The sequence below is a fragment of the Amycolatopsis sp. QT-25 genome (assembly GCF_029369745.1).
GTDB lineage: Bacteria > Actinomycetota > Actinomycetes > Mycobacteriales > Pseudonocardiaceae > Amycolatopsis.
The window spans coordinates 2,455,609-2,912,053 of the sequence record NZ_CP120210.1; the positions used below are offsets into that span (position 1 = coordinate 2,455,609).

The 456,445-nt window shown below is 69.5% G+C and carries 423 protein-coding genes and 19 pseudogenes (2 of these 442 running past the window's edge); 257 read left to right on the top strand and 185 right to left on the bottom strand.

Annotated elements, in window-relative coordinates; genetic code table 11:
- From add to P3102_RS11485, 3 genes are all read right to left on the bottom strand, one after another.
- Positions 1–381, bottom strand: the start of a protein-coding gene (gene add / locus P3102_RS11475) for an adenosine deaminase (RefSeq protein ID WP_276368846.1). The gene continues 669 nt to the left of window position 1, outside the view; 381 of the gene's 1,050 nt are visible here — the first part of the coding sequence; the start codon lies at positions 379–381; its stop codon lies off the left edge, out of view.
- Positions 382–506: 125 nt separating this feature from the next.
- A complete protein-coding gene (locus tag P3102_RS11480; RefSeq protein ID WP_276368847.1) occupies positions 507–1,310 on the bottom strand; it encodes a DNA-formamidopyrimidine glycosylase family protein in 804 nt (267 codons plus the stop codon).
- Between the two features lie 6 nt (positions 1,311–1,316).
- Positions 1,317–2,183 (bottom strand): ParA family protein, encoded by an 867-nt coding sequence (locus P3102_RS11485; RefSeq protein ID WP_276368849.1) that lies wholly within the window; start codon positions 2,181–2,183, stop codon positions 1,317–1,319.
- Between the two features lie 109 nt (positions 2,184–2,292).
- Here P3102_RS11485 and P3102_RS11490 point away from each other — a divergent pair, with 109 nt between their 5' ends.
- The 3 genes from P3102_RS11490 to P3102_RS11500 all read left to right on the top strand — a co-directional run bounded on the left by P3102_RS11490 (position 2,293) and on the right by P3102_RS11500 (position 5,114).
- The gene (locus P3102_RS11490; protein WP_276368850.1) at positions 2,293–3,027 is read left to right on the top strand and encodes a methyltransferase domain-containing protein; all 735 of its coding nucleotides are present in this window, start codon (positions 2,293–2,295) and stop codon (positions 3,025–3,027) included.
- A gap of 255 nt (positions 3,028–3,282) precedes the next feature.
- Complete coding sequence (dinB, locus tag P3102_RS11495) at positions 3,283–4,500, top strand: DNA polymerase IV (RefSeq protein WP_276371107.1); 1,218 nt, start codon at positions 3,283–3,285, stop codon at positions 4,498–4,500.
- A gap of 197 nt (positions 4,501–4,697) precedes the next feature.
- The gene (locus P3102_RS11500) at positions 4,698–5,114 is read left to right on the top strand and encodes a DUF3040 domain-containing protein (protein ID WP_276368852.1); all 417 of its coding nucleotides are present in this window, start codon (positions 4,698–4,700) and stop codon (positions 5,112–5,114) included.
- Positions 5,115–5,532: 418 nt separating this feature from the next.
- Here P3102_RS11500 and P3102_RS11505 read toward each other — a convergent pair whose 3' ends face one another.
- The 3 genes from P3102_RS11505 to P3102_RS11515 form a co-directional block, all read right to left on the bottom strand.
- Positions 5,533–8,043, bottom strand: coding sequence for a DUF3488 and transglutaminase-like domain-containing protein (locus P3102_RS11505; RefSeq protein ID WP_276368853.1), 2,511 nt, complete (start codon positions 8,041–8,043; stop codon positions 5,533–5,535).
- Entirely contained in the window at positions 8,040–9,314 is a 1,275-nt protein-coding gene (locus P3102_RS11510) for a DUF58 domain-containing protein (RefSeq protein ID WP_276368855.1), read from the bottom strand. Before P3102_RS11510 ends, P3102_RS11505 begins: the two co-directional genes overlap by 4 nt.
- A gap of 72 nt (positions 9,315–9,386) precedes the next feature.
- Positions 9,387–10,466, bottom strand: a complete 1,080-nt coding sequence (locus P3102_RS11515; RefSeq protein WP_276368856.1) for a MoxR family ATPase — start codon at positions 10,464–10,466, stop codon at positions 9,387–9,389.
- Between the two features lie 272 nt (positions 10,467–10,738).
- On the opposite strand from P3102_RS11515, the gene P3102_RS11520 reads away from it, so the two are divergent.
- The 20 genes from P3102_RS11520 to P3102_RS11615 all read left to right on the top strand — a co-directional run bounded on the left by P3102_RS11520 (position 10,739) and on the right by P3102_RS11615 (position 31,017).
- Positions 10,739–11,092: a hypothetical protein gene (locus P3102_RS11520; RefSeq protein ID WP_276368858.1), complete on the top strand. Its 354-nt coding sequence runs from the start codon at positions 10,739–10,741 to the stop codon at positions 11,090–11,092.
- Positions 11,093–11,144: 52 nt separating this feature from the next.
- Positions 11,145–11,642 (top strand): DUF3558 family protein, encoded by a 498-nt coding sequence (locus tag P3102_RS11525; protein ID WP_276368860.1) that lies wholly within the window; start codon positions 11,145–11,147, stop codon positions 11,640–11,642.
- Between the two features lie 32 nt (positions 11,643–11,674).
- Complete coding sequence (locus P3102_RS11530; RefSeq protein WP_276368861.1) at positions 11,675–12,253, top strand: PPE domain-containing protein; 579 nt, start codon at positions 11,675–11,677, stop codon at positions 12,251–12,253.
- Positions 12,250–13,002, top strand: a complete 753-nt coding sequence (locus tag P3102_RS11535) for an ESX secretion-associated protein EspG (protein WP_276368863.1) — start codon at positions 12,250–12,252, stop codon at positions 13,000–13,002. Before P3102_RS11530 ends, P3102_RS11535 begins: the two co-directional genes overlap by 4 nt.
- Positions 13,003–13,052: 50 nt before the next feature.
- Positions 13,053–13,580: a YbaB/EbfC family nucleoid-associated protein gene (locus P3102_RS11540; RefSeq protein ID WP_276368865.1), complete on the top strand. Its 528-nt coding sequence runs from the start codon at positions 13,053–13,055 to the stop codon at positions 13,578–13,580.
- Complete coding sequence (locus P3102_RS11545; RefSeq protein WP_276368867.1) at positions 13,577–13,900, top strand: type VII secretion target; 324 nt, start codon at positions 13,577–13,579, stop codon at positions 13,898–13,900. Before P3102_RS11540 ends, P3102_RS11545 begins: the two co-directional genes overlap by 4 nt.
- On the top strand, positions 13,897–15,033 hold the full coding sequence (locus P3102_RS11550) for a PPE domain-containing protein (RefSeq protein WP_276368869.1): 1,137 nt from the start codon (positions 13,897–13,899) through the stop codon (positions 15,031–15,033). The genes P3102_RS11545 and P3102_RS11550 overlap by 4 nt, the downstream gene beginning before the upstream one ends.
- The gene (locus P3102_RS11555) at positions 15,026–15,619 is read left to right on the top strand and encodes a hypothetical protein (RefSeq protein WP_276368870.1); all 594 of its coding nucleotides are present in this window, start codon (positions 15,026–15,028) and stop codon (positions 15,617–15,619) included. Before P3102_RS11550 ends, P3102_RS11555 begins: the two co-directional genes overlap by 8 nt.
- A 477-nt stretch (positions 15,620–16,096) precedes the next feature.
- On the top strand, positions 16,097–16,528 hold the full coding sequence (gene mraZ / locus P3102_RS11560; RefSeq protein ID WP_091616769.1) for a division/cell wall cluster transcriptional repressor MraZ: 432 nt from the start codon (positions 16,097–16,099) through the stop codon (positions 16,526–16,528).
- Between the two features lie 202 nt (positions 16,529–16,730).
- Positions 16,731–17,690 (top strand): 16S rRNA (cytosine(1402)-N(4))-methyltransferase RsmH, encoded by a 960-nt coding sequence (gene rsmH / locus P3102_RS11565; RefSeq protein ID WP_276368871.1) that lies wholly within the window; start codon positions 16,731–16,733, stop codon positions 17,688–17,690.
- The gene (locus tag P3102_RS11570; protein ID WP_276368872.1) at positions 17,687–18,400 is read left to right on the top strand and encodes a hypothetical protein; all 714 of its coding nucleotides are present in this window, start codon (positions 17,687–17,689) and stop codon (positions 18,398–18,400) included. The genes rsmH and P3102_RS11570 overlap by 4 nt, the downstream gene beginning before the upstream one ends.
- Positions 18,400–20,328 carry a penicillin-binding protein 2 gene (locus tag P3102_RS11575; protein WP_276368873.1) on the top strand — a complete coding sequence of 643 codons (1,929 nt, stop codon included), beginning with the start codon at positions 18,400–18,402 and terminating at the stop codon, positions 20,326–20,328. The genes P3102_RS11570 and P3102_RS11575 overlap by 1 nt, the downstream gene beginning before the upstream one ends.
- A gap of 320 nt (positions 20,329–20,648) precedes the next feature.
- Positions 20,649–22,154: a UDP-N-acetylmuramoyl-L-alanyl-D-glutamate--2,6-diaminopimelate ligase gene (locus tag P3102_RS11580; RefSeq protein WP_276371109.1), complete on the top strand. Its 1,506-nt coding sequence runs from the start codon at positions 20,649–20,651 to the stop codon at positions 22,152–22,154.
- On the top strand, positions 22,151–23,683 hold the full coding sequence (gene murF, locus P3102_RS11585; RefSeq protein ID WP_276368874.1) for a UDP-N-acetylmuramoyl-tripeptide--D-alanyl-D-alanine ligase: 1,533 nt from the start codon (positions 22,151–22,153) through the stop codon (positions 23,681–23,683). The genes P3102_RS11580 and murF overlap by 4 nt, the downstream gene beginning before the upstream one ends.
- Complete coding sequence (gene mraY / locus P3102_RS11590) at positions 23,680–24,765, top strand: phospho-N-acetylmuramoyl-pentapeptide-transferase (protein ID WP_276368875.1); 1,086 nt, start codon at positions 23,680–23,682, stop codon at positions 24,763–24,765. The genes murF and mraY overlap by 4 nt, the downstream gene beginning before the upstream one ends.
- Before the next feature lie 3 nt (positions 24,766–24,768).
- Positions 24,769–26,172, top strand: coding sequence for a UDP-N-acetylmuramoyl-L-alanine--D-glutamate ligase (gene murD / locus P3102_RS11595; RefSeq protein WP_276368876.1), 1,404 nt, complete (start codon positions 24,769–24,771; stop codon positions 26,170–26,172).
- Entirely contained in the window at positions 26,159–27,652 is a 1,494-nt protein-coding gene (ftsW, locus tag P3102_RS11600) for a putative lipid II flippase FtsW (protein ID WP_276368877.1), read from the top strand. The genes murD and ftsW overlap by 14 nt, the downstream gene beginning before the upstream one ends.
- The gene (murG, locus tag P3102_RS11605) at positions 27,649–28,776 is read left to right on the top strand and encodes an undecaprenyldiphospho-muramoylpentapeptide beta-N-acetylglucosaminyltransferase (RefSeq protein WP_276368879.1); all 1,128 of its coding nucleotides are present in this window, start codon (positions 27,649–27,651) and stop codon (positions 28,774–28,776) included. Before ftsW ends, murG begins: the two co-directional genes overlap by 4 nt.
- Positions 28,769–30,178 carry a UDP-N-acetylmuramate--L-alanine ligase gene (gene murC / locus P3102_RS11610; protein ID WP_276368880.1) on the top strand — a complete coding sequence of 470 codons (1,410 nt, stop codon included), beginning with the start codon at positions 28,769–28,771 and terminating at the stop codon, positions 30,176–30,178. Before murG ends, murC begins: the two co-directional genes overlap by 8 nt.
- 2 nt (positions 30,179–30,180) lie before the next feature.
- Complete coding sequence (locus P3102_RS11615) at positions 30,181–31,017, top strand: FtsQ-type POTRA domain-containing protein (RefSeq protein ID WP_276368882.1); 837 nt, start codon at positions 30,181–30,183, stop codon at positions 31,015–31,017.
- Positions 31,018–31,033: 16 nt separating this feature from the next.
- On the opposite strand, the gene P3102_RS11620 is transcribed toward P3102_RS11615, so the two are convergent.
- Entirely contained in the window at positions 31,034–31,783 is a 750-nt protein-coding gene (locus P3102_RS11620; protein WP_276368883.1) for a TetR/AcrR family transcriptional regulator, read from the bottom strand.
- Between the two features lie 95 nt (positions 31,784–31,878).
- Here P3102_RS11620 and P3102_RS11625 point away from each other — a divergent pair, with 95 nt between their 5' ends.
- On the top strand, positions 31,879–32,712 hold the full coding sequence (locus P3102_RS11625; RefSeq protein WP_276368885.1) for an NAD(P)H-binding protein: 834 nt from the start codon (positions 31,879–31,881) through the stop codon (positions 32,710–32,712).
- Between the two features lie 96 nt (positions 32,713–32,808).
- On the opposite strand, the gene P3102_RS11630 is transcribed toward P3102_RS11625, so the two are convergent.
- Both P3102_RS11630 and P3102_RS11635 read right to left on the bottom strand, forming a co-directional pair.
- Positions 32,809–33,603: a hypothetical protein gene (locus P3102_RS11630; protein WP_276368887.1), complete on the bottom strand. Its 795-nt coding sequence runs from the start codon at positions 33,601–33,603 to the stop codon at positions 32,809–32,811.
- Positions 33,604–33,733: 130 nt separating this feature from the next.
- Positions 33,734–35,782 (bottom strand): PASTA domain-containing protein, encoded by a 2,049-nt coding sequence (locus P3102_RS11635; protein ID WP_276368888.1) that lies wholly within the window; start codon positions 35,780–35,782, stop codon positions 33,734–33,736.
- A 183-nt stretch (positions 35,783–35,965) separates the two neighbouring features.
- Between P3102_RS11635 and P3102_RS11640 the strand changes: the two genes are divergently transcribed.
- A complete protein-coding gene (locus P3102_RS11640; RefSeq protein ID WP_276368890.1) occupies positions 35,966–36,334 on the top strand; it encodes an Rv2175c family DNA-binding protein in 369 nt (122 codons plus the stop codon).
- Here P3102_RS11640 and P3102_RS11645 read toward each other — a convergent pair.
- Positions 36,303–37,469 (bottom strand): MFS transporter, encoded by a 1,167-nt coding sequence (locus P3102_RS11645; protein WP_276368891.1) that lies wholly within the window; start codon positions 37,467–37,469, stop codon positions 36,303–36,305. The genes P3102_RS11640 and P3102_RS11645 overlap by 32 nt on opposite strands.
- Positions 37,470–37,492: 23 nt before the next feature.
- Between P3102_RS11645 and P3102_RS11650 the strand changes: the two genes are divergently transcribed.
- The gene (locus P3102_RS11650; RefSeq protein ID WP_276368893.1) at positions 37,493–38,044 is read left to right on the top strand and encodes a CGNR zinc finger domain-containing protein; all 552 of its coding nucleotides are present in this window, start codon (positions 37,493–37,495) and stop codon (positions 38,042–38,044) included.
- A gap of 216 nt (positions 38,045–38,260) precedes the next feature.
- On the opposite strand, the gene P3102_RS11655 is transcribed toward P3102_RS11650, so the two are convergent.
- The 5 genes from P3102_RS11655 to P3102_RS11675 form a co-directional block, all read right to left on the bottom strand.
- Positions 38,261–39,046, bottom strand: a complete 786-nt coding sequence (locus P3102_RS11655) for an LLM class F420-dependent oxidoreductase (protein WP_276368894.1) — start codon at positions 39,044–39,046, stop codon at positions 38,261–38,263.
- Positions 39,043–39,972 (bottom strand): phytoene/squalene synthase family protein, encoded by a 930-nt coding sequence (locus P3102_RS11660; RefSeq protein ID WP_276368896.1) that lies wholly within the window; start codon positions 39,970–39,972, stop codon positions 39,043–39,045. The genes P3102_RS11655 and P3102_RS11660 overlap by 4 nt, the downstream gene beginning before the upstream one ends.
- Positions 39,969–41,444, bottom strand: coding sequence for a phytoene desaturase family protein (gene crtI, locus P3102_RS11665; RefSeq protein ID WP_276368898.1), 1,476 nt, complete (start codon positions 41,442–41,444; stop codon positions 39,969–39,971). Before crtI ends, P3102_RS11660 begins: the two co-directional genes overlap by 4 nt.
- Entirely contained in the window at positions 41,444–42,535 is a 1,092-nt protein-coding gene (locus tag P3102_RS11670; RefSeq protein ID WP_276368900.1) for a polyprenyl synthetase family protein, read from the bottom strand. Before P3102_RS11670 ends, crtI begins: the two co-directional genes overlap by 1 nt.
- 165 nt (positions 42,536–42,700) lie before the next feature.
- Positions 42,701–43,249: a CGNR zinc finger domain-containing protein gene (locus P3102_RS11675; RefSeq protein WP_276368901.1), complete on the bottom strand. Its 549-nt coding sequence runs from the start codon at positions 43,247–43,249 to the stop codon at positions 42,701–42,703.
- A gap of 47 nt (positions 43,250–43,296) precedes the next feature.
- Between P3102_RS11675 and P3102_RS11680 the strand changes: the two genes are divergently transcribed.
- Positions 43,297–43,965: an AzlC family ABC transporter permease gene (locus tag P3102_RS11680; protein WP_276368902.1), complete on the top strand. Its 669-nt coding sequence runs from the start codon at positions 43,297–43,299 to the stop codon at positions 43,963–43,965.
- A complete protein-coding gene (locus P3102_RS11685; protein WP_276368904.1) occupies positions 43,962–44,267 on the top strand; it encodes an AzlD domain-containing protein in 306 nt (101 codons plus the stop codon). Before P3102_RS11680 ends, P3102_RS11685 begins: the two co-directional genes overlap by 4 nt.
- Here the strand turns inward: P3102_RS11685 and merB (P3102_RS11690) are convergent.
- Positions 44,264–44,941, bottom strand: a complete 678-nt coding sequence (gene merB, locus P3102_RS11690) for an organomercurial lyase (protein ID WP_276368905.1) — start codon at positions 44,939–44,941, stop codon at positions 44,264–44,266. The genes P3102_RS11685 and merB (P3102_RS11690) overlap by 4 nt on opposite strands.
- Before the next feature lie 136 nt (positions 44,942–45,077).
- Between merB (P3102_RS11690) and P3102_RS11695 the strand changes: the two genes are divergently transcribed.
- The 3 genes from P3102_RS11695 (at position 45,078) to P3102_RS11705 (ending at position 48,895) form a co-directional block, all read left to right on the top strand.
- The gene (locus P3102_RS11695) at positions 45,078–45,962 is read left to right on the top strand and encodes a methylenetetrahydrofolate reductase (RefSeq protein WP_276368907.1); all 885 of its coding nucleotides are present in this window, start codon (positions 45,078–45,080) and stop codon (positions 45,960–45,962) included.
- 42 nt (positions 45,963–46,004) lie between these two features.
- Positions 46,005–47,690, top strand: coding sequence for a DUF885 domain-containing protein (locus P3102_RS11700; protein ID WP_276368909.1), 1,686 nt, complete (start codon positions 46,005–46,007; stop codon positions 47,688–47,690).
- Between the two features lie 323 nt (positions 47,691–48,013).
- Positions 48,014–48,895 carry an EamA family transporter gene (locus P3102_RS11705; protein ID WP_276368911.1) on the top strand — a complete coding sequence of 294 codons (882 nt, stop codon included), beginning with the start codon at positions 48,014–48,016 and terminating at the stop codon, positions 48,893–48,895.
- On the opposite strand, the gene P3102_RS11710 is transcribed toward P3102_RS11705, so the two are convergent.
- Both P3102_RS11710 and P3102_RS11715 read right to left on the bottom strand, forming a co-directional pair.
- On the bottom strand, positions 48,892–49,455 hold the full coding sequence (locus tag P3102_RS11710; protein ID WP_276368912.1) for a GNAT family N-acetyltransferase: 564 nt from the start codon (positions 49,453–49,455) through the stop codon (positions 48,892–48,894). The two genes, P3102_RS11705 and P3102_RS11710, sit on opposite strands and share 4 nt — an antisense overlap.
- Positions 49,452–49,982, bottom strand: coding sequence for a YbaK/EbsC family protein (locus P3102_RS11715; RefSeq protein WP_276368914.1), 531 nt, complete (start codon positions 49,980–49,982; stop codon positions 49,452–49,454). The genes P3102_RS11710 and P3102_RS11715 overlap by 4 nt, the downstream gene beginning before the upstream one ends.
- A 235-nt stretch (positions 49,983–50,217) precedes the next feature.
- Here P3102_RS11715 and P3102_RS11720 point away from each other — a divergent pair, with 235 nt between their 5' ends.
- The 4 genes and pseudogenes from P3102_RS11720 to P3102_RS11735 all read left to right on the top strand — a co-directional run bounded on the left by P3102_RS11720 (position 50,218) and on the right by P3102_RS11735 (position 53,574).
- Positions 50,218–50,700: an SAV_6107 family HEPN domain-containing protein gene (locus P3102_RS11720; RefSeq protein WP_276368916.1), complete on the top strand. Its 483-nt coding sequence runs from the start codon at positions 50,218–50,220 to the stop codon at positions 50,698–50,700.
- 24 nt (positions 50,701–50,724) lie between these two features.
- A complete protein-coding gene (locus P3102_RS11725) occupies positions 50,725–51,489 on the top strand; it encodes a maleylpyruvate isomerase family mycothiol-dependent enzyme (RefSeq protein ID WP_276368918.1) in 765 nt (254 codons plus the stop codon).
- A 237-nt stretch (positions 51,490–51,726) separates the two neighbouring features.
- Positions 51,727–52,410 (top strand): VOC family protein, encoded by a 684-nt coding sequence (locus P3102_RS11730; protein WP_276368920.1) that lies wholly within the window; start codon positions 51,727–51,729, stop codon positions 52,408–52,410.
- 95 nt (positions 52,411–52,505) lie between these two features.
- Positions 52,506–53,574: pseudogene (locus tag P3102_RS11735) on the top strand (GNAT family N-acetyltransferase).
- Between the two features lie 37 nt (positions 53,575–53,611).
- Here the strand turns inward: P3102_RS11735 and def are convergent.
- The gene (gene def / locus P3102_RS11740) at positions 53,612–54,115 is read right to left on the bottom strand and encodes a peptide deformylase (RefSeq protein WP_276368922.1); all 504 of its coding nucleotides are present in this window, start codon (positions 54,113–54,115) and stop codon (positions 53,612–53,614) included.
- Between the two features lie 37 nt (positions 54,116–54,152).
- Positions 54,153–58,775, bottom strand: a complete 4,623-nt coding sequence (locus P3102_RS11745; protein WP_276368924.1) for an ATP-dependent helicase — start codon at positions 58,773–58,775, stop codon at positions 54,153–54,155.
- A 159-nt stretch (positions 58,776–58,934) separates the two neighbouring features.
- Between P3102_RS11745 and P3102_RS11750 the strand changes: the two genes are divergently transcribed.
- The 7 genes from P3102_RS11750 (at position 58,935) to P3102_RS11780 (ending at position 65,342) form a co-directional block, all read left to right on the top strand.
- On the top strand, positions 58,935–60,833 hold the full coding sequence (locus tag P3102_RS11750) for an Hsp70 family protein (protein ID WP_276368925.1): 1,899 nt from the start codon (positions 58,935–58,937) through the stop codon (positions 60,831–60,833).
- 209 nt (positions 60,834–61,042) lie between these two features.
- Positions 61,043–61,237: a DUF3046 domain-containing protein gene (locus P3102_RS11755; RefSeq protein ID WP_276368927.1), complete on the top strand. Its 195-nt coding sequence runs from the start codon at positions 61,043–61,045 to the stop codon at positions 61,235–61,237.
- Positions 61,238–61,441: 204 nt separating this feature from the next.
- Positions 61,442–62,482, top strand: a complete 1,041-nt coding sequence (gene recA, locus P3102_RS11760) for a recombinase RecA (RefSeq protein ID WP_061984048.1) — start codon at positions 61,442–61,444, stop codon at positions 62,480–62,482.
- 123 nt (positions 62,483–62,605) lie between these two features.
- Positions 62,606–63,133 carry a regulatory protein RecX gene (locus P3102_RS11765; RefSeq protein ID WP_276371111.1) on the top strand — a complete coding sequence of 176 codons (528 nt, stop codon included), beginning with the start codon at positions 62,606–62,608 and terminating at the stop codon, positions 63,131–63,133.
- Positions 63,134–63,667: 534 nt separating this feature from the next.
- On the top strand, positions 63,668–64,291 hold the full coding sequence (locus tag P3102_RS11770) for a glyoxalase (protein ID WP_276368929.1): 624 nt from the start codon (positions 63,668–63,670) through the stop codon (positions 64,289–64,291).
- Positions 64,292–64,338: 47 nt separating this feature from the next.
- Positions 64,339–64,779: a hypothetical protein gene (locus P3102_RS11775; protein WP_276368931.1), complete on the top strand. Its 441-nt coding sequence runs from the start codon at positions 64,339–64,341 to the stop codon at positions 64,777–64,779.
- A 125-nt stretch (positions 64,780–64,904) separates the two neighbouring features.
- Positions 64,905–65,342 carry a GNAT family N-acetyltransferase gene (locus P3102_RS11780; protein ID WP_276368932.1) on the top strand — a complete coding sequence of 146 codons (438 nt, stop codon included), beginning with the start codon at positions 64,905–64,907 and terminating at the stop codon, positions 65,340–65,342.
- A gap of 45 nt (positions 65,343–65,387) precedes the next feature.
- On the opposite strand, the gene eda is transcribed toward P3102_RS11780, so the two are convergent.
- Both eda and edd read right to left on the bottom strand, forming a co-directional pair.
- Entirely contained in the window at positions 65,388–66,008 is a 621-nt protein-coding gene (gene eda, locus P3102_RS11785) for a bifunctional 4-hydroxy-2-oxoglutarate aldolase/2-dehydro-3-deoxy-phosphogluconate aldolase (protein WP_276368934.1), read from the bottom strand.
- Entirely contained in the window at positions 66,005–67,894 is a 1,890-nt protein-coding gene (edd, locus tag P3102_RS11790) for a phosphogluconate dehydratase (RefSeq protein ID WP_276368935.1), read from the bottom strand. The genes eda and edd overlap by 4 nt, the downstream gene beginning before the upstream one ends.
- A gap of 263 nt (positions 67,895–68,157) precedes the next feature.
- Here edd and P3102_RS11795 point away from each other — a divergent pair, with 263 nt between their 5' ends.
- From P3102_RS11795 to P3102_RS11810, 4 genes are read left to right on the top strand one after another with little or no spacing between them, the layout of a single operon-like run.
- Positions 68,158–68,445: a hypothetical protein gene (locus P3102_RS11795; protein WP_276368937.1), complete on the top strand. Its 288-nt coding sequence runs from the start codon at positions 68,158–68,160 to the stop codon at positions 68,443–68,445.
- The gene (locus P3102_RS11800) at positions 68,442–69,272 is read left to right on the top strand and encodes a hypothetical protein (protein ID WP_276368939.1); all 831 of its coding nucleotides are present in this window, start codon (positions 68,442–68,444) and stop codon (positions 69,270–69,272) included. Before P3102_RS11795 ends, P3102_RS11800 begins: the two co-directional genes overlap by 4 nt.
- 51 nt (positions 69,273–69,323) lie before the next feature.
- Positions 69,324–71,240 carry a fumarate reductase/succinate dehydrogenase flavoprotein subunit gene (locus P3102_RS11805; protein WP_276368941.1) on the top strand — a complete coding sequence of 639 codons (1,917 nt, stop codon included), beginning with the start codon at positions 69,324–69,326 and terminating at the stop codon, positions 71,238–71,240.
- Complete coding sequence (locus P3102_RS11810; RefSeq protein WP_276368943.1) at positions 71,237–71,989, top strand: succinate dehydrogenase/fumarate reductase iron-sulfur subunit; 753 nt, start codon at positions 71,237–71,239, stop codon at positions 71,987–71,989. Before P3102_RS11805 ends, P3102_RS11810 begins: the two co-directional genes overlap by 4 nt.
- Before the next feature lie 104 nt (positions 71,990–72,093).
- Here the strand turns inward: P3102_RS11810 and P3102_RS11815 are convergent, their stop codons facing one another.
- The 14 genes from P3102_RS11815 to P3102_RS11880 all read right to left on the bottom strand — a co-directional run bounded on the left by P3102_RS11815 (position 72,094) and on the right by P3102_RS11880 (position 84,786).
- Positions 72,094–72,546, bottom strand: a complete 453-nt coding sequence (locus tag P3102_RS11815; RefSeq protein WP_276368944.1) for a class I SAM-dependent methyltransferase — start codon at positions 72,544–72,546, stop codon at positions 72,094–72,096.
- Positions 72,547–72,615: 69 nt separating this feature from the next.
- On the bottom strand, positions 72,616–73,422 hold the full coding sequence (locus P3102_RS11820; protein ID WP_276368946.1) for a TSUP family transporter: 807 nt from the start codon (positions 73,420–73,422) through the stop codon (positions 72,616–72,618).
- A gap of 58 nt (positions 73,423–73,480) precedes the next feature.
- The gene (locus tag P3102_RS11825; RefSeq protein ID WP_276368947.1) at positions 73,481–74,224 is read right to left on the bottom strand and encodes an inositol monophosphatase family protein; all 744 of its coding nucleotides are present in this window, start codon (positions 74,222–74,224) and stop codon (positions 73,481–73,483) included.
- 2 nt (positions 74,225–74,226) lie between these two features.
- Positions 74,227–75,132, bottom strand: a complete 906-nt coding sequence (locus P3102_RS11830; RefSeq protein WP_276368949.1) for a sulfite exporter TauE/SafE family protein — start codon at positions 75,130–75,132, stop codon at positions 74,227–74,229.
- On the bottom strand, positions 75,126–76,421 hold the full coding sequence (locus P3102_RS11835) for a GTP-binding protein (protein WP_276368950.1): 1,296 nt from the start codon (positions 76,419–76,421) through the stop codon (positions 75,126–75,128). Before P3102_RS11835 ends, P3102_RS11830 begins: the two co-directional genes overlap by 7 nt.
- Positions 76,421–77,380 carry a sulfate adenylyltransferase subunit CysD gene (cysD, locus tag P3102_RS11840; RefSeq protein ID WP_276368952.1) on the bottom strand — a complete coding sequence of 320 codons (960 nt, stop codon included), beginning with the start codon at positions 77,378–77,380 and terminating at the stop codon, positions 76,421–76,423. Before cysD ends, P3102_RS11835 begins: the two co-directional genes overlap by 1 nt.
- Complete coding sequence (cysC, locus tag P3102_RS11845; protein ID WP_276368954.1) at positions 77,365–77,985, bottom strand: adenylyl-sulfate kinase; 621 nt, start codon at positions 77,983–77,985, stop codon at positions 77,365–77,367. The genes cysD and cysC overlap by 16 nt, the downstream gene beginning before the upstream one ends.
- 44 nt (positions 77,986–78,029) lie before the next feature.
- Complete coding sequence (gene sbnA, locus P3102_RS11850; protein WP_276368956.1) at positions 78,030–79,022, bottom strand: 2,3-diaminopropionate biosynthesis protein SbnA; 993 nt, start codon at positions 79,020–79,022, stop codon at positions 78,030–78,032.
- A 45-nt stretch (positions 79,023–79,067) separates the two neighbouring features.
- Positions 79,068–79,847 carry a hypothetical protein gene (locus P3102_RS11855; RefSeq protein WP_276368958.1) on the bottom strand — a complete coding sequence of 260 codons (780 nt, stop codon included), beginning with the start codon at positions 79,845–79,847 and terminating at the stop codon, positions 79,068–79,070.
- 48 nt (positions 79,848–79,895) lie between these two features.
- On the bottom strand, positions 79,896–80,900 hold the full coding sequence (sbnB, locus tag P3102_RS11860; protein ID WP_276368959.1) for a 2,3-diaminopropionate biosynthesis protein SbnB: 1,005 nt from the start codon (positions 80,898–80,900) through the stop codon (positions 79,896–79,898).
- Positions 80,901–81,471: 571 nt separating this feature from the next.
- Positions 81,472–82,380: an amino acid ABC transporter permease gene (locus P3102_RS11865; RefSeq protein WP_276368961.1), complete on the bottom strand. Its 909-nt coding sequence runs from the start codon at positions 82,378–82,380 to the stop codon at positions 81,472–81,474.
- Entirely contained in the window at positions 82,377–83,024 is a 648-nt protein-coding gene (locus P3102_RS11870; protein WP_276368963.1) for an amino acid ABC transporter permease, read from the bottom strand. Before P3102_RS11870 ends, P3102_RS11865 begins: the two co-directional genes overlap by 4 nt.
- Positions 83,025–83,108: 84 nt before the next feature.
- Positions 83,109–84,020 carry a glutamate ABC transporter substrate-binding protein gene (locus P3102_RS11875; RefSeq protein WP_276368964.1) on the bottom strand — a complete coding sequence of 304 codons (912 nt, stop codon included), beginning with the start codon at positions 84,018–84,020 and terminating at the stop codon, positions 83,109–83,111.
- Positions 84,021–84,057: 37 nt separating this feature from the next.
- Positions 84,058–84,786 (bottom strand): amino acid ABC transporter ATP-binding protein, encoded by a 729-nt coding sequence (locus P3102_RS11880; protein WP_276371112.1) that lies wholly within the window; start codon positions 84,784–84,786, stop codon positions 84,058–84,060.
- A gap of 289 nt (positions 84,787–85,075) precedes the next feature.
- Between P3102_RS11880 and P3102_RS11885 the strand changes: the two genes are divergently transcribed.
- Both P3102_RS11885 and P3102_RS11890 read left to right on the top strand, forming a co-directional pair.
- A complete protein-coding gene (locus P3102_RS11885; RefSeq protein ID WP_276368966.1) occupies positions 85,076–85,747 on the top strand; it encodes a response regulator transcription factor in 672 nt (223 codons plus the stop codon).
- Between the two features lie 3 nt (positions 85,748–85,750).
- Positions 85,751–87,136, top strand: coding sequence for a HAMP domain-containing sensor histidine kinase (locus P3102_RS11890; protein ID WP_276368967.1), 1,386 nt, complete (start codon positions 85,751–85,753; stop codon positions 87,134–87,136).
- Positions 87,137–87,157: 21 nt separating this feature from the next.
- On the opposite strand, the gene P3102_RS11895 is transcribed toward P3102_RS11890, so the two are convergent.
- On the bottom strand, positions 87,158–88,069 hold the full coding sequence (locus P3102_RS11895) for a TAXI family TRAP transporter solute-binding subunit (protein WP_276368968.1): 912 nt from the start codon (positions 88,067–88,069) through the stop codon (positions 87,158–87,160).
- Positions 88,070–88,085: 16 nt separating this feature from the next.
- Between P3102_RS11895 and miaB the strand changes: the two genes are divergently transcribed.
- Positions 88,086–89,600, top strand: a complete 1,515-nt coding sequence (gene miaB, locus P3102_RS11900; protein WP_276368969.1) for a tRNA (N6-isopentenyl adenosine(37)-C2)-methylthiotransferase MiaB — start codon at positions 88,086–88,088, stop codon at positions 89,598–89,600.
- A complete protein-coding gene (locus P3102_RS11905) occupies positions 89,597–90,058 on the top strand; it encodes a hypothetical protein (RefSeq protein WP_276368971.1) in 462 nt (153 codons plus the stop codon). The genes miaB and P3102_RS11905 overlap by 4 nt, the downstream gene beginning before the upstream one ends.
- Before the next feature lie 108 nt (positions 90,059–90,166).
- Here P3102_RS11905 and P3102_RS11910 read toward each other — a convergent pair whose 3' ends face one another.
- Positions 90,167–91,480, bottom strand: a complete 1,314-nt coding sequence (locus P3102_RS11910) for a DUF349 domain-containing protein (RefSeq protein ID WP_276368972.1) — start codon at positions 91,478–91,480, stop codon at positions 90,167–90,169.
- 235 nt (positions 91,481–91,715) lie between these two features.
- Here P3102_RS11910 and P3102_RS11915 point away from each other — a divergent pair, with 235 nt between their 5' ends.
- Genes P3102_RS11915 through dapF form a run of 3 tightly spaced genes read left to right on the top strand, consistent with a single transcriptional unit; the run spans position 91,716 to position 94,139 of the window.
- A complete protein-coding gene (locus tag P3102_RS11915) occupies positions 91,716–92,405 on the top strand; it encodes a class III extradiol dioxygenase subunit B-like domain-containing protein (protein WP_276368974.1) in 690 nt (229 codons plus the stop codon).
- Entirely contained in the window at positions 92,402–93,304 is a 903-nt protein-coding gene (gene miaA / locus P3102_RS11920; RefSeq protein WP_276368976.1) for a tRNA (adenosine(37)-N6)-dimethylallyltransferase MiaA, read from the top strand. Before P3102_RS11915 ends, miaA begins: the two co-directional genes overlap by 4 nt.
- Positions 93,305–93,314: 10 nt before the next feature.
- Positions 93,315–94,139, top strand: coding sequence for a diaminopimelate epimerase (gene dapF, locus P3102_RS11925; RefSeq protein ID WP_276368977.1), 825 nt, complete (start codon positions 93,315–93,317; stop codon positions 94,137–94,139).
- Here the strand turns inward: dapF and P3102_RS11930 are convergent.
- Positions 94,136–95,377 (bottom strand): MFS transporter, encoded by a 1,242-nt coding sequence (locus P3102_RS11930; protein WP_276368980.1) that lies wholly within the window; start codon positions 95,375–95,377, stop codon positions 94,136–94,138. The genes dapF and P3102_RS11930 overlap by 4 nt on opposite strands.
- A gap of 60 nt (positions 95,378–95,437) precedes the next feature.
- On the opposite strand from P3102_RS11930, the gene P3102_RS11935 reads away from it, so the two are divergent.
- The 3 genes from P3102_RS11935 (at position 95,438) to P3102_RS11945 (ending at position 98,822) form a co-directional block, all read left to right on the top strand.
- Entirely contained in the window at positions 95,438–95,935 is a 498-nt protein-coding gene (locus P3102_RS11935) for a winged helix-turn-helix domain-containing protein (protein WP_276368982.1), read from the top strand.
- A 43-nt stretch (positions 95,936–95,978) separates the two neighbouring features.
- The gene (hflX, locus tag P3102_RS11940; protein WP_276368984.1) at positions 95,979–97,415 is read left to right on the top strand and encodes a GTPase HflX; all 1,437 of its coding nucleotides are present in this window, start codon (positions 95,979–95,981) and stop codon (positions 97,413–97,415) included.
- A gap of 393 nt (positions 97,416–97,808) precedes the next feature.
- A complete protein-coding gene (locus P3102_RS11945; protein WP_276368986.1) occupies positions 97,809–98,822 on the top strand; it encodes a hypothetical protein in 1,014 nt (337 codons plus the stop codon).
- A gap of 65 nt (positions 98,823–98,887) precedes the next feature.
- On the opposite strand, the gene lexA is transcribed toward P3102_RS11945, so the two are convergent.
- Positions 98,888–99,556: a transcriptional repressor LexA gene (gene lexA, locus P3102_RS11950; protein ID WP_276371114.1), complete on the bottom strand. Its 669-nt coding sequence runs from the start codon at positions 99,554–99,556 to the stop codon at positions 98,888–98,890.
- A gap of 368 nt (positions 99,557–99,924) precedes the next feature.
- Between lexA and P3102_RS11955 the strand changes: the two genes are divergently transcribed.
- From P3102_RS11955 to P3102_RS11965, 3 genes are all read left to right on the top strand, one after another.
- Positions 99,925–100,419 carry a LysM peptidoglycan-binding domain-containing protein gene (locus tag P3102_RS11955; protein WP_276368988.1) on the top strand — a complete coding sequence of 165 codons (495 nt, stop codon included), beginning with the start codon at positions 99,925–99,927 and terminating at the stop codon, positions 100,417–100,419.
- A gap of 295 nt (positions 100,420–100,714) precedes the next feature.
- Positions 100,715–101,203 carry a transcriptional regulator NrdR gene (gene nrdR, locus P3102_RS11960; protein WP_034311932.1) on the top strand — a complete coding sequence of 163 codons (489 nt, stop codon included), beginning with the start codon at positions 100,715–100,717 and terminating at the stop codon, positions 101,201–101,203.
- A 34-nt stretch (positions 101,204–101,237) separates the two neighbouring features.
- The gene (locus P3102_RS11965) at positions 101,238–104,054 is read left to right on the top strand and encodes a vitamin B12-dependent ribonucleotide reductase (RefSeq protein ID WP_276368991.1); all 2,817 of its coding nucleotides are present in this window, start codon (positions 101,238–101,240) and stop codon (positions 104,052–104,054) included.
- 428 nt (positions 104,055–104,482) lie between these two features.
- Here P3102_RS11965 and P3102_RS11970 read toward each other — a convergent pair whose 3' ends face one another.
- The gene (locus P3102_RS11970; RefSeq protein WP_276368992.1) at positions 104,483–104,839 is read right to left on the bottom strand and encodes a DoxX family protein; all 357 of its coding nucleotides are present in this window, start codon (positions 104,837–104,839) and stop codon (positions 104,483–104,485) included.
- A gap of 112 nt (positions 104,840–104,951) precedes the next feature.
- Here P3102_RS11970 and P3102_RS11975 point away from each other — a divergent pair, with 112 nt between their 5' ends.
- Both P3102_RS11975 and P3102_RS11980 read left to right on the top strand, forming a co-directional pair.
- The gene (locus tag P3102_RS11975; RefSeq protein WP_276368993.1) at positions 104,952–106,016 is read left to right on the top strand and encodes an XRE family transcriptional regulator; all 1,065 of its coding nucleotides are present in this window, start codon (positions 104,952–104,954) and stop codon (positions 106,014–106,016) included.
- 122 nt (positions 106,017–106,138) lie between these two features.
- Positions 106,139–106,558 carry a hypothetical protein gene (locus P3102_RS11980; protein ID WP_276368994.1) on the top strand — a complete coding sequence of 140 codons (420 nt, stop codon included), beginning with the start codon at positions 106,139–106,141 and terminating at the stop codon, positions 106,556–106,558.
- Positions 106,559–106,584: 26 nt separating this feature from the next.
- Here P3102_RS11980 and P3102_RS11985 read toward each other — a convergent pair whose 3' ends face one another.
- Together P3102_RS11985 and P3102_RS11990 are read right to left on the bottom strand one after the other, a co-directional pair.
- The gene (locus P3102_RS11985; protein ID WP_276368995.1) at positions 106,585–107,634 is read right to left on the bottom strand and encodes a DUF2293 domain-containing protein; all 1,050 of its coding nucleotides are present in this window, start codon (positions 107,632–107,634) and stop codon (positions 106,585–106,587) included.
- Between the two features lie 18 nt (positions 107,635–107,652).
- The gene (locus tag P3102_RS11990; protein ID WP_276368996.1) at positions 107,653–108,252 is read right to left on the bottom strand and encodes a CGNR zinc finger domain-containing protein; all 600 of its coding nucleotides are present in this window, start codon (positions 108,250–108,252) and stop codon (positions 107,653–107,655) included.
- A 55-nt stretch (positions 108,253–108,307) separates the two neighbouring features.
- On the opposite strand from P3102_RS11990, the gene P3102_RS11995 reads away from it, so the two are divergent.
- Positions 108,308–108,706 (top strand): SRPBCC domain-containing protein, encoded by a 399-nt coding sequence (locus P3102_RS11995; RefSeq protein ID WP_276368997.1) that lies wholly within the window; start codon positions 108,308–108,310, stop codon positions 108,704–108,706.
- Here the strand turns inward: P3102_RS11995 and P3102_RS12000 are convergent, their stop codons facing one another.
- Positions 108,707–109,294 carry a TetR/AcrR family transcriptional regulator gene (locus tag P3102_RS12000; protein WP_276368998.1) on the bottom strand — a complete coding sequence of 196 codons (588 nt, stop codon included), beginning with the start codon at positions 109,292–109,294 and terminating at the stop codon, positions 108,707–108,709.
- A gap of 93 nt (positions 109,295–109,387) precedes the next feature.
- Here P3102_RS12000 and P3102_RS12005 point away from each other — a divergent pair, with 93 nt between their 5' ends.
- A complete protein-coding gene (locus P3102_RS12005) occupies positions 109,388–110,044 on the top strand; it encodes an NAD(P)H-dependent oxidoreductase (RefSeq protein WP_276368999.1) in 657 nt (218 codons plus the stop codon).
- Positions 110,044–110,358 carry a multidrug efflux SMR transporter gene (locus tag P3102_RS12010; protein WP_276369000.1) on the top strand — a complete coding sequence of 105 codons (315 nt, stop codon included), beginning with the start codon at positions 110,044–110,046 and terminating at the stop codon, positions 110,356–110,358. Before P3102_RS12005 ends, P3102_RS12010 begins: the two co-directional genes overlap by 1 nt.
- 48 nt (positions 110,359–110,406) lie before the next feature.
- On the opposite strand, the gene P3102_RS12015 is transcribed toward P3102_RS12010, so the two are convergent.
- Positions 110,407–112,413: a prolyl oligopeptidase family serine peptidase gene (locus tag P3102_RS12015; RefSeq protein WP_276369001.1), complete on the bottom strand. Its 2,007-nt coding sequence runs from the start codon at positions 112,411–112,413 to the stop codon at positions 110,407–110,409.
- A gap of 106 nt (positions 112,414–112,519) precedes the next feature.
- Here P3102_RS12015 and P3102_RS12020 point away from each other — a divergent pair, with 106 nt between their 5' ends.
- The 3 genes from P3102_RS12020 to P3102_RS12030 are packed head-to-tail and all read left to right on the top strand — an operon-like array spanning position 112,520 to position 114,410.
- Positions 112,520–113,452, top strand: a complete 933-nt coding sequence (locus P3102_RS12020; protein WP_276369002.1) for a neutral zinc metallopeptidase — start codon at positions 112,520–112,522, stop codon at positions 113,450–113,452.
- The gene (locus P3102_RS12025) at positions 113,449–113,931 is read left to right on the top strand and encodes a hypothetical protein (protein WP_276369004.1); all 483 of its coding nucleotides are present in this window, start codon (positions 113,449–113,451) and stop codon (positions 113,929–113,931) included. The genes P3102_RS12020 and P3102_RS12025 overlap by 4 nt, the downstream gene beginning before the upstream one ends.
- A 47-nt stretch (positions 113,932–113,978) precedes the next feature.
- A complete protein-coding gene (locus tag P3102_RS12030) occupies positions 113,979–114,410 on the top strand; it encodes a CBS domain-containing protein (RefSeq protein ID WP_276369005.1) in 432 nt (143 codons plus the stop codon).
- Positions 114,411–114,489: 79 nt separating this feature from the next.
- Here P3102_RS12030 and P3102_RS12035 read toward each other — a convergent pair whose 3' ends face one another.
- Entirely contained in the window at positions 114,490–116,055 is a 1,566-nt protein-coding gene (locus P3102_RS12035) for a DUF4139 domain-containing protein (protein ID WP_276369007.1), read from the bottom strand.
- A gap of 83 nt (positions 116,056–116,138) precedes the next feature.
- On the opposite strand from P3102_RS12035, the gene P3102_RS12040 reads away from it, so the two are divergent.
- From P3102_RS12040 to P3102_RS12050, 3 genes are all read left to right on the top strand, one after another.
- Positions 116,139–117,950 carry a Xaa-Pro dipeptidyl-peptidase gene (locus P3102_RS12040; protein ID WP_276369009.1) on the top strand — a complete coding sequence of 604 codons (1,812 nt, stop codon included), beginning with the start codon at positions 116,139–116,141 and terminating at the stop codon, positions 117,948–117,950.
- 155 nt (positions 117,951–118,105) lie between these two features.
- Complete coding sequence (locus tag P3102_RS12045) at positions 118,106–118,960, top strand: M23 family metallopeptidase (protein WP_276369010.1); 855 nt, start codon at positions 118,106–118,108, stop codon at positions 118,958–118,960.
- A 150-nt stretch (positions 118,961–119,110) separates the two neighbouring features.
- On the top strand, positions 119,111–120,175 hold the full coding sequence (locus P3102_RS12050) for a DUF4192 domain-containing protein (protein ID WP_276369012.1): 1,065 nt from the start codon (positions 119,111–119,113) through the stop codon (positions 120,173–120,175).
- On the opposite strand, the gene galE is transcribed toward P3102_RS12050, so the two are convergent.
- The 3 genes from galE to P3102_RS12065 all read right to left on the bottom strand — a co-directional run bounded on the left by galE (position 120,150) and on the right by P3102_RS12065 (position 123,259).
- Positions 120,150–121,136, bottom strand: a complete 987-nt coding sequence (gene galE, locus P3102_RS12055) for a UDP-glucose 4-epimerase GalE (RefSeq protein ID WP_276369013.1) — start codon at positions 121,134–121,136, stop codon at positions 120,150–120,152. The two genes, P3102_RS12050 and galE, sit on opposite strands and share 26 nt — an antisense overlap.
- 225 nt (positions 121,137–121,361) lie before the next feature.
- Complete coding sequence (gene galK, locus P3102_RS12060; protein ID WP_276369015.1) at positions 121,362–122,543, bottom strand: galactokinase; 1,182 nt, start codon at positions 122,541–122,543, stop codon at positions 121,362–121,364.
- Entirely contained in the window at positions 122,540–123,259 is a 720-nt protein-coding gene (locus P3102_RS12065) for a metal-dependent transcriptional regulator (protein WP_276369016.1), read from the bottom strand. Before P3102_RS12065 ends, galK begins: the two co-directional genes overlap by 4 nt.
- A 109-nt stretch (positions 123,260–123,368) precedes the next feature.
- Between P3102_RS12065 and P3102_RS12070 the strand changes: the two genes are divergently transcribed.
- From P3102_RS12070 to P3102_RS12080, 3 genes are all read left to right on the top strand, one after another.
- On the top strand, positions 123,369–124,217 hold the full coding sequence (locus tag P3102_RS12070; protein ID WP_276369018.1) for a sulfurtransferase: 849 nt from the start codon (positions 123,369–123,371) through the stop codon (positions 124,215–124,217).
- Between the two features lie 70 nt (positions 124,218–124,287).
- Positions 124,288–125,460, top strand: coding sequence for an acetoin utilization protein AcuC (locus tag P3102_RS12075; protein WP_276369019.1), 1,173 nt, complete (start codon positions 124,288–124,290; stop codon positions 125,458–125,460).
- A gap of 1 nt (position 125,461) precedes the next feature.
- Positions 125,462–128,155, top strand: a complete 2,694-nt coding sequence (locus P3102_RS12080; protein ID WP_276369021.1) for a bifunctional GNAT family N-acetyltransferase/acetate--CoA ligase family protein — start codon at positions 125,462–125,464, stop codon at positions 128,153–128,155.
- A gap of 132 nt (positions 128,156–128,287) precedes the next feature.
- Here P3102_RS12080 and P3102_RS12085 read toward each other — a convergent pair.
- Positions 128,288–128,809 (bottom strand): annotated as a pseudogene (locus tag P3102_RS12085) (acyl-CoA synthetase); the annotation flags it as partial.
- Between the two features lie 98 nt (positions 128,810–128,907).
- Positions 128,908–129,039, bottom strand: a pseudogene (locus P3102_RS12090) (acyl-CoA dehydrogenase); the annotation flags it as partial.
- Positions 129,040–129,621: 582 nt separating this feature from the next.
- On the opposite strand from P3102_RS12090, the gene P3102_RS12095 reads away from it, so the two are divergent.
- The 3 genes and pseudogenes from P3102_RS12095 (at position 129,622) to P3102_RS12105 (ending at position 133,878) form a co-directional block, all read left to right on the top strand.
- Complete coding sequence (locus tag P3102_RS12095) at positions 129,622–130,866, top strand: aminotransferase class I/II-fold pyridoxal phosphate-dependent enzyme (protein WP_276369023.1); 1,245 nt, start codon at positions 129,622–129,624, stop codon at positions 130,864–130,866.
- A gap of 460 nt (positions 130,867–131,326) precedes the next feature.
- Entirely contained in the window at positions 131,327–132,436 is a 1,110-nt protein-coding gene (locus P3102_RS12100) for an NAD(P)/FAD-dependent oxidoreductase (protein ID WP_276369024.1), read from the top strand.
- A gap of 144 nt (positions 132,437–132,580) precedes the next feature.
- Positions 132,581–133,878 (top strand): annotated as a pseudogene (locus tag P3102_RS12105) (IS701 family transposase).
- A 33-nt stretch (positions 133,879–133,911) separates the two neighbouring features.
- On the opposite strand, the gene P3102_RS12110 reads toward P3102_RS12105, so the two are convergent.
- Positions 133,912–135,711, bottom strand: a complete 1,800-nt coding sequence (locus tag P3102_RS12110) for a long-chain fatty acid--CoA ligase (protein WP_276369026.1) — start codon at positions 135,709–135,711, stop codon at positions 133,912–133,914.
- A 125-nt stretch (positions 135,712–135,836) separates the two neighbouring features.
- On the opposite strand from P3102_RS12110, the gene P3102_RS12115 reads away from it, so the two are divergent.
- The 7 genes from P3102_RS12115 (at position 135,837) to P3102_RS12145 (ending at position 141,149) form a co-directional block, all read left to right on the top strand.
- Positions 135,837–136,247, top strand: coding sequence for a polyketide cyclase / dehydrase and lipid transport (locus tag P3102_RS12115; RefSeq protein ID WP_276369027.1), 411 nt, complete (start codon positions 135,837–135,839; stop codon positions 136,245–136,247).
- A 183-nt stretch (positions 136,248–136,430) separates the two neighbouring features.
- Positions 136,431–137,219, top strand: coding sequence for a metallophosphoesterase (locus tag P3102_RS12120; protein WP_276369029.1), 789 nt, complete (start codon positions 136,431–136,433; stop codon positions 137,217–137,219).
- A 27-nt stretch (positions 137,220–137,246) separates the two neighbouring features.
- Positions 137,247–137,687 (top strand): SRPBCC family protein, encoded by a 441-nt coding sequence (locus P3102_RS12125; RefSeq protein ID WP_276369030.1) that lies wholly within the window; start codon positions 137,247–137,249, stop codon positions 137,685–137,687.
- A 14-nt stretch (positions 137,688–137,701) separates the two neighbouring features.
- Positions 137,702–138,880, top strand: a complete 1,179-nt coding sequence (locus P3102_RS12130; protein ID WP_276369032.1) for an ArsA family ATPase — start codon at positions 137,702–137,704, stop codon at positions 138,878–138,880.
- Positions 138,877–139,299 (top strand): hypothetical protein, encoded by a 423-nt coding sequence (locus P3102_RS12135; protein ID WP_276369033.1) that lies wholly within the window; start codon positions 138,877–138,879, stop codon positions 139,297–139,299. The genes P3102_RS12130 and P3102_RS12135 overlap by 4 nt, the downstream gene beginning before the upstream one ends.
- A gap of 16 nt (positions 139,300–139,315) precedes the next feature.
- Positions 139,316–140,275 carry an ROK family protein gene (locus P3102_RS12140; protein ID WP_276371116.1) on the top strand — a complete coding sequence of 320 codons (960 nt, stop codon included), beginning with the start codon at positions 139,316–139,318 and terminating at the stop codon, positions 140,273–140,275.
- A gap of 4 nt (positions 140,276–140,279) precedes the next feature.
- Positions 140,280–141,149 (top strand): NUDIX domain-containing protein, encoded by an 870-nt coding sequence (locus P3102_RS12145; RefSeq protein ID WP_276369035.1) that lies wholly within the window; start codon positions 140,280–140,282, stop codon positions 141,147–141,149.
- A 15-nt stretch (positions 141,150–141,164) separates the two neighbouring features.
- On the opposite strand, the gene P3102_RS12150 is transcribed toward P3102_RS12145, so the two are convergent.
- From P3102_RS12150 to P3102_RS12160, 3 genes are read right to left on the bottom strand one after another with little or no spacing between them, the layout of a single operon-like run.
- Complete coding sequence (locus tag P3102_RS12150) at positions 141,165–142,307, bottom strand: glutamate--cysteine ligase (RefSeq protein ID WP_276369036.1); 1,143 nt, start codon at positions 142,305–142,307, stop codon at positions 141,165–141,167.
- 19 nt (positions 142,308–142,326) lie between these two features.
- Positions 142,327–142,830: a hypothetical protein gene (locus P3102_RS12155; RefSeq protein WP_276369038.1), complete on the bottom strand. Its 504-nt coding sequence runs from the start codon at positions 142,828–142,830 to the stop codon at positions 142,327–142,329.
- Entirely contained in the window at positions 142,827–143,597 is a 771-nt protein-coding gene (locus P3102_RS12160; RefSeq protein WP_276369040.1) for an alpha/beta fold hydrolase, read from the bottom strand. Before P3102_RS12160 ends, P3102_RS12155 begins: the two co-directional genes overlap by 4 nt.
- Positions 143,598–143,811: 214 nt before the next feature.
- On the opposite strand from P3102_RS12160, the gene P3102_RS12165 reads away from it, so the two are divergent.
- Together P3102_RS12165 and P3102_RS12170 are read left to right on the top strand one after the other, a co-directional pair.
- Positions 143,812–144,573, top strand: a complete 762-nt coding sequence (locus tag P3102_RS12165) for a lysophospholipid acyltransferase family protein (protein ID WP_276369041.1) — start codon at positions 143,812–143,814, stop codon at positions 144,571–144,573.
- Positions 144,574–144,593: 20 nt separating this feature from the next.
- On the top strand, positions 144,594–145,079 hold the full coding sequence (locus tag P3102_RS12170) for a polyadenylate-specific 3'-exoribonuclease AS (protein WP_276369043.1): 486 nt from the start codon (positions 144,594–144,596) through the stop codon (positions 145,077–145,079).
- Positions 145,080–145,389: 310 nt separating this feature from the next.
- On the opposite strand, the gene P3102_RS12175 is transcribed toward P3102_RS12170, so the two are convergent.
- Complete coding sequence (locus P3102_RS12175) at positions 145,390–146,466, bottom strand: 3-deoxy-7-phosphoheptulonate synthase (RefSeq protein ID WP_276369045.1); 1,077 nt, start codon at positions 146,464–146,466, stop codon at positions 145,390–145,392.
- 284 nt (positions 146,467–146,750) lie between these two features.
- On the opposite strand from P3102_RS12175, the gene P3102_RS12180 reads away from it, so the two are divergent.
- Positions 146,751–147,776, top strand: coding sequence for a 6-phosphofructokinase (locus P3102_RS12180; RefSeq protein ID WP_276369047.1), 1,026 nt, complete (start codon positions 146,751–146,753; stop codon positions 147,774–147,776).
- A 134-nt stretch (positions 147,777–147,910) separates the two neighbouring features.
- On the top strand, positions 147,911–149,419 hold the full coding sequence (locus tag P3102_RS12185) for an amidohydrolase family protein (RefSeq protein ID WP_276369048.1): 1,509 nt from the start codon (positions 147,911–147,913) through the stop codon (positions 149,417–149,419).
- A 12-nt stretch (positions 149,420–149,431) separates the two neighbouring features.
- On the opposite strand, the gene P3102_RS12190 is transcribed toward P3102_RS12185, so the two are convergent.
- The gene (locus P3102_RS12190) at positions 149,432–149,851 is read right to left on the bottom strand and encodes a hypothetical protein (protein ID WP_276369050.1); all 420 of its coding nucleotides are present in this window, start codon (positions 149,849–149,851) and stop codon (positions 149,432–149,434) included.
- A 3-nt stretch (positions 149,852–149,854) separates the two neighbouring features.
- Between P3102_RS12190 and P3102_RS12195 the strand changes: the two genes are divergently transcribed.
- The 7 genes from P3102_RS12195 to P3102_RS12225 all read left to right on the top strand — a co-directional run bounded on the left by P3102_RS12195 (position 149,855) and on the right by P3102_RS12225 (position 158,119).
- Positions 149,855–150,520 carry a DUF2461 domain-containing protein gene (locus P3102_RS12195; protein ID WP_276369052.1) on the top strand — a complete coding sequence of 222 codons (666 nt, stop codon included), beginning with the start codon at positions 149,855–149,857 and terminating at the stop codon, positions 150,518–150,520.
- 111 nt (positions 150,521–150,631) lie between these two features.
- Positions 150,632–152,056 carry a pyruvate kinase gene (pyk, locus tag P3102_RS12200; protein WP_276369054.1) on the top strand — a complete coding sequence of 475 codons (1,425 nt, stop codon included), beginning with the start codon at positions 150,632–150,634 and terminating at the stop codon, positions 152,054–152,056.
- A 99-nt stretch (positions 152,057–152,155) separates the two neighbouring features.
- Positions 152,156–153,055, top strand: a complete 900-nt coding sequence (locus tag P3102_RS12205) for an acyl-CoA thioesterase II (RefSeq protein ID WP_276369055.1) — start codon at positions 152,156–152,158, stop codon at positions 153,053–153,055.
- 458 nt (positions 153,056–153,513) lie between these two features.
- Positions 153,514–154,392 (top strand): helix-turn-helix transcriptional regulator, encoded by an 879-nt coding sequence (locus tag P3102_RS12210; RefSeq protein ID WP_276369057.1) that lies wholly within the window; start codon positions 153,514–153,516, stop codon positions 154,390–154,392.
- 50 nt (positions 154,393–154,442) lie between these two features.
- Positions 154,443–154,652, top strand: coding sequence for a DUF397 domain-containing protein (locus tag P3102_RS12215; RefSeq protein ID WP_276369058.1), 210 nt, complete (start codon positions 154,443–154,445; stop codon positions 154,650–154,652).
- A 170-nt stretch (positions 154,653–154,822) separates the two neighbouring features.
- A complete protein-coding gene (locus P3102_RS12220) occupies positions 154,823–155,029 on the top strand; it encodes a hypothetical protein (RefSeq protein ID WP_276369060.1) in 207 nt (68 codons plus the stop codon).
- Positions 155,030–155,092: 63 nt separating this feature from the next.
- A complete protein-coding gene (locus tag P3102_RS12225; protein ID WP_276369061.1) occupies positions 155,093–158,119 on the top strand; it encodes an AAA family ATPase in 3,027 nt (1,008 codons plus the stop codon).
- A gap of 73 nt (positions 158,120–158,192) precedes the next feature.
- Here P3102_RS12225 and P3102_RS12230 read toward each other — a convergent pair whose 3' ends face one another.
- From P3102_RS12230 to P3102_RS12240, 3 genes are all read right to left on the bottom strand, one after another.
- Positions 158,193–159,815 (bottom strand): succinic semialdehyde dehydrogenase, encoded by a 1,623-nt coding sequence (locus P3102_RS12230; protein ID WP_276369063.1) that lies wholly within the window; start codon positions 159,813–159,815, stop codon positions 158,193–158,195.
- A gap of 116 nt (positions 159,816–159,931) precedes the next feature.
- Positions 159,932–160,720, bottom strand: a complete 789-nt coding sequence (locus tag P3102_RS12235; protein ID WP_276369064.1) for a hypothetical protein — start codon at positions 160,718–160,720, stop codon at positions 159,932–159,934.
- Between the two features lie 103 nt (positions 160,721–160,823).
- Positions 160,824–161,438, bottom strand: coding sequence for a TetR/AcrR family transcriptional regulator (locus P3102_RS12240; protein ID WP_276369066.1), 615 nt, complete (start codon positions 161,436–161,438; stop codon positions 160,824–160,826).
- Positions 161,439–161,543: 105 nt separating this feature from the next.
- Between P3102_RS12240 and P3102_RS12245 the strand changes: the two genes are divergently transcribed.
- Complete coding sequence (locus P3102_RS12245; protein ID WP_276371118.1) at positions 161,544–162,695, top strand: acyl-CoA dehydrogenase family protein; 1,152 nt, start codon at positions 161,544–161,546, stop codon at positions 162,693–162,695.
- Between the two features lie 32 nt (positions 162,696–162,727).
- Positions 162,728–163,870, top strand: a complete 1,143-nt coding sequence (locus P3102_RS12250; RefSeq protein WP_276369068.1) for a CaiB/BaiF CoA-transferase family protein — start codon at positions 162,728–162,730, stop codon at positions 163,868–163,870.
- 73 nt (positions 163,871–163,943) lie between these two features.
- On the opposite strand, the gene P3102_RS12255 is transcribed toward P3102_RS12250, so the two are convergent.
- Together P3102_RS12255 and P3102_RS12260 are read right to left on the bottom strand one after the other, a co-directional pair.
- Entirely contained in the window at positions 163,944–164,468 is a 525-nt protein-coding gene (locus P3102_RS12255; RefSeq protein ID WP_276369070.1) for a GNAT family protein, read from the bottom strand.
- A gap of 10 nt (positions 164,469–164,478) precedes the next feature.
- A complete protein-coding gene (locus P3102_RS12260) occupies positions 164,479–165,264 on the bottom strand; it encodes a crotonase/enoyl-CoA hydratase family protein (protein ID WP_276369072.1) in 786 nt (261 codons plus the stop codon).
- 133 nt (positions 165,265–165,397) lie between these two features.
- On the opposite strand from P3102_RS12260, the gene P3102_RS12265 reads away from it, so the two are divergent.
- From P3102_RS12265 to P3102_RS12285, 5 genes are all read left to right on the top strand, one after another.
- Positions 165,398–165,553 (top strand): hypothetical protein, encoded by a 156-nt coding sequence (locus P3102_RS12265; RefSeq protein WP_162182762.1) that lies wholly within the window; start codon positions 165,398–165,400, stop codon positions 165,551–165,553.
- A 349-nt stretch (positions 165,554–165,902) separates the two neighbouring features.
- On the top strand, positions 165,903–166,385 hold the full coding sequence (locus tag P3102_RS12270; RefSeq protein ID WP_007033703.1) for a hypothetical protein: 483 nt from the start codon (positions 165,903–165,905) through the stop codon (positions 166,383–166,385).
- A 130-nt stretch (positions 166,386–166,515) separates the two neighbouring features.
- Positions 166,516–167,400, top strand: coding sequence for a lytic murein transglycosylase (locus tag P3102_RS12275; protein WP_276369074.1), 885 nt, complete (start codon positions 166,516–166,518; stop codon positions 167,398–167,400).
- 231 nt (positions 167,401–167,631) lie between these two features.
- Positions 167,632–168,003 (top strand): hypothetical protein, encoded by a 372-nt coding sequence (locus tag P3102_RS12280; RefSeq protein WP_276369075.1) that lies wholly within the window; start codon positions 167,632–167,634, stop codon positions 168,001–168,003.
- Between the two features lie 23 nt (positions 168,004–168,026).
- Positions 168,027–168,380 (top strand): DUF3817 domain-containing protein, encoded by a 354-nt coding sequence (locus P3102_RS12285; protein ID WP_276369076.1) that lies wholly within the window; start codon positions 168,027–168,029, stop codon positions 168,378–168,380.
- Here P3102_RS12285 and P3102_RS12290 read toward each other — a convergent pair.
- The gene (locus P3102_RS12290; protein WP_276369077.1) at positions 168,377–169,798 is read right to left on the bottom strand and encodes an MFS transporter; all 1,422 of its coding nucleotides are present in this window, start codon (positions 169,796–169,798) and stop codon (positions 168,377–168,379) included. The two genes, P3102_RS12285 and P3102_RS12290, sit on opposite strands and share 4 nt — an antisense overlap.
- Positions 169,799–169,935: 137 nt before the next feature.
- On the opposite strand from P3102_RS12290, the gene P3102_RS12295 reads away from it, so the two are divergent.
- The 3 genes from P3102_RS12295 (at position 169,936) to P3102_RS12305 (ending at position 171,455) form a co-directional block, all read left to right on the top strand.
- The gene (locus P3102_RS12295) at positions 169,936–170,505 is read left to right on the top strand and encodes a TetR/AcrR family transcriptional regulator (RefSeq protein ID WP_276369078.1); all 570 of its coding nucleotides are present in this window, start codon (positions 169,936–169,938) and stop codon (positions 170,503–170,505) included.
- An 80-nt stretch (positions 170,506–170,585) separates the two neighbouring features.
- Complete coding sequence (locus P3102_RS12300) at positions 170,586–170,888, top strand: DddA-like double-stranded DNA deaminase toxin (RefSeq protein ID WP_276371120.1); 303 nt, start codon at positions 170,586–170,588, stop codon at positions 170,886–170,888.
- Positions 170,889–170,924: 36 nt separating this feature from the next.
- Complete coding sequence (locus tag P3102_RS12305; RefSeq protein ID WP_276369079.1) at positions 170,925–171,455, top strand: Imm1 family immunity protein; 531 nt, start codon at positions 170,925–170,927, stop codon at positions 171,453–171,455.
- A gap of 47 nt (positions 171,456–171,502) precedes the next feature.
- On the opposite strand, the gene P3102_RS12310 is transcribed toward P3102_RS12305, so the two are convergent.
- Together P3102_RS12310 and P3102_RS12315 are read right to left on the bottom strand one after the other, a co-directional pair.
- Positions 171,503–173,077 carry a cation acetate symporter gene (locus P3102_RS12310; protein ID WP_276369080.1) on the bottom strand — a complete coding sequence of 525 codons (1,575 nt, stop codon included), beginning with the start codon at positions 173,075–173,077 and terminating at the stop codon, positions 171,503–171,505.
- On the bottom strand, positions 173,074–173,496 hold the full coding sequence (locus P3102_RS12315) for a DUF485 domain-containing protein (RefSeq protein ID WP_276369081.1): 423 nt from the start codon (positions 173,494–173,496) through the stop codon (positions 173,074–173,076). The genes P3102_RS12310 and P3102_RS12315 overlap by 4 nt, the downstream gene beginning before the upstream one ends.
- Positions 173,497–174,465: 969 nt before the next feature.
- Here P3102_RS12315 and P3102_RS12320 point away from each other — a divergent pair.
- Genes P3102_RS12320 through P3102_RS12335 form a run of 4 tightly spaced genes read left to right on the top strand, consistent with a single transcriptional unit; the run spans position 174,466 to position 179,671 of the window.
- Positions 174,466–177,876 (top strand): nitrate- and nitrite sensing domain-containing protein, encoded by a 3,411-nt coding sequence (locus P3102_RS12320; protein ID WP_276371121.1) that lies wholly within the window; start codon positions 174,466–174,468, stop codon positions 177,874–177,876.
- Entirely contained in the window at positions 177,873–178,325 is a 453-nt protein-coding gene (locus P3102_RS12325; RefSeq protein ID WP_005166055.1) for a roadblock/LC7 domain-containing protein, read from the top strand. Before P3102_RS12320 ends, P3102_RS12325 begins: the two co-directional genes overlap by 4 nt.
- A 7-nt stretch (positions 178,326–178,332) precedes the next feature.
- Positions 178,333–179,079 (top strand): DUF742 domain-containing protein, encoded by a 747-nt coding sequence (locus P3102_RS12330; protein ID WP_276369082.1) that lies wholly within the window; start codon positions 178,333–178,335, stop codon positions 179,077–179,079.
- A 28-nt stretch (positions 179,080–179,107) separates the two neighbouring features.
- Complete coding sequence (locus P3102_RS12335) at positions 179,108–179,671, top strand: ATP/GTP-binding protein (protein WP_125785469.1); 564 nt, start codon at positions 179,108–179,110, stop codon at positions 179,669–179,671.
- A gap of 36 nt (positions 179,672–179,707) precedes the next feature.
- Here the strand turns inward: P3102_RS12335 and P3102_RS12340 are convergent, their stop codons facing one another.
- From P3102_RS12340 to P3102_RS12355, 4 genes are all read right to left on the bottom strand, one after another.
- The gene (locus P3102_RS12340) at positions 179,708–180,265 is read right to left on the bottom strand and encodes a dihydrofolate reductase family protein (protein WP_276369083.1); all 558 of its coding nucleotides are present in this window, start codon (positions 180,263–180,265) and stop codon (positions 179,708–179,710) included.
- 506 nt (positions 180,266–180,771) lie between these two features.
- Complete coding sequence (locus P3102_RS12345; protein WP_276369084.1) at positions 180,772–181,419, bottom strand: DUF899 domain-containing protein; 648 nt, start codon at positions 181,417–181,419, stop codon at positions 180,772–180,774.
- On the bottom strand, positions 181,416–181,859 hold the full coding sequence (locus tag P3102_RS12350; RefSeq protein ID WP_276369085.1) for an SRPBCC domain-containing protein: 444 nt from the start codon (positions 181,857–181,859) through the stop codon (positions 181,416–181,418). Before P3102_RS12350 ends, P3102_RS12345 begins: the two co-directional genes overlap by 4 nt.
- Complete coding sequence (locus tag P3102_RS12355) at positions 181,852–182,190, bottom strand: metalloregulator ArsR/SmtB family transcription factor (protein ID WP_276369086.1); 339 nt, start codon at positions 182,188–182,190, stop codon at positions 181,852–181,854. Before P3102_RS12355 ends, P3102_RS12350 begins: the two co-directional genes overlap by 8 nt.
- A 135-nt stretch (positions 182,191–182,325) precedes the next feature.
- Between P3102_RS12355 and icmF the strand changes: the two genes are divergently transcribed.
- The 3 genes from icmF to P3102_RS12370 are packed head-to-tail and all read left to right on the top strand — an operon-like array spanning position 182,326 to position 187,437.
- Positions 182,326–185,562, top strand: coding sequence for a fused isobutyryl-CoA mutase/GTPase IcmF (gene icmF, locus P3102_RS12360; RefSeq protein ID WP_276369087.1), 3,237 nt, complete (start codon positions 182,326–182,328; stop codon positions 185,560–185,562).
- Positions 185,563–185,605: 43 nt separating this feature from the next.
- Positions 185,606–186,451, top strand: coding sequence for an LLM class F420-dependent oxidoreductase (locus P3102_RS12365; RefSeq protein WP_276369088.1), 846 nt, complete (start codon positions 185,606–185,608; stop codon positions 186,449–186,451).
- A complete protein-coding gene (locus P3102_RS12370; RefSeq protein ID WP_276369089.1) occupies positions 186,448–187,437 on the top strand; it encodes a TIGR03557 family F420-dependent LLM class oxidoreductase in 990 nt (329 codons plus the stop codon). Before P3102_RS12365 ends, P3102_RS12370 begins: the two co-directional genes overlap by 4 nt.
- Positions 187,438–187,750: 313 nt before the next feature.
- On the opposite strand, the gene kstR is transcribed toward P3102_RS12370, so the two are convergent.
- Positions 187,751–188,398, bottom strand: coding sequence for a cholesterol catabolism transcriptional regulator KstR (gene kstR / locus P3102_RS12375; protein ID WP_276371123.1), 648 nt, complete (start codon positions 188,396–188,398; stop codon positions 187,751–187,753).
- A 134-nt stretch (positions 188,399–188,532) separates the two neighbouring features.
- On the opposite strand from kstR, the gene P3102_RS12380 reads away from it, so the two are divergent.
- The 3 genes from P3102_RS12380 (at position 188,533) to P3102_RS12390 (ending at position 193,338) form a co-directional block, all read left to right on the top strand.
- Positions 188,533–189,264 (top strand): acyl-CoA dehydrogenase family protein, encoded by a 732-nt coding sequence (locus tag P3102_RS12380; RefSeq protein WP_276369090.1) that lies wholly within the window; start codon positions 188,533–188,535, stop codon positions 189,262–189,264.
- Between the two features lie 115 nt (positions 189,265–189,379).
- Entirely contained in the window at positions 189,380–192,154 is a 2,775-nt protein-coding gene (locus tag P3102_RS12385; protein WP_276369091.1) for a DEAD/DEAH box helicase, read from the top strand.
- Entirely contained in the window at positions 192,154–193,338 is a 1,185-nt protein-coding gene (locus tag P3102_RS12390; protein ID WP_276369092.1) for an SWIM zinc finger family protein, read from the top strand. The genes P3102_RS12385 and P3102_RS12390 overlap by 1 nt, the downstream gene beginning before the upstream one ends.
- A gap of 147 nt (positions 193,339–193,485) precedes the next feature.
- Here P3102_RS12390 and P3102_RS12395 read toward each other — a convergent pair whose 3' ends face one another.
- The gene (locus P3102_RS12395) at positions 193,486–194,730 is read right to left on the bottom strand and encodes an alpha/beta hydrolase (RefSeq protein WP_276369093.1); all 1,245 of its coding nucleotides are present in this window, start codon (positions 194,728–194,730) and stop codon (positions 193,486–193,488) included.
- A 308-nt stretch (positions 194,731–195,038) separates the two neighbouring features.
- On the opposite strand from P3102_RS12395, the pseudogene P3102_RS12400 reads away from it, so the two are divergent.
- The 3 genes and pseudogenes from P3102_RS12400 to P3102_RS12410 all read left to right on the top strand — a co-directional run.
- A pseudogene (locus P3102_RS12400) lies at positions 195,039–195,224 on the top strand (acyl-CoA dehydrogenase); the annotation flags it as partial.
- A 2-nt stretch (positions 195,225–195,226) separates the two neighbouring features.
- A pseudogene (locus P3102_RS12405) lies at positions 195,227–195,771 on the top strand (lipid-transfer protein); the annotation flags it as partial.
- A gap of 74 nt (positions 195,772–195,845) precedes the next feature.
- The gene (locus P3102_RS12410; protein WP_276369094.1) at positions 195,846–196,409 is read left to right on the top strand and encodes a DUF5134 domain-containing protein; all 564 of its coding nucleotides are present in this window, start codon (positions 195,846–195,848) and stop codon (positions 196,407–196,409) included.
- Between the two features lie 15 nt (positions 196,410–196,424).
- Here the strand turns inward: P3102_RS12410 and P3102_RS12415 are convergent, their stop codons facing one another.
- The 3 genes and pseudogenes from P3102_RS12415 to P3102_RS12425 all read right to left on the bottom strand — a co-directional run bounded on the left by P3102_RS12415 (position 196,425) and on the right by P3102_RS12425 (position 198,647).
- Positions 196,425–196,883 carry a riboflavin kinase gene (locus tag P3102_RS12415; RefSeq protein WP_276369095.1) on the bottom strand — a complete coding sequence of 153 codons (459 nt, stop codon included), beginning with the start codon at positions 196,881–196,883 and terminating at the stop codon, positions 196,425–196,427.
- A 99-nt stretch (positions 196,884–196,982) separates the two neighbouring features.
- Positions 196,983–197,732, bottom strand: coding sequence for a methyltransferase domain-containing protein (locus P3102_RS12420; RefSeq protein ID WP_276371125.1), 750 nt, complete (start codon positions 197,730–197,732; stop codon positions 196,983–196,985).
- A gap of 52 nt (positions 197,733–197,784) precedes the next feature.
- A pseudogene (locus P3102_RS12425) lies at positions 197,785–198,647 on the bottom strand (MaoC/PaaZ C-terminal domain-containing protein).
- Positions 198,648–198,856: 209 nt separating this feature from the next.
- Between P3102_RS12425 and P3102_RS12430 the strand changes: the two are divergent.
- Positions 198,857–199,150 (top strand): annotated as a pseudogene (locus P3102_RS12430) (flavin reductase family protein); the annotation flags it as partial.
- On the opposite strand, the gene P3102_RS12435 reads toward P3102_RS12430, so the two are convergent.
- A complete protein-coding gene (locus P3102_RS12435) occupies positions 199,116–200,147 on the bottom strand; it encodes an acyl-CoA desaturase (RefSeq protein WP_276369096.1) in 1,032 nt (343 codons plus the stop codon). The pseudogene P3102_RS12430 and the gene P3102_RS12435 overlap by 35 nt on opposite strands.
- Positions 200,148–200,438: 291 nt before the next feature.
- On the opposite strand from P3102_RS12435, the gene P3102_RS12440 reads away from it, so the two are divergent.
- From P3102_RS12440 to P3102_RS12460, 5 genes and pseudogenes are all read left to right on the top strand, one after another.
- Positions 200,439–201,119, top strand: coding sequence for a HEAT repeat domain-containing protein (locus tag P3102_RS12440; protein ID WP_276369097.1), 681 nt, complete (start codon positions 200,439–200,441; stop codon positions 201,117–201,119).
- On the top strand, positions 201,120–202,127 hold the full coding sequence (locus P3102_RS12445) for a MerR family transcriptional regulator (RefSeq protein ID WP_276369098.1): 1,008 nt from the start codon (positions 201,120–201,122) through the stop codon (positions 202,125–202,127).
- A gap of 254 nt (positions 202,128–202,381) precedes the next feature.
- Positions 202,382–202,636: pseudogene (locus tag P3102_RS12450) on the top strand (hypothetical protein); the annotation flags it as partial.
- Entirely contained in the window at positions 202,629–203,246 is a 618-nt protein-coding gene (locus P3102_RS12455; protein WP_276369099.1) for a TetR/AcrR family transcriptional regulator, read from the top strand. The pseudogene P3102_RS12450 and the gene P3102_RS12455, both read left to right, overlap by 8 nt.
- Positions 203,239–204,388 (top strand): annotated as a pseudogene (locus tag P3102_RS12460) (acetyl-CoA C-acetyltransferase). The gene P3102_RS12455 and the pseudogene P3102_RS12460 overlap by 8 nt, the downstream one beginning before the upstream one ends.
- Here P3102_RS12460 and P3102_RS12465 read toward each other — a convergent pair.
- A complete protein-coding gene (locus tag P3102_RS12465) occupies positions 204,372–205,514 on the bottom strand; it encodes an MFS transporter (protein WP_276369100.1) in 1,143 nt (380 codons plus the stop codon). The pseudogene P3102_RS12460 and the gene P3102_RS12465 overlap by 17 nt on opposite strands.
- A gap of 68 nt (positions 205,515–205,582) precedes the next feature.
- Here P3102_RS12465 and P3102_RS12470 point away from each other — a divergent pair, with 68 nt between their 5' ends.
- The gene (locus tag P3102_RS12470; protein ID WP_276369101.1) at positions 205,583–206,035 is read left to right on the top strand and encodes a helix-turn-helix domain-containing protein; all 453 of its coding nucleotides are present in this window, start codon (positions 205,583–205,585) and stop codon (positions 206,033–206,035) included.
- A gap of 226 nt (positions 206,036–206,261) precedes the next feature.
- On the opposite strand, the gene P3102_RS12475 is transcribed toward P3102_RS12470, so the two are convergent.
- Genes P3102_RS12475 through P3102_RS12495 form a run of 5 tightly spaced genes read right to left on the bottom strand, consistent with a single transcriptional unit; the run spans position 206,262 to position 209,754 of the window.
- Positions 206,262–207,584 carry an NAD(P)/FAD-dependent oxidoreductase gene (locus tag P3102_RS12475; RefSeq protein WP_276369102.1) on the bottom strand — a complete coding sequence of 441 codons (1,323 nt, stop codon included), beginning with the start codon at positions 207,582–207,584 and terminating at the stop codon, positions 206,262–206,264.
- Positions 207,577–207,813 carry a ferredoxin gene (locus P3102_RS12480; RefSeq protein WP_276369103.1) on the bottom strand — a complete coding sequence of 79 codons (237 nt, stop codon included), beginning with the start codon at positions 207,811–207,813 and terminating at the stop codon, positions 207,577–207,579. Before P3102_RS12480 ends, P3102_RS12475 begins: the two co-directional genes overlap by 8 nt.
- Positions 207,814–207,832: 19 nt before the next feature.
- Positions 207,833–208,438 carry a ferric reductase-like transmembrane domain-containing protein gene (locus P3102_RS12485; RefSeq protein WP_276369104.1) on the bottom strand — a complete coding sequence of 202 codons (606 nt, stop codon included), beginning with the start codon at positions 208,436–208,438 and terminating at the stop codon, positions 207,833–207,835.
- Positions 208,431–209,210: a DUF4142 domain-containing protein gene (locus P3102_RS12490; RefSeq protein ID WP_276369106.1), complete on the bottom strand. Its 780-nt coding sequence runs from the start codon at positions 209,208–209,210 to the stop codon at positions 208,431–208,433. Before P3102_RS12490 ends, P3102_RS12485 begins: the two co-directional genes overlap by 8 nt.
- Complete coding sequence (locus P3102_RS12495) at positions 209,194–209,754, bottom strand: hypothetical protein (RefSeq protein ID WP_276369107.1); 561 nt, start codon at positions 209,752–209,754, stop codon at positions 209,194–209,196. The genes P3102_RS12490 and P3102_RS12495 overlap by 17 nt, the downstream gene beginning before the upstream one ends.
- 270 nt (positions 209,755–210,024) lie before the next feature.
- Here P3102_RS12495 and P3102_RS12500 point away from each other — a divergent pair, with 270 nt between their 5' ends.
- The 3 genes from P3102_RS12500 (at position 210,025) to P3102_RS12510 (ending at position 212,159) form a co-directional block, all read left to right on the top strand.
- Positions 210,025–210,576: a sigma-70 family RNA polymerase sigma factor gene (locus P3102_RS12500; protein ID WP_034317190.1), complete on the top strand. Its 552-nt coding sequence runs from the start codon at positions 210,025–210,027 to the stop codon at positions 210,574–210,576.
- Positions 210,573–211,328, top strand: a complete 756-nt coding sequence (locus P3102_RS12505; protein WP_276369112.1) for a zf-HC2 domain-containing protein — start codon at positions 210,573–210,575, stop codon at positions 211,326–211,328. Before P3102_RS12500 ends, P3102_RS12505 begins: the two co-directional genes overlap by 4 nt.
- Positions 211,329–211,601: 273 nt before the next feature.
- Positions 211,602–212,159, top strand: a complete 558-nt coding sequence (locus P3102_RS12510; protein ID WP_276369114.1) for a sugar O-acetyltransferase — start codon at positions 211,602–211,604, stop codon at positions 212,157–212,159.
- Positions 212,160–212,285: 126 nt separating this feature from the next.
- On the opposite strand, the gene P3102_RS12515 is transcribed toward P3102_RS12510, so the two are convergent.
- From P3102_RS12515 to P3102_RS12525, 3 genes and pseudogenes are all read right to left on the bottom strand, one after another.
- Positions 212,286–213,077, bottom strand: coding sequence for an alpha/beta hydrolase (locus P3102_RS12515; protein ID WP_276369116.1), 792 nt, complete (start codon positions 213,075–213,077; stop codon positions 212,286–212,288).
- Positions 213,078–213,108: 31 nt separating this feature from the next.
- A pseudogene (locus P3102_RS12520) lies at positions 213,109–213,702 on the bottom strand (nitronate monooxygenase); the annotation flags it as partial.
- Positions 213,703–213,789: 87 nt separating this feature from the next.
- A complete protein-coding gene (locus P3102_RS12525; RefSeq protein WP_276369118.1) occupies positions 213,790–214,677 on the bottom strand; it encodes a GNAT family N-acetyltransferase in 888 nt (295 codons plus the stop codon).
- A 66-nt stretch (positions 214,678–214,743) separates the two neighbouring features.
- Between P3102_RS12525 and P3102_RS12530 the strand changes: the two genes are divergently transcribed.
- Both P3102_RS12530 and P3102_RS12535 read left to right on the top strand, forming a co-directional pair.
- Positions 214,744–215,589 (top strand): hypothetical protein, encoded by an 846-nt coding sequence (locus tag P3102_RS12530; protein WP_276369120.1) that lies wholly within the window; start codon positions 214,744–214,746, stop codon positions 215,587–215,589.
- A gap of 40 nt (positions 215,590–215,629) precedes the next feature.
- Positions 215,630–216,115 carry a pyridoxamine 5'-phosphate oxidase family protein gene (locus P3102_RS12535; RefSeq protein WP_276369122.1) on the top strand — a complete coding sequence of 162 codons (486 nt, stop codon included), beginning with the start codon at positions 215,630–215,632 and terminating at the stop codon, positions 216,113–216,115.
- A gap of 6 nt (positions 216,116–216,121) precedes the next feature.
- Here P3102_RS12535 and P3102_RS12540 read toward each other — a convergent pair.
- Positions 216,122–217,027: pseudogene (locus P3102_RS12540) on the bottom strand (acetyl-CoA C-acyltransferase); the annotation flags it as partial.
- A 238-nt stretch (positions 217,028–217,265) separates the two neighbouring features.
- On the opposite strand from P3102_RS12540, the gene P3102_RS12545 reads away from it, so the two are divergent.
- The 4 genes and pseudogenes from P3102_RS12545 to P3102_RS12560 all read left to right on the top strand — a co-directional run.
- Entirely contained in the window at positions 217,266–218,492 is a 1,227-nt protein-coding gene (locus P3102_RS12545) for a cytochrome P450 (RefSeq protein WP_276369124.1), read from the top strand.
- A gap of 206 nt (positions 218,493–218,698) precedes the next feature.
- Positions 218,699–218,842, top strand: a pseudogene (locus P3102_RS12550) (transglutaminase family protein); the annotation flags it as partial.
- A 118-nt stretch (positions 218,843–218,960) separates the two neighbouring features.
- The gene (locus tag P3102_RS12555) at positions 218,961–219,983 is read left to right on the top strand and encodes a YhjD/YihY/BrkB family envelope integrity protein (RefSeq protein WP_276369125.1); all 1,023 of its coding nucleotides are present in this window, start codon (positions 218,961–218,963) and stop codon (positions 219,981–219,983) included.
- A 40-nt stretch (positions 219,984–220,023) separates the two neighbouring features.
- Positions 220,024–220,377 (top strand): annotated as a pseudogene (locus tag P3102_RS12560) (nitronate monooxygenase); the annotation flags it as partial.
- A gap of 84 nt (positions 220,378–220,461) precedes the next feature.
- On the opposite strand, the gene P3102_RS12565 reads toward P3102_RS12560, so the two are convergent.
- Both P3102_RS12565 and P3102_RS12570 read right to left on the bottom strand, forming a co-directional pair.
- Positions 220,462–221,268, bottom strand: coding sequence for a serine protease (locus tag P3102_RS12565; RefSeq protein WP_276369127.1), 807 nt, complete (start codon positions 221,266–221,268; stop codon positions 220,462–220,464).
- A 123-nt stretch (positions 221,269–221,391) separates the two neighbouring features.
- On the bottom strand, positions 221,392–222,645 hold the full coding sequence (locus tag P3102_RS12570) for an APC family permease (protein WP_276369129.1): 1,254 nt from the start codon (positions 222,643–222,645) through the stop codon (positions 221,392–221,394).
- A gap of 72 nt (positions 222,646–222,717) precedes the next feature.
- Here P3102_RS12570 and P3102_RS12575 point away from each other — a divergent pair, with 72 nt between their 5' ends.
- The 8 genes and pseudogenes from P3102_RS12575 (at position 222,718) to P3102_RS12610 (ending at position 228,461) form a co-directional block, all read left to right on the top strand.
- Entirely contained in the window at positions 222,718–223,494 is a 777-nt protein-coding gene (locus P3102_RS12575) for a GntR family transcriptional regulator (protein WP_276369131.1), read from the top strand.
- A gap of 187 nt (positions 223,495–223,681) precedes the next feature.
- The gene (locus P3102_RS12580) at positions 223,682–224,794 is read left to right on the top strand and encodes a TIGR03364 family FAD-dependent oxidoreductase (RefSeq protein WP_276369132.1); all 1,113 of its coding nucleotides are present in this window, start codon (positions 223,682–223,684) and stop codon (positions 224,792–224,794) included.
- A pseudogene (locus tag P3102_RS12585) lies at positions 224,788–225,138 on the top strand (HAD family hydrolase); the annotation flags it as partial. The gene P3102_RS12580 and the pseudogene P3102_RS12585, both read left to right, overlap by 7 nt.
- A 1-nt stretch (position 225,139) precedes the next feature.
- On the top strand, positions 225,140–225,751 hold the full coding sequence (locus P3102_RS12590) for an ABC transporter ATP-binding protein (protein WP_276371127.1): 612 nt from the start codon (positions 225,140–225,142) through the stop codon (positions 225,749–225,751).
- Positions 225,748–226,602 carry a 2-aminoethylphosphonate ABC transporter permease subunit gene (locus P3102_RS12595; protein WP_276369134.1) on the top strand — a complete coding sequence of 285 codons (855 nt, stop codon included), beginning with the start codon at positions 225,748–225,750 and terminating at the stop codon, positions 226,600–226,602. Before P3102_RS12590 ends, P3102_RS12595 begins: the two co-directional genes overlap by 4 nt.
- Positions 226,580–227,377, top strand: a complete 798-nt coding sequence (locus tag P3102_RS12600; RefSeq protein ID WP_276369136.1) for an ABC transporter permease subunit — start codon at positions 226,580–226,582, stop codon at positions 227,375–227,377. Before P3102_RS12595 ends, P3102_RS12600 begins: the two co-directional genes overlap by 23 nt.
- 36 nt (positions 227,378–227,413) lie before the next feature.
- Positions 227,414–227,890 carry a hypothetical protein gene (locus tag P3102_RS12605; protein WP_276369138.1) on the top strand — a complete coding sequence of 159 codons (477 nt, stop codon included), beginning with the start codon at positions 227,414–227,416 and terminating at the stop codon, positions 227,888–227,890.
- A 163-nt stretch (positions 227,891–228,053) separates the two neighbouring features.
- Positions 228,054–228,461 (top strand): hypothetical protein, encoded by a 408-nt coding sequence (locus tag P3102_RS12610; protein ID WP_276369139.1) that lies wholly within the window; start codon positions 228,054–228,056, stop codon positions 228,459–228,461.
- Between the two features lie 73 nt (positions 228,462–228,534).
- Here P3102_RS12610 and P3102_RS12615 read toward each other — a convergent pair whose 3' ends face one another.
- The 4 genes from P3102_RS12615 to P3102_RS12630 form a co-directional block, all read right to left on the bottom strand.
- Entirely contained in the window at positions 228,535–230,205 is a 1,671-nt protein-coding gene (locus P3102_RS12615; protein ID WP_276369141.1) for a fumarate hydratase, read from the bottom strand.
- A gap of 309 nt (positions 230,206–230,514) precedes the next feature.
- Positions 230,515–231,546, bottom strand: a complete 1,032-nt coding sequence (locus P3102_RS12620; protein ID WP_276369143.1) for a sigma-70 family RNA polymerase sigma factor — start codon at positions 231,544–231,546, stop codon at positions 230,515–230,517.
- Positions 231,547–231,793: 247 nt separating this feature from the next.
- Positions 231,794–232,228, bottom strand: a complete 435-nt coding sequence (dtd, locus tag P3102_RS12625) for a D-aminoacyl-tRNA deacylase (RefSeq protein WP_276369145.1) — start codon at positions 232,226–232,228, stop codon at positions 231,794–231,796.
- Positions 232,228–233,724, bottom strand: a complete 1,497-nt coding sequence (locus P3102_RS12630) for a methyltransferase (RefSeq protein WP_276369147.1) — start codon at positions 233,722–233,724, stop codon at positions 232,228–232,230. The genes dtd and P3102_RS12630 overlap by 1 nt, the downstream gene beginning before the upstream one ends.
- A gap of 162 nt (positions 233,725–233,886) precedes the next feature.
- On the opposite strand from P3102_RS12630, the gene P3102_RS12635 reads away from it, so the two are divergent.
- Both P3102_RS12635 and P3102_RS12640 read left to right on the top strand, forming a co-directional pair.
- Positions 233,887–235,152 carry an amidohydrolase gene (locus P3102_RS12635; protein ID WP_276369148.1) on the top strand — a complete coding sequence of 422 codons (1,266 nt, stop codon included), beginning with the start codon at positions 233,887–233,889 and terminating at the stop codon, positions 235,150–235,152.
- A 17-nt stretch (positions 235,153–235,169) separates the two neighbouring features.
- On the top strand, positions 235,170–235,523 hold the full coding sequence (locus tag P3102_RS12640; protein ID WP_276371129.1) for a DUF3099 domain-containing protein: 354 nt from the start codon (positions 235,170–235,172) through the stop codon (positions 235,521–235,523).
- A 92-nt stretch (positions 235,524–235,615) separates the two neighbouring features.
- On the opposite strand, the gene P3102_RS12645 is transcribed toward P3102_RS12640, so the two are convergent.
- From P3102_RS12645 to P3102_RS12660, 4 genes are read right to left on the bottom strand one after another with little or no spacing between them, the layout of a single operon-like run.
- On the bottom strand, positions 235,616–236,494 hold the full coding sequence (locus P3102_RS12645; RefSeq protein ID WP_276369150.1) for a PfkB family carbohydrate kinase: 879 nt from the start codon (positions 236,492–236,494) through the stop codon (positions 235,616–235,618).
- On the bottom strand, positions 236,491–237,408 hold the full coding sequence (locus tag P3102_RS12650; protein WP_276369152.1) for a pseudouridine-5'-phosphate glycosidase: 918 nt from the start codon (positions 237,406–237,408) through the stop codon (positions 236,491–236,493). The genes P3102_RS12645 and P3102_RS12650 overlap by 4 nt, the downstream gene beginning before the upstream one ends.
- Positions 237,409–237,417: 9 nt before the next feature.
- Positions 237,418–238,062 carry a hypothetical protein gene (locus P3102_RS12655; protein WP_276369154.1) on the bottom strand — a complete coding sequence of 215 codons (645 nt, stop codon included), beginning with the start codon at positions 238,060–238,062 and terminating at the stop codon, positions 237,418–237,420.
- Positions 238,062–238,868, bottom strand: coding sequence for a sporulation protein (locus P3102_RS12660; RefSeq protein ID WP_276369155.1), 807 nt, complete (start codon positions 238,866–238,868; stop codon positions 238,062–238,064). Before P3102_RS12660 ends, P3102_RS12655 begins: the two co-directional genes overlap by 1 nt.
- Before the next feature lie 58 nt (positions 238,869–238,926).
- On the opposite strand from P3102_RS12660, the gene P3102_RS12665 reads away from it, so the two are divergent.
- Positions 238,927–239,169: a DUF3039 domain-containing protein gene (locus P3102_RS12665; protein ID WP_199746296.1), complete on the top strand. Its 243-nt coding sequence runs from the start codon at positions 238,927–238,929 to the stop codon at positions 239,167–239,169.
- A gap of 123 nt (positions 239,170–239,292) precedes the next feature.
- Positions 239,293–240,129 carry a hypothetical protein gene (locus P3102_RS12670; RefSeq protein WP_276369158.1) on the top strand — a complete coding sequence of 279 codons (837 nt, stop codon included), beginning with the start codon at positions 239,293–239,295 and terminating at the stop codon, positions 240,127–240,129.
- Positions 240,130–240,229: 100 nt separating this feature from the next.
- On the opposite strand, the gene P3102_RS12675 is transcribed toward P3102_RS12670, so the two are convergent.
- On the bottom strand, positions 240,230–243,352 hold the full coding sequence (locus P3102_RS12675; RefSeq protein ID WP_276369160.1) for an efflux RND transporter permease subunit: 3,123 nt from the start codon (positions 243,350–243,352) through the stop codon (positions 240,230–240,232).
- Between the two features lie 120 nt (positions 243,353–243,472).
- On the bottom strand, positions 243,473–244,597 hold the full coding sequence (locus P3102_RS12680; protein WP_276369161.1) for a YihY/virulence factor BrkB family protein: 1,125 nt from the start codon (positions 244,595–244,597) through the stop codon (positions 243,473–243,475).
- A gap of 264 nt (positions 244,598–244,861) precedes the next feature.
- Between P3102_RS12680 and P3102_RS12685 the strand changes: the two genes are divergently transcribed.
- The 5 genes from P3102_RS12685 to P3102_RS12705 all read left to right on the top strand — a co-directional run bounded on the left by P3102_RS12685 (position 244,862) and on the right by P3102_RS12705 (position 251,844).
- Positions 244,862–246,616, top strand: coding sequence for a DEAD/DEAH box helicase (locus P3102_RS12685; protein ID WP_125780226.1), 1,755 nt, complete (start codon positions 244,862–244,864; stop codon positions 246,614–246,616).
- Between the two features lie 555 nt (positions 246,617–247,171).
- Positions 247,172–248,305, top strand: coding sequence for a substrate-binding domain-containing protein (locus P3102_RS12690; RefSeq protein ID WP_276369163.1), 1,134 nt, complete (start codon positions 247,172–247,174; stop codon positions 248,303–248,305).
- A gap of 88 nt (positions 248,306–248,393) precedes the next feature.
- Positions 248,394–249,167, top strand: a complete 774-nt coding sequence (locus P3102_RS12695; protein WP_276369165.1) for an ATP-binding cassette domain-containing protein — start codon at positions 248,394–248,396, stop codon at positions 249,165–249,167.
- Between the two features lie 23 nt (positions 249,168–249,190).
- Entirely contained in the window at positions 249,191–250,651 is a 1,461-nt protein-coding gene (locus P3102_RS12700) for an ABC transporter permease (RefSeq protein ID WP_276369167.1), read from the top strand.
- Between the two features lie 11 nt (positions 250,652–250,662).
- On the top strand, positions 250,663–251,844 hold the full coding sequence (locus tag P3102_RS12705) for an ROK family transcriptional regulator (RefSeq protein ID WP_276369169.1): 1,182 nt from the start codon (positions 250,663–250,665) through the stop codon (positions 251,842–251,844).
- 69 nt (positions 251,845–251,913) lie between these two features.
- On the opposite strand, the gene P3102_RS12710 is transcribed toward P3102_RS12705, so the two are convergent.
- From P3102_RS12710 to P3102_RS12720, 3 genes are all read right to left on the bottom strand, one after another.
- Positions 251,914–252,462 carry a TetR/AcrR family transcriptional regulator gene (locus P3102_RS12710; protein ID WP_276371131.1) on the bottom strand — a complete coding sequence of 183 codons (549 nt, stop codon included), beginning with the start codon at positions 252,460–252,462 and terminating at the stop codon, positions 251,914–251,916.
- 37 nt (positions 252,463–252,499) lie between these two features.
- A complete protein-coding gene (locus tag P3102_RS12715; RefSeq protein ID WP_276369171.1) occupies positions 252,500–253,363 on the bottom strand; it encodes an alpha/beta hydrolase in 864 nt (287 codons plus the stop codon).
- 153 nt (positions 253,364–253,516) lie between these two features.
- Positions 253,517–253,696 (bottom strand): hypothetical protein, encoded by a 180-nt coding sequence (locus tag P3102_RS12720; RefSeq protein ID WP_016332937.1) that lies wholly within the window; start codon positions 253,694–253,696, stop codon positions 253,517–253,519.
- Positions 253,697–254,035: 339 nt separating this feature from the next.
- On the opposite strand from P3102_RS12720, the gene P3102_RS12725 reads away from it, so the two are divergent.
- A complete protein-coding gene (locus P3102_RS12725) occupies positions 254,036–254,875 on the top strand; it encodes an EamA family transporter (RefSeq protein ID WP_276369174.1) in 840 nt (279 codons plus the stop codon).
- On the opposite strand, the gene P3102_RS12730 is transcribed toward P3102_RS12725, so the two are convergent.
- The 3 genes from P3102_RS12730 to P3102_RS12740 all read right to left on the bottom strand — a co-directional run bounded on the left by P3102_RS12730 (position 254,812) and on the right by P3102_RS12740 (position 258,147).
- Entirely contained in the window at positions 254,812–256,251 is a 1,440-nt protein-coding gene (locus P3102_RS12730; RefSeq protein WP_276371133.1) for an amino acid permease, read from the bottom strand. The two genes, P3102_RS12725 and P3102_RS12730, sit on opposite strands and share 64 nt — an antisense overlap.
- A 67-nt stretch (positions 256,252–256,318) precedes the next feature.
- Positions 256,319–256,972: a response regulator transcription factor gene (locus P3102_RS12735; RefSeq protein ID WP_276369176.1), complete on the bottom strand. Its 654-nt coding sequence runs from the start codon at positions 256,970–256,972 to the stop codon at positions 256,319–256,321.
- Positions 256,969–258,147, bottom strand: coding sequence for a histidine kinase (locus P3102_RS12740; protein WP_276369178.1), 1,179 nt, complete (start codon positions 258,145–258,147; stop codon positions 256,969–256,971). The genes P3102_RS12735 and P3102_RS12740 overlap by 4 nt, the downstream gene beginning before the upstream one ends.
- Positions 258,148–258,257: 110 nt before the next feature.
- Between P3102_RS12740 and P3102_RS12745 the strand changes: the two genes are divergently transcribed.
- The 3 genes from P3102_RS12745 (at position 258,258) to P3102_RS12755 (ending at position 260,379) form a co-directional block, all read left to right on the top strand.
- Complete coding sequence (locus tag P3102_RS12745) at positions 258,258–258,848, top strand: hypothetical protein (protein ID WP_276369179.1); 591 nt, start codon at positions 258,258–258,260, stop codon at positions 258,846–258,848.
- On the top strand, positions 258,845–259,054 hold the full coding sequence (locus P3102_RS12750; RefSeq protein WP_276369181.1) for a hypothetical protein: 210 nt from the start codon (positions 258,845–258,847) through the stop codon (positions 259,052–259,054). The genes P3102_RS12745 and P3102_RS12750 overlap by 4 nt, the downstream gene beginning before the upstream one ends.
- 125 nt (positions 259,055–259,179) lie before the next feature.
- Positions 259,180–260,379, top strand: coding sequence for a hypothetical protein (locus P3102_RS12755; protein WP_276369183.1), 1,200 nt, complete (start codon positions 259,180–259,182; stop codon positions 260,377–260,379).
- Between the two features lie 74 nt (positions 260,380–260,453).
- Here P3102_RS12755 and P3102_RS12760 read toward each other — a convergent pair whose 3' ends face one another.
- Together P3102_RS12760 and P3102_RS12765 are read right to left on the bottom strand one after the other, a co-directional pair.
- Positions 260,454–261,854 carry an RNA polymerase sigma factor gene (locus P3102_RS12760; RefSeq protein WP_276369185.1) on the bottom strand — a complete coding sequence of 467 codons (1,401 nt, stop codon included), beginning with the start codon at positions 261,852–261,854 and terminating at the stop codon, positions 260,454–260,456.
- 246 nt (positions 261,855–262,100) lie between these two features.
- Complete coding sequence (locus P3102_RS12765) at positions 262,101–262,862, bottom strand: polyphosphate--glucose phosphotransferase (RefSeq protein ID WP_276371134.1); 762 nt, start codon at positions 262,860–262,862, stop codon at positions 262,101–262,103.
- 67 nt (positions 262,863–262,929) lie between these two features.
- Here P3102_RS12765 and P3102_RS12770 point away from each other — a divergent pair, with 67 nt between their 5' ends.
- Positions 262,930–263,748: an inositol monophosphatase family protein gene (locus P3102_RS12770; protein ID WP_276369187.1), complete on the top strand. Its 819-nt coding sequence runs from the start codon at positions 262,930–262,932 to the stop codon at positions 263,746–263,748.
- Between the two features lie 78 nt (positions 263,749–263,826).
- Here P3102_RS12770 and cei read toward each other — a convergent pair whose 3' ends face one another.
- Positions 263,827–264,510: an envelope integrity protein Cei gene (cei, locus tag P3102_RS12775; RefSeq protein WP_276369189.1), complete on the bottom strand. Its 684-nt coding sequence runs from the start codon at positions 264,508–264,510 to the stop codon at positions 263,827–263,829.
- Between the two features lie 452 nt (positions 264,511–264,962).
- On the opposite strand from cei, the gene P3102_RS12780 reads away from it, so the two are divergent.
- A complete protein-coding gene (locus P3102_RS12780) occupies positions 264,963–265,271 on the top strand; it encodes a DUF4193 domain-containing protein (protein WP_005164528.1) in 309 nt (102 codons plus the stop codon).
- Positions 265,272–265,362: 91 nt separating this feature from the next.
- Here P3102_RS12780 and P3102_RS12785 read toward each other — a convergent pair whose 3' ends face one another.
- The gene (locus tag P3102_RS12785; protein ID WP_276369192.1) at positions 265,363–265,857 is read right to left on the bottom strand and encodes a DUF3093 domain-containing protein; all 495 of its coding nucleotides are present in this window, start codon (positions 265,855–265,857) and stop codon (positions 265,363–265,365) included.
- Positions 265,858–265,881: 24 nt separating this feature from the next.
- On the opposite strand from P3102_RS12785, the gene dut reads away from it, so the two are divergent.
- Positions 265,882–266,364: a dUTP diphosphatase gene (dut, locus tag P3102_RS12790; protein ID WP_276369194.1), complete on the top strand. Its 483-nt coding sequence runs from the start codon at positions 265,882–265,884 to the stop codon at positions 266,362–266,364.
- Complete coding sequence (locus tag P3102_RS12795; protein WP_276369196.1) at positions 266,364–267,020, top strand: DUF3710 domain-containing protein; 657 nt, start codon at positions 266,364–266,366, stop codon at positions 267,018–267,020. Before dut ends, P3102_RS12795 begins: the two co-directional genes overlap by 1 nt.
- A gap of 40 nt (positions 267,021–267,060) precedes the next feature.
- Here the strand turns inward: P3102_RS12795 and P3102_RS12800 are convergent, their stop codons facing one another.
- Positions 267,061–267,777, bottom strand: coding sequence for an alpha/beta hydrolase (locus P3102_RS12800; protein WP_276369198.1), 717 nt, complete (start codon positions 267,775–267,777; stop codon positions 267,061–267,063).
- Between the two features lie 103 nt (positions 267,778–267,880).
- Between P3102_RS12800 and P3102_RS12805 the strand changes: the two genes are divergently transcribed.
- Entirely contained in the window at positions 267,881–268,261 is a 381-nt protein-coding gene (locus P3102_RS12805) for an OB-fold nucleic acid binding domain-containing protein (RefSeq protein ID WP_034316985.1), read from the top strand.
- 9 nt (positions 268,262–268,270) lie between these two features.
- On the top strand, positions 268,271–268,999 hold the full coding sequence (locus tag P3102_RS12810) for a DUF3159 domain-containing protein (protein WP_276369200.1): 729 nt from the start codon (positions 268,271–268,273) through the stop codon (positions 268,997–268,999).
- On the opposite strand, the gene P3102_RS12815 is transcribed toward P3102_RS12810, so the two are convergent.
- Both P3102_RS12815 and P3102_RS12820 read right to left on the bottom strand, forming a co-directional pair.
- Complete coding sequence (locus P3102_RS12815) at positions 268,996–269,652, bottom strand: TrkA family potassium uptake protein (RefSeq protein ID WP_016332961.1); 657 nt, start codon at positions 269,650–269,652, stop codon at positions 268,996–268,998. The genes P3102_RS12810 and P3102_RS12815 overlap by 4 nt on opposite strands.
- Positions 269,652–270,317 carry a TrkA family potassium uptake protein gene (locus P3102_RS12820; protein ID WP_276369202.1) on the bottom strand — a complete coding sequence of 222 codons (666 nt, stop codon included), beginning with the start codon at positions 270,315–270,317 and terminating at the stop codon, positions 269,652–269,654. The genes P3102_RS12815 and P3102_RS12820 overlap by 1 nt, the downstream gene beginning before the upstream one ends.
- A gap of 209 nt (positions 270,318–270,526) precedes the next feature.
- On the opposite strand from P3102_RS12820, the gene P3102_RS12825 reads away from it, so the two are divergent.
- From P3102_RS12825 to P3102_RS12835, 3 genes are all read left to right on the top strand, one after another.
- Positions 270,527–272,602 carry an APC family permease gene (locus tag P3102_RS12825; protein WP_276369204.1) on the top strand — a complete coding sequence of 692 codons (2,076 nt, stop codon included), beginning with the start codon at positions 270,527–270,529 and terminating at the stop codon, positions 272,600–272,602.
- The gene (locus P3102_RS12830; protein ID WP_276369205.1) at positions 272,599–273,804 is read left to right on the top strand and encodes a class I SAM-dependent RNA methyltransferase; all 1,206 of its coding nucleotides are present in this window, start codon (positions 272,599–272,601) and stop codon (positions 273,802–273,804) included. The genes P3102_RS12825 and P3102_RS12830 overlap by 4 nt, the downstream gene beginning before the upstream one ends.
- A gap of 226 nt (positions 273,805–274,030) precedes the next feature.
- The gene (locus tag P3102_RS12835) at positions 274,031–274,375 is read left to right on the top strand and encodes a hypothetical protein (protein ID WP_276369207.1); all 345 of its coding nucleotides are present in this window, start codon (positions 274,031–274,033) and stop codon (positions 274,373–274,375) included.
- A 163-nt stretch (positions 274,376–274,538) separates the two neighbouring features.
- Here the strand turns inward: P3102_RS12835 and P3102_RS12840 are convergent.
- The 6 genes and pseudogenes from P3102_RS12840 to P3102_RS12865 all read right to left on the bottom strand — a co-directional run.
- Positions 274,539–274,786 (bottom strand): annotated as a pseudogene (locus P3102_RS12840) (transposase family protein); the annotation flags it as partial.
- 204 nt (positions 274,787–274,990) lie between these two features.
- Positions 274,991–276,248: pseudogene (locus P3102_RS12845) on the bottom strand (DUF222 domain-containing protein).
- A gap of 789 nt (positions 276,249–277,037) precedes the next feature.
- Positions 277,038–277,580 (bottom strand): DUF1062 domain-containing protein, encoded by a 543-nt coding sequence (locus P3102_RS12850; RefSeq protein WP_276369209.1) that lies wholly within the window; start codon positions 277,578–277,580, stop codon positions 277,038–277,040.
- A 216-nt stretch (positions 277,581–277,796) separates the two neighbouring features.
- On the bottom strand, positions 277,797–279,350 hold the full coding sequence (locus P3102_RS12855) for a GMC oxidoreductase (protein WP_276369210.1): 1,554 nt from the start codon (positions 279,348–279,350) through the stop codon (positions 277,797–277,799).
- A complete protein-coding gene (locus P3102_RS12860; protein ID WP_276369212.1) occupies positions 279,347–280,861 on the bottom strand; it encodes an APC family permease in 1,515 nt (504 codons plus the stop codon). Before P3102_RS12860 ends, P3102_RS12855 begins: the two co-directional genes overlap by 4 nt.
- 16 nt (positions 280,862–280,877) lie before the next feature.
- Positions 280,878–282,362, bottom strand: coding sequence for an aldehyde dehydrogenase family protein (locus P3102_RS12865; protein WP_276369214.1), 1,485 nt, complete (start codon positions 282,360–282,362; stop codon positions 280,878–280,880).
- Between the two features lie 217 nt (positions 282,363–282,579).
- Here P3102_RS12865 and dxs point away from each other — a divergent pair, with 217 nt between their 5' ends.
- On the top strand, positions 282,580–284,484 hold the full coding sequence (gene dxs / locus P3102_RS12870; RefSeq protein WP_276369215.1) for a 1-deoxy-D-xylulose-5-phosphate synthase: 1,905 nt from the start codon (positions 282,580–282,582) through the stop codon (positions 284,482–284,484).
- A gap of 165 nt (positions 284,485–284,649) precedes the next feature.
- On the opposite strand, the gene P3102_RS12875 is transcribed toward dxs, so the two are convergent.
- The 5 genes from P3102_RS12875 to P3102_RS12895 all read right to left on the bottom strand — a co-directional run bounded on the left by P3102_RS12875 (position 284,650) and on the right by P3102_RS12895 (position 291,652).
- A complete protein-coding gene (locus tag P3102_RS12875; protein ID WP_276369217.1) occupies positions 284,650–286,089 on the bottom strand; it encodes a cytosine permease in 1,440 nt (479 codons plus the stop codon).
- An 81-nt stretch (positions 286,090–286,170) separates the two neighbouring features.
- A complete protein-coding gene (locus P3102_RS12880; RefSeq protein ID WP_276369219.1) occupies positions 286,171–287,577 on the bottom strand; it encodes an aminobutyraldehyde dehydrogenase in 1,407 nt (468 codons plus the stop codon).
- Positions 287,574–289,223, bottom strand: coding sequence for a thiamine pyrophosphate-binding protein (locus P3102_RS12885; RefSeq protein ID WP_276369220.1), 1,650 nt, complete (start codon positions 289,221–289,223; stop codon positions 287,574–287,576). Before P3102_RS12885 ends, P3102_RS12880 begins: the two co-directional genes overlap by 4 nt.
- A complete protein-coding gene (gene speB / locus P3102_RS12890; RefSeq protein WP_276369222.1) occupies positions 289,220–290,173 on the bottom strand; it encodes an agmatinase in 954 nt (317 codons plus the stop codon). Before speB ends, P3102_RS12885 begins: the two co-directional genes overlap by 4 nt.
- Before the next feature lie 27 nt (positions 290,174–290,200).
- Positions 290,201–291,652, bottom strand: coding sequence for a sodium:solute symporter (locus P3102_RS12895; RefSeq protein WP_276369224.1), 1,452 nt, complete (start codon positions 291,650–291,652; stop codon positions 290,201–290,203).
- Between the two features lie 109 nt (positions 291,653–291,761).
- Between P3102_RS12895 and P3102_RS12900 the strand changes: the two genes are divergently transcribed.
- From P3102_RS12900 to P3102_RS12915, 4 genes are read left to right on the top strand one after another with little or no spacing between them, the layout of a single operon-like run.
- A complete protein-coding gene (locus tag P3102_RS12900) occupies positions 291,762–293,249 on the top strand; it encodes a PucR family transcriptional regulator (RefSeq protein ID WP_276369226.1) in 1,488 nt (495 codons plus the stop codon).
- Between the two features lie 43 nt (positions 293,250–293,292).
- Positions 293,293–293,970: a response regulator transcription factor gene (locus tag P3102_RS12905; protein ID WP_276369228.1), complete on the top strand. Its 678-nt coding sequence runs from the start codon at positions 293,293–293,295 to the stop codon at positions 293,968–293,970.
- Positions 293,967–295,094 carry a HAMP domain-containing sensor histidine kinase gene (locus P3102_RS12910; protein WP_276369230.1) on the top strand — a complete coding sequence of 376 codons (1,128 nt, stop codon included), beginning with the start codon at positions 293,967–293,969 and terminating at the stop codon, positions 295,092–295,094. Before P3102_RS12905 ends, P3102_RS12910 begins: the two co-directional genes overlap by 4 nt.
- 26 nt (positions 295,095–295,120) lie before the next feature.
- Positions 295,121–295,942, top strand: a complete 822-nt coding sequence (locus P3102_RS12915; protein WP_276369232.1) for an aldo/keto reductase — start codon at positions 295,121–295,123, stop codon at positions 295,940–295,942.
- 112 nt (positions 295,943–296,054) lie between these two features.
- Here P3102_RS12915 and P3102_RS12920 read toward each other — a convergent pair.
- Positions 296,055–296,290 (bottom strand): annotated as a pseudogene (locus tag P3102_RS12920) (histidinol-phosphatase); the annotation flags it as partial.
- Positions 296,291–296,368: 78 nt separating this feature from the next.
- Between P3102_RS12920 and P3102_RS12925 the strand changes: the two are divergent.
- Positions 296,369–296,929 (top strand): permease-like cell division protein FtsX, encoded by a 561-nt coding sequence (locus tag P3102_RS12925; protein WP_276369233.1) that lies wholly within the window; start codon positions 296,369–296,371, stop codon positions 296,927–296,929.
- 43 nt (positions 296,930–296,972) lie between these two features.
- Here P3102_RS12925 and P3102_RS12930 read toward each other — a convergent pair whose 3' ends face one another.
- The 3 genes from P3102_RS12930 to P3102_RS12940 form a co-directional block, all read right to left on the bottom strand.
- Positions 296,973–297,158 carry a hypothetical protein gene (locus P3102_RS12930; RefSeq protein ID WP_276369235.1) on the bottom strand — a complete coding sequence of 62 codons (186 nt, stop codon included), beginning with the start codon at positions 297,156–297,158 and terminating at the stop codon, positions 296,973–296,975.
- A 158-nt stretch (positions 297,159–297,316) separates the two neighbouring features.
- Positions 297,317–299,428: a 3-hydroxyacyl-CoA dehydrogenase NAD-binding domain-containing protein gene (locus P3102_RS12935; protein WP_276369237.1), complete on the bottom strand. Its 2,112-nt coding sequence runs from the start codon at positions 299,426–299,428 to the stop codon at positions 297,317–297,319.
- On the bottom strand, positions 299,428–300,711 hold the full coding sequence (locus P3102_RS12940; RefSeq protein WP_276369239.1) for a thiolase family protein: 1,284 nt from the start codon (positions 300,709–300,711) through the stop codon (positions 299,428–299,430). Before P3102_RS12940 ends, P3102_RS12935 begins: the two co-directional genes overlap by 1 nt.
- Positions 300,712–300,895: 184 nt before the next feature.
- Between P3102_RS12940 and bla the strand changes: the two genes are divergently transcribed.
- Positions 300,896–301,819, top strand: a complete 924-nt coding sequence (gene bla / locus P3102_RS12945) for a class A beta-lactamase (protein ID WP_276369242.1) — start codon at positions 300,896–300,898, stop codon at positions 301,817–301,819.
- Between the two features lie 27 nt (positions 301,820–301,846).
- Here the strand turns inward: bla and P3102_RS12950 are convergent, their stop codons facing one another.
- From P3102_RS12950 to P3102_RS12975, 6 genes are all read right to left on the bottom strand, one after another.
- Positions 301,847–302,434: a D-alanyl-D-alanine carboxypeptidase family protein gene (locus P3102_RS12950; protein ID WP_346660182.1), complete on the bottom strand. Its 588-nt coding sequence runs from the start codon at positions 302,432–302,434 to the stop codon at positions 301,847–301,849.
- A 192-nt stretch (positions 302,435–302,626) separates the two neighbouring features.
- Complete coding sequence (atzF, locus tag P3102_RS12955; protein ID WP_276369246.1) at positions 302,627–304,240, bottom strand: allophanate hydrolase; 1,614 nt, start codon at positions 304,238–304,240, stop codon at positions 302,627–302,629.
- Entirely contained in the window at positions 304,237–307,803 is a 3,567-nt protein-coding gene (gene uca / locus P3102_RS12960; protein ID WP_276369247.1) for an urea carboxylase, read from the bottom strand. Before uca ends, atzF begins: the two co-directional genes overlap by 4 nt.
- Positions 307,800–308,411, bottom strand: coding sequence for an urea amidolyase associated protein UAAP2 (locus P3102_RS12965; RefSeq protein WP_276369249.1), 612 nt, complete (start codon positions 308,409–308,411; stop codon positions 307,800–307,802). Before P3102_RS12965 ends, uca begins: the two co-directional genes overlap by 4 nt.
- On the bottom strand, positions 308,408–309,241 hold the full coding sequence (locus P3102_RS12970; protein WP_276369251.1) for an urea amidolyase associated protein UAAP1: 834 nt from the start codon (positions 309,239–309,241) through the stop codon (positions 308,408–308,410). Before P3102_RS12970 ends, P3102_RS12965 begins: the two co-directional genes overlap by 4 nt.
- A gap of 11 nt (positions 309,242–309,252) precedes the next feature.
- On the bottom strand, positions 309,253–310,719 hold the full coding sequence (locus P3102_RS12975) for an amino acid permease (protein ID WP_276369253.1): 1,467 nt from the start codon (positions 310,717–310,719) through the stop codon (positions 309,253–309,255).
- A 176-nt stretch (positions 310,720–310,895) separates the two neighbouring features.
- Between P3102_RS12975 and P3102_RS12980 the strand changes: the two genes are divergently transcribed.
- Positions 310,896–311,552 (top strand): TetR/AcrR family transcriptional regulator, encoded by a 657-nt coding sequence (locus tag P3102_RS12980; RefSeq protein WP_276369255.1) that lies wholly within the window; start codon positions 310,896–310,898, stop codon positions 311,550–311,552.
- Between the two features lie 7 nt (positions 311,553–311,559).
- Here the strand turns inward: P3102_RS12980 and P3102_RS12985 are convergent, their stop codons facing one another.
- The 3 genes from P3102_RS12985 to P3102_RS12995 all read right to left on the bottom strand — a co-directional run bounded on the left by P3102_RS12985 (position 311,560) and on the right by P3102_RS12995 (position 315,062).
- Positions 311,560–312,828: an HRDC domain-containing protein gene (locus tag P3102_RS12985; RefSeq protein WP_276369257.1), complete on the bottom strand. Its 1,269-nt coding sequence runs from the start codon at positions 312,826–312,828 to the stop codon at positions 311,560–311,562.
- A gap of 68 nt (positions 312,829–312,896) precedes the next feature.
- A complete protein-coding gene (locus P3102_RS12990; RefSeq protein ID WP_034318331.1) occupies positions 312,897–313,613 on the bottom strand; it encodes a response regulator transcription factor in 717 nt (238 codons plus the stop codon).
- An 885-nt stretch (positions 313,614–314,498) separates the two neighbouring features.
- On the bottom strand, positions 314,499–315,062 hold the full coding sequence (locus tag P3102_RS12995) for a DUF3000 domain-containing protein (RefSeq protein ID WP_276369259.1): 564 nt from the start codon (positions 315,060–315,062) through the stop codon (positions 314,499–314,501).
- Between the two features lie 88 nt (positions 315,063–315,150).
- On the opposite strand from P3102_RS12995, the gene hemE reads away from it, so the two are divergent.
- The 4 genes from hemE to P3102_RS13015 are packed head-to-tail and all read left to right on the top strand — an operon-like array spanning position 315,151 to position 319,727.
- Positions 315,151–316,224, top strand: a complete 1,074-nt coding sequence (gene hemE, locus P3102_RS13000; RefSeq protein WP_276369261.1) for a uroporphyrinogen decarboxylase — start codon at positions 315,151–315,153, stop codon at positions 316,222–316,224.
- A gap of 5 nt (positions 316,225–316,229) precedes the next feature.
- Positions 316,230–317,609 (top strand): protoporphyrinogen oxidase, encoded by a 1,380-nt coding sequence (gene hemG / locus P3102_RS13005; protein ID WP_276371136.1) that lies wholly within the window; start codon positions 316,230–316,232, stop codon positions 317,607–317,609.
- A gap of 25 nt (positions 317,610–317,634) precedes the next feature.
- On the top strand, positions 317,635–318,327 hold the full coding sequence (hemQ, locus tag P3102_RS13010) for a hydrogen peroxide-dependent heme synthase (RefSeq protein WP_276369263.1): 693 nt from the start codon (positions 317,635–317,637) through the stop codon (positions 318,325–318,327).
- A gap of 11 nt (positions 318,328–318,338) precedes the next feature.
- The gene (locus P3102_RS13015; RefSeq protein ID WP_276371138.1) at positions 318,339–319,727 is read left to right on the top strand and encodes a CoA transferase; all 1,389 of its coding nucleotides are present in this window, start codon (positions 318,339–318,341) and stop codon (positions 319,725–319,727) included.
- On the opposite strand, the gene P3102_RS13020 is transcribed toward P3102_RS13015, so the two are convergent.
- From P3102_RS13020 to P3102_RS13050, 7 genes are all read right to left on the bottom strand, one after another.
- Complete coding sequence (locus P3102_RS13020) at positions 319,724–320,068, bottom strand: hypothetical protein (RefSeq protein ID WP_276369264.1); 345 nt, start codon at positions 320,066–320,068, stop codon at positions 319,724–319,726. The two genes, P3102_RS13015 and P3102_RS13020, sit on opposite strands and share 4 nt — an antisense overlap.
- A complete protein-coding gene (locus tag P3102_RS13025) occupies positions 320,065–320,880 on the bottom strand; it encodes a DUF692 domain-containing protein (RefSeq protein ID WP_276369266.1) in 816 nt (271 codons plus the stop codon). Before P3102_RS13025 ends, P3102_RS13020 begins: the two co-directional genes overlap by 4 nt.
- Positions 320,870–321,808, bottom strand: a complete 939-nt coding sequence (locus P3102_RS13030) for a TIGR04222 domain-containing membrane protein (protein ID WP_276369267.1) — start codon at positions 321,806–321,808, stop codon at positions 320,870–320,872. Before P3102_RS13030 ends, P3102_RS13025 begins: the two co-directional genes overlap by 11 nt.
- Before the next feature lie 331 nt (positions 321,809–322,139).
- Positions 322,140–322,562, bottom strand: coding sequence for a peptide-methionine (R)-S-oxide reductase MsrB (gene msrB, locus P3102_RS13035; RefSeq protein WP_276369269.1), 423 nt, complete (start codon positions 322,560–322,562; stop codon positions 322,140–322,142).
- A gap of 19 nt (positions 322,563–322,581) precedes the next feature.
- Positions 322,582–322,887, bottom strand: a complete 306-nt coding sequence (locus P3102_RS13040; RefSeq protein ID WP_276369270.1) for a hypothetical protein — start codon at positions 322,885–322,887, stop codon at positions 322,582–322,584.
- 74 nt (positions 322,888–322,961) lie between these two features.
- The gene (locus tag P3102_RS13045) at positions 322,962–324,614 is read right to left on the bottom strand and encodes a serine/threonine-protein kinase (protein WP_276371140.1); all 1,653 of its coding nucleotides are present in this window, start codon (positions 324,612–324,614) and stop codon (positions 322,962–322,964) included.
- Positions 324,615–324,747: 133 nt separating this feature from the next.
- Entirely contained in the window at positions 324,748–325,434 is a 687-nt protein-coding gene (locus tag P3102_RS13050; RefSeq protein ID WP_276369272.1) for a TVP38/TMEM64 family protein, read from the bottom strand.
- A 24-nt stretch (positions 325,435–325,458) separates the two neighbouring features.
- Here P3102_RS13050 and P3102_RS13055 point away from each other — a divergent pair, with 24 nt between their 5' ends.
- From P3102_RS13055 to P3102_RS13070, 4 genes are all read left to right on the top strand, one after another.
- Positions 325,459–326,016, top strand: a complete 558-nt coding sequence (locus P3102_RS13055) for a GNAT family protein (RefSeq protein ID WP_276369274.1) — start codon at positions 325,459–325,461, stop codon at positions 326,014–326,016.
- Positions 326,017–326,035: 19 nt separating this feature from the next.
- On the top strand, positions 326,036–327,058 hold the full coding sequence (locus P3102_RS13060) for a DNA polymerase domain-containing protein (protein WP_276369275.1): 1,023 nt from the start codon (positions 326,036–326,038) through the stop codon (positions 327,056–327,058).
- A gap of 251 nt (positions 327,059–327,309) precedes the next feature.
- Positions 327,310–327,702: a DUF6221 family protein gene (locus tag P3102_RS13065; protein ID WP_276369277.1), complete on the top strand. Its 393-nt coding sequence runs from the start codon at positions 327,310–327,312 to the stop codon at positions 327,700–327,702.
- A gap of 7 nt (positions 327,703–327,709) precedes the next feature.
- Positions 327,710–328,750, top strand: coding sequence for an LLM class flavin-dependent oxidoreductase (locus P3102_RS13070; protein WP_276369279.1), 1,041 nt, complete (start codon positions 327,710–327,712; stop codon positions 328,748–328,750).
- Between the two features lie 85 nt (positions 328,751–328,835).
- On the opposite strand, the gene P3102_RS13075 is transcribed toward P3102_RS13070, so the two are convergent.
- Positions 328,836–330,428 carry a helix-turn-helix domain-containing protein gene (locus P3102_RS13075; protein ID WP_276369280.1) on the bottom strand — a complete coding sequence of 531 codons (1,593 nt, stop codon included), beginning with the start codon at positions 330,426–330,428 and terminating at the stop codon, positions 328,836–328,838.
- A 129-nt stretch (positions 330,429–330,557) separates the two neighbouring features.
- On the opposite strand from P3102_RS13075, the gene pruA reads away from it, so the two are divergent.
- Both pruA and P3102_RS13085 read left to right on the top strand, forming a co-directional pair.
- Positions 330,558–332,195 carry an L-glutamate gamma-semialdehyde dehydrogenase gene (gene pruA, locus P3102_RS13080; RefSeq protein ID WP_276369282.1) on the top strand — a complete coding sequence of 546 codons (1,638 nt, stop codon included), beginning with the start codon at positions 330,558–330,560 and terminating at the stop codon, positions 332,193–332,195.
- 19 nt (positions 332,196–332,214) lie between these two features.
- Positions 332,215–333,144, top strand: a complete 930-nt coding sequence (locus P3102_RS13085) for a proline dehydrogenase family protein (RefSeq protein ID WP_276369283.1) — start codon at positions 332,215–332,217, stop codon at positions 333,142–333,144.
- An 87-nt stretch (positions 333,145–333,231) separates the two neighbouring features.
- Here the strand turns inward: P3102_RS13085 and P3102_RS13090 are convergent, their stop codons facing one another.
- Positions 333,232–333,591, bottom strand: a complete 360-nt coding sequence (locus P3102_RS13090; RefSeq protein ID WP_276369285.1) for a thioredoxin family protein — start codon at positions 333,589–333,591, stop codon at positions 333,232–333,234.
- An 89-nt stretch (positions 333,592–333,680) separates the two neighbouring features.
- On the opposite strand from P3102_RS13090, the gene P3102_RS13095 reads away from it, so the two are divergent.
- Positions 333,681–333,923, top strand: a complete 243-nt coding sequence (locus tag P3102_RS13095; RefSeq protein ID WP_037343824.1) for a DUF2630 family protein — start codon at positions 333,681–333,683, stop codon at positions 333,921–333,923.
- Between the two features lie 163 nt (positions 333,924–334,086).
- On the opposite strand, the gene P3102_RS13100 is transcribed toward P3102_RS13095, so the two are convergent.
- From P3102_RS13100 to P3102_RS13145, 10 genes are all read right to left on the bottom strand, one after another.
- Positions 334,087–335,652 (bottom strand): alpha/beta hydrolase, encoded by a 1,566-nt coding sequence (locus tag P3102_RS13100; protein WP_276369286.1) that lies wholly within the window; start codon positions 335,650–335,652, stop codon positions 334,087–334,089.
- A gap of 70 nt (positions 335,653–335,722) precedes the next feature.
- A complete protein-coding gene (locus P3102_RS13105) occupies positions 335,723–336,802 on the bottom strand; it encodes an ATP-dependent DNA ligase (protein WP_276369288.1) in 1,080 nt (359 codons plus the stop codon).
- A gap of 28 nt (positions 336,803–336,830) precedes the next feature.
- Entirely contained in the window at positions 336,831–337,418 is a 588-nt protein-coding gene (locus P3102_RS13110) for an alkaline shock response membrane anchor protein AmaP (RefSeq protein WP_276369290.1), read from the bottom strand.
- On the bottom strand, positions 337,415–337,951 hold the full coding sequence (locus tag P3102_RS13115; RefSeq protein ID WP_276369292.1) for a DUF6286 domain-containing protein: 537 nt from the start codon (positions 337,949–337,951) through the stop codon (positions 337,415–337,417). The genes P3102_RS13110 and P3102_RS13115 overlap by 4 nt, the downstream gene beginning before the upstream one ends.
- Positions 337,952–337,964: 13 nt before the next feature.
- On the bottom strand, positions 337,965–338,321 hold the full coding sequence (locus P3102_RS13120) for an Asp23/Gls24 family envelope stress response protein (RefSeq protein ID WP_276369294.1): 357 nt from the start codon (positions 338,319–338,321) through the stop codon (positions 337,965–337,967).
- Positions 338,318–338,494, bottom strand: coding sequence for a hypothetical protein (locus P3102_RS13125; RefSeq protein ID WP_276369296.1), 177 nt, complete (start codon positions 338,492–338,494; stop codon positions 338,318–338,320). Before P3102_RS13125 ends, P3102_RS13120 begins: the two co-directional genes overlap by 4 nt.
- Positions 338,494–338,943 (bottom strand): Asp23/Gls24 family envelope stress response protein, encoded by a 450-nt coding sequence (locus P3102_RS13130; protein WP_276369297.1) that lies wholly within the window; start codon positions 338,941–338,943, stop codon positions 338,494–338,496. The genes P3102_RS13125 and P3102_RS13130 overlap by 1 nt, the downstream gene beginning before the upstream one ends.
- Before the next feature lie 208 nt (positions 338,944–339,151).
- Positions 339,152–339,577, bottom strand: coding sequence for a hypothetical protein (locus tag P3102_RS13135; protein ID WP_276369299.1), 426 nt, complete (start codon positions 339,575–339,577; stop codon positions 339,152–339,154).
- Positions 339,577–340,134 (bottom strand): sigma-70 family RNA polymerase sigma factor, encoded by a 558-nt coding sequence (locus P3102_RS13140; protein ID WP_276369301.1) that lies wholly within the window; start codon positions 340,132–340,134, stop codon positions 339,577–339,579. The genes P3102_RS13135 and P3102_RS13140 overlap by 1 nt, the downstream gene beginning before the upstream one ends.
- Positions 340,131–340,886, bottom strand: a complete 756-nt coding sequence (locus P3102_RS13145) for a pyrimidine reductase family protein (RefSeq protein WP_276369303.1) — start codon at positions 340,884–340,886, stop codon at positions 340,131–340,133. Before P3102_RS13145 ends, P3102_RS13140 begins: the two co-directional genes overlap by 4 nt.
- Positions 340,887–340,984: 98 nt before the next feature.
- On the opposite strand from P3102_RS13145, the gene zapE reads away from it, so the two are divergent.
- Positions 340,985–342,019: a cell division protein ZapE gene (gene zapE / locus P3102_RS13150; protein WP_276369305.1), complete on the top strand. Its 1,035-nt coding sequence runs from the start codon at positions 340,985–340,987 to the stop codon at positions 342,017–342,019.
- Here zapE and P3102_RS13155 read toward each other — a convergent pair.
- The 3 genes from P3102_RS13155 to rocD all read right to left on the bottom strand — a co-directional run bounded on the left by P3102_RS13155 (position 341,973) and on the right by rocD (position 345,588).
- Positions 341,973–342,581, bottom strand: a complete 609-nt coding sequence (locus P3102_RS13155; RefSeq protein ID WP_276369306.1) for a phosphatase PAP2 family protein — start codon at positions 342,579–342,581, stop codon at positions 341,973–341,975. The genes zapE and P3102_RS13155 overlap by 47 nt on opposite strands.
- Positions 342,582–342,992: 411 nt before the next feature.
- Positions 342,993–344,354, bottom strand: coding sequence for a DUF2252 domain-containing protein (locus tag P3102_RS13160; RefSeq protein WP_276369308.1), 1,362 nt, complete (start codon positions 344,352–344,354; stop codon positions 342,993–342,995).
- 31 nt (positions 344,355–344,385) lie between these two features.
- Positions 344,386–345,588 (bottom strand): ornithine--oxo-acid transaminase, encoded by a 1,203-nt coding sequence (gene rocD, locus P3102_RS13165; protein ID WP_276369309.1) that lies wholly within the window; start codon positions 345,586–345,588, stop codon positions 344,386–344,388.
- Between the two features lie 156 nt (positions 345,589–345,744).
- On the opposite strand from rocD, the gene P3102_RS13170 reads away from it, so the two are divergent.
- Genes P3102_RS13170 through P3102_RS13180 form a run of 3 tightly spaced genes read left to right on the top strand, consistent with a single transcriptional unit; the run spans position 345,745 to position 349,693 of the window.
- Positions 345,745–346,599, top strand: a complete 855-nt coding sequence (locus P3102_RS13170) for a PPK2 family polyphosphate kinase (protein WP_276369311.1) — start codon at positions 345,745–345,747, stop codon at positions 346,597–346,599.
- A gap of 20 nt (positions 346,600–346,619) precedes the next feature.
- A complete protein-coding gene (locus P3102_RS13175; RefSeq protein ID WP_276369313.1) occupies positions 346,620–348,743 on the top strand; it encodes an alpha/beta fold hydrolase in 2,124 nt (707 codons plus the stop codon).
- Positions 348,740–349,693 carry an LLM class F420-dependent oxidoreductase gene (locus P3102_RS13180; protein ID WP_276369314.1) on the top strand — a complete coding sequence of 318 codons (954 nt, stop codon included), beginning with the start codon at positions 348,740–348,742 and terminating at the stop codon, positions 349,691–349,693. The genes P3102_RS13175 and P3102_RS13180 overlap by 4 nt, the downstream gene beginning before the upstream one ends.
- An 82-nt stretch (positions 349,694–349,775) precedes the next feature.
- Here the strand turns inward: P3102_RS13180 and P3102_RS13185 are convergent, their stop codons facing one another.
- Positions 349,776–350,852: an FAD-dependent oxidoreductase gene (locus P3102_RS13185; protein ID WP_276369316.1), complete on the bottom strand. Its 1,077-nt coding sequence runs from the start codon at positions 350,850–350,852 to the stop codon at positions 349,776–349,778.
- An 86-nt stretch (positions 350,853–350,938) separates the two neighbouring features.
- Here P3102_RS13185 and P3102_RS13190 point away from each other — a divergent pair, with 86 nt between their 5' ends.
- Positions 350,939–351,364, top strand: coding sequence for a MarR family transcriptional regulator (locus P3102_RS13190; protein WP_276369318.1), 426 nt, complete (start codon positions 350,939–350,941; stop codon positions 351,362–351,364).
- A gap of 1 nt (position 351,365) precedes the next feature.
- Here P3102_RS13190 and crcB (P3102_RS13195) read toward each other — a convergent pair whose 3' ends face one another.
- Complete coding sequence (crcB, locus tag P3102_RS13195; protein ID WP_276369319.1) at positions 351,366–351,740, bottom strand: fluoride efflux transporter CrcB; 375 nt, start codon at positions 351,738–351,740, stop codon at positions 351,366–351,368.
- Positions 351,737–352,147 (bottom strand): fluoride efflux transporter CrcB, encoded by a 411-nt coding sequence (gene crcB, locus P3102_RS13200; RefSeq protein WP_276369321.1) that lies wholly within the window; start codon positions 352,145–352,147, stop codon positions 351,737–351,739. Before crcB (P3102_RS13200) ends, crcB (P3102_RS13195) begins: the two co-directional genes overlap by 4 nt.
- 173 nt (positions 352,148–352,320) lie before the next feature.
- Here crcB (P3102_RS13200) and P3102_RS13205 point away from each other — a divergent pair, with 173 nt between their 5' ends.
- The 4 genes from P3102_RS13205 to P3102_RS13220 all read left to right on the top strand — a co-directional run bounded on the left by P3102_RS13205 (position 352,321) and on the right by P3102_RS13220 (position 356,767).
- Positions 352,321–352,452, top strand: coding sequence for a hypothetical protein (locus P3102_RS13205; RefSeq protein ID WP_255431246.1), 132 nt, complete (start codon positions 352,321–352,323; stop codon positions 352,450–352,452).
- On the top strand, positions 352,453–353,634 hold the full coding sequence (locus tag P3102_RS13210) for a cupin domain-containing protein (RefSeq protein WP_276369323.1): 1,182 nt from the start codon (positions 352,453–352,455) through the stop codon (positions 353,632–353,634).
- Positions 353,635–353,719: 85 nt separating this feature from the next.
- Complete coding sequence (locus P3102_RS13215) at positions 353,720–354,682, top strand: sucrase ferredoxin (protein WP_276369325.1); 963 nt, start codon at positions 353,720–353,722, stop codon at positions 354,680–354,682.
- A gap of 90 nt (positions 354,683–354,772) precedes the next feature.
- On the top strand, positions 354,773–356,767 hold the full coding sequence (locus P3102_RS13220; protein WP_276369326.1) for an intein-containing Rv2578c family radical SAM protein: 1,995 nt from the start codon (positions 354,773–354,775) through the stop codon (positions 356,765–356,767).
- Here the strand turns inward: P3102_RS13220 and P3102_RS13225 are convergent.
- Positions 356,677–357,494, bottom strand: a protein-coding gene (locus tag P3102_RS13225) for an IS5 family transposase (protein ID WP_276363339.1) whose coding sequence is annotated in 2 segments (ribosomal slippage) — positions 356,677–357,152 and positions 357,152–357,494 — 819 coding nt in all. Because the reading frame shifts where the segments join, the coding sequence is not laid out codon by codon here. The genes P3102_RS13220 and P3102_RS13225 overlap by 91 nt on opposite strands.
- 258 nt (positions 357,495–357,752) lie before the next feature.
- On the opposite strand from P3102_RS13225, the gene merB (P3102_RS13230) reads away from it, so the two are divergent.
- The 8 genes from merB (P3102_RS13230) to P3102_RS13265 all read left to right on the top strand — a co-directional run bounded on the left by merB (P3102_RS13230) (position 357,753) and on the right by P3102_RS13265 (position 367,097).
- Positions 357,753–358,328: an organomercurial lyase gene (merB, locus tag P3102_RS13230; RefSeq protein ID WP_276369328.1), complete on the top strand. Its 576-nt coding sequence runs from the start codon at positions 357,753–357,755 to the stop codon at positions 358,326–358,328.
- A gap of 462 nt (positions 358,329–358,790) precedes the next feature.
- Complete coding sequence (gene aspS / locus P3102_RS13235) at positions 358,791–360,563, top strand: aspartate--tRNA ligase (protein WP_276369330.1); 1,773 nt, start codon at positions 358,791–358,793, stop codon at positions 360,561–360,563.
- Positions 360,563–361,504, top strand: a complete 942-nt coding sequence (locus P3102_RS13240) for a DUF389 domain-containing protein (RefSeq protein ID WP_276369332.1) — start codon at positions 360,563–360,565, stop codon at positions 361,502–361,504. Before aspS ends, P3102_RS13240 begins: the two co-directional genes overlap by 1 nt.
- A 79-nt stretch (positions 361,505–361,583) precedes the next feature.
- A complete protein-coding gene (locus P3102_RS13245) occupies positions 361,584–362,771 on the top strand; it encodes a phosphotransferase (RefSeq protein WP_276369333.1) in 1,188 nt (395 codons plus the stop codon).
- Positions 362,772–362,846: 75 nt separating this feature from the next.
- A complete protein-coding gene (locus P3102_RS13250; protein WP_276369335.1) occupies positions 362,847–363,695 on the top strand; it encodes an SGNH/GDSL hydrolase family protein in 849 nt (282 codons plus the stop codon).
- A 43-nt stretch (positions 363,696–363,738) separates the two neighbouring features.
- Positions 363,739–365,145, top strand: coding sequence for a replication-associated recombination protein A (locus P3102_RS13255; protein WP_276369336.1), 1,407 nt, complete (start codon positions 363,739–363,741; stop codon positions 365,143–365,145).
- Positions 365,146–365,298: 153 nt separating this feature from the next.
- Entirely contained in the window at positions 365,299–366,399 is a 1,101-nt protein-coding gene (locus P3102_RS13260; protein ID WP_276369338.1) for a hypothetical protein, read from the top strand.
- A 350-nt stretch (positions 366,400–366,749) separates the two neighbouring features.
- Positions 366,750–367,097: a hypothetical protein gene (locus tag P3102_RS13265; protein WP_276369339.1), complete on the top strand. Its 348-nt coding sequence runs from the start codon at positions 366,750–366,752 to the stop codon at positions 367,095–367,097.
- Positions 367,098–367,360: 263 nt separating this feature from the next.
- Here P3102_RS13265 and P3102_RS13270 read toward each other — a convergent pair whose 3' ends face one another.
- The 4 genes from P3102_RS13270 to P3102_RS13285 all read right to left on the bottom strand — a co-directional run bounded on the left by P3102_RS13270 (position 367,361) and on the right by P3102_RS13285 (position 373,496).
- The gene (locus P3102_RS13270) at positions 367,361–369,742 is read right to left on the bottom strand and encodes a glycosyl hydrolase family 18 protein (protein ID WP_276369341.1); all 2,382 of its coding nucleotides are present in this window, start codon (positions 369,740–369,742) and stop codon (positions 367,361–367,363) included.
- Between the two features lie 179 nt (positions 369,743–369,921).
- The gene (locus P3102_RS13275) at positions 369,922–370,614 is read right to left on the bottom strand and encodes a VOC family protein (protein ID WP_276369343.1); all 693 of its coding nucleotides are present in this window, start codon (positions 370,612–370,614) and stop codon (positions 369,922–369,924) included.
- Between the two features lie 145 nt (positions 370,615–370,759).
- Positions 370,760–372,838, bottom strand: coding sequence for a phospholipase C, phosphocholine-specific (locus P3102_RS13280; RefSeq protein WP_276369344.1), 2,079 nt, complete (start codon positions 372,836–372,838; stop codon positions 370,760–370,762).
- Positions 372,839–373,094: 256 nt separating this feature from the next.
- Positions 373,095–373,496, bottom strand: coding sequence for a hypothetical protein (locus P3102_RS13285; RefSeq protein WP_276369346.1), 402 nt, complete (start codon positions 373,494–373,496; stop codon positions 373,095–373,097).
- Between the two features lie 127 nt (positions 373,497–373,623).
- Here P3102_RS13285 and P3102_RS13290 point away from each other — a divergent pair, with 127 nt between their 5' ends.
- The 7 genes from P3102_RS13290 to P3102_RS13320 all read left to right on the top strand — a co-directional run bounded on the left by P3102_RS13290 (position 373,624) and on the right by P3102_RS13320 (position 381,611).
- The gene (locus P3102_RS13290) at positions 373,624–374,019 is read left to right on the top strand and encodes a DUF948 domain-containing protein (RefSeq protein WP_276369347.1); all 396 of its coding nucleotides are present in this window, start codon (positions 373,624–373,626) and stop codon (positions 374,017–374,019) included.
- Complete coding sequence (locus P3102_RS13295; RefSeq protein WP_276369349.1) at positions 374,016–374,327, top strand: hypothetical protein; 312 nt, start codon at positions 374,016–374,018, stop codon at positions 374,325–374,327. Before P3102_RS13290 ends, P3102_RS13295 begins: the two co-directional genes overlap by 4 nt.
- Before the next feature lie 98 nt (positions 374,328–374,425).
- Positions 374,426–377,089 (top strand): alanine--tRNA ligase, encoded by a 2,664-nt coding sequence (alaS, locus tag P3102_RS13300; RefSeq protein ID WP_276369351.1) that lies wholly within the window; start codon positions 374,426–374,428, stop codon positions 377,087–377,089.
- The gene (ruvX, locus tag P3102_RS13305; protein WP_276369352.1) at positions 377,082–377,585 is read left to right on the top strand and encodes a Holliday junction resolvase RuvX; all 504 of its coding nucleotides are present in this window, start codon (positions 377,082–377,084) and stop codon (positions 377,583–377,585) included. Before alaS ends, ruvX begins: the two co-directional genes overlap by 8 nt.
- Positions 377,582–379,384 (top strand): endolytic transglycosylase MltG, encoded by a 1,803-nt coding sequence (gene mltG, locus P3102_RS13310; protein WP_276369354.1) that lies wholly within the window; start codon positions 377,582–377,584, stop codon positions 379,382–379,384. The genes ruvX and mltG overlap by 4 nt, the downstream gene beginning before the upstream one ends.
- Positions 379,385–379,397: 13 nt before the next feature.
- Positions 379,398–380,249 (top strand): shikimate dehydrogenase, encoded by an 852-nt coding sequence (locus P3102_RS13315; protein ID WP_276371142.1) that lies wholly within the window; start codon positions 379,398–379,400, stop codon positions 380,247–380,249.
- 57 nt (positions 380,250–380,306) lie between these two features.
- Positions 380,307–381,611 carry a GrpB family protein gene (locus P3102_RS13320; RefSeq protein ID WP_276369356.1) on the top strand — a complete coding sequence of 435 codons (1,305 nt, stop codon included), beginning with the start codon at positions 380,307–380,309 and terminating at the stop codon, positions 381,609–381,611.
- On the opposite strand, the gene P3102_RS13325 is transcribed toward P3102_RS13320, so the two are convergent.
- Positions 381,612–382,292 carry a TetR family transcriptional regulator gene (locus P3102_RS13325; RefSeq protein WP_276369357.1) on the bottom strand — a complete coding sequence of 227 codons (681 nt, stop codon included), beginning with the start codon at positions 382,290–382,292 and terminating at the stop codon, positions 381,612–381,614.
- 17 nt (positions 382,293–382,309) lie between these two features.
- Complete coding sequence (locus P3102_RS13330) at positions 382,310–382,732, bottom strand: hypothetical protein (protein ID WP_276369360.1); 423 nt, start codon at positions 382,730–382,732, stop codon at positions 382,310–382,312.
- A 152-nt stretch (positions 382,733–382,884) separates the two neighbouring features.
- Here P3102_RS13330 and P3102_RS13335 point away from each other — a divergent pair, with 152 nt between their 5' ends.
- Positions 382,885–384,084, top strand: a complete 1,200-nt coding sequence (locus tag P3102_RS13335) for an endonuclease/exonuclease/phosphatase family protein (protein WP_276369361.1) — start codon at positions 382,885–382,887, stop codon at positions 384,082–384,084.
- A 3-nt stretch (positions 384,085–384,087) separates the two neighbouring features.
- Here the strand turns inward: P3102_RS13335 and P3102_RS13340 are convergent, their stop codons facing one another.
- Positions 384,088–384,717 (bottom strand): maleylpyruvate isomerase family mycothiol-dependent enzyme, encoded by a 630-nt coding sequence (locus tag P3102_RS13340; RefSeq protein WP_276369363.1) that lies wholly within the window; start codon positions 384,715–384,717, stop codon positions 384,088–384,090.
- A gap of 92 nt (positions 384,718–384,809) precedes the next feature.
- On the opposite strand from P3102_RS13340, the gene P3102_RS13345 reads away from it, so the two are divergent.
- Positions 384,810–385,751 (top strand): D-2-hydroxyacid dehydrogenase family protein, encoded by a 942-nt coding sequence (locus tag P3102_RS13345; protein ID WP_276369365.1) that lies wholly within the window; start codon positions 384,810–384,812, stop codon positions 385,749–385,751.
- Here the strand turns inward: P3102_RS13345 and P3102_RS13350 are convergent.
- The 4 genes from P3102_RS13350 to P3102_RS13365 form a co-directional block, all read right to left on the bottom strand.
- Positions 385,741–386,565 (bottom strand): serine hydrolase domain-containing protein, encoded by an 825-nt coding sequence (locus P3102_RS13350; protein WP_276369367.1) that lies wholly within the window; start codon positions 386,563–386,565, stop codon positions 385,741–385,743. The two genes, P3102_RS13345 and P3102_RS13350, sit on opposite strands and share 11 nt — an antisense overlap.
- 107 nt (positions 386,566–386,672) lie before the next feature.
- On the bottom strand, positions 386,673–386,939 hold the full coding sequence (locus P3102_RS13355; RefSeq protein ID WP_276369368.1) for an HPr family phosphocarrier protein: 267 nt from the start codon (positions 386,937–386,939) through the stop codon (positions 386,673–386,675).
- 40 nt (positions 386,940–386,979) lie between these two features.
- On the bottom strand, positions 386,980–388,236 hold the full coding sequence (locus P3102_RS13360; protein ID WP_276369370.1) for a PTS transporter subunit EIIC: 1,257 nt from the start codon (positions 388,234–388,236) through the stop codon (positions 386,980–386,982).
- Positions 388,233–389,021, bottom strand: a complete 789-nt coding sequence (locus P3102_RS13365) for a GntR family transcriptional regulator (protein WP_076163796.1) — start codon at positions 389,019–389,021, stop codon at positions 388,233–388,235. The genes P3102_RS13360 and P3102_RS13365 overlap by 4 nt, the downstream gene beginning before the upstream one ends.
- A 225-nt stretch (positions 389,022–389,246) precedes the next feature.
- On the opposite strand from P3102_RS13365, the pseudogene P3102_RS13370 reads away from it, so the two are divergent.
- Positions 389,247–389,492: pseudogene (locus P3102_RS13370) on the top strand (PTS glucose/sucrose transporter subunit IIB); the annotation flags it as partial.
- The gene (locus P3102_RS13375; RefSeq protein WP_276369372.1) at positions 389,489–389,944 is read left to right on the top strand and encodes a PTS glucose transporter subunit IIA; all 456 of its coding nucleotides are present in this window, start codon (positions 389,489–389,491) and stop codon (positions 389,942–389,944) included. The pseudogene P3102_RS13370 and the gene P3102_RS13375, both read left to right, overlap by 4 nt.
- Positions 389,945–390,007: 63 nt before the next feature.
- Here P3102_RS13375 and P3102_RS13380 read toward each other — a convergent pair whose 3' ends face one another.
- Positions 390,008–390,448: a Rieske (2Fe-2S) protein gene (locus P3102_RS13380; RefSeq protein ID WP_276369374.1), complete on the bottom strand. Its 441-nt coding sequence runs from the start codon at positions 390,446–390,448 to the stop codon at positions 390,008–390,010.
- Positions 390,449–390,578: 130 nt separating this feature from the next.
- Between P3102_RS13380 and P3102_RS13385 the strand changes: the two genes are divergently transcribed.
- The 11 genes from P3102_RS13385 to P3102_RS13435 all read left to right on the top strand — a co-directional run bounded on the left by P3102_RS13385 (position 390,579) and on the right by P3102_RS13435 (position 399,160).
- Positions 390,579–390,947: a hypothetical protein gene (locus P3102_RS13385; RefSeq protein WP_276369375.1), complete on the top strand. Its 369-nt coding sequence runs from the start codon at positions 390,579–390,581 to the stop codon at positions 390,945–390,947.
- On the top strand, positions 390,944–391,456 hold the full coding sequence (locus tag P3102_RS13390; RefSeq protein WP_276369377.1) for a sigma-70 family RNA polymerase sigma factor: 513 nt from the start codon (positions 390,944–390,946) through the stop codon (positions 391,454–391,456). The genes P3102_RS13385 and P3102_RS13390 overlap by 4 nt, the downstream gene beginning before the upstream one ends.
- Positions 391,453–392,082, top strand: coding sequence for a zf-HC2 domain-containing protein (locus tag P3102_RS13395; RefSeq protein WP_276369378.1), 630 nt, complete (start codon positions 391,453–391,455; stop codon positions 392,080–392,082). Before P3102_RS13390 ends, P3102_RS13395 begins: the two co-directional genes overlap by 4 nt.
- A gap of 295 nt (positions 392,083–392,377) precedes the next feature.
- Positions 392,378–392,989, top strand: coding sequence for an A24 family peptidase (locus P3102_RS13400; RefSeq protein ID WP_276369380.1), 612 nt, complete (start codon positions 392,378–392,380; stop codon positions 392,987–392,989).
- A gap of 47 nt (positions 392,990–393,036) precedes the next feature.
- Positions 393,037–394,224, top strand: a complete 1,188-nt coding sequence (aroC, locus tag P3102_RS13405; protein ID WP_276369382.1) for a chorismate synthase — start codon at positions 393,037–393,039, stop codon at positions 394,222–394,224.
- A complete protein-coding gene (locus P3102_RS13410) occupies positions 394,221–394,745 on the top strand; it encodes a shikimate kinase (RefSeq protein ID WP_276369383.1) in 525 nt (174 codons plus the stop codon). Before aroC ends, P3102_RS13410 begins: the two co-directional genes overlap by 4 nt.
- The gene (locus P3102_RS13415; protein ID WP_276369385.1) at positions 394,742–395,149 is read left to right on the top strand and encodes a hypothetical protein; all 408 of its coding nucleotides are present in this window, start codon (positions 394,742–394,744) and stop codon (positions 395,147–395,149) included. Before P3102_RS13410 ends, P3102_RS13415 begins: the two co-directional genes overlap by 4 nt.
- A gap of 8 nt (positions 395,150–395,157) precedes the next feature.
- Positions 395,158–396,267, top strand: coding sequence for a 3-dehydroquinate synthase (gene aroB, locus P3102_RS13420; RefSeq protein WP_276369387.1), 1,110 nt, complete (start codon positions 395,158–395,160; stop codon positions 396,265–396,267).
- Positions 396,264–396,695: a type II 3-dehydroquinate dehydratase gene (gene aroQ / locus P3102_RS13425; RefSeq protein ID WP_276369388.1), complete on the top strand. Its 432-nt coding sequence runs from the start codon at positions 396,264–396,266 to the stop codon at positions 396,693–396,695. The genes aroB and aroQ overlap by 4 nt, the downstream gene beginning before the upstream one ends.
- Positions 396,692–397,609 carry a GNAT family N-acetyltransferase gene (locus tag P3102_RS13430; protein ID WP_276369390.1) on the top strand — a complete coding sequence of 306 codons (918 nt, stop codon included), beginning with the start codon at positions 396,692–396,694 and terminating at the stop codon, positions 397,607–397,609. Before aroQ ends, P3102_RS13430 begins: the two co-directional genes overlap by 4 nt.
- Positions 397,610–397,678: 69 nt before the next feature.
- Positions 397,679–399,160, top strand: coding sequence for a beta-xylosidase (locus P3102_RS13435; protein ID WP_276371143.1), 1,482 nt, complete (start codon positions 397,679–397,681; stop codon positions 399,158–399,160).
- On the opposite strand, the gene P3102_RS13440 is transcribed toward P3102_RS13435, so the two are convergent.
- Positions 399,115–399,546 carry a hypothetical protein gene (locus P3102_RS13440; RefSeq protein ID WP_346660191.1) on the bottom strand — a complete coding sequence of 144 codons (432 nt, stop codon included), beginning with the start codon at positions 399,544–399,546 and terminating at the stop codon, positions 399,115–399,117. The genes P3102_RS13435 and P3102_RS13440 overlap by 46 nt on opposite strands.
- A 226-nt stretch (positions 399,547–399,772) precedes the next feature.
- On the opposite strand from P3102_RS13440, the gene P3102_RS13445 reads away from it, so the two are divergent.
- From P3102_RS13445 to nusB, 3 genes are read left to right on the top strand one after another with little or no spacing between them, the layout of a single operon-like run.
- Entirely contained in the window at positions 399,773–400,864 is a 1,092-nt protein-coding gene (locus P3102_RS13445) for a Xaa-Pro peptidase family protein (RefSeq protein ID WP_276369393.1), read from the top strand.
- Positions 400,865–400,902: 38 nt separating this feature from the next.
- Positions 400,903–401,466 carry an elongation factor P gene (gene efp, locus P3102_RS13450; protein WP_005152384.1) on the top strand — a complete coding sequence of 188 codons (564 nt, stop codon included), beginning with the start codon at positions 400,903–400,905 and terminating at the stop codon, positions 401,464–401,466.
- The gene (gene nusB, locus P3102_RS13455; RefSeq protein ID WP_276369394.1) at positions 401,466–401,930 is read left to right on the top strand and encodes a transcription antitermination factor NusB; all 465 of its coding nucleotides are present in this window, start codon (positions 401,466–401,468) and stop codon (positions 401,928–401,930) included. Before efp ends, nusB begins: the two co-directional genes overlap by 1 nt.
- 203 nt (positions 401,931–402,133) lie before the next feature.
- Here the strand turns inward: nusB and P3102_RS13460 are convergent, their stop codons facing one another.
- On the bottom strand, positions 402,134–402,622 hold the full coding sequence (locus tag P3102_RS13460) for a helix-turn-helix domain-containing protein (RefSeq protein WP_003096372.1): 489 nt from the start codon (positions 402,620–402,622) through the stop codon (positions 402,134–402,136).
- A gap of 262 nt (positions 402,623–402,884) precedes the next feature.
- On the opposite strand from P3102_RS13460, the gene pyrR reads away from it, so the two are divergent.
- The 13 genes from pyrR to P3102_RS13525 all read left to right on the top strand — a co-directional run bounded on the left by pyrR (position 402,885) and on the right by P3102_RS13525 (position 418,297).
- Positions 402,885–403,481, top strand: coding sequence for a bifunctional pyr operon transcriptional regulator/uracil phosphoribosyltransferase PyrR (gene pyrR / locus P3102_RS13465; RefSeq protein ID WP_016333099.1), 597 nt, complete (start codon positions 402,885–402,887; stop codon positions 403,479–403,481).
- Complete coding sequence (locus P3102_RS13470) at positions 403,478–404,425, top strand: aspartate carbamoyltransferase catalytic subunit (protein ID WP_276369396.1); 948 nt, start codon at positions 403,478–403,480, stop codon at positions 404,423–404,425. The genes pyrR and P3102_RS13470 overlap by 4 nt, the downstream gene beginning before the upstream one ends.
- A complete protein-coding gene (locus P3102_RS13475; protein WP_276369398.1) occupies positions 404,422–405,714 on the top strand; it encodes a dihydroorotase in 1,293 nt (430 codons plus the stop codon). The genes P3102_RS13470 and P3102_RS13475 overlap by 4 nt, the downstream gene beginning before the upstream one ends.
- Complete coding sequence (locus P3102_RS13480; RefSeq protein ID WP_276369400.1) at positions 405,711–406,220, top strand: transporter; 510 nt, start codon at positions 405,711–405,713, stop codon at positions 406,218–406,220. Before P3102_RS13475 ends, P3102_RS13480 begins: the two co-directional genes overlap by 4 nt.
- Entirely contained in the window at positions 406,220–407,368 is a 1,149-nt protein-coding gene (gene carA, locus P3102_RS13485; RefSeq protein ID WP_276369402.1) for a glutamine-hydrolyzing carbamoyl-phosphate synthase small subunit, read from the top strand. Before P3102_RS13480 ends, carA begins: the two co-directional genes overlap by 1 nt.
- A 156-nt stretch (positions 407,369–407,524) precedes the next feature.
- Positions 407,525–410,854, top strand: coding sequence for a carbamoyl-phosphate synthase large subunit (gene carB / locus P3102_RS13490; protein WP_276369403.1), 3,330 nt, complete (start codon positions 407,525–407,527; stop codon positions 410,852–410,854).
- Positions 410,851–411,690, top strand: a complete 840-nt coding sequence (pyrF, locus tag P3102_RS13495; RefSeq protein ID WP_276369405.1) for an orotidine-5'-phosphate decarboxylase — start codon at positions 410,851–410,853, stop codon at positions 411,688–411,690. Before carB ends, pyrF begins: the two co-directional genes overlap by 4 nt.
- 107 nt (positions 411,691–411,797) lie before the next feature.
- On the top strand, positions 411,798–412,115 hold the full coding sequence (gene mihF / locus P3102_RS13500; RefSeq protein WP_003096398.1) for an integration host factor, actinobacterial type: 318 nt from the start codon (positions 411,798–411,800) through the stop codon (positions 412,113–412,115).
- Positions 412,112–412,768, top strand: coding sequence for a guanylate kinase (gene gmk / locus P3102_RS13505; protein ID WP_276369407.1), 657 nt, complete (start codon positions 412,112–412,114; stop codon positions 412,766–412,768). Before mihF ends, gmk begins: the two co-directional genes overlap by 4 nt.
- Positions 412,765–413,034, top strand: coding sequence for a DNA-directed RNA polymerase subunit omega (rpoZ, locus tag P3102_RS13510; RefSeq protein ID WP_005152353.1), 270 nt, complete (start codon positions 412,765–412,767; stop codon positions 413,032–413,034). The genes gmk and rpoZ overlap by 4 nt, the downstream gene beginning before the upstream one ends.
- 59 nt (positions 413,035–413,093) lie before the next feature.
- The gene (coaBC, locus tag P3102_RS13515) at positions 413,094–414,332 is read left to right on the top strand and encodes a bifunctional phosphopantothenoylcysteine decarboxylase/phosphopantothenate--cysteine ligase CoaBC (protein WP_276369409.1); all 1,239 of its coding nucleotides are present in this window, start codon (positions 413,094–413,096) and stop codon (positions 414,330–414,332) included.
- Positions 414,333–414,410: 78 nt separating this feature from the next.
- Positions 414,411–415,613, top strand: a complete 1,203-nt coding sequence (gene metK, locus P3102_RS13520; protein ID WP_276371145.1) for a methionine adenosyltransferase — start codon at positions 414,411–414,413, stop codon at positions 415,611–415,613.
- A gap of 590 nt (positions 415,614–416,203) precedes the next feature.
- Complete coding sequence (locus P3102_RS13525) at positions 416,204–418,297, top strand: primosomal protein N' (protein WP_276369410.1); 2,094 nt, start codon at positions 416,204–416,206, stop codon at positions 418,295–418,297.
- A 71-nt stretch (positions 418,298–418,368) separates the two neighbouring features.
- Here the strand turns inward: P3102_RS13525 and P3102_RS13530 are convergent, their stop codons facing one another.
- Positions 418,369–419,748: a hypothetical protein gene (locus P3102_RS13530; protein ID WP_276369412.1), complete on the bottom strand. Its 1,380-nt coding sequence runs from the start codon at positions 419,746–419,748 to the stop codon at positions 418,369–418,371.
- A 97-nt stretch (positions 419,749–419,845) separates the two neighbouring features.
- On the opposite strand from P3102_RS13530, the gene ggt reads away from it, so the two are divergent.
- From ggt to P3102_RS13550, 4 genes are all read left to right on the top strand, one after another.
- On the top strand, positions 419,846–421,657 hold the full coding sequence (gene ggt, locus P3102_RS13535) for a gamma-glutamyltransferase (protein WP_276369414.1): 1,812 nt from the start codon (positions 419,846–419,848) through the stop codon (positions 421,655–421,657).
- Between the two features lie 204 nt (positions 421,658–421,861).
- Complete coding sequence (gene fmt / locus P3102_RS13540; RefSeq protein ID WP_276369416.1) at positions 421,862–422,788, top strand: methionyl-tRNA formyltransferase; 927 nt, start codon at positions 421,862–421,864, stop codon at positions 422,786–422,788.
- On the top strand, positions 422,785–424,221 hold the full coding sequence (locus tag P3102_RS13545) for an RsmB/NOP family class I SAM-dependent RNA methyltransferase (RefSeq protein WP_276369418.1): 1,437 nt from the start codon (positions 422,785–422,787) through the stop codon (positions 424,219–424,221). Before fmt ends, P3102_RS13545 begins: the two co-directional genes overlap by 4 nt.
- On the top strand, positions 424,218–424,724 hold the full coding sequence (locus P3102_RS13550) for a flavoprotein (protein WP_276369420.1): 507 nt from the start codon (positions 424,218–424,220) through the stop codon (positions 424,722–424,724). Before P3102_RS13545 ends, P3102_RS13550 begins: the two co-directional genes overlap by 4 nt.
- Here the strand turns inward: P3102_RS13550 and P3102_RS13555 are convergent.
- The 3 genes from P3102_RS13555 to P3102_RS13565 form a co-directional block, all read right to left on the bottom strand.
- Positions 424,721–425,845: a serine hydrolase domain-containing protein gene (locus P3102_RS13555; protein ID WP_276369422.1), complete on the bottom strand. Its 1,125-nt coding sequence runs from the start codon at positions 425,843–425,845 to the stop codon at positions 424,721–424,723. The two genes, P3102_RS13550 and P3102_RS13555, sit on opposite strands and share 4 nt — an antisense overlap.
- A 109-nt stretch (positions 425,846–425,954) precedes the next feature.
- Complete coding sequence (locus tag P3102_RS13560) at positions 425,955–426,614, bottom strand: response regulator transcription factor (RefSeq protein ID WP_276369423.1); 660 nt, start codon at positions 426,612–426,614, stop codon at positions 425,955–425,957.
- Positions 426,611–427,846 (bottom strand): histidine kinase, encoded by a 1,236-nt coding sequence (locus P3102_RS13565; protein ID WP_276369425.1) that lies wholly within the window; start codon positions 427,844–427,846, stop codon positions 426,611–426,613. The genes P3102_RS13560 and P3102_RS13565 overlap by 4 nt, the downstream gene beginning before the upstream one ends.
- 145 nt (positions 427,847–427,991) lie before the next feature.
- On the opposite strand from P3102_RS13565, the gene rpe reads away from it, so the two are divergent.
- From rpe to P3102_RS13595, 6 genes are all read left to right on the top strand, one after another.
- Positions 427,992–428,660 carry a ribulose-phosphate 3-epimerase gene (rpe, locus tag P3102_RS13570; RefSeq protein ID WP_276371147.1) on the top strand — a complete coding sequence of 223 codons (669 nt, stop codon included), beginning with the start codon at positions 427,992–427,994 and terminating at the stop codon, positions 428,658–428,660.
- Between the two features lie 112 nt (positions 428,661–428,772).
- Entirely contained in the window at positions 428,773–429,396 is a 624-nt protein-coding gene (locus P3102_RS13575; protein WP_276369427.1) for a riboflavin synthase, read from the top strand.
- A 53-nt stretch (positions 429,397–429,449) separates the two neighbouring features.
- A complete protein-coding gene (locus tag P3102_RS13580; RefSeq protein WP_276371149.1) occupies positions 429,450–430,724 on the top strand; it encodes a bifunctional 3,4-dihydroxy-2-butanone-4-phosphate synthase/GTP cyclohydrolase II in 1,275 nt (424 codons plus the stop codon).
- On the top strand, positions 430,721–431,227 hold the full coding sequence (ribH, locus tag P3102_RS13585; protein WP_181772688.1) for a 6,7-dimethyl-8-ribityllumazine synthase: 507 nt from the start codon (positions 430,721–430,723) through the stop codon (positions 431,225–431,227). Before P3102_RS13580 ends, ribH begins: the two co-directional genes overlap by 4 nt.
- On the top strand, positions 431,224–431,688 hold the full coding sequence (locus P3102_RS13590) for a PH domain-containing protein (RefSeq protein ID WP_276369430.1): 465 nt from the start codon (positions 431,224–431,226) through the stop codon (positions 431,686–431,688). The genes ribH and P3102_RS13590 overlap by 4 nt, the downstream gene beginning before the upstream one ends.
- Before the next feature lie 245 nt (positions 431,689–431,933).
- Entirely contained in the window at positions 431,934–433,130 is a 1,197-nt protein-coding gene (locus P3102_RS13595; RefSeq protein WP_276361830.1) for an IS30 family transposase, read from the top strand.
- A gap of 28 nt (positions 433,131–433,158) precedes the next feature.
- Here the strand turns inward: P3102_RS13595 and P3102_RS13600 are convergent, their stop codons facing one another.
- A complete protein-coding gene (locus P3102_RS13600) occupies positions 433,159–433,938 on the bottom strand; it encodes an exodeoxyribonuclease III (RefSeq protein ID WP_276369432.1) in 780 nt (259 codons plus the stop codon).
- A gap of 95 nt (positions 433,939–434,033) precedes the next feature.
- The gene (locus P3102_RS13605) at positions 434,034–434,771 is read right to left on the bottom strand and encodes a trypsin-like serine protease (RefSeq protein WP_276369434.1); all 738 of its coding nucleotides are present in this window, start codon (positions 434,769–434,771) and stop codon (positions 434,034–434,036) included.
- 249 nt (positions 434,772–435,020) lie between these two features.
- Here P3102_RS13605 and uvrC point away from each other — a divergent pair, with 249 nt between their 5' ends.
- From uvrC to whiA, 4 genes are read left to right on the top strand one after another with little or no spacing between them, the layout of a single operon-like run.
- On the top strand, positions 435,021–436,997 hold the full coding sequence (gene uvrC, locus P3102_RS13610; protein ID WP_276369436.1) for an excinuclease ABC subunit UvrC: 1,977 nt from the start codon (positions 435,021–435,023) through the stop codon (positions 436,995–436,997).
- 50 nt (positions 436,998–437,047) lie between these two features.
- Positions 437,048–437,905, top strand: a complete 858-nt coding sequence (gene rapZ / locus P3102_RS13615; protein WP_276371151.1) for an RNase adapter RapZ — start codon at positions 437,048–437,050, stop codon at positions 437,903–437,905.
- 1 nt (position 437,906) lies between these two features.
- Positions 437,907–438,866, top strand: coding sequence for a uridine diphosphate-N-acetylglucosamine-binding protein YvcK (gene yvcK / locus P3102_RS13620; protein ID WP_276371153.1), 960 nt, complete (start codon positions 437,907–437,909; stop codon positions 438,864–438,866).
- 18 nt (positions 438,867–438,884) lie between these two features.
- A complete protein-coding gene (gene whiA / locus P3102_RS13625) occupies positions 438,885–439,874 on the top strand; it encodes a DNA-binding protein WhiA (RefSeq protein ID WP_276369437.1) in 990 nt (329 codons plus the stop codon).
- Positions 439,875–439,948: 74 nt separating this feature from the next.
- Here the strand turns inward: whiA and P3102_RS13630 are convergent, their stop codons facing one another.
- Positions 439,949–442,870 (bottom strand): FHA domain-containing protein, encoded by a 2,922-nt coding sequence (locus P3102_RS13630; RefSeq protein WP_276369439.1) that lies wholly within the window; start codon positions 442,868–442,870, stop codon positions 439,949–439,951.
- A 105-nt stretch (positions 442,871–442,975) separates the two neighbouring features.
- On the opposite strand from P3102_RS13630, the gene P3102_RS13635 reads away from it, so the two are divergent.
- A complete protein-coding gene (locus tag P3102_RS13635; RefSeq protein ID WP_276369441.1) occupies positions 442,976–443,884 on the top strand; it encodes a hypothetical protein in 909 nt (302 codons plus the stop codon).
- A gap of 56 nt (positions 443,885–443,940) precedes the next feature.
- Here the strand turns inward: P3102_RS13635 and P3102_RS13640 are convergent, their stop codons facing one another.
- Complete coding sequence (locus tag P3102_RS13640) at positions 443,941–444,825, bottom strand: sterol desaturase family protein (protein WP_276369443.1); 885 nt, start codon at positions 444,823–444,825, stop codon at positions 443,941–443,943.
- An 84-nt stretch (positions 444,826–444,909) separates the two neighbouring features.
- On the opposite strand from P3102_RS13640, the gene P3102_RS13645 reads away from it, so the two are divergent.
- Positions 444,910–445,521: a TetR/AcrR family transcriptional regulator gene (locus P3102_RS13645; protein ID WP_276369445.1), complete on the top strand. Its 612-nt coding sequence runs from the start codon at positions 444,910–444,912 to the stop codon at positions 445,519–445,521.
- Here the strand turns inward: P3102_RS13645 and P3102_RS13650 are convergent.
- The 3 genes from P3102_RS13650 to P3102_RS13660 all read right to left on the bottom strand — a co-directional run bounded on the left by P3102_RS13650 (position 445,496) and on the right by P3102_RS13660 (position 449,361).
- Positions 445,496–446,032 carry an NUDIX domain-containing protein gene (locus P3102_RS13650; protein WP_276369447.1) on the bottom strand — a complete coding sequence of 179 codons (537 nt, stop codon included), beginning with the start codon at positions 446,030–446,032 and terminating at the stop codon, positions 445,496–445,498. The genes P3102_RS13645 and P3102_RS13650 overlap by 26 nt on opposite strands.
- Positions 446,033–446,103: 71 nt before the next feature.
- Positions 446,104–448,617, bottom strand: coding sequence for a PQQ-dependent sugar dehydrogenase (locus P3102_RS13655; RefSeq protein ID WP_276371155.1), 2,514 nt, complete (start codon positions 448,615–448,617; stop codon positions 446,104–446,106).
- 306 nt (positions 448,618–448,923) lie between these two features.
- Positions 448,924–449,361 carry a PPOX class F420-dependent oxidoreductase gene (locus P3102_RS13660; RefSeq protein WP_276369449.1) on the bottom strand — a complete coding sequence of 146 codons (438 nt, stop codon included), beginning with the start codon at positions 449,359–449,361 and terminating at the stop codon, positions 448,924–448,926.
- 109 nt (positions 449,362–449,470) lie between these two features.
- Between P3102_RS13660 and P3102_RS13665 the strand changes: the two genes are divergently transcribed.
- The 4 genes in view from P3102_RS13665 to P3102_RS13680 are tightly spaced (at most 43 nt apart) and all read left to right on the top strand, a layout consistent with a single transcriptional unit that may run on beyond the window.
- On the top strand, positions 449,471–450,928 hold the full coding sequence (locus P3102_RS13665; RefSeq protein ID WP_276371156.1) for a hypothetical protein: 1,458 nt from the start codon (positions 449,471–449,473) through the stop codon (positions 450,926–450,928).
- Positions 450,925–451,725, top strand: coding sequence for a hypothetical protein (locus P3102_RS13670; RefSeq protein WP_276369451.1), 801 nt, complete (start codon positions 450,925–450,927; stop codon positions 451,723–451,725). The genes P3102_RS13665 and P3102_RS13670 overlap by 4 nt, the downstream gene beginning before the upstream one ends.
- A gap of 16 nt (positions 451,726–451,741) precedes the next feature.
- A complete protein-coding gene (locus tag P3102_RS13675) occupies positions 451,742–456,208 on the top strand; it encodes a hypothetical protein (protein WP_276369452.1) in 4,467 nt (1,488 codons plus the stop codon).
- Between the two features lie 43 nt (positions 456,209–456,251).
- On the top strand, positions 456,252–456,445 hold the 5' portion of the coding sequence (locus P3102_RS13680) for a type II toxin-antitoxin system prevent-host-death family antitoxin (RefSeq protein WP_276369453.1). It continues 73 nt past the right edge of the window; 194 of the gene's 267 nt are visible here — the first part of the coding sequence; its start codon is at positions 456,252–456,254; its stop codon lies off the right edge, out of view.

Below are 456,445 nucleotides of genomic sequence, written 5' to 3' on the forward strand. Positions count from 1 at the left end.
GGTGGAGAGACCGGTGAGGAGATCGTCCGTCGGCATCCCGTCGAGGACGTGGTTGTACGGCGTCACGGTCACTTCGGCGTAGCGGGCGTTCTGCGCGGCGAGACCGGCCGCCAGCCCCGTGACGAGGGTGTGGATGTCGCGGGCGTCGCGCACCAGCGACGTGACCGCCAGGTAGTTGCGGAGAAAGTGCGGGAAATCACGGAAGGTGAAGAACTCGGCGAGCGCCGAGGGGTCGGTCGGCACCCCCGCGGACGGGCGGCGCCGGGCCAGTTCCAGCACCGTGGGCAGGCTCGCCGAACCGACGAGATGGACGTGGAGTTCGACCTTCGGCAGGGCGTGCACGAACGCGCGCAGCGCCTCTCCCGAGAGGATTCCGGGCATGACGAAGCTCCCTGGGAAAAAGGTACGGGTGACGTGCGGGGGAAGCGGGCGACTCAGGGAGCGAGGTCGCCGCGTTCGGTGTCGGCCCCGTAGAGCGGGAGCTTGAACAGCGTCACGGCGTCAGCTTAGCCGCTCGGAGCCGGCCCGGACTGACAGTTCGGGCAGAACCAGGTCGGCCGCGCCTGGTGACCGGCACCCTGGGAGGCGACCTTGAGCCGCCCGCCGCAGCGGAAGCAGCCTTGTTTGGTCCGTTCGTAGGCCCAGTGTTCACGGCCGCGGCGCAGGTCGCCGGTGGTGGTCTGGGAAGTGCGCCAGGCGTTGGTCTTCAGCAGCTTGCGCCCCAGCGCCACGACCTTCGCCGGGTCCACTTCGGACACCGGCGTCCATGGGGTGACGCCGAGCAGGAAGCACATCTCGACCTTGTACATGTTCCCGATCCCCGCCATGATCCGCTGATCCAGCAGGGCGTCGCCCAGTTCGCGATCCGGGTCCGCGACCAGCGCGGCCGCCGCCCGCTCCGCGAGTTCGTCCGTCCATTGTGGATTCAGGAGATCCGGGCCGAGGTGCCCGACCAACCGGTCTTCCTCGTCCGTGGGCACGAGTTCGAGGTCGTGGACGCGGAAACCGATCGCCTGCAGATCCTCGGTGGCGAGGACGACCCGCGCCTGATGCGCCGGCCTGCGCCAGCGCGCGCCCGCCCGGTAGACCTCCCACTTGCCGTCCATGCGCAGGTGGCTGTGCAACGTGAGCCCGTCGGAGAGCCGCGTCAGCAAATGCTTGCCGACCGTGCCCACGCCGAGCACTGCACGTCCGGCGAGATCCGTCGTGGCCAGCTGAGGGACCCTGAACTCGCCTCGCAGCAAGGTCTTCCCGGCCAGTGCCTTGTCGAGCACCTTGCCGGCGAGGAAGACGGTGTCGCCTTCGGGCATCGGCCGTCAACCCGTACCGGTGTCGCTCAGCTTGGCGGGCTTTTCGGTGGTCTCTGGCTCTTCGTCGCCGCGGACACGGTGCCGTCCGGCCCGGCTCGAGCGCAGGACCTTCGCCAGCACCATGTTGAAGGTGAGCGCGATCTCCTGCGCGCCGGGGGAGTGCCATTCGTGGATCGGGCTGCACGCGCCCTGGGCCTGCTGCACCGCGAGCCGGTCCGGGATGGCCGTCGGCATCACCAGCGGGCCGAAGTTCTCCCGCAGTTCGGCCACGCGGAACTGGTGCTCGTAGGAACGCACGCGGAGCTTGTTGACCACGACACCGATCGGCCGCAGCCCCGGGTTCTGCTCCTCGCGGATCTTTTCGATCGCCTCGAGTGCCCGCCGGGCGCCGGAGACGGCGTACATCGTCGGCTCGGTGACGATCAGCGCGCTGTCCGCGGCCACCAGCGCGGAGCGGGTCAGCCTGCCCAGCGACGGCGGGCAGTCGAGGATCACCAGTTCGTAGGGTTCCTCGCGCAGTGGGTTCGTGTGCAGTTCGTCGAGCGCGCGGGAGAGATTCTCCAAGCGGCGGTTGTCGGCGTCGGGTTCGTTGAGCATTTCGAGCTCTTCGGCGCCGACGAGGACGTCGATCTGGTCGCTCCACACGCTGGGCGCGATCGCTCGTTCGAGCACCGAGCGCACCGGCGTCTCCAGGACGTCGGCCAGCGTGCGATCGGTGAAGGGCGGGTCCAGCGAGGTGGTGGCGTTGCCTTGCGGGTCGAGGTCGGCCACGAGAGTCCGGGCGCCCCTACGCAGCGCGGCGGACGCGACACCGAGGGCTACCGTCGTTTTACCGACGCCACCCTTCAGGCTGAGAACAGCGACCGTGTGCACTCGATACAGCCTACGGGCAGTCGGCGGTGCGGCCCCTTGGCAAGGTGTCGAACACCGCATCGGACTACACCCGGCGGCGCCCGGAAGGCGGGCATTACCCTGTGCGTTTATGAAGACGGACACCGTGGCCACGCGGGGATCGGGGGCGGTTCGCCGGGTTCTCGAAGCAGAACTCCGGGCCGCACGGGCGCGAGGCGCACAACAGCCGCACGTCGTCGACGTCGGCGGGGGCAGCGGCGGCTGGGCGGTGCCGCTCGCCTCGGCGGGCTGCCTGGTGACCGTCGTCGAGCCGAACCCCAACGCGCTGGCGACCCTGCGCCGCCGAGCCGAGGAAGAAGGCGTCTCCGGCAGCATCACCGTGATCGCCGACGACTCCGACGCGCTCGGAGCCCACGTCGCGGACGGCTCGGCCGACCTCGTCCTCGCGCACGGACTGCTCGAAGTCGTCGACGATCCGGCGGCGGTGCTCGCCGCGCTGGCCGCGGCGGTCGTACCCGGTGGCGCGGTCTCGGTACTGGTGGCGAACCGCCACGCGGCGATCCTGCAGCGTGCGCTGGCCGGACGACTCGGCGAGGCACGGGAACTGCTGGTGGCCGAGAGCGGCGTGCTCGGCGGTGGCAGGGAGACCGTGCTGCGGCGTTTCGACGCCGAGGCCCTGCGCGCGCAGCTGATCGACGTGGGGCTCGAGGTGATCTCGCTGCAGGGCGACGGCGTCGTGGCGGACTTCGTGCCCGGCGGGGTGCGGGAAGAGGACCTGGCGGAGTTCGAGCTGGCGGCGGCGTCGGTTCCGCCGCTGCGGGACATCTCCAGCAGGCTGCACTTCCTGGCCCACCGCCCGGCCTGACCCGCGCGTGCGGTGACCGGAACTGTCGGTGGTCCGGGTTAACGTGCCCGCAAGGTCGCCGGAGGGCGCCCCGCGCCCGACGGCGACTTCACCGTCGCGCGCCCTCTTTCGGGCCGAAGGGCCCCCGGAAACGTTTTGGCAGGGCACTCCCATGACCACCGCAGCTGACACCGACCACGTGCGCCCTGCCGGGGCGTTTCCGGCAGCGCGCGACAAATAGACACCGTGGGGAGAAACGCTGAACTGCCCGGCGGGATGGCCCGCTACCGCGTGACGACCGGGGCCACCACCTGGCCCGACGACACCGGTTGCGGTCTGCTGCACGTCGACATGGACGCCTTCTTCGTGTCCTGTGAGCTGCGCACACGGCCGGAGCTGGCGGGAAAGCCCGTGGTCGTCTCCGGTGGCGGCCCGCGGTCGGTCGTCGCGGCCGCGAGCTACGCGGCACGCGAGTTCGGCGTCCGGTCGGCCATGCCGTTCTCGACCGCCAAACGGCTTTGCCCGCAGCTGATCTGCATCACCCCGACACGCGGGCTCTACGGCGAGGTGTCGAAAGGCGTCATGGGGATCTTCCGCGAGCTGACGCCGCTGGTGGAGCCGCTGAGCCTGGACGAGGCGTTCCTGGACGTCGGCGGTGCGCTCAAACGGCTGGACTCCTCACCCGCCCGGCTCGGCGCCCGGATCCGGGAGCGGGTGGCCGCGGAGTTCGGGATCAGCTGCTCGGTCGGCGTCGCGAAGGTCAAGTTCGTCGCCAAACTGGCGTCCGGGATGGCGAAACCGGACGGCATGGTCGTCATTCCCGCGGCCGAGACGCTCGCGTTCCTCCACCCGCTGCCGGTGTCGGCGCTGTGGGGCGTCGGCAAGCGCACCGAGGAGCTTCTGCGGCAGCAGGGCCTCGACACCATCGCCGACGTCGCCGCCGCTCCGCTGCCCAGGCTCAGGCGGTCGCTGGGACGAGCGCTGGGGGAGCACCTGTACGCGCTCGCGCGCGGCCACGACGAGCGCGCGGTCGTGCCGGAGACGCCGGACAAGTCGATCGGCGCCGAAGTGACCTTCGACGTCGACCTCCACGACCGCTCGGCGCTCGGGCTGGAACTGCTTCGCCTGTCCGAACGCGTCGCCGCCACCCTGCGCCGCCGCGGGCTGCGGGGGCGGACGGTGTCGATCAAGGTCCGGTTCGCGGATTTCAAGACCATCACCCGCGCCAGGACGACCGCCGTCGGGGTGGACGTGGCCCGCGACATCCACCGCACCGCCGTCGAACTCCTCGCCGAGCACGCGCCGACGGGCGCAGTCCGCCTGATCGGCGTAAGAGTCGAGGGGTTGGACACGGAGAGTAATGGAGAGCAGCTGCTTTTCGACGCATCCGAACCCCGATGGCGGGATGCGGAAGTCGCCGCCGACATCGCGAGGTCCAAGTTCGGTGACGGCGCGGTGCGGCCCGCGTCACTGTTGACCCCCCGTGACCAGTGAGATCCGCCGCTCCGCCGTCTTCGAGAAAGCCATGTCGGGTGGTTTCGGCCAATTTGATCCCTTCTGGATACGGGATCGGGTAGTCGGACGAGCGCGGGGCTCGTATCCTGGACAGAGACACCCCGCCTGGGGTTGTCTGTTGGGTCCATGACGTTGCGCGGCCCGGCGCCCGCGACAGCTGTGCCGGAGGAGGAAAGATGCCACTCTCCGAGCATGAGCAGCGGCTGCTCGATCAGATCGAGCGCGAGCTCTATGCCGAGGACCCCAAGTTCGCATCCACGGTGCGAGGCACCCGGTTGCGCCGCCCCGCCCGCCGACGGCGTTTGCAGGGCATCGCCCTGTTCGTGGTGGGCGTCGCACTGTTGGTGCTCGGCGTGGTGGTCAACATCCGGGTCGCCGAGATCCCAGTGATCAGCGTGCTCGGGTTCCTCGTGATGTTCTTCGGAGTCATGATGGCCGTCACGTCGATTCGGCACGGAGCCGAAACGGAAGGCGGTAAGGACAGCGGTGGCCCGGGAGCCGGTGGAGGTGGCGGCGGCAAGTCGTCCCCACGCCGGAGCTCGTTCACCCAGCGCATGGAAGAGCGGTTCCGCCAGCGCTTCGAGGAGCAGTAGCTCTCACAAACGCGAACATGCCGACGGGGCACCGCCTCGTCGGCATGTTCGCGTGGTCATGCCGGCTCCGCCCTCCCAAGTACAGGAAGGGGGCCTTCCTGTACTCAAGCCAGCAGAATTGAGTGGGTCGGGGTGGGTGACGGCCGGCGTGGGGGTCGTGAGACGACGCTTTCGCGTGATCCAACGGACGACACGTGCTTGAAGGGACGACACACGTGCTTGGAACGGACGACACGCGTGCTGTCCCTCCCGACACGGGTGTCGTCCGTCTGGACACGGGTGTCGTCCATCGGAGCACGCGAAACCGCCGGTCGCGCCCCGGCGGCAGGTCCCGCTCACGACCCCTGGCGTCGCGCAACGATCCTCGACGAGCCGTCCCACCACCACGGGCGCGCACGGTATCCCTCGACGGAACGAGCTACTTCTTCCCTCGCCGCAGCGACCGCGGGAACAGGCGGCCCTTCCACGACATGGGCGCGTTCCGTTTCAGGCTCTTGCGCACCTCGTCGAAGGCCGGGCCCAGCTCCTGATCGTCCGCCGGCCTGTCCGAGTACCAGGACTTCTCCACGACGCCGATGACCGTCCGCAGGCCGGAGCGGCCCTCCTCGTCCAGGCGGTGCTTCTCGACGACCTTCCGGCCCGCCACCCGCACCGTGTCGCCGTCGGACAGCGGCAGGCCGCGGTCCGCGCATTCGTCCATCAGTTCCCGCCACGCCGCGTCGGCCGCGGCGGGAGAGTGGGACGCGATCTTCTGCAGTCGCAGCCGCCGCTTGATCTCCCGGATCGTCGTGGGTGTGCCGAGCACGCCGAGGACGACCACCAGTGCCAGCGCGAACCACCACGACACCCAGGCCGCCAGGAAGGCGAACGCCGCCACCCACAGGCCGATCGCGATCAGTGGCAGCCAGTTCGTCACGTTCTGGTTGGCCAGGAACCCGTTGTCCTCGCGGTCCGCGGCGGAGGACGCCCCTGGTCGCATCAGCGCCCGGCGTCTCAACCGGGACCGCACGATCGCGACCACGGTCAGCGCGGCCGCCAAGCCACCGAGGATCCCGGCGAGGATGGCGGGCCACAGCGGCTCTTCCTCCTGCCGGTCCCCGTCGCCGTCCGCGCCGAGCTCCGCGCCCGGGTCGCGGGGCGTGCCGGTGGCGGGGGCGCTCGACGCGGGCGCGCTCGGCACCTCCTGGGTGTCGTTGGTCGTGGAGGCGCCGGCGTCGGTCTGCAGGTACGGGGGGACGACCGCGCGGCCGTCGACCAGCGGGGTGGGGTCGAAGCTGACCCAGCCCTTCTTCTGGAAGTAGACCTCAACCCAGGCGTGCGCATCCTCGGAGCTGATCGAGAGGTGATCACCCTTCGGGGTCCCGGAGGTGAAGCCGATGGCGACCCGTGAGGGGATGCCGACCGACCGCAGCATCACGGCCATCGCGGACGCGAACTGCTCGCAGAACCCGCGTTTGCCGTTGAGGACGAAGTCGGCGAGCGCGTCGGCGTCGGCGGCGTCGGCGGTCTTGGTGTCGTAGACGAAGCCGTTCTGCGCGGTGAAGAACGACCAGATCGCCTGGGCCTTGTCGAAGTTGTTCGACTCGTTCTCCGTCAGCTGCTTGGCTTTCGCGGCGACCCGGGGATCGACGCGGTCGACCTGGACGAACTGCTGCGGTACCTCGGCGAGGCGGGCGTCGTCGAGCCGGAGTTCGTCCTTCGACGGCTCCTTGATCGACGCCGTCTCGGTGTAGGCGGGCCCGTTCTGCTTGGTCGTGGTGAACACGGCGCCGCCGACCGTGTCGTACAGCCAGTTGTCGGCGAGCCCGACGATCGACCGCGGCGCGCCGTAGATCGGCAGCCAGTTGTCGACCCAGTTCGTCGGCTCGATCCGGATCTCCCGCGCGGGGCCTGCGCCGTCGTCGCCGGGAGCGGGCGGAAGGCCCTTGTTGACCTGCACCCCCTGCTGGGCGCGGCCGTTCTGCGCCAGCCCCCAGCCCTTGTTCGGCGTGTACGTGTCGAGGGTGAACGCGCGCAGCAGGCGTTTGTCCGCGCCCATCCCGTAGACCTTGAACAGTTCCACGTTCTCGCCCTGGTCGAGCAGGCCGCGCAGCTGCGTGAACGGCTCGACGCCGAATCCGCCCGCGCCGCCGCGGCCGGATCCCTCGGCACCGGGAAGTTTGCCGACCGTGCCGATACCGGTGACGGCCGTGCCGATCACCAGGCCCATCACGATCGCCGCGGCCACCACGCCGACGGGCGTGGACAACGTGCTCGCCGAATTGCCCAGCCCCGGTGCCTCGCGGTTGCGCCAGCGGCGGTGCCGGTGGTTGCCGTCGACGGCGAGCAGCCCGGCGAACGCGGCCGCGCCCAGCAGGAACGTCCACCACGGCAGCATGTCCTCGGCCAATGCCGCCGGGACGGCGTACACGCACAGCAGGACCAAGCCGGTCGCGGCGGGCGCGGCGGCGGCCACGGCCAGTGTGTCGACCAGGACGGCGACCAGGCCGATGGCGATGGTGACCAGGCAGAGGATCGGTGGTGTGCCCTCGATCGGAGGCAGCCCGACGCGGATCTGTTCGGCCGCCGCGGCGAGCACGCCGCGCAGTTCTTCGAGCGCGTCCGGCCCGGGGATGATCTTCAGGATCCCGCTGGTGGTGAACGCCCCGGTGATCAGGAACAGCAGCACGAGCAGCTGCGCCAGGCCGACGACGATGGTCGGCGCGCGCAGCGACCGCAGGGCGAGCCCGGTGGAGGCGATCAGCACGACGGCGACCAGCAGGTAACCGAACCACGCCCAACCGGAGACGACGCCGGTGAGCGAGGTCGAGGCGAACAGCGTGGCGAGCCCGGCGGCGACCGGGGCGAGCACACTGCTCGACCAGACCGGCGGCGGTGCTTCGGGTCGCGGACGGGGGGTGTGCGGGCGGGGTGGCGCGGTCGCGGTCACAGGCCGCCTCCGATCAGGGTGCCCCGGCGGGTGGCCGTCTGGCACAGCTCGGCCCACACCTGCTGCATCGGCGATCCGGGGCCGGCGACGACGACGCCCCAGCCCGCGGCGCGCAGCAGCGACACCGACTCCTCGGTGGCGGCGGCGCGGTTCTCCGGGCGGTTGACGCCGGAGGACCAGCCGGGGGTGTCGAGCAGCACGGCGAGGCTCCGGATGCCGCGCGGGCGGTACCGGGACAGCTCGTGCACGGATTCGTTGCTGACGGTGCCGAGTACGGCGATGAGTTCCTGTCCCTCGGCCGGGTCGTGGCCGAGGGTGATGTCGCGCTGGTGCGTGGGCTGGAGCGCGGCGAGGACGTCGAGCACGACGTTGTCGTAGTGCTCGCCACCCTCACCGGGGGTGTCGGCCAGGGTCTGGCCGTGTTCGGTGATCAGCCGGACGCGGTGGCCGGAGCGGCGCAGGTGCAGGCCCACGGAAGCGGCGAACGAGACGGCCCATTCGAGGCTGGCGGCGGGGCCGGTGCCGTGGTGCGCGGCCGCGCGGTGGTCCAGCAGCACCGTCGTACCGCCACGCCACGGCCGTTCCTCGACACGGACCATGATCTCGTCGCGGCGGGCGGTGGAGCGCCAGTGGACCTTCCGCAGGTCGTCGCCCTGGCGGTACTGCCGGACGATCACGTCCGCCTCGCCCTGTCCGGCGTGCAGGCGGATGCTGCCGTCGTCGCCGGCCCCGATCCCGGCGCCGCCGGGCAGTCCCCACAGGCCGACCACCTTCGGCACGACGACCAGCCGGGAATGCCCGATCAGCTCGCGTTCGAACTCGCACAGCCCGAACGGGTCGGTGATCGTCGCCCGCAGCGGGCCGACCTGCTGGATCCCGCGCAGCACCGGCTGAAGCGGATACCGCAGCGCGACCCGCCGGTGGTGGGGGAGCCGTTCGACGACGAAGCGCGGCCGCGAACCCAGCGCGTACGGCACACCGTCTTCGAGCAGCACCTCGCCGGCCGGCAGTCTGCCGTCGCGCCAGAGTTCGAGCTGGACCTCGCCCGGCGAGCCGACCGAGACCCGCTCCGGACGCAGTGAGCGGGCCGCGCCCAGCCGCAGCCGGGTCGCCGAGATGAAGAAGGCGACCAGCAGCGGCAAGGCGATGACGAACACCGCGACCCGCAGCAGATCCCGTTCGTTGAGCACGAACGAACAAGCCGCCGCGGCGACGCCGGCGGCGAGGAGGCAGCGGCCGCGTGTGGTCAGGCCGGAGAGCGCACGCAGCATGTGGATTTCACCCTGTCGAGCGAAGCTCGCCCGTTGAGGGCGGCGGCGGGGTCATGGACGGACTCATCCCTCTCAACGGTGGTTCGAGCCCTGCGGTACGGGAACGCGGTGCAGGATCGCGCGGACCACGTCGGTGGCCGATCGGCGAGCGGCGTGCGCCTCCGTGGTGAGCACCATGCGGTGCGCCAGCACCGGGACCGCGACCGTGTGCAGGTCGTCCGGGACGACGAACTCGCGGCCGGACAGCGCGGCCTGCGCGCGGGCCGCGCGGACCAGCTGCAGGGTCGCCCGCGGCGAGGCGCCGAGGCGGATCTCCGGCACCTGACGGGTCGCGGACACCAGGTCGACGGCGTACCGGCGGATCTCCGGGGACATGTGCACCGACCGCACCGTCTCGATCAGCCGCTGCACCGACTCACGGTCGGACACCGGTTCGAGATCGGCCAGCGGGTTGTGCCCGGCGTGCTCGTCGACCATCGCCAGTTCGGCCTGCTGGTCCGGGTAGCCGATGGACACCCGCGCGGTGAACCGGTCCCGCTGGGCCTCGGGCAGCGCGTAGGTGCCCTCCATCTCGATGGGGTTCTGGGTGGCGATCACCATGAACGGCTCTTCGAGGTGGTACGTCGAGGTGTCGACGGTGACCTGGTGCTCTTCCATGCATTCGAGCAGTGCCGACTGCGTCTTCGGCGAGGCGCGGTTGATCTCGTCGCCGACCACGATGTTCGCGAACACCGGGCCGGGCCGGAACTCGAACCCGCCGCTCTGCCGGTTGTAGATGGACACCCCGGTGACGTCGCTGGGCAACAGGTCGGGGGTGAACTGGATCCGGCTGACGGTGCAGTCGATCGAGCGGGCCAGCGCCTTCGCCAGCGAGGTCTTGCCGACCCCGGGAACGTCCTCGACGAGGAGGTGGCCTTCGGCGAGCAAGGTCACGAGCGCGATGCGGATGACGTCGGGTTTGCCGACCAGTACCCGCTCGACGTTGGCGGCGATCCGCCGCGCGGTCTCGTGCAGTTCGTCCAGCGACGCTCTGCCGTCACGGCCGTTCTGCCGGCCGCTGACCGAGCCGGCGCCCGTGGGGTACGGCGCTTGCCCGGTTGCCTGCTCACCCTGCTGTTCGCCGGGCGTCGCAGACTGGATTCTCGACGTCACTCGACCTCCTGATGCCACGTGGCTGGATTCCCGCTGGGTCCTCTGCCGGACCGCTTCAGTCCCCCGGGCAGCGGTCAGCCTCCCACGAAGTGTGTCAAACTCGGGCGAACTGGCGGGGGGAACCCCGCCAACCCCAGTCGATGACTCTGTGCAACCAGGGACTTTACCTCGATTGAGTGAGGTGAGCGCGTTTTCGGGCGCTCCCGCTGACGCGGTGTTCTGTCGTATGCTCCGGTGCGAGGTCGCTCGACTACGGAGAGGCGTAATCGCATATGAGCGAGGTGAGCACCGCCCAGCCCCGGTTCGATCTGAGCGGATTCGCGGTCGCGCCGGAGCTGGCCGCCGACGCCCACGTGAAGATCTCCGCCCTGCAGGACGTGGTCGGCCAGATGATCCGCGAGGCCAAGGTCCTCGGCCGCACGGTTCCCCTCGGCGGGGGATACGCCGACGAGGTCGGCAGGTTCATGGCGCAGTACGGGATCGGCGCGGAAGGCTCCGCGGTCGAGGCGCTCACGGCGTTCGGCAAGGAACTCGAGGCGCTCAAGAACCGGATCGAGAAGGCGCTGGCCCGCTACACCCGACAGGACGAGCAGGCGGCGGAGGACGTGGACTGTGTCGGCGGCTGAACCCATGACCCCCCGCCTTCCTCTGCTGGCTCTCTGCGGCGCGCTCGCCGTCATGACAGTGTCCGCCTGCGGGCAAGGAGCCGCAGGCCAGGCGAAGGTTCCGGCCGCGGCGGACGGCGCGGGCCCGGCCCCCTCGTCTTCGGCAGCCGCGCCGGATCGCGGTGTCGACCCGTGCGCGCTGCTCGGCCCGCAGGACAGGTCCACGGCCGGGATCAACGTGCTCGGCGTCGCGAAGGAGATCGACGGCGCCCGCGCCTGCGACTGGACGGTGCCCGCGACCTTCGGCGTCACCATCACCGTGGACGAGCGCAACGGCCTGACGGACCTCGAGGTCGCGCGCAAGACCGCCACCAAGACCGAGGTCGGCGGCCGTGCCGCGCTCAAGGTCGCCGACGTCAAGGCCGCCGACGGGACCTGCGCGGTCCTGCTCGGCTTGGGGGAGAGGGCGAGCGTCCAGATCGACGTGAGCAACACGAACTTCACCGACACCCCGCTCGCCTGCGAGCGCGCGGTGGAGGTGGCGGAACTGGCCGAACCCAAACTGCCTTAGGGCTCACCACCGGATACCGAGGAGAAGGTGTCGTGTCTGAAGGAGAGACGCCGGGGCGCGAGGTCCCGGTCGCGGTCACGCGGTACGAGGCCTACAGCCACGAGGCGCTGGCCGCCGAAGTCGAAGCGGGCAACGATCCCGAGGCGGCGGGCGGCATCGGCGCCGGCTGGGACGCGCTCGCCCGCCGGATGAACGACGTGACGTCGGAGCTCACGGGGCTGGTCGGCTCCAGCGAAGAGAATTGGCGCGGGGAAGCGGGCGACGCGCTCCGCGGCGTGCTGGCCAAGGCGTCCGGCTGGCTGACCTGGTCCGCGGATCTCTCGTCCGCGCTCGGGAAGGCCGTCGCCGGGCAGGCGGAGGCCGCCGCGCGGGCCCGTGCCGACATGCCGCCGCCGGTGGCCTACGACCCGGGCGCGATGATCCGCGGCGCCGCCGCCCGCGGAAATCTCGCGCTCCTCGCCGCGCTCGCCGACGAGATGGAGGCCAAGCACGCGGAGGCCGAAGAAGCCCGGCGCAAGGCCGTCGACGTCATGAACACCCGCGATACCTCCTTGCGTTCGCTGGCCCCGCAGGTCTCCTTCGGGAAGCCGCCCGAGCTGGGGCGGTCTTGATCCGCGTTTCCGCGTCGGCCTTCGACGTCCTCTGGTCCGACCTGGGGCACGCGGCCCCGCCCTGGCCGCTGTCCGTCCGCAGCGTCGGCGTCACGGAAGCGGAACGCGCCGAGATCCGCGACGCGGTCTACGAAAACCTCGCCGAGCGCGGCCTTTATGACGGGGACCGGCTCGACGCCGCCTTGGAAGCGCGGCTGGACCTGCTCGCGCGCGCCGAGGTCTACGTCGAATGCGAGGCTCTGGCCGACATGACGGCCGAAGCCCCGTTCCGCGCGGTCGCGGCCGCGCGCGGACGGCACGGTGTCCTGGCCACCCAACCGGAACAGACCATCGCGCTGTCGGGGATCGGCGACGGCGAGGTGTTCGCCGCGATCGTCGACGTCCTGCCCGAACTGCGGCCCGGCCCCGGCTACGGGATCAGCCTGCCAGCCGCGCGCTTCGGCGGTGACCTGGAGGATCCGGTGTTCGGCGACGGCGGACGTTCCTCGGCCTCGGACAGTCAGCTGCGCGAGGTGCTCGCGATCCAGGCCCGCCCGGTCTACAGCGCGGGCCAGTTCACCGTGCGGACCCGCGACCGCGACGGCCGGGCGCACCGCGCAGGCGGGCTGACCTGGTTCGACACCGATGTCGGCGCGTACTGCGCGGCGCGGACCGAGGGCCGCGGCGGGCAGGCGTGGGTGACCGTGTCCCCGGTGGACGGTCCCCGGCTGGCCGCGCGGCTCGCTTCGCTGCTGGACCCGGACCGCTAGCCTGGGACGGTTCGATCGCCCGAGGGGGGCTTTCGGGAAAGGGGTTTCGGATGACCGTGCCGTTCGGCGGCCCAGTGCGCGATCCGCAGGAATGGATGCGCGAACAGGAGCGGCGCAGTGCCGTCCTGCTCGCCAAGGCGGAGCAGGCGAAAGCCGATCTGGAGAACAACGTCGTCACCCTGAGCAGCCCGGATCGGCTGGTCACCGTGACGGTCAACCCCGGCGGCGGCCTGACTTCGCTCGCGCTTTCCCCGCAGGCGCAGGACCGGCCGCCCGCCCAGCTCGCGTCGCTGATCATGAGCACCTATCGCAAGGCGACGACTAGGGCCGCGGACCGGACGCTGGAGATCATGGCCGGACTGACCGGCGAAGACTCCGAGGCTGTCGATTTCCTCAAGAGCACCTTGCCGCCACGGGAAGAACCGCAGGCCACCCCGGAACCGGACGATTCCGCGCGCTTCGGCGTCCCAGCCGAACCGCCTCCCACTCCGCCCGCGAAGCCCCGGCCGCCTCGCCCCATCTCCGACGAGGACGACGGCGAAGACTTCCAGCACGTCGACTGGACCGGTCGCTCGTGAGCGGGCCGGGATACGGCGTTTCGCCGGAACGCCTCAAAGCGCACGCGGACCAGGTCTCCGACCTCGCCGACCGCATCCGCGGCGCGGCTTCGGCGGCGAACCAGGTCGGGATGGGCGGCTTTGCGGGCTACGGCCTGCTGTGCGCGGTGCCGGTCGGGGGTGTCCTGCAGATGGCCCAGGGTGACGCGGACGAGCTGATGACCAGCGCGGCGAACCTCGGCAGCGCGTTGTCGGAGGCCTTGCACAAGGCCGCCACGGACTACACGAGGATCGACGACGACGCGGCGCAGCTCGGCCGGGACCTGGGGAAGAAGCTGTGAGCGAAGATCCGGTCGCGCGGCCGAGCGAACAGAACCTGGTCGCACAGAAGACAGAGGAAAAGAAGAGCTTCAAGGGTGGTGGCCTCGCTGACAGCCTCGAAGGGATGGCCGGCACCCTGAGTCCCCGGCCGGGCGAAGACATCGACGCTTTCGCGCTTGCCATGGACGGGGTCTCGGTCGGGCTCGACCTGCTGTCGATGGGCTTGAACCCGCTCGGCGAGCTGGTGAAAGCCGGCGTCGGCTGGCTGATGGAGAACCTCGACTTCATCCGCGAACCACTGGAGATCCTCACCGGCGATCCCGATCTGGTCCAGCAGGCGGCGCAGACCTGGAACAACATCGCGGCGGAACTCGAGGCGGTGGCCGGCGACTATGAAGGCGCGCTGAGCACGACATCCGGATGGGACGGTGACGCGGCGATCGCGTACCGGCGGATCGCCCTGCAGTACACGCGGTCTTTGCGCGACGTCGCAGCCGAAGCGAAGGACTCGGCACAGTGGATCACCACCGGCGGCATGGTGGTGGCCACCGCGCGGGCGCTGATCTTCGACATCATCGCGACCTTCATCAGCGACGTGATCACCCGTGCGCTCTTGGCGCTCGCTTCGTCGTGGTTCACCCTCGGCGGTTCGGTCGCCGCGTTCACCGCGAGCGTCTTCGCCGACGCGGTCAAGGTCATGGCGAAGATCCAGAAGAAGCTCGGCAAGCTGCTCAGCGCCATCCAGAAATTCGTGAAGAGGTTCGAGGGATCGAGTGACCGGGCCCGGGAGGCGGCACGGGCACTGGGGCGTAAGGCTTCGGACCTCGGACACGAGGCGAATCAGGCGATCAAGGCCAGCGACAAGACGCTGGACGCTTTCAAAGCCGACAACCTCAAGCTCGCGAAGAAGGCTCTGGACTCCGACGCGACGGGCGCCGAGCGTCTGCTGAAACACGCGCGGGGCGGCATGGACCGCATGGAGAACACCGTCGCGGGCAAGATCGCCGACAACGCCTATCTGAAGGCCGCAAAGGAAGCAGGCAAGGCGACCGCGGAACACCGCGCCCAGTACGACGGCGGTTCGGCCGAGCGCGGCCGGGTCACACCGCCCAACAGCGGCCGGATCAGCGGATCGCTCGACGACGATGACTGAACCGACCGGACAGGACGAGCATCCGGTTCGGAAACGGCGAGGCCGGTTCAGCTTGAGGGTGCTTTCCGGTGTCGTCGTCGCGGTGCTGGTCGCCTGGTTCATGTTCTCGCTGGGATTGTCACTGGGGATCAGCGACACCGGGAAGGTGGACCGGTTCGGTGTGGCGCGTATCCAGGAATGCCACCGCAGTCCACTGAGGTTCTGGATGATCCACGTTTGCCAGGCCGAGGTGGCGTGGGACCGGAAGGTGCCGGGCAGACCACTCGTCACTTCCTCGGCGATAGGTTCGGTTTCGAACCTCTCGGGTGAGGTGAACGTGGTGTCCTACGAGTCAGCGGGCCGCTATGGGGTGGTGCAGTACAACGTCGTCCCCGTGGACCGCCCTCGGCCGTTGTTCTCCTTCGGGTGGTGGTTCTTCTTCACCCTCGTGAGCCTGATCCCCGGTTACACGGCCGGCTGGTTCGCGGGTAAGGGCCTCGACCGGTTGCTGCCCGAACCGAGGGAGAAGCCCAAGGACTGGCGGGGGGTCAGTCGCCGGGCCACGTCGGGCATGAACGGACGCCGTCGTAAGCGCAACCGCCGCTGAGTGGCGAAGGTGCGGTGTTCCCAACGCCGCCCGGGGACACCGGCGCCGGTGGCTTCACCACTCACCAGATGCGCGGCGGAGGTCCTTTGTCGACATGTCATCGGATGAACCGACGTCGACACCCTCCACAGTGTCCCCAGTCCCCCCACGTCCCCACCGTCCTCCACCGGATTCCCCACTCTCACCCCCATTTCGCCCCACGGCAGGGTTCCGGCGGCCGATATCCGGACGCATCAGGCATGGATGAGGTTGCTTCGATACCTGCCCGGGGGGATCTTGGCCACCGTCCCCCACCACGCCCCCACCAGGACCCCACCTTGCTGACCTGCGTAAACGTCTGACACGACGGGGTGGTGGCGGGTTTTGCCGCGTTGACTGTGGGGAAAAGTGGGGTACGGTGGTGCGCAGTGGGGCAGAAGGGAGCCCCGTGGCCGATCCTGGTTGTTCGCAGCCGGGGTCGGTAGGGAGGTGGAGCCGGTGTTTCTCGGCACCCACACCCCGAAACTGGACGACAAAGGGCGGCTCACGCTGCCCGCGAAGTTCCGCGACGCGCTCGCCGGTGGGTTGATGATCACCAAGGGACAGGATCACTGCCTCTTCGTCTTTCCCCGAGCCGAGTTCGAGCAGATGGCGAGGAAGGTCGCCGACGCCCCGTTCACGAACGAGGCGGTCCGGGCCTATCAGCGCTACCTCTTCGCCGGGACGGACGAACAACGCCCGGACGGGCAAGGACGTATCGCGATAGCGTCCGAGCTCCGACGCTATGCCGGGCTGAACAAGGAGTGCGTGGTGATCGGGGCGATCACCAGGTTGGAGATCTGGGACGCCCAAGCGTGGCAGGGCTACCTGGACGAACACGAAGACAGCTACGCGAAGGCTCGAGAGGAAGTTCTGCCGGGCGTCTTCTAGACGTGACCGAGGAAGCACCCACGCCGTCGGGGGGCGCGGGTTCACGCTTCGGGCACGCCGGAACCGTCCACACGGATGCCGTGAGGCCTCTGTCCGCTCAGTGTCCCTGGTACACCTTCCCCGGTACCAGGTCAGCAGGCGGGCGGACAGGGACCTGACGGCATCCGGCGTCTTCCCCGGCACTACAGGAAAGGGGGAAGACATGGCAGCCGAACACGAGCACGTTCCGGTGCTGCTGAAACGGATCGTGGAACTGTTCGCGCCGGTCTTCTCCGACCGCGAGGCCGTGCTGGTCGACGCGACCGTCGGACTCGGCGGTCACTCCGACGCGCTGCTCACCGCGTTCCCCGGGCTGCGCCTCGTCGCGCTCGACCGGGACCCCGCCGCGCTGGAGCTCTCCGCGAAACGGCTTGCGCCGCACGGTGATCGTGTCGACTTCGTGCACGCCGTCTACGACGAGATGCCGTCCGCGCTGCAGGGCCTCGGATTGTCCAGAGTGGACGGAATCCTGTTCGACCTCGGTGTCTCCTCGATGCAGCTGGACCGCGCCGAGCGTGGTTTCGCCTACTCCAGGGATTCCCCGCTCGACATGCGGATGGACCCGACCACCGGGAGCACCGCCGCCGACGTGCTCAACACCTACGCCCCCGGCGAGCTGATCCGGATCCTGCGCGACTACGGCGAGGAACGATTCGCCCAGCGGATCGTCAAAGCCGTTGTGGCGGAACGAGAGAAGGAACCCTTCACGCGCAGCGGGCGGTTGGTGGAACTGCTGTACGACGCGGTCCCCGCGGCGAGCAGGCGCACCGGCGGGCATCCGGCGAAGCGCACGTTCCAGGCGTTGCGGATCGAGGTCAACGGCGAGCTGGAGGTGCTGCGGCGAGCTATGCCGCGAGCCCTGTCCTGCCTCGCCGTCGGCGGCCGGATCGTCGTGGAGTCCTATCAGTCCCTCGAGGACAGGCTGGTCAAACAGTCCTTCGCGGAACTGGCGAAATCCCGGACCCCGGAAGGGCTTCCGGTGGAACTGCCGGGCCACGGCCCGGAACTGAAACTGCTCACCAGAGGGGCCGAGAAGGCCGGCGAGGCGGAGACCGAACAGAACACACGGGCCGCCTCCGTGCGGCTTCGAGCCGCCGAACGGATCGGAGACCGAGCACGATGACCGCTCCCGCGAAATCCCGCGGCCGCCGGACACCGGCGCCCGGACGGCGTGCCCGCGCGACCGGCACGGTCGACGAGGCGACGGACGCCACCGAGACCACGACGTCCACGCGCGCCTCCCGCGGCCGGACGTCGGCCGCCGAACGTGCCTACGCCCGCCGCGCCCAGCGCGCCGACCTGCTGCAGCGGGACCAGCAGCGCAACCGTCCCGACGCCGAAGGTGGCGCGGGCAAGGAAGAGCCGCGGAAGAAGCTCCAGCTGCGCTGGCCGCGTTCGCGCGCGTCGTTCGTGCTGATGATGATGGGCATGCTGGCCGTCGGCGTGGCGTGCACGCTGTGGCTGACCACGCAGGCCATCGCCGATTCGTACCGGCTCGAACAACTCCGCACGACCAACGCCGGCCTCGCCGAGGCGAAGGAACGGTTGCAGCGCGAGGTCGCGAAGGCCGAGTCGCCCGCATCGCTGGCGCCCAAGGCCAGGGAACTGGGCATGGTGCCCGGCGGCGACCCCGCGCACATCGTGATCGGCCCGGACGGACAGTCCACTGTGGTCGGTGAACCGAAGAAGGCCGAAGCCGACGCGCCCGCCACCTCGACCGACTCGTCCTCGCCCCCGCCCGCCGAGGGCACGCAGCAGGGCACACCGTACGAGGGCGACCAGCCCGCGGTACCGCAGGAGAACGCGGCGGTCCCGGCGCAGGGAGGTCAGTGATGGCGCCCGGCCGTCCGGCGCAGGCCAGGGCGCGGTCGGCGGGCAGCGCGCGGCGGACCTACGCCGCCGGGACCCGCCGTGCCACCGCCCGGCGGGGCAACGGCGGAAACCCGAGCCGGTTCACCGGCGTCCGGATCCTGCTGATCGTCGTGATGGTGCTCGCCGGCCTCAAATTGGTGCAGGTGCAGTGGTTCGAGGCAGGCGCGCTGTCCGAGGCGGCGGAACGGCAGCGGACGTCGGTGATCGAAAGTCCCGCCCAGCGCGGGTCCATCCTGGACCGCAACGGGACGAAGATCGCGTTCAGCGTCGAGGTGCGGACGCTCGCGGTGAGCCTGAACTGGCTGCACAAGACAATGGACGACTTCGCCGCGAAGAACCCGACGAAGGGCAGGAACTTCGAGACCGAGGTGGCGGGCGCGGCGAAATTCATCGCGGCCAAGCTGCCCGGCGTGATCACCGAGAAGGAGCTGCTGGACAAGTTCCACAAGCCCGACGGGTTCACCTACCTGGTCCACGACATCGAACCGTCGGTCGCCGAAGCGATCGTCAAGAAATACTCATGGATCAGCGTCGAGAAGCGCTCGAAGCGGGAGTACCCCGGTGACTCGGTGGGCGCGAACATCGTCGGCTACGCGAACTGGCGCACCGACGACCAGGACGTCTCCAAGCACAACCTGCACGGTGGCTACGGTCTCGAGGCCTCGCGCGACAACGACCTCGCCGGAACGCCGGGCCGCAAGATCGTCAACACCCGGAACGGCAACGACAACCTGGTCATCCCGGGCACCGAGCGGGACATCCAGAACGCCGTCCAAGGTTCGGACCTGCAGCTCACGATCGACACCGACCTGCAGTACGAACTCCAGCGGCAGCTGAGCGAGTACGTCGCCAAGTCGAAGGCCAAGGGTGGCCAGGCGGTCATCATGGACTCGAAGACCGGCGAGGTCTACGCGCTGGCCAACGACAAGACCGTCAACCTCAACGACCCTGCTTCGCGCAGTGAGACCGAGAACCTGAACAACCGCGCGGTGACCACGCCGTTCGAACCCGGTTCGGTGAACAAGATCGTCACCGCCGCGGGCGCGATCGACGCGGGTATCACCACGCCGGAGTCGGCCCAGGCGGTACCGGGTTCGCTGCAGGTCGCGGACAAGGTCGTCAAGGACGCCTGGCATCACGGCACGCAGCAGTTCACCACCACCGGCATCTTCGCGAAGTCGTCGAACGTCGGAACCCTGTTGCTGGCACAGAAGCTCGGCGAGGACCGGTACGCGGACCTGCTCAAGCGGTTCGGCCTCGGTCAGCGCACGGGTCTCGGCCTCCCCGGCGAGAGCCCGGGCGTCGTCCCGCCGCGCAACCAGTGGTCGGCCACGACCTTCGGGAACTTGCCGATCGGGCAGGGACTTTCGATGACGGTCGTGCAGATGGCCGGGATGTACCAGGCCATCGCGAACGACGGGCTGCGCGTGGAACCGCGGGTGGTCAAGGCGAAGATCAACCCGGACGGGACGCTCGTTCCCGAACCGGCGCCGAAGACCGTCCAGGTAATCAGTCCTCAGGCGGCGAAGACCGTGCGCGACATGATGCGCGCCGTGACGCAGAAGGGCCGCGGGCAGCAGAGCGGTACCGGGCCGAAGGCGGCGCTCGAGGGCTATCAGATCTCGGGCAAGACGGGCACCGGCCAGCAGGTCGACCCGCAGACGAAGACCTACAGCAACCACTTGTACAACATCACCTTCGCCGGGATCCTGCCCGCTGACGACCCGCGGTTCGTGGTCGGTATCCGGCTCGACGCCCCGGACGCCACCCTGCAGCAAGGACTCTCGGCGGCGCCGCTGTTCCACTCCGTGGCCGCGTACCTGGCGCAGCGTTTCCAGATCCCGCTTTCGGACGGCCCGTCGCCCCACGTCCCGCTCGTGCTCCCCTGAGGGCAGGTTCCCCAGGCTCGACGTGCCCGCGTACTGGGCACGTCCAGCCTCGCCGTCCTCAAGCGACAGTCGGAAGCCCTTGCGTGCCAAGGAGAGCTCACGAAACCCATTACCACGGGCGTGATCGTCACGTGCACACACCGCACCGCTTCAGTCACCCGAATGCCGCGCCGGTAACCTCCTTGGCTGTGTCGGTGCCTACTTCAGATCCCCGCAGCGGTCCCGCCGTCGAAAGCGGGTTCGGTGCCACGGCTGCCCAGGTCCCGGACAGTCCGGTTAAGGCCGTCGCCGCACCCCCTCGTCCGGCCAGGATCGAGCCGATGCCGCTGCGCACGCTGCTCGCCAGGGCGGGCGCCCGGCTCGTGGTGGGCGGGGACGACTACCCGTCCGCGGCCGAGCTGACCGTCACGGGCAGCACGCTGCGCGCGCAGCACGTCCTCCCCGGCGACCTCTTCGCCGCGCTGCCCGGTGCCCGCGCCCACGGCGCGGACTTCAGCGGCCAGGCCATCGCCGCCGGCGCGGCCGCCGTGCTCACCGACGAGGCCGGTGCCGAGCGCCCGATGCTCCGCGACGCCGGCGTGCCGATCCTGGTGCACCCGGATCCGCGTGCCGCCCTCGGCGAGATCGCCGCCTGGATCTACGGCGAGCCGTCGCTGGAGCTTTCCGTCCTCGGCATCACCGGGACGTCCGGCAAGACCACGACGTCCTACCTGGTCGACGCCGGGCTCAAGGCGGCGGGCCTGACCACCGGGCTGATCGGCACGGTCGAGACCCGGATCGCGGGCGAGCGGCTGGCCAGCGGGTTCACCACCCCCGAGGCGCCGGATCTGCAGGCCCTCCTCGCGGTGATGGTGGAGCGCGGGGTCACGCACGTCCCGATGGAGGTCTCCAGCCACGCGCTGTCGCTCGGCCGGGTCAACGGCACGCGCTTCGCGGTCGGGGCCTTCACCAACCTTTCCCAGGACCACCTGGACTTCCACAAGGACATGGAGGAGTACTTCGCCGCCAAGTCGCTGCTGTTCGACGGCCGCTCAACCGCCGAGGTGGTCGTCGTCGACAGCGCCTGGGGCCACGCCCTCCTCACCCCGCACACGGTGACCGTGTCCACCGAGCCGGGAACGGACGCGCTGTGGCGCGCCACCGACCTGACCCCCACCCCGGCGGGGGAGCAGACCTTCACCCTCCACGGCCCCGACGGGCTCGTGGTCTCGGCGAAGATCCCGCTGCCGGGTGAGTTCAACGTGGCGAATGCCGTGCTCGCGGCCGCGATCCTCACCACCGCCGGTGTCCCGCTCGAAGCCATCGTCGCCGGGCTCGCCTCGGTCGAGGTGCCGGGGCGGATGGAGCGGGTCTACCTCGGCCAGCCGTTCACCGCCGTCATCGACTACGCGCACAAGCCCGCCGCGGTCGCGCAGGGGCTCGACGCGCTCCGCGCCCGCACCGAGGGCCGGATCATCACCGTCCTCGGCTGTGGAGGGGACCGCGACACCGCGAAGCGCCCGATGATGGGTGAGGCGGCGGTCCGGCGCAGCGAAGTGCTGATCGTGACCGACGACAACCCGCGTTCGGAAGATCCGGCCGCGATCCGGGCGGCGATGCTGGCCGGTGCCCGCAACGCCGGGCCGGCCTTGGGCGGCGAGATCGTCGAGATCGCCGACCGCCGGAAAGCCATCGTCCACGCGGTCGAGCTCGCCCAGCCCGGTGACATCGTGCTCATCGCCGGCAAGGGCCACGAGACCGGCCAGGAGGTCCAGGGTGTCGTGCACCCGTTCTCCGACCGGGAAGAGCTGGCCTCCGCCATCCGCAGACGTCTGGAGACAGAGTGATCGTGCTCAGCCTGGCCGAGATCGCCGACATCGTCGGCGGCAGGCTGCATCGGACCGACGGGACCACCGAGGTCACCGGAAGCGTCGAATTCGACACCCGCGAGATCACGCCCGGCGGCCTGTTCGTCGCGTTGCCCGGGGCCAAGGTCGACGGCCACGACTTCGCCACGCGGGCGATCGAGTCCGGCGCCGTCGCGGTGCTCGCGGCCCGCGAGGTCGACGCCCCGGCCGTGATCGTGCCGCCGCTGGACGGTGGCGTGGCCCACGAGCGGGCCTTCGCGCTGGTCTCGGACAAGGACGGGGCGGGTGCCGCGGTGCTGGCCGCGCTCGCCAAACTCGCCCGGCACGTGATCCAGAAGCTCGCCGGCGACCACTTGACCGTCGTCGGGGTCACCGGTTCGGCGGGCAAGACCTCCACCAAGGACATCATCGCCCAGCTGCTGGAACCGCTCGGCCCGACGGTGGCCCCGCCGGGCTCGTTCAACAACGAGCTGGGCCACCCGTGGACGGCGCTGCGGGCCGACGACACGACCCGGCAGCTCGTGCTGGAGCTGTCCGCCCGCGGACCCGGCCACATCGCCGAACTGGCGGCCATCGCGCCGCCGCGGATCGGTGTCGTGCTCAACGTCGGCACCGCGCACGTCGGCGAGTTCGGTTCGCGCGAAGGCATCGCCAAGGGCAAGGGCGAACTCGTCGAGGCGCTGCCGAGCGCGGCGGACGGCGGTGTCGCGGTCCTGAATCTCGACGACCCGTACGTCGCGGCGATGGCGAGCCGGACGAAGGCACGGGTGGTGTTCGTCGGCGAGAGCGAGTCCGCGCGGGTCCGCGCCGTCGACATCACTCTCGACGGGGAAGCGCGCGCGTCGTTCCGCCTGGTCACCCCGGACGGCGAAGCGCCGGTGAAACTGCCGCTCTACGGCGAGCATCACGTCGGGAACGCGCTCAGCGCGGCCGCCGTCGCGCTGGAAATGGGCTCGACGGTCGAGGAGGTCGCGGCCCGTCTGTCGGGGCTCGAGCGGCGTTCGGACCGCCGCATGGAGGTCACCACCCGGTCCGACGGTGTCACGGTGCTCAACGACTCCTTCAACGCCAGCCCCGAGTCGATGCGGGCCGCGCTCAAGGCGCTCGCGTCGATGAGCGCGAACCGCCGTTCCTGGGCCGTGCTCGGCGTGATGGGCGACCTCGGCGAGGACTCGGTCGCGGCGCACGACGGCATCGGCAGGCTCGTCGTCCGGCTCAACATCGACAAGCTCGTGGTCATCGGCCAGGCGGCCGCGGCCACGCACCAGGGTGCGCAGCAGGAGGGTTCCTGGGGCGAGGAGTCGGTACTGGTACCCGACGTCGAGGCCGCCATCGCCCTGCTGCATGATCAGCTCCGCGCGGGGGACGTGGTGCTGGTGAAGGCCTCCAAGGCCGCCGCGCTGTGGCGGGTGGCCGATGCCGTGCTCGCCGCCCCCGCAACGATCGCTGAATCCCTTGAAGTACCCCCTTCCCCCTCCCAAGAACGCTCGAACGGTGGTGACGCGTGATCAGCATCCTGATCGCGGCCGCGGCGGGCCTGCTGGTCTCCATCCTCCTCACTCCCTATCTGATCCGGGTGTTCTCCCGGCAGGGCTTCGGCCAGGAGATCCGGGAGGAAGGGCCGCAGGGACACAAATCCAAACGCGGTACCCCGACGATGGGTGGTGTCGCGATCATCGTCGCGATGGTCGTCGGGTATTTCGTGGCGCATCTGATCAGCTCGCTCAGCGGCGGCAACGGCACCGGCGGCCCGTCCGCTTCGGGGCTGCTGGTGCTCTTCCTGGCGGTGGGCCTCGGGCTCGTCGGGTTCCTCGACGACTTCATCAAGATCCGCAAGCAGCGCAACCTCGGCCTGAACAAGACCGCGAAACTGGTCGGCCAGCTGGTGGTCACGATCGTCTTCGCGATCATGGCCCTGCAGTTCGCCGACGAGCGCGGGCTGACCCCGGCCTCGGAGAGCCTGTCCTACGTGCGGGACCTCGCGCTGATCACCTTCCCGTCGGTGTTCTTCGTGATCTTCTGCTACATCGTCATCTCGGGCTGGTCGAACGCGGTGAACTTCACCGACGGCCTCGACGGTCTCGCCGGCGGCACCGCGGCGATGGTGCTGGCGACCTACGTCGTCATCGCCTTCTGGCAGACCCGCCTCTCGTGCGCGGTCACCCCGCAGGCCGCCTGCTACGACGTCCGTGACCCGCTGGACCTGGCCGTGGTGGCCGCCGCGGCGACCGGTGCCTGTGTCGGGTTCCTCTGGTGGAACGCGGCCCCGGCGAAGATCTTCATGGGTGACACCGGTTCGCTGGCCCTCGGTGGCCTCGTCGCCGGCCTGTCGATGACCACCCGCACCGAACTGCTCGCCATCGTCATCGGCGGCCTGTTCATGGTCGAGATGATCTCGGTGGTCGCGCAGATCGCGGTGTTCCGCACGACCAGGCGGCGGCTGTTCCGGATGGCCCCGTTCCATCACCACTTCGAACTCGCGGGCTGGGCGGAGACCACGGTCATCATCCGGTTCTGGCTGCTCTCGGCCGTCTGCTGCATGTTCGGTCTCGGGCTGTTCTACAGCGAGCAACTCGGCCTCGGAGGATAAGCGGTGGAACTGGCCGGTCGTCACGTCCTCGTCGCCGGAGCCGGGGTCACCGGCAAATCCGCCGTCCCGGTCCTGCTGGAGCGGGGCGCGCGGGTCACCGTCACCGACGGCAACGCCGGACGCCTCGCGGAACTCGAAGGTCTCGGCGCCGAACTGGTGCCGGGCCTCTCGGAGCCACCCGAAGGTGTCGAGCTGGTCGTGACCAGCCCCGGCTGGAAGCCGTCTTCGCCGTTGCTGGTGGCGGCGGCCGAGACGGGTATCGAAGTGATCGGCGACGTCGAGCTGGCGTGGCGTGTCGGGCGGCTGCGCGCCAAGCCGCCGGTATGGCTCGCGATCACCGGCACCAACGGCAAGACGACCACGGTCGGGATGCTGGAGTCGATCCTGCGGTCCGCCGGGGTCGACGCGGTGGCCTGCGGGAACGTCGGCTTCGCGGTGCTCGACGCGGTGCGGGCCGGGCACGAGGTGCTCGCCGTGGAGCTGTCGAGCTTCCAGCTGCACTGGTCGTCCACGCTGGCGCCGCTCGCGTCGGTGGTGCTGAACCTGGCCGAGGACCACCTCGACTGGCATGGCTCGATGGAGGAGTACGCGGCCGCGAAGGGACGGGTCCACACCCATTCCCGGAACGTGGTGCACAACGTCGGCGAACCTTGGTCCGTCCGGCTCGCCGACGAGCACGCGCCCGCCGGCGCCCGGCGCGTCGCCTTCGGCATGGGCACCCCGCGCCCCGGCGAACTCGGGATCGTGGAAGACCTGCTGGTGGACCGCGCCTTCGTCGCCGACCCGGCGACCAGCGCCGACGAACTCGGCACCCTGGCCGACGTCCGTCCCGCCGGTCCGCACAACGTCTCCAACGCCCTCGCCGCGGCCGCGCTGGCCCGCGCGTACGGCGTCACCGGAGAAGACGTCGCCAAGGGACTGCGCGAGTACCGGCCCGCCCCTCATCGCGCCGAAGAGATCGGGGAGATCGACGGCGTCCGGTACATCAACGACTCCAAGGCGACCAACCCGCACGCGGCGAGCGGTTCGCTCCGCGCGCATCTGGACGTCGTGTGGATCGCCGGTGGCCAGCTCAAGGGCGCTTCCGTGGACGAGCTCGTCGGCTCGATCGCCGGACGGCTGCGGGGAGTCGTCCTGTTCGGCGTCGATTCACCCGTGATCGCCGCCGCGGTCGCGCGACACGCCCCGGATGTCCCGGTCGAGAGCCTGCCTTCGGGTGACGATGACACCATGACTGCGGCGGTGAAGGCGGCCCGCGCCCTGGCGCGCCCTGGTGACGTGGTGCTGCTGGCCCCCGCCGCGGCGTCGTTGGACATGTACTCGAGCTACGGCGAGCGCGGCGACGCGTTCGCGCGGGCGGTCCGTGTCCTGCGCGACGGTGCGGGGGAGACCAGTGACGGCGGTTGAGGACAGGAAGCGTGAGTCCGCGCCACGGCAACGCAAGGCTCGTGAGCGCCGGGGACGCAAGGAAAGCCCGTTCGTCGCCTTCCGCACCGCGCTGACGGCGTGGCTTTCGCGGCCGCTCGCCTCGTTCCACCTGGTGCTCGCGCTCACCGGTGTGCTGACCGTGATCGGCATCGTGATGGTGCTGTCCGCGTCGTCGGTCGCTTCGTACAACCCCGAGACCGGTGCGGGCGTGTACGCCCAGTTCAGCAAGCACATCATGTTCGTCGCCATCGGCGCGGCGGTGTTCTGGATCGGGCTCCGGATTCCCCTGGAACGCGTCCGGCGGCTGTCGGCGACGGCCACCGTCGTCTGCCTCGGGCTGCTGGTTCTGGTGCTGACCCCGCTCGGAACCGAGTTGAACGGCTCCCGGGGCTGGTTCCGGTTCGGCGGGTTCGCCTTCCAGCCGGTCGAGGCGGCCAAGGTCGCGCTGGCCTTCTGGGGCGCGCACATCCTGGTGATCAAGTACAACATCATCAACCAGTGGCGCCATCTGCTCGTCCCGGTCGTGCCGATCGCGCTGCTGATGTTCGCGCTGGTCATGATGCAGCCCGACCTCGGTGGCACGGTCACCCTCGCGGTGGTGCTGCTGGCCCTGCTGTGGTTCGCGGGCGCGCCGAAACGGCTGTTCGGCGTCATCCTCGCGGGTGGTCTCGTCGGGGTCCTGGTGCTGGCCATCATCGAGCCGTACCGGCTCGCGCGGGTGCTGTCGTTCGTTTCCGGCGACCCGGACACCAGCGCGGACGGCTTCCAGGCCAACCAGGCGAAACTCGCGCTCGCCGACGGCGGCCTGTTCGGCAAGGGCCTCGGCCAGGGCCAGTCCAACTGGGGCTACCTGCCGAACGTGCAGAACGACTTCATCTTCGCCCTGATCGGCGAGGAACTCGGTTTCATCGGCTGTGTGGTGGTGCTGGGGCTGTTCGCCGGCGTCGCCATCGTGGGCCTGCGGATCGCCACCCGGAACCTCGACCCGTGGATCCGCATCGTGTCCGGCACGCTGACCGTGTTCCTGGTCGCGCAGGCGGGTATCAACATCGGCTACGTCGTCGGCCTGCTGCCGGTCACCGGGGTGACCTTGCCGTTGATCTCCTACGGCGGGACGTCGCTGGTGATCACCATGCTCATCATGGGGATCCTCGCCAACGCCGCCCGGCACGAACCGGAGGCGGTGGCCGCACTGCGTTCGCAGGGGCCGGGTAAATTCGGACGCCTGCTGAGGCTTCCCGCGCCCGAGCCGTACCGCCCGCCCGCCAAACGCAAGGGCGCCGCGGCCAGGGGAGGCGCCGCCAAGGCGGCGAGGCCCGCGCCGAGGACGGCGAGGCCTTCGCCCGCCCAGGAACGGCGCCGGTCGGTGCGGGAACCCGGCAGGAGGACGGCCGCGCGAACGGCGGCGAACCGCGGTACCGCGAAACGAGGTACCGCAAACCGGAGAGGTCATAGGTGAACAACCCCGTCAGAGCCGACGCAGCAGCCGAGGTCGCCGGCAAGGCGCCGGTGGTCGTGGTCGCCGGTGGCGGCACCGCAGGGCATATCGAACCGGCGCTCGCCCTCGCGGACGCGGTGATGCGCTTGCGTCCCGACGCGAAGGTGATCGCGCTGGGAACCGAGCGCGGGCTGGAGAACAAACTCGTCCCCGCGCGGGGGTACCAGCTGGAGCTGATCCCGCCGGTGCCGATGCCTCGCAAGCCGACGCCCGAACTGCTGAAGATGCCGTTGAAGGTCCGCGACGCGGTCAAGCGCACCCGTGAGGTCCTGGACCGGGTCGGCGCGGACGTCGTCGTCGGCTTCGGCGGGTACGTCGCGCTGCCGGCGTATCTCGCCGCGCGCGGCCGCACGCCGATCGTGGTGCACGAGGCCAACGAGAAGCCGGGCCTGGCGAACAAGGTCGGCGCGCGATTCGCCGTCCGCGTCGCGGTCGCCGTCCCGGGCACGCCGCTGGCGAAGGCCGAGGTCATCGGCATCCCGCTGCGCCGCTCCATCACCTCGCTCGACAGGGCCGCGCTGCGCGCCGAAGCCCGTGAGCACTTCGGGCTCGACCCCGACGCCCCGACACTGCTGGTCTTCGGCGGATCGCAGGGCGCGGTGTCGATCAACGGCGCCGTTTCCGGCGCGGCCAAGGAGTTCGCGGACGCCGGTGTCGGCGTCCTGCACGCACACGGGCCGAAGAACACGCTGGTCGTCCAGGAGTTCCCCGGACGCCCGGCGTACGTCCCGGTGCCGTACCTGGAACGCATGGACCTGGCCTACGCCGCCGCCGACGCGGTGCTGTGCCGCTCGGGCGCGATGACCGTCGCCGAGGTCTCGGCCGTCGGCCTGCCCGCGGTGTTCGTCCCGCTGCCCTACGGCAACGGCGAGCAGGCGGTCAACGCCCGGCCCGCGGTCGACGCGGGTGCCGGTCTGCTGGTCGCCGACGCCGACCTCACCCCCGCCAAGGTCGCGGAGCTGGTGATCCCGCTGGTGTCCGACGCCGGCAGGGTCGCGAAGATGAGTGCGGCCGCGGTCGGCCTCGGTCACCGCGAGGCCGACGAGACCCTTGCCAAGATCGTGCTGGAGGCCGCAGGTGCCTGACACTCTCCCCGACACGCTCGGGCGTGCCCATCTGATCGGGATCGGCGGTGCCGGGATGAGCGGGATCGCACGGATCCTGCTGGCCCGCGGCGCCCAGGTCTCCGGATCCGACGCCAAGGAGTCGCGCGCGTTCCTTTCGCTGCGTGCCCAGGGCGCGGAGATCGCCGTCGGACAGCGTGCCGAGAACCTCGACGCCTTCCCCGAGGGGCCGTCCTCGGTGATCGTGTCGACCGCGATCAAGGAGTCCAACCCGGAGTTGGCGGCCGCGCGGGAACGCGGGATCACCGTGCTGCACCGCGCGGAGGCGCTGGCCGGGCTGATGGCGGGCCACCGCGTCGCCTGCATCGCCGGGACGCACGGCAAGACGTCGACGACGTCGATGCTGACCGTCGCGTTGCAGCAGTGCCGGCTCGACCCGTCCTTCGCCATCGGCGGCGACCTCAACGAGTCGGGCGCCAACGCGCATCACGGCGAGGGCGGCGTCTTCGTCGCCGAGGCCGACGAGAGCGACGGGTCGTTCCTGGCCTACTCGCCTTCGGTCGCCGTGGTGACCAACGTCGAGCCGGACCATCTGGACCACCACGGCACGGCCGAGGCGTACGTCTCGGTGTTCACCGACTTCCTCGGCCGGATCGTGCCGGGCGGGCTGCTGATCGTCTGCGGTGACGACGAGGGCGCCGAGGAGCTGGGCGCGCGGGCCTCGGCGCAGGGCATCCGCGTCCGTCGTTACGGGCGTTCGGCCACGGGTGCCGAGGACGCCAAGGTGCTGGACTACGTGCCGGCTCCCGACGGCGGCGTCGTCCGGATCTCCTTGCGGGGCGAGGAAATCACCCTCCGGGTCGCGGTGCCGGGGGAGCACATGGCGCTGAACGCGATCGCCGCGCTGCTGGCCGGGATCGAGCTCGGCGCGCCGGTCGAAGGACTCGCCCAAGGGCTCGCCGCGTTCGGCGGCGTCCGGCGGCGGTTCGAGTTCAAGGGCCGCTCGGGCGACGTCCGCGTGTACGACGACTACGCGCACCACCCGACCGAGGTCGACGCGCAGCTGCGCGCGGTGCGGACGGCCGCGGGGCCGGGCCGGGTCGTCGTGGTCTTCCAGCCGCATCTGTACTCGCGCACGAAGACGTTCTCGAAGGAGTTCGCGGCCGCGCTGGCCTTGGCCGACGAGGTCGTCGTGCTGGACGTCTTCGGGGCGCGTGAAAAGCCGGAACCCGGCGTGAGCGGCGCGCTCATCGCCGACCAGATCTCCGGTGTCCCCGTGCACTACCAGCCCGCGTTCGACGTCGCCGCGAAGCTCGCGGCGGATCTGGTCGGACCCGGCGACCTGCTGGTGACCATGGGCGCCGGCGACGTCACGCAGCTCGGCCCGGAGATCCTGGCCGAGCTGGACCGGCGGGCAGGCTAGCCATGACGCAGACCGGGGAACGCCGCCGCCCGGCCGAACCCGGTCGGCGTCCGCGCGCTGACCGCACCGAACGCGTTGAACGCACTCGGCGCGGTCAACGCTCCCAGGCCCGCCGCGGCAGGCGGTCCGGGTACGACCGCCGCCGCATCACCCGGCCGGCCAGGCGCAAGGAGCTGCGGCGGCGTTGGGTCGCGGTGCTTTCGGTGCTGACCGTCATCGCCCTGGTCCACCTCCTGTGGTTCAGCTCGATGCTGGGCGTGCGGCAGGTCGACGTCCTCGGGGCGAGTTCCGTGCCCGCGGAACAGATCCGCGCCGCGGCGGCGGTGCCGGACCAGATACCGATGCTGCGCCTGGACACCGACGACCTCCGCGACCGGGTGGCGCAGATGCCCGGCATCGCCACCGTCGACGTCTCCCGGTCGTGGCCGGGCACCATCGAGATCACCGTGACCGAACGCGCCGCGATCGCCTTCTTCGACAGCGGACCCGGCGGCGACGGCATCCACCTCGTCGACGGCGGGGGCGTGGTGTTCAAGACGGTCAAGGAACGGCCCGCCGGGCTGCCCGAGCTCAAGCTGCCGTCGGTGTCGGCGGACGACCCGGTGACCCGCGCGGTGACCGGCGTCCTCGGCGTGATTCCGCAGCAGCTGCTCAAGCAGGTCACCACCGCGACGGCGAAGACCCCCGGCAGCGTCGAGTTCGCGCTGGCCGACGGGAAGACCGTACGGTGGGGGACCTCGGCCGACACCGAACGCAAGGCGAAGGTCCTGGCCGCCCTGCTCACGCGCGAGGGCAAGGTCTTCGACGTCTCGGCACCCGATCTGCCCACCGTCTCCTGACGAATTGCGGGGTCGGTCAGCGGGTGACGAGGGCTTCGATGCCGTCCAGCAGGCGTTCCAGGCCGAAAGCGAAGGTCTCGTCGGCGGCTTCGCAGGTATCCGCGTCGTAGCCGCCGCTTTCCCAGATCCGCGTCATCGCCGGATGCCGTTCCACGTCGAAGTACTTCTCCCAGAACACCATCCGCTGCCCCCACCAGGCGTCGGTCGACTGCCCGGTCTCCTGCTCCACCTGCGCGGTCTCGGCGAAAAGCGTCGCGTTGGCCTGCACGTAGATCTCGATGCTGTTCGCGGCCGCGGCCGCCTTGCGCGGCCCCAGACCGAGGTCCGACACCGCCGCGATCAGGTACTCCTGACCCGCCATCAGCCCCGGGCCGAGCACCGGTCGCACCATCGACGTCGAGCGCAGCCACGGATGCGCCCGGAACACGGCCAGCGTGCGGTCGCCGTAGAGCCGCACCTGCTCGCGCCAGCCGTCCGGGCGGGGATCACCGGGACCGGGAAGGTTTCGTTCGGCGAGTACCGAGTCCACCATGAGGTCGAGCAGTTCGGTCTTGCCCGGCACGTAGGTGTAGAGCGTCATCGTGCCGACGCCGAGTTCCTTGGCGATCCGGCTCATCGAGACGGTCGCCTCGCCGGCACCGTCGGCGAGCACGACGGCGGTGGAGATCACCTGGTCGAGGATCAGTTTCGGCTTCCGCCCCTTGGTCGGCTGCCGGGCTTCGCCGCGGTCACGCCACAACAGTTCGAGGCTGCGCTCGAAGTCCATCCACACTCCACTCGGCCGTGAAACTGGATTCTACATTCTCGTATGCGGTACGGTTAACCTGATCTCGTAGGGTATACGAAAAGGAGTGGGGAATCGTGACGATCCTGGTGACCGGTGCGACCGGAAGCGTCGGCAGGCTGCTCGTCGACGAACTGGTACGGGCCGGAGCGCCGGTGCGGGCGCTGACCGTCAACCCGGTCAAGGCGGCGCTGCCGGAGCAGGTGGAGGTCGCCAAGGGCTACCTGGGCAAACCGGAGACGCTGCCGGAAGCGCTCAAGGGGGTCGAGACCGTGTACCTGGCGCCGCTGGCGGCCAAGGTGGACGACTTCGTGAAGCTGGCGAAGGAGGCCGGAGTACGCAGGGTGGTGGCGCTGTCGGGCAGCAACGCCGACGACCCGGCGGAGAACTCGAGCGGTGTGGACTACGCGATCATCGAAAAGGCGGTCCGTGAGGCGGACTTCGACTGGACCTTCCTGCGGCCGGGCGCTTTCATGAACAACACCTTCGGCTGGGCGGAGACGATCAAGGCCGAGCGGGTGGTCCGCGAGGCCTACCCCGAATCCCGGATGACGCCGATCGACCTGGCGGACATCGCCGCCGTCGCGGCACACGTCATCCTGACCGAGGGGCACGTCGGCAAGAAGTACACGCTGAGCGGCCCGGAAGCGATCAGCCAGCGCGAACAGGTCGCCGCCATCTCGGCCGCGCTCGGGGAGGAGGTCACCTTCCAGGAGCTCACCCGGGAGGAGGCGAACAAGCAGTGGGCCGCCACCGGGATCCCGGCGGAGATCGCCGAGTGGTTGCTCGACGGTTTCGCGTACTTCACCGAAAATCCCGACAAGCCGACGGGCGTCGTCCAGGAACTCACCGGACGGCCTGGTGTGACCTACGCGGAGTGGGCGGTGGCGAACGTCGAAGCGTTCCGCTGAACCCGTCACTCGCGTGCTTGAACTCGTCACTCGAGAGTTACGGCTTCAAGCACGCGAGTCACGGCCAGGAGCACGTGAGTGACGAGTTGCCGGTCCTCAGCGGGCCCGGCGAGGCAGGCGGGTCGGGAGCGGCGCACCACGCCGCGGCTGATCGGCCGTCGCCTGAGCGGAAGGCCGGGCGGGCGGCGAGGACGGCCGTTGCGGCTGGGGCAGCGGAGGCGGGGCCTGCGATTCGCGGGGCCAGGCGGGGGTGATCATCGCCTGCGCCCCGACGCGGCGGACCGGCAGTCCGTGTGCCTCCCTGGCGGGCAAGCCCGGCCAGATCTCGGCCGCCTCCTTGGCGGCGTCGCGGATCGCGGTGCCGTCGAGCGAGGTGCGGGTCTCCTCGATGTCGCGGTCGAGCCACTGGACGACGAACTCCAGCGGCCCGTCGGGCGGCAGCGGCCACAGGAAGATCTCGTGGTCGACGTGGAACGCCGAACCGCCCAGCCCCCGCGCGCGCAGCACCGGCTGGTCCGGTTTGGCGGCGGACGGCACGGAGATGGTCTCCGAACTGGCCCGCCTTCCGTCGGGGAAGAGCACCCCGACCAGCAGTGCGTGGTAGTCCGGGACCCGGCGATGGCCGATCAGGCCCTCGCCGGGATCGCCGGGCAGGAGATCCCGCGCGTACACCGACAGCTGGAAGGACACCGACTCCGGCCACACCTCGATGCCGCGCAGCGCCACGATGGTCCGCTCGGAGCGGCCCAGCGGCATCGACCACGGCAGGATCGCCGGCACGATGTACTCGCGCGGCGTCTCCACCCAGGGGCGGCCGTTGTAGCCGAACAGTTCCTGTTCCGGCACCGGGAACAGCGGGCGGCCGCGCGGACCGTCGGTGAAGAAGCTCATCGTGGACCGGGTGCGGCAGAACGCGGGGTGAACCTGACCGACCTGCCGCTCACGCCGTCGACGACCACCATGTACTGCACGGTATCCGATGACCAGGCCGGTACTGAACGGTTTCACCGCACCTTTCGGGTCACCCGAAGCCCCTGAGCTTCACTTTCGTGCCCTTCGGCACTTTGGTGCCCGGCTGCGGATCCTGCTGCAGGACGAAGTCGAAACCGCCGTTTCCGCCGCCGTGACCGTTGCCGTGTCCGCGACCCTCACGGTCGGGTTCCAGCCCCGCCTGTTTCAGAAGCTGGATGGCCTCCTCCATCCGTTTGAAGGTCACGTTCGGCACTTCGACGGCGTTCGAAACGAACACCCCGATCCGGCGGTTGCTCGCCTTCCCCCCGCCCTTCGGGTCGGTGCGGATCACCTGGCCGGCGGTGAACTGGTCGGAGAACTCCTCGCCTGCCTGGAACGGCTGGAAGCCGGCCTGCTGGAGGATCTGGAAGGCGGCGTCCTTGCTCTGGCCCGTGACGTCCGGGACCGGCGGCAGCGGTTCGGGGCCCTTCGACAGGATGATCGTGACCTGCCCGCCGATGTTCAGTTGCGAACCGGGGCTCGGGTCGACGCGGATCACCTTGTTCTTGCCGATGTCACTGTATTCCTGTTCGCCCTGGACCGGGGTCAGCTGCGCGGCCTTGATGGCGGTCTCGGCGTCTTGCTGGCTCGTCCCCGCCTGGATGTCCGGCACGATCGGACGGCCCTTCGACAGCACCACGTTGACCGTGGCGCCCGGGGCGAGCGACGTGCCCGCCGCGGGGTCGGACCGGATCACCGTGTGCTGGGCGGCGGTGTCGCTGTACTCCTCGGTGTAGGCCGGGGTCAACTTCGCCGACCGGAGCGCGTCACCGGCGGCGGCCTGGTTCATCCCCGCCAGTTTCGGCACCGACGCCGAACTCGGACCGGAGTCGTTGAGTATGAAGGCGAACGCGCCGATCAGGCCGCCGAGAAGCACCACCGCGGCCGCGATCATCAGGTACAGCCGCTTGCGTGAACCCGGCTGCTCCTCCGCGGTCGGTTCGGACCGGGGAGGCGGGGTGCGCGGCGGCTGGGCGGGCGGCGGCGGTTCCCGGAACAGCGCCTGCGTTCCGCGCGGGCCGGTGACCGGCATGGTCGCTTCGGCGGCCGGGGTCAGCACCGTCGTCGCCATGCCCAGGTTCGCCGCCGGGACGACGGGGATGCCGGGAGTCGTGCGTTCGGCGTCGGTCTCCCGGTCGGCGTCCGCGGGCAGTGGCACGGGCACCGGGACCGCCGGGACGCAGAGGACGATGCGCAGGTGGTTCAGCTCGGCGAGGAACGCCGCGGCGTCGGCCGGGCGCTGCTCGGGGTCGCGGCGCGTGGCGCGCAGAATCAGCTCGTCCAGCTGCGGCGGGAGGCCCGGACGCAGCTCGCTCGGGCGCGGGACGTCGTCGTTGACGTGCCGGTACGCCACCGAAAGGGCGGTGTCGCCGGTGTACGGCGGGCGTCCGGTGAGCATTTCGTACAGCAGGATCCCGGCCGAGTAGACGTCACCGCGGGAGGTGGTCGCGCCGGTGGCGACCTGTTCGGGCGAGACGTAGGCGACGGTGCCGAGGATGACGCTCGAACTCGTGGTGCCCGCGCTGGCGATCGCGCGGACCAGGCCGAAGTCGGCCACCTTGACCACGCCGCCCGAAAGCGTGGTGCCGCCGCGGCCGATGAGCACGTTCTCCGGTTTGACATCGCGGTGCACCAGACCGGCGGCGTGCGCGGCGGCCAGCGCGGAGAGCACCGGTTCGGTGATGCTCAGCGCGAGCGCGATGTCCAGCGGGCCGCGTTCGGCGAGCAGCTCACGCAGGGTCCCGCCGTCGACGAGTTCCATGATCAGGAACGCGCGGCCGGACTCCTCGCCGCCGGGGGTGTCGAAACCCTGGTCGTGCACCGCCACCACGTGCGGGTGGTGCAAGCGTGCCGCCGAGCGGGCTTCCCGCTCGAAGCGGTCGACGAACGACCGGTCGTCCGCGAACCGCGGGTCCATGATCTTGATGGCGACCTGGCGGTCCAGGCGGGTGTCGACGCCTCGGTACACCGACGACATCCCACCGCGTGCGAGCAGCTTGTCCACCCGGTAGCGGCCCTCGAGCAGAGTGCCCACCAGAGTGGGATCCGTGCGTGTCACGGCTATGGATCGTACGGAAGTACCCATGTCCTGGTGTACGGGACCTGACCCGCCGGGGATCACGATTTCCGTCATTTCGTCGAAACGGCGGTATGCGTGACGAAAGGGCACTCTCCGTGATGACGAGGTCGTCACCCATGCGTACCAGCGGAGCGAAAGACGGAATGTGGCACAGTGTCACCTGTGAGTGGTATTCCCGTCGCCGACGACGTTCTCGACGCAGATGTGGCCGTTCTCCCGTTGCCGGAGGTCGCGAACGCGCTGAACATTTCGGCCAACAAGGTCCGTCAGATGCTGCGCGACGGTCATCTGATCGCCGTCCGGCGCAAGGGCGAGTTGTACGTCCCGGGCGCGTTCCTGGTGAAGGACGGCGTGGTCAAGGGCTTGGCAGGCACCATCACCGTGCTCGCGGACTCCGGTTTCAGCCGGACGGAGATGCTGCGCTGGCTCTTCGCCACGGACGAGAGCCTGCCGGGATCGACCCCGGTCAACGCGCTCCGCACCAGCCATGGCACCGAAGTCAAACGGCGCGCGCAGGCGATGGCGTTCTGACTTTGACCAGCGCGAACGTCGCGGCCGCGAGAAGCTGGCACGCCGCCGCGGCACCCAGCGCCGTGGTTACGGAGAGTGCGCTCAACGGTCCCGCGGCCGCCGCGCCCGCCGCGAGCCCGGTGATCTTCACGCTCGCCGCCGTCGTGAACACCTGAGCTCGCACTCGCGCGGGCGCTTCGCGATGCCGGATGGCGAAAAGCGCCGAAAGTTGCGGCCCTTCGGCGAATCCGGCGACCACGGCGGCGATCAGAAGGGTCACCACGTCGTGGCCTGTCGCCGCGAGCAGGAAACTCGCGCCCAGCAAAACGGTGCTGGCGAGCACGGTGCGGTCGGGTGGCGGCGGTCTGCGGGCGAGGGCGGCGTTCGCGATCAGTGACGCGGCGGCCAGCACGGTGAGCAGAAGCGCGCCGAAGCCCGGATTCCCCAGCCGTTGAGCGCCGAGCAGCGGGTAGCAGACCACGGCGATCCCGATGCCGGCGAAGGACACCGTGGACGTCGCGGTGGCCCGCAGCAGCGCGCGGTTGCGGAAGAGGACCGCGAAGCCGTCTGCGAGTTGTCGGCGGATCGGGGTCGCGGGCTTCGCTTCGGCGGCGGGCAGTGACCACGCGGCGGGAAAAGCGGCGGCGACGAGCGTGATCGCGACGGCGACCGCGGCCGGGGCGCCGGCGTACGCGGCCACGAGCCCGGCGAGTCCCGGCCCGGCGAGGCTCGCGGCGGTGAACGTCATCGCGTCCAGCGTGCTCGCCCTCGGCAGCGGCGTCCGGCCGCGGACCTTCGGCAACTGCGCCGTCCAGCCGCCCGCCAAGGCCGGGTTGAGCAGCCCGGCCGCGACGGCCACCGCGATCGCCGCGGGGAGTTCGGCGAGGGCGAGTACCGCGCCGAGCCCGCCCGCGTAGGCGAGCAGCGCCCAGGCGAGCAGCCGCCCGGGCCGGGGGCTGCGGTCGAGCAGTGCCCCGAGCAGCGGCCCGCCCGCCGCCGCGGCGACCGTCAGGCCCGCGAGCAGCGCGGACCCGGTGGCGGCCGAACCGTCGACGCTCATGCCGAGCAGGAGCAACGCCGGTCCGGACAGTTCGTCCCCGGTTCTGGCGACCGTCGCGCCGGTCAAGTAGACGGCGAGACTGTAACGGCCTCTCATGGGTAAGACGTTACAGTGGGGGTATGACTTCAGCGCAGCGGGATTTCCTGCCCGGCCGTTCGGCGCGGGCGGCGGCGCAGCGAGCGGTGGATCTGCTGGAGGTCCTGCTCGCACCGGAACCCTCGGTCGCGTCGATTCGTGCCGTACTCGAGGCGCACGGCGAGACCTCGGTCGAGTTGGCGCCTTCGGAGGTGGCGTCGTTGCGCGAGGCCGCTGTGGAACTGCGTGAGGTGTTCGCGGCGCGGGATGCCGCCGAGGCGGCCGGCTCACTCAACCGGCTGCTGGCTCGCTACGCGCATCCGCCGCGGCTGACCGAGCACGCGGACGGGTTCGGCTGGCATTTGCACGTGGACGCCGCCGACGACGGACCTTGGGGCGCGTGGCTGGTGACGTCGTCCGCGCTGGCGTTGGCGGTGTTGCTGGCGGACCGCCAGGCGCCACCGGGCGGACTGTGCGCGGCTTCGGGGTGCGGGAAGCCCTTCGCGCACCTGGGTGGGGGGAGTCCGCGGCGGTACTGCTCGACGCGATGTGCGACTCGGGAGCGGGTCGCCGCGCACCGGCGGCAGCGGTCTTGAGGTCCGCGAGGGCCCGAGTTCGGTGTGGACGTCGTCGACTGTCCGAACGGCAGGTTGGTGGAGGGTCTCGAGTGGCGATTCGGCGTCCTTGAGGTGCTGATCGAGGTGCTGATCGAGGCCACGGGTAGCTCGCCAGCCCCGGGCCCGAACGCCATGAAAGGTCCTTTCCTTGCGAAATTTGCAAGGAAAGGACCTTTCATGGCGCGCGAAAGCGGCTCAGGCCTGCTTGTCCCGCCAAACGATCCAGGACCGCAGCTTGTCGAGGTTGTAGTCCGGCCCGCCGGTCGCCACGGTGAACAGCGAGACACCCAGCTCCAGCAGCTTCGGGCCCAGCTCCTCGGGCTCGCCCTCGACGGCGACCGAACGCTCGATCTCCTTGGGGTCCCGGCCCACGTCGGCGCAGTGCTGGTCGAGGATCTTGACCTTGCGTTCCACGACCTCCGGGTCGCCGAAGCCGTGCCAGATGTCGGCGTGCTTCGCGACCAAGCGAAGGGTCTTCTTCTCGCCGCCGCCACCGATCAGCACCGGGATGTCCCGGACCGGCTGCGGGTTCAGCTTGCCGAGCCTGCTCTCGATCCGCGGGAGTGCCTCGGCGAGGTCGTCGAGCCGTCCGCCCGCGGTGCCGAACTCGTAGCCGTACTCGTCGTAGTCCTTCTCGAACCAGCCGGAGCCGATCCCGAGGATCAGCCGCCCGCCGGAGATGTTGTCGACGGTGCGGGCCATGTCGGCCAGCAGTTCGGGGTTGCGGTAGCTGTTGCACGTCACCAACGCGCCGATCTCGACCCGCGACGTGGACTCCGCCCAGGCGCCCAACATGGTCCAGCACTCGTAGTGCAGACCGTCGGGGTCACCGTAGAGCGGGTAGAAGTGGTCCCAGTTGAAGACGATGTCCACGCCGAGGTCTTCGGCCTCCGAAGCCGCCCGGCGGATGGCCTTGTATTCGGCGTGCTGCGGTTGCAGCTGGACACCGATCCGGATCTTCCTGTTCGCAGCAGTGGTCATGTTCGCACCTTAAGCCTGGAGTTGCTCCACGCGCTCGTCAGCAATTTCGGCAGGGCGACGGCCGCGCGACGACGGCGGGGGACGACCGCGCGGGTGTTCAGCACGTCGTGACCGAGGGCCTCGATCTCGTCGAGAATGCCTTCGTAGAGCACGAGTGCCGTCCGCACGCAGTCGCGGGATTCTTCGCGCAGCGACGGGATGCCCGCCCGGGCGCGGCGGTACACCGCCCGGTTGCGCGCCACGGCGACCGCGAGCGCGCGCCGCACCCGCCGGTCCGGGAGGCCGCGGGCACGCGACCCTTCGAGCAGTTCGCGGTCGACGCCGAACGCGGCCAGTTCTTCGGTGGGCAGGTACAGCCGCCCGCGGTCGAGGTCCTCGCCGATGTCGCGCAGGAAGTTGGTCAGCTGGAAGGCCTCGCCCAACGCGGCGGCGCCGGGTTCGGCTTCCGCGAGCGGGACGACGGTGCCGAAGACGGGCAGCATCTGCAAGCCGATCACCTCGGCCGAACCGTGGACGTATTCCCGGAGGTCGGCGTAGGTCGCGTACTCGGTGATTTCGAGATCCATCGCCATGGACCGCAGGAACGCGTCGAACAACGCGCGGTCCAGGTCGTGGCGGCGCACGGTGTCGGCGAGCGCGGTCAGGACCGGATCGGCCGGTGTGCCGCCGTCGAAGATCCGCGCGACCATGACGGCGACCTCGTCCAGCGCGGTCGCGGGATCGGTGCCGGGCGCGGGATTGTCGACCAATTCGTCCGCCATTCGCGCGAAGCCGTACAGCGCGTGCGCGAACGGCCGCGTCCGCGGTGGCAGCAGCCGGGTGGCGAGGAAGAAGGTGCGCCCGTGGTGCGCGTTGATGCGGCGGCAGGCGGTGTAGGCGGCCCGCAACGCCGGGCCGGTGATGCCCGCGGCGTCGAGTTCGTTCATCGGCCGGTGACCCGTCCCGCAGCCAGCCTGCCGGAGATCACCACCGGCGGGATGCCGACGCCGGGGATGGTCCCGCAACCCGCCAGTACGACGTTTTCCACCGCGCGCAGGAGGTTTCCCGGCCGGAACGGGCCGGTCTGGGCGAAGGTGTGCGCGAGCGAGAACGGGGTGCCCGCGGTGAGCCCGCGTTCCGCCCAGCCCTGCGGGGTGATCGTCTCGTCGACGGTGAAGTCGTCCGCGAACCCGGTCAGACCGCGCTTCTCCAGTGTGCGCAGGAGTTCCTCGCGATAGGCGGGGCCGACCCGGTGCCAGTCGATCTTGCCGCGGCGCAGGTTCGGCGCCGGGGCGAGGACCGAGATCACCTGGTCGCCGCCGGGAGCCAGCCCCGGTTCCGTCGCGGTCGGCCGGGTCACCAGCAGCGAAGGATCGCTCATCAGCTTGCCCTCGCGGATGATCTCCGAGAACGTCTTCTCCCAGGCTTGGCCGAAGAAAATGGTGTGGTGGCCCAAGTACGGCCACGTCTTCGGCGCGTGCCCGTGCAGTACGACGGCCGACGGCGAGTACCGCAGCGGCAGCGGACGCCGGGGGCGAGCGCCGAGCAGCCGGTACGCGGTGCCGAGTTCGGTCGCGAGAACCACGGTGTCGCAAGGGATCCGCTCGCCCGAGCGGGTCCGTACCGCGCGCACTCGCGAGGAAACCCTTTCCAGCCAAGCGGCTTCGGTGCCGAAACGCACCTCAGCGCCGGCGCGGCCGGCCGCGTTCGCCATCGCTCGCGCGATCTCGCCCATCCCGCCCGACGGGTAGTAGACCCCGCCGACGGTGTCCATGTAGGAAATGACGCCGTACGCGCCGATCGCGCGCGCCGGGTCGAGTCCCGCGTAGAGCGACTGGAAGGAGAAGAGCCGGCGCACGCGGTCGTCGCGCAGGAATCCGCCGATCTTCGGGCCGAGCCGGCCGAAACCGCCCAACACTGCCAGTTTCGCCAGCTCCGGGCGTACGAGATCGAGCGGGGAATCGAAGTTCGCGCCGATGAAGTGATCCTTCTGCACCGCGTACAGCTCGGTCAGCCAGCGCCGCAACCGTCGGTAGCCCTCGGCTTCGGCGGGACCGGCGGCCGCGCGGATCTCGGCCTCCATCGCCGCCGCCTCGGTGTGCACGGCGATCGTGGTGTCGTCGGCGAACCTCGCGCGGTAGGCCGGGTCGAGCCGGGTCAGCGTCAGGTTGGCCGACAGGGATTCGCCGACCGCGGAAAAGGCCTCGTCGAGCAGTTCGGGCATGGTCAGCACACTGGCGCCGGTGTCGACGGTGTTGCCGCCGAACTCCGCCTGTCCCACCCGGCCCCCGGGGCTCTCGTCCTGTTCCAGCAGGGTCACCGAGCGGCCGGCGCCGAGCAGGTGCAGCGTCGCCGACAACCCGGCGAGTCCGCCACCGATCACCACCACGTGGTCACTCGGACCGGTGACGGTGCGCATCAGTACGTCCGCTGGGTCGCCTTGACGACCAGCCCGGTCAGCGCGGCGGGGGCGGGCTCGGCCAGGTGTGCGCGGTCGAGCGCCGCCATCGCGGAATCGGTCAGCTCGTCGATGCGGCGTTCCACCGCGTCGACCGCACCGACGTCTCGCAGTGCTTCGCGCACGGCCTCGACGGCGTCTTCGGACAGGTGGGCGTCACCGATGGCGTCGGAAATGACCTTCGCCGCCGCGTCCTTGCCCTGCCCGGCCGCGCGCTGGAGACCGAGCGCGACCAGCAGCGTGCGCTTGCCCTCCCGCAGGTCGTCGCCCGCGGGTTTGCCGGTGACCGACGGGTCGCCGAACACCCCGAGCAGGTCGTCCCGCAGCTGGAACGCCACGCCGACCTCGTCGCCGAATTCGCGCAGCGTCGCGATCAGGGCGTCGTCGGCGCCGCCGAGCGCGGCACCGAGGTGCAGCGGGCGCTGGACGGTGTACGCGGCCGTCTTGAGCTTGCAGATGTGCAGTGCCGCCTCGGGGGAGGCGTCGCCGGTGGCCTGGGTGCGGACGTCGAGGTACTGCCCGGCGAGTACTTCGGTACGCATCGCGCGCCACGCCGGCCGTGCCGCCGCGAGGACCGCGTGCGGAAGCGGGGCTTCGCCGAACATGTCGTCGGCCCAGGCCAGCGCGAGGTCGCCGACCAGGACCGCGGTCGCGAGGCCGAACGTGCTCGGCGAACCGAGCCAGCCGCTGTCGGCGTGGAGCTTCGCGCCCGCGATGTGCACGGTCGGTGAACCGCGGCGCGAATCGGAGGAGTCGATGAGGTCGTCGTGGATCAGCGCGCACGCCTGGATCAGCTCCAGGCTCGCGACCGCCTGCAGGACACCTTCGACGTCCGGCCCGGCCGGATCGCCCCCCGCGCCGCGCCAGCCCCACCAGGCGAACGTCGGCCGCAAACGTTTGCCGCCGCCGAGCACGAATTCGGCCAGCGCGTCGATCCCCGCCCCGACGCTCGGCTCGGTGCGGCGGATTTCGGTCCCGGCGCGCTCGAGGAAGCCGGCCAGCGCCCGCTCGACGTGGGCGGGCAGATCGGCGTCGTAGGCGGATGTGTCCATGAGCACATCCTCCGGGAAGGACGGCTTCCCGACCCAGTCGGGTGCCGTGGAATGTGGCGGAACTCGCCGCAATCAGTCACCTGGTTGCGATCCTTGCGCAGGCAACTACCGCGACCAGGTGTCGAATTGCGGTAGGGCGTCGGGTCAACTGCCGCAAGTAGGTGACTAATTGCGGGTTTTGGCGTAGTGCCGTTTCGCTCGCGCCCGGTTGCCGCAGTCCGACGAACTGCACCAGCGTCGGGAACGGTTGCGCGTGTGGTCGGTGAAGATCCAGCCGCAGCCCGGCCCTTCGCACTCCCGGATCCGCGCCAGATCCCCGGTCCGGAGCAGGTCCTCGGCCGCCAGCGCAAGGAAGTGCGGCAGCGCGTCGCCGTTCGTCAGCGGCACCTCCCACCGCAGTGGCAAGGACGACGGCAGCGAGGCGTGCCGATAGGCCTCGATCAAGGGTTTTCGCAGCGCCGTGACGTCCGGCGGATCCGACACGAGCACGCGATACAGCGTCTCGCGAAAGGCCTTCACCGTCTTCAAGACGGCCTCGGAGATCTCCAGCCGTTCGGTGCCCGCGCCGACCACGACGACCCACTCGGACAGCCGTTCCGGAGCCGAAAGCCGGTCTTCCCGCCGGGCCGGATCACGCCGCCAGGAAACGGTGTTGACCAGGTCTAACGGCATGCTCCCGCCGATGCTGTCGTACCCGTCCCAATGGCCGTCCACGGACTCTCCTAATGGTCAAAATCAGTTTAGCTTGTTAGGCTCAGGTGATGACAACACTCCGGCGAAACTACCTGGCCGGCGCCCGTGTCGGGCTCGGGCTGGGCGTCGCGACCTTCGTCCTCGGCGTCACTTTCGGCGCCTACAGCCAGAACCTGGGCTGGGGGATCGCGGCCCCGATCGCCGCGTCGATCCTCGTGTTCTCCGGCTCGGCCCAGTTCGCGATGGCCACCGCGCTCGCGGGCGGCGGCAACATCGCCGTCGCGGTCGGCGCGGCGGCCCTCATCAACGCCCGGTTCCTGCCGATGGGTGCCGCCGTCGCCGCGGATCTGCGCGGAGGACGGTTGCGCCGCGCGTGGGAGGGCCAGGCCGTCGTCGACGGTTCGTGGGTGGCGGCCCACCTCGGCGAGGGGCGCTTCGACCGCGAGAAACTCATCGGCTGCACCCTCGTCCAGCTGCCCGCGTGGGTGCTGGGGACGGTGCTCGGCGTCCTGGCCGCGCCACCGCCGGACGTCGTCGCGCGGTTCGGGCTCGACGTCGTGTTCCCCGGGTTTTTCCTGGTCCTGCTCATCGACGAACTGCGCCGTTCGCGCCAGGCGGTCCGGACCGCGGCGCTCGCCGCCTGCCTCGCCGGGATCCTGGTGCTGTTCGTCCCCGTCGGGCTCGCGCTGATCGGCGCGTCCGCCGCCGCGCTGCTGGGCCTGGGGGTGCGGCGATGACGCTCTGGATCGCCATCGTCGCCGTCGCGCTGGTCAGCATCGGGTTCAAGGCGGCGGGCCCGGTCCTGCTCGGCGACCGGACACTGCCGCCGCGCCTGGCCGGCGTGATCGCGTTGCTGGCGCCCGCGCTGCTGGCCGGGCTCGTGCTGACCGACGTGACCGGCCCGGCCTGGTCCGGGGTCGACTGGACGCTGTGCGCGGGACTCGCCGCGATCGCGGTGACCTACGTGCTGCGTGCGCCGGTGCTGGCCGCGATCCTCTGCGGGGTCGTCGTCACCGCGGTGCTCCGGTTCCTGGTCTAGGCCCAGAACGGTCCGCTCAGCCCGGCCTGGGTGAAGTACGCGGCCGCGGCGGCCGGATCCCGGCGGGTGTAGCCGTGGTCGAGCCTGCCGTCGTACCAGCCCGCCGCGAGCCGCCACAACGTCGCCAGGTCCATGACGTACCCCTTGTGCTGTCCCGTCTCCGTCAGCCACTCGTCCACACAGGATTCGTCGCAGAACAGGCGCTGATTCCCGCAGGTGCGCACCACGTCGTCCCACATCCGGGCGGCCGGCACCAGGAAATGCGCGACCAGATCACCCTTCGGCGGGACCCGGTCGTTCACCAGCAGGGCCCGCGGTTCGCCGCAGCCCTGGCAGCGCGTGGACACCAGTACCTCGGGTTCGGTCTTGACCAGCTGCGGAATCGCGAACGCGTCCCACGCGCAACCGCCCCACCACAGCGTCCGTTCACCCATCACCGAGAAACCCAGCGGGATCGCCGCGAACGGGTGTGCCAGCACGACGTGTTCGCAGTCGTCGAGCACGAGATGCCGCTGCTCCGCGAGCCGGTGCAGTGCCTGTTTCGCCACCGCGAGCGATCCGTGGGCGGCGTCGGCCAGTTCCGGCGCCGTCGGCGGCCTCCCGTGTTCGGCGAACGCGCGGTAGACCGCGACGCGGACGTCCTCGTCCCAGCTGGTGTCGGTTTCGGCGCTCATGGCGGCTCCCTGTGCTCGCCACCGAGTCTCCCCAGGCGGGCGCCACTCGGCAACCGCACGCGAGTGGCCGACGTCGCACGCCCACAGCCTGAGAGGGGGCTCCCAGCCAGCGGACTTTCCCCCTTAACATGGCGGTATGACGTCGGTGGTCGAGCGGTTGCAGGGTGATGGACCCGTGTTCTCCATCGAGTTCTTCCCGCCTCGCGACGCGGCCGACGAGGCGGTGCTGTGGAAGTCGATCCGGGAACTCGAGCCGCTGGACCCGGCGTACATGTCGATCACCTACGGCGCGGGCGGCTCCAGCCGCGACGGCACGATCCGCAGCATCGCCCGCGTCGCCACCGAAACCACGCTGGTGCCGATGGCGCACCTCACCGCCGTGAACCACTCGGTCGCGGAACTGCGCAACGTCATCGGCTGGTACGCCGCCGTCGGCGTGCGGAACATCCTCGCGCTGCGCGGCGACCCGCCGGGTGACGTCTACGGCGACTGGGTCCCGCATCCGGACGGGCTCGGCTACGCCGAAGAACTCGTGGAGCTGGTGCGTTCGCTCGGCGACTTCTGTGTCGGTGTCTCGGCGTTCCCGTACGGCCACCCGAGGTCGGCGAACCTCGAGGCCGACACCGAATACCTGGTGCGCAAGCTGCGCGCGGGCGCGGACTTCGCGATCGCGCAGCTGTTCTTCGAGGCGGAAGACTTCCTCCGCCTGCGTGACCGGGTGGCGGCCACCGGCTGCGAGGCGCTGGTCATTCCCGGCATCATGCCGCTGACCACGCCGCGGACGCTGCACACGTCGATCAAGCTGTCCGGCGCGCCGGCGCCCCGGCGGCTGCTGGACCGGCTCGAACCGCTGGCCGGCGACCCGAAGGCCTTCCGCGCGGAAGGGATCGACGCGGTGACCGAACTGTGCGAGCGCCTCATCGCCGAAGGCGTCCCTGACCTGCACTTCTACACGTTCAACCGGTCCAAGGCCACGCGTGAGGTGGTCAGCAGGCTCGGGCTGGTCCCGGCTCGCGCGTAACTCCGTACCGAAGTCGCCCGCTATCCCGGTAGCGTGCCGGTCATGGCTTCAACCGCGCGAAGTGTGCACCAGATCTGTGACCGGTACGTCGACGACTACGCCGCGACCGACCCGGTCGCCGCGACGACGTTCGGCATCTCCGGATACGACGACCGACTGACCGACTACTCGCCCGCCGGACACGCGGCCAGAGCGGCGATCGCCGCACGCGCACTGGCCGAGATCGAAGCGGCCGAACCCGCCGACGACGGCGAACGCGCGGCCAAGGCGGTGTTCACCGAGCGGATCGGGTTGCAGCTGGAGATCCACGAAGCGGGCCTCGACGCCGCAGCGCTGAACGTAATCGCGAGCCCCGCGCAGGATCTGCGCATGGTCTTCGACCTCATGCCCACCGACACCGCGGAGGACTGGGCGACGATCGCCGCCCGGATGACGAAGGTGCCCGAAGCGCTCGACGGGCTCCGTGCCTCGCTGCTCGCGGCCGCGGACGCCGGCCAGGTGTCGGCGTTGCGGCAGGTGGGCAAGGTCGCCGAACAGGCCGAAACCTGGGCAGGGCTGAAGAACGACACCGGTTTCTTCGAGACACTGGTCTCGGGGGCGAAGGACGTCGACGAAAAGCTGCGCGCCGAACTCGGCCAGGCCGCTCAAGCCGCCCAGGAGGCGTACGCGGAGTTCGCCGGTTTCCTCCGCGCCGAACTCGCCCCGCTGGCGCCGGTCAAGGACGCCGTCGGTGCCGAGGTCTACAAGCTGTGGTCCCGGCTGTTCACCGGAGCCACCCTCGACCTGGACGAGGCCTATGCCTGGGGCTGGGCCGAATTCACCCGCATCGAAGCGGAAATGCGCGAGGTCGCCGATCGGATCAAACCCGGCGCCACCCTCGCCGAGGTGGCCGCCGCCCTCGACGCCGACCCCAAGTACGTCGTCCGCGGCCGGGCGGAATTCCAGGCCTGGATGCAGAACCTGTCCGACAACGCGTTGAAGTCGTTGCGCGGCAAGCACTTCGACATCTCCGACCGGGTCATGGCGCTGGAGTGCAAGATCGCCCCGCCCGGCGGCACCGTCGGCGCGTACTACACCGGCCCGAGCGAGGACTTCGCGCGTCCCGGCCGCATGTGGTGGTCGCTGCCGCAGGGCCGGGACCGGTTCATCACCTGGCGTGAGGTCAGCACCGTCTACCACGAGGGCGCGCCGGGCCACCACCTGCAGATCGCGACCGCGGTCGACCAGTCGAGCTCGCTCGACAAGTACCAGCGGCTGCTGGCGTTCACCTCCGGCCACGCCGAGGGCTGGGCGCTGTACTCCGAGCGGCTGATGCAGGACCTGGGCTTCCTTTCCGACGACGGCGACCTGCTCGGCATGCTGTCCGAGCAGCTCTTCCGCGCCGCGCGCGTGCTCGTCGATATCGGCATGCACCTGGAGCTGGAGATCCCGGCGGGCACCGGCTTCCACGAGGGCGAGCGCTGGACGCCCGACCTCGGCCTGGAGTTCATGCTCACCCGGACCGTCACCGACCCGGCCCACGTGCACGACGAGATCGACCGCTACCTGGGCTGGCCGGGGCAGGCGCCGTCGTACAAGCTCGGCGAACGCCTGTGGCTCGCCGCGCGGGACGAGGCCCGTGCCCGGCAGGGCGACGCCTTCGACATCAAGCAGTTCCACACGCGGGCGCTGGCGCTCGGCGGGATGGGGCTGGACACGCTGCGGGAGATGCTGGCCGCACTGGACTGATCCTGCGTCCCCGGTACTGCCTTCGCAGTACATGAAGGCCCCCTTCCTTGCGCCTGGGTACAGGAAGGGGGCCTTCATGTACCACCAGAGCCGAGCCACCCGTCACGGCCTGCGGTGGGCCGCAATTCGCGTGCGCCCGCCACAGGAGCCTTGATACGTTCCCCTCGTGCACCGGATCTTTCTCGTCACCCCACCCCCCGCCTCCTGAGCGGGGTGTCTCCGGCCGTGCGGCGTTCCGGCCGCCCGGCCGATCCGTGCTGCACTGAAGCACCCCGCGTCGTCGACGTCCTTTTCGACCGACACAGACGCAGGAGCGTTTCCCCATGTCCGTTGCCGTACCCACGCGCGCCCGATCGTCGGCCGCGCTCGTCCTCGCCGGTGTCCTCTGGGGAACCGGTGGCCTCACCGGATCCCTGCTCGCCTCCCGTGCGGGACTCCATCCATTGAGCGTCGCCGCGTACCGGTTGCTCATCGGCGGCGTGCTCGCCATCGGCTACCTCTGGTTCACCGGGGGCCTCCGCGGCCTTCCCCGCACGACCAGTGCCCGTCGTCGCCTCTTGGCGGTCGGCGGTTTGTTCGCCCTGTTCCAGACCAGCTATTTCGTCGCGGTCTCGTCGAGTTCCGTGAGCGTCGCGACGATGACCACCATCGGCAGCGCACCTGTTCTGCTCACCGTCGCGACGGTCGTCAGGACCAGGAAGCTCCCCACGCGGTGGACGGCGGTGTCACTGGCCGGGTCCCTCATCGGGCTCGCGCTGCTGCAGTGGACGCCCGGAGAAGAGGTCAACGCCGCCGGGGTGCTGTTCGCCCTGCTCGCCGCGGCCGGGTTCGCCGCGCTGACACTGGTGACCGCGAACCGCGTCGAGGGGCTGGATCCGTTGCCCACCACGGCGTTCGGCTGCCTGATCGGCGGCGCCGCGCTGACTCCCGCCGCGTTGTGGTTCGGGATGGCCGTGCCGGTCCAGGCCGACGTGCTCGCGCTCGTCGTCTACTTCGGCGTCGTGCCCACGGCGCTGGCGTACGCCGCGTACTTCCGCGGTCTCGAAGGCGCACATCCCGTACTGGCCGCGTTGTCCGCCCTGCTGGAACCGTTGACCGCCGCGCTGCTGTCCACGGCCCTGCTCGGGGAACGGCTGGGCACCGTGGGCTGGTGCGGCGCGGCGGTGCTCATCGCCGCGCTCGCCGTCGCCTACTCGAAGCCCTAGAGCGGCAGCGTCCGGCCGAGGATCGCGAACGCCCGCGGGTCCCCGGCGAAGTGGTAGTCCCGCAGCACATCGACGAAGCCGACGCGCCGGTACAGGTTCCAGGCCCGGCTGGTGCCTTCCGGCGTGGAGAGGAGGACGTGGGCGTTGGGCACGCCGTCGAGCAGCCGCCGGAGGAGGTCCTCGCCGATCCGCTTGCCCTGGTTTCCGGGGCTGACGTGGATTTCGGTGAGCTCGAAGTAGTCCGACATCCAGTGCTCGGCGGCGGCCTGGCCCTCGCGGCGGGTCAGGCCGTGGCGGACCTGTTCGTGCCACCACTGGCCGCCGCGGCCCTTGTAGCCGTAGGCGAGCCCGAGCAGGACGCCGTCCGCGTCGAGCGCGGCCATGCAGCGCCAGCCTTCACGCAGCGCGTGCGTGAGCCACATCGGCGCGCGTTGCTCGGCGGTGCCTTCGGGGTAGCGCATGGCGTCGACGTAGATGGTCAGCGCCTCGGGGAGCCGGGCGCGGAACTCCTCCGCGGACAACTGGACGTAGCGGGTGCGTTCCGAGGACATCGCGGTCACGGGCGCCCATCTTGCCCGTCGCCCGCGACGTCCGCGGGAGTGCCCCCGGTCAGCGCGACGAGACGGGCGAACGTCGTGGGGTACACGGACTTCGGATGCCCGGCGGCGGCCCAGACGACGTCGTGAGCGCGTAACGCGGTGTCGACGAGAGTGGTCAACGCCTTCGGGTGACCGACCGGGGCGACGCCGCCGATCGGCTGCCCGGTGTGCGCGCGGACGAAATCCGCGTCCGCCTTGCCGATCTCGTCGACGCCGGTCAGGGAGGCCAGGATGCCGGTGTCGGCGCGATGCGCGCCCGAGGTCAGGGCGAGCAGGGCGGTTTCCGTCTCGCCGGCGCGGCCGCGGAAGACGAGGCTGTTCGCGATCGCGCCGACCTCGACACCGAGCGCTTCGGCGGCCTGCGCGGCCGTGCGGACTTCGGCGGGAAGGATCCGGATCCCGGCCGCGGCGTTCTGCTGACCCGCCTCGGCGAGGGCGGCCGCGACCTTGGCCACCGAGGGATGCCAGGACTGGTCGATGGTGCTCATGAGCCTATGAGATCACGGGACCGATCCCGTGTCCCGCACCACATGCGGCGGTCACCCCGGTACGCGGTCGAGGCCGCGGGGTTGAAGAAATGGGCACTTCGGGGTTACATTGGTCTTGTTCGAACAGACGTTCGACATTCGGTGAGCGCGCACCGGTGGGTGCCCGGCGCCGGGGTGGGGGAAGCGCCTCGGCGCCGGGCATCGGCCGGCGCTCACGTACAGGAGGAGGGTCGTCATGTCCGTTTCGGTCGTGTCCCCCGACGATGCCGAGAGGCCGGGGGGCGCCGCGCAGCCCGCCCTGCCGATGTCGTTGCGCCCACCGGCACCACCCGCGGCGGTCTCCTTGTACGCGCAGGCGAGGCGGGGGCTCGCCGAGGCAGAGCGGGAAAGCGATCCCGCGGAGCGGTTCATCGGGGCGTATCTCGCCGCGCTGCGGGGCGCGGCGGCGGTACTGGAGGCCCGGGGGCGTCCGCACCGGGGCCGTGCCCGGCCGGCGAGCGGCTGGGTGCTGCTCGACTCCGTCGCGCCCGAATTGAAGGAGTGGGCGGCGTTCTTCGCGGCCAACTCCGCGACGCGGGCCGCCGCGCAGGCGGGGATCACCGGCAAGGTCACCGTCGAGCTGGCGGACGAGCTGACGAAAGCCGCCACGGTGTTCCTGGAACTCGTCCGGCGGGTGGTGCACGGGCTGCCGATGGGTGATTCGGCGCATGTCGCCTGAGTCGCCAGGGAAAGGGGGTGCCCGATGGCCGGGCAGGCCATGATCGACCAGGGCAGGTTCCTGGAGGTGATCGGCGCCGAAACCGAGCTGATGGCTCAGGTGGCGCACACCGCGTCCGCCGACGCGCCGGTCCCGACCTGCCCCGGCTGGACCCTCGGTGAGGTCCTCCGGCACGTGGGCAGCGTGTACCGGGTCACCCGCCGCTGGATCGTCGACGGACGGCGTCCCGGGCACTGGCAGCGCAAACCGGGGCCGGGGCAGTCGCTGGAGGAGTATTTCCGCGAAGGCCGGGACGAGCTCGTCGCCGAACTGTCCGCGCACGATCCGGAAGCCTCGGCGCCGACCTGGTGGCCGGCGGACCGCAGTTACGGGTTCTGGCGGCGGCGGATGGCGCACGAGACGACGATCCACCGGATCGACGCGGAGAGTGCCGTCGGCCGGGAAGTGTCGGTGATCCCCGAAGACGTGGCACTCGACGGGATCGACGAGACGCTGGTGCTCTGGTTCGGCCAGCGGTTGCCGTTGCTGGGCTTGTCCGGCACCAAGACCGGGTCGGTCGGCGTGCGCACCGCGGGCCACCACTGGATCGCCAGGGCCGGGCCCACGGAAACGGTCGCCTGGCGATGCTCCGCCGAAGAGGCCCAGCGCGCGGATGACCTGATCACCGGCCATCCGGACAAGATCTACCGCTGGCTCTGGGGCCGGGCGGGTCCGACGGCGGTGACGGTCAGCGGAGACCAGGACATGGCGGGACAACTCTGGGCCCTTTTGCGGCTCGCGACTCGATGACCGGTCGGTGGGGAAGCCAAACCGGTCAGCGCCAGTCGGCGGAGCCGAAGACGTGCCTGAGAACCGACCGAACGCGTGAACCCGCTCCGGCCGGAGATCCCGCGATCGCGGGGGCAGGGCGCCCTGCCCGCTCATCGGGGTGTGCTCGACCGGCGAGCACCCCGCCGCCGTCGATCGCGGACGCGGGTTCGCCTCCAAGACTCGGAAGTGTCGGTGGTGCCGTCTAGGTTCACGGGTGTGGCGGCACAGCTGGTGAACCTGGTCTTCGACTCGGCCCTTCCCAGAGATCTGGCGGGTTTCTGGGAAGGGCTGTTCAGCTGGGACGCCCCGTTTCAACCGGCGTTCCGCTCCGAGGCGGGCCCCAAGCGGGGCAAGAACCGGCTGCACCTGGATCTGGCGAGCCGCTCGCCCGGCCACCAGGCGGAGCTGGTGGACCGTGCGCTGTCCCTCGGCGCCCGGCACGTCGACATCGGGCAGGGCCCGCCGGAGGAGAAGCGGGTGCCGTGGGTGGTGCTCGCGGACCCCGAGGGCAACGAGTTCTGCGTCCTCGAACCGCGCGAGCAGTACGAGGGTTCCGGCGCGCTCGCTTCGGTCGTCATCGACGCCCTCGATCCGGAGCGGCTCGCGCGGTTCTGGGCGGCCGCCCTGGGCCGGGAGATCGGCGTCCGCGAGAAGACGATCGTGGGGCTGCGGCCGCCGGAAGGTCGCGGCCCGTGGGTCGAGTTCCTCGCCACGAAAGCGGAGAAACGGCGCAAGAACAGGCTGCGGTTCGAGATCGCGCCACGGCGGGGCAAGAGCCGGGCGGCGGAAGTCCGTCGTCTTCGGGAACTCGGCGCGACGGGACAGGGGCCGGCGAGCCAAGGCGCCGTGGCCATGGTGGATCCGGAGGGCAACGAGTTCAGCGTGCTCACACCGCGTTAGTTGTTTCACCGGGGTTGCGCGATGGCGCCGAACGCTGACCTGAGCGAAACACCCGCGCCGTGGGCAGGCAACAACCGGCCGGGACCGTGGAGGTCATGGAGACCCAGCGAGTCCGGCCCGCCCCGGTGCACCCCGGCGAAGAGACAACGACCGCGTCGGCCTGGCGGGTCCGGATCCGCGTGGACGACCGGCCGGGCACCCTGGCCAGGATCGCGATCCGGCTGGCCGATCTCGAGTGCAACATCCTCGGGCTGTCGGTGCTGCCGGTCCCCGGCGGCGTGCTCGACGAGATCGTCCTGCGGCCGGCCACCGGTCTGCCGCGGCGGCTGCTGATCGACGCGATCCGCGAGGAAGGATGCGAATGCTCCGCGGTCATCGACGCGGATCTGGCCGAACTGGTCGACCCGGCCACCGCGACGTTCACCGCGGCCAAGAGAGCCGTCGAGGAGCCCGGCGCCCTCACGGAGGTCCTTCGCGGCGTCCTGGCGGCCGACGTCGTCACGAAGGTCCCGTCGATCGAGGCGAACCCGGCCCGTACGGAGGGCGGGCACCGGGCGGTGTTCCCGGCGGGCGACGGCACCGCGTTCGTCGCGCGCCGCCGGTGGTCACCGTTCGTCGAACTGGAACTGAGCCGCGCCGTCGCGCTGACCGGGCTGATGACCGCCGTCCGCGACAACGTGACCGGTCCGGTCGTGCTCGACCGGGCCGACGGTGCCGCGATCGTCCTGCGGAAAGGGGTCCCCGGTGACGCGGAAGCGGTGTCCGCGCTGCACCAGAGATGCTCGATGACAACGCTTAGGAATGCGGGCCGTGCCACGCCGCTGGCTGCACCGGCTCCTGACCCCGCCGCGGGGGGTCAGCCTGCTCGCGGTCTGCGGGCGGGACGTGCTCGGTCTCGGCCAGCTGATCCCGCAGGCCGATACCGGCGCGGCCGAAATCTCGCTCCTGGTCGAGGACTCCTGGCAGCGCCAAGGCATCGGCACCGCCCTGCTGAGCAGGCTCGCCGTCCTCGCCGCCGCCAAGGGAGAGCGCGAACTCACCGCCGTCTGCCTGCCCGGCGACGACTCCCTGTACCGCACCGCCGCCCGCGTGGGACTCCGCCCCGAACGTGCCGCCGGCGACTCCGGCACCCTGCGCCTCACACTCCCCGACCCCCGCAATTAGTCACCTGGTTGCGGGGGAGACGAGCGCAACCAAGTGACTAATTGCGGTTCCAGAACCAGTCCTTGCCGCGGGCCTCGCCCAGTGCGCGCTTCTTGCGTTCGGGGGTGAGGCGCTCCAGGTAGAGCTTGCCGTCGAGGTGGTCGGTTTCGTGCTGCAGGCACTGGGCGAGCACGTCGACGCCATCGACCTCGACGGGCTCGTTACGCAGGTCGACACCCCGCACCACCGCGTGCTTCGCGCGGACGACCGGGAACCACAGCTCCGGCACGGACAGGCAGCCCTCGCCGATCTCGTGCGTCTCTTCGGACAGCTCGACGAGCTCCGGGTTGATCACGTATCCGCTCAGGCCGCCGACGTCGTAGCTGAACACCCGCAGGCCGACCCCGATCTGCGGCGCCGCGAGCCCGGCGCGTCCGGCCGGTTTCACCCCGTCCATCAGATCGGTCACCAGCGACTCGATCTTCTTGTCGAATGTCGTGACCGGGTCGCATACGGTCTTGAGCACGGGATCCCCGAAGTAGCGCAGGTCGCGCATCACCATGTTCGAACGTCCTTCTCCGCAGGTCTGAGCCGTGATTCTAGGCCCGCAGGCGCAGCCCCTTGGGAGTCGCCCGGAATCCCGCCTCCTGGAGGACGCTGGAAAGCTCCGAGGTGAGGGCCACCTCACCGTCGGCCTTCTGCACCGCGAGCTGACCCAGCCAGCCCTCCCGTACCGCCGTGGACAGTGCCCTCGCGGCCGACCGCAACATGTCCTGATCCTCGGTGAAACTCAGCAGCGACCGGCCGCCGCGTTCGACGTACATCGCCGGGACGCCGTCCACGAGCACCGCGAGCGCGCCCGCCTTCCTTGCCGGACGGTGCTTCGGGTCGCCCGTCGCGGCAGGCCACGGCAACGCGGCGCCGTAGGGCTGGGCCGGGTCGGCGGCGGCGAGTACGACGGCGCCTTCGGTGGTGGTGCGCTGGTTCCCGGACTGCGCGCGCAGCCTGTCGACGGCACCCTTCGCCGCGAACTGCGCGGCACCGAGCCCTTCGACCACGTAACCCCGGACGACCTGGCCCGAATCCTCCATCCCGCGCAAGACCTTGTAGATCCCGGAAAACCCGCCCGTCACCCGCTCGGGGTCGAGCGCGCCCCTGGTGAGGACGCCGTGCCGTTCCAGGAACGCCTCCGTCCGGGCGAGCGCGCGCCTGGTCGGGTCCGGTGCGCGGTCCGGGGTGAGCGCCCAGCGCCCCGCGACCGTCGGCGGACCGCTGCGCGAAGGCATCGCCGGCCGGCCGGCCCGAAGCCGCGCGTACCGGCCACGAGGGGTTTGCCGCCGTGGCTTGTGCGCCGCGCCGGAGCCGGAGACCTGCGCCCGCAACGGGCCGAGGGTGTCCCCGGTGACCAGCCCGGCCCAGACGAGATCCCACAGCGCGGCGACGACTTCGCCGTCGTTGGGCGGGGTTTCGACCAACGGCGAGGCCCGGTCCACCAGCTGGCGGAAGAACTGCGCTCCACCCTCCAAAGTGGACAGAATAGCCTGGTGGAGCGGCCCGGAGGGCAGATCGTCCTCGAGGTCGGGCAGCAGCAGATCGGCGACGTCCGCCGGCGCGAGCGCCAGCCAGCCGTCCCCGCCGGACAGGGAACCGCAGCCGCACCAGATGACCTCGCCCGCGGTGGTGAGCTCGTCCAGCAGCGAGGGGGTGTAGCCGGGCAGCCTGCTCGGCAGGATCAGCGACTCGACGGCGCTCGCCGGGAGCGGGGCACCGGCCAGTTGCTCGACCACGGACAGCACGTCGTCCGCCGTCGGCGCCGACCGCACGCGAGCGCCGATGCCGTGCCACGACGGCAGGAACCGGCCCAGCGCCGCCGGCTCGACCGGCTCCACCTCGGCCCGCAGCCGGGCCAGCGATGCCCGCCTGAGCCTGCGCAGCACCGACGCGTCGCAGAACTCCATCCCGACGCCGTGGGTCTCCGGATGCCCGATCGGGCTCAACTCGCCCCGGACGAGCCTGCCCTGCGCGGTCAACCTGTCCAGCACACCGGTGACCACGGCCGTCCCGAGCCCGAACCGCTCGGCGGCCTGGCGGGCGCTGAACGGACCGCGGCTGCGCGAATACCGCGACAGCAGGTCTCCGACGGGATCGTCGACCGGTTCGGTGAACGCCTCCGGCACGCCGACCGGCAGCGCGGTGCCCAGCGCGTCCCGCACCCGGCCCGCGTCCTCGATGGCGATGAACCGTTCACCACCGCCGATGCGGACCCGGATCACCCGCCGCGCGGCCTCCAGTTCCTCCAGCCAGTCCCGCTGGATGCCCCGCGCGGCGGCCTCCTCGATCGAGAGGTCTCCGAGGAACCGCAACAGATCCGCGGCTTCCTCGGCGTTGCGGGCATGCCTGTCGGGGTCGAGGCGCTGCAGTGACCGCTCGACTTCGGCGACGACCTCGGCGTCCAGCAGTTCCCGGATCGCCTCGGTGCCGAGCAGTTCTGCCAGCAGCGTCGAATCCAGCGCCAGCGCCGCCGCGCGCCGTTCCGCGAGCGGGGCGTCGGTCTCGTACAGGAACATCCCGACGTAGCCGAAGAGCAGGCTGCGCGCGAACGGCGACGCCGACGGTGTCTCGACCTCGACCAGCTTGACCTTCCGCGACCGGACGTCGCTCATCAGTTCGCGCAGCCCGCCGACGTCGTACACGTCCTGCAGGACTTCCCGCATCGCCTCCAGCACGACGGGGAACCGCTCGTACTTGGCCGCGACCGAGAGCAGCTGCGACGCGCGCTGCCGCTGCTGCCACAACGGCGTGCGGCGGCGTGGATCCCGGCGGGGGAGCAGCAGCGACCGCGCCGCGCATTCCCGGAACCGGGCGGCGAACAACGCCGACCCGCCGACCTCGGCGACGATCAGCTGCTCGACCTCCTCCGGATCGAGCAGCACGTCATCGACCCCGATGGTGACTTCGGCGCCCTCGGCGTCCAGCGCCTCCGGCAACCGCAGCACGATGCCGTCGTCGGAATGCGCCACCTGGGCGTCGACCCCGCGGTTCTCCCGGAGCCGGGCCGCGATCGCGAGCGCCCACGGCGCGTTGACCTGAGCGCCGAACGGCGAGTGCAGGATGACCCGCCAGTCACCGAGTTCGTCGCGGAAGCGTTCCAGCAGCACGGTTTTGTCGTTCGGCACATGCCGCGTGGCGGACTTCTGTTCTTCCAGATACGCCAGCAGGTTGTCGCACGCGTACTCGTCCAGCCCGGCGACGGCCGCGCGTTCCCTGGCCACCGAAGGTTCCGAAGTGGACAGTTCGCGGACGAAGGCGCCCAGTGCTCGCCCCAGTTCCAGCGGGCGGCCCGGGGCGTCTCCCTTCCAGAACGGCATCCGCGCGGGCTCACCCGGCGCGGGCACCACGATCACGCGATCGTGGGTGATGTCGGTGACCCGCCAGGAGGAGGTGCCGAGCAGGATCGTGTCCCCGACGCGGGATTCGTAGACCATCTCCTCGTCGAGCTCGCCCACCCGCGAGCCGGGTTTGTCGTCGCCGCCCGGCGTCATCACGGTGAACAGGCCGCGGTCGGGGATCGTGCCGCCGGAGGTCACCGCCAGCCGCTGCGAACCCGGACGGCCGTGCAGTTCGCCACTGACCCTGTCCCAGGTGATCCGGGCGCGCAGCTCGCCGAACTCCTCGCTGGGGTACCGGCCGGCGAGCATGTCGAGCACGGCCAGCAACGCGTCGTCCGGCAGGGACGCGAACGGCGCCGCGCGGCGGGCGAGGGCGGCCAGTTCGTCGACGGTCCACGATTCGAGCGCCACCATCGCCACGATCTGCTGCGCGAGCACGTCGAGCGGGTTCCGCGGGTACCGCACCGCCTCGATCGACCCGGACGCCATCCGCTCCGCGACCACCGCGCAGGAGACGAGGTCGCCCCGGAACTTCGGGAACATCACCCCGCTCGACACCGCGCCGACCTGGTGCCCGGCCCGGCCGACGCGCTGGAGCCCCGAAGCGACCGTCGGCGGCGCCTCGATCTGCACGACGAGATCGACCGCGCCCATGTCGATGCCCAGCTCCAACGACGACGTCGCCACGACACAGGCGAGACGGCCGGTCTTGAGTTCCTCTTCGACGTGGGTGCGCTGCTCGCGCGACATCGAGCCGTGGTGCGCCCGCGCGATCACCGGCGCCGCGCCGGTGGTCAGCCCGGACTGGCCGATCGCCTCGGCCGGATACCGCTCATCCGGCTCCGGTTCGGCCTGTTCCGCCACGAGTTCGTTGAGCCGCGCGGTCATCCGCTCGGTGAGCCGCCGCGAGTTGGCGAACACGATCGTCGACCGGTGCGCCTGGATCAGTTCGAGGACCCGCTCCTCCACCGCGGGCCAGATCGACGGCCGCCGCGGCACGCCGTCGATGTCCTCGAGCGAGCCGGGGAGCCGGGCAAGACCCGCGTCGAGGTCTTCGTTCTGCTTCGGCCCTCGCGGACCGTCGAGATCGGACATGTCCTCGACCGGGACTTCGACGCGGACCTCGATCGTCTTCGCGAGCTTCGGCTGGACGATGGTGACCGGCCTGCCGCCCGCCAGGAACGAGGCGACCTCGTCGATCGGCCGGACCGTCGCCGACAGCCCGATCCGCTGGGCGGGCTTGTCGAGAAGAGCGTCGAGCCGCTCCAGCGACAAGGCCAGATGCGCGCCGCGTTTGCCGCCGGCGACCGCGTGCACCTCGTCGATGATCACCGTCTCCACACCGCGCAGCGAGTCCCGCGCGGAGGAGGTGAGGATGAGGAACAGCGACTCCGGGGTGGTGACCAGCACGTCCGGCGGTGTCTTGCCGAACGAGCGCCGCTCGGCGGCGGTCGTGTCGCCCGTCCGCATGCCGACGTCGATGTCCGGCACCGGCAGCCCCAGCCGCCGCGACGCCTGCGAGATGCCGGCCAGCGGCGCCCGCAGGTTGCGCTGGACGTCGACCGCCAGTGCCTTCAGCGGCGAGACGTAGAGGACGCGGCACCGTTTCCGCGGCTCGGACGGCGGCGGCTCGACCGACAGCCTGTCCAGCGCCCAGAGGAACGCCGAGAGCGTCTTGCCGGAGCCCGTGGGGGCCACGACCAGCGCGTGTTCCTTCGCGTGCGCGGCACGCCACGCCCCCTCCTGCGCCTTGGTGGGCGCGGCGAAGGCCCCGGTGAACCAGTCCCTGGTCGCGGGGGAGAAGAGGTCGAGTACGTCTGCCACGTCCTCCATAGTGCGCCGGACCACCGACAGTTTCGCTCCGAGTACCCGGTCGGGGACGAGTTCGGCGGGTTCCGCACGTACGGTGACCTCGCTCGTGGGAGCATCACGGCCAGCGCGGCCTGATCAATGCTGGGGCGGTCGCCGTTCGGCTGTGAAGGGGTAAGTGCTGTGCGGATCCTGTCGGTGGACCTCGGGACGTCCAACACCGTGGCCGTCCTTTCGGCGCACGGGCGGCCGCCGCGGGTGGTCGAGGTCGACGGTTCGGCCAACATGCCGTCCGCGGTGTTCGCCACCGAGGACGGCACGATCATGGTCGGCCGGGACGCCGAACGCCGGGCCCGTCTCGACCCGACGCGCTTCGAGCCCAACCCCAAACGCCGTATCGACGAACAGACGCTCCTGCTCGGCACCGACGTCATCCCGGTCACCGAGGTGCTGGCCGCGATCCTGCGCCGTGTCCTCGACGAGACCACCCGCCAGCTCGGCGGCGAGCTGCCCGACGAGGTCCGGCTCACCCACCCCGCGCAGTGGGGCCAGACGCGCCGCACCGTGCTGTTGTCCGCCGCCCGGCTCGCCGGGATGGGGGGCAACCTGGTCCTCGTGCCCGAGCCGGTCGCCGCGGCGGCGCATTTCGCGTCGTTCCCCGGCAAGACGCTCGCGCCCGGCCAGGCACTCGCCGTGTACGACCTCGGCGCCGGCACCTTCGACGTCGCGATCGTCGGCGCGACCCCGGACGGCGGTTTCACCGTCGTCGCCGAAGACGGCCTTCCCGACCTCGGTGGCCTCGACGTCGACCAGGCGCTGCTGGTGCACGTCGGCCGTGAGGTCTCGCACAAGGATCCCCAGCGCTGGCAGCGGGTCCTGCGGCCCGAGTCCACTCCGGACCGTCGTACGCGACGCGCGCTGCAGGAGGACGTGAAGGCGGCGAAGGAGGCCCTCTCGCGACACCCGCAGACCGAGGTCCCGATGCCGGAACCGTTCGAGGACGTCCTCGTCACGCGAGGCGAACTCGAAGCGCTGGTGCGGCCGTCGATGCTGCGCAGTGTCGAGCTGATGGCACGCGTGGTCCGCTCGGCGGGAATGACCCCGGACCGGCTCGCCGGCATCTACCTCGTCGGCGGTTCGAGCCGTCTCCCGCTGGTCGGCAGCCTGATCGCGGAGAAGCTGGGCGTCGTCCCCGGCAGTCTCGACCAGCCGGAGACCGCGGTCGCGCTCGGCGCCCAGCACGTCGCTTCCGACGGCATCAGCTCGCGTACGCAGGGTGTCGAAGGGCAGGTCGCGGCCGGCACCGGCGCGCACCCCGGTGTTTCGGGGCCGTACGCGCCACCGCAGCAGGTCGCGTCGATTCCGGGTTATCAGTCCGGCCCCGGCCAGTCCGGCGGTTTCCCGCAGTCGGGGTACCCGAACAGCGGTCCGCAGCAGGTGCAGCAGCCCGCGCCGACGAACTTCCCGACGTACTCGCTGGCCGGACCGACCGCCGGGGACAAGGCGCCCGCGAGCAAGAGGAAGCCGCTCGTCATCGGCGCCATCGTGGCCGTCGTCGTGCTGATCGCCGCCGGGCTCACGTACTTCCTGACGTCCTCGTCGGTCACGACCTACACCGCCGAGGAGTGCAAGGTGCCCGGCGTGGCCGACGACAAGGGCCTCACCGGCTGCCTGCGGCAGCTCGCGGGGAAGATCGCCGACACCGGCGACTGCAAACCCGGTATGGGCAACGGGCCGGCGAAACCGGCCGAGGACCTGGGCGTGACGTCGACCTGCTCCGCCCCCGGTCGCGCCGGGACCCAGGTGACCTACCTGCAGAGCGACTCCGCGGACAAGCTCAAGGCCTACACCGACGGACTGCTCAACGCGGCCGGTGGGGACCGCACCGAGGCCAAATGGGTGGGCAACGCCCTGGAAGGCCAGTACTCCTCGGCCGCCGGCCGGAACGCCGCCGTACTGGTCTTCACCGTGACCGACCGGCCGCTGGTCGGCTTCATCTACCAGGTCCCCGCGGAGGGCCAGAACCCGACGCCGGGTGAACTGGCCGATTACTTCGAGAAGAGCGTCCAGCCGGGCGAGTAGACGCCGTATTCGCGCGTGAAGGCGCCCGTCGTTGCCGACTGCCCGATGCCGCGCCGGGATCGCAGGTCTGCAGGCCCTCCCTCACGCCGGAAACGCGACCTTCCCGGTACATGAAGGGCCTTCATGTACCTCACCGTGGGCATCACGAAAGACCACCTCGACCCCCGCCTCGCCGATGCCGCGCCGGAGGCGGGGCTAGACTTCGCCCGATGCGTATCACGGTCTTCCGGCGGCTGATGGCCGACGAATTCGGTCCCGGACGTGCGGAAACCCTGGCCAGGGATCACGTCTTCGGTGAACTCGGGGGCCGGACCGTCGAACAGGCTCTCGACGCGGGAACCTCGGCCAAAGACGTCTGGCGGGCGGTCTGCGACGCCTTCGAAATCCCGCCGGAGCGACGCTGACCTCGGCAAAGAGGTCAGACCCTAGCGCGACGGCGTGTCGGGGACGGCCTCGAACACACGTTCGTCTATGGTGTTGTCCACAACGGGGTCAGCGATCCACAGCTTGGGCGCGAGGCCTGGAATTGTCGGTGGTCGCCCGTAGCGTCGGACCCGACAGCTCAGAACTGAACAAGCCCTACCGGCTCAACCAACGAGGTGGACTCCATGGCACCAGCAGCACCCGACAAGGACAAGGCGCTCGAACTGGCCCTCGCCCAGATCGACAAGCAGTACGGCAAGGGCTCGGTCATGCGCCTCGGCGAAGAGGGCCGCGTGCCGATAGAGGTCATCCAGACCGGCGCCATCGCGCTCGACGTCGCGCTCGGGATCGGCGGCCTGCCCCGCGGCCGGGTCATCGAGATCTACGGCCCGGAATCCTCCGGTAAGACCACCGTCGCCCTGCACGCGGTCGCCAACGCGCAGCGGAACGGCGGCATCGCCGCGTTCATCGACGCGGAGCACGCGCTGGACCCGGATTACGCCAAGAAGCTCGGCGTCGACACCGACGCGCTGCTGGTCTCCCAGCCGGACACCGGTGAGCAGGCGCTCGAGATCGCGGACATGCTGATCCGCTCCGGCGCGCTCGACATCCTGGTCATCGACTCGGTCGCCGCGCTCGTGCCGCGCGCCGAGATCGAGGGCGAGATGGGGGACAGCCACGTCGGTCTCCAGGCCCGGCTGATGAGCCAGGCGCTGCGGAAGATGACCGGTGCGATGAGCAATTCCGGCACCACCGCGATCTTCATCAACCAGCTGCGCGAGAAGATCGGCGTCATGTTCGGCTCCCCGGAGACCACGACCGGTGGTAAGGCGCTGAAGTTCTACGCGTCGGTCCGTCTGGACGTCCGCCGTATCGAGACGCTGAAGGACGGCGGCGAGCCCGTCGGCAACCGCACCCGCGTCAAGGTCGTGAAGAACAAGGTCGCGCCGCCCTTCAAGCAGGCCGAGTTCGACATCCTGTACGGGAAGGGCATCTCCCGCGAGGGCTCGCTGATCGACATGGGTGTCGACCAGGGCATCCTGCGCAAGTCCGGCGCCTGGTACACCTACGAGGGCGACCAGCTGGGTCAGGGCAAGGAGAACGCGCGCAAGTTCCTGCTCGAGAACCCGGACATCGCCAACGAGGTCGAGAAGCGCATCAAGGAGAAGCTCGGCATCGGTGCCGTCGTCGACGCCGAAGCCGCCCCCGCGCCGGTCGACTTCTAGGGAAGTCAGGCGATGGGGCGAGGTGTGCCTCTTCGCCATGCCTTCCGACGCCGGCCTTTCGGGGCTCGGGTGCCGATTCGTTGTGGACTTCTGAGGAGTGGTAGCTGAATGCGTGCGCCCAAAGTGGATCCGGCGGAGCTGCCGCCGGACGAGCGGAGGAAGAAGGCCAAGGAGATCTGCTTCGATCTCCTGGCCGCGCGCCCGCGCTCCGCGGAGGAACTGCGTCAGGCCCTCAAGCGCAAGGGCTTCGACGAGGAGACGACGGAGACCCTGCTCGGTAAGCTGGACCAGGCAGGGCTCATCAACGACGCCGAGTTCGCCGAAATGTGGGTTCGTTCCCGCCATGCCAACATGGGCCTGGCACGGAACGCCCTCGTGGCCGAGCTCAAACGCAAAGGAATCGATGGGGACATCGCCGTCCAGGCCGCCGACGAGGTGGACCGAGAGGCAGAGGAGCAGCGCGCCCGAGAGCTGGTACGGAAGCGCATGCGCTCCCTGGGCAACGTCGACGAGCAGACGGCGATCCGCCGCCTGCTGGGCTTCCTCGCCCGCAAGGGCTATCCCCAGGGGCTGGCCTACACCGTGATCCGTGACGAACTCCGCGAGTTCGGTGCCGAGTCGGCGCTCCTGGACGACGCCGCCCTCGACTGAGTCACCCTTCACCTGAGTCACCCTTCACCTGAACTGTTCACCGGCCGTGCGGTCCCGCTTGCCCGCCGGCCGGTGTTTGCGTTCTCGCGGGTCGTGAGTGACGTTTCGGTTTCCCTTGCGGGTAAAGGCAAAAGTGGTTTTCGCGACATGAGCGTCGGGCTCGCCCAGGGCCCGGGTACGCGCACCACCGAGGCTCCGGCCATGCCACGGTGGGCCTACCCCTCGATAGCCCGAAACGCCACCACGATTCCGGTGACCGACTCGGTGGCGTGCACGATCCCATGCCGGGAGATCCCTGGGCTGTTCCTGCCGACGCGGCAGCCCTGGGTTCGGGGTCCCCATGTCGCACTAGGGACACTGAGCGTCTCCGATGCGACATGGGGAACCCGCTCGGCCGAGGTCCGCGGGCACTTCATCGGTATGCAGCCGAGCATGACCCGTGATCGCCCGCCAGGAAGGCGCTGACCGGCGCCGACAAAGACCGATCAGGAATCGAGAAGCACCGGGCATCTGCTCGGAAATAGCGTTACCGGCATGAACTTCATCGACGCCATCACCCTCGAAGTGGCCGACACCGAGGCCGCCGAACGCTTCTACACCACCGCCTTCGGGCTCGGGTTCGAGGTGCGTTGGCGGGCTTCGGAGAAGCCGTCCACCGGCTTCCGCGGCTACACCCTTTCCCTCACGGTCTCCCAGCCCGCCAACGCCGACGCGCTCATCTCCGCCGCCGTCGCCGCCGGGGCGACCGTGCTCAAGCCCGCCGCGAAATCGATGTGGGGTTACGGCGGTGTCGTCCAGGCCCCGGACGGCGCGATCTGGAAGATCGCGACCTCGGCGAAGAAGAACACCGGGCCGGCCGTCCGCGAGTTCGACGACATCGTGTTGCTGCTGGGCGTCGCCGACGTGGCCGCCGGCAAGAAGTTCTACGTCGAGCACGGTCTCACCGTGGGAAAGAGCTTCGGCCGTGTGTACGTCGAGTTCGAGGCTGGTCCGAGCCCCGTGAAGCTGGCCCTGTACCGGCGCAAGGCACTGGCCAAGGACGCGGGCGTGTCCCCCGAAGGCACCGGCTCGCACCGGATCGCGATCCACGGCGCCGCCCCGTTCACCGATCCGGACGGGTTCGCCTGGGAGACCGCCGCGCTCGCCGACCAGTCCTGATGTGCCACTACCGGCTGCCCCCGCTCGCTGCCTACCGAGGAGAAACCATGACCACCACCTACGAAGGATTCACGGCCGAGGAGAAGGCCGCGATGCAAGAACACGCCGAGGACATGAAGAAGGCGGCGCGCCGCGGTTCGGCCGAGGACAAAGCGGCGGCGGCGGAGCGGGACGTGCTGGCGAAGATCGCCGAGATGCCCGATGAGGACCGCGTGCTCGCCGAACTGGTCCACACCGTCGTGAAGGCGAACGCCCCGATGCTGGCGCCGAAGCTCTGGTACGGCCAGCCCGCCTACGCGCTGGAAGGCAAGATCGTCTGCTTCTTCCAGGCGGCGGCCAAGTTCAAGACGCGATACGCGACGCTCGGCTTCAACGAGACCGCGCGGCTGGACGACGGCGAGATGTGGGCGACGGCCTTCGCGCTGACCGGCCTCACCCCCGCGGTGAAGAAGCGCATCGCCGTCCTGGTGAAGCAAGCCGTCAGCTGAGCCCACCGCGCGCGAGGACCAGCCAAGCCACACCAGGCGGGAGTGGCCGCTTGTTTTACCGCGTGAGTGGCCACTGGCGGGGCGGCGGTGAAACCCTAGGCTCGGGTGATCACCGGGAGGACCACATGATCACCATCGCTCCATTGGCGCCAGAAGACCGCAAGGTCTGGGAAAACCTGTTCCGGGCGTACATCACCTTCTATGAACGTGTTGCGCCCCAGGAGGTTTACGACCGCGCCTGGGGAGAATTCCGCACGGGGGAGCGGCTGCACGCGCTCGGGGCCCGCGTAGGCGGCGAGCTCGTCGGGATCACGCACTTCCTGGTTCATCCCAGCACTTCCGCGCTCACCGACGTCTGTTATCTGCAAGACCTGTTCACCGCGCCGGAAGCCCGGGGCAAAGGCGTCGCACGGGCGCTGATCGGGGCCGTCGCGGACTGGGCGCGTGACCGCGACTGTGACCGGGTCTACTGGCACACCAAGGAATCCAACGCCACCGCGCGTCGTCTGTACGACCAGGTGGCGGTCAATCGCGGTTTCCTCCAGTACCAGCTCCCGCTCTGAAAGCCGTGGAGGCCACCTTCGCGAAGGTGGCCTCCACGACGAGGATCAGAGCTGCGACGCCTCCGCCGCCAGAGCCTCGATCTTCCCGAAGTCCTTGGCCGCCAAGGCGTCCTTCGGCGTCAGCCACGAACCACCGATACAGCCCACAGTGGACAGTGCGAGGTAGTCCGGCGCGGTCTTCACGGTGATCCCGCCGGTGGGGCAGAAGCGCAGCCCGGGCAGCGGGCCACCGATGGACTTCAGGTACGCCACGCCGCCGCTGGCCTCGGCGGGGAAGAACTTCAGCGCGGTCAGCCCGCGTTCGGCCAGCCGCATCGCCTCCGAAACCGTGCTCGCGCCGGGCAGGAACGGGAGCCCGGTGTCGAACGCCGCGTCGAGGACCGAGTCCGTGCAACCCGGGGTCACCAGGAACTTCGCCCCGGCGGCGGCCGCCTGCTTGGCGTGCTCGGGCGCGGTGACCGTCCCGGCGCCGATGACGATCTCCGGGACCTCCGCGGCGATCCGCTCGATGGAGGCGAGTGCCGCCGGAGTGCGCAGGGTCAGCTCGATCACGCCGATCCCGCCCGCGAGGAGGGCCCGCGCGGTGGGCACGGCGTCGTCGGCGTCGTCGAGCACGACGACGGGCATCACGGGGGACAGGCCGAGCAGGTCGGCGCCGGTGGTCACTGGGTTACCTCCACAGGGGTCAACGTGTGCGCCGGAGCGCCGAAGTGTTCCGGCATGAGCGGTCCGAACACGCTCGCGCCTTGGTCGGCGGGACCGACCGCGCGGCGCAGCGCCGCGAACAGCTCCCGGCCGGTGCCGGTCCAGGATGCCTCCGAAGGCGGGGAGTCCACCAGTTCACGGCGGGCGAGTTCTTCGTCACCCACGAAGACGTCGAGCGTCCCGGCCTTGGCGTCGAGACGGATGACGTCACCATCGGCGATCCGCGCGATCGGGCCGCCCGCGGCGGCTTCCGGGGTCACCTGGATCGCCGCCGGGATCTTCCCGGACGCGCCCGACATCCGGCCGTCGGTGACCAACGCCACCTGGTGCCCGCGGTCCATCAGCACCCCCAGCGCCGGGGTGAGGCCGTGCAGCTCCGGCATCCCATTGGCCCGCGGGCCCTGCTGCCGGACGACCACGACGACATCGCGGTCCAGCTCCCCGGCCTCGAAAGCGTCCTTGAAGGACTTCTGGTCGGTGAACACGCGCGCCGAGGCCTGCACGATCCGGTGCTCCGGCGCCACGGCCGACACCTTCAGCACCCCGCGGCCGAGATTGCCCGCCACCATCCGCAGCCCGCCGTCGGCGGCGAACGGCCGCCACACGGGACGCAGGACGTCCTCGTCGAGGCTGCGCGTCGGGACGTCACGCCAGACCAGTTCCCCCTCGGAGAGGATCGGTTCCTGCCGGTAGCGGTGCAGACCCGGTCCGGCGACGGTCTGGACGTCCTCGTGCAGCAGCCCCGCGTCGAGCAGCGTGCCGACCAGGAACTGGATGCCCCCGGCGGCGTGGAAGTGGTTGATGTCGGCGCTGCCGTTCGGGTACACGCGCGCCAGCAGGGGGACGACGGCCGACAGCTCGGAGAAGTCGTCCCAGGTCAGCTGGATGCCCGCGGCCGCGGCGATCGCGACGAGATGCATCGTGTGGTTGGTCGAACCGCCGGTGGCGAGCAGCGCGACGACGCCGTTGACGACGGCCTTCTCGTCGATCACGCGCGAGATCGGCGTGTACTCCTCGCCCCGCGAGAGCTTCACCACCCGGCGTCCGGCCTCTTCGGTGAGCGCCTTCCGCAGCGGCGAGTTCGGCTGCACGAAGCTGGCGCCCGGCAGGTGCAGGCCCATCACCTCGACGACCATCTGGTTCGAGTTGGCCGTGCCGTAGAAGGTGCACGTTCCCGCCGAGTGGTACGAAGCCGCTTCGGCGTCCAGCAGGTCTTCGCGGGTCGCCTTGCCCTCGGCGTAGAGCTGGCGCACGCGCGCCTTCTCCTTGTTCGGCAGACCCGAGTTCATCGGCCCGGCGGGCACCAGGATCGCCGGGAGGTGCCCGAAGGACAGCGCCCCGATCAGCAGGCCCGGCACGATCTTGTCGCAGACGCCGAGCAGCAGTGCCGCGTCGAACATGTCATGGGAAAGCGCGATCACGGTCGACATCGCGATCACCTCCCGGCTGAACAGCGACAGCTCCATCCCGGGACGGCCCTGGGTGACGCCGTCGCACATCGCGGGCACGCCACCGGCGAACTGCGCCACCCCGCCGGCCTGACGGACCGAGCCCTTGAGCAGCGCGGGGTATTCCTGCATCGGCTGGTGCGCCGAAAGCATGTCGTTGTACGAGGAGACGATCGCGACGCCCGGCGCCCGCACGGCACGCAGTGCCGCTTTGTCGACACCTTCCATCGCGGCGAAGCCGTGGGCGAGGTTGCTGCAGTCGAGGCCGCGCCGCATCGGTCCTTCCGCATGGGAGGCGGCGACACGGTCGAGGTACGCGGCGCGGGTTTCGGCGCTGCGGGTAGTGATGCGTTCGGTGATTTGGGCGATGATGGGGTGGACGTTCGGGGCGGTGCTCATTGTCCGGCTCCGGATCACTGGTCGTGATGGTCCGCGGGACGGCAACGCTGACGTCGCTGGGTCGTGACAGTGGCCACAGTACCGGGGGGCAAAGCCCGAATCAAAATCGATACAGAAGATCGACTCGCGTGACCTCCGTCACGTCCTTGGGTTCTACTGTGCTACTTGTCACATTGCACAACGCGCGGCAGAGTCGAGACGGCGAGGATCGCCTGCCTTCGAAGGCTCGAGCGGCCCACCGAACCGACCATCGGGAGGTACCGATGTCCACCACAGAGATCGCCGAGCTTCGGCGAGCCATCGGTCAGCTGAGGCAGTGCGTCGGCGCGCTGCGATCCCGATACGGCGACGCCGCGGCGGTACGGCGCCTGGCGAACGACGTCGAGCGGCTCGACATCGACGCGACCGATCTCGACACCACCCCGAACGCGGTGCCCGCGCAGGCGAAGGCCACCGATCGAGTCCAGATTCCCGATACGCCTTACGACCCGGCGCTGTGGCAAGGTGCCGACGACGAAGGCGTCGGCGGCTACAAGCGCGACCAGCGGTGAACGGTCCCGCAGGCCATGAGGCCGGACGGGGTACGGGGGTCCGCGCACCGTCGCGGGCCCGGATCGCCGAGCGAACGCTGCGCACCGACCGGTGGTGGCTGTCCCCGCTGCTGACCGTCCTCGGCCTCTCCGCCTTCATCGTCTACGCGACGATCAGGTCGTTCGTGCGCACCGCGTACTGGGTGCCCGAGTACCACTACCTGACGCCGTTCTACTCGCCCTGCGTCTCGGAATCCTGTGTCGAAGGTTCCCGGCATTTCGGGACCTGGATCGGCGAACTGCCGGGCTTCGTCCCGCTCGGCTTCCTCGTCCTGCCGTTCCTGCTCGGCTTTCGGCTGACCTGCTACTACTACCGCAAGGCGTACTACCGCGCGGTCTGGTTCTCGCCGCCCGCCTGCGCGGTCGCCGAACCGCACGAGAAGTACACCGGTGAGACGCGGCTGCCGCTGATCATCCAGAACGCCCACCGATACTTCTTCTACGTGGCCGTGATCGTCTCGCTGGTCAACACCTACGACGCGATCACCGCGTTCCACGGCAAGACCGGCGGTTTCGGTTTCGGGCTCGGCAACATCGTGCTGCTCGGCAACGTGATCCTGCTGTGGGCCTACACCTTGTCCTGCCACTCGTGCCGTCACGTGACCGGCGGCAGGCTCAAGCACTTCTCGAAACATCCGGTCCGCTACTGGATCTGGACGCAGATCACGAAGCTCAACACCCGGCACATGGCGCTGGCGTGGACGACGCTCGGCACACTCGTGCTGACCGACCTCTACGTGATGCTCGTGGCCAGCGGTGCGATTTCGGATCTGCGGTTCATCGACTAGCGGCGCGGGAATCTCCCGTCCCCGGCGACAAGCTTTGAGGTGGCTCTCTCCATGACCGAGGTTGAAACGTTCGGCTACGACGTGGTGGTGATCGGGGCCGGCGGCGCCGGTCTCCGCGCGGTCATCGAGGCCCGTGAACGCGGCTTCAGCGTCGCGGTGGTGTGCAAATCGCTGTTCGGCAAGGCGCATACGGTGATGGCCGAAGGCGGCTGCGCGGCGTCGATGGGCAACGCGAACTCGAACGACAACTGGCAGGTGCACTTCCGCGACACCATGCGCGGCGGGAAGTTCCTCAACAACTGGCGGATGGCCGAACTCCACGCCAAGGAGGCGCCGGACCGGGTCTGGGAGCTGGAGACCTACGGCGCGCTGTTCGACCGCACCGCCGACGGCCGGATCAGCCAGCGCAACTTCGGCGGGCACACCTACCCGCGGCTGGCGCACGTCGGCGACCGCACCGGACTCGAACTGATCCGCACGATGCAGCAGAAAATCGTTTCACTGCAACAAGAGGACTTCAAGGAGACCGGTGACTACGAGGCGAGGATCAAGGTCTTCGCCGAATGCACGATCACCGAACTGCTGACCGAGAACGGCCGGATCTCGGGCGCCTTCGGGTACTGGCGGGAGAGTGGCCGGTTCATCCTGTTCGAGACACCGGCGGTCGTGCTGGCCACGGGCGGCATCGGGAAGTCGTTCAAGGTCACCTCCAACTCGTGGGAGTACACCGGCGACGGGCACGCGCTGGCGCTGCGGGCCGGGGCGACGCTCATCAACATGGAGTTCGTCCAGTTCCATCCGACCGGCATGGTCTGGCCGCCGAGTGTGAAGGGGATCCTGGTCACCGAAGGCGTCCGCGGTGACGGTGGGGTCCTCAAGAACACCGAGGACGACCGGTTCATGTTCTCCTACGTCCCCGATGTGTTCAAGGGACAGTACGCGGACAGCGAGGAAGAAGCCGATCGCTGGTACACCGACGCCGACAACAACCGCCGCACCCCGGACCTGCTGCCCCGCGACGAGGTCGCGCGCGCGATCAACACCGAGGTCAAGGAGGGCCGGGGATCGCCGCACGGCGGGGTCTTCCTCGACATCGCCAGCAGGCTGCCCGCGGAGGAGATCCGTAAACGGCTGCCGTCGATGTATCACCAGTTCAAGGAACTCGCCGACGTCGACATCACCAAGGAGCCGATGGAGGTCGGCCCCACCTGTCACTACGTGATGGGCGGGATCGAGGTCGACCCGGACACCGCGTCGTCGAGTGTGCCGGGGCTGTTCGCCGCGGGCGAGTGCTCGGGCGGGATGCACGGCTCGAACCGGCTCGGTGGCAACTCGCTTTCGGACCTGCTCGTCTTCGGCAGGCGCGCGGGCCTCGGCGCCGCCTCCTATGTGGCGGAACTGAAGGACCGCCCCAAGGTCGGCCGGTCCGATGTGGACGCCGCCGCGGCGATGGCGCTCGCGCCGTTCGACCCGCCGGGTGACGGCGTCGAGGAGAATCCGTACAGCCTGCACACCGAACTGCAGCAGTCGATGAACGACCTCGTCGGCATCATCCGGAAAGCCGAGGAGATCGAGCGGGCACTGGAGAAGCTCGGGGAGCTGCGGGAGCGGATCAAGCGGGTCACCGTCGAGGGACACCGGCAGTTCAATCCCGGTTGGCATCTCGCCGTCGACCTGCGCAACATGCTGATGGTCAGCGAATGCGTGGCGCGAGCCGCGCTGCTGCGCACCGAGAGCCGGGGCGGGCACACCCGCGACGACCATCCGGGCATGGACGCCCGCTGGCGCAACAAACTCCTGGTCTGCTCGGCCACGCCGGGCGACAACCCGGTGGTGCCGGAGATCGGCATCGAGGCCAAGGAACAGACCCCGCTGCGGCAGGACCTGCTGGAGCTTTTCGAACTGTCCGAGCTGGGGAAGTACTACACCGACGAAGAACTGGCCTCGCACCCCGGGAGTCCGGCATGAGCTACAAGGCGAGTTTCCGGGTCTGGCGCGGCGACGCCGATTCGGGTGAGCTGCAGGACTACCGCGTCGAGGTCAACGAGGGCGAGGTCGTCCTCGACATCATCCACCGGCTGCAGGCCACCCAGGCCTCGGATCTGGCGGTGCGGTGGAACTGCAAGGCGGGTAAATGCGGTTCGTGCTCGGCGGAGATCAACGGCAAGCCGCGGCTGCTGTGCATGACGCGGATGTCGACCTTCACCGAGGACGAGGTCATCACCGTGACGCCGATGCGGACGTTCCCGGTGATCCGCGACCTGGTGACCGACGTGTCGTTCAACTACACCAAGGCCCGTGAGATCCCCTCGTTCACCCCGCCGCCGGAGCTGAAGCCGGGGGAGTACCGGATGCAGCAAATGGACGTCGAGCGCTCGCAGGAGTTCCGCAAGTGCATCGAGTGCTTCCTGTGCCAGAACACCTGCCACGTGGTGCGGGACCACGAGGAGAACAAGGAGGCCTTCGCCGGACCTCGGTACCTGATGCGGATCGCCGAACTCGAAATGCATCCCCTCGACGTCGCCGACCGGCGGGACGAGGCGCAGGAGGAGCACGGACTCGGGTACTGCAACATCACCAAGTGCTGCTCGGACGTGTGCCCGGAGGGCATCCACATCACCGACAACGCGCTGATCCCGATGAAGGAACGCGTCGCGGACCGGAAGTACGACCCCATCGTGTGGCTGGGGAACAAACTGTTCCGGCGGGACAAGTAGAACGCCTTCGCCCGGACGGGTACCGAAGGAGCTTTCCCCGCACAGCGGCGGAGAAAGCTCCTTCGGTCCCTGGTCGCGGCCGCGAAATTTCCCGCGGCATGAGTTCATCCACCGGGCTTGCGGGCGCTGTGGAAAGCAGCGTGCTCTTCGATGTCCTGGAAGCCCGCATCCTGTAAGGCTCGCGCCAGTGGGAGGCCTCCGGATGCCCGTACGGTCAGCACCCCGCCAGGGACGAGATTGGCGTTGAGCCGGGGGACCATCGCGTCGAAATCCTCGGTGGTGTCCGGCAACGCGACCACGATTTCGAACGATCCCATCACCGGCAGTCTCGCCGGCACGTGCACCTCGTAGGAGATCCCGACCGGATCCCGCTCCTCCTCCCGTTGCGCGACGGCGATCAGTGCCTGATCCGCGTCGACCCCCATGACCCGGCGTGCGCCCTCGCGGCGGAACAGCCGCGGATACCGGCCGTCCCCACAGCCGACGACCAGCACCGATCCACCCGGCAGGGCAGGCAAGGCCGACAACAGTTCCGCGGTGGTGTCCGGGTTCGCCATCAGTCGTCCCTCCACAGCGGGAACGTCCCGAACCAACCGATTCCCCGCCGGGGCAACAGCTTCGGCCGCTCACCCACCACTGGCCAGTTTCCAGGTGAGGGTGCAGACGAGCGCGAGGACCACGGACAGGAAGATCCGCCGCATGAACTTCGAACCGCGGCGAGCCGCGACGGAGGCACCGAGTACCGAACCCGCGAGATTGCAGCACGCCATCGCCGAACCGAGGCCCCACAGCACTTTTCCGGTCGGGATGAAGAACAGGAGCGCGCCGAGGTTCGTGGCGGCGTTGACCAGTTTCGTGGTCGCCGAGGCACGGAGAAACGAATAGCCGATCACCCCCACCAGGACGAAAATGAGAAAGGAACCGGTGCCGGGCCCGGCCAGCCCGTCCCAGAAGCCGAGTACCGCACCGCTGCCGGTCATCGTCAGCAGTTCACGTCGCTTTCCGAACCGGGCTTGTTCGGCCACGCCCAGATCCGGTTGGCGCAGCGTGTAGAGCCCCACCCCGATCAGGGCGACCAGCACGATGATCGTGAGCAGTCTGGGCGGCAGCAGGGTGGCCGACATGGCTCCGGCGACGGCTCCGGCGAGCGCGGTGACGGCCATCAGGAGCGCGGAGGGCCAATCCAAGGGCGTGCGCCTGGCGTAGGTGGGAATCGCCGCCGAGGTGCCCACCAGACTCGAAATCTTGTTGGTCGCCAGCGCGTGCACCGGTGAGCCACCCGGCATGAGCAGCAACAGGGCGGGAAGCTGGATGAGTCCTCCACCGCCGACCATCGCGTCCACCGCTCCGGCGACGAACGCCGCCACACAGAGGAAAAGCAGGCCGGCGAAGCTCACCGAGCCGAATCCCGCCCAGTCGAGCGGGGTCAGCACGTGACGTCCGTGGCGCGGTGGGAAGCGAGATACGACATGCGAAGGGTGCTACCTTTGTTCAGGCCCTGAACGACGTGACCGAGTCGAGCACGCGCTCGGCCAGTTCGGGACGGCAGATCAGCAGGTCGGGTTGACAGGGGTCCGGTTTGTTGTAGCGCAGCGGGGATCCGTCGATCCGGGACGCGTGCAGCCCGGCGGCCATGGCCACGGCGGCCGGTGCCGCGGAATCCCATTCCCATTGTCCGCCCGCGTGCAGGTAGACGTCGGCCTCCCCGCGGACGACCGCCATCGCCTTCGCCCCGGCCGAGCCCATCCCGACGAGGTCCAGCCCCAGCGCTTCGGCCACGGCGGCGGCGAACGCCGGCGGGCGCCCGGCGCTGACGAGCATCACCGGCGAACCGGTCGAAGCCGGCGGCGGGGCCTCCGTCGAGTGCACCAGGTCCAGATCGGGGATCGCGACGGCCGCCGCGGTCAGCCCCGCCCCGGCTTCCCACAACGCGACGTGCACCGCCCAGTTCGCGTGCCGTCCGGCCGCGTATTCCCGGGTCCCGTCGAGGGGATCGACGATCCACACGCGGTCGCGGCGGAGCCGGACACGGTCGTCGGTGGCCTCCTCCGACAGCACACCGTCGGCAGGCCGGAAGCACGCGAGCGCCCTGGCGAGAAAGCCCTCCGCATGGGCGTCCGCGGCCTTGCCCAGCTCAGGCGGCGGCAGATCGGTGTGCCCCGTGCGGAACCGGCTCAGCAGTCGTCCCGCTCGCCCGGCCAACGCCGCCGCCAACTCCGGGTCGGAGAGGGACATGGCTACTCCGACCTGATCGTCGACGCGGCGGGGACCGAGGAAGCGGGTTCCGGCGGTGGTTTCTCCCGGAGGAACCAGTGCACCGTGCCGGCGGTGGCGGCGATCGGCAAGGCGGCCCAGAGCGGGGCCGAAAGCATGGACAAGCCGCTGAACATCAGGAGGCCGAGCACGAACGCCTTGAGCCACCGGCCGCGCACCCGCGTCGCCCACAGGCTGCCGACGAGGACCCCCGGGATTCCGCCGAGCGCCACGGACGCGGTGATGCCGAGGGCGAACTCGCCGACCAGGAGATGCCCCAGCGCGGCGGCCCAGACCAAGGGCACCGCCTGCACGAGGTCGGTCGCGGTCAGGCGCCTGCCGGTCATCGCCGGGAAGAGCACGACCAGCCCCGCCGCCACCAGCGAGCCGGAGCCGACCGACGTCAGCCCGACCAGCGTTCCGACGACGACACCGAGCACGCACAACGTGATCCGGCTCCGGCGGTGGCCCGGCTTGCCGGTGGAGCGGTGTTCAGGCGGCCTTCGCGCGTTCAGGAACGCTCGTGACAGACCGAGGACGGAGCTGGCGACGACCATCACGCCGAGCAGGACGCGCAGGAGGTCGTTCGGCAGCCCGCCGTCGATCAAGGCGTGCGACAGGATCGGCGCGGCGAACGCGCTGGGGACCGAACCGCAGAGCAGCCAGCGGACGATGCGCAGATCCGCCGTTCCGGACCGCAGGTGCACCGCGGCGCCGAAGGGTTTCATGATCGCGGACGCCACGAGGTCGGACGCGATCGCCGCCGCGGGCGGGACGTGGAACACGCCGATGAGCAGTGGCGTCAGCAGGGCGCCGCCGCCCATGCCGGTCAGGCCGATCACCCCGCCGAGCAGGAAGGCGGTCGCCACCAGCGCGGGATCGATCAGCACGTCCGGCCCGCCGCGGCGAGTTCGGCCGTCGAGTCCGTGCTCGCGGCGGCCTCCGCCATCCCGGCGGCCGTCGTGCTTCCGTCCTCCGGGTCGAGCAGGAGGAAGCTGCCGGTGATCCGGTCGTCCCGGTACGGTTCGATCGGCAGCGGTTCCGCGGTCAGGATCGAGACGACCGCGATGTCGTTGCCGCCGATGACGTCCCCGGCCGGGGTGTACGACATCGTGGTGAGGTCGAGGGTGGAGCGGATGTCGCGCAGTACGCCCCGAGCCGTGCGGGTGCCGTGCTTGACCAGCAGCGGTTCGCCTTCCCGCAGCCGATGGTCGGACACACAGCAGATGACCGCGGTGAACTCGGTGGCGAGCACGGGTGCCGGGAGCCCCGCGATGAGATCTCCGCGCGACACGTCGACGTCGTCGGCCAGCTGTATTTCCACCGATTGGCCGGGCTCGGCCCGCTCGACCGGATCACCGAGCCGGCGCACACGACGCACCCGCGACCGCGTCCGGGACGGCAGGATCAGGACTTCGTCACCGGGCGCCAGCGAACCCGTGCCCAGCCGTCCGGCGTAGAACCGTGCCGGTTCCTCGGCGCCGCGCAGGACGCACTGCACCGGCAGCCGCGCCGGACCCGCGGCCGCCGCGGATCCGGCAGGGACCTCTTCGAGGTGCTTCAGCAACGTCGGTCCGTCGTACCACGGAGTTCTCTGCGAGCGGGTCACCACGTTGTCCCCGCGCAGGGCGGAAAGCGGGATCACCACCACGTCTTCGACGCCCAAGCGGCGGGTGCAGTCCAGGACTTCGTCCCTCAGCCGGGTGAAGCGGCCCTCGTCGAAGCCGACCGCGTCCATCTTGTTCACCGCCACGATCACATGGGGCACCCGGAGCAGGGAGGCCGCCGCGAGATGCCGTCGAGCCTGATCCCGCAGGCCCGTCCGGACGTCGACCAGGACAACCACGGCGTCCACCAGTGACATGCCGCTGACGGTGTTCCGGTTGTACTGCACGTGACCCGGTGTGTCCGCCAGGACGAACCGGCGGTGGGCGGTGGAAAAGTAGCGAAAGGCCACGTCGATGGTGATGCCCTGTTCTCGTTCGGCCCGTAAGCCGTCGGTGAGCAGGGCGAGGTCCACCTCGAGACCGTCGGTTCCGCCCAGCGCGTCGAACTGGTCGGTGAACACCGAATCCGAATCGATCAGGAGCCTGCCGACGAGGGTCGATTTCCCGTCGTCGACGCTTCCGGCGGTCGCCAGCCGCAGCAGGCCGCCCGTCGTGCCCGCGTCCCTCGTCATCAGAAGTAGCCCTCCCGCTTGCGGTCCTCCATGGCCGTGGCGGACAGGCGGTCGTCGGCGCGCGTCGCCCCGCGCTCGCTCACCTGGCTCTCCATGACCTCGCGCAGTACGTCCTCGGTCGTCTTCGCCACCGATTCGACTGCTCCGGTGCACGACATGTCCCCCACCGTCCGGTACCGCACCGAAAGCGTGGTGAGCGTTTCACCGGGACGCGGACCGCCCCAGGAGCCGGGGGCGAGGAGCATGCCGTCGCGCCGGAAGACCTCTCGCCGGTGGGTGAGGTAGATGGGCGGGAGCGGTACGTCGTGGCGGACGATGTAGCTCCACACGTCGGCCTCGGTCCAGTTGGACAGCGGGAAGACACGAAGATGCTCGGTGGGCCGGAGCCTGCCGTTGTAGAGCTGCCACAGCTCCGGCCGCTGGCGCCGGGGTTCCCAGCCGCCCAGCGGGTCGCGCACCGAGAACACGCGTTCCTTGGCTCTGGCTCGATCCTCGTCGCGACGGGCCCCGCCGAACAGCGCGTCGAATCCGCCGGTCCGGATCGCGTCGAGCAACAGGCGGGTCTGCTGGGGGTTGCGCAACCCGTCCGGGCGTTCGCTCAGCCTGCCCGAGTCGATCCAGTCTTGGACACTCGCCACCGTCAGGTCCAGCCCGTGCCGTTCGACGATCTCGTCCCGGAACGCCAGGACCTCGGGGAAGTTGTGCCCGGTGTCGACATGCAGGAGGCCGAAAGGCAGCTTCGACGGCGCGAACGAACGCAGCGCGAGGTGCAGCAGCACCGCCGAATCCTTGCCGCCCGAGAACAGCAGTACCGGTCGCTGCGACTCGGCGACGGCCTCCCTGATGATGTGCGCCGCCTCGGACTCCAAGGTCTCCAGCTGGGCGGGCTCGGACGGGGCGGTGGGACCGGATCGGCTCACCGGCCGGTCGACGGCGGACAGGGTCACAGCAGTTCCCATTCGTTCAGCGCGGCGCGCAGCCGCCTCACGGTCAGTTCGACGGGTTCTTCCTGGGTGTGCAGCCGGAGATCCGGACGTGCCGGGACTTCGTAGGGGTCGTCGACCCCGGTGAGCCCGACCAGCTGCCCGGACCGCTGTTTCGCGTAAAGCCCTTTCACGTCACGACCGGAGCAGACGTCCAGTGGTGTCGCCACGTGCACTTCCCGGTAAGCCGTTCCCCCGTGGAGGTGTTGCTCCCGGATGGCGGTCCTGGTGGCGGCGTACGGGGCGATGACCGGAACGAGGACCTTGATCCCGTTCCGGGCCAGCAAGTGGGCCACCCACCCGACGCGGAAGACGTTGATGTCCCGGTCCGCACGGGAGAATCCGAGACCGTTCGACAGTTTCGCCCGGAATTCGTCCCCGTCGAGCACTTCGACCTTGTGCCCGTCACCGCGGAGACTGACCGCCAGTTCCCGGGCGATCGTCGACTTGCCGGAGCTGGGCAGTCCGGTGAACCAGATGGTCGCGCCGCGGTCACGCACGGGGACCTTGCTGTTGCCCGCGGCGGCGAAGGGCGCGTCTTGCGTACGCGTTGCGGAAATCGAATCGACATGGCTGTTCACGAGATCTCCAAGCAGAGTAGAAGCTGGAAATACTTTGAGGAAGCTCAGACGAAATTCTTCTGCAATTCGCTGCGTTCGCCTCGGTGCTGGGGAGACAGGCAGCCGGGGAACCGTTCTTCGACCCAGTCCCGGTCGTAAAGGGTGTCCAGGTAACGGTCACCGAGATCGGGGGAGAGGGCCACCGCGGTCACGTGATCGGGAAGATCCTTGAGGTAGTGCTCCACCGCGCTGAGCACCGTGCCGGACGAGCCGCCGAGGAGATAGCCTCTCGCCGCGAGGCGATGGCACATCTGCACCGCTTCGCGTTCGTCCTGCATGACCACGTCGTGGACGACGGAGGGATCGACCAGTTCGGGTTTCCGGCTGGTGCCGAGGCCGGGGAGGAATCGTGGCCCTGGCTCCCCGCCGAAGGTGACCGAACCGGTGCTGTCGACGGCGATGATCTTGGCGCGGTGCCCGTGGTCACGGAGGTAACGGGCACATCCCATCAGCGTGCCGGTGGTGCCCGCGCCGATGAAAATGTAGTCGACCGAAGGGAATTGGGCGAACACCGCCGGCGCGGTATGCCGGTAGTGCGCCAGCCAGTTTTCCGCGTTCGCGTACTGGTTCAGCCAGACGTGCCGCGAATCGGTGGCGCACAATTCCTGCACGGCGCGGATCCGGGTACCGAGGTAGCCGCCGGTCTCGTCGAGCTGCGTGACCACGACGACCTCGCCGCCCATGCTTTCGATCAACCGGCGGACGCCGGGATTCGCTCGTGGGTCGGTGACGCAGAGGAACCGGTATCCCCGACTGGCGGCGATGATGGCCAGTGCGATGCCGAGGTTTCCGGACGACGACTCGACGATGACGGTGTCTTCGCCGAGCAGGTTCGCGCGCTCGGCGGCGTCCACCATCGACCGCGCCGCTTTCAGTTTGATCGAACCGGCGAGGTTGAAATTCTCGCATTTCAGATACACGGATTTTCCGAAGAACGATTGCAGATCGATGTAGACGTCTTCGATGATCAGATCTTCTGGTGCGCGGACGATGGGCATGACGAGTAGACCCCCAATGCTTGCCGCAGAACCTCGACTAATCTCTCACAGCGCGGCTGAGCTACGTTCCGACGGACGCACGAAGTTGTCGTCTTCGCGCATCCGTTCGTACTGGGCGGCCGCCCATTCGACGTGGTCGCGCAGACCGTTCTCGGCCGGGAAGTCCGCGAAGGCGGGAATGCGCTCGGTCGGCGGCTCTATTCCCGTACTGTTCAGCACCCTGCGGTAGAAATAGTCGGCGCCGTGGTTGCTCAGCGCCAGCTCTGGTTGTGGCCGCCACCGCAGCTGGTCTTCCTCGAAGCGCAGATCCCAGGCGGAGAGGACGCGCTCGAAGATCGGCCCCGGTGCCGTCCGGTAATCGTGGCTGTCGACGAGCAGATACTCGACGCCGTGTTCGCGGCAATGGGCGAGCTGGCCGACAAGGTCGTGCCAGCCGGTTTCGGCGAGCGGGAACTGCGTGGGGAGATCATGCGACGCTTTGATCCGGCGGCGGGAGCTGATCGTCAGCCGGGGGTCCCGGACGAGGAAGACCACCGGATGCGCGGTCCGTGCGAGCAGTCGCGGGAAATGCTCGCCGACCTGAAAGGTCATCTCCTTGACGAGCAGCTTCTTGCCGTCTTTGGGCGGGATCACCGTGTGGAGGTCGAGTGGATCGGCGAGAACGGCGTCGGCGTGATCGGGGTCCAGCGCCCGGTAGTGCGTCGATTCGTACGGCTCGTGCGAGTAGTAGCGGATCTCCGGGTTGTTCCACAGCACTCGTGCGAACGCCGTCGACGCGCAGCGGGGAGGGCCGACGACCAGATGGATGTCTTCCGGGTTGTCCATGAAAGGGGCTCCTCGGTGGTGGATCGGGTGGCGCGGCGGCCGGATTCGTCACCAGCGCCTGGTTTCGCCGACGAAGTCCTCGATCTCGATCACGGAACCGTCGAGGCGAGCCTGCTCCAGGACGTGGTTGCCGACCGCCAAATCGAGTACGCCGAGTCCGAAGGGTGAGAAGATCGTCGGGCGATCGGGCGCGAGGGTGATCTCGTGGCGCAGCACATCGCCGATGGTGCCGTTGATGAATTCCCTGCCGCCGGAAAGGCGTTCGGCGAGATGGGGTGAGGTGTCGGCCTTCAGGCAGTGTTCGACGTCATCGAGAACGTTGTTCGAGCGCAACAACAATTCGGGCGGGAGGTCACGCAGCGAGATGTTGAGCAGCAGCTGGTCGTCCCGGAACGCGGTTTCGGCCGGTACATAGGGAGCCGCCGCCGTGGTGGCGAAGACGACGAGTTGGGGGTCGAACGTTTCGGACAGGCTTTCGGCCCGCCGCGCCGTCAAGCCGTGCACCTGACGGGCGTGCTCCACCAACAGGTCGGCACTGCCGGGATCGCGGTCGTAGACCACGACCTCACTGAGCTTCGGCAGGGTTTCGACCAGATAGTCGGCGATGGTGCGTGCGATGACGCCCGCGCCGAGGAAAGACACGTTCACGGCGTTGGCGCCCTGAGGCAGTTCGCGGGCGGCCAAGGCCGCGGAAGCCGCGGTCCGCGCCGCGCTGATGCCCGCCGCCTCCACACAGGCGATGGGGTAACCGGTCTCGTAGTCGTTGATCAGCAATACCGCCGAGGCTCGCGGCCTGCTGGACGCGACATTGTCCGGGAAGCTGGCGATCCATTTCATGCCGATCCGGTCGACATCGCCGCCCAGATAGCTCGGCAACGCGATGACCCGTGAATTCGGTTTGTCCGGAAAGCGCAGGAAGTAGCTGTCCGGATTGACGCTTTGTCCGGAATCATGCAACAGGTAGGTTTTTCGAATCAGGTCGATAACGGTGTTCCGGGAGTTGTCGATGATGTTCTTGACCGCTTTTCCCGGAACTATGGACAGCGATGACATCCGTCTCCTTGCTCGTTTCGCGCGGTTATCGGCTGCTGGGCATGCCCGTGCCTCGCTGCCGGGCGAATCCGGAAGCGTTTTTCGGCGACGTCGTTCGACTCCGTGCGTGCCGGCTTTTCACTGTCCGTCGGACGACGGGATGGGACGACCTTCACCGGACTCGCTCATGGTCGATACGCGAGCGATCAGCTCATATGCTGCTTCGTCCGCTCATGTAAACCCCCAATGGCGAAGTTCCCGAAACGTGGGACGCTGCTTGGTCGGTTAACATCATCGTTACCCGGACTGGCGACGAGGTACCGCCAAACGGAGGTTTCGACGATAAGTACTCCCGGCCGGAAAAAAACTGTCGACTGGCTGAAATCGGCCGGGTGAGCGCGATACGGGAAAGGCCGGGTATTCGATTTCCGTCACGCAGGGCGCCGCGGCGGAATCGAAATGCTCGCGCACGGGAGCGGGCGATACGGATTTCGTCACCGAACGCGAACAGCCGCCGGCGTGACCTGATCGGCCACGGTACCGGCGGCTGCACGCCCGCCTCAGGAGCCGAGACGGGTCACTCCGAAGATCCTTACTGGGGTGCCGCACCGCCGAGACCGTGGGCGGTGGCGCCCGGCTGCAGCGCGGTGAGCGTCGTCAGCTCGGCCTTGTCGCCGCCCTCGGTGTGGATGATCTTCTTGTTGCGGCGGTTGCGTTTCTCGAGGTATCTGGCCAGCGCGGTGAGCAGCAGGCACAGGGTGATGTAGATGGCCGCGATGACGATCGTGGTCGGCACGATCGGGCGGCTGAACGCTCCCTGCGAGCCGACGAACCGGGCGTAGTAGAGCAGTTCCTCGTAGGTGATCAGGAAGCCGAGCGCGGTGTCCTTCAACAGGACGACCAATTGGCTGACGATCGTCGGCAGCATCGCCCTGACGGCCTGCGGGAGGAGTACGAAGAACATCACCTGGGTCTTGCGCATCCCCAAGGCGTACGCGGCTTCCGACTGCCCCTTCGGCAACGAGAGGATACCGGCGCGGAAGACTTCGGCGAGGACGGAACCGTTGTAGAGGGTGAGCCCCAGCACCACGGCGAGGAAGGGCGTCATCCGCACGTCCACGACCGGGAGGCCGTAGTAGAAGAGGAACATCAAGATCAGCAACGGGATCGCGCGGAACAGTTCCACGACGGCCGTCGAGATACCGCGGATCCAGGCGTGATCGGAAAGCCTGCCCGCCGCGAAGACCGCGCCGAAGACGAGCGCGAGCACGGCGCCGGCCGCGAAAGCCTTCAACGTGGCCAAGACGGCTTTGAGCAGATCTTCCTGAACTTGCTTGTACTGGAGCCATTCCCACTTGCGGGCGGTGAACTGCCCGCTGTCGTGGAAGCGGTAGACCACGTAGGCGATCAGCGCGATCACCGCGACGACACCGACGGCGGCCAGCACCCGGTGCCGGACGCGGGCCTTCGGGCCGGGAAGGTCGAACAGGACGTTGCTCATCGGCTGACGCTCCACCGCTTTTCAAGGGACCGCTGAACATAGGAGAGGATCGCGACCAGGATGAGGAACCCGAGGGTCACCCACAGCAGACCGATGAGTTGGTCCTCCCCGCGCTCCGACAGGTACTGGCGGATCGCTCCCGCTTCGGTCACCGAGAACCCGGCGGCGATCGTGGTGTTCTTGAGCAGGGCGATGAGGGTGCTCATGATCGGTGGCACCACCGAGCGGATCGCCTGGGGCAGCACGATCTGCCCGATGATCTGACCGAAGTTGAGGCCGAGCGCGCGAGCGGCTTCGGCCTGGCCCACCGGGACGGTGTTGATCCCGGAGCGGACCACCTCGCAGATGAAGGCCGCCGTGTACATGGTCAAGGCCACGGCCGCGGCCACGAAGTAGGACAGGCCGACGATGTTCAGCAGCGGATAAGCGAAAGCGAAGAACAGGAACACCAAGGTCAGCGGGGTGTTCCGCACGAGGGTGACATAGGTCGTCCCCGCGGCACGGAAGACCGGCACCGGGCTGACCCGCAGCATGGCGATGAGAGTGCCGAGAACGAGGCTGGCGACCGCGGCCAGGAGGAACAGGTAGATCGTGTTCAGGAAGAACGGACCGAAGAGATCCAGGTTATCGAGTAGGACGTCCATGCAACTTTCCCCGCCGCCGGAGTGGTGATAAGGATCGCCGGTGGTTCCTCATCGGGACCACCGGCGATTCGGGTCGTACTTCGGTCAGTACCGGTCGAGGGCAGGCTTCTGCGCCGGGGAACCGGACTTGCCGAGGGTGGCGTCGTAGATCTTCTGCCACGTGCCGTCGTCGAGCGCGGTCTGCAGAACGTCGTTGACCTTGTCGCGAAGCGCCTTGTCGTCCTTGTTCATGCCGACGCCGTAGGGCTCCTTCGAGAAGGTCTTGCCGACGACCTTGAGCTGCTCGGGCTCCTGCGCGGCGTAGCCCTTCAGGATGGCGTCGTCGGTGGTGAGGGCGTCGACCTCCTTGGAGATCACCTTCTCGACGCACTGCGAGTAGCCCTGGAACTCGACGATGTTGCCGGCTTCGGTCAGGCCCTGTTCCCGGACCCGCTGGACCGGAGTGGATCCCGTCGCCGAGCAGACCTTCTTGCCCTTCAAGGTTTCCGGGCCGGTGATGGAGCTGTCGTCCTTGCGGACCAAGAGGTCCTGCCCGGCCACGAAGTACGGGCCCGCGAAGGAGACGAGCTGCTTGCGCTTGTCCGAGATCGTGTAAGTGCCGACGTAGTAGTCGATGTCGCCGTTGGCGATCGCCTGCTCACGGCCGAGGGACTGGACCGGCTTGAAAGTGATCTTGTCCTCGGGATAGCCGAGGTTGGCCGCGATCAGCCGGGCGATCTCGATGTCGAAGCCCGAGTACTTGCCGGTCGTCGGGTCCTTCTGGCCGAGTCCTGGCTGGTCGTCCTTGACCCCGATGATCAGGCCGCCGCGAGCCTTGAACTTGGCGAAGGTCGGCGAGCCCGCGACGTCGGCGTTCTGCGCCACGGCGTAGGTGGGCAGCGAGGCGGCGTTCGTACCCGCGGCGCCGTCGCCCGCGGCCGGGGCTCCTTCTTTGCCGCACGCGGTCAAGGCGAGGCTGCCGACGAGCAGCCCGGTCACCAGGGCGCGGATTTTCATGCGGATCTCCTGTGGTTTGGTGCTTCCTGAAACCATTTCAGTGGGTCAAGATCTTGCCGAGGAAATCCTTCGCCCGGTCGGATTTGGGCCGGGTGAAGAAGTCCTCCGGGGTCGAGTCCTCGACGATTTCCCCCTCCGCCATGAAGATCACCCGGTTCGCCGCCCGCCGGGCGAAGCCCATCTCGTGGGTGACGACCAGCATCGTCATCCCGTCCTTCGCGAGCCCGGTCATGACGTCCAGGACCTCCTGGACCATTTCCGGGTCGAGCGCGGAGGTCGGCTCGTCGAACAGCATCACCTTGGGACGCATGGCCAGCGCACGGGCGATCGCCACGCGCTGTTGCTGGCCGCCGGAGAGCTGCGCCGGGTACTTGTCGGCCTGATTGGCGATCCCGACCCTGGTGAGCAGCTCCATCGCCGCCTTGCGGGCCTCGGCCTCCGAGGCCTTGCGGACCTTCATCGGGGCCAGCATGACGTTCTCGACGATCGTCTTGTGCGCGAACAGGTTGAACGACTGGAACACCATGCCGACGTCGGCACGGAGCGCCGCGAGCGCCTTTCCCTCGGCGGGCAGCGGAACGCCGTCGACGGCGATCTCGCCGGAGTCGATCGGTTCGAGGCGGTTGATCGCCCGGCACAGCGTGGACTTACCGGATCCCGACGGGCCGAGTACCACGACGACCTGCCCCTTGGGCACCTCGAGGTTGATCTCCTTGAGCACGTGGAGGTCGCCGAAGTACTTGTTCACGGCGGCTGCCTTGATCATCAATGGCGCCACGTCCGTGGTCATCTGGCCTCCAAAATCCGCTCGCCGGGAAGTGGGCGAGTGTCCTGCGTATGTCGGGGAAACCTACCCCGGTGCGCGGCGGGGAGCCTGAGCTTTGAGGAACACTTAGGGTTTCAAGTAGGTATCGATGTCCGTTACGCGGTGAGACCCGGGCCGCCCGGTTGCCGGGTACGGGGTGCGCGGATGGAGCAGGCGAGCGCTCGCCGCGGCGTCGCCGGTGACTCGGCGTGAGTATCGCCGGAGGTGCCCGAGAGGAAGGATGGCCGAGGTGCGGGTGCTGCTTGTCGAGGATGACGATCGGGTCGCGGACGCCCTCGTCCCGGCGTTGGTGTCCCGTGGGCTGGCGATGACCCGGCTCGCCTCCGGAGCGGGGGTGCTCGATCAGGTGGCCCGGTTCGACGTCGTCCTGCTCGATCTCGGGCTGCCGGACATCGACGGGGTGGAGCTGTGCCGCCGCATTCGCGCGGAAAGTGACGTCGCGGTGATCGTGGTGTCGGCCCGCGGCGAGGTGGGGGACCGGATCCTCGGCCTGCGCGCCGGGGCGGACGACTATCTGGTCAAGCCGTACGACGTCGATGAACTGCTGGCCAGGGTCGACGCGGTGAGACGCAGACGCGGCGAACGGGAAGCGGCTTCCAGCCCCGAGGTTGTGCGGCTCGGCGACGTCACGGTGGACCTCGCCCGCCACGAGGTGCTGGTGGCGGGCACCCCGGTCGCTCTCTCCCGCAAGGAATTCCAGGTGTTCGCGTTGCTGGTCCGCGCGCGCGGCGCGGTGTGCCCGCGGGAGCAGTTGCTGACGAGGGTGTGGGGGCACAGCGGAGCGGCGGAGAGCCGCTCGCTCGACGTCCATGTCGCGACCCTGCGCACCAAGCTGGGCCGCCCCACCCTGATCGAGACCGTCCGCGGGGTCGGTTACCGGCTCCGCGAGGGATGGGACTGACCGGTGAGGGTCCGCCTGCAGGGGATCGTGCTCATCCTGGTCTCACTGGTGGTGTTCGGGCTCGGCGTCCCGCTGGCGCTGAGCCTGGCCGACGGTGTGCGGCAGCGGCTGTTCCTCGACCGCCTCACGGATACGGCCCGGTTCGCCTCCCTCGCCGAACGGCCGTTGCTGGACGACCGGTTCGCCGATCTCGACCAGCAGATGCGCCGGTACGCGGAGGTCTACGGCGTCGAGGTGGCGGTGGTGGACCGGGATCTTCGCCAGGTGATCGGCACCGCCGGCGACCTGTCGGCGGATCCCCGGGTCGCCGACGCGATCCGCGACGCGCTGGCCGGCCGTCACCAGGGCCCCGGCGAGCGGCTGACCCCGTGGAGCACGGCGCCGCTGGTGCTCACCGAACCGGTTCTGGTCGACGGTGACGTCCGCGGAGCGGCCATCACGATCTCGGACACCTCCCGTGCCCGTACGGAGGTGCTCTGGCAATGGTTGTCGCTCGCCGTCGGCGGAGCGCTCGCTTTCGTGCTCGCGCTGTTGCTGACCACCCCGGTCGTCCGGTGGATCCTGCGCCCCGTGCATCGGCTGGACGACGCGACCGAATATCTGGTGACCGCCGTGCTGAGCGGGCGCGAAGCCGACCCCGTCGGGGAAAGTGGCGGACCACCCGAGCTTCGCCAACTGGCCCGTTCGTTCGACCGGATGGCAGGCCGGGTGTCCGCGGCGCTGGCGGCGCAGCGGGCTTTCGTCGCGGACGCCTCCCATCAGCTGCGGAATCCGCTCACCGCGTTGAAGATCCGGCTCGGCAACGTCAAGTCGAAGGTGGAAGGCGAATCCGCGACGGAGCTGGCGGCGGCCATGGTCGACGCCGACCGCTTGTACCGGCTCGTCGACGACCTGCTGTCGATGGCGAAGGCGGAGGGGTCCGGGAACGAGCTGGTTCCGGTCGTCGTGGGTGACCTGGTCGACCAGAGGGTCGAAGACTGGTCGGTCGTCTTCGAGTCCCGTGACGTCGTCTTGGCGGCCGAGCCGACGGACGAGACGATGCGGGTCCTGCTCCCGCCGGACGGTTTGACCGTCGTCCTCGACTCGCTGCTGGACAACGCCCTCAAGTTCAGCGAGCCGGGAACCGAGGTGAAGGTTTCGGTGCGCTCCGCCGGGGACCGGGTGACGATCGCCGTCCGGGACCACGGCCCCGGCCTGCGGTCCGAGGACCTGGATCGCGCGACCGACCGGTTCTGGCGCGGGGCGCGGCACCAGAACGTGCAGGGCTCCGGGCTGGGGCTGGCGATCGTGCGGGAAATCGTCACCAGATCCGACGGCACCTTGGCCCTGGAGTCGCCGGAAGACGGCGGACTGCTGGCTTCGGTGACCTTTCCCGCCCACCTTCCTTGAGATCTTCGAGGCACGGGCGGTTCAGGGCTTGCCTTCGCGGAAGTAGCGGAGCGCACCCGGATGCAGGGGCAGAGGCTCGGTTTCGATGCCGGGATGCACGTCGATCGACAAGGCGGCCGGGTTGACCTCCGCCAGCCGGGTGCGGGCGCCGAACAGGCCCGCCGTCAGTCCCCGGGCGAGGTCGTCGGGCATCGAGGACCGGACGATCAGGAAGTTCGGTACCAGCAGGGTGGTCACCGGCTTCTCCTGGTGATAGGTGCTGGCCGGAATGGTCGCGGTGCCGTAGACCGGGCTGATCTCCCGCATCCGCGGAATGAAGTCTTCGAGGTCGAGGAGCCTGACCCGCGTGCTGCCCGCCGCTTCGGCGAGGCGGACGGTAGGCAGGCCGCCGGACCAGAAGAAGGCGTCGATCTCGCCGCGGGTGAGGGCGGTCAGCGAATCCTGGAAGCCGAGCTGCCGAGTCGTCACCCGGCCGGACAAACCGGCGATGGTCAGCAGGCGGTGCGCGATGTACTCGACGCCGGAATCGGGCGCGCCGATCGCCACCCGGTGCTCCTTCAGCTGCTCGATGGCGGTGATCGACGAGTCGGCGCGGACGACGACGTGCAGGTAGTCGTCGTGGATACGGGCGAGGGCGGCGATCCCGGTGGGTTGATCGGCCGCGACGTCGGCGGCGACGAAGGCGATGTCGGCTTGATCGGACCGGAGACGGGCGAGGTTGTCCAGCGACCCTTGCGTCTCCTGCACCTCGGGGAGCGCGATCTCCAGATCGGCCGCCCAGGCCGCGGCGAGCGGCTTCGCGAGCGGCAGGTACACGCCGCCGGGGTTGCCGGCCGCGATGCGCAGGTGCAGCGGGCCGACGCCGGGGTCACATCCGGTGACCAGGGCGCAGACCACGGCGATCACCGCCGCCAGCACCCCTGGTCTCCTCATGAGGGTCGATCGTGCCATGAAACCCCGCCCGCGTACCCTCGAAGGCGAGATGAGCGCGCGAACCTACCAGATCCGCACCTTCGGCTGCCAGATGAACGTGCACGACTCCGAACGTCTTGCCGGGCAGCTCGAGGACGCCGGCTACGTTCCGGGTGACGGCGAGGCCACACCCGACCTGATCGTGTTCAACACCTGCGCCGTGCGGGAGAACGCGGACAACAAGCTGTACGGCACCCTCGGCCACTTGCGGCCGCAGAAGACCGCGAAGCCGGACATGCAGATCGCGGTCGGCGGCTGCCTCGCGCAGAAGGACCGCGGCGAGATCGTCAACCGCGCCCCGTGGGTCGACGTGGTGTTCGGTACGCACAACATCGGCGCGCTGCCGACGTTGCTGGAACGCGCGCGGCACAACGCCGAGGCCGAGGTCGAGATCCTCGAATCGCTCGAGACCTTCCCTTCGACGCTTCCGGCGAAGCGCGACTCCGCGTACGCGGGCTGGGTGTCGATTTCGGTCGGCTGCAACAATACCTGCACCTTCTGCATCGTCCCGGCGCTGCGGGGCAAGGAACGCGACCGCCGTCCCGGTGAGATCCTGGCCGAGGTCGAGGCACTCGTCGCCGAGGGCGTGCTCGAAGTGACCCTGCTCGGCCAGAACGTGAACTCCTACGGCGTCGAATTCGGCGACCGGCTCGCGTTCGGGAAACTGTTGCGCGCCTGCGGTGCGGTGGCGGGACTGGAGCGCGTCCGTTTCACCTCGCCGCATCCCGCGGCGTTCACCGAGGACGTCGTCGACGCCATGGCCGAGACGCCGAACGTGTGCCACCAGCTGCACATGCCACTCCAGTCCGGGTCGGACAAGGTGCTGCGCGAAATGAAGCGGTCCTACCGTTCGGCGCGCTACCTCAAGCTCCTCGACCGCGTGCGCGAGTCGATGCCCGACGCCGCGATCACCACCGACATCATCGTCGGCTTCCCCGGCGAGACGGAGGAAGACTTCCAGGCCACGCTCGACGTCGTCGCGCAGGCGCGGTTCTCCAGCGCTTTCACCTTCCAGTACTCGATCCGGCCGGGCACGCCCGCCGCCGAGATGGCCGGGCAGCTGCCGAAGGAGGTCGTGCAGGAGCGCTACGAACGGCTCGTGAAGCTGCAGAACGACATCTCCTGGGAAGAGAACAAGAAGATCGTCGGACGCCGTGTCGAGTTGCTGGTCGCCTCCGGCGAGGGCCGCAAGGACGCCGAAACGCACCGGATGAGCGGCCGTGCCCGTGACGGCAGGCTCGTCCACTTCGCGCCGACGGGACCGCTGGTGGACCGCGCCGTGCGTCCCGGCGACGTCGTCGAGACCGTGGTGACCTACGGCGCTCCGCACCACCTCGTCGCCGACGGCGACCTGCTGTCGCACCGCCGCACCAGGGCGGGTGACAACTCCGAGGCCGGGCTGCGGCCGAAGACCAATGGCGTGACGCTGGGCCTGCCGGGCTTCGGTGCCCCGGCCGTCACGCCGGAACCGGTGAGCGGGTGTGCACTGTGACCGAACCGAAGATCGACGAACTCGCCGCCGAGATCGACGAAGTCGGCGAACGCGCGGCCAAGACGATCGACCTGGGCAGGCGCGGGTTCTCCATCGCCGTGCTGGTGTTCGTGCTGCTGGTCGCCCAGCTGCTGCCCTGGGTCGGCGAGCACGCGGGCTGGGAGGTGCTGCTCGGCAAGGGTGGCGGGATCCCGCAGCTGTTCGCCGCGACCTCCACCGGCATCGGCGTGTTCGTCTCCGCCGTCACGCTGGTGACCCGGCGCTGGTGGCTGTCCTGGGTCTGCGCCGCGGGCGGCTGGTTCGCCTCCGTCGACGGGATGCTCGCGATCTGGTCCCAGCAGTCCTCACACGCGACCGGCGCGGCCGGTGGCGGTCCGGGTTTCGGGATGATCGTCGCCTGGATCGCCACCGTCGCGCTGGCCGTCTACTGGATGCGCGCCGCCTTCTCGCGCGGCTAGCCGGCCCACTCAGTTCTGCCCAAGTACCTGAAGGCCCCCTTCCCCCCGCCCAGCGCGAGAAAGGGGGCCTTCAGGTACTTCCGGGTGCGGGCCCGCTGGTTCCGGTGCTCACCGGTTCGCGATGGCCGCTTCCGCCGCTTCGAGCCACTCACGCCACTGCGCGGCCTGCTCGTCCGCCTTCTTCGCGCGACGCTCGTCACCGGCCGCACGGGCCTTCGCCGCCTGCGACTCGAACTGCTCGACCCGCTCGCGGAACTGCGCCGCCCTGGCCTGCGCCTCCGGGTCGGTCCGCCGCCACTTGCTGTCCTCGGCCGACTTGATCGCGTCCTGCACGGCCTTCAGGCGGCCGTCCAGTTCGCGGATGCGCTCACGCGGGACCTTGCCGATCTCGTCCCACTGGTCCTGGATGCGCCGCATGTGCTGCTTCGCCGCTTCGAGGTTCGCGGCGGGGTCGATCTTCTCGGCCTCGACGAGCAGCTCTTCCTTCCGCTGCGCGTTGGTGGCGAACTCGGCGTCCCGCTCGGAGAACACCGCGGACCGCCGCGCGAAGAACTTGTCCTGCGCCGCGCGGAAACGCTGCCAGAGCGCCTCGTCGCTGTCCTTGGGCGCGCGGCCGGCGGCCTTCCACTCGGTCATCAGGTCCTTGTAGCGACCCGCCGTGTCGCCCCAGTCCTCGGACTCCGACAGCGACTCGGCTTCGGCGATGAGCTCTTCCTTGCGGTTCTTGGCACCCGCGCGCTGCTTGTCGAGCTCGGCGAAATGCGAGCCACGGCGGCGGTTGAACGCCTCACGGGCCTTGGAGAACCGCTTCCACAGCTCGTCGTCGGTCTTGCGGTCGACGCCCTTGACGGTCTTCCACTCGTCCAGGATGGCGCGCAGCCGGTCGCCGGCGGCCTTCCACTGGGTCGACTCCGCGGCGAGCTTCTCGGCCTCGTCGGCGAGGGCCTGCTTGCGCAGGACGGCCGCCGCGCGGGCCTCTTCACGTTCCTGCTTGGCCGCGGTCAGCGCCTTCTCGGCGTGGGCGATGACCTGCTCGATACGGCCGCCCAGCGCGGCGATGTCACCGACGACGGCGGCTTCGGCGAGACCGTCGCGCAGCTGCGTGGCCGTGGCCAGCGCGTGCTTCGGGTCGCCCGCGCCGGACTCCAGCCGCGTCTCCAGCAGCTCGACCTCGGTGCGCAGGTCGTCGAAGCGGCGCGCGTAGTGGAGCAGACCCTCGTCCGGGCTGCCGGCCTGCCAGACACCGACCGCGCGTTCACCGTCGGGCGTGTTGACGTACACCGTTCCTTCGTCGTCGACCCTGCCCCAAGCGGACGGGCTGGGTTCGGCGGGCGGCACGGGGGGTGCGGGGTGCCCGCCACCGAGCGCGTGCGGTACCGGGTGCGGTGCCGGGGTACCGGTGGACGTGTTCTCCTGGGCCATCGCAGGCTCCTTATCGCCTGTACGCCCGCTGGCGCGGGCGCCCCGCCTAGCGGCGGGGCCGGGTAATGCGTTGCCGTCTTGCTTCGGGGGTATCGACCCCTTGCGGCATTCAAGCAGCTCAGCGCTCACCGTGGAACCGGATGAACCGCCAGAGGGCAGTGATCCTACTTCCGGTGGATGCTCCGTGGCGGTCGGTCGCCGGTGCTCGGAGGCGGGGAAGGTAACGTCGGCGGCCGTGATCCGCCGTGTCGCCGTGCTTCCGCAACCTCCACTGCTCATTCCCGAACTGGCCGCCGGAGCGGCGGATGAAGGCGCCGAGCTGCGCGAAGCCTGTCTTGCGGCCGCGAGGCGGCTGACCAGTGCTTCGCCGGACTGGGTCGTCGTCGGCGCGGCCACGGGTGCGCCCGAAGTGCCGGAACACGCGACTGGGTCCTTCCGCGGCTTCGGCGTCGACCTCGGAGTCTCACTCAGCCGGGTGACAGCAGCCGAAACCGAGCTGCCGTTGCCCGCGCTCGTGGCCGGCTGGCTCCGCGAGCAAGCGGGTGCGTCGTCCGTCCGGGTCCACCTCGTCGATCCCGCCGCACCGGCAGGCCGGTGCGAACAGCTGGGCCGCACGCTGGGGGAGCACGCCGCGGTGCTCGTCCTCGGCGACGGTTCGAGCCGGCACGGTCCGCGTTCCCCCGGTGGCGAAGACGAACGGGCGGCAGGTTTCGACGCCGGCGTCCGCGACGCGCTGGCCAAGGCCGACACGGGCGCGCTGGCCGCGCTCGACCCGGCGTACGCCGCCGAACTCGGGGCCGGCGGTCGCGCGCCCTGGCAGGTCCTCGCCGGGCTGGCGGCGGACGAGGGCTGGACCGCCGAGGTCCTTTATTCGGCCGCGCCGTTCGGCGTCGCTTACCACGTCGCGGTCTGGGAGCACGCGTGATCCGGCCGGTGGCGGTCGCCGGGCCCACGGCGACCGGGAAGACCGCGCTGGCGGTCGAACTCGCCCGCGCCCTCGGGGGTGAGGTGGTCAACGCCGACGCCCTGCAGCTGTACCGCGGGATGGACATCGGGACGGCGAAGGCGACCATCGAGGAGCGGCGCGGGGTGCCGCACCATCTGCTGGACGTCCTCGACGTCACCGAGACGGCGTCCGTCGCCGCGTACCAGCGTGACGCCCGCGCCCGCGTCGAAGAACTCCTGGCCGCCGGACGCGTGCCGGTCCTCACCGGCGGGTCCGGCCTCTACGTCCAAGCCGTGCTCGACGACCTGAAGTTCCCGGGCACCGATCCGGACATACGCGCCCGGCTGACCGCCGAAGCCGACGAAATCGGGGCCGCCGCGATGCACGCCCGGCTCACCGAACTCGACCCCGTCGCCGCGACGGCCATCCTGCCGACCAACACCCGCCGGATCGTGCGCGCGCTGGAGGTCATCGAGATCACCGGCGAACCGTTCTCGGCGAACCTGCCGAAACCCGGACCCGCCCGCTACCACACGGTCCTGATCGGCATCGACCGCGAACCCGCCGAACTCGACGCCCGCGTCGACCGCCGCGTGGAGATCATGTTCGCGACCGGGCTCGTCGAGGAAGTCCGGACGTTGCTGGGCAGGGGACTCCGTGACGGGCTCACCGCTTCGAGGGCGCTGGGCTACCACCAGGTGATCGCCGCGATGGACGGCGACGGCGACTTCCGGGCCGCCGCCGAGGCCACCGCACAGGCCACCCGGAGGTTCGTGCGCAGGCAACGTTCCTGGTTCCGGCGGGACAAGCGCATCCAGTGGTTCGACGGTGGTTCGGAGCGGCTGGCCGAGCGCGTCCTCGAGGTGACGGCCCAGTAGCCTTGGAGTCATGGGCGGCATCGAATTCCTTAAGGGACACGGCACACAGAACGATTTCGTGCTCCTTCCCGACCCCGGCGGCCGCCTCGAACTGACGGAGGCGCGAGTGGCGGCGCTGTGCGACCGTCAGCGCGGTCTCGGCGCCGACGGTGTGCTCCGGATCGTGCGGTCGTCCGCACTGGATGTCGAGTCCCGCGGCGAATGGTTCATGGACTACCGCAACGCCGACGGGTCCATCGCGGAGATGTGCGGCAACGGCGTCCGGGTCTTCGTCCGCTACCTGGTCGATTCCGGGTCGGTGACCGAGCGCGACTTCGTCATCGGCACCCGCGCCGGCGACAGGCCGGTGCGGATGCGCGAGGACGGTTCGGTGACCGTGCAGATGGGCCCGGCGACCATCACCGGCACCTCGGTCACCGTGGTCGCCGGGAAGCCGTTCTCCGGCGTCGCGGTGAGCGTCGGCAACCCGCATCTGGTGTCGGTCGTCGAAGACGACGTCGACGTGCTCGACCTGCGCGACCAGCCCGACTTCGACTCCGACGTGTTCCCCGACGGCGTGAACCTCGAGTTCATCAACCTGCTGGGCGAAGACACGCTGAAGATGCGCGTCCACGAACGCGGCGTCGGCGAGACGCGGTCCTGCGGCACCGGCACGGTCGCCGCGGTCGCCGCCGCCCTGCACCTCGCGGGCACCGACACCGGTGAAGCAAGCGTCGACATCCCCGGCGGCCGCGTGGTCGTCGAGGTGCGCCGCGGCGGCTCCACGCTGACCGGACCGGCGGAGATCGTCGCCCGCGGCGAACTCGACGAGACCTGGTGGGCCGGGCTCGGCTAGACCGCGACCGGCTCCGTGGGAAGGTCGCCAAGCTTCCGAATCGGCGAGAAGACCACCCACAGCAGCGCGGCCGTCTCGCCGACGGCGACGAACCAGAGCGTTCCCCGGATCCCGATCGCCTCCCCGAGCACGCCGCCGATCAGCGCGCCGAGCGGCAGCATCCCCCAGACGACGAACCGCACACTGGCGTTCATCCGGCCGAGCAGCCGGTCCGGGCACACGGCTTGCCGGTACGAGACCTGCGCGACGTTGTAGACGATGATCCCGAACCCGGCGATCGCCAAGGCGACGGGGAACAGCACGATTCGCCGGCCCGGCGCGGCGAGCGGGAGCAGTAGCTGGAACGGCCAGGTCAGCAGGGGGACCAGCCAGATCGACCGCGCCTGACCGATCCGCCGGGTCAGGGCCCCGGCCAGGATCGCCCCGAGGATCCCGCCCAGGCCACCGGTCGCCAGAACGAGACCGACGGCCGCCGGCGGCAGGCCCAGTTCCCGGTTCAGGAACAGGATCTCCACCGCGGTGAAGGCACCGTTGAACAGGTTGGCGGTCGCGGTGCAGGCGACGATCGAGCGCAGGGCGGCGTCGGTGAACACGAACCGCAGACCCTCGGCGATCTGGGGAAGCAGCTTCGCGTCCTCATGCCGCTCGGGCACCTCTTCGACGGTGCGGATCCGCAGCAGGCACAGCGCGGAGGTCAGGAAGCCCAGCCCGGTCGTCAGCACCGCGTTGGCCGCACCCGCGAGCTGGACCAGCCCGCCGCCGACGCCGGGGCCGGTCAGGAACGCCACCGACTGGCTGGCCTGGAGTTTCGCGTTGCCTTCCAGCAGCTGTTCCCGGCCCACCAATGACGGCAGATATGACTGGTACGCGACATCGAAGAACACCGTCGCGACGCCGACGAGGGTGGCGACCACGATCAACTGCGTCAGCGACAGGACCCCCGCCCACCAGGCGAGCGGAATGGTCAGCAGCAACGCGGCGCGGACGAAGTCGGCCCGCAGCATCAGCGTCCGCCGCCGCAGGCGGTCCACCCACACCCCGGCCGGCAGCCCGATGATCAGGAAGGCGATCGTCTCGGCCGCGGTCAGCACTCCCATCTGGAACGGCGTGGCGGCCAGCACGGTGGCCGCGAGCAAGGGGAGCACGGTCTGACCGGCGAAGGCGCCCACCTGGCTGGCCGTATCGCCCGCCCAGAGCCGCCGGAAGTCCGCGTGGAAGAAGAGGGAGTCTCTGCGCACGACGCCACCTTGGCCAAGTGATTGGAAACTGTCAATCACTTTCGGCCCTAAGCTGTCCGTGTGCCCACTCCACGACGCGCCGCCACCGAGGCCGAGATCGCCGCCATGGCCTCCGGAATAAGGCTGCGCATCATCCGGTTGACGTACTCGGAGGCGCTGACCAACAAGGAACTCGCCGAACGGCTCGATCGCGATCCCGCGACGACGCTGCACCACGTGCGCAAGCTCGTCGACACCGGGTTCCTCGAAGCGCTCCCGGTGAGACGCGGCACGCGCGGCGCGAAGGAAATTCCGTATCGCTCGACCGGGTTGTCCTGGCATCTTGATTCCCGCGACAGGGGGATCGACCAGGCGATCTTCGAGGCCTACCTGGCCGAGATCGCCGACGTGGGATTCGACGAGGTGCAGCAGACACGCATGGTCGTCCAGGTACCGGACGAGCAGGTCGCGGAGTTCGAAGCACGGCTCATGGAGCTCGTCGACGACTTCATCTCCCGGCCGGTCGACCCGGACGCGAAACGCACGGCCATCTACTTGTCGAAGTATCCGAGCAGGTAATGAATTCGGTCCCGCCGCCGAAACGTGGGACCATGGAGGCACGATGACGGAACTGACACACAACGATCTGAACGACGACATGGACCCTTCGACCGGCGAACTGGAGCTCGAGGACCGCGCCTCGCTCCGCCGGGTAGCGGGCCTGTCCACCGAACTCGCGGATGTCACCGAGGTCGAATACCGGCAGTTGCGCCTGGAACGCGTCGTTCTGGTCGGTGTGTGGACCGAGGGCAGCGCCCTCCAGTCCGAGGCCTCGCTCGCCGAACTCGCCCGGCTCGCCGAAACGGCGGGCTCCGAAGTGCTGGAAGGCCTGGTGCAGCGGCGGATCCGCCCGGATCCCGCCACCTACATCGGCTCGGGCAAGGTCAAGGAACTGCGTGAGATCGTGGCGGCCACCGGTGCCGACACGGTGATCTGCGACGGTGAGCTCTCACCCGGCCAGCTGCGCCAGCTGGAGGAGAAGGTCAAGGTGAAGGTCATCGACCGCACCGCCCTGATCCTCGACATCTTCGCCCAGCACGCCCGCTCCAAGGAGGGCAAGGCGCAGGTCGAGCTGGCCCAGCTGCAGTACCTGATCCCGCGGCTTCGCGGATGGGGTGCGGCGCTGTCCCGGCAGGCCGGTGGCCGGGCGGGCGGCGCCAACGGTGGTGTCGGTCTGCGTGGTCCCGGTGAGACCAAACTCGAAACGGACCGGCGGCGGATCAGCAAGCGGGTGTCGAAACTGCGGCGCGAGATCGCCGCGATGGACACCATCCGCGAGACCAAACGCGGTCGACGGGTGGCCAACGAGGTGCCGAGCGTCGCGATCGTCGGCTACACCAACGCCGGCAAGTCGAGCCTGCTCAACGCGCTGACCGGGGCCGGCGTGCTGGTCGAGGACGCGCTGTTCGCCACCCTGGATCCGACGACCCGGCGGGCGCAGACCCCGGACGGCCGCACCTACACGCTGACCGACACCGTCGGTTTCGTCCGTCACCTGCCGCACCAGCTGGTGGACGCGTTCAGGTCGACGCTGGAGGAAGCGGCGAGTGCCGACCTGCTCGTCCACGTCGTCGACGGTTCCGACCCGACGCCGGAAGAGCAGGTCAACGCGGTACGCGAAGTGCTCGCCGAGATCACGAAGCGCCGCTCCGAGCCGCTCCCGCCGGAGCTGCTGGTGATCAACAAGACCGATGCCGCCGACGAGGTGTCGCTGGCCCGGTTGCGGCACCAGATGGCCGGTTCGGTGCAGGTGTCGGCGCGGGCCGGTACCGGGATCGCGGAGCTGGCCGAGGTGATCGCGGAACGGCTGCCGAGGCCGGAAGTCGTGGTCGAGGTGCTGATCCCGTACTCACGAGGTGAACTCGTCTCCCGGGCCCACGCCGACGGCGAAGTGCTGGAGGAAGAGCACGTCGAGACCGGTACGCGCCTGGTCGTCCGCGGCAGGCCCGAACTGGCCGCGGCGCTGAGCGATTTCCAGACGAACGACTCGGCTCTGTAAGCAAGTACGTGAAGGCCCCTTTCACCGCGCTGAAAGGGGCCTTTCACGTGCTTCCGGATAGCCCGGACCCCTTGCGTGAGTCCGTTCCCGCCCCGACGTCGATGACTGGCCGAGGCGAGACCGCACCCGATCACGCGAGTTCCGCCTCCGATCACGCGAGTCACGCCTCACCCTGATCGCGAACCCAGCGAACGGCCGGTCACCGCGGGCCTGGACATCACGGCACGGGCGCCGTTTGCTCGAAGAAACCGTCCTCACCGCTGACAAGCCGCGCGCAGCCGAAAGTGGCCTTCGCGACATTCCGCCCCGTCTCGGCGTTCCGACCGAACTGCGCGCCGTCCCGGACGTCTCCGTAGTGTGAGGCTTCAGGGGTTCCACGGTACGGAGGTGGATGTGCGGGGGATTGTCGCGGCGGTGGCCGTGCTGGCGGCGTTCATCGGCGGGACGACCCCCGCCATGGCGCAGGAGGTCCCGGCTCCGCAGCCGGTGTGCAAGAACAGCGATTCCCGGCTCAGCGAGCTTTCCGGACTCGTTTCCGACGGCGACCACCTGTACGCCCTCAACGACGGCGGGACCAAGACGCAGGTCTTCGTCCTCGGCCGCGACTGCAAGGTCCAGAAGGTCATCTCGGCCGCGACGGACCCGTACGACCCCGAGGATCTCGCCCGCACCGCCGACGGCACCTTCTGGCTTTCCGACGCCGGTGACAACCGCAAGCAGCGGGACACGGTCGCGCTGATCTCGCTGACCCCGCAGGGCAAGGCGACGCTGCACCGGCTCACCTATCCCGACGGGCAGCACGACGTCGAAGCGCTGATCATGGACCGTTCGGGCACGCCGTACCTGATCACGAAGGACTTCTTCGGCAGCTCCAAGGTGTACCGGCCGACAGGGCCGCTCGCCAGTCCCGGCCCGACTCCGTTGGAGAACGTGGGCTCGCTGCAGATCAAGGAGACTTCGACGCAGGGCGGGCCCGCCGGATCGATCGGGTCGATGACGGTGACCGGCGCGGCGTCGATGGCCGACGGCTCGGTGGTCGCGTTACGTACTTACACCGACGCTTACCTCTACGCCGTCACCGGCGGAGACCTGAAGAGCGCGCTGCAGCGTGAGCCGGTGCGGGTGCCGTTGCCGAACGAGAAACAGGGGGAGGCGCTCGCCTTCGATCCGGACGGGACCCTGCTGTCCGGTGGGGAGGGTGTCGGGGAGCAGATCCGTGCGGTGAAGGGCGCGGCGGCACTCGCCGTCGAAGCGGCCGAATCCGAGGGCAGCACTTCGGGTGGGACGGCCGCGGTCGGCGGCACAGGCCAGGGATCCGGTTTCCCCTACGTGCAGGTCGGTATCGCCGCGATCGTCGTGATCGGCGGCTTCCTGCTGGTCGGCAAGCTCCGGAAACGGCGAGCCTGACCGAAGCTTGCCGAGCCTGACCCGGGTCTTCGCGACCCGGGATCCCGGCGTGCTCCGATTCCGGCCTACAGCCTGCGAAGAACGGCGACGACCTTGCCGAGGATCGTGGCGTCGTCACCCGGGATGGGTTCGTACGCCTCGTTGTGCGGCATCAGCCAGATGTGGCCGTCCTTGCGCTTGAACGTCTTGACCGTCGCCTCGCCGTCGATCATCGCGGCCACGATCTCGCCGGGGTCGGCCGTGGGCTGCTGGCGCACGACGACCCAGTCGCCATCGGTGATGGCGGCGTCGACCATCGAGTCACCGGTGACGCTGAGCAGGAAGAGCTCACCCTCACCGACGATCTCCCGCGGCAGCGGGAAGACGTCTTCGATCGCCTGCTCCGCCAGCACCGGCCCACCGGCGGCGATCCGCCCGACGAGCGGCACGTACGCGGCCTTCGCGGCCGACTGCGGCTGCTCGACGTCGATGCCCATCGGGTTGTCGTCCGTCGCGGCGAGCACACCGACCGCACGCGGGCGGTTCGGATCGCGTCGCAGATAACCCTTGCGCTGCAGGGCCTGCAACTGGTGCGACACCGACGAAGTGGAGGTCAGCCCGACCGCCTCGCCGATCTCACGCACACTCGGCGGGTAGCCGAACCGGCTCACCCACAGCTTGATCACGTCGAGCACCTGCTGCTGTCGCACGGTCAGGGTCTCGTCCACCTCGTTAACCTCGGGCAAGGAGCGCACCTTGCCCGAGCCCCTAGGCGCGTTCCCCGCCTTGCTCACCTTAGCCACCGTCTCGCTCCTTCATCTCCTGCGTCGCCTCCCAGTACGTCCGGTCTCCCGGACCGACTTCGCGTGTCTTCGCCGGTGACGGACGATCTTTCCCGTCCACGGCACCGGCGGCGTCCGCGCAGCAGACGCCCTGGTCAACGACGTTAGCCCGCCGGGACGACGATTTCAAACATCTGTTCGATGGACACGCCGTGTCGCTCGATTTTTGTCGGTGGGAGGTGGTACACATTCGCACGGGCGTTCGATAGAACGCCTGTTCGATCTTGATCGCCGGGTCGTGGCCCGGCGCCGAGCGCAGCAGGACTTGCGAGGAGGTTCCTATGTCGATTCTGGCCGATCGAGGACTGGCGCGGCCCAGTTCCCCCGGGCCCGTTCCGGCAGGGTTGACCAGGCCCGTGCGGGTGGTCCGGGGCGGGCGTGCCGAACCTTTGCGTCCTCCGACCAGGGCACGGGTCGTGGCGAGCCGTCGTCCGGGTGTGGCCACCGCCTCCCCGGCGTGCCCGGCGCCGAGGCGGCTGCCGCTCAGGTGGCCGTCGCTCGTCGCGATGGCCTTGCTCGTCGCCGCGGTGGTCACCGGATCGGGTCTGTTCTTCGCCGGCGTCCCGGGCGCCGCGGTGCCCGAACGGACCATCACGGTGTCCGTTTCGGCGGGGGAGACGCTGTCCGGCCTCGCGGCCCGTTTCGCGCCAGGCAGCGACACCGGCGCGGTGGTGGCCAAGATCAAGGAACTCAACTCCCTGGAAGACGTCGTCCTCGTGCCAGGGTTGCCCCTCACGGTCCCGGTCGCGGCCGAGGTCGCGGAGGGTGGGAGGTGATCTTGAGGGCTGCTCTCACCCGTGCTGGACGAGCTCCCCTTTCGTGTCCGATCGACCCGGCCGCCGCGCTTGCGTGCGTCCCACCTGCGATCTAGTCTCCACCGCTATATGTAGTAGTTACATGGCTGTAGTGGGTCCATAGCTTGGGGTAGACTCGGTACCAGTTGTCCACAGCTGGCTCGTGTGCACCCACCGGATGTCCACAGATCGATCCATAGGTCGATCCTTCCCGTCGTTGCGTGGCGACGGGCATCCACTCGGGACCGGCCGGCGCGGAGGGGAAGGTGATCGGCGGATGAGGTGCCCGTTCTGCCGGCATGCGGACTCTCGGGTCGTCGACTCCCGAGAGGTGGATGAGGGACAAGCGATTCGGCGAAGGCGCTCATGCGCCGCTTGCGGTCGTCGCTTCACCACCTCTGAGACGATGGTGCTCGCCGTCGTCAAACGATCCGGGGTCACCGAGCAGTTCAGCCGGGACAAGGTGGTCCGGGGGGTGCGTCGCGCCTGCCAGGGCAGGCCGGTCGACGACGACGCGCTGCAGCAGCTCGCGCAGCGGGTCGAGGAGTCGATCCGGTCGGCGGGGCTGGCGGAGATCCCGAGTCATGAGGTCGGCCTGGCGATCCTGGGCCCCCTGCGTGAACTCGATGGCGTCGCCTACCTCCGGTTCGCCAGCGTCTACCGCTCCTTCTCCTCGGTCGAGGATTTCGAGAAGGAGATCTCGGACCTCCGCGAGGCCATGGCTGCCACACCGGACGAGAGCGATCAAGACGCGAAAGACGGCTGAAGCCGCCTCCCGCGTGGGAGTGAGGGAAAGACCCATGACCGAGACCGTGGGAACAGACAACCCGGCCACACCGCGGACGAGTGGGAAGAAGAAGCAGGCGGGCGGGCTCGCCGTGCGCCGGGTCTTCACCACCGAGGGCGTCCACCCGTACGACCAGGTCACCTGGGAGCACCGGGACGTCGTGATGACGAACTGGCGCGACGGCACGATCAACTTCGAGCAACGCGGGGTCGAGTTCCCCGGCTTCTGGTCGGTCAACGCGACCAACATCGTCACCAGCAAGTACTTCCGTGGTGCCGTCGGCTCGGCCCAGCGCGAGCAGAGCCTCAAGCAGCTGATCGACCGCGTCGTCCGCTCCTACGTCGACGCGGGCCGCGAACACGGCTATTTCGCGAGTCCCGCCGACGCCGAGGTCTTCGAGCACGAACTGACCTGGATGCTGCTGCACCAGGTGTTCAGCTTCAACTCGCCGGTGTGGTTCAACGTCGGCACGACGTCGAAGCAGCAGGTCTCGGCGTGTTTCATCCTTTCGGTCGACGACACCATGGAGTCGATCCTCAACTGGTATCGCGAAGAGGGCCTGATCTTCAAGGGCGGCTCCGGTGCCGGGCTGAACCTCTCCCGCATCCGTTCCTCGCGTGAGCTGCTGTCCTCCGGTGGCACCGCGTCCGGTCCGGTCTCCTTCATGCGCGGTGCCGACGCCTCCGCGGGCACCATCAAATCCGGTGGCGCCACCCGTCGCGCGGCGAAGATGGTCGTCCTCGACGTCGACCACCCGGACGTCGAGGAGTTCGTGCGGACCAAGGCCCGTGAAGAGGAGAAGATCAAGGTTCTCCGCGACGCCGGGTTCGACATGGACCTTTCCGGTGCGGACATCACCTCCGTGCAGTACCAGAACGCGAACAACTCGGTCCGGGTCTCCGACGAGTTCATGCAGGCCGTCGAGACCCGGGGCGACTTCGGCCTGCGATCGCGGACGAGCGGTGAGGTCATCGACCGCGTCGACGCCAAGAAGCTGTTCCGCGCCATCGCGCAGGCCGCCTGGGAATGCGCCGATCCGGGGCTGCAGTACGACGACACGATCAACGACTGGCACACCTGCCCCGAATCGGGCCGGATCACCGCGTCCAACCCGTGTTCGGAGTACATGCACCTGGACAACTCCAGCTGCAACCTCGCCTCGCTGAATCTGCTCAAGTTCGCCACCGAGGACGGCGGTTTCGACGCGCCACTGTTCGCGAAGGCCGTCGAGCTGGTCATCACCGCCATGGACATCTCGATCTGCTTCGCCGACTTCCCGACCGAGGCGATCGGCGACACCACCCGTAAGTTCCGCCAGCTGGGTATCGGCTACGCGAACCTCGGCGCGCTGCTGATGGCGCTCGGACACGCGTACGACTCCGAAGGCGGCCGCGCGCTCGCCGCCGCGATCACCTCTTTGATGACAGGCGTTTCGTACCGGCGCTCCGCCGAACTCGCCGCGGTCGTCGGGCCGTACGAGGGCTATGCGCGCAACGCCGAGGCACACCAGCGGGTCATGCGCAAGCACGCCGCCGCCAACGAACTGGTGCGGACCTACCACGCGAACGACGCCGCGGTCCGCGCGCTCGCGACGCAGGAATGGAAGCGCGGCATCGAACTGGGCGAGGCAGACGGCTGGCGCAACGCGCAGGCGTCGGTGCTGGCACCCACCGGCACCATCGGCTTCATGATGGACTGCGACACGACCGGCATCGAGCCGGACTTCTCGCTGGTCAAGTTCAAGAAGCTGGTCGGCGGCGGTTCGATGCAGATCGTCAACCAGACCGTCCCGCGAGCCCTGTCCGCGCTCGGCTACCAGGCCGAACAGAGCGAAGCGATCGTCGAGTACGTCGCCCAGCACGGTCACGTCGTCGACGCCCCCGGCCTGCGCCCGGAGCACTACGAGGTGTTCGACTGCGCGGTGGGGGAGCGGTCCATCGCACCGATGGGGCATGTCCGGATGATGGCCGCGGTGCAGCCGTTCCTGTCCGGCGCGATCTCCAAGACGGTCAACATGCCGGAGTCGGCGACCGTCGAAGAGGTCGAGGAAATCTACTTCCAGGGCTGGAAGTACGGCCTCAAGGCGCTCGCGATCTACCGCGACAACTGCAAGGTCGGTCAGCCGCTGTCCACCGGCAAAAACGAGAAGGCCGCCCCCGAGCCGGAAAAGGTCGTCGAGTACCGGCCGGTTCGCAAACGCCTGCCGAAAAAGCGCCCGAGCCAGACGGTGTCGTTCACCGTCGGGGGCGCCGAGGGCTACCTGCACGCCGGTTCGTACCCGGACGACGGGCTCGGCGAGATCTTCGTGAAGCTCGGCAAGCAGGGTTCGACCCTGGCGGGCGTGATGGACGCGTTCTCGATGTCGATCTCGGTCGGCCTGCAGCACGGCATCCCGCTGGAGTTCTACGTTTCGAAGTTCTCCAATCTGCGCTTCGAACCCGCCGGCATGACCGACGACCCGGACATCCGGATCGCCACCAGCGTCATGGACTACCTGTTCCGCAGGCTGGCGCTGGACTACCTGCCGTACGAGAAGCGTTCTCAGCTCGGCATCTTCACCGCCGACGAGCGCTCGGCGCAGGTCGAGGCGAACTACGGCGCCACGCCCGCCGCGGAACCGGAAAACGTCGACCTCGACGCCCTTCGGTCCACTGTGGACTCGTCCACGGCCGCTCCCGCCAAGGTGGCGCACTCGACGGCGGAACTGGTGGAACTGAACCTCGGCACCGCCTCCGACGCGCCGCTCTGCATGACCTGCGGCACCAAGATGCGGCCCGCCGGCTCCTGCTATGCCTGTGAAGGCTGCGGAGCGACGTCCGGCTGTAGCTGAGTTTACGAGCTGTGCGGGGATGGTTGCTCGCCGTCCCCGCACAGCTTTCGCCGTCGCTCCAGCGGTGGAGGTTTCTGGCAGCGCCAAGTCCAGGACGGTGACGACTGCAGCCCGTTCGGACATGGTGTCAATACCGGTCATCGTGTAGCCGGTGTGACAGATGTCGTCGAGAATCACAACCGCCCGGCCTTCGAGGTCCTTCTTGGTCCGGCAGTCGTGGGGCAACGCTTCACGTTCTTCGAGCACCATGGTCTTGGCGGGTCTACGGTCTCCCGTCTTTGATTCGACGATGATCAAGGAAGTGCCGAAATGCTGGGCATGACGCTGACCCAGTGGTTAATTCAAGTGTGGCCGCGTACGGGAATTTCGGTGAACCAGTCGGGTCCGACCACCACGTCGTTCAAAGAGCCGCACGACGCCTGTCCCGCCTATCTGGCCTGAGCGAGATCGAGGACCAAGGTTGCCACCGCCAGCGCGAGAAATCCGGTGGGGAAGGCGATGTTGTAGAGGACGCGGGCGCGCACGTGGGTGAGGACGGCGCCGACGTAGAACAGCACGAGCCCGGCGGCGGCCGCGGTTCCGATGTACGGCACGCCGAGCAGGCCGAACAGCAGTCCGGCCGCGCCCGCGGCCTTCAGCGAGGCCAGCGGCGGGATCCAGGACTGAGGCACGTCGACCTCGGCGGAGTTCTTCAGGACGAACGGGATCCGCGCGAAGTCGGCGGCGGCGATCCCGGCGTTGATCACGATCGTCACGATGGCCAGGGCGAGATAGGCAGTGGACATGACTACGGGACGAGGCCCGCTCCCGGAACGTGACAGCGGTCAGGACAATCGTTGGTGCACGTGACAGGCCTCCGACTTGACGAATGTGCGAAAATCGCACCACGCTGGTCCGGTGGAATGGGCTGATGTGGGCGAGCGCGTCCGGGAGAGCAGGCTGGCGGCGGGCATGTCGCAAGCCGAGCTGGCGAGCGCCGTCGGGTTGGAGCGCACGAAGATCGCCAAGATCGAGTCCGGGGGACGGCAGATCGATGCGCTCGAGCTGGCGAAGCTGGCCGCCGCACTGAAGGTGCCCATGGGGCACTTCCTTCGCGAGCAGCCGACTGTGCTGTCGCGGCGGACCAGCCTGGTCGACGACACGGACAGCGCCCTCTCCAGGGATTCCTACCGGCTGGAGGCCAAGTTGATGGCCTGGCTGGACGACATTCGCCAGGTCGTGGCCCTCGGCCTTCTCGAGCCGCGCAAGGCGGCGGTGTACGACCGAACCGTCACAGACTCGCAGGACGCACGGGAAGCCGCCTTGTGGCTCAGGAACAGGCAGGGTCTCGGACAGGAACCGATCCGGTCTCTGATGGCAGAGTGTGAACGAGTGGGGCAGTACGTCCTCGTGTCGGACCTTCCCGGCGACGGGGCGTCGCTGATGGAGGGGGAGTTCGGCGTGTCCGTCGTCAGCAGGCTGGCTGAGCCGGGAAGGCGTAGGGCGACCGCCGCCCATGAGCTGGGGCACTTGGTATTGGGGGACGAGTACTCGACCGATCTCGGGGTGTCGACTTCGCGCGAAGACAGGGAGCGTGTCATCGACGCGTTCGCGGCGGAGTTCCTGCTTCCGTCCGAAGTGCTGGAGCAGGTGGTCAAGAGCGATCTGCGTAGCGAATTGATCAAGCTGTCCGCGGTTTTCCGCACTTCGTGGTCGCTTACGGTGCGCCAGGCCGGTCACGTCGGTCTGCTCGACGGAGGTCGAGTGACGAAGTGGTTCTCCGACGCGCCGACGAGGGCGGAGCTCAGGGATGCCGTCGGATGGGTGCCGCAACCCGACCTCGAAGGGGTACGGGTTCCTCCCAGTTATGCCCACGCGGTGCATGGAGGCTTTGCGACAGCACTTCGTCACGCCTGCGAGAGCCGTCGAGCTCATGCACGGAGAGGTCGAGATCGAAGATCTGCCGGAGGTCGAAACAGGTAGCGGCTCGTGACGGCTTGTCGTCCCCTGATTCTCGACGCGATGTGCTTGAACCATTTCGCGCGCGCAGATCGGCTGGACGTTCTGCGGGATCTGCTGATTTCCGACGATGTCGTACGACTTACGTGGTCATCGAGGAACTGCGTGTTGGCTCGGCGGCGCACCCCGCCCTTCAAGACGCTTTGGCGCTCGAATGGATCAAGGTGCATCGGCTCGACACGATCAGCGAACTCGAGTGTTTCGTGAAGTGGACGGGAAGGATCGGGGCGGGCGAACGAAATCGGGGTGAAGCCAGTGTTTTCGCGGTCGCGGAACTGGAGGACTGCCTGGCGATAACCGATGATCAGGCCGCGATCCGGGTGGCCAGGCGGTACGGCCTGGAGGTCCACGGAACGATCTGGCTCCTGGCGCGAGCCTGCCGGGACGGGAAGTTGACCGAGGTCGCCGCCGGGAATCTCCTCGACTCGGTCCGGGACACGGGCATGCGCCTGCCATGCACCGGCGCCGAGTTCGGCAAGTGGGCTCGTGTTCAGGGATTGTTGTGAGGCCCGCCCCCGAAGCGTGACAGCGGTCAGGCTCGCCAGCGGTCCAGCACGGCTTCGATGGTGGAGTGGATGCGGTCGCGGGCGGCCTGCCGTTCCATGCCTGCCATGAGGAGGTCGTCGTACTCGGTGTCCAGGTGCCGGATCGAGGCGACGACGGCGAGGAACACCGCTCGTTCGGCCAGTTCCCGGCCGGCGGCGGAGCGGCCCACCCGGCCGCTGCCGCGTTGGCCGGCGTGTTCGGCGATGGCCCGTGCCCGGTCCGGCGGACAACCGGGGAACATTTCCGTGATCGCCTCGTGGAATCGGGCGGTGAACTCGACGTCTTCCTCGGCGCGCCGCTCACGGTCACGGCCGCGGCGTCGTTCCCGGACGTCCTCGTCCGCGAGACACTGTTCTTCGGCGGCGCGCAACGCCGCGTCCTCGACCAGGAGTCCTTGCCGCTCGCTGCGTTTCCTCGACCGGTCGAAGCGGACGACGACGGCGGAAAGCCGGCTCGCCTTCTTGGCCCGGCGGGTCAGCGCGGTGTCGCCCGAGGGCAGGAAGACCAGGTGGCCGAGGTCGGCGCAATCGAGGCAGTGCGGCTTTTCGTTCTCCATGAACAGCAGGTCGCCGGTGCCGCCGCACTCGGCGCACGTCCAGTCCTTCAGTGCCACGGAGACGACGAGATCCGGTGCTTTCCGTTGCCGGGCGAGGACTTGCGCCCGCTTGGCTTCGGACAGTCCCGGCATGAGCCACTGCGTCCGGAACAGCGGTTCGAGACCGGCCAGTTCACCCGAAGTCGCCCGGAGGACCGCCCGGTCACGGGTCGCGCCGACATGCTCGATCTCCGAGCTTTCAAGAGCCTTTTCCTTCGCCCACGCTGCAAGCGTGCCGAGGGCGAAGTTCAATTTCTCCGTGCTCACCGGCAAGGCGGTGGACAACTCGGGGATCCGGCCCTGCTGCCAACTGGTGAGGACGTTGTCCGGCAGCCAGCCGATCCCGCTCAAGATGTCGAGCGCGGTCACCGATTTCCGTTTGGACAGCAGCTTCTCCGCCGTCTCCACGACGCGCTGTCCCAATTTCGTCTCACCCTGCATCGCCGGGAATCCTAGCGATCAGGCGGTCTCGGTCCGCGCGCGGTAGGCCCGGATCTTGGCGCGGTTGCCGCAGCGTTCCATCGAGCACCAGCGGCGATTGCCCGAGCGCGAGGTGTCGAAGAACAGCAGAGAGCAGTCGTCCGCGGAACATTCGCGGACGCGGCCGGACCGTTCGCCCGCGACGAGCCCGATGGCGTCGCGGGCGACGGCGCCGAGGAGCTGGTCTCCGGTGACGGGCGGTGCCCAGGCGAGCCGCCGTGTCTTCGGATCGACGAGCGGCCTCGGGGTCGCCTCGGTCGCACCGTTCAGCAAGGCGAGGTCTTCGTCCGACGGCGTTCCACCACGGGCGAGGGCGGGCGCGACGCGGTGGAGCGTGGCGCGAAGTTCCTTGAGCGCGGCGAGTTCGGCGGACTTGATGCGGACGTCGGTCAGGGGAGCGGTCAGTGCCAGCCGGGAGCCGGTGAACCACTCGGCGAGGTCCGACGGGGTGTGCGCGATCTCGTAACGCTCGTAGGGGCCGGGACCGCCGGTCAGCATGAGTTCGAGGCTGAGGCTGCCCGGATCGAATCGATAGCGCTCACCCTGGGCGCTGACGAGCACCCTTGTTCCCGGAGTCATGTAACCACTATAGTCGGTTTCGGAAACCGGATAAGACGGTTACGGCGGAGGCGTGATGATCGGGAAGACGAAGGACGCGGGCTGGGAGATCGGTGTCTCCAAGACGATGGCGTATCCGCTGGCGCGGGTTTGGGAGTATCTCTCGGGTCCGGGGCTCGTGACCTGGCTGGGCGACGTGCGGCTGGAGCCGGAGAAGGGCGCGCCGTACGAGACGGCGGAGGGCACTGTCGGTGAGGTCCGCGGCTACCGCGAGCAGGAAAAGATCCGCCTCACCTGGCGGCCGAAGGACTGGGATCACGAGAGCACGGTCCAGGTGGGGCTCCGGGCGGCGGGGCCGGACAAGACGGTCGTGGTCTTCCATCAGGAGCGGCTCGCCGGGCCGGAAGAGCGCGCGGCGCAGCGCGCGCACTGGCAGGCGGTGATGAAGCTCGTCGCCGACGGCCTCGCCGGCTGATCAGGCCAGCGCTCGCCGTGCCTGCTCTGCCAGCACGGCGGTGATCCGTTCCGCGCTCAGGCCGAGCTCGCCCGTTTGGTGGAGGAACACGTCCGCGGTCAGCGGTGCCAGCAGGATGTCGGCGAGCGCGTCCGGATCCTTCGCGTCCGCCTGCTCGGCGAGAAGGCGGACGTGGGTCCGCCACAACCGGTACGGCCCGCTGGTGAACCGCGAATGCCCGACCTCGGTGCCGAGAACGAGATGCGCGTGCCGAGTCAGCAGCTCGATCATCGCCGCGTAGAACGCGGCCAACCGCTCGGCGGGTGGCGCGCCGGGGCCCAGCGGGGGAGGGCCGGTGAGCAGTCGCTCCTGGAGTTCCCGCTCGTGTTCGTCCAACAGGGCGACGGCGATCGCCGAGCGGTCCGGATAGCGGCGGTACAGCGTCGCCCGGCCGACCCCGGCCGCCTTGGCGATGTCCTCCATGGTGACGTCCGCGGCCGGGTGAGCCGCGAAAAGCCTTTCGGCGGCCTTCAGGATTTTCGCGCGGTTTCGGGCGGCGTCCGAGCGCTCCCGTCCCGAGTTGTCCGCGAGCAGGTCTTCCGGCGGCATGTCCGCAGCCTAGGGAATATCCGGACACGGCGTCCACTTGTACCCGGCGACGCAAGTGGACGCCGTGTCCACTTCCTGGTCCGGGAGGTCCCGATGAGCCACCTTCTCCACCTCGACTCCAGTGCCCGCGCCCAGTCGTTCTCCCGCGAGCTGAGTGCTCGGTTCGCCGAGCTCTGGCGTGCCGCGCACCCCGGCGCGGGCTACACCTACCGCGACGTGGCCGCCGATCCGGTGCCGCCGATCGGTCAGGCCTGGACCGAGATCTGCGACGCCCTCCTCCGGAACGGGATCACCGATCCGCACGGCTACGCCTCCGTGGTCGAGACGCCGGAGCAGCGCGAGGCCTGGGCGGTCATCGAGCCGCTGCTGGCCGAACTGCTCGCCGCCGACGTCGTGCTGATCGGGGCCCCGATGTACAACTTCTCGATTCCCGCCACGCTCAAACTGTGGATCGACCAGGTTACGTTTCCGAAGATGTCCTTGGCGGGCAAGGCTTTCGTGGTCGCGGGAGCGCGCGGTGGCACGTACCTGCCGGGCACGCCGCGGGAGCCGGTCGACCACCACGAGCGCTACCTGCGTGACTTCTTCGCCGGTCACTACGACGTCCACGACGTCACGTTCCTGCATTCCGAACTCACGAACGCTCTCGTCGACCCGCGGCTGAGCCCGCGCGATCCCGACCGGATCGCGTCGCGGGAACAGGCGCTCCTGGCCGCCGAAAAGCGAGCCGCGGCCGGAACGGAAGCCTGATGGGCTGGGGAATCCTGCTCGTGGCGGGAGTCGTCGAGGTCGCCTGGTCGCAGAGCATCAAGCCGACGGAGAACTTCACCCGGTTCTGGCCGACCGTGCTGTGCTTCGTCCTCGGCGTGGCCGCGGTCTACCTGCTGTCGAAGGCGATGGACTCGCTCCCCGTGGGGACCGCGTACGCCGTCTTCACCGGGATCGGCGCGGTGGGCGCGATCGTGTTCGGCGTCGTGATCCACCAGGACCCGCTCAGCTTCGGGCGCTTCGCGGCGATGGCGCTGATCGTCGGCGGGGTGGTGCTGGCGAAGGTCGCGGAGTGAGCTCGGGAAGGGGGACTTTCCCGCCGGAAAGTCCCCCTTCCCGGTGACTCAGGCGAGCTTCTCCCACAGGAATTCGAGCATCAGCGCCCATTTGAACGCCAGTTGCTCGTTGTCGGCCGCCGCGCCGTGCCCGCCCTCGATGTTCTCGTGGTACCGCACGTCGTGTCCCTGCTCCCGCATCCGCGCGACCATCTTGCGCGCGTGGGCGGGATGCACCCGGTCGTCCCGGGTGGACGTGACGAACAGGACCGGCGGGTACTCGCCTTCACCGCGCACGTTCTGGTACGGCGAGTATCTCCCGATGAAGTCCCATTCCGCCGGGTCGTCGGGGTCGCCGTACTCGGCCATCCACGACGCGCCCGCGAGGAGTCTGTGGTAGCGCTTCATGTCCAGCAGCGGCACCTGGCTCACGATCGCGCCGAACAACCGCGGGTAACGCGTCAGCATGACGCCCATCAGCAGGCCGCCGTTGCTGCCGCCCTGGATGCCGAGGCGGCGGGGCTCGCTGATGCCGCGTTCGACCAGGTCGGCGGCGACGGCCGAAAAGTCCTCGTAGACCTTGTACCGCTTGGCTTTGGTCACCGAGGTGTGCCAGTCCGGCCCGTACTCGCCACCACCGCGGATGTTCGCGACGACGTAGGTGCCGCCGCGGGAGAGCCAGCCGCGACCGATGACGCCGCTGTAGCCGGGGGTCAGCGACACCTCGAAGCCGCCGTAGCCGGTCAGCAGCGTCGGGCCACCTTCGGCGCCGGAAGGACGTACGACGAAGTACGGGATCTTCGTCCCGTCTTCGGAGGTCGCGAAGTACTGCGAGACCGTCATGCCCTCGCTGTCGAAGAACGAGGGGGCGCGCTTGAGGACCTCGGCCTCGCCGCCGACGTGTCCGTAGCTCAGCGTCGACGGCTGGGTGTAGCCGCTGGAATCGAGCAGGTATTCGTCGCTGACGTCGGGGTCCGTGCCGGTGATCTGCGCGGTGCCGAGTTCCGGGGTGCCGGCGAGCGGCTGGGAGCTCCAGCCGTCCGAAGGCGTGAGCACGCGCAGTTCCGTGCGGACGTCGGACAGCGTCGAGAGCACCAGGTGGTTGTGCGTCCAGGCCCAGTACTCCAGCGACGTGTGCGCGTCCGGGGTGAAGAGGGTCGTGAGGGTGCGCTCACCCGCCATGAACGCGTCGAAATCGGAGGCGAGCAAGGCACCGGAGGGGTACGTCTTTCCTTCGACGGTCCAGTCCGAGCGAAGCCGGATCAGAAGCCACTCGCGGTGCGAGGACGTCTGCGCGTCTTCGGGGACCTCGATGCGTTCGAGTCCGCCGGAGGTCCGGAGATACCTTTCCGTGCGGTAGAAGTCGATCGAGCGGTAGACGAAGTCACGTTCCCAGCCCTCGGTCGGGTCGTGGTGGGCGGACACTGAGACGTCGTCGGGCTTGCCCTCGAAGACCACCGTCGCCTCTTCGAGCGGGGTGCCGCGCCGCCATTCCTTCGCCAGCCTCGGATAGCCCGAACTGGTCAGCGTCCCGGTCCCGAAGTCGGTGCCGACGTAGACGCGGTCGCGGTCGATCCAGCCGATCCTGGTCTTGGCCTCCGGCACGAAGAACCCGTCATCGACGAAGCGTCGCTCCTCCAGGTCGAACTCGCGGACCACGGTCGCGTCGGCGCCGCCTCGCGAGAGTTCGACCAGCGCGCGCTGGTAACCCGGCCGGAGGACGGCCGCGCCCTGCCACACCCAGTTCTCGCCGTCGGCTTCGGCCAGGGCGTCGACGTCGAGCAGGAGCTCCCACTCCGGGGTGTCGAGCCGGTACTGGTCCAGGGTGGTGCGGCGCCACAGGCCACGGGGGTTGGCGGAGTCCTGCCAGAAGTTGTACAGATATCCGCCGCGGCGCCGGATGTAGGGAATCCGGTCGTCGGCGTCGAGGACCTCGCGGACCTCGTCACGGATTTCGGCGAACCGCTCGCCGCCCGACAGTTCTTCCAGAGCTTCGGCGTTGCGGGCTCGCACCCAGTCCAGCGCTTCTTCGCCGGTCACGTCTTCCAGCCACAGGTACGGGTCCTCGTCACTCATGCCGACAGTCTCGCCGTGGCCCCGGTCCCGGCGCCACCAGGTGCGGTGTTTTCACCTGGCCTGCCGGTACTCCGTATGCTGTGGACTCGCACGTTTGGGGGACACCATGACCGGCACCGACGAGGTACCCGGACCGTTCACGCCCTCGCCAGGTCGTCCCGAAAGCTCCCGCAACACGGGGGCCGCCGTGGTCGGTCTGCTCATCGTCGCCGCCTTGACCACCACCGGGATGGCGATGGCGGGCGGGCCGAGGAAGATCGACGGCCAGGCCCTCCCGGTGTCCGGCCAGTACACCTCGGAAGGTGCCAAGGCTCCGGCAGGGAACGCGAAACCCGCGCCCGCGGAGGTGCGGGAACTGGACACGAACCCGCTGCTGGCCGACGGGGTCGCGCTCGGCGCGGTGACCTGCCGTCTGCCCGCGATCAGCCGTGAGCCCGCGAAGCTGGAGACCTACTACAAGACGTTCGTGACGTGCTTGGCCGAAGCGTGGAAACCCGCCCTGGACCGGGCGAACGAGCCCGCGCTGACGGTGACCGTGCAGGTGACGCTGCCCGAGACCAGCGCCTGCGGGAAGGCGCCGGGGGAGAACGAGGCCGTCGCCTACTACTGCGGCGGTGACACCACGATCTACGCGCCGACCGAGTGGATGCTGGGCGACGCGGGCCTGGAACGGTCCCGTCATCTCGCGACGATGGCCCACGAGTACGGGCACCACGTCCAGCGGTCCAGCGGGATCCTGTCGGCCGCCGCGGAGAAGATGTCGTCGCCGGAGGAGAACTCGCCCGCCGACCAGGAGCTGGTCCGCCGCATCGAACTCCAGGCCAACTGCTTCGGCGCGCTCGCCCTCACGGCCGCCGCCGGGCGCGGTTCGATCAGCAGGTCGCTGGCCAACGCGGCCCTCGACGACTACGGCCGCACCGACGACAGCGACACGCACGGCAGCCGTCGTAACCAGCTGAAATGGGCGAAGGCCGGGTTCACCGGGAAGACGACGTCGGCGTGCAACACCTGGGCGGCTTCGGCTTCGGACGTCGAATGACCGACGACGTGATGGCCGAGATCAACACCGGTCTCCAGCTGCACATCTCCGGCGATCGCCACGGCGCGCGCGAGAGGTTCGCGGCGCTGTGGGAGCGGATCGGCGAGGAAGGCGACCCGCTGCACCGGTGCGCGCTCGCGCACTACATGGCCGACGTCTGCGACGACCCGGCCGACGAACTCGCGTGGGATCTCCACGCGCTCGCCGCGGCCGATTCGCTCACCGACGAACGTGCCAAGGAGTACCACGCGACGCTGGCCGTGCGCGGTTTCTACCCGTCACTGCATTTGAACCTCGCCGAGGACTATCGCAAACTCGGTGATCACGAGTCCGCGAACGCCCAGTGGGAGCTCGGGCGGGACACCCTCGGCGCGCTCGGCGACGACCCGTACGGCGCCGGGATCGTCCAGGCGTACGACGCGCTCGCCACCAGGCTCGGGAGGAAACCGGACTCTCCGGACTTTCGCGCAGGGCGGTGAAGCCATAACCTGGAGTGACCCAGGTCACCCATGCGGGAGGAGCGCGTATGCGGATTTCCGATCTGTTGCGGACCAAGGGGGCGGCCGTCGCGACCGTCTCGCCGGAGACGAACGTCACCGAACTGCTCGAGAGACTCGCGAAGCACAACGTCGGCGCCCTGGTGGTCGTCGATGACGAGGGCGGGATCGTCGGCATCGTCTCCGAACGGGACGTGGTGCGGCGGCTCAACGAGCGCGGACCCCAGCTGCTCGACGGATCGGTGGCCGCGATCATGACGAAGATGGTCGCCAGCTGCACTCCCGAGGACTCGGTCGACCAGCTGTCGATCCTGATGACCGAACACCGCATCCGGCACGTCCCGGTCGTGGTGGACGGCAGGCTGGCGGGGATCGTCAGCATCGGCGATGTCGTGAAGACCCGGATGGAACAGCTGGAGAAGAGCCAGGAACAGCTGGAGGCGTACATCTCGCAGGGCTGACCCGCCTCCGCACGTGCAATGAAGGGGCCTTTCCTCGCAAAATTTGCGAGGAAAGGCCCCTTCATTGCGGCCGGGACGGCTACTCGCGCCACCCCGCCAGCTCGACCCCCTTCGCGACGTCCACCCGGTACCCGAGCGTCACGACGCCCTTCGCTGCCGGAGCGAGCGTCAGCCGCCAGATGAACTCACCCAGCTCGGTCCGCTCCACCGGCTCCGGCACGGTGCGCACGTCGCGGACGGTGATCGCGTCGTCCCGGGAGACCGGTGCCTGGTCCAGCACGGTCACCACGGCTTCGCGCGGGCTGTGGTTGGCGATCGTCGTGGTGTAGGCGGCCTCCCGTTTCCGGACGCCGGACAGCGTCGCCTTGCTCGCCGAACGGTGCGAAAGTTCTCGCTCGACCCGGATCCGGTCGTCCACGCCGAGGGCGAGTTCGAGTTCCTCGCCCGGCGCCCAGACCTCCAGCCGGGTGGTGCCGACGAACTCCGTCTCGTGGAACACCGACGCCTTCCCCGGTCGCAACGTGTGCTCCGAGGTGTTGACCACGGTCGCCCGCAGGTACGCCTCCGGTGACACGGCCGGAGCGGTGACATAGCCCAGTTTCGCCGTCAGCTCCAGCTGCGCGAGCGTGGTGCGGTGGCCCTGCGCTCCCGACGGCACCGCCACCGGACGGCCCGGCCGGTAGGTGACCGCGGTGGTGCCCTGTTCGGCGGACGCGGTCCGCATCGCCATCGGGGGCGCGGCGGCGGCGGGCATGCCCGCCGACTCGGGGATCCCCCCACCCGCGGGCGAGGCGCTGCCGTACGCGGCGCGCGCCATCAACGGCTGGACCGGCCGGACACGGTCGAGGAACCACGGTTCGAGCTCCGGTACCTCGACCGTGTTCGCCGGCCGCGCGGTGGACAGGGCCAGCTCGCATTCCGGCCAGTCCTCACCGGTGTGCTGGGTGATGCGCCCATACCAGGTCACCGCGACGTCCTCACCGCGCACGCGGACGTCGTAACCGGGTTCCCAGCTCGCGTTCGCGACCACATAGGACAGTTCGAGACCGATCTCGGCGCCGTTCTCCCGGCTCTCCACCTCGACCGTGACCGTCGCGCTGTCCACTTCGGACATGCCTTGTTTCGCTTCGATCTCCCGGTCCAGCGCCTTGAGGTCGTCACGCAACCGGGCGAGACGGATGCCGAGTTCGCGGCGTCTCCCCAGCGCCTCGGCCAGTTGCCCGCCGAGTGCCTCGGTGACTTCGGCGACCCGGGGCGGCTCCGCCGTACCCGCCGCCAGTGCCTTCGCGAAACTGCCACCACTCCGCTTCGCCACCCCGGTCAGCAGGTCGACCTTGGTGGTCTCCGCGGCGACAGCGTCCGCGACCTCGTCGACGGCCGCCTGCTCGGCCCGCCGCCGCTCGGTCAGCGCGCGCAGGGAAACGTCCGCGGGGGCGGGATGACGCTCGACGGTGACGTCGACCCCGGCGATGACCGCCGGGCCGGTCCCGGTGACCCGGACCGAATCGGTGTCCAGGTTCCACGGCAGGCCTGCGAAGGCGAAGCGCGTTTCCCCGTCCAGGCCCGCCGAGGCCCGCCTCGTGATCCGGGCATGGTGCGGGTAGACGGTGACGGCGACGATCGGTGCTTCCAGGGTGCTCGGCATGCCCCCGACGTTAGTCTCTTGACACTCGTTCGGGTGGCCGGAAACCTCAGCTGCGTCTTGCCCTTCCGCCCTTTGGGGGTCACGTGAGAGTCGCCAGGCTCGCCGCCTTGTTCACCGCCGTCCTGGTTCTTCCAGCGACCGCCCTGCCCGCCCAAGCCGACGCGCCACCGGCGCCGGTCTTCGAAAACGGCCAGGCGCAACCGGTGTTCGACCCGGCCGACGTCATCCGGGAGAACGTCTGGGTCACCGCGCCGGTCGACAGCGACCGCGACGGCAAGCACGACCTCGTGCACGCCGAGGTCGTGCGGCCCCGCGCGACACAGCAGGGCATGAAGGTCCCGGTCGTCTACCAGGCCAGCCCGTATTACGCGGGCGGCAACGACGTCGCGAACCACAACGTCGACGTCGAGCTGTACGTACCCGGTGCGAAGCGGCCCGCAGCGGGCCCGCGGATCGCGACCAAGACCGTCGGCCCGAACCCGGCGCCGATCGGCTGGCGGTACCAGGACTACTTCACCGCCCGTGGTTTCGCCGTGGTGTACGGGGAATCGCTCGGCAGCGGTCAGTCCACCGGCTGCCCGAGCACCGGCGACGTCAACGAGACCATCGGTGCCAAGTCCATTGTGGACTGGCTGAACGGCCGCGCGACGGCCCGTGACGCGGCGGGCAAGGCCGCCGTCGCGGACTGGAGCACCGGCAAGACCGGCATGATGGGCGTCTCCTACAACGGGACGCTGCCCAACGCCGTGGCCAGCACGGGCGTCGAGGGGCTGGAGACGATCGTCCCGATCGCGGCGATCTCCAGCTGGTACGACTACTACCGCAACGACGGCGCCGTCGTCGCCGCCGGCGGTTTCCAGGGCGAAGACGCGGACGTGCTCGCGGATTACGTCTACACGCGCCAGGATCGCGCCGTCTGCCGCCCGTCGATCGACGGCATCGCGGTCGACCAGGACCGGGTGACCGGTGACTACAGCCGCTTCTGGGACGTGCGGAACTATCGCAACGACGTGCACAAGGTGCGCGCTTCGGTGCTCGTGGTGCACGGCCTCGGCGACTGGAACGTCAAGACCGACCAGGGCACGCGGTGGTACGAGATGCTCAAGCGGCACGGTGTCGAGCACAAGATCTGGCTGCACCAGGCCGGGCACGCCGATCCGTACAGCCTTCGCCGCGACGTCTGGCTCGCCACCCTGAACAAGTGGATGTCGCACTACCTCTACGACCTGGACAACGGCATCGAGCGCGAGCCGAAGGCCACCATCCAGCGTGAGGACAAGTCGTGGGTGGACGAGCCGGAGTGGCCGTTGCCCGGCACCCAGGACGTGAAGCTCTACCCGTGGCCCGGTGGTTCCTCGAAGGGCAAGCTCGACACCCGCAACCCCGTTCCGGGCAAGGCCGCCGTCGAGAGGCTGGCGGACGACGCGAGCAAGACGATCGAGCAGCTCGCCGCCGCGACGTCGTCGGGCAACCGGCTGTTGTACGCGACCACCGCGGCGAAGCAGCCCGTGCGTCTCTCCGGAACGGTGAAGACGGACCTGTCGCTGTCCTTCGACAAGCCGGCCGCGAACGTGACCGCGGTGCTCCTCGACCGCGCTCCGGACGGGACGGCGAAGGTGATCACCCGCGGCTGGACCGACCCGCAGAACCGGCGCGACCCCGCCCGCACCGAGCCGATCACCCCTGGTGAGAACTTCAAGGTCGAGGTCGAGCTGGTTGCGAAGGACTACCTGCTCGCGGCCGGGCACAAGATCGAGTTCCTGGTGGCCTCCAGCGACCACGACTACACGCTCCGGCCGAAGCCCGGTGCCGGTGTCTCGGTCGAGCTGAACCGGAGCTCGCTGGTACTGCCGGTGGCGGGCGGCAAGCCCGCGCTGCGTGCCGCTTTCGGCTGAGCGAACCCGCTCCGGATGCCACGTCCCCGCGTGCAGGACGTGGCATCCGGCGTTCCGGATGGAAAACACCTACCCGACCTCGGGCTTGTACGGAAAATGTATTTCTTGCGGCTTTGCTTCGGCCTGTCCGGCTTCCCCACCTGATGGAGGTCTCCATGTCCAGGTTGCGCCGTTTCGCCGTACTCGCCGCGGCCGCCGTCCTGCCCGCGCTCGGCCTGACCCTCGCCGGTACGACGCAGGCGTCGGCCGCCCCGAACTTCCAGGTCCCCTTCAAATGCGGCGTCACGGTCACGGCGGCGACGTTCAGCGGGCACAGCCCGGCGAACTCGGTCGACTTCCAGAAGTCGGGGATCACCGGGATGCCGGTGCTGGCGTCGGCGGGCGGCACCGTCACCCGGGTCGCCAACGAAGGCAGCACGAGCTACGGACGCTGGGTCGAGATCGACCACGGCGGCGGCTGGCGCACCCGCTACGCCCACCTGTCGACCCAATCCGTCTCGGTCGGCCAGGCCGTCGGCCTCGGCAAGCAGATCGGCACGGCGGGAGCGACCGGCGGGGTGACCGGCCCGCACCTGCACTTCGAACAGCGGCTGAACGGGGTGGCGCAGAAGGCGGTGCTGCACGGGGTCGCGGTGCCGTACTACGGCCACACCAACTTCACCAGCAAGAACGCGTGCGGCGGCAACCCGCACGAAGCCACCGAGGTATGCGGCAGCGGCTTCTCGGTCGTCGATTCGCAGGGGCTCGCGAACGGTGCCGGAACGGCGTACCTGCTTTACAACGCCTCGACCAAGGCCAACTGCGCCACCACGCTGAAGGCGGTTTCGCTCGGCACCGCGTCGCCGGTGTCGGCGTTCCTCGAAGTCCAGGGTTCCGCTCGCGTGACCGACTCCGGCAGTTTCACCTACTACGCCGGACCGGTAAAGAAGACGGCCGCCTCGACCTGCGTCAAGTGGGGTGGCTCGGTCGGGACGAACGCCTACGAGAGCCCGTTCGAACACTGCGGCTGACCCCGCGGGGCCGGGCACTGTAGACCACCTCACCGACAAGGACGGCGTCCCCGCGACCCCGTCCCGCGGCGGTTGTCCACAACGGTCCCGGCTGTCCACAGATGTGTCCCGCCCCCACCCAGCGGCCCACTTCCGCCGCAGGGTGGGGGCATGACCACTTCCACCCCGACCGGCAGGACCACGGTCGATCTGACGGATCCGGCGGATCTGCTCGCCGCGATCCCGTACCTCCTCGGCTTCCACCCCGAGGACTCCGTCGTCGTCTTCGGCCTCCGCGGCCCGGGACGCAAGCAACAGGGCCTCGTCATGCGCGTGGACCTGCCACCGCCGGGCCTGGAACTCGACCAGGCGCGTGATCTGGCGATCCGGCTCGCCGTGACCGGGCACACCGGTGCCACCGTGGCGGTGATCGGCGGTGGCACCACGAACAAGGCGGGACGGCCACCGCGACGCCGGTTCATCCGGCGCCTGGAAGCTTCGCTGACCGAGCACGAGATTTCGCTGAAGCATTCGGTGTGGGCGCCGAGTATCGCCGCCGACGTGCGCTGGGGCTGTTACCGGGAAAGGACCTGTGGCGGTCTCCTGCCGGATCCGCGAGACTCGGTGGCCGCCGCCGTCGTCACCGGTGCCGGGCAGATCACCCGCGCGAGCCGGGAAGAGGTCGAGCGTCTCTTCGACCCCGTCGCCCCGGAAACGCTCGCCCGACGTGCCGATCTTCTGACCAGGATGGGCGAACCGCCCTGGCGAGGGGAAGATCTCGTCGTGGCGGGAGTCGACGAGGTGAACGCCGCGCTCGCCCGCACCGACGCCGGCGACCGGACGATCACCGACGAGCAGGCCGTGCGGCTGGCCTGGGCCCTTTCCCTGGTCGAGGTCCGAGGTGCCTGCCTGCTCACCGCGGCCCCCGCGGATTCACCCCTCGCCCGCACGGCGGAGGAACTCTGGCTCACGCTGGCCCGGGAGCTCCCGGCACCGGAAGCCGCCGAGGCACTGGCGCTGAAGGCACACGCCGCCTACGTCCGCGGCGACCTGGCGACAGCCGGGATCGCCCTGGTCCGGGCCGGTGAAGCCGATCCCGAACACGGGCTGACGAAGTTGCTGACCAGCGCGCTGGACGCGATGGTGGAGCCGTCCGAAGTGGCCAGGGTGGTCCTGCGGCAGCGGGACGAAGGAACCCCCGAGATCCGCCTCAGGCGGTCTGGCGGGACCGGGTGAACGTCCAGGCGTCGGCCACGATGCCGTCGAGGTCGGTGCGCTCGGGTTTCCAGCCGAGTTCGTCGTTCGCCCGTTCGCTGGAGGCCACCAGCACCGACGGGTCGCCCGCCCGGCGCGGCGCGACCGCGGCGGGGATCTCGTGACCGGTGGTGCGGCGGCACGCCTCGATCACCTCGAGCACGGAGAAACCGGTGCCGCTGCCGAGGTTGTAGACGCGGTGCTCGCCGTCGGCCGCGTGGCGCAGGGCCAGCAGGTGCGCGTCGGCGAGGTCGACCACGTGGATGTAGTCGCGGATGGCGGTGCCGTCGGCGGTCGGGTAGTCGTCACCGAAGATCTGGATCCGCTCGCGGTCCCCGGTGACGACCTGGAGCACGAGGGGGATCAGATGGGTTTCGGTGGCGTGCCGTTCGCCGAAGGAGCCGTAGGCGCCGGCGACGTTGAAGTAGCGCAGGCTGACGGCGGCGATGCCATGGGCGCGCGAGAACGAGGTGATCGCGTGGTCGATGGCCAGCTTCGTCGCGCCGTAGGTGTTGGTCGGCCGCGTCGGTGCCGTCTCCGGGATGGGGGAGGACTCCGGTTCGCCGTAGGTGGCCGCGGTGGAGGAGAACACCAGCCGCTTCGTGCCGTGATCGCGCATTGCTTCCAGCAGGCGAAGCGAGGTCAGGACATTGCCTTCCCAGTACTTCGCCGGATCCGTCATCGATTCGCCGACCAGCGACTTCGCGGCGAAGTGGAGGACACCGTCGAATCCGTCGCCGAGAAGGCGCTGAGCGACCTCGGCGGCGTCACCCTCGACGAAGGTGGCGTCGGGGTGCACCGCGTCGGCGTGCCCGGTGGAGAGGTCGTCGACCACGGTGACGTCGTGCCCGGCCTCGATGAGGCGGGCCGCGCAGACACTGCCCACATAACCGGCGCCGCCCGTCACCATCAGCTTCAGGGTCTTGGTCGGTTCGTCGGTCACGTTCACGCCTTTCTGCTGCGGATGCGGTCGCGGCCCAGTGTCCTCGCCCGCGGGCACAGGGCGCGGCCGGGGGTGCGGGTGCGGGCCACGGGATCCGGCTTCGGCGTGTTCGCCCTGGAAACACGCGAGTTCCGTCTCCCCGCACGCGTGTCCCGTGCCTGGACACGCGAATCACGCCGAAGCGGCTTTCGCGGCACGCCCCGGTATCGCGGGGCCGCCGCTGGGCTAAAGCTCGTCGCGGCCGGCGCCGCGCGAAGGCACCGCGGTGAACAGCCTGGGGTGACGCAGATCCGCCGCTTCGTACGCGGCTTTCACCGCCCGTCCCACTGTGTCCACATCGGACTCGCGGACCAACGCGATCGCCGAGCCGCCGAAGCCGCCGCCGGTCATCCTCGCCCCCAGCGCCCCGGCTTCGCGCGCCGAAGCGACGGCGAGGTCGAGTTCACGGGTGGAGATCCGGTAGTCGTCGCGCATGCTGACGTGCGAGGCGTCCAGCTGGGGGCCGATCTCGGTGAGCCGGCCCGCCCGCAGGAGCTCCACCGTGTCGAGGACGCGCTGGTTCTCCGTCACCACGTGGCGCACCAGCGGCACGAGTTCGGACGGCACCCTGTCGAGGACGGCGTCCAGCCCGTCGGCGTCGATGTCCCGCAGCGCCTTCACTTCGAGCAGTTCCGCGGCGCGCTCACAGCCCTTCCGGCGTTCGCCGTAGCCGCCCTCGACGTGCGAATGCTTCGTCCGGGTGTCCATGATCAGGATCCGGACGCCGGATTCCTCCAACCGGAACGGCACCTGCTCCATTTCACCGGAGCGGACGTCGAGGAACAGCACGTTCGATTCCGTGCAGCACAAGGAAGCGGTCTGATCGAGCAGGCCGGTCGGCGCACCGACGAAGTCGTTCTCCGCACGCTGCACCCAGCGGGCGACTTCGTGCAGGCTCGGCGAATCGGCGCCCGCCCCGGGAGTGATGTCCGCCAGCCCCAGGAGGGCGAGCGCGACCGCGCATTCGAGCGCGTGAGAGGAGGACAGGCCCGCCCCCGAGGGCACGTCCCCCGCGATCGCCACGTCCGCGCCGCCGCCGAAGCCCTGGTCCCGCAGCACCCACGCGACCCCCGCCGGGTACGCGGCCCACCCTTCGACCGAACCGGGCCGCAGATCGGCGATGGTGAGCGAGCCGGATTCCTGGACCTTGCCGTCCGAGCCGAGCGTGGCCACGGTCAGCACGCCGTCCTTGCGCGGGCTCACCGCGGCGGCGAGCCGGTGCGGGAGGGCGAAGGGCAGCACGAAACCGTCGTTGTAGTCGGTGTGCTCACCGATCAGGTTCACCCGGCCGGGTGCGGACCAGACTCCCGCCGGAGACCGGCCGTGGAGGGTCCGGAAGGTCTCCGCGGCGTCGGACGCGGCGCTCACCTGGCCTGCGCCAGCACGGCGTGCAACGCCGACACGGGAACCTGTGCGGTGGTGCTCCCGCCGGTGACCTCTATGGTCCCGCCGGGTGCCGCCTTGCCGACCTTGACCCGGCTGCCGGGCACGATGCCGACGAATTTGAGCTCCGTCATCAGCCTCTCGTCCAGCTGCACGTGCTCGGCGATCCGGCGGATCTCGACCTCGCCGCCACCCATCCGGGCGAACTCGTCGAGCCGCACGAGGTCGGCCTCGGCGGGCGGGGCGGGATCACCGTCGCCGAGCTTGTCCAGCCCGGGGATCGGGTTGCCGTAGGGCGAGGTGGTGGGGTGGTCGAGCAGCTTGACCAGCTTGCGCTCGACGGCCTCGCTCATCACGTGTTCCCAGCGGCAGGCCTCGTTGTGAACGTGCTCCCACTCCAGGCCGATGACATCGACCAGGAGGCGCTCGGCCAGGCGATGCTTGCGCATGACCGCGATGGCGAGCTCGCGACCGTGGTCGGTCAGCTGCAGGTGCCTGTCGTCCGCGACCACGACCAGTCCGTCGCGTTCCATCCTGGCGACGGTCTGGCTCACGGTCGGGCCGCTCTGCTGCAGCCGCTCCGCGATCCGGGCCCGCAGCGGGACGACACCTTCTTCTTCGAGCTCGTAGATCGTACGCAAGTACATCTCTGTGGTGTCGATGAGATCGTTCACGCTGTCCCCTTCGTCCGCGTTGCTCATCGTAGTCGCTGGCACCGACAGCGACGCAGGCGTGGGGAGAACAAGTGCCGGGGCGGGAAAAGTCCCCCCAAGCTGGGCATGGAGTCACGAGTCACGGAAAGATGGGCGGATGCGCCCCATGGTCACCACCGGCGAACTCGCCGCGCAGCTCTCCGGGCCGGAATCGGCACGCTCCGTGATCCTCGACGTCCGCTGGCGGCTCGCCGGCCCGCCCGGTGCCGAGTCCTACCGGGAGGCGCATCTCCCGGGCGCGGTGTACGTCGACCTCGACACGGCGCTCGCCGGGGAGCCGGGTGACGGCGGCCGCCATCCGCTGCCGGACCCGGAGACGCTGCAACGGCACTTGCGGGCGGCCGGGGTTCGCACCGGTCACCCGGTCGTGGTTTACGACGACTCCGACGGTTCGGTCGCGGCCAGGGCGTGGTGGCTGCTGCGCTGGGCCGGGCACACCGAGGTGGCCGTGCTCGACGGCGGGTTCGCCGCCTGGGCCGAGGAGGAGCGCTCTCTCACCAGCGAGGTCCCCTCGCCCGCGAAGGGGGACATCGTCGTGAAGCCCGGCGGCATGCCGGTGCTGGACGCGGACGAGGCCGCCACCCTCGCCAGGAACGGGGTGCTCTTCGACGCGCGGGCACAGCCGAGGTACACGGGGGAGACCGAGCCGATCGACCCGCGCGCCGGGCACATCCCCGGCGCGGTCAACGCCCCCTTCTCCGGGCATCTCGCGGAGGACGGCCGCTGGCGCGAGGCCGCGGAACTGGCCGAGCGGTTCGAAGGACTCGGCGTCACTCCGGAGACCCCGGTCGGTGTCTACTGTGGATCGGGGGTCACCGCCTCGTCCGTCGTGCTCGCGCTCGAAGTCGCCGGACACCCGGCGCCGGCGGCGCTGTACGCGGGCTCATGGTCGCACTGGTCCCGTGATCCGGAGCGTCCGGTGGCCACCGGGGAGCTGCCCGGCTGACCCGCGGGCGGGTCCGGAACGACGCATGAGCCGCGCCCGGCCGCGGGCGCCCTGCACTAGAGTTCGGACCATGCGAGCACCGGCCGTCGTATGGGACTCCTCGCTGCTGGGTTACGACCTCGGCGGCGAGCATCCGTTCAATCCGGTCCGGCTCGAACTGACCATCCGGCTCGCCACCGAACTCGGCGTGCTCGACGGGGTCGAACTGCTTGTCCCCGGCCCGGCGGGCGAAGACGAGTTGCGCCGTGTGCACCTCGGCGAGTACATCGAGGCTGTCCGGCGAGCGCCGATGACCGGAGCCGATTTCGCGCACGGGCTCGGCACCGAGGACAACCCGGTGTTCACCGGGATGCACGAGGCCTCCGCGCTGGTCGTCGGCTCGACGTTGCTGGCCGCGCGCAAGATCGCCGAGGGCGAGGCGACCAGGGCGGTGAACATCGCCGGCGGGCTGCACCACGCCATGCCGGGCAAGGCGTCGGGTTTCTGCGTCTACAACGACTGTTCGGTGGCGATCTCGTGGCTGCTGGACCACGGCTTCGACCGCATCGCCTACGTCGACACCGACGTCCACCACGGCGACGGTGTGCAGGAGGCGTTCTTCGACGACCCCCGGGTACTGACCGTTTCCCTGCACCAGCATCCGTTCACGTTGTGGCCGGGCACGGGCTATGCGGCAGAGATCGGCAAGGGCGGGGCCGAAGGCACCGTGGTCAATCTGCCGCTGCCGCCCGGTACTCGCGACGGCGGCTGGCTGCGGGCGTTCGAGGCGGTGGTGCCGTCGCTGCTGGAGCAGTTCCGGCCGCAGCTCCTCGTCACCCAATGCGGCGTCGACTCCCACGAGGAAGACCCGCTGGCGGACCTCTCGCTCTCGGTGGACGGCCATCGGGCCATCTACCGCCGGCTGCGCGAGTTGTCCGAGGCGCACGCCGGCGGCCGCTGGCTCGCCGTGGGCGGCGGTGGCTACCAGCTGATCCGGGTGGTGCCGCGGTCGTGGACCCATCTGCTCGCCACCGTGCTCGACCGTGACGTCGACCCGGCGACGGCCCTGCCGCCGAACTGGGTCGCGTCGATCTCCCGGGCGGCGCCGAAGGCCGAGATCCCGCCCCGCATGTCCGACGACCGCGACACCGGCTACGTCCCGTGGGGAGACGGGGCGGACGAACCGGTCGACATCGCCATCCGCGACACCCGCCGCGCGATCTTCCCGCTGCACGGCCTCGATCCGGACGATCCGAGGGACTGACATGGCCAGTGAGGACACCCAACGCGACCCCTACGACTTCCCGCGGGAGTGGGAGGCCGACGTCCTGCTCTCCGACGGCGGCACGGTGCACCTGCGCCCGGTGATCCCCAGCGACGCCGACGGGCTCGTCGCCTTCCACGGGCGGTTGTCCGAACGCACCCGGTACTTCCGGTACTTCGGCGCCTATCCGCGGATCCCGCAGCGTGACCTCCGACGGTTCTCCGTCGTCGACCACCACGACAGGGTCGCCTTCGTCGCGCTGCTGGGCGACGACATCGTCGCGGTCGGCCGCTACGAACGGCTCGAACGCGGACCGTCGGCAGAGGTCGCGTTCGTCGTCGACGACGCCCATCAGGGCCGCGGGCTCGGGTCGATCCTGCTGGAGCACCTGGCCGCCGCCGCCTCGGAATGCGGGCTTCGCCGCTTCGTCGCCGAGGTGCTCGCCGAGAACGCGGCGATGGTCCGCGTGTTCCGCGACGCGGGCTATCAGGTCAGCCGCGAGATCGAAGAAGGCGTGCTGCACCTGGAGTTCGACATCGACCCGACCGAGGAGTCGCTCGCGGTCGCCCGCTCCCGTGAGCAGGCCGCCGAGGCACGCAGCGTGCACAACCTGCTGCATCCGAAGTCGGTGGCGGTGATCGGCGCGTCCACCGATCCGACGAAGATCGGTTACGTCGCTCTGACGAACCTGCTCAGCGCCGACTTCGCCGGCACGGTCTACCCGGTCAACCCGGAGCACAAGTCCGTCCGCGGTGTGCGTGCCTATCCGTCCGTGGTGGACATCCCCGAGGACGTCGACCTCGCGCTGGTCGCCGTGCCCGCCGAGGCCGTCGAGTCCGTTTTGGACGGTGCGCTGGCCAAAGGGGTCAAGACCCTCCTGATCGTCTCGGGCGGGTTCGCCGAGGCCGGTCCGCACGGGCTGCACGCCGAACTGAGGCTGGTCGGGGAGGCCAGGGCGCACGGGATGCGGGTCGTCGGCCCGAACGCGCTGGGCGTGCTCAACACCGACGCCTCGGTCCGGCTCAACGCCACCCTCGCGCCCCGCCTGCCCGCACGCGGCCGCACCGGGTTCTTCTGCCAGTCCGGCGCGCTGGGCACCGCGATCCTCGCCGACGCCGAAGCGCGCGGTCTCGGGCTTTCGACGTTCGTCTCGGCGGGGAACCGGGCCGACGTCTCCGGCAACGACCTGCTCCAGTACTGGGAGACCGATCCCGCGACCGACCTCGTCCTGCTGTACCTGGAATCGTTCGGCAACCCACGCAAGTTCGCCCGGCTCGCGCGGCGGCTGGCGCGGACGAAGCCGGTGGTGGCGGTGAAATCCGGCAGGCACGCCGTCCGCCCGCAACTCGCCGCGACTTCGGCGGAGGTCGACGAGTCCAGCGTCCAAGCCCTGTTCGAGCAGGCGGGCGTCGTCCGCGTCGACACGCTCGCGCAGCTCTTCGACACCGCGTTGGTCTTCGCGCATCAGCCGTTGCCCGCCGGCCCGCGGGTCGCCATCGTGGGCAACTCCAGCGCCATCGGGTTGCTCGCCGCCGACACCGCGCGGGCGCACGGCCTCCGGCTGAGCGCCGACCCGGTCGACGTCGGGCCGCAGGCGAGCCCGGAGGAATTCGCCGCCGCCGTGCGCGAAGCCCTCAACTCCCCGGAGACCGACGCGCTCGTCGTGGTCTTCGTGCCGCCGCTCGCGATTCCGGGTGCGGCCTACGCCCGCGCGCTGCGGGAGGCCGTCGTCGAGATGGACAAGAACAAGCCGATCGTGTCGACCTTCCTCGCCGTCGAGGGGGTGCCGGACGAACTGGCCGTGTTGTCCGAGGACGGCGTGCCGACGCGGGGTTCGGTCCCGTCATATCCCAGTCCCGAACGGGCGGTGAACTCGCTCGCGCGGGTCGTGCGCTACGCGGCCTGGCGGCAGCGGCCGCAAGGCAACCTGGTGCGGCCCGCGGGCCTGCATGCCGAGCAGGCGCAGGTGATCGTCGCCGAACTGCTGGCGGGCGAGGACGGCAGGACGACGCTGCTGTCCGACGACGACGTGGTCCGGCTCCTGGGCTGCTACGGGATCGACGTCGTCCCGTTCCGGGTCGCCTCGTCCTCGGACGAGGCGGTGAAGGCGGCAGAGGAACTGGGCTTCCCGATCGCCCTCAAGGCCGTCGACGAACGCCTGCGCGGCAGGCCGGACCTCGCGGGCGTACGGCTCGATTTGTCCTCTGTGGACGGAGTACGCCGGGCGTACGCCGATCTGCGCGAAATCTCCCAAGACGACGAGGTCTACGTCCAGCGGATGGCACCGAAGGGGATCTCGTGCGTGGTGGGGCTGCAAGACGATCCGTCGTTCGGCACACTTGTTTCGTTCGGCCTCTCCGGGCTGGTCAGTACGCTGCTGGGGGACAGGGCCTACCGCGCGGTCCCGCTCACCGACGTCGATGCCGCCACGCTGCTGCGCGAGCCGCGGACGTCACCGCTGCTCACCGGATACCGCGGTGACGAACCGGCGGATCTGGCGGCACTCCAGGACATCGTGCTGCGCGCCGCGGCGCTGGCGGAGGACAATCCCGAGGTCCGTTCCATGACGCTCGACCCGATCCTGGCCTCACCCGACGGCGCTTTCGTCGCCAACGCCCGGATCGTGCTAGGTCCGCCGCCTTCCCGCCCCGACACCGGGCCGCGACGGTTGCGGCCCATCAACGCCCCGGCTTGAGCCCGGGCAGCACGACGCTGAGTACGCCTGGATGCGGAACCAGGCGTACGAATTACCGCATCCAGATGACTGATCGCGGGGGCAGGGAAGCTCGAAAGCGGCGAACTCGGCCACGTCGATCGGCGTCCGGCAGACCAGGGCGGCCATCATCTGGTCGCCAACCCGCGGATCCGGTACCCCGTACACGGCGGCCTCGCTGACCGAAGGGTGGCGGAGAAGGGCGCGTTCGATCGGCGCGGTACCGAGGTTTTCGCCGTCGACGCGGAGCCAGTCGCCGAGGCGTCCCGCGAAGCAGCAGTAGCCGTCCGCGTCGAGGTACGCCAGGTCTCCGGTGTGGAACATCCCGTCGCGCATCCGTTCTGCCTCGGCCGCCGGATCGCCGTGGTACCCGGCGAAGAAGCCAGGACCCCCGGTGTTGCCCAGTTCGCCGACCGCCTCGGCGGCGTCGAGCAGTTTCCCCGCCGCGTCGAATTCCGCCGGGGGACAGGGTTTCCCGGGCTCCGGATCGAGCACGGCGACGCCACCACCCCGGCCGAGTGCACCGGCCGAGGTGGTGGCGTCCCGGCCGAAGTCGACGCCGCCTTCGGTCGAGCCGAACGCGTCGACGACGTGGCAACCGAAGCGCGTGCCGAATGCGGCGAGATCGGCGCACGCCCGGACGTGGTCGGCCCAGGTCCAGCGCCGGTCTTCGGACAGCAGGCCGGTCGAGGGGCCCTCCGCCCGCGCGAGCGAGAGTTCCGTGACCGTGGGGGTCATGCCGGATCCGCGGCCGGCAGATCGCCGAGTCCGCGCAGTTGCGTGGTCGCGCCGCCCAGCGTGAATTCGAGCCGTTTTGCCGCGACGAAGTAGCGACGCAGCGTGTGGTCGACGTCGATCCCCACCCCGTCGGTCTGGCGCGCCGAAAGGTGGACGTGCACGGTGTTCCCGCGCACGTCCGTCATGGTGAGGTCGGCCCAGGAAGTCGTCGCGAATCCCTTGACGTAGGAGGCATAAGCGCCGCCTTTCGCCAGTCGTTGCCCGCCGAGATCCCACACGGTGAGGAAATCACGCCGGTTGAGCGCGTCGTAGTACGCGATCACCGTTTGTGCCACCGGAGCCGCCGGTGCGAGGTAGATCGTCCGGGTCGCGGGCGGTGCGACATGAACCGTCCGAGGCGGGGCCGCGACCGCCGGTGGCTGGAGCACGATCGCGTTCGGCGGAGCGGCCATCACGACGGCCGGAGTCGGCGTTCCCTGCTGGGGTACCGCGCACGCGGCCAGCACCCCCGCCGCCCGATTCCTTTTTCCCATTTCTCTCCCCTTTCCTCGTACCACTGAGAATGTGGGAGACAACGGTCGCGTCACTAGGGGATTCGGCCTCGTTACGAATGGTGAAAAACGCCCCGGAACCGTTATCGGGATCCGGGGCACACGGGCCGGAAGCCACCCTCGCCTCACGCCGGACCGCCGCCGGGTTTAGCGTTAGGCATGACCACTGCATCTGTCGATGTCGAGAGCGCCCGCCGCGACTACGCGGCCCTCGTCGACCGTGGCCTCTCCCTGGACATCACCCGCGGCAAGCCGTCCCCTCGCCAGCTGGACCTCGCCGACGGGCTGCTCGCCCTCCCCGGAGACGTGCGCAAGGCCGAGGACGGCACGGACGTACGCAACTACGGCGGCCTGAAGGGCTTGCCCGAGCTCCGCCGTATCTTCGCCGGGCCGCTGCAGGTCCCGGCCGAGCAGTTGCTGGCCGCGGGCAACTCCAGCTTGGAGCTCATGCACGACTCGATCGTGCAGGCCTTCCTCAGCAAGCTCCCGGGCGCCGAGCGCCGCTGGGCCGACGAGCCGAGCGTGAAGTTCCTGTGCCCGGTGCCGGGATACGACCGCCACTTCGCGCTGGCCGAGCGTTTCGGGATCGAGCTGATCCAGGTGCCGCTCACCGAGACCGGCCCGGACATGGCGGTCGTCGAGCGCCTCGTCGCCGAGGACGCCGCGGTCAAGGGCATCTGGTGCGTGCCGAAGTACAGCAACCCGACCGGTGTCACCTACGACGACGACTCCGTGCGCCGCCTGGCGACGATGACCACGGCCGCCCCGGACTTCCGGATCTTCTGGGACAACGCCTACGCCGTGCACCACCTCACCGAGGACGAGGCGCGGCTGGCGGACCTGCTCGCGCTGGCCACCGAAGCGGGCAACGCCGACCGCGTGTTCGTCTTCGGCTCCACCTCGAAGATCACCTACGCCGGTGGCGGTGTCGGCTTCTTCGGCGCCTCCGAGGCCAACCTGGCCTGGTGGACCGGCCTCATCGGCAAGCGGACCATCGGCCCGGACAAGATCAACCAGCTCCGGCACGCCCAGTTCCTCCGCGACGAGGACGGCGTCCGCGAGCACATGCGCAAGCACGCCGAGCTCATCGGGCCGAAGTTCGCGGCCGTCGACGAGATCCTCACCAAGGAGCTGGGCGAATCGGGCCTCGCGACCTGGACCAAGCCGACCGGTGGGTACTTCGTCTCGCTGACCGTGCCGTCGGGGACCGCCAAGGAGGTCGTGCGGCTGGCCAAGGAGGCGGGCATCGCCCTGACCCCGGCCGGCGCGACGCACCCGTACGGTGAGGACCCCGAAGACGCCGTCATCCGGATCGCGCCGACGTATCCGGAGCTGGCCGAGGTCGAAGAGGCCATCCGCGGTCTCGTCGTCTGTGTTCGCCTTGCCGCGGCGACGAAGAGATAAGTCGCCGTAAGGCAAAGGTGACGCGGCACCGGCACCGCGTGGGCCGGGTCGTGAGTGGTAAGGACGGCCAGAGCCAAGGGTGGCTTGGGTACCTACTGGCGAATGCGCGGACGACACGCGTGATCGAACGGACGGCTCGTGGCGGGACCCAGGCCGCGGTCGTGTCGTCCGGTCAGTCACGTGACATCGCCGGTCGAAGCTCGCGCCTTCTCAGCCGAGACGTGGCGTGGCACGGTCGCTGTCGGCCTTGCCGCGGCGACGAAGAAATGAGCCAATCCGGGTCACGGGTGGTTGCGGACGTCCGAGTGGGTGGGTGTGCACCGCAAAGACGAGAGGAACCACTCGTGTTCGGAAAGCCCTTCGTTCATACCCTGATCTCACGCAGCGCCGAGAACCACACGGATCGCCGCCGCGCCGTTTCCCGGTACCGTCGGGGACGGCGACACGAGGAGGGTTCGCGGTGAAGGCTGTGATCATCGGCGGTGGCATCTCGGGCACGGTGACCGCGATGGCGCTGCGGCGGGCCGGGATCGAAGCGAGCGTCCACGAGGCGTACCCGTCCGGCGGCGAGGACGCGGGCGCGTTCCTGACGATCATGCACAACGGCATGGACGCCCTGCGCGCGATCGGCGCCGAGGCTCCGGTGATCGACACTTCGTTCGCCGCCGCCGGGCTGGAACTCGTGACCCCGGACGGGCGGACCGTCGAGCGCCGGTCGTTCGACGTGGAGGGCTCAGGCGGTCTCGCCGGGCCGCGCACCTTGACGCGGGCGGCGCTCTACCGTGCGCTGCAAGAGGAAACGATCTCGCGCGGGATCACCTTCGAACGCGGGAAACGGCTGGTTTCCGCGTCGCCGGGGATCGCTCGCTTCGAGGACGGGTCGACCGCCGAGGGCGACATCCTCATCGGTGCCGACGGACTGCGGTCGGTCGTCCGGACCATCATCGACCCTGATTGCCCGCCTCCGCGCTCGACGGGTCTCGACGTCGTCTACGGCTACACGACCGACACGAGCATCCCGCAGGCGCCGTCCCTCTATCGGATGATCCAGAGCCTGCACGCCTCTTTCGGCTACACGAGCACACCCGACGGCTCGACCTACTGGTTCGCGCGGCTTCCCACGGCCGAGGGTGTCCGCGTCGGTCTTTCGGCGGCCGAGTGGCGCTCGGCGGCTTTCGCCGCTTTCGACGGGGAACCGTTGCCCGCCGCGGAAATCATCCAGTCGACGGGGGACGACGTCTTCGGCGGTCACTCCTACGACGTGCCCTCGACGCCGGTGTGGTCCAACGCGTCGATGGTGCTCGTCGGCGACGCCGCGCACGCGGCCTCACCCGCCGCGGGGCAGGGTGCGTCGATGGCGATGGAGGACAGTGTCGTGCTGGCTCGGTGCTTGCGCGATCTTCCCGATACGCCAACGGCTTTCGCGGTCTACGAGCGGTTGCGTCGGGCGCGGGTGGAGAAGCTGGTGGCCAGTAGCGCGGCGGTGTCTTCGGGGACGACGCCCGACAGGGACCGCACCTGGCTGTATCGGCACCACATCGAGTGGGACGCGAAGATCACCCGCGATTAGTCACCTACTTGCGGCGTTCCCCCGAAGTACAGGAAGATCCCCAGGACACGCCCTAGTACTGCAATGACATTTCGTTATAGAGTGGTTGAGTGTGTCGGTTAGGCTTTGGCCCGGCGATCGTGTAGTTGATCTCCTGTGTTGGAGATGGCGACGGGTTGGTCGGCGCATTTCACTGCGTTCGCGGGGCGGTTCGCGTCGCGGTTCTCGCGGGTGGAGCCGCGGCGTCAGATGGTGTCTTACCTGCGGGGACTGCTGGCTGAAGTCGAGCGCAAGAACGGCTGGACCCTGGCGGAGATGGCCGGCGAGGCCGGCCCGCAGGGCATGCAGCGGCTGCTGAACTTCTACGCCTGGGACGCCGAAGGCGTGCGTGATGATGTGCGGGCCACGGTGGTCGAGGTGCTGGCGGACGCCGAACGTGGCGTGTTGATCGCGGACGAGACCGGGTTCGTGAAGAAGGGCACGAAGTCCGCGGGCGTAGCGCGCCAGTATTCGGGCACGGCCGGGCGCATCGAGAATTCGCAGATCGGCGTGTTCTTGGCGTATGTATCGGCTCGGGGGCGGGCTTTGATCGATCGGGAGTTGTATCTACCGAAAGAGTGGATCGCCGATCGGGATCGGTGCAGCGCTGCGGGCATTCCTAACGGCGTCGGATTCGCGACGAAACCCGAACTGGCGCAATTAATGTTGGAACGCGCGCTCGCCGCGAGTATCCCGTTCGCGTGGTTCACCGCCGACGAAGCGTACGGGCAGGTTGGACGGCTGCGGCTCTGGCTGGAAGAACACGACATCGCACATGTACTGGCGGTGCCCAAGTCCCAGATGGTGATTTCCATGGATCTGCGGCAGCGGCGCGCCCACTCGGTTATCGCGGACGCCGCCCCGACTGCCTGGCAGCGCCTGTCCTGCGGCGATGGCGCCCACGGGCAGCGGATCTACGATTGGGCCGTAGTTGACATCCGCCCGCTGCGCCGGCGAGAAGTCGGCCACTGGCTGCTGGCCCGCCGCTCGGTCAGCGACCCCACCGAGATTTCCTACTACATTTGCTTTGGCCCCGCCGAAACCGATCTCCGAGAACTGGTACGCGTCGCTGGCAGCCGCTGGGCGATCGAAGAAAGTTTCCAAACCGCAAAGAACGAAACCGGGCTCGACCACTACCAGGTCCGCCGATACGAAGCATGGTATCGGCATATAACTCTCTCCATGGCAGCGGCAGCATTCCTCGTCATCACTCGAGAGACCGCAAAAAAAGGGGATCTACACCCGGCCTGATACCGCTCACGTCCAACGAAATCCGCAAGCTATTCAACCGTGTCACCACGCGGGTCCAGCACACAATCCAGCACGCTATGCACTGGTCACGATGGCGACGAACCAGCCAAGCCCGCGCCCGAACCAGCCACTACCGCCGGCGCGGCCATCACGAAGTGTCATTGCAGTACTAGGCGCAAGGAAGGGGGCCTTCCTGTACTCACGGGCTACTTCTTGTACAGCGCTTCGATGTCGGTCGCGTAGTTCTTGTTCACGATGTTGCGCTTCAGCTTCAAGCTCGGCGTGATCTCGCCGCCGGCCTCGGTGAAGTCCTTCGAGAGGATCGTGAACTTCTTGATCGCCTCGGCCTGCGACACCGCGCTGTTGGCCTGATCCACGACCCGCTGGATCTCGGCGCGCAGTTCGGCGTCGTCGGCCAGGTCCGACACCGAGGCGTCGGAAGGCTTGCCGTGCTGCGACTTCCACGACGGGAAGTACTCCTCGTCGATGGTGATCAGCGCGCCGATGAACGGCCGCTGGTCGCCGACGACCATCGCCTGGCTGACCAGCGGGCTGGCCTTGATGGTGTCCTCGAGCCCGGACGGGGCGACGTTCTTGCCGCCCGCGGTGACGATGATCTCCTTCTTGCGCCCGGTGATCTTGAGGAATCCGTCGCGGTCCAGTTCACCGAGGTCGCCGGTGTGGAACCAGCCGTCTTCGAGAGCTTCGGCGGTCGCCTGGGCGTTGTTGAAATAGCCGCTGAAGACGACGTCGCCCTTCAGCAGGATTTCGCCGTCGTCGGCGATCCGGACCGAGGTGCCGGCGACCGGGCGCCCCACGGTGCCGACGCGGAAGCCGTCCTGGGTGCCGACGCAGGCCGCGGCGGAGGTCTCGGTCAGGCCGTAGCCCTCGAACACCGGGACGCCGATGCCGCGGAAGAAGTGCGCCAGCCGGATGCCGAGCGGGGCACCGCCGGACACCGCGGCGACGCACCGGCCGCCGAGGGCCGCGCGCAGCTTGCTGAAGACGAGCTTGTCGAACAGCGCGTGCTTGATCTTGAGGCCCAGCCCGGCGCCACCGGTGTCCTGAGCCTGGCTGTACGCGACGGCGGTGGCTTCGGCGGCGTCGAAGATCTTGCCCTTGCCGTCACCGTGCGCCTTCTGCTTCGCGCCGTTGTAGACCTTCTCGAACACTCGCGGCACGGCGACGACGAAGGTCGGCCGGAAGGTACCGAGGTCGGCGACGAGGTCTTTGACGTCCGACGTGTGCCCGAGGGTCACTCGCGCGCTGAGCGCGGTCACCGCGATGGCGCGGGCGAGGACGTGCGCGAGCGGCAGGAACACCAGCAGCGAGTTGCCCTGCTCCATCAGCTGCGGGAACGCGGCGATGTCGGCGCGGATCTCGGCGAGGAGGTTCCGGTGGGTCAGCTCGACGCCCTTGGGACGGCCGGTCGTGCCCGAGGTGTACACGATCGTGGCCAGATCACCCGCCTTCACCGTGCGGCGGCGCTCGTGCAGGTCGTCGTCGCTGAGCTCGGCGCCCTGTGTGGTGAGGTGGTCGACCGCGGGCTCGTCCGCGGCCTCGATCTGCCAGGTGTGCTCGAGTGTGTCGAGGCGGCCCTTGACGGATTCGAGCGTCGCGAGGTGGTCGTCGGTCTCGACGAACACGGCCTTCGCCGCCGAATCCGAGAGGATCCAGTGGACCTGCTCGGCCGAGGAGGTGTCGTAGATCGGGACGGTGACCGCGCCGGCGGCCCAGATCGCGAAGTCGATCAGGGTCCACTCGTAGCGGGTCTTGGACATGAGCCCGATCCGGTCGCCCGGAGCGATGCCTGCCTCGGCCATTCCCTTGGCCATGGCCAGAACCTGGGCGGCGAAGTCTTTGGCGGTGACGTCCAACCAGGTACCGTCGACCTGGCGGCGGAAACTCACGACATCGGAGAACCGCTCCGCGTTCGCCCAGACGACGTCGGCGAGATTCTCGTCGTCGGTCACCGGATTGGCGGCGGGGGCGCTGTATTCGCGCACGAGGAACCTCCGTGTTCGCGTGCAAGTGGTGTGACCGGTGTTACCCGCCAGTCAACTTAGCGTGCCGTGCACCTTAAGACCATGCTGACGAATCGGCCATACCCAGGGCATGACATTCTGCCGCTGTGAACCAGGCGCCGCCAGCTCTCGACCTCGTCGACGAGACCTTCCTCGTGGTCCCGCCCTCCACCGTGGCCGCCGCTTTCGCCGATCCGCGATCTTGGTCACGTTACTGGCCGGACCTCGTTCTGGAGGTCTACACCGACCGTGGCGACGAAGGATTGCGCTGGACCGTGCGCGGTGCCTTGATCGGTACCATGGAGGTCTGGCTCGAGCCGGTGCTCGACGGCACTCTGCTGCACTACTTCCTGCGCGCCACCCCCGCCGGTCCGGACGGGGAGCCCCGGGTGCTCCGGGCCCGGGACCTGCGGCGGGAGTTCGACCGCAGGGCCCGTGCGGCCAAGGGGATCGCGCTCGGGCTCAAGGAGGTCCTCGAGGACGGGCGCGAGCCCGGGGTCGGTCCCCAGGCCGGGTAGGAAGAGGCGGAGCTGCGGATGTGCCGCGACGTGGTGCCCACGCGCGACCGTGGACCCGCCTCGGCCGCGGGTCCCGCTGTCGCGGCGGCAGGGCGCCGTGAAGGCGAGAATTGAGGGAGCCGCCTGGCCGCGCCCTGGGACGGGATCGCGGTCGCGGGTTCACCGAGGAGCACAGGGGAGAGCATGCGGGTTCACGTGGTGTCGGACGTGCACGGCAACGCCGACGCGCTCAAACGCGCGGGTGACGGCGCCGACGCGCTGATCGTGCTGGGCGACCTGCTCGACTTCGTCGACTATCGCGAGCACGACAAGGGCATCATGGGCGCGCTGTTCGGCGCCGAGAAGGTCGGCGAGTTCGCGCGGCTGCGGCGCGAGGGCACTCGTGACGAGACCGTCGCCTTCTCGCGATCGTTGTGGGCCACTTTGGCCGACCCCGCCGCCGCGGTCGGTGAAGCGATCCGTGACCAGTACGCCGTCCTGTTCGGCGCGTTGACCGCGCCGACGTTCGCCACTCCCGGCAACGTCGACGATCCCTCGCTGTGGCCCGAGTTCGCCGGCGACGGCATCACCGTCCTCGACGGCGAGGTCGCCGAGTTCGGCGGCCTGCGCTTCGGGTTCGTCGGCGGCGCGCTCCTCCCGCCGAACGTCGTCCCGCGCCGCAACGGTTTCTGGCGGCCGTACCTGCGCACCCGCGACGAGTACGACGTGGCGGTCGGCGCACTGGAGAACGTCGACGTCCTGTGCACCCACATCCCGCCCGCCATCCCGGAACTGATCTACGACGTGATCGCCCGCCGGTCCGAGATCGGGTCGGCGGCGCTGGTCGATCTCATCCGCGAGCAGCGGCCGCGCTGGTCGGTGTTCGGGCACGTCCACCAGCCGCTCGCGCCGCGGACGAGGCTCGGCAGGACCGAATGCCGTAACGTCGGTCACTTCAAAGAGACGGCACAGCCGTACGTGCTGCGCTGGTGACCCTCGGCTGCGGCTACAGTCTGGACCATGGCCGAGCAGTCCACGCAGTCCATCGAGGTCGACGCCGAGCCCGCGCGGGTGATGGCCGTCATCGCCGACTTCCCCGCGTACCCGGAATGGGCCAAGGCCGTCCGGGAGACCGAGGTGCTCGGCGAGGACGACCACGGCCGCGCCAAACAGGTGAAACTCACCCTCGACGCCGGGCCGATCAAGGACGTCTACACCCTCGAGTACGACTGGGACGCCGACGGCAACGGGGTCAGCTGGCACCTGGTCAAGGGCCAGATGCAGAAGGCCCAGAACGGCCGTTACGCCCTCGAAGCGCTGGGCGGCGGCCGCACCAAGGTCACGTATACGCTGTCCGTCGAGCTGGCGCTGCCGATGATCGGGCTGCTGCGCCGCAAGGCCGAGAAGATGGTCATGGACACCGCGCTCAAGGAGCTCAAGAAGCGCGCTGAAGCGTCCTGAGTCGAAGGGTAGGCATGCGGATCCTGCTTTTCACCGGCAAGGGGGGTGTCGGCAAGACCACGCTGGCCGCGGCGACGGCGGCGGCACTCGCCGGGCGGGGCAGGAAGACGCTCGTGGTCTCGACCGACCCGGCGCATTCCCTCGGTGACGCCTTCGGCCGCGCGCTCGGCGGCGAACCGTCCGAAGTGGACGATGTCGATGGTCCCTTCGCGGCAGGGAGTACGCCGGGACTTCTGCACGCCGCCCAGATCGACACCCGCGGCCTGGTGGACAGCATCTGGCGCGAACTCCGGCAGGAGTTGCAGACCGCGCTCGCGGGGGCGGGCCTCGACTCGCTCGACGCCGAAGAACTCACCGTGGTGCCCGGCGTGGACGAACTCCTCGCGCTCACCGAGGTGCAGCGTCTCGCCGAGCACGGTCCCTGGGAGACGGTCGTCGTCGACTGTGGACCGACCGCGGAAACGCTGCGCCTGCTGGCTTTGCCCGAAGCCGTCTCCGGCTACCTGTCGAGGATGTTCAAACCCGGCGTGCGGCGGACGGCGGCCGCGGTGCGGCGGCTCGGCGCCCATCTGGAGTCGCTGCGCACCCTGCTCACCGACCCGGCCACCACCACCGTGCGGCTCGTGCTGACGCCGGAACGCGTGGTCGTCGCGGAAGCCCGCCGCACCCTCAGTTCACTCGCCCTGCGCGGGATCGTCGTCGACGGCCTGATCGTCAACCGGCTGATGCCCGCGCCCGGGTTCTGGCGCGGCGCCGCGGCCTCGTGGATGCGGACCCGGCGCACGCAGCAGAACGCGGTCCTCGCCGAGCTCGCCGCCGCCGGTTTCGGACCCGGACAGGTGAGGCCCGTCGAGCACCGTGCCGTCGAGCCGGTGGGCCTCGAGGCGTTGCGGGAGATCGCGTACGAGCTCTATCAAGGGCTGGATCCCCTGGTCGGCAACGAAAAGGGGGTGACCCCGCTGGTGCGGGTGTCCGAATCGGACGGTGGCTACCGGCTGCGGATCGCGCTGCCCCTGCATCGTGACTCCGAAGTGGATCTGGCCAGAGTGGACGATGATCTCGCCGTCACCGTGGACGGTTTCCGGCGGCTGATCGCGCTGCCGGAGATGTTGCGCCCGTGCCGGATCACCGGTGCGGAATCCGACGCGCACGGCCTGGTCGTGAGCCTGGCCGGGAACCGGGGACCCGGGTGAGCGAGAACGAGGAGTACACCGGATCGAAACCGCTCGACCTGGCCGAGGAGATCCGGCTGCTGGTCGAACTCGTCGTCGAGCACGCGGCGCCGTGGCTGGAGGGCTTGATCTCCGCCGGGCACGGCTGCTCGGAACACGACACCGACGGCGGCTGGTGCCCGCTCTGCGCGGTCGTCGGCGTCTTCCGGGGGGAGCGGCCCGACTTCGTGGCGCGGCTGATGGAGCAGGCCGCGCAGCTCGTCGCGCTGCTGCGGGCGGTGCTCGCCGATCGCTGGGAGCCCGAAGGCGGGGTGCACCTGCCGGGGTTCCGGCCGGCGCGGAAGGCGCCCGCGGCCGGAGATGTGCCGGTAGGAGCTTCGCGGGTCCAGCACGTCACGGTGACCAGGCGCGACGCTTGGCAGCCGGACCGGGAGAACTGAGTTGCCGACGGTAGGGGTGGACGTCGGGGGCACGAATGTGCGCGCCGGCGTGGTGGACGAACACGGCTCGCTGATGGACACCGCCCGGGTCGGCACGCCCGGCGGGGAGGACGCGCTCGAAGACGCCATCGCCGGTGTGATCGAAGACCTCCGCAACCGGCACGACGTCTCCGGGGTCGGGCTGGCGGTCGCCGGGTTCGTCGCCAAGGACCGGCGGACGGTGATGTTCGCGCCGCATCTGTCCTGGCGTGCCGCGCCGGTCGCCGAACGGATCGAGAAACGCGTCGGCCTGCCGGTGACCCTGGAACACGACGTGAACGCCGCGGCGATCGGCGAGTACCGCTTCGGGGCCGCCCGTGGTGCCGCTGTGGCCGCGCTGGTCGCGCTCGGTACCGGGATCGGCGCGGGCCTGCTGCTCGACGGCAAGATCTACCGGGGCGCGTACGGCGTCGCCCCCGAACTCGGGCATCTCACGGTCGTCCCCGGCGGGCGGCCCTGCCCGTGCGGCAAGCACGGCTGCTGGGAGCGGTACTGCAGCGGGACCGCGCTGGCCGCGACCGCGATGGAACTGCTCGCCCGGCACCCCGGGCGGTCGACCGTGCTGGCGCGGGAGACCAGGGGCGACCCCGGTTCGATCACCGGCCGCCGGGTCGCCGGTGCCGCCCGCGACGGCGACCCGATCGCCCAGCGCGCGATGACCGAACTGGGCAAGTGGCTCGCCGAGGGGCTGGCCCTGGTCGCCGACGTCTTCGACCCGGAGATCATCGTGATCGGCGGCGGGGTGTCCGAATCGGCGCCGCTGTTCCTCGACGAGGCGCGGGAGCAGTACGCGGGCAAGATCACCGGTGCCGGGCACCGGCCGCTGGCCCGGATCCGCACCGCGCAGCACGGGGACGACAGCACGATCGTCGGCGCGGCGGCGCTCGCCGTCGACGCGGCGAAGGCTCCCGGCGCCGAAGTCGGTGTGACAGGCTGAAGCCGTGACCCGGCAAGACGGCAACGGCTTCGTGAAATGCGACTTCGGGCATCTCCACTGGGGTTCGAACGGCGCCGCCGGGCTGCTGCTGTCCGATCCCGCGCGCGGTGTCCTGCTGCAACGCCGGGCTTGGTGGGTGCATCACGGGCGTACCTGGGCGCTGCCAGGGGGCGCCGTCGAGGCGGGGGAGAGCCCGCGCGAGGCCGCCACCCGCGAGGCGCACGAGGAGGCCGACATCCCGCCGTCCGGCGTCCGCCCGCTGGCGGCTTCGCACGTCGACCACGGTAACTGGCGCTACACCACGATTCTGGCCGCGCCGATCGGCACGCTTTCGGCCAGGGTGAAGAACGCGGAGAGCACGGAACTGCGGTGGGTCCGGGCGGACGAGGTCGCGGGCTTCCGGCTGCACCACGATTTCGCGGTGGCGTGGCCGGGATTGAAGGAACACCTGGATCGCGAACTGGTACTGGTGGTCGACGGCGCGAACGTCGTCGGATCGCGGCCGGACGGCTGGTGGCGCGACCGGCGTGGTGCCGCGGAACGGTTGCGGGACGAGCTCGCGACCCTGGCCGGAACCGGGTTCGCCGACCCGGCGCTCCCCGGCGGCGGCGCCTGGTCGTGGTGGCCGAGGGTCGTGCTGGTGGTCGAGGGGAAGGCGCGGGGCGTCACGCCCGTGCCCGGCGTCGAGGTCGTCGACGCCGAGTCCGACGGGGACTCCCGGCTCGTGGCCGTCGCGCGGGAGGCCCGGTCGGCCGGCCCGGACGACCACGTCGTCGTGGTCACCGCCGATCGCGAACTGCGGTCCCGCGTCGAGGCCCTGGGTGCTTCGGCCTTCGGCCCGGGCACCCTCCTGGGGCACCTCGATCGCGATTAGGTGCCGAATGGCGGCTCAGGGGCGTGCGATCTTCCCGTCCCGCATCTCCGCGATGAGCGAGGCGACCACCGCGCGAAGGCTGCCGTTGTACTGCTTCGCCACCGCGCGCTGACGCAGGTAGCTGGGCCCGTAGGCCAGGATCGTCTCCACCGAGCGCAGTTCGTCGACACAGTCCAGGCGCCGGGCGACCGGTTCGAGCCGGTCCAGCAGGTCGTAGGTGTCGTCGGTGACGAGCCGCTCGTTGCCCGCCGCGTCGAGGATGACGATCGCGTCGACGCCGTAGCGCGCCGCGCGCCACTTGTTCTCCTGGACGTGCCAAGGCGGCAGCGTCGGCAGGATCTCGCCGTCTTCCAGCCGGGAATTGAAATCGTCCACGAGACATTGCGTCAGCGCCGCGATCGCGCCGACCTCCTCCAGCGTCGGCAACCCGTCGCACACCCGCATCTCGATCGTCCCGAAATGCGGGGCGGGCCGGACGTCCCAGCGGATCTCGGAGAAGTGGTCGATCACGCCCGTGGTGAACATGTCGTCGACGTAGCTCTCCAGCTCGGTCCACTTCCGGAACTGGAACGGCAGCCCGGCCGTCGGCAGCTGCTGGAACATCAGCGCGCGGTTCGACGCGTACCCGGTGTCCTCCGCGCCCCAGTACGGCGAAGACGCCGAAAGCGCTTGCAGATGCGGCGCGTAGTTGAGCAGCGCGTCCAGGATCGGCAGGGCCTTGTCGCGATGGTCGATCCCGACGTGCACGTGGACGCCGTAGATCAGCATCTGCCGCCCCCACCACTGGGTCCGGTCGATGAGCTTGGCGTAGCGCTCCTTGTCGGTGACCTTCTGCTGGTACCACGTCGAGAACGGATGCGATCCGGCCGAGAACAACTCGACGCCCAGCGGGTCGAGGACGGAATGCACGACGTCCAGCGACTCGTTCAGATCGGCCTTGACCTCGGCGATCGTGTCGCAGATCCCGCTGATCACCTCGATGGTGTTGAGCAGGAGCTCCTGCTTGATCTTCGGGTGCTCCTCCTCGCCGTCGGGGCGGACGGCGTCGAGCACCTGCTCCGCGACCGACGAGAGCTCACCGGTCCGCCGGTCGACGAGGGCGAGTTCCCATTCCGCGCCGACCGTCGACCGGCGCGAGGGAGTGAAGTCGATCTTCATGATCGGAATTGTCCGGTAGTCAGACCTGCGCGCCGTTGTGCGGGTCCGCGCCGGGCGGCGGCCCCTGGCGAACCCGCAGCAGGAGCAGGGCGATCGCGGTCGCGAGGGCGAGGATGCCGAGCGGTGTGCCGAGCCGCGTGCCCATGCCGATCAGCGTGGGCGCGATCAGGAGCACCAGGCCGAGCACGAAGAACAGCAGGACGACGAAGGCGCCCTTGCGGGGACGCGGCAGGGGAGGCGGCTCGGGTGGCACGAAATGCCCCTCGTCCTCACCCGGCCCGGCGGGGTCGTCCTCGAAGAGGGTCTTGTCCCAGCTCGTGCCGCCGCCTCGCCAGCCCGCTTCGGGTTCGGCGTCCGGCTGCTCGGGCCGGGGTGTCTTCTCGGCGGGCTTTTCCGCCGTCTTCCCGGCCGGTTTCTCCAGGTCGTCCTTCGGGAACAGCCCGACACCCTCCGCACGGAGGTCGGCCACGATCTCGGCGAACGTCGCGTCGACGTCCTCCGGCCCGTCCTTGCCTCTGCTCATCCGGCGTCCACCTGTCCCGCCCGGCGCACGGACCGGGCGAAGTCCACCGTACGCGTGAAGATCAGGCCCGCGTCGTGGTCTTGCGTGGCGACGTGGAAACTGTTCTCCAGCACCACCTCGGTCACGTCGTCGCTGCCGATCCCGTCGAGGATCACCTGGGAGTTGACCGGTTCCACGATGTGGTCGACGGCCGAGTGCAGCAGAAGCACGGGCTGGGTCACCCGACGCAGGTCCGCGCGGGTGAGTTTCCACAGCTTCGCCAGGCTCGCCGCGGCGCGCACGGGCGTCCGCGAGTAGGCCAACTCCGTCTCGCCCGGCTTCGCGATGTCGTTGGCCACGCCCGGCACCGACGGCAGGAGCCGCGACAGGACGGGCAGCAGTTTGGCGTCCCACCGCAAAGTCAGCACCGACGGGTTCACCAGCACGATGCCGGCGATGCGGTCGCCGAACTCCTCGGCCAGCCGCAACGTCAGTGTGCCGCCCATCGACATCCCGGCGACGAAAACCGTGTCGCAGGTCGCGAAGAGCGCCAGCAGCTCTTCGCGGACCGCGCCGTACCAGTCCTCCCAGCCGGTCCGGTTCATGTCCTGCCACCGGGTCCCGTGCCCGGGCAGCAGCGGGCAACGCACCGTGTAACCGGCCTCGGCCAGATGGTCGCCCCAGGACCGCATACTCGCGGGGGTGCCGGTGAACCCGTGGCACAGCAGGAACCCTGCTTCGGTCGAACCGGGGTGAGCGAACGGTTCCGCGCCGGCGAGGACGGCCATGCGATCGCCTTCCGTGAGAGCTGGGTAGGTCTACCATGTTCGCACGACCGGAGCGGCTCGTGGGCCCCCGGCCACTGCCGAAATCAGGCCGGATCGGGTGTGAGATCCGTCGCTGGGTACGGGTAACCTGGTGGACTCCGTTGTGCCAGGGGGGCGCGATTCGTAGTCTTGACCATCGGGCGCGGGGGTCGAGCTGCTAGGAGGAGTTTTCGCAGTGCTGTACTGGCTCATGAAACACGTGTTTATCGGGCCACTGCTCAAGGCGCTGTGGCCCACCGAAGTCGTCGGCGCGGAGAACATCCCCGAAGACGGTGGCGCGATCCTCGCGGGCAACCACCTCGCGGTGGCCGACTCCTTCTTCATGCCGTTGCGTGTCAAGCGTAAGGTGACCTTCCCGGCCAAGTCGGAATATTTCACCGAAAAGGGCTTCAAAGGCCTGCTGAAGAAGTGGTTCTTCACCGGCGTCGGCCAGTTCCCGATCGACCGCTCCGGCGGCAACGCGGCACAGGCCGCGCTCGACACCGCGACCCGGCTGGTCCGTGAAGGGCACCTCCTCGGCATCTACCCCGAGGGCACTCGCTCCCCGGACGGCCGCCTGTACAAGGGCAAGACCGGTGTCGCGCGGATCGCGCTCGAATCCGGCGGGGTCGTGATCCCGGTGGCCATGGTCGGCACCGACAAGGTGAACCCGATCGGCTCGAAGATGTGGTGGCCGCGCCGTCTCGAGATCCGCTTCGGCAAGCCGCTCGACTTCTCCCGCTACGAAGGTCTCGCGGGCGACAGGTTCATCGAGCGGTCCATCACCGACGAGATCATGTACGCCCTCATGGAGCTCTCCGGCCAGGAGTACGTCGACATCTACGCCGCCAAGGCGAAGGAACTGCTCGCCGCCGAGGAGGCGGGGATCCGCCCGAAGGTGCCCGCGCAGCCGTCCGCCAAGGACATCGCCCGTATCCCGGACACCAAGGTCGGCTGAGCCCCCACTAGGGTTCTTTGGTGCGCTTTTTCTACGACACCGAATTCATTGAGGACGGCGTGACCATCGATCTGGTGTCGATCGGTGTCGTGGACGAAAGAGGCCGCGAGTTCTACGCGGTCTCGACCGATTTCGACCCCGGCAAAGCGGGCCCCTGGGTCCGCGACCACGTGCTCCCGAAACTCCCGTCGCCCGCCGACCCGGCGTGGCGCAGCCGCGAGAGGATCCGCACGGACCTGCTCGAGTTCTTCGGCAAGCCGCCCGGCGGGATCGAACTGTGGGCCTGGTTCGCCGCCTACGACCACGTCGCGCTGGCGCAACTGTGGGGCCCGATGCCCGCGTTGCCGCGCCAGCTGCCGCGCTTCACCCGTGACCTGCGGCAACGCTGGGAGGACGCGGGCAAGCCGAAGCTGCCCGCCGCCCCGGACGACCAGCACGACGCGCTGGCCGACGCGCGGCACAACTACCAGCGGTGGCAGATCATCGAGTCGTACTGGCACCGGTAGCCCCGCTCTGAGTACAGAAAGGCCTCCTTCCTGTACTCAGGCCCGCGCGGCGGGAGGCCTACGCGCGGCGCTTGTGACTGGTGATGCCGCTGGGGCTGAAGTGCTGGGTTTCGGTCCGTGAAGGCCTCCTTGAGGGACCCAGAGTCCCTCAAGGAGGCCTTCACGGACGCCGCACCGGCTTCGCGGCATGAGACGCGGGCCTCGGTCCCGTCGCTCGGTGGCCGTGCAAGGAAAGGTCCCTTCCTTGCAGCCGCAGCCGCAGCCGCAGCCGCAGCCGCAGCCGCAGCCGCAGCCGCAGCCGCCGGGACCCCTATCGGCGCGAGTCCACCGCCTCCGCGAGCGTGTCCAGCAGTTCCGCGGTCGTCTCCCAGCCGAGGCAGGCGTCCGTGATCGACTGCCCGTAGGTCAGCGACGAAGCCGAGCCCAGCGTCAGGTCCTGCCGTCCCGCCACCAGGAAGCTCTCCAGCATCAGCCCCGCGATGCCCCGCTCGCCGTCACCGATCCGCCCGGCGAGTTCGCGGACGACCGACGCCTGGCGCACGTGGTCCTTGGCGCTGTTGCCGTGGCTCGCGTCGATGATCACGCGTTCGGGCAACCCGGCTTTCGCCAGCCGCGCCAGCGTGTCCGCCACCGTGGCGGGGTCGTGGTTCGGCCCGGCGGAGCTGCCGCGCAGGATCACGTGACAGTCCTCGTTGCCCGCGGTGGTGATCAGCGCGGCGAGACCATCGGGGTTGATCCCGGCGAAGACGTGGCTCGCGCCGGCCGCGCGGGTGGCGTCGACGGCGACCTGGACGTCGCCCTCGGTCGAGTTCTTGATCCCCACCGGCATCGACAACGCGCTGCACAGCTGCCGGTGCACCTGGCTCGCCGCGGTCCGCGCGCCGATGGAACCCCAGGTCACGGTGTCGGAGATGAACTGCGGGGTGATGGGGTCGAGGAATTCGCAGCCGACCGGCAGTCCGAGCGCCGAAATGGCCAGCAGCAGTTGGCGCGCCCTCCGGAGGCCGTGGTTGACCTCGTAGGTGCCGTCGAGGCCGGGGTCGTTGATCAGGCCTTTCCAACCGAGCGTGGTCCGCGGCTTCTCGAAGTAGACGCGCATGACGATGTGCAGATCGCGGCGGTGTTCTTCGGCCTTGGCGGCGAGGCGGCGGGCGTAGTCGAGCGCGGCGTCCGTGTCGTGCACCGAGCAGGGCCCGACGACGACGAGGAGCCGGTCGTCCCGGCCGTCGAGGATGTCGACGGCCGAGGCCCGCCCGGCCAGGACGGTATCGGCGATTTCCGCCGTCATCGGATGTTCGTGCCGCAGCATCGCGGGCGACAGCAGCGGGTCGATGGCCGCCGTGCGGTGCCCGTCGAGGGCGATCAGGGTGGCAGCGGAGGGAGACATCGCGGGTCTGGTTTCCTTTCACAAGGGATACCGACCCGCGGGAACTCGCCGAGCCGGTGTGATTCCGGCTCGGGGTGGACGCTCAGCGCAGGTTCACGCCGCCGTGCCCACCCGGGGCCGGCTTCGTAAACCAGAAATAGCGCTGCACGGCGCCAAGCTAGCACATCGCGGACGTGGACCGATTCCCGAGGTGGTCCGCCCTGCACCGATCCAGAGAACTCCCGCTACGCTGGCGACGGGACATGTGACTGTCATCTCTACGGAACACAAGACGGAGGCTTCTCATGCGTGTCGGTGTGCTGACCGGCGGTGGCGACTGCCCGGGACTCAACGCGGTGATCCGCGCTGTGGTGCGCAAGGGCATCGAGGTGCACGGCTGGGACGTCGTCGGGTTCCGCAACGGCTGGAACGGTCCCCTCACCGGGGACAGCCGCCCGCTCGGCCTGAACGACGTCGAGGACGTCCTGACCCGTGGCGGCACGATCCTGCGTTCGTCGCGGACCAACCCGTACAAGGTCGAGGGCGGGGTCGACAAGATCAAGGCCGTGCTCGCCGAACAGCAGGTCGACGCGCTGATCGCGATCGGCGGCGAAGACACCCTCGGGGTCGCGAAGCGGCTGACGGACGACGGTGTCGGCGTCGTCGGGGTGCCCAAGACGATCGACAACGACCTCGGCGCCACCGACTACACGTTCGGCTTCGACACGGCCGTCTCGATCGCCACCGAGGCCATCGACCGGCTGCACACCACGGCCGAGTCGCACCACCGTGCCCTGGTCGTCGAGGTCATGGGCCGTCACGCCGGCTGGATCGCGCTGCACTCCGGTCTCGCCGGGGGCGCGAGCGTGATCCTGGTGCCGGAGCGGCACTTCAACGTCGACCAGGTCGTCTCGTGGGTCGAGCGCCGCTTCGAGAAGGAGTACGCGCCGATCATCGTGGTCGCCGAGGGCGCGCTGCCCGAAGGCGGCGAGGAGAAGCTGCTGACCGGGGAGAAGGACGCCTTCGGGCACGTCCGGCTCGGCGGCATCGGCACCTGGCTGGCCGACGAGATCGCCGCCCGCACCGGCAAGGAGTCCCGTGCGGTCGTGCTCGGGCACGTCCAGCGCGGCGGTACCCCGACGGCGTACGACCGCGTGCTCGCCACCCGGTTCGGTCTCAACGCCGTCGACGCCGTCGCCGACGGTGATTTCGGCGTGATGGTCGCGCTGCGCGGCACGGACATCGTCCGCGTCAAGCTTTCGGAGGCCACCGCCGAGCTGAAGACCGTCCCGGTCGAGCGGTACGAAGAGGCCGAGGTCTTCTTCGGCTGAGCAGTGTTCCAGGAGAAGGCCCCTTACTTTGTGCTGACCTCGGGTAAGGGGCCTTCGCTTGCCTTGCGGTGCCGCCAGCGCGGCGAGTTGAATCGGCCACCTGGGGGATTCCGGGTGAAAGGGCGGCGGTTCTCATGGCGGCAGCGGGATCCAGCAGGCGCGAGTTCCTGAGATGGCTGGCCGCCGGCGGGACCGGGGTGGCGCTCGCCGGGCTGCTGCCCGGCACGGCCGCCGCGGACGCTGGCGAGATCGTCGTCATCGACCGGGTCACGCTGATCGACGGCACGGGTTCGGCTCCGCGGCGTGACGTCTCGGTCGTGCTCGTCGGCGACCGGATCGCCTGGGTCGGCGCCTCCGGCCAGATCCCGGAAATGGGTGGGGCGCGGGTGATCGACGGCCGCGGCAAGTACCTCATCCCGGGTCTCTGGGACATGCACACCCACGGCGCGGAACTCGAAGAGATCGTCCCGCCGCTGCATCTGGCCCACGGTGTCACGGGCGCCCGCGAGATGTGGGGGTACGCGGAGAACCGCGCGACCAGGGACAAGATCGAATGCGGCGAGCTGCTCGGCCCGCGGTTCGTGCTGGCGAGCGGGATCGTCGACGGGCCGGTCACGCTCCTGGGCCCGCCGGTGCTCCGGGTGACGACCGCGGCCGAGGCGCGGGCCGCCGTCCGCGCGGAGCGCGCTGCAGGCGCCGAGTTCGTGAAGATCTACTCCTACCTCGGGCCCGACGCCGTGCGAGCGGTCGCGGACGAGGTCCGCCATCAGGGCCTGCGGTTCTCCGGGCACTGGCCGTACAAGCTGTCTCACCTCGAGGCGAGCGACCTCGGCCAGCACAGCTTCGAGCATTTCTTCGGGGTGTCCGTCCACTGCTCGTCCCGGCGTGACGAGATCCTCGCCAGGCTGAAGACGACGCCCTACGACCCCGAGGCGCCGCGCGCCTTCTTCACCTTGGCGCGGCAACTGGAGTTCGATTCGGTCACCACGTACGACCCCGGCGTGGCGCGGGCCTATTTCGGCAGACTGCGGTGCAACGGCACCTGGCATTCACCGACGCTGACGATCAACCGGGTCGTCACCCAACCCGCCGAAACCCGCCAACGCGACCCGCGGCTGAAATACGTGCCCGCGGACCTGCGCGCGAGCTGGGTCAAGGGCATCGAGCTGTTCGCGCCGAAGACGCCGTCGGAGATAGCCCTGCAGGAGCGGTACTACCAGGAGACGCTGCGGCTGGTCGGTGTCGCCCACGAAGCGGGCGTCGGGCTCATCGGCGGCACCGACTGCCTCAATCCGTACACCTTCCCCGGTAGCGGACTGCACGAGGAGCTCGCCTTCCTGGTCGAGGCCGGACTCTCGCCGGTGCAGGCGTTGAAGACCGTCACCGGCGACGCCGCGAAGTTCCTCGGCAGGGAAAGCACGTCGGGCACGGTCACGGCGGGGAAGGAGGCGGATCTCGTGCTGCTGGACGCGAACCCGGCCGCCGACATCCGCAACGTCGCGAAGATCGACACCGTGATCACCCGCGGCCGTGTGCTCGACAGGGCGGCGCGGGAGCGGATGCTCGCGGCCGTCGAGAGCGCCGCGAACCGGCCCGCGACGAACCCCCGGATCCGGTCCCTCGCCTTCCGGACCTGCTGCTGACCCCGCAATCAGTCACCTACTTGCGACGACCGATCGCAAGTAGGTGACTGATTGCGGGGTTGGACGAGCGCGAGGATGGCTGAGAGCGACACGGCGCGGGCGGACGGCCGCGACCGATTCGCCCGCCGGCACCTGCTGGTACGGCGCCCCGGCCCCGGTCGCCGCCCGCGCGGCCCGCCGGAGCTCGGTGAGCGCGTCGTGCTCCAGGATCATCACGCCCGAACGTCCTCGCCGCATCGGGTGCCACCAGGTCGCCGAACCGGCCACCGACCTCCGCGACCCGGCGACGCACAGCTCGTGCGGGAACCACGACAGTCCGGCGACAAGGTCACCTACGTCAAGAGCGCCGATGTACATGAAGGCCCCCTTCCTTGCGCCCAGGTACAGGAAGGGGGCCTTCATGTACTCGTCGGTGGCGGGGATTAACGTCACCGCATGGGTTTCGAGGGTTTCGGCGAGTACGCCATCGACTTCTACGACGGTCTCGAGGCGGACAACTCCAAGTCCTATTGGGATGCGAATCTCGCCACCTACAAGGCCGACGTCCGTGCGCCGATGGAGGCGTTGCTCGCGGAGCTGGTCCCGGAGTTCGGTGACGGTTTCGGGGAGGGAAAGGTGTTCCGCCCGTATCGCGACGTCCGGTTCGCCAAGGACAAGACGCCGTACAAGACCCATTGCGGCGCGGTGATCGAGCAGGGCCGCGGCGGCGGCGCGTACTACGTCGAAGTCGGCCCGGCCGGGCTGCGTGTCGGTGGCGGCTGCTTCCACTTCGAGTCCGATCAGCTCGCCCGCTTCCGCAGGGCCGTCGACACCGAACTGCGCGGTGTCGAACTGGCCAAGCTTCTCGCGAAGCTGGAGAAGGCGGGCTGGGAGATCAAGGGGGACAGGCTCAAGTCGAAGCCGCGCGGATTCGCCGAGGACCATCCCCGCATCGACCTGCTGCGGTACCGATCGGTGTACGCCGTCCGCGGCTGGGAACCGGACGACGTCCTGCACGAACGGGGCTCGCTCGACCGGGTGCGCAAGGCCTGGCGGCAGGTCCGCGCGTTCAACGAGTGGGCCCGTGACCGGGTCGGGCCGAGCGAGAAGCCGCGACGATGACCTCCCCCGGGTTGATCGGCGGCCGTCCCTCGCCCAGGTGAACTGACACTTTTCTTGAACTTTCGGTATCGGTACAGACGTATCCGCGATGAGGGACTACGCTGTGCGAACGTGAGCCGACGCGCGAAGATCGTTTGTACCCTGGGCCCCGCGACCGCTACGCCGGAGAAGATGCGGCAACTCGTCGACGCCGGGATGGACGTCGCGAGGATGAACTTCAGCCACGGGACGCACAGCGACCACAAGCAGGTCTACGACCTCGTCCGCACCGCCGCCGCCGAATCCGGCCGCGCGGTGGGCATTCTCGCCGACCTCCAGGGCCCGAAGATCCGTCTCGGCACCTTCGCGGGCGGTCCGGTCGAGTGGCACAACGGTGACATCGTGCGCATCACCGTCGAGGACGTCGCGGGCACGCACGACCGCGTCTCGACCACCTACAAAGGACTCGCCGACGACGCGAAGCCCGGCGACCGTCTCCTCGTGGACGACGGCAAGGTCGGCCTCGTGGTCAAGCAGGTCGAGGGCCCGGACGTCGTCTGCGAGGTCACCGAGGGCGGTCCCGTCAGCAACAACAAGGGCGTTTCCCTGCCGGGGATGGACGTCTCCGTGCCGGCGCTGTCCGAAAAGGACATCGAGGACCTCGAATTCGCGCTCGAACTCGGCGTGGACTTCATCGCGCTGTCGTTCGTCCGCTCGCCCGCCGACATCGACCTGGTCCACCAGGTGATGGACCGGGTCGGCAAGGGACGTCTCCCGGTGGTCGCGAAGATCGAGAAGCCCGAAGCGGTCTACAACCTCGAAGCCATCGTGCTGGCCTTCGACGCGGTGATGATCGCCCGCGGCGACCTCGGCGTGGAACTCCCGCTGGAGCAGGTCCCGCTGGTGCAGAAGCGCACCATCCAGATCGCCCGCGAGAACGCGAAGCCGGTCATCGTCGCGACGCAGATGCTCGAGTCGATGATCAACAGCTCCCGCCCGACCCGCGCCGAGGCTTCGGACGTCGCGAACGCGGTGCTCGACGGCGCGGACGCCCTCATGCTTTCGGGCGAGACCAGCGTCGGCCGCTACGCCATCGAGGTCGTCCAGACCATGGGCCGGATCATCGAGGCCGTCGAGACCGACTCGCCCGTCGTGCCGCCGCTCTCGCACGTCCCGCGCACCAAGCGTGGCGTCATCTCCTACGCCGCCCGTGACATCGGCGAGCGGCTGAACGCCAAGGCGCTGGTCGCCTTCACCCAGTCCGGCGACACCGTCCGCCGCCTCGCGCGGCTGCACACGCGGCTGCCGCTGCTGGCGTTCACGCCGGAGGAGAGCGTCCGCAGCCAGCTCGCGATGACCTGGGGCACCACGACGCGGATCGTGCCGCAGGTGGGCTCCACCGACCAGATGATCCAGCAGGTCGACCACGCCATGCTCGAGATGGGCAGGTACGCCAAGGGCGATCTGGTGGTCATCGTGGCCGGTTCCCCGCCGGGGACCGTCGGCTCGACCAACCTCATCCGGGTGCACCGCCTGGGCGAGGACGACCACGCCTGACGTTCGTCGCCCCACCGGAGTCGTCCCGAAGGTGGCCTTCGCGACAAACGCCCCGCCTCATCCGGGACCGGCACACCCTTACGGCCTAAAGTCCACGGCATGACTGAGATGGCCAGGGAAGCCGCGGCCGGTTTCGACGACGCCGGCGGAGTGGGCGGACAGCCCGTGCTCGACCGGCTGGTCGCGTTGCTGGACTTGGAAAAGATCGAAGAGAACATCTTCCGCGGTGTCTCGCCGGCCCACTCGCCGGTGCGGGTCTTCGGCGGGCAGGTCGCCGGGCAGGCGCTGGTCGCCGCCGGCCGCACGGTCCCGGAGGAGCGGAAGGTCCACTCGCTGCACGCGTACTTCATCCGCGGCGGCGACCCGAGCGTCCCGATCGTCTACGAGGTCGACCGTATCCGCGACGGCCGCTCGTTCACCACCCGCCGCGTCGTGGGCATCCAGCACGGCAAGGCGATCTTCTCCCTGTCCGCCTCGTTCCAGAAGGACGAGGGCGGCATCGAGCACTCCGAGGTCATGCCGGACGTCCCGGACCCGGAGTCGCTCCCGACGCTGCAGGAGCGCGCCGAAGGCTACTTCATGGGCCATCTCGACCGGCCGCGCCCGATCGACCTGAGGTATGTCAACGATCCGCCGTGGGTGACCAGGAAGTCGGGCGAGCGGCCCGGCAGGAACCAGGTCTGGATGCGGGCCGACGGCAAACTCCCGGACCAGCGGCTCCTGCACGTCTGCGTGCTGACCTACGCCTCCGACATGACCCTCCTGGACTCGGTTCTCGCGCGCCACGGCGTCTACTGGGACCTCGACAAGGTGATCGGTGCGAGCCTCGACCACGCGCTCTGGTTCCATCGCCCGTTCCGGGCCGACGAATGGTTCCTCTACGACAGCGCGTCGCCGACGGCTTCGGGTGCCCGCGGGCTGGCGACCGGCCGGTTCTTCGCCGCGGACGGAACGCATATCGCCACTGTCGTCCAGGAAGGCCTTCTACGGGTGGTGTGAACGGTGACGTTCCGCATCGGAGAGTCATCTTGTCAACCCTTTAGAGGGAATGGCGAAACGCATTGACATCTGGAGCCAGAGCATTACGGAATGATGGCCGCAAACGGAGGGCCGGAACCGATCGGGGGACGGCTCCGGCCCTGCTCCGGGAGTGAATCCGGCCTCGATGGGTATCCTTGACGGAAAACCATCGGTGCAGCTCGCGGCCCCGCGCCAGTGCCGCGAACCAGTCCGCTGCCGCCGAGGAAGGCGGGCGTACCGCGTCGCACAATGCTCAACGTACGACGGCAATCTGCAAATTGCAGGATGAAAACCCGGCCGGGTCGGAAAAGGGTGGTGTGACCATCTCACCGAATACGTCTTCGGCTGGTTAGATGTGCTTCGTGCGGGGTTGCTGAACGCTGTTCTCCTCGCCGTGTCGCGATCGATGTCGCTCGTACAGCTGTGGAGGTGCCGTGATGACGAGGGGTCAGGGACCCACCGTGCGCCGCCGAAGGCTGGCGAGTGAGCTGAGGCGGTTGCGCGAGGCGGCGGACCTCACCATCGACGAGGTGAGCGAAAAGCTCGAATGCTCGGCGTCGAAGGTCAGCCGGATCGAGACCGGGCACGTCGGCGTCACCCCGCGCGACGCGCGCGACATGCTCGAGCTGTACGGCATCGCCGGTGACGAGCAGGAAGCGCTCGTCCAGCTGGCCAGGGAAGCGCGCAAACGCGGCTGGTGGCACGCGTACAACGAGGTGTTCACCGGCACCTTCGTCGGCTTGGAGGCGGACGCGAGTTCGCTGCGGGCGTTCCAGGCACTGCTGGTGCCGGGACTGTTGCAGACCGAGCGCTACGCCAAGGCCGTGATCAGGGCGATGCGGCCCGACGCCGAGGACGCCGAGATCAGGCGCCGGGTGGCGGCGAGGATGGCGCGGCAGGAGCTGCTGACCGATCCTTCGCCGCCGGAGTACTGGGCCGTCATGGACGAAGCGGTGCTGCATCGCACGGTCGACGGCCCCGAGGTGATGGCGGAGCAGCTGTACCGGATGGTCACGATGGCGGCGCAGCCGAACGTGACCGTCCAGATCGTGCCGTTCGGCGCGGGTGCCCATCCCGGGATGGAGGGTCCGTTCCTCATCATGGGCTTCCCCGAACTGGCCGACACCGACGTGGTCTACGTCGACAGCACCTCCAGCGGGCTCTATCTGGAGGAACCCCCGGACGTCCGGCGATACGCGTTGATGTTCGACCATCTGCGTGCCGCCGCGTTGAAGCCGGACGACTCGGTCGAGGTGATCGCCGAGGCCGCCGGAAGGTTCGCCGAACGGGCGGCCCTTCCGGAGAAACCGCAGTGACGGGACTCGGAGTGCTCGACGTCCCCGGAAACGAGTAAGGAGTGGGGAGTATGACGCCCAACGATGATCTTTCCCAGGTCAAGTGGTTCAAAAGCAGCCACAGTGGCGGCGGCAACGACTGCGTCGAGGTCGCCTTCACCGGTTCCGGTGCCGCCCTGAGGGACTCCAAGGACCCCGAGGGAGGTGCCTTCCGCCTCTCGCCGCAGGCTTGGCGGGGGCTGCTCGGTGCCGTGCGCCCGAGTGGCCCTGAGCACGGCTAGCGCCACTGGAACTCGACCCCTTACGCCACCCGAGCAGGGGAGGGCTTGGCGTAAGGGGTCGAATCACGGCCGGGTGTAGGTGATCACCCGATGCCGCAAGGCCCCCCTCAGGACGAATCTCATCACTACCGACAAGGCAGTGAGATTCCTAAGGGGAAACAAGGATGAACATGAACGACGCTCTGCTCACCGGAATACTGGCCGAGGTCGAGTACCGGCGCGCAGAACTCCAGCGAGCGGGCCGCAGCACGTGGGTCGAGCGGGCTCGCCGGGCGGGCAAGCGGATCCGGGCGCACCGCGCCGAAGTACACGTGCCCGCCCAGCAGCGGCGCGAGGCGCGGCAGGCGCCCGCTCGCAGCGGCGAGATCACCCGGTAGAGGCCGAGTGCGATGAAGCTCTCGGCGAAAACACAGGCGAAGTTGTCGGTCCGGTAGGCAAGAATGCACCTCGTGCCCCGTCTTGGCTCCGGAATCCCGATCGTCGCCCGCACTCAGGAGATGCGGCAGCTCCGCGCCGCCTTCGCCCGTGCAGAACGGGCCGAGGCCGGCGCGGTGCTGCTCTCCGGTGACGCGGGTGTCGGCAAGACCCGGCTGCTGACCGCGCTCGGCGAGTTCGCCGCGGGCGCCGGTGCCCTGGTGCTCACCGGGCGCTGTATCGACGTCCATGAGGGCGGTCTTCCTTATCTTCCGTTCGCCGAGGCGCTGGCGCCGCTGGCGACGACTTCCGATCCCGCGGTCACCGCGGCGCTGCGGGCCCGGCCGGCGCTGGGCAGGCTGCTCCCGCAGATGCAGCAGGCGGAGGACTACCCCGCCATCGAAGACGGTCAGCTCACCGCGAGCGAGCGGGTGTCGACGCAACGGCTCCGGCCCGAACAGGACCTCGGCCAGCTCCAGCTGTTCGACGCGGTACTGGGGGTGCTGACCGTCATCGCGCAGCGCCGGCCCGTGGTGATCCTCCTGGAAGACCTGCATTGGGCCGACGGTTCCACCCGGAACCTGCTGTCCTTCCTGCTGACGAGGCTGCGCACCCAGCGACTACTGGTGGTGGCCAGTTACCGCGAGGAGGACGTCCACCGGCGGCATCCGCTCCGGGCGCTGCTGTCCGAGGTGGTGCGCCTGGGCGCGGTGGAACGCGTCGAGGTCAAGCCGTTCGGCGCCGAGGACGCGCGCGCCTTCGTCGAGGCACTGGCCGACGAGCCGATCGCCCAGGACATGATCGCCGACATCGTCGCCCGGTCCGAGGGCAATCCGTTCTTCGTCGAGGAGTTGCTCGCGTCGGCGAAGGAATGCCGCGAACTGCCCGCCGGGCTCGCCGAAGTGCTTCTCGCCCGGGTGGAACAGCTTTCCCAGATCACGCGCCGGGTACTGCGCGTGGTCTCGGTCGCCAAGGACGCGGTGGCGCACGCCGCGCTCGCCGAAATCTCCGGGCTGGACGAGCTCGAACTCGACGAGGCACTGCGCGAAGCGGTGCAGCATCACGTGTTGGTGATCGAAAACGGTTTCTACACCTTCCGGCACGCGTTGTTGCAGGAAGCGGTCTACGGCGACTTGTTACCGGGGGAGCGGGTGCGCATGCACGCGGCGTACGCGTCCCGCATCCGCAGCCGGACGCAGGGTCGCGGCCAGGACGCGCGGCTCGCGCACCACAGCTTGGAGAGCAAGGACTTCGTCACCGCGCTGGCCGCCTTGCTCCGCGCGATGGACGAGGCGGAGAAGCTGGGCGCGCCCGGTTCCGCGCTGCGGCACGTCGAACAGGCACTGTCCATTTGGGACGCGGTACCCGCGGCGGACCGGCCGTCGGACGTCGACGAGCTCCGGTTGCTGCACGAGGCGTCGTACTTCGCGAGCACGTCGGGCGAGCCGGAGCGGGCGGTCGCCTATTCCCGGTCCGCCACCGAAGTCCTCGGCCCGGACACCGGCAACGAGCGCGCCGCCAAGGTCTGGCGACGGCACGCGGAGGCGCTGCTTTCGGTCGACGGCACGCTCGACGAGGTCGTCGAGGCGATCGACGAGGCTTGGAAGCTGGTCGAGCACACCGAGGCGAGTTCCGCGCGGGCGTGGGTGCTCGCCACCAGGGCGGGGATCCTGCGGTTGATCGACAGGCACGACGAGGCACTGCACTGCGCACTGGCCGCGGTCGCGGACGCCAAGGCCGTCGGCGCGGGAGGGGCGGAAGCGGCGGCGCTGGTCTCGCTCGGGACGCTGGCCGATTCGGAGGGTGATGTCGAAGAGGCTCGGGAGCGGTTGCGCCAGGCCGAGCGGAAGGCGAGGGATTCCGGCGCGCTCAACGGCGAACTGCGGGCACTGCACTTCCTCGGGCTCAGCTACGACGACCGGGCCGAGATCCACTCCGCGCTGAAGTACTACGCCAAGGGCATCAAACGGGCCAAGGAGACCGGGCTGACCTGGAGCTCCTTCGGGATCGAGTTGCGGACCAAGCACCTCACGCTGCGGTACGTCAGCGGGGACTGGCCGGAAGACGACGACGCCGGCCGCGCGGGCCGCGGTGTTTCGAGTGTCGTCGCCGGGCGGTTCCTGAGCATCTGGGCGCAGTTCGTCGTCGGCAGGGGCCGGTTCGCGGACGCGGACAAGATCCTCCCCAGCCTTCGCCAGCACTGGAGCACGGACATCTCCATCGCGCTCGCGGCGGGTGACGCCGCCATCCAGCTCGCGACCTGGCGCGGGGACCACGCGGGCGCGGTGCGGCAGGCACACGAACTGATCGACTGGCTCGAAGAGGTCGAGCCCGCGATCCTCGGCGGGATCCGGATCAGCGTGCACGGCGTCGCGGCGGCCGTCGCGCAGGCCGCCGAAGCCCGGGTGCGCGGCGATCACGCGACGGTCGAGGCGGCGGTGAAATCGGGTGAGGCGATACTCGCGCACGGCCGCCACTGCGCCGAACACGGCATCCCGCGTTCGGTGTCGCTGGGCCCGGAGGCGCTGGCGTGGCTCGCCCGGCTGGAGGCGCTCGGCAGTTGCCTGCATGGCACGGGAGATCCGGCCCGGTGGGCGAAGGCGGTCGAGGCGTTCGGATACGGCGCGGTCTACGAGCAGGCGATGTGCCGCCTGCAGCACGCGAAGTCCCTGCTGGCTTCCGACGGTGACACCGCGCTCGCGGCGTCGGAACTGCTGGCCGCGCACGCGGTGGCCGATCGGCTGGGGGCCTGCCCGCTGCGCGAGGCCGTCCGGGAGCTCGGACACCGGGCGCGTGTCGAGCTTCCCGGGGAGGCCGTGGCCCCGCGCCGCGACGTCGTCGACCCGCTCACCGACCGCGAACGCGACGTACTGGAACGCGTCGCGCTCGGCCGGACCAACCGGCAGGTCGGCGAAGAGCTGTACATCAGCGGGAAGACGGTGAGCGTCCACCTTTCGCGGGTGATGGCGAAACTCGGCGCGAGCCGCCGGGCCGAGGCGGTCGCGATCGCCTACGACCGGGGTCTGCTGGCCGCGCCCATTTCCCCTTCCTGACCCGCGATTCGGCACCTGGTTGCGATCCTTGCCCCCGCAACGATCGCAACCAGGTGCCGAATCGCGGAGGGGCTCAGCGGCGGGGGAGGCGGCGGAGGGCTTTGAGGCCGGCGCTCAGCCCTCGCGCCCACAGCTTCGGCGGGATTCCGCGGCCGGGGCGTAGCGGAATCCCGCGCTGCACCGCGATCGCCTGGGCTTCGGTGTACTTGAGCAGCCCTTCGGCGCCGTTGCGCCGCCCGACACCGGACTCCTTCATCCCGCCCATCGGCAGCCCCACGGTCCCGAACGTCGCCGCGAAGCCTTCGTTGACGTTGACGGTCCCGGCCTTCAGCCGCGCCGCGACCTCCCAGCCCGCGCGGCCGTTACGTGACCACACACTCGCGTTCAGCCCGAACTTCGTGTCGTTGGCACGCTCGATCGCGTTGGTGACGTCGGTGTAGCCGTAGATCGAGACGACCGGTCCGAACGTCTCTTCGGCGAACAGCTTGACGTCCTCGGTGACGTCGGTGAGCACGGTCGGTTCGTAGAACAACGGGCCGAGATCAGGCCGGGCCTTGCCGCCGGTGAGCACCTTCGCGCCCTTGGCCCGGGCGTCCTCGACGTGCGCCGACACCGTCTCCAGCTGGGCTTCGGAGGTCAAGGAGCCCATTTGTGCCTGATAATTCAATGCGCCTCCGAGCCGCAGCGCGGCGGTCTTGGCGACGAAGGCCCGCGTGAACTCCTCGCGGATCGACTCGTGGACGTAGATCCGCTCGACCGAGACACACAGCTGCCCGGCGGAGGAGAAGCACGCCGTCACCGCGCCGGTCGCGGTCTTGGCGACGTCCGCGTCGGGCAGCACGATCATCGGGTTCTTGCCGCCGAGCTCCAGTGAGTAGCTCGTCAGCCGCTCCGCCACCTTCGCGGCGAGGCTCTTACCCGTGGGCGTGGACCCGGTGAAGCACAGATAGTCCGACTCTTCGACCAGCGCGTCGCCGATCCGCGAGCCGCGGCCGAGCACGATCTGCCAGATCCCGGCGGGCAGCCCGGCCTCCTCGGCGATCTCCTGCAGCCACAGCGCCGAGAGCGCGGTCTGGTTGTCCGGCTTCTGCACCACGGCGTTGCCCGCCGCGAGGGCGGGCAGGACGTCCATCGCGGTCAGCGCGAGGGGGTAGTTCCACGGGGAGATGATCCCGACGACCCCCTTGGGGTGCCGGATCTCGCCGACCTTCGTCAGCACCGGGATCAGCCCGGCGGCGCGACTCGGCGAAAGGAACTTCGCGCTGTGCTTGCCGTAGTAGGCGGCCACGAGCGCGGTGGCACTGACCTCGTCGAAGGCGTCCATCCGGGCTTTGCCCGCCTCGATCTGTACGAGGTCGAGGGCTTCTTCCTGCCGCTTCAAGACCAGGTCGTGCAGGCGGATCAGAACGCGCTGGCGGTCTTCGACCGGCCGTTCGGCCCACGCGCGCTGCGCTTCCCGCGCCTGGTCGAACACGCCGCGGACGTCGGCGTCGGTCGCCTGGGGGAGGGTCACGATCGCTTGCCCGGTGAACGGCGCGCGCATCTGGACCGGGGCGGAGACAGTGGTGTTCTTACCGCCCGCGACCCGCCGCACGAGCCGTTCCGCCCTGGCCATGACGGGAGCGCCGGGAACGCCGCCGATGGTGGACGGTCCTTCGATGTGCCGGCCCGCACTCGCCGGTGTCGTGCTCGTCATACCGTCTCCGTTCCATGCGGCGTGGAGCCGGACGGCGCCACGCAGAGCCCAGATGTTACCGACGAGTACAGCATACTGCCGGTATGGAGACTGTCCATCGCTGATGTGAATAATTTTCACGTATTGCCGGGGCGTGGCGGATTGTCCGGGGACGGGCGCAGGATGTCCTGCTGCTGCAACGCGGATCCCGCGGGTGGTGTCGGCGGCGACGGCGGCTCGTAGGCCTGCGGATACTGCGGCTGAGGGAGAGCGGGAGGGTAAGGCGCGTAGGTGGCTGGGTAAAAGTGCTGCGGGGACGCCGCCGGTTCACGCCGGTTGGCCACGACCGCCAGTCCGATCGTGAGCAACGCCACGAGCCCGCCCGCGAGCAGGATCCAGAACCCGCTCCCGGTGCCGTAGCGCGAGACGAAGCGGCCGGTGTCCTGACCGAAGCTCAGGCTCGCCGAGATGTCCATGCCGAGCATCCACACGCCGATCGCGGTCCCCGCCCCGCCGGCGACCAGCAGCGTTCTCGAAGTGGTCGCGGCGGGTGAGCCCGAACTCCGCCGATACGACGCGAAGCCGACCGCGGCCCCGGCGAACAACGTCAGCGCGGCGGCCGACAGCGGGATGCCATAGCGGGCGACGTGCGTCTTGTCGTAGAACTCCTTCTCCTCCGCCGACGGTGCGATGTCGAAACTCCGCGTCCAGCCGGTCTCGGCGAATTTCGACACCGTCTTGCCTTCGGAGACCTGTTCGTACGTCGACTGCGGGAGGAAGGTCGCGAGAAGTACCAGCAGGCCGGCGAAAACTCCCATCATCGAGGCGAAAAGCCGGGGGAGCCGCACGTCGGACGGCGGCCGCGCCGGCTGCCCTGCACCGAACGGGCCAGTCGGTTGGTACGGCTGCCGCTGCGGCGCGCTCATGGTCGGCTCCTCCGCCGGTTTTGGTGTCCGGCAAGGAATTCCACCATGAATCGGCCGACGAGATAAGGGTCACCTGCACTCTGGTCGGCGGCTCCCGCGCGTGCTACGCGGAGGTGTCCTCCGACAACATCACCGCGACTCGCTTCCATTCGTCGAGCAACTGCCGCCGCCGCTTCGGATCGCCGCCGAGTTCGGCGTCCAGCGCCAGCCCGCGGGTGAGGTTCACGGTCAGCCAGAACAGGATCTCCGCGCGTTCCTTCGGCAGGTTCCCGGTGACCGCGGTGATGTGCTCCAGCGTCGAGCGGCCGAGTGCCCTGTCGACCGGGCGGATCGCCGCACGGAGTTCGGGGTCGGTGCGGGCCGCGACCCACAGTTCCGTGGCGGCCGTGGACAGCGTGCCCGAGTAGCCCTCCCACAGCAGGTCGATCGCCGCCGCGACACCCGAGGCGCCACCGGGAAGCGCCGAGATCGACGTCGCGAGCCGTCCGCGCAATTTCTCCGTCAGATGTTCGACGGCGGCCGCCATGAGTTCGGCCTTCGCGGAGAAGTGATGCTGTACGGCGCCCTTCGAGACGCCCGCGCGGGCACAGATCTCCTGGACCGAGGTACGCGCGTAGCCGAGGTCGACCAGGCAGTCGATGGTGGCGTCGAGCAGGGCGGTGCGCGTCCGCGCACGCCGCTCGGCCTGGGTGCGGTGGGTCCTGCCGAGCACGCTCACCGGATCCGGCCCCCCTTTACGTGCAGCTCGGTACGGATGTACATTCCGCTTGGAACTTACATCCTAAACGTCATGTTTTCCAGGTCCGATCAGGAGGCGTTGGCCGTGCCCTTGCAGATCCAGAAGAGTTCGTGGAGCACGACGGAGCTCGAAGACCTCCGGGACCTCGCCCGGACCTTCTGTCAGAAGGAACTCGTGCCGAACCAGGAGCGCTGGGCGGCCGAGAAGAAGGTCGACCGCGCGTTGTGGACGAAGGCGGGCGAGGTCGGCCTGCTGGCCTTGTCCATCCCGGAGGAGTACGGCGGTGGCGGCGGCACGTTCGCCCACGAGGCCGTGCTCTACGAAGAGCAGGCCCGATCCGGTGACAGCGCATGGGGCGTCACTGTCCACAATGGAATCGTCGCGCACTACATCCTCGAGTACGCGGGCGAAGAGCAGAAGAAGGCGTGGCTGCCGAAGTTCGCTTCCGGCGAGATGGTCGGCGCGGTCGCGATGACCGAACCCGGCACGGGTTCGGACCTGCAGAACATCAAGACCCGAGCGGTCCGCGACGGCGACCACTACGTGATCAACGGCGCGAAGACGTTCATCACCAACGGTTTCCACGCCGATCTCGTCGTCGTCGCGGTGAAGACCGACCCGGACGCGGGCGCGCAGGGCGTCTCGCTGATCGCCGTCGAGACCGACACGCCGGGCTTCGGCCGTGGCCGCGTCCTCGACAAGATCGGCCTCAAGGGCCAGGACACCGCGGAGCTGAACTTCGACGACGTCCGAGTGCCCGTCGCCAACCTTCTCGGTGGACAGGAAGGCCTCGGCTTCATCCAGCTGATGCAGCAGCTGCCGCAGGAACGGCTGATCATCGCCGTCACCGCGGTGGCCGGGATGGAGGCCGCGATCGACCAGACCATCGCCTACACCAAGGACCGCCAGGCCTTCGGCCGCCCGGTCTACCACTTCCAGAACACCAAGTTCAAGCTCGCCGAGGCCGCGACCGAGGCCGCCGTGTCCCGCGCGTTCCTCGACCAGTGCATCGAACGGCATCTGCGCAAGGAACTCGACGTGCAGGGCGCGGCGATGGCGAAGCTGTGGACCACCGAACGGGTCAACAAGGTCGTCGACGACTGCCTGCAACTGTTCGGCGGCTACGGCTACATGAGCGAGTACCCGATCGCGCGCGCGTGGGCCGACATCCGGATCTCCCGTATCTTCGGCGGCACCAGCGAGATCATGAAGGAAATCATCTCCCGCACGCTGTGAAATTCGTTGCCGTATCAGGAAAGGACGTGGCGATGAAGGCTGGGCCACTGAGCGGGCTCAAGGTCGTCGAACTGGCCGGGCTCGCCCCGGCGCCGTTCGCCTGCACGATCCTCGCCGATCTCGGCGCGGAGGTCGTCCGGGTCGACCGGGCGACCCCGGGCAACGACGTCATCGGGTTCCCGAACGATCCGCTCGCGCGGGGCAGGCGCTCGATCGGCATCAACACCAAGACCCCAGAGGGGGTCGAACTGGTGCTGAAACTCGCCGACGACGCCGACGTGCTCGTCGAGGGTTTCCGTCCCGGCGTCGCCGAGCGGATGGGCATCGGACCGGAACAGGTCCACGCCCGCAACCCGCGGCTGGTCTACGGCCGGATGACCGGCTACGGCCAGGACGGCCCGCTGGCGACCGTCGCCGGGCACGACATCAACTACATCGGCATCTCCGGCGCGCTCGAACCCATCGGGCACGCCGGGCAGCGGCCGGTGGTACCGCTCAACCTCGTCGGTGACTTCGGCGGCGGTGGTCTCCTGCTCGCCATGGGCGTGCTGGCGGCGCTGTTCGAACGGCAGACCTCCGGCAAGGGACAGGTCGTGGACGCGTCCATGGTGGACGGTGCGGCACTGCTGACCACCAGCCTGCACGGGCTGCTGGACTCCGGGTTGTGGCCGGGCGGGCGCGGCGAGAACATGCTCGACGGTGGCGCGCCGTTCTACGACACCTACGAGACCGCCGACGGCAAGTACGTCGCCATCGGCGCGATCGAGATGCGCTTCTGGGGCGACCTGGTGAAGGTGCTGGGCCTCGATCCCGACGAGATCCCGGTCCACGTCGACAAGAACGAGTGGCCGAAGCTGCGCGAGATCGTCGCCGAGGCCGTCGCGAAGCACACTCGCGACGAGCTCGTCGCGAAGGCCGAGGGCACCGATGCGTGCCTGACAGCGGTGCTGTCCCCGAAGGAGGCGCCGTCGCATCCGCACAACGTCGCGCGCAAGACGTTCGTCGACGTCGGCGGCATGATGCAGCCCGCGCCCGCACCGAGGTTCGACCGCACGCCGGCCGGAACGCCGGAACCGCCGCGGCCCAAGGGCGGCGACACCACCGGCGTCCTCGCCGAACTCGGCGTGGACGCCGACGGGATCCAACGGCTCCGGGCCGCCGGGACCATCGCGTGAGCTGAAGGGGACTTCCCCGCATGAGACGCGGCGAAAGCGTCCTTCACCGCGTCGCATGCGGTGAAGGACGCTTTCAGCCCTCGTCCGGATCGGACCGCAGCATCGAATAGAGGATGTGGTCGCGCCAGGCCCCGTCCCGGAACGCGTAACCGCGGAGCACGCCTTCGCGGGTGAAGCCCGCCTTCGTCAGCGAGCGCTGCTCGGCGACGTTGCCCGCTTCCGTCGACGCCTCGACGCGGTTCATCTGCGTGTGCGCGAAGAGATAGCGGACCAGCAATCGCTGGGCCTCGGTGCCGTAGCCGTGTCCGCGAGCCTCGGCGATGAGCACGAGCCCGGCGTTCCAGCAGTACGACGTCGCCCCGGACCTGGTCTTGTGCCAGGAGACGAAGCCGAGCCGCTGCCCGTCCAGGTCGATCATCAGCATCCCGTTGTCCGCGGCGAGCATGCCGGTCTCCGCCCAGCGGCGGCGCAGGAACCGCGGGTCGTGCCAGCCGTGCCACTCGAAAGCACCCGCGGCCAGCGGGTCGTTCGTCAGCGCTTCGAGCATCGGCAGGTCGTCTTCGTACACCGGTCTGAGCGCGACTCCGGTTTCTGTCATCCGACAGACATTAGGGCCGCGGGCCGTCGAAGCTGCCGTGACGCCCCGCGCCGTCACTGAACCGGCTCGCGCCTTCGACGGCTTCTTCGGCGAGCCCGCCACCGATCAGCGCGTTCGAGAACTCGGCCCGCATCCCCTCGTCTTCGGTGAGCCCGTACTGGCCGTACGCGGAGGTGCGGTCCGCGCGGAGGCACGCCTGGGGGAACGCGGCCAGCTCGCGTGCCAGGGCTTGCGCGGCCGCCAGCGCCTCGCCGTCGGGGACGACCCGGTTCGCGAGCCCGATCGCGAGCGCCTCGTCGGCGTCGACCGGCCTGCCGGTGAGGATCAGGTCCATCGCCCGCGAATGCCCGATCAACCGGGGGAGGCGCACGGTGCCGCCGTCGATCAGCGGAACCCCCCAGCGGCGGCAGAACACGCCGAACACGGCCGTGCGGTCGGCGACCCGCAGATCGCACCACAGCGCCAGTTCGAGGCCGCCCGCGACGGCGTGCCCGCGGACCGCGGCGATCACCGGCTTCGACAGCGTCATCCGCGACGGACCCATCGGCCCGTCACCCACCGGGCCGAGCGAGTTGGCGTGGCCGGTGCCGACGGCCTTCAGATCGGCTCCGGCGCAGAAGGCGTCACCCGAACCGGTGAGGACAGCGACCGCGGCGTTCTCGTCGGCGTCGAAGGCGCGGAACGCGTCCGCCAGCGCGGCCGCGGTCGGTCCGTCCACCGCGTTGCGAGCCTCGGGCCGGTTCAGCGTGATCGTCGTCACGGGCCCGTCCCGGTGGACGAGAACGTTTTCGCTCATCGATCGCTCCCTCAGGCGAATCCGGGTGGGCAACCGGGCCCCGCTCTCCTTAAAGTGGTGACGAAGTCCGCAGTGCGCGCGGAGTCATCGTCTGGACACTACGGTGTGATGGGATGGAGCCATGTCGCCCGGCTTGAAGAAATTCGTTGTGATCGCCGTCGTCGCGCTCGTGCTCTTCTTTCTGATCAGCAGGCCGACCCAATCCGCCGATGCCGTCCACACCGCGCTCGGCTGGCTGCGGTCCGGTGCCGAAGCCATCGTCACGTTCGTCCGGAGTCTCTTTTCCTGACCCGCGCGATGATCACCGGTGTCCTGGGTGACGCCGGTGCTCACGGTGCGCAGCCACCAGGGGGTATCACGCAGAGTCACCCGCCCTCGGCTTCGGTCGGGCGACTCGACCATCCGGGTGGATTGCCCCCGAAAACCCGCTGGTCGACGAATTTGTGCCCTGGAAGCTCTGGCGGAAAAGACCTCCGCGCCCCTACGGTGCTCACATTGCGTGATCGGTTGGTCCTCCAGGCGCCGGAGCCGGCCTCCTGAGTGAGGAGTTTCCGCAGGTGCAAGCCCCAGGGCAGCGGAACTTTCAGCCGGGCAAGTAAGTCAGGACTTGTCAGTCGGGGAATCATGAGGAGGCAGGGATGACCGGAGATCCCGGAGTCGATGCGTTGATCCGGCAGTGGGCCGCGGAACGCGAGCAGACCCCCGAGGAGCAGGAGGCCGACCGCATCGCGTCGGCGTGGCTGGCCGACGTGCCGCGGCAGGCTCCCGGAATCCCCGGCCAGCGTCAGCAGTCCGGGCAGGCGCGCTGGGCGCCGGTCGAAGCCGCCGACCCCGGCTACCTCGACGCCATGCGCCGTCGACTCCCGGAGGTCCCGCAGGACCTGCTCGTCGCGGCCGCCGGCTGGTGGCAGATGGTCGGCGGCGTCGCCGAGGCCGAAGCCTGGTGGGACGCCGGTATCAGCCCGCTCGACCAGCGCGCCCTCGACTACCGCGCGGCCGGGCTCGCCCCGTCCGACCTGAGCCGCCGTCTCGGCCCGATGACCGTCTTGCAGCACCTTCGCCGCGGCAGCGCTCCGGCCTGGTGTGTGGCGCGGCTGGCGAGGCAGCAGAAGTCCGCCTGAGGGAACTTCTCGCACGCGCGGGTGAACCGGCGTGGCAAGGGCGATCTCGACCAGTGCGTAACGCTAACCTGCGCGGGCTCGTTGTTCGAGCATCGGTCGTGATCGCCGCCCATGCTGGAGGACCCGCTTCGTGCGCACAACCCCGGAAAACGACGAGCTCGTCGCGGACTCGGCCACGCCCGCTCCGCCACGCCGCGGGGTGGGCGCCGCCGTACTCGGCAGACTGGTGATCGTGCTGGTCGTGCTCGGCCTCGCCGGGGGCGGGATCTGGCTGGTGACCAAGGCTTCCGCCCCGGTCGCGAGCCCGACGACGATGGAGATCCCCGCGCTGCAGGTGAAGGCGGCCGACGTCGAACCCGGCTCGGTCGCCCCGGTGAACGCCACCGTCGCGGGCGGCGCCACCCCGCAGACCGCGCCGCAGCAGGCGCAGCCGAAGCCGGGCAAGGACCCGCTGACCGCCTGGACGGAGCGGGCGGCACAGACCACCGGCATCCCGGCCAGGGCACTGCTCGCCTACGGCAACGCCGAACTGGCGATGCGTCAGATGCAGCCCCGCTGCAAGATCTCGTGGGCGACCCTGGCGGGCATCGGCCGCATCGAGTCGAATCACGGCCAGTACGGCGGCGCCGTCCTCGGCCAGGACGGACGGCCCTCGAAGCCGATCATCGGCGTCCCGCTCGACGGATCACCCGGGGTGAAAGCGATCGGGGACACCGACCGCGGCCAGTTCGACGGCGACGCGGCCGTCGACCGCGCGGTCGGGCCGATGCAGTTCATCCCCGGCACCTGGCGCCGCTACGCCGCTGACGGCAACCGCGACGGCGTCGGCGACCCGCAGCAGATCGACGACGCGACCCTGGCGGCGGCACGCTACCTGTGCGTGAACAACCGCGACATGTCGGCGGCCTCGGGGTGGTGGCAGGGGATCCTGTCGTACAACAACTCGACCGAGTACGCGCAGAAGGTCTTCGGGCTGGCGGACGACTACGCGAAAGCCGTCGCCGCCCGTTCATGAGTGCTCGGCTCGGTCCGCGTGAAGTACGTGAAGGCCCCCCTTACCTAGGCGCAAGGAAGGGGCCTTCATGTACTGGGGAGGTGCCTTCACGCGCGCCGCGCGCCCTCTTGCGCTGACGACTCCAGAACACTTCCGGCACCCGCGCTGACGCCTGAGGTCGCGGCCGGGACCAAAGTCCCGAGCGCCCAGGTCGGCGGAGTTTCCCGCCGCGACCAGTGCTAGCGTCGATGCGTGTCCGCATCGTCCGCCACCCTGCGCCGTCTCGGCATCGCCGGCGTCTGCCTGGCGAGCCTGGCGCTGTGCTGCGGGCTCGCCTGGTGGCAGTGGGAGCGGTTCTCCTCGGCCAACGGCACGTTCCAGAACCTCGGCTATGTGTTGCAGTGGCCGCTGTTCGGATTGTTCCCCGCGTTCATGTTCTGGCGGATCCGCAAGCTTCGCCGTCAGGCCGCCGAGGCCGACGTCCAGGAGACGGTGGCCGAGACCGCCGTCCCCGAGGCGCCCGCGCCCCGGCAGCGTCGTGCCCCGGCACCGCCGCCCCCCGAGGACGACGAGCTCGCCGCGTACAACAGGTACCTTCGCGAACTCAACGCCCGCGACAAGTAGTTCCCAGAGAGGTTCGAGACCCTATGACCACCCGAACTGACGACGCCGCCCCGGCCCGCCCGGTTTCGCTGAGCGGACCGCTGATCCGCTTCCGCGTCGCGGCGTACGCCACCGGTGTGGCCCTGCTCGGTCTGGTCGTCGAGATGCTGCTGCAGTATGTCTTCCGCGTGGAGCTTCCCCAGTTCGTGAAGATGATCCCCATGGTCCACGGCGGGCTGTACCTGGTCTATCTGCTGCTCGCGGTCGACCTCGCGATCAAGGCCCGCTGGTCGATGAAGGGCACCCTCCTCGTACTGATCGCCGGCTGCGTCCCGTTCTTCTCCTTCGTGATGGAGCGCAAGGTCACGCACAAGGTCCAGGTGGGCGCGAAGCTCTAAACCCGGCGCCGGAAGGTCAGTGCCACCAGGAAGGACACCGCCGTCACCACGGCGGCGGCGGTGAAGGCCGCGGTCATGCCGTCCACGGTGGTCTCCGCCGGGGTGCCGGACGGCGTCCGTGTCACCGCGCCGAACACGGTGATCAGAATCGCCAGCCCCAAGGTCGCCCCGACCTGCTGCAACGTCTGCAGTGCCCCGCCCGCGGCGCCGGCGTCGTCGGTGGGGACCGTCGCCATGATGATCACGCTGAGCGGCGAGAACGCCAGCCCCGCGCCGACGCCCATCAGCAGCATCGGGCCGAGCAGCTGGGAGAGGTAGCCGCTGTCGGTGGTGAGCGTGGTCAGCCAGACGACCCCGCCGGTCATCAGCGCGGTCCCGGTCAGCGCGAGCGGCTTCGGCCCGAACCGGGGGAGCAGCTTCGGGATCAGCCTGCTGAGCCCGAACATGCAGACCGCCATCGGCAGGAACGCGAAGCCGGTCTCCAGCGCGGCGAAGCCCGCGATGTCCTGCAGGAACTGGGTCAGGAAAAAGAACATCGACATCATGGCCATCGGCCCGAGGAAGAAGTTGACGTAGGCCGCAGCGCGGTCGCGGTCGGCGAACAGGCGCAACGGGATCAGCGGTTCGCGCACCTTGGTCTCGATGGTGAGGAACGCCGCCAGTAGTGCCAGCCCGGCGGCGAGAGCGCCAAGGGTGACCATGTCGCCCCAACCGTGCGAAGCGGCGTGGGTGAAGGCGAACACCAGGGAGCCGACGCCGAAGGTGCCGGTGAAGGCGCCGGGAAGATCCAGCCGGGCGCGTCGCCGAGGAGGATCGGCGACGTATCGCGAGGTGAGCAGGACGATCGCGAGCCCGAACGGGACGTTGATGTACAGCGCCGCGCGCCACGAGATCCATTCGGTCAGCAACCCGCCCAGCAGCAGGCCGATCGCGAAACCACTGCTGGACATCGCCGAGAACAACGCCAGCGCGCGCACCCGCGCCTTGGCTTCGGTGAACGTGCCGGTGATCAGCGCCAGCGTGCTCGGCCCGGCCAGCGCGGCGCCGACACCCTGCGCGACCCGGGCGGCGATCAGCAGTTCCGCCGAGCCGGCGAGGCCGCCGAGCAGGGAGGCGGCGGTGAACACACCCGCGCCGACGACGAACATGCGGCGGCGCCCGAACAGGTCGCCCGCCCGGCCTCCGAGCAGCAGCAAGCCACCGAAGACGAGGCTGTACGCCGTCATCACCCAGGACAGGCCGGTGTCGGTGAAACCGAGTTCGGACTGGATGCGGGGGAGCGCGACGTTCATCACCGTCGCGTCGAGGATGAGCATGAGCTGGCAGGTCAGGATGATCGGGAGGACCAGCCGATGCGGAGGTGGCGGGGCCCCGGCCGTCTCCGGCCTGGGCTCGGCACGCAGGGTTCGTTCGGTCAAGGAATACTCCAAAGACGTAACGAGATGAAGCGGAGAGACTCTCCACTTGAGGTCGTGAGCGATGATATGGAGACATTCTCCGCTTACGCAAGGGGATTCGGAGAACGTCTCCGTTTTCGTCGCCCGAGGAGGTGCAGATGGTCACGGCCGATCCGGACCGCCCCATGCGCGCGGACGCGCGGCGCAACTACGAGCGCATCGTGGCCGTGGCGAAGAAGGCGTTCACCGCCGACGGCGTGGACGTGCCCGCCGACGACATCGCCAAACGCGCCGGTGTCGGCGCGGGCACGCTGTACCGGCACTTCCCGACGCGCGACAAACTGATCGAGGCCGTCTACCGCGACGAGATCGGCGGATTGGCGCAGCAGGCCTACGACCTGCTCGCCGAATTGCCACCGGGCAAGGCGCTCGAGACGTGGCTGGCCACGCACGTCGTCTACGTGGTCGAGAAACACGGGCTCGCGATGACGTTGAAGGCTTCCGTCGACGCCGGCTCAGAAGTCTTCGCCTGGTGTCAGTCACGATTGCGGGCCGCGGCCGACACGATCGTGAAGGCGGCGCAGGACGAAGGAGTGCTCCGGGCCGACGTCACCGGCGTCGACATCCTGCGGCTCGGTCACGGCTTGGGCTCGGCGGCGAGCAAGGCTTCGGAGGAGGACACGAAGCGGCTTCTCGCGATCGTGCTGGACGGTCTCCGGGTGTCCTGAAGGCCTGGCGGCGACGAGAGGTTCCTACCTTCGGAGGCGCCGGTAACAATCCTCTGCGCGCTGACCCGCCTACTGGCCTTCTGTGGTCCGCAGCAGCAGAAAAGATGTCAGAGGCCACCGAGCAGTACGTCCGCGACCATGGATTGGCCGAACGCGGAATGCCTTCGGCTGTGTATGACGTAGAGATGAAACTGGCCGTGCACATGGCCGGCAACGGCATCACTCATGCCGCCGTTACGATCAACAACACGCCCTGTATAGGTCCCTTCAGCTGTGACCGCCTTCTGCCGAAGATCCTGCCGCAAGGCACCACGCTCGACGTGCACGGCACAACGGCGGATGGCGAGGCGACGGACAAGCGATACGGAGGAACGGCCACGTGATCGAAAGCATGGTACGACGAAGACAAGTCGGAACCAGTGATCATCGAGTCTGCCGCCGACCTTGGCCCGGTGTTGGACGCCGTGGCGGCTGAACCCGGCCCGACGCTGGTGAACCTACATGTCGACGGTGAGTATCCGTGGCTCGAGGTGGGCATTGACGGCGACCGGGGCACCCTTCGCTACGTCGGTGACGTCAGTCCGGAAGGCGCATTCAGCCGGAACGCCGATGCCCCCTTCCCGCTGCCGGAGAAGGGCGAAGTGACGTACTACTACATGCGCAACGAGCGGCCATACCCTGCCGACGCGGAGATCCCCGTGGCCGTCGTCCGGCAGGCCGCTCACGACTTCCTGACTTCCGGAGGGCAACGACCGTCCGGTCTGAACTGGACTGAGCAGGGCAGCCCGGCCCAGGAATCTCGCTTCACGGGCACGAACAGTGTTCGGTTGGTGCGTAATCGGCAAAGGCCACGTGGCAACGCAGGTGAGAAACAGGCCGTTACAAAAGGGGCCCTATCGCTACCCGCAGGTAGATTAAGAGGCCTGCACGGAGCGGTGGGCCCTACCTGATCACCAGTGACGCCCCAGCGTCGGCCGCGTAGTCCGGGATCCCGCCATCAGGAGCCGATCCCGGTGAGGGACCGCACCTCCATCTCCGCCTGCTTGACGGGGTCGGCCTTCGAGCGGCCGACGAAGGTGCCCACGAACCCGCACAGGAACGAGAACGGGATCGACACCAGACCCGGGTTCTTCAGCGGGAACCAGTGGAAGTCGACGCCGGAGATGATCGAGTCCGCGGCCCCGGACATCACCGGCGAGAAGAACACGAGCACCAGGCTCGCGATCAGCCCGCCGTAGATACCCCACAGCGTCCCGGTGGTGTTGAAGCGTTTCCATAACAGCGAGTACAGCAGCGTCGAGAGGTTCGCCGACGCCGCGACGGCGAACGCCAGCGCCACCAGGAACGCGATGTTCTGCCCGTTCGCCAGGATGCCGCCGACGATCGCGAACGCCCCGACGGCGACCGCGGTCAACCGGGCGACCCGGACCTCCGCGGCCGGTTCCGCCTTGCCGTTCTTGAAGATGTTGGCGTAGACGTCGTGGGCGAAGGAGGCGGAGGCGGTGATCGTCAGCCCGGCGACGACGGCGAGGATGGTCGCGAAGGCCACCGCCGAGACGACGCCGAGCAGGACGGTGCCGCCGATGTTCAGCGCGAGCAGCGGCGCCGCCGAGTTCTCCCCGCCGGGCGCGTTCTTGATCGCCTCCGGACCGACCAGCGCGGCCGCGCCGAAGCCGATGACCAGCGTGCAGAGATAGAAGAGGGTCATGCAGGCGGTCGCCCAGACCACCGAGCGCCGTGCCTCGCGCGAGTTCGGCACCGTGTAGAAGCGCATCAGCACGTGCGGGAGCGCGGCGGCGCCGAGGACCAGCGCCAGTGCCAGCGAGACGAAGTCGAGCTTCGTGACCTCGCTCTTGCCGTACGAGCCGCCGGGTTGCAGCAGCTCGTCCCCGAGCGGGCTGTTGTCGGCGGCGGCCGAGAGCAGGTTCGAGAAACTGAACCCGAACTTGCCGAACAGGAACACGGTGATCAGCGCACCGGTCAGCAGCAGGATGGTCGCCTTGATGATCTGCACCCACGTGGTGCCCTTCATGCCGCCGACCAGCACGTACAGCACCATGACGACGCCGACGACGCCGATCACCAGCGCCTGGCCGACGCCGCCGTGGATGTCCAGCAGCAGCGCCACCAGCCCGCCGGCGCCCGCCATCTGCGCGAGCATGTAGAAGAAGGAGATCACCAGCGTCGACGTCGCGGCCGCGGCGCGGACCGGCCGCTGCTTCATCCGGAAACTCAGCACGTCGCCCATGGTGAAGCGGCCGGTGTTGCGCAGCAGTTCCGCGATCAGCAGCAGGTCGACCATCCACGCGACGAGGAACCCGATCGAGTACAGGAAGCCGTCGTAGCCGTGGATGGCGATCGCCCCGGCGATACCGAGGAACGACGCCGCCGAGAGGAAGTCGCCGGAAAGCGCGATGCCGTTCTGCCGTCCGGTGAAGGCGCTGCCCGCGGCGTAGTAGTCCGAAGTGGACGAGTTGCGCGTGCTGACGCGGTACACCACGAACAGGGTGATCGCGACGAACAGCGCGAACACCGCGATGTTCAGCACGGGATCGTTGTCGGGGATGCTCATCGCTCATCCGCTCCGACCGAGGCCCGCAACCGCTCGACCTGGGGATCGAGCCGTTTTTTCGCGAACTTCAGGTAGGCGATGGTGATCAGGATCGTGCTGGCGAACTGGCCGAGCCCGAGCAGGATGCCGACGTTGACCTCGCCCCACACCTTCCGGCTCATGAAGTCGTGCGCGTAGGCCGCCAGCAGCACGAACGTCATGTACCAGGTGAAGAACAGCAAGCTCATCGGGAACACGAACCGGCGGAAGGTCTTGCGCAGCGCGACGAACTCCTTGCCGTGCTGGATCCGGTCGAAGTCCGGGCCGGTGGCGCGCGGCGGCGGGGGAGCGGGCCGGCGCTCGCGGACGAACAGCGCGGGCAGCTGCCCGGTTTCCTCCAAGGCGTTGCTCGCCGCGTAGGGACGCGCGACGTCGGGCATGGGGTTCCTCCGGGGCTTGCATCCGTGGCGCGGTACGAGAGCGCACATACTAACTTCGGCTTCACCCGTGCCGAATAGGCGACCCCGGTTTCGTGAAGGCGTGAGCAGGTATTCGGTTTTACCTCGTATTGGTGTTTCCCCAAATCGTTTCGGCCGAAATGAACGGGCTTTATCACTCGTAATAGTGAGTAAAGTTGTCACGCGGGGTCATCGCCCGAACGGACCACTGCGGCAAACGATGGACGGTGGCCACGCTCTGTCCCTCATTTTGGTGACAGATCGTAGTTTCGCTACCGGGTCGCGACAGGTTCCGATACCGTGCCCGCCATCCGGGACCGGGGAAGATCCCCCGTTTCACCGGGTGTCCCGAAAGAAATCACCATGTCGGGCGACAGTGAATCGGCTTGGGTGGCAAGGCCACAACATCGGGCACACATTTGGACTTGACCCACCCGTTGGGGGCACGGAAAGTAGTTCGACTGGGCGACACGGCTACCCAGCGTAGGCTGATCGGGTGACAAGGCCACCCTGTGTATCCGCGCAACCCGTGACCGGAATTCCCTCGTTTGTGACGCGCAGGTGGATTTCGCGCCTTCCTGGTCGTTCGGGAACACACTTTTCGCTGGTCAGCACCCGTGCCCCGAACGGAATTGACGGCACCGGGATTGGTGTACGATTCTTTGGTCCGGCTGACCCGCTGTGATCGATTGGCAAAGAGAAGTTGCTCTCGACGACCGTGCACTACGCAGGTTGCGACCTGCACGTGCAGGTGCAAGACCTTCCGAAGCGGACCGGTGTTCCTGGGGACACCCGGAGCGCCGGACGAGGTCCCTCAGGTCGCGATCGAGCACGGGGTCGGTGCGGGGTCGAGTTCCCCGCGAGCGGACGTCTCGCGGGGACGGACGCCTCAGACCGTGCCAGGACGCCGGACAGGGAGTCACCTACGTGACCGTTGCAGGAGAAGGCCAAGTGCCGGTCGGGGAGCTGCTGGGACGCACTCCCCGGCCCTCTCGGTGGGCCACCGGCTGGCGCACGCTCGTGCGCTGGCGGGACTGGAGCCTGCCGGTGAAGCTGTCGGCCGTGACGCTGGTGCCGATCCTCATCGCGCTCGCGCTGGGCATCGCGACCATCGCGGGCCAGGTCGGCCGGTCCGACGGTTACCAGCGGCTGGACCGGCTCGTGGCGTTGAGCGGGCACGTCCGCACCCTCACCGACGGGCTCGGTCGCGAACGCACCCAGTCCGCCGCCGGGCTGACCGCGGGCACCGTCGGCGGGACCCTGGAACTCGGCTCGGCCCGCGCCGACGTGGACACCGCCATCCCGCTTTACGTCGCCGCCGCGTCCCGGGCGCTGGAGAACGAGCCGTCGCTCCGCCAGGCGCGGGACGCCGCGGCCGCCCAGCTGGACAGGCTGGCCGACATCCGCCAGCGGGCCTCCGCCGGGCAGCTCGATCCCGTCCAGGCCATCGGTGAGTACACCGACGTGACCACCGCGCTGCTCGCGCTGGACACCGCGCTCGCCGCCGGTGCCGGCGAAGGCGTCCTCGGTGGCACCCCCGCGGCGTTGCACGACCTCGCCGTGATGGAGGAACAGCTGTCGCTGAGCCAGGCGCTGGTCTCCTTCGGCATCGCCCGCTCGGGCCTCGCGCCGAGTGAACTCGACCGGCTGCGCACCGCCGAACTGAGGCTGGCCGACCGGTTCACCGACTTCCGCGCCGCCGCGTCGGAGCGGCAGCGCCAGGAGTTCGGCGCCGCCGTCACCGACGAAGTGATGGAAAACCGTGACAGGCTCGCGAAAACCGCGCTCGGCGAGCAAGGGACCCCTTCCGCGCAGGCGTTCCGTTCGTTGTCCGCGCGGGGCTGGACCGACGCGTCGACCGCGGTGCTCACCAAGGTCGGCGAGGTCGCGAACAAGTTCGGCGGTGAGACCACCGCGGTCTCGGCCGAACTGGTCGACGACGCCAGCAGCGGCGCGGGCCTGCTCGCGGTCCTGCTGTTCGGCGCGATGGTGCTCGCCGTCGCCGTCGTCTTCCTCATCACCCGCCAGCTGCTGCGCTCGCTCAAGGTGCTGCGCGCCAGCGCCCTCGACGTCGCCGAGAGGCAGTTGCCCGACGCGGTCCGCAACATCCAGGAGGGCCGCTCGCAGGGCACCGACGTGCGGCCGGTCCCGGTCGGCAGCGACGACGAGATCGGCGAGGTCGCCAGGGCCTTCGACAAGGTGCATCACCAGGCGCTGCGCCTGGCCACCGAGCAGGCCTCGATGCGCACCGGCTACAGCAACGTGTTCGTCAACCTCTCCCGCCGCAGCCAAAGTCTCGTGCAGCGCCAGCTGCAACTGATCGAGCGGCTGGAGCGCGACGAAGAGGACGCGGACCAGCTGGCCACGCTCTTCCAGCTCGACCACCTCGCCACCCGCATGCGCCGCAACAACGAAAACCTGATGGTCCTTTCCGGCGCCGAGCCGGGCAGGCGGTCCGGCCAGCCGGTCTCCGCCACCGACGTGGTGCGCGCGGCCGTGTCCGAGATCGAGCAGTACCAGCGGGTCACCGTGCAGAACCCGCCGCCGGTGCGGCTGGTCGGCTACGCGGCCAACGATCTGATGCGCCTGATCGCCGAACTGCTGGACAACGCCACGGCGTTCTCCGCCCCGGAAACCCAGGTGACGGTCGCGACGAGGCTCGTCGAAGACGGCTCGTTCGGTATCGACATCCTCGACAAGGGCATCGGGATGAACGAGGCCGAGGTCGCCGAGGCCAACGCCCGGCTCACCGAGTCCCCCAACGTCGACCTCACCACCTCGCGCCGGATGGGTCTGTTCGTGGTCGGGCGGCTGGCCAGCAGGCACCGCATCGGAGTCTCGCTGCACGGCGGCAAGGACATCGTCGGCGTGCGCGCCACCGTCTCGGTCCCGGCGGATCTCGTGATGGTCCCGCCCGGCGGGGACCCCGGTCCCGCCACCGGCCCGATCACCCAGCGCCTCGCGCCGCTGCCGTCGCAGCAGCCGGGCGGCCTGCCCCGCCGCCGACGTCCCACGAACGGCTCGCGGCCGGATACCCCGAGCGTGCCGTCGCAAGGCGGTGAGCGCTGGCCCTCGGCGAAGGACCTGGCCGGCCACGCCGAATCCGGCATGAACGGGCATGGTCACCCCCAGAACCCGTGGCCGCCGTCGGATCCGGAGATCTCGGGAACGGCGCTGTTCAGCCCGATCACCCAGGACGAGACGGAATCCGCCGCGGAACCCGTGCCCGTCGCGAAGGAGGCGGAGGACCCGACCTCGGTGGAAGGCGAGCTGCCCAGCGGCAAGGAGCTGTTCGAGGCCAAGAACGGCACCACGCTGAGCGAATGGTGGAAGCAGGCGGTCCCGCCGCCCGCCGCCGCCGCGCCCCCGCCCACCGCGTCGGAGACGACACCGATCTTCGACGAGATGCTCTCGGCGTGGTTCCGCTCGCCCGTTCCGGAAAAGCCCGCGGGCAGGCAGGAGAAGCCGGGGGAGAAGGAAGCCGAAGAGAAGAAGACGGCCGAGTCCGCTCCCACCGCCGAACAGGAATCCCGCACCTGGGACTTCGCCAGCGACAAGGCCTTCCGCACGGTGCAGGAGGTCTCCCAGAACGCTCCGTCGACCTTCACGCAAGCCGGGTTGCCCCGCCGCCGCAAGGGCGAGCAACTTCTGCCGGGCAGCGCGGCGTCGTCGCTCCCGGCCGCCGCACCCGCCGCCAAGTCGGATCTGCCGGTCCGCGATCCGGCGAACGTGCGCGGCAGGCTGAGCAGTTTCCAGCAGGGCGTCAAGCGCGGGCGCAAGGAGGCGGCGGACAAGGCCACCCCCGCCGAGGCGCAGCCCGTCACCACCCAGCCGGTCACCACCCAGCCCCTCGCCACCCAGCCCCTCGCCACCCAGCCGGACGCGACCCCCGAGCCGGCAGCGGCACCCGAGCCGCCGAAGACGTCCGAGCCCGCGAAGGCACCGGAGACGGCGAAGGCACCGGAGACGGCCACGCGTCCTGCGGCCCCGCCCGCCGCGTTGCCGAGCCGGAAACCCGCGAAGAAACCGCAGGCAGCGCCCCCGGAACCGGAACCGGTCGCCGCCACCGAGGAGACGGACGCCTGGAATTTCGGCTCCGACGAAGGCTGGAAAGCAGCCCAAGCGGTGTCCCAGTCGGTCCCCCCGAAGATGACTTCGGCAGGATTACCCCGGCGCCGCCGCGGGGAGCAACTGCTTCCGGGCAGCGCGGGACCGCCCGCCGGGGCGGTCACCCCCCGACCACAGCGAGACGCGCACGACGTGCGCGGTCGCCTGAGCAGTTTCCAGCAGGGCATCCAGCGCGGACGGCACCACACGGCCCAGGCGACCGAAGCCAACCACGAAACCTTGGAGGGTGAATGACCTCGCCGAACCCGGCCCAACCCCAGCAGAACCAGTTCGGGTGGCTGGTGAACGACTTCGCCGAGCGCGTACCCGGAGTGGCGCACGCCGTGGTCGTGTCGGCGGACGGCCTCCTGCTCACCGCGTCCAGCAGACTCCCGCTGGACCGGGCCGACCAGCTGGCCGCCGTCGCGTCCGGCCTGGTGAGCCTGACCCAGGGTGCCGCCCGGTGCTTCGAGGCGGGCGCGGTCAACGAGACCGTCGTCGAGATGGAGCTCGGCATCATGGTGCTGATGTCCATCAGCGACGGCTCCTGCCTGGCCATCCTCGCCGCACCGAACTGCGACATCGGACAAGTCGCCTACGAGATGACGATGCTCGTCGATCGCGTCGGCCAGATCCTCACACCGGAACTCCGCGCGCAATTGCAGGGCGCCGGTGGGTCGCTGATCGGCGAACCGGTGGGATGATGTCCCGATGAGCACCGGATCCGGATCCCTCGGCGAACCGCCGGGGACGGGTGAACACCGGCTCCCGCACGCGGGGGCCGCCCATGCCGCCGGTTCACGGGACGACGGCACGTTCGCCGACGTCCTGAACGGGTTCACCCTGGATTCGGGCCGTGGTCGTCGGAAGCGCAAGAAGAACAAGCAAGCCCAGGATTCCCCGCCGGGCGGAGCCCGTTCCGCCGGGGAATCGGCAGTCCCGCAGCCGACCGATCAAGGAGACCGCGTGACCTCACTTGCTTCTCCACCCGACAGCGGCGCAGGTGCCGTCGGGCCGAGACCAGGTGGTCTTTTCGACCCGGGCCCGCCCAGCGGCGAGTTCATCATGCCCGCCGTCTTCGAGCAGCCGCCGTCGCCGCTCGAAGAGACGGCGATCGTCCGTCCCTATGCCCTCACCGGGGGCCGGACCAAGGCGAACTACGCTCTCGAGCTGGAGACGCTCATCTCCACCAAGGACCATGTCGCCACGGGTAGCCTCCCCGCGGTGGCCGCGGACCAGATCGAGTGCGTTTCGATCATCGAGGAGTGCCGCACCCCGCGTTCGGTCGCCGAAATCGCGGCGACCCTGCGCGTACCGCTGGGGGTGGCACGCGTGCTGATCAGCGACGCGGCGGACGCGGGACTGGTCAGCGTGCACAAGACGATTTCGGGCAATGACGGCGCCGAGGCACATCTGGTGTTGATGGAAAGGGTTTTGAGTGGACTCCGTCGGCTTTAAGGCACCGCGGGACACCGCGCCCCCGACCATGACATCCGCGAAGATCGTCGTGGCGGGTGGCTTCGGTGCGGGTAAGACGACCTTCGTCGGTTCGGTGTCGGAGATCGTCCCGCTCACCACCGAGGCGATGATGACGGACGCCAGTCGGGGGATCGACAACCTCGACCAGACGCCCAACAAGTCGACCACCACGGTCGCGATGGACTTCGGCCGGGTCTCCCTGGACGCGGACCTGATCCTCTACCTGTTCGGCACGCCCGGGCAGCAGCGGTTCTGGTTCATGTGGGACGACCTCGTCCGCGGCGCGATCGGCGCCGTGGTGCTGGCCGACACGCGACGGCTGGCCGATTCGTTCGCGCCGATCGACTTCTTCGAGGACCGGGGCCTGCCCTACATCGTCGGGGTGAACACCTTCGACGGCGTCCTCGAGCACGACATCAACGACGTGCGTGAAGCGCTGTCGATCGACCCCAACATCCCGATCGTCCGCTGTGACGCGCGGGAGCGGGAATCGACCAAGCAGACGCTGATCACGCTGGTCGAGTACGCGATGCGGCAGTGGATCGCCTTGCGCGCGAGCAACGCGAGGTGAACCTGACGGCGGCAGCGTAGGGGCTGCCGCCCGGCTTCACCGCTTTTCGTAGGTCAGCACCACCGCGCGCCCGTCGAAGGTACGGGTGCCGGTCAACCGCAGGTCCGTCCGGACGCCGCCCCCGAACACCTGCTTGCCGCCGCCGAGCACCACCGGGTGCACGACGACATGGAACTCGTCGATCAGGCCCCGGTCGGCGAGCGCCGTGGCCAGCCCGGCCCCGCCCATCAGCAGCAGATCCTTGCCGGGCCTGCCCTTGAGCCCGGCGACGCGTTCGGCGAGATCGCCGGCGACGACCTCGGTGTTCCAGTCCGCTTTCTCCAGCGTCCTGGAGAAGACGATCTTCGGCGTCTTCCGCCAGGTCTCGGCGAACCGCAGGTCGTGCGGGTGATCCGACAGCGATTCGGCCCGCGGCCAGAACGACGACATCATGTCCCAGACCCGCCGTCCGTAGACGAAGGTGTCGCCGCGGTCGAGCAGTTCCTGCGAGTGGTCGGACAGTTCGGGGCCCATCTCGGCCCAGTCGAACTCGCCTTCCGGGCCCTCGATGCGGCCGTCGAGCGAGGTGTGGACGAGGTAGACGAGCTTGCGCATGGCTTGATTCCTCCGGTGTGGCGGCCGCCTTTCGGGCGCCGGACACCGAGGGGTCGGAGCGGGCGCGGGATTCTCGACATGCCCCCACGCACTTTTCGGTGGCGCTGTGGCTTTTCGGTGGCACTGGGGTTTTTCGGTGGCACTGTGGCGTGGCTTCCGGACCAGCCGACGAGGCCGGCCGCGCTTGTGTCGAGGAGGAGGGCAAACGTGTCCGGGCGCCGAAGCCTTGAATGGCGTGATCGCCACAGGGGGACCGGCGCGCCCAGAACCGTCCACAAGGGAACTCGGAGTGGGCTTCAGCGCCCGATTCGAGCACTTCACGTAGTTAGCCGGGGGTGAAGTCGAGTTCGTCGGCTGTGCCGGTGCGCCTGAAGGCCTCCTTCCTTGCGCCTAGCACAAGGAAGGAGGCCTTCCCCCGCGAGAGAGAATCACGGTGACGGCCTAGCGGGCACGGGGGTCGTGATGTTCCTCCGGATGCGGCCGACTCTCATCCAGCGGACCGCTGCTCAGTACTCGTCGTGCCGTTTCCACCAGTGGCCCGGTCCGTCGTTCCCGCGGCCGGACTCTTCCCACGCCTCCTGCCGCCCGAACGGTGTCAGGTCGAGGTAGCGGAAGGTGCTCACGAGCGACTCGGCGCCCCTGCTGGTGGTGAAGTAGGTGCGAAAGACCTCGTCGCCCTCGCGCAGGAAGACGCTGATGCCGAAACCGCCGTCGACACCGCAGTCGGGGTTGAAGTCGTCGCCGGTCGACAGCCACGGGATCGTCCAGCCCATCCGCTCCCTGTACTTCTCGATTTCGGGAAGCGGGGCGGGCGAGACCGCGGTGAACGTCGTGTCGCGGGCGTGGAGGTGGACGAGGGGGCCGACGTGGTCGATGACCATCGAACAGCCGACGCATCCCGCTTTCTGGCCGGGATTCAGCATGAAGTGGTAGACGATCAGCTGGCGGCGTCCTTCGAACAGGTCCAGCAGGGAGACCCGGCCGTCCGGGCCTTCGAATTCGTACTTGCCGTCGAAGCGGACCATGGGCAGCCGCCGTCGTTCGGCGTTGATCGCGTCGGTGGCTTTGGTGAGCTCTTTTTCCTTGATCAGCAAGGCGTCCCGCACGGCCTGCCATTCTTCGCGCGACACGACTTCGGGGAGTGCCGTGGTCATCGGTTCGTCTCCTTCTCGATCAGGTGTGCGGTGAGGTTTTCGAAGGTTTCGGACCATCCGGCACGGTGCTCGTCGCGGTCCTGCTCGGAGCGGAATTCGACCTGGTGGAAGGTCATTTCGGTCTTGTCGCCGAGGTCGGCGAAGTCGACCGTCACCAGCGTCGTTTCCTCGGGTGCGGACGTCCAGAAGAAGGTGAACACCAGCCGTTCCGGCGTGGTGATTTCGCGATAGACCCCGGCCGAGGTGTGCTCGAGGCCTTCGCCGTTGCCGATGGTCGCTCGCCAGGCGCCGCCTTCGACGAGGTCCATCTCGACGCCGTAGGCGGTGAACCCGTTGGGGCCCATCCAGTTCGCGAACTGCTCAGGAACCGTCCATGCCTGGAACACCAGTTCCCGCGGTGCGTCGAAGACGCGGGTGATGGTCAGCTCCTTCTCATTCATTCGGCTTGCCCTTCTGGAGTTCGGTCAGGTGCTCGTCGAGACGGTCGAAGCCGCCGTCCCAGAAACGGCGGTAGCGCTCGACCCAGTCCGAGATGTCACCGAGCGGTCCCGCCTCGAGGCGGCAGGGCCGCCATTGAGCGGTCTTGCCACGGCTGATCAGGCCCGCGCGTTCGAGGACCTTCAAGTGCTTCGAGATGGCCTGAAGACTCACGGTGAAAGGCTCCGCCAGCTCGTTCACGGTGGCTTCACCGCCGGCCAGACGCGCCAGGATGGCGCGACGGGTGGGGTCCGCCAGCGCGGCGAACGTGGCGCTGAGCTGATCAGTGGTCATCGATGCTCAATCAGTTGGTTGATTAACCTAGTGGTTGAATATAGTGGTGCCCGCCGAACTGTCAAGGGCGAGTGAGAGCGCCGTCACGCGAGCGGATGGGTTTAAAACAGTAGGAAGTCCAAGTATTTTGGAGGGATGACCAGCGACCTGCACCGGCCCGTGAACCCAGTTCGCTTCGTGACGGCGTCGAGCCTCTTCGACGGGCACGACGCGTCCATCAACATCATGCGGCGCATCCTGCAGTCGCAGGGCGCGGAGGTCGTGCACCTCGGGCACAACCGGTCGGTCGACGAGGTCGCCACCGCGGCCATCGCCGAGGACGTCCAGGGGGTGGCCATCAGCGCCTACCAGGGCGGGCACGTCGAGTACTTCAGCTACCTGGTCGAGCTGCTCACTGAGCGCGGGGCCGGGCACATCAAGGTGTTCGGCGGCGGTGGCGGGGTCATCGTCCGCGAGGAGATCGACCTGCTGCACTCGCGGGGCGTCGCGCGGATCTTCTCGCCAGAGGACGGCTACGAGATGGGCCTCCCCGGCATGATCAACCTGATGATCAAGGCCTGCGACACGGATCTGTCCGCGCAGTCGCCCGGTTCGCTGGACAAACTGCTTTCGGGTGACGTCCCGGCGCTGTCCCGGGTCATCACGCAGCTTCAGCGCGAGGTACTGCCGCAGGACGCGCTCGACAAGATCACCGAGGCCGCCGGGTCGCGCACGGTGCCGGTCCTGGGGATCACCGGTACGGGTGGCTCCGGCAAGTCGTCGCTCACCGACGAACTGATCCGCCGATTCCGGCTGGACCAGGAAGACAAGCTTCGCATCGCCGTGCTCGCCGTCGACCCGTCACGCCGCAAGGGCGGAGGAGCGCTGCTCGGCGACCGCATCCGGATGAACTGTCTCGACGGCAGCCCGGTCTACTTCCGCTCGCTGGCCACCCGCACCACCAGCGGGGAGATCCCGGCCGGCCTCTCCGAGTCGATCCTCGCCTGCAAGGCCGCCGGTTTCGACCTGGTGATCGTCGAGACGCCGGGGATCGGCCAGGGTGACGCCGGCATCGTCGACTACGTGGACCAGTCGTTGTACGTCATGACGCCGGAGTTCGGCGCGGCGTCGCAGCTGGAGAAGATCGACATGCTCGACTTCGCCGACGCGGTGGCGATCAACAAGTTCGAGCGCCGCGGCGCCGAAGACGCCCGCCGCGACGTCGCGCGCCAGCTCGTACGCAACCGCGAGGCGTTCAGCTCCTCGCCCGAGGACATGCCGGTCTACGGCACCAGTGCCGCGAAGTTCAACGACGACGGCGTCACCGCGCTCTACCAGCACCTGCGCGACACCCTCGCCGAGCGCGGCCTGACCGTCTCGGCGGGCGTGCTCCCGAAGGTCGAGGGGAAGGTGTCCACCGACGCCAGCACGATCATCCCGGCCAACCGGTCGCGCTATCTCGCCGAGATCTCCGAGACCCTCCGCGGCTATCACGCGAAGACCGAGCAGCAGGTCGCCGCGCTGCGCAAACGTGAGCACCTCGCCGTCGCCAAGGAGGCGCTGGCCGCCGTCGACGCGAACACCGACGCGCTCGACGGCCTGCTCGCCGCCGCCGAGTCCGATGTGGACGGTGAAACGACGAATCTGCTGGCCCGCTTCCAGGAGCTGGCCGAGTCCTACCGTGCCGACGAACTGGTCGTGAAGATCCGCGACAAGGAACTGCACACTCAGCTCTGGCGCGACACGCTGTCCGGCAACCGGATCCCGCGCGTGGCGCTGCCGCGCCACACCGAATCCGGCGAGCTGCTGTCGTTCCTGCGCCGTGAGCACCTTCCCGGATACTTCCCTTACACCGCAGGCGTTTTCCCGTTCAAGCGCGAGGGCGAGGACCCGGCGCGGATGTTCGCGGGCGAGGGTGACCCGTTCCGCACCAACAAGCGGTTCAAGCTCCTTTCGGCCGACTCCGAGGCGAAGCGCCTTTCGACCGCTTTCGACTCCGTGACGCTCTACGGGCACGACCCGCACACCCGTCCTGACATCTACGGGAAGGTCGGCACCTCGGGTGTCTCCATCGCGACCCTCGAGGACATGGAGGTGCTCTACGACGGTTTCGACCTGACGTCGCCGACCACCTCGGTGTCGATGACGATCAACGGCCCGGCGCCGACGATCCTCGCCTTCTTCCTCAACACCGCGATCGGCCAGCGGATGGCGGCGTTCGAGGCCGAGCACGGCCGCGAGCCGTCCGAAGCCGAGGCCGCCGAACTGCGCGAATGGGCGCTGCGCAACGTCCGCGGGACCGTGCAGGCGGACATCCTCAAGGAGGACCAGGGGCAGAACACCTGCATCTTCTCCACCGAGTTCAGCCTGCGCATGATGGCCGACATCCAGGAGTGGTTCATCGAGCACGGCGTCCGGAACTTCTACTCGGTGTCGATCTCCGGCTACCACATCGCCGAGGCCGGGGCGAACCCGATCTCGCAGCTGGCGTTCACCCTGTCGAACGGGTTCACCTACGTCGAGAGCTACCTCGCGCGCGGGATGGACATCGACGACTTCGCGCCGAACCTGTCGTTCTTCTTCTCCAACGGCATGGACGCCGAGTACTCGGTGCTGGGCCGGGTCGCGCGGCGGATCTGGGCGGTCGCGATGCGGGAGCGCTACGGCGCCAACGAGCGCTCGCAGAAGCTCAAGTACCACGTGCAGACCTCCGGCCGGTCGCTGCACGCGCAGGAGATGAGCTTCAACGACATCCGCACCACGCTGCAGGCGCTGTGCGCGCTCTACGACAACGCGAACTCCCTGCACACCAACGCCTTCGACGAGGCGATCACGACGCCGTCGGAAAGCTCGGTGCGGCGCGCGATGGCCATCCAGATGATCATCAACAAGGAATGGGGCCTGTCGAAGAACGAGAATCCGTTGCAGGGCTCGTTCATCATCGACGAGCTGACCGAACTGGTCGAAGAGGCCGTCCTGCTGGAGTTCGATCGCATCTCCGAACGCGGTGGCGTGCTGGGCGCGATGGAGACCGGTTACCAGCGCGGCAAGATCCAGGACGAGTCGATCCTGTACGAACGCCAGAAGCACGACGGCACGCTGCCGATCATCGGCGTCAACACCTTCCGCAATCCGAACGCCGGCGAGGACGACGTCGAGGTCGAACTCGCGCGCGCGACCGAGGACGAGAAGCGGTCGCAGCTGGAGCGGCTCGAGGACTTCCAGCGTCGTCACCACGCCGAGGCGCAGCTGGCGCTCAAGACGCTGCGTGAGGCCGCGACCCGCGGCGGCAACCTGTTCGGCGTGCTGATGGACGCGGCACGAGTGTGCTCGCTCGGCCAGATCACCGAGGCGTTCTTCGAAGTGGGAGGCCAGTACCGCCGGAACGTCTAGCGGGGCGGGAATATCGCGGGGCGTGTTCGGGTAGTTGCTGAACATGGAGATCGGAATCGCCACCTTCGTCACCGATGAAGGCATCAGGCCGGACGTCCTCGCCGCGGCCGTCGAAGAGCGTGGCTTCAGCTCGCTCCACATCGCGGAGCATTCCCACATCCCGGTCAGCCGGGAAACGCCGTACCCGGGCGGTGGCGAGCTGCCGCGCGTGTACTACCGGACCCTGGATCCGTTCGTCGCGCTGACGGCGGCGGCCGGGGCCACGTCGAATCTGAAGTTGGGCACGGGCGTCGCGTTGCTGCAGCAGCGCGACGTCATCCACACGGCGAAAGAGGTCGCTTCGCTCGATCTGGTTTCGCGAGGCCGGTTCGTCTTCGGTGTCGGCGTCGGCTGGAATCGGGAGGAAATGCGCAACCACGGCACGGATCCGCGCACCCGGGGCGCGCTCGTGGACGAGCAACTGGCCGCGCTGAAGGAGATCTGGACCAAGGACGAGGCCGAGTTCCACGGCAGGTTCGTCGACTTCGACCCGATCTTCGCGTGGCCCAAGCCGGTGCAGAAGCCGCATCCGCCGATCTACATCGGCGGCGCGGGGGAGAAGGCGATGCAGCGCATCGCCAAGTACGGCGACGGCTGGCTGCCGCACGCCCACACCCCGCCGGAGGAACTTCGCCGGGCTCGTCAGTGGCTGGCCGACCAGGGCCGCGCGGACCTCAAGTTCTCGGCCTTCGGCGCCGCTCCGGAGAAGGACGCGCTGAGCAGGCTGGTCGACGGTGGCGTCGACGAGGCCACGCTCTTCCTGCCGACAGAGCCCGAAGCGGCGACACTGGAACGACTCGACCAGTACGCGAAGGTCGCCGAGAGCTTTCGGAAGGGGCAGCAGGCGTGACTGAGGTACAAATCGGCTTGGCCGCGGCACTCGAGCAGTTCTCGCCGCGTGAGTCGATCCGGCTGGCGGCGCTGGCCGAACAGCACGGATTCTCCGGCCAGATGGCCGCCGACCACTTCCAGCCTTGGGTCCCTCAACAGGGTGAAGCATCCTTCGTGTGGAGCGTGCTCGCCTCGTTGGCGGAGAACACCACCGGTGACCTGGGGCCGGGCGTGACCTGCCCGTCGTTCCGGTTGCACCCGTCGATGGTCGCGCAGGCCGCGGCCACGCTGGAGGCGACCTACCCGGGCCGGACCTGGCTCGGCATCGGCTCCGGCGAAGCGCTCAACGAGCACATCATCGGCGGCTACTGGCCCGAGGCACCCGAGCGCGTACGGCGGATGTTCGAGGCGCTGGAGGTCATCCGGAAACTGTTCACCGGTAAGGACGTCAAGCACAGCGGCGAGTTCTTCAAGCTGCACACCACCAGGCTGTGGACGCTGCCGGACGAGCCGCCGCCGATCTACATCGCGTCGGCGGGCCCGTACACCTCACGCAAAACCGGTGAACTCGCGGACGGGCTGATCACGCCGGGCGCGTCGATCGAGAAGCTGGCGGGGATCCTCGACAACTTCGGCACCGGCGCGCGCAAGGCGGGCAAGGACCCGGACTCGATGCCGAAGCTGCTGCAGGTGCACCTGTCGTGGGCCGAGGACGACGAGACGGCGTGGGCCAACGCGATGGATCAGTGGCCCAACGGCGGCATGAAGTTCCCGAAGGCCGACATCCGCTCGCCGTTCGACTTCGCGCAGATGGCGAAACTGGTGCGGCGCGAGGACTTCGAGGGCCGCATGGTCGTCTCGTCCGACCCGGACGTGCACCGCGCGGCGCTGCAGAAGTACGTCGACGCCGGTTTCACCCGGATCTACCTCCACAACGTGGGCCGGAATCAGGACGAGTTCATCGAGACCTTCGGGCGGGACGTGCTGCCGAAGCTGACCGCCTGAGGCGTGTCGCTTTGCGAGCTTCGGGAGGGGTCCTGTGGCGCGTGCAGTACATGATGGCTCCCTTCCTTGCGCTAGGCGCAAGGAAGGGAGCCATCATGTACTGCGAGGGTTCGCGCCGGGGCACGGCGCGCCCCACGAGCGTCTCTTGTGGACAGCCAGGGCGCGGCTGCACTCACGACTACACGCGGAACCGTGCATAGGGCACGCGGGGCCCCCGGCCGCCCCGGCCTCGAGGGGTAGGTGAGATGAAGGACGCTTTCCTGGCAAAATTCGCAATGAAAGCGTCCTTCATCTCACGGGGAGTGCGGCCCGCTCAGCCGTTCTTGTCCAGCAGCAGGTGCACCGACAGCTCCAGCCGGTTCGCCACGTCGGCCGCCGAAGCGCGCCGCGTCACCCAGGCGACCAGGTTCGCCATCCAGACGTCGGCGATGACGTGGAAGATGTCGCGATCGGCCTCGGTCGGGTCCTCGATGCCCATGGCTTTGGCGAACATGTTCTCCATCAGCCGTCCGACCTGCTCGACCTCCGCGGCGGCGGTCGTGTCGGCGAACATGAAGGCGCGGACCATGGCCTCGGTCAGGTGCGGGTCCCGCTGCATCAGCCGGGTGTTGCGGCCGAGGACGAACATCAGCCGATCGCTCGGGGTTTCGCCGGGGATGGCCGCGCGGTCGAGTTTCTCCTGTGCGCGTTCGAATTCCCTGGCCAGCCCGGAGACCAGCAGGTGGATCTTCGAGGGGAAATAGCGGTACAGCGTGCCGAGCGCGACGTCCGCCTTCTCGGCGACCGCCCGCATCTGGACCGCGTCGTACCCGCCTTTCGCGGCGAGGGCGAGGGTCGCGTCGATGATGCGGCGCCGCCGGTCGCGCTGTGCCGCGGAGCCGAGTTCTTCGCCGCCCAGCACGGAGAGACCGTTGCCGCTTCGCGACTTCGCGCTCGTGGGTGCCTTGGCCTTTCCTGGCATCGCCACGTCCCCCTTCGTCGAACGGAACTTGTTCCACTTTCCCCGCGTAGCGTACCTAAGCGGGCGAACTGTTCAAGACGTGACCCACTGGGCAAGAAACTGTAACGCGTTCTATCCTTGCGAGGAGGTAGCCCGTGTCGATCGCGCTCACCGGAGAACAGGCGGCGCCGACCGCGTCGATCCGGGCCTGGGCGGCTTCCGCCCGTCCTGTCGACGCCGTCCGGACCGGCCGGACCGCCGAGCCGCCACCGGGTCGGCGGAACTCGGCCTGTTCGGCGTGGCGATTCCCGAAGACGTCGGTGGTGCCGGCGGTACGGTCGCCGATCTGGCCGCCGGGCTCGCCGAAGCCGCCGAAGCGCTCGTCCCAGGACCTGTCCTCGGGACGGCGTTGGGCGGCGCGGTGCTTCGTCCCGGACGAAATGGTGGTCGGCAGGGTCGGCGGTGGCTGGCGGCCGGCGCGGACGACACTGGCCAACGAGCGCGTGGCGCTCGGGAGCGGGTCCGCGGTCGGGGAGGGTGTCGAAAGTCTGCTGGCCACGGTGACCGCCGAGGCCGATCTCGACCGGCTCGGCCGGCTGATCGCCGAGGGCAGCGCGTGTTCGGTCCTGGACCTGCGGGCGACACTGCGTCGGCTCGGCGGCCAGGATCCGGGCGCCGAGTCGAGTGTGCGCAAACTGCTGGGCGTGCGGCATCGGCAGGCGGTGGCGGAGTTCGCGCTGGAGGCTCTGGCGGAGAACGCGCTCGTCGGCGGCGATCCCGCCCACCACGAGTTCCTGCTGACCCCGTGCCTCGGTATCGCGGGCGGTACGACACAGGTACTGCTGTCGTTGACGGCCGAGCGGCTGCTGGGGCTGCCTCGGTCCTGAACGGTCCGGTCACGGCACTTTGTCGTGCCAGGAAAGGTCCTTTCCTGGCAAAATTCGCCAGGAAAGGACCTTTCCTGGCACCGCCGCCCGACACGTGTCGGTCCCGTGCTCTACCGTGCGGGTCGTGGAGTTCGGCACAGGAACCCAAGCCACCTTCGTCCCCTCGGATCCCCCGCGGGACGGCGTGCTGGCGCTCTGGGGAGACGGCGTAGCGGGTGACACCGCGATCGAACTCGTGCTTCCGGCGGGCAAGGAGAACAAGGTCTTCCGGCGCACGAAGGTCGACGCGGCACTCGTGCCGTTGTCACGCGCGATTCCGCGGCTGTTGACCGCCGAGGGCGACGTGAGCCCGGCCATCGCCGCGTGGTCGGCCGTCGCCGAGGCGGGGGTGAACCTCATCGCCCGCGGGAGGCTGTTGCCCGCGGCCTCACCCGGCGGGGTGGACTCGTGGCGGATCGGCCCGCTCGACGTCGCCGACGAGGAGATGTTGCGCGGGCTCGCCGCCGCGCTGCCGCCCGAGGCGCACGCGCTGCCGTTGTCCGGGGTGAAACGGATCCGGTTGCATTCGCCGGAGTCGTTGATCCGCGCGCTCTGGGACGCCACGGCGGATGTGCTGGTCCGCACGCCCGCCGCGAAGGTCGCGGCGGGCGGGCCCGCGTTCGCCTCGGCCGAGCCGACGCTGGTCGGTCCGGACGGTGCCGCGTGGCTCGCGGAGCTGAGTGCCCGCCAGGCACAGGGCGCGCATCTCGTCCTGCGCATGGAGGTGCACGAGCCCGAGAGCCCGGAAGAAGAGCCCACGTTCGCCGCCGTCCTCGCCGTGCGGAGCGCCGCGGATCCGAGCCTGATCGTCGAAGCGGCGACACTCTGGGACGCGCCCGAAGCGGTGCTGGAACGGATGGGTGAGCAGGTCGAGACGCAGTTGCTGCTCGGTCTCCGGCGAGGTGCCAGGGCGTGGGCACCGCTCGGCCGCATGCTCCGGTCGGCCGCGCCGACCGGGCTCGTGCTGGAGTACGACGAGGTCGCCGACCTGCTGACCCACGGGGACGCGGCGCTGGGTGGCGCCGGCATCGAGGTGCAGTGGCCGAAGGACCTTTTCGCGAGCGAGCTCAAGGCGAAGGCGAGCGCGACCCAGGCCCCGGGCAGTGTCACCGGGCCCGAGTTCACGCTCAAGAGCCTCCTTCAATTCCGCTGGCGGCTGAGCCTCGGCGGCGAGGACCTCACCGACGCCGAGGTCACCGCGCTCGCGGAGGCGAAACGGCCCTTGGTGCGGCTGCGGGGCAAATGGGTCAAGGTCGACGCACGCCTGATCGCGAAGGTGCGTGCCCATCGCGCGAAGAAGCTGTCCGGGGCCGAGGCGCTGGCCGCGGCGCTCACCGGCGAACTGGAACTGGACGGCGAGAAGGTCGAGTTCACCGCCCCGTCGGCGCTGACCGGGCTGCTCCAGCGCATCCGTGACAGCGCCGCGGAACCGATCGAGCAGCCCGCGGAACTGCGGGCCACCCTGCGGCCGTACCAGAAGGCAGGCCTGGCGTGGCTGTCGACGATGACCGGGCTCGGTCTCGGCGCCTGCCTGGCCGACGACATGGGGCTGGGCAAGACGATCCAGCTCATCTCCCTGCATTTGCACCGCCGCCCGCGCGGGGAAGGCCCCACGCTCGTCCTGTGCCCGACGTCGTTGCTGGGCAACTGGGAACGCGAGTTCGCCCAGTTCGCGCCGGACATCCCGGTGCGCCGGTTCCACGGCGGCGGACGGCATCTCGACGAGGTCGCGCCGGACGAGGTCGTGCTCGCCACGTACGGCGTGCTCCGCCGGGACCGCCGGACACTGTCCGAAGTGGATTGGGGAATGATCGCCGCCGACGAGGCGCAACACGTCAAGAACCCGCTTTCGGTCACCGCCAAGGAGTTGCGGAAGATCCCGGCCGCCGCGAAGGTCGCGCTGACCGGGACACCGATGGAGAACCGGCTCACCGAGCTATGGTCCATCATGGACTGGACGACGCCGGGGCTGCTCGGCTCGCTCGACGGGTTCCGCCGCAAGGTCGCCCGCCCGATCGAACGCGACCGGGACGTCGCCGCCACCGAACGGCTCGCCACCACTGTCCGGCCGTTCCTGTTGCGCCGCAAGAAGACCGACCCGGACATCGCGCCCGAACTGCCGCGCAAGACCGAGACCGACCGGTTCGTCCCGCTCACCGCCGAGCAGACGACGCTGTACGAGGCCGTGGTCCGGGAGAACCTCGCGATGATCCGCGAGCTGGACGGGGTGGCCCGGCGCGGACAGGTGCTCAAGCTGCTCACCGAGCTCAAGCAGATCTGCAATCATCCGGCGCAGTACCTCAAGGAAGCCGGGGTACTGCACGGCCGGTCCGGCAAGCTCGCCGCGTTCGAGGAGCTGCTCGACGTCGTCCTCGACGAGGGCGACAGCGTGCTCGTGTTCAGCCAGTACGTCCAGTTGTGCCGCCTGCTGGAGAAACGCCTCGCCGAACGCGGGCTGCCGACGATGTTGCTGTCCGGGTCGAGCACGCCCCAGGTCCGGGAGGACATGGTCGCCCGGTTCCAGGCGGGCGAAGTACCGGTGTTCCTGTTGTCGCTCAAGGCCGGCGGCGTGGGGCTCAACCTGACCAAGGCGACCCATGTCATCCACTACGACCGCTGGTGGAATCCGGCGGTCGAAGACCAGGCCACCGACCGCGCGTACCGGATCGGGCAGGACCGGCCGGTCCAGGTGCACCGGCTGATCGCCGAAGGCACGCTCGAGGAGCGCATCGCCAAGGTGCTGGAGACCAAACGCGGGCTGGCGGACGCGGTCATCGGCGCGGGTGAGGACTGGATCACCGAACTGTCCGACGACGAACTCGCCGACCTCGTTCGGCTCGGTAAGCCCTGATGCCCGGCGCGACCGGGCGGAAACGGCGCACCTTCGGCAACACGTGGTGGGGCGAGGCGTGGGTCGAGGCCTTGGAGGAGCGCGCCAAGCTCGATCCGAACCGGCTGCCGCGCGGGCGTACGTACGCGCGCAAAGACACGGTCAGCAAGCTCTCGGTCGGCGCGGGCGAGGTGACCGCGTGGGTGCAGGGCAGCCGGGCGGTGCCGTACCGGGTGACCATCCACATGCGGGCGTTCACCGAGGCGCAGTGGGAGAGCCTGCTCCGTATGGTCGGTTCCCGGCTCGGGCACGTCGCGGCCCTCCTCGACGGCGAACTGCCCGGCGAGCTGGCCGAGGACGCGCGGTCCGCCGGCGCGGACCTGCTCCCCGGCCCCGGCGATCTGCGCCCGAAGTGCTCCTGCCCCGACAGCGCGAACCCGTGCAAGCACGTGGCCGCGGTGTACTACCTGGTCGCGGACGAGGTCGACGCCGATCCGTTCGTGCTGTTCCTGCTCAGAGGCAGGCCGAGGGAGGCCGTGCTCGCGGAACTGCGGGCACGCCGTGCGCCCGCGAGCGAACCGGGTACACGGGTCCGCGCCCCCGCCGCGCCCGGGGTGGATCCGAAACGTGCCTATACCCGGCGGGTCGCCGCGCTGCCGCCACGCCCGGCCGTTCCGGGCACGGTGGGACCGCCCGCGGTCCTCGACCTCGACCCGCCGCACCGCACGGGCTGGAGCGGCGACATGTTCGTCGAACTGGCGGCCGACGCCGCCGCGCGCGCCTGGGAACTGCTGGTGATGGGGCCGGAGCGGGAAACGGAGCTGTCGTTCGAGGAAGACCTCGCCCGGCGCGCGGCGGCCGGCGATCCCTCCGTGGTCGCCGAACTCGCCGAGGCCGCGGGAGTCCCGGTGCGGGATCTGGCCGTCTGGGCGCAGGCTTGGCGCGAGGCGGGCCGGGGCGGGATGGCGGTGGTGCGGGAACCCTGGCGGCCGGGACAGGGGCCGCTCGCGCAGGCCAGAGCGGACCTCGCCGAATCGGGGTTGCCGGGGACACCGAAGATCTGGCGGAACCGGATCACCCAGGGCGACTTGCAGTTGCGCTACGGCCGTGACGAACGGTGGTACCGCTTCGTGCGTGACGGCGAGGGCTGGCGAGTCGACGGCCCGGCGTCAGCCCGCCCGACCGACGTGATCTACCCACCCTGACCGCGACCCACTCGCTCGGCCCGATCACGAACCTCGCGGGCCGATGGCTCCCACATCAGACGCAGCGAAGGGAGCCATCATTCCGCCGCCGGTATGCCTCCGGATACGACACGTTCGCCCTTCGGCTCAAAGGACCCGAATCACCGCTCAAGACCCACCACGCTGCCGCCAGGTGCGGTAGCTCCATTCCAGGAACCGCTCCACCCCGCGGACCACGTGCGCGCTGCGGATCGAGGGGAAGACGTCGAAGGCGTGCTGCGCGCCGGAGATCTCCGCGTACGCGACTTCACGCCGGGACTTTTCCCGGAGGCGCCGCACGAACGCGCGGGCCTCGCCCACCGGCACCAGCGAGTCGTGGACACCGTGGATGACGAAGAAGGGGGGCGCGTCCTCGGTGATCCGGTCCAGCGGTGACGCCGCGATGTAGTCGTCGAGGAAGTTCACCGGATCGCGGTCCGCCTCGAAGACGTGCCGCGCGATCAGCGTCTTGAGCCGGGTCTGGCTGGAGCGCTGCCCGCTGGTCGCGGCGAAGTCGTACACGCCGTAGTGCGGGACGCACGCCTGGATGCTCGTGTCGGCCTCGGTGAAGCCGGGCTGCAACGCCGGATCGTTCGCGGTCAGTGCCAGCAGCGCGGCGAGATGCCCGCCCGCGGAACCGCCGGTGACGGCGACGAACGACGGGTCGCCGCCGTAGGACTCGGCGTTGTCCCGGATCCAGGCCAGCGCGCGTTTCACCGCGACGATATGCGCGGGCCAGCGGGCGGCGGGGGAAAGCGGGTAGTTGATCGCGACGCAGACCCAGCCGCGTTCGGCCATGTGCAGCATCAGCGGCAGGCCCTGCCGGTCCTTGTTGCCGAGCACCCACGCGCCGCCGTGTACCTGCAACAGGATCGGTGCGCCGGTGACCGGTTCGCGCGGGGCGTAGACGTCGAGCAGGAACCGCTTCCCGCCGGGCGCGTAGGCGATGTTGCGGGTCCGCCGGACGCCGGGGTCGCGCATCCGGAACGGCATGGCCAGCTGGCCCCACGATGTCGCGAGGTCGGTCGGGCTCGGCGGATGCTCGAGTTCGTCGGTGTAGGCCTCGCCGATGCCTTCGGTCAGCGCGGTCTCGATCTCACCGCGGGCCCGCCGGGACTGCGCGATCAGCGTGCCGAGCCCGGCCGCGGACGCCGCCGCGAGGGCGAGTCCGGCCTTGCTCGATCCGGCCCGGTGCCGGGCGGCCTGCGCCGCCGCGTCGGCCGCGGTGAGCGCGAGCAGATGCGGGGCGAGTTCCCCGGTGAGCCAGCCCGCGAAGAACGCCGGAACCGCCGTCCGGGCGCCACGCGGTGGCTTCAGCGCGTTCGCGGTGAGCGCGAGCTGGAGGGCCTGACGGACGACGAAACTCGAGTGCATGGGCACCGATCCTACCGCCGGGTACCGGCCTAGAACCGGTTACAAAGTTCACTCGAGCTGATTCTTGTGCGGAGAGTGAGTGGTCAGGACGCGAGTCTTCTCTCCTGGGAGACACCGACCATGCCCGACGAGGACGATTTCGAACGCTCTGCGCCCGCATCGCGGGGCCGTCGGTCCGGTCACGTGTGTCGGCTGTTTCCGACCGGGGAAGGGCCTCCGTTCCCGAGGGGGTTGCCGTCGCACCTCCTTCCGGTTAAGACTAGAACAGGTTTCACTCTTGTACTCGTACGCCCCGGTGAGGAGCCAGGGTGGACTTCCAGTTCGACGAGACGCAGACCGAGATCACCGCGCTGGCCGCGCGCGTACTCGGCAAGGAGCGCGAGCCCGCCGGCACGTGGCGCGCGCTCGCGGACGCCGGTCTGCTCGCGCTGGCGCTGCCCACCGGACTCGGCGTCGCCGAAGTCGCCTTGGTACTGGCCGAACTCGGCCGCGTCGCCTGCATCTGCTGGACTGCTGCCAGGAGAGCGACGGCGAGGTCGCGCTCGTGGTCACCAGCGCCGAGCGGGCGCGCGACCTGCCGCACCGGCCCGCCGTGATCGCGGCGGCCGCGCAGGGCAGCGGCCCGGGCCAGTACGTGATGACCGGCTATTACCGCGACGATCTCCCGGCGCTGCCCGAAATGGGTGTCGTGGGACGGCAGTTGTGGAAGCAGTCCGGGCTGGGGCCCGGCGACATGGACCTCGCCGTGCTGTACGACCATTTCACCCTTATGTCCTTATCCAGCTGGAAGAACTCGGCTTCTGCGGGAAGGGCGAGGCCAAGGACTTCATCGGCGGCACCCTGGGGCTGGACGGGAAACTCCCGCTCGACCCGCACGGGGGACAGCTCGGGGAGGCCTGCCTCCACGGGGTGAACGGCATCGCCGAAGGGGTCCGGCAGCTGCGGGGCGACGCCGTCGACCAGGTCGACGGGGCCTTCCGGGTGCTGGTGACCGCCGGCACCGGCGTACCCACGAGCGGATTGGTCTTGACCGCGGGCTGAGATCACCTCAATGTCCGATGGTGTACTAGAGCGGCACCTGCGACGGTGGAGGGGACCACCGCCCGGGAGGTGCCATGTCCGGAATCGTCGCTTGGACACTCACCGCGGTGTTCGCCGCGCTGGTGCTGCCGTGCCTGCGGAGACTCGTCCGGCTGGACTACGGCACGCAGGGCGCGGCGAACCGCAACGACGACCTGGCCGAACTGCTGCTCGTCGTCGCCATGGTCGCTATGCTGTCCCCGGTCGGCGGCCCGATCCCCGCGGCGGGCTGGCAGGCGGTGCTGGCGCTGACCGCGGGCTGGTTCGCCGTCGCGTGGTGGAAGGGGCGGCGATCCGGGCACGGCGCGTGCGGGCACCACGCCGTCTCCGCCGCCGCGATGCTGTTCATGGTGACGTTCATGCCGCACAGCGAGGTCTCGCACGGGCCGTGGCTGGTGATGTCCGGCCCCGGTGGAGCTTCGGCGCTGTGGCTTTCGCTGGGTTTCGGCGTCGTGTCCGCCTACTTCGCGGTGGACGCGCTGCGGGCCGGCGTTCTGGCGGCGCGGCGGGCCGGAGGTTCCGCCCAGATGTCGCGGCGGGTGTGCCGGGTCATCATGGGCCTCGGCATGGGGTACATGCTGCTGGGCGCCGCCGTCTGACCCGCAAGCAGGTGACTAATTGCGGGTGAGGCGGCGCACGACCCCGGCTTCGGCGCCGCCCGCGTCCGGCAGGTCGTCGGCCGGGTTGCCCGCGGCCCAGTTCGCGGCGTTGGCGATGTCCTTGTCGAGCGCGGCGATCAGAGCCTCGGACGACGGGTACGCTTCCTGCTCGCGGAGGTGGTGGCCCAGCCATACGGTCAGCACCTCGCCGTAGAGGTCGCCGCTGAACTCCAGCAGATGCGCCTCGACGAGCCGGTAGCCGTCCGCGCCGTAGTAGGTCGGCCGCCTGCCGACCGAGACCGCCGCCGCGATCCGGGTGCCGTCGGCACGTTCGGCCCAGCCCGCCCACACTCCGTCGCCGACTTGGCCGTCCTGGTCGCGCAGCGCGATGTTGGCGGTCGGGAAACCCAGTTCCCGGCCCCGCTGATCGCCCTTCTCCACCTGGCCACGGACCACGAAGTACTCCGCCGTCATGCCGCTCCCGTCGCAGTCGTCACGAGAGCCATGAATACCACGCCCCGCACCCGGGGTCGACCGCCGTCCACGCCGCGAGAGTGTCCACTGTGTACTCGATCACGCCGTGACGAGCCGGTAGCCGAGATCCAGTTCCGTCCGGCCGAGCAGGCCGACGTGGTGCCGATGCCAATGTCCGTCGGCGAGGTCGGCACGCAGCCGCTCGACCGCCGTCGCGACGACGTCCTGGTCCAGCAGCGCCACCCCGGACATCCCTGCGCGCACGCGCTCGGACAGGTAGGCCTCCGGCCTGCGCCAATACGCGCCGAGGAACCCGTCGACGCAGTCCGCGGGCACCGGCAGCGGAGTCACCGTGGGGGTCGAGCCCGCCGACCCCAGCTCTTCGACGACCCGGTCGAGACAGGCGAGCCTGCTCTCGTGTTCGGCGATCTCGGGCAGGTAGTTCCGCACCAGCCAGAACCGCGCGAACACCGCCTGATCCCAGGTCACGATCACCTGGCGGCGGGACACGCGCCGCAATTCGGCCAGCCCGGCGGTCACATCCGTCCAGTGGTGCACGGTGAGCACCGCGAGGGCCGCGTCGAAGGCGCCGTCGGGGAAGGGCAGCTCTTCCGCACACGCCCGGACGGCGGGAGCGGCGGCGGCCGGCCGCTGCGCGATCATCCGCCACGACGGCTCGACGGCCACCACGTCGCGGTCTTCCGGCTCGTAGGAACCGGCTCCGGCCCCGACGTTGACCACCGAGCGCGCGTCGCCGAGGGCGGCGGTGACGGCGGCGGCGATGCGGGGATCCGGGCGTCTTGATCGCACGTAGCCCCGGCCGAGTTCGACATACGGGTCCGAGATCAAGGTGCGCACCCGGCCGAGTGTAGCCAGAGCCGCTACCTGCGCGAACGAGGATTCATTCTGTCGTGGTCGAGAAAGTGCCGGAAAGGACGGGTGCCTCGGCCCGATCCGGTGCCGTGGTGGTGATCAGCAGGCGGGCGGGCTCGCGCCAGACGCGGGTCCGCAGCGGTTCGCCGGGGAAGACGACGCCGGCGAACTTGGCCGAGAAAGACGCGACGCGGGAGGCGTCGCCGTCGAGGAACTCGGCGGCGACGGCCTTCGCGACGACACCGTAGGTGCACAGGCCGTGCAGGATCGGTTTGCCGAACCCGGCCGCCGCGGCGAACGCGGGTTCGGCGTGCAGGGGGTTGCGGTCGCCGCAGAGCCGGTAGAGCAGTGCCTGCTGCGGCAACGTCGGCGTGTCGATGACCGCGTCCGGTTCGCGTGCCGGGGGTTCGACGCGATCGGACGGGCCGCGTTCGCCGCCGAAACCCCTTCGCCGCGGGCGAAGATGCTCGACCGTGTTGTCCACAAAGGAGTTCCGTCCGAGTCGACGGCGACCGTCTCGTGCACGATCACGGCCGCCTTGCCCTTGTCGGAGACATCCACGATCCGCGTCCGCGCCACCACCTTGCCCGACGTCGGGATCGGCCGGTGCGTGATCACTTCCTGCTTGCCGTGCAGCACCTTCCCGAGGTCGACCTCGACACCGGGGAACGAGACCGCCGGCGGTTCGAACACCCGCAGGTTCACCGCCACGGTGGCGAACGTCGGCAGCACCTGGAGGCCGTCCTCGTAGGTGTAGCGCAGTTCCCGCGGGCTCGTCGGATCCGCGCCCGCGCCGAGCGCCAGGTGGTAGAGCTGCACATCCGACGCGGTCCAGGCGAAACGCACCTCGCCGAGGTCGGCGCCGATCGCGACGGTGGGGTCGATGGGCACGGGACTCCTACGCTGCCGGTGGTCTGTTCGGTGAGGCGGAACTCGCGGGGCGTGTGTCATCCGGCTCCAGACACGCGTCCCCGCGGCCCGACCGAGGAAACCACCGGCCGCTCCTCTTCGTAGGTGACGGTGACCTCGTCGGTCAGCGGCAGGGACTGGCACGCCAGCACGATGCCCTCGGCGATGCCGTCGCCGTCGAGGATCTCGTTGTCAGCGCCGTGTTCGGCGCACGAGGGGCGGACAAGTTCGCCTCAATCGACTGGACCCCCGCGCCGTCCGGATCCCCTCTGCTGGCGGGGGCGTTGACGTGGATCGACTGCACGCTCGAAGCCGTGCACGAAGCCGGTGACCACCATGCCGTGGTCGGCAGGGTCACCGCGCTCGGGGAACCGTCGGACGATCGCCCGCTGCTGTTTCATCGTGGGCGGTACACGGTGACCGAGCCGGTGCCGGACGCACTCGCGGCGCTCATGCCCTGGCCGCGTCCGGACGACCGGCTCTGATCGGCTCACCGGCTTCGTGCAGGCTGCGCAACGCGAGCGAGTACGACTCGATCAGCCCCGTCTCGTGGTACGGGACGCCGATTTCCGCGCAGTATCCCTGGACGATGGGCCGGACGCGGCGAAGATGCGGTGACGGCATGCTCGGGAACAGATGGTGCTCGATCTGGTAGTTGAGCCCACCGAGCGCGACGTCGACGACCCTGCCGCCACGGACGTTGCGTGACGTGAGCACCTGCTTGCGCAGGAAGTCGAGTTCGGTGTCCCCGGACAGGATCGGCATCCCCTTGTGGTTGGGCGCGAAGATCGATCCCATGTAGACACCCCACAGTGCTTTGTGGACGATGAAGAAGACGAGCGCCTTGCCGGGGGAGAGGACCACGAGCAGCGCGCTGAAGTAGAGCGCGAAATGCGTCAGCAGCAGGACCGCTTCGAGCCCGCGCCGCCGGAGCCCCGGCTTCGCGACCGCGCGGATACCGGAGAAGTGCAGGTTCAGGCCTTCGAGGGTGAGCAGCGGGAAGAACAGGAACGCCTGGTAGCGGCCGATGAACCGGGGGAGACCCTTGCTGGCCCGCGCCTGGTCCTTCGACCACACGAGAATGTCCGGATCGACGTCGGGGTCGAGGTCTTCGTGGTTCGGGTTCGCGTGGTGACGGGTGTGCTTGTCCATCCACCAGCCGTAGCTCATGCCGACGCCGAGGTTGCCCGCGATCCGGCCGGCGATCTCGCTCGGACGGCGGGTGCGGAACACCTGACGGTGCGCGAGATCGTGCGACAGCAACGCGATCTGGCCGAACAGCACCGCCTGGAACACGGCGATCCCCAGCTGCCACCAGGAATCCCCGATCGCGAAGAAGGCGACCCAGCCGCCGGTGAAGAGGGTGGCGACCAGCCCGATGCGGAAGACGTAGTAGCCGGGGCGGCGGTCGAGGAGGCCCGCTTCGCTGACGCGGCGGGACAGACGGGCGAAATCGCTGCCTGTGCGGAGGTTTGCGGTCACGGTGTGAGTCTCGTCGGGAGTGGTGATGGGGTGAATGCGGTGCGCCGGTGGGTTGGTGCGGGGGCTGGCCCTACCCCGTACCTGCTGTTCGGCCTCGATCGCTGGGCGCGTGTTGGCGGAGCTGAGGACGGGCTCGTGAGGTTCGCTCGAGCCGGAAGTCACAGGCCGCCTCAGCCATCAAGATCAACGTCGAGAGGGTGAACTCGCGCTGAGTGAGACACACCGGATCGAGGGATCCGGGTTCGTGTTTGACCTTGACATCGTGACAAGGTCTTCACTGGTGGGCAGGAGGTGATCGTCATCGACACGACACAACGGACTTCACCGGACACGCGGCTGCTGGACGCCTTGAGCGCCGAAAGCTCGTCGACACGGTTCCAGGCGGCACTGGCGGCGGGGACGCGTCCGGACGTCCGGTTCGTCGACGCGCTCATGGCCCGGTGCGCGATCGAGCCGGATTTCTTCGTGCGGGACATGCTGACCTGGGCGTTGACCCGGCTTCCGGCGCGGAGCACGGTTCCGGCGCTCTTGACGGAGCTCGGTTCCGAGGTCCCGCAGGCGCGGAGCCAGGCGTTGCACACGCTGTCCAAGATCGGGGACGGCACCGCGTGGCCCGGGATCACCCGGGCGCTGCTGCACGACGCCGACGACGAGGTCGCGCGGAGCGCGTGGCGTGCCGCCGTCGTCCTCGTCCCCGACGGGGAGCGGAAACGGCTGGCCGTGGACCTGGCCGCGCAGTTCGGCCGCGGCGACCGCAAGGTACGGCTGAGTCTCAGCAGAGCGCTCGTCGCGCTCGGTGACGAGATCGAGCCCGCCCTGCGGACGGGCCTGGCGAGTGCCGACCCCGAGGTGCGCGCGCACGCCCGCGCCACGCAACGGCTCCTGCGCGACCCGGACGCCGGCTTCGACCCGGCCGTTGACGAGGCGAAACGGATCGTCGCGCTCGGCCCGGAACGAGCCGGGGGAGCGTGAATGCTGATCGGTGAGGTGGCGCGCCGCTCGGGGGTGAGCAGCCGGATGCTCCGGCATTACGACTCCCTCGGGCTGGTGCGGCCGACCGGCCGCACCGTCGGCGGCTACCGCGAGTACTCCGACGAGGACATCCGCCGGATCTTCCACGTGGAGGCCCTGCGGTCCCTCGGCTTGTCGCTGCGCCAGATCGGACGTGCCCTGGAGGACCCCGCCTTCGCACCGTCCGCTCTGGTCGGCGACCTCGTCCGGCGGACCGAGGAGCGGCTGAAACGGGAACAGGAGCTACTCGATCGGCTCCGTGCGGTCGACGCCTCGGCGCCGCTCGGCTGGGAGGGTGTCCTGCGCATCGTCGAGCTGCTGCACGGGCTCAACTCACCGCATGCCGCGCGACGCCAGCAGACCGTTCTGGTCCCGGCCGAGGATCTGCCGGTGCCCACCGAACTGCTGGCGGAGGCGGTCCTCGCCGAAGCCGATCCGAACGTCGCCGGTGCCCTGCGATGGGCACTGGCGAGGGCGGACGGAGACGGTCTCGCGAGCCTGGCGGCGGGCGCGCGCTCGGCGAACGCCGACGTCCGGCGGCGCGCGGTCCTGGCGATCGCCGGGATCCCCGGTGACGAGGCGACCGCGGTGTTGACGGAGGCACTCGGCGACGCGGACACGACGGTCCGTGGCCGCGCCGCGCTGGCCGTCGGTTCGCGGGGCGAGACCGCGGCCGTGCCGACCCTCGTTCGCATGGTCGTCGAGGGCACTCTCGACGTCGAGGCGGCCGAGGTCCTCGGAACCCTGGCGAGTGAAGCCGGATGCGCGGACCGGATCCTGAGCGTGCTGGCCGACGAGCTCGCCGCGCCCACCGCGGCCCCCGCGACGCGGATGCGCTTGACCCAAGCCCTCGCGGAGATGCCGCCCGCTCTCACTCGGGACGTCCTGCGGGACCTGGCCGAAGACGAGGATCGCGCCGTCGCTCTCCTCGCGTCGGCACTCAGGGGACTGCTCGGATCTGGTGAGTGAGGTGGCCGGTATCAGGGGGCCCGCATTGACCGAAAGCCGAAGGTGTCGTGGTGGTTCGTTGAGCGTGGTGGATCGAATTCGGATCGCGCCGGGGATTGTTCGCTTCAGGTGTGCCTGTGTTAGCGATGCACATTCCCTGTGATAGCTGGGTTTCGCTGAAATGCGCCGGCTTTTTCGTGCATACGCGAGGCGAACTGGACACCGTCGTTGGTGAGCTCTGTGCCGGCTACCGCCGGAACCCTTCGACATCAAGTTTTTGCGATCCTCGCTCACCTTGGCAACGCGGCAGCACCGAGAACACCAATGGATTGCTGCGCCGGTACCTTCCCCAAGGAACTGACCTGTCCGGCTGTTCACGGGACGAACTCGATGCCATCACAGACGAACTCAACGACTGCCCACAACGGACGGTAGTGCACTCACCGGTTGAAACCACCGTGTTCCTCGGCAATGAGTACTCGTCGTACCTCACCGGCGAGGTCGTGTCCGTGAGTTCCCAGCGTGCGTGAGGTCCAGAGGAAGTCCAGTCCCGGTTCCCGCCGCGCCGAACTGCTCGCCTTGGCGGCGAAGCTGTTCGCCGAGCGCGGCTACGTCTCCACCACCGTGCGGGACATCGCGGACGCCGCCGGGATCCTGTCAGGCAGCCTCTACCACCACTTCGACTCGAAGGAGTCGATGGCCGACGAAATCCTGACGGGTTTCCTGGACGAACTCTTCGGCGCCTACGCCGAGATCGTCGCGGAAGGGAAAGGGCCGAGGGAAACGCTCGAAGCCGTCGTCGTGGCGTCGTTCGAATCCATCCACCGGCGGCCCGCCGAGGTGGCGATCTACCAGTCCGAAGCGAAGCACTTGACGCAGTTGCCGCGGTTCGCCTACCTCACCGACCGCAACACCGAATTCCGCAAGCTGTGGACCGGGATCCTCACCGACGGCATCGCCGCCGCCGTGTTCCGCGAAGACCTCGACGTCGAACTCACCTACCGGTTCGTCCGCGACACCGTCTGGGTGGCGGTGCGCTGGTACAACCCCGGCGGCACGCCGAGCGCGGACGACGTCGCGCGGCAGTACCTCGGGATCCTGCTGGACGGCATCGCGGCCAAGAGGAGGCGCCGTGGGTGAAGCGTATGTGCTGGACGCCGTCCGGATCCCGGTCGGCAGACGCGGGGGAGCCCTGAGCGGTGTCCACCCCGCCGACCTCGGCGCCCACGTCATCCAGGCCGTCGTCGAACGAGCGGATGTCGAGGCCGACCTGGTCGATGACGTCATCCTCGGCTGTTGCGACACACTGCGGCCGCAGTCCGGGAACATCGAGCGGACGGCGTGGCTCGCGGCGGTTTCGGGCACCATGTGCCGGGCGTGACGATCGACCGGCAGTGTGGTTCGAGTCAGCAGGCCGTGCACTTCGTCGCGCAGGCGATGCTGTCCGGGACGATGGATCTCGTGCTCGCCCGCGGCGTGCAGAACATGAGCGCCGTCCCGATCAGCGCGGCGATGCTGGCGGGACGGGAGTACGGCTTCGAAGACCGTTCTCCGGTTCGAAGGGCTGGCAGGAGCGGTACGGCAGCGTGGAAGTCTCGCAGTTCCGCAGCGCCGACATGATCGCCGAACACTGGGAGTTGACCCGCGAAACGATGAAGGAGTACGCCCTCCGCAGTCATCAGCGGGCGATCGCGGCCATCGACGAAGGCCGGTTCGCCGCCGAGATCGCGCCGTTCGCCGGTGCCGCCCTGGACGAGGGACCCAGGCGGGACACCGGTTCGGCCCGGATGGCCGGGCTGAAACCGCTGAGCGAGGGTTCCCGGATCACCGCGGCCGTGGCAGGTCAGATCTCGGACGGTGCCGGCGCGACGCTCATCGCGTCGGAGAAGTTCGTCGAGGAACACGGTCTCACCCCGCGGGCCGGGATCCACCATCTTTCCGTGCGGGCGGCCGATCCGGTGTGGATGCTGACCGGGCCCATCCCGGCGACCGCGCACGCGCCGCGGAAAACCGGACTCAGCATCGAGGACATCGATCTGTTCGAGGTCGACGAGGCGTTCGCGAGCGTCGTCCTGGCGTGGATCGAGGAGACGGGCGCCGATCCGGAGTGCGTCAACGTCGACGGCGGCGGTATCGCACTCGGTCATCCCCTCGGGGCGACCGGCACGAAACTGTTCGCCACCCTGCTGCACGAACTCGAACGGCGAGGCGGGCGCTACGGGCTGCAAACGAGGTGCGAGGGCGGCGGGACGGCGAACGTGACGATCATCGAGCGGCTTTGACGCTCCACACGCCGAGTGCCACCGCGCTGAACGTCGCGCCCAGCAGGCAGACGCCGGTCCAGCCCGCGACGGCGTAGACGGCCGTCGAACCGAGGGCCCCGATGCCGCTGCCGACCGAGTAGAAGATCATGTACCCGCCGATCAGCCTGCTTCCGGCGTCCGGGCGCAACGGGTAGATCAGCGTCTGGCTCGTGACGTGCACGGCCTGGACGGCCAGGTCGAGCAGGATCGCGCCCACCACCAAGGCCCACAGCGACGTGCGGGTGAGACCCAGCGGCACCCATGACAGCAGGAGCAGCCCCAGCGCGAGCCCGGTCGTCCACCGCGCCCGGCCGCGGTCCGCGAGCCGTCCGGCGGGCGCCGCCGCCAGCGCGCCCGCCGCCCCGGCGAGCCCGAAAGCGCCGATGGCGGTGTGCGACAGGCCGTCGTCGCTGAGCGGCAACGCGACCGAACTCCACAAGGTGCCGAACGCGGCGAAGATCAGCAGTGCGAGCGTGCCGCGTGTCCGGAAGACGGGTTCTTCGGCGAAAAGCGACCATGTGGAACGGAGCAGCCGTCCGTAGTTCATGGACCTCGCCGGGGCTGTGGCGGGAAGCACGCGGTACAGCACGATCGCGATCAGTACGGTCACGGCCGCCGACGCGACGTACACCGCGCGCCAGCCAGCGAGGTCGGCCAGCGTGCCGGACACCGTGCGCGCGAGCAGGATCCCGAGGACGACGCCGGTCGTCACGAGACCGACCACGCGTCCGCGTCCGGCGGGCTCGGCCAGCGACGCCGCGAACGCGACCAAGAGTTGCGTGACCACCGCGAGCACCCCGATCGCCGCCATCCCGGCGAGCAGGACCACGCCGTTCGCGGCCGTCGCGGCGACCAGCTCGGCGATCGCGAGCAGCGTCAGCAGCCCGGCGACGAGCCGCCGCCGGTCGAGCAGGTCACCGAGTGGGACCAGCAGGAACAGGCCCAACCCGTAGCCGAACTGGGTGAGCGTGACGATGCCGCCGATGGTCGACGCGGCGATTCCCAGGTCCGTGCCCATGGTGACGAGCAACGGCTGCGCGAAGTAGATCGCGGCGACGGCCGTCCCGGCGGCCACGGCGAACAACAGGACGACCCCGCGATGCACGAACCCTCCAAGTGGTTTCAACTTGCTACCACTCGGACAGTAGGGCATCGCGGTTGTAAGATGCAACCATGGTGAAGCGGACGACGTTCGACGAAGCTTCGTGCCCGGTGGCGCGCTCGGTCGACACGATCGGCGACTGGTGGTCACTCCTGATCGTGCGCGACGCCTTCGACGGCGTCCGCCGCTTCGGCGAGTTCCAGCGCAGCCTGGGCGTCGCGAAGAACATCCTGTCCGCGCGGCTGCGCGCGCTCGTCGGGCACGGGGTGCTCGACGTGGTCCCGGCCTCGGACGGGAGCACCTACAGCGAATACGTGCTGACACCGAAGGGGCGCGACCTGTTCCCGGTGATCGTCGCGCTGCGGCACTGGGGCGAGGCGCATTTCTTCGCCGAGGGGGAACCGCGGTCGGAACTGGTGGATCGCGAAGGCGGACGTCCGTTGCGCGGACTCGAGGTCCGGGCTTCGGACGGGCGTGTCGTCGGGCCGGAGGAGACGGTGGTGGTGAAGGCGGCGTCCTCGTGAGCTCTCCGGCGCTGGAACGCCCCAAGACCCCAAGGCCTTCACAGACCACCTGACACAAGGGGGGCAGCCCGGAGGGCGGGGTTCCGACGGAGCCCGAATCACCGTCGATCCCGGTTCCTCCCGGCGTCCCCAAGGGGGTGGCGGTGGGCGCGGAGGCCCGGCGACCCACCGCCACCTGCGGGACCGCAGCCGCCGCGCGCGGCCCCGGTCCGATCGCGATCCCGGGTCACCCGGCGGGAACGCGAGCCCAGGGCATCCTCTCCGGGGTGGGAACGGCCTCGGTCGGTGTTCCGGACCGGAAGTCCCGCTCGAACGGGGCCAGGATGTCCTCCCCGATAGGCGTTTTCGCCGGCGAAGGAGCAGCGGGGGCGGGGAACACCGGCTCGGGCACCGGCAGCCGCCGGTCGAGCTCGGCGGTCCAGTGGATCATCGCCTTCGGCCGGTCCCAGCCCGCCGCGCCGATGAGCTTTCCGTCGCGGACGAAACCGGTGACCCCGTCGGAGAGTTCGATCGTGTCCTTGCCCAGCGACGGCATCCCGACGGTCTGCAACCGCGCGTCGTACAGCGAAGACCAGGCGCGGGGAAGCGGGGTGTACGGCCGCGCGTTGCCCCGGCCCAGCATCAGGCTTTCCGCCGCCGCGCGGCCGGATTCGACGCCGTTCATCCAGTGCTCCACCCGCCGTGGCGTCTCGTCGATGCGCAGGTTCGGCCATTTCGCGACGTCGCCGGCGACCACGACGTCCTCCGCCCCGACGGCGAACAGGGTCGGTTCGCACAGGACGCCGTCGTCGATGGTCAGCTCCGAGCCGCGCAGCCAGTCCACGGCGGGCACGCTGCCGATCGAGAGCACCACGCAGCTGGCCACCAGGAACTGGTTGTTGGTCAGGTGCAGCCCGACCGTCTCCTTGGTGCTGATCCAGTTCCGCACCTCGGTGTTCATCGCCAGCTTGGCGCGATGACGCTGATGTTCCTTGGTGAGCGCCGTCGCGATCCGCTCCCCGAAGCGGTGCAAAGGCGCCTTCGCGTGACCGATGACGGTGACGTCCCGGCCCAGGTACCGCATCGACGCGGCGAACTCGTTCCCGATCAGGCCGCTGCCGATCACCACGACGGATTTGTTGCTGTTGCCCAACGCCCGCCGCACGGCCAGTGAGTCCTCCACCGTCCGCAGCACCCGGACCCGCGGGTCGTGGCGCGGCGAGCCGGGCAGATGCCGGGGGTGGACGCCGGTCGCGACGATCAGACCGTCGTACCAGAGCGATTCCCCGCCCGGCAGGTGCACCGTGCGCTCCTTCGTGTCGAGCCAGGTCGCGCGGGTGCCGAGCCGCCAGTGGACGTCCAGGTCGAGGTACGGCTCCAGGCTCGCGGCCACCGGTTTCACCCCGCCGGTGATAAGTTCCTTCGACACCATCGGCCGGTGGTACGGCTTGCGCGGCTCGTCACCGACCAGCACGATCTCGCCGTCGAAACCGAGTTCCCGCAACCGTTCCGCGGAGCGGAGACCGGCGACGCCTGCCCCGACGATGACGATCCGATCTCCGTCACTCATCGTCGTAGGCCCCTTCTCCCTTGACTCTGATGGCTTGTTTCGGGCAGAGCCGGGCGGCGGAGACGGCCTGGTCCAGGCCGTCCCGGTCGACCATCCGGCGGATGCGGAGCTTGCCGTCCGGTCCGATCTCGAAGGTGGCGGGCGCTTCCATCGCACAGAAACCGAAGATCTCGCACCGCTCGTTGTCGACGCTGACGCGAGTGCCGCGCCGTACGCTTCCGAAGATCATTTTTCGTTTCTCCAAGTCGTCAGACCAGTTCTTCGACCAGGCCCAGCCGTTCCAGGTACCGGGTGGGGGTGAACCGCAGCGCGGTCAGCACCACCACGGGGACCAGCAGCGTGATCCCGCCGAACCACAAGAGGCCGAGGTGCCCGTTGGCCGTGGCACCGAAGAACGCGTGCAGCGCGGTGATCGCGACCGCCGGATAGGCGAGCCGGTGGATCCACAGAAAGCGCCGGTAGGAGCTGAACCGGCTGATCCCGCCGGTCAGCGCGACGGCGATCATGACCTCGAGCCCGAGGACGCCGAGTTCGTGCCGCGCCAGCGTGCCCGGCAGGAGCGGGACGGTGATCTGCGCGAGCGTGAAGCCGTCGGGCAGGAACAAGAACGACATCGCGTGCACGACGCCGAACGACAGCGTCAGGATGCCGAGCACCATATGCGAGTTGCGCAGCGCCTTCCGTCCGGTCAGCGACTTGATCCAGCCGGTCGCGGTGAACACCCCCCAGCACAGGGTGAGGCACATGAAGCCGTACGAGATCCGGGCGGAGGTCTGCGCCATGCCCTTGATACCGGTGTCGGTGCCCGTTTCCTGGGCCAGGACGAGCACCACCTCGGACCACTGGTCATACATCGAGCCCTCCTGGGGCGCTGGGAACCGGTTCCGGTCCGGCGGCGGCCGCGCGTTCGCGAGTCCGGGTGTTCTTGCCGCGCAGCGCCCGGAGGGCGTAGAACAGCCCGCCGCCGAGCACCACGGCGAGCAGCAGGCCGAGGGCCCACTCGCCGAAGCCGACGTCCATCGCGGCGTTGGCCGGATTCGACTGCGGCACCGGGGCTTCCGGCATCAGCGACTGGTCGACGACGCCGGTGCTCTCCAGCAGGGTCATATGCCGCAGTACCGCCTGGTTCGCCGTGGTGGCGTACCCCCGGACGACGTCGTTGCGGGTGCCGGCCCTGACCTGGGCGATGACGGGGAACAGCACACCGTGCGCGTACCGGAGCCGGTTCGCGAAGATCCGGTCGAATTCGCTGTCGTCGCGGGCGGTCTTCATCTCGCCGAGCCACGCGGACTGCTGGTCCGACGGCTCACGTGGAAGGGCGAGGCCGAACCGGTCGGCGATGGCGTGCGTCGCGGTGTCGAGCCTGCCGTGGTCGATCATCAGCGTGCGGCCGACTTCGCGGGTCCGCTTGCTCTTCCCGCGTTCCTGCGCCCACATCCCGGCGGGCATTTCCCACAGGCCGGCCAGTTTGACGTTGACGATCAGGTTCTTGTCCGCCGCGGAGAGTTCTTGGGCGTGCGCGTCGCCGACAGTGCCGAGCACCGTCGCCGCGGCCGCTGCCGTCACTGCCAGCAGGACGCGCATCACGCGGAAGAACCCGCGAGGGAGGTCAGATGCCGAGGTCATCGGCCTGCCAGGTGTCCGCGGTGAGCAGCACTTTCGTCCCGTCCGGTCTGGCGGGGAACCACGCGTCGTCGACCCCCTGCCCCCCGGTGTTGCCGGGCATCGCGTCGCCGGCGTTGCGGTAGAGCGGCCATCCGGCGAGCGTGAGCTGCCGAGTGCCGTCGTCCCTGGTCACGGTGCCGACGAGAGCGCGATCGAGCCCGGTCACCACGAGGTCGCCGTCCGCTTTGGCGGGAATCCAGGTCCGAGAACAGGCTTCGGTGCACTTCGATCGCGGCGGGTTCACGGAGTCCTTGTCGTAGCGGTAAAGCGTGAAACCGTTGGTGTCGGTGACGGTCGGCCCGAGGTCGAACAGGATCGCCGCGGTGACACCGGGAGCCGCTTCGGCCGCGGGGTCGGGCATTCCCGGGATTTCCGCCGCTCCGGCGGCCGGGGCCGTGCCCGGAGAGCCGTTCGGTCCCGCGGTACCGGTGGTGCAGGCCGCGGTCAGGGTGAGCGCGGCCAAGGAGAGGGTCAGAGGTACGACCGAGCGTGACACGGGGTTCACGGAAATCCTCCTGTCGGGGCAGAGGAGAACGCCATCACCGCGGGGAGATGGTGTGCAGGCAGGGTGAATTCCACTGTGGACTCGAGAGGGACACTCAAGATCCACAGTGGATTTCGGCGGTGCGGGGGACAGCGCCGGGTCGGGGGTCTTCGGTAGGGGATACGGTCACGAGACGGGAACGGTTCAAAAAAGTTTCCCGCGCTCGGAGAACGGGGCCGGAACGGTTTTGGTACTGGACTTATCGCCCTCGCGCACACAAAGATGTGCCGCGTGGGACGCCACTCTCGGATACTGCAGCCAATTGTCGATCATGAACCCGCGTCGAACGGGCATGACGACCTCATCCGGGCGTTGTACCAGGAGTTCGGATCGAGCCTGATGGCGTTCGTGCTGAAGCTGACCGGCCACGATCGCCAGTGGGCCGAGGACGTGGTCCAGGAAACGCTCATCAAGGCGTGGCGCAACGCCGGCAAACTCGACCGGCAGCCGGAAATGCTGCGTGCCTGGCTCTTCACCGTGGCCAGACGCATCGTCATCGACGGCTGGCGGAGCCGGAGCGCCCGCCCTCAAGAGGTGGAGGAACTGGAGTCGGATTCGATCGGAGTACCGGACGAATCGGAGAAGACGCTCGCGGCCATGATCGTTTACGAGGCCCTGCGCAATCTTTCCCCGGAACAACGTGAAGCCGTCCAGCAGACCTACTTGCGTGACCGCACCGTGAACGAGGTGGCGGCGACGCTGGGGGTTCCGCCGGGTACGGTGAAATCGCGGATCCACCACGCCGTGCGTGCGTTGCGCAGGGCGCTGCAGGAGCGGGGGTGAGCGAGGTGCCCGGAACCGTCCACACGGACATCGCCGCCTACGTGCTCGGCGTTCTCGGCGAGGAGGATCACGCGCGGTTCGAGGCGCATCTGCTGGAGTGCCCCGAGTGCCAGGTCGAGCTGGTGGAGATGTACCACCTGCCCGACATCCTGGACATGGTCAAGAAGAGCTGGCCGGATCCGCCCGTGAAGGGCCCGGGGCCGCGGGTGCTGCGGATGTTGCTCGCGGACGCCGCCAAGGCGGGGCGGCGGCGCAGGGTCATCCGGCTCGCGACCGCCGCCGCCGTCCTCGTGCTCGTCGTCGGCGGCCCGCTCACCGTGCTGTCGCTCACCGACCGCGAGCCGGTCGTCACGCAGGCCGCGCCCACCGTCGTCACGTCGGTGGTGCCTGCCCCGTCCTCGTCCCGGGAACGGGACACGGGCCCGGATGGCGGCGCCGCCCCGTTCGGCTGGTCCGAAGCGGGCAACGCGGTCGCCGCCGAAGTCACGGTGCAGGAGAAGGAATGGGGCAGCGCCGTCGAACTCGAACTGCGCGGACTCGTCGGCCCGATGATCTGCCAGCTCTTCGCCTACTCACACGGCGGAGAGGCGTACGTAGTCAACAACTGGAGCGTTCCGTCCAAGGGATACGGCGTTCCCGGTTCCCCGGACCCCCTCGTCATCACCGGTGCGACGGCGTTGCAGAAGGCCGACATCGAACGCTTCGAGGTGCACAAGCAGGACGGCACCGTACTGGCCACCGTGCGCCGCTAGTCCTACAACGGCGAGATCGCTTTTTGAACCGTCTCCCGAGCGGAACCGTATTCACGACAAAGGCGCGGCCCATACCTGGGCGTGAGTGGTTCGTGTGCCCGGAAACGTGCTGAGGTGAGCAAGCAGGAATCTGCGAAGAGAAAGAAAGATACTCCGGCCCGGCGGGTCCCCCACACCTCACCCGCCCGCCGGGCCGGTCCTGCCAGGAAACCGATCGACACGACTGAAGAACGCTCCGCAAGTGTTCACCCGCCCTGTCGGTAGGTTGGCGGTATGGGTGAGCAAAAGGACCGCATGCTACGCGGTGAGTTGTACCGGGACAACGATCCTGAGCTGGTCTCGGACCGCGGGCGCGCACAGGCGCTCGTCGACCGGTTCAACGGCACGGGCGCCGAAGAGACCGCTGAGCGGGACACGATTCTGCGTGAGCTGCTGGGCGAATTCGGCGAAGGTTCGTGGATCATGCCGCGGTTCCAGTGCGACTACGGCTATCTGATCGAGATCGGCGCCAACAGTTTCCTCAACTACGACGCCATCCTGCTCGATTGCGCGCCGATCAAGATCGGTTCCGACTGCTCGATCGGCCCGCGCTGCCAACTGCTGACCGCGCTGCATCCGATGGAGGACCACGAACTGCGGCGAGCTCGCTGGGAATCGGCCGCGCCGATCACCATCGGGGACAACGTCTGGTTCGGCGGCGGCGTCATCGTCTGCGCCGGGGTCACCGTCGGCGACGACACGGTGGTGGGCGCGGGAAGTGTGGTCACCCGTGACCTGCCGTCGACGGTGTTCGCCGCGGGCAACCCGGCCCGCGTCATCCGTGAGCTGTGAGGGTCACCTGTCCACCGGCGCTCAGGCGTGTCGTACCCCCGCGACAGAGAACCACGGCGGCGGCCTAGCGGGCACTGGGGTCCTGATGTCTATTGTGGACTGTCAAAGCCACGTCAGGCTCCGGAGTCAGGCCTCGAGCAGGCCCCGCAGCGCTTCGGTGAACTGGGCCGGGTTCCGTTGCGGCGCGAGATGCGCCCCTGGCATCTCGACGAACGGGAGGCCCAGTTCGAGCGCGAGGATCTTCGCGGGCTGGTAGTGGTAGTGCCCCCGGCTGCCGACGCCCGCGACCGGGACGATCTCGGTCCGCGTCTTCCGCAGCGCCCGCAGGTCGGGCAGATAGTCGAGGATCTCGGCCAGTTCGCGGCCGAAGAGCCGTTTCCAGTCCTCCTCGTTCGGCAGCCGGATCGCGCGCAGTTCGGGCAGCGCGGCGCCGGCGATGCCGTCGGTGAAGCGTTTGAACGCCCCCATCAGGTCGCCCGCCTGCGCGAGCCGGACCTGCGCGTTGGCCTCGTCGAGCCAGCCGAGCGCGTCCGGCAGCAGCTGGATGGCCGGCGGTTCGTGTGCGACCAGCACCGTCGCCGCGTCCGGGTAACGGGCCACGAGGTCGAGGCCGATCATGGCGCCCGCACTGGTCCCGAACACGCTGGCGGGCGCGCCGCCGACGTGCTGAAGGACCGCGTGGGCGTCGTCGGCCTGCTTCGGCACGCTGACCGGGCCGGTGCTGGTGTCCGTGCTGCGGAAGTGACCACGCCGGTCGTAGGTGACGACGGTGTAGTCGTCCGCGAGCAGCTTCGTCATCGCCCGGAAGGTGTCCGCCGAGCCCAGCCCACCGGCGATCAGGAGCAGAAGCGGCCCTTCGCCGGTGCTGCGGACGTACAGCTCACCGTCCTCGACCGGACAACGACTCTCCGAGATCATGGCCGAAGTCAAGCACAGCGGGTCCGGCCCCTCACTCCGAGGCCAGCCGCCGCAGGATGCCGGTGGCGTCGGCCACGATCGTCTCGACGAGGTCGCCGACCGCGGGCAGGTCGCCGAGCAGGGCCGACGACCTGCCCGGACGCCGGCACCCCGGCGCTCCGGTCGCCCTCGACGAGCCCGTCGCGCAGCAACATCGGCGTGTTGGCGGCCATCAGCACCTGCGACCAGGTCCGGTCGCCGTCGCGTCTCATCCGCAGCCCCTCGGTGGCCGGCGAGCGCCACGACAGCCCGGTCAGTTCCCGGAACTTCGTGGCGCTGCGGGCCCCCTGGCGAGCCCGCGCACCGGACCGGCGGACTCGAGCGCGTCGACCAGTTCCGTGCGGAGGACGCGATGCGGCAGCCCGTCCACCTTGCGGCTGACGACGGTGCCGTGGAGATCACGGGCGAGGTAGGCCTGCTCGATCTCGTCGGGAACGGTGCTTTCCCTCGTCAGGAGGAACCGGGTGCCCATGTCGACGCCCGCCGCCCCGTAGGCGAGCGCGACGGCCAGGCCCCGGCCGTCGAAGAAGCCGCCCGCGGCGACCACCGGGATGGCCACCGCGTCCAGCACCGAGGGCAGCAGCAGTACTCGGGCCCGTCGTCGCGGAGTTGCTGGCGGAGGCTCCGGCTTCTAAATCCGTCTATGGCGCCTAGGTTTTCGGTGCGAGCTCGCTCAACGGAGGATCGGGGACGCCGAGGCGGCCCGCGTCAGGTCCCGGACCTCGGGCAGCCGCCGGAACCCACTCGATTCGTAGGTCGCGACGGCGGCGACGTTGGAGCTTGGTGTGTTCACCCCGGCGCTCGACGCTCCCAGCGCCTGAAGTGCGGCCGCCGCGGCGAGGGTGATCGCGCGGCCGTGCCCGTACCCGCGATGATCCCGGTGCACGCCCATCGGTTCCAGCACACCGGGTCTGCCCGGACCGGCCGACCACACGGCGACCGCCGCGACGGCGTCGCCCTGGTCGTCGTACCCGACCAGGTACCGAGCGTCGGCGTACGGCGCGCCGGTCGCCATCGTGTGCCACTTCTCGGGGGTGAACGTCGATCCGTCGAACGCTCCGCGCATCACGTCGGCCCATATGTGGCAGTCGTCCGGTCCGATGGTCTCGACCCGCAGGTCCGGGGCCTTCACCGGTTCGGTCAGGTCGCGGCTCAGCGGCGTCCACGGTTCGCCGGTGTGCCAGCCGTGCCCGGGCAGCAGTTCCTGGAGGAGCGCGTCCCGCGGTGCCTCGATGGACACCTCGCCCGGCGGCAGCACACCGCGTCCCGGCGCGAGCACGTCTTCGGTCAGCCGCCGCGCCAGCTCCGCGTCCCGGCGGGCGTCCGGCGCCGTCGTGAGCCGCAGGAGATCGGCTCCGTCCAGCAGGCCGACGGCGAGAATCCGGCCGTCACGGCGCCAGATCCGGACCGCCGCGGCCGTCGCCTCCGCTCCCGAACGCCAGAACCAGCCGAGGTCACCGGGATGCAGCTGCCAGGCCACCCCTTCGGCTTGCCACTCCCGCAACGCGCCCACGGCCTCGTTCAGTCCGTCGAGCCCCGGTCGCTCCAAGTCGATCGCCATAGCGGTGATCACACACCATCGCACGAAGGGCTCGCATCCGGTTTTCGATGCGGTCAAGATGAGAACGTGAACTCACTCCAGCGCCGTCTCTGGGAAGCGGTCGAGCCGCTGCACGCCGTCGTCTACTTCGCCCCCGAAACGGCGGCCGCGGCCAAGGCGGTGGGGCTGCCGGGCTGGTGGATGGGCTATTTCGCCGGCCGGGTCTCGCCGCTGGGGCCGCTGCCGGAACCACCCGCGACCGCGATGCTGTTCGGGTTCGCCTCGCGGATGGTCGCGCGATCCCTGCCGGACGCGTGGAAATACGCCGAGCCGGCCGTCGTGCTGCAGAGCCGGATGGACGCCGTCGAAGCCGCCTTGAACCGGATCTTGCCCGCCGACGCGCCTTTCGGGGACCTCGCCGAACTTCTCGAGCAGGCCGTCGCCGGATGCGCTTACGCGGCCAGGCCGCTCGCCGCCGCCTGGTCTTCGGTCGCCAGGCCCGCGACGCCCGTGGGCAGGGTCTGGCTCGCGGCGACGGTGCTGCGGGAGCATCGCGGGGACGGTCACGTGCTCTCCGCGGTCGCCGCCGGATTGGGCGGACTGGACACCACGCTGACCCACATCGGCAGCGGGGCGGTGACCCGTGAGGTCGTCCAGAGCAATCGTGGCTGGTCCGACGACGAATGGGACGAGAGCGTCACGCGGTTGTCCGAACGAGGTGTCCTCGGCGGTGATCTGACGCTCACCGAGCAGGGAATCGCCCTGCGCCAACGGATCGAGAACGAGACCGACCGTCTCGCCGCCGGCCCCTCGGAAGCACTCGGGGAGGACGGGGTCGCCGAAGTCCGGCGGATCGCCGTTCCGTTGAGCCGCCGGATCTTCGACACCGGCGCGATCCCGCTGCCGAATCCGATGGGGGCGCCGCGGCCCTGACCGCTCGAAACTGTCGGACCCCGATGGGACGCTGTTCCGTATGGCGACGTGGCAGCAGTTCAGTGAAGAGGCACCCGCGCTGGCGGAGAAGATCAAAGAGCGGTTCACCGCGGCGAAGTCGCATGTGCTGGCGACGATCCGGCGGGACGGCTCGCCCCGGGTCAGTGGCAGTGAAGTCGATTTCCGTGAGCAGGATCTGCTGATCGGTTCGCTGATCGGCGCGATGAAGGCGAAAGACTTGCGGCGCGACGGCAGGTTCGCGATCCACGCCGCCTCGGCGATCGACGAGGGCGGCGCGGACGCGAAGGTGTCGGGCAAGGCCGTCGAGATCACCGATCCGGCGGAGGTCGCCCGTCTGCAGGGCGACGACGGGGAGGCACACGTGTTCCGGCTCGACCTCACCGAGGCGGTGCTGACCTGGGTCGAGGGCACCACCATCTATTTCGACTTCTGGAAGGAGGGGCAGGGGAGCAAACGGCTCGCGCGGCCGGACAACGGTCCGGTGGTCGAGGTCGCCTTGGGCTGAACGCTAGATCGTCATCCCCGCGCTGGCGAGGACCCGTTCGGTCGCCTGCACGGGCCCGTCGAGGTGGTAGTACGGCTCCGCGCCGACCAAGGCCTGGGAGACGATCCGCGCTCGCGGCTCGAGGCCCAGCGCCTTCGCCCGGTCCGAGTCCATCAGAAGGAGCGCGGCCGCGCCGTCGGAGATCTGCGAAGACGTCCCGGCCGTGTGCACGCCGCCTTCGACGACGGGCTTGAGCTTGGTGAGGCCTTCGACGGTCGTGTCACGCGGCCCTTGGTCACGGGACACCAGCCGTGTCTCGCCGGTCGGCGTGCCGTCCTCGCCGAACACGGGTGCCTGCACCGCGACGACCTCGCGGTCGAAGTGTCCCGCGGCCCACGCGGCCGCCGCCTTGGCCTGCGACGCGGTCCCGAAGAGGTCGACTTCGTGACGGGTGATCCCGCGGCGTTCCGCGATCCGCTCGGCCGCGCCGTACTGGTTCGGCATGTCGATCGACCACGTCCCGGGCCGGGGCGTGCCGATGCCCTCGCCGCGGTTCGCGCCGAGCGGTACCCGGCTCATCGCCTCGACCCCGCAGGAGACACCGGTGTCGATCCTCCCGGCCGCGATGAGCCCGGCGATCAGGTGTGTCGCCTGCTGTGCCGAGCCGCATTGGGCGTCGATGGTGGTCGCGCCCGTGGTCTCGGGAAGCCCCGCGTGCAGCCACGCCGTGCGCGTGACGTTGCCCGCCTGCTCGCCAGCCTGGGTCACCGCACCGCCGATCACCTGCTCGACCGACGCGGTATCCAGCCCCGCGCGGTCGAACAGGGCGCGCTGCGCCGCACCGAGGATCTCGGCGGCGTGCAGTCCCGCCAAGTGGCCCCTCCGCTTGCCGATAGGGGTGCGGACCGCGCCGACGATCACCGGACTACCCACGTTCGCCTCCTGGGAACGCCGTTCACTCGAAAAAAGTAGAACACGTTATTGATTCGGGCAAGCGAGTCCCGGGTAGGCGGTTTTTGGCTCTCTGGTCGCGAATCCCGCTTCATCCTTGGCACACCGGGTTACGCCGAGTGAGTTAACGGCTTTCACTGAACTCTTTCCTTGGTAAACGCCGTATGCTTCAATCGGGTCTAGAACGTGTTTCATCGGCGAACCGCGTAGGAGGTAGCCCGTGGCCGCTCCCCTGATCCCCGCCGGTTTCGATTTCACCGATCCGGATCTGTACGCCACCAGACTGCCGCTGGCGGAATTCGCCGAACTCCGCCGCACGGCACCGGTCTGGTGGAATCCGCAGCCGCACAACACCGCGGGCTTCCGCGATGACGGTTACTGGGTGGTCAGCCGACTCGAAGACGTCAAGGCGGTGTCGAGGGACAGCGAGCTGTTCTCCTCACGGGAGAAGACCGCGATCATCCGGTTCGACGAGAACATGACCGACGACAGTCTCGAAGCGAACCGGCTGGTCCTGCTCAACATGGACGCCCCGCAGCACACGAAGCTGCGGCGGATCGTGTCGAAGGGCTTCACGCCGAGGTCGATCGCGAAACTCGAAGACACCCTGCGCGATCGCGCGGAGAAGATCGTCAGCCAGGCCAAGAAAAAAGGTTCCGGAGACTTCGTCGTCGACGTCGCGTGCGAACTTCCTTTGCAGGCCATCGCCGAACTGATCGGCATCCCGCAGGAAGACCGGCTGAAGATCTTCGACTGGTCCAACCAGATGGTCTCCTACGACGACCCCGAGTACGAGGTCGAACCGCTCGCCGCGTCCGCGGAGATCGTCGGTTACGCCTGGAACATGGCCGAAGAACGGCGCAAGTGCCCGATGAACGACATCGTCACCAAGCTGGTGCAGGCCGACGTCGACGGCGAGGCATTGGCCTCCGACGAGTTCGGGTTCTTCGTCATCCTGCTCGCGGTCGCGGGCAACGAGACCACTCGCAACGCGATCACCCACGGGATGAAGGCGTTCCTCGACCACCCCGATCAGTGGGAGCTGTACCAAAAGGAGCGGCCGAAGACCGCCCCGGACGAGATCGTCCGCTGGGCCACGCCGGTGGTCGCCTTCCAGCGCACCGCGACCAGGGACACCGAACTCGGCGGGCAGTGCATCCGCAAGGGCGACCGCGTCGGGATGTTCTACAGTTCCGCGAACTTCGACCCGGACCACTTCGACGAGCCGGAGCGGTTCGACATCCTCCGCGAGGACAACCCGCACGTCGGTTTCGGCGGCACGGGCTCGCACTACTGCATCGGCGCCAACCTCGCGCGGCTGGAGATCGATCTGATCTTCAACGCGATCGCCGACGTGATGCCGGGCATCGCCGAAGTCTCCCCGCCGGACCGGCTCCGGTCGAGCTGGCTCAACGGGATCAAGCACTACCAGGTCCGCTACGCCTGAACCGGTGCGGTGGGGCACCAAGGGCCCGCGTTCAAGTCGATGTCGAGCCGGTCGGTCAAGACGACCTGATCCGCTACACCCGGCCCAGCCGGTACTCCCCTTGGACTGAAGGGGCGAGTTCGCGTTGTTCCGCTTCGGTGGCTTGCCCGGCACGCGCCCCCAGCGGGAGGTGATCGTCCGGCACCGGGGCGGAGGTTTGCCGCCACTACGCGCACGTCCGCGTCTCGCTGTGCCGTGTGATCGGCATCCTCGCCCGGTTCGCCGTGGTCCACGCGCCCGGACCGTCTCCAAAGGACTTCCCCGCCGTGGTCGACGCGTTCCTCTCGGTCGTGAGCTGGACTTTTCGGTGACACCGTTCTGGCGACCGCGGGCCGTCGCCGCCGGAGGACGATGGCTGCGAACTGATCGCGTTCGCTTGACCGCGTGTTGCCGACGAGCCGTCGACCTCGCTGAGGTAGACATTGGCGTGTGAGGGAGAAGCAAGCACCGACGAAATGGAAGCGGCTGCGTGCCCGCTATCGCTGGCTGGACCACGTGGCGCGGGCGGTGAACCGCTACCTCGAGTACGGCGGCTACCACTACGTCGCCTCGATCACCTATTTCAGTCTGTTCTCGCTGGTGCCCATCCTCATGGTCGCGGTGTCGGTGGCCGGCTTCGTGCTGGCGAGCCAGCCGCAGCTGATCGAGTCGATGCTGAACGCGCTCACCGGCACCCTGCCCGGCGGCCTCGGTGACAAGGCGGGCGACCTGCTCACCGGGTTCGTGGAGCAGCGGACCAGTGTCGGGATCATCGGTCTGATCATCGGGCTGTACTCCGGCTGGAACTGGATGAACTCACTCCGCGACGCGCTCACCGCGCTGTGGGGCCAGAACCGGTCGGATTCACCGCTGCTGCGCACGATCGCCGCGGACCTGCTCGCGCTGCTCGGCCTCGCGAGCGCGCAGCTGGTCTCCTTCGCCATCACGCTTTCCGGGTCCGCGCTCGGCCGGTATCTGCTGGGGCTGGCCGGGGTGGACGACACCGCCTGGGGGCACAATGTGCTGTCGGCGATCTCGATTCCGTTGGCGCTGCTGGCCAACTGGCTCGTGTTCCTCTGGGTGCTCGCCCGGTTGCCACGGAAACCGGTGGGGGTCCGCAGCGCGATGCGCGGCGCGGTCGCGCTGGCACTGGGCTTCGAACTGCTGAAGCTGGCCGGCGGGATCTACCTGCGGTTGATCGGCGACTCGCCGACCGGGGTGGCGTTCGGTTCCATCATCGGGCTGATCTTCTTCATCTCCCTGGTCGCTCGGATGTTGGTGTTCGTCACGGCCTGGACGGCGACCGCGCGCGACGCCCCGCCGGACCCGGTCCGGCCGCCGCCGCCCGTGGTGGTCCGGCCCGTGGTGGCCGCGCCCGATCGGCACGGCTTCACACCGGTACTGGTGGGCGCGGTGACCGGGGTGGTCGCGACCCTGGCCGCGCAACGCCTCCGGCCGCGCCGCCGCCCCTGACAAGCGTCCTTCAGCGCACGTCGCGGGCGCTCACGAACCGGAGGAATACCTCCAGACAATGGGGGATTGCGCGGCGATGCACCGAGCGCTCGTCGCGGCGGGCTCGTCCGACACCGTCCGCACGCGGATCTACACCGGCAAACCGGCGCGGCTGCTCAAGACGCGCTGGACCGAGGCGCCGGACGCGCCCGAACCGCTGCCGATGCCGTTGCAGAACCTGCTGGTGTCCCACGCGCACAACCGGATCCACCACGCGGCGGACCCGAGTGTGGTCTCGATGCCCGTGGGGCGGATCGTCGGGCGGATGGACCGGGTGCGCCCGGTGGCCGAGGTACTCGCGGAACTCGTGTCGGGCTACGAAGAGGCACTGTCGCGTTTGGACAAGACCCGCTGAGGTGACCCGAACGCCAGGAACGGTCCGTCACCGGCGAAATTCGCCGGTGACGGACCGTTCCTGGCATGCCGTGGGAGAGAAGACCTAGAGACCGGCGGCCGCGTTCTTGATCGCGGTCGCGAAGGTGCTCACCTCGGTGTAGACGCCGGGAGCGTGCGCCCGCGCGCACCCCTCGCCCCAGCTGGTGATGCCGACCTGGATCCAGGCACCGGCGCTGTCGCGACGGAACATCGGGCCGCCCGAGTCACCCTGGCAGGTGTCGACGCCGCCGGAGTTGACGTTGCCCGCGCAGATCTCGGCGTTGGCGATCAGGCCGGCGTAGCTGCCGCCCTGCGCCTTGCAGGTCGAGTCGGAGACGAACGGCACGTTGGCCTTGAGCAGGTAACGCTGCTGCGCCCCGCCCTCGGACGCGGCACCCCAGCCCGCGACGGTGAACGTACCGCTGTTGTTGGCCGACGAGGTGTTGATCGGCAGCGTCGGGATGCCGCTGACCGGGCTCGCCAGCTTGATCAGTGCCCAGTCACCCCCGGTGGAGGTGGGATAGGTCGGCGACCGGTACACGTAGGTCGACCTGACCTTCGTGGCCGCGGTGCTCTGCAGGTCCACCACACCGAGGGTGGCGGTGATGCCCGTGTTGGCCCCGGTCCGCGACACGCAGTGCGCGGCCGTCAGCACGATCTGCGGGGTGTAGAGCGCACCGCCGCAGCCCATCGAAAGCCTTACCATCCAAGGGAATTCGCCCTGAGCGGCGCGGGTGCCACCGACCACGTCGGTGGACGGCGGCTCCGCGGCGACGGCTTGCGGAGCCGTGGCGAGACCCGCCAGGGTTCCGGCCGCCGCGACGGCGATCAGGGATTTTTTGAGCAGGCTGAACCGACGCTTGATGTTCAAGGGTTCATTCCTTCCGGCTGTCCACAGTGGAGGCAGGGGGACTGACTGCGGCCAACTGACTACAGCAGGTGGGCATACACCGGGACAACCGACTTTCTTCGGATCTTTCAGCCATGGCGGTGATCAACGGACGTTCGAGTCCGGCCACCGACGAAGGGCGTAGCCCAGAGCGCCCAACGCCAGTACTCCCGAACCGCTGACCACCGAAACCGCCGGAAGGCTGAACGCGAGCACGGCGCATCCGAGCAGGCCGGCGATGGGGACGATCCGACGGGCGGGCCGCAGGGTCAGCGCGCTCGCGTTCGCGACGGCGTAGTAGGCGAGTACCGCGAACGAGGAGAAACCGATCGCGCCGCGGAGGTCGAGGGTGGTCGCGAGCAGGGCGACGACGACACCGACGCTCACCTCGGCCCGGTGCGGGACACCGAAACGAGGGTGCACCGCGGTCAGATAGCGAGGGAGATGCCCGTCGCGAGCCATGGCCAGCGTGGTGCGCGAGACACCGAGGACGAGCGCGAGCAGGGAGCCCAGCGCGGCGACCACCGCGCCTGCCCGCACCGCGGGCGTGAGCCACGACCAGGACGACCTCTCGACACCCTCCGCGATCGGGTCCGGGCCGCGGCCGAGCAGCTCCGGGCCGAGGTGGTACAGCAGGACGAAGGCGAGAACGGCGTAGACGACCAGCGCCAGCCCGAGCGCGATCGGCACGGCACGCGGGATGGTGCGCGCCGGATCGCGGACCTCTTCGCCCAGCGTGGCGATCCGCGCGTAGCCGGCGAACGCGAAGAACAGCAGGCCGGCGGCCTCGAACACGCCACCGATCCCGGGAACGGGCAGCGGGCCGGGCGTCGCCGCCGTCACCGTGCCGCCGAAGAGCATCGCGGCCGCCGCGAGCGCCAGGATCGCACACGTGACGGACACGATGAGCCTGGTCGCGAACGCCGAGCGCTGGACGCCGCGGTAGTTCAGCCCGGTCAGCGCGGCCACGACGGCCACCGCGAGCACGCTCCGCCACGGCTGCCCGAGCCCCGGCGCGGCGTAGGTGACCACGGTCAGTGTCATCGCCGCGCAGCTGGCCGTCTTGCCGACGACGAAACCCCAGCCGGCGAGAAACCCCCAGAATTCGCCAAGGCGTTCGCGTCCATAGACGTAGGTCCCACCCGAAGCCGGGTACAGCGCGGCCAGCCGGGCCGACGACGTCGCGTTGCAATAGGCGATCACGGCGGCGATGGCGAGCCCGGCGGGGAGCCACGCTCCCGCGGCACGGGCGGCCGGGGCGAAGGCGACGAACACCCCGGCCCCGACCATCGAGCCGAGTCCGATGAAGACCGCGTCGCGGAGGCCGATCCGCCGAAGGAGGGTGCCCTTTTCGTCCACGAGTGTGAGCGTGGCATGAACACTTCGTTCGGGTCAGTACAAGGCAGGTGAATTCGGCCTAAGATCTGGACAGTGAGAACACGTTCACCCAGAGTCCATCCTTCTGCCGACGGCCCGGTTCGGGACGGAATTCCCGAACACGGCCGCATTCCACGGTATTACGCGGTCAAAGTCGAACTGCTCGACGTGATCTCCGAATTGGGACAAGGAGCGGTGCTTCCCACGGAACGGGAACTGTCCGAACGCTTCGAGGTTTCCCGCGCCACGGTCCGCCAGGCCGTCGGTGAGCTCGTGCTGGAGGGGCGGCTGAGCAGGCGACAGGGGAGTGGCACGTACGTCGCGGGCCCGAAGCTCGTGCAGCCGCTCGCGTTGGTGAGTTACACCGAAGGACTCAGGAGGCAGGGCATTCAGCCGGGGCGGAATCTGATCTCGCTGGAACGTCGTGAGGCGGGTCCTTCACTGGCTTCGGAACTGGAAATCGACCCCGACGACGAGGTGATCCACATCGAACGGGTGCTGCTCGCCGATGACGAGCGGGTCGGGCTGGAATCGACCTATCTCACCGCCGAGCGATTCCCGACCCTGATGGATGTGTTCGATCCCACACAATCCCTCTACGCCTGTTTGCGGGAACGGCTCGGAGTGGTCTTCGACGGCGCCGAGGAGCGGGTCGAGACCGTACTCGCCACTCCCCGGGAGGCGTTGTTGATCGGGACCAATCCGGCGCTGCCGATGTTGCTGATGCACCGGACTTCGTGGGGGACCGACGGTGTCCCGTTCGAACGCGTCCGTTCGTTGTTCCGCGGTGACCGGCTGTCCTTCGAAACCCGTCTCGGCCGCGTGGAGTAATCCCCCCGCCTCCGCAAGTAGTCACCTGCTTGCGGTGGTTGCAACTTCAACGAACGACAAGCGGCCGACTACTTGCGGTGCAATGTAACGTAAAGATAACAGGTCTGGTCCGCATTTCGGAGGCCCTTCACCTGGGGTTAGGACGGGGGGCACGGAGCGTTGGTGCGGGCGGACGAGCGTCTACGGGGTGCGAATCCTCATCATCGGAGGCGGAGTGCTCGGCACTCTGCACGCCTGGCAGGCCGTCGAACGCGGCCACGACGTCGTCCAGATCGAACGTGAACCCGAGGCCCGGGGCGCGTCGGTGCGCAACTTCGGGCTGGTCTGGGTCGGTGGCCGCGCCAGTGGTCCCGAACTGGAGACGGCGGCGCGGGCGCGCGTGCTGTGGGAGCGCGTCGGGGAACGCGTCGAAGGGATCGGCTTCCGGCCGAACGGCTCCCTCACCGTGGTCCGCACGGAGGTCGAACTCGCCGTCGCCCGAGCCGCGGCCGCGACCACCGAGGACCGCGGCTTCAGGCTGCTCGACGCCGCCGAGACCCGTGAACTGAACCCGGCCCTGCGCGGCGACTTCCTCGGCGCGCTCTGGTGCGACCGCGACGCCGCCGTCGAACCGCGCGTCACCCAGCCCGCGCTGCGGGCCGAACTGGCGAAATCCGGCCGCTACACCTGGCTGCCCGGCCGCGAGATCCGCGACCTGACCGAGCGCGGCGTCGTCGACGACGCAGGTGAAACCCACGAAGGCGACGTCGTGGTGCTGTGCACCGGCGCCTGGATCGGTGGCCTGGTCAAGGAACTCGCCGGGCAGCCCCCGGTCCGCCGGGTGCGGTTGCAGATGGCGCAGACCGAGCCACTCGGGGAAACCCTCACCACCACGGTCGCCGACGCGGACAGCTTCCGCTACTACCCGGCGTACCGCGGCGAGGCACTCGACGGCCTCGACGCGGGCCAGCCGCAGGGCGAAATCGCCGCGGCCAACGCCATGCAGTTGCTCATGGTCCAGCGTCTCGACGGCTCGCTGACCATCGGCGACACCCACGAATACGACGAGCCGTTCTCCTTCGACACCACCGAAGACCCGTACGACCACCTGACCGAGGTCGCCGGCGCGCTGCTCGGACGCCCGCTCCCGAGGGTCGCCCGCCGCTGGGCCGGCGTCTACGCCCAGACCACCGACACCTCCCGGATCGTGCACCGGGCCCGCGTCGCGGACAACGCCTGGCTCGTCACCGGTCCGGGCGGCCGGGGCATGACCTGCTCGCCCGCCATCGCCGAAGACACCGCCGAGGAGCTTTCTTGGTGAACACCGAACTCGTCGTCCTGGACATGGCCGGGACCACCGTCGCCGACGACGGACTGGTGATCCGCGCCTTCACCACGGCGATCGCCGCCGCCGGGGTGTCCGAAGAGGACAGTCGCTTCCCCGGCATGCACGACTACGTCGTGGAAACGATGGGGCAGTCCAAGATCGTCGTCTTCCGCGCGCTTCTCGACGGGAACGAGGAACTCGCCCGGCGCGCGAACACCGCGTTCCAGGACGCCTACGGTGAGCTCGTCGCGGACGGCCACTGCGAGCCGATCCCCGGCGCCGAGCAGACGATCCAGGAGCTGCGCGCCCAAGGGATGAAGGTCGCGCTGACCACTGGTGATCCGGCCGCGGGTGCTGCTGCTGGACGAGCCACTGTCCGCTTTGGACGCCGCCCTGCGCGAGGACATGGTCGCGGAACTCCTGCGGCTGCGGGCCGAACTGCCCGACACCACCCTGATCTACGTCACCCACGACCAGGGCGAGGCGCTGGCGCTGGCCGACCGGATCGCCGTCATGCGCGACTCGGAACTGGTCGAACTCGGGCCCAGCCGCGAGCTCTACCAGCGCCCTTCGACGGAGTTCACCGCGAGTTTCCTCGGCGCGTCCAACCTCGTCCCGGTCGAGCCGATCCAGGCCGACGGGACCAGGGTCCGGCTCGGCGGTAGGGAACTCGCCGCCGACCCGTCCGGGACGATCCGGGCGGGGCAGCCCGTCGCGCTCGGCGTCCGGCCCCACCGGATCGGGATCACCGCGGTCGACGCGCCGGGCGCGTTGCCCGCCGTGCTGCGCGGTGTCCAGTGGCGTGGCACGGGTTTCCGGCTCGACCTCGAACTCGCGGACAACGGGGGCGAGGTCCGGGCCGAAGTGCCGGACCTCGAGGGCCTGCCGGGTGTGGGGGAGCGGGTCGGGGTGTCCATTCCGGACGGTTGCCCGCTGGTGGGTGTCGGATGACCGGCCTGACACCGGCCGCGACGGCGGCACCGGCGCGGCGGCGGGAAAGCCTGCCCGGACGCGGCTGGCTCCTCCTGCCGCCGGTTCTCGTCCTGCTCGGGTTCTTCGGCTATCCGCTGGTGCTGGTCGTGCTCCAGTCACTGGAGTCGGAGACCGGCGAGTTCGGGCTGTCGGTGTGGCTGGACGTCCTCGGCTCGGCGGAATTCCGGGACGCGGCCTGGAAGACCGTCGCGCTCGCGCTCGGCGCCACGGCGGGCTGCGTGGTGCTGGGCACGTTCCTGGCACTGGTGATCGCGTTCGTGCCGTTCCCCGGCGCGCGAACGCTTTCGCGGCTGGCGGACACCGTGCTCGCGTTCCCGTCGTTCCTCATCGTGCTCGCGTTCACCTTCATCTACGGCGGCGCCGGGATCCTGGGCGCGGGTGGCTTCCTGTACTCGCCGTTCGGGATCCTGCTGGCGGAAATCACCTTCTACACGCCGTTCGTGATGCGGCCGGCGCTCGCCGCGTTCGGGCAGGTGTCGTCGGCGCAGATGGAGGTCGCGGCCAGCCTCGGCGCGAAGCCCGGCCGCGTGCTGCGTCAGGTGATCCTGCCGGAAGCCTTACCGTCACTGGCTTCCGGTGCCTGCCTGACCATGCTGCTGGCGATGAACGAGTTCGGCATCGTGCTGTTCCTCGGCGCCAAGGACGTCACGACCCTGCCGATGCTGGTCTACGGCAAGGGAATCGTCACGTTCGACTTCCCGCAGGCGTGCGTCATCGCGGTGGTCGACGTCGTGTTCTCCCTCGCCCTGTACGGAACCTACCGGCGACTGACGAAGGGAGGCCGCCGTGCTGCTGTGGACAAGGCGTAGCCGGATACTGCTGTGGGTGGTGTTCGCGGTGCTGTTCACCGCGATCGTGCTGGCGCCGCTGCTGATGATCGTGCTGGCGTCGGTCGCCGGGAGCTGGACGGGACTGCTGCCGGGGGCGCTCACCGGCTCCCATTTCGCGCAGGCGCTGTCCGGGGAGACGTTCGCGAGTCTTTCGGTGAGCATCCAGACCGGTGTCGTCGCGTCGGTGGTCTCGGTGGTGCTGGGGACTTGGGCCGCGCTCGCGTCGCAGTCGGCGCCGCCCCGGCTGCGGAAGGCCGTCGACACCCTGTTCCACCTGCCGATCGCGGTGCCGTCCGTGGTGCTGGGGCTGGCGCTGCTGGTCGCGTTCAGCCGTCCGCCGCTCGCCTTCAACAGCACACGCTGGATCGTGCTGCTGGGGCACGTGATGATCCTGCTGCCGTTCTCCTACAGCACGGTGTCCGCCGCGATCGCCCGGATGGATCCGCTGCTGGCGCAGGCGGCGGCGAGCCTCGGCGCGGGGCCGCTCCGCGTGCTGCTGCGGGCGCGGCTGCCGGTGCTGCTGCCGTCGATCTCGGCTTCGGCGAGTCTCGCGCTGGCGATGTCGATGGGCGAACTGGGCGCGACGATGATGCTGTACCCACCGGACTGGCGGACGCTGCCCGCGAGCATCTTCGCGCTCACGGACCGGGGGCAGGTGTTCCTGGCGTCGGCGAGCACGGTGCTGCTGCTGGCCGTCACCCTCGCCGGGGTGGTGCTCCTCGGACTCGCGCGCGGCCGCGCGGCGCAGCGATGATGCAACCCTTCGTGGTCCCGGTTCCGTCCTGAAACCATGATGAACGCAGCGAAGACGCTGGGCGCGGGGCTCGTGCTCGCCGCGACGGCGGCCTGCGGCGCGGGCGGCCCCGGAGCACCGGCGAACACGAGCATCCCACCGGTCGTCACCACCCCCTCGGAGTCGCCCACCTCGCTCCCGGCCAGCCCGCCGGTGGCGAAACCACCGATGTCCCGTCCGACCGCGGGCCCGCCGCCGTCGGACAAGATGCTGCCGCCGACCCAGGTCGAGGCCAAGGTGCCCGCGCAGGTCAGCGCGGACAACGGCGGCCTGACCGTGCACGTCGAACTGAGCGGCTGCGACGAGGCGAAGGCGGACCTCGCCGACCAGAACGCGCAGCGGGTCGTGGTCAAGGTGAAGATCGACCACGGCGACCCGGGGCGGATGTGCCCGCAGGTCATCCGCTACGCCGTCCTGCCGGTGGAACTCGCCGAGCCGATCGGGCCGCGAACCGTCGTCCTGGAAGCGGGTTGAGAACAGGTGCAACCCGAAGACGGCCTCGTTCCGTCCTAGCCACATGAGGTACTTAACGAATGTCATCGGCCTTGGCCTGATCGTCGTTGCGGTATCCGCTTGCGGGGCGCAGAACCAGGCAGCGGAACCCGCGGCCGGACCCGGCAGCGGCACCCTGAGTACCGTGCCGCCGTCATCGACCGCGCCGTCTTCGTCCCCGGCACCCCCGCCGGGAAGCCAGCCGGGAAGTCAGCCGGGTGTACCCGGCGCGCCGCGCCAGGAGGTTCCGGAAGGCAGCACCAAGCTGCCGGACAACCAGCTCGACGCGGCGGCGCTGCCCGCGGACCACCCGCGTGAGGTGTACACCAGCAACGGCGGGACGATCCTGAACATCCGCGGCCAGGAAGGCGGCTGCGGGCACGCGACGGCGGAGGCCACGCAACAGGACGGGACCAGGGTCACCGTCAACCTGACCGAACTGAAGGGCCAGACCGGCCAGATGTGCACCATGGACATCCGGCATCCGGTGCTCTCGGTGGCGCTGTCGGCGCCGCTGGGGGAGCGGACCGTGGTCCTGAAGCAGATGCGGTAACGCTTTCGGCCGGATGGTCCGTGAAGGCCTCCTTGAGGGACTCTGGGTCCCTCAAGGAGGCCTTCACGGAAGGTCAGCGGAAGCTGATCTGCAGCACGGGTTCCGAGGTGGCCTCGAAGAAGTCGTTGCCCTTGTCGTCGATGACGATGAACGCGGGGAAGTCCTCGACCTCGATCTTCCACACCGCCTCCATCCCCAGCTCGGCGTACTCGAGCACGTCGACCTTCTTGATGCAGTCCTGCGCGAGCCGGGCGGCCGGGCCGCCGATCGAGCCGAGGTAGAACCCGCCGTGTTCGTCGCACGCGGCGGTCACCTTCTTGGACCGGTTGCCTTTCGCCAGCATCACCAGCGAGCCGCCCGCGGCCTGGAACTGCTCGACGTAGGAGTCCATGCGCCCCGCGGTGGTCGGCCCGAAGGAACCCGACGCGTAGCCATCGGGTGTCTTCGCCGGGCCCGCGTAGTACACCGGGTGGTCGCGAAGGTACTGAGGCATCTCTTCGCCCGCGTCGAGCCGCTCGGCGATCTTCGCGTGCGCGATGTCGCGCGCGACGACGAGCGGGCCGGTCAGCGACAGGCGCGTCTTCACCGGCAGCCGCGAGAGCTGGGCACGGATCTCGGCCATCGGCCGGTGGAGATCGACGGTCACGACCTCGTCGGACAGGTCTTCCTCGGTCACGTCCGGCAGGAAACGTGCCGGGTCGCGCTCCAGTTGCTCCAGGAACACGCCGTCCGCGGTGATCTTCGCCTTCGCCTGGCGGTCCGCGGAGCACGAGACGGCGACGCCGACCGGGCAGGACGCGCCGTGGCGCGGCAGGCGGATCACGCGGACGTCGTGGCAGAAGTACTTGCCACCGAACTGGGCGCCGATGCCGAACTGGCGCGTCATCTCCAGCACCTGCTGTTCGAGGTCGACGTCGCGGAAACCGTGGCCCAGCTCGGAACCCTCGGTGGGCAGGTCGTCGAGATAGCGCGCGGAAGCCAGCTTCGCGACCTTCAGGTTGAACTCCGCCGACGTACCGCCGACGACGATCGCGAGGTGGTACGGCGGACAGGCGGCGGTGCCGAGGCTGCGCAGCTTCTCGTCGAGGAACTTCGCGAGCCGCTTTGGATTCAGAACCGCTTTCGTTTCCTGATAGAGGAACGTCTTGTTCGCGCTGCCGCCACCCTTGGCCATGAACAGGAATTCATAGCTGGGGACTTCGGACTGCCCGGCGATGTCGTCCTTGTGATAGAGCTCGATCTGCGCGGGCAAGTTGGTGCCCGTATTCCGCTCGTCCCAGAAATTCACCGGCGCCATCTGCGAATAACGCAGATTCAACTCCTGATAGGCCTCGAAAATGCCTCGCGAGAGCGCGCGCTCGTCGTCGGCGCCGGTGAGTACTCCTTCGCCGCGTTTGCCGATCACGATCGCCGTGCCGGTGTCCTGGCACATCGGGAGGACGCCGCCGGCGGAGATCGCCGCGTTGCGCAACAGGTCCATCGCGACGAACCGGTCGTTGCCGCTGGCTTCGGGATCGTCGACGATCGCTCGCAGCTGCGCCAGATGCGACGAGCGCAACAGGTGCTGGATGTCGGTGATCGCGGTCTTGGCGAGTTTGGTCAGCGCTTCGGGCTCGACCTGGAGAAACTTCCGGCCCGCGGCCTCGACGACCTCGACACCTTCGGTGCCGAGCAGCCGGTACTCGGTGTGGGTGTCCTTCGCGAGCGGAAGGACTTCAGTGTGCTGGAACGTGGTGGGCGCCACTGTGCGGGCTCCTTTGCCGGCATCGGGAACCCGCACACGGTACTAGGCGGGCCCCGAGTGACCGGCGTCACGTCCAATGCGAAAGGCAAGGGAAGGCAATTCGCATCCGGTCAATTTGTCGCAGCCCCCCACAAAAGGGTTCGGGAGGCCGGGCCCACCCCGACGGACCCGACCTCCCGGGGAAAGCGATCCGGGCGCGAACACCCGACCGCGAAGACTTATTACCTGCTCGACGGTCCCGTGACACAGGTCATAAGTCAACGCTGCCGAACGGGTGTTGATTTCTTCCGCGCCGAAGGGCTCCTCGTGTCACGAAGCGTAGGCGCGCAGGCGGTCTGCTCGCTCGCCTTGACGCAGTTTCGACATGACCTCTCGCTCGATCTGCCGAACGCGCTCACGGGAGAGCCCGAAGTGTTTGCCGATCTGGTCGAGCGTGCGCGGCTGGCCGTCGTCGAGGCCGTAGCGCAGCCGGATCACCTGCGACTCGCGGTCGTCCAGCGTCGCGAGCACGCGGCGCAGGTCGTCCTGGAGCAGACCGGAGATCACGGCGCTCTCGGCGTCGGTCGCCTCGGAGTCCTCGATGAAGTCACCGAGCGGGGCGTCCTCCTCGGTGCCGACCGGCATATCGAGGCTCACCGGGTCACGCGAGTGGTCGAGCAGGTCGGAGATCTTGTGCGCCGGGATACCCGACTCGGTGGCCAGCTCCTCGTGGGTGGCGTCCCGGCCGAGCTGCTGGTGCAGGTCACGCTTGATGCGGGCCAGCTTGTTCACCTGTTCCACCAGGTGGACCGGCAGCCGGATGGTGCGCCCCTGGTCGGCCATCCCCCTGGTGATGGCCTGGCGGATCCACCAGGTGGCGTAGGTCGAGAACTTGAACCCCTTGGAGTAGTCGAACTTCTCCACCGCGCGGATCAGACCCAGGTTCCCCTCCTGGATCAGGTCGAGCAGCGGCATCCCCCGGCCGGTGTACCGCTTCGCGAGCGAGACCACGAGGCGGAGGTTGGCCTCCAACAAGTGGTTCTTCGCGACGTGGCCGTCACGCACGAGGGCGGACATCTCCGAACGCCGTTTCGGCGTGAGGCTCTCGGCCGTGTCCAGCATGTGCTGGGCGAACACGCCTGCTTCGATGCGCTTGGCCAGCTCGACCTCGTCGGCGGCGGACAGCAGCGCCGTTTTGCCGATTCCGTTGAGGTACACGCGAACGAGGTCCGCGGCCGGGCTCTGGGCGTCGAGGTCGGCGTCGGTGAGTGCCCCCGCGCTCACCGGCTCCTGGGTGGATTGCGCCGGGATACGGCGCTCGCGAATCCCGCGCGCTTCGCGTTCGAGAGTCTGGACTGACATTCTGCCTCCCCGGTCACGGGCTGAACGTGCTGCGGTGTGTCCGCCGGTTCCGCCTCGGCGTAGCAGGCCCTGTGGAAAACCCGCTACTCCTCGTCGGCCCAGCCTGGCTGGACACTTTGCTCAACGCCGGGAGGTCTGAAAACGTTCCCGGCCGCTACAGAGGAGACGGGCGGCTGACCTGGGGCGTTGCTCCACCAACCCTGAGCTTTTCCTGAGAATGCCCCTGCGGGGGAGAAATCCACATGGTCTAGACCTCTATGAGGAGGGTGAACGGACCGTCGTTCACGCTCCGGACCGCCATCATGGCCCCGAACCGGCCGGTTTCGACCCGGGCGCCGCGGGCGCGCAGGGCGTCGACGACGGCCGTCACGAGCGGTTCCGCGAGCTCGGGCCGGGCGGCCGCCGTCCAGGAAGGACGGCGGCCTTTGCGAGTGTCGCCGTAGAGAGTGAACTGGCTTACGACGAGCAAGGGAGCGCCGGTGGTGGCGCAGGAGCCCTCATCGCGAAGTATGCGAGCTTCATGCAGTTTGCGTGCCATCGTCGCCACCTTGGTCACGGCCGAGATTTCATCGTCCACGTGGATTCCCAGCAGTACCAGCAAACCCGGTTCGTCGATGGCGCCGGTCACCTCGTCGCCGACGGTCACGCTCGCCTCCGTGACCCTCGCCACCACCGCCCGCATCAGGCGGCGGGGAGGAGCATGCCGTGCCGGACCAGTTCACGCACGACGGGAAGCGCGGCTTCGGCCAGTTCCTCCGGTGCGAGTCCCTGCGCGGCCGCCAGCAGCACGATCAGGTCCTCCAGCGGCAGCGCGCCCTGGCAGCCGGCGAGCAGCCTCGTCGCCAGTTCGTCGACTTCGTGCGACCAGCCGGGACCGTCGGTGCGGTGCAGCCGCTGGACGGTCGTGGCCCAGCCCTCCTCGCCCGGCTCGGCGACGCTCTCCAGAAGGACGGTTTCGGGGACGCGGAATCGGACATCGAGGAGCGAATCGCCGGTGGTGCGCAGCCATTCCACCCGATCCAGCCAGTTCGCCGCCTCCGCCCCCAGCGGGTCGTCGTAGGCCTGGCGCAGGTCCTCGCACACGATCGTGGGTGTCGCGCCGTCCGCCCGGCGAAGGGTGACGAAGCCGAAACCGATGCCCTGGACGTCGTTTTCGGCGAACCAGTCGAGCCAGGCGCCCGATTTCGCACGGCCTTCGGGGGAACGGGGCTCGATTCCCGCGTCGCGCAGCCACGTGCCGACGTACAGGCCGGGATCCGCGATGTCCCGCTGGACGAACCAAGCGTCGGTCTCGGCGGGCAGCCAGCGGGTCACCCGATCGCCCCAGTCCTCGCCCTTCACGTGCAGCCAGGACGCCAGAAGCTGACCGGTGCCGCCTTCGTTGAGGAAGCCGGGCAGCTGCCGCACCACGAGCGCGCTGGCGTCGTCACCGGCGAGACCGGAGTCGCGGTAGGTGTAGTCGACCCGCGGCGGGCCGACCACGAACGGCGGATTGCAGACGATCTGGTCGAAGCGGCGCCGCGCGACCGGCGCGAACCATTCGCCCCGCACGAGTTCGACGTCCAGTTCGTTGAGCCGGAAGGTGGCCGCGGCCAGGGCCAGCGCGCGGGCCGAGACGTCGGTCGCGGTGACCTTTTTCGCGTGCCGGGTGGCGTGCAGTGCCTGGACGCCGTTGCCCGTGCCGACGTCGAGCAGGCTGCCGACCTCGCGGCGGCTGGTGGCCCGGATCAGGCTGAGGGAGGCGTGCCCGACGCCGAGGACGTGGTCCTCGGGCACGGTCTGGCCGAGGATGTCGGCGTCGAGGTCCGAAACGACCCACCAGGAGCCTTCGTCGTCGCCGTGCGGGCGCACGTCGAGCCCCGCCCGGTAGCCGTCCGCGGCGGGCACGAGCAGCGTCGTGGCGATCGCGTCATCGAGGGAGAGCGGCGCGAAAGCGGCCTCGACGTCCTTCTCCGCTTCGGTCGAACCCAGCAGGAACAGCCGGATCAGTGTGCCGAGCTCACCCGCGTCGCGGGTCGCGCGGTAGGCGAGTTCCGGCTCGCCGCGGCCGAGGGCGGCGTGCGCGGAGCCGAGGGCGCCGACCACGCCGTCGGGGTCGTACCCCGTCCGGCGGAAAGCGTCCCGCAACCTCGCGCAGACGTCGTCGGACAGGTGGGGGAGGGCGGCTCGTGTGCTCACGTTGGGTGGTTGCGAGGGATCGGGTGCGACGGGGCTGCTGCTCACGTTGGGTGATTGCGCGGGATCGGGTGTGACGGGACTTCTGCTCACGTTGGGTGATTGCGCGGGATCGGGTGCGACGGGGCTGCTGCTCACGTTGGGTAATACTGCCAGGATGACGTGGTGAGCCTCGAACGTGTCCTGGCACCGCTGCAGGCGGCGCTGCCCGGTTTGGAAGACCTGTACACCGACCTCCACCGGCATCCGGAGCTGTCGTTCGCCGAGACCCGCACCGCCGCCGAACTGGCGCGGCGCCTGGAGGCCGACGGTTACGAGGTGCACACCGGCATCGGGCGCACCGGAGTACTGGGTGTGCTGCGCAACGGCCCCGGCCCGAAGGTGATGCTGCGCGCCGACATCGACGCCCTGCCGGTCGAGGAGAAGACCGGCTTGCCGTACGCGAGCACCGCGCGCGGTGTCGACGCCGACGGCCGCGAAGTCCCGGTGATGCACGCCTGCGGCCACGACATGCACGCCACCTGGCTCTCCGGCGCCGCCTCGCTGCTGGCGTCCGGCCGCGAACACTGGTCCGGCACGCTGATGGTCGTGTTCCAGCCGGGGGAGGAGGCCGGGGACGGCGCCGCCGGCATGGTCCGCGACGGGGTCTTCGCACCCGCCGGCGAACCCGATGTCGTACTCGGCCAGCACGTGGTGCCCGGTCCGGCGGGCTGGGTGCTGACCAGGCCGGGCGTGCTCATGGCGGCCACCGACGCGCTCCGCGTCACCCTGCACGGCCGGGGCGGGCACGGTTCGCGGCCGGAGACCACGGTGGATCCCGCCGTGCTGGCCGCGTCCGTGGTGCTGAAGCTCCAGACCATCGTTTCACGGGAGATCCCGGCGACCGAGTCGGCCGTGGTGACCGTCGGATCGCTGCACGTCGGCACCGCGCACAACATCATCGCCGACCACGCCGTCCTCGAGGTCAACATCCGGTCGTTCGACCAGGCCGTGCGGGAGAAGGTCGTCGCGGCGGTCGAACGGATCGTCCACGGCGAGGCGGCCACGGCGGGCGCGCCGAAAGCGCCGGAGATCGAGCGGATCGGCGCGTTCCCGGTCACCGAGAACGACGACGCGGCCACCGAGGAGCTCACCGCCGTCTTCCGCGACCACTTCGGCGAGGGCCGGGTGCTGCCCGCGCCGCTGGTCACCGGCAGCGAGGACTTCGGCGAGTTCGGCCGCGCCGCCGGGGTACCGTCGGTGTTCTGGCTGGTCGGCGGCCTGGACCAGGAGAAGGTGATCGCCGCGATGACCGCCGGCCGCTTCGAACAGGACATCCCGTCCAACCACTCGCCGCTGTTCGCGCCGCTCCCGCACCCGACGCTTTCGGCCGGCGTCGAGACGCTCGTGGTCGCGGCTCTGCACCGGCTCACCCACCCGGGTGTCGGATGAGCCCGGCGAGTGGGAGCATGGAAGCCGGAGGTGGTGCTGTGAACGCGCCCGCCCACGGTCCCGAACCGAGGGAACCCGCTCCGGTGCTGATCACCGAAGCCGCCCCGTCCTACGAAGACCAGCTGGCCAAACGGAAGCGGAAGTACATCATCATGATGTCGTTCCGCATCCCGTGCCTGATCCTCGCCGGGATCTTCTACCAGATCTGGTGGCTCGCGCTGGCTCTCATCGCGATCTCGATCCCGCTGCCCTGGATCGCCGTTCTCGTGGCCAACGACCGGCCGCCGCGCAAGAGCGAGAAGGTGAACCGGTACGAGGCCGAACCGACCCGCATCGAGAGCAGCGGGCATCGGGTCATCGACGGCGGCTGACGCGGTTGGTGCCCCCAGCGGCGTGACATGAAAGGCCCCTTCATCGCAAATTTCGCGATGAAGGGGCCTTTCACGTCAGTTTACGGTTTCGGCTACGGCTGCGGCCCGACCTTCGCCACCGCCCGGGCACCCAGCCGGGCCCCCGCCCGGAGGACCTCCACCGTGGACTCGCCGCGCAGCCACGCCGCCAGCACACCGGCGTCGAAGGCGTCCCCGGCACCGGTCGAGTCGACGCACTTCGCGGGCTGGGACGGCACCGAGGTGATGGTGCCGCCCGCGTCCACCCAGCTGGCACCGTCGAGACCCGCGGTGACCACGACCTCGCCGACGTGGTCCAGCAGGTCCTTCGCCGCCTCGGGATCGCTCGATCCGGTCAACGCGACCAGTTCGCTGGTGTTCGGCATCAGCAGGTCGACACCGCGCACGTCGTCGAGGAAGGCCGCCGGATCGGTGATCAGCGTCGCCGCCTGCGGGTCGACCGACGTCGTCAGACCGGCCTTCTTCGCCGCCGCCAGCGAAGCGAGCGCCGCGGGCCGTGAGGACGGGTACAGCAGCACGTAGCCCGAGAGGTGCAGGTGGCTCGCGCCGTCCAGCGCCGCCTCGGTGACGTCCTCCGGGCTGAACCGCGCGTTCGCGCCGCGGTCGGCGAGCATGCTGCGCTCACCGGCGCCGTCGACGAGCACCACGACGCAGAACGTCGGTTCTGCGGGATCGACGGCGAATTCGCAGCGGACACCGGCCGCTTCCAGTTCACCCCGCACCATGCGGCCACCGGAGTCGTTCCCGATCCGCGCGACCAGCGTGGTCTCCGCGTCCTCGGCCCGCAGCCACAGCGCGGTGTTCGCGCCCGCGCCACCGCTGGTGAAATGCACCTTCGCGCGGATGTCGCCGCCATGCGGGATCGGGCCTTCGTGCCGGGCGACGACGTCGAGGCCGACGTCCCCCACGACGACGATCCCACCGCCGCTCATGCCGCGGTCCCGGTGAGCGCCACGGCCACCTCGGTGGCCAGTTCCGCGTTGGAGAGCACCAGTGCCTCGTTCGCGTCGAGGCTCACCCCGTCGCTCGCGGTGTGGAAATGCTCCAGCAATACCGGCGTGACGTCCTTGCCGCGCACCCCTCGCGACTTCAGCAGCTCCAGCCCTTCGGCAAGCAACCGGTCGTGCAGCTCTTTGTCCATTTCCGCCGCTGCGGGGATCGGATTCGCCAGCAGCACCCCGGACTTCGCGTGCGCGCGATGGGCGGCGATGACCGAGGCGGCTTGCGCGGCGTCGTCGACCCGCCACGGCACCTCGTGGCCGGAGGAGCGGAGGTAGAACGCGGGGAACTCGCCGGTGCGGTAACCCAGCACGGGGACCGAGTTGGTCTCCAGCACCTCGAGGGTCGCGGCGATGTCGAGCACCGACTTCACCCCCGAGCAGACGACCGTGGTCGGCACCTTCGCGAGCACGCCCAGATCCGCCGAGACGTCCCAGCTCTGCGCCGCGCCCTGGTGCACGCCGCCCAGCCCACCGGTGGCGAACAGGCCGATCCCGGCCGCGGCGGCGAGCGCCGCGGTGCTCGCGACCGTCGTCGCCCCGGAGCGGCCGAGGCCGACGGCCGGGCCGATGTCGCGGAGCGAGAGCTTGTCCAGGTCCGCGCCGGGCGCGCACACGCGTTCCAGCTGCTCACCCGAGAGACCGATCAAGGGGACGCCGTCGAGGACGGCGATGGTCGCGGGAACGGCGCCGCCGTCGCGCACGACCTTCTCCAGCCGCCGGGCGACGTCGAGGTTGCGACCGGGCGGGAGGCCGTGGGAGAGGAGGGTGCTCTCCAGCGCGACGACGGGATCACCGGCGGCGAGGGCGGAGGCGATCTCTTCGTGAAGGGACAGTTGCGGAGTCACGAACGAACATCATCGGTGATGTGGGTCCGCGTCACGCCATCGGGTCAGCTCGGTCGCGAGGTTTTCTCGCGCCTTGCTCTCCCAGCGTGCCCTCGCGATGTCACTGCGGTACAGCCGCGGCCGGGCCAGCAGATTTTCCAGCACGGCCACGCGTCCCGCCCGCCAGTCCTCGTCGGAGTAGATCGAATACTCCGCCCGGACATCGCTGGCGTACTCCTCGTAGCGCTCCGGCGAGGCGCCGAGGATCGCGAGGTCGGCGTCGAGCAGCGCCGTGGCGAGGAAGTCGTCGTCCGGGGCGGAGTGGTGGGTCGTGGCGAGGACGAGTTCCCCGGCGCGCTCGACGTCGGCCCGGGGGACGCCGGCGTTGGTGAGCTCGGCGCGGGTCCACGCCGCGCTCGCCCGCTCGTCCTCGCCGGGGCGGGCGTCGTAGACGACGTCGTGCGTCCAGGCGGCGATGGCGACGAGTGCCCGCTCCCGGGAACCCAAGCCGAAGGCGACGGCGAGATCCCCGCTGTCCCTGGCGACGGCCGTGACGTGCCGAAGGTCGTGGTAGCGGCGATGCGGTTCGGCGTAGCGGGTCTGGAGGTCGTTCCACGCGACTGCGGCGATCAAGTGATCGCCGCCCAGCCTCGTGATCGCGGTCGGCCAGTCCATCAGTCGAAGATTCCGCGTGTCTTGGCCACCTCGTGCAGCCAGCCTTCGAGCTGTGGCTCCCACTGGACCCGCTCCAGCGTGGCGTGGTCGACCTTGAACAGGCCGAGGAACTCCTGGCCGCGTCCGCCGAACCCGCCGCTCTTGGACACCCGGACCCGTTTGGTCACCTCCAGCACGACCTGCGTCTCCGACGGGGAGGACAGGAAGGTCACCGCCACGGAGGTGAAGACGGGCGCGAACCGCGGCGAGGGGGTGAAGCGGATCTCCTGGAAGAACGGGAGCTGCTGGATCGCGCCGTTGATCCGGCCGCGTTCCAGCACGGCCTCACGGAAGACGAAGCCGATCCGGCTGAAGGCGTCCAAGATCCGTTTCTGCGCGGGCAGTGGCTCGATCGCGGCACCGTCGACGTCGACCGGGTCGGTGACGGAGTTCGCGATGTCCAGGCTGGTCTGGACGCCGACGGCCATCCCGTTCAGCGGTTTGCCGAAGACGCTGGAGATCGGCGTCTCCCAGGGCAGGGCCACCTCGAACGGGAGGCGGATCTGCTGACCCGGCGCGATCCGCTCGCTTCCGGCCAGCTGCTGGACACCGAACTCGAGGTCTTCGACGCCGGGGCGGCGTTCGTCCGGCAGCGTGACCCTGGCGAGCAGCCGCACCGAGAGACCGTTGATCTCTTGATCGACTTCGCCACCGAGCAGCAGGATCTCGCCGCGCAACGGGCGGCCGGGGGAGACCGTGCGGTCGAGCAGCCGGGCGTCGATCTTCGCCCCGCCGGAACCGAACGTCGCGAGCACCTTCTGGAACATGGGCGAGATCCTGCCAGGTCGCCGGTGTGCGCAGGAGGTTTTGGGGCATTATGGAGGGGTGAGCACACAGACCCTTCCGAAGCCGGATACCCGTCCCGAGGGCACCGACAGCACCGACGACGACGCGCCGAAGATGTTCCACTACGTGCGCAAGAACAAGATCGCCGAAAGCGCGGTCATGGGCACGCATGTGGTGGCGCTGTGCGGCGAGGTCTTCCCGGTGACGAAGTCGGCGAAGCCCGGTTCGCCGGTCTGCCCGGACTGCAAGAAGATCTACGACGGTCTCAAGCCGGGCGACTGACACCTGGCCGTCCGGTGTCCGGCACCGGACAAAATCCGAAAATCCTTCACATGGTGGCTGCCCGTCCCGGCTTTCCCTGGTAATTCATGACCGCCAGCGAAATTCCGCCGGGACGGAGCCCTCATGCGCAGAACCGGGATCGTGCTCGCCATCGCCGCGTTGGTCGCGGTGTTCTCACCCGCCGCCGCCCAAGCCGTCACCGGCTGGACCACGGTCGGCTCGGACAACGCCCGCCCGCTCGACGAGGGCCAGGGCCTGGCCACCATCGAACGGCCGTCCGGGACCACCTACCGCTACACCGGGATCGCGACGGTTCCGGTGAACCTGTCGTCGCAGGGCTGGAACCACGTCGGCGATCCGGGCTCCGCGCAGGGCTGGTACGTCGAGCCGTACCAGCGCGACGACAGGGGCGCGAAGCTCTTCCGCGTCGAGTCGCCCAACGGGACTTGGGCGAACTACACGCACACGCTGGAGTCGTGGGAGGCCAACAACAACTCGTTCGCCGCCGTGACCCCCGACGCCCGCTGGATGGTGGCGGGTGAGTGGGGCACGATGGACCGGCTCCTCGTGCACCCGATGCCCGGCGTCGCGCACACGAATCCGTCGGCGAACCTGCCGTACGCGTCCGCGATCCGGCTCGACAAGCCGGTGCGGGACATCCAGGGTTGCGACTTCGTCACCGCGACCCGGCTGCTGTGCGCGTCCGACGATCCCGAGGGTGCGCTCTTCGGGACCACGAAGCCGCTGCTGCAGGTGGATCTTTCCGGCGCGTTGTCCGGTTCGGACGTGACCGGGAGGGTCACGTCGCTGGGGCAGTTGCCGCTGAAGAGCACCTGCGGCGGGAATTTCGAAACCGAGGGCATCGACGTGGCCGCCGACGGGACCCTGCGGGTCATCATGCTGTCGCCCTCGTGGTGCGTGGCTTTCGACAGCAAGACCTGGCGGTTCCGGAAGGCGTGACCAGCCGCGGAACTCGCGTGCTTGAAGGCGTGATTCACGTGATCGAGCGGCACACCGGGCGCCCACCCAGGCCCGGCGTGCCGCTCACCCACCACCGGGTCTACGAAGCCGGCTCCGGGGCCAGCATCTCGGTGGCCGGGGCCGAAGACCGGCGGGCGTCCTTCTTCGCGCGACGCTTCTCTTTCCGGGTTTCCACCATCGTGTAGAGCGTCGGCACCAGGATCAGCGTCAGCAGGGTCGAGCTGACCAGGCCGCCGATGACCACGATCGCCAGCGGCTGCCCGATGAACCCGCCCTGGCCGGTGAGCCCGAGTGCCATCGGGACCAGCGCGAAGATGGTCGCCGCCGCGGTCATCAGGATCGGCCGCAGCCGTCGCCTGCCGCCTTCGACGACGGCGTCGGCGACGCTCATCCCCGAGGCCCGGTACTGGTTGATCAGGTCGATCAGCACGATCGCGTTGGTGACCACGATGCCGACGAGCATCAGCATGCCGATCAGCGCGGGCAGGCCCAGCGCGGTCCCGGTGGCCAGCAGCAACCCGATCGCGCCGGTCGCCGCGAACGGGATCGACACCAGCAGGATCAGCGGCTGGAGCAGGCTGCGGAACGTTGCCACCATGATCAGGTACACGATCGCGATCGCGGCCAGCAGCGCGAGGAACAGGTTCCCGAAGGCCTCCTGTTGGTCCTCGCTGACGCCGCCGAGCTGATACGCCGCGCCGCCGGTGAAGGTCAGCCCGTCCAGCTTGGCCTGGATGGCCTTCGTGGTGGCGGCCAGGTCCGCGCCGGTGTTCTTGGCGGTGACCGTGGTGCTCAGCTCGCCGGAGGTGCGGTGCACCGCGGCCGGGCCGTCCACTGTGGACACGTCCGCGACCGAGTCGAGCCGGACGACGCCGGTCGCGCTCGGGATCGGCAGCGCCTTGACCGCGTCGACCGACACCGGGGCCGTGCCCGCGCGCAGCACGATGTCCGTGCGCTGACCGTCCACCGGCAACTGCGTCACCGTGCGGCCGGCGATGGCCTGGTTCGCGATCTGGCCGATCGTGGTCGCCGAAAGCCCGCTGGCGGCGGCCTTGGCGGCGTCGACCTCGACCTGCACCCGCGGCGAACCCTGCGCGAGGTCACTGGTCACCTCGGTCAGGTCCGGCACTCCGGACAGGGCCTGGCGGACCTGCTCGGTGGCGGGCTTCAGCGCCGCCTCGTCCGGCGCGGTGACGGTGATCGAGACCTGGTCCGAGTTGAACCCGCCCGCTTCCGCGCCGATCTTGACCTCGCCGAGTTCCGGCTTGTCGAGCTTGCCGCGCAACCGCTCCGAGAGCGCGTCGAGGTCGGTGTCCTTGGCGACGGTGACCTGGATGTTGGTCGCCGTTCCGCCGCCTCCGAAGAAGCCGCCCCCGCCGATGCTCACCTGGTAGGTCTCGACGGCGGGCTCGGCGGCGAGTGCCTGCTCCACCGCGCCGGCGGCCTTCTCCTTGGCCTCGGAACTGGTGCCGGGCGGCATCTTCTGCGCGAGGCTCAACGTCGTCGAGCCGGACTGGTCGAGGAAGTTGGTGTTCAGCCGCGCGGCCAGCCCGACCGTGCCACCGAAGATGATCAGCGCCAGCAGCACCACGGTGACGCGGCGCCGGGTGGCGAACCGGATCACCGGAACGTACCCGCGCTGCAGCAGCCCGCGGCGTTCCTTGTCCTCGGCGGCCTGGCGCGTGAGCTCGGCTTCGTGCTCGTTCGCCGGGGTCTTCGGCGGCTTGAGGAACCAGTACGCCAGCACCGGCACGATCGTCAGCGACACCAGCAGCGACGCGAGCAACGCCACGGTGACCGTGATCGCGAACGGCGAGAACAGCTCGCCGACGAACCCGCCCACGAAGGCGATCGGCAGGAACACCGCGACCGTGGTGAGGGTGGAGGACGTCACCGCGCCCGCCACCTCGCGCACGCCGTCGAGTACCGCGCGCTCTTTTTCCTCGCCGTACGCCAGATGTCGTTTGATGTTCTCCAGCACCACGATCGAGTCGTCGACCACCCGCCCGATGGCGATGGTGAGCGCGCCGAGGGTGAGCAGGTTCAGCGACAGATCGCCCGTCCACAGCGCGAGCAGCGCCACGACCACCGAAAGCGGGATCGACACCGCCGTCACGAGGGTCGACCGCACCGACAGCAGGAACAGCAGGATCACCACGACCGCGAACGCCAGCCCCAGCAGGCCTTCGGTGGTCAGCCCGCTGATCGCGTCCTTGACCGGGGTGCCCTGGTCGAACACGACGCTCATCTCGGCGCCGATCTTCTTCGACAGCTCGGGCAGCTTGTCCCGCACCGATTCCGAGATCGCGACCGCGTTCCCGTTCTCCACCATGGTGATCGAGAGGCCGAGGCTGGGTTTGCCGTTGGTGCGCGTGATCGATGTCGGGGGCGCGAACCCGGCCTGGACGTCCGCGACGTCACCGAGCCGTACCGGCTTGCCCGCCTGCGCCCCGGGGCGCGATGCCGGTGTCAGGTAAAGGTTCTTGATCGTGTCCACTGTGGTCGGTCCGCCGCCGACCTGGACGGTGAGCGTCTTGTCGCCTTCGGTCAGCGTTCCGGCCGGGACGGCGGCACCGGCGGTCTGCAGTGTGGTGCCGATCGACGACGGGTCGACGCCCGCGGCGGCCAGCTTCGCGTAGTCCAGCGCGATGGTGACCCGTGGTTGCCGCGCGCCGGTCACCTCGACCTCACGGACGCCGTCGATCTTGCGCAGTTCCGGCGCGACCTCCCCGGTCAGCGCGGGCGCGAGCGTTTGCGGGTCACCGGTGGTCCCGGCGGCGAGCAGCACGACCGGCAGATCGTCGGTGGAGCCCGCCGAAACCGACGGCTCGCTGTTCTGCGGCAGCCGTGTCTGGAGCCCGTCGACGACGCGCTGGATCTGCCCGACGGCCGCGTCGATGTCGGTGCCGAACTCGAACTGCGCGGTGATCCGCGACAGCCCCTCCGACGACGTCGAATTCAGCTCTTCGAGCCCTTTCAGGCCCTGTAGCCCGCCTTCGAGCGGTTCGGTGACCTGGCGGTCGACCGCGTCCGGCGACGCGCCCGCGTACGGCGTGATGATCTGCGCCTGCGGGAACTGCAGTGACGGGAAAAGCTGCTGCTTCAGCTGTGGCAGCGCGAACGCGCCGAAGCCGATCACCACCAGGGCGAGCAGCCCGATCAGACTTCGGTTGCGCAGGCTCAGTCTGGCCAGCGTGGACATGGTGGTTCCCCCAGGAAATGGCTCGGGACGGGCGGATCCCCGCGAGCTTTTCACGGGAGGGGGTGGAGTGGATTCACACCACGGGTGGAACCGGGGTACGACTTCGGGATGAGGTCCCGCTCAACTTCGCCGTTCCGTCACCGAATCGGTTTCGCTCTGCGTTTCTTCGTTCACCGGTTGTTCCGGCACGTGTGCGGCGTCACCTTCGGGAGCATCACCGTTCGGGCGAGGGCGGCGAAGCGGCACGGTCGTGCGTTCCCACAGTTTGCGGCCCTCTTCGGCGCGGATCCGTTCGCTGGCGCGTTCCATTTCCAGCCGCCGCCATTTCCGGCGCTGGCGTTTGGTCGCCTTGGCGGGCCACAGTTCCTGGATCGCGCTGTTGAAGTACGCGCCGCCGACCACCGCGAGCCCGATGAAGAACATCAGCAACAGGAACGCGATCGGCGCGGCCAGCGCGCCGTAGGTGTAGCCGGTCTTGGTGATCCAGTTCAGGTAGATCCGCAGCCCGATACTGGAAAGCAGGAACACGGCCATGGCGAGCATCGCCCCCGGCAGCCCGCGGTGCCACGGGAGCCTGCGCGGCAGGGCCAGCTTGTACAGCGTCGTCAGCGCCAGCACGATCATCACGGCCAGCACCGGGTAGTACAGCGTGCCGACCCAATAGGACACCGTGCCACGCCAGGCGGTGGGGAAGAACTGCGGGAGCAGGTCCGGCCCGATCGCCAGCAGCGGCAGCCCGACCACCAGGATGACCAGGCCGGCCAGATACAGCAGCAGCGCGAAGATCCGCTGCCAGACGTCGTTGCGGACGCCGTACTGGTCGTGCGCCACGGTGATCGCGTCGACGAACGACGACATCGCCGACGAACCCGCCCAGAGCGAGATCAGGAAACCGATCGAGACGATCTCGCCCTTGCCGACGAACAGGATGCTGTTGACCGTCGGCTCGATGATGTCGTGGACGGCGTTGTCGCTGAAGATCGTCCTGCTGAAGGTGATGATCCGATCGTGGACCGCGGTCACGACCTCCTGGCCGAACCAGTCGCCGACGAAGCCGAGGCAACCGAGGAGACCCAGCAGCAGCGGCGGCAGGGACAGCGTCTGCCAGAACGCGGCTTCGGCGGCCTCGGAGAAGATGTTGCCTTCCCACGCCTTGTCGAGCGTGCGGCTGAGCAGGCGCAACGGACCTCTGCGGCCCTTCGCGACCTCGGCGGCCGCGTCCGGGCGGCCGTTCTCCTCGCTCATGCAGCTCCTCCGCCGGCGCCGAGCGCCCTTGACGGTGTCCAGCATGGTCCATGCTGCGGCATTCGGCGCGCCACCCCTGGGTTTTCGGGTGAGTAACCCGACAACGGGGGTGGCGCTTCCGGCGTTCCCTCGGCCCGGCAGGTAGTCTCTTCGAAGTGCCCTCACCTCAGGCGCCGGCGTCGCGGCCGGATACCCAAGTGAGGGTTTTCGCTTGTGACAGGGCGGATGACCAGGTGTTTTCGGAGGTGGGAGGAGGGGACCGGCATGGCGGAAACGGTTGAACGGGATCGGGGCGAGCTGGGCGCGCCTCCCGCGGCGAAGGACAGCACCGCCCGCCCGCTGCGTGCCTGGCAACGGCGGGCGCTGACGAAGTACCTGACGAAGAAACCGAAGGATTTCCTGGCCGTCGCGACGCCGGGCGCGGGGAAGACGGTGTTCGGTCTCCGGATTGCGGCCGAACTCTTGAGCGACCGGACCGTCGAGAAGATCACCATCGTCGCGCCGACGGAGCACCTCAAGCACCAGTGGGCCGCCTCGGCCGCGGCGGCGGGGATCGCGATCGACTCGAACTTCCGCAACGGCACCGGCGTCACCTCGCGGGACTACCAAGGTGTCGCGGTGACCTACGCGCAGGTCGCGGCGCATCCGACGCTGCACCGCGTGCGCACCGAGAACCGCAAGACCCTGGTCATCCTGGACGAGATCCACCACGGCGGGGACGCGAAGTCCTGGGGTGACGCGGTGCGCGAGGCGTTCACGCCCGCCGTCCGCCGTCTCGCGCTGACCGGGACGCCGTTCCGCAGCGACGACTCGCAGATCCCGTTCGTCACCTACGAGCCCGACGGCTCGGGTTTCCAGCGCAGCAAAGCCGACCATTCCTACGGCTACGCCGACGCGCTCGCCGACGGCGTCGTCCGGCCGGTCGTCTTCCTCGCCTACTCCGGCGAGGCCTCCTGGCGCACGAGCGCGGGGGAGGAGTTCACCGCGCGCCTCGGCGAGCCGCTGACGGCCGAGCAGAACGCGCGGGCCTGGCGCACGGCGCTCGACCCGGCGGGCGAGTGGATCCCGTCGGTGCTGCAGGCCGCGGACACGCGGCTCGCCCAGCTTCGCGCCAACGGCATCCCGGACGCGGGCGGTCTGGTGATCGCCACCGACCAGGACTCGGCACGCGCCTACGCCAAGATCCTGGAGCGCCTTTCCGGCCAGACCCCGACGGTCGTCCTCTCCGACGACCCCAAGGCGTCCGGGCGGATCAAGGAGTTCTCCGATTCCACCGACCGCTGGCTGGTCGCGGTCCGCATGGTGTCCGAGGGCGTCGACGTCCCGCGCCTCGCCGTCGGCGTCTACGCCACGAGCGCGTCGACCCCGCTGTTCTTCGCACAGGCCATCGGCCGGTACGTGCGTTCGCGCAAGCCGGGCGAGACGGCTTCGGTCTTCCTGCCGAGTGTGCCGGTGCTGCTGGAACTGGCCAGCGAGCTGGAAGCCCAGCGCGATCACGTCCTCGGCAAGCCGCACCGCGAGAAGGAGGGCTGGGAGGACGAACTCCTGGCCCAGGCCAACCGCACCGAGGACGAACCGGGCGAAGAGGAGAAAGCCTTCACCTCGCTGGGCGCCTCCGCCGAACTCGACCAGGTCATCTACGACGGCAACTCCTTCGGCACGGCGGTGTTCTCCGGTTCCGACGAGGAGCAGGAGTACCTCGGCCTCCCCGGGCTGCTGGAGCCGGACCAGGTCCGCGCCCTGCTGCGGAAGCGGCAGGAGGAACAGCTCTCCGACGAGAAGCGGCGCAAGCCCAAGGCCGAGGAGGCCGCCCCGGTCGCGCGGCCGCAGTCGGTCAGCGAGCGGCTCGGCAGTCTGCGCAAGGAGCTGAACGCGCTGGTCGGCGTGCACCACCACCGCACCAAGAAGCCGCACGGCGCGATCCACAACGAACTGCGCCGCGTCTGCGGCGGGCCGCCGACCGCGATGGCTTCGGTCGAACAGCTCGAAGAGCGGATCGTCACCCTGCGTTCTTGGTGACCGCTCCGTACCCCGTGCAATGAAGGGACCTTTCCTGGCAAAATTTGCTAGGAAAGGTCCCTTCATTGCACGAGGCCCGCGAGAGCACGGACGTGAGTGTCTTGAGTGCGGGCTGCCGTGCTCGGACGACAATCGTGCTCGGACGGACGACACGCGTGATCAGGCGGACGAGTCGCGGCAGGCCCGGCCGCACGCCGTGTCGTCCATCCAGTCACGCGTGTCGTCCGTTGGCTCACGCGTGTCGTCCGTCCAGTCACGCGAGACCGCCGTCTCGGTTGACGTAGTCAGCGGCGAACGCGCCGGTCACCGCCCTGCTGTCCCCAGCTCCGTGACGCTTCGTAAGTGGTGGCGGTCACACCGTCAGCGGACCTAGACTGTGTACGGCCTGCTACGGCCACGTTGCCAAACCGTGTCCATTTGATGAGGCTTAATCGATTCAGCCGTCTTCCCCGAGACCCGTTCGGCGGCATATGTTGTCGCCCACAACATATGCGCGATGGTGCGTCCGGTCCTCCAGGATCGCCGCCCGCGAGCAAGATCGGAGAAGGAACGAGGATGCGCAGCAGAACCCTTACCCTCCTCGCCGCGACGGTGGGCGCCGGCCTGGTGCTTTCCGCCTGCGGCGCCAACAGCGCCGACTCGGGCAGCGGCAACTCCTCGCAGTCCGCGCCCGCCCCCGGTGGCGCCGCTGCCGGCGGCAAGGTCGGCGTCATCCTGCCGGAGACCGCCACTTCCGCGCGCTGGGAGTCCTTCGACAAGCCGTTCCTGACCAAGGCGCTCAAGGACGCGGGCTTCGACGCCGACGTCCAGAACGCCCAAGGCGACGTCCAGAAGTTCACCACCCTGGCCGACGGCATGATCGCGCAGAACGTCAAGGTCCTGATCATCGCCGCCATCAACGGCGAGGTCGGCTCGGCGGTCGCCCGCAAGGCGCAGGCCGCGGGCATCCCGACGATCGACTACGACCGCTTGAACCTCGGCGGCAGCTCCGACTACTACGTCTCGTTCGACAACGAGAAGGTCGGCCAGCTGCAGGGCCAGGGTCTCGCCGACGCGCTGAAGGACAAGAAGGGCGCCGAGGTCGTCATGCTCGAGGGCGCCCCGACCGACAACAACGCGACGCTGTTCGCCAACGGCCAGAAGTCCGTGTTGCAGCCGAAGTTCGCCGCCGGCGACCTGAAGCTCGTGCGGGAACAGGCCATCGACAACTGGGACAACCAGAAGGGCGGTCAGACCTTCGAGCAGATCCTGACCGACAACAAGGGCAAGGTCGACGGCGTCGTCGCCGCGAACGACGGTCTCGCCGGCGCGGTCATCACCGTGCTGAAGAAGAACGGCCTCAACGGCAAGGTCCCGGTCACCGGCCAGGACGCCACCGCGGACGGCCTGATGGCGATCCTGCGCGGCGACCAGTACATGACCGTGTTCAAGCCGATCAAGGAAGAGGCCGAAGCCGCGGCGAAGCTCGCCGTGCTGCTGGCCAAGGGCGACAAGGCGGGCGCCGACGCGCTGGCCACCGGCAAGGCGAAGGACCCGAAGGGCAACCGCGAGGTCAAGTCCGTGCTCCTCGAACCGAAGCTGACCACCAAGGACGGTGTAAAGGAGGTCGTGACGCAGGGCTACGTCAAGGCCGCCGAGATCTGCGGTGGCGACCTGGCTGCGGCGTGCACGCAGCTCGGTATCTCCTGACCCGTCAATCCAGCCGACCGGGCCGGGGCGCTCCTCGGAGACGAGCGCGCCCCGGCCCGGTCTCCAGCCGGGAGAATTCGAGACCCCCATGAGTGAACCCATCCTCGAACTGAAGCAGCTGAACAAGAGCTTCGGGCCGGTCCACGTGCTCCACGACGTGGACTTCAACGTGCGCGCCGGTGAGGTCACCGCGCTGGTCGGCGACAACGGTGCCGGAAAGTCCACTTTGGTCAAGTCGATCGCCGGGATCCACGGCTACGACTCCGGCACGGTGAAGTTCCAGGGCGAACCGGTGCATATCCACGGCCCGCGTGACGCCGCGGAGCTGGGAATCGAGGTCGTCTACCAGGACCTCGCCCTGGCCGAGAACCTCGACATCGTGCAGAACATGTTCCTCGGCCGGGAACGCGGCAGCAAATGGCTGCTCGACGAGGCCGGCATGGAGAAGGCCGCGCGCGAGACGCTCGCCTCGCTTTCGGTCCGCACCGTGAAGTCCGTCCGCACGCCCGTTTCGGCCCTCTCGGGCGGGCAGCGGCAGACCGTCGCGATCGCCAAATCCGTGCTGTGGGACTCGAAGGTGGTCCTGCTCGACGAGCCGACCGCCGCGCTCGGTGTCGCACAGACCCGGCAGGTGCTCGACCTCGTCCGCCGTCTCGCGGAGCAAGGCCTGGGAGTGGTGCTGATCAGCCACAACATGGCCGACGTCTTCGAGGTCGCCGACCGCATCGCGGTGCTCTACCTCGGCCGTCTCGTCGCCGAGGTGCACACCAAGGACGTCACCCACGGCCAGGTCGTGGAACTGATCACCGCCGGCCGATCCGGCGACCTCGGCCTTGCCCGCCCCGAAGCCGCCGTCCTCTAGAACCAGGCGAGAAAGAACCGGAAATGACTGAGACACCCGCAAAGCCCGCCTCACCGGAGGGGGGCAAGCCGGCGTCCGCCGCGCTCAACCCGTCGGCGGCCATCACGGACTTCGGCATCGACACGACATCGATGTCGACGCGCGAGGCGGTCGGTGACTACTTCTCCCGGCTCAAGGCGGGGCAGTTGGGTTCGCTCCCGGCGCTGCTCGGCCTGCTCGTGCTGGTGATCGTGTTCGCCTCGCTGTCGGACACCTTCCTGACGATGAACAACATCGCCAACCTGATGGCCCAAGGCGCCGGCAAGGCGATCATCGCGATGGGCATCGTGTTCGTGCTGCTGCTCGGGGAGATCGACCTGTCCGCGGGCACCGCGTCCGGCGTCACCGCCGCGGTCCTCGCGATGCACTACGTGCGCAACGGAAACCTGTTGGGCGGCATGGGGAACGGCGTGTTCATCACGTTCCTCGTGGTACTCGCCGTCGCCGCGCTGCTCGGCGTGATCCTGCGGATCTGGGCCGGGGTCGGGTTCGCCGTGCTCGCCATCGCGCTGGTGTTGTCCGGAGCCGCGGCCAACCCGTGGATCGAGATGCTGCTCGCGGTCAGCGTCGGTGGCGCGATCGGTGTCCTCACCGGGTTCCTCGTCTCGAAGATCGGGATGCCCTCGTTCGTCGTGACACTGGCGCTCTTCCTTGCCTGGCAAGGGGTCATCCTCCAGTTCATCGGCGAGGGCGGCACGCTCGGCATCAGCACTTCGGACGTGTTGTTCAAGGTCGCCAACGGCAACCTGTCCACCGTGGGCAGCTGGATCCTCTTCCTGGTCGCCGCCGGCGGTTTCGCCGCGGTGACCCTGGGCCGGCACTTCTCCCGGCTCAAACGCGGCCTGGTCACCCAGCCGACGCCGATGGTGCTGTTCAAGGTCGGCGCGATCGGCGTGGTCGCCGCGATCGCGACCTATCTGCTGACGCTGAACCGCGCGCCGAACCCGAACATCGTCATCTCCGGTGTCCCGTACGTCGTGCCGATCGTGCTCGGCCTGTTGGTGCTCGGTACCTACGTGCTCAACCGCACGCAGTACGGCCGGCACATCTACGCCGTCGGCGGCAACCGCGAGGCGGCCCGCCGTGCCGGTATCAACGTCGAGAAGATCCGCGCTTCGGTGTTCGTCATCTGTTCGGCGGTGGCGGCGATCGGCGCGATCGTCTACTCGTCGAAGGTCGGTTCGGTCGACCCGCAGGCCGGTGGCCTCAACACCCTGCTGTTCGCGGTCGGCGCCGCCGTCATCGGTGGTACTTCGCTGTTCGGCGGCAAGGGCCGGGTCGTCGACGCGGTGATCGGCGGTCTCGTGCTGGCGGTCGTGGAGAACGCGCTGGGCCTGCTGAAGCAGTCGGCGGCGGTGGTCAACATCGTCACCGGTCTGGTGCTGCTTCTCGCGGCCACGGTGGACGCGTTGTCCCGGCGCCGCGCGGCTGCGTCGCCACGCTGAGTCCGCATGGAATGATGAAGCCCGTGACCAGCACACCCGTTGCACGACCAGACGAGGTGCGCAGGCACAACCGCACGACCTTGCTCCGGTTGCTGCACGTCAGCGGCCCGAGCACCAGGGCGACCCTGGCCGCCGAGCTGGGGCTCAACCGCAGCACCATCAAGACCCTCGTCGACGGGCTCGCGGAAGCGGGCGTCGTCGAAGAGCGGGTCCCAAGGCCGGGACGGGGGGCGGGCCGCCCCTCGCTCCTGGTCCTGCCGCAGCCGCAAGCGGCGGTGGTGCTCGCGGTCGACCTCCAGGTCGAACACGTGGCGATCGCGCTGATCGGGTTCGGTGGCCAGATCCTCGGGCGCAACAGCTGGAACCTCCACGGCCGGATGCGGGCGGCCGACGAGGTGATCACGCACGTGATCGAGTCGACCACCGTGCTGGCCGGCGATCTCGGCGTGCAGCCGATCGCCGTGGGGGTGTCCGTGCCCGGCGTCGTCCGCCGGGCCGACGGGCACGTCCACGAAGCGCCCAACCTGCGCTGGACCGACGTGGCGCTCGGGGAACGGCTCGGCGGTGTGCTGCGTGTCCCGATCCTGGTCGGCAACGACGCCGAACTGGGTGCCATCGCCGAACATCTGCGTGGCGCCGCGCGGGGCTCTTCCGACGCCGTGTACGTCTCCGCCGACGTCGGGGTCGGGGGCGGGATCATCGTCGACGGCTCGGCGCTGCGCGGCGGCGCCGGATACGTCGGCGAGATCGGGCACATGGCGATCCGGCCGGGTGGCCGCCCCTGCTACTGCGGATCGAGCGGCTGCTGGGAGACCGAGGTCGGCGAGGCGGCGCTGTGCCGCGCGCTCGACCTGCCCGAGGACACCCCGCGCGGGGTGATCCTGGTCGAACTGCGCGAACTGGGCCGAGATCCGCACGCGGCCGGGGAGCGGCTCTCGGAGTTCGCGGAATGGCTGACGCTCGGCCTGGTGAACGTGGTCAACCTGCTCGGCCCGCAGCTGGTCGTACTGGGTGATCTGCTCACCGTGCTGCCGGAGTCGGTCGTGCGGTCGGTGGCGGCCGAGGTCCGGCGGCGGAGCCTGGTCAGCCGTGCCGTGGGCGGGACGCAGATCGTGAGCTCTGCGCTCGGCGCGGACGTGAAGCTGCTGGGCGCCGCCGAGGCCGCCTTCGAAATGATCCTGGACACCGTCTGAGTCGCGAACCTCGTCGCAATTAGTCACCTGGTTGCGGTCCTTGCCCATGCATCGACCGCATCCAGGTGACTAATTGCGTTCTTTCACGAGGCCGGACAGCAGGGCCACCAGGGCGGCCAGCGCCTTCTCCCTCGCCGCTTCGCGGTCTTCGGCGTGCGCGATCATCAGTGCCGCCTCCGCGCAGGCGCTCAGCGTCAGTTGCGCCAGCTCCGGGATCGGCGCCTCGATCAGCAGCCCGGCCGCGGCGGTGGCCTCCAGGACCTCCGTGATCAGGCGCAGTCCGTACCGGCTCTCCAGTTCGCGCCATTCCTGCCAGCCGAGGACGGAGACGGCGTCCGTGAGCGCGATCCGCACCACGTCGGGCCGCAAGCACAGGTCCAGGAACCGGCTCAGCGTGCCGAGCGCGGCCGACCACGGATCCTCCGTCGCCCGCAGGACGGTCCGGAGTTCCTCGGTGATCTCGGTTTCGATCTGCTCGATCACGGCGCGGAACAGGCCCTGTTTGTCCCCGAAGTGGTGATACAGCGCGCCGCGGGTGACGCCCGCCGCCCGGACGATCTCGTCGGCGGGCACGGCGGCGTAACCCTGTTCGGCGAACAACGTCCGCGCGGCCGTCATCAACACGGCCCGGGTGGATCGCGATCGTTCGGTCTGGCTACGTCGTGGCGTGGGCACGCAGGAATTCCACCATCACGGCGCTCAGCCGCTCCGGCTGGTCCTCCGGCACGAAGGCGTAGGAGTCCTCGATGGTCTTCAGTTCGGCGTTCGGCAGGACTCCGGCCAGCTTCTCGCCCAGCCACAGCGGGAAGTGCCGGTCTTCGGGCGCCCAGGCCAGCAGGACGGGTTTCCCGAAGGCGGGCAGCCGCTCGGCGGCGGTCAGGGTGTACCGGTTGTCGATCCCGGAGAGGAACCGCGCCAGATCTTCGCGGATCGCCCGGTCACGGCGGCTGGGCAGCAGGTAGGCGTCGAGGACGTGGCCGGGGACCGGGTGCTTGGCCAGCCAGAAGAAGTCCGTCCTCTCCAGCAGCCACCGCCAGCGCGCGGCCTGGATCATCGCCGGGACGCCACCGGGAAGACGCGCCAGCGTGCTCAATCCCTTGAACATCGGGGGCAGGAAGCGCTCGAAGGAGTCCGACGGGGTCAGCACGACCCGGCCCACCCGCTCCGGGCTCGTGGTCATGAGCAGCTGGGTGAGCGCGCCGCCGGTGTCGTTCGCGACCACGGTGGCGTCGGTCAGGTCGAGCACGTCCAGGAAGCGCGCGATGAGCGCGGCGACCCCGGGCGGGCTCAGGTCCGCGTCGGGGACCGGGATCTCGTGCGAGCCCAGCGGCCAGTCCGGGGTCAGGCAACGGAAGCCGGCGTCGGCGACCGCGGGGGCCACCTTGCGCCAGAGCAGCCCGTTGGTGAGCAGGCCGTGCACGAAGACCACCGGAGGGCCGTCGCCGCGGTCGCGGTAGCGGACGCGGGCGTCGCCGAGGTCGGCCTCGTGCACCTCGCCGAGGAGATCGCTGATCGTCATGCGGACAACATACATGCGGTATGTATGTTTTTGAAAGGCGGAGACGTGATGGAACACGGGTCGGTTCGGTGCTCAGGCCCCGCGAAACAAAACAGGGCGGCCGGCGCGCTCCATGGGGAGCGGCCGGCCGCCGGGTGGTCGCGTACTGGTGGGCTACCGCTGAATGTCCGCGGACATTTCCTTGAGCTTCGTTTCGTGTGCGCGGGCGTGGTGACCACAGAAGAGCAACTCGCCACCGGTGCTGAGAATGGCCCGAACCTGGGCCGCAGCTCCACACCGGTCGCATCGGTCGGCAGCGGTCAGTTCGGGGCGGGTGAGCGTCGGTGAAGTCATTGGAGTCTCCCTCCGTCCCGGCACCGGTGGCCCGGTGCCATCGATCCAGCTACGACCACTTCGGCACTGATGCCGGCAACGTTCGTTCCCGGCCCCGCCGTGTTCGTGCTTCCACTCTTCCAGACGTTTGGCGGCCCGCAAGTGTTCCCGTGCGGGTGTCTCGTTTGTCACTGGTAATTACCTCGTATGCCGTAGCGTAATCACGCAACGTAGGAGAAGACTCCCCGCCGAACCGTCTTTTCCCACGTCAGGCACCATGCGGGGGTGGATATCACTGTCGTCCGGAACCGGATTTCGAGCGTGCCGGCACCGATCTTGTTCGTTCTCAGCGGAATTTCCATGTACGCCGGTGCGGCCGTCGCCGTAGGTCTCTTTTCGGTCGCCTCCCCCGCGGGGGTGGCTTGGCTTCGCTGCCTCGGGGCGGCGGTGGTCCTCCTGGCGTGGCGCAGGCCACCTCGCTCGGCGTGGACGGGGCGCACGTTCCTGCTCGCGGGTGCCTTCGGCATCGTCACCGCCGGGATGAACGTGCTCTTCTACGAGGCGATCGCGCGGTTGCCCCTCGGCACGGCGGTCGCTCTCGAGTTCGCCGGACCCGTCGTGGTGGCCGCGTTCGGTTCGCGCACCCGCCGGGACGTCTTCGCGCTGCTGCTGGTGGTGGCCGGGGTACTCGCCATCGCGGACGTCCGGCTCGAAGGCAGTCTGCTCGGTGTGCTGTTCGCGCTGGGCGCGGCGGCGGCGTGGGCCGGGTACATCCTGCTCGGGAAGCGGGTCGCGGTCGGCGGGAACGGGATCGACGGCCTGGCCGTCGGGTTCGCCGTCGGCACCGTGGTGCTGTCGCCGCTGGCGCTCGGCACCGGCGCCGTGTGGACTTCGCCACGGCTGCTGCTGCTGGGTATCGGGGTGGGCGTGCTCTCGACCGTCGTGCCGTACGCGCTGGACCAAGTGGTCCTGCGCCGGGCAGGGCGGGCGCGGTTCGCGCTGCTGCTCGCGTTGCTCCCGGTCACGGCCGGGCTGATCGGCTTCCTGTGGCTCCGGCAGGTGCCGGCCCTGCCCGAAGCCGTCGGCACGCTCGCCGTCGTCGCCGGGGTCGCGCTGCGGTCGCCGGGGAAACGCGATCACGACGGCAGGTCCGAGGAGCCGGCTTCGTCCTTCGCGAAGCGGGAATGCCCGCGCCCGTAGAAGACGTAGATCAGCAGGCCGAGCAGCAGCCACGCGGCGAACCGCAGCCAGGTCAGCACGTTCAGGTTGAGCATCAGGCAGAAGCACGCCAGCGCCGCCACGACGGGCAGCCAGGGCGAGAACGGCACGGTGAACGGGCGCTCCAGATCCGGACGGCGCCTGCGCAGCACCGGGACGGCCACCGCGACGATGATCATCGCCGACAGCGCGCCGATGCTGACCATGTCGGCGAGTTCGGAGATCGGCACGAACGCGGCCAGCGCCGCGATCAGCACGGCACCGGCGACGGTCATCCGGTGCGGGGTGCCCCAGCGTGGATGCGCCGTGCCGAACTTCTTCGGCAGCAGGCCGTCACGGCCCATCGCGAAGCCGATCCGGCCGATCGTCACCAGTTCCACCATCATCACCGACGTCAGCCCGGTGACCGCGCCGAGCGAGATCAGCGCGCCCACCCAGTGCTGCCCGACCCGGTCGAAGGCGTCGGCGAGCGGGGCACCCGCGTCGATCTCGGCGAACGGCACCATCCCGGTCAGCACCAGCGAGACACCGATGTACAGCAGCGCGCAGACCCCGAGCGCGCCGAGGATGCCGACCCGCAGATCGCGTTTCGGGTTCACGGTCTCCTCGCCGAGGTTGGCGAGCGCCTCGAAACCGGTGTAAGCGAAGAAGACGACAGCGGCGGCCGTCACCATTCCGGCGATTCCGTAGACGGACTGTTCGAGCCCGAGCGCGGCTTGCACGATCGGCTGATGCAGGGTGTTCGGCGTCTCCGCCGGTGCCTGTGCGGGCGGGAGGAACGGCGTCAGGTTCTCGCCGCGGACGTAGAACACGCCGACCGCGAGGATCAGCACGCACACCGCGACCTTGACCAGCACGAGCAGATTCGTCACCCGCGCCGAATCCTTGATCCCGAGGACGGCGACCACGGTCAGCACGGCGATGATCGCGACAGCGCCGATGTTCACCTTCGCGTCTTCACCGAACCAGTCGGGGGAGAGCCCCATCAGATTCGCGAGGTAGCCGGACCACCCCCGTGACACGACGGCCGCACCGAGGGCGAACTCCAGCAACAGATCCCAGCCGATGATCCAGGCGAAAGTCTCGCCGAGAGTGGCGAAAGCGTAGGTGTAGGCGCTTCCCGCCGTCGGCACGCCGGAGGCGAGTTCGGCGTAACAGAGGGCGGCCATCCCGGCCACCACGGCGCCCAGAACGAAGGAAAGCGTGACCGACGGACCCGCGTGGGATTTCGCCTCGACCCCGGCGAGGGTGAAGATCCCGGTACCGATGATGATGCCGACCCCGAAGCCGATCAGGTCGCGCCCGCGCAGACGGCGTTTCAGGTCACCGGAATCCTGCCGTTTCAGGATTTCGTCCACGTCCAGAGTTCGCCGCATGGAGGGTCACGCTAGAAGATCACCGGCCGGCTCGCAGATCGGTGCGAGGTCACCCTTCCAGCACGACACCGTTCTCCTGCGCGAGGATCGCCGCCTGCACCCGCGACCGCAGGTCCAGCTTCGTCAGCACCCGTGAGACGTGCGTCTTCACCGTGGTCTCGCCGATGTGCAGCCGGGTGCCGATCTGCGCGTTGGACAGGCCGCCGCCCAGGCACGCCAGCACTTCACGCTCGCGTTCGGTCAGGTCGCCGAGGCCGGCGGGAACGAGGGAAGGCTCGCGCGTCCCCGCGGCGAAGGCGGCGATGAGCTTCCGCGTGACCTGAGGGGCAAGCACTCCTTCACCCGCCGCCACCAGCTTCACCGCCTCGATCAGCCTCGCCGCCTCCACCGACTTCAACAGGAATCCGGCCGCGCCCGCCCGAAGCGCGGCGTGGACGTACTCGTCGAGATCGAAGGTGGTCAGCACGAGAACTTCGCAGAGCCCCGCCGCGGTCAGTTCTCGCGTGGCCGCGATGCCGTCGACACCGGGCATGCGGACGTCCATCAGTACGACATCCGGTTTCAGCGCCTTCGCCTGGCGGACGGCCGTGGCACCGTCCGCGGCCTCGCCGACCACCTCGATGTCCTCGGCGTTCCCGAGGATCATCATCAACCCGGCACGGATCGCGCCGTGGTCGTCGGCGACCAGGACTTTGACGGTCAAGACCCCTCCAGAGGCAGTTCGGCGCGGACCAGCCAGCCGCCGCCGGACGGCCCGGCGGCGAGGGTGCCGCCCACCGCGACGGCGCGTTCCCGCATGTTCAGCAGGCCGAACCCGGTCCCGCCGTCATCGAGGCGGCCCGGCTGAAGATCGTTGCGCACCTCGACGGTGAGTATGCCGCCGCGTGAGCGGATGTCCAGGACCGCGCGGCCGCCAGGGGCGTGTTTCACCGCGTTGGTCAGCGCCTCCTGCGCGATCCGGTACGCGGTCAGATCGACCGCGGCGGGCAGCGGGGACGACGGGTCCGGTACGGAACCGAGTTCGACCTCCAGCCCGCTCGCCCGCGCCGAATCGACCAGTTTGGACAGTTCGGCCAGCCGGGCGGGCGCCGTCGTCTCGATATCGGAGTCCTCGCGCAGCAGCCCGATCATCGCGCGCATCTCCTCCAGCGCGCTCACACTGTTCTCCCGCACCGATTCCAGCACCTTCCTGGACAGCTTCGGGTCGGCGGAGGCGATCGACAACGCGGCCTCGGACTGGATCGCGATCGCCGACAGATGCCCGGCGATGACGTCGTGCAGATCCCGCGCCATCTTCGAACGTTCCCCGGCGACGGCGGCCCTCCGGTCCAGTTCGCCGATCGTGGCCAGCTGGACGGCGTTGGCCCGTTCGTTCTCGGCGATGTCCCGCTGCTGCCGCACGTTCGCCGCCCACCACACCGGGGTGACGAGGAACGGCAGGAACGCGAACGCCACCAGGATCGCCGTCCGCCACTGCGAGGAGAGGACGAGCGCCAGGCAGACCACCGCGAGCGTCCCGAGCGCGGTGATACCGATCATCAGCCGGCTGACCCGCCGCGAACCGTAAAGCGTCGTCGCGTAGAGGAAGTCGGTGAAGACGACGAGGATCGGCAGCGAGGGACCGATCGCCACGTCCACGGCGACCACGACCAGCGCGGCGAGCAGCGCCCACGGGACCTCGCGGCGCAGCATCTCCAGCGCGCACAACACGGTCAGCTCGGTCAGCCGGATCCACAGCGGCGTCGTGTCCGGGCCGTTGAGCAGCACCTGCATCCCGCTGAGGTAGACGAGGGCGCCGGTGAGCCAGGTGCCGAGCGCGATGACGAGGTCCTGCTTCCACGACGGGAGATGACTCAGGCGAGGGACCAGCGTGGGCACCGATCCATCCCAGCACACCGGGGCGGGCGGCGGGGTCCTACGAAGTGATGACGATGATCTCCTGCCCCTCACCGACGCGCCGGACCACCGTCGGAGGCGAAGCTCGAAGGGTGAACAAGATCTGGGACTTTTTCGCGGAGAATCCGATGGCGGCGGTGATCGCCGCCGGGGAGATCGGTTTCTGGGTCGCCATCGGAGCCGGCCTGCTGGCCCGCTACCTGCTCCGGCTCAAGCGGACGAGCATCGTGCTGCTGGCCCTCACCCCGGTGATCGACGTCGTGGTGCTGGTCGCGACGGTGCTCGACCTCCAAGGCGGCGGCAAGGCGAACTTCGTGCACGGCCTCGCCGCGGTGTACCTCGGTTTCAGTGTGGTGTTCGGGCCGTCGATGATCCGGTGGGCCGACGCGCGGTTCGCGCACCGGTTCGCGGACGGGCCACCCCCGCCACCCAAGCCGAGAGGAAGGGAGAAGGCCCGCCTCGAATGGCGCGAGTGGGGCAAATGCGTACTGGCGTGCGGAATCGCCGCGACCGTACTCCTGGCACTGATCTTCCTGGTGGGCAACGGCGAACAGGTCGCGCCGCTGTGGGGCTGGTTGCCGCGGCTGGGGGTCGTGACGGCCATCTGGTTCGCCACCGGGCCGCTGTGGCAGGAGTTCTCGCCCAAGGACGACGACCGGGTCACGGAAGGGACACGACGATGATCGAACTACTGGGGATCCTCCTGCTGGTGCAGGGCGGGGGAGGACTGATCAACCGGCTGCTGGGCAGCACGAATCCGAGCTGGTTCGTCCAGCTCCACCTGCTTCCGCCGGGGATGCACGTGGTGGCCAGCGCGCTGATGGTGGCCGCCGGGGCGGGGTTGCTGTTCGCCGAGCGCGCCCGCAAGCAACGCCGCCGGTCGGAGTGAGACGCCGGCCCGCGCCGAGGTGACGGCCGTGCTGCTCGTCCAGGCCTCCCGGAAGGTCGAGGTCGACCATCGGCCTGACACGGGTTTGTATCGAACGTATGCGCGTGGCCGGGAAGCTCGCGGGCATGAAGAGGCTGGGACTTTTCGCTTCACTGCTGCTGATGTTCGCGCTCGTCCCCGGGGTCGCCTCCGCCGCGGCCGCCTTCCCGAAGATGGACGCGGCCACGGTCGACGGCTTTCGCTGGACGTCCGGTTCGTCCTTCGGCACCTACGGCGCCCGGATCGCCGCGCTGGAGAAGCATCTTCCGCCGCGTGGTCTGCCGGAGATCCTGTCGTCGGCCAACCGGAAGGCGCGCCCGCTGTGCCACGGCACCCATCTCGCGGCGGCATTGAAACCGGCGGGATTCTGCTGGGAGGACGCCAACGACGACAAGACCAACGACTGGATCCCGCAGGGGCTGACCGGTTCCGGCGACGCCGACGCGGCGACCGGGAAGGTGGGCGGGAAACGGGTCGTGGCGGCCTCTTGGCACACCCCCGGTGACACCATGGTCCGGCTGTCCTTTGTGGACGCCACCGGGCTCGGCTACCGGCACGTGCTGCTCGTGGAACCGACGTCGAACGACAACTTCGCCGTCGTGCAGGGGCACGGGCACGGGATGACCTGGATCGGGAACCGGCTGTTCGTCGCGACCACCGGGGGAGTGGTGCGGGTCTTCGACACGACGCACTTCTGGAAGGTCGACGACGGCTCCGGCATCGTCGGGAAGGGCCCGGACGGCAAGTACCACGCGGCGTTCTACGACTACGCGATGCCGCAGATCGGCGCGTACTGGTACCCCGGCGGCGGCACCTGCACCAACGCCCCCGGGACGCGGCCGTGTCTCGCGACGATGTCGTTCGACCACGGCGACGGTTCGATCGTGACCTCGGAGCACATCCCGAACGCCGCGGGCGGCCGGGTGCTGCGCTGGCCGTTCGACCGCGCGACCGGCCTGCCCAAGGTGTCGGCCGACGGGACGGTGCACGCGAAGGAAGGGTTCGTGTCGCCGGTGTGGGGCATGCAGGGAGCGGTGGCGCGCAACGGATATTTCGTGCTGACCGGGGTGTGTCCCGAGTACGCCGGAGTGGCGGGCGACCATCCGTCGTGCCTGCACGGCGGGGTCGGCGGGACCTCGACGTCGCGGCTGGGCGGCAGGGCGCCGGTGAACTCGCAGAACCTGTCGTACTGGCCGGCGACGGGGGAGCTGTGGCTGATGAACGAGCAGCTCCGGGAACGGGTGACGGTGCACGTGCCGTGGACGACCCTGACCGGCAGGCCCTGACCGGCCCGTGATCCGACACCGGAGACGAAAAACCCCGCCACCGGAACGGTGACGGGGTTTTCCTGGAACCTGGATCAGTCCAGGTAGTCGCGCAGCACCTGCGAACGCGACGGGTGACGCAGCTTCGACATCGTCTTCGACTCGATCTGCCGGATGCGCTCACGGGTCACCCCGTACACCTGGCCGATCTCGTCGAGCGTGCGCGGCTGGCCGTCGGTGAGGCCGAACCGCAGCCGCACCACACCCGCCTCCCGTTCGGACAGCGTCTGCAGCACCGACTGGAGCTGGTCCTGCAGCAGTGTGAAGGACACCGCGTCGACCGCGACGACGGCCTCGGAGTCCTCGATGAAGTCACCGAGCTGCGAGTCGCCCTCGTCGCCGATGGTCTGGTCGAGCGAGATCGGCTCGCGGGCGTACTGCTGGATCTCGAGGACCTTCTCCGGGGAGATGTCCATTTCCTTGGCGAGCTCTTCGGGGGTGGGCTCGCGGCCGAGGTCCTGCAGGAGTTCACGCTGTATGCGGCCGAGCTTGTTGATGACCTCGACCATGTGCACCGGGATACGGATGGTGCGGGCCTGGTCGGCCATCGCGCGGGTGATCGCCTGACGGATCCACCAGGTGGCGTACGTGGAGAACTTGTAGCCCTTGGTGTAGTCGAACTTCTCGACCGCGCGGATCAGGCCGAGGTTGCCCTCCTGGATCAGGTCCAGGAACGCCATGCCGCGGCCGGTGTAGCGCTTGGCCAGCGAGACCACGAGCCGGAGGTTCGCCTCCAGCAGGTGGTTCTTCGCCCGCTCACCGTCGCGCACGATCCACTTGAGGTCGCGCCGCATCTGGGTGACGAGCTTCTCGCCCTCCTCCTCGGCGTTGCGGACGCGTTCGGCGGCGTAGAGCCCGGCCTCGATGCGCTTGGCGAGCTCCACCTCCTCCTCCGCGTTCAGCAGGGCGACCTTGCCGATCTGCTTGAGGTACGCGCGGACCGAGTCGGCCGAAGCGGTGAGCTCGGCGTCCTTGCGCGCCTGGCGCAGCGCCTCGGACTCTTCCTCGTCCCAGACGAAGTCCGGGTTGTCGGAGGTCTTTCCGGCGTTCTTGTCGGTCGGCGTGCGGCGTCCGCGGGGGGGCGTCTCTTCGACGTCCTCCTCGGACTCCGCGTCCTCTTCCGTTTCCTCGGTGACCGTCGCGTCGACGACGTCCACCTCGACCTCTTCCAGGTCCGACAGATCCGGGGTCTCGAGGTCGGCTTCGTCGAGCTCTACCGGACCGTCTTCCGGATCGCCGTCTTCGGTCTTGGCGCCCTTGGTGGTGGGTTTCTTGGCCGGAGCCTTCTTCGCCGGGGCCTTCTTCGCGCCTGCCGCCTTGGCGGCGGTCTTGCGCGCCGCGGGCTTCGCCGCGTCGGTGGCTGCCTCGTCGGCCGGCTCGCCGGCTGCGGTCGCTGTCTTCGTCCCGCTTCGGGTTGCGGTTCTTGCGGCTGCCACTTACGCCCTTTCGCAGCGGTCGATCATGACGAGCCGAGGCGTGATGGTCTCGGCTGCCTCAAACTTCGGGGGAACACCCTCGGCCTGCGGTTTCCCTCGTTCTCGTGGGGGCCGCCGCCGTGAGCCGTGTTCCATTGTAACGACGATACGGGACAGCGTCGCGGCGCGGACCACCACCCGGCGGGCGCGACACGCCGTGCGACCCGCCGAAGTGACATCCGTGGCGCGGATGTCAGTGTGGGCGTGTCAGTGCTCGATGCCCTCGGCGGCCGCGGCCGCCGCGCCGACGATGCCCGCGTTGTTCTGCAACGACGCGACGATCAGCGGCGTGCGGATGTTCAGCAGCGGGACCCATTTGTGCGACTTCTTGCTGACCCCGCCGCCGACGATGAACAGATCCGGCCAGATCAGGTTTTCCAGCACGGAGAGATACCTGTTCACCCGTTCCGCCCATTCGGGATACGAGAGGTCCTCGTTGTCCTTCGCCGACGCCGCGGCCTTCTTCTCCGCGTCGAAACCGTCGACCTCGATGTGGCCGAACTCGGTGTTGGGCACGAGCTTGCCGTCCTGGAAGACCGCGCTGCCGATGCCGGTGCCGAAGGTCAGCAGCGCCGTCACCCCGCGTTTCGCGATCGGGTCGCCCCAGCGGATCTCGGCCATGCCGGCGGCATCGGCGTCGTTGAGCATCGCGATGTCGTCCACGCCGCGGCCGAGTCGTTTGGCGAACAGGGCGTCGGCGTCGGTGCCGATCCAGGCGCGGTCGATGTTCGCCGCGGTGTGCGCGACGCCCTTCTTGACCACCGCGGGCAGGGTGACCCCCACCGGGCCGTCCCAGCCCGCCTGGCCGGTGATCTCGGCGACGACGTCCGCCACCGCCTCCGGCGTCGACGGTTTCGGCGTGTCGATGCGGATCCGGTCGCCGATCAGCCGTCCCTCCGCCAAGTCGACCAGCGCGCCCTTGATCCCGCTGCCGCCGATGTCGATACCGAAACCTCGGGTCGCCTCCACCACGGACGTGGTCCCTTCTCGCACGATTCAGAAGCCTGCCTCGGAGACTTTAACCGGATGTGGTGACATGGCGGACGTGGGAGTTGACGAGACGTTGCTGAAAAGTGTCGCCGAGCGTGTCGCGGGCGAGGCCGCCGAACTGGTCCACGAGGCTTGGACCGGGATGAACGGGGGCCGTGAGGTGCGGGTGGACACCAAATCCGCCGACACCGACGTGGTGACCGCCGTGGACCACGAGTCGGAACGGTTGGTGCGCGCCCGGCTCGCCGAACTGCGTCCCGACGACGCCGTGCTCGGCGAGGAGGGAGGCGGGATCGCCGGCGACGGGGTGACCTGGGTGGTCGACCCGATCGACGGGACGGTGAACTTCCTCTACGGGCTGCCCTGGTTCGCCGTGTCGGTGGCCGCGCAGGTCGGCGGCGTGTCGGTGGCGGGCGCCGTCGTCGAACCGGTCAGCGGCCGCCGCTGGACCGCCGCGCGCGGGCAGGGCGCGTTCCTCGACGGGCGGCGGCTGTCGGTCAACGCCCCGCGGCGGCTCGACCTGACCCTCGTCGGCACCGGGTTCGCCTACCGGGTCGAACGGCGGACGAAGCAGGCCCGGTTCGTCGCCGGACTGGCGACCAGGGTGCGGGACGTCCGGCGCAACGGGGCCGCGTCACTCGATCTGTGTGCGGTCGCGGCGGGCTGGCTGGACGCCTACGTCGAACACGGCCTCGGGCACTGGGACTGGGCCGCGGGGGCGCTCATCGCCGCCGAGGCGGGTGCCAGGGTGTCGCTGCCGGGGGAGGACGCCGAACTCGGGCCGGACGCGACCTTCGCGGTGGCGCCGTCGATCGAAGGACCGTTGCGTCAGGCCTTGCTCGACTCGGGCGTGGGCGCGATTTGAGCGCCTGAGCGCGCTAGGAAAGGTCCTTTCCTGGCAAAATTTGCCAGGAAAGGACCTTTCCTAGCGCTTGGAAGAGTTTCAGCAGGGGGCTTCGCGGGCGGCCTTCAGCAGCGCCTGGTCGATCACCGGGGCCCCGCCGCCTGCCGACTGCTCGCCGCCGCCGGTGCCCTGCTGCGCCTTCGACCACCGAGTGAGCTGGTCGAGCACCTGGCGCGCCTCCGCCTTCGGGCGGACGTCGCTGAGCAGGGTGCCGGTGGTGAACGTGACCGAAGCGTCCTTGCGGTTGTCCTCGACCAACTCGGCGCACGGGACCACCAGGCTCAGCGTGCGGGCCGCGGCCGCGCCGTTCTCGCCGAAGCGGATCTGGCCGCGGCACTTGGCTTCGGCGTTCTTGTAGGCCGGATCGACGTCCGGCTCCAGCACCTGGGAGAAACCGAGTTCCCGGAGCGTGCTGGTGACGATGCCGCCTTGGCCGCGGACCTGGGATCCGTTGAGCACCTGGACGGCGACCTTGTCCGGCGGGACCGGCGCCCGGTCGTCGAGTCCATCGTGTGCCAGCGGCGTGTAGGTGACACCCTGCTGTGGGGCGGGCGGCGGATCGCAGCGGATCTTCGCGTCGATGTCGGCGTTGCTCGCCACGACGTTCACCCAGACGATGACCGCACCGAGTGCCATCACCCCGATGACGATGAGCGCGGGCAGCGGCTTGCGTTTGCGATACGGCCCCGCCCCGCGGTCCCCGATGCCGTTCCCCGACGCCACCTGCCAGTCCCTTCCCCAAGCCCGGATCCCCGGACGGTGCTTCGTCCCACCATCGTGTCCGACCAGCCTATGCGTTGTGGCGAAGGTGATCGGCGCGGGCCTCCGGATAGCACCACGCGGTGACCACTCCGGGCAAGCGACCGGGCCCAAGCGGTGAGGTACCCGACGCGGGCGCAACCCATTCGGACGCCAAGCGTCTCGACAGCAGGGTTCGCCCTGTTGGGTGACCTGATCCCGGCAATGTCTGACTCGTTGCAGAGCGGATATCGGCGTGAGCTACCCTTCGCGGGCTCAGGCGACAGTAAGAGGCACAAAAGAGAGACCTCGCTCACTGCCCGGCCGGGCACAAACAGGGGCGCTGGGACGTTAACCAGCGGCACGAAGGACTCACGAGCCGCGCGCTCGAGGGTCCGGGCCATCAGACATCGAAGCATCGCAGGGGTGAGGGACAAATGGCGACCGACTACGACGCTCCGCGCCGCAGCGAAGCCGACGAGCTGGCCGAAGACTCGTTGGAAGAGCTCAAGGCACGGCGCAACGAAAATCAGTCCGGCGTCGTGGACGTCGACGAGGACGCGACCGCCGAGAACTTCGAGCTGCCGGGCGCGGACCTCTCCGGACTTTCCGGGGAGGACCTGACCGTCAAGGTCGTGCCCAAGCAGGCCGACGAGTTCACCTGCTCCGTCTGCTTCCTGGTGCATCACCGCAGCAGGCTGGCGGAGGAGAGTGGCGGACGGCTCATCTGCCGCGACTGCGCCTGAGCCTACGGGCACAGGGGACGGCGCGACAGGGGTTTCGGGGTTCGAACAGGAACAAGGGGGCCGGCCGAATGGCCGGCCCCCTTTCCCGTGCCTAGGACTTCGAGGCGGTCCGCCGCAGCAGCGCGGCCACCTTCTCCGGATGCCGGGTGCTGAACAGCCAGTACGGCGTGGGGTCTTCGGGGTCGGTGAGCCACACCCGCACGACCGGGCCGACCCAGCCCCGGTGCAGGACGAACGCCGCCGGATCGGCGTCGCGGCCGAGTGCCTTGCGCTTCGCTTCCTTGTCGATGACGTCGACGTCGCCGACGAACTCGAGCGGCAGATGCGCGTCGCGCAGCCACAGCTCCGGCTTGGCGCCACCGGTCACCCGGACGCGGGACCGGCCGAGTGAAACCATCAGCGCGATCACCGCGGGGATCAGCACCACGTACGGCAGCCAGCCGCGGAGCCCCGGATAGCCCATGTCGATCTCCGCCGCCAGCAGCCCGCCGCCCAGCAGCGGCAACGGCCAGCCCCACCACGGGACGTAAAGCCGTTCCGAATACCTGACGGCGCCGCCTTCGGCCGTGCTCACGCTCTCACCCACGCGTTCAGGGTAGTCTCGCCGCCCGTGTCCACCGTTCAGGTACTGCTTTCCCGGATCGATCCTTCGGTCCCCCTCCCCGCCTACGCGCGCCCCGGTGACGCGGGCGCCGACCTCGTCACCACCTCGGATCTCGTGCTCGCGCCCGGCGAACGCGGCGTCGTCGGAACGGGCGTCGCGGTCGCGCTGCCGCCCGGGTACGCGGGCTTCGTCCACCCACGTTCGGGGCTCGCCGCCCGTGTCGGCCTCTCGGTCGTCAACACGCCGGGCACGATCGACTCGGGGTACCGCGGTGAGATCCGCGTCTGCCTGATCAACCATGATCTCTCCGAGAAGGTCGTGCTCACCCGCGGCGACCGGATCGCACAGCTGGTCGTGCAACGGGTCGAAACGGCCGAATTCGTCGAGGTCGCCGAACTCGAGCGGTCCGAGCGCGGCGAGGGCGGGTATGGCTCCACCGGCGGACACGCCACACTGGGAGCCGGAGCCAGGGAAGGAACGGAGAACTAGTGGGGATTTTCGGACGCAAGCGCGAGGCCAAGCCGAGCGGGCGGCACGCCGCGCCCGAGGTCGACGAGCGCCCCGGCAGCGCCACCGACGACGAGGAGATCGAGTCCCAGCTGTCGGAGACCGCCGACGGTCCCTTCGACCTCGCCGACGCGCCCGACGACGGCATCCCGAGGATCGACCTGGGTTCGGTGAAGGTACCGGTACCCGACGGTTCCCAGGTCCAGGTCGAAATGGACCCGGAGAGCGGCGGCGTCCGCGCGGTGCACGTCGTCACCGAGCAGGGTCAGATCACCGTCAGCGGCTACGCGGCGCCTCGGTCCGGCGGGCTGTGGAAGGACGTCAGCACCGAACTCACCGAGCAGCTGCGCGCCGACGGCGCCAAGGTCTCGGTCGGCATGGGCGAGTGGGGACTGGAGCTGTCCGCGATCGTCGGCGACGTCGCGCTGCGGTTCGTCGGGGTCGACGGTCCGCGCTGGATGCTCCGCGGTGTCATCGCCGGTCCGCAGTCGCAGGCGTCCCAGGCGCCCGCGGTGCTGCGGGAGATCGTGCGGCACACCATCGTCGACCGCGGTGACGCGCCGATGCCGGTCCGCACTCCGCTGACCATCACGCTGCCCGACGCCGTCGCGCAGCACATCGCCGAGCAGCAGGGTTGAGTGGTCGCGCGCTGACGTGAACGCGCCGAAGGGGCGCCGGTCAGCTTCGGGTGCGGGCTTTCAGCCAGGCCAGGACGGTCGCGCGGCCCAGTGTTTCCCGGTCCGCGCCGAGGGCGGTGAGCGTCGACTCGCCGACCTCGGCGCGTGGCAGGGCTTCCGCCCAGGCGCGGGCGACCGCCACCGGATGGATCGGGTCGTCCAGGCACGCGCCGATCCCCGCGGGTACGTCGAGTGCTTCCAGGTCTTCGAGTGCCGGTGCGGGATGGGCGGCGGCCGTCCGCAGGCTCGCCGCCAAGCCGGCACCGTGCCGCCGCCACGCGCGGCCGAGTTCCGCCGAAAGCCAGCCAGGGACGCCGTCCGCCGATTTCGCCAGCGCGCCGTCGACCCCGTTTTCGGCCACCAGATCCGCTGACAGGCGCGCGGCGAGCGACGCGGGTGCTCGCCCCGCCGGGCCGTTCCAGGCCGGGAGCGCGGCCAGCAGGCCGGTGCAGCGGCCCGGATTGCGGGCGGCCCACTCCGCCGACAGATGCGCGCCGAACGAGATGCCGCCGACGAGCAGCGGCCCGTGCTCGCCGGACAGCCTGTCCAGCTCCTCGAGGCAGCCCTCCGTGAGACGCTCGCCCGGGGGCGGTGGCGGGGCGAGCAACGGGATGCCGAGTGCCCGCAGCGGGCCGGAGAACACGCTGCGCACGAACACTTCGTCGGACCCGGTGCCGGGGAGTACTACTGCCGTCGTAGGCGGAATAGCGGAGGTCACGTTGCGATCTTCTCCCAAACCGGTTGTCCTGGTCCGAGCACGGTTACGCTGGATCACGCACGGGCCGTCCGAGTCGGGGGCCCCGGAGCACAGGAGCACCGTTATGTCCGCCAAAGACGGCGGCTACTTCAGCCGGCTGGTCCGCAAGCTGACCAGCGACGTCGAGGATCTCGACGCCGACGACCTGTCCGAGAAATCCGAGGCCGGCGGAGCGCAGCGGGCCTGCGACTGCCGGTCGGGTCAAGAGGTGACGGTGCTCGGGAGGCTCCGCAGCGTGGAGCTCTGCCCGACCAACGAGGCCGCGACACTGCAGGCCGAGCTGTTCGACGGCACGCAGGGCGTGACGCTAATCTGGCTCGGACGCCGCCGGATCCCCGGAATCGAACCCGGGCGAACCATCAAGGTGCGCGGCCGGATGGCCGAACGTGATGGTCAGAAGGTGCTGTACAACCCCTATTACGAACTTCAGAGCCCTGTGAGTTGATCCCGCATCGTGACTGAACCCGCCGGCGACGAGCAGAAGACCGACGACAAGAAGCCCCAGCCCACCCTGTTGGAACAGATGGGCGGGCTGTCCGGACTGTTCTATTCCTCGCTGCCGGTCATCGTGTTCGTGATCGCGAACGCGATCTTCGGGCTCACGGTGGGGATCTGGGCCGCCGTGGGCAGCGCGGTGGCGATCACCGTGCTGCGGATCGTGCGCAAGGAACCGCTCCAGCCCGCCATCTCCGGATTCTTCGGGGTGGCGATCGCGGCGTTCATCGCCTACCGGACCGGTTCGGCCAAGGGCTTCTTCCTGTTCGGCATTTGGACGAGCCTGGTCTACTTCGGTGTCTTCGTGCTGTCGATCGTCGTCCGCTGGCCACTGGCCGGGGTGGTGTGGAACGCGCTCAACGGCAGCGGCCACGCCTGGCGCAAGGACAAGAGGTCGCTGATCGCCTATTCGATCGCGACCGGCGCCATGGCCCTGATCTTCGGTGCCCGGTTCGTGGTGCAGCGCTGGCTGTACGACGAGGACTACACCGGCTGGCTGGCCTTCGCGAAGATCGCGATGGGATACCCGCTGTACGCGCTCGGCCTCCTCACCGTCGTGTGGGCGGTGCGGCGATCGGACAAGCACCTCAAGGCGCAGGCCGAAGAGGCCCCGCGCGAGGAGACCGACGCCGAGGTCGAGGCTCGCCTGCGCGAGAAGTACGCGCAGGCGCCCGCCGTCGACAACTAGTAACCCAGCGCGGTCCGGATCTCCGGCTCCACGTCCGAGGTCGCCACGAACAGCAACTCGTCACCCGGCTCCAGCGGATCCTCCGGCTGCGGCACGATCACCCGGTCCCCGCGCAGGATCGTCACCAGCGCCGCGTCCCGCGGCAGGTTGATCTCGCTGACCGCCTTGCCCGCCAGCGGCGTCTCCTCCGGGAGGGTGAGTTCGACCAGGTTCGCCTGGCTCTGCCGGAACGTCATCAGCCGCACCAGATCGCCGACGCTCACCGCCTCCTCGACCATCGCGGCGAGCATCCGCGGGGTCGACACGGCGACATCGACCCCCCAGGCGTCGTTGAACAGCCATTCGTTGGCCGGGTTGTTCACCCGTGCCACCACCCGGCGCACCGCGAACTCGGTCTTCGCCAGCAGCGACACCACGAGGTTCGCCTTGTCGTCGCCGGTCGCGGCGATCACGACGTCGCATTCCTCGATCCCGGACTCCTCCAGGATCGACACCTCGCACGCGTCGCCCAGCACCCAGTCCGCCTGCTCCACGGTGTGCGGCTCGAACTGGTCGGCCTCACGTTCGATGAGCATCACCTGATGGCGCCCGTCGATCAGCTCCGCGGCGATCGACCGGCCCACCGCGCCGGCCCCGGCAATCGCGACCCGCATCAGTTCTCCTCTTCCGGTTCGCGAGCGGCGACGGTGGTCACGTCGCTGACGGTGCCCGATTTCGCGGCGACGTACACGACGTCGTCGGCCTGGATCACGGCCTTGGTGTCGGGCAGCACGGCGGTGCCGAACCGCATCATGAACGCGACCCGCGCGCCGGTGGTGTCCTGCAGCTCGCGCACGCTGCGCCCGACCCAGCCCTCGTGCAACGGGAGTTGCAGGAGGGCGACGCTCCCGGAGGGATCACGCCATTCGGAGGCGACGCCGTCGGGAAGCAGGGTGCGCAGGAACCGGTCGGTCGTCCACGGCACGGTCGCCACGGTCGGGATGCCGAGCCGTTCGTAGACCGCCGCGCGCTTGTGGTCGTAGATCCGGGCGACGACCTTGTCGATGCCGAAGTTCTCCCTGGCCACCCGCGCCGAAATGATGTTGGAGTTGTCGCCGCTGGACACCGCCGCGAAGGCCCCCGCGCGTTCGATCCCGGCCTCGATCAGCACCTGCCGGTCGAAGCCGACGCCGACCACCTGCTGACCGTGGAAATCACTGCCGAGCCGCCGGAACGCCTGCCTGCTCTTGTCGATGACGGCGACGTCGTGCCCCAGCCGCCCCAGCGCCGCGGCCAGGGATGCGCCGACCCGGCCGCATCCCATGATCACCACGTGCACGCCCTGCCTCCTTCGTTCGCGGACGTTTCACCCGTCCGCAGGTACCCAGCCACACCAGCGCCGAACCTACCGTGAGGAGCGGCCGTCAGCTCCACCGTCCTCCCCACCGCGACCCTCGACGGAGGCGTCGCGCGCCGCCGTTACTTCCAACCGTCCTCCCCACCGCCACCCTCAAAGGAGGCGCTGCGCGCCGCCGTTACTCTTCTGTGGTGTCGAAGTTCCCGACCGTATTGAAGCGGCTCGTCCTCGGACGTCCATTCCGGAGTGACCGCCTCTCGCATACGCTCCTGCCGAAGCGCATCGCGCTGCCGATTTTCGCGTCCGACGCGTTGTCGAGCGTCGCCTACGCGCCTGAGGAAATCTTTCTGACTCTCAGCGTCGCGGGTCTGTCCGCGTACGCCTTCGCGCCGTGGATCGGCGTCGCCGTCGCGCTCGTCATGCTGGTCGTGGTCGCTTCCTACCGGCAGAACGTGCACGCCTATCCCAGCGGCGGCGGTGACTACGAAGTCGCCAATACCAACCTCGGTGGCAAATTCGGGCTCACCGTGGCCAGCGCCCTGCTGGTCGACTACGTGCTCACCGTCGCGGTCTCGACGTCGTCCGGGGTGGCGAACATCGGGTCCGCCATTCCGTGGGTGGCACAGCACAAGGTGATCGCCGCGGTCGTCATCGTCGTCGTGTTGACCGCGCTGAACCTGCGCGGAGTGCGCGAATCGGGCAAAGCGTTCGCGATCCCGACCTACGGGTTCATCATCGGCATCCTCGGCATGGTGATCTGGGGCCTGATCGAGGCCGCCTCCGGCGCCGACATGCGGGCCGAAAGCGCGGACTTCGAGCTGCACGAAGAAGCCTCTCTGACCGGATTCGCCTTCTTTTTCCTGTTGTTGCGCACGTTCTCCTCCGGCGCGGCGGCGCTGACCGGGGTCGAGGCCATCAGCAACGGGGTCCCGGCGTTCCAGAAGCCGAAGTCGAAGAACGCGGCTACCACGCTGCTGATGATGGGTGTACTCGCGGTGACGATGCTGGTCGGCATCATCACGCTGGCGATCATCACCGACGTCAAATTCGCCGAGCACCCGGCGACGCAGCTCACCGGCACTCCGGCGGGCTACGAGCAGAAGACGATCGTCGCGCAGATCGCGCAGGCGGTGTTCGCCGACTTCACCCCCGCGTTCTACTACATCTCCTTCGCCACCGGCATCATCCTGCTGCTGGCCGCGAACACCGCGTTCAACGGGTTCCCGGTGCTCGGCTCGATCCTCGCCCAGGACCGCTACCTGCCGCGCCAGCTGCACACCCGGGGCGACCGGCTCGCCTTCTCCAACGGCATCCTGTTCCTCTCGGCGTTCGCGCTGGTGCTGATCATCGCGTTCGACGCGGAGGTCACCAAGCTCATCCAGCTCTACATCGTGGGAGTGTTCGTCTCCTTCACGATCAGCCAAGCGGGCATGATCAGGCACTGGAACCGGCTGCTGGCAAGGGAAACCGAACCGACGGTGCGGCGGCGGATGCGGCGTTCGCAGACGGTCAACGCGATCGGCCTCACCATGACCGGCACCGTGCTGGTCATCGTGCTGGTGACGAAGTTCCTGCTCGGCGCGTGGATCGCCATCGCGGCGATGGTGGCGATCTACATCCTGATGACCGCGATCCGGAAGCATTACGACCGGGTCGCCGAGGAATTGCGCGAGATGGACCGCAAGCCGACCGTATTGCCTTCCCGCAACCACGCGATCGTGCTGATTTCGAAGCTGCACCTGCCGACCCTGCGCGCGCTTTCCTACGCCAAGGCCGTGCGGCCGGACGTCCTCGAAGCGGTCACGGTGAACGTCGACGACGTCGAAACGCGCAAACTCGTCCAGGAATGGGACGACCACAACTTCAAGGTGCCGCTGAAGGTGATCGAATCGCCGTACCGCGAGATCACGAAACCGGTGCTGGACTACGTGAAGCGCGTCCGCGGCGACAATCCGCGCAACGTGGTGACCGTGTTCATTCCCGAGTACGTGGTCGGGCACTGGTGGGAGCAGGTGCTGCACAACCAGAGCGCGCTGCGCCTCAAGGGGCGGCTCCTGTTCCAGCCCGGTGTCATGGTGACGAGCGTGCCGTGGCAGCTCGAATCGTCGGAGAAGGCGATCAAACGCGACCGCAAGGCACGGCCGGCGGCAGGCGATGTACGACGCGGGTTCTCCCCGGCAGGCAAACAACCCGAGAAAGCCGACGCGCTGAGGGAATCCTCCCCGGTGGTCAGGCGACCTGAAAAGAACAAGGACGAAACAGAATGAGTGTGGACGCGTCGACCGGCACCTGGCTCGGACGAACGATCGAGCTGGAGGTCGGCGCGGTCGCGCACGGCGGGCACTGCGTAGCGCGGGCGGAAGGGCGGGTCGTGTTCGTGCGGCACGCCCTGCCCGGCGAGCGGGTCCTGGCCTCGGTCACCGAGGACAAGGGCGGGGCGTTCTGCCGTGCCGACGCGGTCGAGGTCCTGGAGGCGTCCCCGGAACGCGTGGAGCCGCCGTGCCCGCTCGCGGCGCCGGGCGGATGCGGCGGTTGCGACTGGCAGCACGCCGCGCCCGGTCATCAACGTGAACTCAAGGCCGCGGTCGTCGCGGAACAGCTGAAGAGGCTGGCCGGGATCGAGCGCGCCGTCGTCGTCGAAGCGCTCGACGGTGGACCGCTGGACTGGCGCAGCCGCGTCCGGCTCGTCGCGGGCAAGGACGGCAAGGCGGGCTTCCGGGCGCACCACAGCCACCGCGTGATCGCCGTCGACGACTGCCCGATCACCGTCCCCGGCGCGCTCGACGACGTCGTGTCGCGGAACTGGCGGCCCGGCAGCGAAATCGAGGTCACCAAGGACGGCGAGGGGCACGTGCACGTCCGCGACCTGTCGACGGTCCACGGGAAGACCAAGTCGAGGCAGCTGGCCGGCGGCCTCGCCGTGCAGCACGCCGCCGGCCGCGACTGGCGCCTCGACGCCCACGGCTTCTGGCAGGTCCACCCGGCCGCCGCCGACACGCTCGCCGCCGTCGTCGCGGACTGGGCCGAGGCGCCGCGCGATGGCGTGGCTTGGGATCTGTACGCCGGTGTCGGCCTTTTCGCGTCGGTGCTCGCCGACCAGGTCGGCCCGCGCGGCCGCGTGCTCGCCATCGAATCCGGCCGCCGCGCAGTCGCCGACGGCGAGGAGAACCTGGCCGACCTCCCGCAGGTCCGCTGGCGCTCCGGCCGCGTCGAGCACCTGCTGGCCGATGCCCCGAAACCGGTCGACGTCGTCGTCCTCGACCCGCCGCGCAAGGGCGCGGGCAAGGCCGTGGTCGAGTCCATCGTGGAGGGTTCGCCCGACCGGATCGTCTACGTGGCGTGCGACCCGGCCGCCTTGGCCCGCGACATCGCGCTGTTCGCGGAGCACGGCTACGGGCTGGTGGACCTGCGTGCTTTCGACGCCTTCCCGATGACGCATCACGTCGAATGCGTTGCGCTGCTGCAATGAATCGGGATTTGTAATCCGTCGGAATGGACTGGCTTGGTTCGGCTTGTCCGGATGTCTTCGTGCTCGCTAACTTGAGTTCCACATTCCGGAAACGGCAAGGGAACTCACGATCACATCATGAACTGTCTTACCTCGGTCCGTGGTGACTGTGCTGGAAAAGGTTGTTCCGGGTGCGATGGGCACGGCGCGATCACCTTTGCGAAGGACTGATCGAGTGGAGCCCTCAATGCTTCCTCCTGGTGTCACGGCACAGGAGATCAGTTACCGCAACGGTCGGAAGCAAGTGATCTACACGGCGCCGTACCCCTCCGAGGGGCCGGTGCTCGCACGTGATCTGCTGGGCAGGCAAGCGTGGATGTTCATGTACGCGCATTTCGTCTTCACCTGGGTGGAAGGCGCGGTCCAGGTGCAAGTCGGTCACGGAGCCCTGAGCGGGCCGAAGATGCCGCTGTGGAAGGGAATCAGTATCCCCGCGTATTGGTCGGGCCCCGCGCTGGCCGATTTCGGCCGGGCGTGGGCGCTGGACCAGCTGACCGGTGATCGGGGCACTCCGGCGGCCATTCACTTGTGAGTGGGGAGGATTGCGGACCTGAACGCCCGAAATTCCCCCACTCGACGACGGCGCCAGGAAGGAATCAAGCCCAGTAGGTGACAAATATTGCCGTCAGGCCGTCATGGTCAGGTTGTGCATGAAGGCGATGCCGTGGGGGGCGTGGTAGACGCCGTCGCGTTTGCCGGGTGTGGGCGTCGATGACGACCTGCATGTTCACCGCGTGCCGATAGTTCTCAGCACCGTGTCGGGGCTGTGCTTACGTGCCGCCGGTGAGAGCGCGAGCAGCGGCGCCAGGTGATCCACTACCCGGTTCGCCGCCGATTTCGAGATCCCGACCACCAGCGCCGTCTGCCGAAATGTCGGATTCGTGCGGTAGTAAACGGCCGTCAGCAACACCCGATCCGCCAAGGACAGGCCCCACCGCCGGCCAGTGCCGGTCTGCTCACCATCCCGACCGGCGAACCCGTGAACACCGGCACCCACTCCGGCCGGTCCGCGCTGATCACCTGCACGGGACAACCTTCAGGGCCCGAATGGCATGACTGCTCGACCGAGTACCAACGACCCGAACATGGGCATGCCGCGGAGCCCGTCGCCGGTGCGGTCGGCGCGCTCCGCGGGTTGTGCGAGGGGTCAGGTCACGACGCGGTGGAGAGTGTTGCGCCGTGGCACCTGTAGCGGGTCGAGGTACTGGGGCGGCACGAATTCCGGTACCCCCGCGGGAGCCATCCGGACCTGCCAATCACCGTGGTGGATGAGCCGGTGGTGGAAGGAACAAAGCAGGACCAGGTTCCGCAGATCAGTGGGCCCGCCGTCGGCCCAATGCCGGATATGGTGGGCGTGACAGTGCTTCGGCGCTCGATGGCAGCCAGGGAAAGCGCAGCCGCCGTCGCGGATATTCAGGGCCCGGCGTTGGCCGGGAGTGACGAAGCGTTTCATCCGTCCGACATCGAGGGGCTCGCCGGCGGCGTTGAGTACCACCGGGACCATCAAGCAGTCGCAGGCGGCCAACCGGGCTTCGCGGGCGGTGATCCGGCCGACGAAGTCGAGGCACGCGGTCCCGAGTCCGGTCTTCAGGGCATCGAGTCCGACGGTCACGTGCACCAGCGTGCGGTAGCCGGAGGTGCCCGGTCGGTCCGGACAGGCGATGGCGAGGTCGAGGAGTTCGGCCCACGCGTCACCGCGGCGCTGGGGCATGGTGCGGTGGTCGGCCTGGCCGAACTCGTCGACCGGGCGCTTCGCCCCGTAGGCGTCCAGCGCGGCCGCGGTGCGGGCGCCGGTCTCGGGGTCCAGGAGCCCGGACAGTTTCCAGAAGCCGTCCTTGCGGCGCTCGACGAAAACCTCGCGGCGCGGCGGGGCGGGTTCGGGGTCTTTCGGCTCGTTCCCATCGGGGTCGAGGTGTGCGAGCAGATCGGCTCCGGCCTCGGCGATCTCTTTCGGTCCGGCCTCGCGGGCGAGATCGGCGAGGATCTTTTCCGCCCCGGCTCGTTTCTCCGCTGGCACGTCGGACGGGATCGTGCGGAGGAACTGCAGGATCAGGTCGATGTGCTGTTCTCCGAGTGCGCCGTCATCAGCGGCGGTGGCCGTCGCGGGCGCGAACACTGTCGCTTCACCGCCGACCTCCGTCGTGGGGTTTCAAGGCCAACGCCCGGTTCACCATGTCCCGCGCGTCACCCCGGGAGATCCGGGCGACATCGGCGAGCCACGACGCCGCATTCCCATAGCCGTACAAGCCTTCCGCGCCCCGCGACTCGACCTCGGCCAGGTATTTGCCCAACCCGGCCGAGGCCACTCTGATGACCTGCAACAGGTGTGTCACGCCGTGAGCGAGCTCCAGCTTGCCGGCGCGCCACAGCTCCTGCGGCAGTTCGGGAATGGTCGTCTCGGGCACCTCCTCATATTACCGAAATCGGCCACGGAATTGTCGGTAATTTTAAGCGACGATGGTAATCGCACATTTACCACTGATGGGTGATTCGGGTGACTGGTGTCGTGACGCTCGTAACCACCCGCCCTCAGCTCCGCGTCAGCAGTTCGTCTGTCCTTTATAGACTTTGTCGGTGTGGTACCAGGGGTGCTCACGGCCCCTGGTACCGACCTCGCCAGTCGTATCCGTCGCGCCCGTGCCACTGCGGAGCACCTAGGGAAGCCTCGCTCAGTCGCGCCGCCAGGTCACGTCAGCAACGACAGAAGCAAGGTTTCGTGATCAATCCAAGCTGCGTGGCAAAAGTTCTGTTAAGGATTAAGGAGAACGTGTCCGGACGTCGAAGCTTTGAATGGCGTGACCGCCACAGGGAAGCGGCGCTCAAAATCGTCCACAAGTGACTAGAAGCGGGCCTCAGTGCCTGCTTTGAGCACTTTTTGCAGTCTGACAAGAGGTCGTGAGTGGTGAGGACGGTTAAGGTCAAGAGTGCCTTGGATGCCTACTGCATTCCGGCTTCGGCTGATCGCAGGCCTGTGACGGTCCCCTTCCTTGCGCTAGGCGCAAGGAAGGGGACCGTCATGTACCCCGCGAGAGCAACCCCGGCGGCGGCATAGCGGGCACTGGGGTCGTGATGTCATTCGAGGACTGTTGAAGCCACGCCCAGCCCCTTCAGCGATCCGCGCCTGCCTCCGACTTCAGTACGCCAAGTTTGCCTTATTCCTCGACAACCGTCCTTGCCACTCACGAGACCCAGGCTCAGCGTTTCAGGGTGAAGGTGAAGTCTCCGGAGACCTTCCCGCTCAACCGCGCCGCCGAAACCACCTTCCCCTCCTCGATCAGTCTTTTGACCTCACCCCGCGAAAGCCCGCAGCCTTCGGCGATCAGGCGCGCCGGCCGGACGGGAATTCGCGCCGCGAAGCGAACCGAGACGTCCAGAAAGGTCCAGTCACGCGAGGAGCCGGTGTCGAGCCGCCAGGCGCCGTCCCAGTCGAGGGCGATGCGGTTTCGATGCAGTACAGCCGGATCCTGAAGCAGTTCGGCCGCCAGGCCGAGATCGTTCTCGTGCAGCCGCGCCAAAAGCTCAGGCCGGACGGAGCGCACGTGCACCCGCTCCAAGATCGTGAGCTTCGCGGTGTTCTCGCACGCGACACAGCGCACGAGGAGCCAGACGTCGACCAGCTTGTGGTTGGCGTTGACCCGGAATTTGCCGCTTGCCCGGAAACGCCCGGACGCGCAGGCGTGGCAACGGTGGAGGACGAGAGGTAGGCAGGTGGGTACGACCACCCAGTTTTCAAGCACAGGAATACACTCGTTTCAGTGAGAAATCCGCAGCAAAAGGAGGCGCGGCGCCAAGGCGCGACGCGCGACGAAATCAGCGCTCGGGAAATCTCACAGGGTGTACAACGGCAGGCCCTCGGGCTCGACGACGTGGTCCGGGAGCAGGGTAATGACACGGCAATGGCCGCTCCACCGGCTTTCGGGCACGACGAAGGCCCTCACCGGAGAAGCGCGAAGCTAGGAGCGCGCGTCCTCCTTGACCATGTCCGCGCACTTCTCGCCGATCGCCATCGTCGTGATGCACGGGTTGACCGCGACCAGGAACGGCATGGCCGAACCGTCCGCGACCCGCAGGCCTTCGACGCCTCGCACTCGCAGCCGCGCGTCCAGTACGGCCAGCGGATCCCCGTCACCGCCCATTTTCGCGGTGCACGAAGGGTGGTAGACCGTGTTGTGCGTCTTGCGCAGGTAGTCGGCGATCTCGTCGTCGGTCTTGACGTCCTTGCCGGGCGCCAGTTCGGTGCCCGCCCATTCGTCCAGCGCGGGCTGTTCGGCGATCTTGCGGGCCAGTTTGACGCCGTAGGTCATCACGCGCAGGTCGTGCTCGTCGGTGAAGTAGCGCGGGTCCACCTTCGGCTTGTCCCGGTAGTCCCGGCTGCGCAGCCGCACGGTGCCGGTCGACCGGGCCCGGGTGACGTTCGGGGTCAGGCAGAAGCCGTTCTCCGTGGTCGGATACCCCTGCCGGAGGGTGTTCATGTCGAACGGCACCGAGCCGTAGTGGAACATCAGGTCCGGCCGGTCGAGCCCTTCCTCCGTGGTCGTGAAGATACCGATTTCCCACCATTGCGTGGACTCGGTGGTCATCGGTCGCAGGGCGTCCCACTGGATGACGCCCTCCGGGTGATCCTGCAGGTTCCCGCCGACGCCGGGGGAGTCCACCAGAACCTCCACCCCCACTTCGCGCAGATGTTCGGCGGGGCCGATTCCCGACAGCATGAGGAGTTTCGGGGTGTCGATCGCGCCCGAAGACAGGATGACCTCGCGCCGCGCCCGCAGCGGGACACCGTGGATCAGGTCGTCGGCCAGGTACTCCGCGCCGGTGCAGCGGTTGCCGTCGAACAGCAGCCGCCGGACGCGGGCGCCGGTGATGATCTCCAGGTTCGGCCGCTTGCCGATGATCGGGTGCAGGTACGACACGGAGGCGGACGAGCGCGTGCCGTCTTCGCGCGCGTTGATCTGGAACCAGTTCGCTCCGTGCGTCACGGTCCTGCCCGAATTGAACTCGGTCCTCGGGATGCCCGCCTGCTCGCAGGCCCGCAGCAGCGCCACGCCGGTGGGGTCGTTCGGCGGTACCGAGCGGATGGTCACCGGACCGGAGCGGCCGTGGTGGTCACCGGGGCCGTCATTGGTCTCGAGACGTTCGTACAGCGGGAAGATGTCCTTCGACGCCCAGCCCGGCAGGCCGAGTGACGACCATTCGTCGAGGTCTTCCGCCGGCGCCCAGAAGGCGATGCAGGAGTTGTGCGACGAGCAGCCCCCGAGCACCCGCGCGCGGGCGTGGCGCAGGAAGGAGTTGCCGGACTCCTGCGGTTCGACCAGGTAGTCCCAGTCGTAGCCGGATTCCAGCAGGGCCATCCATTTCGTCAGTTCGAGCACCGCCGGCTCGTCCACATCGGACGGTCCGGCCTCCAGGAGTGCCACGGTGACGTCCGGGTCTTCCGAGAGTCTCGCCGCGACCACCGAACCCGCCGTCCCGCCGCCGACGACGATGTAGTCGAACTCTCCGGTCACTGTGCCGCCTCCTCGGGAAGTGCTTCCGCGGCGTGATCGGCCAGGACGCCGCTCTTGTGCCGCAGGACGAACCAGTAGTACGCGAAGCCGGCGACGGCCACCGCGCCGACGAACAGCACGGCCCCCCATTCGAGGTACCAGTGATACGGCTCGGTCGCGTTGTAGACCGCGCGCCGCGGCCAGGCCAGGTTCACCACGATCGCCCCGCCCCACAGCACGCCGAGGATGTTGACCGGCAGGCCCAGTTTGCCGAGCGAGAAGTACCTGGTGCCTTTCCCTTTCCGCGGAGGAGGCCACTGCCCACGCAGGCGGTCGACCAGCATCGGCACGGTGACCAGCAGGTACGCCAGGTAGATCATGATGATGCCGATACTGGTGATCACCGTGAAGATCTGCGGCTGGCCGACGTTGACCACCAGGATCAGCACCGCGATCACCCCGGAGACGATCGCGGGGATCACGGGCGTCTTCGTCTTCGGCGACACGCGCGCCAGATGCTTCCCGGCGGGCAGGTTGTTGTCGCGGCCCATCGCGAACATCATCCGGATCGCCGCCGACTGCACGGCCAGGTTGCACACGGTGATCGCGATGACGACCGCCAGCAGGAAGATCGTGCCGATCGTGCTGCCGAGGACGTCGAGCACGATGAACTGGAGCCCGCCGGTCGCGATCCGCGGGTCGTCGATGTCACCGACGGCCATCAGCGCGAGGAGGAGGATCAGCCCGCCGATGACGAACGACGCGATCAGCGCGCGCAGGATGGCCTTGGGTGCGTTCTTGCGCGGGTCGTGGGATTCCTCGCCGAGCGAGCTGGCGGTGTCGAAGCCGTACATGACGTAGGTCGACGCGAGCGAGGCGATCAGGAACGCCCCGAAGTATCCCCACGGCTGGTCGGCGCCGGTGCCGTTGGTCCGCATGACGACTTCCGGGCCCCGCGTGATGTTCACCGCGAGCGCGACGATCAGCAGGACCGCGGCGATCAGTTCGATGAACACCCCGGCGCTGTTGATCCGCGCCATCAGTTCGACACCCCAGGCGTTCACCAGCGTGGTGAACAGGATCAGGACGGTACCGAGGACGACCGCGTTCACCGCGCTGTCGCCGGAGAAGGAGAAGAACGACGAGATCTGCGGAAGGGTGGTCTGATACGCCAGCGCGACCGCGGCGATGCTGACGATGGAAGCGGTCAGCATCATCCACCCGGCCAGCCAGGCGACGTGCGGGCTGCCGAGCCGTTTCGACCAGTTGTAGATCGAACCGGCGACCGGATAGTGCGCGGCCAGTTCGGCGAACGACAGCGCCACCATCAGCTGGCCGACGAACACCATCGGCCAAGACCACCAGTACGCCGGGCCGCCGAAGCCGAAGCCGAAGTAGAACAGCTGGAAGGTCCCCGTGAGGATCGAGATGTAGCTGATCCCGGCGGCGAAGGTGTGGAAATTGCCGAGTGTTCTTTCGAGTTCCTGTTTGTACCCGAAACCGGCGAGGCCGTCATCGGTAGGATCGCTCATCGGCGATTTCCCCTGTTCAATCGGACGCGGGCTCTCCGGAGAACCAGCGCTGTGGGGCGGGCCGGAGATTCTGGTAAATGTGCTTCGCCTCCGTGTACTCGGCGAGTCCGGTGGGGCCGAGCTCACGCCCGAAGCCGGACTGCTTGTAGCCGCCCCATTCCGCCTGCGGCAGGTACGGGTGGAAGTCGTTGATCCAGATCGTGCCGTGTCGCAGCCGGTTCGCGACCCGCTGCGCGCGGGAGGCGTCCGAGGTGAACACCGCGCCCGCGAGGCCGTAGTGCGTGTCGTTGGCGATGCGGACGGCGTCGTCCTCGTCGGTGAAGGTCTCGACGGTGAGCACCGGGCCGAACGATTCGTCGACGACGGCGCTGCTGCCCTGCTCGACGTTGTCGAGGATGGTCGGCAGGTAGTAATGCCCCTTCGCGAGCTCGCGATCGTCCGGGCGTTTGCCGCCGGTCCGCAGGATGGCGCCCTCTTCCAGCGCCGCGGCGACGTAACGTTCGATCTTTTCCAGATGGGCGGCCGAGATCAGCGGACCGGTTTCAGCCTTCGGGTCGAAAGGTCCACCCAGTCGGATCAGTTCGGCGCGGCGGACGAGTTCGTCGACGAACTCCTCGTGCCACTCCTCCTGGACGATCAGTCGCGCACCCGCCGAGCAGACCTGCCCGGAGTGCAGGAACACCGCGGTCAGCGCGTAGTCGACGGCGGTGTCGAAGTCCGAGTCGGCGAAGACGACGTTCGGGTTCTTGCCGCCCAGCTCCAGCGCGACCTTTTTGATGGTGCCCGCGGCGGAGGCGGCGATGATCTTGCCGGTCGCGAGCCCGCCGGTGAACGAGACGAGATCGACATCCGGATGCTCCGAAAGTGGTGCCCCGGCCTGCGCGCCGGCGCCGAGCACCAGGTTCGCGACCCCGCCGGGCAGCCCCGCCTCGGTCAGCAGCTTCATCAGCATGATCGAGGTGTGCGGAGTCAGCTCGCTGGGCTTGAGGACGAACGTGTTGCCCGCCGCGAGCGCGGGGGCGACCTTCCAGATGGTCTGCAGGAGCGGGTAGTTCCACGGCGTGATCAGCCCGCAGACGCCGACCGGCTCGTGCACGATCCGGCTGAACGCGTCCGGGTCGCCGGTGTCGACGACGCGGCCGGCGTCGTTGGCGGCGAGCTTGCCGAAGTAGCGCAGGCACGCGGCGATGTCGGCCATGTCGTATTCGCTCTCGACCAGCCGTTTCCCGGTGTCGAGCGATTCGGCGCGGGCGAAGGCCGAGGCGTCGCGGTCCAGCAGGTCGGCGGCCTTCAACAGCAGGTCACCGCGCTGGGGAGCGGGCGTGCCCGGCCACGGGCCGGTGTCGAACGCCTTCCTCGCGGCGGCGATGGCCGCTTCGGTGTCTTCGCGGGTGCCTTCGGCGACTTCCGCGACCAGCGATCCGTCCGCGGGGCAGCGGATCTCCCGGTGACCACCGCCGACCGCGTCGACCCACTCGCCACCGATGAAAAAGTCCGCCATCAAGCCCTCCGCGCCCGGCTCCTGCTCAACCGTCGATCAGCGATTATCACGGCCACCCGACGTGACCGCTACTTGGCAAAAGAGACCATGTTCACGCCGTCGGGTGCATAGTGGTGATTTTCTGACATGTGACCCGTGACGCGGCGGACGGAAGACTCTCAGGGTTCCTCCGTAGACTGGTCGGAACGGCGGAAGTGGAACCAGGCGAGGTGGGAGAGTGACGTTGCTCGAGTCCGTGCACGGACCGGCCGACTTGAAGCGGATGAACCCGGAACAGCTCGACGAGCTGGCCGCGGAGATCCGGGACTTCCTCGTCGAGAAGGTGCGGCTCGCCGGTGGTCACCTCGGCCCGAACCTGGGGGTGGTCGAGCTGACGATGGCGCTGCACCGGGTCTTCGACTCGCCGAACGACGCCATCGTGTGGGACGTCGGTCACCAGGCGTACGTGCACAAGATCGTCACCGGCCGTCACGACGGCTTCGGCAAGCTGCGCCAGCTCGGCGGCCTCACCGGCTACCCGGCGCGCTGCGAGAGCGAGCACGACCTCGTCGAGAACAGCCACGCGTCGACCGCGTTGTCCTATGTGGACGGTCTGGCGAAGGCGTTCGAGCTGGGCGGGGGCGGCAGGCACGCGATCGCCGTCGTCGGGGACGGCGCGCTGACCGGCGGCATGTGCTGGGAGGCGCTCAACAACATCGCCGCGAACCCGCGCCGCCCGGTCGTCCTCGTCATCAACGACAACGGCCGCTCGTACTCGCCGACCATCGGCGGCGTGGCGGATCACCTCGCGTCGCTGCGGCTCAAGCCGGGTTACGAGCGCGTGCTGGACCGCGGCAAGGAACTGCTGAGGCACACGCCTCTCGTCGGCAGGCCGATCTACGCGGCGCTGCACGCGGCGAAGGCGGGGCTCAAGGACGCGCTGAGCCCGCAGATGATGTTCTCCGACCTCGGCCTCAAGTACCTCGGCCCGGTCGACGGGCACGACCTGGCCGCGCTGGAGAAGGCATTCCAGAGCGCCCGTGACTTCGGCGGCGCGGTCATCGTGCACGTGGTCACCGAGAAGGGCCACGGCTACGAGCCCGCGGTGACCAACCAGGCCGACCAGATGCACCAGACCGATCCGATCGACCCGGAAACCGGTCTGCCGCCGGTGAAGGGCCCGAGCTGGACCGGCGTCTTCGCCGACGAGCTGGTGAAGATCGGCGCCGACCGCGAGGACGTCGTCGCGATCACCGCGGCCATGCTGCGCTCGACCGGGCTGCACAAGTTCGCCGAGGCGTACCCGGACCGCTGGTACGACGTCGGCATCGCCGAGCAGCACGCGGTGACCTCGGCCGCCGGGCTCGCCATGGGCGGCAAGCACCCCGTCGTCGCGGTCTACTCCACCTTCCTGAACCGCGCGTTCGACCAGGTCCTGATGGACGTCGCGCTGCACCGCCAGCCGGTGACGCTGGTGCTGGACCGGGCGGGCATCACCGGGCCGGACGGGCCGAGCCACCACGGCATGTGGGACCTCTCGCTGCTGGGCATGGTGCCGGGCATGCGGGTCGCCGCGCCGCGCGACGCCGGCACGCTGCGCGAGGAGCTGCGGGAAGCCGTCGCGGTCGAGGACGGGCCGACCGCGCTGCGGTTCTCCAAGGGTGGCGTGATCGATTCCATCCCCGCCGTCGAACGCGTCGGCGGGGTCGACGTCCTGCGCAAACCCGACGGTGACGCCGACGTCCTGCTGGTCGCCGTGGGCGCGTTCGCGATGCTCGGGCTCGCCGCCGCGGACCGGCTGGCCGACCAGGGCATCGGCGTCACCGTGGTGGACCCGCGCTGGGTCGTCCCGGCGCCCGCCGAACTGGTCGCGCTGGCCGAGCAGCACAAGCTCGTCGTGACCGTCGAGGACAGCGGACGGCACGGCGGTTTCGGCTCCGCGCTGGCCGCGCTCTTCCGTGACGCCGAATGCGACGTGCCGTTGCGGGATCTCGCGGTGCCGCAGGTGTTCCACGACCACGGTTCACGCGAGGAGGTGCTGGCCCGGGTAGGGCTCACCGCGCAGGACGTGGCGCGGCGGGTCACCGAGTGGTCCGCGAACCTGGCGAGCCGGACGCCGGCGCCGGAGGACACGCACCGCTGACATGCGCTGACATGCGCTGACACGCCGACAGCGCCGCTGACATGCGTTGACCAGCGCTGACATGCGCTATGAAAGGTCCTTTCCTTGCAAAATTCGCAAGGAAAGGACCTTTCATAGCGCGCGCTGGGCCTTCACGGATCGGCCCACGCGCCGCCCCATCGTGTCTTACGCCTCCTGGGCGAGCGCGACCGCCGGTGTGGCGACAGGCGCCGCGGGACCGTAGACCTCCCGCGGTTCGGGGAAGAGCTTCACCAGCACGGGATAGGCGATCGCCGCCGTGCACAGCGTCACCACCATGCTGACGTCGACGCCGCCCGCGATGTCCTTGAACGGCCCGGCGATCATCGGGGTGTTGGCGGTCAGCAGGCCCAGCGTCGTCGCCGGGATCCACGCGGCCATCGCGCGCCAGTTCACGCCGCGGGTGAACCAGTAGCGGCCGCCCTTGCGGCCCTGGTTGAACACCTGGAGGTCGTCCGGGTCGTAGAACCCGCGCCGCAGCACGAAGCCGATCATCATGATCACCATCCACGGTGAGGTGCACAGCACGATCAGCGTGGCGAAGGCGTTGATGCTCGAGACCATGTCGAGCACGAAGTTGCCGACGAAGATGAACACGACACTGAGCGAGCCGATCAGCAGCGTCGCCTGCACCCGGCTCAGCCGCACGAAGATCGAACTGAAGTCCAGCCCCGTTCCGTAGAGCGACGTCGTGCCGGTGGACAGCCCGCCGATCAGCGGGATCGCGTACCACAGCGGGGAGATCGCGGTCAGCCCGGTGATGTAGTCGGCCGGGTCGGCGACCAGTGTCGCGGTGGCGATGCCGAACCCGAACGGCAGCAGGGTCGCCACCTGCGCCAGGAACGGCGCGGCCAGCAGAGACCGGCGGCTGTGCCGCGCGGGGATGTAGCGCGTCCAGTCGCCGAGGAAGGCGCCGAACGAGATCGGGTTCGCCATCGTGGTGAGCGCGGCGAGGATCCAGGTCGGCCAGAAGTCCCCGAGGGCGTAGGTGCCGGTGCCTGCGAAACCGGGGTCGAACGTGCCGCCGTAGGCCACGATCCCGAGCAGCATGATCGCCGTGCCCAGAACGACCGCGACCCGGTTCACCAGCAGCATGAAGCGGTAGCCGTAGATGCACACCACCAGCGTGGCGAGCGCGATGACGCCGTACGCGACGCCGCGGAGCACCTCGCCGCCGTCGAAGCCGAAAAGCCGTTGCGCGGCACCGGCGACGGCGTCGCCGCTCACCCAGACCGAGATGGCGAAGAACGTGATCGCCGTCAGCAGGGAAAGGAAGGAACCGACACAGCGGCCGACGACGCCGAAGTGGGCGCCCGAGGAGACGGCGTTGTTGGTCCGAGTGAGCGGGCCGAACAACGACATCGGTGAGAGCACGAGCGCGCCGACGACCACGCCCGCGACGGTGGCGGCCGCCGCCGCCCAGAAGCTCAGGCCGAAGGCGATCGGGAGCGTCCCGAGGATGATGGTGGCGAAGGTGTTCGCGCCGCCGAACGCCATCCGGAACAGGTCGCGGGGCCGCGACGTCTGTTCCTCCGGCGGGATCGGCGCGATGCCGTGCTGCTCGACTTCGGTGACCTTGTCACCCATGTGGACCTCCAAGTACGCGATTCGGCACCGGATTGCGATCGTTGGCTTCGCGAACTAGCGCAATCCGGTGCCGAATCGCGGTCAGGCGAAGCGGGTCATGACGTGTTTGACGCGGGTGTACTCGGCGAAGGAGTAGGACGAGAGGTCCTTTCCGTGGCCCGAGTGCCCGAAGCCGCCATGAGGCATTTCCGAGACCAGCGGCCCGTGGGTGTTGATCCAGACGCAGCCGAAGTCGAGTTCACCCGAGACGCGGGTCGCGCGTGCCAGGTCGTTGGTCCAGATCGACGACGCCAGCCCGTAGGGGACGCCGTTGGCCAGGCGCACCGCCTCGTCCTCGTCCACGAAGGACTGGACGGTGACCACCGGACCGAAGATCTCCTCCCGCACGATCTCGTCGTCCTGCTTCAGGCCCGAGATCACGGTGGGGGAGAAGAAGAATCCGCGGTCGCCGGCGGGGGCGCCGCCGGTCTCCACGCGGGCGTGCGACGGCAGTCGCTCGACGAGACCGCGCACGCGGCCGAACTGCGCCTCGCTGTTGAGCGGGCCGAAGTCCCGGCCGGGCGCCTGCGCGGCGGCGGCCTTGGTGAGTTCCGCGACGAACTCGTCGTGGATCGCCGCGTCCACCAGCACCCGGCTGCCCGCGGTGCAGTCCTGGCCCGCGTTGTAGAACGCCGCGCCGACGATGCCCTCCGCCGCCTCGGCGAGGTTCACGTCGCCGAAGACCAGCAGCGGCGCGTTCCCGCCGAGTTCCAGGTGCGTGCGTTTGAGGTCGGCCGCCGCGACGGTGGCGACGTCGATGCCCGCCCGGGTCGATCCGGTGATCGACACCAGTTCGGTGATCGGGTGCCTCACCAGCGCGCGGCCGGTGTCGCGGTCGCCGCACAGCACGTTGAACGCGCCTTGCGGCAGGTACTCCGCCGCGACCTTGGCCAGCAGCACCGCCGTCGACGGAGTGGTCTCGGCGGGCTTCAGCACGACGGTGTTCCCGGCCGCCAGCGCCGGGGCGATCTTCCAGACACCCATCATGAGCGGGTAGTTCCACGGCGCGATCTGCGCGCAGACGCCGACCGGTTCACGCCGGATCGCCGAAGTGTGCCCCGGCAGGTATTCCCCGGACGCGGTGCCTTCGAGTTGCCGCGCGGCACCGGCGAAGAACCGCAGCGCGCTGACGCACTCCGGGATCTCTTCGTCGAGCACCACGGACCGGATCTTGCCGGTCTCCCGGATTTCCAGCTCGGCGAACTCCTCCGCACGCGCCTCGACCGCGTCGGCGATCTTCAGCAGCGCGAGCTGGCGCTGGGCGGGGGTGCTCTTGCGCCACACCTGGAACGCCCGTTCGGCGGCGGCCAGCGCGGCGTCCACATCGGACTGCTCGGACAGGACGCTGGTGCCGAAGACCTCGCCGGTGGCGGGATCCACCAGGTCGAGTGTCCGGGAGCCCGCAGCCGGTACCTCGGCGCCGTCGACGAAATTGTGGACCTGAGTCATTTCTTCTCCAGGTGGGTCGGCTCGAACATCTTCAGCAGAGCGGGGAGGACGACCACGGACGGCCCCGGCGTTCCCAGCGCGTCGGCGAGGTCTTTCCCGACGGTGTCCAAAGAGGACACGGTGGTGTCGACGCCGAAAGATTCGGCCAGCGCGGCGAAATCCGGTCGCGCGAGTTCGGTGGCGGTGGACCGGCCGAAGGCGCCGGTCAGGTACTCGCGCAGAATCCCGTAGCCACCGTCGTCCACGACCAGCCAGGTCACGTCCAGTCCGTGCTGGACCGCGGTGGCCAGTTCCGCGATGCCGTACATCGCGCCGCCGTCACCGGACACCGCGAGCACCGGGCCGCCGGTCGCCGCCGCGGCGCCGAGCGCGCCGGGCAGGCCGTAGCCGAGCCCGCCCGCGCCCTGCGCGGTGTGGATCGGCGCGCCCTCGGGATTCCATGCCGACCAGGCCCAATAGGCCGCGATCGTCATGTCCCAGAACGTCTGCGTGCCCTCGGGCACCGCCGCACGGACGTCGTCGATCAGCTTGCGCTCGGCATCGAGGGGCTGGGCGTCGAGGCGGGCGCGCACCTTGGCCAGCAGCTCCGCCACCGCGGCTTCGGCGGCACCGTCGGACGGACGGAACGGCACCTGCTCCAGAAGTCCTTGCAGGACAAGGCGGACGTCGGCGTGGATGCCCAGGGCCGGGTAGTTCGACTCCAGCTTCCCGAGATCGGCCTCGACCTGGATCACCCGGCCGCGCGGGACGAACTCGCGGTAGTTGCTGGACAGTTCGCCGAGCCCGGAACCCAGGACGAGCAGCACGTCCGCGACCGAGAGGAACTCGGTGCTGTGCCAGTCTTCGATCCACGATTGCCCGGAAAGTTCGTGGTCCCAGCCGAAGACGCCCTTGCCGCCGAACGTCGACAGCACCGGCGCGCGCAGGGCCTCCGCGAGCGCCTTCAGCTCCGCCCCCGCGCCCGAGCGCAATGCGCCACCCCCGGCCAGGATCACCGGATTCTTCGCCGCCCCGAGGAGTTCCGCGGCCTCGGCGACGAGCTCCGGCAGCGGCACGAGCGGAGCGGGCCGCGCGGTCACCGACGTGATCCGCGGCGACTCCGTCGGCGCCAGCAGGATGTCCTGCGGGATCTCGACCCACACCGGGCCGTACGGCGCGGTCGCCGCCGATTCCCAGGCCGCGCGCAGCGCCGTCGGGATCTGGCTGACGGTGCGTACGACGTGTACCGACTTCACGACGTCACGGAAACTGGCCTGCTGATCGGGCAGTTCGTGCAGGTAGCCGTGCCGTCCGCCGCCGAGCCCGGCGACCGGGATCTGACTGGAGATGCCGAGTACCGGGACCGACGCCGCCCGGGATTCCTGCAGTGAAGCCAGAGTCAGCAACGCGCCGGGGCCGGTCGACACGATCATCGGCGTCACCGGGACCGGGCCTTCGGGGTTCGCCGCGAGCCGGGCACGGGCGTGCCCGTCGGCCGCGAACGCCAGGTTGTTCTCCACCCGCGCGCCGATCACGCGCAGGTCGTCCGTGCGCCGCAGTGCTTCGAACAGGCCGAGCGCGTGCTGGCCGGGCAGGCCGAACACGGTGTCGGCGCCGAGCGCTCGGAGGGTTTCGACGACGACGTCGCCGCCTATCCGTGGTGTCATTCGCTCTTTCCCAGGCTGAGCAGGCTCACCAGGTCGTAGGCGACGTGGGAGGCCGCGATGGCGGTGATCTCGGCGTGATCGTAAGCCGGGGCGAGCTCCACCACATCCGCGCCGACGAGGTTGCAGCCCCGCAGTCCGCGCAGGATCTCCAGCAGTTCACGGCTGGTCATGCCGCCCGCTTCGGGGGTGCCGGTGCCCGGCGCGTGCGCGGGGTCGAGCACGTCGATGTCGACGGAGACGTAGAGCGGGCGGCCGCCGATACGCTGGCGCAGCGCGTCGACGGTCTCGGCGACCCCGCGGCGCATCACGTCGCCGGAGGTGACGATGCCGAATCCGAGGCGGCGGTCCTCTTCCAGATCCCGCTTGCCGTACAGCGGGCCGCGCGTGCCGACGTGGGACAGCGCTTCGGTGTCGAGGATGCCTTCCTCGGACGCCCGCCGGAACGGGGTGCCGTGGGTGTACGGCTCGCCGAAGTAGGTGTCCCAGGTGTCGAGGTGCGCGTCGAAGTGCAGCAGCGCCACCGGCCCGTGCTTCTTCGCCGCCGCGCGCAGCAGCGGCAGCGCGATCGTGTGGTCGCCGCCGACGGTCACCAGCCGCGTCCCGTTCGCGGTCAGCGCCTCGGCCTCGTCCTGCAGGGTTTCGATCGCTTCGCCGATGTTGAACGGGTTGAGCGCGATGTCACCGGCGTCGACCACCTGCGTTTCGGCGAACGGCGAGACGTCGAGTTCCGGGTGATACGGGCGAAGGAGCCTGCTGGCCTCACGGAGCGCGGCGGGGCCGAACCGCGCGCCGGGGCGGTAGGACACCCCGGCGTCGAACGGCACGCCGACGACGGCGACATCGGCACGCTCGACCTGGTCGATCCGCGGGAGCCTCGCGAAGGTCGCGAAACCGGCGAACCGGGGCACCTCGGACGAGTCGACGGGGCCGATCGGGGCGGTGTCACTCACTGCGGGTCTCCTTCGTGGGTAAGGGTTTCAGGACTTCGAAGCGGCGAGTTCCGCCTCTTCTTCTTCGGCGACCGCGCTGCCGTTCAGACGGCGGGTCCACACGGTGAGGATCTCGTCGGAGGTACGCGGGGTGAGGAAGCTGACCAGCAGGTACACCGCCAGGCTGGAGCCGAGCCCCCAGTAGATCGGGCTGTCGGCCTCGACGCCGTCGATGATCATGAACGCGATCACCACGACGGTACCGGCGACCATCGACGCGAGCGCGCCCTGACGAGTGCCGCGTTTCCAGGCCAGCCCGCCGATGATCGCGACCAGCAGACCGCCGACGAGGATGTCGTAGGCGATGGTCAGCGCGTTGACGACGTCGTCCACGACCATCGCGATGCCGAGCGCGACGACACCGAGGATCAAGGTGGTCACGCGGTTCCTGGCGACCTCGTTGCCGGCGTTCTTGAGGCCCAGCTTGGAAAGCAGGTCCGAGGTGCTGACCGTGGAGCAGGCGATGAGCGCGCCGCTGGCGGTCGACATCATCGCCGACAACGCCGCCGCGAGCACCAGGCCGCGGATCCCGGCGGGCAGTTGCTGTTCGACGATGGTCGCGAACGCGTCCTGCGCGCTGGCGAGGTTCGGGTACAGCGTTCGGGCCGCCGTGCCGATCAGCGCGCCGGCGAGGCCGTAGACCAGGCAGTAGACACCGGAGATGACGCCGCCGCCGGTGGCGATGCCCGGCGTCCTCGCGGTGAACACGCGCTGCCAGATGTCCTGTCCGATGAGCAGGCCGAAGCTGTAGACGAGGAAGTAGGTGAAGATCGTGTCGCCGCCGATGGCGGTGAGTTCGAAGTAGCTCTCGTCCAGCCGCGCGGCCATCCCGTCGAAGCCGCCCGCCGAGACGATCGAGACCGGCAGCAGGATGAAGAGGATGCCGATGGTCTTGACGACGAACTGGACGATGTCGGTCAGCGTGATCGACCACATGCCGCCGAGCACCGAGTAGAGCACCACGATCGACCCGCCGATGGCGATCCCGGCCCAGTTCGGCACGCTGAACAGGACCTTGAAGATGGTGGCGAACGCCAGCGTCGAGGTGACGGTCAGCATCAGGGTGTAGCCCCACATGACCACACCGGAGATGGCGCTGGTGGAACCGCCGTAGCGCAGGTCGAGCATCTCGCCGACGGTGTAGACGCGCAGCCTCACCAGCCGCCGCGCGAACAACGTGTGCAGGACCAGGATGCCGACGCCGATCGCGATCACGAGCCAGGCGCCGGAGATGCCGTAGGTGTAGCCGAGCTTCACCCCGCCGACCGTCGAAGCGCCGCCGAGCACCACCGCGGACATCGTGCCCGAGTACATGAACCAGCCGAGGCGGCGGCCCGCGACCAGGTAGTCGGATTTGGTCTTGGCCAGCCGCAGGCCGAACCAGCCCACCCCGATCATGCCCGCTATGTAGAGCGTGATCACCGCGTAGTCACCGGCCACGGTGTCCTCCTTGACGTGGGCTGTTCGCTTCGTTCGGGTCACCGTAGGTTCGCTCGCGGCTGGACCGACATGGGATGATCCAGCCCAAGCGTGAACAATCGAGGACGGAATGACCCAAAGCCGCGATCAGCTCGACTCGGATGTGCATGTCCCGTTACGGGCCGTGGTCGGCAACCCTGAACTGGCACTCGACCCGGTCGTGGAGACATTGCGGCCGGGTGCGCTCGACGCCCCGGTGCGCTGGGCGCACGTCAGCGAGCTGCGTGACCCCGCGCCCTACCTGCTCGGGGCGGAACTGCTGCTCACCGCCGGGGTGAACCTTCCGGCGGAGCCGTCCGAGGTCGACCGCTACGTCCGCCGGCTGGCCGGCAGCGGGATCTCCGCGCTCGGCTTCGGGCTGACACCGGGCACCCACGAGACCCTGCCGGCGGCGCTGCGGTCGGCCTGTGCGCGGCACGGGTTGCCGCTGATCGTCGTGCAGCCGCGGACGCCGTTCCTGGCGATCAGCCGTGCGGTGTCGGTCGCGCTGGCCGAGGCCGGACAGCGGGAACAGCGGCGGATCGCGGCCGCCCGCGAGGCGCTGACCAGGGCGGCGGGCGACGGGCTCGGCGAACTCGCGGGCGCGCTGGCCGGGCGGCTGCGGGCGTGGGTGGCGCTGGTCGGTGTCGGCGACGTCCTCGCCGCCGACCACGGCGCGCCGTCGCCGCTGCCGGACGAGGTCCGGGAACTGGTCGCCACGCTGCGCGCGGGCCGGGGGATCCGCAGCGCGACGACGGAACTGGCCGATGGCACGCACGTCGTCGCGCAACCGGTGTACCCACAGGCGACGGCGTCACATCTGGTCGTGGTCGGCCGGGCCGGGCGGTTCGGCGGCGCGGACCGCTCGATCCTGTCGGTCGGGGCGGCGCTGCTCGGGCTGGTGGGCCGCGCGGGTTCGGACGCGGCCGGACTGGGTGCCACCGCCACGGCGCTGCTGCTGGGGGAGACCGGCGTGCTCGGCGGGGACGAACACCGCCTGGTCGCCGGGATCGCCTACCGCCGAGGGCCGAACGAGGTCGCCGCGCGCTACGACTGGCTGCGCGCGCGGCTCGACACCCCGCTCCTGCGGCTGCTGCCCGGCCCACGCTTCACCGCGATCGTCCGCGAGGCACCGGAGATCGGCGACCTCGACCGGCTCCGGGCCGACGGCTGGCTCGCGGTCGTGGGTTCGCCCGTCCGGCCCGACCGGCTCCCCGAGGCGGGCGCCGAAGTGGAGTTGCTGCTGCGGCGGGCCGCCGCGCTGGAACGACCGGTGGTGGCGGAGGCGTCCGGCCTCGGGCTGGACACGCTGATCGCCCCGGACGCGGCGGCCGGATTCGCCGCCCAAGCGCTGGCGCCGCTCCGTGAACTCGACCGGAAGGGCGACCGCGAACTCATCGACACGCTGCGGACCTGGCTCGCGCACCACGGCGGCTGGGACCGGACGGCCGCCGAACTCGGCGTGCACCGCAACAGCGTCCGGCACCGGATCGGGCAGATCGAACGGGCACTGGGGGTGGACCTGGCGGATCCGGAGACCCGGATGCGGCTGTGGTTCGCCCTGCGATGGGCCTCGTGAGTCCGATCAGGTCACTCTCAGGAAGCTGTGGCAACGTGGGGTCGTGCGAATTCTGGTAGTCGAAGACGAAGAACCCCTCGCCGACGCGATCGCACGCGGCCTGCGGCGCGAGGGGATGGCGGTGGACATCGCGCTCACGGGTGACGACGGGCACGAGAAGGCCGCCGTCACCCGGTACGACGTCGTGTTGCTCGACCGCGACCTGCCCGGGATGTCCGGTGACGACCTGTGCCGCGAGATCGTCGCGTCCGGCGAGCTGACCCGCGTGCTGATGCTCACCGCGAGCAGTTCCGTTTCGGACCGTGTCGACGGGCTTTCCCTCGGCGCCGACGACTATCTCGCCAAGCCGTTCGCCTTCCCCGAACTCGTCGCGCGGGTGCGGGCGCTCGGCCGCCGCGCGACCCCGGCCGCGCCGCCGCTGCTGACTGCGGGTGACGTCGAACTGGATCCGGCGAGGCGGACCGTCCGCCGCGCGAGCGGTCCGGTCGAGCTGACCCGCAAGGAGTTCGGCGTGCTGGAGGTGCTGCTGTCGGCCGCCGGTTCGGTGGTCAGCAGCGAGGAACTGCTCGAACGCGTGTGGGACGAGAACGCCGACCCGTTCACCACCACCGTCCGGGTCACCGTGATGACACTGCGCAAGAAACTCGGCGAGCCGGGCATCATCGAGACCGTCGTCGGCTCCGGCTACCGGGTGCCGGAGCAGGGGACCGCACGCGGGTGAACCTGTCCGGTGCCCGCAGCCTGCGCGCGCGGGTCACGTTGCTCGCGACCGGGCTGGTGGCGCTGGTCAGCCTCTTGTTGCTCTGGCTGACCTGGAATCTGGTCGGTGACGCCGTTTCCGCGGTTCCTCGGTTGCCGCCGGGCACCACGGTGCGGGTCGACGGCGTCGAGGTCGACGCTTCCGCCGTCACCGAGCATCTGCGGGTGTACGCCCGTGAGCGCGTGCTGCTGTTCGGCGCGACCGCGTTCTGTTTCGTCGTGCTGGCGGCGGGGATCCTCGCGTGGACGTTCACCGCACGGGTCCTGCGGCCGCTGCGTGAGATCACCGGGACGGCACGCCGTCTGTCGATCGAATCGATGGGGGAGCGGATCGGTGGGGTCCGCACCAAGGACGAACTCGCCGAACTGGCCGAGACCTTCGACGACATGCTCGACAGGTTGCAGGCCGCGTTCGACGCGCAACGGCATTTCGTCGCGAACGCCAGCCACGAACTGCGGACGCCGCTCGCGGTCATCCGCACCGAAGTCGACGTCACCCTGGCCGACGAGCAGGCCGACGAAGCCGAACTGCGGCGGATGGCAGGCGTGGTCCGCGACGCGACCGAACGGGCCGAGCGGCTGGTCGGTTCGCTGCTGCTGCTCGCGCGCACGGACGGCGCGGGGCTGGTGGCGAGGGAACCGGCCGATCTCGCGGTGATCGTCGCGAGCGCTTGGCGTGCGGTGCGGGCCGACGCCGAGAAACGCGGTATCCGTACCGAATTCGCGACCCAGGGCGCGCCGACGTTCGGGGATCCCGCGCTGCTGGAACGGATCGCGGGCAACCTGCTGGAGAACGCCGTGCGGCACAACGTCGAGGGCGGCTGGCTGGACGTCGTCACGCAGGCCGGTCCACAGTGGTCGGTGCTGCGGGTGCGGTCCTCCGGCGGTCTGCTCGACCCGGCCGCGGTCCCCGAACTGTTCGAGCCGTTCCGCCGCGCCGGCGTCGCCAGGACCGCCCGCACCGGTGCCGGTCTGGGGCTCTCGATCGTGCGGGCCGCGGTCCAGGCACACGGCGGCACGGTGTCCGCGGAACCCGTTGTGGGCGGCGGGCTTTCGGTGACGGTCCACCTGCCCGCTCTGCCTTGACCTCCCGTTGCGGTTACGGTTCGAGAATGGTCCCCAGCATGAGGTTGAACAACGGAACGTCCCTTCCCCAGCTCGGATTCGGCGTGTACAAGATCGGCGACGACGAGGTCGCCGACGCGGTCCGCACCGCCATCGAAGCGGGTTACCGCGCCATCGACACGGCGACCCTGTACGCCAACGAACGCGGCGTCGGCGAGGCCGTCCGCACCAGCGGGCTGCCCCGCGAGGAACTGTTCGTCACCACGAAACTGTGGAACACCGAGCACGGCCACGACTCGGCGTTGCGTGCCTTCGACGCCAGCCTGGGCGAGCTCGGTCTCGAGTACGTCGACCTGTACCTGATCCACTGGCCGCTGCCGTCACAGGACAAGTACGTGGAAACGTGGCGGGCGCTGGAAAAGATCGCCTCCGACGGCCGGGCGAAGGCGATCGGTGTCTCGAACTTCCGGATCCCGCATCTGGAACGGCTGATCGAGGAGACCGGGACGGTCCCCGCGGTGAACCAGATCGAATGCCACCCGTGGTTGCAGCAGCCGCTGCTCCGGAACTTCCACGAGAAGCACGAGATCCTCACCGAGGCGTGGGGCCCGCTGGCGCGCGGCGGGGATCTGCTCGCCGACCAGAAGATCACCACGATCGCGAAGAAGCACGGCAAGACCCCGGCCCAGATCGTGCTGCGCTGGCACATCGAGATGAACCACCTGGTGATCCCGAAATCCGTCACGCCGGAGCGGATCAAGGAGAACATGGACATCTTCGACTTCGCGCTCGACGCGCACGACGGCGCCGCGATCGCGACGCTGGAGCAGGGAACGCGGCTGGGGCCGGACCCGGACACGCTCTCCTGAGCCGTCGCTCACCGCGTTCAGTCCGCTGAACGCGGTGAGCGAGGGCCAATGAGGTGGCGGTCGCGGTACCCAGCGCTTTCCCCGGTGTCGAGCCGGGAGCCGAGGCCGGACCCTACGCCTGCCGGACGTCCACGAAGACCGGATTCCCGTAGAGCCACAGGTCCTCGAACGGGTTGGATCGCCCGATGAGGCCGGCGCTCGGCTCGATGCCGCCGGGCACGTGCTTCTTGCCGTCCGTGCCGCGGGGCCGCACGAAGAACGACTCACGCACGTCGCGGAAGGTGTGCCGGAAGCCGTCCGGGTGTCGGCGTCGGCCACGGGGCCGGTGACCGGTCCCGCGACGAGGTCGGCAGGACGCCAGGGAGATTCGGCTGAACGGGTGGTGTCCGCGCGGCCGACGGACGGCGCTGTGTGATGATCGTCCCTGTGGAAGAACCGCGACGGAGACCCTCGGTACCGCGATGGTTGTTCTGGGTGATCGGCGCGGCCGCCGTGCTGGTCGCCGGAGCCGTGGCCATGACGGCGATCGTGGTGTTCGACAGGGTCGGCACGAAGCTCGCGCCGCCGTCCTCGTCCGTCGTGGCCCTGCCGCGCGACGCCGAACCCGTACCGCTGGGCGGCCGGGAGCTGTGCGGGATCCGGCTGGTGATCTACGCCGAGACCGACGAGGCCATGAGGGCGATCGCGCAGGCACTCCGGGAGGAGCCGAAGGCGCGCCGCGTGCTGACCGAGACCAAGAAGGAGGCGTACGAGCGGTTCAAGAAGCTCTTCGCGAACGACCAGGAGCTGGTGCGGCTCACGGGGCCGGACGTGCTCCCGGCGGTCGTGCATCTCCTGCCCGTCGCCGGAACCGACTTCCCTGCCTTGGCGGACCAACTACGGCGGCGTTTCCCCGAAGCGCAGAAGGTCGACGTGCTCGATCCCGCGGCCATCGTGGCCAAGATGACCGTGACCCCGCCGCCGTGCCCGCCGGAGGGCGAACGCTGAAGACCCGGCTCTCCGGAGGATGGCCGGAGAGCCGGGTTCCCCGCTACATGTCCCGATTGGCCGGGGTCACACCGAAGTCGCGGTTGTCCACTCCGGTGATCCGGACACTTCCGGTCTCGTCGCCGGTGATCCGGACGCTGTCGTCAGCACCCGCCACACCCGCCCCGAGCACCAGACCCAGCACCGCCGCGCCGGCCCCCAGGCCCACGCGCACGACGATCTTCTTCATCGGCTTTCCTTCCGGTTTCCTTGCTTCCCCAGTGCCTGGAAAACCAGGCGTAGGGCGAGTGTTCCGGAAATCGCAGCCATACGCCACAGAACCCACGAAAAAAGCAAAAGGCCACCGCCCGCGATCAAGGGATCGCCGACGGTGGCCTTCTCACTCACTCAGGAGAGCGGCACACTCGCCACACCCGGGGCCAGGAACCGCTTGCCGTTGACCTTCTCGGACACCCCGGCCCGATCCAGGTACGGCGTGATGCCGCCCAGCCAGAACGGCCAGCCCGCGCCGAGGATCAGGCACAGGTCGATGTCCTGTGCCTCGGCGACCACGCCCTCGTCGAGCATGATCCGGATCTCCTCGGCGATCGCCGCCAGCGCGCGGTCACGCACCTGCTCGGAGGTCGACGGGGAGTCACCGCGCTGCCAGAGCTCGGCCACCTCGGGATCGACGGTGGCGTTGCCGTGAGCGTCCCACTGCCAGACGGCCTTTTTGCCCGCCTTGACGAAGCGGTCGAGGTTCTCGCTGACGGTGAACCGGTCCGGGAACGCCTCGTGCAGGGTCTCCCCGACGTGCAGGGCGATCGCCGGGCCGACCAGCTGCATCAGCGTCAGCGGCGTCATCGGCAGGCCCAGCGGCTCGAGCGCCTTGTCCGCGACCTCGAACGGCGTGCCCTCGTCGACGGTCACCAGCACCTCGCCGAGGAACCGCAGCAGCAGCCGGTTGACCACGAACGCGGACGCGTCCTTGACCAGCACGCTCGACTTCTTGAGCTGCTTGCCGAGGGCGAACGCGGTGGCCAGCGCGGCGTCGTCGGTCTTCTCCGCGCGGACGATCTCCAGCAGCGGCATCACCGCGACCGGATTGAAGAAGTGGAACCCGACCACGCGTTCCGGATGTTCGAGCCGCGACGCCATCGCGGTGATCGACAGTGACGAGGTGTTCGTCGCGAGGATCGCCTCGGGTGAGACGTACCGCTCCAGGTCGGCGAAGACCTTCTGCTTGACGCCCAGCTCCTCGAACACCGCCTCGATCACGAAGTCGGCGTCGGCGAAGGCGGACTTGTCGAGCGAGCCGGTGACGAGTGCCTTCAGCCGGTTCGCGCCGTCCGGTGAAACCCGCTTCTTGGCCAGCAGCTTGTCGATCTCACCGTGCACATAGGACACCCCCTTGTCGACCCGTTCCTGATCGACGTCGGTGAGCACGACCGGCACCTTGAGCCTGCGGACGAACAGCAGCGCCATCTGGCCGGCCATCAGGCCCGCGCCGACGACGCCGACCTTGGTCACCTTGCGCGCCAGCGACTTGTCCGGCGCGCCCGCCGGCCGCTTGGCCCGCTTGTTGACCAGGTTGAACGAGTACAGCCCGGCACGGAGCGTGTCGTCCATCAGCAGTTCGGCGAGTCCGTCGGTCTCGGCCGCGTAACCGCGGTCCAGATCGTTCTCACGGGCCAGCTCCAGCAGCTCGACGGCCTTGGTCGCGCCGGGCGAAGCGCCCTGGGTGCGTCCGTCCACAATGGCCTTGGCGCGGGCGATCGCGGCGTCCCAGCCGTCGCCGCGGTCGATCTCGCGGCGGGCCGGGGTGAGCTCGCCGTTGACGACCTTCGCCAGCCACAGCAGGGACTGCTCGAGGTAGTCGGCCGAACCGAAGACCTCGTCCACGATGCCGAGCTCCGCCGCCTGCGCGACCTTGAGCATCTTGTTCTGCGCCAGCGCGTTCTCGATGATCACGGTGACCGCGGCGTCCGGCCCGATCAGGTTCGGCAACAGCTGCGTGCCGCCCCAGCCCGGGAACAGGCCGAGGAAGACCTCGGGGAACGCGATCGCGGCGGTGTTCTCCGAAAGCGTGCGGTAGTGGCAGGAGAGCGCGAGTTCGAGCCCGCCGCCCATCACCGCGCCGTTGATGAACCCGAAGGTCGGGATCTCGGTCTCGGTGAGACGGCGGAACACGTCGTGCCCGGTCTGGGCGATCTCCCGCGCCAGCGCCGGATCCGCGACCGCCTCGACACCGGACAGGTCGGCGCCGACGGCGAAGATGAACGGCTTGCCGGTGACCGCGATCGCGGCGGGTTCCGCGGCGAAGGCGGTGTCGAGCGCGGCGTCGAGGCTCACCAGGCCCTGCGGGCCGAAGGTGTTCGGCCGGGTGTGGTCGTGGCCGTTGTCCAGGGTGATCAGGGCGACCGGCTTGTCGAGGCCGGGCACCTTCACCAGCCGGGTGATCGCGTTCGTGACGACCTCGTCGGGGAAGGCGGCTTTCGCCTGCTCAGCGGTGAAAGTCATTACTTCGCCCCCTCGGAGCCGTTGTAGGCCGGGTTCTCCCAGAGGACGGTGCCGCCCATGCCGATCCCGATGCACATGGTGGTCAGGCCGTAGCGCACGTCGGGGCGCTCGGCGAATTGACGCGAAAGCTGCGTCATCAGCCGGACACCGGACGAGGCGAGCGGGTGACCGCAGGCGATCGCGCCACCCCACTGGTTGACGCGCGGGTCGTCGTCGGCGATGCCGAAGTGGTCGAGGAAGGTCAGCACCTGGACGGCGAACGCCTCGTTGATCTCGAACAGGCCGATGTCGTCGATCGACAGACCGGTGCGCTTGAACAGCTTCTCGGTGGCGGGGACCGGGCCGATGCCCATGACCTCCGGCTCGACCCCGGCGAAGGAGTACCCCACCAGCCGCATGCCGATCGGCAGGCCGAGCTCGCGGGCGGTGTCCTCGTCGGCGAGCAGTGCGGCGGTGGCGCCGTCGTTGAGCCCGGCCGCGTTGCCCGCGGTGATCCGGCCGTGCGGCCGGAACGGCGTCTTCAGCCCGGCGAGCTGCTCGACGGTGGTGCCGGGACGCGGCGGCTCGTCCTCGGTCGCGAGCCCCCAGCCCAGTCCATCCATGCCCCCGCCGGAAGAGCTTCGCTCCGCTGAGTGAACTTTCGTCCGGGTGGCGACCGGGACCAGCTCGGGGCCGATCTTGCCGGTCTTCACGGCCTCGGCGTATTTCTCCTGGCTGCGCGCCGCGAAGGCGTCGGTGCGCTCCTTGGTGATCTCGGGGAACCGATCGTGCAGGTTCTCCGCGGTCTGGCCCATGACCAGCGCCGTCGGGTCGACGAGCTTGTCGGCGATGATGCGCGGGTTCGGGTCGACGCCCTCCCCCATCGGGTGGCGGCCCATGTGCTCGACGCCGCCGGCGATGGCGATGTCGTACGCGCCGAAGCCGATCCCGCTCGCGGTCGTGGTGACCGCGGTCATCGCGCCCGCGCACATGCGGTCCAGCGCGAAGCCGGGCACCGACTTCGGCAGGCCCGCCAGCAGCGCGGCGGTGCGGCCGATGGTGAGGCCCTGGTCCCCGATCTGGGTGGTGGCGGCGATCGCCACCTCGTCGACGCGCTCGGGCGGCAGTTCGGGATGCCGCCGCAGCAGTTCACGGATGGCGTTGACGACGAGGTCGTCGGCACGGGTGCCGGCGTACATGCCTTTTTCGCCTGCCTTGCCGAAGGGCGTTCGCACCCCTTCGACGAAGGCGACATTGCGTACCGACCGCGCGTTCGGCGCGAGCGGTGGTGCTCCTGCGGCCACGAATGCTCCTGAAGTAGAGGTAGTCCTGTCCGCACCCTAGCCCTGGTTACCCGTCGGTAACCAGAATGGTGGCCCGGTCGAGTGGGGGAAGGCACACTCCCGGGTGCGCCCGGTCGGCCGCTTGGCCGATCCGGCGGTGGTGGGGAAGTTGCTATGTTCGAAGTGATCAGGGGGAGGGATCACGATGACATCGCCGGGGCCGGCCGTCACCCGTCGTGCGCTGCTGGGAATGGCGGTCCTGGTGCCGCTGGCCGCCTGCACTCGCGGGACTCCGCCTCCGAGCCCTTCGTCCCCTCCGTCTCCACCACCTCCACCGCCTCCCTCCCGGCAGTTCCATGACCGGCTGATGGAACTGGAGCAGAAGTTCGACGCCAGGCTCGGCGTGTACGCGCTCGACACCGGAAGCGGCGGCACGGTCGAACATCGCGCGGACGAGCGGTTCGCGTTCTGCTCGACGTTCAAAGGCGTCGCGGCGGCCGCCGTCCTGCAGCGCAACCCGTTGTCGCATCTGGAAACCCGGGTCAGCTACTCCCGGAACGACCTGATGAAACACGCCCCGGTCACCGGGTCGCACGTGGCCACCGGCATGACGATCCGCCAGCTGTGCGACGCCGCCGTCCGGTTCAGCGACGGCACCGCGGGCAACCTGCTGCTGCGCGACCTCGGCGGCCCCGCCGAACTCACCGCGTTCACACGCAGCCTCGGCGACACCGTCACGCGGATGGACCGCGTCGAACCGAACATCACCGAGGCCACCCCAGGCGACCTTCGCGACACCACGACTCCGCGTGCTTTCGCCTCCGACTACCGCGAGATCGTGCTGGGCGACACGCTGACGGCGGACAAACGCGACTTCCTCCGCGACCTGCTCCAGCGCAACACCACCGGCGCCGAGCGGATCCGGGCGGGCCTGCCGTCCGGCTGGACCGTGGCCGACAAGACCGGGACGGGCGACTACGGCACGTTGAACGACATCGCCGTCGTGTGGCCGCCGGACCGGGCGCCGATCGTGCTGGCGATCATGTCCAGCAAGGCGACCAAGGACGCTCCCTATGACCAGGCGCTGCTCGCCGAGGCCGCGAAGTACGTCGTCGGAACGCTCGCCTGATCACGCGAGTTCGCGCGAAACCGGTCGCTAGTTGCCGGTGGCGCTGGGAAGCAGGGCGGGGCAGCCTCCGGTGGCATAGGCCGGGTCGTACTCGAAGTGCCACTTTTCGTTGTCGTAGCGGCGGCACCAGCCGAGCGCGCCCCCGTGCTCGTCCACCCACGCGGCCGAGTTCAGCGGCTGGATGTCGACGGCGATTCCCTTGACGTGCATGGACGTCTCCGGTTGCAGCGCCCACTTCTTGGCCTGCTCCACGGAGCCGAACCGCTCGACGGCCTTGTCGAACTCGCGCTGCTGCTGGCCCCGGCTGCGCTTGCCGTCGTTCACGCAGAGCGTGATGTTCTGTGCTTTGGCCTTGGCGCGCATGGCGTTCCACGCCTCGATCACGTCCGGGCGCATACCGAAGGTGTCCTCGTCGACATAACGCTTGTCGACGGCGCACGTCGGGCCGCTCTCGGGGCCGGGGACCTCTTCGAGGATCGCGAGCGGCTGCCCGTTCACCGCCTTGACGGCCACGCCGGTCGCTCCCAGCGTCACCATCGCGATCCCGACGAGACCCAGCGCCACGAGCACGCTGAGCGCGGTCCGGCGGCTGGAGCCGACTGTGGTGGCCACCACCCCGAAACTACCCAGCGTCCGGCGGCCCGCCAGGGTTTGTGACGTTGTTCCCAGATCCGCCCGGAAAGCCAACCGAATCGGAAAACGGCTGGTGAAGGCGGGGCGGGCCGAGGTCGGCGCGGGTGCCCGGTCGGTCGGGTGGGTCGTGAGTGGCGATTCGGGTCGCAGCCCGAATCGCCACTCACGAGACCCTCAGCGGCTCAGGTACCCCAGCCACCCGCCGTACCCGGTGATGTCCTCGGCGCCCGCCACGGCCACCGGTTCGCATACGAACCCGGACACCTCGCTCCCGTCGGCCAGCCGCACCTTCCCGATCGCGAGCGGCGCGGGGACGCCCGCCACGAACTCGCCGAAGCCTGCCGAAGGCAGGTCCCACACCTCGGCCTCGATCGGCTCGCCACCGGAGGCGACCCGGACGAGACCGGGTTTCGGCGGCACGGTGTCCAGGGCGTAGAGCCGGTACTCGGCCGCCGTCGGCCCCGCCGTCACGAACCGCCCGCCCCGCGAGGTCAGTTCGTGGTTCAGCGGTTGCCCGCGCAGATGGGCGCCGACCACGGCGATCCGCGTCCGTCGTGGCACCAGCCGGGCGACGTCGGCGAGGATCCGATCGGCGTACGCGGCGCCGACCAGCATCACGCCGAACGGCAGCCCGCCGACGGTTCCGGCGGGCACGGCGAGCGACGACAAACCGAGCAGGTTCGTCGAGTTCGTGAACCGGCCCAGCCGGGCGTTCACCCCCAGCGGATCGGCCTCGACCTCGGCGATCTTCGGGTGCTCGGTCGTCGTGGGCAGCAGAAGACAGTCCACTGTGGACAGCACGACCGACGCTTCGCGCGAAAGACCGTCGAGCGTGGCGAGGTCGGAGAACAACCGGTGTGCCGGGATGTCCTTCGCCGCGCCGATGATCCGCCGCACGGCCGGATCCACGACGTCCGGACGCGCGTCGATGAACTCGCCGACCGCGGAGTAGCGTTCGGCCACGAAGGCGCCTTCGTACAGCAGACGCGCCGCGTCGAGAAATGCCGATATGTCGACAGTGACGAGCTCGGCGCCCGCCTCACGGAACGACTCGACCGCCGCGGAGAACGCTTCGGCCCACCCGTCCTGAAGAGGCCCCGTCGCCTCCGGCACGCCGATCCGGAAGGGGCGGTGGACCACCGGGAGATCCCGCGGCTCGCTGAGACACGCGAAGGCCGCCGAAGCCTCGTCGACCGTCCGCGCGAACACCGTCACGCAGTCGATGCTCGCGCACGCGGGCACGACACCGGTCGTCGGCACCAGCCCCCGCGTCGGCTTCAGCCCGACGATCCCGTTGAACGCCGCCGGGACCCGCCCGGATCCGGCGGTGTCGGTGCCGAGCGCGAGGTCCGCGATGCCGAGCGCCACCGCGACCGCCGACCCCGAACTCGATCCGCCCGACACGTACGCGGGATCGACCGCGTTCCGGACCGCGCCGTGCGGACTGCGCGTGCCGACCAGTCCGGTCGCGAACTGGTCCAGATTGGTCGTGCCCAGGATCAGCGCCCCGGCCGCACGCAGCCGCGCGACCACGGGCGCGTCCTCGTCCGGCAGGTAGGCGTATTCGGGGCACGCCGCCGTCGTCGGTAGCCCGGCGACGTCGATGTTCCCCTTGATCGCGGCGAGTTTCCCATACAGTGGCAGGGATTCACCCGCGGCACGGCGGGCTTCCAGCTTCTCCGCGTCGGCGAGCACTTCCGCCTCGGGACGCAGGTCGATCCAGATCTCGGGCCGGTCGACCCGCGCGATCCGGTGGTACGCGGCGCGCACCCGTTCCAGCACGCTCATCCCGCGCTCCTTCCCAATACCACCAGCGGCGTGCCGGGAGCGACCTGATCGCCGGGGGAGACGAGCACCTCGACGACCTCCCCGGCGGCCGGCGCGGGGATCCGCGCCTCGGTCTTCATCGCTTCGAGGATCACCAGCGTCTCCGCCGGGTCGACCTTCTTGCCCGGTTCGACGTCCACTCGCCACACGGTCGCGGCGAACGGTGCCTCGACGACGTGTCCGCCGGGCGGGGCCTCGATCTTCGTGGTCGGGACCTTCGCGCCGACGGGCTCGGGACGGGGGTCGAATTCACCCGCCGCCGCCCAGGCCTGCCGCTCCGTCTCGAACGCCGCGCTCTGCGTCGCCCGGAAAGCGGCGATGTCGGCGGCGTTGTCGGTCAAAAACCGTTCGTGGTCGGCCAGCGCGAACTCACCGTCGGTGATGTCGAGCTCCAGTTCCCCCGCCGAGCTCTGTGCCCGCAGGTCCAGCAGTTCCCCGGCGGTCACCGGGTACCACGAGATTCGGTCGAAGAACCGCAGCAGCCACGGTGAACCCGGTTCGAACGATCCGCGCTGCCGCCAGCCGCTCCACACCTGCACGGTCCGCCCGACGAACTGGTACCCGCCGGGGCCCTCCATCCCGTAGACGCACAGGTACGAGCCGCCGATGCCGACCGAGTTCTCCGCGGTCCAGGTGCGGGCCGGGTTGTACTTCGTGGTGACCAGCCGGTGCCGCGGGTCCAGCGGAGTGGCCACCGGCGCGCCGAGATAGACGTCGCCGAGGCCGAGCACCAGGTATTCCGCGTCGAACACCGTGCGGTAGACGTCGTCCACACTGGACAGGCCGTTGACCCGCCGGATGAACTCGATGTTCCACGGGCACCACGGCGCGTCGTCGCGTACGCCCGCCATGTACCGCTCGATCGCCTCGCGCGTCGCCGGGTCGTCCCACGACAACGGGAGCCGCACGGTCCGGCTCGGCACCACGAGATCGGCGGTGCGCGGCAGATCGTGCTCCACCTCCTGGACGAGGCCGAGCAGTTTCGGCACCGGCAGGACGTCCGGATCGACGTGGACCTGCAGTGAGCGGATACCCGGGGTCAGGTCCACGACGCCGTCGAGGCCGTCCGCGGCCAGCCTGTCGGCCAGGGCGTGGACCCGCATCCGCAAGGCCAGGTCGAGCTTCATCGGCCCGTACTCGATCAGCAGGTTGTCGTCGCCGCTGCGCCGGTAGGTGACCTCGGGATTCTCGTCCGAGGTGGACAGCCGGCCGAGGACGCCACCGTCGTCGATCGGCTGCCGGCTCGCCTTGACCACCGTGGCCGGTTCGCCCCGCAGCGCATCCGCGTGTTCGGTGGTGATCGGCACGAACCGCACGGTGTCGCCCGGGCGCAACTGGCCGAGTTTCCAGCGCTGCCCGGTCACCACGGTCGCCGGGCAGACGAAGCCACCGAGGCTCGGCCCGTCCGGCCCGAGCAGGATCGGCAGGTCACCGGTGTAGTCGACGGCGCCGATCGCGTACGGCGTGTCGTGGATGTTGGACGGGTGCAGGCCCGCCTCGCCGCCGTCCTCCCGTGCCCAGCGAGGCCGGGGCCCGACGAGCCGGACACCGGTCCGCGCGGAGTTGAAATGCACCTCCCAGTCGGTGGCGTAGAACGTTTCGACGTCGTCCGGGGTGAAGAACTCCGGAGCGGCGTGTGGTCCCTCGGCCGCGCCGATCTCCCAACGCGTGGTGAAGAGCGGGCGTTCGGCCTCGGGAACCGGTCCGCTGACGGCGTTTTCCGGCGCCGGGCCAGGGGAGAGAACGTCACCGGTCGCCAGCGCGCGCCCGCCATGCCCGCCGAAGCCGCCCAGGGTGAACGTCGCCGCGCTGTCCAGGAAGTCCGGCACGTCGACCCCGCCGCGGACGAGCACGTACGCGCGGAGCCCGGCGGTGCCGGTGCCGACGTCGAGTACGCCGCCCGCGGGGATCTCGAGCGGGGTCCACTGTGGAACAGAGGAACCGTCGAGGGTGACCGGCGACGGCGAACCCGTGACGCAAACGATTGCGGCGTCGGTGAACCTCAGCGAGACACCGTCTACGGTGCATTCGAGCCCGGGCGCGCCTTCGGGATTGCCGAGTGCGCGGTTGCCCAGGCGCAGCGACAGATCGTCCATCGGCCCGCTCGGCGGGACCCCCACGTGCCAGAACCCCAGCCGTCCCGGCCAGTCCTGGACGGTGGTCATCGTGCCGCCCCGCACGACCTCGATCCGCGGTTCGGGATCGGCGATCGCGTCGAGCGTCGCGGTGTCGTGCGTGACTTCGCGCAGCCGCTGATCGGCGGCGACCGCGCGCAACTGGCCGAGGTTCGTCCGGACGCCGTCCACCCGGCTTTCGCCGAGCGCCTCGCCCAGGGCGGCCAGCGCCTCGGCCCGGTCCGCGCCGAAGGTGATCACCTTGGCGAGCAAAGGGTCGTAATGCGTCGTCACGTTCGCGCCGGCTTCGACCCAGGTGTCGACCCGGACGCCGTCCGGGAACTCGGCGCGGGTCAGCAGACCCGCGCTCGGCCGATGCCCGGCGGCCGGGTCTTCGGCGTAGACCCGCGCTTCGACCGCGTGCCCGCGCGGCGCCGGAACGGTGGCGAACATCCCGGTGTCGCCGTCGGCGAGCCGAAGCATCCACTCGACGAGGTCGATCCCGTACACCGCCTCGGTGACCGGGTGTTCGACCTGAAGCCGCGTGTTCACTTCCAGGAACGCGGCTTCTTCGCGGTCCGGGTCGTAGACGAACTCGACCGTGCCCGCCGACCGGTAGCGCACGGAAGCGCAGAGGCCGACGGCCGCGGAGACCAGTTCTTCCCGCACCGTTTCGGGCAAGCCCGGCGCGGGGCACTCTTCGAGCACCTTCTGGTTGCGCCGTTGCAGGGTGCAGTCTCGCGTGCCCAGCGCCAGGACCCCGCCGGCGCCGTCACCGAACACCTGGACCTCGACGTGCCGCGCGTGGGTCACCAGCCGTTCGAGGAACACGCCGGAAGTCGAGAAGTTCTTGGCCGCGATGCTCTGGACCGCTTCCCAGGCGTCCCGCAGCGCGTCGGCGGACGCGCAGGCACGCATGCCGATGCCGCCACCACCGCCGGTGGCCTTGAGCATCACGGGATAGCCGACCGCGGCGGCCGCGGTCTCGGCGTCGGCGAGGGTGTCCAGCAGCCCGGTGCCGGGCAGCATCGGCACACCGGCTTCGACGGCTTTCCTCCGCGCGGTGTGCTTGCTGCCGAAGACCTCGAGATGCTCCGCGGTGGGGCCGGCGAACCGGATCCCGGCCGCTTCCGCCGCCCTGGCGAAAGCGGCGTCCTCGGACAGGAAGCCGTAGCCCGGGTGAATCGTGTCCGCGCCGGTCTTCGACGCGGCTTCGATGATGACGTCGGCGAGGAGGTAACTCTCCCTCGCCGGTGCCGGGCCGAGCCGGACGGCTTCGTCGGCTAGCCGTACGTGCGCGGCCGTGCGGTCGGCGTCGGAGTAGACGGCGACCGTCGGAATGCCCATCTCCCCTGCGGTCCGGATGACGCGGACCGCGATTTCCCCCCGGTTGGCGACGAGCAGCTTCACACGTCACCACCGGTGACGATCATCCGGACCGGCGTCGGGTCGAAGCCGTTGCACGGGTTGTTGATCTGCGGGCAGTTCGACACCAGGACCAGGACGTCGGTCTCGGCCCGCAGGCCGACCTGGAGACCGGGCGCGGAGATGCCGTCGACGATGCCGAGTGTGCCGTCCTGCTCGACCGGCACGTTCATGTACCAGTTGACGTTGCTGACCAGATCCCGTTTGCCGAGGCCCCATTTGGCACCTTCGGTCAGGAAGTTCTCGACGCAGGCGTGCTGGTGCCGCGTGTGCTGGCCGTAGCGGAGGCTGTTCGACTCCTTGCTGCAGGCGCCGCCGATCGTGTCGTGCCGCCCGCAGGTGTCCTCGACGACGGTCAGCAGCGGCGCGCCCTCACCGGTGCGCAGCACACTGCCGGTGGTGAGGAAGATGTTGCGCTGCGCGGCGATCGTGGCGGCCGCGCTGTATCTCTTCCCCGTGTCGGCGGCGTCATAGCAGAGGAAGTCGACGGCCTGGTTGCCGCGGAGATCGATGATCGCGAGCTTTTCACCCTTGCGGAGCACGGTGGAGTACGGCGCCCGCGCGGCGACCTCGGTGTCGGAGACGATCGTCATGCCAGGCCCCTTGCGGTGAGGTAGTCGGCGGTGTTCTCGAAGGCACGCTGCGCCTCGGGCGATGCTGTCCATTGAGGACTGTCCGCAGTGGACGGCTCCGAGCGCTGGGCGAGAACGCGCAGCGGCGTGACCGTGTAGTCCGGGCGTGGATCGAGTGGATGTGCCACGTTGGCGATCAGGACCACGACCGGGAGTTCCGTGCGCAGGACCACGGATTTGCCGGGGCCCGCCGAACCGGTGAACGTCAGCCCGCCGTCCGCCTCCACGTGGACGCCTTGGAAGAGAGACAGGCTCGGCGGGAGATCGCGCGGTGCGAGACCGTGTTTGGCCGCGGCGAGGGTGAACAACGCGTTGCCCGACGGCGAAGCGCCGTGTGGACTCCCGTCGCCGTAACGCTCGACATTTCCATCCACAGTGGACGTTCCGCAGAGGGCATCGTGCTTGCCGCTCTCGTCGGTGACGACGGTCGCGAGCACCCGCGCCTGGTCCGAAAGCAGCGCGATCGCCTCGCCGAGATAGGCGTTCCACTGGACCTTCACCGTGTCCGCCACGTTCAGCCGCTCCCAAGGCTGATCGGCGTTGAACAGCAGCAGATGCGCGCAGGCGTCCCCCTCGACGTCGGTCAGCCGCACTTCGGTGCCTCGGGCGAGCACCTTGTGGGTGTAGCCGCCGCCGGCGACGGTCTCGGCCCAGACCAGCTTCGCCGGGTCGATCCCGGGCGGCGGGTCCGGCCAGGTGGCCGCGGGGATGGCGGGCATCGCTTCGGTGACCGTGCCCGCCTGGGCGCGGGCGTGGTCGCGAGCGCCGTACGTGGTCGATGTCGTGCTCATGGAACCTTCCTTCAGGTCGCGGGGACGGGAACCGTGGTGAGCGCGGAGCGGCGGCGCCAGCAGAGATAGCCGGTGAGCAGCGCGGCGCCGACGAACTCGATCGGGAACAACAGGACCCAGACGGAACCGGTGCCCGCCAGGTCGTAGATCTCGGCTCGTGGCCAAGCGATGTTGACGATCATCATCGCGCCGTACCCTACTGCCGCGATGTTGACCGGAATAGCCCATCGTCCCAGGGAGAAATGGCCGGGTTCGGCGGTGAAACGGCCTTGACGGCGCCGGATCAGCAGTGGTCCGGTCACCAGCAGATAGGCGAGGTAGACCACGACCACCGAAGTACCGGTGATGGTGCTGAAGACCGTCGGATTCCCCAGATTCAGCAGCAGAAGCCCGATGGCGAGCACCCCGGAAAGCATCGCGGGCGCGATCGGCGTACCGGTGCGGCCGTTGACCGCGGAAAGCCTCCTGGCGCCGGGGAGCGCGCCGTCGCGGGCCATCGAGTAGATCAGCCGGACGGTGCCGGTCTGGATGGTCAGGGTGCAGACGACGACCGCGATCGCGACGTCGGCGAGGAAGACCCGGCCGAGGGTCTCGCCGAAGACGGCGGTGATCACGTACGGCAGGCCTTTTCCGGCCAGTTGCCCGTCGGTCAGGCTCGGTGCCGCCATCAGCGCGGTGAGGACGACGGCGAGCCCGCCGAGCCCGGAGATCAAGAGCGCGCGGAGCACGGCACGCGGGGCGATGCGGCGCGCGTCCTTGGTCTCCTCGGCGACCGAAGCGGCGGTGTCGAAACCGTAGAGCACGTACGCGGCCATCAGTGCCGAAGCGAGAACGCCGCCGGCTCCCGGGCTTTCACCCGCCGGCTGGGTCACGACCTGCGGGCCACGGACCGCGAACGACGCGAGACCGACGACCAGCACGAGGACGCCGACGAGTTCCGCCGCGACCCCGATGTCGTTGATCCGCGCCATGAGCCGTACGCCGCCCGCGTTGATCGCGGTGGTGACGACGATCAGCAGGGTGCCGAGCACGACCGCGTTGCGGGCGCCGGTCGGCGAGGTGATCGCCGGATCCCCGCCGACGAGCTGGAAACCGCTCCAGACCGACGGAAGGACCACCTGCAGCGCGATCGCGGCACCGGCGAGCGCGACGACGCAGCCCACCAGCATCATCCAGCCGGCGAGCCAGCCCCCGAATCCGGGTGAGAGGTGTTTCGCCCACTGGTAAACCGATCCGGCCAGCGGGAATCGGGCGGCGAGTTCGGCGAAGTTGAGCGCGACGAGCAATTGCCCGGCGATGACCAGCGGCCATGTCCAGAAGAAGAGCGTGTCGCCGAAGGAATAGCCGAAGGCGAACAGCTGGAACACCGTGGTCAGGATCGAAACGAAGGAGAAACCGGCGGCGAAGGCGGAGAAACCACCGAGTGTCCGGCGAAGTTCTTGACGGTACCCGAAGGCGGAAAGGTCTTCGGAAGGCATTTGCGGAGGCTCCTGTCTCAAGGGCCGAATTTCGATCGACTGACCGAAATTAAGCGCGTGCGGAACCTTTCACTCTCCGCCGGTAAGCGCGGTGTCAAGAGATACCGGATTCGGTAACCTGGGCCGACCACCGGACGTGACAAAGATCTTCGCGAAGAAATGGCAGGATCGGATAGATGACGAAAACGACCGGCGTGGGAAGGCCGAGAGCCAGCGGCGCGGCGGCGAGCAAGCGGGAAGCCCGGCTCGCCGTACTGGACGCGGCGGGGGAGCTGTTCACCGGCGCCGGGTACGCGGCGACGACCACCCGAGCCATCGCCGAACGCGCCGGCCTGCGCCAGGCGTCCCTCTACTACCACTTTCCGTCCAAAGAGGACATTCTCGCGGCGCTGCTGGAGGACACCGTCCGGCCGTCACTGGACGTCGCGGGCGGGCTTTCGGCGCAGCTCGCGCCGGTCGGCGCGCGGTTGTGGGCGCTGGCGTACGCGGACATCCGTCTGCTCGGCAGCGCGCGGCACAACCTCGGCGCCCTGTACCTGCTGCCGGAGATCTCGTCGCCGAGGCTGGCGCGGTTCCGCGCCGAACGGGCGGAGCTCAAACGGGTTTACGGCTCGCTCGTCGCGGCGGCCGGCGTCCCCGGTGACCTCGTCGGCATCCGGACCGACCTCGTGTTCGGGCTCGTCGAGAGCATCGCGATCGTCCGGCGTGACCGACCGGGCCTGGCCGTCGAAGCGCACGCCGTCGAGGGGGCCGACAGCGTACTGAGGCTGGCCGGTATCGGCGAACCGGACGCCGAGCTGCGCGAGTCCGCGCGGGCGCTACTGGAGGACTGAAGCCGGGTCAGGCGGCGGCGGTGGCGTGGAGCGCTTTGCTCAGCGCCGCCACTGTCAGCTCGACCTGCCACGGCCGGGCACCGCCGTCACGGAGGACCTGGGCGACCGCGTCTTCGCTCAGCTCCGCGGGCGGGCGCCAGCAGGTGCGGCGCACCAGTTCCGGCAGCAGCAGGTTCTCGACCGGCAGCCGCCGGTCCTCCGCGATCGCGGCCAGCGCCGCGCGGGCGGCGCTGAGCCGGGCGGCGGCGTCGGGATCCTTGTCCGACCACCGGTTCACCGGCGGCGGGCCGTCGGTCTGCTGCGCGGGGGTGGGCAGTTCGTCGGCGGGCAGCGCACGGGCGGCCTGCAGATGCCGCAGCCAGCTCGCGGTGTACTTGCGCTGGACCCGGCCGCTGAACACCGGCAGCGCCTGCAACTGCTCGACGGTCTTCGGATCCGCGGTGACGGCGTTGATGATGGCGGTGTCGGGCAGGATCCGGCTCGGCGCGCGGTCGCGTTTGCGGGCGAGTTCGTCGCGTGCCTGCCACAGTTCGCGCACGGCGGCGAGACCGCGGGCGCTCCGGATCTTGTGCACCCCGGAGGTCCGGCGCCACGGTTCGACCCGGGGGGCGGGCGGCGGCGCGGTGCGGACGGCCTCGAATTCCTGCTGGGCCCACTCGAGCTTGCCTTGGGCGGCCAGCTCGGCCTCGAGCTTCTCGCGCAGCTCGAGGAGCAGCTCGACGTCGAGGGCGGCGTAGTTCAGCCAGTCGACGGGAAGCGGGCGCTTCGACCAGTCGGCGGCGCTGTGGCCCTTCTCCAGCTGGTAGCCGAGAAGGAGTTCGACGAGAGTGCCGAGGGCGACGCGTTCGTACCCGGCGAGCCGTCCGGCGAGTTCGGTGTCGAACAGGCTCTTCGGGCGCAGGTCGAGTTCGGCGAGACACGGCAGGTCCTGGGAGGCCGCGTGCAGCACCCATTCGGCGTTGTTGAGCACGTCCGCGAGGGGTTCGAGCTGCCCTTCGAGCGGAATGGGGTCGATGAGGAAGGAGCCGGCACCTTCGCGGCGCAGCTGCACGAGATAGGCCTTCGGCCAGTATCGGTAGCCGGACGCGCGTTCGGTGTCCACGGCGATGGCCCCGCTGCCGCCCGCGATCTTCACGCAGGCTTCGGCGAGGGCCGTCGCGTCGGCGATCACCGGTGGAGTGCCCTCGGCGGGCTCGCGCAGAAGAACCGGTCCACCGGTGTCCTCGGTGCCGGTCTTCGGGTCCGTCTGCGGTTCTCCGGGTCGGTCGCCTTCCATAGGTGAAGACCCTACGGGACGGGCGGACCGCGCCTGGTCCGCCCGCCCCGCGGGGTTGTTCGCCTTTGTCAGCGGATCACGCCGGCACGCATGGCCAGCGCCACCATCTGAGCCCGGTCACCCGTGCCGAGCTTGCGCCCGATGCGGGAGAGGTGAGACTTCACCGTGAGCGCGGAGAGGCTGAGTTCCTCACCGATCTCCTTGTTGCTCTGGCCGTCGGCGACGAGCTGCAGCACCTCGACCTCGCGCGCGGAAAGCTCGCGCGGGGTGTTGTCGGTGCCGGCGACTCGGGTGCCGGTGGCCAGGACCGGTGCGACGCTCGGGTCCGCGTAGACGCCGCCCTCGAGCACCCTGCGGACGCCGTCGGTCACCACGACCGGCGATGCCGACTTGAGCAGGTATGCCTGGGCGCCGGCTTGGAACGCCGACCTGACCGCGTACGGGTCGTCTGATGAAGCGAGCACCACTACTCGAGGCCAGCCATGGCTACGGAGTTCCGTAACCAGCTCGATGCCGCTGCCATCCGGCAGTCCGAGATCGAGGATCGCCAGGTCACAAGGCCCAGTGGCCTGTGCTCGCGCCCTCGCCTCGGCCACCGTGGCGGCCTCGTGGACGGTGCCCGCACCCATCTGTGCGAGTCTTGCTGAGATTGCCTCCCTCAACAATGGGTGGTCATCGACCACCAACACGGAAAAAAGCTCTTCCCGCGGGTGCGGAACCATGCTCGCCGGCAATGAACCGGCTGGCGTGGATCGGACGGCCTGAGAAATGCCGACGGTAGCCACGTCACTACCTCCCTGGAGTCGGTCGTGCCCCCCGACCGGCACCGGGACTTTCGGCCGTTTAGCCGCGCCAGCTTTAGACCGAAAGTGGTGTCGTCGATGGCACTGTAGCCGCCCTGAGGCCTTCACGGGGGGATCGAATGGGTATCTATCTGAAACCAGCGGTCACTCAGGGAGTTCGTAGTAACACGATCGGGCTAGTACACAGCCGGTGGCTAACACATCGCCGAGCGAACACGATGCACTGGGGATACCGGGGCCCAACCGATCGTGCAGATGAGCCGTGCACCTGCCGGTGCCGCTGCCCGGGACGCCGGGAAAGCAGTGTGCCGGAGCCGGGAAACCGCTCGCGGCGTGGGGGCGCGTCCGTTCGCGGAGAGTCACGAATCGCTCCGCTCAGTGACCGTGATGGTGACGCTCCGGAAGGGCTTCGGGGCGTTTGCGGGCCGACTCGATCTTGTTGCGGACGGTGACAGCCGGATTAGCACGAACGGGGTGGTCCAGACCTCTGTTCGCCCGGCTCCGCGCTGGTCGGGGCCGGTCTGGTCCATCTGCCCGTGAGGCGACCTCCGGCGGCGTACGGACGCTCTGAGGGCCTTGCGGATGAAACAGCCGAAGGCGCCTTCGTCCGCTTCGTCCGCTTCGCGGGTCGTCTTGAGTACATGAAGGCCCCCTTCCTGTACCTAGGCGCAAGGAAGGGGGCCTTCATGTACTTGGGGCGCCGGTCTGACGGCGATAGCAAGGGACCTTTAGTATCGCTAGCTTTTCTAGCGGCGCTAGCTGGCCGAAGCTCGCAATATAACCCGAATGCCATGTCTCGATTGGTGGGAATTCGGCGTGTCGGGCAGCGAAGAGGTCTCTGTGCGGGGTCCCGTCAAGCGCCGAGCTTCAGGAGGACTGGCGCTGTTCGAAGAGGGTCACGCCCACCGGCGGCAACCCGACGACGCTCGCCATCACCTGGCAGAACGCCTGCCCGTGCGGCCGCAGCGCGGCGTCGGTCGGCGTCCAGGACGCCCGGAGTTCCAGATCGTCGGTGCGCGAGGGCCCCGAGATGTCGCCGAAGCGCGCCGAGGATGTTTCGGTGACGGTGCCGCCCAGCGCCGTCCAGTCCGCGCCGGAGCTCTCCAGCGCGTCGGTCAGCCAAGACCAGCCCACGGCCGGCAGGAAGGGATCAATCGCCAGTTCACGATCGAGTTCCGCGCGGACGTACATCACCAGCCGCAGGACCCCGTCCCAGCCCTCCTGGCCGTCCGGGTCGTGCAGCAGCACCAGTCGTCCCGACGCCAGCACGTCCGCCGGCCCCTCCACCTCGCAGCTCACCGCGTAGGACCACGGCGCCAGCCGCTGCGGCGGGCGCATCGTCTCCAGTCGCACTTCGGGGCGGGGCCGGACCGATTGCAACGCCGCGACGGCTTCACGGAAGAGATCGGGTACTGACGTCATCGCGGTCACCAACCGACTGTAGGACGCGATCGTCCGGTTCGGGGCGCAGACGCGCCGAGAGTAGGGCCGTGGAGCGCCCGTGGCACCATGAACCGTGATGTCTCCTTCAGTCGCTTCTTCCGCGCAGACCGTTCCCGCGGCCCGTCGCGCCCTGCCCGGCGCGCCGTTCCTGGCCGCCGCGCGCGGCGAACGCCCGGCCCATACCCCCGTGTGGTTCATGCGCCAGGCCGGCCGGTCGCTGCCCGAGTACCGGGCGCTGCGCGAGGGCACTTCGATGTTCGAAGCCTGCTTCGACCCCGAGATGCTCGCGGAGATCACGCTCCAGCCGATCCGCCGTCACGGCGTCGACGCGGCCATCCTCTTCAGTGACATCGTCGTCCCGCTCAAGGCGGCGGGCCTCGACATCGACATCGTCGCGGGCACCGGGCCGGTGGTCGCCGAGCCGATCCGCGACACCGCGGGCGTGCGCGCGCTGCCGGTGCTGGACCCGGAGCAGGTGGAGCGGGTCGCCGAAGGGGTCGGGCTGCTGGTCGGGTCGCTGGGCGAGACGCCGCTGATCGGCTTCGCGGGCGCGCCGTTCACGCTCGCGTCGTACCTCATCGAGGGCGGCCCGAGCCGTAACCACGAGCACACCAAGGCGCTCATGCACTCCGAGCCGGAGCTGTGGCACGAGCTGGCCGGACGTCTCGCGGACATGGCGATCACCTTCCTGTCCGCGCAGCTGGACGCCGGGGCCGACGCGATCCAGCTGTTCGACTCGTGGGCGGGGGCGCTGTCGGAGCGGGACTACCGCGAGTTCGTCCTGCCGCATTCGGCGAAGGTGCTGTCCGCGGTCGCGCGCTACGGCGTGCCCCGCATCCATTTCGGTGTCGGCACCGGCGAGCTGCTGGTGGCCATGCGCGACGCGGGTGCCGACGTGGTCGGTGTCGACTGGCGCGTCCCGCTCGACGAGGCGGTCCGGCGGCTCGGCGGCGGTGTCGTCCAGGGCAACCTCGACCCGGCGCTGCTGCACGCGTCCTGGCCGGTGCTCGAGGCGGAGGTCCGGCGCATCCACGCCGAGGGACGCGCGGCCGACGGCCACGTCTTCAACCTCGGCCACGGCGTACTGCCCGGCGTCGACCCGGACGTCTTGACGCGCGTGGTCGGGCTGGTGCACGAGCTCCAGCCGTGAAGCCCGTGCACACGGTCGCCGTCGTCGGCGGCGGTATCTCGGGACTGACCGCGGCGTACCGGCTGCGGACGTTGCTCGGCGAAGACGCCCGGATCGTCGTCTTCGAGGCGACGGGCTCGCTCGGCGGGAAGCTTCGCACGGTCGAACTCGCCGGTGAACGCTACGACGTCGGCGCGGAGGCGTTCCTCGCCCGGCGTCCCGAAGCGCTCGCCCTGGTCCGCGAGGTCGGGCTGGGCGGAAACCTCGTCCACCCCACCGAGGCCCGTGCCAAGATCCACGCCGGTGGCTCCGTGCTCGGCCTGCCGCCGGGCACGGTCATGGGCGTTCCGGCCTCGGCCGGCGCGGTCGCGGGGGTGCTGTCGGAGAAGGGCCGAGCCCTGGTGGAGGCCGAGTCGTCGCTGCCGCCGGTGGAGCTGCCCGCCGACGACGTGCCGCTCGGTCCGCTGCTGCGCGAGCGCTTCGGCGACGAACTGGTCGACAGGCTGGTCGATCCGCTGCTCGGCGGGGTCTACGCCGGGGGAGCGGACGGCCTCGGGCTGCGCGCGACGATGCCCGGTCTCGCGTCCGCGATCGATCGCGGCGCACGTTCGCTCACCGAAGGCGCCGCCTCGCTCATGCCCGCCTCGCCGAGTACGGCGCCGGTCTTCGGCACCCTGCTGGGCGGCCTCGGAACGCTGATCGCGCGGCTCGCGGAACTGGCCCGAGCCGAGATCCGGACCGAGACCACCGTGACGGCCCTCGAGCGCACCGCCACCGGCTGGCAGGTCGACGACCTCGATGCCGACGCCGTCCTTCTCGCCGTCCCGGCGCCTTCGGCCCGGCGGTTGCTCGACGGCGTCGCGGAAGCGGCCGCTTCGGCGTTCGCCGAGGTCGAACTCGCCTCGATGGCGGTGGTCGCGCTCGCGCTCCCGCCGGGTACCGCGTTGCCGGAGTCGTCCGGGGTGCTGATCGGCGCGGGGGAGCGGGACACGGCCGGGAAGCCGTTCGCCGCCAAGGCGTTCACCTTCTCCTCCCGCAAGTGGGCGCAGTACGGCGAAGGTCCGGTGCTGGTGCGCGGCTCGGCCGGCCGCTTCGGCGAGCCGGGGGCACTGCGTGCCGACGACGACGAACTCGTCCGCGTGATCCGCGACGATCTGGCCCGGCTGGCCGGGGTCACCGCCGAACCGATCGACACCCTGGTCACCCGATGGGGCGGCGGGCTCCCGCAGTACGGCACCGGGCACCTCGGACTCGTCGAGCGGATCGAACGGGCCGTCGCGGACGTCCCGGGGCTCGCCGTGGCGGGCGCGACGCTCCACGGCGTCGGACTCCCGGCGTGTATCGCCACCGCCGACGCGGCCGCCCGCCGCATCGCCGGGATCACACCGACCCACGAGGGCTCCTGAGCACCGGCAGTGCCAAGATGGCGGTATGGCGCGGCTGAACTACAACGAGCTCAACGACACCATCCGCTACACCGCCTGGTCGGTCTTCCGGGCCGAGCAGGGCAAGCTCGGCGAAGACCGCGCGAAGGCGACCGCGGAGACCACCGAGTACCTCGACGCGCTGGAGGCCAAGGGCGTCGTCGTCCGCGGCGTCTACGACCTCTCGGGGCTGCGGGCCGACGCCGACTACATGATCTGGTGGCACGCCGAGGAGATCGAGCAGGTCCAGGCGGCCTACAGCGGTTTCCGGCACACCCCGCTCGGCCGCGCGTCGGTGCCGGTGTGGAGCCAGGTCGCGCTGCACCGTCCGGCGGAGTTCAACAGGAGCCACATCCCGGCGTTCCTCGCCGGTGAAGAGGCCCGGAAGTTCATCTGCGTCTACCCGTTCGTCCGCTCCTACGAGTGGTACCTGCTGCCGGACGACGAGCGCCGCAAGATGCTCGCCGACCACGGCAAGGAGGCCCGCGACTACCCGGACGTCCGCGCCAACACGGTCGCGTCGTTCGCGCTGGGCGACTACGAGTGGATCCTGGCCTTCGAGGCCGACGAACTGCACCGCATCGTCGATCTGATGCGTCATCTGCGCGGCACCGAGGCCCGCCTCCACGTGCGCGAGGAGATCCCGTTCTACACCGGGACGAAGATGGCCCCCGCCGAGCTGATCGCCCTGCTGCCCTAGTGAACGCACCAGTGGACGCCCGCGTCTGGACCACGCTCACCGGCGACACCCTCGCCGAAGGCGCCGTCGAGGTCACCGGACCGGAGTCGGTGCTGCCCGGGACCTTCCGGGTCGAGGAGGCGGCGACCACGAGCATCGCCGCCGCGACGCTGGCCGCCGGTGAACTGTTGCGGCTGCGGGGGATCGAGCCGGGCAAGGTCTCGATCGACACCCGGCACGCCGCCGCGTCGTTCCGCAGCGAGCAGTACCTCCGCGTCGACGGGGAACCGGTGCCGTTCAGCGCGCCGCTGTCCGGCGACTACCGGGCGAACGACGGTTGGGTGCGGCTGCACTGCGACTATCCGCGGCACGTCTCCGCCGTGTGCTGGGGTCTGGGCGTGCCCGCGACCCGCGCAGCCTTCGAGAAGGTCGTGGCGGCCAAGTCGAAGTACGAGGTCGAGTCGGCGGTCGTCGGGGCCGGCGGGGCCGCCGCCGTGCTGCGTTCCCGCGAGGAATGGCTGGCGCACAAGCAAGGGCAGGCGTCGAGCGGGTTGCCGATCGCCGAGATCCGGTCGCTCGGGTCGTCGGAACCCGTGCGGTTGTTCGAGTCCGATCGGCCGCTGGGCGGGGTGCGGATCCTGGACCTGACCCACGTCATCGCCGGGCCGGTCGCGGGCCGCGTACTCGCCGCGCACGGCGCCACCGTCATGCACATCGGGTCGGCCCAGCTGCCGACCGTGCCGCCGCTGGCCGTCGACACCGGGATGGGCAAGCTCTCGGCGTACGTCGACCTGGAGACCGAAGCCGGGCGCTCGCGGCTGCGCAAGCTGATCGCCCGCGCCGACGTCGTGGTGCAGGGTTTCCGGCCGGGTTCGCTGGTGGCCAAGGGCTTCTCGCCGGAGGCGATGGCCGAGCTCCGGCCGGGGATCGTGGTCGCGGACCTGTCCGCCTACGGCTGGGAAGGGCCGTGGGCGCGCAGGCGCGGGTTCGACAGCCTGGTGCAGATGGCGTCGGGGATCGCCGACGAAGGCGGCAAGACCGCCGGACTCGACGGCCCTGGACCGCTTCCGGTGCAGGCGCTCGACCACGCGACCGGCTGGCTCACCGCGGCGGCGATCATGACCGCCCTCCGCCGGGCGGTCACCGAGGGCGGCAGCCGGCATGTCCGGACCTCACTCGCCGGGACCGCGGAATGGCTGAACTCACTGGGCCGCAAGGAAGCCGGTCCCGCCGGGTTCGACGGCGGCGAATGGCTGGAAGAGGTCGACGGTCAGCTCGGCCGGGTCACCCGGGTGAAGATGGCGGGCACCCTGCCGGGCTCGAATCCACAGTGGACGGAAGCGACGCACGTACCCGGAAGCGACGCACGTACCCGGAAGCGACCGCCCGGTCTGGTGAACCCGCCGCAAGTAGGTGACTAATTGCGGCGTAGCCAGCGCCCGAACCGGCTTCGGGGTTTCGGTACTTCGCCGCGTTCCACGAGCCACGCGCCGAAGGTGTCCGCGTGGGCCCGCGCGCGGATCGCGTCGGTCTTGGGGTGACTCGTCGCGTACTCGCGGAACAGCGCGCCGAACCGGTCTCCGAGAGCCTCGGCGAGGTCCGGGCGAAGGAAGGCGACCAGCCTGCTCCGCTTGTTCCGCAGGACGTCCGCCTCGATACGGAGCCTGTCCGTGGCGAAGCCCGCCGGAGCGTCGCCGCCGGCGAGCAGCGCCTTGAGCAGCTCGGCCTGCCGCGCGGCGAGCCGCTCCCGCGGCGACGTCACGGCGAGACCGCTTCCCTGAGCGCGGCCAGTTCGGCCGCCAATTCGCTGTCCGGCGGGTAGTCGTCGTCGCGCTCCAGCAGGACACCCGGCGGCTCGGTGCGCCGCCGCAGTTCGCGCAGCAGGTCCAGCACTTCCGGGAGCACCGGGTGGGCATGCGTGTCGTGGTAGACGCCGTCGCGTTCGACACCGCCCGCCAGATGCGTGTACGCCAGCCGCTCCCACGGGATCTCGTCGAGGAACCGTTCGGGATCGGTGCCGAGGTTGCGGGCGTTGGCGTACAGATTGGCGACGTCGACGATGAGCAGGCAACCGGTCCGGTCGGTCAGCTCGCGCAGGAACTCCGCTTCGGTGAACTCCGCGTCCGGCCACTCCAGCACGGCCGCGATGTTCTCCAGCGCGAACGGGACCTCCACGATGGACTGCGTCAGTTCGACGTTGTCCACCAGGACGTCGAGCGCTTCCCGGGTGCGGGGGAGCGGCAACAGATGCCCCGAGTCGAGGCCGCCCGCGCGCACGAAGCACACGTGGTCGCTGGCCATCGGCGCGCCGAGCTCGCGAGTGATCTCCGCGAGATGCTCGACGCGAGCGGTGTCCAGCGGTTCGGCCCCGCCCAGCGACAGCGAGACCGCGTGCGGCAGAACCGGCATTCCCCGGTCGCGCAGGGCGAGCAGGGTCTCGGGCAGGTGCCCGGCGTGCAGGTTTTCGGCGACCACCTCGACCCAGTCGACGCCGGGCAGCCGCGCGATCGACAGGTCCAGCTCGTGCCGCCAGCCGATGCCGATCCCGAGCCGGCCCGGCCCGTCAGCCACCACAGCCGCCGCCTCCGCCTCCGCAGGAACTGCCGCCGCTGCACGAGCTTCCGCCACCGGTACTGCACGAGGAGCCACCGCCGGACGAACCGCCGCCGAAACCACCGGAAACCGGAGGCGGGATCAGGGCCGCGCTCAGTTCCTCGTCCGGGTAGTAGGAGAGACCGCCGAACGCGACCGCCGTGGCGGCGGCGCCCAGCACGGCGCCGCCCATCATCGCGCCATCGCTCGCGGTCGCGTCGGGGATCCCGCGCTTGCGCTCCCGCCCGTGGGCGGACCTGGCCCGGTGGAGGATCCGGTCGCCCTCGCCGGTCGGCCGCGGACCCGACCGCTTGTTCTTGACCGCCCGGGCGACCAGCGTCGCGAAACCGGCCGCGACCAGCAACGCGATCAGGAAACCGACGGGGTGGTCACCGGAGATCCCGGCGACCAGGCGTGCCACACCGAGGACGAGCACGGCGAGGTACAGGAAGAACACGACCTGGCGGATCCGCGGCGCCCGGTCCGCGACCACGAGTCCCCGGTCCTCCAGCCCCTTGGCGAGCGCCTGCATCGGCCCCGACATCCGCAGCCGGTCGCGGATGCCGCGAGTCGTGGCGTTGTACCCCGGCCGTGCGCCCTTGGCGACGGCCCTTTCGATCGGGTCGGCGGGCTCGGAACCCGTCAGCTGGAGCTGCTTCGCGCTGCTGACCCGCAGCGTCCCGCGGTCGACCAACGCCGCGATGGCCGTGTCGACCACCCGGTCCGGGCCACCGGCGAGGTAGGCGAGTTCGTACACCGTCGGCTCCGGCCCGCGCCCGGCGGCGCGCGGTGCCTTGCGGCCCAGCTTGACCGCGATCGTCCACCCGAGACCGACGACCAGTGGGAACACCAGCAGGGCGCCATAGATCGCCAGGAAAGTCGGTCCGGGGATGCCCCAGGTGTCTTCCATCGCACGGGCCTTTCGCGAGCAGGTGCACTTACCGTGATCGGACGCTCTTCCGCCCGGTCGTGGTTCCATGATTCGAACATCCGGAGTGGGCTTTCACGACGGCAGTTGGGCCGTCAGAAACTGCCGATCCCGCAGGTACGGGAACCGGCCCCATCACCCCAGGGGAAGGCAGCGAAGCCACCGAGAGCCACCGTGCCCGCCGCACCGGAAACGAGGCCACAGCGCCGGAAGCACCGCCCGAAGGTTCGCTCATCCGAAGACACCGCCCTCCCCGGCGCTGTTCCTGTACACGGGGAACGCGTCGGGGAGGGCGGTGGTTGGCTTCGTTCGGTTACGACTCGGGAACGAGCGTCAGCGAGATCGAGTTGATGCAGTACCGCTGATCCGTCGGCGTGTCGTAGCCCTCACCTTCGAAGACGTGCCCGAGGTGGCTGTGGCACGACTTGCACAGCACCTCGATCCGGCGCATCCCCATCGCGGTGTCCTCGCGGAGGAGGACGGCGTCGGTATCGGCCGGGTCGTAAAACGACGGCCAGCCGCAATGGCTCTCGAATTTCGTGTCGCTGCGGAACAGTTCGGCGCCACAGGCTCGGCACTGGTACACACCGGTGGTCTTGGTGTCGGTGTACTCCCCGGTGAAGGGGCGCTCGGTGCCCGCCTCGCGGAGCACCGCGTACTCGTCGGTGCTGAGCTGCTCCCGCCATTCCTGCTCGGACTTGACCACGCGGGGCGTGGCTCCGACAACGGGTTTCATGCCTTTCACCGGTTCCACGTTACCCCGCGAGCCACGTGATGGCCCGGCCGATGATGTCCCATGCGGTGACCATCACGCCGAGCACGATGAGGATCACGACGAGTGCCGAAATCCACCAGCGCAGACCGCCGAGACGGTTGCTGGAGTCGGCGAAATCGGAGACACCGTCGAGACAGGCTTCCACGGTGAAGTTCGGGCCGCAGCGTTCGATGCGGTCCAGATGCTCGGCGAAGGCACGGGCTTCGGGATCGTACGGGTCGAGCCCTACCAGATCCTCGTCGAACCGAGGATTCTGGCCAGGTCCGAAAGGTCCGCTATCGGCCATACCGGCAACAGTAGGCCACGAACGGCGATTGGCCTACCACCAGCGAGGCGGGTCTCACCATCGCTACGGCCGCGTCAGTTGCCGAGTACTCGCGTGTCGGCGTCGATGAAGTACTGCCCGTCGATCTGGACCACGCGCAGCGCCGGACGCGAGCCGCCGTTGATCGTGATGTTCATGTCGATCGACCCGTCGGGGTTACCGCCGCCGCTGTCGGCGCGCGCCTTCTCCGAGCCGGTGACCTTGTGAGCGGACCAGTAGTCGGCGAAAGCCTGCTCCGAGCCGTACACGGCCTTCGCGGCGTCAGTGAGCTTGTTCCAGCTCGCGGACGTGCCGATCTTGTTCGTATCGAAGAAGTCCAGCAGGAAGGTGCCCACGCTCGAGTAGCTCGTGACCTTTTCGCTCGGGGTCTTGCCCAAGCCGGCCTGCGCGGCACGTGACGAAGACGGGGCACTCGACTTGGGCGCCGAGACGCTGGGCTGCGGGTTCGTCCCGGTGTGGTCGCCGGCCTGAGGGGTGGCCCCGTTGCTCGAATTCAGCACCAGGAACACGATCACGGCGATCACCACGACCGCGGCACCGCCACCCGCGAACAGGACGGCTTTGCGTTTGGCGTCGGCAGGCTTGGCGGGGGACGGCCGCGTCGGGGCGGCCGCGGACGGCGGCGGGCTCATCGCGGCGACCGGACGCGGCGGTGTGTTCGGCGGGGCCGACGACGAGCGCATCGGCATGAAGGCGGCCGTCGGCGTGGGCGTCTTGGCGGGCGGCGGAGGAGCCGCCGCGGCGGACTGCGCCGGCTTGTCGGTCCGTTGCCACGGCGGCCGGTCCCCGCCGGGGATGCCGTGTCCCGGGGTGTCGGGCACGGCGGGCTGTCTGCCGCCGCCCGCTCCGAAGAGCCGCGGCGACGCCGCCGTGCCCGCGGCGGACTCGTTCGCCGCCAGCGCGGCGAGGCGCTCGCGGGCCTCGGCCATCGTCGGGCGTTCGGTCGGCTCGGCGCGCAGGAGGCTCATCAGCAGCGCCGTCGCGGGGCCCGCCTGCTGCGGCGGGTTGATCTGCCCGTTCGCGGCCGCGTACAGCAGCGCCAGCTGGTTGGAGCTGTTCCCGTACGGCGTCTGGCCCTCGATCGCCTGGTAGAGCGTCGCGCCGAGCGCGAAGACGTCGGAGCTGGGCACCGGGTCCGAGCCGCGCGCCAGCTCGGGCGCGAGGTACGCCGGGGTGCCGCCGATCAGGCCGGTCTGGGTGAGCGTCATGTCACCGGCCGCGCGGGAGATGCCGAAGTCGGTGATCTTCGCGGTGCCGGACTCGTCGATCAGGATGTTCCCGGGTTTCACGTCGCGGTGCACGATCCCGGCGCGGTGCGCGGCGACCAGCGCCGACGCGACCTGCTCGCCGATCTTCGCGACGCGCCCCAGCGGCAGCGTGCCTTCGCCGGAGATGATCGCCGAGAGGCTCGGGCCGTTCAGGTACTCCATCACCAGGCAGGGATCGCCGCCGTGCTCGGCGATGTCGAACACCACGATCGCGTTCGGATGCTGGAACCGGGCCGCGTTCTTCGCCTCGCGCATGGCGCGCTGGCGCATGTTGTCACGTTCGGCCTCGGAGACACCCGGCTGGGGGAGGATCTGCTTGACCGCCACCGAGCGCTCGAGGCGGACATCGATGGCACGCCAGACCACCCCCATGGCACCGCTACCAATTTGCTCGACCAGGCGGTAGTGCCCAGCGATCAGCTGACCGGTGTCGATGGCGACTGCTCCTGACACATTCTCTGACGAACACATCCCGGGTGATGGTGGCGTTACGCGACCTGACGGGTCCCGCGCACCCGATCGAGTGTAGCGGGCGATGGTTTCGGTTCCGGCGTCAGCTCGCCGGTGCGGAGGCGGGCGATTCTTCCTCGTCGTGTCCTCCGGGTGCCGGACCGGCTTCGCGCCGGAAGACCGTGAACAACCCGATGGCCCCCGCGGCAGCGAACACGGCGTAACAGATCAGCAGGGCGGGCGGTGTTTCCCCGGTGAGCGCGTCGCCGAGGACGACGACCGCGATCGTGCCCGGCAGGCTGCCGAGCGCGGTTCCGATCAGATACGGGGCGAAGCGGACCGAGGACACTCCGCACAGGTAACTGAACGGAGCGAACGGCACCATCGGGATCAGCCGTAAGGAGGTGATCGCCAGTACCCCGCCGTCGGAAAGCCGGTCGTTGACCGCGCGGACCTTCGCCCGGTGCAGGTGCCGGGTGACCAGATCGCGGCCGAGTGCCCTCGAAAGGGTGAACGAGATCGAGGCGGCGACGATGGTCGCCAGGAGGCCGACGACGATGCCCGTCGTGGCGCCGAGCAGCAGCCCGCCCGCCAGGTTGAACACGGTGCGGGGGATCGGCGCGACCGTCAGTACCGAGTAGACCAGGAAGAACACCAGTGGAGTGGCCGGGCCGGTCTCGGCCGCCCAGGCACGCAGCCCGGCCGGGCTCGGGAGCGGCAACAGGACCGCGGCCGTTACGAACAGGACGAGCACGGTGAGCGCGAGGATCAATTTGGTACGGCCGGACACTGCGTCCACCGTACGGTATCCACCGTGATCGATACCGAGGCGCTGCGGACGCAGCCCGAACTCGTCGGCGAGAACGTCGTGCTCACCCAGCTCGACGAGTCCTACTTCGAGACCGGCTGGGAGGCACTGTGGAACCCGGAAAGCCGCAGGCTGACCGGTACGCACACCGAGTTCACCGCCGACCAGATCCGGACCTGGCTGGCCGGACGGCCGGGTCTGGACGATCGCGCGGACTACGCGATCGTGCGCCAGGACGATCGCGCGCACGTCGGCGATCTCGCACTCACCGACGTCGACAAGGACAACCGCTCGGCGGCGTTCCGCATCGCGTTGAACGGCCCGGAGTTCTACGGCAAGGGTTACGGCACCGAGGCGACCAAGCTGGTCCTGGAGTACGCCTTCGGCGTCGTCGGCCTGCACCGGGTCTCGCTCGAGGTCTTCGACTACAACCCGCGTGCCCGGCGCGCCTACGAAAAGGCCGGGTTCGTCGGCGAGGGGCTCCAGCGGGAAGCGTTGTGGTGGGACGGCGAGTGGCATGACGTCATCACGATGGCCGTTCTGAGTACCGATCCCCGGCCCTGATCGGCGCTACGGTGGGCGCATGCCCAAGAACGGTGAGCCGATCGAGGTCGAGGCAGGCGAGCGCAAGGTCCGGGTGTCCAGCCCGGACAAGGTGTATTTCCCGGCCAAGGGGATCACGAAGCGCCAGGTCGTGGAGCACTACGTCGCGGTCGGCGAGCCGCTGTTGCGCGCGATCGGGGAGCGGCCGACGACGTTGAAGCGCTACCGCGATGGTGTCGAGGGTGATTGGTTCTACTCCAAGCGCGTGCCGAAGGGTGCCCCGGAGTGGGTGGAGACCGCGAAGATCACCTTCCCGTCGGGCCGGACGGCGGAAGAGGTCTGCCCGACCGAGCCCGCCGTGTTCGCCTGGGCGGCGAACCTGAGCACCTTCGACTTCCACCCGTGGCCGGTGCGGCGGCCCGACGTCGACCATCCCGACGAACTCCGCATCGACGTGGACCCGCCGGACGAGGCGGGATTCTCCGACGCGGTCGAGGTCGCCGCCGTGGTGCGTGAGGTCCTCGACTCGGCGGGGCTGGTCGGCTATCCGAAGACCTCGGGCGGCCGCGGCGTGCACGTCCTGGTGCGGATCCGGCCGGAATGGGACTTCATCGACGTCCGGCACGCGGTGATCGCGCTGGGCCGCGAGGTCGAGCGCCGGATCCCGGAGAAGGCGACCATCGCGTGGTGGAAGGAAGAACGCGGCGGCCGGGTTTTCATCGACTACAACCAGGCCGCGCGCGACCGCACCGTGGCGTCGGCCTGGTCGGTCCGCGGCACCCCGCGCGCGACGGTGTCCATGCCGCTCACCTGGGACCTCCTGACCGAAGTGGACCCGGACGACTTCGACGTCCTTACCGCAGGCGCCTTCTACGCCGAACGCGGTGACCTGCACGCGCCGATGGACGAGCGGGCGTTCGGCATCGAGACCCTGCTGGAGTGGTACGCGCGGGACGAACGCGACCGTGGTCTCGGCGAGATGCCGTATCCCCCGGACTACCCGAAAATGCCGGGCGAGCCGAAGCGTGTCCAGCCGAGCAAGGCGCGGAACGACCCCGCTTGATGGCTTGCGGACGGGAACGCATTTCGTGACGACTTGTGCGTTCTCGGTGACCGATTCGTACCGGCGATCCGCTTTTTCTTCGTTTTGCTCCCGGAGTGATTGCGCTTTCGTGTCGATCCAGAAACCAGTCACCGCCGCGCGGTGGATCGATACGAGACTGTGTGACGCACGGGACCCGGCCGTAACGCCGGGCTTCCTGCCAGCGACATTTCCCTCCGAACACTAGGCTGGGGGAGGACGAAGGAGTACCTGTGGACGACCTGATCGCCTTTCTCGCCGCGCGGGTGGGGCAACGCCAGGCGGTGATCATGCAGGCGGTCAAGAAGACCGAGATCGACGAATCGCTCAATCGTGGTGAGACCAAGGTCGTCATCGAAAAGAAGATCCGTTCGCTGAACGACATCGAACTCGACGCGGTCAAGCAGATGATCAACGAGATCGAGGCGACCCGGCGGCTCCTGCAGGCGCACCGCACCACGGTTTCCGAGAAGGTCCCGGGTTTCCCCTTGTACGGCAATGAGTATTGGTGCGAGACGTGCCATGTCCCCGCCGACGAGGCCGGCACGAACTGGTGCCTCACCCTGCGGCTGCTGGCTCTGCCGCACGCCGATCACCCGGACTACAGCGAGCGCTGGCGCCCCTGACCGGGGAATGCCCGCCGGGTGCGGCCGCGTTGACCCGAAGGTGATCAGGCTTTCGGTACTGGACCGGTCCCCGACCCGCCGCGGTGGCGACGCGCCTCGCGCCCTGCGGGAGACGGTCGCCTTCGCGCGGGACATCGAAGCCTTGGGCTATCACCGGTTCTGGGTTTCCGAACACCACAGCGTGCCCGGCGTCGCAGGCTCGGCGCCCACGGTCCTGGCGGCCGCGGTCGCCTCGGCGACCGAGCGGATCCGCGTCGGCACCGGCGGCGTGATGCTGCCGAACCACCGGCCGCTCGTGGTCGCGGAGCAGTTCGGCGTGCTCGAATCACTCTTCCCCGGCCGGATCGACATGGGACTGGGCCGGTCGGTCGGGTTCACCGGTGGCGTCCGGCGGGCGCTCGGCCACGAGAAGGACGACGCCGATCGCTTCGGCGACCAGGTCCGGGAACTGCTGGGCTTCCTCGCGGGCGACCAGACCGCGTATCCGGGCGTGCACGCCGTGCCGGCGGAAGGCCTGCGCGTGCCCGCCTTCCTGCTGGCCACCGGGGCCGGGGCGAAGCTGGCCGCGGAACTGGGGCTGCCGCTGGTGATCGCGCCGGTCCGGGGTGAAGGGCCGCTGCTCGAAGCCATCGAGGGTTATCGCTCCCGCTTCCGGTCTTCCGCGCAGGCTTCGCGACCGTATGTCGTGGTGTCGACGGCGATCGCGGTCGCCGAGTCGACCGAACGGGCCCGCCGGTTGCTGATCCCCGAAGCTTGGTCGACGGTCTACTCGCGGACGCACGGCGTCTTCCCGCCGCTTTCGCCGGTGGAGGAGATCCTCGCCGGGCCGCTGTCGGATCGCGATCGGGAACGGCTGGACCGGGCGCTCGACGGCCAGCTCGCCGGCACTCCCGATGAGCTGGGCGACCGGCTGGCCGACCTCGTCGCGAAGACCGGCGCCGACGAGATCCTGGTGACCACCAGTACCTTCGACCAGGCCGAGCGGCTGGACTCCTATCGCGGGCTGGCCGAGGTCGCCGGGCTGCGCAGCCTGGCGGCCGTGTCCTGACCCTGCCCGTGTTCAGTCCGCTGGATGCGGTCCTTGCGCGTGCAACGAAGGCATCCAGAGGACTGAACGCGGGGGCGGGAAACGCCTAGAGGCGCAACAAGAGCTGGGTGAGGATGCGCTGCGCGGGGTCGTCCAGGTCGATGCCGGACACCTCGCCGGCGCGGCGCACCCGGTAGCGGACCGTGTTCGGGTGGATGTTCAGCTCGCGCGCCGCTTTGCGCACGTCACCGAACGCGTCGAGGTAGGCGAGTACCGCGGGCACCAGGATGCCGCCGTGGTCGGCGTCGTGCGCGACCAGTTCGGCCAGCCGCGGATCGCGGATGCGCGGCTGCTCGCTCACGAAGGCGAGCACTTCCGAAAGCAGGACCTCGGCGCGGACGTCCGCCAGCGAGGCGACGTCCGCGGTCCCGTGCCCGCGCGCCATCGTCGCCAGCACACGGTCCGCGTCGCCACGGGAGGCCGCCGCGTCGGAGAGGCGCGGCACGACACCGCCCAGCGCCGCGCGCACCCGGACGTCGAGATGTCGTTGCGCGGTGCCGACGATTTCCTTGGCCAGCGCCAAGATCCGCGGCTCGGCGTGCTCAGGGAGGTCGGGAAGGAGCGCGTAGACGCGGCCACCGATCACACTCACCAGCGCGCTCCGCCGGTACGCGGCGGTGTGCACGGTGATCAGATGCACCAGCTCCGCGCGGCGCAGCTGCCGGTCGGTCGCGGCGCGGTCGCGGGGGAGCGAGAAGCCCAGCACCATCGCGGGTTTCCCGGGATCGGCGCCGATGTCGTCGGCGACGGACTCCACGTCCAGACGGCCGTCGAGCAGTCCGGCCAGCAGATCCTCGCGCAACCGGAGTTCCGGGCTGGGCAAGGTCCGGTGCCGGATCAGCCGCGGCGCGAGGGCCCGGCTCGCGCCGAGCAAGGCGACTTCCGCGCTTTCGGTGAGCGGATGCGCGCCCTCCTGGACCCAGATCGTGCCCAGCGGCTGCGACCCGGCGTGGATGCCGGCCGCGATCCGCCGCCGGATGCCGAGATCGGGCCGCTCGTCGATGCGGACGATGCCCTCGCCGGCGCGAAGACGCTGGTAAACACCCCATTCACGCAGCATCGCGAGGTAGCGTTCCGGACCTTCGCGGCCGAGGATGGAGAGCCTGCGCAGTTCGTCCACCTCGTCACCGGCCCGTGAATAGGCCAGCACGCGGCTCGCGGTGTCTTCGATGCTGACGAGGCCACCGGTCAGCGTCGCGATGGTCTGCGCGAGCGAGAACAGATCGCCGAGCACCTCGCCGCTGTCCGCCTCGCCACCCGCGCGGGCCGCGTCGACGACGCCCCTGGCCAACGCCTCGACCTGCTCCCAGCGCGCTTCGTGGCCGACCTCGATCAGCGCGATCCCCGCGTCGGCCGCGACGTTCACCACGGCCATGCCGTTCTTGATCGCGACGGCGGCCGCCCCGGACCGTCCCGCCGCCCGGATCGCCCCCGCGGCGGAGCGCCCCCGAGCGCCGATCACCAGGACGAGGTCACCCGGATGGACGTCGGGTGGATCCTCCGGATCGTGGATGACGACGTCGTCCACTCCGACGCCGAGTCCGTTCGGCGCCGCGAGCACTCTGACCAGCGGCTCCCCGAGGGTGGCGAGGACGTGCCGCAGGGAGGCGCCAGGCGTCGTCTGAATAGCCGCTGTCATCACCGAATAGGCCGATCGGACAAGATGGTCACCCTGATTCTAGCCAGTCGGACAAGCCGTCGGCGGGCCGTCCGGGCTACCGTTCGGAGTAAGACCTCATATCCGGCGAAGTGCAGTCAGGAGCAGTCAGTGGACGCCGTGACCCAGACCCCCGCCCCGCAGAACGAGCCGGTGCTGACCTACGCACCGGGCAGCGCCGAGCGCGCTGAACTCGAGGGCGCGCTCAAGTCGCTGGGCAACGCCGACCCCATCGACCTCACCGCGACGATCGGCGGTGAGCAGCGCAAGGGCGGCGGCGAGAAGATCGAGGTCGTCCAGCCGCACAACCACAAGGCGGTGCTGGGCGTCATCCACAGCGCGACCGCGCAGGACACCCACGACGCGATCGCCGCGGCCAAGGCCGCCGCCCCCGGCTGGCGCGCGCTGTCCTTCGACGACCGCGCCGCGATCATCCTGCGTGCCGCCGACCTGCTGGCGGGCCCGTGGCGCGCCAAGCTGAACGCCGCCACCATGCTCGGCCAGTCGAAGACCGCCTTCCAGGCCGAGATCGACTCCGCCTGCGAGCTGATCGACTTCTGGCGGTTCAACGTCGCCTTCGGCCGCCAGATCCTCGCCGAGCAGCCGGTCAGCTCGCCCGGGATCTGGAACCGGATGGAGCACCGCCCGCTCGAGGGCTTCGTGTACGCCATCACCCCGTTCAACTTCACCGCGATCTCCGGCAACCTGCCGACCGCGCCCGCGCTGATGGGCAACGTCGTGCTGTGGAAGCCGTCGCCGACGCAGAGCTATGCCGCACACATGCTGATGCGGCTGCTCGAAGAGGCCGGTATGCCGCCGGGTGTCATCAACCTGCTCCCCGGCGACGGCAAGGCCGTCTCCGAGGTCGCCCTGACCCACCGCGACCTGGCCGGCATCCACTTCACCGGCTCCACCCCGACCTTCCAGCACCTGTGGGCCACCGTCGGCGCCAACATCTCCGGCTACCGCTCGTACCCGCGCCTGGTCGGCGAGACCGGCGGCAAGGACTTCGTGCTCGCGCACGCCTCGGCCGACGTCGACATCCTGCGCACCGCGCTGATCCGCGGCGCCTTCGAGTACCAGGGCCAGAAGTGCTCGGCCGCGTCCCGCGCCTACGTCCCGCGTTCGCTCTGGGCGAGCCTGAAGGACGAGCTGGTCTCCGAGACCGAAGCCATCACTTACGGCGACGTCACCGACCTGGACAACTTCGGTGGTGCCGTGATCGACCGCCGCGCCTTCGACAAGCACGCGGCCGTGCTGGCCAGCGCCGCCGAAGACCCCGAAATCGACGTCATCGCCGGTGGCACCGCGGACGACAGCGTCGGCTACTTCGTGCGCCCGACGATCCTGGTTTCGGACAACCCGGAGCACGAGATCTTCCGCACCGAGTACTTCGGCCCGATCCTCGCGCTGCACGTCTACTCCGACGACACCGACGAGGGCTACGACAACGTCCTGAAGCTGATCGACGAGACCGCCGACTACGCGCTCACCGGCGCGGTCGTCGCGACCGACCGCACGGCCGTCGCGAAGGCGGCCGAGGCGCTGCGCTTCGCCGCCGGCAACTTCTACGTCAACGACAAGCCGACCGGCGCGGTCGTCGGCCAGCAGCCCTTCGGCGGTGCCCGCGCTTCCGGCACCAACGACAAGGCCGGTTCGGTGTTCAACCTGCTCCGCTGGACGAGCCCGCGCTCGATCAAGGAGACCTTCGTTCCGCCCACCAGCGTCCGCTACCCCCACCAGGGCTGAGTTTCTCCAGGAGTCCGTGATGTTGCGTGCCCCGTTGCTCGCCGCCGCCCGATCCCGGCGGATGCGCGAGCTGGTCGAGGTCGTCCCCGCCACCCGATCGGTGGTGAGCCGGTTCGTCGCCGGTGCGAAGACGCCCGACGCCGCCCGGGTGGTCCGCGAACTGGCCGACGACGGCCTCCGGGTCACCCTCGACCACCTCGGCGAGGACACCACCGACGCCGAGCAGGCCGCCACGACCGTCCGCGCCTACGAGGAACTGCTCACCGCGCTGGCGGCCGACGGCCTCGCGTTCGGCGCGGACGTCTCGGTGAAGCTGTCCGCCGTCGGCCAGTTCCTGCCCGCCGACGGCGAGAAGGTCGCGCTGGAGAACGCCCGCAAGATCTGCGCGGCGGCCGAAGCGGTCGGTGCCACGGTGACCCTCGACATGGAGGACCACACCACCACCGATTCGACGCTGGGCATCCTGCGGGAACTGCGCACCGAGTACCCCTGGGTCGGCGCGGTGCTGCAGGCCTACCTGCGGCGGACCGAACAGGACTGCCGCGACCTGGCGACCGGGGGGTCCCGCGTCCGGCTGTGCAAGGGCGCGTACGCCGAACCCGAGGAGGTCGCGTTCCAGGACAAGTCCGAAGTGGACAAGTCCTACGTGCGCTGCCTGAAGATCCTCATGCAGGGCAAGGGTTACCCGATGGTCGCCTCGCACGACCCGCGGATGATCGCGATCGCCGAGAAGCTCGCGATGGAGGCGGACCGCAAGGCGGACGACCACGAATTCCAGATGCTGTACGGGATCCGCCCCGAAGAGCAGCGCCGGATCGCCGGCGACGGGAAGACGATGCGCGTCTACGTCCCCTACGGCGACGAATGGTACGGCTATTTCATGCGCAGGCTGGCGGAACGCCCGGCGAACCTGGCGTTCTTCCTGCGCGGACTCGCCACCCGGGGCTGACCCGGCCCCCGGCGGCACCGTTCCGCCGAAAGACAAAGGGGCCCTTCCCGGTGAAACCCGCCGGGAAGGGCCCCTTCTCCATACTCGTCAGGCCTCCGTGGCCGCCTCTTCCTTGAGCTTGTCCATGTCGATGTCGCGCGCCTGCTGGATGAGGTCTTCCAGCGTCTTCTCCGGGAGCGCGCCCGGCTGCGCGTAGATGACCGTCTTGTCGCGGATGACCGCGAGCGTGGGGATCGAACGCACGTCGAAGGCCGCGGCCAGCTGCTGCTCGGCCTCGGTGTCGACGCTCGCGAAAACGATGTCGTCGTGGTTGCCCGACACCTTCTCGTAGGTCGGCGCGAACTGGCGGCACGGCATGCACCAGCCCGCCCAGAAGTCGATGATCACGAAGTCGTTGTCCGACACGACCTGATCGAAGTTGGCGGCGGTCAGCTCCACAGTGCTCATGCCCGGCGTAACGAATCGGGCGGTACGCACATTCCCGCGAGTGCGCGTAGCGTCTCGGATGGAGCAACCAGGTTTTGCGGGAGGCGCAGATGGCCGACGGTGACATCCTCAGCCGGATCGACGAGCTGGTCAGCGAGGAGCACGAACTCCGTTCGCGGGCGATCGGCACCGGGCTGAGTTCGGACGACCGATCCCGGCTCGCGAGTGTGGAACAGCAGCTGGACCAGTGCTGGGACCTGCTGCGGCAGCGGCGGGCACGCGTCGAATTCGACGAGGACCCGGACCAGGCCTCGGCACGGCCGGTGTCCGAGGTGGAGTCTTACCGGCAGTAACGGCGCACGGGGTCGTCCCTTCCCGCGCGTGAGATGAAGGACGCTTTCATGGCGAAATTCGCCATGAAAGCGTCCTTCATCTCACGGCGGCCGGTGCGGTGGCGCGTCGCGAGTGGTAAGTGGCGTGAGACCGACCCCGAGTACTCACGAAACCCGACACGGCTCAGGCCGGGCACAGGGTCCCGTCGACGGGGACCTTCCCGTCGATCAGGAACGCCCGCGTCGCGTCCGCGACACACGGCGAGAGGCTCAGCGCCCCGTGCCCGGCGCCCTGCCAGGTGATCGTCACCGCGCTCGGCATCTGGTCGGCGGCCCGGCCGGTGCCCTGCTCCGGCGTGACCGGGTCGGTCGCGGTGCCCGCGACGAGGATCGGCGGCGCGCCCGGAGCGCCGGCGGGCGGAAGTGGTTCGCGGCGCACCGGCCACGGGCTGCACCACGCCAGCTGCTGCGCGGCCAGGACACCGAACTGCGGGTGCTTGTCGCGCAGGGTCGTGGTCGCGCGGGTGAGTTCTTCGGCGGAGAGCCGGGTCGCGCTGTCGTTGCATTTGGTCGCGATCGTGCCGTCCAGCCGCGACGGCCGCGCACGGGAGTCCTCCAGCACGGGTTCGGCGAACGCGGCCAGCGGCGTGACGTCGCCGGTCTGCGCGGTCTTGAGCGCTTCCGCGAGTTCGACCCAGCGCTCACGCTGCGCGAGGCCGGAGTAGACGGCGTACAGCGCGATCCCCGGCGTGATCTCCGCGCCGTCGGTGGTCGTCGCGGGGGCGGAGCGGAGCCGGTCCGCGACGGCGGTCACGGCCGATCGCGCGTCACCGATCGGGCAGCCCCTGGCGACGCAGTCGGCGCCGAACGCGTCGAGGGTGGCCTGTGCGCTCGCGGCGACGGATTCCTGCACGGCCGCGGCGTCGGGGGCCGGGTCGGGCAGGCCGTCGAGCATCACGCGGCCGACCTGCGCGGGGAACCGCACGGCGTATTCGGCGAGGACCTTCGAGCCGTCGCCGCGGCCCAGCGCGTGCAGCTTGTCGGTGCCCAGTTGTTTCCGGAGTTCTTCGAGATCACCGGCGGCGCGCCAGCTGTCCATCGCGACCTGCGAGTCGTCCAGTTCGATGGCGCACTGCTGGCCGGCCCTGCGCGCCGCGTCGACGACGTTTTCGAGGTCACCCGCGGCCGGGTCACCGCCGAGCAGGTCGGTGCGGATCTCCGCCGGGATGCACTGCACCGGCGCGGACGTCCCGGTCCCGCGCCGGTCCACGCCGATCAGGGAGAACTTCCGCAGGAACTCGGGCGGCAACGTCGCGGCCAGCCGCGCGGCGTACAGCGAGCCAGGCTCGCCGTCGACGTCGTTGACCACGGCGAGCGGGATCGGCCCGCCACCGGTCTTGACCACCGACAGCCGCGAGAGGCCGCGGCCGGGCAGGTCCGGCGCGTCGAGCGTGGTGGGCACCCTGGCGCACGAGAACTTCAGCGTGTCCGGCACGGACGGACGGCCCAGCCGCTGCCGGGTCGCCTCGTCGCAGTCCTCCCAGGTGATCGACGGCGACCGCGGTTCGGCGAGCGGCGGCAACGGCACCTGCTGCGCCGTCGCCGCCCCGCCGGGGCCGGGTTCGCCGTCGTTGTCGATCACCGCCGGCCGTACCGACGGCCCGGCGGTGCAGCCCGCGAGCACGGCCGAGACCAGGACGGTCCTCAGGATCAGCCGTGGCCTGCGGCGGACGGTGCTGGCGGGGCGCACGGGCTGGTCCTCACTCTCCGGGCATGACAAAGCTCGGGACGAGCTTCGCAGGTGACGTGTCAGGCCCCGGTTAGCGGGTGCGTTTCACCTCGCCGCGGAACACCGCGTCCAGGTCGTAGCGGGCGACCTCGTCGAGCTGGGCGTAGGTGCAGGAGTCCGTTTCGCGGTCGGGGCGCCAGCGTTTGAACTGCGCGGTGTGGCGGAACCGCGACGGATATCCGCCTTCCGTGTGCTCGTAGCCGACCTCGACCACCTTCTCCGGCTTCAGTGGCACCCAGGGGGCTTCCTTCGACTTCCACCGGGTGATCCCGCCGGGGATCCGCTGCTTCTCCCGCACGTTGTCACCCAGCCAGGGGTGCTCGGCGCCGTCGGTGATCAGCGGTGCCAGCTCCTCGGCGAGTTCACGCCGCCGGGTGACCGGGAACGAGCCGACGACGCCGGGGTGGTGCAGCACCCCGTTCTCGTCGTAGAGCCCGAGCAGGAACGAGCCGACCATCTCACCCGGTTCGCCGTCGACGTGCCAGCGCAGCCCCGCGAGCACGCAATCGGCGGTGCGCGAGTGCTTGTACTTCAGGAACACGCGTTTGCCGGGGCTGTACGGCTCGTCGAGCGGTTTGCCGATGACGCCGTCGAGCCCCGCGCCCTCGAACAGGTCGAACCAGTGCCGCGCGATCGCCGGATCCGAAGTGGCCGGGGTCGGGTGGATGCCGTCGGAGGCCAGGTTCTCCAGCCGTTCCCGCCGCTTCGCCGTGGGCTCGTCCAGAAAGGACTCGTCGCCGAGTGCCAGCAGGTCGAACGCGACGAACTCCGCCGGGGTCTCTTCCGCCAGCAGCTTGATCCGGCTTTCGGCCGGATGGACCCGGTCGGTGAGCGCGTCGAAGTCGAGTTTCCCGTCCCGTGCGACCACCAGTTCGCCGTCCAGCACGATCCGCTCGGGCAGCGTGGCCTTCAGCCGCTCGACGACCTCGGGGAAGTACCGGTTGAGCGGCTTCTCCGACCGTGATTGCAGCGTCAGTTCGTCGCCGTCGCGGAACACCAGGCAGCGGTACCCGTCCCATTTCGGCTCGAACAGCAGCCCGCCGGAATCGGGGATCGCCTTCGCCGGTTTGGCGAGCATCGGCCTGATCGGCGGCGTCAAGGGAAGGGACATGACGGCCATTCTCGCCGTATCGGCGCGGTCAGCGCACCCGTTGCGGTGCCGTCGTGTCGAGTTCGATCCGGACGGCGGTCGGCAGGACCTCGACCCCGAGTGACTCCCGCGCGCGGACCAGCACCGTGCGGTCGAGCTGCTCCCAGACCCGTTTCAGGTCGGTGCCCTCGCGTAGCCAGAGGGTGATCCGCAACGCCGGGTTCTCCTTGTCGCCGACCGCGCGGACCCGGGCGCGCCCGACCCCCTCGACGGTCTCGGCGTCGACGCGGACGGCCTCGGAAATGGCCGAAGAGGTCACCACGAGATCTTCGTCGAGTTCGAGGTCCGGACGGCCTTCCGGGCGCAGCGACCGGAAGAACCACCACAGTCCCAGCCACAGCAGAAGGACACCGAGCACGAGGGCGCCGATCCGGGCGGCGAGCGCGTGCCGGGACAGCCAGTCGAGGGCGATCGGATCGACGAGCGGCCGGGTGGCGCGGTGCGTGCCGAGCCATCCCGCGCCGACCACGAGCACCGCGGCCCCGCCGAGCAGGCCGAGGAGTCCGATGAGGACGGTCAGGACGCGTTCCGTGCCGGTGGACCGGCCGAGTGCCTTGGCGGAGACCGAACGGGTCATCGGCGGTCCTTCGGGGAGTCGACGACGACCGACACCTTCGGCCGCCGCACCAGCGGGACGTCTTCGAGCAGACCGGAGACCGTCTTCAGCAGCCGCGGTCGCAGCTCGCCTTCGGTTTCCAGCCTGCTCGTCGCGCGGACACGGATCTTCTTGGCGGTGGTGGTGACCTTCGCGCCCGCGACGTTTTCCTGCGCGCGCACGGTCACGCCCACCAGCCGCGCCAGCGAACGCGGCGAGGTGGTCACGCTGACCTCGGTCGCCGGATCGGTCAGCCGGATGGCGCGCCGCCCGGCCGCGGCCGCGGCCACGATCAGCAGCAGCCCCACGACCGCGACGGCGATCGCGAGGTAGTGGACCGGGGGAGCGTTCCAGGACAGTCCCGCGAGCCTGTCACGCCAGTCGTCCCACGGGACGAACAGCGGCCCACGCCCCGGCCGCCACCAGCCCCAGCCGACCTCAAGCGCCAGCAGGACCCCGGCGGCGGCCAGCGCCAGGCCGATCAGGGCGGACAGCAGGCGGACGAACAAACGCATACCGGTTGCTCCTTCAACGGACGCGGGGCGCGATGTCGGGCAGGAGCGCGGAGACCGTCACCGAGACGTCCCGGACCTGGTACGAGGTGATCCGCTCGACCTCTTCGGTGACCTTGGCACGCAGATCGCCGACGATCCGCCGCACCGGCGCCGGATAGTGCAACGCCACGTCCAGCACGAGGTCGACGTCGTTGCCCTCGCCGCCGACCTTCGCGCTCGCGCCGTGGGTTCCCAACCCGAGCCCGGCGATCCGCCGCTCGGCACGGGTGGTCCCGCCGACCTGGTCCGCGGCGTGCTGCGCGATCTTGCGGACCACGGCGGGCGCGATGGTGAGGGTGCCGCGATCCTCCGGTGCGGGCGGGACGGTCATTTGTCGCGGCCCCGGCCGAACAGATCGCCGAGGTCGAGTTCGCCGTCGAGCACCCGGCCGAGGACGAGGCCGAGGACGCCGACGGCCAGCGTCACCAGGAACGCGGTGAAGCCCTGGGTCGCGGCGAGGCCGAGGATGAGGCCGGCGAGCAGGCCGGTCTGGGTCCCGTTCATCACTCGACCCGCGAGATCTCGGTCTCGCCGCCGTTCTCGTCGGGCAGGTGGATGTCGTTGACCGCGATGTTGACCTCGATCACCTCGAGGCCGGTGATCTGCTCGACCTGGCCGATCACGTTGCGGCGCACCGCCCGCGCGACGTCGACGATGCGCGCGCCGTACTCGACGACCACGTCGAGGTCGATCGCGGCCTGCTTCTCGCCGACCTCGACCGAGACACCGGACGTGGTGACCGTGCCGGAACCGGGGATGCGCTCGCGGATCGCGCCGAAGGCCCGCGAGACCCCGCCGCCCAGCGCGTGGATCCCGGTCACCTCGCGGGTGGCGATGCCCGCCACCTTCTGCACCACCACCGACGAGATCGTGGTCTTGCCGGCGGCTCCTTCCTCGTTGAGGGACGACCCCGTGACCAGGGTGTCGGGCCTGCTCGCGCTCGGCTGCGCCATGAAGTTCGCTCCTTCTCGGCCGGTGCCGCGCGACTGGCGCACGCGGCGGTTCCTACGCTCTCACCGACCAGGACACCCGCGCATGCCGAGCCGTCATGCGATGTCCCCCGATTGGGGTAATCAGTTCCGGGAGCCGGTCGTGAGCCCGGGCCCGTTGTTCACGTCACGAAGGTGGTTTCGCGGCCTGCCCGGTAGTACCGAAGCGATCTCAGTCGGGATGCACGTCGACGACGTGGACGTTGATCGCGGGCGGGGCCGAGCCGAGCTGGCCGGTCAGCGCCGCGCCGAGCCGGCGGCGCAGGACGTCCGCGAGCGCCGCTTCGACGCCGAACCGGATGGTGACCAGCACCTGCACCGCGTCTCCTTCCAGCGCGACGGCCGAAACGTGCACCCCGCCGAGGTCACGGCCGATCTCGGCGGCGAGTTTCCTGGTCATCAGCACCAGCGCCCGTTCCGACACCTGGGTCTTGCCGCCCGCCGACGGCAGGTCGAGCGGGGCGGTGGGGTGCTTGCCACGGACGCCGTTGACCGAGCGGAGCACTCGTTCGACGAGTCCCGGCGGTGTCGGCACCGGACGGCTCGCGGCGGCGCGCACCTGCTCCCACCGGGGGTCGTCGCGCGGATCCTCGCTCATCACCGTTCCCCGGATCGGAAGTTGTCACCGAGTTTCGCCAGCAACGCGACCCTGGCGCGGTGAAGGCGGGCGCGCAAAGCGGGCACGCTGACTTCCAGAACCTCGGCCACCTCGTCGTAGGTCATCCCCTCGAATTCTCGCAGAATCAGCGGAATCCGCTGGCCGACGTCCAGTTCGGCGATCGCGCGCAGGACCGTGCCGACCTGCTCGGCCCGCACCACCTGACCCTCCGGGCCGGGCACGACCCCCGCGTCGCCCTCGTCGAGCGGCACGGTCGGTTTCCGGCGGCGGACCTGGCCGAGCGCGCCGTTCGTCGTCACCCGGTAGAGCCAGGTGGACACCGCGGACTCGTACCGGAACCGGGGCAGCGCCCGCCACGCGGAGAGCCAGGCCTCCTGGACGACGTCCTCGGCTTCCGACGCGCTGCCGGTGATCCGCAGCGCCACGCGGTACATCCTGGCCGTGTGCCGCCGGACCAAGGTGTCGAAGGCGCCGTGGTCCCCGGCGGCGGCGCGGGCCGCCAGTTCCTCGTCCGGAACCGGCGCGGTCTCGTTCACCCGCTCTCCCGGCGGCGATAACGCAGCATGGTGAAGCCGTCTTCGAACAGCGCGGACGCGAGGTCCATCCGGCGCGGTTCCGGGGCGGGGCGGCCGTGGGCGATCCGGCTCTCGCCCGCGCCCGCCAGCAGCGGGGCGACGGTCAGGCACAGCTGGTCGACGAGGTCGGCCGCGATCAGCTCGGCGAACAGCGTCGGCCCGCCCTCGCAGTCGACCCGGCGCAGTCCGCGCGCACCCAGCAGGTCGAGCGCCCGATGGAGGTCGACGTCTTCGACCCCGGCGACGAGCACCTCGGCTCCCGCGCGTTCCAGCGCCGCTCGGGGCGCCTTCTCGGTGGTGACGACGATCGGCGAGACCTTGGTGTCGGTGAACAACGGGCCCTCGGGGTCGAGTTCACCGGAACGGGTCACCACCGCGATCGGCGGAACCTCGGACAGCCCCAGCGAAACCCGGCGGGCCGCGCGTTCGGGAGCGACGCGCGCGCCGCGGTAGCCCTCGGCGCGGGCCGTGCCCGCGCCGACCAGGATCACGTCGGAAAGCAGCCGCCCCAGCAGGAAGATCCGTTTGTCCGCGGGGTGCGAAAGCCCCTCGGACAGCTCGTCGACCGCCGCCGCGCCGTCGGCGGAGCTGACGAAGTTGACCTGGACCCAGGGACGGGTCAAGGCGGTCATGTCCTCGGGGTACCCGTAGAGCCGCTCGAGGTCGGCGTCGGAGACGGGTTCCGCCGGTGTCGTTGGCCACAAAAGCTGCACCCCGACATCCCAACACGCGTCCGAGGGCACCGCTGAGCGGGGGATTCGCCCGGTCAGGGAGAGTGAACGGCCGACGCCGGTGCCGTTACCCTCGGCGCATGCCCGCCCGCCTGATCGATCGCCGTCCGGAGCTGTCCGCCGACGAGCTGATCACCGCGCTCGTCCCACCGCCCCGGTTCGACGCGGTCCGGTTCTCCACCTACGTGCCCGATCCGGACGAGCCGAGCCAGGCCGAGGCCGTCGCCACCGGCAGCGCGTTCGCGAAGCGCGTGGCCGAAGCGGCGAACCGGAAACCGAAGTCGAAGCTGCGCGCGTTGTTCGGCGGCGGGGACGAGGCGCCGTCCGGGTCGATGGGGCTCTATCTCGACGGCGGCTTCGGCGTCGGCAAGACGCACCTGCTCGCTTCGACGTGGCACGAAACCCCGTCACCCAAGGCATACGGGACCTTCGTGGAGCTGACCCACCTCGTCGGCGCCCTGGGTTTCGCCGAGGCGGTGCGGCGGCTCTCCGAACACCGGTTCCTCGCGATCGACGAGTTCGAACTCGACGACCCCGGCGACACCATGCTCGTCACCCGCCTGCTGCAGGAGCTGATCTCGGCGGGCGTCTTCGTGGCGGCGACCTCCAACACGCTGCCCGACAAACTCGGCGAGGGCAGGTTCGCCGCGGCGGACTTCCTGCGCGAGATCCAGTCGTTGTCCGCGCGGTTCGGCGTCTGCCGGGTCGACGGCCCGGACTATCGCCACCGCGGCCTGCCGGACGCGCCGCCGCCCGCGACCGCGGAGGAGCTGGAAGCCTCCGCCGCCGCGCATCCCGGGTCCACGGTGGACGATTTCGACGCGTTGTGCGACCACCTCGGCGGGCTGCACCCTTCGCGCTACGGCAGGCTTCTCGACGGCGTGACCCGGGTACACCTGCGCGACATCCACCCGGTTCCCGACCAGAACGTCGGACTGCGGCTGGTCGCCTTCGCCGACCGGCTCTACGACCGCGCCATCCCGCTGGTGGTCTCGGGTGAGCCGGTGCCGGACCTGTTCACCGAGGAGATGGTGAACGGCGGCTACCGCAAGAAGTACCTGCGCGCGGTCAGCCGTCTGACGGCACTGGCGCGCGACGCCGTGCAGCCCAGGTGAGCAGCACCCATGTCGCGCAGACGGTCGCGACGGCGAACAGCGTGCCGCCCACGACGTCGGTCAGGTAGTGGTAGCCGAGGCCGATCATGCCGATCGTGACCCCGCCGAGCACCACCACGCCCACGACCGCGATCACGCCCGTCGCGACCCCGGGACGGGCGAGCAGGACGAGTACGGTCAGCACCGCGACCAGCGCGACGGTATGCCCGCTCGGGTAGGCGAGGTAGGTGTATTTCCAGCGGCCGAAGAGCGGCTTGAGCACCCAGGTGTTCACGAGGATCGCGACGAGCGGGGCGACCATGGTCAGCACCGCTTCGGGCTGGCGACCGCCGACCAGGCAGAGAACGGCGGTGAGGACCGCGACCGGGATGAGGACGTAGGCCTCGGTCGGCGACACCAGCAGCCGGAGAAGGGCCGTGTCGGGGCCGAAGATGCGCTCCACCCACCTGACGGCGAGCTCGTCGGGGCCGGACTGCCTTTGGCCCGAGACCAGCATCCCGAGCACGACCATGATCACCGCGCAGGTGACCGCGACCAGCCCGTACGGCGCTCTTCCGTTCATCCGGCGAGATTACGTGACGGGTGCTCGGTCACCATGCGGGGACGGCTCGCGAGACGAAGGGGCTGCGTTCCGGCTTGGGCTGATCGCAGGCCTTCACGTACTTCGGGCAGGGTGAGGTCGGGTTTCGTCGGCTGTGCCGGTGCGCCTGGAGTACATGAAGGCCCCCTTCCTTGCGCTAGACGCAAGGAAGGGGGCCTTCATGTACTCCCGTGAGAGAACCACGGCGGCGGCTCTTCAGCGATTTCGCGCCTGCCTCCGACCTCGCGCGGAACCGTGCACGGCCATCAACCGGGCATTCGATCGGCAGCAAATGTCCTTTGTGGACACTTATGAGCGCGACCGGCCTCGTCGGCTGTCCAGAAGCCGCGCCACCTATGGGGTGATGGCTCCTCTACTGTGTCGTGCGTGCGGTCAGAGAGCGGCGAAAGCGGCGAAGTCCGCTTCGGTCTGATCCGCGTAGCGCGCGGCGTAAGCCCCGATGGCCTCGTCGAGGGCTTCGTCGTCCTCGAAGTACCCCGCCAGCATCCGCGGATGCAGTGACCGTGCGTGTGCCCGCGCCAGCAACGCGCCCGCCAGGCGGCCGTAGTCGTCGAGGTGGTCCTTCTTCAGTTCCGCCGGATCGATGTCGCCCTTGAGGTTCCGGAACTGCCGCACGATGTACGGCATACCGTCGATGGTCGTCCAGCCGAGCAGGATGTCGGTCTCGGCCTGCACGAGCCGCGCGCCCTCGACGATCCGGCGGCCCTCGTGCTCCGGCGAAGCCAGCCCGAGATACGGCGCCAACGCCGACGGGTTGGCCTGCTTCACTTGCAGGACGAGGTCTTCGCCGGAGTTCCCGTGCAGCAGCGCGACGTAGCTGCGCAGGCCCACGCTGCCGGTGCCGACCACCCGGAAGGCCACGTCGGACACCCGGTACCGCGAGATCAGCGTCCGCCGCGACTCCCGCAGGGTGTCCACATAGGAAACCAAACCGGTGACGACCGCTTCCACCGTCACGTCGTCGACGTGGGTGAGCACCGGCGGGTCTTCGACGAACCGGTGCCGTTCGAGACCGGTCTCGTGGTCGTCGATCCGCCGGGTCCATTTCGCGGTGACCTTGGCGCTGGTGTTCTTCCGCGCCTTCTCGGCCGCTTCCTCGAAGTCGTCGATCAGGTCGTGCGCCTTGACCTCGCTCAGCACCGACGCGTCCGGCAGCGCGTTCCACGACCGCAGGAACGGCAGTTCCGCCAGGCCCCGGATCGTACGCCGGTACGACTTGGCCGCGTCCTCGGCGGCCTCACGGCAGCCCGACTCGCCGATGCCGCTTTCGCGTCCGGCCAGGACGAGGCTCGCGGCGAGCCGTTTGAGGTCCCACTCCCACGGGCCCGGCACGGATTCGTCGAAGTCGTTGATGTCCATGACGATCTGGCCCTCGGGCGTGCCGTACAGCCCGAAGTTCGCGGCATGCGCGTCCCCGCAGAGCTGCGCCGTCAGCCCGGACGACGGCGAACCCGCCAGATCCGCGGCCATCAGCCCGGCGGTGCCGCGGTAGAAGGTGAACGGCGACGCGAGCATGCGCTCGCGCCGCAGTTCCACCAGCTCCGGCAGACGGCCTTCGTTGCTTCGCGTGAAGAATTCCGCCACGCTCGGCCGGCCCTCGCCGGCCGCCGCGTGATCGTGCGCGGACGTCGGCGCCTCGGCTCGCAGCGCCTTGCCCCTGGCGGACCAGTCCTCCGGCGACACCGTCTCGGTGCCGACCAGTGGCCGCTCCACCCATTCCCGCTCGTCTCCCATGGACAGGCAACGTACAGCCCGCCCGAAACGTTCACCGGGTCCTGACGACCTCCGTGATGACGTCGATACCGCGGTCGAGTTCTTCGCGCGTGATCACCAGCGGCGGCGCGATCCGCAGCGTGTGGTCGTGCGTCTCCTTGCACAGCACGCCGCGTTCGGCCAGCGCGGTGGACGCCTCCCGGCCGGTCGGCCCGCCGGGCGCGATGTCGATCCCCGCCCAGAGCCCGCGCCCGCGGACCTCGGCGAGCCCGTTGCCGACCAGTTCGCCGAGCCGCGAGTGCAGATGGGCGCCCAGTTCCCGCGAGCGCTCCTGGAACTCGCCGGTCTTCAGCAGCCCGACCACGGCCCGTCCGATCGCGCAGGCGACCGGGTTCCCGCCGAAGGTGGAGCCGTGCTCACCCGGGCGCAGCACGCCGAGCACGTCCTTGCCGCCGACCACCGCCGACACCGGCATGATGCCGCCGCCGAGCGCCTTGCCCAGGGTGTAGACGTCGGCGCGGACGCCTTCGTGGTCGAGCGCGAGGACGGTGCCGGTGCGGGCGAGACCGGACTGGATCTCGTCGGCGATCAGCAGGACGCCGTGCTCGTCGCACAGCCGCCGCACCTCGGCGAAGTAGCCGGCAGGCGGCACGATCACGCCCGCCTCGCCCTGCACCGGCTCCAGCAGGATCGCGGCGGTGCGTTCGGTGACGGCGTCGCGCAGCGCTTCGGCGTCACCGTACTTGACCGTGACGAAGCCGGGGGTGAACGGGCCGAAGTCGGCGCGCGCGGTCTCGTCGGTGGAGAAGGACACGATGGTCGTCGTCCGGCCGTGGAAGTTCGAGCCGGCGACGATGATCTCCGCGGACCCGTCGGGGACGCCCTTGACGCGATACGCCCACTTCCTGGCGATCTTCACCGCGGACTCGACGGCTTCCGCACCGGAGTTCATCGGCAGGGTCATCTCGGTGCCGGTCAGCTCGGCGAGCTCCCGGCAGAACAGCCCGAGCTGGTCGTGGTGGAAGGCGCGGGAGGTCAGCGTCACCCGGCCGAACTGTTCGACCGCGGCGGCGATGAGCCCGGGGTGGCGATGCCCGAAGTTCAGCGCCGAGTAGCCGGAGAGGAAGTCGAGGTAGGTCTTGCCTTCGACGTCGGTGACCGAAGCGCCCTCGGCGGTGGCGATCACCACGGGCAGGGGGTGGTAGTTGTGGGTGCTCCACTGCTCGTCGAGCGCGATGAAGTCGGCGGTCGTCATGCGTTCAGGTTAGATCCCCTTCCGTCTGCTTTCATCCGGGAAACGTTGCTTTGACCCGTCGTTCGTTGCGCATCGACGCCTTCGGGTGGCGAAATCATGCATCACGGTCTTCGCGCATCGCAGGCGCGAGATCCGGACCGCGGTTATCGTCGCCGGATGGCGAAAAAGGACACCGTCTCCGTCCGGGACACGTTGCGGATCGGCAAGGGGACCGAGCGGCACGATCCGGGCTCGTTCCCGGTCGGGCCGCATAAGAAGCTCAAGGGGCTCGAAGATCTCGCCGCCGCCGGAGGCAGGCTCGCCGCACTGCAGGAGGCCCTCTACGCGGAGGGTGTCGGCGGTGGAAACCGCAGCGTCCTGCTGGTCCTGCAGGGGATGGACACCTCCGGCAAGGGCGGCACGGTGGGTCACGTCCTCGGCCTGGTCAACCCGATGGGCGTACGGTACGCGGGGTTCAAGAAGCCCACCGCGGCCGAGCGGCGTCACCACTATCTGTGGCGGATCCGCAAACAGCTCCCCGCGCCGGGGCAGATCGGCGTCTTCGACCGTTCCCAGTACGAGGACATCCTGGTGCCGCGTGTGCAGAAGCTGGTGCCCGCCGAGGAATGGCGCAAGCGCTACGCCGAGATCAACGCGTTCGAGCAGGAGCTGACCGAGGCCGGGACGACGATGGTGAAGGTCTTCCTCGACATCTCGCCGGAGGAGCAGCTGAAGCGCCTCAAGGCGAGGCTGGAGAATCCGGCGAAGTGGTGGAAGTACGACCCCGCCGACCTCGACGCGCGTGCCCGGTGGAACGACTACCAGAAGGCCTACGCCGACATCTTCGCCAAGACCTCCACGGCGGCCGCGCCCTGGTACGCCGTCCCGGCCGACCGCAAGTGGTACCGCAACTGGCTGATCGCCCGGCTGCTGATCGAGACGATCGAGGAGATGGACCCGAAGTTCCCGCCTGCCGGCTTCGATCCCAAGACGGAGCTCGAGAAGCTGGAAGGCATTGGCGTCTCCGGTTGATCGTCTGAGAGAGTGCGGACGTGACCGACACCAGCCTCGAAGATCTCCCGTTCCTCCGCCGCCAGGCCCGTACCCAGCGCTTCACCCTCGGCGCGCCGAAAGAGTTCAAGGTCGCCCCGGACGGTTCCCGCATCCTGTTCCTGCGGTCCGAGTCCGGCACCGATCCCCGGCACAGCCTGTGGTCGTTCGACGTCGCGTCGGGCGAGGAAACGAAGCTGGTCGACGCGGCCGAACTGCTGGCCGGTGAAGAGGACCTGCCGCCCGAGGAGCGTGCCCGCCGCGAGCGCAGCCGGGAAACCGGTGGTGGTGTGGTCGGCTACGCGGTCGATGACGCCTTCACCGTCGCCGCGTTCTCGCTGTCGGGCAAGCTCCACACCCTCGACCTGGCCACCGGCGCGGTGTCGGTGCTGGTCGACGGGTCGGTCGTCGACCCGCGGCCCAGTCCGGACGGCACCCGGGTCGCCTACGTCCGGGACAGGCGGCTGCGGGTGATCGACCGCGCCACCGGTGAGGACCGCGTGCTCGTCGGTGAAGACAGCGAGGACGGCGAGGACATCGCGTGGGGGCTCGCGGAGTTCATCGCGGCGGAGGAGATGGGCCGCACGCGGGGCTACTGGTGGGCTCCGGACGGGAAGAGCCTGCTGGTCGAACGCTCCGATCGCGCGAACGTGCCGCGCTGGACGATCGCCGATCCGGCCAACCCGCAGTCGGCGGCCAACGTCGTCGCCTACCCGGCGGCGGGGACCACGAACGCGGACGTCACGCTGGCGATCCTCGGGCTCGACGGCTCGCGCGTCGACGTCACGAAGACGGACTGGGAGTACCTCGCCGCGGTGCACTGGTCGGCGGCCGGCAAGCCGCTGCTGTCCGTGCAGTCGCGTGACCAGCGGAACCTCGAGATCCAGGCGGTCGACCCGGCGGACGGTTCGGTCGAGGTCCTGCACACCGAGACCGACGAGCACTGGGTCGAGCTCGCGGCCGGTGTCCCGGCGTGGACCGCCGACGGCCGCCTGGTCCGGGAGAGCGCCGCCGACGGCGACCACCGGCTGGTCGTCGACGGGGTCGCCGTCACCCCGCACGGGCTCCAGGTGCGCTCGGTTCTGCACGTCGGCGACGAAGTGCTGTTCAGCGCGTCGGAAGCCGATCCGACGCAGATCCACGTCTTCCGCACCGAGGGCGGCGAGCTGCGCCGTCTGTCCACTGAGGATGGTGTGCACGTCGGCTCCGGGAACGCTTCGCTGGCCGTGCTCTCGTCGTGGAGCCTGGAGCGCAGCGGCCCGGTGGTGACCGTCGTCTCCGGAGAGAAGACGGTGGCGCGTATCGGTTCCCACACCGTCGACCCGGACGTCGTGCCGAACCTGACCTGGCTGACGCTGGGGGAGCGGGGCCTGCGCGCCGCGCTGGTGCTGCCGACCGGATACGAAGAGAGCGAAGGCAAGCTCCCGGTGCTGCTCGATCCGTACGGCGGCCCGCACGCCCAGCGTGTCCTGCAGACCCGCAACGCCTTCCTGACCCCGCAATGGCTCGCGGACCAGGGCTTCGCGGTGCTGGTCGCCGACGGGCGCGGGACGCCCGGCCGGGGTTCCGCGTGGGAAAAGGAGATCGCGGGCGACCTCGCCGACGTCACCCTCGCCGACCAGGTCGACGCCCTGCACGCGGCGGCGGCACTGCATCCGGAACTGGATCTGGACCGGGTCGCGATCCGCGGCTGGTCCTACGGCGGCTATCTGTCCGCGCTGGCCGTACTGCGCCGCCCCGACGTCTTCCACGCCGGTGTCGCGGGCGCGCCGGTGACCGACTGGTCGTTGTACGACACGCATTACACCGAGCGTTACCTCGGGCTTCCGCAGAAGGAAACGGCCGCGTACGAACACAACTCGCTGATCGCCGGGGCCGGCGACCTTTCGCGGGCGCTGCTGATCGTGCACGGGCTGGCCGACGACAACGTCTTCGTCGCCCACTCGTTGCGCTTGTCGTCGGCCTTGCTGGCCAAGGGACGCGCGCACGTGTTCCTGCCGCTGGCCGGCGCGACGCATATGACGCCGCAAGCCGAAGAGGTCGCGGAGAACCTGATGCGCACGCAGGTGGACTGGATCGTGCGTGAGCTGTCCGGCGCCGTGGTCAAGAGCGAGGAGAACGCATGAAACGGTGGGGCATCACCATTCCGCTGACCGGGGTGCCGCTCGCGGCCCACGAGGAGCTGGTGCGCGAGTTGCCGGATCTCGGCTACACCGACGCGTGGTCGGCCGAGACGGCGGGCAACGACGCCTTCACCCCGTTGGTACTGGCCTCGCAGTGGGCACCGCGGCTGCGGCTGGGCACCGCGATCGTGCCGGTGTACACGCGCGGGCCCGGTCTGCTGGCGATGAGCGCGGCGACCGTCGCGGAACTGGCGCCCGGCCGGTTCGTGCTCGGCATCGGCGCGTCGTCGCCGGTGATCGTGAAGAACTGGAACGCCGCCGAGTTCGAAGCCCCGTTCGCCCGCTCCCGGGACACCCTGCGGTTCCTGCGGTCGGCGCTGGCGGGGGAGAAGGTCACCGAGGAGTACGAGACCTTCTCCGTCGGCAAGTTCCGGCTGGAGCGGCCCGCCGACCCGCCGCCGTCGATCATGCTCGCCGCGCTGCGGCCGGGCATGCTGCGGCTGGCCGCGAAGGAGGCCGACGGTGCCATCACCAACTGGCTCGCCGCCTCCGACGTGCCGAAGGTGCGTGCCGAGCTCGGCCCGGACACGGAACTCGCCGCTCGGATCTTCGTGTGCCCCACCGAGGACGAGGCCGCGGCGCGCGGCCTCGGCCGGATGCTCATCTCGAGTTACCTGACCGTGCCGGTGTACGCGGCGTTCCACGACTGGCTCGGCCGCGGCGACGCCCTCGCGCCGATGCACGAGGCGTGGGCCGCGGGCGACCGGCAGAAGGCGAACCAGGTCATCCCGGACGAGGTCGTCGACGACCTGATCGTCCACGGCAGCCTCGACTCCTGTCGCGAGCAGGTGCAGTCCTACGTGGACAACGGGCTGACGACGCCGATCATCGCGCTGCTGCCGACGGGTGAGGATCCGTTCGCTCAGGTGCGAGGGCTGGCTCCGCGGTCCTGACCGGTCCCTCGAGTGCTATGAAAGGTCCTTTCCTTGCAAAATTTGCAAGGAAAGGACCTTTCATAGCACGCACACGGGGAAGTCAGGCGACGTCGAAGAGTTCCTCGTACCGCGAAACCATCATGTGCGACCCCTTGATCTCCGAGGTCGTCGCCGCGTCCAGGACGCCGACCTCCTCGGCGTAGGTCGCGCCTCCGGAAGGCCCGAGCGGCAGCGAGATCATCGGCCCGCCCGGCGTATGCGCGCGCAGCTCGCCGCCTTCGATCAGCGCCCGGATGTTGGCCACGACGACCTCCGCGTGGTCGCCGGCCACCTTCGCCAGCTTTCCTTCCGGCAGCGCGGTGATGTCGCCGAGCGCGAACACCCGCGGCTGTCCCGGCAGCCGCAGGTCGGACGTCACTTCCACCTGCCCGTTCCGCTGCCGCGCGGCCACCAGCTCGCCGGAGAGGTATCCGGTGTGCGGCGCGCCGCCGTAGCACTGGAACCACAGATCGGCGGTCACCTCGCCGCCGCCGGTGAGTCCCGAGGTGAACGTCTTGGCCTGTCCCGGTTCCGAGACCGGGGGCTCGGCCGGCGAGGTGCCGAGCAGGAGCTCGACACCCAGTCCGTCGAGCTGACGGTGGATCTCCGCGCGGAACTCCTCCGGGAAGCCGGGCAGAAGCTCCTTCACCGGGTCGACGATCGTCACGGCCTTCTCCGGCCACACCGCCTTGATCTCACCCGCCAGTTCCAGGCCCACCGGGCCCGCGCCGAGCAGCAGTACCTTGCCCGCGCCCGCGAGTTCCTCCCGGGTCGCGCGGATCTTCGCCTTCGCCGACGCGCTGTCGTGGAAATCGATCTTCGCCGGGAACGGGTACGCAGAACCGGTCGCCAGCACGACGTAGTCCGGGGTGAGCCGCTCGCCCGAAGCGAGTGTGACGCCGTCCTGGTCGACGCTCACCGCGCGGTCGCGAAGTACTCGTCCTCGTTCGAGAAGCCGGCTGTACGGGTAGAAGAGCCGATCCGTCCACTCGGGATCGACGAGCCCGCGCAAGGCGGCGACGTGGTGGACGAAATCCTCGCGCGGCTCGACGAGCACGACGTCGGTGAACGAGTCCAGTTCCTTGGCGACGGTCGTGCCGCCGTATCCCCCGCCGATGACGGCCACGGTCGTGGTCATGAGACCCCCTAGTTCGTAATGCGTAATGTTCGTATTACAAACTACAGTAGTTCGTACCCCGAACGGTCGTCAAGTAGACTGCGCTCATGACCACGGCCGAAGACCTCGGGTTCGCGACGGCGCTGGTGCGGCTTTCGCATCTGGTGCAGCGGGCTTTCATCGACGTCGGCAGGTCGCACGACCTCACGCCGCAGCAGGCGCAGCTGCTCTGCGTACTGGCGCAGGGGGAGTCGGGCGTCGGGATGACCGACCTCGGCAAGATGCTGAACCTGGAGAAGTCCAGCGTCACCGGCCTGGTGGACCGGGCGCAGCGGCGCTCGCTCGTCGAGCGGGTCGCGGACGCCGATGATCGCCGCGCGCTGAAGATCACGCTGACGGAAGAGGGTCTCCGGCTCGCGAACGCCGCGCACGAGGGTGTCGTCGAAAAGCTGGAGGAGATGGCGGCCGATCTCCCGGCCGACCAGCGTGCGGCGGTCGCCGCGGCCGCGTGGCGGATGGCGGCCGAAGGCTGATTCAGGACCAGATCGCGCCGGCGAGCAGAAGTCCCGCCGCCGCGGCGCCGATCCCGGCGACCATCGTGACGCCCACGTTCAGCGCGGCCCGCGGGCGCGTCTCCTCGGTGAAGAGACGCAGCGTTTCGTAGCCGAAGGTCGAAAAAGTGGTGAGTCCGCCGCAGAAGCCGACGGCCGCCAGCGAGCGGATCCCGTCCGGCTGCCCGCCGTGCAGTGCCCAGCCGGTGAGGACGCCCAGGATCGACGAGCCCGCGATGTTCACCGCCAGCGTGCCCCACGGGAAGGCGGTCCCTCGCCACGCCCGCAGCCGAAGATCGGTCAGGAAACGGATGATCGCACCGAAACCGCCGCCGAGCGCGACGAAGAGGAGGGTCATCTCTTCACCGCGCGAGTGATCTCGTGTCCGGCGTAGACCGCCATCAACGCTGCCGCCACGGTGCCGAAGGCGTACGCCAACCCGGTGAACGGACGTCCGGTCGTCACCAGATCGAGGGTGTCCGTCGCGTAGGTCGAGAACGTGGTGTAGCCGCCGAGGATCCCGACCCCGAGGAAGGGACGCACCAGCCGGTGCGGGGCCTCCGCCGCGGTCAGCGCCGCCATCAGGAAACCGATCAGCAGACAGCCGGAAACGTTGGTGGCGAAGGTGGAGAGCGCGAACTGGCCCGGGGAACGGGGAATCGCGAGCGACAGGCCGTAGCGGGCGAGACTGCCCAGCGCGCCACCCGCGCCGACGACCGCGAGCACGTCCCATCGCGGGCGGGGAGCGGATGCCGCATCAGCCATGGATGGCAGCTTAGAACCGCTGTCCGGGTGAACTGGCGCCCGTGGTGTCGAAGATCGCTCGCCAGGCCGTTTTTCCCTGCTGGACGGTGAATTTTCTCGAAACGTGTCGTAGGCTCGGTGGCGCTCCAGACCGATTTTCGGTCCGTCCGCTCGGCTGAGAAAAAGGTGGCAGGATGGCACAGGAACAGTCAGGTACGCAGGCTCCCGACAGCGGTTTGCTGCTGGAGGTCGAAATGATCCCGACCGCGGTCGACCGCGGGAAGGCCAACGGCGCGGCCGCGGACAACGACGGCAACGACGGCTGAGTGCCCGAAACGCCGACGCTGGCTGACCTCGTGGCTCCGCTCGGGGTCAGCCAGTTCTTCCGAGACGTCCAGGGCGGGGCCTACCGTCGTTTCGAAGGCCGCGCGGGCCGGTTCGCCGACCTGCTGCCGTGGCCGGCGCTGAACGCGATCCTCCGGCAGCATCGCCTCGAGTTCCCGAGGCTGCGCCTCGCCCTCGACGGCACCCCGGTGCCCATGGAGAGCTACACCGATCTCGTCCCGACTCGCCGCAGCGGCACCGTTCCGCGGCTGCGGGCCGCTCCGTTCACCGAGCACCTTCGCGGCGGCGCGACGATGGTGCTCGACGCCATCCAGGAACTCAGCGACCCGATCGGCGACCTCGCCCGGCGCCTTGAGCACGACCTCCGGGAAAGCGTCCAGGTCAACCTGTACGCGGGCTGGGGGGTGACTCACGGCTTCGACGTGCACTGGGACGACCACGACGCGTTCGTCATCCAGGTCGCCGGCCGCAAACGCTGGCGGATGCACGGCCCGACCAGGCCCGCTCCGCTGCACCGCGACGTCGAACAGCCCGAACGGCCCAGTGAGCCGATCGACGACTTCGTCCTCGAAGACGGCGACGTCCTCTACGTCCCGCGCGGGCACTGGCACGACGTCACCGCGGTCGGGGAGATGTCGCTGCACCTCACGCTCGGGTTCAGCCCGGCCACCGGGATCGACCTGGTGTCCTGGCTCGCGGACGAACTGCGGGCGAGCACCGTGTTCCGGCAAGACCTCCCCCGGTTCGGGACGGAGGAGGAGCGGGCGGCCCGTGCCGCCGCACTGCGCGCGGAACTGGAAGCCACGCTGACCGCCGACGTCCTCGACAAGTTCCTCGCCGAGCGCGACTCGAAGGCCCCGGCGCATCCGCGGGTCGGACTGCCCTGGGCGGCGACTCCCGGACTGTTGCCGGACGGCGACGAGACCGAGGTCCGCTTCCTCGTCCTGCGGGCGGTGCTCGAAGAAGGCGACGGCCGGGTGACCCTGCTCGCGGACGGCAGGCGGTTCGTCTTCGCGGCCGCCGCGGCCCCGCTGCTGAAGGCGCTGCTCGACGGCACGCCGCGGGCGGTCGGGCGGCTCGCCGAACTGTCCGGACTCGATCGGGGGACCGTGCGGGCCTTCCTCGGCGAGCTCACCACCCAGGGGCTGCTCTCGGTCGGCTGAAAGTCACAGGGGACGAGAAGTGTGGCGGGAGGTCGGTCGGGGTAAGCTAAGGCATGCCTAAGGTGAAGTCCGGAGTGGTCGGCCGATGACCGCTCAGCTCTCGGACACCCCACTGCCGCACGGTCCGGCGTCGCCCGCCGCTTTGCCGGGCTGCGCCACTGTCGCGCGCATGCTGGGCGCGAGCCCCGCCGGTACCGCGGCGGACATGCGCTGCTGGCTGCTCATCGAGCAGCCGGGCCCCTGGCCTGCCGACGCGCTCGAGAACGTCCTCCACGAGGCCTTCCCCGCCGAGCGTCGTGAGCTGCTCGAAAACTTGAGACGTTCCCACGGGCTCCGCCCGCTGCTGATGCGGCGCCCCGGTAAACATCGGCGCGACCCGGATCGCCCCCGTTCCGTCTATGTCGGCGGCGGCGAGCCGGGGAACCGCTGGCTGGAGCGCCTGGAGATCCGCGATCTGGGCGAACTGGCCGAGCTGGACCTCGAAGCGGTCGCGGACGGCGTCGGCGGGCTCGGCACGCGAGTGGACGGGCCGCTGTTCCTGGTCTGCACGCACGGCACCAAGGACATGTGCTGCGCGGTGCTCGGCCGCCCGCTGGCCTCGACGCTCGACACCAACCACCCCGGCCGGGCCTGGGAGGTCAGCCATGTCGGCGGTGACCGCTGGGCGGGCAACCTGCTGGTGGTCCCCGACGGTTTCCTGCACGGCCAGCTCGACCCGGCCGAAGCGGCGCTGGTCGCCAAGGCCGCCCTGCGCGGCCAGGTCGAGCCGGAGCAGCTTCGCGGCCGGACGTCCGCCCGGACGGCGTGGGCGCAGTTCGCCGAGATCGCGCTCCGGCGGCAGCTGGACCTGACCGGGCTGGACGACGTGCTCGCCGTCCAGGAGGAGCCGCTGCTCGAGTCCGACGCACGGGTGGTCACCGTGCGCGGCGGCCAGGACTTCTACTCGGTGAGGGTGCGCCGCCGGTCGGCGACGCCGCGCGGGGAGAGCCGATGCGTGGGGCTGATCCAGCCCGCCGGGTACGTGACCGAGGAGATCACCAAGCTCTGACGGCGCAAGTAGGTGACCACTTGCGCCGAAGATCACCCACGTTCGAACATTTGTTTGACACCCCTCTAGAACGTGTGTTCGACTGGCCGGGTGCGATGGGATCGACAGCGGGCGGACGGCGGCGAGCCGGTGCTGCCCGGATTGGACGGGTTGGCGCGTTCGGTGCGCGCGCCCGAGTTCGACGGCGTCACCTTTCACGAGGTGCACGCCAAATCCATGCTGAACAAGGTGCCCGAGGGGTCGGGTGTCCAGTTCGGATGGACGGTGAACCCGTACCGGGGTTGTTCCCACGCGTGCACGTACTGCCTCGAAGGCGGCACGCCGGTCCTGATGGCCGACGGCCGGACGAAAACGCTGGCGGACCTGACGCCCGGCGACGTGATCTATGGGACACGCGGGCGCGGCGCGGGGCGCCGTCTGGTGCCCACGGAGGTGCTCGCGCATTGGTCGACGCTGAAACCGGCGTACCGCCTGACCCTCGAAGACGGAACGTCCATCGTGGCCAGTGGCGACCACCGGTTCCTGACCGGCCGCGGCTGGAAGCACGTCACCGGCACCCGGTTCGGCGCGGCACAGCGGCCGCATCTGGTCGGCGGCACCGAACTCGTCGGCGTCGGCAAACTCGTCCGCACGCCGGACGACACCCTCGGCTATCGCGCCGGATACCTGTGCGGGATGTTGCGCTCCGGCGGGTTCTCGGCCGAGAAGGACGCCGCGGACCGCGCGCTCGGCTATCTGCCCGATTTCGGCGCGTCGGTCGGTTTCATGCAAGTGCCGCCTTCGCCGGATTCCCATTGGCAACGCGGTTTCCTGGCCGGGCTGTTCGATCTCTCCGGTGGTTACCGGCACGGCGCGCTGCGCGTCACCCACGACGAACAGGACATCGTCTCGACCTTCTGTGCCGCTCTCGACAACTTCGGCTTCCGTTACGTCAAAACGGAAAACGTCAAATTCAGTCCCTTGTGGACGGTCCAGCTCCTCGGTGGCCCGTCGGAGGAGCTGCGGTTCTTCCATCTCGCCGATCCCGCCGTCGGCTGGAAACGGTCGTTGGACGGCCTCGCCATCGGCCGGACCAGGCGGAAGGTGACGTCCATCGAGCCGCTCGGCATCGAGCTGCCGTTGTTCGACATCACCACCGGCACCGGTGACTTCATCGCCGACGGCATGGTCACGCACAACTGTTTCGCCCGGAACACCCACACGTACCTGGATTTCGACGCCGGACGCGATTTCGACACGCAAGTGATCGTGAAGGTCAACGCGCCCGAGGTGCTGGCCACGCAGCTGCGGCGGCCCGGCTGGACCCGCGAGCACGTCGCGATGGGCACGAACACCGATCCCTATCAGCGCGCCGAAGGCCGGTACGGGCTGATGCCGCGCATCATCACCGCGCTGGCCGATTCGGGCACGCCACTGTCCATCCTGACCAAGGGCACCGTGCTGGCCAGGGACCTGCCGTTGCTGGAGTCGGTGTCGAAGGACGTGCCGGCCGGGCTGGCGATTTCGCTCGCCCTGCTCGACGAGGAGCTGCAACGCCGCCTGGAACCGGGGACACCGGGCCCGCGGGCCAGGCTCGACCTGATCCGCAAGGCGCGGGACGCCGGCCTTCCGTGTTCCGTGCTGGTCGCCCCGGTGCTGCCGTATCTGACCGATTCGGTGGAGGCACTCGACGCCTTGTTCGCGCGGCTGGCCGAGGTCGGCGCCACGCGGGTCACCGTCCTCCCGTTGCACCTGCGGCCGGGCGCGCGGGAATGGTTCGCGCGCTGGCTCGGCCGGGAACATCCGGGACTGGTGCCGAAATATCGCGCGCTCTACGCGCGTGGCGCGTACCTCCCGAAGTCCTATCGGGAGGGGTTGGGCACCCGCGTCGGCCCGCTGTTGCGCCGTCACGGTTTCGGTTCCCGTGCGGATGCCGGAGAGCGAATGCAGGTGACGATGCCCGTGCAGCGTGCGGGAGAGGCGGTGATTCCGGCGGAGCAGCTTAAGAGCGTGTCTTACGTGGTGAGCTTTCGGAGTTTCTTGTGGCAGGTGAGGGCGGCTCCGAGGGTAAGGAAGGCGAGGAAGTGTTCGGCTTTGCGTTCGTAGCGCAGGGTGAGGCGGCGGTATCCGGTGAGCCAGGCCATGGTTCGCTCGATCACCCAGCGGTGTTTGCCGAGTTTGTCCGCGGATTCGATGCCTTTGCGGGCGATGCGGACTGTGATGCCGCGGTCGCGGACCCAGTGTCGGAGCGCGGGCTGGTCGTAGGCCTTGTCGGCGTGCAGCTTGGCGGGCTTGCGGCGTCGCGGGCCTCGGTGGGACTTGACCGCGGGGATCGCCATCACCAGGGGTTTGAGCGCGAGCGAGTCGTGGGTGTTCGCGGCGGAGATCGCGATCGTGAGCGGCAGGCCGGCACGGTCGGACAGGACGTGGATTTTCGAGCCGGGTTTACCTCGGTCGACCGGGCTGGGGCCGGTCAGAGATCCCCCTTTTTCGCGCGGACGGAGGCGCCGTCCACGATCGCACGACTCCAGTCGAGCAAGCCCCGGCTGCCCAGTTCGTCAAGCAGTACACGATGGAGCTCGCGCCATAGCCCGGCCTCTGTCCATTGCGCGAACCGGCGGTGCGCGGTCTGGAAGGGCACGCCGAACGACGGCGGCAGATCCCGCCAAGCACATCCGCTGGTCAGCACGTACACGATCGCCGTGAACACCTGCCGCGGATCCAACGGCGCGGTCCCACCACCCTGCGGACGCGGTGTGAACGCGGGGATCAACGGCTTCACCAGTTCCCACAGCTCATCCGGCACAAGACGCAAAGACAACCGATCAACCACGACCAAGATCATGGCGCATCAGCCACCGGTCGCCACGTAAGACACGCTCTAAATTGCTGTAAGACATCCCATGTCACTTTTGTCCTGGGTGACCGAAAGTCCGCGCGTTTTCGCGCATCAGTGGAAACCTTTTGCCCACACTGGTCGCGTACGGTGGATTTTCTTACCGTGCAACGGATTCGACCGTTCGGCGCAGTGACTTGGCGGAAAACCTTTTCGTGCTTAATCTCATTGGAGACGAAGGCGAGGAGGTGCCTGTTGACCATCCGGACGGATCGCACCGCCGGTGTCCGCCTCGCCTGGACCGCGACCAAGCTGACCAGAGCGGGCAGGCACCCCATCGCCATCGGCAGGCTCGCCGCCACCGTCGGCATGCCCCCGGACGAAGCCCACCGCCTGATGGATCTGATGGGTTTCGTCATCCGTGACGGCCTGGTCGTGATGGACCGCGGCGCGCGCCCGGCCGAGCGCGCCGGCTCCGATCGGTACCGGGTCGACCTGTTCCTGCTGGCCGTCGCCACCGGTGAACCGGTCCACGCGGATTCGGTCTGCCCGGCGACCGGAGCACGCGTCCGCGTCCACTTCACCCGCGAGCGGGTCTTGAGCGTCGACCCGCCACACGCCGTCGTCGCCGCGTCGCGACTGTCCGGGATCGACCTCGCGCTCGGCCAGGATTACGTCGAGGCACTGGTCTGTACCCAGTTCTTCGCGTCGAAGGAGGCGGCCGCGGGCTGGCTGCTGGAGAACATCGACGGCCGGGTCCTGTCCGTTCCCGATTATCTGGCGCACACCCGGCGGATGGTCGCGGCGCTGGAGGCCTGGCCGACGATCTGAACGTCTCCAGGTGAACCCGCGCCCGCGATCGACGTCGGCAGGGCGCGCGATCTGGTCTTTCACGCGAGTTACGGGCTCGATCACGCGAGTCACGTCTCCGATCACGCGAGTCACGGCCCCGATCACGCGAGTTACGGCCCCGATCACGCGAGTCACGTCTCCGATCACGCGAGTTACGGCCCCGATCACGCGAGTTACGGAACCTGAGCGCACATCCGCATCATCTCGAGGTCGGTGACCATGGCTGAACAGCGCATCATCGTGTCGGCGCACATGCGGGACATGTCCGCGCAGGTCACACCCATGGTCGCGTTCCGGCCAAGACCTCGGCTCCGCCGACAGGCTCCTGAGCGCACCCGGCTTGTACCTGGTCGCGTGGCATCAGGGGCGATTCGTTAGCCTTTGACGTCGGCGAAAAGCCGTCGAATCGCAGAATCGTGATGCCGAAGGAGAGCACCCGCAGTGCTTCGCACCCACAAAGCCGGCACCTTGCGTGCCGAGCATGCCGGTCAGACGGTCACCCTCACCGGATGGGTGGCTCGGCGGCGCGATCACGGCGGCGTCATCTTCATCGATCTGCGCGACGCCGGCGGAGTGAGCCAGATCGTCTTCCGCGAGGGTGAGATGGCCGAGCGCGCCCACCAGCTGCGCTCCGAATACTGTGTCCGCGTCGTCGGCGAGGTCGCGAAGCGCCCCGAGGGCAACGCCAACGCCGAGATCCCCACCGGTGAGATCGAGGTGCTGGTCACCGAGCTCGAGGTGCTGTCCGAGGCCGCCGTACTGCCGTTCCCGATCGACGACCGGGTCGACGTCGGCGAGGAGGTGCGCCTCAAGCACCGCTACCTCGACCTGCGCCGCAGCGGTCCCGCGGCCGCGATGCGCCTGCGCAGCGAGGTCAACCGCGCCGCCCGCGAGGTGCTGCACGCGCAGGAGTTCGTCGAGGTCGAGACCCCGACCATGACCCGCTCCACCCCCGAAGGCGCCCGCGACTTCGTGGTCCCGGCCCGGCTCAAGCCCGGTTCCTGGTACGCGCTCCCGCAGTCGCCCCAGCTGTTCAAGCAGCTGCTCATGGTCGGCGGGCTCGAGCGGTACTACCAGATCGCGCGCTGCTACCGGGACGAGGACTTCCGCGCCGACCGGCAGCCGGAGTTCACCCAGCTCGACATCGAGATGAGCTTCGTCGAACAGGACGACGTCATCGCCCTCGGCGAGGACGTCGTGACGGCGCTGTGGAAGCTGATCGGCGCCGAGATCCCCCGGCCGTTCCGGCGCATCACCTACGCCGAGGCGATGGAGAAGTACGGTTCGGACAAGCCGGACCTGCGCTTCGACCTCGAGCTCACCGACATGACGGCGTTCTTCGCCGACACCCCGTTCCGTGTGTTCCAGGCGCCGTACGTCGGCGCCGTCGTGATGGCGGGCGGGGCCGACCAGCCGCGCCGCACCCTCGACGCCTGGCAGGACTTCGCCAAGCAGCGCGGGCACCGCGGGCTCGCCTACATCCTCGTGAACGAGGACGGCACCCTCGGCGGCCCGGTCGCGAAGAACCTGTCGGAAAAGGAGCGCGAGACCGTCGCCGAAGCCGTCGGCGCCAAGCCCGGCGACTGCGTCTTCTTCGCCGCGGGCAAGGCCGCCGACGCGCGGGCGCTGCTGGGCGCCACCCGGCTGGAGATCGGCAGCCGTCTCGGCCTGATCGACGAGAACGCCTGGTCGTTCGTCTGGGTCGTCGACTTCCCGATGTTCATCTCGGCCGAGGAGTCCGACGACGTCGCCGTCGGCGGTGGCAAGTGGAAGGCACTGCACCACGCCTTCACCTCGCCGACCCCGGAGTGGATCGGCAAACTCGCCGACGACCCCGGCAACGCCCTGGCCTACGCCTACGACATCGTCTGCAACGGCAACGAGATCGGCGGCGGCTCGATCCGTATCCACCAGCAGGAACTGCAGAAGCAGGTCTTCGAGCTGATGGGCCTGTCCGAGGACGAGGCGCAGGAGAAGTTCGGCTTCCTGCTCGACGCCTTCGCCTTCGGCCCGCCGCCGCACGGCGGGATCGCCTTCGGCTGGGACCGCATCGTCATGCTGCTGGCCAAGGCCGAGTCGCTGCGTGACGTGATCGCCTTCCCGAAGACCGGCGGCGGGTTCGACCCGCTGACCGCCGCTCCCGCGCCGATCACGGCGGAGCAGCGCAAGGAGGCGGGCATCGACGCCAAGCCCGCGCCGCCGGTCAAGAACTGATGCTCCACCTCAGGGCCGTGTGCCCGCCGGACCGGACCGAGGAAGCGATCCGGATCCTGCGGGCACACACCGGAACCGCGCACCTCGTCGTGCATCACGGGGTGGCGGTCGCGCCCGAGGGCGACTTGATCGAAGCGGACATCGCCCGCGAGGCGACCGACGAGATCATCGAGTCGCTGTGCGGACTCGACCTGGACCACACCGGTGGCATCACGCTGGAGGCGCTGGACACCGCGGTGTCCGACGCCGCGGACAAGGCCGAGGAAGCCGCGCCGGGCGAAGGCGCGGACGCGGTGGTGTGGCAGGAACTCGTCGGCCGCTCCGGCGAGGAATCCCGGCTCACCTGGACGTTTCAGGCGTTCCTGACCATCGCGTGCCTGCTGGCGGCGGTGGGGGTGATCACCAACTCGTCGGTCACCATCGTCGGGGCCATGGTCGTGGGGCCGGAATTCGGCCCGCTGGCGGCCATCGCCGTCGGGTTGGTGCTCCGGCGTGGAGATCTCGTGAAGCAGGGCGCCGTCGCGCTGCTCGGCGGTTTCCCGATCGCGATGGTGATCACCCTCGGTGTGGTTCTGGTGGGCAACGCCACCGGAGCGCTCGAAGTCGGCAAACTCGCGGACAACCACGAGGCGGATTTCATCTACCAGGTGGGAATCGCGTCACTCATCGTCGCGCTGCTCGCCGGCGCGGCCGGGATGCTTTCCATGACTTCGGCCAAATCCGCCGCGCTCGTGGGCGTGTTCATTTCGGTGACGACGGTTCCCGCGGCGGGTTACGCGGTGGTCGCGGCGGTTGCCGGTCAGTGGGAACGGTGCCTTTATTCGGCCGGTCAGCTGCTGGTCAATCTCCTCGGAATCGTTGCAGCTGCGGCCATTGTGCTGATGTTGCGCCGTCGTGGGCAACGATCGAGGGTGATGGAACGTCCGCTTTCCCGCGGATGAGTCCCAGATCGCGTCAGTGCGCGCGGTTGCCCGGATCTCAGTGGTCATGGTTGCTCAGTCACGAGTAGGGTCGGTGACAATGACAGTCGATACCTCCTCTGCCGACGATTCGACCGTCGGAGCTGGAGCCGAAACCCTCGCCGTCGCGGCCGCGGTCGCCGCCGGCGAGTCGGTCCTTTCGCGCCGATTCGGCAGCGCGATCACCCTCGTCGCCCCCGAAGAGCTCGCCGGCAGTGGCCCGGCGACGGTCGTGCGGGCGCGGGTGGCGTCGTCGCCGTTCGCGTTGCCGCGGACCCTCGTGATCAAGCACTACCCCGATCCACCCGAACCGGGACGGCCTGATCCGTTCGCGCAGGAGGCGGTCAGCTACCAGCTGTTCACCGCGCTCGCGCCGGAGGACCGGATGTGCCCGGAGCTGCTGGCCCACGACGGCCGGGATCGTGTCCTGGTGATCGAGGACCTCGGCGGCGTCCCGACGCTGCACGACAAGCTCCACGCCCGTGACGCTCGTGGCGCCGAACGCGCGCTGCTGTCCTGGGCGCGGTCGCTGGGCAGACTGCACGCGAGCACGGCGAGCCGCGAGCCCGATTTCAACGCGCTGCTGCGCCGTCTGGGCGGCCCGGTCAAGCACGAGGACCCGCCGCTGCCCGCGGTCTGCGCGCAACTGCCGGGGCTGCTGGAGGAGCTGCTCGACGTCGAGACCCCGGAGCCGGTGCAGCGCCGGGTCATGCACGTCGCCGAGCGGGCGGGTTCACCGTCCTATCGTGCGTTCAGCCCGGTCGATCTCAGCCCGGACAACAACCTGGTGACCAGCAGCGGGGTGCGCTTCCTCGATTTCGAACGCGGCCGGGTGCGCAGCACCTTGATGGACGTGGCGTACCTGCGGCTCCCGTTCGCGTCGAGCGAGGACGCGCTGGCGCTGCCACCGGGGATGAGCGAGGCGATGATCGCGGCCTGGCGGTCCGAGGTCGTCTCGGTCTGGCCGGGCCTCGCGGACGAGGACGCCCTGGCCGACCACCTGATGGACGGTCAGCTGCTCCTGATGTGGGTCATCACCTGGGAGATCCTCCCGGAGCTGGACCTGCGGCGGCACGCCACGCCGATCAGCCGGGAGGCCGCGCTGGTCACCTGGTGGCGTGAACTGGCCAAGCAATCGCTGCGAGCCCGCCTGACGGACATCTCCGAGCACGCCACCAGGGTCGCCGCGGCGCTCGGGGCCAGGCTGGGGCCGCACGCGGACCTCGCCTTCTACCCGGCGTTCCGGTAGCCGCCGCACGGACTTTTCGCTCGACCGTCCTCACCGCGTTACCCAGGCATCACCGCCGGTGAGTCTGCGTGGCCGATGGTGGCCACCGTGACCGTGATCAGTGTCGAAGTCACTCCGAGTCCCCCACCTCTTCTTCCACCCGCCCCGGCCGTACCGCGGTCCGCGCGCAGACTGGTCGTGCTCGGCGATTCCACGGCCGTGGGCCTCGGCGACCCGCTGCCGAACCGAGGCGGCTGGCGCGGGGTCGGCCCGCTCGTCGCCGAGGCGCTGGGCGTCGAGCCGGACGGCTATCTGAACCCGTCGTTCACCGGAGCGCGCATGGGCTGCGTGCTGACGAAGCAGCTCCCCGCGGCGGTGGCGCACCGGCCGGACGTCGCGCTGGTGGTGGCGGGGATGAACGACACACTGCGTCCCGATTTCAGCGCCGAGAAGATCGCCGCGGACCTCACCGGGGTGATCCGTGCGCTGGCCGCCATCGGCACCACCGTGGTCCCGGTGCGTTACCACGACCACGGCAAGGTTTTCCGCCTACCGGGGTCGCTGCGGCGCGCGTTGAGCGAGCGGGTGGCCGAACTGAACGCCGCCATCGCCGATGTCGTCGAGCGCGAAGACGTGCCGTGTCTCGACCTCGAACTGCTGCCCGGCGCCTACGACCTGAGCGCGTGGAGCGTCGACCGGCTGCACCCGTCGGAGCTCGGGCACCGGATGCTGGCCACCGGGTTCGTCGAACGGCTCACCGAGGCCGGGTTCGCGGTGCCCAGGCCGGTCAGCCTGACCTGCTCGGGGGGCGTCGAACCGAGCGCCGCCGGACACGTCGGCTGGCTGGTCCTCAAAGGCGTCCCGTGGGTGTGGCGGCGGGGCCGCGAATTCGCGCCGTACGCCGCCGTGATCATGTGGCACTCGTTCCGGGAGCGGCTGCGCTGACCTGTGGCCGGAACCGTCGGTGGCTACGGCTACCGTCGACACCGTGGCACAGGACGAACTCTTCACCGTGAACCCCGACCTCGGGCCGCCGCCGGGGCATGCCGAGCCGAGGGAGGTCGTGGGGGACGGGCCCCGCGGAGAGGGGGGCGGGAAGAACGCCGACCCGGCAAGCTCACCGCTGGCGGTGCGGATGCGGCCGCGGTCGCTCGACGAGGTCGTCGGCCAGCAGCATCTGCTGCGCGAGGGCGCGCCGCTGCGACGGCTCGTCGAAGGCGCGGCCCCGGCCTCGGTGCTGCTCTACGGCCCGCCGGGGACGGGCAAGACCACGCTGGCGAACCTCGTCTCGGCCGCGACCGGCCGCCGGTTCGTAGCGATGTCGGCGTTGTCGGCCGGGGTGAAGGAGGTGCGCGGGGTGATCGAGGAAGCCCGCCGCCGCCGGAACTACAACGCCGAGAACACGGTGCTCTTCATCGACGAGGTCCACCGGTTCTCCAAGACCCAGCAGGACGCCCTGCTCGGCGCCGTCGAAGACCGGACGGTGCTGCTGGTGGCCGCCACCACGGAGAACCCGTCGTTCTCCGTCGTCTCGCCGCTGCTTTCGCGGTCGCTGGTGCTCCAGTTGCGGCCGCTGACCGACGCCGACATCGTCGCGCTGATCGACCGCGCGCTGGCCGACGAACGCGGTCTCGGTGGCGAACTCACCCTGACCGAGGACGCCCGGGCGCATCTGGTGCGGCTGGCCTCCGGGGACGCGCGGCGTGCGCTGACCGCGCTGGAAGCGGCCGCGGACGCGGCGAGCGCGACCGAGGCCAAGACGATCGACCTCGCCATCGTCGAGTCCACAGTGGACAAGGCGGCGGTGCGCTACGACCGTGACGGCGATCAGCACTACGACGTCATCAGCGCGTTCATCAAATCGATCCGCGGTTCCGATGTCGACGCCGCGCTGCACTATCTGGCGCGGATGATCGAAGCGGGGGAGGACCCGCGGTTCCTTGCTCGCCGCCTGGTGGTGCACGCGAGCGAGGACATCGGCATGGCCGATCCGACGGCACTGCAGTCGGCCATCGCGGCGGCGCACGCCGTGCAGTTCATCGGGATGCCGGAAGGCCGTCTCGCGCTGGCGCAGGCGACCGTGCACCTGGCGACGGCGCCGAAGTCGAACGCCATCGTCACCAGCATCGACGCCGCGCTCAGCGACGTCCGTTCCGGGCGGATCGGCACGGTACCGCCGCATCTGCGGGACGGGCATTACGCGGGGGCGGAGAAACTCGGAAACGCGAAGGGCTATCGGCATCCGCAGAAAGTGCCGGAAGGTGTTCTGGCGCAGCAGTACCCACCGGACGAACTGGTCGGCCGGGATTATTACGAACCGACACAGCGCGGGGCGGAGCGGACGTTGTACGAGCGGGTGCCGAAGCTGCGGCGCACCGTTCGGGGGGAGCGGTAGCCCGCATTCGGAGTAATGCCAAGGTGATCGGTAACGTTCACTGATCATGGGGATATATCCCCGGTGGCTGGGGGATCACCGGGTTGTCACGCTGGGTGGGATTCCCCGTGCTCGACCACGACGGCGAGCAGAACGGAATCGACAACCTCACCTATGACGATCAAGGACAATTCCAGTGTTCGCAAGTTGATGGCCTCCTCCGTCGCCGTTCTCGCCGCGGCGACCGTCGCGACCGGGGTGCTCGCTCCGGCGGTGGCGACCGCCGCTCCGGCCGGAGCTTCGGCTCCCGCGACACAGATGTCGGATGAGCTGCGCACCGACGCAGCCGCCGTCGTCGGGCTCACGGTCACCCCAGAACTGCTGCGGATCAGTGAAAGCGACTTCGTCCACGAGATCTACCGGGCCGCGAAACTGCGTGGCGAGACCGCGCAGGAGGTCCAGTTCGCGGCACTCGACGCCTACAACGGCGGGTGGACCTCGTTGTTCCTGAAGACCGGGATCTACGAGGCACAGCAGCGGGATCTGGCCCGGGAAGCGATTCGTCAGGCCCGGCGCGCGGAGCGGCAGCCCGCCGCTACGCTGCTCGGCTTCGAGTTGACCTCGATCCTGCTGACCCAGGACGACAAGAACTTCGTCTTCGCGCTGTGGGAACGGGCCGCCGGCGGGTCGTTCGTGAAGTCCGCCGCGGGCAAGGCGTTCAGCGGAACTCCGGCGGAACACAAGGAGTTCATCGTTCGCGGGATCTTCGTCGAGCACCAGCGTGATGTGGACGCGGCGAAGGAAGCGGCCGAGAAGGAAGCCGCGGAAAAGAAGCTCCGCGACGCGCGGGTGAAGGCGGCCGCCGTCGTCGGCATGGACCCTGCCCTGGCCGCGCAGCTCACGGACGAGTACTTCGTGCAGCAGATCTGGACCTGGGACCTGGCGCCTCGGGACTCCGAGGTGTGGTACCAGGCTTACCGCAGCCAGACGCCGGAGCAGTGGCGGACTTTCATCGACACCGGCATCTTCGAAGCCGCGGCCAAGGACAAGGTGGACGCGATCAAGATCCGCGCCGCCGCCGTCGTCGGTATCGAGGCCGGATACGCCAGGTATCTTCAGGAAGGGCCCTTGGTCCGCGAGATCTGGAGCAAGGCGAGGTCCGGGAGTCAGGTCCAGGCCGCCGCCTATCGGGCCCTGCAAAGCGAGTCTCCCGCGCAGTGGCGAGTCTTCCTGGAAACGGGCATTTTCGTCGCCGATGCGGCGGACAAGTCCTGAGGATTTTCTCGGGGCGTTCGTGTGGGTGAGTGCCTGTGTGGCTGCGGCGGGCGAGGGGATGTTCCGTGAAGGGCCCCTTGAGGGACCCAGGGTCCATCGAGGGGCCCTTCACGGAACGGAAATCCCTCGGGCTCAGTGGTGCCGCCAGTCACGAGGGGGCGCGTGAAGGACCCTTTCGCTGAGTTTGTCTGCCGCCAAGTGACGAAAGCGACCAGAAACCATGCCTTGCGGAGAAAATCACCGTTGAATCGGCAGGCGCGAACCAGAACAGTAAAGCTCCCTTGGGATTCTCTTGATCCCGTCCTGGACAGTTGGACCATTCCCGTTCGGTTCAGCGTCGCGCGCCGAACATGTCCGTCAGCGAGTATCCCGCGCATGGACATTCCAGGGTCGGTGTTCCCGACGCGCTGGCGTCGCGTATGTCGATGGCCGAACACCACGAATATCTGAGCCGCCGCTCGATGCTCAAGGTGACCGAGACCGTGTTCTCATCGCGGGTGCGCTACACCGGATACTCGTTCCTCGCCATCGACGTCGAGCCCGCCTGGCCCGGCTGCCGGATCGCGCTGACCGTGCGGACCCTGCGCAACGACGGCGTCGAGATCGACCGGTTCACCCTGCGCCGCACCGCGTGTCTTCACCGGTCGCGGCAAGCGTCGGCTCTCTCGGCGGTGATCCCGGAGACGCTTGATGTATAACGATATATACGGTTCCGCGGGAGAAATCGACATTGTCGGCTGGGCGACGGTGAACGAGCCACCCGATCGTCTCCGCTGTCGAACGCGTCGGTCGGCCAAAATCACCTTTCCGGTGACCGGGACGATCCTCAACGCGGGCACGTGACTCCGACCATGCCCCTCAACGAGTCGTCTGGCCCCGCGGAAGCTCCGACGCCAGGAAAGGTCCTTTCCTTGCGAAATTCGCAAGGAAAGGACCTTTCCTGGCGCGCTGCCGGGCTCGGTCAGGCGGGGGTCCAGAGGGCGGGCACGTTCGGCGGCTCCCAGCCGGGCAGGGACCGGTGGCCCTGCCGGCACACGTATGCCGCGCCGTTGTGGGTCACACGAGCACCGGCGGCGTAGTCGGTGTTCGGCTTCCAGGCGTCGGACGGCACCGTGGTGGTCGTCGTCGGGGTGGTGGTGGTCGTTCGCGTCGTCGTCGGACTGGTCGTGGTGGTGGTTGTCGTACCGGTGGTAGTGGTGGGGGTGGTGGTCGTCGGCGGGGCGCCGCCGCCACGGGGGTGGTCCGACGCGATCGCGTACGTCGTCCCGCCGAAAGTGAACGTGAAGTTCGACGGCGACGCGATCGGCATGTAGTAGTTCAGCCGGATTTCGACGGTGGCGCCCGGCGCGATGGTCTGCCAGGTCGGCACGGTCACCGCGACGTGCTGGAAGTCTCCCTTCATCCCGCCGACGTTGGGCCCGCTGTGGCCCTTGCTCGTGACCGTCAGGCCGAAGCCTGACTGGTCGGACATGCTGCCGGGCGCACTGGTGCCGTAGTCGAACTCGATCTTCGTCCCGCCGGGGATGGTGGTGGTCGAATTGTTGGTGATGCGCATTCGCGGGGTGATCGGGTAGTTCGCGTCGCCCAGCGCGAATCCGGTCAGGTCGACGTTCGCGTTCAGCACCGACGAGGGCGCGGGACGCGACGACTTGGTGTTGCCGTACGGGGCGGCGCCACGCAGGCCGTCGTTGATCTTCGTGATCAGCGTGTCGCCCATGAAGTACTGGCCCTTGGCCTCGTCGAAGGCGTAGTCGCCCGCCAGTTCCCAGATCATGATGCCGCCGATGCCCTTGTCGGCCACGTACTTGGCCTTCGTGGCGAGCGAAGCTTCGTCCTCAGTGGACAGGAACACCTTCTTGTCGTTGTTCCACAGCCACGGTGTCACCATCGTGGTGTCGTAGAACCTGTTGTAGTTGCCCGAAACCCGGTCCGTCGGATCGGTTTTCGGGTTGAGCCCGTAGGCCTCCAGATAGTCCGGGGTGATCTCGTTCTCGAGGTTCTTCGCGTGCCACATGGGGTTCGCGCCGGCGGGGACTTCGCCACCGGCCAGACCCAGATCGTGCCAGAGGTTGTCGATGCCGATCGCACCGTTGCCGCACGGCACCGTCGAACCGACCTGGGATCCGGTGCCCGGTGGACACTGTTTCTGATCGGGCAGTGGAGCCTTGCCCCACAGCCCGTTCGTCCCGCCGGACACCCCTTGCCAACCGCGGGTGTAGAACCCGATGCCGATGTTGATCCGGCCGGCTTGCATGGCGCCTCGGAAGTAGTGATAGGCCCAGTCGGTGTTGAGATAGCCCTGCCCGTCGTACTGCGGTGTCGTGTACACCTGCCAGTGCGCGAGTTCCGCGTCGTTGCCCGCGTCGTAGAGCGCCGCGTTCGGCCCGACGAACTGGTTCCACGCGCCGTGCAGGTCGTAGCTCATCATGTTGGCGTAGTCGAGATACCGGGTGACACCGTAGACTTCCTGGCCGCGCAACAACCAGCCGGACGCGGGTACGGCGGCCGTCAGCAGATAGTGCCTGCCGTCGGCGGCGCCCGCCCTGTCGAGCTTCTCGCGCAGCGTGCGCATCAGGTTCTCGTAGCCCGCCCAAAGGGTGCCGCGGTTGGCCTGCGCGATCCAGTAGTCGTCGGGGTTTCCGGCGTAGCTCGCCGACGTCGCGTACTCGTAGTCGATGTCCGCACCGTTGAATCCGTAGGTGCGCAGGAACTCCACGACGGAATCCGCGAAGACGTCGATACCCGCCTGGGTCTGCGTCATCTTGTAGAACCCGCCCGAGGCGTTACGGGTGCCGTCGGGGTTGAGGAAGCCGCCCGTCTCGGCCCAGCCACCGATCGAGATCAGCGACTTCACGGTGGGATTCTGCTTCTTGTACTTGGTCAGCAGGTTGAAATGTCCCTTGTAGGGCAACGACGGGTCCATCTCGGCGCCGGGGACGCCCGGCCATTCCATGCCGATGGACTCGTTGGTCGCGCTCGGCGCACCGACCGACACCTTGTTCTGCGCGTCGACGTGGGCGAACGCGTAGTTGAGATGGGTGACCTTCGACCACGGGATGTTGTTGACCAGGTAGGCCGGTGCGCCGTTCTTGCCGGTGCGCCAACTGGTGAAGTAGCCGATCACGCGGCGGGAATGCCCTTCCCCCAGGGATTCCCGGCCCGCGGTGTCGTAGACGGTGCAGTAGGGGGTGTCGACGCCGGGTGTCCGGTACAGCCCGTCGGGGCGACAGTCCTCGTGGCCTGCCGCGCTCGACGTGGACGGGGTGATGACGACGATCATGAGTCCGGCCAGCGTGATGAGCGACGCCAGCAGAGGGAGTAGTTTCCTGGTTCTCCTTGGCACGCCGAACCTCCGACAGTGGAAGATGGCCCTCGGTCAGAGCAGCTTGGGCCGCTGAACCGGCGTGCGTCAATAGGTGTAGACCAATTTCCGTCCGGTGCCGTACGGCGGAGCGTACCTGTGGTTCGTCAGGTCCGGTCCGGGTCGAGGACGGCCATAGCCTCGGCCGTATCCCGTGCGTGCTATGACGCCTTTTCCCGCGTCACGACGGAAAACTCGTTCCCGTCGGGATCCGCCATCTCCACCCGGTCTTCCCCCGCGCCGAGCCGGGTCGCGCCGAGTGCGACGAGCCGTTCGACCTCCGGAAGTGAGCCGTGCAGAACGAAATGGAGCCGGTTCTGCCCGGTCTTCGGCGTGAACGGCGGTCCGCCCCAGGTGATCTTCGGGCCGCCGTGCGGTGACCGGATCGCGGTCTCCTCGTCCTGATCCCAGACCAGCGGCCAGCCGAGCGCCTTGCTCCAGAAGTAGCCGACCTCCCGTGAACCGTCGCTCGCCACCGCGCCGACGAAACCGCATTCGGCGAGGAACCTGTTGCCCGGTTCGATGACGCAGAACTCGTTGCCCTCGGGGTCGGCGAGCACCACGTGCTCCTCCTCGGGGAGCTGGCCGATGTCGATATGCCTGCCGCCGAGTTCGAGTGCCTTCGCCACTGTCCGTCGCTGATCTTCGAGGGATTCGCTCGTCAGGTCGAAATGCATCTGGTTCTGGCGGGTCTTCGGTTCTTCCGACGGCAGGAAGCGGAGCCGGAAACCGGTGTCGTCGTGCGGGACCAGGGTGTCGCCGTCGGTTTCCCAGGCGAGCAATCCCGCCCAGAAGCGCGCCAGACGTCGCGGGTCGTGTGCGGCGAAACAGAGCGTGTGCAAGGTGACGGCCATAAGCGACGCTAGAAACGACGGCCACCAGAACGCAACCGAATAAGCGGGGAGGTCGTGGGAAGCGGCAACCATCAAGCCCAAGTACCTGAAGGCCCCCTTCCTGTACCCAGGCGCAAGGAAGGGGGCCTTCATGTACTTCTGAGCCTCAGCAGGAGACGCCGGTCCGCCCGTTCTCCACCCGCGCGGTCAGCGTCCGCAGGAACGAGGGGTCCCCGTCCGCGGTGACCTTCACGTCGTACCAGCCACCCGGAACCGGCCAGTCCACCGTGGCCGAACGCCCGGCACCGACCCGCACGACGCGGGTGAACCGCGACGACGAAAGCCGCAGCGTCAGCGCGGTGGTGCCGGAGTTGGACAGCTTGAATTCGACACCCGAGCGCCACGTCGGGAATCGCGTCCGGACATCGACACCCGCGGCGGCCCCGCGACGATTTCCGCGCAGTTCCCACCACGACCGGTTCGGGCCCTGGACGACCACGCGGTACTCGTCACCGGACGGCCGAACGAGTTCCGTGGCCTCCCCGCGGACGTCGCGGTGCGCGGGCTCGGCGAACTCGCCCTTGTACGGGTACAGCGCGAAATGCGCCGAGGAGGAGCCACTGTTGGCCAGCGAAAGCGCCAGATTCCCCGACTTGTCCACCGAACCGGACACCGACACCTGATACGGCAGCGGACGGGACGGCCGCGTGCCGGGCTCGGCCACGGGCAGGCTCTGCTCCGCCGGAGCGGACGGCCGCCACCGGCTGATCGGCGCGGGCACCGGACCGGGCCGGTTCACCCGCGGCTGACGTCCGGCACGCGAGAAATCGAAGGCGCCGGTGAGGTCACCCGCGACGGTCCGCCGCCACTTGCTGATGTTCGGCTCGGCGATCCCGGTCCAGCGCTCGAGGAACCGCAGCACGGAGGTGTGGTCGTACACGGTGGAGTCGACGTTGCCGCCGATCGACCACGGCGAGACGACCGTCATCGGCACGCGCGGCCCGAAACCGAGCGGCTGGCCGTTGAAGTGGTCCGCGTCGTTGGCGGCGTTCCCGGGCGGCATCGGTGGCGGGACATGGTCGAAGTAGCCGTCGTTCTCGTCGAAATTGATCAGCAGCACCGTTTTGGACCACGTCTCGCGGTCGGAAGCCAGCGCGTCGAGCACGCGATAGATCAGGTTCGCGCTGCCGACCGGCGTGGACGCACCGGGGTGCTCGGAGTCCTTCGCGGACGGCACCAGCCAGCTGACCGCGGGCAGCCGCCGCGCCTGGATGTCCGCCTTCAGCCGGGTCACCAGCGTCTCCGGCTCGCTGCGGTACATGGCCTTCTTGAACAGGTTCCGCTCGGCGGGCGTCAGCTTCGCGATCCCGGCGTCGAACTGCGCCAGCAGTTTCGCGCGCTCCTCCGGGGTCTTCTTCGGCAACGCGTCGTAGAACTCTTCGGTGGTGCGGAACTTCTCCTCGACCGAAGCGAGGATCTTCGTGCCGACCTTCTTGAACGGCACGAAGTACTCGACGGCGTTGTCGGTGAAGTTGTCCCACTCCTGGTAGATCTGCCACGGCACCCCGGCGGCCTCGAGGCGCTCGGGGTACGTCGTCCAGTCGTAGCCCTTGTGGTCGTAGGAGTACGCCGCGTTCGTCACCGCGCGGTTCGTCGTGCTGCCCGGTTCGAAACCCGTCGTCCCGGTCCACAGGAAGTTCCGGTTCGGGTTGGTCGAGCCGAAGATCGAGCAGTGGTAGGCGTCGCAGAGGGTGAACGTGTCCGCGAGTTCGTACTGCAGCGCGATGTCACGGCGCTCGTAGTAGGTCATGGTCGCGGGGGTCTTCGCCGCGATCCAGCCGTTGTTCCAGCCACGCGCCCACGCCTTGCCGCTGCCGTTCCAGCTGTGGTCCAGGTCGCCGAGGTACTGGATGTCGTCCGGTTTCCGGCCGGCGAGTTCGGCCGCCTTGCGCACCGAGAACGGCAGCACCGTGCCACCGGCGGGATTCGGCTGCTCGAACACCGATTTCCCCGACGGGAGTTCGAGCGGGTGGGTGTCGGAGAAGCCCCGGACGCCGCGCAGGCTGCCGTAGTAGTGGTCGAACGACCGGTTCTCCTGCATGAGCACGATCACGTGCTCGATGGCGTCGAGTCCGCCGCGCCGCATGGGTTCGGACATGGCGGCGTGCACGGACGGCGGGAGCAGGGTGGTGGCGGCCGCGGCGCCGGTGGCGCCCAGCAACGTACGGCGTGACAGTTCAGGCATGCCCGAACCTTGACCCAGTAACATGAACGTCACAAGAACCGAACCGGTCGACTCGGAGTCGGCAGCCGGAGGACGACACGGCGGTTCCCGTGTGCGCAGTGTCCCGTCCGTACGAACCCTGGATGGCCGTGCTTCCCGAGCGTCACGACGAAAACGACAGTGGGGTGGACCACACGACCCCGAGGCCGGCCGACCCCGGAGGTCGCCGCCGCGTCTTCGTCCGCCGGATCGCGCTCGGTGTCGTCGGCGCCGCCTGTTACGGAGTTCTCCTCCTCGTCGCGCTCTCCAGCGTGCCGGACCTGCCCACCGCGCTGGTCCCCAGGCCGGTACCCGTGCCACCGGCGACGTCCCAGCCGGTCGCCACACCGCCACCCACGACACCGCTGCCCGTCACACCGCCGCCCGTGACCCCGCCGCCCCCGACGACAACGCCGGGCGGGCCTCCAACGGTTTCACCGCCGGAATCGCGGGGAGCGCCGGAGCCAGGCCGGGGAGCTTCGCGTCCGAGCATCAGGACTGCTCCGGTCCGGGCCGCGACCGCACCCGGCTCGCCCGACGTGCGGGCCCCCGCCCCGGCCTCCTCGCCGCCGGGCAACGACCGCCGCAACAGCCGCGCGCCCGACGGGCCGCCCGGGCAGACGAGGCCCCCGCCGCCCAAGGGCGGGCGCTGACGTCCGTCCCCGGATCACTGCGCTGAGTGACCGTCCGGTGGGGTGACCCCGCCGAACGGCCGCTCGCGCGGTAACCTCACGTGCACCAAGACCGCAGACCCTTGAGGAGGGCCCGTGTCGGCAGGGCAGATCGCCGCGCTGATCGCCGCAGGAGCGTTCGTCGTACTCGTCGTGCTGCTCGCGATCGTGCTGTTCAAGCTCGGCCGGACCCTGGACGAGGCCACGATCGCGATCCGCAAGGCGCACGAGAACACCGATCCGCTGCTGATCGGCGCGAACGAGACGATCACGCACGTCAACGCGCAGCTGGAGCGAGTCGACGGCATCACCGCCAACGCGCAGGCCGTCACCGGCAACGTGTCCGCGCTGTCGTCGGTGTTCACCGCGACGCTCGGCGGACCGCTGGTGAAGACGGCCGCGCTGTCCTACGGCCTCAGCAAGGCCCTCAAGGCGCGCCGCAAGAAGGCGGAAGCGAAGGCCGCCCGCCCGGCGAAGCGGGGCCGCAAATGAAGCGCCTCTTCTGGCTCGGCGTCGGCGTGGTCGCCGGCGTCGCCCTGTCACGCAAAGCGACCGAAACCGCTCGCCAGGCCACGCCCACGGGGCTGGCCTCGAACCTGGGCGACGCCGTGCGGGAACTCGCGGGCGCCGTCGGTTCTTTCGGCGCGGAGGTCCGCGCCGGGATGAGCGAGCGGGAACAGGAGCTGCACGAGATGGTGTCCGAACGTTCCGGCTTGAGCACGGCCCTCGAAGGCCCTGCGGGCAGGCACGCGGCTCAGCCGCGTCGCCCCGCCCGGCGAGCTCGCCGGGCGGAGGGCTGATCCGGTCGCGTCCGCGACCGGAAGAGCCAGCCCCCCGCCGTTCCGGCCTGTCCGCACCTCCAGCGCCTTCGCGCGAGCCCGTATACAAGGACGAACCCGTGGAAACACACGAAATCACCCAGCGTTTTCTGAGCCATTTCGAGCACAAGGGACATACGCGCGTCCCGAGCGCGCCCCTGATCCTCGACGACCCCAACCTGCTGTTCGTCAACGCCGGCATGGTCCAGTTCAAGCCGTACTTCCTCGGCGAGGCCCCGCCGCCGTACCCGCGTGCGACCAGCGTCCAGAAGTGCGTCCGCACGCCGGACATCGACGAGGTCGGCAAGACCACGCGGCACAACACGTTCTTCCAGATGGCCGGGAACTTCTCCTTCGGCGACTACTTCAAGGAAGGCGCCATCGAGGCGGCCTGGGAGCTGATCACCAAGCCCCAGAGCGAAGGCGGCTACGGCCTCGACCCGGCACGCATCTGGGCGACGGTCTACGAGGACGACGCCGAGGCGGCGGGCCTGTGGAAGAAGCTCACCGGCCTGCCCGGCGAGCGCATCCAGTCCCGTGACGGCAAGGACAACTACTGGGACATGGGCGTGCCCGGTCCCGGTGGCCCCTGCTCGGAGATCTACTACGACCGCGGCCCGGATTACGGCCGCGAGGGCGGCCCGGTCGCCGACGAGGACCGCTACATCGAGATCTGGAACCTCGTCTTCATGCAGGACGTGCGGGGGGACAAGAGCCCGAAGCACGGCCACAAGCCGATCGGTGAGCTGCCGAAGAAGAACATCGACACCGGGATGGGTGTCGAGCGGGTCGCGACGATCCTGCAGGGGGTCGAGAACGTCTACGAGACCGACCTCGTCCGCCCGGTGATCGGCCGCGCCGAGGAGTTCTCCGGCCGCCGCTACGGCGGCGACCACACGGACGACGTCCGGTTCCGGGTCATCGCCGACCACGCCCGCACCGGTGTCCTGCTCATCGGTGACGGTGTCACCCCCGGCAACGACGGCCGCGGTTACGTGCTCCGCCGCCTGCTGCGCCGCATCATCCGCTCCGCGCGCCTGCTCGGCGTGCACGAGCCGGTGCTGCCCGCCTTCGCGGCGGTCGTCCGCGACACCATGGGCCCGACCTACCCCGAGCTGGTCTCCGGTTTCGACCGCATCGAGGACGTCGTGCGCGTCGAGGAGGAGGCGTTCCTCTCCACGCTCACCAGCGGTTCGCGCATCTTCGACCTCGCGGCCGAGGAGACCAAGCGCTCCGGCGGTGCGCTGCTGGCCGGCGACAAGGCGTTCCAGCTGCACGACACCTACGGCTTCCCGATCGACCTGACCCTGGAGATGGCGTCCGAGCAGGGCCTGACCGTCGACGAAGAGGGCTTCCGCACGCTCATGAACGAGCAGCGGCAGCGCGCGAAGGCCGACGCGGCGTCGCGCAAGACCGGTCACGGTGACCTGTCCGAGTACCGCAAGGTGCTCGAACAGCACGGCGAGACCGAGTTCCTCGGCTACACCGACCTACAGGCCGAAGCGAAGGTCGTCGCGCTGCTCGAAGACGGCGTGCCGGTGCGCAGCGTCGGCGCGGGCAAGCAGGCGGAACTGGTCCTGGACCGCACGCCGTTCTACGCCGAGAGCGGCGGCCAGGTCGCCGACACCGGTGTCCTGCTCGGCGACGGCGTCGAGCTCAAGGTCCACGACGTGCAGAAAATCGTGCCGGGCCTGTTCGTGCATCGCGTCGAGGTGCTCGACGGCGAGATCGGCCTCGGCACCGCGCTGACCGGTTCGGTCGACCAGCACCGCCGCCTGTCGATCGAGCGGTCGCACTCCGCGACGCACCTGGTCCACGCGGCCGTGCGCGGCGCGTACGGCCGGCGCGCGGCCCAAGCCGGTTCGCTGAACTCGCCGGGCCGGATGCGCTTCGACTTCACCACCTCCGGCGGGGTCTCGGCCGACGTGCTGACCGAGGTCGAGGAGGAGGTCAACGACTACCTCCAGACCAACGTCGAGGTGAACACCTTCGTCACCACCAAGGACAAGGCCCTCGAACTGGGCGCGGTCGCGCTGTTCGGCGAGAAGTACGGCAACGACGTCCGCGTCGTCGACATGGGCGAGTACTCCCGCGAACTCTGCGGTGGCACCCACGTCGACCGCATCGGCCGGCTGGGCCTGGTGAAACTGGTGGGCGACTCGTCCATCGGATCCGGCGTGCACCGCGTCGAGGCGCTGGTCGGCACGGACGCGCTCAAGTACGTCCGCAAGGAGCAACTGCTCGTCTCGCAGCTCGCGAACACCTTCAAGGTGCCGTCGGAGCAGCTTCCGTCGCGGATCGAAGACGTGCTCACGCGGCTCAAGAACGCCGAGAAGGAGATCGAGCAGCTGCGCACCCGGCAGGTGCTCGGCTCGGCGGGCTCGCTCGTGGACAAGGCCGAGGACATCGGCGGGATCGCGGTCGTCGCGGAGAAGCTCGGCGAGGGCGTCGACTCGAACGGTCTGCGCGCGCTGGCCTCCGACATCCGCGGCAGGCTCGGCGACCGTCCCGGCATCGTCGCGCTGTTCGCCCCGCAGGGCGAGAAGGTCGCCTTCGTCGTCGCCACCACCAAGGCGGCGCAGGAGAAGGGGATCGCGGCGGGCAAGCTCGTCCCGTCCTTCGCCGAGGCGATCGGCGGCCGCGGCGGCGGCAAGCCGGACATGGCCCAAGGCGGGGGCACCGACCCGGCCGGGACCGACCAGGCCATCGCCTCACTGCGCGCGGCGGTCGCCCAAGGTGGCTGACGACGCTTCCCAGCGGCGCCTGGATCGGCCAGGGGAATCCGATCCGGGGCGTGGCAGGCGGCTCGGGGTGGATGTCGGATCCGTCCGGGTCGGGGTCGCGCTCAGCGATCCCGACCCCATCCTCGCGAGCCCGCTGGTCACCCTCCCTCGCGACGCGGCGGGCGACAAGGACGTCGACCGGCTCGTCGGCCTCGTCACGGAACACGACGTCGTCGAAGTCGTCGTGGGCCTGCCGAGGACGCTCAAGGACCGTCATGGCCCGGCGGCCGAAGCGGCGCTCGACTACGCCGAAAAGGTCGCCGCCAGGATCGCCCCGGTGCCGGTGCGACTGGCCGACGAGCGGTTGACCACGGTGACGGCATCCAGGATGCTGTCGCAGCGTGGGGTGAAGGGACGCAAGCTTCGTGCCGTCGTCGATCAGGCGGCCGCGGTCGAGATCCTGCAGGCGTGGATCGACGCGGTAGCGGCACATCGCGCACGGAAGGGCGATACATGACCGAGCCCCACGGCCGGCCCGAGCGCAGTCAGGGCGGCAGACGACGGTTGCGGGAGCCTGAGGAGGCCATCCAGCCGCCGGCCCCGCCCCGTCGAAGGCCCGCCGAACCCCAGCCCACGGGACGACGGCACATCCGGCAAGAACCCCCCGAAGCGCCGCCCGTGCGGCGTCCGGTGGAAGAACCGCCCCGTGCCCGCCGGTCTCCCGAGGAGCCGCCACCGCGCGTCCGGCGTGCCGCCGAAGAGCCGCCGCCTCCGGCGCAACGCCCGGTCCCGCCGAGGCGGGCTCCGGAACCCGCGGCTCCTTCGCCGCCTCCCGCACCGCAGCGGCGGTCCCCCCAGCCGGGTGGCCGAGGTCTCGGCACGCCCGGCTACGCCCAGGACGAGCCGCCCCGTCCCGGCCGCCGCAGACGCATCGAGGACGACGGCCCGCTCCCGGACGAGCGGCCGACCGACGTCCTCCCCGCGATCCAGGAGGCTCCGATGGCCCGGCGCCCCGGCGCCGCTCCTTCTTCGCCGCCTCAGGGCAGCGAAGCGGAATACCACGAGATCTTCGGCGATGACGCGTACGACGACTATGACGAGTACGAGGATTACGAGGACTTCGACGACGACGATCGCGCCGAGCCGGAACGCATCGAGGACGAGCGCCCGGAACGTCAGGGGCCGCCGCCCAAGAAGCGCAAGAAGAAGCGCGCCGTGGGCTGGATCGCCGCGCTGGCCGTGCTGGTCCTGCTCGCCGGCGGCGCCTACTACGGGTTCACCGAGATCTTCGGTTACGACGACTACGAAGGCACCGGCGAGAGCGACGTCCTCGTCCAGGTGGAGAAGGGCGACTCGACCTCCGCGATCGGCAACCGGTTGCAGGCGGCCGGGGTGGTCGCCAGCGGCAAGGCGTTCGTGAAGGCCGGCGAGGACAACACCGCCGTCTCGCGGCTCCAGCAGGGCTACTACGTCATGAAGACGAAAATGTCCGGTGCCAGTGCGGTCGAGAAGATGACCGCCCCCGCGTCGAAGGTCGGCCAGGTCGAAATCCGCCCGTACACCCAGTTCGACGACATCACCCAGCCCGACGGCAAGGTGACCCCGGGCGTGTATTCGTCGCTGTCCAAGGCTTCCTGCGCCGATCTGAACGGCAAGAGCACCTGTATCCCGGTCGAGGAACTGCGGAAGACCGTCGAGACCGCGGACCTGGCGAACCTGGGTGTCCCCTCGTGGGCCATCGAGGCCGCCACGAAGGCCGAGCACAAGGACCGGCGGCTCGAAGGCCTGATCGCTCCTGGCATCTTCAACGTCAAACCTGGCTGGACGGCCGAGGAACTGCTCACCGACGTCGTGAAGATCTCGGCGAAACGCATCCTCGACGCCGGGTTGAGCGAGCAGTCCAAAGGCGAAGGCAGGACACCGTACGAGACGCTCGTCATCGCGTCGATCATCGAACGCGAGGCGGTGAAGGTCGACTTCGGGAAGATTTCGCGGGTCATCTACAACCGGCTGGCCGACAAGATGCGGCTCGAGATGGACTCGACGGTCAACTACGTTCTCGACCGGCCGACTTTGCTCACGAAACCCGAAGAACGAGATAAAGCGGGCGCGTACAACACGTACAAATCCTTCGGGCTGACTCCGACGCCGATCGCGGTGCCCAGTGCGGAAGCGATCCAGGCCGCGCTGAAGCCGACCGCGGGGGAGTGGCTGTTCTTCGTCAAATGCGAGAAGAACGGGCTCTCCTGCTTCTCGGTGACGAACGACGAGCACAACAAGAACAAGCTGGACGCACAGAGGCGCGGTGTCTACTAACCGCAAAGCCGCGATCCTGGGAAAGCCGGTCGAACACTCGCTCTCGCCCGTGCTGCACGGCGCCGCCTTCCGGGCGCTGGGCCTGGACGGCTGGACCTACGAGCGGGTCGAGACGGACGGTCCCGGGCTGCCCGCGTTCGTCCGCGGTCTCGGTCCGGAGTGGACCGGGCTTTCGGTGACCATGCCAGGGAAACGGGCCGCGCTGGAGTTCGCCGACGAGGTCACCCCGCGTGCGGCGGCGGTCGGCGCGGCGAACACGCTGGTGCGCAGGGAAACCGGCTGGCTGGCGGATTGCACCGACGTCGACGGGGTCACCGAGGCACTGCGGATCGCGGGGGAGTACTCGCCCGGCTCTGGCGACACCGACGACGACGCCGACGACACCGCCGTCGTGCTCGGGGCGGGCGGGACCGCCGCCGCGGCCGTCGTCGGGCTCGCCTCGCTCGGCGTGCGGACGGTGCGGCTCGTCGTGCGGGATCCCGCACGGGCGACGGAAACGGTCGCGGCGGCTCAGCGGGCCGGGCTCGACGTCGAGGTCCTCCGCTGGGCCGAGGCCGACTTCGGGAGGCTCGCGGACGGCTCGGCGGTGCTGGTGAACACCGTGCCCCCGGACGCGGTCCGCCCGCATCTGGCGGAACTGGCCCGGATCGGCTGCGTCCTCGACGTGATCTACCATCCCTGGCCGACCGCGCTCGCCGAAGCCGTCGCCGACCAGGGCGGAAGGCTCGCGACCGGACTGGACATGTTGCTGCATCAGGCTTTCGGGCAGTCCGAGTACTTCACCGGGCAGCCGGCGCCGCGGGCGGAGATGCGGGACGCGCTGCGTGCGGCGACCGGCGGGATATTTCCGCTGCCGATCTCCTGACAAGATCGCCCGGGTTCGATAATCTGGCCGACTGCCTTGAGAGAGGAACGAGGGGTCGTGCCTGAATCCGATCGAGACGATTACACCGAAGAAGACATCCACAACGCGTGGGTCGAGCAGGCTCCGGTGCTCGATTCCACCGTCACGCTGGCCGAATACGACCCGGAGTGGCCCGCCCTGTTCGACCGGGAAGCGAAGCGCCTCAGGGGGATCCTGGGGGAAGACGCGCTGGTCCTGGAGCACGTCGGCTCCACGTCGGTACCGGGACTCTGCGCGAAACCGATCATCGACATCCTGCTGATCGTGGCCGATTCGGACGACGAGGACGCCTATGTGCCGCAGTTGGAGGCCGCAGGCTACCGGCTCGTCATCCGCGAGCCGGAGCGGGAGAAGCACCGAGCCTTCAAAGGCCCGGACACCGATGTCAACCTGCACGTCTACTCGCCGGACAACGGCCAGACCGAGCGGTACCGGCTCTTCCGCGACCGCCTGATCGCGCACGAAGACGAGCGGAAGCGCTACGAGGCCGAGAAACGCGAACTGGCATCGCGCACCTGGAAGTACATCCAGCAGTACGCCGATGCCAAGACCGGGGTGATCGACGAGATCATCGAGCGGGCGCGCGCGGCCCGGCTCGAGGTACTTTCTTCCACCGAGAGCGCGAAAACACAGTACGACGGGTTCGCCCGGCGCTACGCGGCGCACGCCGAAACCAGCAGCACCAACGCCCACTACGACCGTCCCGCCATGGTCGAGCTGGCCGGGGACGTGGCGGGCAAACGGGTGCTGGACGTCGGCAGCGCGGCCGGCCACCTCGGTGCCCTGCTCGCCGCGAAGGGCGCGGACGTCCTCGGCGTCGACGCCAGCGCCGGCATGGTCGCCATCGCCAGGGAGAAGTTCGGGGACGTCGCGAAGTTCGAGACGGCGGACGTCTCGCGGCCGATGCCCTTCCTGGCCGACGGCTCGATCGACGTCATCACGGCGTCGCTCGTGCTGCATTACCTGAAGGAGTGGGCCCCGGCGCTGGCGGAGTTCCGGCGGGTGCTCAAACCGGGCGGGCTCCTGGTGTTCTCGGTGCACCATCCCGGTGAGGACTGGCGCTGGTTCGGGAAGCGGGACTACTTCCGGCTCGAACTGCTGGAAGACGAGTTCCCGGCGGGCCAGAAGGTCCGGTTCTACCGGCGGCCGCTGAGCTGGACGTTCGGCGCGGTGCGGGACGCCGGCTTCGCGGTCGACAGGCTGGTCGAGCCGATGCCGGACGAGGCGATCGCCGGGTCGGACCCGAAGTGGTACGCGAAACTGCGAACCGAGCCGCGGTTCCTGTACTTCCGCACGGTCCGGGAGAACCCCGCAAGTAGGTGACTAAGTGCGGGGAAGGGTGGCATCGTCTCGCTTCCCCAGGTCCCGGATCAGCGAAACGATCTCCCGGCTCACCGGCCTCAGCACGCGCAGCCGCGAGAGTCCCACCAGCCGCGCGATCAACGGGACCGTCCGGTCCACCAGCATCCGGCTGCGTTTCTGGCCGGGGGAGCGGTCGTGGACCCAGAACAGCACGACACCCATCTGGTACAGCCACAGCAGGTCGGGCAGGTCGTCGCGCAGGTCCGGGTCGAGTTTCACGTCGGAGTCGGCGATGGCGTCGCGCATCAGGCCGATCGAGGCGTCGCGCGCGGGCGAAGACTCGTCGCTGAACGGGCTCAGCGGCGAGTCCGGGTCGGCGGCGTTGACGAAGAACTGGGTGCCGAAGCGGTGATACGGCTCGGCGACGTCGAGCCAGGCGAGCAGGACCGCCTTGAGCCGCGCGCCGAAGTCCCGCTCACCTTCGATCGACTGGCGCACGGTCGTCAGGTGCGCCTTGGCGATCTCGTCGTAGAAACCTTGGACCAGCTGGTCTTTCGAGGCGAAGTAGTAGTAGGCGTTCCCGACCGACACACCCGCTTCGGCGGCGATGGCCCGCATGGTCGTGCGGTCGTAGCCGTTCTCGGCGAACAACCGTAACGCGGTCGCCACGATCAGTGATTTGGTTTCCTCACTCTTCGCCACGACTGCACGTTATCCGGTCAGGGGGCGGGGTGCGGAGCGGGCGCCGGGTAGCCGGGGTAGGGCGGTGGTGACGACACGGGCCGCGTGGCCCCGTGGTGGAGGTGCTTGCGCCGGATGCCGTTGAACACCAGCACGTTCCCGACGTGCATCACACCGAGCACGAGCGCCACGGTGCCGACCTTGACCGAGAGCATCTCGAAGACGTCGCGCGCGTCGAGGACGACGTCGTCGCTGGTCAGGAACAGGGTCACGAAGCCCAGGCTGACCAGGTGGAACCCGACGACGAGCAGGTGGTTGACCGACTGCGCCAGCGCTTGCTCGTCCGGGAAGACGTCTTCGAGGAACGTCTTGCCGTGCCTGCTCAGCGTGCGGGCGACCAGCACGGTCAGCGGGACGGTGATGGCCAGGTAAAGCACGTAGGCCATGACTACGGGTTGCATGGAGACCTCCTTTTGAACGTGTTCAAGAAGGGACCGTAGCCGAGTTTTTGAACGCGTTCAAGAGACGCTGTTCATCTGAAGCTCATCCGTGTGGCCGCGTCGAGTGCGTAAGGTCGCACCGACTGTCGCCCTCGAACAGGGAGTTCAAGACCGTGAAACGCATCGCCGCCGTGCTCACCTCGGGCGCCTTGCTGGCCGGGACGCTGCTGGCCGCCGCCCCGGCGGAAGCCACCGTCGGGCACAACGTCCGCTTCGCGACGTACAACGCTTCGCTCAACCGTGGTGCCGCCGGTCAGCTGGTGACCGACCTGGCGCAGCCGGGCAACGCCCAAGCGGGCGAGGTCGCCGAGGTGATCCAGCGCACCCGGCCGGACGTGCTGCTGATCAACGAGTTCGACTACGTGCCCGGCAATCGCGCCGCCGATCTGTTCCGCGAGAACTACCTCGAACGCGGCCAGAACGGTGCCGCGCCGATCGACTACCCGTACGCCTTCACGGCGCCGTCGAACACCGGCGTCGCGACCGGCGTCGACCTCGACCGCAACGGCCAGGTCGGCGGCGGCAACGACGCGCACGGCTTCGGTCTCTTCGAGGGCCAGTACGGCATGCTCGTGCTGTCCAAGTACCCCATCGACACCAAGAGTGTGCGGACGTTCCAGAAGTTCCGCTGGAAGGACATGCCGGGCGCGCTGCTCCCGGACGACCCGGCCACCCCGGCGCCGGGTGACTGGTACTCGCCGCAGGCACTCGACGTGCTGCGCCTGTCGTCGAAGTCCCACTGGGACGTCCCGGTGCGCGTCGGCCGCTCGACCGTCCACTTCCTGGCCGCGCACCCGACGCCGCCCACCTTCGACGGCCCCGAAGACCGCAACGGCACCCGCAACCACGACGAGATCCGCTTCTGGGCGGACTACGTGACCCCGGGCAAGGGCCGCTACATCCACGACGACAGCGGCCGCCGCGGTGGCCTCGGCGCGCACGAGAAGTTCGTCGTCGCCGGCGACTACAACTCCGACCCGCTCGACGGGGACAGCGTCCCGGGCGCGATCTCACGCCTGCTGAACGCGCCGCGCGTCTTCGAGACCCGGCCGGGCAGCGAAGGGGGCGTGCGCGCCGCCCAGGACCAGGGGGGCGCCAACATCGGCCACCAGGGCGACCCCTTCTTCGACACCGGCGACTTCACCGACAACGCGCCGGGAAACCTGCGGATCGACTACGTCCTGCCGTCGAAGGGCCTGTTCCCCTGGCGCGCCGAGGTCTTCTGGCCGCTGCCCGGCTCACCGCTGGCCCGGCTCGACGACGCTTCGGACCACCACCTCGTCCGGGTCGACGTGTTCGTCCCGCGCTGGTGACGGTCAGCCGGCGCCGAGCCGGACGATGCCCGGGCCGGTGAGCGTGGCGAGGCCGACGCTTCGGCCGCTCACGGCCAGGAGCAGATCGGCGAGCGGGCCCCGAACCTCCTCGGGGCCCGTACCTCCGGTCCACTCGGCGTCGGTGGCGATCAGCCTGAGGTCCTTGCAGCGCTTTTTGGCACCCCAGAATGGGCTGACCAGCAGATGCTCCAACGCCGCGATCGACGGCTTCTCCGGCATCGGCCGGGTGATGCCGAGCGGACGGGCGACGTCCTGGCCGTGGATGAGGACGTCGGCGAGCGGGTCGATCGGTTTGGCACCGGGTGAGCGGCGCCGCGAGCCGGCGTCCTCGCGGATCTGGGCGACGAGTTCGGCCGGGGTGAACCGGGCGGCGTAGGCGACGGCCTGGTCGACGTTCATCCGGTCCCAGTCGCCCTTGGCCTCGACGATGCCGGCGAGGGTGTCCTTGAGCCGGTTCCTGGTGGTCTGCGCGAGATGCCCCGCCATCGCGTGGACCGTCCATTCCGGACACAGGGTGGTCACCGACCAGTCTTGCTCGGTGAGCCCCTCGAGGAGATCCGCGAAGCTCAGCCGTTCCGTTTCGGTCCAGGCCGAGATCTCGCCGTCGTTCATCCCGCTCCTCTGTTCTGGGATACAGCTCGACGCCATGAAACCAGAGTCCTCGCCGTCGGAGTTCTTCGAAAGAGCTGAACTAGCCTGAGGGCATGAAGATCGCGATTCTGGACGACTATCAGGAAGTGGCGCTCGGCTTCGGCGACTGGAGTTCCCTCGGCGCCGAGATCGAGGTGTTCACGAAGCCGTTCGCGGATCCCGCCGACGTGGTGGGCCGCCTCCGGGACTTCGACGTCGTGGTCGCGATGCGCGAGCGCACCCGCTTCCCCGCCGAGGTCCTCGACCGGCTGCCCGCGCTCAAGCTGCTGGTGAGCACCGGCCACCGCAACGCCGCCGTCGACGTGGCCGCCGCCCGCCGCAACGGCGTGGTCGTCTCCTCCACCGGGTACATCGCGGCCCCGGCGGCCGAGCACACCTGGGCGCTCATCCTCGCCGCCGCCCGGAACGTGCCGCTGGAATCGCGGAACATGCGCGAGGGCGGCTGGCAGACCACCGTCGGCACGATCCTGTCCGGCAAGACCCTCGGCCTGCTCGGACTCGGCAGGCTCGGCGCCGGCGCGGCCAAGATCGGCCAGGCGTTCGGCATGGAGACCATCGCCTGGAGCCAGAACCTGACCAGGGAGAAGGCCGCTTCCCACGGCGTGACGGCGGTGTCGAAAGCGGAGCTGTTCGCCCGTGCCGACGTCCTGTCGGTCCATCTGGTGCTCAGCGACCGCAGCCGCGGACTGGTCGGCGCCCCCGAACTCGCCGCGATGAAGCCGACGGCGATGCTGGTCAACACCGCACGCGGACCGATCGTGGACGAGGCCGCGTTGGTGGACGCCTTGCGCCGCAAGGAGATCGCGGTCGCCGCGCTGGATGTCTACGACGTCGAGCCGTTGCCCTCGGAGCATCCGCTGCGGAAGCTGGACAACGTCGTGCTCACCCCGCACATCGGCTACGTCACCCGGGAGGCCTACGAGATCTTCTACCGCGACGCGGTCGAGGACATCGCGGCCTTCCAGGCCGGTTCGCCGATCCGTGTCATGGAGTGAGGCCGCGCACCTCGGCCAGCACGGCGTCGGTGTAGGGCGGCCACGCCTCGGCGGCCCAAGGTCCGAAAGCGCGGTCGGTGAGCGCGACGCAGGCGGCACCGGCGTCGGGATCGACCCAGAGGAACGTACCGGACTGCCCGAAGTGGCCGAAGGTCCGCGGTGAACTCGACGATCCGGTCCAATGTGGACTCTTGTGGTCGCGGATCTCGAAACCGAGGCCCCAGTCGTTCGGTTTCTGATGCCCGAAGCCCGGCAGGACACCGGAAAGGCCGGGGAAGACCACGGAAGTCGCCTCGCGCGCCGTTTCGGCGGCGATGAGCTTCGGCGCCTGCACCTCGGCGGCGAACGCGACCAGGTCGTCCACGGTGGACTCCGCCCCCGAGGCGGGGGAGCCGGTCAGCTTGGTCGCCTTCATGCCCAGCGGCCGGAAAAGCGCCTCCGCCTGGTAGTCGGCGAAGGGGATGCCGGAGTGCTCGGTGAGCGCGTCGGCGAGCTGCTCGAAGCCGGCGTTGGAGTACAGGCGCCGGTTGCCCGGCGCGGCCATCGGCTTGTGCTCGGTGAAGGCCAGGCCCGAGGTGTGCGCGAGCAGATGCCGGATCGTGGAGCCCTCCGGCCCGGCGGGGGTGTCGAGTTCGACGACGCCCTCTTCGATGGCGATCAGCGCGGCGTAGGCGGTGAGCGGCTTGGTCACCGACGCCAGCTTGTACACCTTCGTGGTGTCGCCGTGCGTGCCCAGCACGTCACCGGCGGCGGTCACCACGGCCGTGGCGGCATTGTCGACCGGCCACTGTTCGATCTCGCGCACGCTGTCCATGTCCCACACCCTACGAAGCCCGGGCCGGTCGGGGCGGCCCGGGCTTCGGAGAGTCCGCCGACGTCGATCGCGGTCGCGGGTTCAGCCGGGACACACGGCAATCGAGATCAGGCGTCGAGGTCGGTCGCCACCAGCTCGGCGATGGCGTCGACGGCTGCCTCGGCCCCCTCGCCTTCGGCACTGATGACGACCTCGTCGCCGTAGGCGGCGGCGAGCGTCATCAGGTTCAGCACGCTGCCGGCCGCGACCGGGTCGCCACCCGCCTTGGCGATGGACACCGCGACGGGCTGCGCCGCGGCCGCCTTGGCGACCGTCGCCGCGGGCCTGGCGTGCAGGCCCACCTTGCTGGCCACGGTGACGCGTTTCTCCGGCATGTTCGTTCCCTTTCGTGCCTTCGGTTCTGCTGAGCTGAAACTACTTCGCGGGCTTCGCCGCGGTGGCCTCGAGGTCGGTCTCGATCGAGTCGTCCTCACGGCCCGGGGTGCGCAGGTTCCACTTCTTGATCACGAACCGGAAGATCACGTAGTAGAGGACCGCGTAAGCGAGGCCGATCGGGATGAGCAGCCAGACGTTGCCGCTCGCCGCCGGGAGACCGCTGTTGAGCGCGAAGTCGATCGCCCCGGCGGAGAAGCCGAAGCCGAGGTGGATGTCGAGCGCGTTCACCAGTGCCATCGACGTGCCGGTCAGGACCGCGTGGATCAGGTACAGCGGCCACGCGACGAACATGAACGAGAATTCGATCGGCTCGGTGATACCCGTCAGGAACGAGGTCAGCGCGCCGGCGATCATCACGCCGCCGACGATCTTCTTCTGGCTGGGCTTCGCGCTCTGCCAGATCGCCAGCGCGGCGGCGGGGATGGCGAACATGAAGATCGGGAAGAACCCGGTCATGAAGGTGCCGCGGGTGGGGTCGCCCTCGAAGAACTGGGTGAGGTCACCACCGTCGAAGATGAACCACACCGGCACGTTCAGCAGCTGGTGCAGACCGACCGGGATCAGCAACCGGTTCAGCACACCGTAGATGCCGCCACCGACGACCGGGGCGCCGGTGACCGCCTCTCCCGCGGCCTGGATGCCTTCGTTGACCCAGTGGAAGACCAGGCCGAAGGGCACCGCGAGGACCATCAGCACCAGGGCGGTGATGATCGGCACGAACCGGCGGCCGCCGAAGAAGGCCAGGTACGGCGGCAGCTTGACCCGGTAGAACTTCTGCCACAGCAACGCGGTGACCAGGCCGACGATCACCCCGGCCAGCACACTGTAGGACCACTTCATCGGGTTGAGCATCAAGCCCGCGGGCTTCTCGGGGTTCCAGCCCGGCAGCTCGGAGAACGGCGTGAAGACCTGGAGGACGCTGGTGAACACGAAGAAGCCGACCACGGCGGCCAGCCCGGTCGCGCCGTCGCTCTTCCGGGCGAAGCCGACGGCGATACCCACCGCGAACAGGAGCGGCAGCCAACTGAACAGCGAGTTGCCTGCCGCACCGAGAACCTCGGCTACTTTGTTCCAGCCGAGCCCGTCCTCGCCGAGCAGGTCGGGCTGACCGAACCTGTTGAGAAGCGCGGCGGCGGGCAGGGCGGCGATGGGGAGCATGAGGCTGCGGCCGAAGCGCTGAAGGCCGGCAAGTCCCTTGCCTTTGCTCTTCGCCCCCTCGGCGGTGGTGGAGCTCATCGGGTACCTCCGTAGTGAGGATGGTGACCGGAATCCGGGGTGTTCCGGTCCAGCTGCATGGTGACCTGGTAGTGATCGCCCCGGTACCAGGAAGTCATGTCTTCGATCGGTTCCCCGTTGACGCTGGAGACCCGGCGGAAGACAAGAAGCGGGCTGCCGGCGCGCATGCCGAGCAGCCGTGCCGTTTCGCGGTCCGCGGATTCGGCCCAGACCGTCTGCCACGCGTGGTCCGGGCGCAGGTCGTACGACTGGGCGAGTTGGACGTACAACGATCGGGTGAGATCGAGGTCGAGCAAACCGGGCATCCGGCCCGCGTGATACCAGCCGCGTTCGACCGCCAGCGGTACCCCGTCGGCACGACGGAGCCGCACCAGCCGATGCGCCGGCGTCCCGGCGGTCAGGCCGAGGGCGTGCGCCGAGGGGGCGGGCGGGACCTCGGTGGCCGTCTTGACGACCTCCGTGGTCGGCGTCATCCCGCGACGGCGCATGTCCTCGGTGAAGGACATCAGATAAAGCTGCAATTCCATCCGCCTCGCGGCGGTGAACGTCCCCTTGCCGCGCACGCGCGACAAGAGCCCTTCCTCGACCAGCTTGCCGATCGCCGAGCGAACGGTGAGCCGCGACACCTGATAGGTCTCGGCGAGGTCACGTTCCGAGGGGATGGGGGAGCCAGGGGGTAGCTCACGCTCCACTGTGCGGCGCAGAATCTCCCGCAACTGGGCGTGCTTGGGCGTCGGTCCGTTGATCACACGGTCGGACGGCGGCAGTTGCGCCGAAGCGCTCATGACGGTCACCGTCCTTTCGGGCCGGTCGGCTGGGGGAACCCGTACTCGCATCTGGTCCGGAAGATTGGTACGTTCCGGTCTAGACCAATGATCCGATGGGGCAGGATGCTCCGTCGCACGAGCGGGTGTCAACCACCGTTACGCGTTCGTGGCCAGGGATCACGTGCGAGTCGGCGAACGGCGTAGTACAGCTGGTTCGCATGTGGGAAACCGACAGGGAACAGGGAGACCGCGATGGCGGATGACAGGGCGGAAAAGATTCTCGCGGGACTCGGCGGTGCCGAGAACGTCATCGAGGTGGAAGGGTGCATCACCCGGCTGCGGTGTGAGCTCGAAGACATGAGCCTGCTCGACGAGGCGGCGCTGAAGGCCGCCGGCGCGATGGGCGTCGTCCGCATGGGCGCGGGCGTCCAGGTGATCGTGGGGCCGGAGGCCGACACGATCGCCAGCGACATCGAGGACCTGATGTGAGTCTCGAAATCCTGAGCCCCGTGAGCGGTAGGACGACCGCTATGACCGAAGTACCCGATCCGGTCTTCGCGCAGGCGATGGTCGGCCCCGGGCTCGCGGTCATTCCTTCGGGTGGTCGGCAGGACGCGGTCGCTCCGGTGGACGGGACGGTCGTGACGCTGCACCCGCACGCTTTCGTGGTGGCCACCGAAGACGGCCGCGGGGTGCTGGTCCACCTCGGGATCGACACGGTGAAGCAGAAGGGCGAGGGGTTCGCTCTGCACGTCGTCAAGGGCGAAACCGTCCGCGCCGGGCAGCCGGTCGTGGAGTGGGACCCCGAGGCGGTCGAGGCGGCAGGCTACTCGCCGATCGTGCCGGTGGTGGCGCTGGACGCGAAGGCCGAAGTCCTTTCCGGACTGCTCACCGGCGGCGACGTCGAAGCGGGCGACGCGATCTTCACCTGGGACAGCTGAAGCACGGGACAACGGGTCCCTTTAGGACGGATTCTCTGTCCTAAAGGGACCCGTTCGTGTTCGTCAGGCCGTGACGACCTGGCCGTTCCTGACCTTGACCGCGATCGAGGGCAGCGGCTGGTCCGCCGGTCCCTTTTTGACCGCACCGGTCACGGCGTCGAAGATCGAGTTGTGGCAAGGACATTTGAGCTCGGCCCCCTCGGGGACGACCGCGCAGCCCTGATGCGTGCAGATCGCGCTGAACGCGGCCGCCGTGCCTTCGGCGGTCCTGGTGACGATGACGTCCTTGCCGTCGGCGGTCTTGGCGGCTTTGGCCTTGCCGACCTCGAGGTCGGAGAGCGCGGTCAGGGTCTCACCCGGCGCCGCGGCGGGCGGTGTGGTGGCCGAGCCGGACGGCGAGGTTTCGCTTCCGCAGGCCGTGAGGGCCACGGCACCGACGGCCGCGCCGGCGACGGCGGCCCCGGTGGTCAGGACGGTGCGGCGGGAGTGGAGTTCGGCAGTCATGCCCCTACACACGGTCCAGGCGGCCATCCGGTTCAATCTCGGCGTCAGCCGGGGACCGAAGTGAACCGAAAGACCCGATTTTCCGTGTAAAGGCATAGGGGAACCGAACACGCGGAAAAGGGATACGGACATGATCCGGTGGTTGTCGCGGGCGGTCGTGGCGGCGGGCCTGCTCGGCTCCGCATGGGTGCACTACGTCGTCTGGCAGGACTGGGCGTCGGAAACGGCCGTGGTCGGCCCGCTCTTCCTGGTGAACGTCGTGGCGGGCGTGGTCATCGCGGTCGCCGTCCTGGTCTGGCACCACCGGCTGCCCGCGCTCGCGGCGATCGGTTTCGGCCTGGCCACGCTGGGCGCGTACGTGCTCTCGCTGACCACGGGGTTCTTCGGCGTCTCGGAACGCTTCACCACCCAGGCCGAGCTCTGGGGCTTGATCACCGAAGTGGTGTGCGTGGTCTTCGCCCTCCCGTTGCTCTTCGACCGCGAAAGCACGGATCGGTGAAGGAATTCGCGGAGGACCGGCTCATGCGGACTCTGCACGACGAGCACGCGGCGGCGCTCTGGTCCTACGCGCTGCACCTCACCGGCGGAGACCGCGTCCGCGCGGAGGACGTCGTCCAGGAGACGTTGCTGCGGGCCTGGCGCAACGCCAAGGTGCTCGACCAGTCGGAGGGATCGGCGCGCGGCTGGCTGTTCACCGTCGCGCGGCGGATCGCCATCGACGACTGGCGCGCTGCCGAGGCGCATCCGGAGGTGATGACCGGTCGACCACCCGAAACGGTGGTCACGGACGGCACCGAACGGGCCGTTCAGGGCTGGCTGGTCGCCGAAGCCCTCGGCGAGCTCTCGCCGAGACACCGGGACGTCCTCGTCCTGTGTTATTTCCAGGGGTATTCCGTCGCCGACGCGGCGAAGCGGCTGGGTGTGGCCGAAGGGACCATCAAGTCGCGGACGCATTACGCGTTGCGGGCGTTGCGGCTGATCTTGGAGGAAAGAGGGGTGACTCGATGACCGACCCCTTCGCCACCTACGACGCGGCCTACGTGCTCGGAGCGTTGTCCCCGGAAGACCGGTTCGCCTACGAGAAGCACCTTCGCGTCTGCGGCCGGTGCGCCGCGTCCGTGCGCGAGCTGGCCGGAATCCCCGGCCTGCTCGCCCAGGCGGGCGCCCCCGCGCTGCTGGAAGACGAACCGGCGCCCTCGCCGGACCTGCTGCCGACCGTGCTCGAACGGGTCCACCGGGGAAGGCGAATCCAACGGGCCGTCACCACCACCGCGGCCGGGCTGGCGCTCGCCGCCGGTGTCGCGCTCGTGGTCGTCCTGACCGGGCCGGTCGCGACGGCGGGCGACCCGATGACCCCGCTCGGCGACCACCCGGTGACCGCCGAGGTCGCCATGTCCGCCACCGACACCGGCACGAAGGTCGACATGACGTGCAGCTACGGCGGCAATCGCACCGGTGACTACGTCCTGGTCGCCGTCGGTGCCGACGGCGGCACCAGCGAGCTGGCGTCCTGGCGCGCGATGCCGAAGGACACCGCGCACATCGTGGTCGGCACCGCGCTGCGCACCGGCGACATCAAGGCGCTGGAGATCCGCACGCCCTCGGGTCTCCCGCTGCTGCGGATGACCCCCTGATCCCGGTGTCCTGCCAGGCCTTCGGCGCCGGAGACGATGCGGATGGGGGGCTCGCTCCGAAGCTCTCACGCGCTGCCGCTCCGGTCGCCGATCGCGGTACCCGGTAGCGCGCTTCCCTCCCGGCAGCCCAAGTACAGGAAGGCCCCCTTCCTTGCGCCTGGGTACAGGAAGAGGGCCTTCACGTACTTGGGCGAACGGCCGCAGCCCACCCCCTGCCTGCCGAAAGTGCGTGAAAGTTCCTGTCACGAAAAGAAATCCTTGCCTCACCGAGCGCCACCGGCGCACTCTTGATCTTGTGTTCACGTCGATCGCTTTCGCCGTGGCGGGCGCCGGGTCGGCGCTCGCCACTCGCTCCTGCCTGCGCCGGGCCGGAGCACCGGTGACGGCTTGGGCGGCCGTCATCGCGGCGGTGGCGCTCGTCGCGATCTGGCTGCGGCACCAAGCGGGAGCCTGGCCGGCGTGGTGGCTGGCGGTGCCGGCCGTGCTGACCGTCTTCGCGGTTCCGCTGGCGCTCGCCGACCTGAGGTACCGTCGTCTGCCCGACATCCTGACCCTGCCCGCGTACCCGGCGCTGGCCGCCGCGCTGGCGGTCGCCGCGCACGGGGGAGGGGCGGCCATCGCGTGGCGGGCCGCGCTGGGCGCGCTGGTCTTCGGTGGGGCGCACGCCCTCGTCCACGCCCTGTCTCCGCGTTCGCTCGGCGCCGGGGACGTGAAGCTCGCCGGGAGTCTCGGCGCGGTCCTCGCCGCGACGGGGTGGCCGTCGGTCGTGCTCGGCGCCGTTGCCGCGGCGCTCCTGAGCGTGGCGCTCGCGGTGGGCGGCCCCCGGCATCCCACGGTGCCGCACGGGCCCGGCCTCCTGGTCGCGGCGTGGGCGCTCGCCGTCTTCGCCGGACCCGGTCCGGGATAGCCCGGCCTGTACCCGGACAGAGAGGAGGTTGTGACAGGATCTGTCAGGTGTTGCGCTGGATAACCGCAGGGGAATCGCACGGACCCGCCCTCGCCGCCATCCTGGAAGGGATGCCCGCCGGGGTCGAGGTCACCACCGCCGAAGTGGGCGAGCAGCTCGCGCGCCGGAGGCTCGGCTTCGGCCGCAGCCCCCGGATGGGCTTCGAGACCGATCACATCGAGTTCACCGGCGGCGTCCGGCACGGGCTCACCCAGGGCGGCCCCGTCGCGGTCCAGATCGAGAACGCCGAGTGGCCCAAGTGGGAGAAGGTCATGTCGGCCGACCCCGTGCCCGCCGAGGAGCTGGAGGGTCTGGCGCGCAACGAGCCGCTGACGCGTCCCCGGCCCGGCCACGCGGACCTGCCGGGGATGCAGAAGTACGGCTTCCCCGAGGCCCGTCCGGTGCTGGAGCGCGCGAGTGCCCGCGAGACGGCGTCCCGCACGGCGCTCGGCACGGTGGCCCGCGCGTACCTCAAGCAGCTGCTCGGGGTCGAGATCCTCAGCCACGTCGTGTCCATCGGTGGGGCCTCGGCGCCCGAAGGCCCGCTGCCGGTGCCGTCGGACCTGCCCGCCATCGACGAGAGCCCGGTCCGCGCCTTCGGCCAGGAGGGGACCGACGCGATGGTTTCCGAGGTCGACGCCGTGAGGAAGGCGGGTGACACCGTCGGCGGCGTGATCGAGGTGATCGCCTACGGCCTGCCGCCGGGCCTCGGCTCGCACGTGCACTGGGACCGCAGGCTCGACGCCCGGCTCGCCGGCGCGCTCATGGGCGTCCAGGCGATGAAGGGCGTGGAGGTCGGCGACGGCTTCACCACGGCCCGGCGCTGGGGCAGCCAGGCCCACGACGAGATCGACCGCGGCACCGGTCCGGTCGGGGTGACCCGCCGGTCCAACCGCGCGGGCGGACTCGAGGGTGGCATCACCAATGGCGAGCCGCTGCGCGTGCGGGTCGCCATGAAGCCGATTTCGACCGTTCCCAAAGCACTGTCCACCGTGGATGTCACCACCGGCGAACCCGCGGTGGCCATCCACCAGCGTTCCGACGTCTGCGCGGTACCCCGGGCGGGGGTCGTGCTGGAGTCGGTGGTCGCGCTGGTGCTCGCGGACGCCGCGCTGGAGAAGTTCGGCGGCGACTCGCTGGCCGAGGGCAAGCGCAACGCCGAGGCCTACCTGAAGGCGCTCGAGGAGCGCTGGTGACTCCTCGCGCGGTGATCATCGGACCGCCGGGCTCGGGCAAGAGCACGGTCGGCCCGGCGCTCGCCGCCCGGCTCGGCCTGGCCTTCCGCGACACCGACGACGACATCGTCGCGAGCGCGGGCAAGCCCATCACCGACATCTTCGCCGAGGAGGGCGAGCCCGCCTTCCGCGTGCTGGAGGAAGAGATGGTCGCGCAGGCGCTGGCCGAACACGACGGCGTCCTCTCCCTGGGCGGGGGAGCGCCGATCACCCCGGGTACGCGTGAGCGGCTGGCGGGGCACACCGTGGTCTTCCTCAACGTCGGGATGGCCGCGGGCGTCCAGCGCGCCGGGCTCTCGACCGCGCGTCCGCTGCTGGCGGGGGTGAACCCCCGTGCCACGTACAAGACGCTCCTCGACGCACGCCTGCCGGTGTACCGCGAAGTCGCCACGATCGAGATCGACACCGACCGGCTGACCGCCGACGAGGTCGTCGAGGCCGCCGTCATCGGGTTGACCGAGATCAGCAAGGACCGGGCATGAAACGCACGACCGCAGGCGCCCTGCTCGCCGTCGTGGCCCTGACCCTGACCGCGTGTGGTGAGGAAAGGCAACCCGCGGGCGCCGACGTCGTGCAGACGAGTGCGGCCACCAGCGCCGCGCCGGAGGCGGATGTCGCGGCCGACGTCAAGGTCACCGAATGCGACAGCGGCAGCCACACCCCGAAGATCACCATCGAGGTCACCAACAGCACGGATGAGGACGCGCGCTACGCCGTCACCATCGCGATCAAGGACGCCGACGGCAAGGCCTCCGGTGAGGCGTTGTTCGCGAAGAACCGGATGACGCCCGGCCAGAAGGTGACCGAAGAGATCCCGGGGGACACCCCGGTCAAGGGCAAGATCACCTGCGAGGTCGCGAGGGCGAAGCGGCTTCCGCCGAAGTGAGGGGAACGATGACCGAGCCGGTCCGCATCACCGTCAACACCGCCAAGCCGTACGACGTCGTCATCGGTCGTGGCCTGCTCGGCGAGCTCACGGAGCAGCTCGCCGACGCCTCCAAGGTCGCGCTGATCCACCCGCCGACGCTGACGACCACCGCGGAGGCGATCCGCGGCGAACTGGCCGAGGCCGGGATCGACGCGCACCGGGTCGAGATCCCCGACGCGGAGGACGGCAAGGCGCTCAGCGTCGCCGGCTTCTGCTGGGAGGTGCTCGGCCGGATGGGCCTCGACCGCCAGGGCGTGGTCGTCGGGCTCGGCGGCGGCGCCGTGACCGATCTGGCCGGGTTCGTCGCCGCGACCTGGATGCGCGGCGTCCGCTTGGTCAACGTGCCCACCACGCTGCTGGGCATGGTCGACGCCTCCCTCGGCGGCAAGACCGGCATCAACACCGAGGCGGGCAAGAACCTGGTCGGCGTCTTCCACGAGCCGAGCGCGGTCCTCGTCGACCTCGCGACGCTGGAAACGTTGCCGCCCAACGAACTCGTCGCCGGCATGGCCGAGGTGGTCAAGGCGGGGTTCATCGCCGACCCGCGCATCCTCGAACTCGTCGAGCAGGATCCCGCCGCGGCGCTGGACACCACCGGCGAGGTTCTCGGCGAACTGGTCCGCCGCTCGATCCAGGTCAAGGCCGACGTCGTCGCCGCGGATCTGCGCGAGTCGGATCTGCGCGAGATCCTCAACTACGGCCACACACTCGCCCACGCCATCGAACGCCGCGAGCGGTACCGGTGGCGCCACGGTGCGGCGGTCAGCGTCGGCCTGGTGTTCGCCGCCGAACTCGCGCGCCTCGCGGGCCGTCTCGACGACGCCACCGCGGAGCGGCACTCGTCGGTGCTCAAGATGCTGGGCCTGCCGACCACGTACGACTCGGACGCGCTCCCGCAGTTGCTGGAGACGATGAAGGGCGACAAGAAGACCCGCTCGGGTGTGCTGCGCTTCGTCGTCCTCGACGGGCTCGCCAAGCCCGGCAGGCTGGAAGGCCCGGACCCGTCGCTGCTCGCGGCCGCGTACTCGGTGGTGGCGGGCGACGCCCCCCAGGCGGGCGGGAGCGTGCTGCTGTGAAGGTGCTCGTCCTCAACGGCCCCAACCTCGGCAGGCTCGGCCTGCGCGAACCCGGAGTCTACGGTTCGGCCACGCACGCGGATCTGGTGTCCACCTGCGTCGAGACCGGCAAGGAACTGGGGATCGACGTCGAGGTCCGGCAGACCGACCACGAGGGCGAGATGGTCGGCTGGCTGCACGAGGCCGCCGACTCGGGGTGGCCGGTGGTGCTCAACGCGGCCGCGTGGACGCACTACTCGATCGCGGTCCGCGACGCCGCCGTCCAGCTCAAGGCGCCGCTGATCGAGCTGCACATCTCCAACGTGCACGAACGCGAGCAGTTCCGGCACCACAGCGTGCTGTCGGACATCGCCACCGCGGTCATCGCCGGGCTCGGGGTCGACGGGTATCCGCTGGCCCTGCGCTGGATGGCCGCGAACGCGGCGTGAACAACCCACCCGAAATCAAGACCGCGCGGCTGCGGCTGCGCGCGCTGGCCGGTTCCGACACCGAGGCGATCGTCGACCTCTTCGCCGACCCGGCGTTGAGCGCGCATTTCGCGGTGCCTCTCACCGACCCGGACCGGGCCCGCGAGATGGTCGGACGGCGGCTGGCGTACCGCGGCCCGGCGGGGATGGGGCACTGGGCGATCGAACGCGACGGCCAGGTGATCGGCCTCGCCCATCTGCGGCCGTCGCAGGAGCTGCCCGGTGACGTACCCGAGATCGGCTACTACCTCGCGCGGGAGCACGGCGGACAGGGGCTGGCGACCGAGGCCGCCGCCGCGCTGCTGGAGCACGGCCTCGTCGGGCTCGGTCTTTCGTCGGTGTGGGCGCTGGTCGGCGAGTCCAATCTGGCCAGTCGGAAGCTGGTGCGGCGCTTGGGTTTCCTCGACGTCGGTGGCGGCGATCACTACGGCAGCGGACCACATCGCGTCTTCGTCGCGCTGCCCTCGGACCACGGCCGCGCGCACCATATCGAACTGTGGGTCCCCGATCTCGCCAGCGCCGAGGAGAGCTGGGGCTGGCTGCTCGGCGCACTCGGCTGGCGGGAATTCCAGCGCTGGCCCGCCGGGATCAGCTGGAAACACGGCGCGACCTATCTCGTCGTCGAACGTTCTCCCGCGCTCAGCGGCGAAAAGCACGAGCGCACCGCGCCGGGCCTGAACCATCTCGCCCTGCACGTGGAGTCGCGTGAACGGGTGGACGCCTTGGCTGCCAAGGCACTCGAACACGGCTGGACGCCGATGTTCGCGGACAAGTACCCGTATGCGGGCGGTGAGCACCACTACGCCGCCTACCTCGAAAACGCCGATGGCTTCGAAGTGGAATTGGTCGCCCTACCGGGTACTGACGTCACCTGACCGGGTTAAGCCTCGCTACACTCGGCCATCATGCGCCTTTTTCGTGGGGGTCGGCGACCCGCCCGTGCCGTGGTGGCCGTCCTCGCGGCGGGCGCGGTCCTCGTGGCGTGCAGTGACGGCAAGGTCCAGTCACAGGCCGACGGCAAGGGCGGCGGGATCGGCGGAGCCCAGCAGGCCGAGGAAAAGCCGCGGCCGATGGACGTCGAACTCGCGACGACCGATCCGCGGGCCGGCGGCGGAGTGGTGGCCGCGGGCGCTCAAGACGCGGTCTACAACTACGGCCCGACGGTGATGCGCGACGGCGGCAAGCTCCGGATGTGGTGGTGCAGCCAGTACGGCAGCGCGCAGCCTCCCGGCGACGACGTCCTCTACGCGCAGTCGCCCTCGCTCGACGGTCCGTTCACCGGCCCGGGCGGTGATGGCCCGGCGGCGGTGTTCTCGGGCGCGCCCGGCGGTTTCGACGGCATGCACACCTGCGATCCGTCGGTGATCAAGGTCGGCTCGACCTACTACCTGTACTACACCGGCGCGGCGGGCGATCACGCGCTCGGCAACTCGATCGGCCTCGCGACCAGCCCCGACGGGCTCACCTGGACGCGCGCGGCCGGCGGGAAGCCGATCATCGGGCCGTCGCACGACGTGCATCGCGCAAACGTCTACGGCGCGGGCCAGCCCTCGGCGGTGTACCTCGACGGCTGGTTCTACGTGCTGTTCACCGACACCACGGCGAAGGGCGCCGGATGGAACGGCGCCGGGCAGTTCCTGCTCCGCGCCAAGGACGCGGCGTTCACGCGAGGCGTGGAGACGCTGGGGGAGCAGGGCTTCGTGCCCAAGCCCAGCACGATCTCGCCGCGCACCCGCTCACTGGTCGACGGGTTCAGCACGGATCTGATGTGGGTCGGCGCGCTCGACGCCTTCGTGATCGCGCACGAGACCGACACCGGCACCACGCTCACCTTCTGGACCAGGGACTTCACCGCGCAGCCATATCGGCCGGCGGTCATCCCCGGCGCGTGGAAGGAAGGCCCCGGCCTGATCCGGCGGCCTGACGGGCACGCGCCGCTCTCCTCGGGTGACGTCTGCGACCGGGTCCCGTTCGACGTCGTCCGGGCCACGATCGTCGGCGGCGCGGGGGCGCCGACCGACCTCAGACATTTCGGCCTGGACGTCCGCGGCTCGCGCGCCTGCGACGGCGACGCCCGCGTCCGGACCTCGTTCGAAGGTGTCGCGATGCCGTCACCACAGCGGACCATCGACCTGGTGGCCGACGGCACCCTGGTGCGGGTCGACCGGCGTTCGGTGGCGGCGACCCTCGCGAGCGAGATCCTGGACCAGCGGCTGAAGGTCGTCGACAGGTTCCCGCAGGCCGCGCGGCTGAGCGCCGGGGCGAGGATGGTGCGCGCCCCCGGTCGCGGATTCGGCGTGGTGCTCGACGGCAAACTGTTCCCGGTGCCGGACGCGGGCACGGCGGTGCTGAACGACTCGGCCGTCGAGCAGATCAGCGATCAGGCCTGGGACGGTTTCCCGGCCGGTTTCCCGCTCGCGGGCTGATCTTCGCCGTCTCCGGTCCTGGCGACGGTCCTGGTGACACGGCCCCCGACGAACAGGCCGAGCCCGGCCGGGATGAGCACCAGGAGGGCCGAGAAGGCGGCGCCGCCGGTGAGTGCGCCACCGAGCTCCGACACGCCGGTCTGATCGACGAACACGGCGCGGCCCAGCACGTACAGCACCCCCGAGACCGGTCCGGCGATCAGCGCCGCGATGAACCAGTTCCTGCCGCGCTCGGGTGCGCCTCGCCAGGCGTCCACCGCGCTCCAGCCCGCCGCCGCGCCGACCAGGACGGCCAAAGCGAGGGAAGTGGCGAGGGTCTTGTCGGTGGGGTTGAAGACCTCGTACTTGGCCAGCACGGTGACGGCCGTGCCGTGCAGCAGCGCCATCACGAGTCCACGAGTCAGCCACGGTGCCATGCGGTGAGTTTAACTCGCCAGTAGCGATGGGCACGCCCGCGCGGCCCGACAGCCGGTGCCAAGGTCCGTGAAGGCCTCCTTGAGGGACCCAGGGTCCCTCAAGGAGGCCTTCACGGACCACCGAGAGCCACAAGGCGGCGCAACGGGGGCGGCGCATGGGGGCGAAGTGAGCGGTCGGCCCCCTAAACTCCCAGACGTGCGTGAATACTTCTCTCGCCGCCGCGCGGCGCTGCGTTCCCTGCTGGCCGACTCCGGGGTGGACGCGCTGCTGGTCACGGACCTGCTCAACATCAGGTACCTGACCGGCTTCACCGGGTCCAACGCCGCTCTCCTCGTCCACGGGAGCGGTGACGACAAGACGATCTTCTGCACCGACGGCCGCTACACGGTCCAGTCGGCGACGGAGGTGCCCGACCTCGAACGGGTGCTGGACCGGGCGAGTGCGGCCAAGCTCGCCGATCTGGCCGCCGAAAAGGACTTCGGCAAGACCGGGTTCGAGAGTCAGCACGTCAGCGTCGAGCAGCATGAAAGCCTCAAGGTGCGCTTCGACCGCGTCGAGCTGGTCCGGACGCCCGGGCTCGTCGAGCAGCTGCGGCTGGTCAAGGACGAGCAGGAGATCGAGGCGCTGCGCCAGGCGTGCGCCGCGGCCGACCGGGCACTGGAGGATCTGGTGTCCGCCGGCGGGCTCCGGCCGGGCCGGACCGAGCTGGACGTCGCCCGTGACCTCGAAAATCGCATGCTCGGCCACGGGTCGACCGGGCCGTCGTTCGACACGATCGTCGCGGCGGGCGTCAACTCCGCGATCCCGCACCACCGGCCCACTTCGGCCGTGCTCGCGAACGGCGACTTCGTCAAGATCGACTTCGGTGCCACGGTCGACGGTTACCACTCCGACATGACCCGCACGTTCGTCCTCGGCAAGCCGGCGGCGTGGCAGGAAGAGGTCTACGAGCTGGTCCAGCGCGCGCAGGCGGCGGGCTGCGACGCCGTCCTGCCAGGGGCCCAAGTGTCCGAAGTGGACAAAGCGGCCCGCGGGGTGATCGTCGGCGCGGGGCGCGGCGACGAGTTCGGCCACGGTCTCGGCCACGGGGTCGGCCTGCAGGTGCACGAGGCGCCCAGCCTGGCCGCCACCGGCGTCGGTACACTGTCCGCCGGTATGGCCGTCACCGTCGAACCTGGTGTGTATCTGCCCGGACGCGGAGGCGTGCGCATCGAGGACACGCTGGTCGTGCGGGAAGGTACGCCCGAACTCCTCACGCTGAGCACCAAGGAACTCGTGGTCGTCTGACGGCGGCCCGGAAGATCGACACAGGAGACTGCACACTCGTGGCCACCACCAACGACCTGAAGAACGGGCTCGTCCTCAACCTCGACGGCCAGCTCTGGACCGTCACCGCGTTCCAGCACGTCAAGCCGGGCAAGGGCGGCGCGTTCGTCCGCACGACGCTCAAGCACGTGCTGACCGGCAAGGTCGTCGACAAGACCTTCAACGCGGGGACAAAGGTCGACACGGCCACCGTCGACCGTCGCAACATGACGTACCTGTACAAGGACGGCGCGGACTTCGTGTTCATGGACGCGGAGACCTACGACCAGATCACCGTGCTGGCCGAGACCGTCGGCGACAACGCGAACTACCTGCTCGAGAACTTCGAGGTCCAGGTCGCGGTGCACGAGGGTGTCCCGCTGTACATCGAACTGCCGACCTCGGTCGAGCTGATCGTCCAGCACACCGACCCCGGCCTGCAGGGCGACCGCTCCACCGGCGGCACCAAGCCCGCCACCCTGGAGACCGGCGCCGAGATCCAGGTGCCGCTGTTCCTCACCACCGGCGAGAAGATCAAGGTCGACACCCGTGACGGCCGCTACCTGGGTCGCGTCTCCAGCTGATGGCGGGCTCAGACAAGTCCGGCAAGTCCCCGAACCGCGGCGGGCCGATCAGCCGCCGGCAGGCCCGTAAGCGTGCCGTCGAGATGATGTACGAAGCCGCCCAGCGTGGCGCCGACGCGGTGACGCTGCTGGCGGACAGGGTCGGTTCGGTCGAGGTCGATCCGATCGGGGACTACACGATCTCGCTGGTCGAGGGCGTCACCGGACGCAAGGCGCAGATCGACGAGCTGCTCTCGGAGCACGCGCAGGGCTGGACGCTGGACCGGATGCCGCCGGTGGATCTCGCGGTGCTGCGGGTCGGCGTCTACGAGCTGCTGTGGGCGACGGACGTGCCGGACCCGGTCGCCATCGACGAGGCCGTCGGGCTGGCGAAGGAGCTGTCGACCGACGACTCGCCGCGGTTCGTGAACGGTGTGCTCGGCCGCATCGGCACCATCGCCGACCGGCTGCGCGCGGTGTTGTAAATCGCGCTGCCGCGATCGTGCTGCCAGGGCGCTCTTCAGCATTGACTCTCACGTCAAGCTGGAGGGCGCCCTGTCATCACGATCGCGGGGCCTGTCGGCCAAAAGGCGCGACTCCAAAAGATCAAAAGACCTTGGTCGCCTTCGCCTCTGTCACCTTGGCAATGCAACGTTTCCGGCCCCCCGACCGAAAACGTCCTCGCCATTCAGTCCTCTTTGGACGGTCGAGCCTCTGGCGGCAGCACACCCCAGTCGATCAGCTGCTCGGTGAGCTCGCCGGGGGTCATGTCGTAGATGATCGCCAGCGAACGCAGGTCTTCGGTGCGGATGGAGAGCACCTTGCCGTTGTAGTCGCCGCGCTGGCTCTGGATGGTGGCGGCGTAGCGCGCGAGCGGCCCGACCTTCTCCGCCGGGAGCTGCTGGAGACGCTCCAGGTTGATGACGATCTTCGTGGCGGGTTCGGCACCCGACGGCACCCGGCCCTCCGGCAGCAGCTCGACCACCGGCACACCGTAGAAATCGGCCAGTTCGGCGAGCTTCTGCACGGTGACGGCGCGGTCTCCGCGCTCGTACGAACCGACGACGACGGCCTTCCAGCGGCCTCCGGACTTCTGCTCGACCCCGTGCAGGGACAGGCCCTGCTGCTGGCGGATCCCGCGGAGCTTGGCCCCGAGCGCCTTGGCGTAATCGCCCATCTGGTGGTTCTCCGTTTCCTCACCCCCCGACCGGTCGAGGGTGACCGATCCAGGGGACTCCTAGAGTCGAATACTCAGAGTAATGGTTACGCATAGTTGTCACCAGGTCAAGCGGGTGCTTTCGAGAGGCGTTCGTCACCTGGGGCGCGCCACCCGTAAGACTGAGCTCCCGCTCCTGCTAGTGTCGGTTCGATTTCCTCGCCAAGCAGGAAGTCGACGTCCTTTAAGGACCCGTCCAGAGAGGCGGGGAAGGAGGTCCGCCTTGTCGTCACGCCCGCGTGGCGCGGCGGAACCGGCGGGAGAGCGCGAGCTGCTCTCGTCCGGCGATGTCGCGCGCACGATCGCCCGAATGGCTCACCAGGTCATCGAGAAGACCGCTCTCGGTGCCGGTGGCTCGACTCCGCCCGTGTTGCTGGGCATCCCCACCCGGGGTACTCCGCTCGCCCTGCGGCTCGCGGACAAGATCGCCGAGTTCTCCGGCATCCGTCCGCCGACCGGCGCGCTGGACATCACGCTCTACCGTGATGATCTCCGCCGCCGCCCGCCTCGCGCGCTCGAGCATTCGCAGCTGCCGCCGACCGGTATCGACGACGCGGTGGTGATCCTGGTCGACGACGTGCTGTTCTCCGGCCGCACCATCCGTGCCGCCCTCGACGCGCTGCGCGACCACGGCCGCCCGCGCGCGGTCCAGCTGGCCGTGCTGGTCGACCGCGGCCACCGCGAACTGCCGATCCGCGCCGACTACGTGGGCAAGAACGTGCCCACCTCGCGCGCCGAGGGGATCGAGGTCCTGTTGTCCGAAGTGGACGGACGGGACACGGTTCTGCTTCGCGCGCAACCAGAAGGAGACCGATCGTGAAGCACCTGCTCGCCACCGACGGGCTCGACCCGGCGCTCGCGACAGCCGTGCTGGACACCGCCGAAGAGCTCAAGCGCACCCTGCTGGGCCGCGAGGTCCGCAAACTGCCGACGTTGCGCGGCCGCACCGTGATCACGTTGTTCTACGAGAACTCGACCCGCACCCGCGTCTCGTTCGAGATCGCGGGGAAGTGGATGAGCGCCGACGTGATCAACGTGTCCGCCTCCAGTTCCTCGGTCAACAAGGGCGAATCGCTGCGGGACACCGCGCTGACCCTGGCCGCGGCGGGCGCCGACTGCGTGATCATCCGGCATCCCGCCTCCGGGGCGGCGCAGCGGCTTTCAGGCTGGCTCGCCGAAGCCGGGACGGCGGTCGTCAACGCCGGGGACGGCACCCACGAGCATCCGACACAGGCGCTGCTCGACGCGGCGACGCTGCGGGAGCGCCTCGGCTCGCTGGAGGGACGCCGGATCGCGATCGTCGGTGACGTCCTGCACAGCCGGGTCGCGCGGTCGAACGTCCACCTGCTGTCGGCGCTGGGCGCGGAAGTGGTGCTCGTCGCGCCGCCGACGCTGCTGCCCGCCGGGGTGGAGTGCCTGCCGGTCACCGTGTCGCACGAACTCGACGCCGAACTGCCCGCGGTCGACGCGGTCATGATGCTGCGGGTCCAGGCCGAGCGGATGACAGCCGGGGGACCAGGGCAGAGCTTCTTCCCGTCGTCGCGGGAGTACTCGATCTCCTACGGTCTCAACGAACGACGGATGAAGCTCCTGCCCGAGCACGCCGTCGTCCTGCACCCCGGCCCGATGCTGCGCGGGATGGAGATCGCCTCGGCGGTCGCCGACTCCCCGGCCTCGGCCATCACCGAACAGGTCCGCAACGGCGTCCACGTGCGCATGGCGGTCCTCTACCACCTGCTTGCCAGCGAAGGGGCCGAAGCATGACCACCGTCCTGATCAAGGGCGCCCGACCCTACGGCGAGGGTGATCCGGTCGACGTGCTCGTCGAGGACGGCGTGATCACCGACATCGGCTCTCTCGACACCTCGGAAGAAGCCGAAGTGATCGAGGCGGGCGGCCAGGTGCTGCTCCCCGGTTTCGTCGATCTGCACACCCACCTGCGCGAACCCGGCCGCGAGGACACCGAGACCATCGCCACCGGTTCGGCCGCGGCCGCGCTCGGCGGCTACACCGCGGTGTTCGCCATGGCCAACACCGACCCGGTGGCCGACAACGCGGTGATCGTCGACCACGTGTGGCGGCGCGGCCAGGCGGCCGGGCTGGTCGACGTGCATCCGGTCGGCGCGGTCACCGTGGGCCTCAAGGGGGAGAGACTCGCCGAACTGGGCACCATGGCGAAGTCCGAAGCCCGGGTGAAGATCTTCTCCGACGACGGTCTCTGCGTCGCGGACCCGCTGCTCATGCGCCGCGCGCTGGAGTACTCGACGGCGCTCGGCGTGGTCATCGCCCAGCACGCCGAAGAGCCCCGGCTGACCGTCGGCGCCCAGGCGCACGAAGGCGAGCAGGCCGCACGTCTGGGTTACCCCGGCTGGCCCGCCTCGGCGGAGGAGTCGATCGTCGCCCGCGACTGCCTGCTCGCCGAGCACGCGAACGCGCGGCTGCACGTCTGCCACGTGTCCACCTCCGGCACGGCCGACATCCTGAAATGGGCCAAGGGACGCGGTACCCGGGTCTCGGCCGAGGTCACCCCGCACCACCTGCTGCTGACCGACGAGCGGCTGGCGACCTACGACCCGGTCAACAAGGTCAACCCGCCGCTGCGTACCGCGTCCGACGCCGAGAAGCTGCGCGCCGCGCTCGCCGAGGGCGTCATCGACTGCGTCGCCACCGACCATGCGCCGCACGCCGTCCAGGACAAGGACCGCGAATGGAACTCGGCCCGGCCCGGCATGCTCGGCCTCCAGACCGCGCTGTCGATCGTGGTCGAGACCATGGTCCGCACCGGCCTGCTGGACTGGCGGGGCGTCGCGCGGGTGATGAGCGAACGGCCCGCCGAGATCGGCAACCTGACCGACCACGGCCGTCCGATCGAGGTCGGTGAACCGGCCAACCTGACGCTGGTGGACCCGGAAACCGCATGGACCGTGCGGGGCGCCGAGCTCGCGAGCATCGCGGCGAACACGCCGTACGAAGGAATGCGGCTCCCCGGCGTGGTGACGGCGACGTTGCTGCGCGGGCGGATCACCGCGCGGGAAGGGAAGATCGCGCAATGAGCGACCGGATTCTGCTGACCCTGGCGGTCTTCGCCTTCTTCCTGTTCTGCGTCTTCCTGATGTGGCGCGGCTGGCGCCGCAAGTCCCGCGCGCAGAGCGTCCAGGTACCGCCGTTCCCGGAGATTCCCGCGGAGCCCGGTGAGGCGTCGCTCGAATCGACCGGGGTCTACATCAGCACCACGACGGCGGGGCACTGGCAGGAGCGCGTGGTCACCCGCGGCGCCGGCCTGCGCACCGGCGCGGTCTGGCGGCTGCACGAGGACGGCATCGCCATCGAACGCGGCGGCGCCCCGGACTTCTGGATCCCGCGCGCGGCCGTCACCGGTGTCCGCAAGGACAAGGGGATGGCCGGGAAGGTGATGGGCATCGACGCGCTGCTCGTCGTCACCTGGCTGGCCGGCGACGTCGAACTGGACACCGGATTCCGCGGCGACGACGTCGACGACTATCCACAGTGGATCGAAGCTTTGCAAGACACTCGCAACGACATCAAGGGAGGTGCCTGATGAGCACCGCGAACGGCACCCGTACACCCGCGGCACTGGTCCTCGAAGACGGCCGCGTGTTCCGCGGCTCCGCATACGGCGCCCGTGGCCGCAGTCTGGGCGAGGCGGTGTTCTGCACCGGCATGACCGGCTACCAGGAGACGCTGACCGACCCGTCCTACCACCGGCAGATCGTGGTCCAGACCGCGCCGCAGATCGGCAACACCGGCTGGAACGACGAGGACGACGAGTCCGCCCGCATCTGGGTTTCGGGCTACGTCGTCCGCGACCCGGCGCGCACCCCGTCCAACTGGCGCGCCAAGCGCACGCTGGACGAGGAACTGGAGCGCCAGGGCGTCGTCGGGATCTCCGAAGTCGACACCCGCACGCTGACCCGGCACCTGCGCGAACAGGGCGCCATGCGGTCCGGTGTCTTCTCCGGTGACGCGCTCGGCACCGACGAGGAGATGCTGGCCGAGGTGAAGGCAGGCCCGCAGATGAAGGGCGCCGACCTGGCGGGCGAGGTCAGCACCAAGCAGTCCTACGTGGTCGAAGCGCAAGGGGAGCGGAAGTTCCGCGTCGCCGCGCTGGACCTGGGCATCAAGTCCAACACCCCACGCCTGATGGCCGCCCGCGGCATCGAGGTGCACGTGCTGCCCTACTCGTCCACTGTGGACGATCTGCTCGCGGTCGAGGCGGACGGCGTGTTCCTGTCCAACGGCCCGGGCGACCCGGCGACCACCGCGCACGCGACGGAGCTGACGAAAGCGGTGCTGCAGCGGGAGATCCCGCTGTTCGGCATCTGCTTCGGCAACCAGATCCTCGGCCGCGCGCTGGGGCTGGGCACCTACAAGATGCGCTACGGCCACCGCGGGATCAACATCCCGGTGATCGACGTGGCGACCAAACGGGTGGCGATCACCGCGCAGAACCACGGTTTCGCCCTCGAAGGCGAGCCGGGCCAGCGCTTCGAGTCGCCGTTCGGCGCCGGGCAGATCTCGCACTATTGCCCGAACGACGACACCGTCGAAGGTGTCCGCGCGTTCGACGTCCCCGCGTTCTCGGTGCAGTACCACCCCGAGGCCGCCGCCGGCCCGCACGACGCGGCCCCCCTGTTCGACGAGTTCGTGGACTTGATGAGCAAGAGCGCGGGGCGGGGAAATGGCTGACCAGGTGAGCGGCCACGACGGCGCGCACCGGCCGAAGGCCTCGCGAGCGCGGAGGCGGACCGCCTTCGGCGCGGACTGCAACGGAATTCAAGAACTCACGGCCCGGTTACGCGTTCGTCGACCGCGCGCCATGATTGACACGGAGAAGGCCAAGTAATGCCGAAGAGGACAGACATCCAGCACGTGCTGGTGATCGGCTCCGGGCCGATCGTGATCGGCCAGGCGGCGGAGTTCGACTACTCCGGCACCCAGGCCTGCCGTGTGCTCCGCGAAGAGGGCCTGCGCGTCTCGCTGGTGAACTCGAACCCGGCGACCATCATGACCGACCCCGAGTTCGCCGACGCCACCTACATCGAGCCGGTCACCCCGGAATTCGTCGAGAAGGTCATCGCCGCTGAACAAGCACAGGGGCGCCCCGTCGACACTCTTCTCGCGACGCTGGGCGGGCAGACTGCGCTGAACTGTGCCGTGGCCCTGTACGAGCGCGGCGTCCTGGAGAAGTACGGCGTCGAGCTGATCGGCGCCGACGTCGACGCCATCCAGCGCGGTGAGGACCGGCAGAAGTTCAAGGACATCGTCCGCGCGATCGGCGCCGAGGTGCCGCGTTCGCGAGTCTGCCACGACATGGACGAGGTCCGCGCGACCGTCGCCGAGGTCGGCCTCCCGGTGGTCATCCGGCCGTCGTTCACCATGGGCGGGCTCGGCTCGGGCATGGCGCACACCGACGCCGAGCTGGAGCGGCTCGCCTCCACCGGCCTCTCCGAGTCGCCGGTCACCGAGGTGCTCATCGAGGAAAGCGTCCTCGGCTGGAAGGAGTTCGAACTCGAGCTCATGCGCGACCGGCACGACAACGTGGTGGTCGTCTGCTCGATCGAGAACATCGACGCGATGGGCGTGCACACCGGCGACTCGGTCACCGTCGCGCCCGCGATGACCCTGACCGACCGCGAGTACCAGCACATGCGCGACGTCGGCATCGCCGTGCTGCGCGAGGTCGGCGTCGACACCGGCGGCTGCAACATCCAGTTCGCGATCGATCCGGCCGACGGCCGCATGGTCGTCATCGAGATGAACCCGCGGGTGTCCCGGTCGAGCGCGCTGGCGTCGAAGGCGACCGGCTTCCCGATCGCCAAGATCGCCGCGAAGCTCGCCATCGGCTACACCCTCGACGAGATCCGCAACGACATCACCGGCGAGACCCCGGCGGCCTTCGAGCCGACGCTGGACTACGTCGTGGTGAAGGTGCCGCGGTTCGCCTTCGAGAAGTTCCCCGGCGCGGACCCCACGCTGACCACGACGATGAAGAGCGTCGGCGAGGCGATGTCGTTCGGCCGCAGCTTCCCCGAGGCGCTCGGCAAGGCACTGCGGTCCATCGACACCAAGGCCACCGGCTTCTGGACCCGCCCCGACCCCGAAGGCGCGACCAAGGAGTCCATCCTGGACGCCCTGCGCACGCCGCACGACGGCCGGATCTACGAGGTCGAGCGGGCGCTGCGCTTCGGTGCCACGGTCGAGGAGATCCACGACGCCTCGGGTATCGACCCGTGGTTCATCGACCAGATCGCCCTCATCGGCGAGGTCGGCGCCGAGATCCGCGACGCCCGGGTGCTGGACGAGCCGCTGCTGCGGCGGGCCAAGCGCACCGGTCTCTCGGACCGCCAGATCGCCGCGCTGCGGCCGGAACTGGCCGGTGAGGACGGCGTCCGCGCGCTGCGCCGCCGTCTCGGCGTCCGCCCGGTGTACAAGACCGTCGACACCTGCGCGGCCGAGTTCGCGGCCAAGACGCCGTATCACTACTCGGCCTACGAGACCGACCCCGCGGCGCAGTCGGAGATCACCGCGCAGACGGACAAGCCGAAGGTGCTGATCCTCGGCTCCGGGCCGAACCGCATCGGGCAGGGCATCGAGTTCGACTACTCGTGCGTGCACGCCGCGATCGCCCTGCGCGAGGCCGGTTTCGAGGCCGTCATGGTCAACTGCAACCCCGAGACCGTCTCCACCGACTACGACACCTCGGACAGGCTGTACTTCGAGCCGCTGTCGTTCGAGGACGTCCTCGAAGTGGTCAACGCCGAGCAGGAGTCGGGCACCGTCGCCGGGGTCATCGTGCAGTTGGGCGGCCAGACGCCGCTTTCGCTCGCGAAACGCCTCGCCGACGCCGGTGTCCCGGTGATCGGCACCTCCCCGGACGCGATCCACCTCGCCGAGGACCGCGGCGCGTTCGGCGAGGTCCTCACCGACGCCGGGCTGCCCGCGCCGAAGTACGGCACGGCGACCTCGTTCGAGGGCGCGAAGCGGATCGCCGACCAGATCGGTTACCCGGTCCTGGTCCGGCCGTCCTACGTGCTCGGCGGACGCGGCATGGAGATCGTGTACGACGAGGAGTCCCTCGCCGGCTACATCCACCGCGCCACCGAGATCACCCCCGAGCACCCCGTGCTGGTGGACCGCTTCCTCGACGACGCCATCGAGATCGACGTCGACGCGCTGTTCGACGGCGACGAACTCTTCCTCGGCGGCGTCATGGAGCACATCGAGGAGGCCGGGATCCACTCCGGCGACTCGTCCTGCGCCCTGCCGCCCATCACGCTGGGGCGGACCGACATCGAGACGGTGCGCCGCTCGACCGAGGCCATCGCGCGCGGCGTCGGCGTCCGCGGGCTGTTGAACGTCCAATACGCGCTCAAGGACGACGTCCTGTACGTCTTGGAGGCCAACCCGCGCGCGTCGCGGACGGTGCCGTTCGTGTCGAAGGCGACCGCGGTACCGCTGGCGAAGGCCGCGGCGCTGATCATGACCGGCTCGTCGATCAAGGAGCTGCGCGAGTCCGGCGTCCTCCCGGCCGAGGGGGACGGCGGCCACCTGCCCGCCGATTCGCCGGTCGCGGTCAAGGAGGCGGTCCTGCCGTTCCACCGCTTCCGCACCCCCGAGGGCCACGGCGTCGACTCGCTGCTCGGTCCGGAGATGAAGTCCACCGGGGAGGTCATGGGCGTGGACGTCTCCTTCGGCAAGGCGTTCGCCAAGTCGCAGGCCGGTGCCTACGGCTCGCTGCCGACGTCGGGCAAGGTGTTCGTCTCCGTCGCCAACCGCGACAAGCGTTCGCTGGTGTTCCCGGTGAAGCGGCTGGCGGATCTCGGCTTCGAAATCCTCGCCACTTCGGGAACCGCGGAAGTGTTGCGGCGCAACGGAATCGCCTGCACCGTCGTGCGCAAGCACTACGAGGGTTCGGCCGAAGGCGAGCAGAACGTCGTGGATGTCATCCTCAGCGGCGAAGTGCAGATGGTGATCAACACGCCGTACGGCAACAGCGGCCCGCGGATCGACGGCTACGAAATCCGCACCGCCGCGGTGTCGCGGGACATCCCCTGCATCACCACGGTGCAGGGCGCCGCGGCGGCCGTGCACGGGATAGAGGCCGTCATCAAGGGCGACATCGGCGTGCGGTCGCTGCAGAGCCTCCAGGCGGCGCTGAAGGCCAAGGCGTGAGCGAGCGGTTCGGGGCGAGGCTGGCGCGGGCGGTCGCGGAGAAGGGACCGCTCTGCGCCGGGATCGACCCCCATCCCGGGTTGCTCCAGGCGTGGGGTCTCCCGGCGGACGCGGGCGGGTTGGAGAAGTTCGCCCTCACGGCCGCTGAGACGATCGCGCCCGAGGTCGCGGTGATCAAGCCCCAATCGGCCTTTTTCGAGGCCTACGGGCCGCCTGGGGTGGCCGTTCTGGCCAAGACGATGAAGGTGTGCCGGGAGGCGGGCGCGCTCGTCCTGCTGGACGTCAAACGCGGTGACATCGGCTCGACGATGGCGGCGTACACGGCGGCGTTCCTGCCCGCCGGCGCGGAACTCGAGGCGGACGCCATCACGGTGTCGCCGTACCTCGGTTTCGGTTCGCTGGCCCCCGCGCTCGACGTTGCGCGGACGCAAGGCAAGGGGCTGTTCGTCCTTGCGCGCACCTCCAACCCGGAGGCGCAAGGACTGCAGAACGCCTTGCTGCCCAACGGAAAAACCGTCGCGCAGGACATCGTCGACACGGCGGCCGCGTACAACGCGGGCGTGGAGCCCCTGGGTGACATCGGTGTCGTCGTCGGCGCCACCATCACGCCGGGAGAGCTCGATCTCGGCAAGCTGAACGGTCCCGTCCTGGCGCCCGGTTTCGGGGCACAGGGGGCCACTCCGGCCGATTTGCGGGTCCTTTTCGGGCCGGGACTGCCGGGTGTGCTCCCCGCGTCGTCGCGTGACGTCCTCAGGCACGGGCCGGACCCCGAAGCGTTGCGTGCGGCCGTTCGGCGGACCCGGGATTCCCTCGGTTCCCTGGAAAAAGGCCAATAGCAGGCCCGGGAATCCGTCATGACCAGCCACCCCCGCATTGTGGGCCGAGGTAACGGGTGGGTACCGTCGCCACACCCACCCAGATTTGAGAACTACCGGAGGAAAACGTGGCACTTCCCCAGCTGACAGAGGAACAGCGCGCTGCGGCGCTGGAGAAGGCCGCCGCCGCCCGCCGCATCCGTGCTGAGCTGAAGGAGCGGCTGAAGCGGGGCGGTACCACTCTGGTCGACGTGTTGAAGCAGGCCGAGGAGAACGAAGTCCTCGGCAAGATGAAGGTCTCGGCTCTGCTCGAGGCTCTTCCGGGCGTCGGCAAGGTCCGTGCCCAGCAGACCATGGAACGACTGGAGATCGCACCCAGCCGTCGTCTTCGCGGCCTCGGCGACCGGCAGCGCAAGGCGCTGCTGGCCGAATTCAGCGGCGAGTGAGCGGCACCGGTCAGGACCACCCGGTGACCCCGGGCGCTGACCGCGGCGGTGAGCCGGTGGCGGGAGTTTCTTCCCGGCACCGGCTCACGGTCGTATCGGGGCCTTCGGGGGTCGGGAAGTCGAGCGTGGCGAAGGAGCTGCGCAAGCTGGATCCGGAGATCTATTTCAGCGTCTCGGTGACCACCAGGAAGCCGAGGCCGGGTGAGGTGGACGGCGAGCACTACCACTTCATCGACCGGCCCGAGTTCGACCGCATGGTCGCCGGCGGCGAGCTGCTGGAACACGCCGAGTTCGCGGGCAACTGCTACGGCACCCCGCGCGAGCCCGTGGAGCGCGCCCTCACGGCGGGCCGCGACGCGATCCTGGAGATCGAACTCCAAGGCGCGCGGCAGGTCCGCAAGGCGATGCCGGAAGCGCGGCTGGTGATGCTGATGCCGCCGTCCTGGGCCGAACTGGTCGGCAGGCTGACCGGTCGTGGAACCGAGAACGAGGCCGCGGTGAAGGCCAGGCTGGCCGAGGCCGAACGCGAACTCGCCGCCGCCGGGGAGTTCGACGAGCGCGTGGTCAACGCCGACGTGCGAGAGGCCGCTGAGCAGTTGCTAAACTTGATAGCCGGCGACAAGACACCCGAAGATTCGGAGCACCACGAGTGACGACTCAGGCCACGCTGCACGAAGAGCTCGAAGGCATCACCAACCCGCCCATCGACGACCTGCTCGAGAAGGTCAGCTCGAAGTACGCGCTGGTGATCTACTCGGCCAAGCGCGCTCGCCAGATCAACGACTACTACGCCCAGCTGGGCGAGGGCCTGCTGGAGTACGTCGGCCCGCTGGTCGAGCCGGGCCCGCGCGAGAAGCCGCTCTCCATCGCGCTGCGCGAGATCCACGGCGGCCTGCTCGAGCACACCGAGGGTGAGTAAGAGCTCGATGGCCACGGCGGCTGTCGAGGTGACCCGGCGCGACTCTGCCGGGAACACCGTTGAGTAAACCCAAGGTCGTCCTGGGCGTGGGTGGCGGAATCGCCGCCTACAAGGCCTGTGAGGTCCTGCGCGGACTGACCGAATCAGGTCATGACGTCCGCGTGGTCCCCACCGAAGCCGCGCTGAACTTCGTCGGCGCGGCCACCTTCGAAGCCCTCTCCGGGAACCCGGTCCACACCGGCGTGTTCACCGAGGTGCCCGAGGTCCAGCACGTCCGCGTCGGCAAGGAAGCCGACCTGGTGATCGTCGTGCCCGCCACGGCGAACCTGCTCGCCAAGGCCGCGCACGGCATCGCGGACGATCTGCTGACGAACACCCTGCTCACCGCCCGGTGCCCGGTCGCCTTCTTCCCCGCGATGCACACCGAGATGTGGGAACACCCGGCCACCCGCGACAACGTGGCGCTGCTGCGTTCACGCGGCCTGGTCGTCGCCGAACCCGCCGCGGGCAGGCTCACCGGCAAGGACACCGGCAAGGGACGGCTCGCCGACCCCGGCGAGATCGTCGACCTCGCCCGGCTCCTGCTCGCCGTGCCGAACGCCCTCTCGCGCGACCTCGAAGGCGTGCGCGTGGTGATCTCGGCCGGTGGCACCCGCGAGCCGCTGGACCCGGTCCGCTATCTGGGCAACCGCTCGTCGGGCAAACAGGGTTACGCGCTGGCCCGCGTCGCCGCCCAGCGCGGCGCCGAGGTCACGTTGGTCGCCGCGCACACCGTCGCGCTGCCGGAGCCCGCGGGCGCGAAGGTCGTCCACGTGTCGACAGCCGAGGAGATGCGCCAGGCCATGCACGCCGAGGCCGCCTCCGCCGACGTCCTCGTGATGGCCGCCGCCGTCGCCGACTTCCGGCCGTCGAACCGGGCCGATCACAAGATCAAGAAGTCCGACGACGCACCCGATCCCGTCGTCGAACTCGCCCGCAACGCGGACATCCTCGCCGAGCTGGTCCGCGATCGGACCCAGGGTCAGGTGGTCGTCGGCTTCGCCGCCGAAACCGGGGACGACAAGGGCGGCGTCCTCGACCACGCCAGGGTCAAACTGAAGCGCAAGGGCGCGGACCTGCTGGTGGTGAACGCCGTCGGTGAGGGAAAGGCCTTCGGCACCGAGGACAACTCGGGCTGGCTGCTGGGGTCCGACGGCACCGAAATCCCGATCCCGCTCGGCGCCAAGGCCGAACTGGCGTCCACATTGTGGGACGCTGTTGTGACCTTGATGAAGCGTCGAGAGTCACCGAAGCGATAGTCAGTAGGCTTGAGTTCAAGCTGAGGGGTGCCTAACTTTCTAGGCATCAGACGTCTAGGTGAGGGAGTGACGGGCACCGTGACCGCGTCCACGAGCAGACTGTTCACATCGGAATCGGTGACTGAAGGTCATCCCGACAAAATTTGCGATGCCATCAGCGACTCGATCCTGGACGGACTGCTGGCCAAGGACCCGCGCAGCCGGGTGGCGGTCGAAACCCTCATCACGACCGGGCAGGTGCACGTCGCCGGCGAGGTGACCACCGAGGCCTACGCGGACATCCCGACCATCGTCCGCGACGTGATCCTGAAAATCGGCTACGACTCCTCGGCCAAGGGCTTCGACGGCAACTCCTGCGGCGTCAACGTCGCGATCGGCTCCCAGTCGCCGGACATCGCGCAGGGTGTCGACACCGCGTACGAGTCCCGGGTGGAATCCGACGAGGACGAGATCAACCGCCAGGGCGCCGGTGACCAGGGACTGATGTTCGGCTACGCCTGCTCGGACACCCCCGAGCTGATGCCGCTGCCGATCGCGCTGGCGCACCGGCTTTCGCAGCGGCTGACCCGGGTCCGCAAGGACGGCGTGCTGCCGTACCTGCGTCCGGACGGCAAGACCCAGGTCACCATCGAATACGCCGGTGACCAGCCGGTGCGGCTCGACACGGTGGTCGTGTCCACCCAGCACGCGGACGGCATCGACCTGGAGCGGATGCTCGGCGTCGACGTCCGCGAGCACGTGGTCGCCCCGGAGATCGCCGAGCTCGGGCTCGACACCTCCAACGTGCGGCTGCTGGTCAACCCGACCGGCCGCTTCGTCATCGGCGGCCCGATGGGCGACGCGGGCCTGACCGGCCGCAAGATCATCGTCGACACCTACGGCGGCATGGCCCGGCACGGTGGCGGCGCGTTCTCCGGCAAGGACCCCTCCAAGGTGGACCGCTCCGCCGCGTACGCGATGCGCTGGGTGGCGAAGAACGTCATCGCCGCCGGGCTCGCTTCGCGCGCCGAAGTGCAGGTCGCCTACGCGATCGGCAAGGCGGCCCCGGTGGGCCTCTTCGTCGAGACCTTCGGCACCGAGACCGTCGACCCGTCGAAGATCCAGGCCGCCATCACACAGGTCTTCGACCTGCGTCCGGCCGCGATCATCCGCGACCTCGACCTGCTTCGCCCGATCTACGCGCCGACGGCCGCGTACGGCCACTTCGGCCGTCCCGAGCTGAACCTCCCCTGGGAGAGCACGGCACGGGCCGCGGACCTGAAGTCCGCCGCGGGCGCCTGATCCGTTCCGTGAAGGCCTCCTTGCCTACCTTGCGGGTAGGGGGAGGCCTTCACTACGTCACCGGTCTGAGCGGCGGGGGCGTGTCGTCCGTCCAGTCACACGTGTCGGCCGCCTGATCACGCGTGTCGTCCCTTCAGTCACGTGAGACCTCCTCGGCCTACGCGGTGCTGGCGTGCCTCTGCCTGCCGGAGGTACATGAAGGGGTCCTTCACGGCGTTAGGCGCAAGGATGGGGGCCTTCCTGTACTGGGGGAGGCGTGAAGACCGAGTTTCTCCGGCTGAGTCGCGTGAAGGGCCTTCCCACGGTGTCGTTGTGACTGGTGGGGTAGGTGGCGTCCCGCAGCGAGTGAGGGGAACGTTGAGAGACCCTGGGTCCCTCAAGGGGGCCTTCACGTCACTCCGCGGCGAGCGCACGTCACTCTGCGGCGAGCGCACGTGGCTCCACGGTGAGCTCACGTGGCTCCGCGGCGAGCGAGACGTGCCCAGCAGCGCGTGCAATGAAAGGTCCCTTCATCGCAAAATTTGCAATGAAGGGACCTTTCATTGCACGCGGTGACGGGCAGTGGCAACACAGTCTGGTAGAGATCACGGGTGAGCAGCAGTCCCGAACCGACCCCGCTGTGGGATCTTCCGGAGCCTCCGAAAGCCGAGCCGGCGCGGAAGGCCCAACCGTCCCGCGCGAAAACCGCCAGCCGCCGCGGCGCGCAGAATCCCGCGCCCGAGCACCCGGTGGCACGGATCGTCGTGGACATCCCGCTCACGCACCTCGACCGCACCTTCGACTACCAGATCCCCGAGAAGCTGCACGAAGCCGCTGTGCCCGGCTGCCGGGTGCGTGTCCGGTTCGCGGGCCAGCTCGTCGACGGGTACCTCGTCGAGCGCGCCGACACCACGGAGTTCACCGGGAAGCTCGCGTACATCGACAGGGTGACCTCCAGCGAGCCGGTGCTGTCTCCGGCGCTGCACACGCTTTGCCGATCCGTCGCGGACCGGTACGGCGGCACGCTCAGCGACGTCCTGCGGCTCGCGATCCCGTCCCGGCACGCGAAAGTCGAGGCCGAGCCGCCCGCCGAAACCGCGTCGACGCCGGAGCCGCCCGAGACCACTGCCTGGGAGCGGTACGAAAGCGGCCCCGCTTTCCTGGAGGCCGTCGCGGAACGGCGTCCGGCCAACGCCGTGTGGCAGGCCCTGCCGGGTGAGGACTGGCCACATCGCCTCGCCGAAGCGGCCACCGTCGCGGCGGCCGCCGGACGCGGGGTCGTCATGGTCGTTCCCGACCACCGTGACCTGACGCGGCTGCACGACGCGTGCGTCGAGTCGCTGGGCGCCGATTCCGTGGTCGCGTTGATCGCCGGGCTGGGGCCCGCGGAGCGTTATCGCCGCTGGCTCTCGGTGCTGCGGGGCGCGGTGCGGGTCGTCGTCGGCACGCGCGCGGCGATGTTCGCGCCGGTCGCCGATCCGGGGCTGTTCGTGGTGTGGGACGACGGCGACGACGTCCACCTCGACCAGCACGCGCCGTACCCGCACGTCCGCGACGTGCTGATGGACCGCGCGCACGCGGCGAAGGGATCCATGCTCGTCGCCGGGTTCGCGCGTACCGCCGAGGCGCAGTTCCTGGTGGAATCGGGGTGGGCGCAGCCTCTCGTGGCGGCCCGTCCCGAACTGCGGGCCGCGGCGCCACGCGTCACCCCGGTCGGCGAGGACTTCGACGTCGCCCGGGACGAAGCGGCGAAGGCCGCGCGCCTCCCGTCGGTCGCCTTCGAGGCGGCCCGGCAGTCGCTGGCGGGCGGATTCCCCGTCCTCGTGCAGGTTCCGCGCCGCGGATACGTCCCGGGCCTCGCCTGCGGCAACTGCCGGACGTCCGCGCACTGCCGCCGGTGCGCCGGCCCGCTTTCCTTGCCGGGCGGGCTGATCGACGGCGCGCCGCGGCCGCCCGCCTGCCGCTGGTGCGGTGTCCCCGAGACGAACTTCCACTGCGCCGCTTGTGGTTCGGTGCGGCTGCGGGCGGTCGTCGTCGGTGCCAAGCGCACCGCGGAGGAACTGGGCCGCGCGTTCTCCGGATTTCCCGTGCGGACCTCGGGCGCGTCGGAGGTTTTGGCTTCGGTGCCGGGGAAACCGGCGCTGGTGGTGTGCACGCCGGGGGCCGAGCCGGTCGCGGAAGGCGGCTACGGCGCGGCGCTACTGCTGGACGGCTGGGCGCTGCTCGGACGGCAGGACCTGCGCGCGGGGGAGGAGACCCTGCGCCGGTGGATGGCGGCCGCGGCACTGGTGCGGCCGGGGACCGAGGGCGGTCGCGTGTTCGTGGGCGCGGAAGCGGGTCTTTCGGTCGTGCAGGCGCTGGTGCGGTGGGACCCGGGCTGGCACGCGAGCCAGGAACTGGCCGAGCGCCGCGAACTCGGCTTCCCGCCCGCGATGCGGATGGCGAGTATCGAGGGCACTCCGGACGCCGTCGCCGGACTGCTCGACGACCTCGCCCTCCCGGAGACCGGCGAGGTACTGGGCCCGGTGCCACTCGGCGAGGTCGACGAGGACGGCAACGCCGAACGTGAGCGCGCGCTGGTGCGCGTCGCACGTCCGGACGGCAAGGCGCTCGCCGCCGCGATCCACGGGGCCGCCGCCCGCCGGGACGCGCGCAAGGCCGCCGAGCCCATCCGGATCCAGCTGGACCCCTTGGAGCTCATCTAGCCTCGCCATTCGGCACCTGGTTGCGATCCTTGCGCGTGCAACGATCGCAACCAGGTGCCGAATTGCGTGGGTCAGAACGTCGTGCCGGGGGTGGCGAGGACGTCGGCGCGCGGCGAAGCGCCCGGAGCGGGCGAAGCGGGTTTGGTGGCCGTGCCGCCGAGGGCGGCGGTGAGCAGGGTGACGATCTGTGAGGAGATCGCCGCCCGCCGGGCCTCGAAGTCGGCGTCGGTCAGCGCCGAAGGATCGGCGGGGGTGCCGAGGACGGGCGTGTGCAGGTGCCCGCCCGCCACACCGTCCAGGCCGAGTCCTGTCCGCAGCCGGTTGCTCCGGTACATCGATTCGTTCGACAGGTAGTTGCCGCCGCCACCGGAAGCGGCGATCTCACCGGGCTTCGGCGCGTCCGTCCGGCAGACCGCCGTTCCCGTTCCCGGGTCGCCACCGTCCGGCCAGACACAGAACGCCTGGTTGTACAGCACCTGATAGGCCCCGGCGGGCGCGGCGAGCATCTTTTCGTACGGCAGCGTGGTTTCGATGAACTGGACGGCCGGCTGCGGCCAGCCGGTGGCGGGCGGGACCGGGCCGCGGACGGGCTCGTCGAGGTTGTCCGGCGAACCGCCGCGCCAGGCACCGGCCCAGCGTTCGATGTCGAAGCGGCCGGGACGGCCTTGGCTGATCGTCATGATCAGCTCCGGGCGGCGGAAGCGGTCCTCGAACGCCCGGCCGTACGCCGCCTCGACGATGCCGGCGTCGAAGTAGCTCCACACCACCGGGAACGACACGGCCTGCACCAGCGCCGGCCCGGTCGGGGTCCGGATCACCTTGCCGTCCAGATGCAGCGCGGCCGCGCCCGACGGGTTCGCGATGCGGACGCCCGCGCCGTTGAGGGTGAACGGGTCGAATCCGCTCACCAGCACCCGGCGCGGTTTGTGGCCGGCCGGGAAGCGGGCGTCGTCGAGGCCGCGGGCGCCGAAGTCGAACGTCTTGAGCAGTTCCGCGCGGGCGGGCGCGGACAGCGGGAAGCGCGGTGTCCACTGCCGCAGCGCCTTGCTCATCAGCAGGCGCGCCCAATAGAGCGGCCGGTCGTCGGCCTTGTCGAGGGTGCCGAGATGGGGGCGGCGGCCCTGCGCGCGGTCGACCGCGGTCCGCCAGAGCCCGTCACCGGCGGTCTCCGCGAGCTTTTCGGCGCGCAAAGCGGTCCTCGTCGTGCAGAGTCGCGTGGTGAAGTCCGAGACGAGCTTGTCGAATCCGGCGAGCCGGACGAGTTCCGGGCCGACCGCCGGGCCACCGGAAGGCATGGTCGCGGTGAGCCGCTTCTCCTCGACGGTGATCGCGGCGGAGTCGTCGAAGCAGGCACGCGCGCCTTCGGCTCGGGCGACGCCGGGGACCGCGAGGACGGGGACGGCGATGAGCAGCGGAAGGAGCACGCCCCATCGCCTGCCGGAAGTCTTCATGGACCGCATTCTGCTCATCGAGGCCGGACCGCACCACCGACGTTCGCAGGGCCGGCCGGGTCTTGTCCGGGGTGGACAGGCGGGGCAGACTCGCGCCATGGCCGCGCACAGAAGCACTCTGGGACGCATCACCGCAGTCACCGCGATCGCCGCCCTGGTCGGCACGGCCGCGCCGGGTACCGCGGCCGCGGCACCACCGACACCCAAGTCCCCGACCGCCGTCGGCTATCTGGGCGCGGTGTCGAGCATCGACGCGGACGCGACCGCGATCGGCACGAAGATCCTGCGTGAGGGCGGCAACGCCGTCGACGCGGCCGTCGCGACGGCCGCCGCGCTCGGTGTCACCGACCCGTTCTCCGCCGGGTTCGGCGGTGGTGGCTTCTTCGTCTACTACGACGCGCGCACCGGCAAGGTGCACACCCTCGACGGCCGTGAGACCGCGCCGTCGACGGCGAACGAGAACCTCTTCGTCGAGAACGGCAAGGCGATCCCGTTCGCCGAAGCCGTCACCAGCGGGTTGAGCGTCGGCGTGCCCGGCACACCCGCCACCTGGGACGAAGCCCTGCGCAAGTGGGGGACCAGGTCACTGGCGAAGGCGGTGAAACCCGCCGAGGACCTCGCCCGTAAGGGCTTCACCGTCGACCAGACCTTCGCCGGCCAGATCGCGAACAACGCCGCCCGCTTTTCGGCGTTCCCGTCGACCCGGTCGCTGTACCTGCCCGGCGGGGTGCCGCCCGCGGTCGGCACGACGTTCAAGAATCCCGACCTCGCCGGCACATACGCGCAGCTCGCCGCCAAGGGCACCGACGTGCTCTACCGCGGCCCGATCGGCGCCGACGTCGTCGACACCGTGCGGAAACCGCCAGTCGACCCCGCGTCGACCCTGAAGGTGCGCCCCGGTGACCTGACCGCGGCCGACCTCGCCGGATACCGCGTGGTCGAGCGGAAACCGACCAAGACCAGGTACCGCGGACTCGACGTCTACGGCATGCCCGCGCCGTCTTCGGGTGGGCTGACCGTCGGCGAGGCGCTGAACATCCTCGAGAACACGAAGCTCTCGAAGCTGGAGAGGGCCGACTACCTGCACTACTTCCTGGAATCGACCCGGTACGCCTTCGCCGACCGTAACCGGTGGATCGGCGACCCGGCCTTCGTCGACGTCCCGGCGAAGGAACTGATCAGCCAGAGGTTCGCCGACAGCCGCGCGTGCCTGATCGACCCCGCGAAGGCCGGGACGAGCCCGGTCGCGCCCGCCGACCCGCGCAAGCCGACGCCGTGTGTGGCGGGGACGAACGCCGCGCCGACGCCGTACGAGGGCGAGAACACCACGCACCTGACGGTCGCCGACCGATGGGGCAACGTCGTCGCCTACACGCTGACCATCGAGCAGGAGGGCGGGAGCGGCATCGTCGTTCCGGGCCGCGGGTTCCTGCTCAACAACGAACTGACCGACTTCTCCTTCACCCCGGTGACGCCGGGTGTGCCCGACCCGAACCTGCCGGGTCCGGCGAAGCGGCCGCGTTCGTCGATGGCGCCGACCATCGTGCTCGAGCACGGCAAGCCTTTCCTCGCCGTCGGCTCGCCCGGTGGCGCGTCGATCATCACCACGGTGCTGCAGATCCTCACCGGCCGTATCGACCGCGGCCGGAAACTCGTCGACGCGATCGCCGAACCGCGTGCTTCGCAGCGGAACTCGGCGGCCGCGCAGGTCGAGCAGGCGTTCCTCGACCAGACCGAGGTGCTCGCGGCGCTGAAGGCCAAGGGGCAGGGCTTCTCGACAGCGCCCGCGGAGATCGGGGCCGCGACCGGGGTCGAACGGCTGCGGGACGGCCGGTGGCTCGCCGCCGCCGAACCGACCCGGCGGGGTGGCGGCTCGGCGGCCGTCGTGCTGCCCTGGCCGCCGAGGTAGGCATCAGGCTCGCGAAGGCTCTTTCAGCTTTCTCGCCTGCCAGGAAAGGTCCTTTCCTGGCGAAATTCGCAAGGAAAGGACCTTTCCTGGCGCTCGACGGCGGGCACAGGGACAGCGAGCGCGCCCCGGCACCGGGGCCCTTCTAGACTGAGCCCCGATGTTCGCCCAGTCAGAGGTATCCGTCCCCCCGGCGGAGGTGCGTTGATGCGCCTCGTCTTCGCCGGCACCCCCGAACCGGCCGTCCCGTCGCTGCGCGCGCTCCTCGCGTCCGAACAGCACGAGGTCGTCGCCGTCGTGACCCGCCCGGACGCGCAGGCAGGCCGCGGCCGCCGCGTCGTCCGGTCCCCGATCGGCGCGCTGGCCGACGAGCACGGGATCGAGGTGCTGACCCCGCCCAAGGCGGGCGACCCCGCGTTCCTCGCCCGGCTCGCGGAGATCGCCCCCGACGCGTGCCCGGTGGTCGCCTACGGGGCGCTGTTGCCCCAAGCCGCGCTGGACATCCCGGCGCACGGCTGGGTCAACCTGCACTTCTCGCTGCTGCCCGCGTGGCGCGGTGCCGCGCCGGTCCAGGCCGCGATCCGCGCCGGGGACGAGATCACCGGCGCTTCGACGTTCCGCATCGTCAAGGAACTCGACGCGGGACCGGTGTACGGCGTGATCACCGAGCAGATCGCCGACACCGACACCGCGGGTGAAGCTTTGGCCAGGCTGGCGGAGTCCGGGGCGAAGCTGCTCGTGTCCACGATGGACGGAATCGCCGACGGCACGCTGCGTGCGGTGGAGCAGCCCGGCGACGGCGTGAGCTACGCGCCCAAGGTGACCGTCGAGGACGCACGCGTGTCGTTCGCCGACCCGGCCACCGCGGTCGACCGGCAGATCCGCGCGGTCACGCCGGAACCCGGCGCGTGGGCGGAGTTCCGGGGCGAGCGGCTGAAGCTCGGCCCGGTGACGATCGTCGACGAGCCGGGGCCCCCGCCGGGTGAGCTGGTCGTGGAACGCAAGCGGGTCCTGGTCGGCACGGCGTCGAAGCCGGTGCGGCTGGGCGAAGTGCAGGCGCAGGGGAAGAAGCGGATGGCGGCCACCGATTGGGCGCGCGGTACGAGGATCGAACAAGGAGAGCGCCTGCAGTGAACGAGCGTAGGGAACGCCGGCCGTCGAGGCCGGAGCGAGGCCGTCCGGGCCCGCGTAAAGAAGGGCCCAGCCGCCCGCCGCAGATCGACCCGGCCCGGCAGGTCGCCTTCGACGTCCTGCGCGCGGTCCGCGAAGACGACGCGTACGCGAACTTGGTGCTGCCGCAGCTGCTGCGCAACCGCCGGATCTCCGGTCGTGACGCGGCGCTGGCCACCGAACTGACCTACGGCACCTGCCGCGCGGTCGGCATGCTGGACGCCGTCATCGGGGCCTGCCTCGACCGGCCACTGGCCAAAGTGGACGCCATCGTGCTGGACGGCCTGCGGCTCGGCGCGTACCAGCTGCTGCGCACCCGTATCCCCCAGCACGCCGCCGTCGGGTCCACTGTGGACCTCGTCCGCGCCGAAGTCGGATCCTGGATCGCGGGTTTCGTGAACGCCGTGCTCCGCTCGGTGTCCGAAAAGGACGAAGAGACCTGGCTGAACGAACTGGCCCCGGACGAGGCCGCCGACCCGATCGGCGCCTACGCGTTGCGGACGGCGCACCCGCGCTGGGTCGCGCGATCGTTCGCGGAGGCCTTGGGGGACAAGGGGCCTGAGCTGAAGGCGGCGTTGGAGGCCGACGACGACCGGCCCGACGTCCACCTGGTCGCCCGGCCCGGTGAGATCAGCGCCGACGAACTGGCCGCCATCACCGGCGGTGACGTGGCCCCGTACTCGCCCTACGGTGTCCGGTTGCCCGCGGGCTCCGGCGATCCCGGCGACATCGAACCGATCAGGGAAAAGCTGGCCGCCGTGCAGGACGAGGGCAGTCAGCTGTGCGCCGTCGCCGTCACGAAGGTCCCGCTCACCGGCTCCGACGAGCGCTGGCTGGACCTGTGCGCCGGCCCCGGTGGCAAGGCCGCGCTGCTGGGCGCGCTGGCGTCGATCAGCGGCGCGACCGTCGACGCGGTCGAGAAGGCGCCGCACCGCGCGAAGCTGATCGAGAACGCCGTCCAAGGCCTTCCGGTGACCATCCACGTCGCCGACGGCCGCGAAACCGGCCTCGAACCGGGCTACGACCGCGTCCTGGTCGACGCGCCGTGCAGCGGGCTCGGCTCACTGCGGCGTCGTCCGGAGGCGCGCTGGCGCCGTCAGCCCGGTGACATCTCGGACCTGACGAAACTGCAGGGCCAGCTGATCACCGCGGCACTGGACCTGGTCCGCCCCGGCGGCGTCGTCACCTACGTCGTCTGCTCGCCGCATCTGGCCGAGACCGAAGGCGTCGTGGGGGAGACCGCGCGCCGCGCCGGTGCCCAGATCGTCGACGCGCGGGAGTTCTTCCCGGGTGTCCCGCAGCTCGGCAACGGCCCGTACGTCCAGCTGTGGCCGCACCGCCACGGCACGGACGCGATGTTCTGCGCCGTCCTGCGGAAGCCGGATTCGGCCGGGTGAGCAGGGTACTCGGCCTGGTCGCGAGCTCGTGCGGCGGACTGGACACCCGGTTCGCCGCACAGCTCGCGAAACCGGCCGCGGACCGCGGCTGGGAGCTCGCGATCACGCTGACCCCCACCGCGGCCCGCTGGCTGGAAGAGACCGGCGTGCTCGGTGACCTGGAAGAATGCACCGAGCTGCCGATCCGCAGTACCTCCCGGCTGCCGGGCGAGTCCCGGCCGCATCCGGATCCCGCGGTGTTCCTGTTCGCGCCCGCGTCCGCGAACTCCGTGGCGAAACTGGCGCTGGGCATCGCCGACAACCAGGCGCTGACCCTGCTCGGCGACGTCCTCGGCACCCCGGGCGTCACGATCGTGCTGGGCTACCAGATCCAGGACACGCGGGTGCACCATCCGGCGTGGCAGCGCCATCTCGACACGCTCGCCTCCGCCGGGGTCACCACCGCGAGGCTCAGCCCGGCGGCCGCGTGGACCTCCGTGCTGGACCTGCTGCCGTCGGTTTAGCGGGCGCAAAACCCCGTGTCGAACGCCTTGGAAAGGTCGTCCGACACCTTGGGCGGCGCGGGATTCAGGTTCACCACGACGTTCACCCGCCTGCCGTGCGGGACGGCGCCCGACAGGTTCGCGTAGCCGACGATGTTCCCGCCGTGTCCCCAGAACCTGCCACCACACGACAACGGCACGGAGGCGATGCCGAGGCCGTACTCCGCGCCGGGGGTGCCGCCGGGCCTCGGAACGGTGCGCTGCATCTCCGCCAGCTCCGCGCGCGGCAGGAGATGGCCGTCGACGAGCGCGCCGAAGAAGCGGTTCAGGTCGGCACCGGTCGAAATGAGCCCGCCGGAGGTACCGGCGGCCGACGGATCGAATTCGGTGTAGTCGGTGTGGCCGGCGGGACCCGGCGCGTAGCCCCTGGCGTGCGGGCGCGGCAACCCTTCTTCACCGCGCTGCGGCAGTGAGGTGCCACGCAGACCCAGCGGCCCGGTGATCCTGCGCCGGATCTCGTCGGCGACGGAGCTGCCGGTGACCTTTTCGACGAGCATCCCGGCGATGATGTAGTTCGTGTTGGAGTAAGACCAGTCCGTCCCGGGGGCGAACAACGGCGGATGCGCGAGGCCGATCGCCACCAGCTCCTCGGGCTCGGCGCCGCGATGACGCCACTCTTCGAGGTCGAGGTCCCTGAGGTAGTCGTAGATGCCGCTGGTGTGCTGGAGCAGCTGCCGCACGGTGATCTTGGTGCCGTCGTTGCCGTTCCCGCGCACCAGGCCGGGCAGATACCGCTCGATCGGCGTGTCCAGCCGGACCTTTCCTTCGGCGACCAGTCGCAGCACCAAGACGGCGACGAACGTCTTGGTGACACTGGCCGCCCGGAACTTCGAACCGTGCGGGAACGGCGTCCCGGTCTCGACGTTGCCGACTCCTTCGCGCTCCGACCACGTCCGCCCGGACGGGTTCGTCACCGTCGCCTGCGCGCCGGGGACCCCGTCCCGCACCAGCGTTTCCAGCGCTCGGTCGACCTCGTCGTGGGGTTCGCTCGCGGCGAGCGCCGGGGTGGCGGTCGTCGCCGCGAGCAGCGCGACCAGCGAACCGATGGCGACGATCTTCCTGCCTGGCAAGGATTTTCGCATGAGACCCAAGCTAGGCACGGTCGAGTGCGCCTGACATGGGGTACACCCCCGCGTCGTACTGGGGTTTGCCTCACTTTTCGCGACCCGGCCGGGGCCGCGCGCCGAGAGGTCAGCGCAGGCTGTGTCCCGGGGCGACGACGCCGGTCTCGTAGGCGAACACCACCGCCTGGCTGCGGTTGGCCGCGCCCAGCTTCCCGAAGATGTTGCCCACATGGGTCTTGACGGTTTCGAGGCTGATGACCAGTTTCGCCGCTATGTCCACATTGGACATCCCGGAGGCGATGAGCCGCAGCACCTCGGTCTCCCGCTTCGTCAGCGAAGACGGCCGGGGAGCGAGGCCGGACGGCGCCGGTCGCGCGGTGACCATCCGCCGGATCGCGTCGGGGAACAGCAGTGTCTCCCCGGCGGCGACGGTCCGGATGGCGTGCGCGAACTCCTCTTTGCGCGCCCGCTTCAGCAGGAACCCGCTCGCCCCGGCGAGCAGTGCGTCGTAGACGTGGTCGTCGTTGTCGAACGTCGTGATCACGAGGACCTTCGGCGGCTCGGAGGTCCCGGTCAGCACCCGCCGGGTCGCCTCGATCCCGTCCACGCCCGGCATGCGCACATCCATCAGCACCACGTCGGGCTGTGTCCGCCGCACCAGATCGACCACTTCGCCGCCGTCACCCGCCTCACCGACCACGGTCAGGTCCGGCTGGTTGTCCAGCAGCGAGTGCAATCCGGCGCGCAGCAGGGGTTCGTCGTCGACGATCAGCACACGCAGGGTCATGAGTGCGACCGTAGCGGGATCGTGGTCACCAGCCGCCACAGCGGTTCCCCGTCGACGGCGGGTCCCGCGACGAGCTCGCCGCGCAGCGCCTCGACCCGTTCGGTGAGCCCCGGCAGCCCGTTGCCGCCGCGGCCGGAAACCGCCGCGTGCTCCACGAGCGGGTTCACGATCTCGATCCGCAACGCGTCGGCGAGCACCGCGACCCGCACGGACACCGGGCCGGGATGGGCGTGCCGCAACGCGTTCGTCAGTCCTTCTTGGACGATCCGGTACGCCTCCCGCGAAAGGGTGGCGGGCAGTTCAGCGGCGGGTCCGGTCAGCTCGTAGTCGATCACCGCGCCACCCGCGCGAGCCCGTTCGGCCAGCGTCGCGGCCTCGCTGAGCCGTCGTTCGGGTTCGCGGGACGACCGGTCCTCCCGCAGCAGGCCGAGTACGTGGTCGAGGTCTTCGAGCGCCGCCCGTGAAGACTCCTCGATGGTGCCCAATGCCTTCCGTACCAGCCGCGGTTCGGAGTCGACCAGTTCGGCGGCCGCGGCGGCCTGGATGGTCGACGTCGTCAGCGTGTGGCCGATGGAGTCATGCAGTTCGCGCGCCAGCCGGTTGCGCTGTGCGAAGTGGTTCGCCCGGCCCTCGGCCGCGGTGACCCGTTCGGCGGCCGAAGGGCCCAGCAGCGCGACCGCGCTGTACTGGAACAGTTTGGTGAAACCGGCGAGGACGTACGCGATCACCACGAGCGTGAAGAACCCGATCGGCAGTGTCCACGCTCCGGCGACGCCGGATTCGATCGTCACCTTCTCCCCGAAGAACGCGATGGGACTGCCGCCACCGCCTGCCCACACCAGGGTCGGGACGACCCCCAGGAACAGGAAGCAGCAGAGGCCGAACAGCACCCAGCCGAGCGCGGTGTGCACGACCAGCCAGGCGGCCGAGCGCCAGCGCTCCGGCCAGGCGACCTTCGTGTTCGGCGGGGGCTGCCCGATCCGGGTGCCCAGTATCTGGTTGGAGAACCAGATACCGACCCGCCGCATCGGCCCCGGCAAACCTGCCAGTGCGGCCAGCACGCCTATGGCGAGCACGCCGTAAACCAGTTTCGCTCGTACGTCGCCCGGGATGAGGACGGCGGAGACGAGCGCGATCGGGAACGGGATCGCGGTGATCGCCATGCCGAGGAAGCCGAACGGCAAGCTGCGGTAGCTGCCGATCCGGACCAGGGGCTCGAGTGGGTTGACCATGAGCGGAACGCTATTCGGCGGCGCGTGCGCGCACCTCCCACCGCGGTGCCATTTCACGTCATACTCCAGACGGGGTCGCCGGTCACAGCCGGTTAGCGGACGTTAGCGGTGTCCTCCTACACTCGGGCGCGTGGCTCACCGACCTTTGATCGCACCCAGCATCCTCTCCGCGGACTTCGCCCGGCTCGGCGACGAGATCCGCGCCGTCGCGGGGGAGGGGGAAACCCGCGCGGACTGGGTCCACGTCGACGTCATGGACGCGCACTTCGTGCCGAACCTGACCCTGGGCCTGCCCGTGGTGCAGTCGCTGCTCAAGGCCACCGACATACCGATCGACTGCCACTTGATGATCGAGAACCCCGACAAGTGGGCCATCGGGTACGCCGAGGCGGGGGCCTACAACGTCACCGTGCACGTCGAGGCCGCGAACGACCCGATCGCGCTCGCGAAGAACCTGCGCGCCGCAGGGGCCAAGGCCGGCCTGTCGATCAAGCCGAACACGCCGATCGAGGACCACCTCGACACCCTCAAACACTACGACACGCTCCTGGTGATGTCGGTCGAGCCCGGTTTCGGCGGCCAGTCGTTCATCGAGGGCGTCCTCGACAAGGTCCGCACCGCGCGGCGCCTGGTCGACACCGGTCACCTCAAGCTCGTCGTCGAGATCGACGGCGGGATCAACGCCGACACCATCGAACAGGCCGCCGAGGCCGGGGTCGACTGCTTCGTCGCCGGTTCCGCCGTCTACGGCGCCGAGGACCCTGGTAAGGCGGTCGCGGCGCTGCGCGAGCAGGCGGCCCGTGCCCGCGGCTGATCCCGCCTCTTGATCCGCCGTCGGGTCAGGAGAAGGAATCGGCCCCGATGGGTGTTGGATGAGGGGAGCACCGTTTTCCGCGACGGTGCGAGCCAGGAGGAGGGCAGCAGGAGTGTTCACCGGCATTGTCGAGGAACTCGGCGAGGTCACCGCGGTCGAGCAGGTCCCGGACGCCGCGCGGTTGACCGTGCGGGGTCCGCTGGTGACCAGCGACGCCGGGCACGGGGACTCCATCGCGGTGAGTGGCGTGTGCCTCACCGTGGTCGCGGTGGCGGGCGGTGAGTTTACCGTCGATGTCGTGCACGAGACCCTGCAGCGCTCCAGCCTCGCGAAGGTACACGTCGGCGACGTCGTGAACCTCGAACGCGCGACTCCGGCGGGCGGCAGGCTCGGCGGGCACATCATGCAGGGCCATGTCGACGGCACCGGCGTCTTCCTCAAGCGGGACGAACAGGGGCTCACCACGTTCGCGCTGCCGAAAAAGCTGTCGCGGTACGTGGTCGAAAAGGGGTCGATCGCGGTCGACGGCGTCTCCCTCACGGTCGCTTCGGTGACCGACGAGGAGTTCTCCGTCGCCCTGATCCCGACCACCCTCGACCTCACCACCCTCGGCCGGAACACCCCGGGTGACCTGGTGAACCTCGAGGTCGACGTGGTCGCCAAATACGTCGAGAAGCTGGCCATGCCGCATCTGCGCGCGCAGGGGGACAATGGCGGCACGGAGGAGCGGGCGTGAGTGAGACGAGTGCGATTCCGGGGTCGGCCGATCTGACCCCCTGTGGAGGCGGGGTGGCCGTGAACGCCGATGCCATCGAGGCGGCGATCGCCGACATCAAGGCGGGCCGCCCGGTCGTGGTGGTGGACGACGAGGACCGCGAGAACGAAGGCGACCTGATCTTCGCCGCGGAGAAGGCCACGCCGGAGCTGATGGCCTTCATGGTGCGCTACACCTCGGGTTACGTCTGCGTGGCGCTGACCGAGGCCGAGGCGGACAGGCTCGACCTGCCGCCGATGTACCACACGAACCAGGACCAGCGCGGCACCGCGTACAGCGTCACGGTCGACGCCGCTGAGGGCATCACCACCGGCATCTCCGCGGCCGACCGGTCGCATACCGTCCGGCTGCTCGCCGACCCCGCGTCCCAGGCGTCGGACTTCCGGCGGCCCGGCCACGTGGTCCCGCTGCGCGCCAAGCAGGGCGGCGTCCTGCGGCGCCCGGGACACACCGAAGCCTCCGTCGACCTGGCCCGTCTCGCCGGGCTCTCGCCGTCCGGCGTGCTCTGCGAGATCGTGTCGCAGAAGGACGAGGGCGACATGGCCCGCCGCGACGAACTGGAGGTCTTCGCCGCGGACCACGACCTCAAGATGATCACCATCGCCGACCTGATCGCGTACCGGCGGCGTACCGAAAAGCAGGTCGAGCGGGTCGCCGAGGCGCGTATCCCGCTGGCGGCGGGCACGTTCCGCGCGGTCGGTTACGACAGCCTGCTCGACGGCATCGAGCACATCGCGTTCGTCTACGGCGAGATCGCCGATGGCGACGACATCCTGGTCCGGGTGCACTCCGAATGCCTCACCGGCGACGTCTTCGGCTCGTTGCGCTGCGACTGCGGCCCCCAGCTGGAGGCGGCACTGGAAGCGGTGGCCAAGGAAGGCCGCGGCGTCGTGCTCTACATCCGCGGCCACGAGGGCCGCGGCATCGGGCTGCTGCACAAACTGCAGGCCTACCAGCTGCAGGACGCCGGCGCGGACACCGTCGACGCGAACCTGCAGCTCGGCGTCCCCGCCGACGCGCGGGACTACGGCACCGGCGCGCAGATCCTGTGCGACCTCGGCGTCCGCTCGATGCGGCTGCTGACGAACAACCCCGCCAAACGCGTCGGCCTGGAGGGCTACGGTCTGCGGGTCACCGGCCGGGTGTCGCTGCCGATCTCGCCGAACCCGGAGAACCTGCGCTACCTCAGGACCAAACGCGACCGGATGGGCCACGACCTGTCCCAGCTGGAGCATTTCGACCAGGTCGGCGCCGAGGTCGACCAGGGCAACGGAGGGGGGAAGCGGTGAGCGGCGAAGGCCGTCCGGACGTCGAACTCGACCTGTCCGATTGTAAGAACATCAGGCTCGGGATCGTGGCCACGCGCTGGCACACGAAGATCACGAGCGCGCTGCTGGACCGCGCCCTCGAGGCGGCCAAGGCGGCCGAGCTGGAGGAAGAGCCGACGGTCGTGCGTGTGGCGGGCGCCGTCGAACTGCCCGTCGCCGCGCAGGCACTGGCCCGCACGCACGACGCGGTCGTCGCGCTGGGCGTGGTCGTCCGGGGCGGGACGCCGCACTTCGAGTACGTCTGCGACGCGGTCACCGCGGGCCTGACCAGGGTGGCGCTCGACGAAAGCACCCCGGTCGGCAACGGCGTGCTCACCTGCGACACCGAGCAGCAGGCCCTCGACCGGTCCGGTCTCCCCGGCTCCGTCGAGGACAAGGGTTACGAAGCGACGGTCGCCGCGCTGGACGCCGCGCACGCGCTGCGGAACCTGCGCCAGCCGTGGACCGAGCGGGGCTTCGTGTGAGCGTCGAGGCGGATGTGACGACGAAGTCCGAGGTCGTGGTGGTGCGGCCCCGCCGTGCCCTGGTGATGTGCTCGGTGCTGGCGCTGCTCCTGCTGGCGACGTTCGTGGTCGTCGCGGTGCTGCTGCGCGGCTCGGACACCGGTGTGATCTTCCAGCCGTCCGATCAGGCGGCGATGATCGGCATCGGGGTCCTGCTCGCCGCGGGCACGATGCTGTTCGCGACCGCGCGCGTGAAGGCCGACGCCGACGGCATCGAAGTCCGGAACGTGCTGATTACCAAGAAGTTCGCGTGGAGCGAGGTGCTTTCGGTGAGCTTCCCGGACGGCGCTTCGTGGGCGCGGCTGGAACTGCCGGACGACGAGTACTACTCGCTGATGGCCGTGCAGGCGGTGGACCGGGACCGCGCGGTGGCCGCGGTGCGGGCGCTGCGGCGGCTGCACAAGGCGGCCTGGGAAGGCTGACGGACCTCTTTCCCGCTCTTTCGCGTGCTATGAAAGGTCCTTTCCTTGCAAAATTTGCAAGGAAAGGACCTTTCATAGCGTTCGGGAGTGAGGGGCCATCGAGTACCCGCAGGCGGCCAAGGGCACCGGAAGCCGCCCGCCAGGTCACCAAGTCCGTGAAGGCCTCCTTGAGGGACCCAGGGTCCCTCAAGGAGGCTCGGAGTCATGGGGTTGTTGCAACACCGTCTGATGGGGGTGGGGTTGTGGTGCGGGTTCATCGGTGGCTGCCGCGGTCGGTGCGGGTGGGGTTTTGGGATCAGGTCCGGGCCGGGGTGGCGGCGAAGCCGGCGGCCCGGGCGGTGGGGCTGTCCCCGACGACGGGGGTGCGGTTGTTCCGGCAGGCTGGCGGGGTGATCGGTAACGCACCTGCTCGGCCTGGTCCCCTCCGGTTGAGCCTGGCCGAGCGGGAAGAGATCGCCTGCCTGAAAGCCGCGGGCCAGGGGCCCCGGGCGATCGGGCGGGCGATCGGCCGTCCGGCCTCGACCGTGTCCCGCGAGCTGGCCCGCAACACCGGTTCCTCCGGCCGCTATCGGGCTGTCAGCGCGCAGCACACGGCCGAGAACCGTGCGAAACGCCCGAAGGCCGCGAAACTGGCCGCGGACACCGTGTTGCGGGACGTGGTGCAGGACAGGCTGAACCGTAAATGGTCCCCGCGTCAGATCGCGCGGAGACTGGTGCTGGAGTTCCCCGACCAGCCGGAGATGCGGGTGTCCCACGAAACGATCTACCAAGCACTGTATGTCCAGGGAAAAGGCGCGCTGCGCCGCGAACTCACCCAGGCGTTGCGGACCGGGCGGGCACTGCGGATGCCCCGCCGGCAGGCCCAGGCCCGCCGGGCCCGGCCCGCGGGCAGGATCCCCGACATGGTCAACATCTCCGAACGGCCCGCCGAGGTCACCGACCGCGCCGTCCCCGGGCATTGGGAAGGCGACCTGATCCTGGGCAAGAACAACAAATCCGCGATCGGGACCCTGGTCGAACGATCGACCCGGTTCGTGATGCTGCTGCACCTGCCCCACGGACGCGACGCCGCCACCGTCGCCGCCGCCATGACCGAGACCATCCAGACGCTGCCGCCGCTGCTGCTGAAATCCTTGACCTGGGACCAGGGCAAGGAAATGGCCCACCACAAAAAGATCACCCTGGCCACCGGGATCGACATCTACTTCTGCGACCCACACGCACCCTGGCAACGCGGAACCAACGAGAACACCAACGGACTACTCCGCCAATACTTCCCCACAAGCACCGACCTGTCCCAGCACACCGCCGCAGACCTCGCACGAGTCGCCGCCGAACTCAACGGCCGCCCCCGCGAAACCCTCGACTGGCACACACCCGCCGAAGCCCTCGAAGCACTACTCTCCAACCAACAAACAATGCGTGTTGCAACCACCATGTGAATCCGCCAGGCCTTCACGGACCCGAACGCTAAAGCGAAAGATCCACCACGATCGGTGCGTGGTCCGACGGTCCCTTGCCCTTGCGCGCGTCACGGTCCACATAGGAATCCGTCACCGCGCCGGTCACGACGGCGTCGGCGTACACGAGGTCGATCCGCATTCCCTTGTTGTTCGGGAAGTTCCCCGCCCGGTAATCCCAGTACGTGAACGGGTGGTCGTACTTCAGCGGCCGCGGGAACACGTCGGCCAGCCCGAGGTCGCGCAGCGCGGCGAGCGCCTTCCGCTCCGGCTCGGTCACGTGCGTCGATTCGGCGAACAGGCCGATGTCCCACACGTCCGCGTCGGTCGGCGCGATGTTGAAGTCGCCGAGCACCGCGAACGGCAGTCCGCGCGCTTGCTCCTCCCGCACGGTCGCCTCCAGCGCCGAGAGCCAGGCCAGCTTGTAGCCGTAGTGCGGGTTCTCCAGGTCACGCCCGTTCGGTACGTACACCGACCACAACCGCAGCCCGCCGCAGGTGGCGCCGATGGCCCGCGCGTCGGTCTTGTCCTCGAAGGTGGGCTCGCCGGTCAGGCCGCGCGTCACGTCTTCCACGCCGACGCGGGACACGATCGCGACGCCGTTCCAGCGCCCGATGCCGTACGCGGCCGTCTCGTAACCCAGTTCCTTCACGGCGTCGAAGGGGAAGGCGTCCGTGCCGCATTTGAGTTCCTGCAGGCACAGCACGTCCGGTTGCACCGAGCCGAGCCAGTCCAGCACCCTCGGCAGCCGGGGTCCGATCGAGTTCACGTTCCAGGTCGCGATCCGCATACCCGCGAGCGTCCCACACCCCACCGACAGCCCGACGCGAAAGGGCCCTCCGAGACGGGTCGCGTCCCGGAGGGCCCTTTCACCGGGGGTGGAGGTCAGACCCCGGTGGTCGAGCGGATCCAGGAGCGGGCCGAAGCGACGCTGCCGTAGTTGTTGGTGCCGCGGACGTTCGAGCCGCTCTGGTTCTGCACGGTCGAAGCGACACCGACCTGGACGCCGTTGTGGACCTGGGGGCCGCCCGAGTCGCCCTTCCACGCCGAACCGTTGATGCCGACGCTCTGGATGGCCGGGCCGCCGTAGGCGTCACGCGAGCTGCCGGTGACGCGGACGTCGGCCACCTTCAGCGCCGCGGCGGGCGGGCCGGTCGGGGTTTCCCGGCCCCAGCCGTAGAGCTTGTTGGTGGTGCCCACCGACGGGTTCGAGCCTGCCAGGCCGATCGGCGTCACACCGGCGTCGGAGACCAGGTGCAGCAGCGAGATGTCGGCGCCGTTCGGCGAGGACACCTTGCGGTCGACCGCGATCTCACGGCCGCCCTGGAGCTGGTTGCTGCCGACGCGGACGCGCATGCCCGTGCCGTCGGAGTCGAGGCAGTGCTTGGCGGTCAGGACCCAGCGCTGGGCGATCACACTGCCCGAGCAGTTGAAGCCGTCCCACTGACGGCCGGGGGTGTTGACGTAGACCTGGGCGCCCCAGCTCACGGCGGGGGCGGTACCGCCGCCCACGATGTTCGGCTGGACACCGGTGGGGGTACCCGCGGAGGCGACCGCGCCGGCGGTCATGGTGAGGGCTGCGGCGGCGAGGGTGGCGGCGCCCAGCGTACGAAGACGGCTCACGGTGCAGGAGTCCTTTCGAGCGTCATCTGACGAAGAACCGGGTGAAGTGGCACTGGGACGGAAAGTAATCACCCGATTCACCCGCCAGGAACCAACGAACGTCGGTTCCGGCCGAAAACCCGACTTAGGTCGGTATGAGTGGCGAAATCCGGACCGGATCGTGGGAACCGTCACTCGAAGGGTTGACCGACCCGCCGCTAAGGACGGGGCCTCGTAAGACTGTCGGTGGTGCCCCATAGGCTGGACGACGTGGCTGACCCGACCACCTACCGTCCCTCGCCGGGGAGCATCCCGGACGCCCCTGGCGTGTACAAATTTCGTGACGCCACGAAGAGGGTCATCTACGTCGGCAAGGCGAAAAGCCTCCGCAGCAGGCTGAACTCGTACTTCGCCGACATCACGGGCTTGCACCCGCGCACCCGCCAGATGGTGACCACGGCGGCGAGCGTCGAGTGGACCGTGGTGAGCACCGAGGTCGAGGCGCTCCAGCTGGAGTACAACTGGATCAAGGAGTTCGACCCGCGGTTCAACGTCCGCTACCGCGACGACAAGAGCTATCCGGTCCTCGCCGTCACGATGAACGAGGAGTTCCCGCGCCTGCACGTCTATCGCGGCGCGCGCAAGAAGGGCGTGCGGTATTTCGGGCCGTACGCCCACGCTTGGGCCATCCGCGAGACGCTCGACCTGCTGCTCCGGGTCTTCCCGGCGCGCACCTGCTCGGCGGGCGTCTTCAAACGGCACGGCCAGATCGGCAGGCCCTGCCTGCTCGGTTACATCGGCAAATGCTCCGCGCCGTGCGTCGGCAAGGTTTCCGCCGACGAACACCGCGCGATCGTCGAAGACTTCTGCGATTTTCTCGCCGGCCGCACCGACGCGCTGATCCGCCGCCTGGAACAGGAAATGGCGGCCGCCTCCGAGGAACTGGAGTTCGAGCGTGCCGCCCGGCTGCGGGACGACCTCGGCGCGTTGCGGCGTGCGATGGAGAAGCAGGCGGTCGTCCTCGGCGACGGCACCGACGCGGACGTCGTCGCCTTCGCCCACGACGAACTCGAAGCCGCCGTCCAGGTCTTCCACGTGCGCGGTGGCCGGGTCCGCGGCCAGCGCGGCTGGGTGATCGACAAGGCCGAAGAGATGGACGTCAAGGATCTCGTCGACCACTTCCTCACGCAGTTCTACGGCGAAGAGGCCGAACGCGCGGACGACCCCGAACTCGGCTCGGCGGTGCCGCGCGAGGTGCTCGTCCCCGAACTGCCCGCCGACGCCGAAGCGGTCGGCGAGTGGCTTTCCGGGCTGCGCGGGTCGAAGGTAAGCCTTCGGGTGCCGCAGCGCGGAGACAAACGCGCGCTCGCGGAGACGGTGACGCGCAACGCCGGCGAGGCGTTCACCCAGCACAAACTGCGCCGCGCCGGTGACCTGACGGCACGTTCGGCCGCGCTCGCGGAACTGCAGGACTACCTGGCGCTGGAAACCGCGCCGCTGCGCATCGAATGTGTCGACATCAGCCATATCCAGGGCAGTGACGTGGTGGCGTCGCTCGTGGTGTTCGAGGACGGCATCCCGCGTAAGTCCGAGTACCGGCGCTTCGCCTTGCGCGAAGCCGCGGAGGAAGGCGACGTCGCGTCGATCGCCGAGGTCGTCCGCCGCCGGTTTTACCGCTACCTCAAAGAAAACGCAGGAAACGCAGGAAACGCCGAGGGCGCCCAGCTCGATCCGGATCGTCCGGGCATCGACCCGGAGACCGGCAAACCGCGCAAGTTCGCCTACGCGCCGAACCTGCTCGTCGTCGACGGCGCGGGCCCGCAGGCCACCGCCGCCGCGGACGTCCTCTCCGAACTGGGCGTCACCGACATCGCCGTGGTCGGCCTGGCCAAGCGGCTGGAGGAGGTGTGGCTGCCGGGCGACCCCGATCCGGTGATCCTGCCGCGCACCTCCGACGCGCTGTATCTGTTGCAGCGGTTGCGTGACGAGGCGCACCGCTTTGCCATCCGGTACCACCGGGAGAAGCGGTCCAAGCGGATGCAGGTGTCCGCGTTGGACGGTGTGCCCGGGCTGGGGCAGGCTCGCCGTACCGCGCTGATCAAGCACTTCGGCTCGGTGAAGAGACTCCGCGAAGCGCGGATAGAAGAGATCGAGGCGGTGCCCGGCTTCGGCAGGCGCACCGCGGAAGCGGTCGTCGCGGCACTCGCAGGGGAGACAGTCGCGGCGGCGGGGGAGTCCGGTACGTGATCGCTGAAGGGACCATCGTGAGTGCGCAAGAAGAAGGCCGCGGTTCGGGGATGGAGGTCGCGGTCGTTTCCGGACTGTCCGGAGCGGGCCGCAGTACCGCCGCGAAATGCCTGGAGGACCTGGGCTGGTTCGTGGTGGACAACCTGCCGCCCGAGCTGATCGCCACCATGGTCGAGCTCGGCGCGCAGGCGCGGGGCGCCATCACCAAGGTCGCCGTGGTGATGGACGTGCGCTCGCGCGCGTTCACCGACGACCTGGCCTCGGTCATCAAGGACCTCGACGCCCGCGGGTACAAGCCGCGCGTGCTGTTCCTGCAGGCCACGGACGCGGTGCTGGTGCGCCGGTTCGAGGCCGTCCGCCGCGGCCATCCCATGCAGGGTGATGGCAGGCTCGCCGACGGCATCACCGCCGAGCGCACGCTCCTGGAGCCGCTGCGCGAGGAGGCGGACCTGGTGCTCGACACGTCGTCGCTTTCGGTGCACGACCTGCGCGCCAAGATCGAGGACGCGTTCGGTTCCGAAGCCGGTACCCAGACCCGCGTCACCGTGCTGTCGTTCGGGTACAAGTACGGCCTGCCGATGGACGCCGACCTGGTGATGGACGTCCGGTTCCTGCCGAACCCGTTCTGGATCCCGGAGCTGCGTGACCACACCGGTCTCGAGGGCGAGGTCCGCAACTACGTGCTCAGCCAGGAAGGGGCGGACGAGTTCCTCGACCGTTACCACCAGCTGCTGCGCCTGATCGGCGCGGGCTACAAACGCGAGGGCAAGCGGTATCTGACGCTGGCCGTCGGCTGCACGGGCGGAAAACACCGCAGTGTCGCCATTTCCGAGGAGCTCGCCCAGCGTCTGTCCAATGAGGACGGTATGGCCGTGAAGGTGGTGCACCGCGACCTTGGCCGCGAGTGAACTGCGCGCGGTCGCGCTGGGTGGCGGGCACGGCCTGCACGCCACCCTCACCGCGTTGCGCCGGGTGACCTCACAGGTCACCGCCGTGGTCACCGTCGCCGACGACGGGGGCTCGTCCGGCAGGCTGCGCCGGGAACTGGGGCTGCTGCCGCCGGGTGACCTGCGGCAGGCCTTCGCCGCGTTCGCCGCCGAAGACGGCGGGACCTTGTGGGCGGAGGTGTTCCAGCACCGCTTCGGCGGCGACGGAGCTCTCGCCGGGCACGCGGTCGGAAACCTGTTGCTGGCCGGGTTGTTCGAGGTGCTCGGGGATCCGGTCGCCGCGCTCGACGAGGCGAGCAGGCTCATGGGCATTTCCGGCCGGGTGCTGCCGATGTCACCCGAACCGCTGGAAATTCAGGGTGAGGTTTCGGGGCTGGACGTCGAAAATGCCCAGGCGCTCCGCCGGATTCGCGGTCAGGTGGCGGTGGCGACGACGCCGGGACAGGTGCATCGGATCAGCCTGCACCCGACCGGGCAGGCCGACCGGCCACCGCACGGGTGTCCCGAGGCGATCGAGGCCGTACTCGACGCGGACGTGGTGTTCCTCGGCCCCGGGTCGTGGTTCACCAGTGTGCTGCCCCATCTGCTGGTGCCGGATCTGCACGACGCGTTGCTCCGAACGGAGGCCACGAAGGTCGTCATCCTCAACTTGATCCCCCAACCGGGGGAGACGGCGGGATTCTCTCCGGAGAAGCATTTGGACGTGCTGTTCGAACACGCCCCGGAACTGCGGGTGGACGCGGTCATCGCGGATCGGGACTCGGTGCCCTCACCGGCCCGGTTGCGGGACGCCGCCGGGAGACTGGGCGCGAGGGCGTTGCTGGGGGCGGTGGCTGACCCGGTCGTGACGGGGCGGCATGATCCTGATGCGCTCGCGGGCTGTATGCGAGACGCTCTGGAGTCTCACCGGGGGAGGAGCTGAAGGTATGGAGGGGCAGCGATGGCGATGACCGCCGCCGTGAAGGACGAGCTGAGCCGGCTGGAGATCACCAAGATCGGCCCGCGCCGCGCGGAGGTCGCGTCGATGCTGCGATTCGCGGGCGGGCTGCACATCGTGGCAGGCCGCGTCGTGGTGGAGGCCGAACTCGACACCGGTTCGGTGGCGAGGCGGCTGCGCAAGGAAATCCACGAACTGTACGGACACCAGTCCGACGTCCACGTCGTTTCCTCCAGCGGGTTGCGCAAGGGCACGCGGTACGTCGTCCGGGTGGTCAAGGACGGCGAGGGGCTCGCCCGGCAGACGGGCCTGATCGACCAGCGGGGCCGTCCGGTGCGCGGACTGCCCGCCGCCGTCGTGTCCGGTGGCGTCGCCGACGCGGAAGCCGCCTGGCGTGGCGCGTTCCTGGCGCACGGTTCGCTCACCGAGCCCGGCCGTTCGTCGTCACTCGAGGTGACCTGCCCCGGCCCCGAGGCCGCGCTGGCGCTCGTCGGCGCCGCCCGGCGGATGGGTATCCAGGCCAAATCGCGCGAGGTCCGCGGCGCGGACCGGGTCGTGGTGCGCGACGGTGACGCCATCGGCGCGCTGCTGACCCGGCTCGGTGCGCACACGAGCGTGCTCGCCTGGGAAGAGCGGCGTATGCGCCGCGAGGTGCGCGCCACCGCGAACCGGCTCGCGAACTTCGACGACGCCAACCTGCGGCGTTCGGCCCGCGCGGCCGTCGCGGCGGCGGCCAGGGTGGAACGCGCGCTGGCCATCCTCGGCGAATCCGCCCCGGACCACCTGCTCGCCGCGGGCAAGCTGCGGCTGTCGAACCGGCAGGCCTCGCTCGAAGAACTGGGCCAGCTGTCCGATCCGCAGATGACCAAGGACGCCGTCGCCGGCCGCATCCGCCGCCTGCTGGCGATGGCCGACAAGAAGGCGAAGGAACAAGGCATCCCGGACACCGAATCCGCGGTCACCCCGGACATGCTCGAAGAAGACGAGGCCTGACCGCCCGCGATCAGTCACCTACTTGCGCTGGTTGCGTAGGCACCTACCGCAAGCAGGTGACTGATTGCGGGGCCTCAGGGCTCCTGGGTGCGCCAGTGCGCGAGTTGTTCGCGGACCTTCTCCGTCGCCGGATGGCGCTCCCCCCGGATTTCGACGGAATCGCCCAGCAGTAGCGCCCAATCCGACAGGGCTTCGGTGATCTGACCGGCCTTGGCGCGAACCAGCGCCTGGCCGAACCGGAGGTCGAGAACGTCCGGATGCCGGTCGCCCAGCCGTTCCCGTGCTTCGGCCAGCAGCTGTTCGTACTCCCGCACTGCCGGAAGCGCCTCTTCGGTCAGCGCGCTCCAGAAGGCGATGTTGTGCCGGACGTGGCCGACGATCTCGTCGTCGCCCAGCACTTGCTTCGCCCGCGGCAGCAGTTCCCGCGAGAGACGGAGGGCTTCCTCCCCGTTCCCGGTCTTGCCCGTCGCGACCGCGAGGAGATGCCGTGCGTGCAGTGTCTCGCGATGGTCGGCTCCGAGCGCGTGAGTGGCGTCCCGGACGAGCGCTTCGAACGCGGCACGGGACTCTTCGAAGCGGCCGAGTTGGGCGAGCAGGTGCCCGATGTTGTTGCGGATGCTCAGCACGTCTTCGTCGTCGGCGGACAGCGCGGCGGTCGCGATCGACAGTAGTTCTTCGAACCGGGCGAGCGCACCGGCCGCATCGCCCGCCTTGCCGGTCCAGGTCGCGTGCCGTGCCTTGCAGCGCAACGTGATCCGGTCGGTCTCGCCGAGTTCCCGTGCCGCCCGGTTCGCCCAGGCCGCCCAGCGTTCCCGGTTCTCGACGGGAATGTGGGACGCCCGGCGCTCCAGCGCGGTGAGGGCGTCTTCGCGGAGTCCGGCGAGCCAGAAGTGCTCGGCCTCGTTGGCCGCGGCGTAGCTCTGTTCGAGCGTCGGCTCGTCGTTTCCGGTCACCAGTGCCACCTCCGAGGCCGCCACCGCCAGCCGGGCGTGCAGCCGGGCCACCAGATCAGGGAAGAGACCGGGGGGTGAACCGGCCCACAGAACGGTTTCGTCGGCCAGGCCCGCTCGCGTCCGGCTGACCGAGCTGCCGAGCCCGGCCAGGAAGTCGCGGACGTGCACCCGCCGGTCCGGGCCGCCCGCCGCCCCGCTCGCCGCGGTGAGGATCGAGATCGGGATGGGCCCGCGGGTGGCGGCCAGCGCCAGCAGCTCCAGCAGCACCGCGCGGCCGGGCCGCGGCGAAACCATCGCGGTGCTGGACCGTTCTTCTTCGTCGGCTCGGTCCTCCTGCGTGACGCTGACGAAGGTGACCGTCGAATCGCCGAGCCGGAGCACGTCGCGGTGCGCCAGCTCGGCGTTCGGCACCCGCCGTCCGTTGAGGAAGGTGCCGTTGGCGGAACCGAGGTCGGTCAGCCACGCCGTGGTGCCGTCCCAGCGGATCTCGCAGTGGAGCCGGGAAACCCGCGCGTCTCTGAGCTGAATCGCGGCGGTCCTGCTGCGGCCGAGTGTCGTGCCGCCGAAGGACAGATCGTGGTTCACCGACGGTAGGCCGGGGACATCGACGATCAAGGTCGCCGGTGTGATCCTCGGCGAAGTGGGCGAGCCGGTGTCGTATCCCGGCTCGGGGCTCCAGTCGGCGGCCTCCCGGGGTTCCTCCGGTGGCAGGTCGCCGGCCGGCAGTCCCCACCACCCGTCCGGCGGCACGAGAACGCCGTTCGGCTCCAGCCGGACCCGCACGGCCGGCGGGAGACGCACCGGATGTCTCGCCGTCACGACCGTTTTCACCAAGGCCAGGTCCGGTTCCGTCGACAGGCTCCGGAAAAGGCCGCACAAGCGTTCCTGGACGTCGGGATCGACGTCGTCGAGTCCGTCGATCGCGATCCGCACCGGCGCTCCGGTCCACTGTGGAGCGAGAGCTCGAAGAGGGCCGAGCAGCGCCAGGTCGAAAGCGCTCGCGCCGCTGCGGGCGGTGTCGTCGAGACCGGCGTGATGTGCCTGCTCGGCCTCGGCGAAACCGGCCACGGTGCGCCGCAACTGGCGGGCGAGTTCGCGGGCGAGCCGCTCCGCCGTGTCGCCGCGGGTCGCGAACAACACGGCGTGCAGGAAGTCCGGCGGCACGTACGACCCGGCCACCGAGGGCCGCGCCAGCGCGGCGAGCATGGTCGATTTCCCCGTCCCCGCCTCGCCGGTGATCGCGACCAGCCGGGCGCCGGTGAGCAGATGCCCGACGGTCTCGCCGAGTTTCGGATCCGGCTCGTAACGCGCGGTCAGCCGTTCGATCCGCGGCGCGGCCGGGTTTCCTGCCAAGGGTGAACGCCGCCAGGCTGGGGAGGAGTTCAGCGCGAGCCACAGCCCCTGATCGGCCTCGCTCACCTCACGGGTGCCGTCGAAACCCAGATGGACGGCGGTCTGCGCCGGGCACAGCCCGGTGATGACCCGTTTGAGATCCGCGCAGCGAACGCGTTCGCCGAACTCCGCATGCCCCGACCGGAGTACCGAGACCAGCGACCGGCTGAAACACCCGTTCGCCGCCACACGGTCGTCCGAGGCGGTGAGCAGGTCGAAGCGTTTGCCCGCTTCGCCGACGATCCGCAGCCAGCGTTGCCCCGCCTGTCTCGCCCCGATGCCCGCGTGGCAGGTGTCGAGCAGGATCACCAGGCCGTCCAGCATCGAGTAGCGGCCGAGGAGTTCCTTGATCCGCTGGGCGAACAGGAACGACCCGCGGCTGTCCACCGGCAGGCCGGTGTCCTTGGTGAGGAAGTAGAAGTCGTCGTCGGCGTACTCGCCGTGCCCGACGAGGGAGAGGAACAGCGTCGCCTCGTCTTCCGAGGCACGCTCGAAGGCCGCTACCAGCGCGTCGTCCAGCTCGACCATCGTCGGGTCGACGAGCAGGCCGCGGCCGTCCTCGAGCGCGGGGACGCAGCCACCGATTTCGGGGTCGAGCAAGGCCGTCGAAACCTGGCGGCCCGCGTCGGGGAGGAACGAGAGAAGGTTCAACGAATCACACTGCGACGCGACTACCAACGACCTCCGCTCTCCCACGGAGATCACTTTGTCTCATCGGAGGGGGCACCGGCAAGGGCGGCCGCGATACTGTGCGCCATGGCTCGGATCGTTCTGGTGCACGGCATCGCCCAGGAACAGAAGTCCGCGGACACCCTCGAGGCGGAATGGCTGCCGAGTCTGGCGGGCGGGGTCCGGCTCGCCGGTGACGCCGCGCTGGCCGACACCCTGTGGCGTGACGCCCGGCCCGGTGACGCGCGGATGGCCTTTTACGGTGACCTCTTCCGCAAGGACGGCCAGCAAGGCGGCGCCGACGAACTCACCACCGACGAGTGGGAACTCGCCGAGGTGCTGGCGGGGGAGTGGCTCCGGAACGCGGCCGTCGCGGCGTCCCGCGAGACGGACCGCGAGCGGGCGAGTGCCGAACTGGCCCGGCTCGGCGGTCCGGCGGGCGAAACCCAGGGCGTGCGCGCGGCCGCCCGCCCGGTGGTGAACGCGCTGGTGCGCTTGAAGCCGTTCGCGCGGCTCGGGGTGGCGTTCGCCGAACGGGTGGTGGTCAAGGCGCTCAGACAGGTGACGCTGTATCTCACCGACGAAACGATCCGGGAACGCGTCCAGGATCGCGTCGCCGAGCACATCGGACCGGAGACCGAGGCGATCATCGGGCACTCGCTCGGTTCCGTCGTCGCCTACGAAGCCGCTCATCTGCACGGCCGCCCGCTGCCGCTGCTGCTCACCCTCGGCTCGCCGCTGGGCCTGCGCACGGTGGTCTACGAACGGACCCGCCCGCAGCCACCGTCCGTCCCGCCCGGCGTCGCGAGCTGGGTGAATCTGGCCGACCGCGACGATCTCGTCGCCGCCCGGCCGGATCTCAGCCGGATGTTCCCCGGCGCCGATGGCGTCCTGGACAGCGGCTACACCGTCGACAACGGGGCGAAACCGCACGAGGCGGCGTTCTACCTCGCCAAACGCCGCACCGGCGAGGCCCTCTCCGCCGCGCTCGCCTAGCGTCGCGGTTCGCGTGCCGTCCGTGCGAGTACGCGGGAGCGCATTCCGGCCGGAACTCAGCCGCCTTGTGCGGGAGCGTTCAGGCTGAGCGCCTGCTCGGGCTGCCAGCCCGGCGGACCGAACACGTACCCGAGTTTGTCCCGCCACGACCCGGCCGCGCGGACGTCGCGCAGAATCGAGCCGTACTCGTGGAAACCGACCCTGAACAGGTTGCAGGACTCGACGTTCTTGGTCAGCCCATAGGTCGGCCGCTTGCCCTCGGGGACGAAACTGCCGAACATCCGGTCCCAGAGGATGAGGATGCCGCCGTAGTTCGCGTCCAGATACTCCTGGTCACTGCCGTGGTGGACACGATGGTGTGAGGGCGTGTTGAACACGTACTCGAACCAGCGCGGCAGCTTCCGGATCTTTTCGGTGTGCACGAAGAACTGGTAGACGAGGTCGATCGACAGCCCGGTGAGGATCATCCACGGCGGGATGCCGGCGAAGGCGAGGATCGACCAGAACGGCAGCTGGAAGTACGGGGTCCACTTCTGCCGCAGCGCCGTCGAGAAGTTGTAGTGCTCACTCGAATGGTGCACCTGGTGGCCCGCCCACATGATCCGGACGCGGTGACTCGCCCGGTGGTAGGCGTAGAAGACGATCTCCTGCCCCAGCAGCATCAGCACCCAGGCCCACCAGTCGTACGGGCTGAACTTCACCGGCGCCAGTTCGTGCAGCGCGGCGAAAACGAACAGCATCGCGATACGGAAGACGCCGTTGATCACCACCGCCACCGCGCCCATGGACATGCTGGTCCGGGTGTCCTTGACGCTGTAGCCGATGACGTTGTCGTCGTGACCCAGCACGTGCAGCGCGAGGATTTCGATCGCGACGAACAGCAGGAACACCGGCGTCGCCAACAGCACCGGGTCACTCAAGTGGGCAAGAAACTCCGCCATCGTACTTCTCCCGTCCCGCCCCCGGTTAACTGACCAACAGGTAACTTACCCGAAGGTCATTTACCTGAGGGTAAGATATCCGCCGTGACAGAAGCAAGGGCCGTCGGCACGAAGGGGGTGCCCCGTGAGGAACGGGAGACCCAGATCGTGCGCGCCGGAACGGAGGAGTTCGGCAAGAACGGGTACGCCGGGGCGTCGATGGTGGAGATCGCCCGCCGGGTCGGCGTCACGAAGCCCTTGCTGTACCAGTACTTCGGCTCGAAGGACGGGCTGTATCTCGCCTGCCTGCACCGGGCGGGGGACAGGCTGACCGAAGGGGTCGCCGAGACGATGGCGGAGAAGGGCGAGCCGCCGGAACGGATGCCGCTCGCGGTGCTCTCGGCCATCTTCGAGACGTTCGACAACGACCGGTACGCGTGGAAGCTGCTCCGCGACCCGACGGTGCCGTCGACCGGCGAGATCGCCGGTGTCGCGGTCGGCTATCGCCACCGGCTCGACGGGTTCGCGCTGATCGGCGCCGCGCAGCTGATGCACTCGCGCGGATTGGCCGACGATCGCGACATCGAGGCGATCGCCCAGGTGTGGACCGGCGTGGTCGATTCCCTGATCAGCTGGTGGATCGACCAGCCGGATCAGGACGCCGCGGCGATGACCGAGCGCTGTTCGCGGATCATGCGGAACCTGTTCGGCTGGTAGGCGCCGCCACCGCCGCCACCGCCGCCACCGCGGCCACTGCCGCCTCGCAGTCGGCGAAGGCGAGCGGCGGGCGATCGTCCAGGGGGAACCAGGCGTACTCGGAATTCTCTTCCGACAGCACGATTTTCGCGTCCGGCGGAAGTTCGCAGACGAAGGCGAGGCCGATCGTCGTCAGTCCGGTGTCGCCGTAGACCGAGGAGTACGAACCGGCGAACCGGAGGTTCCGGAGTTCGCAGCCGATTTCCTCGAGTCCTTCGCGGACGAGGTTCTCCTCGGCGGTCTCCGCGCCGGAGAGGAACCCTCCGACGGTGTCCCAGCGGCCCTTTCGCGGCTCGTGCTCCCGCCGCAGCAACAAGATCCGGTCGCCGTCGAGGACCAGCCCGACCGTGGTCGGCAGCGGGTTGTCGTATTTGGTGAAGCCACAGGCGTGGCATTCGGCGTGGATGTCTTCGCCGTCACCGGTGATCCGTGTGCGGTCGCCGCAGCGGGGGCAGAACTTCCAATCCTTCACCGTACGGAGCTTAGGCGTTTCCGTGGAAACGGCCGGGGGCCCGGCGCCGCTCCGGACACCCCGACCGCGACTCAGGACGCGGCGCTGGATCTGCCGCGCAGTTCGACGTTGGCCGTCGAGGCGTTCTTGATCGCCGTCTCGATCTGCGCCATCGTCGAGGACGAGGACAAGCCCGGCACCGTCGCCGATTTCAGGGCGTAGAGCGTGAACGTGTAGGGATGGCTGGAGCCACCGGGGCAGGGGCCGAAGTACTTCTTCGAGTTCGCTCCGCTGCCCATGGCCTTCTGCTTCGCGCCGTTCTGATCCGGAACCGTGTAACCCGCTTCGAGGCCCTCGGGCAGCGACACTGTGGACCCCGAGGACGCCGGGATGTCCCAGATCGCCCAGTGCAGTTTGTTGCCGTTGTCGGCCACGTCGGCGAAAACGACCGCGTAGCCCTTGGCTCCGGTGGTCCCGGCACTCCACGCCAGTGGCGGCGAGGTGTCCTGGCCGGCGGTGCCGTCACCGGCGCAGGTGAACTCGTCCGGGATCGATGCGTTGTCGGCGAACGCGGAACTGGTCAGCTTGAAGGCTCCCGGCTGCGAGGTACCGGGGAACTTCAACCGCACCACGACGTTGTCGATCCCGCTCGGCGTGCCGCCGTTCTTGTCCGCGTTGGTCGAGGTGACCCACAGGCCGCCGTCCGGTGTCTTGGTGACCGAGCGGAGCCTGCCCCAGCGGCCGGAGAACAGCGACTGCACCGAGCCGACGCCGGTGCCCGCCGCGTTGATCCGGGTGGCGAAGAGCTGCTCACTGGTGACGGCCGCGACATAGATCCAGTCGTTGACGATCTCGATCCCGCTCGGCCCGCCGGAACCGGTCGACCAGGTCTTCTTCGGCGCGACAGTGCCACCGCAGGAGCCCTCGGTGCCCTCGCACCGGGGCCAGCCGAAGTTGCCGCCCTTCTGGATCAGGTTCAGCTCGTCCAGCTTGCCGTCGCCGAACTCCGAAGCCCACAGTCGGCCACGGGAATCCCACGCCAGGCCCTGCGGGTTGCGGTGACCGAAGCTCCAGACGTAGCGGGCGTTGCCGCCGGTGGAGAAGAACGGGTTGTCGTTCGGCGCCGAGCCGTCGGGATCGACCCGCAGGATCTTGCCGTTGAGCGACCCCTTGTTCTGCGCGGTGTCCTTGTTCTGCCCGTCGCCGGCGGTGACGTAGAGCTTGCCGTCCGGCCCGAAACGCAGCCGTCCGCCGTTGTGGTAGCGGTTCTTGGCGATCCCGGTGAGCACCGGCGTCGACGCCGAGGACAGCTTCCCCTTGTCGTAGGTCATCTTCACGACCCGGTTGTCGCCGGATGCCGTGTGGTACAGGTAGATCGCGTGATCGGTGGCGTAGTTCGGCGAGATCGCGATGCCGAGCAGACCGCCCTCGCCGTTGGTGCCGACCGCGCCGGGCACCTTGCCGACCGTGGTCTTCTCACCCGACTGTGTGATCCGCAGGATCTCGAACCGGTCCCGTTCGGTCGCCAGCGCCGTGCCGTCCGGCAGGAAGTCGACCGACCAGGCGAGGTCCACCTTGGTGATGTCCTTGTCGTACTCGGGGATTCCACCGCCCGCGACGCCGCTCGTCTTCGCGGTCAATGCGTTGCTCGCGGCCGAGACGTTGCCGTCGAGGTCACGCGCCTTCACCGTGAACGTGTACGACGTGTTCGCCGTCAGCCCGGTGATCGTGGCTTCGAGCGAAGGTGTCGTCGCGACCTTCGTGGTGCCCTGATAGACGTCGTAGCCGGCGATGGTGCCGCTGTCGTCCGTGGAAGCGTTCCACGCCAGGGAGACACTGTTCGCGGTCACCGACGTCGATCGCAGGTTCCCCGGCACCGTCGGCGGCGTGGTGTCCCCGCTGGACGGCGTCGTGAACTGGACGACATTGCTTTGCTGCGAAGGGTTTCCGGCCGCGTCGAAGGCACCGACCGAGATGTCGTAGGCCGTGTTCGGCCGCAGGTTGTCGACGGTCGCGGTGAGGGTGTTGCCGTCGACGGTCTTGAGCACGTTGCCGCCGCGCATGACGTCGTAGCGGACCACGCCGACGTTGTCCGTCGCGGCTTCCCAGGTGAAGGTGGCGCTGCGGGCCTGGATGTCCTTGGCGGCCAAATTCATCGGCGGGGTCGGTGCCTCTGCGTCGACCACTCCGCTCACGGTCAGTTTGTCCGCGTTGGGCCCGCCGTTCGCGGTCGTCGCGGTGGTGCGGATCCTGTTCACCCCGGCGGCCAAGGTGACGTCCTTGGTGACGGTCTTCCAGGTGGTCCACGCACCGGTCCCGGCGAAGGACAGCGTGCCGGCGACGGTCCCGCCGACGCTCAAGGAAACCGGCCGGTCGATCGTGGTTCCGTTGGCGTAGCGGAAAGTCAGCGTCCGGGTCCCGGCCTGTGCGGCGTTCACCGTGTACTCGACGTAGCTGCCGACGACGTTGTCGAAGTTGACGAACCCGGTGCCGGAATAGCCGGCGTGGTTCTTTTCGACGGCGCCTCGGGAGATCGTCGCGGCTTCGGATTCATGGTCGGTCGGTGCCGCGCCGGCGGGCGGAGCCGGCAGGACGGCGAGGGTCATCGCCGTCGCGGCGGCACACGTGAGCAACGCGCGCCACGGTGGTCGGGGTGCCACTGGAGCCTCCATGCGTGAAGTTCGGGGTCGGGAGGTGCAACGGCGGACCGGGCGAGCCCGGCAGGAAAAGAGTTTAGTTAGGAAACTTTCCTATCTATAGAACAAAGCACACACCACCGGGTGCTTCGTGTCAATACTTGCCCACCATCAACACGGAGGGTCACATCCTCGAATGCAATTGGTCCTCTGGATGCGGTACTTGCGTGGGCAAGTACCGCATCCAGAGGACCAATTGCGAACAGAGCAGGAACGTCAGCCGGCGATGTCGGCCCGCGCGATCACCTTCGTGATCTTCGCGCGCACCAACGACTCCTCGGGCACGGCGTTTCGCTTGCCGTAGGCATCGGCCTGCTCGGCGCCCATGTACCGGCCACCGAGCTTGGTCGCCCACTCGAGCATCTCGTCGAGATCGTTGTGCAGCACGGCTTCGGCGGTGAACTGCACGTACGAGAACGGCGGCTTCTGGTCGTCGACGGCCAGCGAGAGCCGTGGGTCGCGCCGCAGCGCCTTCCCCTTGAGGGTCTCCGTGCCGGTGGTGAAGATCAGCTCGTCGCCGTCCGGCCCCTCGTTCAGCAGGAACCACACCGGCGTCACGATCGGCGCCCCGTCGGCGCGGACCAGGCCGAGCATGCCCGTTCGCGTGCCCGCGCTCGCGAAATCCCACCATTCGTCCCGGCTCATTTCACGCATGGACCAGACGCTACCGCCGCCCGGAGCGCCGGGCACCCCGGTCACCCGTGCGGGGCGCCGGGGGCGGCGACTAGCCTGGCCTGCTGTGCGAGACGACGAGCTGACCGGGATGGGGCTGGCCGACGAGGGGCTGACCCGCCGCCTCAAGGCGCTGGCCTGCACAGCGCCCTTGCACGACCTCGACGCGCGCAAGGCGAAGCTGGACTGGGCGGACGCCACGATCTACCAGATGGCCGAGATCGCGCTGCACACGATCGACCAGGTCACCGTGTCGATGGACTTCGACACCGGCGCCGACCATGAACAGGTGATCACCCGGTTGCTGCCGTTCGTCGCGCTCCAAGCGCCCGGCCGCACGCCGGACGAGCACGCCAAGGTCGCCCGGTGGGTGCTCGACAACCTGATCAACGTCGGCACCACCGATCGCGGGTTCCGCCGTGTCTACGGCTCCATCGGCCCGGGCGGGGGTTACCAGCGCCGCCAGTTCGACTTCAAACTGCTCGTCGAGCTGGCCGCGCCCGACGGCGAGGTCTATCTGCGCGCCACCGACGAGGCGATCAACGTCCTCGTCGGCGCATTGGACACCGACGTCGAGTCCGCCCAGATCGCGGCCGAGGTCAAACTGGAGAACCTGATCAACCGCGGCCGCCTCGCCGACGCGAAACTCGCCGCCGAGCAGGCGCGCTACCGGACCGTCCAGTACGGCGAGACACTGCGCGCCAAGCTGGACGCCACCCGGCGCGACGTCCGCGCGGTCGACTGGGAACGCGAGGTCCCGGACCTGCTGGATCAGGCGCTGTCCCATATCGAGTCCCGGTTCCGTGCCGAGAACGCGATCCTCAAGAACATCACCGCGTCGCGGGACGATACCGAGGACCTCGACCGCAAACGCCGCGCGGCCGAACTCGTCGACATCGTCGGCGACTGCATCCGCCGCCACACCCGGCTCCAGTCGAGGCTGGCCGACGCCGGAGCGGTGTTCCGTGCCGAACAAGACCGTCAGCAGTTCTCCGGTCCGCCGCAGCGGGCGACGATCGACCTGTTCGGCCAGCTCCTGATGCCGACGCTGGGCCTGCCGATCGCCCGAGCCGTCGCACCGGCCGAGTCGTTCTTCCACGCCGGTGCCGGAATCTCCCCGCCGACCGTGTCGTCGCTGTCTTCGCTGGTGTCGCTGCTGCTGCGGCCGGCCCCGGAACGCGACCAGCTCGTCGGCGAGATCCCGGAACCCGAGCTCATGCCCGCCGACGTCACCGACAAGTTCGGCGACGAGCAGTGGCGCCTCGCCGACGCCCTGCTCGACCTGCCGGAGGTGCCGCGACGGCTGTCCGGACTGCTCGAAGAGGCCCGCCGGATCGATCCGGGGTTGCCCGCCCTGGTCGCCCTGCGGGCGGTGCACGCCTACAGTCCCGAGGTCGGCGCGGCGCTGCGGCTGGGGGAGCGCCAGGTGCTGCTGGCCGTCGACGACGGCACGCTGCTCGAAGACCCCGAGTTCGGCGGAGCGGATCTGCTGCTTTCGTCGGCCGGGGTCGATCGTGAGGACCAAGAAGAAGAGGCGGAGGTCGCGTGACGACGGGGATTTCCACCGGGGACGTCGAAGCCGCGGCCAGGCTGGTTTCCTTCGGCATGCGCCCGAAGCAGCTGCCGTCACGGGATGTCGTGTACGGCGACCTCGTCCGGCGCTACGGCGAGGACAGGGCGTTCAAACAACTCACGCACGCGGTCGCGGCCGGGCTCGGGCTGATGGTGCTGGAGGTCAACCTCCAGGCCGGTGCCGTGCTGGCGGCGACGGACGAGTCCGTCTTCGAGATCAAAATGGACAGTTACGCGCGGCAGAGCAAGATCCGCGAGCGCCGGGAGACCGAGAAGGTCCTGCACGGGCTCGTCCACCTGGCCACCGCCGCGCTCGGCTACCCGCGCCCGGACGACCTCGCCAACGACACCTACATCGGCCGCGTCAGCGTCGAGCAGGTGGACGCGATGGTGCGGGAGGCCTGCCGGATCCTCGACGAGCGCGCGGCGGCGGCCGAGGCGAACAACGACCCGCTGGCCGACGCGCCCGAGCTCGAACAGGCATGGCGTGCCTACGCCCGTCGTCCGGCGGCCGCCGCGACCAAGGACGGCAGGCTGTCGTCGGACACCACCCGCGGCATGGTCGCGCGGGCACTGCGGTTCCTCGCGGATCAAGGGTTTCTCGTCCAGGTCAGCGGCGAACAGGGCGGGACCTACCGGACGACGCCGCGCTATCAGGTGCAGGTACGGGAACTCGCCGCCGACGCGGCCTTCGACGAGCTGCTCGCGCTGAACGTGGTCTCGGTCGCCAACGGCGGCGGGACGCTGCGCGCTGCCGCGTCGGACACGCTCTAACAGGGGACAGGAATCGATGTACGAGCTTTCGCGGGTTCGCCTGCATTCGGTGGGACCGGCGGGCGCGCGCTACCAGGACGTCGTGCTGGACTTCAGCGGCGTCGGCGCGGCCATCACCGCCCCCAAGCAGGACGCGTTGTTCAGCGCCGGGATCCACCTGGCGGGTGAGGGGCCGCCGCGGCGCCCGTCCCCGGCGAGCGTGCTGTTCCTGGAGAACGGCGGCGGCAAGTCCGTGCTGATCAAGCTGATCTTCTCGGTCATGCTGCCCGGCCGCCGCCAGGTCGTCGGCACGACGAACACCAAGGTGCTGGAGAAGTTCGTCGCCGCCAAGGACGTCTCGCACGTCGTGCTGGAGTGGCTGCAGGTCGAGACCGGCCACCGGGTGATCACCGGCAAGGTGTCGGAATGGCGCGGGCACGTGGTGTCGGCGGATTCGGAGAACCTGGTCGATTCCTGGTACTGCTTCCGTCCCACCCCCTCGCTCGATCTGGACTCGTTGCCGCTGACGTCGGACGGCAGGCTGCTGACGATGTCCGGTTTCCACGACCGGCTCGACAAGGTGCACGTCGGCGAACCGGAACTGGAGCTGTTCTGGACCCGGCGCCACCACGAATGGACCTCCCGGCTCGACGGCCTCGGCCTCGACACCGAGCTTTTCCGGTACCAGCGCGCGATGAACGCCGGTGAGGGCGAGGCGGCGGACGCCTTCGCCTTCAGCACCGACGAGGCGTTCGTCGAGTTCCTGCTGCGCGCGGTGCTTTCGGAGGACGAGCCGAAGGACCTCGCCGAGGTCGTCGCGACCTACGCGCACAACCTCGCCCAGCGCGGGCATCTGCTGTCGGAGCGGGACTTCGTCGCGGGTGCGCTCGATCTGCTCACGCCGCTGGCGGAGGAGGAAGGCGTCGCCGCCGCGTCGCGGAAGCTCGCCGACGCGGCCCGTGCCGAGATGCGGACGCTGGCCTGCCAGGTCGCCGCGCGGGACAAGCTGGAGAACGAGCGGCTGAGCGGGCTCGAACAGCACGTCGACGAAGTGAAGTCCGCGGAAAAACTGGCCGAGGGTGATCACCGCAGGCTCAGCGCCGGAGTCACCGAACTCCGGCGCCTGGTCGGGAAACTGCGGCTGGACGAGGCGCAGGAGAGCAAGACGCGGATCGACGGTGAACTGGTCGAGGCCAAGATCTCCGCCGAGGCATGGCGGGAATGCCCGACCGTGCTCAACCAGCTCAACGCCGCCCGCAAGGCCCGCGATTTCCGGGAACTGGTGGGAAATCGCGAGCAGAAGGCGCGGCCCGCGCTGCAGGCGCGCAACACCGCCGCGGCCGCGCTCGCCAGGGGTCTGCTGGCACTGGCCAAGAACGCGACCTATCAGGCGGCGAAGGCCGAAGCCCATGTCGGTGCCCTGCGTACCGAAGCGGAGAAGGCACAGGAGGAACGCGACGAGTCGGCGAACCTCGCGGCCTCGCGCCGGGCGGAGGCTCGCGGACTGGGCGCGCGGATCGCCGAAATCCGTGAGGAGATCGCGGAAGCCGTCCGGTCCGGCGCGCTCAAGGCGGGGGCGGACGTCGCCGACGCGGCCCGCGCGGCCAGGGCCGAGGCCGAGACGACCGCCGCCGAACTCGTCCGCCGCGAACAGGAACTCGAACGCGTCGCCGAGGATCTGCGTGCCGCGCAGTCGACCGTCAACGACGCGCACCGGCTCGCGGGGTCCACGAAGGACCGCCTGGAGCGCGCAGCCGACGAACTGGACCGCGCCAACCGGCGCACCGACGCGCTCGCCGTCGAACCCCGGCTGGTCGAACTCCTCGGCGCCGACGACGTCGCGCTGGAGACGGATCTGCCGGTACTGCTGGAACGTCTTCGGGAGGCGGTGGCGACCGCGGAGAAGGAACAGACGACCTTGCGGATGGAGGAATCCGTCGACGAGCGCGCCCTGAACGCGCTCGGTTCCGGGGGTCTCCTGCCCGCCACCGAAGAGGTCCAGGCAGCTTTGGACGCGCTGGAAGCCGCCGGGATGACCGCGTGGTCCGGCTGGCGTTATCTGTCCACTTTGGACAAGAAGCGACGGGCCGCCGTGCTGGCCCGTGCACCCCAGCTCGTCTCGGGGATCCTGCTCAACGAGCCGGAGCAGGTCCGGCTCGCCGAAAAGGTCCTGGCGGAGCGGCGTCTGCTGCCCACGACGATCATCCCGGTCGCCACGACCGAGGCCACCACGACCGATCGCCTGCCGGGGGAGGCGGGCATCGAGTTCCTCGTGCCGCCCAACCCGGCCATGTACGACGAAGAGGCCGCCGACGCCGAGCGCGAGGCCATCGCACTCCGGCACGCGGAACGTCAGCGCCGCCTGGAAGCGCTGGCGACTTCGCTGGCCGACGACAGCGCGTTGTCGTGGAAACTCAAGACGTGGCGCGAGGACTACCCGCCGGGCAGCATCGCGACGCTGGCCGAGCAGCTGCAGAGCGCCCGCACCGCACACGAAACCGCGCGGACCACGTTGGAGCAGGCGGAGAAGGAGTTCCAGCGCCTCGGTGAGAAGGCGACCGTGCTGCGGGAGCGGGTTCCCGAACTGCGTGCGGCTTCGGCCGAGGCGGGAGAGCGTGCCCGTGCTCTCGAGGCGCTCGCCGCGCGCGCCGCGAAGATTCCCGAGTGGACGGACGACGTCGAACGCGCGACGGAGACCGCCGAGCGGGCGGAGTCGACGGCGTCCGAGGCGGCGGCGAAGGCTTCCCGGTTGCGCGAGCAGGCGAGCGAGGAGCAACGCACCGCTGACGGGCACCGGCGCACGGCGACGACCGCGAAGTCCGAACTGGCCGAGGTCCCGGGATCGAACGACGTCACCGAGGACGACCCGGTGCCCGTCGAACCGGTGGACGCGTTGCGGCGTACCTTCGCGTCGGCTTCCGAGGCGTACGCGAAGGTCGAGGTCGGCAGCGATCTGCGAGCCGAACTCGAACAGGCCGAGAGTGTCGAGGCGTCCGCGCGGGCGGCCGTCGAGGCACTGGACGACGCCGTCCGCGAACGAGCCTCGTCGTTGCTGGAGACGCCGGACGGTTCCGACGCTTCCGCGCGGGCGGCGGCGCAGGCGCGCGCGAATCGGGCCGTCGCCGTGCTGGAGGAGGAGCGCACCGAGATCGTCGGTCTCGTCGCGACCCGCAAGGCGGAACTGGGCCGGCTCCCGGAACAGCCGTCGGCGCTCGCTCTCGACGCCAGTCCGAAGGACATCGAGCACGGCCTGGAACTGATCGACGAAGCCAGCCTCGAAGTGTCCGCCGCCGCGCGGGAATGGGAGGAACTGCAGGAGCGCCGCGCCGCGGCCGAAGCGACGCTGGAGTCCGCGAAGGCGTCCGCGTCCGGCTTCGGCCTGCTGGCCGAATCCATGGCGCATCTTTTGCCCGACGAAGATGATGAGGCCCCTTTCGACGGCGACGTCGAAGCCGCGCGCGCCAAGCACTCCCGGCTCAACACCGCGCTCACGGAGGCGCAGGACGCCGCCGACGCGGGCGACCGCCGGGTACGGGCCGCGGCCGACCAGCTGGCGCAGTACGCCACGGACAAGCGCTTCGAGAAGCTCAGCACGCCGGTGCGGCAGCAGGTGATCTCCGTCCGCCGCGATCGGCTTCCCGCCCACGCCGCGGAATGGGCGAAGGCGTTACGGCCCCGGTTGCGCACGCTCACCGACGATCTCGCGCAGATCGACCGGCACCGCGGCGGCATCGTCACCCGCCTGCAGGGCATGGTCGACGGCGCACTGCGCACTCTCCGTGCGGCACAACGGGTTTCACGGCTGCCGGACGGTCTCGGCGACTGGTCGGGCCAGGAGTTCCTGCGGATCCGCTTCACCGAACTCGAAGAGAACGTGCTCGCCGAGAAACTGGGCGAGGTCGTGGACGAGGCCGCGGTGGGGAAGACCTCCGACGGCCGGGACGTCAAGCGCGACGGGCTTTCGCTCGTGCTGCGCGGCGTGCAGGCCGCCGCCCCCAAGGGTTTCCGGGTCGACATGCTGAAGCCGGACTCCGTACTGCGGACCGAACGCCAGCGTGTCTCCGAGATTCGGGACGTGTTCTCCGGCGGGCAGCAGCTGACCGCGGCGATCATCCTGTACTGCACGCTGGCGGCGCTGCGGGCGAACAACCGCGGCAAGGCGCGCAACCGGCACTCCGGCGTGCTGTTCCTCGACAACCCGATCGGCCGCGCTTCGGCGGGTTACCTGCTGGAACTGCAGCGTGCGGTGGCGGAGGCGCTGGGCGTCCAGCTGATCTACACCACCGGCCTGTTCGACGCCGGCGCGCTGAGCGAGTTCCCGCTGATCGTGCGACTGCGCAACGACGCGGACCTGCGGGCGGGCCGCAAGTACCTGTCCGTCGACGCGACGGTCCGGAACGCGACCGACGAACTGGGGGAGCCGGACGGCGTCGCCCGCCTTTCGGCGACGCGGCTGTTCACCCGGCCGGCGGAGGAGCCGGAACCGGAGGAAGAGACAGCGTGAGCACGAGGTGGCACGCCGTGCCACCTCGCGCTACCCTCGGTGCATGAGCGTTCAGCACGAGATCTCCCAGCGTGATCTCCGGAACCGGTCCGGCGAGATCATGGACGCGGTCGAGCACGGGGAGACCTTCACCGTGACCCGCAGCGGTTCGCCCATCGCCCAGCTGGTTCCGCTGTGTCGCCGGCACGCCGTTTCCCGGGACCGGTTCGCCACCGGCTCGGCGAACGCTCCGCTCAT

What these genes read in the sequence shown, in the direction of transcription:
- P3102_RS11720 (WP_276368916.1), top strand. Translation starts at nt 50,218, where the DNA reads ATGTCCGTTTCGGTCGTGTCCCCCGACGATGCCGAGAGGCCGGGGGGC.
- P3102_RS12030 (WP_276369005.1), top strand. Translation starts at nt 113,979, where the DNA reads ATGCGGATTTCCGATCTGTTGCGGACCAAGGGGGCGGCCGTCGCGACC.
- P3102_RS12875 (WP_276369217.1), bottom strand. Translation starts at nt 286,089, where the DNA reads ATGGGTGACAAGGTCACCGAAGTCGAGCAGCACGGCATCGCGCCGATC.
- P3102_RS12720 (WP_016332937.1), bottom strand. Translation starts at nt 253,696, where the DNA reads ATGACTTCACCGACGCTCACCCGCCCCGAACTGACCGCTGCCGACCGA.
- P3102_RS13110 (WP_276369290.1), bottom strand. Translation starts at nt 337,418, where the DNA reads ATGACCCGTTCGGTCTCCGCCAAGGCACTCGGCCGGTCCACCGGCACG.
- P3102_RS12130 (WP_276369032.1), top strand. Translation starts at nt 137,702, where the DNA reads ATGCGGATCCTGCTTTTCACCGGCAAGGGGGGTGTCGGCAAGACCACG.
- P3102_RS12175 (WP_276369045.1), bottom strand. Translation starts at nt 146,466, where the DNA reads ATGTCTCCCTCCGCTGCCACCCTGATCGCCCTCGACGGGCACCGCACG.
- hemE (WP_276369261.1), top strand. Translation starts at nt 315,151, where the DNA reads ATGTCTCCTTCAGTCGCTTCTTCCGCGCAGACCGTTCCCGCGGCCCGT.
- P3102_RS11725 (WP_276368918.1), top strand. Translation starts at nt 50,725, where the DNA reads ATGGCCGGGCAGGCCATGATCGACCAGGGCAGGTTCCTGGAGGTGATC.
- P3102_RS13295 (WP_276369349.1), top strand. Translation starts at nt 374,016, where the DNA reads ATGAAGCGCCTCTTCTGGCTCGGCGTCGGCGTGGTCGCCGGCGTCGCC.
- P3102_RS13480 (WP_276369400.1), top strand. Translation starts at nt 405,711, where the DNA reads ATGAGCGACCGGATTCTGCTGACCCTGGCGGTCTTCGCCTTCTTCCTG.
- P3102_RS13120 (WP_276369294.1), bottom strand. Translation starts at nt 338,321, where the DNA reads ATGACCGTCCCGCCCGCACCGGAGGATCGCGGCACCCTCACCATCGCG.
- P3102_RS12285 (WP_276369076.1), top strand. Translation starts at nt 168,027, where the DNA reads ATGACCACCCGAACTGACGACGCCGCCCCGGCCCGCCCGGTTTCGCTG.
- P3102_RS12640 (WP_276371129.1), top strand. Translation starts at nt 235,170, where the DNA reads ATGGAAGCCGGAGGTGGTGCTGTGAACGCGCCCGCCCACGGTCCCGAA.
- P3102_RS13060 (WP_276369275.1), top strand. Translation starts at nt 326,036, where the DNA reads ATGCCCAAGAACGGTGAGCCGATCGAGGTCGAGGCAGGCGAGCGCAAG.
- P3102_RS12260 (WP_276369072.1), bottom strand. Translation starts at nt 165,264, where the DNA reads ATGAGCGAAAACGTTCTCGTCCACCGGGACGGGCCCGTGACGACGATC.
- P3102_RS12700 (WP_276369167.1), top strand. Translation starts at nt 249,191, where the DNA reads ATGACTGAGACACCCGCAAAGCCCGCCTCACCGGAGGGGGGCAAGCCG.
- P3102_RS13115 (WP_276369292.1), bottom strand. Translation starts at nt 337,951, where the DNA reads ATGCGTTTGTTCGTCCGCCTGCTGTCCGCCCTGATCGGCCTGGCGCTG.
- P3102_RS11990 (WP_276368996.1), bottom strand. Translation starts at nt 108,252, where the DNA reads ATGACTCCGGGAACAAGGGTGCTCGTCAGCGCCCAGGGTGAGCGCTAT.
- P3102_RS11655 (WP_276368894.1), bottom strand. Translation starts at nt 39,046, where the DNA reads ATGACCACTGCTGCGAACAGGAAGATCCGGATCGGTGTCCAGCTGCAA.
- P3102_RS11540 (WP_276368865.1), top strand. Translation starts at nt 13,053, where the DNA reads ATGACCGTGCCGTTCGGCGGCCCAGTGCGCGATCCGCAGGAATGGATG.
- P3102_RS12750 (WP_276369181.1), top strand. Translation starts at nt 258,845, where the DNA reads ATGATCGAACTACTGGGGATCCTCCTGCTGGTGCAGGGCGGGGGAGGA.
- P3102_RS13350 (WP_276369367.1), bottom strand. Translation starts at nt 386,565, where the DNA reads ATGGACAGCGTGCGCGAGATCGAACAGTGGCCGGTCGACAATGCCGCC.
- P3102_RS12355 (WP_276369086.1), bottom strand. Translation starts at nt 182,190, where the DNA reads ATGACCACTGATCAGCTCAGCGCCACGTTCGCCGCGCTGGCGGACCCC.
- P3102_RS13655 (WP_276371155.1), bottom strand. Translation starts at nt 448,617, where the DNA reads ATGACCCTCGCCGTCCTGCCGGCTCCGCCCGCCGGCGCGGCACCGACC.
- P3102_RS12015 (WP_276369001.1), bottom strand. Translation starts at nt 112,413, where the DNA reads ATGAGTGACGAGGACCCGTACCTGTGGCTGGAAGACGTGACCGGCGAA.
- P3102_RS12210 (WP_276369057.1), top strand. Translation starts at nt 153,514, where the DNA reads ATGACGAGGGGTCAGGGACCCACCGTGCGCCGCCGAAGGCTGGCGAGT.
- P3102_RS12220 (WP_276369060.1), top strand. Translation starts at nt 154,823, where the DNA reads ATGAACGACGCTCTGCTCACCGGAATACTGGCCGAGGTCGAGTACCGG.
- P3102_RS13530 (WP_276369412.1), bottom strand. Translation starts at nt 419,748, where the DNA reads ATGAAGACTTCCGGCAGGCGATGGGGCGTGCTCCTTCCGCTGCTCATC.
- P3102_RS11555 (WP_276368870.1), top strand. Translation starts at nt 15,026, where the DNA reads ATGACTGAACCGACCGGACAGGACGAGCATCCGGTTCGGAAACGGCGA.
- P3102_RS12705 (WP_276369169.1), top strand. Translation starts at nt 250,663, where the DNA reads ATGATGAAGCCCGTGACCAGCACACCCGTTGCACGACCAGACGAGGTG.
- P3102_RS11805 (WP_276368941.1), top strand. Translation starts at nt 69,324, where the DNA reads ATGACCGAGGTTGAAACGTTCGGCTACGACGTGGTGGTGATCGGGGCC.
- P3102_RS12155 (WP_276369038.1), bottom strand. Translation starts at nt 142,830, where the DNA reads ATGAGCAGAGGCAAGGACGGGCCGGAGGACGTCGACGCGACGTTCGCC.
- P3102_RS12180 (WP_276369047.1), top strand. Translation starts at nt 146,751, where the DNA reads ATGCGTGTCGGTGTGCTGACCGGCGGTGGCGACTGCCCGGGACTCAAC.
- P3102_RS11970 (WP_276368992.1), bottom strand. Translation starts at nt 104,839, where the DNA reads ATGTCCACTGCCTATCTCGCCCTGGCCATCGTGACGATCGTGATCAAC.
- P3102_RS11865 (WP_276368961.1), bottom strand. Translation starts at nt 82,380, where the DNA reads ATGAGCAACGTCCTGTTCGACCTTCCCGGCCCGAAGGCCCGCGTCCGG.
- P3102_RS12000 (WP_276368998.1), bottom strand. Translation starts at nt 109,294, where the DNA reads ATGCCGCCGGAAGACCTGCTCGCGGACAACTCGGGACGGGAGCGCTCG.
- P3102_RS11870 (WP_276368963.1), bottom strand. Translation starts at nt 83,024, where the DNA reads ATGGACGTCCTACTCGATAACCTGGATCTCTTCGGTCCGTTCTTCCTG.
- msrB (WP_276369269.1), bottom strand. Translation starts at nt 322,562, where the DNA reads ATGAAACCCGTTGTCGGAGCCACGCCCCGCGTGGTCAAGTCCGAGCAG.
- P3102_RS11745 (WP_276368924.1), bottom strand. Translation starts at nt 58,775, where the DNA reads ATGGAGGACGTGGCAGACGTACTCGACCTCTTCTCCCCCGCGACCAGG.
- P3102_RS11580 (WP_276371109.1), top strand. Translation starts at nt 20,649, where the DNA reads ATGCCGCTGCGCACGCTGCTCGCCAGGGCGGGCGCCCGGCTCGTGGTG.
- rsmH (WP_276368871.1), top strand. Translation starts at nt 16,731, where the DNA reads ATGGCAGCCGAACACGAGCACGTTCCGGTGCTGCTGAAACGGATCGTG.
- P3102_RS12075 (WP_276369019.1), top strand. Translation starts at nt 124,288, where the DNA reads ATGCGAGCACCGGCCGTCGTATGGGACTCCTCGCTGCTGGGTTACGAC.
- P3102_RS12680 (WP_276369161.1), bottom strand. Translation starts at nt 244,597, where the DNA reads ATGAGCGAGGAGAACGGCCGCCCGGACGCGGCCGCCGAGGTCGCGAAG.
- P3102_RS11810 (WP_276368943.1), top strand. Translation starts at nt 71,237, where the DNA reads ATGAGCTACAAGGCGAGTTTCCGGGTCTGGCGCGGCGACGCCGATTCG.
- P3102_RS11770 (WP_276368929.1), top strand. Translation starts at nt 63,668, where the DNA reads ATGAACTTCATCGACGCCATCACCCTCGAAGTGGCCGACACCGAGGCC.
- P3102_RS12160 (WP_276369040.1), bottom strand. Translation starts at nt 143,597, where the DNA reads ATGGCCGTCCTCGCCGGCGCGGAACCGTTCGCTCACCCCGGTTCGACC.
- P3102_RS11715 (WP_276368914.1), bottom strand. Translation starts at nt 49,982, where the DNA reads ATGAGCACCATCGACCAGTCCTGGCATCCCTCGGTGGCCAAGGTCGCG.
- P3102_RS12480 (WP_276369103.1), bottom strand. Translation starts at nt 207,813, where the DNA reads ATGATCTTCGGAAGCGTACGGCGCGGCACTCGCGTCAGCGTCGACAAC.
- dapF (WP_276368977.1), top strand. Translation starts at nt 93,315, where the DNA reads ATGGGCGGCATCGAATTCCTTAAGGGACACGGCACACAGAACGATTTC.
- P3102_RS12965 (WP_276369249.1), bottom strand. Translation starts at nt 308,411, where the DNA reads ATGACGATCGTCTCCGACACCGAGGTCGCCGCGCGGGCGCCGTACTCC.
- P3102_RS12490 (WP_276369106.1), bottom strand. Translation starts at nt 209,210, where the DNA reads ATGACCTCGGCATCTGACCTCCCTCGCGGGTTCTTCCGCGTGATGCGC.
- carA (WP_276369402.1), top strand. Translation starts at nt 406,220, where the DNA reads ATGAGCACCGCGAACGGCACCCGTACACCCGCGGCACTGGTCCTCGAA.
- P3102_RS12620 (WP_276369143.1), bottom strand. Translation starts at nt 231,546, where the DNA reads ATGTCAGTCCAGACTCTCGAACGCGAAGCGCGCGGGATTCGCGAGCGC.
- P3102_RS13250 (WP_276369335.1), top strand. Translation starts at nt 362,847, where the DNA reads ATGGTGGCCACCGTGACCGTGATCAGTGTCGAAGTCACTCCGAGTCCC.
- P3102_RS12335 (WP_125785469.1), top strand. Translation starts at nt 179,108, where the DNA reads ATGACATCCGCGAAGATCGTCGTGGCGGGTGGCTTCGGTGCGGGTAAG.
- P3102_RS11875 (WP_276368964.1), bottom strand. Translation starts at nt 84,020, where the DNA reads ATGAAAATCCGCGCCCTGGTGACCGGGCTGCTCGTCGGCAGCCTCGCC.
- P3102_RS12445 (WP_276369098.1), top strand. Translation starts at nt 201,120, where the DNA reads ATGCTGATCGGTGAGGTGGCGCGCCGCTCGGGGGTGAGCAGCCGGATG.
- P3102_RS12270 (WP_007033703.1), top strand. Translation starts at nt 165,903, where the DNA reads ATGACCGGAGATCCCGGAGTCGATGCGTTGATCCGGCAGTGGGCCGCG.
- dtd (WP_276369145.1), bottom strand. Translation starts at nt 232,228, where the DNA reads ATGCGGGCGGTGGTGGCGAGGGTCACGGAGGCGAGCGTGACCGTCGGC.
- P3102_RS12930 (WP_276369235.1), bottom strand. Translation starts at nt 297,158, where the DNA reads ATGAAGAAGATCGTCGTGCGCGTGGGCCTGGGGGCCGGCGCGGCGGTG.
- P3102_RS13160 (WP_276369308.1), bottom strand. Translation starts at nt 344,354, where the DNA reads ATGGGAGACGAGCGGGAATGGGTGGAGCGGCCACTGGTCGGCACCGAG.
- P3102_RS11630 (WP_276368887.1), bottom strand. Translation starts at nt 33,603, where the DNA reads ATGAGCTTCTTCACCGACGGTCCGCGCGGCCGCCCGCTGTTCCCGGTG.
- fmt (WP_276369416.1), top strand. Translation starts at nt 421,862, where the DNA reads ATGCGCCTCGTCTTCGCCGGCACCCCCGAACCGGCCGTCCCGTCGCTG.
- crcB (WP_276369321.1), bottom strand. Translation starts at nt 352,147, where the DNA reads ATGGCTGATGCGGCATCCGCTCCCCGCCCGCGATGGGACGTGCTCGCG.
- P3102_RS13070 (WP_276369279.1), top strand. Translation starts at nt 327,710, where the DNA reads ATGCCCGCCGGGTGCGGCCGCGTTGACCCGAAGGTGATCAGGCTTTCG.
- P3102_RS12080 (WP_276369021.1), top strand. Translation starts at nt 125,462, where the DNA reads ATGGCCAGTGAGGACACCCAACGCGACCCCTACGACTTCCCGCGGGAG.
- P3102_RS13460 (WP_003096372.1), bottom strand. Translation starts at nt 402,622, where the DNA reads ATGGGCGATTACGCCAAGGCGCTCGGGGCCAAGCTCCGCGGGATCCGC.
- P3102_RS13560 (WP_276369423.1), bottom strand. Translation starts at nt 426,614, where the DNA reads ATGACCCTGCGTGTGCTGATCGTCGACGACGAACCCCTGCTGCGCGCC.
- P3102_RS11685 (WP_276368904.1), top strand. Translation starts at nt 43,962, where the DNA reads ATGACGCTCTGGATCGCCATCGTCGCCGTCGCGCTGGTCAGCATCGGG.
- recA (WP_061984048.1), top strand. Translation starts at nt 61,442, where the DNA reads ATGGCACCAGCAGCACCCGACAAGGACAAGGCGCTCGAACTGGCCCTC.
- P3102_RS12205 (WP_276369055.1), top strand. Translation starts at nt 152,156, where the DNA reads ATGACTGAGATGGCCAGGGAAGCCGCGGCCGGTTTCGACGACGCCGGC.
- atzF (WP_276369246.1), bottom strand. Translation starts at nt 304,240, where the DNA reads ATGAGCGTGCTGGAACGGGTGCGCGCCGCGTACCACCGGATCGCGCGG.
- P3102_RS12120 (WP_276369029.1), top strand. Translation starts at nt 136,431, where the DNA reads ATGCGGGTTCACGTGGTGTCGGACGTGCACGGCAACGCCGACGCGCTC.
- P3102_RS12010 (WP_276369000.1), top strand. Translation starts at nt 110,044, where the DNA reads ATGGGCTGGGGAATCCTGCTCGTGGCGGGAGTCGTCGAGGTCGCCTGG.
- P3102_RS13135 (WP_276369299.1), bottom strand. Translation starts at nt 339,577, where the DNA reads ATGAGCGAGGATCCGCGCGACGACCCCCGGTGGGAGCAGGTGCGCGCC.
- P3102_RS13675 (WP_276369452.1), top strand. Translation starts at nt 451,742, where the DNA reads ATGTACGAGCTTTCGCGGGTTCGCCTGCATTCGGTGGGACCGGCGGGC.
- P3102_RS13665 (WP_276371156.1), top strand. Translation starts at nt 449,471, where the DNA reads ATGGGGCTGGCCGACGAGGGGCTGACCCGCCGCCTCAAGGCGCTGGCC.
- P3102_RS12690 (WP_276369163.1), top strand. Translation starts at nt 247,172, where the DNA reads ATGCGCAGCAGAACCCTTACCCTCCTCGCCGCGACGGTGGGCGCCGGC.
- P3102_RS12710 (WP_276371131.1), bottom strand. Translation starts at nt 252,462, where the DNA reads ATGACGGCCGCGCGGACGTTGTTCGCCGAACAGGGTTACGCCGCCGTG.
- P3102_RS12865 (WP_276369214.1), bottom strand. Translation starts at nt 282,362, where the DNA reads ATGGCGGACTTTTTCATCGGTGGCGAGTGGGTCGACGCGGTCGGCGGT.
- P3102_RS12415 (WP_276369095.1), bottom strand. Translation starts at nt 196,883, where the DNA reads ATGACGGCGGAGTACTTCGTGGTCCGTGGCCAGGTGGAGAAGGGCGAT.
- aroB (WP_276369387.1), top strand. Translation starts at nt 395,158, where the DNA reads ATGACCGAGCCGGTCCGCATCACCGTCAACACCGCCAAGCCGTACGAC.
- P3102_RS13205 (WP_255431246.1), top strand. Translation starts at nt 352,321, where the DNA reads ATGGCACAGGAACAGTCAGGTACGCAGGCTCCCGACAGCGGTTTGCTG.
- P3102_RS11880 (WP_276371112.1), bottom strand. Translation starts at nt 84,786, where the DNA reads ATGATCAAGGCAGCCGCCGTGAACAAGTACTTCGGCGACCTCCACGTG.
- P3102_RS13360 (WP_276369370.1), bottom strand. Translation starts at nt 388,236, where the DNA reads ATGAGCTCCACCACCGCCGAGGGGGCGAAGAGCAAAGGCAAGGGACTT.
- P3102_RS11780 (WP_276368932.1), top strand. Translation starts at nt 64,905, where the DNA reads ATGATCACCATCGCTCCATTGGCGCCAGAAGACCGCAAGGTCTGGGAA.
- P3102_RS12195 (WP_276369052.1), top strand. Translation starts at nt 149,855, where the DNA reads ATGGGTTTCGAGGGTTTCGGCGAGTACGCCATCGACTTCTACGACGGT.
- nrdR (WP_034311932.1), top strand. Translation starts at nt 100,715, where the DNA reads ATGAGGTGCCCGTTCTGCCGGCATGCGGACTCTCGGGTCGTCGACTCC.
- P3102_RS13265 (WP_276369339.1), top strand. Translation starts at nt 366,750, where the DNA reads ATGTCCGTCAGCGAGTATCCCGCGCATGGACATTCCAGGGTCGGTGTT.
- P3102_RS13475 (WP_276369398.1), top strand. Translation starts at nt 404,422, where the DNA reads ATGACCACCGTCCTGATCAAGGGCGCCCGACCCTACGGCGAGGGTGAT.
- hflX (WP_276368984.1), top strand. Translation starts at nt 95,979, where the DNA reads ATGACGGAACTGACACACAACGATCTGAACGACGACATGGACCCTTCG.
- P3102_RS13380 (WP_276369374.1), bottom strand. Translation starts at nt 390,448, where the DNA reads ATGACTGCCGAACTCCACTCCCGCCGCACCGTCCTGACCACCGGGGCC.
- P3102_RS12215 (WP_276369058.1), top strand. Translation starts at nt 154,443, where the DNA reads ATGACGCCCAACGATGATCTTTCCCAGGTCAAGTGGTTCAAAAGCAGC.
- P3102_RS13395 (WP_276369378.1), top strand. Translation starts at nt 391,453, where the DNA reads ATGACCGACCCCTTCGCCACCTACGACGCGGCCTACGTGCTCGGAGCG.
- P3102_RS11615 (WP_276368882.1), top strand. Translation starts at nt 30,181, where the DNA reads ATGACGCAGACCGGGGAACGCCGCCGCCCGGCCGAACCCGGTCGGCGT.
- miaB (WP_276368969.1), top strand. Translation starts at nt 88,086, where the DNA reads ATGAAACCCCGCCCGCGTACCCTCGAAGGCGAGATGAGCGCGCGAACC.
- P3102_RS12365 (WP_276369088.1), top strand. Translation starts at nt 185,606, where the DNA reads ATGGAGATCGGAATCGCCACCTTCGTCACCGATGAAGGCATCAGGCCG.
- P3102_RS12975 (WP_276369253.1), bottom strand. Translation starts at nt 310,719, where the DNA reads ATGCCTTCCGAAGACCTTTCCGCCTTCGGGTACCGTCAAGAACTTCGC.
- P3102_RS11895 (WP_276368968.1), bottom strand. Translation starts at nt 88,069, where the DNA reads ATGAGGAGACCAGGGGTGCTGGCGGCGGTGATCGCCGTGGTCTGCGCC.
- P3102_RS12230 (WP_276369063.1), bottom strand. Translation starts at nt 159,815, where the DNA reads ATGACGAGCACGACACCGGCGAGTGCGGGCCGGCACATCGAAGGACCG.
- P3102_RS13660 (WP_276369449.1), bottom strand. Translation starts at nt 449,361, where the DNA reads ATGCGTGAAATGAGCCGGGACGAATGGTGGGATTTCGCGAGCGCGGGC.
- P3102_RS12125 (WP_276369030.1), top strand. Translation starts at nt 137,247, where the DNA reads ATGGCCGAGCAGTCCACGCAGTCCATCGAGGTCGACGCCGAGCCCGCG.
- P3102_RS12660 (WP_276369155.1), bottom strand. Translation starts at nt 238,868, where the DNA reads ATGTTCCAGAAGGTGCTCGCGACGTTCGGTTCCGGCGGGGCGAAGATC.
- P3102_RS12050 (WP_276369012.1), top strand. Translation starts at nt 119,111, where the DNA reads ATGACCACTTCCACCCCGACCGGCAGGACCACGGTCGATCTGACGGAT.
- P3102_RS12255 (WP_276369070.1), bottom strand. Translation starts at nt 164,468, where the DNA reads ATGACAGAAACCGGAGTCGCGCTCAGACCGGTGTACGAAGACGACCTG.
- P3102_RS12340 (WP_276369083.1), bottom strand. Translation starts at nt 180,265, where the DNA reads ATGCGCAAGCTCGTCTACCTCGTCCACACCTCGCTCGACGGCCGCATC.
- P3102_RS13260 (WP_276369338.1), top strand. Translation starts at nt 365,299, where the DNA reads ATGACGATCAAGGACAATTCCAGTGTTCGCAAGTTGATGGCCTCCTCC.
- P3102_RS12470 (WP_276369101.1), top strand. Translation starts at nt 205,583, where the DNA reads ATGGTGAAGCGGACGACGTTCGACGAAGCTTCGTGCCCGGTGGCGCGC.
- P3102_RS11910 (WP_276368972.1), bottom strand. Translation starts at nt 91,480, where the DNA reads ATGGCCCAGGAGAACACGTCCACCGGTACCCCGGCACCGCACCCGGTA.
- P3102_RS12685 (WP_125780226.1), top strand. Translation starts at nt 244,862, where the DNA reads ATGGCGGAAACGGTTGAACGGGATCGGGGCGAGCTGGGCGCGCCTCCC.
- P3102_RS11490 (WP_276368850.1), top strand. Translation starts at nt 2,293, where the DNA reads ATGAAGACGGACACCGTGGCCACGCGGGGATCGGGGGCGGTTCGCCGG.
- crtI (WP_276368898.1), bottom strand. Translation starts at nt 41,444, where the DNA reads ATGCGCACCGTCACCGGTCCGAGTGACCACGTGGTGGTGATCGGTGGC.
- P3102_RS13275 (WP_276369343.1), bottom strand. Translation starts at nt 370,614, where the DNA reads ATGGCCGTCACCTTGCACACGCTCTGTTTCGCCGCACACGACCCGCGA.
- P3102_RS11755 (WP_276368927.1), top strand. Translation starts at nt 61,043, where the DNA reads ATGCGTATCACGGTCTTCCGGCGGCTGATGGCCGACGAATTCGGTCCC.
- edd (WP_276368935.1), bottom strand. Translation starts at nt 67,894, where the DNA reads ATGAGCACCGCCCCGAACGTCCACCCCATCATCGCCCAAATCACCGAA.
- P3102_RS12310 (WP_276369080.1), bottom strand. Translation starts at nt 173,077, where the DNA reads ATGAGCATCCCCGACAACGATCCCGTGCTGAACATCGCGGTGTTCGCG.
- P3102_RS13170 (WP_276369311.1), top strand. Translation starts at nt 345,745, where the DNA reads ATGGCGAAAAAGGACACCGTCTCCGTCCGGGACACGTTGCGGATCGGC.
- P3102_RS12695 (WP_276369165.1), top strand. Translation starts at nt 248,394, where the DNA reads ATGAGTGAACCCATCCTCGAACTGAAGCAGCTGAACAAGAGCTTCGGG.
- P3102_RS11700 (WP_276368909.1), top strand. Translation starts at nt 46,005, where the DNA reads ATGGCTTCAACCGCGCGAAGTGTGCACCAGATCTGTGACCGGTACGTC.
- nusB (WP_276369394.1), top strand. Translation starts at nt 401,466, where the DNA reads ATGGCGGGCTCAGACAAGTCCGGCAAGTCCCCGAACCGCGGCGGGCCG.
- P3102_RS12020 (WP_276369002.1), top strand. Translation starts at nt 112,520, where the DNA reads ATGACCGGCACCGACGAGGTACCCGGACCGTTCACGCCCTCGCCAGGT.
- P3102_RS13180 (WP_276369314.1), top strand. Translation starts at nt 348,740, where the DNA reads ATGAAACGGTGGGGCATCACCATTCCGCTGACCGGGGTGCCGCTCGCG.
- P3102_RS13365 (WP_076163796.1), bottom strand. Translation starts at nt 389,021, where the DNA reads ATGAGCGCTTCGGCGCAACTGCCGCCGTCCGACCGTGTGATCAACGGA.
- P3102_RS12185 (WP_276369048.1), top strand. Translation starts at nt 147,911, where the DNA reads ATGGCGGCAGCGGGATCCAGCAGGCGCGAGTTCCTGAGATGGCTGGCC.
- P3102_RS11955 (WP_276368988.1), top strand. Translation starts at nt 99,925, where the DNA reads ATGTCGATTCTGGCCGATCGAGGACTGGCGCGGCCCAGTTCCCCCGGG.
- P3102_RS12970 (WP_276369251.1), bottom strand. Translation starts at nt 309,241, where the DNA reads ATGAGCACGACATCGACCACGTACGGCGCTCGCGACCACGCCCGCGCC.
- icmF (WP_276369087.1), top strand. Translation starts at nt 182,326, where the DNA reads ATGACCAGCGACCTGCACCGGCCCGTGAACCCAGTTCGCTTCGTGACG.
- P3102_RS12725 (WP_276369174.1), top strand. Translation starts at nt 254,036, where the DNA reads ATGTACGCCGGTGCGGCCGTCGCCGTAGGTCTCTTTTCGGTCGCCTCC.
- P3102_RS11705 (WP_276368911.1), top strand. Translation starts at nt 48,014, where the DNA reads ATGTCCGTTGCCGTACCCACGCGCGCCCGATCGTCGGCCGCGCTCGTC.
- P3102_RS11525 (WP_276368860.1), top strand. Translation starts at nt 11,145, where the DNA reads ATGACAGTGTCCGCCTGCGGGCAAGGAGCCGCAGGCCAGGCGAAGGTT.
- P3102_RS12475 (WP_276369102.1), bottom strand. Translation starts at nt 207,584, where the DNA reads ATGAGTGACGGAGATCGGATCGTCATCGTCGGGGCAGGCGTCGCCGGT.
- P3102_RS12070 (WP_276369018.1), top strand. Translation starts at nt 123,369, where the DNA reads ATGCGCCCCATGGTCACCACCGGCGAACTCGCCGCGCAGCTCTCCGGG.
- P3102_RS11680 (WP_276368902.1), top strand. Translation starts at nt 43,297, where the DNA reads ATGACAACACTCCGGCGAAACTACCTGGCCGGCGCCCGTGTCGGGCTC.
- P3102_RS13440 (WP_346660191.1), bottom strand. Translation starts at nt 399,546, where the DNA reads ATGGCGCTGCTGCACGGCACGGCCGTCACCGTGCTGGCCAAGTACGAG.
- P3102_RS12225 (WP_276369061.1), top strand. Translation starts at nt 155,093, where the DNA reads ATGCACCTCGTGCCCCGTCTTGGCTCCGGAATCCCGATCGTCGCCCGC.
- cysD (WP_276368952.1), bottom strand. Translation starts at nt 77,380, where the DNA reads ATGGGAACTGCTGTGACCCTGTCCGCCGTCGACCGGCCGGTGAGCCGA.
- P3102_RS13125 (WP_276369296.1), bottom strand. Translation starts at nt 338,494, where the DNA reads ATGAACGGGACCCAGACCGGCCTGCTCGCCGGCCTCATCCTCGGCCTC.
- P3102_RS13385 (WP_276369375.1), top strand. Translation starts at nt 390,579, where the DNA reads ATGATCCGGTGGTTGTCGCGGGCGGTCGTGGCGGCGGGCCTGCTCGGC.
- P3102_RS12150 (WP_276369036.1), bottom strand. Translation starts at nt 142,307, where the DNA reads ATGAAGATCGACTTCACTCCCTCGCGCCGGTCGACGGTCGGCGCGGAA.
- P3102_RS12390 (WP_276369092.1), top strand. Translation starts at nt 192,154, where the DNA reads ATGCCCGGCGCGACCGGGCGGAAACGGCGCACCTTCGGCAACACGTGG.
- P3102_RS11520 (WP_276368858.1), top strand. Translation starts at nt 10,739, where the DNA reads ATGAGCGAGGTGAGCACCGCCCAGCCCCGGTTCGATCTGAGCGGATTC.
- P3102_RS13345 (WP_276369365.1), top strand. Translation starts at nt 384,810, where the DNA reads ATGAAGATCGCGATTCTGGACGACTATCAGGAAGTGGCGCTCGGCTTC.
- P3102_RS13415 (WP_276369385.1), top strand. Translation starts at nt 394,742, where the DNA reads ATGAAACGCACGACCGCAGGCGCCCTGCTCGCCGTCGTGGCCCTGACC.
- P3102_RS12410 (WP_276369094.1), top strand. Translation starts at nt 195,846, where the DNA reads ATGTCCGGAATCGTCGCTTGGACACTCACCGCGGTGTTCGCCGCGCTG.
- P3102_RS13090 (WP_276369285.1), bottom strand. Translation starts at nt 333,591, where the DNA reads ATGAGCACTGTGGAGCTGACCGCCGCCAACTTCGATCAGGTCGTGTCG.
- P3102_RS13565 (WP_276369425.1), bottom strand. Translation starts at nt 427,846, where the DNA reads ATGGTCAACCCACTCGAGCCCCTGGTCCGGATCGGCAGCTACCGCAGC.
- P3102_RS12755 (WP_276369183.1), top strand. Translation starts at nt 259,180, where the DNA reads ATGAAGAGGCTGGGACTTTTCGCTTCACTGCTGCTGATGTTCGCGCTC.
- P3102_RS13280 (WP_276369344.1), bottom strand. Translation starts at nt 372,838, where the DNA reads ATGCCTGAACTGTCACGCCGTACGTTGCTGGGCGCCACCGGCGCCGCG.
- P3102_RS13240 (WP_276369332.1), top strand. Translation starts at nt 360,563, where the DNA reads ATGCTCCACCTCAGGGCCGTGTGCCCGCCGGACCGGACCGAGGAAGCG.
- bla (WP_276369242.1), top strand. Translation starts at nt 300,896, where the DNA reads ATGACATCGCCGGGGCCGGCCGTCACCCGTCGTGCGCTGCTGGGAATG.
- P3102_RS11985 (WP_276368995.1), bottom strand. Translation starts at nt 107,634, where the DNA reads ATGCAGGGTGAGACGAAATTGGGACAGCGCGTCGTGGAGACGGCGGAG.
- P3102_RS12395 (WP_276369093.1), bottom strand. Translation starts at nt 194,730, where the DNA reads ATGCACTCGAGTTTCGTCGTCCGTCAGGCCCTCCAGCTCGCGCTCACC.
- P3102_RS11575 (WP_276368873.1), top strand. Translation starts at nt 18,400, where the DNA reads ATGGCGCCCGGCCGTCCGGCGCAGGCCAGGGCGCGGTCGGCGGGCAGC.
- P3102_RS12860 (WP_276369212.1), bottom strand. Translation starts at nt 280,861, where the DNA reads ATGAGCGATCCTACCGATGACGGCCTCGCCGGTTTCGGGTACAAACAG.
- P3102_RS12295 (WP_276369078.1), top strand. Translation starts at nt 169,936, where the DNA reads ATGGTCACGGCCGATCCGGACCGCCCCATGCGCGCGGACGCGCGGCGC.
- P3102_RS12670 (WP_276369158.1), top strand. Translation starts at nt 239,293, where the DNA reads ATGCGCAGAACCGGGATCGTGCTCGCCATCGCCGCGTTGGTCGCGGTG.
- P3102_RS12885 (WP_276369220.1), bottom strand. Translation starts at nt 289,223, where the DNA reads ATGACACCACGGATAGGCGGCGACGTCGTCGTCGAAACCCTCCGAGCG.
- P3102_RS13040 (WP_276369270.1), bottom strand. Translation starts at nt 322,887, where the DNA reads ATGGCCGATAGCGGACCTTTCGGACCTGGCCAGAATCCTCGGTTCGAC.
- P3102_RS12095 (WP_276369023.1), top strand. Translation starts at nt 129,622, where the DNA reads ATGACCACTGCATCTGTCGATGTCGAGAGCGCCCGCCGCGACTACGCG.
- sbnA (WP_276368956.1), bottom strand. Translation starts at nt 79,022, where the DNA reads ATGCCCATCGTCCGCGCACCAGAAGATCTGATCATCGAAGACGTCTAC.
- P3102_RS12880 (WP_276369219.1), bottom strand. Translation starts at nt 287,577, where the DNA reads ATGACTCAGGTCCACAATTTCGTCGACGGCGCCGAGGTACCGGCTGCG.
- P3102_RS11660 (WP_276368896.1), bottom strand. Translation starts at nt 39,972, where the DNA reads ATGAACGAACTCGACGCCGCGGGCATCACCGGCCCGGCGTTGCGGGCC.
- P3102_RS12250 (WP_276369068.1), top strand. Translation starts at nt 162,728, where the DNA reads ATGAAGGCTGGGCCACTGAGCGGGCTCAAGGTCGTCGAACTGGCCGGG.
- P3102_RS11775 (WP_276368931.1), top strand. Translation starts at nt 64,339, where the DNA reads ATGACCACCACCTACGAAGGATTCACGGCCGAGGAGAAGGCCGCGATG.
- P3102_RS13085 (WP_276369283.1), top strand. Translation starts at nt 332,215, where the DNA reads ATGTTGCGTGCCCCGTTGCTCGCCGCCGCCCGATCCCGGCGGATGCGC.
- P3102_RS13355 (WP_276369368.1), bottom strand. Translation starts at nt 386,939, where the DNA reads ATGCCGGAGAAACGCGTCACCGTGGCCAGCAAGGTGGGCCTGCACGCC.
- P3102_RS12515 (WP_276369116.1), bottom strand. Translation starts at nt 213,077, where the DNA reads ATGATCTCGGAGAGTCGTTGTCCGGTCGAGGACGGTGAGCTGTACGTC.
- ggt (WP_276369414.1), top strand. Translation starts at nt 419,846, where the DNA reads ATGGCCGCGCACAGAAGCACTCTGGGACGCATCACCGCAGTCACCGCG.
- P3102_RS12045 (WP_276369010.1), top strand. Translation starts at nt 118,106, where the DNA reads ATGTCCAGGTTGCGCCGTTTCGCCGTACTCGCCGCGGCCGCCGTCCTG.
- P3102_RS13155 (WP_276369306.1), bottom strand. Translation starts at nt 342,581, where the DNA reads ATGAACGGAAGAGCGCCGTACGGGCTGGTCGCGGTCACCTGCGCGGTG.
- P3102_RS12805 (WP_034316985.1), top strand. Translation starts at nt 267,881, where the DNA reads ATGTCCGCCAAAGACGGCGGCTACTTCAGCCGGCTGGTCCGCAAGCTG.
- P3102_RS13330 (WP_276369360.1), bottom strand. Translation starts at nt 382,732, where the DNA reads ATGCAACCCGTAGTCATGGCCTACGTGCTTTACCTGGCCATCACCGTC.
- P3102_RS12915 (WP_276369232.1), top strand. Translation starts at nt 295,121, where the DNA reads ATGGTCCCCAGCATGAGGTTGAACAACGGAACGTCCCTTCCCCAGCTC.
- P3102_RS11650 (WP_276368893.1), top strand. Translation starts at nt 37,493, where the DNA reads ATGACTTCAGCGCAGCGGGATTTCCTGCCCGGCCGTTCGGCGCGGGCG.
- P3102_RS13030 (WP_276369267.1), bottom strand. Translation starts at nt 321,808, where the DNA reads ATGGAAGACACCTGGGGCATCCCCGGACCGACTTTCCTGGCGATCTAT.
- P3102_RS11795 (WP_276368937.1), top strand. Translation starts at nt 68,158, where the DNA reads ATGTCCACCACAGAGATCGCCGAGCTTCGGCGAGCCATCGGTCAGCTG.
- P3102_RS12330 (WP_276369082.1), top strand. Translation starts at nt 178,333, where the DNA reads ATGAGCACCGGATCCGGATCCCTCGGCGAACCGCCGGGGACGGGTGAA.
- P3102_RS11825 (WP_276368947.1), bottom strand. Translation starts at nt 74,224, where the DNA reads ATGTCCCTCTCCGACCCGGAGTTGGCGGCGGCGTTGGCCGGGCGAGCG.
- P3102_RS12900 (WP_276369226.1), top strand. Translation starts at nt 291,762, where the DNA reads ATGACCCAAAGCCGCGATCAGCTCGACTCGGATGTGCATGTCCCGTTA.
- P3102_RS11480 (WP_276368847.1), bottom strand. Translation starts at nt 1,310, where the DNA reads ATGCCCGAAGGCGACACCGTCTTCCTCGCCGGCAAGGTGCTCGACAAG.
- P3102_RS12485 (WP_276369104.1), bottom strand. Translation starts at nt 208,438, where the DNA reads ATGTATGACCAGTGGTCCGAGGTGGTGCTCGTCCTGGCCCAGGAAACG.
- kstR (WP_276371123.1), bottom strand. Translation starts at nt 188,398, where the DNA reads ATGCCAGGAAAGGCCAAGGCACCCACGAGCGCGAAGTCGCGAAGCGGC.
- P3102_RS12815 (WP_016332961.1), bottom strand. Translation starts at nt 269,652, where the DNA reads ATGCGGGTCGCGATTGCCGGGGCCGGCGCGGTGGGCCGGTCGATCGCC.
- P3102_RS13600 (WP_276369432.1), bottom strand. Translation starts at nt 433,938, where the DNA reads ATGCGGATCGCGACCTGGAACGTGAACTCGATCGGACCCCGGCTGCCG.
- P3102_RS13555 (WP_276369422.1), bottom strand. Translation starts at nt 425,845, where the DNA reads ATGCGAAAATCCTTGCCAGGCAGGAAGATCGTCGCCATCGGTTCGCTG.
- P3102_RS12980 (WP_276369255.1), top strand. Translation starts at nt 310,896, where the DNA reads ATGACGAAAACGACCGGCGTGGGAAGGCCGAGAGCCAGCGGCGCGGCG.
- merB (WP_276368905.1), bottom strand. Translation starts at nt 44,941, where the DNA reads ATGAGCGCCGAAACCGACACCAGCTGGGACGAGGACGTCCGCGTCGCG.
- hemQ (WP_276369263.1), top strand. Translation starts at nt 317,635, where the DNA reads ATGGCGCGGCTGAACTACAACGAGCTCAACGACACCATCCGCTACACC.
- P3102_RS13105 (WP_276369288.1), bottom strand. Translation starts at nt 336,802, where the DNA reads ATGTCCCTTCCCTTGACGCCGCCGATCAGGCCGATGCTCGCCAAACCG.
- P3102_RS12350 (WP_276369085.1), bottom strand. Translation starts at nt 181,859, where the DNA reads ATGAATGAGAAGGAGCTGACCATCACCCGCGTCTTCGACGCACCGCGG.
- P3102_RS12345 (WP_276369084.1), bottom strand. Translation starts at nt 181,419, where the DNA reads ATGACCACGGCACTCCCCGAAGTCGTGTCGCGCGAAGAATGGCAGGCC.
- P3102_RS13185 (WP_276369316.1), bottom strand. Translation starts at nt 350,852, where the DNA reads ATGACCACGACCGTGGCCGTCATCGGCGGGGGATACGGCGGCACGACC.
- P3102_RS13640 (WP_276369443.1), bottom strand. Translation starts at nt 444,825, where the DNA reads ATGGCGGAGTTTCTTGCCCACTTGAGTGACCCGGTGCTGTTGGCGACG.
- P3102_RS11815 (WP_276368944.1), bottom strand. Translation starts at nt 72,546, where the DNA reads ATGGCGAACCCGGACACCACCGCGGAACTGTTGTCGGCCTTGCCTGCC.
- P3102_RS12035 (WP_276369007.1), bottom strand. Translation starts at nt 116,055, where the DNA reads ATGCCGAGCACCCTGGAAGCACCGATCGTCGCCGTCACCGTCTACCCG.
- P3102_RS12935 (WP_276369237.1), bottom strand. Translation starts at nt 299,428, where the DNA reads ATGACTTTCACCGCTGAGCAGGCGAAAGCCGCCTTCCCCGACGAGGTC.
- P3102_RS12005 (WP_276368999.1), top strand. Translation starts at nt 109,388, where the DNA reads ATGAGCCACCTTCTCCACCTCGACTCCAGTGCCCGCGCCCAGTCGTTC.
- P3102_RS12830 (WP_276369205.1), top strand. Translation starts at nt 272,599, where the DNA reads ATGAGTGTGGACGCGTCGACCGGCACCTGGCTCGGACGAACGATCGAG.
- P3102_RS13340 (WP_276369363.1), bottom strand. Translation starts at nt 384,717, where the DNA reads ATGAACGACGGCGAGATCTCGGCCTGGACCGAAACGGAACGGCTGAGC.
- P3102_RS12645 (WP_276369150.1), bottom strand. Translation starts at nt 236,494, where the DNA reads ATGAGCGGCGGTGGGATCGTCGTCGTGGGGGACGTCGGCCTCGACGTC.
- P3102_RS11695 (WP_276368907.1), top strand. Translation starts at nt 45,078, where the DNA reads ATGACGTCGGTGGTCGAGCGGTTGCAGGGTGATGGACCCGTGTTCTCC.
- P3102_RS13095 (WP_037343824.1), top strand. Translation starts at nt 333,681, where the DNA reads ATGGCCGACGGTGACATCCTCAGCCGGATCGACGAGCTGGTCAGCGAG.
- P3102_RS12535 (WP_276369122.1), top strand. Translation starts at nt 215,630, where the DNA reads ATGGCGACGTGGCAGCAGTTCAGTGAAGAGGCACCCGCGCTGGCGGAG.
- P3102_RS12595 (WP_276369134.1), top strand. Translation starts at nt 225,748, where the DNA reads ATGACCGGCCTGACACCGGCCGCGACGGCGGCACCGGCGCGGCGGCGG.
- P3102_RS12315 (WP_276369081.1), bottom strand. Translation starts at nt 173,496, where the DNA reads ATGCCCGACGTCGCGCGTCCCTACGCGGCGAGCAACGCCTTGGAGGAA.
- P3102_RS11500 (WP_276368852.1), top strand. Translation starts at nt 4,698, where the DNA reads ATGCCACTCTCCGAGCATGAGCAGCGGCTGCTCGATCAGATCGAGCGC.
- P3102_RS13215 (WP_276369325.1), top strand. Translation starts at nt 353,720, where the DNA reads ATGACCGCTCAGCTCTCGGACACCCCACTGCCGCACGGTCCGGCGTCG.
- P3102_RS11855 (WP_276368958.1), bottom strand. Translation starts at nt 79,847, where the DNA reads ATGGACAACCCGGAAGACATCCATCTGGTCGTCGGCCCTCCCCGCTGC.
- P3102_RS13130 (WP_276369297.1), bottom strand. Translation starts at nt 338,943, where the DNA reads ATGGCGCAGCCGAGCGCGAGCAGGCCCGACACCCTGGTCACGGGGTCG.
- mltG (WP_276369354.1), top strand. Translation starts at nt 377,582, where the DNA reads ATGACCGAGCCCCACGGCCGGCCCGAGCGCAGTCAGGGCGGCAGACGA.
- P3102_RS11620 (WP_276368883.1), bottom strand. Translation starts at nt 31,783, where the DNA reads ATGGACTTCGAGCGCAGCCTCGAACTGTTGTGGCGTGACCGCGGCGAA.
- P3102_RS12655 (WP_276369154.1), bottom strand. Translation starts at nt 238,062, where the DNA reads ATGGACTGGCCGACCGCGATCACGAGGCTGGGCGGCGATCACTTGATC.
- zapE (WP_276369305.1), top strand. Translation starts at nt 340,985, where the DNA reads ATGCCCGCCCGCCTGATCGATCGCCGTCCGGAGCTGTCCGCCGACGAG.
- P3102_RS11645 (WP_276368891.1), bottom strand. Translation starts at nt 37,469, where the DNA reads ATGAGAGGCCGTTACAGTCTCGCCGTCTACTTGACCGGCGCGACGGTC.
- P3102_RS13190 (WP_276369318.1), top strand. Translation starts at nt 350,939, where the DNA reads ATGACCACGGCCGAAGACCTCGGGTTCGCGACGGCGCTGGTGCGGCTT.
- whiA (WP_276369437.1), top strand. Translation starts at nt 438,885, where the DNA reads ATGGCGATGACCGCCGCCGTGAAGGACGAGCTGAGCCGGCTGGAGATC.
- P3102_RS12025 (WP_276369004.1), top strand. Translation starts at nt 113,449, where the DNA reads ATGACCGACGACGTGATGGCCGAGATCAACACCGGTCTCCAGCTGCAC.
- P3102_RS13635 (WP_276369441.1), top strand. Translation starts at nt 442,976, where the DNA reads ATGGCTCGGATCGTTCTGGTGCACGGCATCGCCCAGGAACAGAAGTCC.
- rapZ (WP_276371151.1), top strand. Translation starts at nt 437,048, where the DNA reads ATGGAGGTCGCGGTCGTTTCCGGACTGTCCGGAGCGGGCCGCAGTACC.
- P3102_RS11670 (WP_276368900.1), bottom strand. Translation starts at nt 42,535, where the DNA reads ATGGACACATCCGCCTACGACGCCGATCTGCCCGCCCACGTCGAGCGG.
- sbnB (WP_276368959.1), bottom strand. Translation starts at nt 80,900, where the DNA reads ATGTCATCGCTGTCCATAGTTCCGGGAAAAGCGGTCAAGAACATCATC.
- P3102_RS11965 (WP_276368991.1), top strand. Translation starts at nt 101,238, where the DNA reads ATGACCGAGACCGTGGGAACAGACAACCCGGCCACACCGCGGACGAGT.
- P3102_RS11835 (WP_276368950.1), bottom strand. Translation starts at nt 76,421, where the DNA reads ATGACGAGGGACGCGGGCACGACGGGCGGCCTGCTGCGGCTGGCGACC.
- P3102_RS12770 (WP_276369187.1), top strand. Translation starts at nt 262,930, where the DNA reads ATGGCGGACGTGGGAGTTGACGAGACGTTGCTGAAAAGTGTCGCCGAG.
- P3102_RS12525 (WP_276369118.1), bottom strand. Translation starts at nt 214,677, where the DNA reads ATGGCGATCGACTTGGAGCGACCGGGGCTCGACGGACTGAACGAGGCC.
- P3102_RS13245 (WP_276369333.1), top strand. Translation starts at nt 361,584, where the DNA reads ATGACAGTCGATACCTCCTCTGCCGACGATTCGACCGTCGGAGCTGGA.
- P3102_RS12605 (WP_276369138.1), top strand. Translation starts at nt 227,414, where the DNA reads ATGATGAACGCAGCGAAGACGCTGGGCGCGGGGCTCGTGCTCGCCGCG.
- P3102_RS11510 (WP_276368855.1), bottom strand. Translation starts at nt 9,314, where the DNA reads ATGCTGCGTGCGCTCTCCGGCCTGACCACACGCGGCCGCTGCCTCCTC.
- P3102_RS12985 (WP_276369257.1), bottom strand. Translation starts at nt 312,828, where the DNA reads ATGGAAGGCGACCGACCCGGAGAACCGCAGACGGACCCGAAGACCGGC.
- P3102_RS12675 (WP_276369160.1), bottom strand. Translation starts at nt 243,352, where the DNA reads ATGTCCACGCTGGCCAGACTGAGCCTGCGCAACCGAAGTCTGATCGGG.
- P3102_RS12235 (WP_276369064.1), bottom strand. Translation starts at nt 160,720, where the DNA reads ATGAGCGCGCCGCAGCGGCAGCCGTACCAACCGACTGGCCCGTTCGGT.
- def (WP_276368922.1), bottom strand. Translation starts at nt 54,115, where the DNA reads ATGGTGATGCGCGACCTGCGCTACTTCGGGGATCCCGTGCTCAAGACC.
- P3102_RS12065 (WP_276369016.1), bottom strand. Translation starts at nt 123,259, where the DNA reads ATGAGCAACGCGGACGAAGGGGACAGCGTGAACGATCTCATCGACACC.
- dinB (WP_276371107.1), top strand. Translation starts at nt 3,283, where the DNA reads ATGGCCCGCTACCGCGTGACGACCGGGGCCACCACCTGGCCCGACGAC.
- P3102_RS11570 (WP_276368872.1), top strand. Translation starts at nt 17,687, where the DNA reads ATGACCGCTCCCGCGAAATCCCGCGGCCGCCGGACACCGGCGCCCGGA.
- P3102_RS12780 (WP_005164528.1), top strand. Translation starts at nt 264,963, where the DNA reads ATGGCGACCGACTACGACGCTCCGCGCCGCAGCGAAGCCGACGAGCTG.
- carB (WP_276369403.1), top strand. Translation starts at nt 407,525, where the DNA reads ATGCCGAAGAGGACAGACATCCAGCACGTGCTGGTGATCGGCTCCGGG.
- rocD (WP_276369309.1), bottom strand. Translation starts at nt 345,588, where the DNA reads ATGACGACCGCCGACTTCATCGCGCTCGACGAGCAGTGGAGCACCCAC.
- crcB (WP_276369319.1), bottom strand. Translation starts at nt 351,740, where the DNA reads ATGACCCTCCTCTTCGTCGCGCTCGGCGGCGGTTTCGGTGCGATCATC.
- P3102_RS11995 (WP_276368997.1), top strand. Translation starts at nt 108,308, where the DNA reads ATGATCGGGAAGACGAAGGACGCGGGCTGGGAGATCGGTGTCTCCAAG.
- P3102_RS12835 (WP_276369207.1), top strand. Translation starts at nt 274,031, where the DNA reads ATGCTTCCTCCTGGTGTCACGGCACAGGAGATCAGTTACCGCAACGGT.
- P3102_RS12510 (WP_276369114.1), top strand. Translation starts at nt 211,602, where the DNA reads ATGGGTGAGCAAAAGGACCGCATGCTACGCGGTGAGTTGTACCGGGAC.
- P3102_RS12715 (WP_276369171.1), bottom strand. Translation starts at nt 253,363, where the DNA reads ATGACGATCAGCGATCTCCTCGGCGAGGTGCACGAGGCCGACCTCGGC.
- P3102_RS13075 (WP_276369280.1), bottom strand. Translation starts at nt 330,428, where the DNA reads ATGACAGCGGCTATTCAGACGACGCCTGGCGCCTCCCTGCGGCACGTC.
- P3102_RS12325 (WP_005166055.1), top strand. Translation starts at nt 177,873, where the DNA reads ATGACCTCGCCGAACCCGGCCCAACCCCAGCAGAACCAGTTCGGGTGG.